Annotated in this window: 410 protein-coding genes, 3 tRNA genes, 1 other RNA gene and 6 pseudogenes (2 of these 420 running past the window's edge); 280 read left to right on the top strand and 140 right to left on the bottom strand. The window is 64.5% G+C overall.

All coding sequences use genetic code 11. The features are described from left to right. The 12 genes from ACV17W_RS06810 to ftsB all read left to right on the top strand — a co-directional run. Positions 1–306, top strand: the final stretch of a protein-coding gene (locus tag ACV17W_RS06810; protein ID WP_462595668.1) for an isoaspartyl peptidase/L-asparaginase family protein. The gene continues 675 nt to the left of window position 1, outside the view; the window shows 306 of its 981 coding nt (coding positions 676–981); the start codon falls outside the window, past its left edge; it ends in the stop codon at positions 304–306. Between the two features lie 36 nt (positions 307–342). Next, positions 343–2,232, top strand: coding sequence for a dipeptide ABC transporter ATP-binding protein (locus ACV17W_RS06805; protein ID WP_462595666.1), 1,890 nt, complete (start codon positions 343–345; stop codon positions 2,230–2,232). Between the two features lie 34 nt (positions 2,233–2,266). Then, on the top strand, positions 2,267–3,829 hold the full coding sequence (gene gsiB, locus ACV17W_RS06800; RefSeq protein WP_462595665.1) for a glutathione ABC transporter substrate-binding protein GsiB: 1,563 nt from the start codon (positions 2,267–2,269) through the stop codon (positions 3,827–3,829). A 77-nt stretch (positions 3,830–3,906) separates the two neighbouring features. After that, positions 3,907–4,827 carry a glutathione ABC transporter permease GsiC gene (gsiC, locus tag ACV17W_RS06795; protein WP_462595664.1) on the top strand — a complete coding sequence of 307 codons (921 nt, stop codon included), beginning with the start codon at positions 3,907–3,909 and terminating at the stop codon, positions 4,825–4,827. Between the two features lie 7 nt (positions 4,828–4,834). Then, entirely contained in the window at positions 4,835–5,719 is an 885-nt protein-coding gene (gene gsiD, locus ACV17W_RS06790) for a glutathione ABC transporter permease GsiD (protein ID WP_462595663.1), read from the top strand. Positions 5,720–5,728: 9 nt separating this feature from the next. Then, the gene (locus ACV17W_RS06785) at positions 5,729–6,808 is read left to right on the top strand and encodes a DmpA family aminopeptidase (protein ID WP_462595662.1); all 1,080 of its coding nucleotides are present in this window, start codon (positions 5,729–5,731) and stop codon (positions 6,806–6,808) included. Between the two features lie 26 nt (positions 6,809–6,834). Beyond that, entirely contained in the window at positions 6,835–7,653 is an 819-nt protein-coding gene (locus ACV17W_RS06780) for a M55 family metallopeptidase (protein ID WP_462595661.1), read from the top strand. Positions 7,654–7,661: 8 nt separating this feature from the next. Continuing rightward, positions 7,662–9,458, top strand: a complete 1,797-nt coding sequence (locus ACV17W_RS06775) for an aminopeptidase P family protein (protein ID WP_462595660.1) — start codon at positions 7,662–7,664, stop codon at positions 9,456–9,458. 220 nt (positions 9,459–9,678) lie between these two features. Continuing rightward, on the top strand, positions 9,679–11,325 hold the full coding sequence (locus ACV17W_RS06770; protein WP_462595659.1) for a CTP synthase: 1,647 nt from the start codon (positions 9,679–9,681) through the stop codon (positions 11,323–11,325). Continuing rightward, positions 11,326–12,180 carry a 3-deoxy-8-phosphooctulonate synthase gene (kdsA, locus tag ACV17W_RS06765; protein ID WP_462595658.1) on the top strand — a complete coding sequence of 285 codons (855 nt, stop codon included), beginning with the start codon at positions 11,326–11,328 and terminating at the stop codon, positions 12,178–12,180. Positions 12,181–12,231: 51 nt separating this feature from the next. After that, entirely contained in the window at positions 12,232–13,518 is a 1,287-nt protein-coding gene (gene eno, locus ACV17W_RS06760; RefSeq protein WP_462595657.1) for a phosphopyruvate hydratase, read from the top strand. 64 nt (positions 13,519–13,582) lie between these two features. Further along, a complete protein-coding gene (gene ftsB, locus ACV17W_RS06755; RefSeq protein WP_462595656.1) occupies positions 13,583–13,912 on the top strand; it encodes a cell division protein FtsB in 330 nt (109 codons plus the stop codon). Positions 13,913–14,016: 104 nt separating this feature from the next. Here ftsB and ACV17W_RS06750 read toward each other — a convergent pair whose 3' ends face one another. The 10 genes from ACV17W_RS06750 to ACV17W_RS06705 form a co-directional block, all read right to left on the bottom strand. Next, the gene (locus ACV17W_RS06750) at positions 14,017–14,763 is read right to left on the bottom strand and encodes a TadE/TadG family type IV pilus assembly protein (RefSeq protein WP_462595655.1); all 747 of its coding nucleotides are present in this window, start codon (positions 14,761–14,763) and stop codon (positions 14,017–14,019) included. Positions 14,764–14,923: 160 nt separating this feature from the next. Then, entirely contained in the window at positions 14,924–15,841 is a 918-nt protein-coding gene (gene hslO, locus ACV17W_RS06745) for an Hsp33 family molecular chaperone HslO (protein ID WP_462595653.1), read from the bottom strand. Between the two features lie 37 nt (positions 15,842–15,878). After that, positions 15,879–16,400 carry a gamma carbonic anhydrase family protein gene (locus ACV17W_RS06740; protein WP_462595652.1) on the bottom strand — a complete coding sequence of 174 codons (522 nt, stop codon included), beginning with the start codon at positions 16,398–16,400 and terminating at the stop codon, positions 15,879–15,881. Between the two features lie 21 nt (positions 16,401–16,421). Beyond that, entirely contained in the window at positions 16,422–18,086 is a 1,665-nt protein-coding gene (locus tag ACV17W_RS06735; RefSeq protein WP_462595651.1) for an acyl-CoA synthetase, read from the bottom strand. Between the two features lie 138 nt (positions 18,087–18,224). Further along, a complete protein-coding gene (locus ACV17W_RS06730; RefSeq protein WP_462596489.1) occupies positions 18,225–19,097 on the bottom strand; it encodes a UDP-2,3-diacylglucosamine diphosphatase in 873 nt (290 codons plus the stop codon). Positions 19,098–19,246: 149 nt separating this feature from the next. Beyond that, positions 19,247–19,756, bottom strand: a complete 510-nt coding sequence (locus ACV17W_RS06725) for an RDD family protein (RefSeq protein WP_462595649.1) — start codon at positions 19,754–19,756, stop codon at positions 19,247–19,249. Between the two features lie 125 nt (positions 19,757–19,881). After that, a complete protein-coding gene (locus ACV17W_RS06720; protein WP_462595648.1) occupies positions 19,882–20,067 on the bottom strand; it encodes a hypothetical protein in 186 nt (61 codons plus the stop codon). 172 nt (positions 20,068–20,239) lie between these two features. After that, on the bottom strand, positions 20,240–21,754 hold the full coding sequence (locus ACV17W_RS06715) for a THUMP domain-containing class I SAM-dependent RNA methyltransferase (RefSeq protein WP_462595647.1): 1,515 nt from the start codon (positions 21,752–21,754) through the stop codon (positions 20,240–20,242). Positions 21,755–21,784: 30 nt separating this feature from the next. Then, a complete protein-coding gene (locus ACV17W_RS06710; protein ID WP_462595646.1) occupies positions 21,785–22,207 on the bottom strand; it encodes a CopD family protein in 423 nt (140 codons plus the stop codon). A 168-nt stretch (positions 22,208–22,375) separates the two neighbouring features. Beyond that, positions 22,376–23,827, bottom strand: coding sequence for a bifunctional 2-methylcitrate dehydratase/aconitate hydratase (locus tag ACV17W_RS06705; protein WP_462595645.1), 1,452 nt, complete (start codon positions 23,825–23,827; stop codon positions 22,376–22,378). A gap of 147 nt (positions 23,828–23,974) precedes the next feature. On the opposite strand from ACV17W_RS06705, the gene ACV17W_RS06700 reads away from it, so the two are divergent. The 3 genes from ACV17W_RS06700 to prpF all read left to right on the top strand — a co-directional run bounded on the left by ACV17W_RS06700 (position 23,975) and on the right by prpF (position 28,587). Further along, entirely contained in the window at positions 23,975–24,694 is a 720-nt protein-coding gene (locus ACV17W_RS06700; protein WP_462595644.1) for a GntR family transcriptional regulator, read from the top strand. Then, the gene (acnD, locus tag ACV17W_RS06695; RefSeq protein ID WP_462595643.1) at positions 24,691–27,306 is read left to right on the top strand and encodes a Fe/S-dependent 2-methylisocitrate dehydratase AcnD; all 2,616 of its coding nucleotides are present in this window, start codon (positions 24,691–24,693) and stop codon (positions 27,304–27,306) included. Before ACV17W_RS06700 ends, acnD begins: the two co-directional genes overlap by 4 nt. 90 nt (positions 27,307–27,396) lie before the next feature. After that, positions 27,397–28,587 (top strand): 2-methylaconitate cis-trans isomerase PrpF, encoded by a 1,191-nt coding sequence (gene prpF / locus ACV17W_RS06690; protein ID WP_462595642.1) that lies wholly within the window; start codon positions 27,397–27,399, stop codon positions 28,585–28,587. A gap of 127 nt (positions 28,588–28,714) precedes the next feature. Here the strand turns inward: prpF and prpC are convergent. The 3 genes and pseudogenes from prpC to ACV17W_RS06675 all read right to left on the bottom strand — a co-directional run bounded on the left by prpC (position 28,715) and on the right by ACV17W_RS06675 (position 32,194). Next, positions 28,715–29,916 (bottom strand): annotated as a pseudogene (gene prpC, locus ACV17W_RS06685) (bifunctional 2-methylcitrate synthase/citrate synthase). 61 nt (positions 29,917–29,977) lie between these two features. Beyond that, positions 29,978–30,871 carry a methylisocitrate lyase gene (gene prpB / locus ACV17W_RS06680; RefSeq protein WP_462595641.1) on the bottom strand — a complete coding sequence of 298 codons (894 nt, stop codon included), beginning with the start codon at positions 30,869–30,871 and terminating at the stop codon, positions 29,978–29,980. A 333-nt stretch (positions 30,872–31,204) separates the two neighbouring features. Further along, on the bottom strand, positions 31,205–32,194 hold the full coding sequence (locus tag ACV17W_RS06675; protein ID WP_462595640.1) for a malate dehydrogenase: 990 nt from the start codon (positions 32,192–32,194) through the stop codon (positions 31,205–31,207). A gap of 296 nt (positions 32,195–32,490) precedes the next feature. Here ACV17W_RS06675 and ACV17W_RS06670 point away from each other — a divergent pair, with 296 nt between their 5' ends. From ACV17W_RS06670 to ACV17W_RS06640, 7 genes are all read left to right on the top strand, one after another. Then, the gene (locus ACV17W_RS06670; RefSeq protein ID WP_462595639.1) at positions 32,491–33,270 is read left to right on the top strand and encodes a GntR family transcriptional regulator; all 780 of its coding nucleotides are present in this window, start codon (positions 32,491–32,493) and stop codon (positions 33,268–33,270) included. Positions 33,271–33,392: 122 nt separating this feature from the next. After that, positions 33,393–33,806 (top strand): succinate dehydrogenase, cytochrome b556 subunit, encoded by a 414-nt coding sequence (gene sdhC / locus ACV17W_RS06665; protein WP_462595638.1) that lies wholly within the window; start codon positions 33,393–33,395, stop codon positions 33,804–33,806. Next, on the top strand, positions 33,807–34,190 hold the full coding sequence (gene sdhD / locus ACV17W_RS06660) for a succinate dehydrogenase, hydrophobic membrane anchor protein (RefSeq protein ID WP_462595637.1): 384 nt from the start codon (positions 33,807–33,809) through the stop codon (positions 34,188–34,190). A gap of 3 nt (positions 34,191–34,193) precedes the next feature. After that, the gene (gene sdhA, locus ACV17W_RS06655) at positions 34,194–35,972 is read left to right on the top strand and encodes a succinate dehydrogenase flavoprotein subunit (protein ID WP_462595636.1); all 1,779 of its coding nucleotides are present in this window, start codon (positions 34,194–34,196) and stop codon (positions 35,970–35,972) included. A 13-nt stretch (positions 35,973–35,985) separates the two neighbouring features. Further along, positions 35,986–36,702 carry a succinate dehydrogenase iron-sulfur subunit gene (locus tag ACV17W_RS06650; protein WP_462595635.1) on the top strand — a complete coding sequence of 239 codons (717 nt, stop codon included), beginning with the start codon at positions 35,986–35,988 and terminating at the stop codon, positions 36,700–36,702. A gap of 19 nt (positions 36,703–36,721) precedes the next feature. After that, complete coding sequence (locus ACV17W_RS06645; protein ID WP_462595634.1) at positions 36,722–36,982, top strand: succinate dehydrogenase assembly factor 2; 261 nt, start codon at positions 36,722–36,724, stop codon at positions 36,980–36,982. A 20-nt stretch (positions 36,983–37,002) separates the two neighbouring features. Then, on the top strand, positions 37,003–38,313 hold the full coding sequence (locus ACV17W_RS06640) for a citrate synthase (RefSeq protein ID WP_462595633.1): 1,311 nt from the start codon (positions 37,003–37,005) through the stop codon (positions 38,311–38,313). Between the two features lie 151 nt (positions 38,314–38,464). Here the strand turns inward: ACV17W_RS06640 and ACV17W_RS06635 are convergent, their stop codons facing one another. The 3 genes from ACV17W_RS06635 to mdeB all read right to left on the bottom strand — a co-directional run bounded on the left by ACV17W_RS06635 (position 38,465) and on the right by mdeB (position 44,153). Next, positions 38,465–38,917: a DUF2214 family protein gene (locus tag ACV17W_RS06635; protein ID WP_462595632.1), complete on the bottom strand. Its 453-nt coding sequence runs from the start codon at positions 38,915–38,917 to the stop codon at positions 38,465–38,467. A gap of 146 nt (positions 38,918–39,063) precedes the next feature. Next, entirely contained in the window at positions 39,064–41,352 is a 2,289-nt protein-coding gene (locus ACV17W_RS06630; protein ID WP_462595631.1) for an NADP-dependent malic enzyme, read from the bottom strand. 134 nt (positions 41,353–41,486) lie between these two features. Then, on the bottom strand, positions 41,487–44,153 hold the full coding sequence (gene mdeB, locus ACV17W_RS06625; RefSeq protein WP_462595630.1) for an alpha-ketoglutarate dehydrogenase: 2,667 nt from the start codon (positions 44,151–44,153) through the stop codon (positions 41,487–41,489). A 126-nt stretch (positions 44,154–44,279) separates the two neighbouring features. Here mdeB and ACV17W_RS06620 point away from each other — a divergent pair, with 126 nt between their 5' ends. The 7 genes from ACV17W_RS06620 (at position 44,280) to ACV17W_RS06590 (ending at position 55,852) form a co-directional block, all read left to right on the top strand. Beyond that, on the top strand, positions 44,280–44,747 hold the full coding sequence (locus ACV17W_RS06620) for an Lrp/AsnC family transcriptional regulator (RefSeq protein WP_462595629.1): 468 nt from the start codon (positions 44,280–44,282) through the stop codon (positions 44,745–44,747). A 70-nt stretch (positions 44,748–44,817) separates the two neighbouring features. Next, entirely contained in the window at positions 44,818–46,908 is a 2,091-nt protein-coding gene (locus tag ACV17W_RS06615; protein WP_462595628.1) for an OPT family oligopeptide transporter, read from the top strand. Between the two features lie 314 nt (positions 46,909–47,222). Then, positions 47,223–50,096, top strand: a complete 2,874-nt coding sequence (locus ACV17W_RS06610) for a 2-oxoglutarate dehydrogenase E1 component (protein ID WP_462595627.1) — start codon at positions 47,223–47,225, stop codon at positions 50,094–50,096. Between the two features lie 45 nt (positions 50,097–50,141). Further along, entirely contained in the window at positions 50,142–51,350 is a 1,209-nt protein-coding gene (gene odhB, locus ACV17W_RS06605) for a 2-oxoglutarate dehydrogenase complex dihydrolipoyllysine-residue succinyltransferase (RefSeq protein WP_462595626.1), read from the top strand. Between the two features lie 311 nt (positions 51,351–51,661). Then, the gene (gene lpdA / locus ACV17W_RS06600) at positions 51,662–53,089 is read left to right on the top strand and encodes a dihydrolipoyl dehydrogenase (protein ID WP_462595625.1); all 1,428 of its coding nucleotides are present in this window, start codon (positions 51,662–51,664) and stop codon (positions 53,087–53,089) included. A 226-nt stretch (positions 53,090–53,315) separates the two neighbouring features. Then, a complete protein-coding gene (gene zapE, locus ACV17W_RS06595) occupies positions 53,316–54,407 on the top strand; it encodes a cell division protein ZapE (protein ID WP_462595624.1) in 1,092 nt (363 codons plus the stop codon). 101 nt (positions 54,408–54,508) lie between these two features. Next, positions 54,509–55,852: a tryptophan--tRNA ligase gene (locus ACV17W_RS06590; protein ID WP_462595622.1), complete on the top strand. Its 1,344-nt coding sequence runs from the start codon at positions 54,509–54,511 to the stop codon at positions 55,850–55,852. A 9-nt stretch (positions 55,853–55,861) separates the two neighbouring features. Here the strand turns inward: ACV17W_RS06590 and ACV17W_RS06585 are convergent, their stop codons facing one another. Further along, positions 55,862–56,368 (bottom strand): hypothetical protein, encoded by a 507-nt coding sequence (locus tag ACV17W_RS06585; RefSeq protein ID WP_462595621.1) that lies wholly within the window; start codon positions 56,366–56,368, stop codon positions 55,862–55,864. A gap of 307 nt (positions 56,369–56,675) precedes the next feature. Between ACV17W_RS06585 and ACV17W_RS06580 the strand changes: the two genes are divergently transcribed. Beyond that, positions 56,676–57,389: an ArsR/SmtB family transcription factor gene (locus tag ACV17W_RS06580; RefSeq protein WP_462595620.1), complete on the top strand. Its 714-nt coding sequence runs from the start codon at positions 56,676–56,678 to the stop codon at positions 57,387–57,389. A 125-nt stretch (positions 57,390–57,514) separates the two neighbouring features. Here the strand turns inward: ACV17W_RS06580 and ACV17W_RS06575 are convergent, their stop codons facing one another. Continuing rightward, positions 57,515–57,988 carry a BON domain-containing protein gene (locus tag ACV17W_RS06575; RefSeq protein WP_462595619.1) on the bottom strand — a complete coding sequence of 158 codons (474 nt, stop codon included), beginning with the start codon at positions 57,986–57,988 and terminating at the stop codon, positions 57,515–57,517. 112 nt (positions 57,989–58,100) lie between these two features. After that, positions 58,101–60,467 (bottom strand): RNA-binding transcriptional accessory protein Tex, encoded by a 2,367-nt coding sequence (tex, locus tag ACV17W_RS06570; protein ID WP_462595618.1) that lies wholly within the window; start codon positions 60,465–60,467, stop codon positions 58,101–58,103. 138 nt (positions 60,468–60,605) lie between these two features. Between tex and ACV17W_RS06565 the strand changes: the two genes are divergently transcribed. After that, positions 60,606–62,693 carry an ATP-dependent DNA helicase gene (locus tag ACV17W_RS06565; protein WP_462595617.1) on the top strand — a complete coding sequence of 696 codons (2,088 nt, stop codon included), beginning with the start codon at positions 60,606–60,608 and terminating at the stop codon, positions 62,691–62,693. Positions 62,694–62,779: 86 nt separating this feature from the next. Here ACV17W_RS06565 and ACV17W_RS06560 read toward each other — a convergent pair whose 3' ends face one another. Beyond that, the gene (locus ACV17W_RS06560; RefSeq protein WP_462596488.1) at positions 62,780–63,574 is read right to left on the bottom strand and encodes an outer membrane protein assembly factor BamD; all 795 of its coding nucleotides are present in this window, start codon (positions 63,572–63,574) and stop codon (positions 62,780–62,782) included. 105 nt (positions 63,575–63,679) lie between these two features. Here ACV17W_RS06560 and ACV17W_RS06555 point away from each other — a divergent pair, with 105 nt between their 5' ends. From ACV17W_RS06555 to ACV17W_RS06510, 10 genes are all read left to right on the top strand, one after another. Further along, on the top strand, positions 63,680–64,654 hold the full coding sequence (locus ACV17W_RS06555) for an RluA family pseudouridine synthase (RefSeq protein ID WP_462595616.1): 975 nt from the start codon (positions 63,680–63,682) through the stop codon (positions 64,652–64,654). Then, entirely contained in the window at positions 64,642–65,403 is a 762-nt protein-coding gene (pgeF, locus tag ACV17W_RS06550; protein WP_462595615.1) for a peptidoglycan editing factor PgeF, read from the top strand. Before ACV17W_RS06555 ends, pgeF begins: the two co-directional genes overlap by 13 nt. 167 nt (positions 65,404–65,570) lie before the next feature. Beyond that, complete coding sequence (locus tag ACV17W_RS06545) at positions 65,571–67,196, top strand: PHA/PHB synthase family protein (protein ID WP_462595614.1); 1,626 nt, start codon at positions 65,571–65,573, stop codon at positions 67,194–67,196. A gap of 67 nt (positions 67,197–67,263) precedes the next feature. Beyond that, the gene (phbB, locus tag ACV17W_RS06540; protein WP_462595613.1) at positions 67,264–68,001 is read left to right on the top strand and encodes an acetoacetyl-CoA reductase; all 738 of its coding nucleotides are present in this window, start codon (positions 67,264–67,266) and stop codon (positions 67,999–68,001) included. A gap of 92 nt (positions 68,002–68,093) precedes the next feature. After that, the gene (gene phaR / locus ACV17W_RS06535; protein WP_462595612.1) at positions 68,094–68,663 is read left to right on the top strand and encodes a polyhydroxyalkanoate synthesis repressor PhaR; all 570 of its coding nucleotides are present in this window, start codon (positions 68,094–68,096) and stop codon (positions 68,661–68,663) included. 154 nt (positions 68,664–68,817) lie between these two features. After that, positions 68,818–69,354, top strand: a complete 537-nt coding sequence (locus ACV17W_RS06530) for an iron transporter (RefSeq protein ID WP_462595611.1) — start codon at positions 68,818–68,820, stop codon at positions 69,352–69,354. 2 nt (positions 69,355–69,356) lie between these two features. Beyond that, on the top strand, positions 69,357–69,704 hold the full coding sequence (locus ACV17W_RS06525; RefSeq protein WP_462595609.1) for a cupredoxin domain-containing protein: 348 nt from the start codon (positions 69,357–69,359) through the stop codon (positions 69,702–69,704). A 12-nt stretch (positions 69,705–69,716) separates the two neighbouring features. Beyond that, positions 69,717–70,550, top strand: a complete 834-nt coding sequence (locus ACV17W_RS06520) for an FTR1 family iron permease (protein ID WP_462595608.1) — start codon at positions 69,717–69,719, stop codon at positions 70,548–70,550. A gap of 58 nt (positions 70,551–70,608) precedes the next feature. Beyond that, positions 70,609–71,988 (top strand): 4Fe-4S binding protein, encoded by a 1,380-nt coding sequence (locus ACV17W_RS06515; protein ID WP_462595607.1) that lies wholly within the window; start codon positions 70,609–70,611, stop codon positions 71,986–71,988. Positions 71,989–72,039: 51 nt separating this feature from the next. Next, complete coding sequence (locus tag ACV17W_RS06510) at positions 72,040–72,918, top strand: PhzF family phenazine biosynthesis protein (RefSeq protein ID WP_462595606.1); 879 nt, start codon at positions 72,040–72,042, stop codon at positions 72,916–72,918. Between the two features lie 8 nt (positions 72,919–72,926). On the opposite strand, the gene ACV17W_RS06505 is transcribed toward ACV17W_RS06510, so the two are convergent. From ACV17W_RS06505 to cphA (ACV17W_RS06485), 5 genes are all read right to left on the bottom strand, one after another. Continuing rightward, on the bottom strand, positions 72,927–73,268 hold the full coding sequence (locus ACV17W_RS06505; protein ID WP_462595605.1) for a BON domain-containing protein: 342 nt from the start codon (positions 73,266–73,268) through the stop codon (positions 72,927–72,929). A gap of 62 nt (positions 73,269–73,330) precedes the next feature. After that, a complete protein-coding gene (locus ACV17W_RS06500) occupies positions 73,331–73,495 on the bottom strand; it encodes a DUF1328 domain-containing protein (protein WP_462595604.1) in 165 nt (54 codons plus the stop codon). A 27-nt stretch (positions 73,496–73,522) separates the two neighbouring features. After that, positions 73,523–73,723 (bottom strand): CsbD family protein, encoded by a 201-nt coding sequence (locus tag ACV17W_RS06495; RefSeq protein ID WP_462595603.1) that lies wholly within the window; start codon positions 73,721–73,723, stop codon positions 73,523–73,525. A 286-nt stretch (positions 73,724–74,009) separates the two neighbouring features. Continuing rightward, positions 74,010–76,604, bottom strand: coding sequence for a cyanophycin synthetase (cphA, locus tag ACV17W_RS06490; protein WP_462595602.1), 2,595 nt, complete (start codon positions 76,602–76,604; stop codon positions 74,010–74,012). 20 nt (positions 76,605–76,624) lie between these two features. Next, positions 76,625–79,237, bottom strand: coding sequence for a cyanophycin synthetase (cphA, locus tag ACV17W_RS06485; RefSeq protein ID WP_462595601.1), 2,613 nt, complete (start codon positions 79,235–79,237; stop codon positions 76,625–76,627). Positions 79,238–79,464: 227 nt separating this feature from the next. On the opposite strand from cphA (ACV17W_RS06485), the gene ACV17W_RS06480 reads away from it, so the two are divergent. Beyond that, positions 79,465–81,756, top strand: a complete 2,292-nt coding sequence (locus ACV17W_RS06480; protein WP_462595600.1) for a cyanophycin metabolism-associated ABC transporter — start codon at positions 79,465–79,467, stop codon at positions 81,754–81,756. Then, entirely contained in the window at positions 81,753–82,223 is a 471-nt protein-coding gene (locus ACV17W_RS06475; protein ID WP_462595599.1) for a cyanophycin metabolism-associated DUF1854 family protein, read from the top strand. The genes ACV17W_RS06480 and ACV17W_RS06475 overlap by 4 nt, the downstream gene beginning before the upstream one ends. On the opposite strand, the gene ACV17W_RS06470 is transcribed toward ACV17W_RS06475, so the two are convergent. Next, positions 82,211–83,350, bottom strand: a complete 1,140-nt coding sequence (locus ACV17W_RS06470; protein ID WP_462595598.1) for a GNAT family N-acetyltransferase — start codon at positions 83,348–83,350, stop codon at positions 82,211–82,213. The genes ACV17W_RS06475 and ACV17W_RS06470 overlap by 13 nt on opposite strands. Before the next feature lie 45 nt (positions 83,351–83,395). Here ACV17W_RS06470 and ACV17W_RS06465 point away from each other — a divergent pair, with 45 nt between their 5' ends. Both ACV17W_RS06465 and ACV17W_RS06460 read left to right on the top strand, forming a co-directional pair. Next, positions 83,396–84,187: a ferritin-like domain-containing protein gene (locus ACV17W_RS06465; RefSeq protein ID WP_462595597.1), complete on the top strand. Its 792-nt coding sequence runs from the start codon at positions 83,396–83,398 to the stop codon at positions 84,185–84,187. Between the two features lie 76 nt (positions 84,188–84,263). Further along, positions 84,264–85,523, top strand: coding sequence for a lytic murein transglycosylase (locus ACV17W_RS06460; RefSeq protein ID WP_462595596.1), 1,260 nt, complete (start codon positions 84,264–84,266; stop codon positions 85,521–85,523). Here ACV17W_RS06460 and ACV17W_RS06455 read toward each other — a convergent pair. After that, positions 85,501–85,686: a hypothetical protein gene (locus ACV17W_RS06455; RefSeq protein WP_462595595.1), complete on the bottom strand. Its 186-nt coding sequence runs from the start codon at positions 85,684–85,686 to the stop codon at positions 85,501–85,503. The genes ACV17W_RS06460 and ACV17W_RS06455 overlap by 23 nt on opposite strands. 110 nt (positions 85,687–85,796) lie before the next feature. After that, entirely contained in the window at positions 85,797–86,291 is a 495-nt protein-coding gene (locus tag ACV17W_RS06450; RefSeq protein WP_462595594.1) for a dioxygenase family protein, read from the bottom strand. Between the two features lie 124 nt (positions 86,292–86,415). On the opposite strand from ACV17W_RS06450, the gene ACV17W_RS06445 reads away from it, so the two are divergent. After that, a complete protein-coding gene (locus ACV17W_RS06445; protein ID WP_462595593.1) occupies positions 86,416–87,315 on the top strand; it encodes a LysR family transcriptional regulator in 900 nt (299 codons plus the stop codon). A 95-nt stretch (positions 87,316–87,410) separates the two neighbouring features. Here ACV17W_RS06445 and ACV17W_RS06440 read toward each other — a convergent pair whose 3' ends face one another. Further along, positions 87,411–88,313: a LysR family transcriptional regulator gene (locus ACV17W_RS06440; RefSeq protein ID WP_462595592.1), complete on the bottom strand. Its 903-nt coding sequence runs from the start codon at positions 88,311–88,313 to the stop codon at positions 87,411–87,413. Positions 88,314–88,471: 158 nt separating this feature from the next. Here ACV17W_RS06440 and ACV17W_RS06435 point away from each other — a divergent pair, with 158 nt between their 5' ends. Next, the gene (locus ACV17W_RS06435) at positions 88,472–89,245 is read left to right on the top strand and encodes a sulfite exporter TauE/SafE family protein (RefSeq protein ID WP_462595591.1); all 774 of its coding nucleotides are present in this window, start codon (positions 88,472–88,474) and stop codon (positions 89,243–89,245) included. A 5-nt stretch (positions 89,246–89,250) separates the two neighbouring features. Here the strand turns inward: ACV17W_RS06435 and modA are convergent, their stop codons facing one another. Both modA and ACV17W_RS06425 read right to left on the bottom strand, forming a co-directional pair. Continuing rightward, on the bottom strand, positions 89,251–90,003 hold the full coding sequence (gene modA, locus ACV17W_RS06430) for a molybdate ABC transporter substrate-binding protein (protein WP_462595590.1): 753 nt from the start codon (positions 90,001–90,003) through the stop codon (positions 89,251–89,253). Positions 90,004–90,316: 313 nt separating this feature from the next. Continuing rightward, complete coding sequence (locus ACV17W_RS06425; RefSeq protein ID WP_462595589.1) at positions 90,317–91,225, bottom strand: D-hexose-6-phosphate mutarotase; 909 nt, start codon at positions 91,223–91,225, stop codon at positions 90,317–90,319. Positions 91,226–91,485: 260 nt separating this feature from the next. Here ACV17W_RS06425 and ACV17W_RS06420 point away from each other — a divergent pair, with 260 nt between their 5' ends. The 5 genes from ACV17W_RS06420 to ACV17W_RS06400 all read left to right on the top strand — a co-directional run bounded on the left by ACV17W_RS06420 (position 91,486) and on the right by ACV17W_RS06400 (position 97,098). Then, complete coding sequence (locus tag ACV17W_RS06420; RefSeq protein WP_462595588.1) at positions 91,486–92,205, top strand: gluconate 2-dehydrogenase subunit 3 family protein; 720 nt, start codon at positions 91,486–91,488, stop codon at positions 92,203–92,205. Between the two features lies 1 nt (position 92,206). After that, the gene (locus ACV17W_RS06415) at positions 92,207–93,982 is read left to right on the top strand and encodes a GMC family oxidoreductase (protein WP_462595587.1); all 1,776 of its coding nucleotides are present in this window, start codon (positions 92,207–92,209) and stop codon (positions 93,980–93,982) included. Beyond that, positions 93,979–95,367, top strand: a complete 1,389-nt coding sequence (locus ACV17W_RS06410; RefSeq protein WP_462595586.1) for a c-type cytochrome — start codon at positions 93,979–93,981, stop codon at positions 95,365–95,367. The genes ACV17W_RS06415 and ACV17W_RS06410 overlap by 4 nt, the downstream gene beginning before the upstream one ends. A gap of 67 nt (positions 95,368–95,434) precedes the next feature. Beyond that, positions 95,435–95,962, top strand: a complete 528-nt coding sequence (locus tag ACV17W_RS06405; RefSeq protein ID WP_462595585.1) for a TetR/AcrR family transcriptional regulator — start codon at positions 95,435–95,437, stop codon at positions 95,960–95,962. Then, on the top strand, positions 95,959–97,098 hold the full coding sequence (locus ACV17W_RS06400) for an MFS transporter (RefSeq protein ID WP_462595584.1): 1,140 nt from the start codon (positions 95,959–95,961) through the stop codon (positions 97,096–97,098). The genes ACV17W_RS06405 and ACV17W_RS06400 overlap by 4 nt, the downstream gene beginning before the upstream one ends. A 19-nt stretch (positions 97,099–97,117) precedes the next feature. Here ACV17W_RS06400 and ACV17W_RS06395 read toward each other — a convergent pair whose 3' ends face one another. Together ACV17W_RS06395 and ACV17W_RS06390 are read right to left on the bottom strand one after the other, a co-directional pair. Then, the gene (locus ACV17W_RS06395; protein WP_462595583.1) at positions 97,118–97,372 is read right to left on the bottom strand and encodes a hypothetical protein; all 255 of its coding nucleotides are present in this window, start codon (positions 97,370–97,372) and stop codon (positions 97,118–97,120) included. Beyond that, entirely contained in the window at positions 97,369–97,560 is a 192-nt protein-coding gene (locus ACV17W_RS06390; protein WP_462595582.1) for a DUF3606 domain-containing protein, read from the bottom strand. The genes ACV17W_RS06395 and ACV17W_RS06390 overlap by 4 nt, the downstream gene beginning before the upstream one ends. 133 nt (positions 97,561–97,693) lie before the next feature. On the opposite strand from ACV17W_RS06390, the gene ACV17W_RS06385 reads away from it, so the two are divergent. The 4 genes from ACV17W_RS06385 (at position 97,694) to ACV17W_RS06370 (ending at position 104,978) form a co-directional block, all read left to right on the top strand. Next, positions 97,694–101,071: a molybdopterin-dependent oxidoreductase gene (locus tag ACV17W_RS06385; protein WP_462595581.1), complete on the top strand. Its 3,378-nt coding sequence runs from the start codon at positions 97,694–97,696 to the stop codon at positions 101,069–101,071. Positions 101,072–101,101: 30 nt separating this feature from the next. Further along, positions 101,102–102,565 (top strand): short-chain fatty acid transporter, encoded by a 1,464-nt coding sequence (locus ACV17W_RS06380; RefSeq protein WP_462595580.1) that lies wholly within the window; start codon positions 101,102–101,104, stop codon positions 102,563–102,565. A gap of 21 nt (positions 102,566–102,586) precedes the next feature. Beyond that, positions 102,587–104,200, top strand: coding sequence for an L-glutamate gamma-semialdehyde dehydrogenase (pruA, locus tag ACV17W_RS06375; RefSeq protein ID WP_462595579.1), 1,614 nt, complete (start codon positions 102,587–102,589; stop codon positions 104,198–104,200). Positions 104,201–104,321: 121 nt separating this feature from the next. Continuing rightward, complete coding sequence (locus tag ACV17W_RS06370; RefSeq protein WP_462596487.1) at positions 104,322–104,978, top strand: GntR family transcriptional regulator; 657 nt, start codon at positions 104,322–104,324, stop codon at positions 104,976–104,978. 21 nt (positions 104,979–104,999) lie between these two features. Here ACV17W_RS06370 and ACV17W_RS06365 read toward each other — a convergent pair whose 3' ends face one another. Then, the gene (locus ACV17W_RS06365) at positions 105,000–105,155 is read right to left on the bottom strand and encodes a TauD/TfdA dioxygenase family protein (protein WP_462595578.1); all 156 of its coding nucleotides are present in this window, start codon (positions 105,153–105,155) and stop codon (positions 105,000–105,002) included. A gap of 294 nt (positions 105,156–105,449) precedes the next feature. Here ACV17W_RS06365 and ACV17W_RS06360 point away from each other — a divergent pair, with 294 nt between their 5' ends. The 3 genes from ACV17W_RS06360 (at position 105,450) to ACV17W_RS06350 (ending at position 107,584) form a co-directional block, all read left to right on the top strand. Further along, positions 105,450–105,812 carry a cupin domain-containing protein gene (locus ACV17W_RS06360; RefSeq protein WP_462595577.1) on the top strand — a complete coding sequence of 121 codons (363 nt, stop codon included), beginning with the start codon at positions 105,450–105,452 and terminating at the stop codon, positions 105,810–105,812. 154 nt (positions 105,813–105,966) lie between these two features. Next, positions 105,967–106,968, top strand: a complete 1,002-nt coding sequence (locus ACV17W_RS06355; protein WP_462595576.1) for a tripartite tricarboxylate transporter substrate binding protein BugE — start codon at positions 105,967–105,969, stop codon at positions 106,966–106,968. 19 nt (positions 106,969–106,987) lie between these two features. Beyond that, positions 106,988–107,584, top strand: coding sequence for a helix-turn-helix domain-containing protein (locus ACV17W_RS06350; RefSeq protein WP_462595575.1), 597 nt, complete (start codon positions 106,988–106,990; stop codon positions 107,582–107,584). Between the two features lie 21 nt (positions 107,585–107,605). On the opposite strand, the gene ACV17W_RS06345 is transcribed toward ACV17W_RS06350, so the two are convergent. The 4 genes from ACV17W_RS06345 to ACV17W_RS06330 form a co-directional block, all read right to left on the bottom strand. Then, a complete protein-coding gene (locus ACV17W_RS06345) occupies positions 107,606–108,565 on the bottom strand; it encodes an alpha/beta hydrolase (RefSeq protein WP_462595574.1) in 960 nt (319 codons plus the stop codon). 165 nt (positions 108,566–108,730) lie between these two features. Next, on the bottom strand, positions 108,731–109,570 hold the full coding sequence (locus ACV17W_RS06340) for an alpha/beta hydrolase (protein WP_462595573.1): 840 nt from the start codon (positions 109,568–109,570) through the stop codon (positions 108,731–108,733). A 41-nt stretch (positions 109,571–109,611) separates the two neighbouring features. Next, positions 109,612–111,072, bottom strand: a complete 1,461-nt coding sequence (locus ACV17W_RS06335; RefSeq protein WP_462595572.1) for an NAD-dependent succinate-semialdehyde dehydrogenase — start codon at positions 111,070–111,072, stop codon at positions 109,612–109,614. Positions 111,073–111,094: 22 nt separating this feature from the next. Further along, a complete protein-coding gene (locus ACV17W_RS06330; protein ID WP_462595571.1) occupies positions 111,095–112,294 on the bottom strand; it encodes an iron-containing alcohol dehydrogenase in 1,200 nt (399 codons plus the stop codon). Positions 112,295–112,463: 169 nt separating this feature from the next. On the opposite strand from ACV17W_RS06330, the gene ACV17W_RS06325 reads away from it, so the two are divergent. The 5 genes from ACV17W_RS06325 (at position 112,464) to ACV17W_RS06305 (ending at position 117,341) form a co-directional block, all read left to right on the top strand. Continuing rightward, positions 112,464–113,150, top strand: coding sequence for a GntR family transcriptional regulator (locus tag ACV17W_RS06325; RefSeq protein WP_462595570.1), 687 nt, complete (start codon positions 112,464–112,466; stop codon positions 113,148–113,150). Positions 113,151–113,167: 17 nt separating this feature from the next. Continuing rightward, a complete protein-coding gene (locus ACV17W_RS06320) occupies positions 113,168–114,739 on the top strand; it encodes a sugar ABC transporter ATP-binding protein (protein WP_462595569.1) in 1,572 nt (523 codons plus the stop codon). Further along, positions 114,705–115,700, top strand: coding sequence for an ABC transporter permease (locus ACV17W_RS06315; RefSeq protein WP_462595568.1), 996 nt, complete (start codon positions 114,705–114,707; stop codon positions 115,698–115,700). The genes ACV17W_RS06320 and ACV17W_RS06315 overlap by 35 nt, the downstream gene beginning before the upstream one ends. 35 nt (positions 115,701–115,735) lie before the next feature. Next, positions 115,736–116,689 (top strand): substrate-binding domain-containing protein, encoded by a 954-nt coding sequence (locus ACV17W_RS06310; protein ID WP_462595567.1) that lies wholly within the window; start codon positions 115,736–115,738, stop codon positions 116,687–116,689. A gap of 64 nt (positions 116,690–116,753) precedes the next feature. Further along, positions 116,754–117,341, top strand: coding sequence for a DJ-1/PfpI family protein (locus tag ACV17W_RS06305; RefSeq protein ID WP_462595566.1), 588 nt, complete (start codon positions 116,754–116,756; stop codon positions 117,339–117,341). Positions 117,342–117,573: 232 nt separating this feature from the next. Here the strand turns inward: ACV17W_RS06305 and ACV17W_RS06300 are convergent, their stop codons facing one another. From ACV17W_RS06300 to ACV17W_RS06280, 5 genes are read right to left on the bottom strand one after another with little or no spacing between them, the layout of a single operon-like run. Beyond that, positions 117,574–118,242 carry an SOS response-associated peptidase gene (locus ACV17W_RS06300; RefSeq protein ID WP_462595565.1) on the bottom strand — a complete coding sequence of 223 codons (669 nt, stop codon included), beginning with the start codon at positions 118,240–118,242 and terminating at the stop codon, positions 117,574–117,576. A gap of 46 nt (positions 118,243–118,288) precedes the next feature. Further along, positions 118,289–120,646 (bottom strand): hypothetical protein, encoded by a 2,358-nt coding sequence (locus tag ACV17W_RS06295; RefSeq protein WP_462595564.1) that lies wholly within the window; start codon positions 120,644–120,646, stop codon positions 118,289–118,291. A gap of 2 nt (positions 120,647–120,648) precedes the next feature. After that, positions 120,649–121,563 carry a hypothetical protein gene (locus ACV17W_RS06290; RefSeq protein ID WP_462595563.1) on the bottom strand — a complete coding sequence of 305 codons (915 nt, stop codon included), beginning with the start codon at positions 121,561–121,563 and terminating at the stop codon, positions 120,649–120,651. Next, positions 121,530–122,171 (bottom strand): class I SAM-dependent methyltransferase, encoded by a 642-nt coding sequence (locus tag ACV17W_RS06285; protein WP_462595562.1) that lies wholly within the window; start codon positions 122,169–122,171, stop codon positions 121,530–121,532. The genes ACV17W_RS06290 and ACV17W_RS06285 overlap by 34 nt, the downstream gene beginning before the upstream one ends. After that, a complete protein-coding gene (locus tag ACV17W_RS06280) occupies positions 122,171–123,181 on the bottom strand; it encodes a glycosyltransferase family 2 protein (protein WP_462595561.1) in 1,011 nt (336 codons plus the stop codon). Before ACV17W_RS06280 ends, ACV17W_RS06285 begins: the two co-directional genes overlap by 1 nt. A gap of 531 nt (positions 123,182–123,712) precedes the next feature. Here ACV17W_RS06280 and ACV17W_RS06275 point away from each other — a divergent pair. The 9 genes from ACV17W_RS06275 (at position 123,713) to ACV17W_RS06235 (ending at position 130,656) form a co-directional block, all read left to right on the top strand. Then, entirely contained in the window at positions 123,713–124,384 is a 672-nt protein-coding gene (locus ACV17W_RS06275; RefSeq protein ID WP_462595560.1) for a GntR family transcriptional regulator, read from the top strand. Between the two features lie 48 nt (positions 124,385–124,432). Further along, the gene (locus tag ACV17W_RS06270) at positions 124,433–125,347 is read left to right on the top strand and encodes a fumarylacetoacetate hydrolase family protein (protein ID WP_462595559.1); all 915 of its coding nucleotides are present in this window, start codon (positions 124,433–124,435) and stop codon (positions 125,345–125,347) included. A 40-nt stretch (positions 125,348–125,387) separates the two neighbouring features. Next, positions 125,388–125,783, top strand: coding sequence for a cupin domain-containing protein (locus ACV17W_RS06265; protein WP_462595558.1), 396 nt, complete (start codon positions 125,388–125,390; stop codon positions 125,781–125,783). A 41-nt stretch (positions 125,784–125,824) separates the two neighbouring features. Next, positions 125,825–126,841 carry a TRAP transporter substrate-binding protein gene (locus ACV17W_RS06260; RefSeq protein ID WP_462595557.1) on the top strand — a complete coding sequence of 339 codons (1,017 nt, stop codon included), beginning with the start codon at positions 125,825–125,827 and terminating at the stop codon, positions 126,839–126,841. A gap of 63 nt (positions 126,842–126,904) precedes the next feature. Further along, the gene (locus ACV17W_RS06255; protein ID WP_462595556.1) at positions 126,905–127,417 is read left to right on the top strand and encodes a TRAP transporter small permease; all 513 of its coding nucleotides are present in this window, start codon (positions 126,905–126,907) and stop codon (positions 127,415–127,417) included. Next, the gene (locus ACV17W_RS06250; RefSeq protein WP_462595555.1) at positions 127,417–128,697 is read left to right on the top strand and encodes a TRAP transporter large permease; all 1,281 of its coding nucleotides are present in this window, start codon (positions 127,417–127,419) and stop codon (positions 128,695–128,697) included. Before ACV17W_RS06255 ends, ACV17W_RS06250 begins: the two co-directional genes overlap by 1 nt. A 30-nt stretch (positions 128,698–128,727) precedes the next feature. Continuing rightward, positions 128,728–129,510: an SDR family oxidoreductase gene (locus ACV17W_RS06245; RefSeq protein ID WP_462596486.1), complete on the top strand. Its 783-nt coding sequence runs from the start codon at positions 128,728–128,730 to the stop codon at positions 129,508–129,510. 29 nt (positions 129,511–129,539) lie between these two features. After that, the gene (locus ACV17W_RS06240; protein WP_462595554.1) at positions 129,540–130,319 is read left to right on the top strand and encodes an SDR family NAD(P)-dependent oxidoreductase; all 780 of its coding nucleotides are present in this window, start codon (positions 129,540–129,542) and stop codon (positions 130,317–130,319) included. A gap of 22 nt (positions 130,320–130,341) precedes the next feature. Further along, entirely contained in the window at positions 130,342–130,656 is a 315-nt protein-coding gene (locus ACV17W_RS06235) for a Dabb family protein (RefSeq protein ID WP_462595553.1), read from the top strand. A 332-nt stretch (positions 130,657–130,988) separates the two neighbouring features. Here ACV17W_RS06235 and ACV17W_RS06230 read toward each other — a convergent pair whose 3' ends face one another. From ACV17W_RS06230 to ACV17W_RS06215, 4 genes and pseudogenes are all read right to left on the bottom strand, one after another. Next, a complete protein-coding gene (locus ACV17W_RS06230; RefSeq protein ID WP_462595552.1) occupies positions 130,989–132,038 on the bottom strand; it encodes a threonine aldolase family protein in 1,050 nt (349 codons plus the stop codon). A gap of 3 nt (positions 132,039–132,041) precedes the next feature. Continuing rightward, complete coding sequence (locus ACV17W_RS06225; RefSeq protein ID WP_462595551.1) at positions 132,042–133,028, bottom strand: Bug family tripartite tricarboxylate transporter substrate binding protein; 987 nt, start codon at positions 133,026–133,028, stop codon at positions 132,042–132,044. A gap of 44 nt (positions 133,029–133,072) precedes the next feature. After that, positions 133,073–134,586, bottom strand: a pseudogene (locus ACV17W_RS06220) (hydantoinase B/oxoprolinase family protein). Between the two features lie 65 nt (positions 134,587–134,651). Next, on the bottom strand, positions 134,652–136,883 hold the full coding sequence (locus ACV17W_RS06215; RefSeq protein WP_462595550.1) for a hydantoinase/oxoprolinase family protein: 2,232 nt from the start codon (positions 136,881–136,883) through the stop codon (positions 134,652–134,654). Here ACV17W_RS06215 and ACV17W_RS06210 point away from each other — a divergent pair. The 4 genes and pseudogenes from ACV17W_RS06210 to ACV17W_RS06195 all read left to right on the top strand — a co-directional run bounded on the left by ACV17W_RS06210 (position 136,851) and on the right by ACV17W_RS06195 (position 138,882). Further along, positions 136,851–137,780 (top strand): LysR family transcriptional regulator, encoded by a 930-nt coding sequence (locus ACV17W_RS06210; RefSeq protein ID WP_462595549.1) that lies wholly within the window; start codon positions 136,851–136,853, stop codon positions 137,778–137,780. The two genes, ACV17W_RS06215 and ACV17W_RS06210, sit on opposite strands and share 33 nt — an antisense overlap. A 486-nt stretch (positions 137,781–138,266) precedes the next feature. Next, positions 138,267–138,593 (top strand): annotated as a pseudogene (locus ACV17W_RS06205) (DDE-type integrase/transposase/recombinase); the annotation flags it as partial. A 71-nt stretch (positions 138,594–138,664) separates the two neighbouring features. Continuing rightward, positions 138,665–138,724 carry an integrase core domain-containing protein gene (locus ACV17W_RS06200; protein ID WP_462596485.1) on the top strand — a complete coding sequence of 20 codons (60 nt, stop codon included), beginning with the start codon at positions 138,665–138,667 and terminating at the stop codon, positions 138,722–138,724. Between the two features lie 29 nt (positions 138,725–138,753). After that, positions 138,754–138,882 (top strand): integrase core domain-containing protein, encoded by a 129-nt coding sequence (locus ACV17W_RS06195; RefSeq protein WP_462595548.1) that lies wholly within the window; start codon positions 138,754–138,756, stop codon positions 138,880–138,882. A gap of 262 nt (positions 138,883–139,144) precedes the next feature. Here ACV17W_RS06195 and ssrA read toward each other — a convergent pair. The 5 genes from ssrA to ompA form a co-directional block, all read right to left on the bottom strand. Beyond that, positions 139,145–139,531, bottom strand: a transfer-messenger RNA (tmRNA) gene (ssrA, locus tag ACV17W_RS06190). A gap of 45 nt (positions 139,532–139,576) precedes the next feature. After that, entirely contained in the window at positions 139,577–140,749 is a 1,173-nt protein-coding gene (locus ACV17W_RS06185; RefSeq protein ID WP_462595547.1) for an MFS transporter, read from the bottom strand. A 314-nt stretch (positions 140,750–141,063) separates the two neighbouring features. Next, positions 141,064–141,738 (bottom strand): HAD family hydrolase, encoded by a 675-nt coding sequence (locus ACV17W_RS06180; protein ID WP_462595546.1) that lies wholly within the window; start codon positions 141,736–141,738, stop codon positions 141,064–141,066. After that, positions 141,735–142,463: a bifunctional 2-polyprenyl-6-hydroxyphenol methylase/3-demethylubiquinol 3-O-methyltransferase UbiG gene (ubiG, locus tag ACV17W_RS06175; RefSeq protein ID WP_462595545.1), complete on the bottom strand. Its 729-nt coding sequence runs from the start codon at positions 142,461–142,463 to the stop codon at positions 141,735–141,737. The genes ACV17W_RS06180 and ubiG overlap by 4 nt, the downstream gene beginning before the upstream one ends. An 81-nt stretch (positions 142,464–142,544) precedes the next feature. Next, positions 142,545–143,129 carry an outer membrane protein OmpA gene (ompA, locus tag ACV17W_RS06170; RefSeq protein ID WP_462595544.1) on the bottom strand — a complete coding sequence of 195 codons (585 nt, stop codon included), beginning with the start codon at positions 143,127–143,129 and terminating at the stop codon, positions 142,545–142,547. Positions 143,130–143,510: 381 nt separating this feature from the next. Here ompA and gyrA point away from each other — a divergent pair, with 381 nt between their 5' ends. The 15 genes from gyrA (at position 143,511) to cysM (ending at position 160,009) form a co-directional block, all read left to right on the top strand. Then, positions 143,511–146,177, top strand: a complete 2,667-nt coding sequence (gene gyrA, locus ACV17W_RS06165) for a DNA gyrase subunit A (protein WP_462595543.1) — start codon at positions 143,511–143,513, stop codon at positions 146,175–146,177. After that, positions 146,177–147,307 carry a 3-phosphoserine/phosphohydroxythreonine transaminase gene (gene serC / locus ACV17W_RS06160; protein ID WP_462595542.1) on the top strand — a complete coding sequence of 377 codons (1,131 nt, stop codon included), beginning with the start codon at positions 146,177–146,179 and terminating at the stop codon, positions 147,305–147,307. Before gyrA ends, serC begins: the two co-directional genes overlap by 1 nt. After that, on the top strand, positions 147,300–148,385 hold the full coding sequence (pheA, locus tag ACV17W_RS06155) for a prephenate dehydratase (RefSeq protein ID WP_462595541.1): 1,086 nt from the start codon (positions 147,300–147,302) through the stop codon (positions 148,383–148,385). The genes serC and pheA overlap by 8 nt, the downstream gene beginning before the upstream one ends. A gap of 23 nt (positions 148,386–148,408) precedes the next feature. Continuing rightward, positions 148,409–149,530 (top strand): histidinol-phosphate transaminase, encoded by a 1,122-nt coding sequence (gene hisC, locus ACV17W_RS06150; protein WP_462595540.1) that lies wholly within the window; start codon positions 148,409–148,411, stop codon positions 149,528–149,530. Continuing rightward, complete coding sequence (locus tag ACV17W_RS06145) at positions 149,527–150,432, top strand: prephenate dehydrogenase (RefSeq protein WP_462595539.1); 906 nt, start codon at positions 149,527–149,529, stop codon at positions 150,430–150,432. The genes hisC (ACV17W_RS06150) and ACV17W_RS06145 overlap by 4 nt, the downstream gene beginning before the upstream one ends. Before the next feature lie 6 nt (positions 150,433–150,438). Beyond that, positions 150,439–151,782 (top strand): 3-phosphoshikimate 1-carboxyvinyltransferase, encoded by a 1,344-nt coding sequence (gene aroA / locus ACV17W_RS06140; protein ID WP_462595538.1) that lies wholly within the window; start codon positions 150,439–150,441, stop codon positions 151,780–151,782. Further along, positions 151,772–152,473, top strand: coding sequence for a (d)CMP kinase (cmk, locus tag ACV17W_RS06135; RefSeq protein WP_462595537.1), 702 nt, complete (start codon positions 151,772–151,774; stop codon positions 152,471–152,473). Before aroA ends, cmk begins: the two co-directional genes overlap by 11 nt. A 117-nt stretch (positions 152,474–152,590) precedes the next feature. Then, entirely contained in the window at positions 152,591–154,303 is a 1,713-nt protein-coding gene (rpsA, locus tag ACV17W_RS06130) for a 30S ribosomal protein S1 (protein WP_462595536.1), read from the top strand. 2 nt (positions 154,304–154,305) lie between these two features. Continuing rightward, the gene (locus ACV17W_RS06125) at positions 154,306–154,662 is read left to right on the top strand and encodes an integration host factor subunit beta (protein ID WP_462595535.1); all 357 of its coding nucleotides are present in this window, start codon (positions 154,306–154,308) and stop codon (positions 154,660–154,662) included. Positions 154,663–154,886: 224 nt separating this feature from the next. After that, complete coding sequence (locus ACV17W_RS06120; protein WP_462595534.1) at positions 154,887–155,201, top strand: LapA family protein; 315 nt, start codon at positions 154,887–154,889, stop codon at positions 155,199–155,201. Positions 155,202–155,242: 41 nt separating this feature from the next. Beyond that, a complete protein-coding gene (lapB, locus tag ACV17W_RS06115) occupies positions 155,243–156,466 on the top strand; it encodes a lipopolysaccharide assembly protein LapB (protein ID WP_462595533.1) in 1,224 nt (407 codons plus the stop codon). Next, a complete protein-coding gene (gene rfaE1, locus ACV17W_RS06110; RefSeq protein ID WP_462595532.1) occupies positions 156,463–157,404 on the top strand; it encodes a D-glycero-beta-D-manno-heptose-7-phosphate kinase in 942 nt (313 codons plus the stop codon). Before lapB ends, rfaE1 begins: the two co-directional genes overlap by 4 nt. Then, a complete protein-coding gene (gene rfaD / locus ACV17W_RS06105) occupies positions 157,401–158,393 on the top strand; it encodes an ADP-glyceromanno-heptose 6-epimerase (protein ID WP_462595531.1) in 993 nt (330 codons plus the stop codon). The genes rfaE1 and rfaD overlap by 4 nt, the downstream gene beginning before the upstream one ends. A gap of 133 nt (positions 158,394–158,526) precedes the next feature. After that, positions 158,527–159,003, top strand: a complete 477-nt coding sequence (locus ACV17W_RS06100; protein ID WP_462595530.1) for a ComEA family DNA-binding protein — start codon at positions 158,527–158,529, stop codon at positions 159,001–159,003. A 76-nt stretch (positions 159,004–159,079) separates the two neighbouring features. Next, a complete protein-coding gene (gene cysM / locus ACV17W_RS06095) occupies positions 159,080–160,009 on the top strand; it encodes a cysteine synthase CysM (protein WP_462595529.1) in 930 nt (309 codons plus the stop codon). A gap of 14 nt (positions 160,010–160,023) precedes the next feature. Here cysM and mltB read toward each other — a convergent pair whose 3' ends face one another. Next, positions 160,024–161,166, bottom strand: coding sequence for a lytic murein transglycosylase B (mltB, locus tag ACV17W_RS06090; RefSeq protein ID WP_462595528.1), 1,143 nt, complete (start codon positions 161,164–161,166; stop codon positions 160,024–160,026). 10 nt (positions 161,167–161,176) lie between these two features. On the opposite strand from mltB, the gene ACV17W_RS06085 reads away from it, so the two are divergent. The 14 genes and pseudogenes from ACV17W_RS06085 to ACV17W_RS06020 all read left to right on the top strand — a co-directional run bounded on the left by ACV17W_RS06085 (position 161,177) and on the right by ACV17W_RS06020 (position 175,743). After that, positions 161,177–162,100: a histone deacetylase family protein gene (locus ACV17W_RS06085; RefSeq protein ID WP_462596484.1), complete on the top strand. Its 924-nt coding sequence runs from the start codon at positions 161,177–161,179 to the stop codon at positions 162,098–162,100. Positions 162,101–162,168: 68 nt separating this feature from the next. Then, entirely contained in the window at positions 162,169–162,918 is a 750-nt protein-coding gene (locus tag ACV17W_RS06080; protein WP_462595527.1) for an electron transfer flavoprotein subunit beta/FixA family protein, read from the top strand. After that, complete coding sequence (locus ACV17W_RS06075; protein WP_462593747.1) at positions 162,918–163,847, top strand: electron transfer flavoprotein subunit alpha/FixB family protein; 930 nt, start codon at positions 162,918–162,920, stop codon at positions 163,845–163,847. The genes ACV17W_RS06080 and ACV17W_RS06075 overlap by 1 nt, the downstream gene beginning before the upstream one ends. 210 nt (positions 163,848–164,057) lie before the next feature. Beyond that, on the top strand, positions 164,058–165,884 hold the full coding sequence (locus ACV17W_RS06070) for an acyl-CoA dehydrogenase (RefSeq protein WP_462595526.1): 1,827 nt from the start codon (positions 164,058–164,060) through the stop codon (positions 165,882–165,884). Between the two features lie 142 nt (positions 165,885–166,026). Further along, positions 166,027–166,668 carry a peroxiredoxin gene (locus ACV17W_RS06065; RefSeq protein WP_462595525.1) on the top strand — a complete coding sequence of 214 codons (642 nt, stop codon included), beginning with the start codon at positions 166,027–166,029 and terminating at the stop codon, positions 166,666–166,668. Between the two features lie 195 nt (positions 166,669–166,863). Continuing rightward, positions 166,864–167,876, top strand: a pseudogene (locus tag ACV17W_RS06060) (sulfate ABC transporter substrate-binding protein). A gap of 23 nt (positions 167,877–167,899) precedes the next feature. Further along, entirely contained in the window at positions 167,900–168,781 is an 882-nt protein-coding gene (gene cysT / locus ACV17W_RS06055; protein WP_462595524.1) for a sulfate ABC transporter permease subunit CysT, read from the top strand. Beyond that, on the top strand, positions 168,778–169,692 hold the full coding sequence (gene cysW, locus ACV17W_RS06050) for a sulfate ABC transporter permease subunit CysW (protein WP_462595523.1): 915 nt from the start codon (positions 168,778–168,780) through the stop codon (positions 169,690–169,692). Before cysT ends, cysW begins: the two co-directional genes overlap by 4 nt. 13 nt (positions 169,693–169,705) lie before the next feature. Then, the gene (locus ACV17W_RS06045) at positions 169,706–170,770 is read left to right on the top strand and encodes a sulfate/molybdate ABC transporter ATP-binding protein (RefSeq protein ID WP_462595522.1); all 1,065 of its coding nucleotides are present in this window, start codon (positions 169,706–169,708) and stop codon (positions 170,768–170,770) included. Further along, the gene (locus tag ACV17W_RS06040) at positions 170,767–171,519 is read left to right on the top strand and encodes a phosphoadenylyl-sulfate reductase (RefSeq protein ID WP_462595521.1); all 753 of its coding nucleotides are present in this window, start codon (positions 170,767–170,769) and stop codon (positions 171,517–171,519) included. Before ACV17W_RS06045 ends, ACV17W_RS06040 begins: the two co-directional genes overlap by 4 nt. 9 nt (positions 171,520–171,528) lie before the next feature. Continuing rightward, entirely contained in the window at positions 171,529–172,437 is a 909-nt protein-coding gene (gene cysD, locus ACV17W_RS06035) for a sulfate adenylyltransferase subunit CysD (protein WP_462595520.1), read from the top strand. 26 nt (positions 172,438–172,463) lie between these two features. After that, entirely contained in the window at positions 172,464–173,762 is a 1,299-nt protein-coding gene (locus ACV17W_RS06030) for a sulfate adenylyltransferase subunit 1 (RefSeq protein WP_462595519.1), read from the top strand. A 193-nt stretch (positions 173,763–173,955) separates the two neighbouring features. Further along, positions 173,956–175,233 carry a PA0069 family radical SAM protein gene (locus tag ACV17W_RS06025; RefSeq protein ID WP_462595518.1) on the top strand — a complete coding sequence of 426 codons (1,278 nt, stop codon included), beginning with the start codon at positions 173,956–173,958 and terminating at the stop codon, positions 175,231–175,233. 12 nt (positions 175,234–175,245) lie between these two features. Continuing rightward, complete coding sequence (locus ACV17W_RS06020) at positions 175,246–175,743, top strand: hypothetical protein (RefSeq protein ID WP_462595517.1); 498 nt, start codon at positions 175,246–175,248, stop codon at positions 175,741–175,743. Positions 175,744–175,890: 147 nt separating this feature from the next. On the opposite strand, the gene ACV17W_RS06015 is transcribed toward ACV17W_RS06020, so the two are convergent. Next, positions 175,891–176,763: an EamA family transporter gene (locus ACV17W_RS06015; protein ID WP_462595516.1), complete on the bottom strand. Its 873-nt coding sequence runs from the start codon at positions 176,761–176,763 to the stop codon at positions 175,891–175,893. A 357-nt stretch (positions 176,764–177,120) separates the two neighbouring features. Here ACV17W_RS06015 and rplS point away from each other — a divergent pair, with 357 nt between their 5' ends. Next, entirely contained in the window at positions 177,121–177,501 is a 381-nt protein-coding gene (rplS, locus tag ACV17W_RS06010; RefSeq protein WP_462595515.1) for a 50S ribosomal protein L19, read from the top strand. Between the two features lie 144 nt (positions 177,502–177,645). Further along, on the top strand, positions 177,646–178,338 hold the full coding sequence (locus tag ACV17W_RS06005) for a CoA pyrophosphatase (RefSeq protein ID WP_462595514.1): 693 nt from the start codon (positions 177,646–177,648) through the stop codon (positions 178,336–178,338). Positions 178,339–178,354: 16 nt separating this feature from the next. On the opposite strand, the gene rsgA is transcribed toward ACV17W_RS06005, so the two are convergent. Together rsgA and ACV17W_RS05995 are read right to left on the bottom strand one after the other, a co-directional pair. After that, positions 178,355–179,263, bottom strand: a complete 909-nt coding sequence (rsgA, locus tag ACV17W_RS06000) for a ribosome small subunit-dependent GTPase A (RefSeq protein WP_462595513.1) — start codon at positions 179,261–179,263, stop codon at positions 178,355–178,357. Beyond that, positions 179,260–180,519: a M48 family metallopeptidase gene (locus ACV17W_RS05995; RefSeq protein ID WP_462595512.1), complete on the bottom strand. Its 1,260-nt coding sequence runs from the start codon at positions 180,517–180,519 to the stop codon at positions 179,260–179,262. Before ACV17W_RS05995 ends, rsgA begins: the two co-directional genes overlap by 4 nt. Positions 180,520–180,567: 48 nt before the next feature. Between ACV17W_RS05995 and orn the strand changes: the two genes are divergently transcribed. Next, positions 180,568–181,113, top strand: coding sequence for an oligoribonuclease (gene orn, locus ACV17W_RS05990; protein WP_462595511.1), 546 nt, complete (start codon positions 180,568–180,570; stop codon positions 181,111–181,113). A 36-nt stretch (positions 181,114–181,149) separates the two neighbouring features. Continuing rightward, positions 181,150–181,854 (top strand): NAD(P)H-hydrate epimerase, encoded by a 705-nt coding sequence (locus ACV17W_RS05985; RefSeq protein WP_462595510.1) that lies wholly within the window; start codon positions 181,150–181,152, stop codon positions 181,852–181,854. A 169-nt stretch (positions 181,855–182,023) separates the two neighbouring features. Here ACV17W_RS05985 and ACV17W_RS05980 read toward each other — a convergent pair whose 3' ends face one another. From ACV17W_RS05980 to paaX, 3 genes are all read right to left on the bottom strand, one after another. After that, positions 182,024–182,683, bottom strand: coding sequence for a biliverdin-producing heme oxygenase (locus tag ACV17W_RS05980; protein WP_462595509.1), 660 nt, complete (start codon positions 182,681–182,683; stop codon positions 182,024–182,026). Positions 182,684–182,691: 8 nt separating this feature from the next. Further along, on the bottom strand, positions 182,692–185,001 hold the full coding sequence (locus ACV17W_RS05975) for an ATP-binding protein (protein ID WP_462595508.1): 2,310 nt from the start codon (positions 184,999–185,001) through the stop codon (positions 182,692–182,694). 192 nt (positions 185,002–185,193) lie between these two features. Next, a complete protein-coding gene (gene paaX, locus ACV17W_RS05970) occupies positions 185,194–186,162 on the bottom strand; it encodes a phenylacetic acid degradation operon negative regulatory protein PaaX (protein ID WP_462596483.1) in 969 nt (322 codons plus the stop codon). Between the two features lie 166 nt (positions 186,163–186,328). Here paaX and paaA point away from each other — a divergent pair, with 166 nt between their 5' ends. From paaA to paaK, 9 genes are all read left to right on the top strand, one after another. Continuing rightward, positions 186,329–187,318, top strand: coding sequence for a 1,2-phenylacetyl-CoA epoxidase subunit PaaA (paaA, locus tag ACV17W_RS05965; RefSeq protein WP_462595507.1), 990 nt, complete (start codon positions 186,329–186,331; stop codon positions 187,316–187,318). A gap of 192 nt (positions 187,319–187,510) precedes the next feature. Beyond that, positions 187,511–187,795, top strand: a complete 285-nt coding sequence (paaB, locus tag ACV17W_RS05960) for a 1,2-phenylacetyl-CoA epoxidase subunit PaaB (protein WP_462595506.1) — start codon at positions 187,511–187,513, stop codon at positions 187,793–187,795. 9 nt (positions 187,796–187,804) lie between these two features. Continuing rightward, positions 187,805–188,569: a 1,2-phenylacetyl-CoA epoxidase subunit PaaC gene (gene paaC, locus ACV17W_RS05955; RefSeq protein ID WP_462595505.1), complete on the top strand. Its 765-nt coding sequence runs from the start codon at positions 187,805–187,807 to the stop codon at positions 188,567–188,569. A gap of 38 nt (positions 188,570–188,607) precedes the next feature. Beyond that, positions 188,608–189,078: a 1,2-phenylacetyl-CoA epoxidase subunit PaaD gene (gene paaD, locus ACV17W_RS05950; RefSeq protein WP_462596482.1), complete on the top strand. Its 471-nt coding sequence runs from the start codon at positions 188,608–188,610 to the stop codon at positions 189,076–189,078. A gap of 18 nt (positions 189,079–189,096) precedes the next feature. After that, positions 189,097–190,185, top strand: coding sequence for a 1,2-phenylacetyl-CoA epoxidase subunit PaaE (gene paaE / locus ACV17W_RS05945; RefSeq protein WP_462595504.1), 1,089 nt, complete (start codon positions 189,097–189,099; stop codon positions 190,183–190,185). A gap of 50 nt (positions 190,186–190,235) precedes the next feature. Further along, positions 190,236–191,900, top strand: coding sequence for a phenylacetic acid degradation protein PaaN (gene paaN / locus ACV17W_RS05940; RefSeq protein ID WP_462595503.1), 1,665 nt, complete (start codon positions 190,236–190,238; stop codon positions 191,898–191,900). A gap of 13 nt (positions 191,901–191,913) precedes the next feature. Further along, positions 191,914–192,702, top strand: coding sequence for a 2-(1,2-epoxy-1,2-dihydrophenyl)acetyl-CoA isomerase PaaG (gene paaG, locus ACV17W_RS05935; RefSeq protein ID WP_462596481.1), 789 nt, complete (start codon positions 191,914–191,916; stop codon positions 192,700–192,702). Continuing rightward, the gene (gene paaI / locus ACV17W_RS05930) at positions 192,702–193,169 is read left to right on the top strand and encodes a hydroxyphenylacetyl-CoA thioesterase PaaI (protein WP_462595502.1); all 468 of its coding nucleotides are present in this window, start codon (positions 192,702–192,704) and stop codon (positions 193,167–193,169) included. Before paaG ends, paaI begins: the two co-directional genes overlap by 1 nt. A 77-nt stretch (positions 193,170–193,246) precedes the next feature. After that, positions 193,247–194,560: a phenylacetate--CoA ligase PaaK gene (gene paaK / locus ACV17W_RS05925; protein WP_462595501.1), complete on the top strand. Its 1,314-nt coding sequence runs from the start codon at positions 193,247–193,249 to the stop codon at positions 194,558–194,560. Between the two features lie 35 nt (positions 194,561–194,595). Here the strand turns inward: paaK and ACV17W_RS05920 are convergent, their stop codons facing one another. From ACV17W_RS05920 to ACV17W_RS05905, 4 genes are read right to left on the bottom strand one after another with little or no spacing between them, the layout of a single operon-like run. Beyond that, a complete protein-coding gene (locus tag ACV17W_RS05920; protein WP_462595500.1) occupies positions 194,596–195,300 on the bottom strand; it encodes a GntR family transcriptional regulator in 705 nt (234 codons plus the stop codon). Then, positions 195,297–196,544 (bottom strand): amidase, encoded by a 1,248-nt coding sequence (locus ACV17W_RS05915; protein WP_462595499.1) that lies wholly within the window; start codon positions 196,542–196,544, stop codon positions 195,297–195,299. Before ACV17W_RS05915 ends, ACV17W_RS05920 begins: the two co-directional genes overlap by 4 nt. Next, entirely contained in the window at positions 196,541–197,470 is a 930-nt protein-coding gene (locus tag ACV17W_RS05910) for a polysaccharide deacetylase family protein (protein WP_462595498.1), read from the bottom strand. Before ACV17W_RS05910 ends, ACV17W_RS05915 begins: the two co-directional genes overlap by 4 nt. Then, the gene (locus tag ACV17W_RS05905) at positions 197,467–197,901 is read right to left on the bottom strand and encodes a nuclear transport factor 2 family protein (protein ID WP_462596480.1); all 435 of its coding nucleotides are present in this window, start codon (positions 197,899–197,901) and stop codon (positions 197,467–197,469) included. Before ACV17W_RS05905 ends, ACV17W_RS05910 begins: the two co-directional genes overlap by 4 nt. A gap of 328 nt (positions 197,902–198,229) precedes the next feature. Here ACV17W_RS05905 and ACV17W_RS05900 point away from each other — a divergent pair, with 328 nt between their 5' ends. From ACV17W_RS05900 to ACV17W_RS05890, 3 genes are read left to right on the top strand one after another with little or no spacing between them, the layout of a single operon-like run. Continuing rightward, positions 198,230–199,360, top strand: a complete 1,131-nt coding sequence (locus tag ACV17W_RS05900; protein ID WP_462596478.1) for an ABC transporter substrate-binding protein — start codon at positions 198,230–198,232, stop codon at positions 199,358–199,360. Positions 199,361–199,378: 18 nt separating this feature from the next. Continuing rightward, positions 199,379–200,257: a branched-chain amino acid ABC transporter permease gene (locus tag ACV17W_RS05895; RefSeq protein WP_462595497.1), complete on the top strand. Its 879-nt coding sequence runs from the start codon at positions 199,379–199,381 to the stop codon at positions 200,255–200,257. Beyond that, positions 200,254–202,734 (top strand): branched-chain amino acid ABC transporter ATP-binding protein/permease, encoded by a 2,481-nt coding sequence (locus ACV17W_RS05890; protein ID WP_462595496.1) that lies wholly within the window; start codon positions 200,254–200,256, stop codon positions 202,732–202,734. The genes ACV17W_RS05895 and ACV17W_RS05890 overlap by 4 nt, the downstream gene beginning before the upstream one ends. Before the next feature lie 39 nt (positions 202,735–202,773). On the opposite strand, the gene ACV17W_RS05885 is transcribed toward ACV17W_RS05890, so the two are convergent. The 4 genes from ACV17W_RS05885 to ACV17W_RS05870 form a co-directional block, all read right to left on the bottom strand. Then, positions 202,774–203,172: a hypothetical protein gene (locus ACV17W_RS05885; protein ID WP_462595495.1), complete on the bottom strand. Its 399-nt coding sequence runs from the start codon at positions 203,170–203,172 to the stop codon at positions 202,774–202,776. 30 nt (positions 203,173–203,202) lie between these two features. Beyond that, a complete protein-coding gene (locus ACV17W_RS05880; RefSeq protein WP_462595494.1) occupies positions 203,203–204,480 on the bottom strand; it encodes a TRAP transporter large permease in 1,278 nt (425 codons plus the stop codon). Between the two features lie 73 nt (positions 204,481–204,553). After that, complete coding sequence (locus ACV17W_RS05875; protein WP_462595493.1) at positions 204,554–205,054, bottom strand: TRAP transporter small permease; 501 nt, start codon at positions 205,052–205,054, stop codon at positions 204,554–204,556. A gap of 263 nt (positions 205,055–205,317) precedes the next feature. Further along, entirely contained in the window at positions 205,318–206,295 is a 978-nt protein-coding gene (locus tag ACV17W_RS05870) for a TRAP transporter substrate-binding protein (RefSeq protein ID WP_462595492.1), read from the bottom strand. Positions 206,296–206,401: 106 nt separating this feature from the next. On the opposite strand from ACV17W_RS05870, the gene ACV17W_RS05865 reads away from it, so the two are divergent. The 9 genes from ACV17W_RS05865 (at position 206,402) to ACV17W_RS05825 (ending at position 215,292) form a co-directional block, all read left to right on the top strand. Further along, positions 206,402–208,936 carry an ABC transporter permease gene (locus ACV17W_RS05865; RefSeq protein WP_462595491.1) on the top strand — a complete coding sequence of 845 codons (2,535 nt, stop codon included), beginning with the start codon at positions 206,402–206,404 and terminating at the stop codon, positions 208,934–208,936. Then, positions 208,936–209,361: a group II truncated hemoglobin gene (locus tag ACV17W_RS05860; protein ID WP_462595490.1), complete on the top strand. Its 426-nt coding sequence runs from the start codon at positions 208,936–208,938 to the stop codon at positions 209,359–209,361. The genes ACV17W_RS05865 and ACV17W_RS05860 overlap by 1 nt, the downstream gene beginning before the upstream one ends. Next, positions 209,351–210,076, top strand: coding sequence for a 3-deoxy-D-manno-octulosonic acid kinase (locus ACV17W_RS05855; protein ID WP_462595489.1), 726 nt, complete (start codon positions 209,351–209,353; stop codon positions 210,074–210,076). Before ACV17W_RS05860 ends, ACV17W_RS05855 begins: the two co-directional genes overlap by 11 nt. 181 nt (positions 210,077–210,257) lie before the next feature. Continuing rightward, entirely contained in the window at positions 210,258–211,346 is a 1,089-nt protein-coding gene (locus ACV17W_RS05850; RefSeq protein ID WP_462595488.1) for a polyamine ABC transporter substrate-binding protein, read from the top strand. Between the two features lie 5 nt (positions 211,347–211,351). Beyond that, the gene (locus tag ACV17W_RS05845) at positions 211,352–212,479 is read left to right on the top strand and encodes an ABC transporter ATP-binding protein (protein ID WP_462595487.1); all 1,128 of its coding nucleotides are present in this window, start codon (positions 211,352–211,354) and stop codon (positions 212,477–212,479) included. Beyond that, positions 212,476–213,396, top strand: coding sequence for an ABC transporter permease subunit (locus ACV17W_RS05840; protein ID WP_462595486.1), 921 nt, complete (start codon positions 212,476–212,478; stop codon positions 213,394–213,396). The genes ACV17W_RS05845 and ACV17W_RS05840 overlap by 4 nt, the downstream gene beginning before the upstream one ends. After that, positions 213,393–214,202, top strand: coding sequence for an ABC transporter permease subunit (locus ACV17W_RS05835; RefSeq protein ID WP_462595485.1), 810 nt, complete (start codon positions 213,393–213,395; stop codon positions 214,200–214,202). The genes ACV17W_RS05840 and ACV17W_RS05835 overlap by 4 nt, the downstream gene beginning before the upstream one ends. Continuing rightward, a complete protein-coding gene (locus ACV17W_RS05830) occupies positions 214,199–214,558 on the top strand; it encodes a Spx/MgsR family RNA polymerase-binding regulatory protein (protein ID WP_462595484.1) in 360 nt (119 codons plus the stop codon). The genes ACV17W_RS05835 and ACV17W_RS05830 overlap by 4 nt, the downstream gene beginning before the upstream one ends. A gap of 2 nt (positions 214,559–214,560) precedes the next feature. Then, positions 214,561–215,292, top strand: coding sequence for a DNA-3-methyladenine glycosylase (locus ACV17W_RS05825; RefSeq protein WP_462595483.1), 732 nt, complete (start codon positions 214,561–214,563; stop codon positions 215,290–215,292). Here ACV17W_RS05825 and ACV17W_RS05820 read toward each other — a convergent pair. Continuing rightward, the gene (locus ACV17W_RS05820; RefSeq protein ID WP_462596477.1) at positions 215,271–215,960 is read right to left on the bottom strand and encodes a YrbL family protein; all 690 of its coding nucleotides are present in this window, start codon (positions 215,958–215,960) and stop codon (positions 215,271–215,273) included. The genes ACV17W_RS05825 and ACV17W_RS05820 overlap by 22 nt on opposite strands. A 289-nt stretch (positions 215,961–216,249) precedes the next feature. Between ACV17W_RS05820 and ACV17W_RS05815 the strand changes: the two genes are divergently transcribed. The 4 genes from ACV17W_RS05815 to phoU all read left to right on the top strand — a co-directional run bounded on the left by ACV17W_RS05815 (position 216,250) and on the right by phoU (position 221,081). Then, a complete protein-coding gene (locus ACV17W_RS05815) occupies positions 216,250–217,584 on the top strand; it encodes a DNA recombination protein RmuC (protein WP_462595482.1) in 1,335 nt (444 codons plus the stop codon). 209 nt (positions 217,585–217,793) lie between these two features. Next, the gene (locus tag ACV17W_RS05810) at positions 217,794–219,461 is read left to right on the top strand and encodes an isovaleryl-CoA dehydrogenase (protein WP_462595481.1); all 1,668 of its coding nucleotides are present in this window, start codon (positions 217,794–217,796) and stop codon (positions 219,459–219,461) included. Between the two features lie 51 nt (positions 219,462–219,512). After that, complete coding sequence (rpiA, locus tag ACV17W_RS05805; protein ID WP_462595480.1) at positions 219,513–220,190, top strand: ribose-5-phosphate isomerase RpiA; 678 nt, start codon at positions 219,513–219,515, stop codon at positions 220,188–220,190. Positions 220,191–220,337: 147 nt separating this feature from the next. Continuing rightward, positions 220,338–221,081, top strand: a complete 744-nt coding sequence (phoU, locus tag ACV17W_RS05800; RefSeq protein ID WP_462596475.1) for a phosphate signaling complex protein PhoU — start codon at positions 220,338–220,340, stop codon at positions 221,079–221,081. A gap of 315 nt (positions 221,082–221,396) precedes the next feature. Here phoU and ACV17W_RS05795 read toward each other — a convergent pair whose 3' ends face one another. Then, positions 221,397–221,669, bottom strand: a complete 273-nt coding sequence (locus ACV17W_RS05795; protein WP_462595479.1) for an oxidative damage protection protein — start codon at positions 221,667–221,669, stop codon at positions 221,397–221,399. A gap of 233 nt (positions 221,670–221,902) precedes the next feature. On the opposite strand from ACV17W_RS05795, the gene ACV17W_RS05790 reads away from it, so the two are divergent. The 3 genes and pseudogenes from ACV17W_RS05790 to ACV17W_RS05780 all read left to right on the top strand — a co-directional run bounded on the left by ACV17W_RS05790 (position 221,903) and on the right by ACV17W_RS05780 (position 223,977). After that, entirely contained in the window at positions 221,903–223,102 is a 1,200-nt protein-coding gene (locus tag ACV17W_RS05790; RefSeq protein ID WP_462595478.1) for a tyrosine-type recombinase/integrase, read from the top strand. Continuing rightward, positions 223,099–223,284 (top strand): annotated as a pseudogene (locus ACV17W_RS05785) (DUF1016 domain-containing protein); the annotation flags it as partial. The gene ACV17W_RS05790 and the pseudogene ACV17W_RS05785, both read left to right, overlap by 4 nt. 135 nt (positions 223,285–223,419) lie before the next feature. Next, positions 223,420–223,977: a flavin reductase family protein gene (locus ACV17W_RS05780; protein ID WP_028353757.1), complete on the top strand. Its 558-nt coding sequence runs from the start codon at positions 223,420–223,422 to the stop codon at positions 223,975–223,977. A gap of 76 nt (positions 223,978–224,053) precedes the next feature. Here the strand turns inward: ACV17W_RS05780 and ACV17W_RS05775 are convergent, their stop codons facing one another. Continuing rightward, positions 224,054–224,416 carry a winged helix-turn-helix transcriptional regulator gene (locus tag ACV17W_RS05775; RefSeq protein ID WP_028353758.1) on the bottom strand — a complete coding sequence of 121 codons (363 nt, stop codon included), beginning with the start codon at positions 224,414–224,416 and terminating at the stop codon, positions 224,054–224,056. A 131-nt stretch (positions 224,417–224,547) separates the two neighbouring features. On the opposite strand from ACV17W_RS05775, the gene ACV17W_RS05770 reads away from it, so the two are divergent. Continuing rightward, positions 224,548–225,399, top strand: a complete 852-nt coding sequence (locus ACV17W_RS05770) for an NAD(P)H-binding protein (RefSeq protein ID WP_462595477.1) — start codon at positions 224,548–224,550, stop codon at positions 225,397–225,399. 95 nt (positions 225,400–225,494) lie between these two features. On the opposite strand, the gene ACV17W_RS05765 is transcribed toward ACV17W_RS05770, so the two are convergent. Continuing rightward, positions 225,495–226,400, bottom strand: coding sequence for a LysR substrate-binding domain-containing protein (locus ACV17W_RS05765; protein WP_028353760.1), 906 nt, complete (start codon positions 226,398–226,400; stop codon positions 225,495–225,497). Between the two features lie 272 nt (positions 226,401–226,672). Here ACV17W_RS05765 and ACV17W_RS05760 point away from each other — a divergent pair, with 272 nt between their 5' ends. After that, the gene (locus tag ACV17W_RS05760) at positions 226,673–227,602 is read left to right on the top strand and encodes an aromatic alcohol reductase (protein WP_028353761.1); all 930 of its coding nucleotides are present in this window, start codon (positions 226,673–226,675) and stop codon (positions 227,600–227,602) included. A 507-nt stretch (positions 227,603–228,109) separates the two neighbouring features. Here ACV17W_RS05760 and argA read toward each other — a convergent pair. Then, positions 228,110–229,468, bottom strand: coding sequence for an amino-acid N-acetyltransferase (gene argA / locus ACV17W_RS05755; protein WP_462595476.1), 1,359 nt, complete (start codon positions 229,466–229,468; stop codon positions 228,110–228,112). A gap of 191 nt (positions 229,469–229,659) precedes the next feature. Beyond that, on the bottom strand, positions 229,660–230,439 hold the full coding sequence (locus tag ACV17W_RS05750; protein WP_462595475.1) for an SDR family oxidoreductase: 780 nt from the start codon (positions 230,437–230,439) through the stop codon (positions 229,660–229,662). A gap of 78 nt (positions 230,440–230,517) precedes the next feature. Between ACV17W_RS05750 and hrpA the strand changes: the two genes are divergently transcribed. Continuing rightward, positions 230,518–234,399: an ATP-dependent RNA helicase HrpA gene (gene hrpA, locus ACV17W_RS05745; RefSeq protein ID WP_462595474.1), complete on the top strand. Its 3,882-nt coding sequence runs from the start codon at positions 230,518–230,520 to the stop codon at positions 234,397–234,399. Between the two features lie 59 nt (positions 234,400–234,458). Here the strand turns inward: hrpA and ACV17W_RS05740 are convergent, their stop codons facing one another. Beyond that, entirely contained in the window at positions 234,459–235,139 is a 681-nt protein-coding gene (locus ACV17W_RS05740) for an epoxyqueuosine reductase QueH (RefSeq protein ID WP_462595473.1), read from the bottom strand. Positions 235,140–235,174: 35 nt separating this feature from the next. After that, positions 235,175–238,003: a bifunctional [glutamate--ammonia ligase]-adenylyl-L-tyrosine phosphorylase/[glutamate--ammonia-ligase] adenylyltransferase gene (glnE, locus tag ACV17W_RS05735; RefSeq protein ID WP_462595472.1), complete on the bottom strand. Its 2,829-nt coding sequence runs from the start codon at positions 238,001–238,003 to the stop codon at positions 235,175–235,177. Between the two features lie 81 nt (positions 238,004–238,084). Between glnE and ACV17W_RS05730 the strand changes: the two genes are divergently transcribed. Further along, on the top strand, positions 238,085–241,705 hold the full coding sequence (locus tag ACV17W_RS05730) for a YhdP family protein (RefSeq protein ID WP_462595471.1): 3,621 nt from the start codon (positions 238,085–238,087) through the stop codon (positions 241,703–241,705). Between the two features lie 76 nt (positions 241,706–241,781). Here ACV17W_RS05730 and rho read toward each other — a convergent pair whose 3' ends face one another. Then, entirely contained in the window at positions 241,782–243,038 is a 1,257-nt protein-coding gene (rho, locus tag ACV17W_RS05725; protein ID WP_462595470.1) for a transcription termination factor Rho, read from the bottom strand. A 107-nt stretch (positions 243,039–243,145) separates the two neighbouring features. Further along, positions 243,146–243,472, bottom strand: coding sequence for a thioredoxin TrxA (trxA, locus tag ACV17W_RS05720; protein ID WP_462595469.1), 327 nt, complete (start codon positions 243,470–243,472; stop codon positions 243,146–243,148). A gap of 296 nt (positions 243,473–243,768) precedes the next feature. On the opposite strand from trxA, the gene parE reads away from it, so the two are divergent. Both parE and parC read left to right on the top strand, forming a co-directional pair. Beyond that, positions 243,769–245,730 (top strand): DNA topoisomerase IV subunit B, encoded by a 1,962-nt coding sequence (gene parE, locus ACV17W_RS05715; RefSeq protein ID WP_462595468.1) that lies wholly within the window; start codon positions 243,769–243,771, stop codon positions 245,728–245,730. 42 nt (positions 245,731–245,772) lie between these two features. Next, entirely contained in the window at positions 245,773–248,088 is a 2,316-nt protein-coding gene (gene parC / locus ACV17W_RS05710) for a DNA topoisomerase IV subunit A (RefSeq protein WP_462595467.1), read from the top strand. Between the two features lie 179 nt (positions 248,089–248,267). Here the strand turns inward: parC and ACV17W_RS05705 are convergent, their stop codons facing one another. From ACV17W_RS05705 to ACV17W_RS05690, 4 genes and pseudogenes are all read right to left on the bottom strand, one after another. Beyond that, the gene (locus ACV17W_RS05705; protein WP_462595466.1) at positions 248,268–250,883 is read right to left on the bottom strand and encodes a TRAP transporter permease; all 2,616 of its coding nucleotides are present in this window, start codon (positions 250,881–250,883) and stop codon (positions 248,268–248,270) included. Positions 250,884–251,012: 129 nt separating this feature from the next. Beyond that, positions 251,013–252,017, bottom strand: coding sequence for a TAXI family TRAP transporter solute-binding subunit (locus ACV17W_RS05700; protein ID WP_462595465.1), 1,005 nt, complete (start codon positions 252,015–252,017; stop codon positions 251,013–251,015). A gap of 122 nt (positions 252,018–252,139) precedes the next feature. Next, positions 252,140–253,480 carry an aspartate aminotransferase family protein gene (locus tag ACV17W_RS05695; RefSeq protein ID WP_462595464.1) on the bottom strand — a complete coding sequence of 447 codons (1,341 nt, stop codon included), beginning with the start codon at positions 253,478–253,480 and terminating at the stop codon, positions 252,140–252,142. A gap of 65 nt (positions 253,481–253,545) precedes the next feature. Next, positions 253,546–254,546 (bottom strand): annotated as a pseudogene (locus ACV17W_RS05690) (MurR/RpiR family transcriptional regulator). Between the two features lie 243 nt (positions 254,547–254,789). On the opposite strand from ACV17W_RS05690, the gene ACV17W_RS05685 reads away from it, so the two are divergent. From ACV17W_RS05685 to ACV17W_RS05640, 10 genes are all read left to right on the top strand, one after another. Beyond that, entirely contained in the window at positions 254,790–255,335 is a 546-nt protein-coding gene (locus ACV17W_RS05685; protein WP_462595463.1) for a MarR family winged helix-turn-helix transcriptional regulator, read from the top strand. Further along, a complete protein-coding gene (gene ectA / locus ACV17W_RS05680; protein WP_462595462.1) occupies positions 255,332–255,892 on the top strand; it encodes a diaminobutyrate acetyltransferase in 561 nt (186 codons plus the stop codon). The genes ACV17W_RS05685 and ectA overlap by 4 nt, the downstream gene beginning before the upstream one ends. A 104-nt stretch (positions 255,893–255,996) precedes the next feature. After that, positions 255,997–257,304, top strand: a complete 1,308-nt coding sequence (ectB, locus tag ACV17W_RS05675) for a diaminobutyrate--2-oxoglutarate transaminase (protein WP_462595461.1) — start codon at positions 255,997–255,999, stop codon at positions 257,302–257,304. Then, positions 257,301–257,705 (top strand): ectoine synthase, encoded by a 405-nt coding sequence (locus ACV17W_RS05670; RefSeq protein WP_462595460.1) that lies wholly within the window; start codon positions 257,301–257,303, stop codon positions 257,703–257,705. The genes ectB and ACV17W_RS05670 overlap by 4 nt, the downstream gene beginning before the upstream one ends. 16 nt (positions 257,706–257,721) lie before the next feature. Then, positions 257,722–258,645 (top strand): ectoine hydroxylase, encoded by a 924-nt coding sequence (gene thpD / locus ACV17W_RS05665; protein WP_462595459.1) that lies wholly within the window; start codon positions 257,722–257,724, stop codon positions 258,643–258,645. Positions 258,646–258,874: 229 nt separating this feature from the next. Continuing rightward, entirely contained in the window at positions 258,875–259,903 is a 1,029-nt protein-coding gene (locus ACV17W_RS05660) for a 2-keto-3-deoxygluconate permease (protein WP_462595458.1), read from the top strand. Positions 259,904–259,905: 2 nt separating this feature from the next. Next, positions 259,906–261,120: a D-threonate kinase gene (gene dtnK / locus ACV17W_RS05655; protein ID WP_462595457.1), complete on the top strand. Its 1,215-nt coding sequence runs from the start codon at positions 259,906–259,908 to the stop codon at positions 261,118–261,120. Next, complete coding sequence (pdxA, locus tag ACV17W_RS05650; RefSeq protein WP_462595456.1) at positions 261,117–262,172, top strand: 4-hydroxythreonine-4-phosphate dehydrogenase PdxA; 1,056 nt, start codon at positions 261,117–261,119, stop codon at positions 262,170–262,172. The genes dtnK and pdxA overlap by 4 nt, the downstream gene beginning before the upstream one ends. Before the next feature lie 4 nt (positions 262,173–262,176). Continuing rightward, on the top strand, positions 262,177–263,100 hold the full coding sequence (locus ACV17W_RS05645) for a GntR family transcriptional regulator (RefSeq protein ID WP_462595455.1): 924 nt from the start codon (positions 262,177–262,179) through the stop codon (positions 263,098–263,100). A 217-nt stretch (positions 263,101–263,317) separates the two neighbouring features. Further along, on the top strand, positions 263,318–264,190 hold the full coding sequence (locus ACV17W_RS05640; protein WP_462595454.1) for an MOSC domain-containing protein: 873 nt from the start codon (positions 263,318–263,320) through the stop codon (positions 264,188–264,190). Between the two features lie 12 nt (positions 264,191–264,202). On the opposite strand, the gene sugE is transcribed toward ACV17W_RS05640, so the two are convergent. Continuing rightward, a complete protein-coding gene (gene sugE, locus ACV17W_RS05635) occupies positions 264,203–264,517 on the bottom strand; it encodes a quaternary ammonium compound efflux SMR transporter SugE (protein WP_462595453.1) in 315 nt (104 codons plus the stop codon). Positions 264,518–264,727: 210 nt separating this feature from the next. On the opposite strand from sugE, the gene ACV17W_RS05630 reads away from it, so the two are divergent. From ACV17W_RS05630 to ACV17W_RS05620, 3 genes are all read left to right on the top strand, one after another. After that, positions 264,728–265,774 (top strand): CDP-6-deoxy-delta-3,4-glucoseen reductase, encoded by a 1,047-nt coding sequence (locus tag ACV17W_RS05630; RefSeq protein WP_462595452.1) that lies wholly within the window; start codon positions 264,728–264,730, stop codon positions 265,772–265,774. Positions 265,775–265,951: 177 nt separating this feature from the next. Further along, a complete protein-coding gene (locus ACV17W_RS05625; RefSeq protein WP_462595451.1) occupies positions 265,952–267,208 on the top strand; it encodes a D-amino acid dehydrogenase in 1,257 nt (418 codons plus the stop codon). A 3-nt stretch (positions 267,209–267,211) separates the two neighbouring features. Next, positions 267,212–268,543, top strand: a complete 1,332-nt coding sequence (locus ACV17W_RS05620; protein WP_462595450.1) for an extracellular solute-binding protein — start codon at positions 267,212–267,214, stop codon at positions 268,541–268,543. A gap of 113 nt (positions 268,544–268,656) precedes the next feature. Here the strand turns inward: ACV17W_RS05620 and ACV17W_RS05615 are convergent, their stop codons facing one another. Further along, a complete protein-coding gene (locus tag ACV17W_RS05615; protein WP_462595449.1) occupies positions 268,657–269,199 on the bottom strand; it encodes a DUF3455 domain-containing protein in 543 nt (180 codons plus the stop codon). Between the two features lie 229 nt (positions 269,200–269,428). Between ACV17W_RS05615 and ACV17W_RS05610 the strand changes: the two genes are divergently transcribed. From ACV17W_RS05610 to ACV17W_RS05530, 17 genes are all read left to right on the top strand, one after another. After that, positions 269,429–270,217 (top strand): TrbG/VirB9 family P-type conjugative transfer protein, encoded by a 789-nt coding sequence (locus tag ACV17W_RS05610; protein WP_462595448.1) that lies wholly within the window; start codon positions 269,429–269,431, stop codon positions 270,215–270,217. Next, positions 270,214–271,803, top strand: a complete 1,590-nt coding sequence (locus tag ACV17W_RS05605) for a type II secretion system protein GspD (protein ID WP_462595447.1) — start codon at positions 270,214–270,216, stop codon at positions 271,801–271,803. Before ACV17W_RS05610 ends, ACV17W_RS05605 begins: the two co-directional genes overlap by 4 nt. Continuing rightward, positions 271,804–273,114: a hypothetical protein gene (locus ACV17W_RS05600; protein WP_462595446.1), complete on the top strand. Its 1,311-nt coding sequence runs from the start codon at positions 271,804–271,806 to the stop codon at positions 273,112–273,114. Further along, positions 273,092–273,673 carry a hypothetical protein gene (locus ACV17W_RS05595; protein ID WP_462595445.1) on the top strand — a complete coding sequence of 194 codons (582 nt, stop codon included), beginning with the start codon at positions 273,092–273,094 and terminating at the stop codon, positions 273,671–273,673. Before ACV17W_RS05600 ends, ACV17W_RS05595 begins: the two co-directional genes overlap by 23 nt. Beyond that, positions 273,666–275,405 carry an ATPase, T2SS/T4P/T4SS family gene (locus tag ACV17W_RS05590; RefSeq protein WP_462595444.1) on the top strand — a complete coding sequence of 580 codons (1,740 nt, stop codon included), beginning with the start codon at positions 273,666–273,668 and terminating at the stop codon, positions 275,403–275,405. Before ACV17W_RS05595 ends, ACV17W_RS05590 begins: the two co-directional genes overlap by 8 nt. Further along, the gene (locus ACV17W_RS05585) at positions 275,398–276,519 is read left to right on the top strand and encodes a hypothetical protein (RefSeq protein WP_462595443.1); all 1,122 of its coding nucleotides are present in this window, start codon (positions 275,398–275,400) and stop codon (positions 276,517–276,519) included. The genes ACV17W_RS05590 and ACV17W_RS05585 overlap by 8 nt, the downstream gene beginning before the upstream one ends. 42 nt (positions 276,520–276,561) lie before the next feature. After that, complete coding sequence (locus ACV17W_RS05580) at positions 276,562–277,176, top strand: type 4 pilus major pilin (RefSeq protein WP_462595442.1); 615 nt, start codon at positions 276,562–276,564, stop codon at positions 277,174–277,176. A 10-nt stretch (positions 277,177–277,186) separates the two neighbouring features. Continuing rightward, entirely contained in the window at positions 277,187–278,257 is a 1,071-nt protein-coding gene (locus tag ACV17W_RS05575; protein ID WP_462595441.1) for a PulJ/GspJ family protein, read from the top strand. Between the two features lie 90 nt (positions 278,258–278,347). Continuing rightward, positions 278,348–280,969, top strand: a complete 2,622-nt coding sequence (gene alaS, locus ACV17W_RS05570) for an alanine--tRNA ligase (protein ID WP_462595440.1) — start codon at positions 278,348–278,350, stop codon at positions 280,967–280,969. Then, positions 280,956–281,213: a sulfurtransferase TusA family protein gene (locus ACV17W_RS05565; RefSeq protein ID WP_462595439.1), complete on the top strand. Its 258-nt coding sequence runs from the start codon at positions 280,956–280,958 to the stop codon at positions 281,211–281,213. Before alaS ends, ACV17W_RS05565 begins: the two co-directional genes overlap by 14 nt. Before the next feature lie 127 nt (positions 281,214–281,340). Beyond that, the gene (gene rpsP / locus ACV17W_RS05560; protein ID WP_462595438.1) at positions 281,341–281,601 is read left to right on the top strand and encodes a 30S ribosomal protein S16; all 261 of its coding nucleotides are present in this window, start codon (positions 281,341–281,343) and stop codon (positions 281,599–281,601) included. A 46-nt stretch (positions 281,602–281,647) separates the two neighbouring features. Then, the gene (rimM, locus tag ACV17W_RS05555; protein WP_462595437.1) at positions 281,648–282,271 is read left to right on the top strand and encodes a ribosome maturation factor RimM; all 624 of its coding nucleotides are present in this window, start codon (positions 281,648–281,650) and stop codon (positions 282,269–282,271) included. After that, positions 282,271–283,053 (top strand): tRNA (guanosine(37)-N1)-methyltransferase TrmD, encoded by a 783-nt coding sequence (trmD, locus tag ACV17W_RS05550; RefSeq protein WP_462595436.1) that lies wholly within the window; start codon positions 282,271–282,273, stop codon positions 283,051–283,053. Before rimM ends, trmD begins: the two co-directional genes overlap by 1 nt. 351 nt (positions 283,054–283,404) lie before the next feature. Continuing rightward, entirely contained in the window at positions 283,405–284,286 is an 882-nt protein-coding gene (locus tag ACV17W_RS05545; protein ID WP_462595435.1) for an isocitrate lyase/PEP mutase family protein, read from the top strand. Then, positions 284,276–284,776, top strand: coding sequence for a LeuD/DmdB family oxidoreductase small subunit (locus ACV17W_RS05540; protein WP_462595434.1), 501 nt, complete (start codon positions 284,276–284,278; stop codon positions 284,774–284,776). The genes ACV17W_RS05545 and ACV17W_RS05540 overlap by 11 nt, the downstream gene beginning before the upstream one ends. Continuing rightward, complete coding sequence (locus tag ACV17W_RS05535) at positions 284,773–286,038, top strand: 3-isopropylmalate dehydratase large subunit (protein WP_462595433.1); 1,266 nt, start codon at positions 284,773–284,775, stop codon at positions 286,036–286,038. The genes ACV17W_RS05540 and ACV17W_RS05535 overlap by 4 nt, the downstream gene beginning before the upstream one ends. A gap of 69 nt (positions 286,039–286,107) precedes the next feature. After that, positions 286,108–287,073, top strand: coding sequence for a Bug family tripartite tricarboxylate transporter substrate binding protein (locus ACV17W_RS05530; protein WP_462596474.1), 966 nt, complete (start codon positions 286,108–286,110; stop codon positions 287,071–287,073). Positions 287,074–287,093: 20 nt separating this feature from the next. Here ACV17W_RS05530 and ACV17W_RS05525 read toward each other — a convergent pair whose 3' ends face one another. Continuing rightward, positions 287,094–287,765 carry a GntR family transcriptional regulator gene (locus ACV17W_RS05525; protein WP_462595432.1) on the bottom strand — a complete coding sequence of 224 codons (672 nt, stop codon included), beginning with the start codon at positions 287,763–287,765 and terminating at the stop codon, positions 287,094–287,096. A gap of 164 nt (positions 287,766–287,929) precedes the next feature. Here ACV17W_RS05525 and ACV17W_RS05520 point away from each other — a divergent pair, with 164 nt between their 5' ends. The 5 genes from ACV17W_RS05520 (at position 287,930) to ACV17W_RS05500 (ending at position 292,172) form a co-directional block, all read left to right on the top strand. Further along, positions 287,930–288,589, top strand: coding sequence for a helix-turn-helix domain-containing protein (locus tag ACV17W_RS05520; protein ID WP_462595431.1), 660 nt, complete (start codon positions 287,930–287,932; stop codon positions 288,587–288,589). 71 nt (positions 288,590–288,660) lie between these two features. Next, the gene (locus ACV17W_RS05515) at positions 288,661–289,413 is read left to right on the top strand and encodes an ABC transporter substrate-binding protein (protein ID WP_462595430.1); all 753 of its coding nucleotides are present in this window, start codon (positions 288,661–288,663) and stop codon (positions 289,411–289,413) included. Positions 289,414–289,489: 76 nt separating this feature from the next. Next, a complete protein-coding gene (locus ACV17W_RS05510; protein ID WP_462595429.1) occupies positions 289,490–290,143 on the top strand; it encodes an amino acid ABC transporter permease in 654 nt (217 codons plus the stop codon). Then, a complete protein-coding gene (locus tag ACV17W_RS05505) occupies positions 290,140–290,871 on the top strand; it encodes an amino acid ABC transporter ATP-binding protein (RefSeq protein ID WP_462595428.1) in 732 nt (243 codons plus the stop codon). Before ACV17W_RS05510 ends, ACV17W_RS05505 begins: the two co-directional genes overlap by 4 nt. An 11-nt stretch (positions 290,872–290,882) precedes the next feature. Then, positions 290,883–292,172 carry an NAD(P)/FAD-dependent oxidoreductase gene (locus ACV17W_RS05500; RefSeq protein ID WP_462595427.1) on the top strand — a complete coding sequence of 430 codons (1,290 nt, stop codon included), beginning with the start codon at positions 290,883–290,885 and terminating at the stop codon, positions 292,170–292,172. Positions 292,173–292,235: 63 nt separating this feature from the next. On the opposite strand, the gene ACV17W_RS05495 is transcribed toward ACV17W_RS05500, so the two are convergent. Next, complete coding sequence (locus ACV17W_RS05495; protein WP_462595426.1) at positions 292,236–295,121, bottom strand: valine--tRNA ligase; 2,886 nt, start codon at positions 295,119–295,121, stop codon at positions 292,236–292,238. 301 nt (positions 295,122–295,422) lie between these two features. On the opposite strand from ACV17W_RS05495, the gene ndk reads away from it, so the two are divergent. The 21 genes from ndk to ACV17W_RS05390 all read left to right on the top strand — a co-directional run bounded on the left by ndk (position 295,423) and on the right by ACV17W_RS05390 (position 318,510). After that, positions 295,423–295,848, top strand: coding sequence for a nucleoside-diphosphate kinase (gene ndk / locus ACV17W_RS05490; RefSeq protein ID WP_012248934.1), 426 nt, complete (start codon positions 295,423–295,425; stop codon positions 295,846–295,848). A gap of 28 nt (positions 295,849–295,876) precedes the next feature. Next, a complete protein-coding gene (gene rlmN, locus ACV17W_RS05485) occupies positions 295,877–297,019 on the top strand; it encodes a dual-specificity RNA methyltransferase RlmN (protein ID WP_462596472.1) in 1,143 nt (380 codons plus the stop codon). Then, positions 297,016–297,510, top strand: a complete 495-nt coding sequence (locus tag ACV17W_RS05480; RefSeq protein ID WP_462595425.1) for a helix-turn-helix domain-containing protein — start codon at positions 297,016–297,018, stop codon at positions 297,508–297,510. The genes rlmN and ACV17W_RS05480 overlap by 4 nt, the downstream gene beginning before the upstream one ends. An 11-nt stretch (positions 297,511–297,521) precedes the next feature. After that, the gene (gene ispG / locus ACV17W_RS05475) at positions 297,522–298,808 is read left to right on the top strand and encodes a flavodoxin-dependent (E)-4-hydroxy-3-methylbut-2-enyl-diphosphate synthase (RefSeq protein ID WP_462595424.1); all 1,287 of its coding nucleotides are present in this window, start codon (positions 297,522–297,524) and stop codon (positions 298,806–298,808) included. Between the two features lie 59 nt (positions 298,809–298,867). Beyond that, positions 298,868–300,154 carry a histidine--tRNA ligase gene (gene hisS / locus ACV17W_RS05470; protein WP_462596471.1) on the top strand — a complete coding sequence of 429 codons (1,287 nt, stop codon included), beginning with the start codon at positions 298,868–298,870 and terminating at the stop codon, positions 300,152–300,154. A gap of 1 nt (position 300,155) precedes the next feature. Then, positions 300,156–300,794, top strand: coding sequence for a YfgM family protein (locus ACV17W_RS05465; protein ID WP_462595423.1), 639 nt, complete (start codon positions 300,156–300,158; stop codon positions 300,792–300,794). Between the two features lie 4 nt (positions 300,795–300,798). Beyond that, entirely contained in the window at positions 300,799–301,956 is a 1,158-nt protein-coding gene (gene bamB, locus ACV17W_RS05460; RefSeq protein ID WP_462595422.1) for an outer membrane protein assembly factor BamB, read from the top strand. A 22-nt stretch (positions 301,957–301,978) separates the two neighbouring features. Further along, the gene (der, locus tag ACV17W_RS05455; protein ID WP_462595421.1) at positions 301,979–303,337 is read left to right on the top strand and encodes a ribosome biogenesis GTPase Der; all 1,359 of its coding nucleotides are present in this window, start codon (positions 301,979–301,981) and stop codon (positions 303,335–303,337) included. A 3-nt stretch (positions 303,338–303,340) separates the two neighbouring features. Further along, positions 303,341–304,411, top strand: coding sequence for a histidinol-phosphate transaminase (gene hisC, locus ACV17W_RS05450; protein ID WP_462595420.1), 1,071 nt, complete (start codon positions 303,341–303,343; stop codon positions 304,409–304,411). 223 nt (positions 304,412–304,634) lie between these two features. Next, positions 304,635–304,871, top strand: coding sequence for an RNA chaperone Hfq (gene hfq, locus ACV17W_RS05445; protein WP_012248943.1), 237 nt, complete (start codon positions 304,635–304,637; stop codon positions 304,869–304,871). 81 nt (positions 304,872–304,952) lie between these two features. Next, positions 304,953–306,059, top strand: coding sequence for a GTPase HflX (gene hflX / locus ACV17W_RS05440; protein WP_462595419.1), 1,107 nt, complete (start codon positions 304,953–304,955; stop codon positions 306,057–306,059). Further along, on the top strand, positions 306,025–307,314 hold the full coding sequence (gene hflK / locus ACV17W_RS05435; protein ID WP_462595418.1) for an FtsH protease activity modulator HflK: 1,290 nt from the start codon (positions 306,025–306,027) through the stop codon (positions 307,312–307,314). Before hflX ends, hflK begins: the two co-directional genes overlap by 35 nt. A gap of 17 nt (positions 307,315–307,331) precedes the next feature. Further along, a complete protein-coding gene (hflC, locus tag ACV17W_RS05430) occupies positions 307,332–308,222 on the top strand; it encodes a protease modulator HflC (protein WP_462595417.1) in 891 nt (296 codons plus the stop codon). Positions 308,223–308,396: 174 nt separating this feature from the next. Continuing rightward, positions 308,397–309,554, top strand: coding sequence for an ATP phosphoribosyltransferase regulatory subunit (locus ACV17W_RS05425; protein ID WP_462595416.1), 1,158 nt, complete (start codon positions 308,397–308,399; stop codon positions 309,552–309,554). A gap of 75 nt (positions 309,555–309,629) precedes the next feature. Next, positions 309,630–310,925 (top strand): adenylosuccinate synthase, encoded by a 1,296-nt coding sequence (locus ACV17W_RS05420; protein WP_462595415.1) that lies wholly within the window; start codon positions 309,630–309,632, stop codon positions 310,923–310,925. Positions 310,926–311,032: 107 nt separating this feature from the next. Next, positions 311,033–311,578, top strand: a complete 546-nt coding sequence (locus tag ACV17W_RS05415; protein ID WP_462595414.1) for a phosphoribosyltransferase — start codon at positions 311,033–311,035, stop codon at positions 311,576–311,578. Between the two features lie 284 nt (positions 311,579–311,862). Further along, on the top strand, positions 311,863–312,075 hold the full coding sequence (gene rpsU / locus ACV17W_RS05410) for a 30S ribosomal protein S21 (protein WP_462595413.1): 213 nt from the start codon (positions 311,863–311,865) through the stop codon (positions 312,073–312,075). Between the two features lie 21 nt (positions 312,076–312,096). Next, complete coding sequence (dnaG, locus tag ACV17W_RS05405; RefSeq protein ID WP_462595412.1) at positions 312,097–314,154, top strand: DNA primase; 2,058 nt, start codon at positions 312,097–312,099, stop codon at positions 314,152–314,154. Between the two features lie 527 nt (positions 314,155–314,681). Beyond that, complete coding sequence (gene rpoD, locus ACV17W_RS05400) at positions 314,682–316,940, top strand: RNA polymerase sigma factor RpoD (RefSeq protein WP_462595411.1); 2,259 nt, start codon at positions 314,682–314,684, stop codon at positions 316,938–316,940. 7 nt (positions 316,941–316,947) lie between these two features. Further along, positions 316,948–317,026: transfer RNA gene (locus tag ACV17W_RS05395), tRNA-Ile, on the top strand. A gap of 464 nt (positions 317,027–317,490) precedes the next feature. Then, on the top strand, positions 317,491–318,510 hold the full coding sequence (locus ACV17W_RS05390) for a glycosyltransferase family 9 protein (protein ID WP_462595410.1): 1,020 nt from the start codon (positions 317,491–317,493) through the stop codon (positions 318,508–318,510). On the opposite strand, the gene ACV17W_RS05385 is transcribed toward ACV17W_RS05390, so the two are convergent. From ACV17W_RS05385 to ACV17W_RS05355, 7 genes are all read right to left on the bottom strand, one after another. Continuing rightward, entirely contained in the window at positions 318,435–319,061 is a 627-nt protein-coding gene (locus ACV17W_RS05385; protein WP_462595409.1) for a Maf family protein, read from the bottom strand. The genes ACV17W_RS05390 and ACV17W_RS05385 overlap by 76 nt on opposite strands. A 7-nt stretch (positions 319,062–319,068) precedes the next feature. Beyond that, on the bottom strand, positions 319,069–319,539 hold the full coding sequence (rlmH, locus tag ACV17W_RS05380) for a 23S rRNA (pseudouridine(1915)-N(3))-methyltransferase RlmH (protein ID WP_462595408.1): 471 nt from the start codon (positions 319,537–319,539) through the stop codon (positions 319,069–319,071). 4 nt (positions 319,540–319,543) lie between these two features. Further along, a complete protein-coding gene (rsfS, locus tag ACV17W_RS05375; protein ID WP_462596469.1) occupies positions 319,544–319,945 on the bottom strand; it encodes a ribosome silencing factor in 402 nt (133 codons plus the stop codon). A gap of 54 nt (positions 319,946–319,999) precedes the next feature. Then, positions 320,000–320,587 (bottom strand): nicotinate (nicotinamide) nucleotide adenylyltransferase, encoded by a 588-nt coding sequence (gene nadD, locus ACV17W_RS05370; RefSeq protein ID WP_462595407.1) that lies wholly within the window; start codon positions 320,585–320,587, stop codon positions 320,000–320,002. Beyond that, entirely contained in the window at positions 320,584–321,495 is a 912-nt protein-coding gene (gene hemF, locus ACV17W_RS05365) for an oxygen-dependent coproporphyrinogen oxidase (RefSeq protein WP_462595406.1), read from the bottom strand. Before hemF ends, nadD begins: the two co-directional genes overlap by 4 nt. A gap of 14 nt (positions 321,496–321,509) precedes the next feature. After that, positions 321,510–322,817: a phosphoribosylamine--glycine ligase gene (gene purD, locus ACV17W_RS05360; protein WP_462595405.1), complete on the bottom strand. Its 1,308-nt coding sequence runs from the start codon at positions 322,815–322,817 to the stop codon at positions 321,510–321,512. An 84-nt stretch (positions 322,818–322,901) separates the two neighbouring features. Then, positions 322,902–323,633: a YebC/PmpR family DNA-binding transcriptional regulator gene (locus ACV17W_RS05355; RefSeq protein WP_462595404.1), complete on the bottom strand. Its 732-nt coding sequence runs from the start codon at positions 323,631–323,633 to the stop codon at positions 322,902–322,904. Positions 323,634–323,775: 142 nt separating this feature from the next. Between ACV17W_RS05355 and ACV17W_RS05350 the strand changes: the two genes are divergently transcribed. Beyond that, positions 323,776–325,302, top strand: coding sequence for a helicase HerA-like domain-containing protein (locus ACV17W_RS05350; RefSeq protein ID WP_462595403.1), 1,527 nt, complete (start codon positions 323,776–323,778; stop codon positions 325,300–325,302). Between the two features lie 11 nt (positions 325,303–325,313). Here the strand turns inward: ACV17W_RS05350 and ACV17W_RS05345 are convergent, their stop codons facing one another. Further along, a complete protein-coding gene (locus ACV17W_RS05345) occupies positions 325,314–326,681 on the bottom strand; it encodes an aspartate aminotransferase family protein (protein WP_462595402.1) in 1,368 nt (455 codons plus the stop codon). A gap of 131 nt (positions 326,682–326,812) precedes the next feature. Between ACV17W_RS05345 and ACV17W_RS05340 the strand changes: the two genes are divergently transcribed. The 5 genes from ACV17W_RS05340 (at position 326,813) to ACV17W_RS05320 (ending at position 330,603) form a co-directional block, all read left to right on the top strand. Then, entirely contained in the window at positions 326,813–327,745 is a 933-nt protein-coding gene (locus ACV17W_RS05340) for a 2-hydroxyacid dehydrogenase (protein WP_462595401.1), read from the top strand. A gap of 146 nt (positions 327,746–327,891) precedes the next feature. Then, on the top strand, positions 327,892–328,908 hold the full coding sequence (gene ubiU, locus ACV17W_RS05335; protein WP_462595400.1) for a ubiquinone anaerobic biosynthesis protein UbiU: 1,017 nt from the start codon (positions 327,892–327,894) through the stop codon (positions 328,906–328,908). 5 nt (positions 328,909–328,913) lie between these two features. Continuing rightward, entirely contained in the window at positions 328,914–329,798 is an 885-nt protein-coding gene (locus ACV17W_RS05330) for a U32 family peptidase (RefSeq protein ID WP_462595399.1), read from the top strand. After that, positions 329,795–330,214: a ubiquinone anaerobic biosynthesis accessory factor UbiT gene (ubiT, locus tag ACV17W_RS05325; protein WP_462595398.1), complete on the top strand. Its 420-nt coding sequence runs from the start codon at positions 329,795–329,797 to the stop codon at positions 330,212–330,214. The genes ACV17W_RS05330 and ubiT overlap by 4 nt, the downstream gene beginning before the upstream one ends. Further along, positions 330,211–330,603, top strand: a complete 393-nt coding sequence (locus ACV17W_RS05320; protein WP_462595397.1) for a putative zinc-binding protein — start codon at positions 330,211–330,213, stop codon at positions 330,601–330,603. The genes ubiT and ACV17W_RS05320 overlap by 4 nt, the downstream gene beginning before the upstream one ends. Positions 330,604–330,750: 147 nt before the next feature. Here the strand turns inward: ACV17W_RS05320 and ACV17W_RS05315 are convergent, their stop codons facing one another. From ACV17W_RS05315 to ACV17W_RS05300, 4 genes are all read right to left on the bottom strand, one after another. Then, positions 330,751–331,944 (bottom strand): NAD(P)H-dependent flavin oxidoreductase, encoded by a 1,194-nt coding sequence (locus tag ACV17W_RS05315; RefSeq protein ID WP_462595396.1) that lies wholly within the window; start codon positions 331,942–331,944, stop codon positions 330,751–330,753. Between the two features lie 81 nt (positions 331,945–332,025). Further along, positions 332,026–332,787, bottom strand: a complete 762-nt coding sequence (locus ACV17W_RS05310; protein ID WP_462595395.1) for an anaerobic ribonucleoside-triphosphate reductase activating protein — start codon at positions 332,785–332,787, stop codon at positions 332,026–332,028. Continuing rightward, positions 332,750–332,932: an anaerobic ribonucleoside-triphosphate reductase gene (gene nrdD / locus ACV17W_RS05305; RefSeq protein WP_462595394.1), complete on the bottom strand. Its 183-nt coding sequence runs from the start codon at positions 332,930–332,932 to the stop codon at positions 332,750–332,752. The genes ACV17W_RS05310 and nrdD overlap by 38 nt, the downstream gene beginning before the upstream one ends. 53 nt (positions 332,933–332,985) lie before the next feature. Next, entirely contained in the window at positions 332,986–334,983 is a 1,998-nt protein-coding gene (locus ACV17W_RS05300) for a ribonucleoside triphosphate reductase (protein WP_462595393.1), read from the bottom strand. Between the two features lie 174 nt (positions 334,984–335,157). Between ACV17W_RS05300 and hemN the strand changes: the two genes are divergently transcribed. After that, positions 335,158–336,543, top strand: coding sequence for an oxygen-independent coproporphyrinogen III oxidase (hemN, locus tag ACV17W_RS05295; RefSeq protein WP_462595392.1), 1,386 nt, complete (start codon positions 335,158–335,160; stop codon positions 336,541–336,543). 28 nt (positions 336,544–336,571) lie between these two features. Here hemN and ACV17W_RS05290 read toward each other — a convergent pair whose 3' ends face one another. From ACV17W_RS05290 to ACV17W_RS05255, 8 genes are all read right to left on the bottom strand, one after another. Next, complete coding sequence (locus tag ACV17W_RS05290) at positions 336,572–337,486, bottom strand: DMT family transporter (RefSeq protein ID WP_462595391.1); 915 nt, start codon at positions 337,484–337,486, stop codon at positions 336,572–336,574. A 17-nt stretch (positions 337,487–337,503) separates the two neighbouring features. Continuing rightward, complete coding sequence (locus tag ACV17W_RS05285; protein ID WP_462595390.1) at positions 337,504–338,571, bottom strand: histone deacetylase family protein; 1,068 nt, start codon at positions 338,569–338,571, stop codon at positions 337,504–337,506. A gap of 8 nt (positions 338,572–338,579) precedes the next feature. Further along, on the bottom strand, positions 338,580–338,870 hold the full coding sequence (locus ACV17W_RS05280; protein ID WP_462595389.1) for a cupin domain-containing protein: 291 nt from the start codon (positions 338,868–338,870) through the stop codon (positions 338,580–338,582). Positions 338,871–338,896: 26 nt separating this feature from the next. Then, entirely contained in the window at positions 338,897–340,162 is a 1,266-nt protein-coding gene (gabT, locus tag ACV17W_RS05275; RefSeq protein WP_462595388.1) for a 4-aminobutyrate--2-oxoglutarate transaminase, read from the bottom strand. Beyond that, entirely contained in the window at positions 340,159–341,802 is a 1,644-nt protein-coding gene (locus ACV17W_RS05270; protein WP_462595387.1) for an ABC transporter ATP-binding protein, read from the bottom strand. The genes gabT and ACV17W_RS05270 overlap by 4 nt, the downstream gene beginning before the upstream one ends. A gap of 8 nt (positions 341,803–341,810) precedes the next feature. Then, a complete protein-coding gene (locus ACV17W_RS05265; RefSeq protein WP_462595386.1) occupies positions 341,811–342,650 on the bottom strand; it encodes an ABC transporter permease in 840 nt (279 codons plus the stop codon). After that, positions 342,647–343,660, bottom strand: a complete 1,014-nt coding sequence (locus tag ACV17W_RS05260) for an ABC transporter permease (protein ID WP_462595385.1) — start codon at positions 343,658–343,660, stop codon at positions 342,647–342,649. Before ACV17W_RS05260 ends, ACV17W_RS05265 begins: the two co-directional genes overlap by 4 nt. 94 nt (positions 343,661–343,754) lie before the next feature. Further along, complete coding sequence (locus ACV17W_RS05255; RefSeq protein WP_462595384.1) at positions 343,755–345,329, bottom strand: ABC transporter substrate-binding protein; 1,575 nt, start codon at positions 345,327–345,329, stop codon at positions 343,755–343,757. 280 nt (positions 345,330–345,609) lie between these two features. On the opposite strand from ACV17W_RS05255, the gene pdxR reads away from it, so the two are divergent. Together pdxR and ACV17W_RS05245 are read left to right on the top strand one after the other, a co-directional pair. After that, on the top strand, positions 345,610–347,160 hold the full coding sequence (pdxR, locus tag ACV17W_RS05250) for a MocR-like pyridoxine biosynthesis transcription factor PdxR (RefSeq protein ID WP_462595383.1): 1,551 nt from the start codon (positions 345,610–345,612) through the stop codon (positions 347,158–347,160). 40 nt (positions 347,161–347,200) lie between these two features. After that, positions 347,201–348,271, top strand: a complete 1,071-nt coding sequence (locus ACV17W_RS05245; protein WP_462595382.1) for a tartrate dehydrogenase — start codon at positions 347,201–347,203, stop codon at positions 348,269–348,271. Between the two features lie 57 nt (positions 348,272–348,328). On the opposite strand, the gene ACV17W_RS05240 is transcribed toward ACV17W_RS05245, so the two are convergent. The 5 genes from ACV17W_RS05240 to ACV17W_RS05220 all read right to left on the bottom strand — a co-directional run bounded on the left by ACV17W_RS05240 (position 348,329) and on the right by ACV17W_RS05220 (position 354,075). After that, positions 348,329–349,915 (bottom strand): DHA2 family efflux MFS transporter permease subunit, encoded by a 1,587-nt coding sequence (locus tag ACV17W_RS05240; RefSeq protein WP_462595381.1) that lies wholly within the window; start codon positions 349,913–349,915, stop codon positions 348,329–348,331. Next, complete coding sequence (locus ACV17W_RS05235) at positions 349,912–351,102, bottom strand: HlyD family secretion protein (RefSeq protein ID WP_462595380.1); 1,191 nt, start codon at positions 351,100–351,102, stop codon at positions 349,912–349,914. Before ACV17W_RS05235 ends, ACV17W_RS05240 begins: the two co-directional genes overlap by 4 nt. Positions 351,103–351,121: 19 nt before the next feature. Beyond that, positions 351,122–352,546, bottom strand: a complete 1,425-nt coding sequence (locus ACV17W_RS05230; RefSeq protein ID WP_462595379.1) for an efflux transporter outer membrane subunit — start codon at positions 352,544–352,546, stop codon at positions 351,122–351,124. A gap of 103 nt (positions 352,547–352,649) precedes the next feature. Further along, positions 352,650–353,156, bottom strand: a complete 507-nt coding sequence (locus ACV17W_RS05225; protein WP_462595378.1) for a MarR family winged helix-turn-helix transcriptional regulator — start codon at positions 353,154–353,156, stop codon at positions 352,650–352,652. Positions 353,157–353,217: 61 nt separating this feature from the next. Beyond that, a complete protein-coding gene (locus ACV17W_RS05220) occupies positions 353,218–354,075 on the bottom strand; it encodes a DMT family transporter (protein ID WP_462595377.1) in 858 nt (285 codons plus the stop codon). Between the two features lie 65 nt (positions 354,076–354,140). Between ACV17W_RS05220 and ACV17W_RS05215 the strand changes: the two genes are divergently transcribed. After that, positions 354,141–355,088: a DMT family transporter gene (locus ACV17W_RS05215; RefSeq protein WP_462595376.1), complete on the top strand. Its 948-nt coding sequence runs from the start codon at positions 354,141–354,143 to the stop codon at positions 355,086–355,088. Positions 355,089–355,164: 76 nt separating this feature from the next. After that, positions 355,165–356,154, top strand: coding sequence for a quinone oxidoreductase family protein (locus ACV17W_RS05210; protein ID WP_462595375.1), 990 nt, complete (start codon positions 355,165–355,167; stop codon positions 356,152–356,154). A 33-nt stretch (positions 356,155–356,187) separates the two neighbouring features. Here ACV17W_RS05210 and htpX read toward each other — a convergent pair whose 3' ends face one another. Beyond that, the gene (gene htpX, locus ACV17W_RS05205) at positions 356,188–357,069 is read right to left on the bottom strand and encodes a protease HtpX (protein WP_462595374.1); all 882 of its coding nucleotides are present in this window, start codon (positions 357,067–357,069) and stop codon (positions 356,188–356,190) included. Positions 357,070–357,217: 148 nt separating this feature from the next. Between htpX and ACV17W_RS05200 the strand changes: the two genes are divergently transcribed. After that, a complete protein-coding gene (locus ACV17W_RS05200; RefSeq protein WP_462595373.1) occupies positions 357,218–358,072 on the top strand; it encodes a DMT family transporter in 855 nt (284 codons plus the stop codon). Between the two features lie 21 nt (positions 358,073–358,093). After that, entirely contained in the window at positions 358,094–358,948 is an 855-nt protein-coding gene (locus tag ACV17W_RS05195) for a sulfurtransferase (RefSeq protein WP_462595372.1), read from the top strand. Between the two features lie 118 nt (positions 358,949–359,066). Here ACV17W_RS05195 and ACV17W_RS05190 read toward each other — a convergent pair whose 3' ends face one another. The 3 genes from ACV17W_RS05190 to ACV17W_RS05180 all read right to left on the bottom strand — a co-directional run bounded on the left by ACV17W_RS05190 (position 359,067) and on the right by ACV17W_RS05180 (position 362,503). Continuing rightward, positions 359,067–360,221, bottom strand: a complete 1,155-nt coding sequence (locus tag ACV17W_RS05190; protein WP_462595371.1) for an aromatic ring-hydroxylating oxygenase subunit alpha — start codon at positions 360,219–360,221, stop codon at positions 359,067–359,069. A gap of 142 nt (positions 360,222–360,363) precedes the next feature. Beyond that, positions 360,364–361,383 carry an acyltransferase gene (locus tag ACV17W_RS05185; RefSeq protein ID WP_462595370.1) on the bottom strand — a complete coding sequence of 340 codons (1,020 nt, stop codon included), beginning with the start codon at positions 361,381–361,383 and terminating at the stop codon, positions 360,364–360,366. 154 nt (positions 361,384–361,537) lie between these two features. Continuing rightward, positions 361,538–362,503, bottom strand: coding sequence for a Bug family tripartite tricarboxylate transporter substrate binding protein (locus ACV17W_RS05180; RefSeq protein ID WP_462595369.1), 966 nt, complete (start codon positions 362,501–362,503; stop codon positions 361,538–361,540). Between the two features lie 108 nt (positions 362,504–362,611). Between ACV17W_RS05180 and ACV17W_RS05175 the strand changes: the two genes are divergently transcribed. The 11 genes from ACV17W_RS05175 to ACV17W_RS05125 all read left to right on the top strand — a co-directional run bounded on the left by ACV17W_RS05175 (position 362,612) and on the right by ACV17W_RS05125 (position 371,581). Continuing rightward, positions 362,612–363,439 (top strand): IclR family transcriptional regulator, encoded by an 828-nt coding sequence (locus ACV17W_RS05175; RefSeq protein WP_462595368.1) that lies wholly within the window; start codon positions 362,612–362,614, stop codon positions 363,437–363,439. Between the two features lie 83 nt (positions 363,440–363,522). After that, entirely contained in the window at positions 363,523–363,789 is a 267-nt protein-coding gene (locus tag ACV17W_RS05170; protein WP_462595367.1) for an exodeoxyribonuclease VII small subunit, read from the top strand. Between the two features lie 4 nt (positions 363,790–363,793). After that, positions 363,794–364,705 carry a polyprenyl synthetase family protein gene (locus ACV17W_RS05165; RefSeq protein WP_462595366.1) on the top strand — a complete coding sequence of 304 codons (912 nt, stop codon included), beginning with the start codon at positions 363,794–363,796 and terminating at the stop codon, positions 364,703–364,705. Positions 364,706–364,713: 8 nt separating this feature from the next. Next, on the top strand, positions 364,714–366,576 hold the full coding sequence (dxs, locus tag ACV17W_RS05160; RefSeq protein ID WP_462595365.1) for a 1-deoxy-D-xylulose-5-phosphate synthase: 1,863 nt from the start codon (positions 364,714–364,716) through the stop codon (positions 366,574–366,576). Between the two features lie 171 nt (positions 366,577–366,747). Then, positions 366,748–367,545: a GTP cyclohydrolase FolE2 gene (gene folE2, locus ACV17W_RS05155; RefSeq protein ID WP_462595364.1), complete on the top strand. Its 798-nt coding sequence runs from the start codon at positions 366,748–366,750 to the stop codon at positions 367,543–367,545. A 180-nt stretch (positions 367,546–367,725) separates the two neighbouring features. Then, positions 367,726–368,103 carry a 30S ribosomal protein S6 gene (rpsF, locus tag ACV17W_RS05150; RefSeq protein ID WP_462595363.1) on the top strand — a complete coding sequence of 126 codons (378 nt, stop codon included), beginning with the start codon at positions 367,726–367,728 and terminating at the stop codon, positions 368,101–368,103. 34 nt (positions 368,104–368,137) lie between these two features. Beyond that, positions 368,138–368,461, top strand: a complete 324-nt coding sequence (gene priB, locus ACV17W_RS05145) for a primosomal replication protein N (RefSeq protein WP_462595362.1) — start codon at positions 368,138–368,140, stop codon at positions 368,459–368,461. Between the two features lie 75 nt (positions 368,462–368,536). Further along, entirely contained in the window at positions 368,537–368,809 is a 273-nt protein-coding gene (gene rpsR, locus ACV17W_RS05140; RefSeq protein WP_012249960.1) for a 30S ribosomal protein S18, read from the top strand. 15 nt (positions 368,810–368,824) lie between these two features. After that, complete coding sequence (rplI, locus tag ACV17W_RS05135) at positions 368,825–369,280, top strand: 50S ribosomal protein L9 (protein ID WP_462595361.1); 456 nt, start codon at positions 368,825–368,827, stop codon at positions 369,278–369,280. Between the two features lie 88 nt (positions 369,281–369,368). Next, positions 369,369–370,199 (top strand): hypothetical protein, encoded by an 831-nt coding sequence (locus ACV17W_RS05130; RefSeq protein ID WP_462596468.1) that lies wholly within the window; start codon positions 369,369–369,371, stop codon positions 370,197–370,199. 8 nt (positions 370,200–370,207) lie between these two features. Further along, on the top strand, positions 370,208–371,581 hold the full coding sequence (locus ACV17W_RS05125) for a replicative DNA helicase (RefSeq protein WP_462595360.1): 1,374 nt from the start codon (positions 370,208–370,210) through the stop codon (positions 371,579–371,581). An 89-nt stretch (positions 371,582–371,670) separates the two neighbouring features. On the opposite strand, the gene ACV17W_RS05120 is transcribed toward ACV17W_RS05125, so the two are convergent. Together ACV17W_RS05120 and ACV17W_RS05115 are read right to left on the bottom strand one after the other, a co-directional pair. Beyond that, entirely contained in the window at positions 371,671–372,483 is an 813-nt protein-coding gene (locus ACV17W_RS05120; protein ID WP_462595359.1) for a BPSS1780 family membrane protein, read from the bottom strand. Positions 372,484–372,537: 54 nt separating this feature from the next. Beyond that, positions 372,538–373,506, bottom strand: coding sequence for a homoserine kinase (locus ACV17W_RS05115; RefSeq protein WP_462595358.1), 969 nt, complete (start codon positions 373,504–373,506; stop codon positions 372,538–372,540). Between the two features lie 164 nt (positions 373,507–373,670). Here ACV17W_RS05115 and dusA point away from each other — a divergent pair, with 164 nt between their 5' ends. Beyond that, the gene (gene dusA, locus ACV17W_RS05110; RefSeq protein ID WP_462596467.1) at positions 373,671–374,684 is read left to right on the top strand and encodes a tRNA dihydrouridine(20/20a) synthase DusA; all 1,014 of its coding nucleotides are present in this window, start codon (positions 373,671–373,673) and stop codon (positions 374,682–374,684) included. Between the two features lie 15 nt (positions 374,685–374,699). On the opposite strand, the gene ACV17W_RS05105 is transcribed toward dusA, so the two are convergent. Both ACV17W_RS05105 and ACV17W_RS05100 read right to left on the bottom strand, forming a co-directional pair. After that, entirely contained in the window at positions 374,700–375,164 is a 465-nt protein-coding gene (locus tag ACV17W_RS05105) for a CBS domain-containing protein (RefSeq protein ID WP_462595357.1), read from the bottom strand. Beyond that, positions 375,148–376,509, bottom strand: coding sequence for a YihY family inner membrane protein (locus tag ACV17W_RS05100; protein WP_462595356.1), 1,362 nt, complete (start codon positions 376,507–376,509; stop codon positions 375,148–375,150). The genes ACV17W_RS05105 and ACV17W_RS05100 overlap by 17 nt, the downstream gene beginning before the upstream one ends. Before the next feature lie 17 nt (positions 376,510–376,526). Between ACV17W_RS05100 and ACV17W_RS05095 the strand changes: the two genes are divergently transcribed. The 15 genes from ACV17W_RS05095 (at position 376,527) to ACV17W_RS05025 (ending at position 392,669) form a co-directional block, all read left to right on the top strand. Further along, entirely contained in the window at positions 376,527–376,910 is a 384-nt protein-coding gene (locus ACV17W_RS05095) for a DUF2069 domain-containing protein (protein ID WP_462595355.1), read from the top strand. Further along, the gene (locus ACV17W_RS05090) at positions 376,907–378,406 is read left to right on the top strand and encodes a protein adenylyltransferase SelO (RefSeq protein WP_462595354.1); all 1,500 of its coding nucleotides are present in this window, start codon (positions 376,907–376,909) and stop codon (positions 378,404–378,406) included. Before ACV17W_RS05095 ends, ACV17W_RS05090 begins: the two co-directional genes overlap by 4 nt. Before the next feature lie 87 nt (positions 378,407–378,493). After that, a complete protein-coding gene (gene aroC / locus ACV17W_RS05085; protein WP_462595353.1) occupies positions 378,494–379,552 on the top strand; it encodes a chorismate synthase in 1,059 nt (352 codons plus the stop codon). Between the two features lie 41 nt (positions 379,553–379,593). Then, a complete protein-coding gene (locus tag ACV17W_RS05080) occupies positions 379,594–380,412 on the top strand; it encodes a M48 family metallopeptidase (protein ID WP_462595352.1) in 819 nt (272 codons plus the stop codon). A gap of 145 nt (positions 380,413–380,557) precedes the next feature. Continuing rightward, on the top strand, positions 380,558–381,961 hold the full coding sequence (leuC, locus tag ACV17W_RS05075; protein ID WP_462595351.1) for a 3-isopropylmalate dehydratase large subunit: 1,404 nt from the start codon (positions 380,558–380,560) through the stop codon (positions 381,959–381,961). A gap of 14 nt (positions 381,962–381,975) precedes the next feature. After that, entirely contained in the window at positions 381,976–382,626 is a 651-nt protein-coding gene (gene leuD / locus ACV17W_RS05070) for a 3-isopropylmalate dehydratase small subunit (protein WP_462595350.1), read from the top strand. Positions 382,627–382,804: 178 nt separating this feature from the next. Then, on the top strand, positions 382,805–383,881 hold the full coding sequence (gene leuB / locus ACV17W_RS05065; RefSeq protein ID WP_462595349.1) for a 3-isopropylmalate dehydrogenase: 1,077 nt from the start codon (positions 382,805–382,807) through the stop codon (positions 383,879–383,881). Between the two features lie 241 nt (positions 383,882–384,122). After that, complete coding sequence (gene asd, locus ACV17W_RS05060) at positions 384,123–385,253, top strand: aspartate-semialdehyde dehydrogenase (RefSeq protein WP_462595348.1); 1,131 nt, start codon at positions 384,123–384,125, stop codon at positions 385,251–385,253. A 185-nt stretch (positions 385,254–385,438) separates the two neighbouring features. Beyond that, complete coding sequence (locus tag ACV17W_RS05055; protein ID WP_462595347.1) at positions 385,439–387,364, top strand: type IV pilus assembly protein FimV; 1,926 nt, start codon at positions 385,439–385,441, stop codon at positions 387,362–387,364. Between the two features lie 4 nt (positions 387,365–387,368). After that, positions 387,369–388,175 carry a tRNA pseudouridine(38-40) synthase TruA gene (gene truA / locus ACV17W_RS05050; protein ID WP_462595346.1) on the top strand — a complete coding sequence of 269 codons (807 nt, stop codon included), beginning with the start codon at positions 387,369–387,371 and terminating at the stop codon, positions 388,173–388,175. A gap of 142 nt (positions 388,176–388,317) precedes the next feature. After that, positions 388,318–389,412: a TRAP transporter substrate-binding protein gene (locus ACV17W_RS05045; RefSeq protein ID WP_462595345.1), complete on the top strand. Its 1,095-nt coding sequence runs from the start codon at positions 388,318–388,320 to the stop codon at positions 389,410–389,412. 196 nt (positions 389,413–389,608) lie between these two features. Then, complete coding sequence (locus tag ACV17W_RS05040; protein ID WP_462595344.1) at positions 389,609–390,229, top strand: TRAP transporter small permease subunit; 621 nt, start codon at positions 389,609–389,611, stop codon at positions 390,227–390,229. 2 nt (positions 390,230–390,231) lie between these two features. Beyond that, on the top strand, positions 390,232–391,899 hold the full coding sequence (locus tag ACV17W_RS05035) for a TRAP transporter large permease (protein ID WP_462595343.1): 1,668 nt from the start codon (positions 390,232–390,234) through the stop codon (positions 391,897–391,899). 3 nt (positions 391,900–391,902) lie between these two features. Further along, positions 391,903–392,565 (top strand): phosphoribosylanthranilate isomerase, encoded by a 663-nt coding sequence (locus ACV17W_RS05030; protein WP_462595342.1) that lies wholly within the window; start codon positions 391,903–391,905, stop codon positions 392,563–392,565. 27 nt (positions 392,566–392,592) lie between these two features. Next, a tRNA-Val gene (locus tag ACV17W_RS05025) sits at positions 392,593–392,669 on the top strand. A gap of 290 nt (positions 392,670–392,959) precedes the next feature. Here the strand turns inward: ACV17W_RS05025 and ACV17W_RS05020 are convergent. After that, positions 392,960–393,625: a response regulator transcription factor gene (locus ACV17W_RS05020; protein ID WP_462595341.1), complete on the bottom strand. Its 666-nt coding sequence runs from the start codon at positions 393,623–393,625 to the stop codon at positions 392,960–392,962. Between the two features lie 482 nt (positions 393,626–394,107). Here ACV17W_RS05020 and thrS point away from each other — a divergent pair, with 482 nt between their 5' ends. The 13 genes from thrS (at position 394,108) to ehuA (ending at position 406,452) form a co-directional block, all read left to right on the top strand. Further along, on the top strand, positions 394,108–396,060 hold the full coding sequence (gene thrS / locus ACV17W_RS05015) for a threonine--tRNA ligase (protein WP_462595340.1): 1,953 nt from the start codon (positions 394,108–394,110) through the stop codon (positions 396,058–396,060). Positions 396,061–396,080: 20 nt separating this feature from the next. Then, complete coding sequence (gene infC, locus ACV17W_RS05010; protein WP_462596466.1) at positions 396,081–396,632, top strand: translation initiation factor IF-3; 552 nt, start codon at positions 396,081–396,083, stop codon at positions 396,630–396,632. A 140-nt stretch (positions 396,633–396,772) separates the two neighbouring features. After that, positions 396,773–397,729, top strand: a complete 957-nt coding sequence (gene gshB, locus ACV17W_RS05005; RefSeq protein WP_462595339.1) for a glutathione synthase — start codon at positions 396,773–396,775, stop codon at positions 397,727–397,729. 9 nt (positions 397,730–397,738) lie between these two features. Continuing rightward, the gene (locus ACV17W_RS05000) at positions 397,739–398,140 is read left to right on the top strand and encodes a PTS sugar transporter subunit IIA (protein WP_462595338.1); all 402 of its coding nucleotides are present in this window, start codon (positions 397,739–397,741) and stop codon (positions 398,138–398,140) included. 107 nt (positions 398,141–398,247) lie between these two features. Beyond that, a complete protein-coding gene (locus ACV17W_RS04995) occupies positions 398,248–398,517 on the top strand; it encodes an HPr family phosphocarrier protein (RefSeq protein WP_462595337.1) in 270 nt (89 codons plus the stop codon). Positions 398,518–398,560: 43 nt separating this feature from the next. Beyond that, positions 398,561–400,270: a phosphoenolpyruvate--protein phosphotransferase gene (ptsP, locus tag ACV17W_RS04990; protein ID WP_462596464.1), complete on the top strand. Its 1,710-nt coding sequence runs from the start codon at positions 398,561–398,563 to the stop codon at positions 400,268–400,270. A gap of 520 nt (positions 400,271–400,790) precedes the next feature. Then, positions 400,791–400,976 carry an XRE family transcriptional regulator gene (locus ACV17W_RS04985; protein ID WP_462595336.1) on the top strand — a complete coding sequence of 62 codons (186 nt, stop codon included), beginning with the start codon at positions 400,791–400,793 and terminating at the stop codon, positions 400,974–400,976. Positions 400,977–401,073: 97 nt separating this feature from the next. Next, complete coding sequence (gene lhpI, locus ACV17W_RS04980) at positions 401,074–402,036, top strand: bifunctional Delta(1)-pyrroline-2-carboxylate/Delta(1)-piperideine-2-carboxylate reductase (protein ID WP_462595335.1); 963 nt, start codon at positions 401,074–401,076, stop codon at positions 402,034–402,036. Positions 402,037–402,088: 52 nt separating this feature from the next. Further along, the gene (locus tag ACV17W_RS04975) at positions 402,089–403,249 is read left to right on the top strand and encodes an ABC transporter substrate-binding protein (protein WP_462595334.1); all 1,161 of its coding nucleotides are present in this window, start codon (positions 402,089–402,091) and stop codon (positions 403,247–403,249) included. Between the two features lie 181 nt (positions 403,250–403,430). After that, entirely contained in the window at positions 403,431–404,360 is a 930-nt protein-coding gene (ehuB, locus tag ACV17W_RS04970) for an ectoine/hydroxyectoine ABC transporter substrate-binding protein EhuB (RefSeq protein ID WP_462595333.1), read from the top strand. Between the two features lie 3 nt (positions 404,361–404,363). Further along, positions 404,364–405,017, top strand: a complete 654-nt coding sequence (ehuC, locus tag ACV17W_RS04965; protein WP_462595332.1) for an ectoine/hydroxyectoine ABC transporter permease subunit EhuC — start codon at positions 404,364–404,366, stop codon at positions 405,015–405,017. Next, positions 405,014–405,685, top strand: a complete 672-nt coding sequence (ehuD, locus tag ACV17W_RS04960; RefSeq protein ID WP_462595331.1) for an ectoine/hydroxyectoine ABC transporter permease subunit EhuD — start codon at positions 405,014–405,016, stop codon at positions 405,683–405,685. Before ehuC ends, ehuD begins: the two co-directional genes overlap by 4 nt. Continuing rightward, complete coding sequence (gene ehuA / locus ACV17W_RS04955) at positions 405,682–406,452, top strand: ectoine/hydroxyectoine ABC transporter ATP-binding protein EhuA (RefSeq protein ID WP_462595330.1); 771 nt, start codon at positions 405,682–405,684, stop codon at positions 406,450–406,452. The genes ehuD and ehuA overlap by 4 nt, the downstream gene beginning before the upstream one ends. 130 nt (positions 406,453–406,582) lie before the next feature. On the opposite strand, the gene ACV17W_RS04950 is transcribed toward ehuA, so the two are convergent. Both ACV17W_RS04950 and ACV17W_RS04945 read right to left on the bottom strand, forming a co-directional pair. Beyond that, positions 406,583–407,212: a dUTP diphosphatase gene (locus ACV17W_RS04950; RefSeq protein ID WP_462596463.1), complete on the bottom strand. Its 630-nt coding sequence runs from the start codon at positions 407,210–407,212 to the stop codon at positions 406,583–406,585. A gap of 108 nt (positions 407,213–407,320) precedes the next feature. Next, positions 407,321–407,803 carry a hypothetical protein gene (locus tag ACV17W_RS04945; protein ID WP_462595329.1) on the bottom strand — a complete coding sequence of 161 codons (483 nt, stop codon included), beginning with the start codon at positions 407,801–407,803 and terminating at the stop codon, positions 407,321–407,323. Between the two features lie 157 nt (positions 407,804–407,960). Between ACV17W_RS04945 and ACV17W_RS04940 the strand changes: the two genes are divergently transcribed. Beyond that, positions 407,961–409,016 (top strand): metal-dependent hydrolase, encoded by a 1,056-nt coding sequence (locus tag ACV17W_RS04940; protein ID WP_462595328.1) that lies wholly within the window; start codon positions 407,961–407,963, stop codon positions 409,014–409,016. 16 nt (positions 409,017–409,032) lie between these two features. Here the strand turns inward: ACV17W_RS04940 and ACV17W_RS04935 are convergent, their stop codons facing one another. Continuing rightward, positions 409,033–409,491: an Lrp/AsnC family transcriptional regulator gene (locus ACV17W_RS04935; RefSeq protein ID WP_462595327.1), complete on the bottom strand. Its 459-nt coding sequence runs from the start codon at positions 409,489–409,491 to the stop codon at positions 409,033–409,035. A 136-nt stretch (positions 409,492–409,627) separates the two neighbouring features. On the opposite strand from ACV17W_RS04935, the gene ACV17W_RS04930 reads away from it, so the two are divergent. Next, on the top strand, positions 409,628–410,590 hold the full coding sequence (locus ACV17W_RS04930; RefSeq protein ID WP_462595326.1) for a hypothetical protein: 963 nt from the start codon (positions 409,628–409,630) through the stop codon (positions 410,588–410,590). A 20-nt stretch (positions 410,591–410,610) separates the two neighbouring features. On the opposite strand, the gene coaBC is transcribed toward ACV17W_RS04930, so the two are convergent. The 4 genes from coaBC to ACV17W_RS04910 are packed head-to-tail and all read right to left on the bottom strand — an operon-like array spanning position 410,611 to position 416,205. After that, positions 410,611–411,804, bottom strand: a complete 1,194-nt coding sequence (gene coaBC / locus ACV17W_RS04925; protein WP_462595325.1) for a bifunctional phosphopantothenoylcysteine decarboxylase/phosphopantothenate--cysteine ligase CoaBC — start codon at positions 411,802–411,804, stop codon at positions 410,611–410,613. Between the two features lie 55 nt (positions 411,805–411,859). Next, positions 411,860–412,384 (bottom strand): signal peptidase II, encoded by a 525-nt coding sequence (gene lspA, locus ACV17W_RS04920; protein WP_462595324.1) that lies wholly within the window; start codon positions 412,382–412,384, stop codon positions 411,860–411,862. Between the two features lie 4 nt (positions 412,385–412,388). Then, entirely contained in the window at positions 412,389–415,250 is a 2,862-nt protein-coding gene (ileS, locus tag ACV17W_RS04915) for an isoleucine--tRNA ligase (RefSeq protein ID WP_462595323.1), read from the bottom strand. After that, positions 415,240–416,205, bottom strand: coding sequence for a bifunctional riboflavin kinase/FAD synthetase (locus tag ACV17W_RS04910; RefSeq protein WP_462595322.1), 966 nt, complete (start codon positions 416,203–416,205; stop codon positions 415,240–415,242). Before ACV17W_RS04910 ends, ileS begins: the two co-directional genes overlap by 11 nt. Before the next feature lie 112 nt (positions 416,206–416,317). Here ACV17W_RS04910 and purN point away from each other — a divergent pair, with 112 nt between their 5' ends. Then, complete coding sequence (gene purN, locus ACV17W_RS04905; RefSeq protein ID WP_462596462.1) at positions 416,318–416,920, top strand: phosphoribosylglycinamide formyltransferase; 603 nt, start codon at positions 416,318–416,320, stop codon at positions 416,918–416,920. Positions 416,921–417,146: 226 nt separating this feature from the next. Then, positions 417,147–418,556 (top strand): RsmB/NOP family class I SAM-dependent RNA methyltransferase, encoded by a 1,410-nt coding sequence (locus ACV17W_RS04900; RefSeq protein WP_462596461.1) that lies wholly within the window; start codon positions 417,147–417,149, stop codon positions 418,554–418,556. Positions 418,557–418,558: 2 nt separating this feature from the next. Here the strand turns inward: ACV17W_RS04900 and ACV17W_RS04895 are convergent, their stop codons facing one another. Then, a complete protein-coding gene (locus tag ACV17W_RS04895) occupies positions 418,559–418,984 on the bottom strand; it encodes a hypothetical protein (protein ID WP_462595321.1) in 426 nt (141 codons plus the stop codon). A 252-nt stretch (positions 418,985–419,236) separates the two neighbouring features. Between ACV17W_RS04895 and ACV17W_RS04890 the strand changes: the two genes are divergently transcribed. From ACV17W_RS04890 to ACV17W_RS04880, 3 genes are read left to right on the top strand one after another with little or no spacing between them, the layout of a single operon-like run. Then, the gene (locus tag ACV17W_RS04890) at positions 419,237–420,430 is read left to right on the top strand and encodes a DesA family fatty acid desaturase (protein ID WP_462595320.1); all 1,194 of its coding nucleotides are present in this window, start codon (positions 419,237–419,239) and stop codon (positions 420,428–420,430) included. After that, complete coding sequence (locus tag ACV17W_RS04885) at positions 420,427–422,682, top strand: UvrD-helicase domain-containing protein (RefSeq protein ID WP_462595319.1); 2,256 nt, start codon at positions 420,427–420,429, stop codon at positions 422,680–422,682. Before ACV17W_RS04890 ends, ACV17W_RS04885 begins: the two co-directional genes overlap by 4 nt. Before the next feature lie 4 nt (positions 422,683–422,686). Next, complete coding sequence (locus ACV17W_RS04880; RefSeq protein WP_462595318.1) at positions 422,687–422,992, top strand: chorismate mutase; 306 nt, start codon at positions 422,687–422,689, stop codon at positions 422,990–422,992. Positions 422,993–423,100: 108 nt separating this feature from the next. On the opposite strand, the gene ACV17W_RS04875 is transcribed toward ACV17W_RS04880, so the two are convergent. Genes ACV17W_RS04875 through dapC form a run of 5 tightly spaced genes read right to left on the bottom strand, consistent with a single transcriptional unit; the run spans position 423,101 to position 429,146 of the window. Next, entirely contained in the window at positions 423,101–425,044 is a 1,944-nt protein-coding gene (locus ACV17W_RS04875; RefSeq protein ID WP_462595317.1) for an ABC-F family ATP-binding cassette domain-containing protein, read from the bottom strand. Further along, entirely contained in the window at positions 425,041–425,949 is a 909-nt protein-coding gene (gene prmB / locus ACV17W_RS04870; protein WP_462595316.1) for a 50S ribosomal protein L3 N(5)-glutamine methyltransferase, read from the bottom strand. Before prmB ends, ACV17W_RS04875 begins: the two co-directional genes overlap by 4 nt. Before the next feature lie 9 nt (positions 425,950–425,958). Next, positions 425,959–427,101, bottom strand: coding sequence for a succinyl-diaminopimelate desuccinylase (gene dapE, locus ACV17W_RS04865; RefSeq protein ID WP_462595315.1), 1,143 nt, complete (start codon positions 427,099–427,101; stop codon positions 425,959–425,961). Next, positions 427,101–427,922: a 2,3,4,5-tetrahydropyridine-2,6-dicarboxylate N-succinyltransferase gene (gene dapD / locus ACV17W_RS04860; RefSeq protein ID WP_462595314.1), complete on the bottom strand. Its 822-nt coding sequence runs from the start codon at positions 427,920–427,922 to the stop codon at positions 427,101–427,103. Before dapD ends, dapE begins: the two co-directional genes overlap by 1 nt. A gap of 27 nt (positions 427,923–427,949) precedes the next feature. Continuing rightward, the gene (gene dapC / locus ACV17W_RS04855; protein ID WP_462595313.1) at positions 427,950–429,146 is read right to left on the bottom strand and encodes a succinyldiaminopimelate transaminase; all 1,197 of its coding nucleotides are present in this window, start codon (positions 429,144–429,146) and stop codon (positions 427,950–427,952) included. A gap of 45 nt (positions 429,147–429,191) precedes the next feature. Here dapC and ACV17W_RS04850 point away from each other — a divergent pair. Beyond that, positions 429,192–429,278, top strand: a tRNA-Leu gene (locus ACV17W_RS04850). 193 nt (positions 429,279–429,471) lie between these two features. Continuing rightward, entirely contained in the window at positions 429,472–429,777 is a 306-nt protein-coding gene (locus ACV17W_RS04845; protein WP_462595312.1) for a hypothetical protein, read from the top strand. Positions 429,778–429,789: 12 nt separating this feature from the next. Here the strand turns inward: ACV17W_RS04845 and ACV17W_RS04840 are convergent, their stop codons facing one another. Continuing rightward, positions 429,790–430,083, bottom strand: coding sequence for a DUF2513 domain-containing protein (locus ACV17W_RS04840; protein ID WP_462595311.1), 294 nt, complete (start codon positions 430,081–430,083; stop codon positions 429,790–429,792). 113 nt (positions 430,084–430,196) lie between these two features. On the opposite strand from ACV17W_RS04840, the gene ACV17W_RS04835 reads away from it, so the two are divergent. From ACV17W_RS04835 to lon, 7 genes are all read left to right on the top strand, one after another. After that, positions 430,197–430,514 (top strand): hypothetical protein, encoded by a 318-nt coding sequence (locus ACV17W_RS04835; protein WP_462595310.1) that lies wholly within the window; start codon positions 430,197–430,199, stop codon positions 430,512–430,514. A 271-nt stretch (positions 430,515–430,785) separates the two neighbouring features. Continuing rightward, complete coding sequence (locus ACV17W_RS04830; protein ID WP_012249703.1) at positions 430,786–430,989, top strand: cold-shock protein; 204 nt, start codon at positions 430,786–430,788, stop codon at positions 430,987–430,989. Between the two features lie 263 nt (positions 430,990–431,252). Continuing rightward, positions 431,253–431,459 (top strand): cold-shock protein, encoded by a 207-nt coding sequence (locus tag ACV17W_RS04825; protein WP_207405529.1) that lies wholly within the window; start codon positions 431,253–431,255, stop codon positions 431,457–431,459. 272 nt (positions 431,460–431,731) lie between these two features. Next, positions 431,732–433,042, top strand: a complete 1,311-nt coding sequence (gene tig / locus ACV17W_RS04820; RefSeq protein ID WP_462595309.1) for a trigger factor — start codon at positions 431,732–431,734, stop codon at positions 433,040–433,042. Positions 433,043–433,046: 4 nt separating this feature from the next. Beyond that, on the top strand, positions 433,047–433,700 hold the full coding sequence (clpP, locus tag ACV17W_RS04815; RefSeq protein WP_462595308.1) for an ATP-dependent Clp endopeptidase proteolytic subunit ClpP: 654 nt from the start codon (positions 433,047–433,049) through the stop codon (positions 433,698–433,700). Positions 433,701–433,806: 106 nt separating this feature from the next. Then, on the top strand, positions 433,807–435,105 hold the full coding sequence (clpX, locus tag ACV17W_RS04810; RefSeq protein WP_462595307.1) for an ATP-dependent Clp protease ATP-binding subunit ClpX: 1,299 nt from the start codon (positions 433,807–433,809) through the stop codon (positions 435,103–435,105). Positions 435,106–435,279: 174 nt separating this feature from the next. Then, positions 435,280–437,730, top strand: a complete 2,451-nt coding sequence (lon, locus tag ACV17W_RS04805; protein WP_462595306.1) for an endopeptidase La — start codon at positions 435,280–435,282, stop codon at positions 437,728–437,730. A gap of 371 nt (positions 437,731–438,101) precedes the next feature. On the opposite strand, the gene lexA is transcribed toward lon, so the two are convergent. Next, a complete protein-coding gene (gene lexA / locus ACV17W_RS04800) occupies positions 438,102–438,776 on the bottom strand; it encodes a transcriptional repressor LexA (RefSeq protein ID WP_462595305.1) in 675 nt (224 codons plus the stop codon). Between the two features lie 516 nt (positions 438,777–439,292). Beyond that, on the bottom strand, positions 439,293–440,498 hold the full coding sequence (locus tag ACV17W_RS04795; RefSeq protein WP_462595304.1) for an amino acid aminotransferase: 1,206 nt from the start codon (positions 440,496–440,498) through the stop codon (positions 439,293–439,295). A 75-nt stretch (positions 440,499–440,573) separates the two neighbouring features. On the opposite strand from ACV17W_RS04795, the gene uvrB reads away from it, so the two are divergent. The 11 genes from uvrB (at position 440,574) to ACV17W_RS04740 (ending at position 450,005) form a co-directional block, all read left to right on the top strand. Then, on the top strand, positions 440,574–442,601 hold the full coding sequence (gene uvrB / locus ACV17W_RS04790) for an excinuclease ABC subunit UvrB (RefSeq protein WP_462595303.1): 2,028 nt from the start codon (positions 440,574–440,576) through the stop codon (positions 442,599–442,601). 270 nt (positions 442,602–442,871) lie between these two features. Further along, complete coding sequence (locus tag ACV17W_RS04785; protein ID WP_462595302.1) at positions 442,872–443,363, top strand: low molecular weight protein-tyrosine-phosphatase; 492 nt, start codon at positions 442,872–442,874, stop codon at positions 443,361–443,363. A gap of 152 nt (positions 443,364–443,515) precedes the next feature. Further along, positions 443,516–444,055 (top strand): Fe-S cluster assembly transcriptional regulator IscR, encoded by a 540-nt coding sequence (gene iscR / locus ACV17W_RS04780; protein WP_462595301.1) that lies wholly within the window; start codon positions 443,516–443,518, stop codon positions 444,053–444,055. Positions 444,056–444,075: 20 nt separating this feature from the next. Further along, positions 444,076–445,287 (top strand): IscS subfamily cysteine desulfurase, encoded by a 1,212-nt coding sequence (locus ACV17W_RS04775; protein WP_462595300.1) that lies wholly within the window; start codon positions 444,076–444,078, stop codon positions 445,285–445,287. Positions 445,288–445,318: 31 nt separating this feature from the next. After that, positions 445,319–445,735, top strand: coding sequence for a Fe-S cluster assembly scaffold IscU (iscU, locus tag ACV17W_RS04770; protein WP_462595299.1), 417 nt, complete (start codon positions 445,319–445,321; stop codon positions 445,733–445,735). 1 nt (position 445,736) lies between these two features. Continuing rightward, a complete protein-coding gene (gene iscA, locus ACV17W_RS04765; protein ID WP_462595298.1) occupies positions 445,737–446,060 on the top strand; it encodes an iron-sulfur cluster assembly protein IscA in 324 nt (107 codons plus the stop codon). A gap of 3 nt (positions 446,061–446,063) precedes the next feature. Next, complete coding sequence (gene hscB, locus ACV17W_RS04760) at positions 446,064–446,576, top strand: Fe-S protein assembly co-chaperone HscB (protein ID WP_462595297.1); 513 nt, start codon at positions 446,064–446,066, stop codon at positions 446,574–446,576. Between the two features lie 58 nt (positions 446,577–446,634). Then, on the top strand, positions 446,635–448,497 hold the full coding sequence (gene hscA, locus ACV17W_RS04755) for a Fe-S protein assembly chaperone HscA (RefSeq protein ID WP_462595296.1): 1,863 nt from the start codon (positions 446,635–446,637) through the stop codon (positions 448,495–448,497). Positions 448,498–448,509: 12 nt separating this feature from the next. Further along, positions 448,510–448,851, top strand: a complete 342-nt coding sequence (gene fdx / locus ACV17W_RS04750; protein ID WP_462595295.1) for an ISC system 2Fe-2S type ferredoxin — start codon at positions 448,510–448,512, stop codon at positions 448,849–448,851. After that, positions 448,851–449,045: a Fe-S cluster assembly protein IscX gene (iscX, locus tag ACV17W_RS04745; protein WP_462595294.1), complete on the top strand. Its 195-nt coding sequence runs from the start codon at positions 448,851–448,853 to the stop codon at positions 449,043–449,045. Before fdx ends, iscX begins: the two co-directional genes overlap by 1 nt. A 69-nt stretch (positions 449,046–449,114) precedes the next feature. Next, positions 449,115–450,005, top strand: a complete 891-nt coding sequence (locus ACV17W_RS04740) for a methylglyoxal synthase (protein ID WP_462595293.1) — start codon at positions 449,115–449,117, stop codon at positions 450,003–450,005. A gap of 93 nt (positions 450,006–450,098) precedes the next feature. Here the strand turns inward: ACV17W_RS04740 and ACV17W_RS04735 are convergent, their stop codons facing one another. From ACV17W_RS04735 to recJ, 5 genes are all read right to left on the bottom strand, one after another. Next, positions 450,099–450,404 (bottom strand): hypothetical protein, encoded by a 306-nt coding sequence (locus ACV17W_RS04735; protein ID WP_462595292.1) that lies wholly within the window; start codon positions 450,402–450,404, stop codon positions 450,099–450,101. Between the two features lie 15 nt (positions 450,405–450,419). Then, on the bottom strand, positions 450,420–451,940 hold the full coding sequence (gene lysS, locus ACV17W_RS04730) for a lysine--tRNA ligase (protein ID WP_462595291.1): 1,521 nt from the start codon (positions 451,938–451,940) through the stop codon (positions 450,420–450,422). 6 nt (positions 451,941–451,946) lie between these two features. After that, positions 451,947–452,702 carry an SDR family oxidoreductase gene (locus ACV17W_RS04725; RefSeq protein ID WP_462595290.1) on the bottom strand — a complete coding sequence of 252 codons (756 nt, stop codon included), beginning with the start codon at positions 452,700–452,702 and terminating at the stop codon, positions 451,947–451,949. Between the two features lie 51 nt (positions 452,703–452,753). Then, positions 452,754–453,858, bottom strand: a protein-coding gene (prfB, locus tag ACV17W_RS04720; protein ID WP_462595289.1) for a peptide chain release factor 2 whose coding sequence is annotated in 2 segments (ribosomal slippage) — positions 452,754–453,776 and positions 453,778–453,858 — 1,104 coding nt in all. Because the reading frame shifts where the segments join, the coding sequence is not laid out codon by codon here. 47 nt (positions 453,859–453,905) lie between these two features. After that, positions 453,906–455,339, bottom strand: the 3' portion of a protein-coding gene (gene recJ, locus ACV17W_RS04715) for a single-stranded-DNA-specific exonuclease RecJ (RefSeq protein ID WP_462595288.1). Its footprint extends 267 nt past the window's final position; only the last 1,434 of its 1,701 coding nucleotides appear in the window; the start codon falls outside the window, past its right edge; its stop codon occupies positions 453,906–453,908.

The following is a 455,339-nucleotide window of genomic DNA, read 5'->3' as shown; positions in this document are numbered from 1 at the left end:
CCGATCATCGGAGCGGGCTGTTATGCCAGCAACCGCAGCTGTGCCGTGTCGACCACCGGCACCGGTGAAATGTTCATCCGTGCGGTGGCCGCCTACGACGTGGCCGCGCAAATGGAATACACGGGCGCCTCATTACAGGCGGCCGCCGACCGCGTGGTGTTCGACAAGCTGCCCGCCATCGACGGCAAGGGCGGACTGATCGCCGTCGACAGGCAGGGCAACGTGGTCCTGCCGTTCAATACCGAAGGCATGTATCGCGGCTACGCCCGCGTCGGTGCCGACCCTGTCGCCGCCATCTACCGATGAGCGCGGCGCCGATCCGCTGCCTGTCTGGCGGCCAGCATGGGAACAAGCAATATGGTTGAGCGCGCAAGCAGCCTCGTGCTGCCCGATGACCGCGTGGTGCAGGTCGATGCGCTGAGCGTGCGATTCGCCACCTCCGAGCGCACCGTCGAAGCAGTGCGCAATCTGTCATTTCATGTCGATCGTGGCGAAACGCTGGCCATCGTCGGCGAATCCGGCTCGGGCAAGTCGGTGACTTCACTGGCGCTGATGCGCCTGGTCGAGCATGGCGGCGGGAAGATCACCCAGGGCAGCATGCTGCTGCGCCGGCGGGGCGGCGAGGTGCTGGACCTGGCTCGCGCGTCGGGGGCGACCATGCGCGGGATCCGGGGCGCCGACGTGGCCATGATCTTCCAGGAACCCATGACTTCGCTGAATCCGGTGTTCACGGCCGGCGACCAGATCGCCGAGTCGATCCGGGTGCACCAGGGCAAGGATGCCGGCAGCGCACGAGCCGAAGCATTGCGCATGCTCGAAAGGGTACGCATTCCCGAGGCCCGGCAAGTGCTCGACCGTTATCCGCACCAGCTGTCCGGCGGCATGCGCCAGCGCGTCATGATCGCAATGGCATTGTCGTGCAAGCCGCAGCTTCTGATCGCCGATGAGCCCACCACGGCGCTGGATGTCACCATCCAGGCGCAGATTCTGCAACTGATCCGCCAGTTGCAGGAAGAGATGAACATGGGGGTGATCTTCATCACTCACGACATGGGCGTGGTGGCGGAAGTTGCAGACCGCGTGCTGGTCATGTACCGGGGCGACAAAGTCGAAGAGGGCGGCTCCGACCAGGTATTCGAAACGCCTCGCCATGCCTACACGCGCGCGCTGCTGTCGGCCGTGCCGCGGCTGGGCGCCATGCAGGGCACCGATCTGCCGTCCAAGTTTCCATTGCTGCGCGTCGACGACCAGCAGGTTCCCGCTGCGGTGCAGGCGCACGACACGGTGCAAGGCGACGCCCAACCCATTTTGCGCGTCAAGGATCTGATCACCCGATTCAACGTGCCCAGCGGCCTGTTCGGCCGCGTCAAGCGGCGGGTGCACGCCGTCGAGCGGGTCAGCTTCGACCTGTATCCCGGCGAAACACTGGCGCTGGTGGGCGAATCGGGCTGCGGCAAATCCACCACGGGCCGATCGCTGCTGCGCCTGGTGGAAAGCCAGAGCGGCGCCATCGAATTCGGCGGGCAGAACATACGGGAATTGCCCACCAGCGCGTTGCAGCAACTGCGCCGCAACATCCAGTTCATCTTCCAGGATCCCTACGCATCGCTGGACCCCCGCGTCACGGTGGGTTTTTCCATCATGGAGCCGCTGCTGGTGCACGGCATAGCCAAGGGCGCCGCGGCGCGCGATCGTGTGGCCTGGCTGCTCGAAAAAGTCGGCCTGCCGCCGGACCATGCCAGTCGCTATCCCCATGAGTTCTCGGGCGGACAGCGCCAGCGCATCGCCATCGCCCGCGCGTTGGCCTTGAATCCCAAGGTTGTGGTGGCGGACGAAGCCGTGTCGGCCCTCGACGTGTCAATCCAGGCGCAGATCGTCAACCTGATGCTGGATCTGCAGCGCGAACTGGGCGTGGCGTTCCTGTTCATTTCTCACGACATGGCCGTGGTCGAACGCGTCAGCCACCGGGTGGCGGTGATGTACCTGGGACAGATCGTCGAAATCGGTCCGCGACGCGACATTTTCGAGAACCCGCAGCATCCGTATACGCGCAAGCTGATGGCAGCGGTGCCCATCGCCGATCCATCACGCCGTCACTTGAAGCGCGAGTTGCTGGCCGATGAAATTCCCAGCCCGATACGGGCCGTCGGCGACGAACCGGTGGTCCAGCCGTTGGTGCAAGTGGCACCTCGGCATTTTGTGGCCCGGCATCGCATTGCCGGCGCCTATTGAACGCAAGCCGACTGTACCCCCAAGGAGCCTGTTCATGAATAAATCCGTCAATGCGCTGTTCCGGCCTAAAGCCCTGGCGGCAAGCCTGCTGGCGCTTTCTGCTCTGACTTGCGGCAGCGCCGCCTTCGCGGCCAAAGATGTCGTCCTGGCGCTGAGTTCGCAGGCGGAGACGCTGGATCCCTACAACACCAATACCACGCTCACCACCGCGGTCACGAAGTCGTTCTATGAAGGCCTGTTCGAGTTCGACAAAGACCTGAAGATCAAACCCGTGCTGGCCGAAAGCTATGAAGTCACGCCCGACGGGCTGGTGTACACGTTCAAGCTGCGCCAGGGTGTCAAATTCCATGACGGCACCGACTTCAACGCCGAGGCGGTCAAGACCAACCTCGATCGCGTGTTGAACCGTGACAACCGCCTGGCGCGCTACAACCAGTTCAACCGGATCGACAAGGTCGACGTGGTCGACGCCCATACCGTACGCATCACGTTGAAGGAGCCGTTCGCGCCCTTCATCAACTCGCTGGCTCACGCCTCGGCCGCCATCATTTCTCCGGCCGCGCTCGAGAAATACGGCAAGGACATTGCCTTCAATCCAGTTGGCACCGGTCCGTTCGTGTTCGATGGCTGGAAGCAGACCGATTACGTGCGTGGCAAGAAGTTCGACGGCTACTGGAAAAAGGGTTACCCGAAGGTCGACTCCGTGACCTGGAAGCCGGTGCTCGAAAACAGCACGCGTGCCGCGATGCTGCAGACGGGTGAAGCCGATTTCGCCTACACGCTGCCGTACGAACAGGCCGCGCAGCTGGGCAAGAGCGACAAGCTCCAGGTGATGACTGGCGATTCCATTGTTACGCGCTACATCAGTTTCAACGTTCAGCACAAGCCTTTCGATGACGTCAAAGTGCGCCAGGCTATCAACTACGCGATCAACCGCGAGGCGCTGGCCAAGGTGGCGTTCGCGGGCTATGCGTTCCCGGCCCAGGGCATCGTGCCGCAGGGCGTGACCTATGCGCACAAGATGGACCCCTGGCCCTACGATCCCAAGAAGGCGAAGGAATTGCTGGCCGAAGCCGGTTATCCCGACGGTTTCGAGTCGGTGCTGTGGGGGGGCTATAACAACACCACGACCCAGAAGGTGCTGCAATTCGTGCAGCAGCAACTTCGCCAGGTTGGCGTGAAGATCCAGGTGCAGGCGCTTGAAGTCGGGCAACGCGTTGAGTTGGTGCAGTCCGCGCCGGATCCCGCCACAGCGCCGGTTCGCATGTACTACGCCGGATGGTCCGCCTCGACCGGCGAGGCCGACTGGGCTCTGCGGCCGCTGCTGGCATCCGAGTCGTTTCCGCCGAAGTTGAACAACACGGCCTACTACAAGAACGACCTGGTGGACGGCAATATCGCCAAGGCACTGCGTTCTGTAGACGACCAGGAAAAGGCGCAGCTCTATAAAGAGGCGCAAGAGCAGATCTGGAAAGATGCGCCGTGGGCGGCCCTGGTCACCGAGCAGTCGCTGTACGGCCGCAGCAAGAAGCTGGACGGCGTGTACGTGATGCCCGACGGCAATATCAATTCCGGCGAGATCTCGCTTTCCGAGTAAGCGGCCGCCGCAGGCCGCAACACGGGCGATGCGCGCGGGGGCAGGGGTTCCGCGCGCGTCGCCGATCAGGTTGAAAAATGTTCAATTACTTCCTCAAGCGCCTGGCAGGCCTCGCGCCCACGCTATTGATCGTGGCAGTGCTGGTGTTCCTGTTCGTGCACATGCTGCCCGGTGACCCGGCGCGCCTGGCCGCCGGGCAGGATGCCGATCTCGAGACCGTGGAACTGGTGCGGGCCGAACTGGGGCTCGACAAGCCGCTGCCCGAGCAGTTCGTACGCTTCTTCACCAACATCGTGCAAGGAGACCTGGGCACCTCGATCCGCACTCGACGGCCTGTGTCGACCGAGATCGCGGAACGGTTCATGCCCACCTTGATGCTGACACTGGTCAGCATGGTCTGGTCGGTATTGTTCGGCATGACCATAGGCATTCTTTCGGCGGTGTACCGCAACCGGTGGCCCGATCGGCTGGGCATGACGCTGGCGGTTTCCGGCATCTCCTTTCCTGCCTTCGCGCTCGGGATGCTGCTGATGCAGGTTTTCTCGGTGAATCTCGGCTGGCTGCCCACGGTGGGCGCCAGCACCTGGCAACATTACATTCTGCCTTCCATCACGCTGGGCGCGGCGGTCGCCGCCGTGATGGCGCGCTTCACTCGGGCCTCGTTCGTCGAGGTCATACAGGAAGATTTCGTGCGCACGGCGCGCGCCAAAGGCCTGCGTGAACGTGTCGTCATCATCAAGCATTGCCTGCGCAACGCGCTCATTCCGGTGGTCACCATGATGGGCCTGCAGTTCGGCTTTCTGCTGGGCGGCTCGATTGTGGTCGAGGCGGTTTTCAACTGGCCGGGCCTGGGCAGGCTGCTGGTGGATTCCGTGAATATGCGCGACTACCCAGTGATTCAGGCGCTGGTGCTGTTGTTCTCGCTCGAATTCATCGTGATCAATCTGGTCGTGGACATGCTCTACGGCTATATCAACCCCACCATACGCTACAAGTGAGGCGGCCATGACGCAGACGACCGCCGTGAATATCGGCACCAACGTACGCACGCCCTGGAGCGAATTCTGGCGCAAATTCCGCAAGCAGCACGTGGGCGTAGCCGCGCTCGCCTTCGTGATGCTGTTGGTGCTGATCGCCGTGCTGGCACCCTGGATCAGTCCGTACGACGCCGAGAATTATTTCGACTACGACATGATCAACACCGGGCCGTCCGCGGCCCACTGGTTCGGTGTCGATCCTCTGGGGCGCGACATCTTCAGCCGCATTCTGATGGGCGCCCGCATCTCGCTCGCGGCCGGCTTCCTCTCGGTGCTGCTGGGTGGCCTGATCGGTACCGCCCTGGGCCTGCTGGCCGGCTACTACGAGGGCTGGTGGGATCGCATCACCATGCGGATCTCGGACGTGCTGTTCGCGTTCCCGGGCATATTGCTCGCCCTGGGCGTCGTGGCCATCCTGGGCAGCAGCATGACCAACGTGGTCGTGGCGGTGTCGGTGTTCAGCGTGCCCGCCTTCGCCCGCCTGGTGCGCGGCAACACGCTGGCCCTGAAGAATCTGACCTATATCGAAGCGACCAAGAGCATCGGCGCTTCCGACTGGACCATACTGTTGCGGCACATACTGCCAGGCACCATTTCTTCCATCGTGGTGTACTTCACGATGCGCGTGGGCACTTCCATCATCACGGCAGCCAGCCTTTCGTTTCTGGGCATGGGGGCGCAGCCTCCCACCCCTGAATGGGGAGCCATGCTGAACGAGGCGCGCGCCGACATGGTGAACGCGCCTCACGTGGCGCTATTCCCCAGCCTTGCGATTTTCTTCACGGTGCTGGCGTTCAACCTGTTGGGCGACGCCTTGCGCGACGCGCTGGATCCCAAAATCGATCGCCTGTAGCCCGACCCGATGAATACCTCATTGACGATTCCCCGCGTCGGCGGCCTGCCGGCTGGCCCGCGGGACGCCATCAGCGACGTGCGCGGCGTGACTGTTGGCCATTGCACATTGGCGGACGGCGCATTGCAGACCGGCGTCACGGTGGTGCGCCCGCACCCGGGCGATGTGTATCGCGACAAAGTGCCGGCCGCGGCGGCCGTGCTCAATGGCTTCGGCAAAAGCGTGGGCCTGGTGCAGGTGCGCGAACTGGGTGTACTGGAAACGCCGATTGCGCTCAGCAATACCTTTGCCGTGGGCACGGTGGCCAATGCGCAGATCCGCCAGGCCATTGCGGCCAATCCCGAGATCGGCCGCGAGTGGCCTACAGTCAACCCATTGGTTTTCGAGTGCAATGACGGCTACCTGAACGATATCCAGGCGCTTGCCGTGCAAGAGGCGCACTACATTCAGGCCCTGGACGCTGCGGATGCCCGCTTCGAGCAAGGCTCGGTGGGGGCTGGGCGCGGGATGTCGTCGTTCTCGCTGAAAGGCGGCATCGGCTCGGCCTCGCGCATCGCCGACATTCAACCCGGGTTGCGCCACACCGTGGGCGCACTGGTGCTGGCCAACTTTGGCCGGCTGCCCGCGTTGACTGTGGCTGGACGGCCCTTCGGGCGTGAACTGGCGCGCCACCAGGATCAAGCCATGGCCGTGGAATCCACGCGGCCCGAACAAGGGTCCATCATTCTGCTGCTGGCGACTGACGCCCCGCTCGATGCGCGGCAACTGCGCCGCCTCGCCTTGCGTGCGGGTGCCGGACTGGCGCGTACCGGATCGGTGTTCGGGCACGGCAGCGGCGATATTGCGCTGGCTTTCTCCACGGCCTACACCGTTCCCCACCTGGCCGAGCGCGGCATGCCCGAGGTGGCCATGCTGCACGAGACGCGCATCGATCCGCTGTTCGAGGCGGCGGCCGAGGCCTGCGAGCAGGCTATCGTGGCGGCCCTGTGGCACGCCAAGTCGGTGGCCGGTCGCGATGGTCATCGTCGCGTGTGCATTCAAGAGGCGGCGCCCCTTTGGCGCGACTGGCTGGCGCGCACTGAACTCTGAGCCCCTGCGGCAAGGTCGAGCATCCCATGAAAATCCTGGTTTCAACCGACATCGAAGGCGTGGCCGGCGTGTTCCATGCCGAGCAGACGCGCCCCGGCAATGGTGAGTACGAACGTGCGCGGGCCTGGATGACGGGCGAGGCGAATGCGGCTGTCGAGGGGGCATATGCAGGGGGCGCGACCGAGGTCCTGGTCAATGATTCGCATGGCGGGTTTCGAAACCTGCTGCCGGACCTGCTCGACCCCCGTGCGCGGATGGTGCTGGGCAAGCCGCGCTACCTGGGCATGATGGGGGGGCTGGAAGAAGCCTGCGATGCGGTCTGCCTGATCGGGTATCACGCACGGTCTCAGGCGCGCGGGGTGCTGGCGCACACAATCAACAGCTTTGCCTTCGCCCGTGTTTTCATCAACGGCACCGAGATGGGCGAAGCCGGGCTGTACGGCGCGCTGGCTGGGGAACTCGGCGTGCCCGTCATCATGGGCAGCGGCGATGACGTGTTCATCGACGAAACCCGTTCGCTGTTTCCACAAGCGCGCTGGGTGCAGACCAAAATCGCGCACGGACAGGGTAGCGGCGCCAGCCTGTCGCCCGCGGCCGCGCGCGCGGCAATCGGCGCGGCGGTCGAGGCCGCGGTGCGAGACGCGGCGCAGGTCGTTCCCCTGCGCATCGCCCCGCCTATAGAATGCCGGTTGCAGACCCAGGGTCCGGCGCTGGCCGACCTGTTCTGCATGTGGCCCACGCTCGAGCGCGTGGATGGCGTCACCCTGCGCTTTTCCGTTGACAGCATGCAGGCCGCCATCCGCACGCTCAACAGCCTGTCGGCCATGTCGTCCATGCTGCGCTAAGGAACGTCATGTCCCGCACCGATACCCGAGTCGCCCAGTTGCGGCAGGCCATGCGCCGCCGCGGTCTGGACGCCTGCATCATTCCCTCGGCCGATCCGCATCTTTCCGAATACCTGCCCGCCCGCTGGCAGGGCCGCCAGTGGCTCAGCGGCTTCACCGGCTCGGTCGGCACCGTGGTGGTCACCGACGATTTCGCCGGACTCTGGGTCGACAGCCGCTACTGGGTGCAGGCCGAGGCCCAGCTGGCGGGTACCTGCATGCAGCTCATGAAAATTGCGGCGCCAGGCACGCCGGGCCATGTCGATTGGCTGGCCACGCGCCTGGCGCGAGGCCAGCGCGTTGGGGTCGATGGCAACGTGCTGGGCCTGGCGGCGTTCAGGGCCTTGTCCGCCGCGCTGACGCCCGTGGGCGTCGTCCTGGACATCCAGGCGGACCTGCTCGCCGATATATGGGCCGACCGGCCCGGCTTGCCCGACGCGCACGTGTATGGCCACGAGCCTCCGTACGCCTGCGTCAGCCGCGCCGACAAGCTGGCGCAGGTACGCGCATCCATGCGGGCCCACGGCGCCCACGTGCACCTGCTGTCCACGCTGGACGACATCGCCTGGCTGTTCAACCTGCGCGGCGCCGACGTGTCGTACAACCCGGTGTTCCTGGCGCATGCGCTGGTCGGCATGGATCACGCCACGCTGTTCGTGGCCGACGGCAAGGTCGGTGCGGCCCTGCGCGCCTTGCTGGCCGCCGACGGCATCGACGTAGCGCCCTATGCATTGGCCGCCGAGGCGCTGGGCTCGTTGCAGCTCGACCAGACATTGCTCATTGATCCGGCGCGGGTCACGTGCGGGGTGTTCCATGCCATGGATCCTGCAATACCGCGCGTCGAGGCTATCAATCCTACCACGCTGTTCAAGTCGTGCAAGTCCGACGCAGAGCTGGCCCACGTGCGGCAGGCCATGGAGCATGATGGCGCGGCGCTGTGCGAGTTTTTCGCCTGGTTCGAAGACACGCTGGGGCAGGAGGTCATTACCGAACTCACCATCGACGAGCAGATCACCGCCGCCCGGGCCCGCCGCCCGGGCTACGTCTGCCCCAGCTTCGCGACCATTGCCGGCTTCAACGCCAATGGCGCCATGCCCCATTACCGCGCCACGGCTGAATCCCATGCGGTGATCCAGGGCGATGGGCTGCTGCTCATCGATTCGGGCGGGCAGTACCTGGGCGGCACGACCGACATCACGCGGGTCGTGGCGGTCGGACAGCCCAGTGCCGACCAGAAGGTCGATTTCACGCTGGTGCTCAAGGGCATGATCGCCCTGTCGCGGGCCGCCTTCCCGCGTGGCACGCCGTCGCCCATGCTGGACGCGATCGCGCGCGCCCCGATCTGGCAAGGCGGCGCCGAGTACGGCCACGGCACGGGCCACGGCGTCGGTTACTTCCTGAATGTCCACGAAGGGCCCCAGGTCATCTCTTACCGGGCCGCGCCCGGGCCGCACACCGGCATGGAGCCTGGCATGATCACTTCCAACGAGCCCGGCATCTACCGCCCGGGAAAGTGGGGGGTGCGCATCGAGAATCTGGTGGTAAACCGCAGCTGGCTCCAGAACGACATGGGCGAATTCCTGTGCTTCGAGACCTTGACGCTCTGCCCGATCGATACCCGGTGTATCGATGCGTCGTTGTTGCGGCCTGACGAAATCGCCTGGCTGGACGACTACCACCGCACCGTGCGCGAGCGCGTGGCGCCGCTGGTGCAGGGCAGGGCGCTCGACTGGCTACAGGCCCGTACGCGGCCACTGTCGAGCTGAGACCCGCCCGCCGTGCGGCGGATCCCTGCGGACCGGGGGCGGATGGCGTGGCGGCACCCGAGCGCGGCCGGGTCCCGCGGGGCGCTAGGCCTCCAAGGCGCCAGTTGTCGGGTCGCCCACTGTTACTCGCTCATGATCAGGGAAAACCCCTGATCGGCCGAACGGACGGCTATAATCCAAATTTCCCGCATGCGCCCGCTCGTCCCGGGCGCCAATTACGATGACCAAATACGTATTTGTCACCGGCGGTGTGGTGTCCTCCCTGGGCAAAGGGATCGCCGCCGCGTCTCTCGCCGCGATCCTCGAATCGCGCGGTCTGCAAGTCACGCTGCTCAAGCTCGACCCCTATATCAACGTCGATCCCGGCACCATGAGCCCGTTCCAGCACGGCGAGGTGTTCGTCACGGAAGACGGCGCCGAAACCGACCTCGATCTGGGCCACTACGAGCGCTTCATCTCGGCCAAGATGCACAAGGTGAACAACTTCACCACCGGCCAGATCTACGAGTCGGTGCTGCGCAAAGAGCGCCGCGGCGACTACCTGGGCAAGACTGTCCAGGTCATTCCGCATATCACCAACGAAATCCAGGACTTCATCGCCCGCGGCGCCGAAGCCGCCTGGAACGGCGCCACCGATGTGGCCATCGTTGAAATCGGCGGCACCGTCGGCGACATCGAATCCCTGCCGTTCCTCGAGGCCGCCCGCCAGATGAGCCTGCGCATGGGCCGCAACAACGCCGCCTTCGTGCACCTCACGCTGGTGCCCTTCATCGCCTCGGCCGGCGAGCTCAAGACCAAGCCTACCCAGCACTCGGTGCAGAAGCTGCGCGAAATCGGCATCTACCCGAACCTGCTGCTGTGCCGTGCCGATCGGCCCATCCCCGATGACGAGCGCGCCAAGATCTCGATGTTCTCCAACGTCCCGCTGGATGCCGTCATCTCGGTCTGGGATGCCGACTCCATCTACAAGATTCCGGCCATGCTGCACAAGCAGGGCGTCGACAACATCGTCTGCGAAGCCCTGGGCCTGACCCCGCCTCCAGCCGACCTGTCCATGTGGGACAACCTCGTCGAGGCGCTCGAGCATCCCGACCATCAGCTCACCATCGGCATGGTGGGCAAATACGTCGACCTGACCGAATCGTACAAGTCGCTGTCCGAAGCCCTGGTGCACGCCGGCATCCATACGCGCTCGAAGATCAACATCGAATACATCGATTCCGAAGACATCGAGACACGCGGCACCGACCAGCTCAAGCATCTCGACGCCATCCTGGTGCCTGGCGGGTTCGGCAAGCGCGGCACCGAAGGCAAGATTGCGGCCATTCGCTACGCGCGTGAAAATGGCGTGCCGTACCTGGGCATCTGCCTGGGCATGCAGTTGGCCGTCATCGAGTTCGCCCGCCACGTCGCGGGGCTGGGTGGGGCCAACAGCACCGAATTCGATCCGTCCGCCCCTCATCCGGTGGTGGCGCTCATTTCCGAATGGATGGACCGCGAAGGCAAGGTCGAAAGGCGCGACGCCAATTCCGACCTGGGCGGCACCATGCGCAAGGGCGCACAGCGTTGCCCCATCAAGCCGGGTACCCGTGCGCAGGCGATCTATGGCGACAGCGTGAACGAACGGCATCGGCACCGCTACGAAGTCAACAACGTGTATGTGCCGCGCCTGGAAGAATCGGGCATGATCATCAGCGCGCGCACGCCCACCGAGAACCTGCCTGAAATGATGGAACTTCCCAACCATCCCTGGTTCGTGGGCGTGCAATTCCACCCCGAATTCACTTCCACGCCGCGCGATGGCCACCCGCTGTTTTCCAGCTTCATCGAGGCGGCCGTGGCGTATCAAGGCCGCAAGGAGGCCTGAATGAAAGCCTGCGGCTTCGATATCGGCCTCGACCATCCGTTTTTCCTGATTGCGGGTCCGTGCGTCATTGAATCGCGCGAGCTGGCCTTCGAAACCGCGGGCCGTTTGCAGGAAATCACGTCCCGGCTGGGCATTCCGTTCATCTACAAGAGTTCCTTCGACAAGGCCAACCGCAGTTCGGGCAAGTCGTTCCGGGGGCCCGGTATCGACCAGGGCCTGCAAATCCTTGCCGATGTGCGCGCCCAGCTGAATGTGCCGGTGCTCACCGATGTCCACGATATCGAGCAGGTCGCGGCAGTGGCCTCGGTCGTCGACATGCTGCAGACGCCGGCCTTTCTGTGCCGTCAGACCGACTTCATCCGAGCTTGTGCGGCGACGCTCAAGCCCGTCAATATCAAGAAAGGGCAGTTCCTGGCCCCCCACGACATGGTGCAGGTCGCCCAGAAGGCACGCGACGCCGCCATCGAGGCCGGCGGCGACGGCAGTAACATTCTGGTGTGCGAGCGAGGCGCTTCTTTCGGATACAACAACTTAGTGTCCGACATGCGCTCGCTGGCTATCATGCGGGAAACCGGTTGCCCCGTCGTGTTCGATGCCACCCACTCCGTGCAGCTGCCGGGCGGGCAAGGCACCTCTTCCGGCGGGCAGCGCGAATTCGTACCAGTGCTGGCGCGCGCGGCGGTGGCGGTCGGTGTGGCGGGCCTGTTCATGGAAACCCACCCCAATCCAGCCTGCGCACTGTCCGACGGCCCCAACGCCGTGCCGCTGGACCTGATGCCTGCGCTGCTCGAATCGCTCGTCGAACTCGATCGCGTCACCAAACGCAACGGCTTCATCGAAAACCAGTTCAACTGAGTCGATGCCGCCGCCACGAATTTGTTTATCGTTCAGGGAATCTAAGAAATCATGAGTGCAATCGTCGACATCATTGGCCGCGAAATCCTCGACTCGCGCGGTAACCCTACCGTCGAGTGCGACGTGTTGCTGGAATCCGGCGCCATGGGCCGCGCCGCCGTACCTTCGGGGGCTTCCACCGGCCAGCGCGAAGCCATCGAACTGCGCGATGGCGACAAGTCGCGCTATCTGGGCAAGGGCGTGCTGCGTGCCGTCGAGAACCTCAACACCGAGATCTCCGAAGCCCTGATGGGCCTCGACGCCCAGGAACAGACCTTTGTCGACCGCACGCTGATCGAACTCGACGGCACCGAATCCAAAGAGCGCCTGGGCGCCAACGCACTGCTCGCCGCCAGCATGGCCGTGGCGCGTGCAGCCGCCGACGAATCCGGGCTGTCGCTGTACCGATATTTCGGCGGCAGCGGGCCGATGAGCATGCCGGTGCCCATGATGAACGTCATCAACGGCGGCGCGCATGCCAACAACACCCTCGACCTGCAGGAACTCATGATCCTGCCGGTGGGTGCCACCAGCTTCCGTGAGGCCCTGCGTTGGGGCGCCGAAGTCTTCCATGCTTTGAAGAAGCTCATCCACGACCAGGGTATGTCCACCGCCGTGGGCGACGAGGGCGGGTTCGCGCCCAACGTTCCCAACCACGAGGCGGCCATCCAGCTCATTCTTAAGGCCATTACCGTGGCCGGCTACGAGCCCGGTTCGCAGATCGCCCTGGGCCTGGATTGCGCCAGTTCCGAGTTCTACCGCGATGGCAAGTACACGCTGGCGGGCGAAGGCGGCCTGTCGCTGTCTTCGCAAGAGTTCGCCAACCTGCTGGCTACCTGGTGCGACAAGTATCCGATCATCAGCATCGAAGACGGCATGGCCGAAAATGACTGGGAAGGTTGGAAGTTGCTCACCGACCAGCTCGGCAAGAAGGTGCAGTTGGTGGGTGACGACCTGTTCGTTACCAACACCCGCATTCTGAAAGAAGGCATCCAGAAAGGGGTGGCCAATTCCATCCTGATCAAGATCAATCAGATCGGCACCCTGACCGAGACCTTCGCGGCGATCGAAATGGCCAAGCGGGCTGGCTATACCGCCGTGGTCTCGCACCGCTCGGGCGAAACCGAAGATTCCACCATCGCCGACATCGCCGTCGCGACCAACGCCATGCAGATCAAGACCGGTTCGCTGTCGCGTTCCGACCGCATGGCCAAATACAATCAGCTGTTGCGCATCGAAGAAGAACTTGCCGAAGTCGCGTCCTACCCCGGCCTCGAGGCGTTCTACAACCTGCGTTGATCCGCCCGGGCGCGACACGCGCCTGGTCCTTGCGGCTCGCCGCAATCGTTGAGGGTGTCCATTTATGCGCCTGCTGTTCCTGGTGCTGCTGGTCTTGGTTGGCCTCATCCAGTATCCGCTGTGGCTGGGCAAGGGTGGCTGGTTCAAGGTCTGGGACCTGCAGGGGCAGGTGGCCGCCCAACACGACGTCAACGAAGGCCTGCGGGCGCGGAACGCGGCCCTCGAAGCCGAAGTTCGCGACCTGGCCACGGGTGTGGGCGCCATCGAAGAGCGCGCGCGCAGTGAATTGGGCATGATGCGCGAGGGCGAGGTCTTTGTGCAGATCCTGCCCCCGGGCAGCCCGGTGCCGCAGCCCGCGCCGCCCCCCGGCAAGCCCACGCCACCACGCCGCTGAGCCTGCTGACAGGCGGGCGCGAGCCGGCGCTTGGTCCCAAGCGCTCAAATTCTCCGATCTATTCTCACCCTGACGGGCCTCGCCAGTTCCGTGGCGCGCGGCCTTCAAGGCCCGTGGCGGGCGCAGTCCCAGGATCCATACGTCACTCTGGGGTGTAGTGCGGGAGGCGCCTGCCAGTCCACCGGATGCGACTGCATCTCGATGCGCAGTTCCAGCTGCAGCACCAGCCAGCCCTGGGCGAGGGCATGTTTCGAGCATGGGCCGGCCGCCGTAGCCGCCTGCCTCAGCACCGCGCGCGTCAGCGGCGACAACGGCCGGATGGGCTGGCTCAGGCGCAAGTGCAGGGTGTTGGCGTCGAAGATCGTGCGCCCCGGCGCGCCGCCGTGCGCGGCATGGTATTCAGCTTGATAGTCATTGCTGGCAACAGATCGGCCGGCCGCGCCCGCTACCGCGAGGCCGGTTCGCGCGTGGTCGCGGATGGCCGCCACAGCTGGCTGCAATACCTCGATCCGCCAGGCTGGCGGGGCGTGGGCGCCATTCGGCGCTGCGCGCGGCTCCTGGACCGCCGGCTGCATTTCGGGTGCATGCCTGGCGTACGTCTGCGCAATGACCGTGGGGTGGCCGTGCTGCGTTGCTGCGGCGCGCGCCGCTTCCAGCAAGGCTACATAGGCTCGCTGGCGAGCCAGGTGCCAGTGTCCGGCTTCGACGGCAAGCATGCCCATCAGCAGCAGGGGCGCAGCCGCAAGGCCGAATTCGACCAGCGCAGTGCCCAGGTTGGATCGATTGCGCACGGTAATGCGCGGGCGACGGGCAAGTGCGAGAGAGTGGGCCATGGCGGGCAGTGTGCCCATGGCGCAAGGCTTCGTCGATTGTGGGAATTACGGCAGGGCCGATTGGTCAGCGTCGCGCCGCGACACTGGGCCGGCTGTTGGTACGCCGCCGGAAGCGGCCATCATTGCCGGCCCTGGGCGCCTGCCCGACGACACGAGCAGAGGCAAGGGCGGCACGCCGTCAGTGAACCGTAGGCGGGTCCTGCTCCGGCATGGGCCGCGCTGGTGCGAACAATCCCGAGCAGTCGACGCGGTCGAACTCGTAGGGTTTGCCGCAGAAATCGCAGGTGACGCGTACCTTGCCCTCGTCAGCCAGAATCTCCTGGACTTCGGTTTCGCCCAGCGTGCGCAACATGCCGGCCACGCGCTCGCGCGTACAACTGCAGTGCCAGCGCACGTCGGCCGGCTCGAAAGCGACCAGCGTCTCTTCCCAGTACAGCCGGTGGATCAACGTGTCGGTGTCGGTCAGCGCGAGTTCGTCAGGCTTGATGGTGTCGGCCAGCATCACGGCCCGCGTCATGGTGTCTGCCGAGGCGTCGCCCCGCGCCGTGCCGCCGTGATCGGGCAGGCGTTGCACCAGCAAGCCACCTGCGTGCTCGCCCGTGGCCTGCAGCCACAGGCGTGTGTCCAGTTGCTCGGACGCTTTCATGTAATGCTGCAGCACCTGGGCGACAGTGTCGCCTTCCAGCGGGACGATGCCCTGGTAGGTCTGCTGGCCAGGCACCTTGCGCCGGGGGTCGAGCACCACGATGAAGCGGCCCTGGCCATCGGCGTTGAGCAGGCTCTGCAGATCGCCGTCGGGAGGCACCTCCTGCCCCTCGCGCACCTTCACGGTCGCGCGCAGGCTGAGATCCGACTGGCATTCGACTACCAGCAGCGCGATGGGCCCCGTACCTTGCATCTGCAGCACCAGCGAGCCCTCGAACTTGATGTTTGCCGCCAGCAATGCGGCGGCCGCCATCAGTTCACCCAGTAATCGTTGCAACGCGGCAGGATGTTGCTGGTGTTCCTGTGCGTGTTTCCAGGTTTCGCTCAGGCGCACCGCCTGAACCCGCACCGTGCGGTCTTCGAACAGATATTTCTTGAGTTGATCGGTCATAAGGGAATCTTAGCCGATCGCAAGATTGGCGTCGCCTTCAGCCCACCCGCTTGAGCACCTGCTTGTAATGACGCGCCCGGACCTCATAGTGGCGGGTGTTTTCGTGCATGCCGGCAATTTCTTCTGCACTGAGCTCGCGTACCACCTTGCCCACGCCGATCACCAGCGAATTGTCGGGGATGACGCGACCTTCGGGAATGATGGCGCCCGCGCCCACAAGGCAGTTCCGCCCCACTACCGCATTGTTCAACACGATAGCCTGCATGCCGATCAGCGCGCCTTCAAGGATGGTGCAGCCATGCAGCATGGCCTGATGCCCGACCGTGACCATGGGCCCGATGTCCATGGCGCAGCCTTCATCGACGTGCAGAACGCTGGATTCCTGAATGTTGGTGCCACGTTGAATGACGATGGGTGCATTATCGCCACGAATCGCAACATGGGACCAGATGCTGACGCCGGCCTGCAGCGTCACGTTGCCGATGACGTCGGCGCTGTCGGCGACGTAGACGCTGGGGTCGATGACTGGCGTGTGATCGTCGAGCTGGTAAATGGGCATACGGCAGTCTCAGGGGGTAGGTCAGGCGTGAACGCCGGCGGCGCGCGCTTCTTCACGCTGGCGCAGCACTCGACGCTGGATTTTACCGGTGGTGGTCATGGGCAGTTCTGCAATGAACTCGATCTCTTTCGGGTATTCATACGGGGCGAGCCTGTCGCGCACGTGGTCTTGCAGAGCCTGGATCAACTGCGCCGGGTCGTGATCCAGGTATTCGGGCGTGAGCACCACGTAGGCCTTGACCAGGGCTCCGCGCTCGGCATCGGGCTTGGGCACGACCGCTACATTCGCTACGGCATCATGCCCGAGCAGGCAGTTTTCGATCTCGCCGGGGCCGATCCGGTACCCGGCGGACTTGAAGACATCGTCGGCGCGGCCGGCATACCACAGGTAGCCATCGGCATCGACGCTGGCCAGATCGCCCGTGCGGCACCAATCGCCCGTGAACTTGGCCTCGGTTGCGGCCTCATTCCGCCAGTATCCCAGGAAAAGGATGGGGTCGGGAAAGCCATGGATGTCATAGCGGTTCAGCGCCACTTCGCCAATCTCTCCCGGGGCCACTGGCTTGCCGTCATCGTCGATGACGGCGACCTGATGCCCCGGGTAGGGCCGTCCCATGCTGCCCGGCTTGGCCGGCCATCGCTGGTGGCTGTTGCCCACCAGGTAATTCATTTCGGTCTGGCCGAACATCTCGTTGGGCGTGATGCCCAAAGCGGTCTTGCACCAGTGGAACACGGTTTCGCCCACACTTTCGCCCGCGCTCATGATCGAACGCAGCGCAAGCCGATAGTGGCTGGCCGGCTCGGGCACGGCCTTCATCATCATCTTCAGCGCCGTAGGGAACAGGAAGGTATTCGTGACCTGGTAGCGTTCCATCAGTTCGAAGGCACGCTCGGGCGTGAAGCGCGCCCGGGTGCCCACGATCGGATGGCCGAAATACAGAGTGGGAAGCAGCGCATCCATCATGCCGCCGGTCCAGGCCCAGTCGGCCGGCGACCAGAACACGTCATTGGGCTTGGGAAACCAGTCTTGCGAGGCCACGAAGCCTGGCAGGTTGCCTATGAGCACGCTGTGCGGCAGCAGGGCTCCCTTGGGCGCGCCCGTGGTTCCCGAGGTGTACAGCAGAATCGCGGGTTCGGATGAGCGCGTGGGCACGGCGCGGAACTCGCCCGGTTGCCTGGCCAGCAGGCTGCGCCAGGGCAGCACGCGCTCGTCGGCGAAACCTATACCTATTACCTGGTGCAGGGCGGGGCAGTTATCGCTGATCGCCAGCAGATTCGCGCTGGACGCGTAGTCGACGATGGCGACGCGGGCCTCCGAGTCGCGCAGACGCGTTTCCAGGGCTTCGGGGCCAAACAGCGGCGAAAGGGGTACCACCACGGCGCCCACGCTGTAGATGGCCATATGAGCCACCGCGGTTTCCGGGCGTTGCCCCAAAACCACACCTACCCGGTCTCCGCGTTCGACGCCCATTTTCACCAAGCCATTGGCGAGCTGGTTGGCCGCTTCGGACAACCGGGCGTAGGTCCACACTTCGCGGTTGCCGGCCTCGTCTTCGTAGTAGATGGCAATGCGACGGGCGTCGGCACTGTTGGCGGCCCAGCGGTGGCAGCACGCGTCGGCAATATTGAATTGGGACGGCACCAGCCAGCGGAATGTTTGGTAGAGCGCGTGATATTGGTCGTTCATGGCCCTATGTTGTTAGCGCGCCGGCGGAATGCCCACGGGGAAGACCGCCTGGGGCCGGGATGCCCCAAGTGCAAGCATGACCTAGAGGGCCGCGAACTGCAACATTCCCGTGCCGCTAACGGGGACGTATAAGGGTTATCACGGGTGCCTGTTCTGGCGGCTGAGTGCCGACGGCAGGGCGGGCAGTGACAGGGGGCGGCGGGCACGGTTGGCGGCGGTCGCCTCACGCCGGATGTGCTGCACGCTCCAGTCCAGCAGTTCCAGATCACCGTCGTGCGATTCGGCAAGCGCGGAAAGACTTTCCACCCAATCGCCGTCGTTGCAATACAGAATGCCTCCGACTTCGCGCAATTCCGGCTTGTGAATGTGACCGCACACCACGCCGTCCAGGCCGCGACGGCGCGCTTCGCCCGCCAGGGCCTCTTCGAAGTCGGTAATAAAGGCCACGGCGTTCTTCACCTTGTGCTTCAAATACTGGGAAAGCGACCAGTAGTGCAGCCCCATGCGATGGCGCGCCCGGTTGAAATGGTGGTTCACCCACAGCGCCGTCTGATAAAGCGTGTCGCCCATCCGGGCCAGCCACTTGCTGTGCTGGATGACCCCGTCGAACTGGTCGCCGTGCAGGACGAGCAGCCGCACGCCACGGGCCGTCACGTGCACGTCTTCATCCAGAATCTCGATGTCGCCAAAGGCGTACCCGATGAACTCGCGTGCGAATTCGTCGTGATTGCCGGGTACGAACACCACCCGGGTGCCGTTGCGCGCCTTGCGCAGGATGCGCTGAACCACATCATTGTGGGCGCGAGGCCAATGCCAGTGCTTGCGCAGCTGCCATCCATCGACGATGTCGCCCACCAGGTACAGCGTGTCGGATTCGTTGTGGTCCAGGAAATCCAGCAGGAAATCGGCCTTGCATCCGGCGGTGCCCAGATGCAGGTCGGATATCCAGAGCGTGCGCCAATGGGTGGGGCGTAGGTCGGTCACGGCGGCATCGTTGCGGCTAGGGGTCATGAAGTGGGATGTGAACATCCCGCCGTGACCGCCGCATGACGTCTCGATGACGACGTTGTGACAGCTGCGGGGGCGACCATTTGTCACCCCCAGGAAGCAGGCACCCGAAACGGCCCCTCGAATGGAACCGAAGACCGGACCGCGCCGCTTCAGGTTTTCCGGCGCGGGGCGTCGCGCAGGCGCGTGCCCAGCAGCCGATCGTGCAGGAACTGGCCCTCAGGATCGAACCACGACCATAAGAAGATGGCGAAGGGCGCCGCCACGATGAACATGTCTACGGACGCCCATTGCGTGGCGGCTGACGCCGCAGAGACGACCCCCGCTCCTGCCAGCACCAGCGGCCAGGCGAGGATATAGCGTGCGATCAGTCGCGGCACCGAGGGCGGGCGGCCGTCGCGGTCGACCAGCCGGATATTCCAGGTTTTCATTGGCAGCGTCTGGCCATTGCGGCGCCAGCACAATATGAAGTACGCACCTATGGCCACGAAAAGCCAGGCCTGGCGCGCGTGGCGCAGCATCAATGCGTGTTTGCTCTGGGTCAGCGTGTCAAACAGGTAGCCGGCCAGGAAAACCACGGCGAACAGCAGTACGGCTTCATACATCATGCAGGCGAAACGGCGCAGCCTGCTGGGGGTGGTAAAAGTGGGAGCGTCGGTCATGGGGGCGTATTATCCCGCATCCGGAAATCGCGTCTGGCTAAAAAAAAACCCACCTTTATCAAGGCGGGTCTTAAAAGGGGCTGTAGCAGCCCCCAAGGGGAAAACAGTACGTGGCGCGCGGGGCTTCAGGCGGCCGAGTGCGCAGCCTTGGCGTCTTCGCGCGCCAGCAACGATTTGAGGCCCGACGCCAGTTTGCGAACGCCGGACGCCAGGGCGCGCATGGGGCGGGGACGGAATTGTTCTTCGATGGCTTGCAACATCAGCTGACGCTCGAGTTCGTCGGTCAGGCGAATGGAATTGGGGTTGATCACGGTGGTTCCAGGCTTGCTTGATTAGAACTGCTACGGGTTAACCCGAATTTTAGGGTTAACCCTGAATAAATGCAAGTGCCTGGTGCGCCGCGCTCAGTATTGGTGCTAATCATGCGCCGAATTGGCGCTTCGTGGTTTGACAGAGCCGGGCTCGGCCCTGTTTGTGGTGCGTTTACAACGTGCCTTCAGGCCGCTCGCGGTAACTCGACGCCACCAGTTCGAACCCGAAAAGCCGGCAATCGAGCGCCCCGTTGAAAAGTGGAACGCGCCGCAGCGGCTTCAACCGCAGGCGCTGGGGAAGGTCGCGGTCGCTGGAAATCGCGTGCACCTGCCACCCGGCGTAGGCCCGCTTCAAGTGCGACGACCACGCGCGCCAGAGGTCGGTTTCGTCGGCCGGCAGACGTTCGCCGTACGGCGGATTGGTGACGATCCAGCCGGTACTGGCAGGCGGAGGCACCGAACGCGCGTCGCCCACCTCGAATCGAATGGTTTCGGAGGTCAGCCAGGCGCGTTCAGCGTTGTTGCGCGCGTACTCGATGGCCATCGGATCGAGGTCGTAGCCGACCAGCGGCGCCTCAAGCCCCGGCAGGATGTGCGCGCGGGCATCCTCTTTCAGGTCCTGCCAGTGCCGTGGATCGTGTCCGCGCAGGCGTTCGAATCCGAAGGGGCGGGAAATGCCAGCGGGCACGCCCAACGCAATCCAGGCCGCCTCGATCAGGATGGTGCCGCTTCCGCAAAACGGGTCGAGTAACGCAGCGGCCGGGTCCCACCCGGCCAGCGCCAGCATGCCGGCGGCCAGGTTTTCGCGCAGCGGCGCCTCACCCTTGTCGAGCCGCCATCCGCGCTTGAAGAGCGATTCGCCTGACGTGTCCAGATAGAGCGTGGCTGTGTGTCCGGTCAGGAACAGGTGCACGCGCGCATCGGGCCGCACGGTATCGATGCTGGGCCGTTCGCCCTCGAGGTCGCGCAGGCGGTCGCAGATGCCGTCTTTGGCCCGCAGATTGCAATAGTGCAGGCTCTGCACCGGGCTCTTGATGGCCGAAGTATCCACCCGGAGGGTCTGCTCCGCGCCGAACCAGCGTTCCCAGGGCACGCTGCGCGCCAGATCGAGAATGTCGTCCTCGTGCGAGATTTCCGCATGGGCCACCTGCACGAGGATGCGCGTGGCCAGGCGCGTATACAAATTGGCTCGCTGCACGCCCGACCAGTCGGCGCTGAAATGGCAGCCCGCCCGTCCCGCCCGCGCATCCGAGAAACCCAGCGCCTGCATTTCAGCCGTCAGGGCTTCTTCCAGCCCCTGGGGGCAGGGTGCAAATACATGAAAAACCTCGGCCTCGCGCGGGGCGCGCGGCATGCGGCGGCGCACATCGGGCTGCGACGCGCGAAATTCGTCGCCGCGCCGGGAGGGTGGCGCGGACACATGCTCGAACTGTTCGGTGCGTGCGCCACGTGCAGGGGCATCGCGGCGGTGCGCTTGCCGGGCCGGACGGTGATCGTCGGCAGGCGGCGGCGCCGGGGGCGACGCGACGCGCACCGCCTTTTCCTTGGCAATTTCCATTTGGGCGGCCGAGCGGGCGCGTGCGCCGCTGCGCGTGCGCTTGCCGTCGCGTACACCGGCGGCATGGGCATCACGCGCCGTTTTCTTGACCGTCAGGGTTTTGCGGCGGTCTTGGTCATCAGAGGACATACGGATCCAGGCCTGTGGCCGGGCAGGGGGTCAGAAGGGCTTGAGCACGACCAGCAGCACCACCGCCACCAGCAACAAGACAGGAATTTCGTTGAACCAGCGGTAAAACCGGTGCGAGCGCGCGTTGCGCCCTTGTTCAAACTTGCGCAGCATCACGCCGCAGCCATGATGGTAGCCGATGATGAGCAGCACAAAAAACAGCTTGGCATGCATCCAGCCGTTACCGGGCCCCATGCCGATGCCATAGCCTACATACAGCCAGAGCCCCAGCGCGACGGCAACAATGGCCAGCAGGGTGGTAAAGCGGTACAGGCGGCGCGCCATGCCGATCAGGCAGGATTGCACGGCCGGGTCGGGCTGCTGCGCCATGTTCACGAACAGGCGTGGCAGATAAAACAGCCCCGCGAACCAGGATGTGATGAAGACAATATGAAAAGCCTTTATCCAAAGCATGGTGGCGGCGTCCGATACAACGAAATGATGTGCGCATTGTAGTCAACTATGCCGGCGCGCAGCGCGCATTCCCGAACCGTCGCCGCCCGAATTCCTTCACCTACGCATCGCCCGCCGCCCAAGGCGTCCGTCCTGTCGGCGCGCGCCCTCCCATCGGACACCGCGCGTTCAGATGACATATTCATCCACGTATGCATGCACGGGCATGGCGTCCAGCGTGTGCAGCTCCAGCGAAGCCGCGAGGATCCGCTCCTGTTGTCGCGGCGGAAAAATACGGGCGAGGTTGGTGCGGAATTTGTCCTCCAGCAAGGGGATTCCGGCCTGGCGACGCCTTTTGTGCCCAATCGGGTACTCGCACACCACTTCGTCCAACCGGGTGCCGTCCTGCAGCTCCACCGTCAGCGCATTCGCGATCGAGCGCTTGTCGGGGTCGTGATAATCGCGCGTGAACACCGGATCTTCCACGCACACGATTCTGGCGCGCAGCGCGTCGATGCGCGGATCCCGCGCCACGTCGTCCTCGTAGTCGGCGGCCGTGAGGCGGCCGAACAGCACCGGTACCGCCACCATGTATTGAATGCAGTGGTCGCGGTCGGCCGGGTTATTCAACGGGCCCTGCTTGTCGATGATGCGTATGCAGGCTTCGTGCGTGCGTATGACGATACGCTTGATATCGTCGGCCGACTTGCCGGCTGCCTTGAGCCGGGCATGAATGTCCATGGCGCATTCCACGGCGGTCTGCGCATGGAATTCCGCCGGGTATGAAACCTTGAACAATATGTTTTCCATCACGTAGCTGCCGTAGGGGCGCTGGAACTCGAAGGGGCGGCCCTTGAACAACACGTCATAGAAGCCCCACGTCTTGGCGCTGAGCGCCGATGGATATCCCATTTCGCCGGTGCGTGCAATGAGGGCCAGCCGCACGGCGCGGCTGGTGGCGTCGCCAGCCGCCCAGCTCTTGCGGCTGCCAGTGTTGGGCGCATGCCGGTACGTGCGCAGACTTTGGCCGTCTACCCACGCGAGCGATACTGCGTTGATGATTTCGTCGCGGTTGAGCCCCAGCATTTGTGCCACTACGGCGGTCGAGGCCACCTTGACCAGCACGACGTGGTCGAGCCCTACCTTGTTGAACGAATTCTCGAGCGCAATGCAGCCCTGAATTTCGTGCGCCTTGATCATGGCGGTCAGCACCGTCCGCATGGTGATCGGCGCCTGTCCCGCGGCGACGGCGGTGCGCGACAGCCAGTCCGCCGTCGCCAGGATGCCGCCCAGATTGTCAGACGGGTGACCCCATTCGGCGGCCAGCCAGGTGTCGTTGAAGTCCAGCCAGCGGATCATGGTGCCTATATTGAAAGCGGCCTGCACCGGGTCCAGCTGGAACTGCGTGCCGGGCACCTTGGCGCCATTCGGGACGATCGTGCCCGGCACGATGGGGCCGAGCAGCTTTCGGCAGGCCGGGTAGGTCAGTGCCTCGAGCCCGCAGCCTAGCGTGTCGATGAGGCAACTGCGTGCGGTCTCGTACGCGAGCTCGCTGGTGACTTCGTAATTCAGTACGTAGTCGGCCATATCGGCCAGTACGGGATCCGGGTCGGGGCGACGGTTCGTGGCGGCGGCGGACATGATGGTCTCCTGGAAGGTCGGGCGGCGCGCATGGCGTCGGCGACGCGGTTCGGTGAAGGTGAGGGCGGGCACGGGATTGTTGACAATCTATTCCAATACGCGCCGTCGTGGCTATAATTTCGGTATCCAAACCCTTTGATTGTCGACATGGGACTCCAGCTCGCCCCCTTGCCGGTGGCGCACGAAGGCGAATCCGAAACCGAAACCCTGTCGGAGCACGTTTTCCGCAAAATCCAGGCCGCCATCGTCAAGGGTGAAATCGCGCCGGGCAGCAAAATGTCCGAGCCCGAGCTCGCGCGCACCTACGGCATCAGCCGCGGTCCGCTGCGCGAAGCCATCCACCGGCTGGAAGGGCAACGTCTGCTGGTGCGGGTGCCCCACGTCGGGGCGCGTGTCGTGTCGCTCACCCAGCAAGAACTGTGCGAGCTCTACCAGATCCGGGAATCGCTCGAAGGCATGGCCTGCCGCCTCGCGGCCGAACGCATGACGCCGGCGCGCGCCGACGAGCTGCGCCAGGTGCTGGAAGCCCACGAGCGCGACGAAGCCTTCCAGGCGGGCCGGGGGTACTACCTGCAGGAAGGCGACTACGATTTCCACTATCGTATCGTGCAGGCCAGCGGCAATCAGATGTTGATCCGCATGCTGTGCGACGAGCTGTACCAGCTGGCGCGCATGTATCGCATCCAGTATTCGGCCACGCCCAACCGCCCCCGCCAGGCGTACGCCGAGCATCACCGTATTCTCGACGCCCTTGCCGAAGGCGACGGGGAATTGGCGGAACTCCTGATGCGCAGGCATATTCGCGCATCGCGTCTCAACATTGAACAGCAGATCGCGCAGGGCAACCTGCCGCGCACCGACGCATGAACCACAAATATCGCAAGCCCCTGCCCGGCACCAGCCTGGACTATTTCGATGCACGCGCCGCGGTCGAGGCGCTGGCCCCCGGCGCCTATGCGGGCCTGCCCTATACGTCGCGCGTACTGGCCGAGAATCTGGTCCGCCGGTGCGATCCGGCCTTGCTCGACGACGCGCTGCGCCAGCTTATCGAACGCCGCCGTGACCTCGACTTTCCGTGGTTTCCCGCCCGCGTTGTGTGCCACGACATTCTGGGCCAGACGGCGTTGGTCGACCTGGCCGGCCTGCGTGACGCCATTGCTGAAAAAGGCGGTGATCCGGCCAAGGTGAATCCGGTGGTGCCCGTCCAGCTCATCGTCGACCATTCCCTGGCGGTCGAGCATGGAGGCTTCGAGCCCGACGCTTTCGCCCGAAACCGAGCGATCGAAGACCGCCGCAACGAAGACCGCTTCCATTTCATCGAATGGACCCGGAAAGCCTTTCATAATGTCGACGTGGTGCCCCCCGGCAACGGCATCATGCACCAGATCAACCTCGAACGCATGTCCCCCGTCATTCACGCGCAGGACGGCGTCGCCTATCCGGATACGCTGGTCGGTACCGACAGCCACACTCCGCATGTGGATGCGCTCGGCGTGATCGCCATCGGCGTGGGCGGCCTCGAGGCCGAGAACGTCATGCTGGGCCGGGCATCCTGGATGCGGCTGCCGGATATCGTGGGCGTTGAACTCACCGGCCGCGTCCAGCCCGGCGTCACGGCTACCGATGTCGTGCTGACGCTGACCGAATTCCTGCGCAAGGAAAAAGTCGTAGGCGCCTACCTCGAGTTCTACGGTGCGGGCGCCGCGAGCCTGACGCTGGGCGACCGCGCCACCATCTCGAACATGGCTCCGGAGTATGGCGCCACTGCAGCAATGTTCTCGATCGACAGCCAGACCATCGACTATCTGAGGCTGACCGGACGCGACGACGCCCAGGTACGGCTGGTGGAAACCTACGCCCGTGAGGCGGGCCTGTGGTCCGATTCCCTGCTCGACGTTCAGTACGAACGCGTCCTGCGGTTCGACCTGTCCAGCGTGGTGCGTACCCTGGCCGGACCCTCCAATCCGCATCGGCGCCTGCCTGTAGCCGACCTCGCCGAGCGCGGCATTGCTGGCGTCGTGCAGTCCGAACCGGGGTTGATGCCCGACGGCGCGGTGATCATTGCCGCCATCACCAGCTGCACCAACACCAGCAACCCGCGCAACGTCATTGCGGCTGGCCTGCTGGCCCGCAATGCCAACCGCGCCGGCCTCTCACGTAAACCGTGGGTCAAGACCTCGCTTGCGCCCGGCTCGAAGGCCGTGGCGTTGTACCTCGACGAAGCCGGCCTGACCTCAGAACTTGAAAAACTGGGCTTCGGGGTCGTGGCCTTCGCCTGTACCACATGCAATGGCATGTCCGGCGCGCTCGACCCCAAAATTCAGCAGGAGATCATCGAGCGCGATCTCTATGCCACTGCCGTGCTTTCGGGCAACCGCAATTTTGACGGGCGCATTCACCCCTATGCGAAACAGGCGTTCCTGGCCTCGCCGCCGTTGGTGGTGGCCTATGCCATCGCCGGCACGATACGTTTTGACATCGAACAAGACGTACTGGGTACCGACGCCCAGGGCAACCCGATACGCCTGAAAGACCTCTGGCCCAGCGACGAGGAAATCGATGCGGTCGTGCGGGATTCCGTCAAGCCGGAACACTTCCGGAAGGTGTACGAACCCATGTTCGGCATACGCAACGAACGGCGCGAGGCGGTCAGCCCGCTGTACGACTGGCGGCCGCAAAGCACCTATATCCGCCGGCCGCCGTACTGGGAAGGAGCGCTGGCCGGCGAGCGCACGCTTCGGGGCATGCGTCCGCTGGCGGTGCTGGGCGACAACATCACCACCGACCACCTCTCGCCCTCGAACGCCATCCTGGCCGACAGTGCAGCCGGCGAATACCTGGCGAAAATGGGCCTGCCCGAAGAAGACTTCAACTCGTACGCCACGCACCGCGGTGACCACCTCACCGCGCAACGCGCCACCTTTGCCAACCCCAAGCTTTACAACGAAATGGTGCGCGACGCCGACGGCAAGGTACGCCAGGGTTCGTTGGCGCGCGTCGAGCCCGAAGGGCAGGTGATGCGCATGTGGGAAGCCATCGAAACCTATATGCAGCGCAAGCAGCCCCTCATCATCGTGGCGGGCGCCGACTACGGCCAGGGTTCCTCGCGCGACTGGGCGGCAAAGGGCGTGCGCCTGGCGGGCGTCGAGGCCATCGTGGCAGAAGGGTTCGAGCGCATACACCGTACCAACCTGCTGGGCATGGGCGTGTTGCCGCTGGAATTCAAGCCGGGCACCAACCGCAATACGCTGGGGCTGGACGGCACCGAAACCTACGATGTGATCGGCACGCGGCGGCCCCGGGCCGACCTTAGCCTGGTAGTACACCGGCGGAACGGTGAAACGCTGGAAGTCCCGGTGACCTGCCGGCTCGATACGGCCGAAGAAGTGTCCATCTACGAGGCGGGCGGCGTGTTGCAGCGCTTTGCGCAAGACTTCCTCGAGGCGGAAACCGGCGTTAGCGATCGCATGGCCGGCTGATCCCCAGCGCGTACGCATGCAGGGGCGGCGCCACTGTGGCGCCGCCACCCCTTATTACCCGACATACCGTCTAGACTTCAGGAAGCCATCATGGTCCATGCTCCCCAGATCAGGATACCCGCCACCTATATGCGGGGCGGTACAAGCAAAGGCGTGTTTTTCAAGCTCGTTGACCTGCCGCCTGCGGCCCAGGTGCCGGGCCCCGATCGCGACGCCTTGCTATTGCGCGTCATCGGCAGCCCCGACCCCTATGGCAAGCAGATCGACGGCATGGGTGGCGCCACCTCCAGCACCAGCAAGACGGTGATTCTTTCAAAGAGCACTCGCCCCGATCACGACGTGGACTACCTGTTCGGCCAGGTGTCGATCGATCAGCCGTTCGTCGACTGGAGCGGTAACTGCGGCAACCTGTCCGCCGCCGTGGGGCCCTTTGCCATTGCCAACGGGCTGGTCGACCCGCAGCGCGTGCCGCATGACGGAGTGGCCGTGGTGCGTATCTGGCAGGCCAATATCGGCAAGACCATCGTGTCGCATGTGCCCATGAGCGGCGGCGCCGTGCAGGAAACCGGTGACTTCGAGCTTGACGGGGTGACCTTTCCCGCGGCGAAAGTGCGGGTTGAATTCATGGACCCGGCCGACGAAGGCGATGCGGGCGGCTCGATGTTTCCGACCGGAAATCTGCTGGATGAGCTCGACGTGCCGGGCGTGGGCACCCTCAAGGCGACGTTCATCAACTCTGGCATACCCACCATCTTCCTCGAGGCCGAGGCGTTGGGCTACACCGGAACCGAGCTGCAGGACGATATCAATGGAGACGCCGCCGCTTTGGCGCGTTTTGAAACCATACGCGCGCACGGCGCGCTGCGCATGGGCCTGATCAAATCGCTGGACGAGGCCGCCTCGCGCCAGCACACGCCCAAAGTGGCGTTCGTCGCCAGGCCCGCCGACTACATCGCATCGAGCGGCAAGCGCATCGCCGCCAGCGACGTCGACCTGCTGGTGCGCGCGCTCTCGATGGGCAAGCTGCACCATGCAATGATGGGCACGGCATCGGTCGCAATAGCCACGGCCGCCGCCGTTCCCGGCACGCTGGTGAACCTCGCCGCGGGTGGCGGTGAGCGCGACGGCGTGCGCTTCGGGCACCCATCGGGCACATTGCAGGTGGGCGCGCAGGCTAGCCTGGTAGACGGCGACTGGAAGGTCACCAAGGCCATCATGTCGCGCAGTGCAAGAGTCCTGATGGAAGGATGGGTGCGCGTACCCTGGGCGCCCCGCGCCTGACATGCCGGGCGGGCGCAAGCGGCATCGCCCGCTCGCCGGCCATTGATCCGGCGCGGCGCTGAACTGCGCTGAAATCAAAAAAAAGCCTGGGCATCCGCCCAGGCTTTTTTCCGGCTGCCGACGTGGCTTACTTGCGTTTTTCCAGCGGCACGTACTTCTGGTCTTCGGGGCCGACATAGTTGGCCGTGGGCCGGATGATCTTGTTGTCGACGCGTTGTCAATGATGTGGGCCGACCAGCCCGCCGTGCGCGCGATGACGAACAGCGGGGTGAACATGGCCGTGGGAACGCCCATCACGTGGTAGCTGACAGCGGAGAACCAGTCCAGGTTGGGGAACATCTTCTTTACGTCCCACATCACGGTTTCCAGGCGTTCGGCAATGTCGAACATCTTGGTGCTTCCCGCTTTTCTCGAAAGTTTGCGCGCGACTTCTTTGATGACCTTGTTTCGTGGGTCGGACACCGTATACACGGGATGGCCGAAACCGATGATGACTTCCTTGGCCTCGACACGGCGGCGGATGTCGGCTTCGGCTTCGTCCGGCGTGTCGTAGCGCTTCTGGATTTCGAAGGCCACTTCGTTGGCGCCGCCATGCTTGGGGCCGCGCAAGGCGCCGATTGCCCCGGTGATGGCGGAGTAGATGTCGGAGCCCGTGCCGGCGATGACGCGGCCCGTAAAGGTCGACGCATTGAACTCGTGCTCGGCGTACAGGATCAGCGATGTGTGCATGGCACGCACCCACTCATCGGACGGCTTCTCGCCGTGCAGCAGATGCAGGAAATGCCCGCCTATGCTGTCGTCATCGGTCTGCACATCGATGATGCGGCCATTGTGGCTGTAGTGATACCAGTAGAGCAGAGCCGAGCCCAGGTTGGCCATCAGCCGGTCGGCGATGTCGCGTGCTCCGGGGATATTGTGGTCGTCTTTCTCGGGCAGCACGCAGCCCAGTACCGACACGGCTGTGCGCATGACGTCCATGGGGTGGCTGGAGGCGGGCAGTGCTTCCAGCGCGTCCTGCAATTGCGCGGGCAGTCCGCGCAAGGCCCGCAATTTGGCCTTGTAGGCTTTCAGTTCTGCCTTGTTGGGCAGCTTGCCATGCACCAGCAAGTGGGCAATTTCCTCGAATTCGGCGGTGCCGGCGAAATCAAGAATGTCGTAGCCGCGATAGTGCAGGTCGTTGCCCGTTCGGCCTACCGTGCACAGTGCGGTGTTGCCGGCCACCACGCCCGAGAGCGCAACGGATTTCTTGGGCTTGAACCCGGGCTTTTCCTCGGCGGGCGCGCTCTGGTTCTTGGCGGCGGCGCTTGGTTTCTTTGGCGAGGTGCTCATGTCTCTGACTCCTTGCCCGTCAGGGCGTAGATGGGGCGTAAACGAAAATTCGGGAATGGGCCTACTTGCCTTTGCCTTGCTGGAAGAGCGCGTCCAGCTGCGATTCGAATGCGTGGTAGCCGATGCGGTCGTAGAGTTCGTCGCGCGTCTGCATGGTATCGACCACATTCTTCTGATGGCCGTCGCGACGGATGGCCTGATACACGTTCTCGGCTGCCTTGTTCATGGCACGGAAGGCCGACAGCGGATACAGCACCATGGCGACGCCCACGCTGCCCAGTTCCTGCACCGAAAAGAGCGGCGTCTTGCCGAATTCAGTGATATTGGCCAGCACCGGCACCTTGACCGCCTGGGCGAAGCGTTCGTAGGTGGGGAGGTCGTAGGCAGCCTCGGCGAATATGGCGTCGGCCCCGGCTTCGACGCAGGCCAGTGCGCGTTCGATGGCGGCATCCACGCCGTGCGACGCGATGGCATCGGTGCGGGCGATGAGGTAGAAATCGGAATCGGTGCGCGCATCGGCGGCAGCCTTGACACGATCAGCCATTTCTTCGGTGCTGACGATTTCCTTGCCGGGTCGGTGGCCGCAGCGCTTGGCCCCGACCTGGTCTTCGATGTGGCAGGCCGCCGCGCCGAATTTGATCAGGCTTTTTACAGTTCGGGCAATGTTGAAGGCCGACGGGCCGAAGCCCGTGTCTATGTCGACCAGCAACGGCACATCGCATACGTCGGTGATGCGGCGCACATCGGTCAGCACGTCGTCGAGCGTATTGATGCCGAGGTCGGGCAGGCCCAGCGAGCCGGCTGCGACGCCGCCGCCGGACAGGTAAATGGCGCGGTAGCCTGCGCGCTTGGCAAGCAGGGCGTGATTGGCGTTGATGGCGCCGATGATCTGCAAGGGAGATTCATCAGCCAGGGCCTGGCGGAACAGGGCACCGGGAGAGGCGGGTCGGGTCATGGGCGAGTCTCCGTGGAAGCACGGACGCTCGCTCGGGCGCCCGGGCCAGATTGATGTAGCAGGAAAGCACCGCATACCAGGCGAGGCCCGGAGGCTGCGCGATAAATCTGGGTCTTCAGGATCGGAAGGCAACACCCGGAAGGCACAGGTTAATCGCGGCGGCTGTCGCCGCGCCCTCATTGACTCGGGGCAACGGGGGCAACTTCAGTTGTTCAAGCGGCGGCATACCCACCCCGCCGCGTGAACCCGATGCCCCCGGGCGGGACGCGCGCGATCCGGATTGGCCGGTCCGCAGCGTCTACCCCGGGGGGAAGCGCAGCGCGCTTCGGGGGACTACTTCAGCAGGTCTTTGACGCCGTCGCGTTCTTCCAGCAGCTCTTTCAGCGTGAAATCGAGACGCTCGCGCGAGAAAGCGTCGATTTCCAGGCCTTCGATGCGCGTGTATTCGCCGTTTTCGGTGGTGACGGGCACGCCGTAGATGATGCCTTCGGGAATGCCGTACGAACCGTCGGAAGGCACGCCCATGGTGACCCACTTGCCATTGCTGCCCAGGACCCAGTCACGGACGTGGTCGATGGCGGCGTTGGCGGCCGAAGCGGCCGACGACAGACCGCGGGCCTCGATAATGGCGGCGCCGCGCTTGCCTACCGTGGGAATGAAGGTGTCACGGTTCCAGGCGTCGTCGTTGATGAGGTCTTTCAGGCTCTGGCCGCCCACCGTGGCGAAGCGATAGTCGGGGTACATCGTGGGCGAGTGGTTGCCCCACACGACCAGTTTCTCAATGTCGGCGACGGCCTTGCCCGACTTGGCGGCCAGCTGCGACAGGGCGCGGTTGTGGTCCAGGCGCAGCATCGCGGTAAAGTTCTTGGCGGGGAGGTCCGGCGCCGACTTCATGGCGATGTAGGCATTGGTGTTGGCGGGGTTGCCCACGACCAGCACCTTGACGTTGCGGCTGGCCACATCGTTCAGAGCCTTGCCTTGCGCCGTGAAGATCTGTGCGTTGACGCTCAGCAGATCTTTGCGTTCCATGCCGGGGCCGCGGGGGCGGGCACCGACCAGCAGGGCGACGTCGGCGTCTTTGAATGCCGTGCGCGGATCGCTGTGAGCCGTGACTTCCTGCAGCAGCGGGAAGGCGCAGTCGTCCAGTTCCATGATGACGCCCTTGAGCGCCTTCTGGGCTTTTTCGTCGGGAATTTCGAGCAGTTGCAGAATGACCGGCTGGTCTTTGCCCAGCATCTCGCCGGAGGCGATGCGAAACAGCAGGGCGTAACCAATTTGGCCGGCGGCGCCGGTGACGGCGACACGCATGGCGGGCTTGGACATGAAGGTTCTCCGTAATGAGTTCGGTGAGACAGAAAATCTCGCCCATCAGTGTAAACGCTGGGCACACCGCAGCGTGCCGCCGGCAAGCCGGCAGATTGCTGTGAATCCTAGATCGAATTTACGTACGCGTCAATTGCTCTTATATCTTATATAAGACATAAGACGTTGGACAATTGCGACACCCTTATGCCACAATGCTGCGTTTGCCCGGTACCCCCGTGCAGCACGGTTCCGCGCCGGTATGGGCGCTTCATGCGTTTCACCGCCACACCGATCAAGCACTTGCAAAACCGCCCATGGCAGACCCCAGGCCCGATCCCGCACCACGCCATCGCGCCGCCCGCACGTCGGGCGAGGGGGCGGCGTTCAGTCCGCTGTATCGCCAGATCAAGGATCTGCTGGTGCAAAGCCTGGAACGCGGCGAATGGAAGCCGGGCGAACTCATTCCCAGCGAAATCGATCTCGCGGCGCGGTTCCAGGTCAGCCAGGGCACGGTGCGCAAGGCTGTCGATGAACTGGCCGCCGAACATCTGTTGCTGCGCCGGCAGGGCAAGGGCACCTTCGTGGCCACGCACCACGAGGCGCGCGTGCGCTATCGCTTCCTGCGCCTCGCGCCCGACGAAGACGGCGAGGGCGGCCGCGCCGAAAGTCGAATTCTCGAATGCCGGCGCCTGCGCGCCTCTGCCGATATCGCGCGCGCGCTCGAGCTGCGGGCCGGTGAAACGGTGGTCACCATACGACGCCAGCTCTCCATGAATCACCGGCCTACCGTCATCGACGACATCTGGCTGCCAGGGTCGCTGTTCCGCAGCCTCACGTTCGAATTGCTGGCGGCAAACAAGGCGCCGCTGTATGGGCTGTTTGAAACCGAATTCGGTGTCAGCATGGTCCGCGCCGACGAAAAACTCCGGGCGGTGGCCGCCCCCGCCGAAATCGCCGGGCTGCTGTCCGTCGAAACGGGCACGCCCCTGCTGCAGGTCGACCGCGTGTCGTACACCTATGGCGACCGGCCTGTCGAGGTGCGCCGCGGCTTATACATTACCGATCACTATCATTACCGCAATAGCCTGAATTGATGAGCTTTTTTCCTACGATTTGATACCGACCCGTTCTCTGGGCGAAAATAGCGTGTTTGCCCGCAAGGGCGGATCCCATATTCGCTGTCACGAATCCCTAGCACCGTAACACCGAGGCCGTCATGTCCGACACCGCTGCCAAGCCACGTCCGCAGTTCCGCAATATTGGCATTGCGCAAATTGCGCGCTATCGCCTGCCTCTGGCAGGCAAGCTGTCCATCCTGCACCGCATCAGCGGCGCGCTGCTGTTCCTCTGTCTTCCCTTGGTCATTCTGCCGCTGTTCGCGGCCAGCGTGGCCTCTCCGGAAAGCTTCGCGCAAGTGGCCGACTACGCGGGCAATCCGCTGGTGAAGCTGGTGGTCCTGGTGTTGGTGTGGGGCTATCTGCATCACTTCTTCGCCGGCATCCGCTACCTGATGCTCGACCTGCACATCGGTATCGACAAGATCTCGGCACAGAAAAGCGCCGGCGTGGTGTTCGGCGTCAGCCTGGCGCTGACCCTCGTGTTCGCACTCAAATTGTTCGGAGCTCTGTAAATGGCCGCTTCCAAGAATTTTGGCCCGACCCGCCTGGTTGTCGGCGCGCACTACGGCGTCATCGATTTCATCGCGCAGCGCGTCACCGCAGTCATCATGGCGGTGTACACGCTGGTGCTGATCGTCGGCATGCTGGTCATGCCTTCGTTTTCGTACGAAAGCTGGAAGGCGTTGTTCACTTTCCACGTCTACGCAATTCCGGTCGGCCAGATCCTGGCCACCCTGTTCTTCCTGGCGCTGGCGTGGCATGCCTGGATCGGTGTGCGCGACATCTGGATGGACTACGTCAGGCCCACGGGCGTGCGCATGTTGTTGCAGGTGTTGACCATCCTCTGGCTGGTCGGGTCGGTCGTTTATTTCGCGCAAATACTCTGGAGTATCTAAGCCGTGGTCTCTGTCATGAATTCATTGCCGCGCCGCCAGTTCGACGTGGTGGTCGTAGGCGCCGGCGGAGCCGGCATGCGTTGCTCGCTGCAACTGGCCCAGGCAGGCCTTTCGGTGGCGGTGCTTTCCAAAGTGTTTCCCACGCGCTCGCACACCGTGGCGGCGCAGGGTGGCGTCAGCGCTTCGCTGGGCAACATGAGCGAAGATAACTGGTACTGGCACATGTACGACACCGTGAAGGGGTCGGACTGGCTGGGCGACCAGGACGCCATCGAATTCATGTGCCGCGAGGCGCCGAATGCCGTGTACGAACTTGAGCACTTCGGCATGCCGTTCGACCGCAACGCCGACGGCACCATCTACCAGCGGCCCTTCGGCGGACACACGGCCAACTTCGGCGAAAAGCCCGTGCAGCGTGCCTGTGCGGCCGCTGACCGCACCGGCCACGCACTGTTGCACACCCTGTACCAGCGCAACGTGGCGGCGCGCACGCAGTTCTTCGTCGAGTGGATGGCGCTGGACCTGCTGCGCAACGAAGCCGGCGACGTGGTGGGCGTCACGGCCCTGGAAATGGAAACCGGCGACATCTACATCCTGGAAGCCAAGCACACCGTGCTGGCCACCGGCGGCGCCGGCCGCATCTGGGCGGCGTCCACCAATGCCTTCATCAACACCGGCGACGGCCTGGGCATGGCGGCGCGTGCCGGCATTCCGCTGCAGGACATGGAATTCTGGCAATTCCACCCCACCGGCGTGGCCGGTGCCGGTGTGCTCATCACCGAGGGCGTGCGCGGCGAAGGCGGCATCTTGCTGAACAAGGACGGCGAGCGTTTCATGGAACGCTATGCGCCTACCCTGAAAGACCTGGCGCCCCGCGATTTCGTGTCGCGCTCGATGGACCAGGAAATCAAGGAAGGCCGCGGTTGCGGCCCCGATGGCAGCTACGTCGTGCTCAAGCTCGACCACCTGGGCGCCGATGTGATCAACAAGCGCCTGCCGTCGATCCGCGAGATCGCCATCAAGTTCGGCAACGTCGACCCCATCAAAGAGCCGATCCCGGTCGTGCCCACCATCCACTACCAGATGGGCGGCATTCCGGCCAACTACCATGGCCAGGTGCTCACGCGCGTCAATGGTGAAAACCAGATCGTGAACGGGCTGTATGCCATCGGCGAATGCGCGGCAGTGTCGGTGCATGGCGCCAATCGCCTGGGCACCAACTCGCTGCTCGACCTCATCGTGTTCGGCCGTGCAACCGGCAACCATATCGTCGCGGCACATCCCGAGCGGCAGCACTCGCACCAGCCGGTGCCCAAGGAAGCCGTCGATTTCTCGGTCAGCCGCGTGGCTGCCCTGGAAGCGCGCACGTCGGGCGAAAAAACGCAAGATGTGGCCAACGCCATCCGCGTGTCGATGCAGCGCCACTGCGGTGTGTTCCGCACGCTTGAACTGCTCAACGAAGGCGTGGGCCAGATCGAGGATCTTGCCAAGCAGGCCGAGCACATCTACTTCAAGGACAAGTCCAAGGTGTTCAACACCGCGCGCATCGAAGCGCTGGAACTGGCCAATATGACCGAAGTGGCGCGGGCCACCATCAAGTCGGCCGCCAACCGCCACGAAAGCCGCGGCGCCCATGCCCTGGACGACCACCCGAACCGCGACGACGAAAACTGGCTGAAGCACACGCTCTGGTATTCGGAAGGCAGCCGCCTCGAATACAAGCCCGTTCAAATGAAGCCCCTGACGGTCGAGTCCTTCCCGCCCAAGGCGCGTACTTTCTAAGCAGGATGCTGTTATGAGCACCAAGAGAATCGTCAAATTCGAGATCTACCGCTACGACCCCGACAAGGACGAGCGTCCGTACATGCAGAAGCTCGACGTCGAGCTCGAGCCCACTGACAAGATGCTGCTTGACGCGCTCGTGCGCATCAAGAACGACGTGGACGACAGCCTGGCCCTTCGCCGCTCGTGCCGTGAAGGCGTATGCGGGTCCGACGCCATGAACATCAACGGCAAGAACGGCCTGGCCTGCACGACCAACCTGCGCGAGCTGAAAGAACCGATCGTGCTCAAGCCGCTGCCCGGCTTGCCCGTGATCCGCGACCTGATCGTGGACATGACGCACTTTTTCAACCAGTACCACTCGGTGCAGCCGTACCTCATCAACGATACGCCGCCGCCCGAGCGCGAACGCCTGCAGACCCCCGAGGCACGCGAAGAGCTCGATGGCCTGTATGAGTGCATTCTGTGCGCCTGCTGCTCGACCTCCTGCCCGTCGTTCTGGTGGAACCCCGACAAGTTCGTCGGCCCTGCCGGCTTGCTCCAGGCGTATCGCTTCCTGGCCGACAGCCGCGACCAGGCTACCGGCGAACGCCTCGACAACCTCGAGGATCCGTATCGCCTGTTCCGCTGCCACACCATCATGAACTGTGTGGACGTCTGTCCGAAGGGCCTGAATCCCACCAAGGCCATCGGGAAGATTAAGGAACTGATGGTTCGCCGCACGGTCTAGTTAAAGTACAGAGATCAACATGGGCAGCCTGACAGAACTTGACCGGACACGCCTGCGCTGGCGGGCGCGCCGGGGCTTGCTCGAGAACGACCTGATCATTACGCGGTACCTGGACGCATACGAAACGCAGCTGACCGATGAAGATGTCAGCGCGCTGACGCAGTTGTTCGAGCTGGGCGACAACGATCTGCTCGACCTGCTGCTGGCGCGCAAAGAGCCCGAAGGGCCGCTTGACACACCGCGCTTGCGCGCCATCGTCGGACAAATGCGTGCGCTCTGATTAATTGTGAGGAAATAGCGATGAACCTGTCTGACAAGAAAGCCACTCTATCGTTCTCGGACGGCTCCCAGCCGGTCGAGTTTCCCGTGTACAAGGGCACGGTGGGCCCGGACGTCATCGACATCCGCAAGCTCTACGGCCAAACGGGCATGTTCACGTTCGACCCCGGTTTCATGTCGACGGCGGCCTGCGAATCGGCCATCACGTATATCGACGGCGACAAGGGCGAACTGCTGTACCGCGGCTACCCGATCGAACAGCTGGCGGTCAATTGCGACTTCCTCGACATCTGCTACCTGATCCTGAACGGTGACCTGCCCAATGGCGAGCAGAAAGCCGATTTCGATTCGCAGGTCACGCATCACACGATGGTGAACGAGCAGCTGCATTTCTTCCTGCGCGGCTTCCGCCGCGACGCGCATCCCATGGCCGTGCTGACCGGCCTGGTGGGTGCGCTGTCGGCGTTCTACCACGATTCCACCGACATCACGAACCCGCAGCATCGCCATATTTCGGCGATCCGCCTCATCGCCAAGATGCCGACGCTGGTTGCGATGGCATACAAGTATTCGCAGGGCCAGCCTTTCATCTATCCGCAGAACAATCTGTCGTACACCGGCAATTTCCTGCGCATGATGTTTGCCACCCCCTGCGAGGAATACAAGGTCAATGAAGTCGTCGAGCGCGCGCTCGACCGCATCTTCATCCTGCATGCCGATCACGAGCAGAACGCATCCACGTCCACCGTGCGTCTGTGCGGTTCGTCGGGCACGAATCCGTTCGCGGCCATCTCGGCCGGCGTGGCCTGCCTCTGGGGGCCGGCGCACGGCGGCGCCAACGAAGCCTGCCTGCAGATGCTCGAAGAGCTGCAGGCCAATGGCGGGGTGGCCAAGGTTGGCGAGTTCATGGAGAAAGTGAAGGACAAGAACTCGGGCGTGCGCCTGATGGGCTTTGGTCATCGCGTCTACAAGAACTACGATCCGCGCGCCAAGCTCATGCAGGAAACCTGCAAGGAAGTGCTGCACTCGCTGGGCCTGGAAAACGACCCGCTGTTCAAGCTGGCCATGGAACTCGAGCGCATTGCCCTGGAAGACGACTACTTCGTGCAACGCAAGCTGTACCCGAACGTCGACTTCTACTCGGGCATCGTGCAGCGCGCCATCGGCATTCCCACCGCCTTGTTCACCGCCATCTTCGCGTTGGCGCGCACGGTGGGCTGGATCGCCCAGTGGAACGAAATGCTGTCCGATCCCGACTACAAGATCGGCCGCCCCCGTCAGCTGTTCACCGGCTCGGTGCCGCGCGACGTGCCGTCACGCGAAAAGCGCTGATCCGTCGGCATCGGTCCACAAAAAAAACGCCCTTTCGGGCGTTTTTTTTGTGGATGGGTCAGCGACTGGGCAGCGCGGGGCGGCAGCCGGGTGGCGGCCCCGCGGGCAGCGGGTGCGACGGATTTCGACGCCTCGTGCGGACAGTCGGCCCTTACATGCCGATGCCGCGCGCCATCAGGGCGGCAAACAGCGGAAGCAGTATGAAAAGGTGAGTCTCGATCATGACCCAGCGCCGGGCCCGCTTGATGTCCGAGGGCGTAGGGGTGTAAGCCGGTTGCTGGCTCGCCTGCTTGCGCCAGCGCAGGAACGCCAGCGTAGGAGGAATCGAACAGAGCGCGATCAGGACGAACACGGCCATCTTGGCGTGGAACCATGGGTTGCTCATGTAGAAGGCGGCGCCCTTGGCGCCCCACATCAGGCGCAACAGCCCCGTCACCACGACCGCCAGCGCCGAGGCCAGGTACAGGCGGTCATACAGCGCCAGCCGGCGCAGGGTATCCGGCACCAGGCCGGGCCGCAGCAACACGGCCTGGGCAGTCATGATGACGATGATCAGGAAGATGGCCAGATAGTGAATCCAGGCGAGCAGGGCGTCTTGCAACATGGCGGCTCCAAAAAGACAGGATGGGGAATTTGTACCATTGACGACGCCCATGGGGCGGAAGGCGCATCAAGCAACAGGGCGCCCGCGTGGGCGCCCTGCAGGCGCGTCGGCGGCGTAGCCACCGGCGCGCAGTTGCCGTGGCCGGATCAGCGGCGTTGTTCGGCGGCCTCTTGCTGCGCATCGACGACCGCGAGCGCGGTCATGTTGACAATGCGGCGTACCGTCGCGCTGGTGGTCAGAATGTGCACCGGGCGCGCCGCTCCCAGCAGGATCGGGCCCATCGCGATACCGTTGCTGCCGGTCATCTTCAGCATGTTGTAGGTGATGTTGCCGGTGTCGAGGTTCGGCATGACCAGCAGGTTGGCGCGGCCCTTGAGCTTGCTGTCCGGGTAGGCCAGCATGCGGATCTTCTCGGACAGGGCCGCATCGGCGTGCATTTCCCCGTCGACTTCGAGGTCCGGCGCGCGCTCTTCGACGATCCGGCGGGCCTGAGACATTTTCTGCGAAGAGGCGGTCATGCGACTGCCAAAGTTGGAATGCGAAAGCAGCGCGACCTTGGGAACCACGCCGAAGCGCAGCATCTCGTCGGCGGCCTGCATAGTGATATTCGCGATTTCCTCGGCGCTGGGGTTCTCGTTGACGTGGGTGTCGGTAACGAACAGGGTCTGATCGGGCAGCATCAGCACGTTCAGCGCCGCATAGGTCTGGCTCGGCTTGCGGCCGATGATCTCATCGACATACTTCAGCTGGTTATCGTACTTGCTGGCCACCCCGCACAACAGCGCGTCGGCGTCGCCCCGGCGCAGCAGCATCGCGCCGATCAATGTGTTGTGCTTGCGGATCATTGCCTTTGCAATGGCCGGCGTGACGCCTTCGCGCCCCTTCAATTGGTAATAGGCATTCCAGGTTTCATTGAAGCGGCTGTCGTCTTCAGGGTCGACGATCTCGACATTCTGCCCTGGCACCAGCCGCAGGCCGGCCTTCTTGACGCGCATCTCGATGACGCCGGGGCGGCCCACCAGGATGGGGTGCGCCAGCTTTTCGTCGACGACCGTCTGCACGGCGCGCAGCACTCGTTCGTCTTCGCCATCGGCATAGATGACCCGCTTGGGCGCCTGCTTGGCCTGGGCGAACAGCGGCCGCATGAGCTGGCCGGAATGGTAGACGAAGCCCATCAGTTGCTGGCGGTAGGCCTCGATGTCTTCGATGGGGCGCGTGGCCACGCCCGAGTCTGCCGCCGCCTGCGCGACGGCGGGTGCAATCTGCACGATCAGGCGTGGGTCGAACGGCTTGGGGATGATGTACTCGGGGCCGAACGACAGTTCCTGTCCGGCATAGGCACGCGCCACTTCGTCGTTTTGTTCGGCCTGTGCGAGTTCGGCGATCGCCTTGACGCACGCCAGCTTCATTTCTTCAGTGATGCGCGTTGCGCCCGCATCCATGGCGCCGCGGAAAATGAAGGGAAAGCACAGCACATTGTTGACCTGGTTCGGGTAATCCGAACGGCCGGTGGCAATGATGCAGTCGGGGCGCGCGGCGCGCGCCACTTCGGGGCGGATCTCGGGTTCGGGGTTGGCCAGAGCCAGAATGAGCGGCTGATCGGCCATGGTCTTGACCATTTCCGCCGTCAGCACGCCCGCGGCCGAGCATCCCAAAAAGACATCGGCGCCGCGCACCACGTCCGCCAGCGTCCGGGCGTCGGTCTTTTGCGCATAGCGCTGCTTGTTGGGCTCCATGTTGGCGTCGCGGCCGTCCCAGATGACGCCGCGGGAATCGACCACATAGATGTTTTCGCGCTTGATGCCCAGATGCACAAGCAGGTCCAGGCATGCGATGGCCGCGGCGCCGGCGCCCGACACCGCGAGCTTCACGCTGGCGATGTCCTTGCCCACGACCTTCAGGCCGTTCAGGATGGCGGCGGACGAGATGATGGCGGTGCCATGTTGGTCATCATGAAACACCGGTATCTTCATGCGGTCGCGCAGCTTCTTTTCGATGTAGAAGCATTCCGGCGCCTTGATGTCTTCGAGGTTCACGCCGCCCAGTGTCGGTTCGAGCGCCGCGATGATGTCGACCAGCTTGTCGGGATCGGTCTCGGCCAGTTCGATGTCGAAGACGTCGATGCCAGCGAACTTCTTGAACAGGCAGCCCTTGCCTTCCATGACCGGCTTGGCCGCGAGGGGGCCTATGTTGCCCAGGCCCAATACGGCCGTGCCGTTGGTGATCACACCCACCAGGTTGGCACGCGACGTATATTTGGCGGCCGCCACGTCGCCCTGATCGTAGATGGCCATGCAGGCGGCGGCGACGCCCGGCGAATAGGCCAGGGACAGGTCGTCCTGGTTGGCCAGCGTTTTGGTGGGAACCACCGAAATTTTGCCGGGAGTGGGATAGGCGTGATAGTCCAACGCCAACTTGGTGAGATTTTCGTCCATGCTGATTCAGGCCTTTGCGGCGGCAAGTAATAGGCGGACCGGCAAGGTCCGCCTGGGAATGCGAAGGCGTCTATTTCAACAGAAAGTCGAACGCCGCGTTGCTGCAATGCAGCGTAAACGGGCTGCCCCCGCGCCTATTGCAACCAGGGAGGCGTAACGCGCTCGACGGCGCCCAGGCGCTCGCGCAGCGCCTGCCGCGCGGACGACAGGGCCGCGTCACGGGCGGCCAGCAGGTCCAGCGCGTGCAGCATGATCCAATCGGCGCTGACTTCGAAGAAATCCCGCAGCCGCGCGCGGGTGTCGCTGCGGCCGAAGCCATCGGTGCCCACGGTGCGCAATGGCGCGGCGATCCAGGGCCGGATCTGTTCGGGCACGGCTCGTACATAGTCGCTGGCTGCGACCACCGGAATCGCGCCGGGCAGGCATTGTTCGACCCAGCTCGACGGGTCTTGCAGGCCCAGCGCACGCGCGCGCTCGCATTCACGGCCATCGCGCGCCAATTCGGAATAGCTGGTCACGCTCCAGACCTCGGCGGCGACGCCGTAATCAGCCCACAGTCGATCGGCCGCACGCAGCGTTTCGGCAAGCATCGGTCCCGCGCCCAGCAGCCGCACCTGCGGCTGGCCGTCTGACGGCCTTACGCAATGCATGCCCCGCAGGATGCCGGTGCGGGCCGCTTTCGATGGCAGGCTGGCCTGCGGCAGGTTTTCGTTGGTGACCGTCAGGTAGTAAAACTCGTCGCATTGCTCGTCCAGCATGCGGTGCATGCCGTACTCGAGAATGACTGCGACCTCGTAGGCTTGCGCCGGGTCATATGCACGGCAGTTCGGCACCGTGGCTGCCACGAGATGGCTCGACCCGTCCTGATGCTGCAAGCCTTCGCCGCCCAGCGTGGTGCGGCCCGATGTGGCGCCCACCAGGAAGCCGCGAGCGCGCTGGTCGGCCGCCGCCCAGATCAGGTCGCCGATGCGCTGGAAGCCGAACATGGAGTAGTAGATGTAGAACGGCAACATGGGCAGGCCGTTGACCGAATAGCTGGTGCCGGCGGCCGTCCACGACGAAATGGCGCCTGCCTCGGTGATGCCCTCTTCGAGAATCTGGCCGTCGAGCGCTTCGCGGTAGTACAGCACCGAGCCGATGTCTTCGGGCTCGTACAACTGTCCCTGTGCGGAATAAATGCCGATCTGCCTGAACAAGTTGGCCATGCCGAAAGTCCGCGCCTCGTCGGCCACAATGGGCACGATGCGCGGGCCCAGCGCTTCATCTTTGAGCAGGCCTCCGAGCATGCGCACGATGGCCATCGTCGACGACATTTCCTTGCCATCGGCCTGCAACGCAAAGCGCGCCCATTGTGCGGCGTCCGGAACCGGCAGCCGGGGGGCTGAACTGCGCCGGCGCGGCAGGTGCCCGCCCAGCGCCGAGCGCCGGGCCTGCAGGTAGCGCAGCTCGGCGCTGTCTTCGGCCGGTTTGTAGAACTTCAATGCCAGGCAGTCGGCATCGGAAATCGGCAGCGCAAAGCGGTCGCGGAAAGCCAGCAGGGCTTCGTCATCGAGTTTCTTCTGCTGGTGGGTCGTCATCTTGCCCTGTCCGGCCGAGCCCATGCCGTAGCCCTTTTTGGTCTGGGCGAGAATGACGGTGGGCTGTCCGCGGTGGCGGACGGCCCGATGATAGGCGGCATAGATTTTGACGATGTCGTGCCCGCCGCGACGCAGGCGGTCGATGGCCTCGTCGGACCAGTCCGCTACCAGGGCGGCCAATTCGGGGTTCTGGTCGAAGAAGTGCGCGCGGTTGTAGGCCCCGTCGTTGGCCGCGAAGGTCTGGAACTGGCCGTCTACGGTGCGCGAGAAGGCGCGCGCCAATGCGCCGTCGGTATCGCGGGCCAGCAGGGCGTCCCAGTCGCTGCCCCAGACCAGCTTGATCACGTTCCAGCCCGCCCCCGCGTACAGGGTTTCCAGTTCGTCGATGATGCGCCCGTTGCCCCGCACCGGGCCATCCAGCCGCTGCAGATTGCAATTGACGACGAACACCAGGTTGTCGAGTTTCTCGCGCGCGGCCAGCGTCAGCGCGGCGATGGATTCGGGCTCGTCCATTTCGCCGTCGCCAAAAATGCCCCATACCTTGCGATCGGAGGGGCGCGCCAGCGAACGATGTTCGAGGTAGCGCATGAAACGCGCCTGATAGATGGCGTTGATGGGGCCTATGCCCATCGAGCCGGTGGGAAACTGCCAGAAATCCGGCATCAGCCATGGATGGGGATATGACGAAAGCCCGCGCAGGCCCCGCGCCCGCGCCGCGATTTCCTGGCGGAAATGCGCAAGCTCATCCTGGCCCAGGAAGCCTTCCAGGTAGGCGCGGGCGTACACACCGGGCGCCGAATGCGGCTGGAAATACACCAGGTCGCCGGCGAAGTCGCCGCTGGCGCCCCGGAAAAAGTGGTTGAAGCCCACTTCGAACAGGTCTGCCGCTGACGCGTAGCTGGCGATATGGCCGCCCAGATCGCCATGCGCCTGGTTGGCCCGCACCACCATGGCAAGTGCATTCCAGCGGTTGATCGACGCAATGCGCTCTTCGATGGCCAGGTCGCCGGGGAAGGGCGGCTGCTGATGGGCCGCAATGGTGTTCAGATAAGCGCTGCGCGTCTGGCCGGCGGCGCGCACGCCGGACGCGGCGGCCTGCGCCAGCAATTGTTCGAGCACGTAGGCCGCGCGCGGCACCCCCGCGGCGTGCACCAGCGATTGCAGGGCCTCGCGCCATTCGTGGGTTTCGGCGGGATCGATATCGTGGGGTGCGGCGTCGTGCATGGCGATGACAGTCTCCGGAAGGCTCCCATGCTAGCGCTTCCGCGCTGGCATAAGTGTCCGAATATTCGACGTTCAACGCTTATTCGAAGCATAATGTGCGGCCATGTATAGGTTCTGCAAATTATTATGCCGCCCTTGCTTGATCATATCGACCGCCGCATCCTGGGTATCCTGCAAACCGACTCCAGCCTGACCAACGTCGAGCTGGCGCGCCGCGTGCACTTGTCGCCGTCGCCGTGCCTGGCCCGGGTCAAGGCACTGGAAGCCGCAGGCGTGATCCGGGGGTATGTTGCGCTTGCGGATCCCCTGCAGCTCGGGCTGAGTCTGAATGTCTTCATCCAGGTCAGCCTGGAGAAGCAGGTCGAGCCCGAACTTGAACGTTTCCAGAACGCCATGGCCGAGTGCCCCGAGGTGATGGAATGCTACCTGATGACGGGCGATTCCGACTATCTGCTCAGGGTGGTCGTGCCCGACATGCAGGGGCTGGAGCGGTTTGTGGTGAGCCGCCTGTCGCGCATCCCGGGGGTGCGCAATATCCGCTCGGGTTTTGCGCTCAAGCAGGTGAAGTACCAGACGGCGCTGCCGCTCGAATGAAGCCCGGCGACGGGCGCGGCGGCGCCGGGGCGTAGAATCGCCGGATTGTCCAAACCAGACCTTTTCCCCCATGACCGTTCCCGCTCGCGTTCCCGATTCGATCACGCTGCCTGAATTGACCGTACGTGGTGTGATCATCGGTGCCCTGATCACCGTCGTTTTCACTGCTTCGAATGTCTTTCTGGGCTTGAAAGTCGGGCTGACCTTCTCGTCGGCGATTCCGGCGGCGGTCATTTCCATGTCGGTGCTGCGCATGTTCAACAATCCCAACATTCTTGAGAACAACATGGTGCAGACGCAGGCGTCGGCGGCAGGCACGCTGTCGGCCATTATTTTCATATTGCCCGCCCTTGTGATGATGGGCCACTGGCAAGGGTTCCCGTTCTGGCAGACACTGGGCATCTGCGCGGCCGGCGGCATGCTGGGGGTGATGTTCACCATCCCGCTGCGCCACATCATGGTGGTGCAAAGCGAATTGCCATACCCGGAAGGAGTAGCCGCGGCCGAGATCCTGCGAGTGGGCAGTGGCGGCGCGCCGGCCGAGGCCGACGATGCCGCGGCGGCGCCGCAGTCCGGTCACGCGCCAGCGTCACAACGCGCGGCGCCTACGGGCATGGCCGATATCGTCAAGGGCGCCGGAGTCGCCGCAGTGGTCAGCTTCGCGGTCAACGGCTTGCGGGTGCTCGGCGACAGCGTCAGCCTTTGGCCCACACTGGGAGCCGCGGTGTTCCGTCTGCCGATGGGGTTTTCGCTGGCCTTGATGGGGGCCGGGTACCTGATCGGCATCGTGGCCGGCCTGGCCATGCTGACGGGCCTGCTCATCGCCTGGGGAGTGGCGGTGCCGGTGCTGACGGCGATGGGCACGATGCCGGCCGGGCAGTCCGCCGCCGACTATGCCACCGCGCTCTGGAGCTCTCAGGTGCGATTCGTAGGCGCAGGGGTGATCGGCGTGGGCGCCATCTGGACCCTGGCGACGCTTTTCATGCCCATGATGCGGGGCATCAAGACCTCGTTTTCGGCCTTCACCTCCGCCGGCCGGGTGGCTCAGGGCAATGCGCCCCGCACCGAGCAAGACTTGTCCGCCCGCTGGATTTCCGTGGTCACGCTGGTGCTGGTGGCCATTCTGGTGGCGACCTTCATGGCCTTTCTGCAACCATCGGCGGCCATGTCAGGCAACGTGGGCATGCTGGTCACCTACTCGGTAGCCTTCGCCTTTATCTTCGGTTTTCTCGTGGCGGCGGCCTGCGGCTACATGGCCGGGCTGGTCGGTTCTTCCACAAGCCCGATCTCGGGGGTGGGTATTGTCGCCATCGTGCTGGTGTCGCTGCTGATGCTGGCGCTGGAAAGCGCCCACGGCATGCTGGCCACCCGAGAAGGCGTGCAGATGGCCATTGCGCTGGCCATTTTCACGACGTCGGCAGTGGTGGCGGTAGCCTCGATATCGAACGACAACCTGCAGGATCTCAAGACCGGCTGGCTGGTGGGCGCCACGCCCTGGCGCCAGCAGGTGGCGCTGCTGATTGGCTGCGTGGTCGGCGCGGCGGTCATTTCGCCGGTGCTCGAACTGCTCTATAACGCCTACGGCTTTGCTGACGCGCTGCCGCGTGCCGGCATGGATCCCGCCGCCGCGCTGTCGGCGCCGCAGGCCACGCTGATGCTGGCCATCGCCCAGGGCATATTCACCCACCAGCTGAACTGGGTCATGATCTTGATAGGCATGGCCATCGGCGTGGGCCTCATCCTGGTCGACCAGGTTCTCAGGCGCACCTGCGCCGTGGCCCGCATGCCGGTGCTGGCGGTGGGCATAGGGATTTACCTGCCGCCGACGGTCAGCGCGCCGCTGGTGGTGGGGGCCGTGCTGGCATGGCTGATCCAGCGTCAACTGCGCGCCCGTGCAAAGCAGGCCGGCGAGCCCTACGAAACCTACGCCGAGCCGTCCAATCGGCGCGGCACATTGCTGGCCTCGGGGCTGATCGTCGGCGAAAGTCTGGTGGGAGTGATGATGGCCGCCGTGATCGGCGCCACCGGCGAAGAAGCGCCGCTGGCGGTGGCGGGCGCCGGTTTTGCCACCACCGCGTCCTGGCTCGGGCTCGTGGTGTTCGCGCTGGTGGCCGCCCTGTTCTATCGCCGCACGGTGTCAGCCGAGCCGGGACGCGCCTGACGGGGGCGCGCGCCGCGTGGTTTTCTCGTCACAATGCGCCCCGGCCGGATAACGGGAAAAAGCGGCCCATAGCCGGCATCATGGCGGATTTTCGATCCACCATGATGCAGCGGAATGGCGTCATGCGCCCGGGTCGGGGCCATCCGGCCCCAAAAGAAGACGGCGCATATGGTAAGGGTTATACTTTTGAGCCATACGGCTTTCAAGGCTTGTACGCGCCTTCTGCCCCTGCTATCCGCAAAACGGGAAGCCCGTGTCGCGGAAGGTTTTCCTGCATCGCATCGAGTGAAGCACTCGTCAAGGTGAAGCAATATATGTCTTCCGAATCAGAATCCCTTTCCACTTCGTATTTGTTCGGCGGTAATGCCCCGTACGTCGAAGAACTGTACGAGTCTTATCTCGACAATCCCGGCTCGGTGCCCGACAACTGGCGCGAATACTTCGACCAGCTGCAGCATGTGCCGGCGCCCGACGGCCAGGAATCCACTCGCGACCAGGCGCATGCGCCCATCGTCGAGTCGTTCGCGCAGCGCGCTCGCAGCAATGGCTTCGTGCAGCAGCGCTCGTCGCAACCCGACCTTGCCATGGCCAGCAAGCAGGTGTCGGTGCAGTCGCTCATCGCGTCCTATCGTTCCCTGGGATCGCGCTGGGCCGACCTCGACCCGCTCAAGCGCCGCGAACGCCCGCCCATTCCTGAACTCGACCCGGCGTTCTACGGCCTGACCGAAGCCGACCTCGACCAGACCTACTCGGCCACCAATACCTACTTCACGACCGCCAGCACCATGACGCTGCGCGACATCCTGAAGGCCTTGCGCGACACCTATTGCCGCAGCATCGGCGCCGAGTTCACGCATATTTCCGATCCGGCCGCCAAACGCTGGATCCAGGAACGCCTGGAAACCACATTCGGCGCGGCCACCTACACCGCCGAAGAAAAGCGCCACATCCTGCAGCAGCTCACCGAATCCGAAGGGCTCGAGCGCTTTCTGCATACGAAGTACGTTGGACAGAAGCGCTTTTCCCTCGAAGGCGGTGAAAGCTTCATCGCTTCCATGGACGAGGTGGTGAACCACGCCGGCGAATCCGGCGTGCAGGAAATCATCGTGGGCATGGCTCACCGTGGCCGCCTGAACATGCTCGTGAACATCATGGGCAAGATGCCCGGCGACCTGTTCGCCGAGTTCGAGGGCAAGCATGCCGAAGGCCTGACCGACGGCGACGTCAAGTACCACAACGGCTTCTCGAGCGACATTTCCACGCGCGGCGGCCCCGTGCACCTGTCGCTGGCCTTCAACCCGTCGCACCTGGAAATCGTCAACCCCGTGGTGGAAGGCAGCGTTCGCGCGCGCCAGGAACGCCGCGGCGACCACGCGGGCAAGCAAGTGTTGCCCGTGCTGGTGCACGGCGACGCGGCCTTTGCCGGCCAAGGCGTGGTGATGGAAACGCTGAACCTTGCCCAGACGCGCGGCTACGGCACCGGCGGTACGCTGCACATCGTCATCAACAACCAGATCGGCTTCACCACGTCCGACCCGCGCGACTCGCGTTCCACGCTGTACTGCACCGACGTGGTCAAGATGATCGAAGCGCCGGTGTTCCACGTGAATGGCGACGATCCTGAAGCCGTGGTGTTCGCCACCCGCCTGGCGCTCGACTACCGCATGCAGTTTGGCCACGACGTGGTGCTGGATATCGTCTGCTTCCGCAAGCTGGGCCACAACGAGCAGGACACCCCGTCGCTGACCCAGCCGCTGATGTACAAGCGCATCGGCCATCATCCCGGCACCCGCAAGCTGTACGCCGACAAGCTCACCGCGCAAGGCGTGCTCGCCGAAGGCGAAGCCGATCAGATGGTGAAAGACTATCGCCAGCTCATGGAAGACGGCCAGCGCACCATCGAGCCGGTGCTCACCGACTACAAGAGCAAGTACGCGATCGACTGGTCGCCCTTCCTGGGCGCCAAATGGACCGACCACGCCGACACGGCCGTGCCGCTGGCCGAACTCAAGCGCATCGGCGAACGCATCACCACCGTGCCGGAAGGCTTCACGGTGCATCCGCTGGTCAACAAGCTGCTGAACGATCGCCGCAACATGGCCAAGGGCGAGCTGAACCTCGACTGGGGCATGGGCGAGCACCTGGCCTTCGCCACGCTGGTGGCCTCGGGCTACGCGGTGCGCATCACCGGCCAGGACTCCGGCCGGGGCACCTTCACCCACCGGCACGCGGTGCTGCACGACCAGAACCGCGAACGCTGGGACGATGGTTCTTACATCCCGCTGCAGAACGTGTCCGAGGGCCAGGCCCCGTTCACGGTCATCGATTCGGTGTTGTCCGAAGAAGCGGTGCTCGGTTTCGAATACGGTTATTCCAGCGCCGAGCCCAACACGCTCACCATCTGGGAAGCGCAGTTCGGCGACTTCGTCAACGGCGCGCAGGTCGTCATCGACCAGTTCATCACTTCGGGTGAAGCCAAGTGGGGCCGCCAGTCGGGCCTGACGCTGATGCTGCCGCACGGCTATGAAGGGCAGGGCCCCGAGCACTCGTCGGGACGCATCGAGCGCTTCCTGCAGCTGTGTGCCGACAACAACATCCAGGTGGTGCAGCCCACCACGGCCTCGCAGATTTTCCATCTGCTGCGTCGCCAGATGATCCGCCCGTTCCGCAAGCCGCTGGTCATCTTCACGCCCAAGTCGCTGTTGCGCAACAAAGACGCAGGCTCGCCCCTGACCGAACTCGCGGGCGGCAGTTTCCGGCCCGTGATCGGCGAACTCGACGACGCCATCGATCCGGCCAAGGTGAAGCGCGTGCTGGTCTGCTCGGGCAAGGTCTACTACGACCTCGTCAATGCCCGCCGCGAGCGCGAGGCCGGCCACATCGCGATCATCCGCGTCGAACAGCTGTATCCGTTCGCCCACAAGTCGTTCGAAGCCGAACTCAGCAAGTACGCCAAGGCTACCGAAGTCGTCTGGGTGCAGGACGAACCGCAGAACCAGGGGCCATGGTTCTATGTCCAGCACCATTTGTACGAGAACATGTCCGAAGGCCAGAAGCTTGGCTATGCCGGCCGTGCGGCGTCGGCCTCGCCCGCGGTGGGCTACCTTGCCAAGCACCAGGAGCAGCAGAAGGCCCTGATCGAACAGGCGTTTGCCGCAAAGTACAAAGGCTTCATGCTGACCAAATAAGGTCGGCCGACTTCGAATTCACAAAAATTACTGGAACCCAACACTATGGCTATCACTGACGTCGTCGTCCCCCAACTGTCCGAGTCCGTCTCTGAAGCGACTCTGCTCACCTGGAAGAAGCAGAAGGGCGCTGCGGTCGAGGCAGACGAGATCCTCATCGAAATCGAGACCGACAAGGTCGTGCTCGAAGTGCCGGCTCCGGCGTCGGGCGTGCTCGCCGACATCGTCGAAGGCGATGGCAGCACCGTCACTTCGGGCCAGCTGATCGCCAAGATCGACACGGCCGCCAAGGCCGAAGCCGCCGCGGCGCCGGCCGAGGCGCCCAAGGCCGAACCGGCCGCCGAGAAGCCCGCCAGCGCGCCGGCTTCGTCGTCTGCCGCGGGCGTGGCCTCGCCGGCTGCCTCGAAGATCCTGTCCGAGAAGGGCGTGGACCCGGCCTCGGTGTCGGGCACGGGCCGTGACGGCCGAATCACCAAGGCCGACGCACAAGGCGCCAGCGCCGCTCCTGCCAAGGCGGCCGCGGCCCCCGCGCCGACGTCGGTGTCGCTCGACGGTCGTCCGGAACAGCGCGTGCCCATGAGCCGCCTGCGCGCCCGCATCGCCGAGCGCCTGCTGCAGTCGCAGCAAGAAAACGCCATTCTCACAACGTTCAACGAAGTGAACATGCAGGCTGTCATCGACCTGCGCAACAAGTACAAAGAAAAGTTCGAGAAAGAGCACGGCATCAAGCTGGGCTTCATGTCGTTCTTCGTGAAGGCCGCCGTGGCCGCCCTGAAGAAGTTCCCGCTGATCAATGCTTCGATCGACGGCAAGGACATCATCTACCACGGCTATTTCGATATCGGTATCGCGGTGGGCAGTCCCCGTGGCCTGGTGGTGCCCATCCTGCGCAATGCCGACCAGCTGTCGATCGCTGAAATCGAGAAGACCATTGCCGATTTCGGCAAGCGTGCGGCCGATGGCAAGCTGGGCATCGAAGAAATGACGGGTGGCACGTTCTCGATCTCGAACGGCGGCGTGTTCGGTTCGATGCTGTCGACCCCGATCATCAACCCCCCGCAGTCGGCGATTCTGGGCGTGCACGCCACCAAGGACCGCCCGGTGGTCGAGAATGGGCAGATCGTCATCCGCCCGATGAACTACCTGGCGCTGTCGTACGACCATCGCATCATCGATGGCCGCGAAGCGGTGCTCGGCCTGGTGGCCATGAAAGACGCGCTGGAAGATCCGCAGCGTCTGTTGCTGGACCTGTAAGCGGCCAGTTGGCGCGGGCGTAAGAGGAATGCTGTCTTCTGACGCACCGTGCCGGAGCCTGCGGGCCCCGGCGTGGCGAGTCTGGTCAGCCGCGCTGTCCGCCGCGGCGGACAGCGTGCACCGCGCCCATCTCATGCCGCGAGGGCGCACGGCAAGCCCGCGCGCCCTGGCTGTGTTGGGGCGGGCCTTCGCGAACCTGCCACGCCCGGCGCACGTCGCGCCGGGTGGCTGCAGCCGGCAAGCCCCGCAGCGGCCCGCCGTCCCGGCCATGGCGCCGGCATCTTCCCCATCTTCCTATCTTCGAGAACATCATGTCCAAACAATTTGACGTCGTCGTCATCGGTGCCGGCCCTGGCGGGTATATCGCTGCCATCCGTGCCGCGCAACTGGGAATGTCGGTCGCCTGCATCGATGCCTGGCAGAACGGTCAAGGAGGCCCCGCGCCCGGTGGCACGTGCACCAACGTAGGTTGCATTCCATCCAAGGCCTTGCTGCAGTCGTCCGAGCATTTCGAGCAGGTCAACCACCACTTCGCCGATCACGGCATTGAAGTCAACGGCGTCAGCCTCAAGCTCGACAAGCTGCTGGCCCGCAAGAATACGGTGGTCAAGCAGAACAATGACGGCATCCTGTACCTGTTCAAGAAAAACAAGGTCACGTACTTCCACGGTACCGGCGCCTTTGCAGGCAAGGCCGAAGGCGGCTATGCGATCAAGGTGACGGGCGCGGCCGAAGAAGAATTGGTGGCCAAGCACGTCGTGGTGGCCACCGGCTCGGCGGCGCGCGAGCTTCCCGGCCTGCCTTTCGATGAAAAGACCGTGTTGTCCAATGATGGCGCGCTGAATATCGATGCCGTGCCCAAGAAGCTGGGTGTGATCGGCGCAGGCGTCATCGGTCTCGAGATGGGTAGCGTGTGGCGCCGCCTGGGAGCCGAAGTCACCATCCTGGAGGCCATGCCCGAATTCCTCGCCGCCGCCGACCAGCAGGTGGCCAAGGAAGCCTTGAAGGCGTTCACCAAGCAGGGCCTCGATATCCAGATGGGCGTCAAGATCGGCGAGATCAAGGCGACGGGCAAGTCCGTTACCGTGCCTTACACCGATGCCAAGGGCGGCGAGCAGAAACTGGTGGTCGACAAACTCATCGTGTCGATCGGCCGCGTGCCTTATACCGGCGGGCTGAACACCGAGGCCGTGGGCCTGAAGCTCGATGAGCGCGGATTCGTCGAAGTCGACGGTGACTGCAAGACCAACCTGCCCAATGTCTGGGCCGTTGGCGACGTTGTGCGCGGGCCCATGCTGGCGCACAAGGCCGAAGAAGAGGGCGTGGCGGTTGCCGAGCGTATTGCCGGACAGCACGGCCACGTGAACTTCGATACGGTGCCCTGGGTCATCTACACCTCGCCCGAAATTGCCTGGGTGGGCAAGACCGAACAGCAGCTCAAGAAAGAAGGCCGTGAATACAAGGCCGGAAGTTTCCCCTTCATGGCCAACGGCCGCGCGCGCGCGTTGGGTGACACCACCGGTTTCGCCAAGGTGATCGCCGATGCCAAGACCGACGAAGTGCTGGGCGTTCATATCGTGGGTCCGATGGCATCCGAACTGATTTCCGAAGCCGTCACGATCATGGAATTCCGCGGCGCCGCCGAAGACATCGCGCGCATCTGCCATGCGCACCCGACCTTGTCGGAAGCCGTCAAGGAAGCAGCCCTGGCCGTGGACAAGCGCACGCTAAACTTCTGAACGCGCTGGGCGAACCGGTGGCGCCGCGCCGCCACCGGCGCCCCGGCCACGTGACTTGCCTGGCCTGCGCAGCCTTGTCTACGCAGGCCTTGGTTTTTTTTGCGGTGTGCCATCGCGCCGACCGCGCCGGCGTGGCCGCGCGCGACTCGCGCGCGTTCACGGGGTCGCCATGGCCCAGGCGCATCAACGCGGGCTCCCCGCAATTTTTCAGGCTTGCTGCTGCGACATGAACGTCCGCGAATATTACGAACACGAGCTTTCCGCCCGAGGCTACCAGTCCGACGCGGCACAGTTGCAGGCGGTTGACCGGCTGCAGGCCTATTACGACGATTGGATCAGCTTCAAGGCGATGCGTTCGAACGCGTTGAAGAAGTTGCTGAATCGTCCGGACGTTCCGCGCGGGGTGTATCTGTGGGGCGGAGTTGGGCGCGGCAAGAGCTTCCTGATGGACGCCTTCTACGCCACGGTGCCTGTGGTGCGCAAGACGCGCCTGCATTTTCACGAATTCATGCGTGGCGTGCACCGTGAGCTCGAAAGCGTGAAAGGCATGCAGGACCCGCTGGACGAAGTGGCCCGGCGCGTCGCCAAGCGTTATCGGCTCATCTGCTTCGACGAGTTCCACGTGTCTGACGTGGCCGACGCGATGATTCTGTATCGCTTGCTGCTGAAGCTGTTCGAATACGGTACGTCGTTCGTCATGACCTCCAACTACCAGCCCTCGGCGTTGTATCCCGACGGGCTGCATCGCGACCGCATCCTGCCGGCCATCGAGTTGATCACCAAGCGCATGGACATCCTCAACGTGGATGCCGGCGTGGACTATCGCCGCCGTACCCTCGAACAGGTGCAGTGCTATCACACGCCCCTGGACGAAACCGCGCGCCAGGCGCTGCAGAGCGCATTCGACCGCCTGGCCGATACGCCGCCTCAAGAGCCCGTGCTGCATATCGAACATCGCGAAATTCGCGCCACGGCCCTGGCCGGCTCGGTCGTGTGGTTCGACTTCGCCACGCTTTGCGGAGGCCCGCGCTCGCAGAACGACTACCTGGAACTCGCCAACCGGTTCCACGCGGTGATCCTGTCCGACGTGCCCCGGATGGGGCCGCGCCAGGCCTCGGAGGCGCGCCGCTTTACGTGGTTGATCGACGTGTTCTACGACCACAAGATCAAGCTGATCATGTCCGCCGAATGCGCCCCCGAAGAGCTGTATACCGAAGGCGCCCTGGCAAACGAATTCCATCGGACCGTGTCGCGAATTCTCGAAATGCAGTCGCGTGAATACCTCGAATCCGAGCGGCGGCTGACCGTGGGACTGTAGGCGCACCGCGCTCAATACCCTGGCGGGGCGGCAAGCTGCCCGCGCGGCCCTCGGCGACGCGCTACACTGCGGAATTCTCTGCAACCCATCATCGTCGTCTCATGAGTACGCGCGTTCTAACCGGCATCACCACATCCGGCACCCCCCACCTCGGCAACTATGCTGGCGCCATTCGCCCGGCCATCGCCGCCAGTTTCCAGCCAGGCACCGACGCGTTCTATTTCATGGCCGATTACCACGCGCTGATCAAGTGCGACGATCCGGCCCGCGTGGCCAGTTCGCGCCTGGAAATCGCCGCGACCTGGCTGGCCGGGGGGCTGGATCCCGACCGCGTGACTTTCTATCGCCAGTCCGACGTGCCCGAGATACCCGAGCTGTGCTGGCTGTTGACGTGCGTGACGGCCAAGGGCCTGATGAACCGGGCGCATGCCTACAAGGCGGCGGTAGACCAGAACAACGCCAAGGGTGTCGAGCCCGATGACGGCATCAACATGGGGCTGTTCTCGTACCCGATACTGATGGCGGCCGACATCCTGATGTTCAACGCGCACAAGGTGCCGGTGGGTCGTGACCAGATCCAGCATCTGGAAATGGCGCGCGATATCGCACAGCGGTTCAACCATCTTTATGGACGCGAGTACTTCGTGCTGCCCGATGTCGTGATCGAGGAAGAGGTCGCGACCTTGCCCGGACTGGACGGGCGCAAGATGTCCAAGAGCTACAACAACACCATTCCGCTGTTCGAGGGTGGCAGCAAGGCCCTGCGCGCCGCGGTGATGCGCATCGTGACCGACTCGCGGCAGCCGGGCGAACCCAAAGACGCCGAATCTTCCCACCTGTACACCATCTACCGGGCGTTTGCCACGCCTGCAGAGTCCGCGGAATTCCGCGCGCAGCTCGAAGACGGCATGGGCTGGGGCGATGCCAAGCAGGCATTGTGCGATCGGCTGGAGCGCGATCTGGCGCCCTTGCGCGAGCGCTATGAAGACCTGATGGCCCACCCGGACCGCATTGAAGACATTCTGCAGGCTGGCGCACAGAAAGCGCGCAAACTGGCCGTGCCGTTCATGCAGGAACTGCGCCAGGCAGTCGGCCTGCGCGCGGCGGCGCAGGTGGCGGCCAAGACGGCCGCGAAGAAACCCGGCAAGGCGGCGCGATTCGTCAGCTTCCGCGACGATGACGGCACTTTCCGGTTCCGCCTGATCGGTGCCGACGGCCAGGAGTTGCTGAGGTCCCAGGGGTATGCCAATCCCAAGGAAGCGGGCGCGCTGCTGCAGCGCCTGCTGGCCGGACTGGCCGACGACATGCTGCAGCCCCAGGGGTTGGCTTATGTCGCCATCGTCGATGGCGCCACCGTGGCCCAAGGGCCGATGGCGGCCGATGAAGCCCAGCGTGATACCCAGCTCGCGCTGACCCGCTCGGCGCTGGCCAGCCTGGCCGGCTAGCGTATTGCGCTAGCGGGCGGCCGTGGCGACGATGCGGCCGCCCTGTACCTGAAAGCGCGGCACGTTGCCCTGGCCGGCAATTTCAAGCGTATCGCCCTCGGTGTAGCCCACGACATGCGGGCATTCCAGCCACTCGGGGTTGATGAAGGGAAAATACTTCAGCGTGCCGCTGCCCCGGCTGGCGAATTCGAAAGTCGTATTGGCGACCACTTCCGGGTCCCATTGGCTCGCGTCGAACACCACCGAGCACTGCGCGCCGATACGGTAGGTGATACTGGCGCCCATGCTCGCGAAGCCCAGCGCGCCCACGTGCAGCCTGGCGCCATTGAGCAACTCGATCGTCCGCGTGCCCAGGCGCTCCAGCGTGATCAGTTCGGCCGCGATCTCTACGCCATCGATTGTCAGGTGCGCATATTGCCCCAGGGTGATTTCGCCATAGGTTCCGGCAGGGGTGGCGTTGCCGGCGTTGACGATTTGCGACGCGTTGGCGGCGAGCTCGAGGGTGTTGCTGCGCATGGCGGAAGTATCTCCAACGGAAGGGCCCGACAGGCCACGCCGGCCGGGCGGCAGGCGATCGACCGCAACATGGGGCTACAAGCCACCGAGCGGTCCGGTCGATTTTATTGTTTTGATACAAACAGATATTTTCGCTTAAATTCTCGGTGGCGGGGGTGCTTTTTTTCAGGCCCCTTGCGTAGGGATAACCCCCGGGCGACGGGGCTTGCGCCGGTGCGCCCGGCGCGCATGGGAGGCGCAGTTCGACGCGGACCGAAACATAGGCCGGTGACATTGGCCTATAGTGCGCCCATCACAGGAGCATGCCTTGAGCTACCAGCCCGGTTTCGCCCCCATTGCATTCTTGCTGGCCGACCACGCCCGCGCCGCCATGCTGGCGGCCCTGCTCGACGGCAGGGCGCTCGCGGCCGGCGAGCTCGCCCGCTGCGCTGGCGTCACTGCGCAGACGGCCAGCGCGCACTTGGCCAAGCTGCGAGAGGGTGGCCTGCTCGAGATGGAGACCCAGGGCCGGCATCGCTATTACCGGTTGGCCGGGCCCCATGTGGCGCAGACCCTCGAAAGCCTCGCGGCATTGCAGCCTGAGCCGCCTGCCCGTCGCCGCCCGGTGCTCAGCCCTACAGCCCGGGAGTTTCACTTTTGCCGCCGTTGCTACGACCATCTGGCCGGACGACTGGCCGTTGCCATGGCCGATGCAATGCAGGAGCGCGAATTCCTGCTGCCGGCGCCCGACCGGCGGTATGAATTGACGCCGGCGGGAGCGGCCTGGTTCAGGGCGGCCGGCGTCGACGTGGACGCGATTGCACCGACCCGGCGCGGCCTGGTGAGGCCCTGCCTGGATTGCACCGAGCGCCGTCATCACCTGGGCGGGCCTCTCGCGGTGGCCTTGCTGGCGTCATTATGTCAGCGACAATTGCTGCGGCAAGCAGAGGGCAGTCGCGTATTGCGCGTCACGGCCAGCGGCTGGGCATGGCTGGGCCAGCACATGGGAATCGAGCCGACGGCGCTGCCGCTGGCTGCGTGAGGGCGCCGCCGCGAGGCTCGGCAAGATCTACCGGCGGCCGCAAGATTTACCGCGCCGGCAGCTTGCAGCGCAACCGGCCGCCCTCGGTGACGTCCCGCTGGGGCGGGCGGCCGGTCAGCAAGGCGTCAGGACGGGCTGCCGCCTTGCAGTTCCGGGATATTGCCCGCGCTGTCGTGCACCTGCAGGCGGTCATCCAGGCGTCGGACGCCCGTCATGGCGCGCACGGCCGTCACCAGCGCCTCGTGTTCCGCGGCAAGAATGTGGCCGCTCAGGGTCACATCGCCGGCGTGCACCGTCACCGTAATGGCGCCGGGGTGGCTTACCAGGCGCCCCAGCTGGGCGCGTACGCGTTCGCCCAGCTGGTGGTCGGTGGCGGGCCTGTCGTCCAGCCCCATGCTGCTGCGGGCGGCAGCGGTGAGTCCGCGCACGTGGTCGGCGGCACGCTTGCCGTCGGCCAGCAGGCAATCGGCGGCATCATTGCGCATGGCGTTTAGCTGATCGCACAGCCGGGCGCGCCGGCGCCGTCCCGATTCAGGGTCGAAGTAGTACATCGCCGCGGCGCCCAGCGCCAGCGTGGCAATTCGATTCAGGATAGTCACTTGTGTCCTCCGCGAGTCAGGCCGTGGATGGCCGGGCCGCATGGCCCGGCCGGCGTGAAGCGGCAGCGCAAGTGATGTGCCTGACCCGGGGCGTGCCCGGCGCGGCGGCGGGTCAGCGCTTCAGGCGGGCGAACGCTTCGGCCATGGCATTGTTGCGAGGTTCGGCCCGCGCGTCGGGCTGGGGGCGGCGTCCTGCGGGACGCGCGGCGCCACGGGGGGCATCGGCGGCGCTGCGGCGTGCGGGCTGCGCCGTGTCGTTCAGCCGCATGGTCAGCGCCACGCGCTTGCGCGCCGCGTCGACCTCGAGCACCTTGACGGTCACTGTCTGTCCGACGCGCACGACATCGCGCGGATCTTTCACGAATTTCTCGGCCAGGGCCGAGATATGCACCAGGCCGTCCTGGTGCACCCCGATGTCGACGAACGCGCCGAAGTTGGCCACATTGGTGACCACGCCCTCGAGCACCATGCCGGGATACAGGTCGTTCAGCGTTTCGACGCCTTCTTTGAACTGCGCCGTCTTGAACTCGGGCCGAGGATCGCGTCCGGGCTTCTCGAGTTCGGCGAAGATGTCGCGCACGGTGGGCAGCCCGAAACGGTCGTCGGTGAAATCGGCGGGCGATACGCCTTTGAGCGCGTCGCGCTGCCCGATGATCTGCTGTACGTCGGCCTTGATCCTGGCAACGATGCGTTCCACCACCGGATAGGCTTCCGGGTGCACCGCCGATGCATCGAGCGGGTTTGACCCATTCGGAATGCGCAGGAATCCGGCAGCCTGTTCAAAGGCTTTTTCACCGAAGCGCGGCACTTTGCGCAACACGTCGCGGGCGGGGAAGGCGCCATGCTCGTCACGCCACGCCACGATATTCTTGGCCAGTGAAGAATTCAGGCCGGAGACGCGCGCGAGCAGCGCGGCCGAGGCCGTGTTGACGTCCACGCCGACGGCGTTCACGCAGTCCTCGACCACCGCATCCAGCGACCGCGCGAGTTCACGCTGGTTGACGTCGTGCTGGTATTGACCCACACCGATGGCCTTGGGATCGATCTTCACCAGCTCGGCCAGGGGATCCTGCAGACGGCGGGCAATCGATACGGCCCCGCGCAGTGTCACGTCGAGATCCGGAAATTCCTGGGCAGCGGCTTCCGATGCGGAATAAACCGACGCGCCGGCTTCGGAAACCACGACACGCGTGAGCTTCAGATCGGGATACTGGCTCATCAGGTCGCCGACCAGTTTCTCGCTTTCGCGCGACGCCGTGCCGTTGCCTATGGCCACCAGTTCGACCTGGTGGCGTGCGGCCAGCGCGGCCAGCGTGGCGATCGTGCCTTCGCGGTCGCGGCGCGGCTCGAACGGGTACACAGTGGCCGTGTCGACGACCTTGCCGGTGCGATCGATGACAGCCACCTTGCAGCCAGTGCGTATGCCGGGATCGAGGCCCAGCACGACCTTGGGGCCCGCGGGCGCTGCCAGCAGCAGGTCTTTCAGGTTGGCCGCGAACACGCGTATGGCTTCGGCTTCACCGCTTTCACGCAGGCGGCCGATCAATTCGGTTTCGAAAGCGGTCAGCAGCTTGACGCGCCAGGTCCAGCGGCACACTTCGCTCAGCCAGCGCTCGCGCGGCGCGGCGTCGATCGCGAACAAACCCTGGCCCAGTTTCAAGAAGCTGGCGATGCGCGCCACGCAGGGGTGCGGCGTTTGTGCTTCGAGCTCGGCCTCAAGACCCAGGCGCAGTTCCAGCACGCCTTGCTGGCGGCCACGCAGCAAGGCCAGGATGCGGTGCGAGGGCAGGGTGCGCAGCGGTTCATTGAAGTCGAACCAGTCGCGGAAGTTGGCGCCTTCGGTTTCCTTGCCCTCGGCGACTTTGGAATAGAGCAGGCCGGTAGACCACAGGTACTCGCGCATGTCCGCAAGCAGGTCGGCGTTTTCGGCGTAGCGCTCGGCCAGGATGTCGCGCGCGCCGTCCAGCGCGGCCTTGGCGTCGCTGATGGAGGCTTCCGCGTTCAAGTATTGGGCGGCAAGCGTTGCAGGGTCGCAGGCCGGGTCGGCCAGGATGGCGTCGGCCAGGGGTTCCAGGCCGGCTTCGCGCGCAATCTGCGCGCGCGTGCGGCGCTTGGGCTTGTACGGCGCGTACAGGTCTTCAAGACGCTGCTTGGTATCGGCGGAAGCGATCTCCTGCTGCAGCTCGGGCGTCAGCTTGCCCTGCTGCGAAACCGATTCAAGAATGGCGCCGCGGCGCTCTTCGAGTTCCCGCAGGTAGCCCAGACGGACTTCCAGGTTGCGCAATACGGTGTCGTCGAGACCTCCCGTGGCTTCTTTGCGATAGCGTGCGATGAAGGGAACCGTCGCACCGTCGTCAAGCAGCTCGACAGCGGCGGCAATTTGCGACGGACGGCTGCCCAGCTCGCTGGCAAGCTGGGCAAGAATGCGGGCGTGGTCGACGCTGGATGCGGCGCTCGTGATGGCGGAAGTCTCGGACATTTCTACGGCTGCAAAGGGAAAACAACGGGCGGATTTTGCCACATTGGGGGGGTGGCCCATCCGTGGCGGGGGCATTTCGGGCACGGTCAGGCCGACGGCCAGGGTATCATTTGGGCCACTTCACCGCGCGCCCCTCCCATGCTGGACCTGGATGTTTCCGAATTTTTCGCCGCCGATGGCCCGCTGGCTGCGGCGTTGCCTGGCTATGTGCCACGGCCCGCGCAGGTGGAACTGGCACAGGCCATAGCCAGCGCCATTACCGACCGCGCCACGCTGGTCGCCGAAGCCGGCACCGGCATCGGCAAGACCTGGGCCTACCTGGTGCCGGCCATTGTGGCGGGCGGCAAAGTCATCATCTCGACCGGCACACGCACCCTGCAAGACCAGTTGTACACGCGCGACCTGCCGCGGGTGCGGGCCGCCCTGGCGGCCCCGGTGACGGCCGCGCTGCTCAAGGGGCGCGCCAACTATGTCTGCCATTACCACCTCGACCGGCTGCAGGGCGACGAACGTGCGCTGAAGTCACGCGCCGAAATATCGCAACTGCGGCAGATCCAGGTTTTCGCGGGCATCTCGAAAACCGGCGACCGCGCGGACCTGGGCAAGGTGCCCGAAGATGCCGACATCTGGCAACGCGTGACCTCCACCCGCGAGAACTGCCTGGGCCAGGAATGTCCGCGCATCCGCGACTGCTTTGTCGTGAAAGCCCGCCGCCAGGCCCAGGAGGCGGAAGTGGTGGTAGTCAACCATGCGTTGTTCATGGCCGACCTGGTATTGCGTGAAGAGGGCGTCACCGACCTGTTGCCCGAGGCCGACACCGTCATTTTCGATGAAGCGCACCAGTTGCCCGATACGGCGACCCGGTTCCTGGGCAGCAGCGTGTCCACGCATCAGCTGCTCGATTTCAGCCGCGCGATCGAAGCCGCCGGCCTGGCTTATGCACGTGAAGCCGCAAAATGGAGCGACGTCAGCCGCCAGGTAGAGACTGCCGCGCGCGAATTGCGGCTGGTCTGCGCGCCGCTCGACAAAGTGCCAGGCCGCAAAGCGACATTCGAAGCCATGCCCGACGCGGCGCAATTCGACGCCGCGTTGCAAGAGCTGCGCCAGGCCGTGGAGGCGGCAACCCGGGCGGTGGCCGCAGTGGCCGAGAAACATCCCGACCTCGCGGCGGCCGCGCGCTCAGGCGCCGAGATCGTATTGCGGCTCGCCCGCTGGTCGACGCCGGCTCGCAACCGCAGCGCCGACGCCGACGACGAAGGCTGGGGCCGCGACATCAACGCCCCCGGTTCCGACGACGCCGGCTCTGCCGCCCTGCCGCAGGCGTTGCTGCAGGCCGCGGAGGCCGTCACCGACTACACCGGGCCCGCAGTGCGCTGGGTCGAGCATGGTCTGCACCATGTCAGGTTGCATTCGGCTCCGCTTTCTGTCGCGCAGGTTTTTTCGCGGTTTCGCAAGCCCGGCCAGTCTTGGATACTGACTTCCGCCACCCTGTCGGTGCAGGGCGAATTCCGCCACTTCACGAGCCAGCTGGGCCTGGATGACGCGCGCACCGGCCGTTGGGAATCGCCATTCGACTATACCCGTCATGGGCTATTGTTCGTGCCGCGCGACATGCCCGAGCCGCAATCGCCGCAGTACGCCGAGCGTTTCGTGCAGACGCTGCTGCCGTTGCTGGAAGCCAGTCCGGGGGGCACACTGGTGTTGTGCACGACTCTGCGCGCGGTCGACCGGGTTGCGTCCCTGCTGGCGGCAGAGTTCGAAGAACGTGAGCATGACTGGCCGCTGCTCAAGCAGGGCGACGCGACCCGGCGCGACTTGCTCGAGCGTTTTGCCCGGCTGCAGCATCCCGTCCTGGTAGGCAGCGCCAGCTTCTGGGAAGGCATCGATCTGCCGGGCGATGTCCTGACGCTGGTGGCTATCGACAAGCTGCCCTTCGCGCCGCCCGATGATCCGGTCATCGAGGCGCGGCTGCGTGCCTGCCGCGTGCGCGGCGGAAACCCGTTTGCCGAATACCAGTTGCCGGAAGCCGCTATTTCGCTGAAGCAGGGCGCCGGTCGGCTGATCCGCACCGAGCGCGACTGGGGGGTGTTGATGGTTGGCGACGCGCGCCTGGTCGAGAAACCCTATGGCAAGCGCCTCTGGCGCGGCCTGCCGCCGTTTTCACGCACGCGCGATCTGAACGAAGTGCTGGCGTTCTATGCGCGACGCGAGGCCGGCGAAGCCTGACGCGCCTGTGTGCCGGCACGGTGCGGGCACCCCGGCCGCCCGACTGTGCAAGTCCTGCCGGGGCAGCCATCAGGCATGCGTGCCGCTTATTTCCAGGAGAAGGGGTTCCACCAGCTCTTGTCGGACAGCAGCGCCTTGTCGCTGACTGTACTGTCGGGATAGTTGGTCTGAAGGACGCGCTGGGCGTCGTTCTTCAGGTCGGTCATGCCCAGCTTGTCGTACGAGGCCACCATGATCGCCAAGGCTTGCTCGGACGCGGGGGCGCCCTCGAAGTCGGTAATGACCGTCTGGGCCCGATTGGCCGCCGCCACGTAAGCGCCGCGCTCATAGTAATAGCGCGCCACGTAGACTTCATTCATGGCGATGGCATTGACCAGCCAGGTCACGCGCTTTTCGGCGTCGGGCGTGTACTTGCTGGCCGGGTAGCGCTTGATGAGCTCGTTGAAAGCGTCGTAAGACGCCCGCAGACCCTTGGGGTCGCGCTCTGCCGGATCCTGGCCGGTGAGGTTGCTCATGAAGGCGCTGGCCGGCGTGAAATTGATCAGCCCCTTCAGGTACAGCATGTAGTCGGTGCCCGGGTGATTGGGGTACATCTGCTGGAAGCGGTCGATGGCGGCCAGCGCCTGTTCGTTTTCGCCGTCTTTCCAGTTGACGTATGCCAGGTCGATCAGGGCCTGCTGGGCATATACGCCGAACGGGTAGCGGCTTTCGATGGCCGTCAGGCGTTCGCGCGCCTCGTTCCAGGCGCCCGCTGCCGTTTCGGCCTTGGCATCGGCATACAACTGCTCGGCGCTCCAGCCGGCGGTCTTGTCGTACTTCTGGCCCGTGCCGCTGCAGCCGGCGACGACCAGGGCGACAGTCAGCGCGATGGCAGCGCGCAGGGGCCATCCGCGGGCAGGGCGGTTCGAATGTGCAGCGGTGCGGAAAATCACGGGATGGGTTTCCTTGGTGTTAGGATGGCACGCTGAATTATATGATTTGTCTACATGTCCCATACAGACGCCTTAGCCGCCCCCAGCGCCGGCCTTGCGGCGGACGACGAACCCCAGTTCATAACGGTGCCCGCCGGCACCCGCGCCGACCGCCTCGATAAAGTCCTGGCGGCCCTGCTGGACGGGCATTCCCGCAGCCGCCTGCAGGGCTGGATCGAGGCCGGCTGGGTGCAGGTCAATGGTGCGCCGGCCAAGGTGCGCCAGGTGGTGGGCCCGGGCGACGTGCTGGCGGTCTGGGAGCAACCGGCCCCCGAAAGCCTGGCGTTCGCCCCCGAGCCGGTGCATTTCATCGTGGTCGACGAAAGCCCGGACTGGATCGTGGTCAACAAGCCGGCCGGGCTGGTTACGCATCCCGGGGCCGGCAATTGGCATGGCACCCTGCTCAACGGCTTGCTGCATCGCTACCCCGAACTGGCGCGCGTGGCACGGGCCGGAATCGTGCATCGGCTCGACAAGGATACATCCGGACTGATGGTGGTGGCACGCAATGAATTGGCGCAAACCCACCTGGTGCGCCAATTGCAGGCGCGCGCCATGGGGCGAGAATACCTGGCACTGGTGCATGGCTGGCCGTCCGGGTCCGGCCGGGTCGACCGGCCCATCGGGCGCGATGCGCGCGTGCCGGTGCGCATGAGCGTCGAACGTCCCATTGCGCCCAAGCCGGCCGTTACGCACTACGCCCCGGCGCGCCGGGGCAAGGCGCCGCAGGGCGAGCCCCTCGCCGAGGTGGTCTGCCGTCTGGAAACCGGCCGTACCCACCAGATTCGCGTGCATCTGGCCAGCCTGGGCCATCCCCTGCTGGCCGACACGCTGTACGGCGGCCGTCCCATCGCAGGGGCTGCGCGCCAGATGCTGCACGCACGCGCCCTGCATTTCGACGATCCGGGCGGCCGGGGCGGGCTGGATTTCGCCGCCCGCGTGCCCGACGATATGCTGCAGGTACAGGAAACTGTGCAATGGACCGAATGAATCTTCCGCAGGGCCTGCCCGTGGTCACAGGCCCGCAGTGGCCGGGCGTGCGCTATTTCTGCACGACGCGCGCGGGCGGCGTGGGTGTGCCGCCCCATGACACGCTCAACCTTGGGCCGCGCGCCGGCGACGATCCCGCTGTCGTGCAACAGAACCGCAACCGTGTGCGAGCCGCCGTTCCGGGCGCGCCGCTGTGGTTGCGCCAGGTTCATGGCGCCGAGGTCGTCGACGCCGATCATCCCCTTCCCGACGAGCCGGCCGCCGACGCCAGCGTCACGGCTGCAACCGGACGGGTGCTGGCAGTGCTGGTCTCCGACTGCCTGCCGGTGGTGCTCACTGATTTCGATGGCCAGGTCGTGGGCGTTGCACATGCAGGCTGGCGGGGCCTGGCAGCCGGCGTGCTCGAGAACACGCTGCAACGGCTGCGGGCCAAGGCGCCGGAGGCGCGCGGCTGGCGAGCGTGGGTGGGTCCAGGCATCGGCCCCACGGCGTTCGAGGTGGGGGCAGATGTGCTCCAGGCCTTCACCGCCCACGATGAACCGGCCCGTGCGCATTTCGCGCCGCGGATGGGACACCCCGGCAAATGGCTGGCCGATTTGCCGGCGCTGGCGTCGATGCGCCTGCATCGCGCTGGTGTTGAAGACATGCACGCCTGCGGTCTTTGCACCGTGTCCGATCCCCAGCGCTTTTTCTCGTATCGCCGCGACGGCGTCACCGGGCGCATGGCGCTCTTGGCGTGGCGCGAATAGGGCGTCGCATTGCGCCGCACGATCGGCTGTCTTGCGCGCGGCGTTATCCTTGTATACCCGCATTGACAGTCCCCTGTGCGGCCATGCAACATCGGGCTGTCGCGCAGTATCAACGCCGGGTTCCGAGCGCTGCACAGCCCCGTGCCCGACAATAAAATGGTGTCGAAGTGAACGCCCCTCTTCCCTCTGCATGGCCCGTTCCGGTCAGCGTGGCGCCGGACGTCCTGGCAGACATCCAGGCCGAGTTCGCGCGCGACTGGCTGCGAATCTGCAATGAATCACAGCGCGGCGTGCTCGCCCCTCCGCCCGACCGGCGTTTCCGCGGGCAGGCATGGGCCGCCAGCAGCCAGCACACCCTTCTTGCGCACGCTTACCTGTTGTCCGCACGCGTGCTCACGCGCATGGTCGAAGCCGCGCAAGTCAGCGAATCCATGCGCAGCCGCCTGCGCTTTTCCGTCATGCAGTGGGTCGACGCGCTGTCGCCTTCCAACTTCCTGGCGCTCAACCCTGACGCGCAGCAGGCGGTCATCGATACAGCGGGACGCGCACTGGCCGACGGCATGGCCAACCTCTGCAACGATCTGCGCAAGGGGCGCATCAGCCATACCGACGAAAGCCAGTTCGAGATCGGCCGCAATGTCGCCACCACACCGGGCGAGGTGGTGTTCCAGAATCCGCTCTTCCAGCTGATCCAGTACGCACCGCAGACCGCCACCGTGCACCAGCGGCCCCTGGTGATCGTGCCGCCCAATATCAACAAGTACTACATACTCGACCTGCAACCCGCGAACTCGCTGGTGCGCTATGCCGTCGAACAGGGCCACACGGTCTTCATGATCTCGTGGCGCAATCCGCTGGCAACCGACACCGACGAGATCGACAAGGCGACCTGGTCGCAATACCTGGACGATGCCGTGCTCAAGGCCCTGCAGGTGGCCAGCGACATCACCCGCCAGCCGCAGGTGAACGCGCTGGGTTTCTGCGTGGGCGGCACCATGCTGGCGTCGGCGCTGGCGCTGGCGCATGCGCGCGGCGAACGCCCGGTGGCCTCGCTTACCCTGCTGACGGCGATGCTCGATTTCCACGATACCGGTGTACTGCAGGTGTTCGTCGACGAGGCCCACGCCCAGATGCGCGATCGCCAGCTGGGGCAGGGCGGGCTCATGGCGGCCCGCGACCTGGCCACGACTTTCGCGTTTCTGCGCCCCAATGAGCTGGTCTGGAACTACGTGGTGGGCAACTATCTCAAGGGTCAGACGCCGCCACCTTTCGACCTGCTCTTCTGGAACGGCGACAGCACCAATCTGCCCGGGCCTTTCTTCACCTGGTACTTCCGCAACACGTACCTTGAAAACAACCTCAAGGTTCCCGGGCGCGCGCAAGCTGCCGGCGTTCCTCTCGACCTGACCTTGCTCGACATGCCGGCGTACCTGTACGGGTCGCGCGAAGACCACATCGTGCCCTGGGCTTCCGCCTATGCATCCACGCAATTGCTGCGTGGGCCGCGCCGCTTCGTGCTTGGCGCCTCCGGCCACATTGCCGGCGTCGTCAATCCGCCCGCTTCCGGCAAGCGCAGCTACTGGACGCTTGACGAAAACACGGCCTTGCCGGGCGATCCGTCGGCCTGGCTGGCGCGCGCCCGGGAGCACCCGGGCAGCTGGTGGCCGGATTGGGCCAAGTGGCTCGCCGGGCATGCAGGAGCCCGGCGCAAGGCCAATGCACGGATCGGCAATGCAAGTTATCGCCCGTTGCAGCCCGCACCGGGCAGTTATGTGAAAGTTCGGGCCACCTAGCAGTCACCTGGGTCGGGCCGAAGCATCAAAGCAGTATCGACGCGCCCAGCGCGCAGGAGGAAGTCACATGAGCGGAAAACTGGCATACGTCACGGGCGGCATGGGCGGCATCGGCACGGCGATATGCCGCCGGCTTGCCAAGGACGGCTTTCGCGTGGTGGCCGGATGCGGCCCCAGCCGGAATTATCAGCAATGGATCGACGAGCAGGCAGCCCAGGGGTATACCTTCCATGCCTCGGTGGGCAATGTGTCCGATTGGGATTCCACCGTGGCCGCATTCGAACGGGTCACCCGTGAACTGGGCCCCGTCGACGTACTCGTCAACAACGCAGGCATCACGCGCGACGGGCTGTTCCGCAAGATGACGGCCGACGATTGGCGGGCCGTGATCGACACCAACCTCAACAGCCTGTTCAACGTCACCAAGCAAGTCATCGACGGCATGGTCGAGCGCCAATGGGGCCGCATCGTCAACATCAGTTCGGTGAACGGCCAGAAGGGCCAGTTCGGGCAAACCAACTATTCCACGGCGAAGGCGGGCATTCATGGTTTCACCATGGCGCTGGCCCAGGAAGTGGCCAGCAAGGGCGTTACGGTCAATACCATATCGCCGGGGTACATCGGTACCGACATGGTGCGTGCCATCCGCCCGGATGTGCTTGAGAAAATCGTGGCCACCATACCGGTGCGGCGACTGGGCACGCCCGAAGAAATCGCCTCGATGACGTCGTGGCTCGCCTCGGATGAATCGGGCTTTGCGACCGGTGCCGATTTTTCGCTCAATGGTGGCCTGCACATGGGCTGACGATCAACGCCCGGAAAGGCGCCAGGCAGTCTTTCCGGCTTACACTTGTAATACTTCAAAGCTAAAGAGATCGCCCGATCTCGGGGAACACCATGACGCAAGCACAACCCGGCGCCAGCCTACGCCTCATTAAAAAGTACCCCAACCGTCGGCTGTACGATACGCAGACCAGCACCTACATCACCTTGGCCGACGTCAAGCAGCTGGTGCTGGCCAATGAAGAGTTCCAGGTGGTCGACGCCAAGAGCGGCGACGATCTCACCCGGAGCATCCTGCTGCAGATCATTCTTGAAGAAGAAAGTGGCGGCATGCCCATGTTTTCTTCGAACATGCTGTCGCAGATCATCCGCTTCTATGGCCATGCCATGCAGGGCATCATGGGGTCGTACCTGGAAAAGAACATCCAGGCATTCATGGAAATCCAGCAGCGCATGGCCGAGCAGTCTAAGGGCCTGTACGGCAGCCAGTTCGGCCCCGAAGCCTGGGCGCAGTTCATGAACGTGCAAACGCCCATGCTGCAGAACATGATGAACAACTACATCGATCAAAGCAAAAACCTGTTCGTGCAGATGCAGGACCAGATGCAGGATCAGACACGCGCCATGTTCTCCAGCTTTCCGTTTACCCAAGCGGGCGGCGCGCCGGGCGGCAACCGCAAATAGGCCTTGCAGGGGCGCTGCGCCAGCGCCCGGCCACGCAATAATTGCGCGGCTTGCGATATGTCAGGAGCCTGTCAGGGGGTTCGAGATACAGTAATGAAAACGGTTCTTGTTTAGGGCGCCGTTTTTTCTTCTTCTGTTTCTCAAGGCTCCACCTATGCTGAAAAACGTCCTGGCGCTGGCCGCAGGCCTGACTTTGTCGGGCACTGCACTGGCCCTCGAATATCCCATCGGCGAACCCACCCAGAAGGGCGGCATGGAAATCGGCGCGGTCTATCTGCAGCCGATCGAAATGGACCCGCCGGGCATGATGCGTCCGGCCAAAGATTCCGACGTGCACCTCGAGGCCGACATCCACGCCACGGCCGACAATAAAACGGGTTTCCCCGAAGGCGAATGGGTGCCGTACCTGGTCGTGAAGTACGAAATCCAGAAGTCCGGCAGCGCCAAGGTAGACCAGGGTACGTTCATGCCCATGGTTGCCAACGACGGGCCGCATTATGGCGACAACGTCAAGCTCGAGGGGCCGGGCAAATACAAGCTGAAGTACACCATCCTGCCGCCCGGGCACGACAAGATGAGCCATTTCGGTCGCCACACCGATAAAGAAACGGGTGTGGGCCCCTGGTTCGAGCCATTCAGCCTTGAGTACGAGTTCGTGTACGCCGGCACGGGCAAGAAGGGCGGTTACTGATCGTGCGCGGGCGCCGTGCACGGCTGGGGGTCTTGGTGCTATGCGCCAGCGCGCTGCTGGCCGGTCCGGCCAGAGCCGAACTGCCCACGTTCAGGCTTGCGTTCAAGCCCGACGGCACCTTCGAACCGGCCAGGCTCGAGGTGCCGGCGGGCCGCTTCAAGATCGAGCTCGTCAATGAAAGCCACGAGCCCGTCGAATTCGAAAGCATCCCTTTGCGCAAAGAGAAGGTCATGGGTCCGGGCGTCCGCTCGTTCGTCGTGATCACCATCTCGCGGCCCGGCGAATATCCATTCTTCGACGACTTCCACCAGAACGTGCGCGGCACGCTGGTGGTGCTACCCAAAGACTGATACGGCGTCTACATGGAACAGGTACTTTTCATCGTTTGGCGCGAAAGTGTCGAAGCCCTTCTCATCGTGGGCATTCTGTATTCCTGGCTGGGCGCCAGCCCCGGCGGGCGGCGCGGCCTGCCCTATCTATGGGGAGGCGTGGCGTGCGGCCTGGCCTTGGCCGTAGCCCTGGCGCTGGTGCTGCTGGGCGTGTCGTCATGGCTCAGCGATGAAGGCCAGGAGTGGTTCCAGGCTGGCATGTCACTGGTGGCCTGCGGTCTGGTGCTGCAGATGGTGGTCTGGATGAGGCGCCACGGTCGCACGCTCGGGGCCGAGCTGCGGGCGGGGGCCAGCGCGTCGGTGGCCCAGGACAACTGGTGGGGCCTGCTGATGCTGGTGGCGATTGCCGTGGCTCGGGAAGGCAGCGAAACCGTCGTGTTCGTGTATGGCAGCGTCGCTGCGGGGCAGGGCGCTGACGTCGCCCTGCTGGCATTGGCCGGGGTCGCCGGCTTCGCCATCGCGCTGCTCACTTTCTGGCTGCTGCAATTGGGCGGAAGGCTCATCACCTGGCGCAGTTTTTTCCGCCTGACCGAGGTCCTGCTGCTGCTGCTGGCGGGCGCGCTGCTCGTCGGCGGGCTCGATCGCCTGATTTCCCTGGGCGTGTTGCCCACCCTCATCGATCCGGTCTGGGACAGCTCGGGCCTGCTCGACGACAGCCGCGGCGTGGGCAAGGTGCTGGCCGATTTCGCCGGTTACCGTGCCTATCCCGCGCTGACTTCGTTGCTGCTGTGGCTGGCCTATTGGGGCTTGGCGTGGCACCTGCTGCGGCGCGCCGGGCGTACGGCCGTTGCCCCGGTGCCGGCATGACCCGTTCCCGGTTTCAAGGGCAGGCATCCGCGCCGGCCTCGGTTGGTGAAGGTTGATCATGACAGCCGTACTCGGGCGCTACGCCGTCCGCTTTGCTGATTTCCTGCGCGACCACGCCGCGCTGCTGCGCCGGCTGCAATGGGGCGTCGTGTGCGTGTATGCGTTCCTGCTCATCGTGCCCCCACTGCTGCCGCTGCCCGGTTCCACGGCGTCGGTGTTCAACAATCTTACGGTCATCGCGCAGTTCGCCTTCTGGGGAATATGGTGGCCCTTCGTGCTGGTGTCCATCCCGTTGCTGGGACGCGCCTGGTGCGGCTGGCTTTGCCCGGAGGGCATGCTGACCGAATGGGCGAGCGAACGCGGCCAGGGACGCTCGATTCCAAAATGGATGCGTTGGGGTGGCTGGCCGTTCGTCGCCTTCGCCATCACTACCATCTATGGGCAGCTGGTCAGTGTGTACCAATACCCGTTGGCGGTCCTGGCGGTGCTCGGGGGCTCCACCCTGGCCGCCATCGTGGTGGGATGGCGCTACGGACGCAGCAAGCGCGTGTGGTGCAAGTACCTGTGCCCCGTGAATGGCGTGTTCAACCTGCTTGCCAAGCTGGCTCCATGGCATTTCAAGGTGGACGAGCAAGCCTGGCGCCATCCGGTGATACGCATCGAGCCCGTCAATTGCGCGCCGCTCGTGCCGCTGCGCCACATGCAAGGCGCGGGCGACTGCCATGTATGCGGGCGATGCAGCGGTTACCGAGGCGCCATCGCGCTGACGCCGCGCTCGCCGGAAACCGAGATCCTGCACGTGGCAACGGGCGACGGCTGGCAGACCGCGTTGATCTGCTTTGGCCTGATGGGCGTGGCCATCGGCGCCTTCCTCTGGAGCGCCAGCCCATGGTTCGTGACGCTGAAACAAGCCGCGGCCACGTGGCTGGTCGAACACGACATCCTCTGGCCCCTGCTCGACAACGCGCCGTGGTTCATCCTGACCCACTATCCCGAAATGAACGACAGCTTTTCCTGGCTGGACGGCGCCGGCATTCTGTTGTTCGTCGCCGGCTCCACGCTCTTCGTCGGGGGCGCGGCGTACGCCGCATTATGGGCGGCCAACCGCCTTGCGCCTTGCGCTGCTTCCGAAGCGCGGGCGGGCGGCCTGCACAAGCTCGCGCAGGCGTTCATTCCGGTAGCAGGCGTGGGGGTGTTCCTCGGCCTGTCGGCCACTACCGTGAACTTGCTTGGCCACGAAGGCGTGTCGACGTCGTGGGCCGATCCTGCTCGCTTTGTCTTGCTGACGCTGGCGGTGGCATGGTCGCTGCGACTGGGCTGGCGCCTGCTGGATCAGCGCGCTGTGTCATGGCTGCGCAGATTGGGGGCCTGGCTGCTTGTGGCCTTGGGGCTGGTGCCCCTGTGCATCGCATGGGTGCTGTTTTTCGCAGTCTGGTAGATGGCGTGACGCGCGCTATCATGGTGCGTCGCCTGCCACTTTGCGCATCGTATGCCCGACTACGCCTTCCGCTTGCTGAATGTATTCGCCGAAACGACCTTCGGCGGCAATCCCCTGTGCGTCTTTGAAGACGCTCGCGGTCTCGATGAGCGAACCATGCTCGACCTGGCACGCCAGTTCAATTTGTCGGAGACCACTTTTATTCTGCCGAGCGCCGATGCGTCGGCGCGGGTACGCATCTATACGCCCGGATACGAAATGCGCTTCGCGGGCCATCCCACGCTGGGCACCGCACAGGTGGTGCGCGAACTCGCCGGCACGGGCGATGCGCTGACCCTCGAATTCCTGGCCGGCGTCGTGCCGGTGCAGGCGCGGGGTAATACCTGGACGTTCACTGCCCCTTCCGGCGGCTCGCCGCGCAGCGCGCCCGCGTCGCTGCCGGCGGAAGAGATCGCCGCGCAGCTGGGTCTGTGGCCCGATGACCTGGCCGACGCACCGCAGTGGGTCGACACGGGCGCCGACCAGTTGCTGATTCCGCTGAAATCCCCTGAGGCCGTGCGGCGTGCGCAGCCCGACAGCGCCCAGTTGCATCGCTGGCAACCCAGCAGCCTGGGCCGTAAGACGGCCTATGTCTTCGCGTTCGAGGAGGCGCCCGCGGCCGGCGAGCGACGCGTTGTGCACGCCCGCTATTTCTTCACCAAGGAAGGAGGAGGGGTGACCGAAGACCCGGGAACCGGATCGGCCTGCGCGAACCTGGGCGGCTGGCTCTGGTTGCGAGGCGCGGACGATACGAGAGTCGTCGTGCATCAGGGCGACCAGATCGGTCGCCCGTGCCGCCTGTTTCTCGACGTAGATCGCGATGGCGCGATCCGTGTGGGGGGAAGTGTGATCGAACTGGGCAGGGGTGTCATCAGCCTGCCGCAGCATTAGACGCGCGACTACTTGGCCTTGGCCTTGGCCGGGTCGATCTTGATGTTGTTCTGCACCTGCTTGACGCCCTCGACGTCGCGAGCCACGCGAGCGGCCTGCTCAGTTTCGGCCTCGGTGCCGACCGTGCCCGTCAGGGTAACGACGCCCTCATTGGTTTCCACGGCAATATCCAGCGCACTCAGAATGTCGTCGGCGACATAGGCGGCTTTCACCTTGGTGGTAATGACGGCATCGGAGGCGTAGTCGCCCATCGACTGCTTGGGCGCATCCGCCTGGGTGGCGTAGGCTGCCGACCCGAAGAGCACACTGGTGCCCAGCGCCGTCGCGATGAGAAATTTGCGCGTTTGCATTGGGTTCTCCTTATTGTTGCCAGCCGGTATGGCGGCGGCGCTCCCGCGCCACCGCCCGGCAGCTATTTCTTCCTGAAAGCGCCACTAAGAATGGACAGCAGCGCCAATATCAGAAACACGAAGAAGAGAATCTTCGCGATGCCGGCAGCGCCGGATGCAATGCCCCCGAAACCGAGTACGGCAGCGATGATTGCAATGACGAAGAAAACGGCGGCGTAGTACAGCATATCGGCTCTCCTCGAATGGAATTGCGATCAGGGGTTGGAATCAAAAAAGGCCCGGACCTCTTTCTCGGCTTCCTCCTTAGTCTTGCCGTAGCGCTCCTGGATCAAACCGGCCAGCCGCTCTGCGTTGCCTTCGGTGCGGGTCAGTTCGTCGTCGGTGAGGTCACCCCACGCTGCCTTCGCTTTACCGGTCAGTTGCTTCCACTTGCCTGCAACGATGTCGTTGTTCATGGTGCTGACTCCTTTTGGTTGTGAGCGTGTAGATACCCTACGAGCCTCCCAAAAAGGTGTCAAACCAGGCTGTACATAAATGTAAGCGGCCTGGAGGCCACGCCCGTGCCGACGCGCGCAGGCAGTGATGCTGCAAGCGGAGTTACAGTTAAGTAATGTTTTGACCCGCTTTGATGGGGCGTGGTAACCGCCATGCAAAACGAAGCACGCGCCAAGGGCGCAGTGCGCCCCGGCACGGGGTGGCGTGGGGGACGCCTGCGGACCGGCAAACCGCCCCGTGCGTGCCTCAGGCGCGGTTGGCCGGGGCCATTGCGTCCGCCACACGGTTCTGCAGATGCGCCAGCGCGGCCTCTACCTGGTCGACGAGCACCAGACAGAGATCACCGGGCGAAAGGCGGGCCAATGCGGTGTCGATCGCCAGGAATTCTCCACGGATCTCTTCCACATGCTGCGTGCGGGACGCCTGCGCAAGACCTTGCTTCAGCAGGGCCAGGACTTCGCCATCGGCCCGGCCTCGCTGGCATTGGTCTTCGTAAAGCACCACCGCATCGAACGCGGTCCCCAGGATTTCGGTCTGGCGCCGCAGATCTTCGTCGCGGCGGTCGCCCGCGCCGCTGATGACCACGGTGCGTCGCTTCGCGGGCATTCTGTCGACCGCGTGCACCAGCGCCTGAATGGCGTCCGGATTGTGGCCGTAGTCGGCAATGAGGGTGGCGCCGCGATAGTCGAACACGTTGAACCGGCCCGGGACGGTACGCGAATCGCTGATGAAGCTTCCCAGCCCCTGGCGGATTACGTTCCAGTCGATACCAAGTGCCCAGGCCGCCGCGGTGGCTGCCATGGCGTTCTCGACCTGGAACGGTATGGCGCCGCCATGCGTCAGCGGAATGTCGGCCAGTTCGATACGCACTTCTGTCGGGCCTTGCGCGGCCACGATCGCCGACGCATCGCGGTACACCACGCGGTGTCCCTGGGCGCGATGCGTGCCGATGATCGGATGCGCGGCGTCGCTGGAAAAGAAGGCCACCGCTCCGGGGCAGGCGGCGGCCATATCGGCCACGATGGGATCGGCCGCGTTCAGCACCGCCGTGCCCCCGGCGTGCACATACTGCACGATGACGCGTTTGACCACGGCCAGGTCTTCCACGGTGCTGATGTACCCCAGGCCCAGGTGGTCGCCCATGCCCAGGTTGGTCACGATCGCGACGTCGCACCGGTCGAACGCCAGGCCTTCACGCAGAATGCCCCCCCGCGCTGTCTCGAACACGGCCGCGTCCACGCCCGGGTGGGCGAGCACCCGCCGCGCGCTGCGCGGCCCGCTGCAGTCACCGGTGTCGATGCAACGCGCACCGATGTAGACGCCATCGGAATTCGTCATGCCGACGCGCTTGCCGGCGCTTGCGAGCAGATGCGCCGTCAGCCTCACGGTCGTGGTTTTGCCGTTGGTGCCTGCCACGGCCACCACGGGAATGCGTCCGTCGTCGCCCTCGCCGAACATGCTGCCAATGATGGCGTCGCCCACCGCGCGTCCCTTGCCGAACGACGGGCTCAGGTGCATGCGCAGGCCCGGCGCGGCATTGACCTCGACCACGCCCGCCTGTTGTTCCTCGAGAGGCAGGTGCACTGTGGTTGCAACGATGTCTACGCCGCATATGTCGAGCCCGACCATGCGCGCAGCGGTGACCGCGCGCGCGGCCATTTCGGGATGCACTTCGTCGGTAACGTCGGTGGCGGCGCCGCCGGTGCTCAGGTTGGCATTGTGCCGCAGCGCCACCAGCGCGCCGGCGGGTGGCACGGAGTCGGCCTGATAGCCCTGATTCTGTAATGTGGCCAGGGCGATGTCGTCGAAGCGAATCTTGGTCAGTGACGTCGCATGGCCGTCGCCGCGCAGCGGGTCTGCGTTCACCTGTTCGACCAGCTCCCGGATGGTCTGCGTGCCGTCGCCGGTGACCTGGGGAGGGTCGCGGCGGGCGGCGGCCACCAGCTTGTCACCCACGACCAGCAGGCGGAAATCGTGGCCCGGTATGTAGCGCTCGACAATGACTTCATTGCTGATGTCAGCCGCCGCCTGGTAAGCCGCCAGCACCTGCTCGCGCGTATGGACATTGACGGCCACGCCGCGCCCCTGGCTGCCATCGCGCGGCTTGACCACCACGGGGCCGCCCAGTTCGCGAGTCGCATCCCAGGCCGCTTCTGCGCTGCCGACCGATCGCCCCAGCGGGACCGGAACTCCGGCCGCGTCCAGCAGCATTTTGGTCAGGTCCTTGTCTTGCGCGATGGATTCCGCGATGGCGCTGGTGGCATCGGTTTCGGCGGCCTGAATGCGCCGCTGGCGGCTGCCCCATCCAAACTGCACCATGCTGCCTTCGGTCAGGCGGCGGAAGGGAATGTTGCGGGCAAGCGCCGCTTGAACGATGGCGCCTGTGCTCGGGCCCAGGCGTACGTCTTCATCGAGCTCGCGCAGGCGCGCCAGGGCGTCGGGCAGATCGAACGAGGTATTGTCCAGCGCGGACTGTACAAGTTGCCCGGCCAGTTCCATGGCCAGCCGGCCCACGGCTTCTTCGGTGTATTCCACCACCACCTGGAACACGCCGGGCTCGACCGTGGCTGCCGTGCGGCCAAACGTGACCGGGCATCCGGCGTGGGCTTGCAAGGCGAGGGCGGTGGCTTGCAGGATATGCGCAATCGACAGTGCGCCCTGCTGGCCATCGGGACGCAGCCGCCCTGTCTGCGGGAAGCGCGCACGCAGGCGGGCTTCGACATCGGGCAGGTAGTCGTCTATCGCACATTCGCGATCGGTGCAGGCGACGATGGCTTCGATCGCGGTGTTCCGGCTCCACAGATTGGGGCCGCGCAGCGCCCGGATACGGGTGACTTCCATGGCGAGATTTCCTGGCTTGGTTATTGTTGGATCCAGCGGCGCACGCGGTCGATGGTGGGGCCGGAATTCGCTTCGTCGGATTGAAGCAGCACGAAGTCGCCGGGAAGGATGTCCCGGAGCACCGCGTCGATGGCCCGCCCGTGATCCGGCTCGTCTTGCACCGCGACGGCTCGGCCAGGTTGCCCGACGCCCTGGCGCAACAGCGCGCGAGCCTGGCCCGCCGGTCGCCGGCTGGCGACCGTGGTGTCGTCGTACAGCACGATGCGATCGAACCCGCTGGCGAGTAGCCGGCCCTGCTCGATCAGGTCGGCATCACGGCGGTCGGCGCCCGCCGCATAGACTGCGCACCGTCGGGTGGCGGGAAAGCGCTCAGCCGATTCCAGCAGCGCCTGCAGGGCCGAGGCATTGTGGGCGGCGTCTACGACCACCGTGGCGCCGCCCCTTTCGAACACCGTGAATTGCCACGGGGCGTCAGCCTGGTCACTGTCGAACGCTTCGATGCCAGCCCGGATGATGGGTTCGGGGACGCCGAGCGCCCAGGCCGCGGCCACCGCAGCCAGTACGTTCTCGATCTGGAAGCCCACGCGCGCGCCGTGCGTGAGCGGCGCCGCCGTGATGTCGGCCAGGGCCGCCTCGCGGGCGCCCGTTGCCAGCACGATGGCGCCCGCGCGCAGAAAAACTGCCCGCCGGCCTTGTTCAAGGTGCGCAGCGAGCGCCGGCAGCGTCGGATCAGTGCCGAACAGAATAACGTCGCCGTCGCACAGCGGCGCCATGGCGGCGACCTCGGCATCATTGGCGTTGAGCACCGCGACGCCAGCCGGCAGCACCACGTCGACCTGGGTTCGGAATACCGTCGCCAGCCGATCGACGTCCTGAATGTCGAAGTCGCCCAGGTGGTCTCCGTGTCCAAGATTGGTCACTACGCCCACATGGCAACGGTCGTAGCACAAGCCCTGCCCGAGAATGACGGCGCTGCCGTTCTCGATGACGGCAGCATCCACGCTGCGGTTCATCAGCAACCGGCGTCCCCCGGCCCAGTCGGCCTGGTCGCCGCCCTGGACCAGCCGGGCGCCCAGATACAGCCCTTCGCTGCAGGCCAACCCTGTGTGCATCCCTGACAAGTTCAACAGCCGAGCGATCAGCCTGGCGACGACGGTCTTGCCGTTGGTCCCGGTGATGCCCACGACGGGAATACGGCCGTCGTCGGCCTGGGGAAAGAGGTGGTCGACGATGGCTCGCCCGACCGGACGTGGCGGGCCGTCGGCCGGGCGCAGGTGCATCAACAGGCCGGGGCCGGCGTTCACTTCGACGATGGCGCCTCCCTGGTGCTGCAGTGGCCGAGCGATGTCTTCGACAACCAGATCGACGCCCGCCACGTCCAGCCCGACTACGCGTGCGGCCAGGACGACCGTGGCCGCGGTGTCGGGATGCACGCGCTCGGTGACGTCGAACGCCACATTGCCGTTGCGCTGGATCAGCACCCTCCGCCCGGCGGACGGCACGCTGTCGGCCTGCAGCGACTGGCGCTGCAGTTCGAGCCGCGCCGCCGAGTCAATGCGCACTTTGTTGAGCGGGTGACTCTCGGTGCGGCCCCGGCGGGGGTCGCTGTTGATCTGGAGCTCCACCAGCTGCGCCACGGTGTGTCGGCCATCGCCGGTGACCCATGCCGGTTCGCCGGCCGCGGCGGCAACCAGTTTGTCGCCCACCACCAGCAAACGGTGTTCGTTGCCGGGTACGAAACGTTCCACCAGCACGCCACTGCCTTCTTCCACGGCGACGGCGTAGGCCGCCAGCACTTCGGCCTCGGTGGCCAGGTTGGTGAACACCCCGCGGCCATGGTTGCCGTCGCGCGGCTTCACGACGACCGGCAGGCCGATGTCCCGGGCGGCCTGCCAGGCGTCGTGCGGGCTGTCGGCGTGGCGGCCTTCGGGCACCGGCACGCCGCATTCGGACAGCAGCCTCTTGGTCAGGTCTTTATCGCGCGATATACCTTCCGCAATGGCGCTGGTGCGATCGGTCTCGGCCGTCCAGATGCGACGCTGGCGCGAACCGTAGCCGAATTGCACCAGGTTGCCTTCGAACAGGCGTATGCAAGGGATGTCGCGGTCGTCGGCGGCATCGACGATGCACGCCGTGCTGGGCCCCAGGCAATGGCGATCGGCAAGTTCGCGCAGCCTGGAGACGGCTGCGGCCACGTCGTAAGTACGGTCTTCGATGCACGCCATGACCAGGTCGCGAGCCTGCTCCAGCGCCGCCCGCGTGACCTGCTCCTGCCACGCGCGCACCACCACCTTGTACACCCCGCGCCTGGACGTTTCGCGTGCCTTGCCGAAGCCGCCCGGCAAGCCCGCCAGGGTCTGCAGTTCGAGGGTGACATGCTCGAGAATATGCCCGGGCCAGGTGCCCTCGCGCAGGCGTTGCAGGAATCCGCCGCGCACGCCCGGGCTGCAGCGGTGCTCGATAAGACCGGGCAGCCAGCTCGACAGGCGTTCGTAGAACCCCGGAATGGTGTTCGACGGACAGTCTTCAAGGGCGCCTATGTCCACCCAGGCTTCGAGCACGGGGCGGTATGTCCAAATGTTCGGGCCGCGCAGAGCCACGACATCGAGCAATTCAATGTCTTTGTCTTTCATGTTTTAGTTGGAGTAGGCGCGTCGGCAGACAGGAAGCCCCGCAGGCGAGCGGGCGGGGGTGTCGGGCAGAAAGCAGGCCGAGGCGTGGGCGGTTGGATTCCTAGAATGGAAATGGGCGTAACCGGCTGCTACTATACGCCGCCTTCACGCGCCGATAAACTCGCGCTGTTGTAAGGAAGGGACACGTTCGGCAGAGCCGACAACGCGGTCATGGCAGATCGCCATCCATGAACAGAAAATTGCTCGTTTCCGGCGTTTCCGCGCCAGGCCGACTCGTCCCGGACGCGCCGCCGCTATCGCTGGCATCTGAAGAAGCCGTCCTCGCCAGGCTCGATACCGATCTCGATGCACAACTGGCGTTCCGGCCCGGCTGGGTGGTGCTGACCAACCGGCGGCTGCTGGCGGCAGACGGGCAACACGGCGGCTGGCAAGAGTGGCCCCATGCGCCCGGCACACGCCTGCACCTGCATGACCACGCCGGCGCCGCCACGCTGGAATTGAACGATGGCGCAGCTTGCCTGGCCGAATGGCGGTTCACCCTGGCGCGCAACCCCGCGGCCCTGCGCCTGCAGGCCCGGTTCCAGGCCCTGCAGGCCGGCGAGATCGCCCAAGCCCCGGCGTGCCCCGCCTGCCATCTGCCGTTGCCGGCCGGCGAGGCCGATTGTTCGGCTTGCGCGGACGACCCTGCGCGGCCGGTTTCCACGTGGGCGCTGTTGCGGCTGTGGCGCTTCGCGCGCCCTTACCGGGGCGCGCTGTCGGCAGGCTTCATCCTGACCATCCTGGCCACCGCCGCCACCTTGGTCCCGCCATACCTGACCATGCCCCTGATGGACAAGGTGCTGATACCTTTCCAGAACGGCGAGCCCATCGACTACGGGCTGGTGCGTCTGTATCTGGCAGGCCTGCTCGTGTCGGCCGCATTGGCCTGGGGCCTGGGCTGGGCAAGGACCTACATCCTGGCCTGGGTCAGCGAACGCATAGGCGCCGACCTGCGCACGACCACGTATGAACACCTGCAGCAGTTGCCATTGCAGTACTTCGGCGGCAAGCGCACCGGCGACCTGATGTCGCGCATCGGCAGCGAGACCGACCGTATCTGCATCTTCCTCTCGTTGCACCTGCTCGACTTCGCCACCGATGTGCTCATGATCGCCATGACGGCAGCCATCCTGGTGTCCATCAATCCGTGGCTGGCCCTGGTCACGCTCGCGCCCCTGCCGTTCATCGTGTGGATGATCCACGCAGTGCGCGATCGGCTGCGTCATGGCTTCGAGAAGGTCGACCGCATCTGGGCTGACGTCACCAACGTGCTGGCCGACACCATACCGGGCATACGCGTGGTGAAGGCATTCGCCCAGGAAAAGCGCGAAGTGCAGCGATTCCGCGCGGCAAACAATCGCAACCTCGAAGTGAATGACCGCGTGAACAGCCTGTGGTCGCTGTTTTCGCCGACGGTCACGTTGCTGACGGAAATCGGCCTGCTGGTAGTGTGGGTGTTCGGCATCTGGCAGGTTTCAAATAAGCAGATAACCGTGGGCGTGCTTGCCGCCTTCCTGGCGTATATCGGCCGCTTCTACACGCGCCTGGACTCGATGAGCCGTATCGTTTCGGTGACGCAGAAGGCGGCCGCGGGCGCCAAGCGCATCTTCGATATTCTCGACCATGTGTCCACGGTGCCCGAACCTGCCGCGCCCGCGCGCCTGAATCCCGTGGAAGGCCGCATCCAGCTGCGGCGCGTCGGCTTCCGCTACGGTAACCGCTCGGTCATCCATCAGCTTGACCTGGATATCGCGCCGGGCGAAATGATAGGGCTGGTCGGGCACAGCGGGTCGGGCAAAAGCACGCTGATCAACCTGATATGCCGCTTCTACGATGTATCGGAAGGCGCGATTCTGGTCGACGGCGTCGACATCCGGAATCTGCGCATTGCCGATTACCGCCGCAATATCGGGCTGGTGCTGCAGGAGCCCTTTCTGTTCTTCGGCACGATCGCCGAGAACATCGCCTACGGCAGGCCCCAGGCCAGCAGGGCCGATATCGTCGCCGCCGCGCGCGCCGCCCATGCGCACGAATTCATCCTGCGCCTGCCGCACGGCTACGACTCGCTGGTGGGCGAGCGCGGCCAGGCCCTGTCGGGCGGCGAGCGCCAGCGTATTTCCATCGCCCGGGCGCTGCTCATCGACCCGCGCATTCTGATCCTGGATGAGGCCACCTCATCGGTAGACACGACGACCGAGAAAGAAATCCAGAGGGCGCTGGACAATCTCGTGCGTGGTCGGACGACCATCGCCATCGCTCACCGGCTCAGCACGCTGCGCCGCGCCGACCGCCTGGTGGTGATGGACCACGGACGCATCATCGAGCAGGGCAGGCACGAGGCGCTGATGGCCGTCGAGGGCGCGTACTATCGTCTGTATCAGGCGCAGGCGCGCGCTGGCGAAGCCGACTTGCTCGACGCAGGCGTCGACGATGATGAGGCCATCGCGCTGGGCCCGGAAGCAGGCGCGGTTACGCCATGAACCATCACGCATTCCGGCTTTATCGCAACGGCCAGGGCCGCTGGGTGTACCAGGCCGCGGACTCACCGCCCTGCGAGGGTGTGCAGGTATTGCGCGCCTTTCCCATCAGTGCGCCCGGCGATGGGGTTTCGGTCGTCAGTGCCGATGGCCACGAGCTGCTCTGGCTCGACAGCTTGCAGCATCTGCCCGCGGATTTGCGTGAGCAGCTCGAGGCCGCACTGGCCAGTCGCGAATTCATGCCCGAGATCCACCGCATCGACATGGTCTCGAGGGCAGCGACGCCCTCAGTATGGCAAGTGCAGACCGATCGTGGCCCCACCGAATTCACGCTGAAGGGCGAAGAAGATATCCGCCGGCTGGCGGGCTCCATGCTGCTCATCTCGGACAGCAACGGCATCCATTACCTGGTGCGTGATCTGACAGCGCTGGACAGGCATAGCCGCCGCCTGCTGGATCATTTTCTGTAAGCGCGTCGGAACGGGGTGTGAGCCTCGAGCTCGCCCAGGTAGTCGTCCACGGCCTCGGTTTCGCGTTCCAGGAAATCTTCAATGGCTTGCGCGAATCGCGGGTCGGCCACCCAGTGCGCCGACCAGGTGGGCGTGGGCAGCAGGCCGCGAGCCATTTTGTGCTCGCCCTGCGCGCCGCCCTCGAATCGTGCGAGGCCATGCCGGATGCAGTACTCAATTGACTGCACATAGCAGGTCTCGAAGTGCAGCCCGGACACGAAGTCCAGCCCGCCCCAATAGCGTCCGTACAGCGTGTCGCCGCCTTGCACATTCAGGGCCGCGGCGATCGGCTCGCCGTCGCGCTCCGCCACGATGAGCACCAGCGCGTCGGGCATCCGGGCGCGCAGGCGCTGGAAAAACGCCTCGGTCAGATAGGGTGGATTGCCATGCGTGAAATAGGTGTGGCGGTAGCAGCGGTAGAAGAAGGCGAGGGCGTCGTCGTCGATCTGCGCGCCGCTCAGCCAGCGAAATCTCACGCCTGCCGCCTGCACCTTCTTGCGGTCCTGGCGGATCTTCTTGCGCTTTTCGTGGTTGAGCGCCGCAAGAAAATCCTCCAGCCGTGCATAGTCAGCGTTGCTCCAGTGGAACTGCACCCCCTCGCGCACCATATAGCCGGTCTCGCGCAATGCGGCCAGGTCTTCTTCGCCCGGAAACAACACATGCAGCGACGACACCTTGAGGCTTTGCGCGAGTTCGATCAGGCCTCGTGCGAGTGCCTGGCGGTCGGACGGCGTGGCGGCCAGCAGACGCGGCCCGCCCACCGGCGTGAACGGTACGGCCGCCACCAGCTTGGGGTAATAGCGCAGCCCGTGGCGTTCGAATGCGTCCGCCCAGGCGTAATCGAATACATATTCGCCACGCGAATGGGTTTTCAGGTAAAGGGGCGCGGCGCCTGCCAGCCGGTCGCCGCGTCGCAGCACCAGGTAATACGGGGCCCAGCCGGTGGACGGCGCAGCGCAACCGGTGTCATGCAGCGCGCTCAGGAATGCGTGTTGCACGAAGGGCTGCGCGCCCGCCAGCGCGTTCCATTGCTGTGCGTCTATCCGGGATAGCGAGGTTTCTATGGCGAGACGGGCTGGTGTGCTCATGTCGCAATGATAAAGTCTGGCGTCACATCCGTTCTTCGTGCTGCCATGAGTTCTTCCCCTTCCGTCCGCCGACTTGCACTGGCGGCGCTGGGCGCCTGCCGCTGGCCCGACAAGCTGGCCGCCGTCCGTGTCATCGACGATACCCTGCCGGTCGAGGCCGCTGCGGTCCTCAGCCCGCCTCCGGGGCTACCGGGCCGGCCCGACGCTCCGCCGCTCGTGCCGCCTTCCCAGGTGAAACAGCGCTCGGTGCAGTCGACCGAAGGCCGGGCCGCCTTGCTGCACGCGCTGGCGCATATCGAGTTCAATGCGATCAACCTGGCGCTGGACGCGGTGTGGCGCTACGACGGCATGCCGGATGCCTACTACAGGGACTGGCTGCGGGTGGCCCGCGAGGAGGCCTATCACTTCGAGCTCCTGAACGACCATCTGGGCACGCTGGGGTATGCGTACGGCGATTTTCCGGCGCATAACGGCCTGTGGGAAATGGCGGAGAAAACTCGCGATGACCTGCTGGCGCGACTGGCCCTGGTGCCGCGCACGCTCGAGGCGCGCGGCCTCGATGCATCGCCGCTGATCCGCGACAAGCTGGCGGGCGCGGGCGACGAACCGGGCGCGGCGATTCTCGACATCATCCTGCGTGACGAGATCGGCCACGTCGCGATCGGCAACCGCTGGTATCGGCATTTGTGCGCGCAGCGCGGCCTGGATCCCTTGCGCAGCTATGCCGAACTGGCTGTCCGCTACGGTGCGCCGCGCCTGCGCGGTCCCTTCAACCTCGACGCACGCCGCCAGGCGGGGTTCGACGAGGCCGAACTGCAGGCGTTGCAGCATTCCTAGTCGCCCCGTTACAGCGCGATACCAGAGCCCGCCGCACGCAGGCCTCGCCCGCGATTGCCTGCTTTAGAATCAGGCCATGAAATTCCCATACGCTTTCTGGCTCAGCCTAACCCTCTGCGCAGGTGCGACGCACGCGGCGCCCGCGTCCCCGGCCGTGTCGCCAGCCGACACCACCACCTACGCCGATTGCATCGCCCAGTTGCGCGGCCAGGCGCTCAAGCAGGGAGTGTCCGCCCTTACGTACGACACGCATACGCGGGGGCTGCAACCCGACATGAGCGTGATCGCATCGCTGGACGCGCAGCCGGAGTTCAAGACGCCCATCTGGGACTACCTCGCTGCGCTGGTCGACGACGAACGCATTGCCGACGGCGGCCAGGCCTTGCAGCAGTGGCAGTCCGAACTGACGCGAGCGCAGCAGCAATTCGGCGTCGACCCGGCCACCGTGGTGGCGGTCTGGGGCGTTGAAAGCAATTTTGGCCGGCAGCTGGGCGGGCGGCCATTGTTGACGTCGTTGTCGACGCTGTCGTGCTTCGGGCGCCGCCAGAACTATTTCCGTGGCGAGTTCTTCGCCACCCTGAAAATCATCCAGCAAGAGCACGTCAGGCCCGAACGCCTGAACGGCTCGTGGGCCGGCGCGTTCGGCCAGACGCAGTTCATGCCTTCCACCTATCTGCGCCTGGCGGTGGATTTCGACGGCGATGGACGCCGCGACCTGGTCGACAGCGTGCCCGACGCGCTCGCGTCCACCGCCAACTTCCTCAGCAAGGCCGGATGGAAGCCCGGAATGCCGTGGGGGTTTGAGGTGCGCCTGCCGGCCGGCATCGATACCAGCGGCGCCGGTCGGCGCAACAAGCGTTCCATGTCTGCGTGGGCGGCGCAGGGCCTCACACGCGTCGATGGGCAGCCCCTGCCCGCCGGCGAACTGCAGGCCGGCCTGTTGCTGCCGGCCGGGCCCCAGGGGCCGGCCTTTCTGGTCACGCGCAACTTCGACGCGTTGTATTCCTACAATGCGGCCGAGAGTTATGCGCTGGCCATCGCCCATCTGTCCGACCGGCTTCGCGGCGGCGGCCCGTTCGTTCGCGCCTGGCCCACCGATGACGCCGGCCTGTCACGCGCCGAACGGCGCGAGCTGCAGTCGCTGCTGATCGCCCGGGGTTTCGACATCGGCAAGCCCGATGGGCTGATCGGCTCGCGTACGCGCGAGGCTTTGCAAGCCGTACAACGCCAGGCCGGGCTTGACCCCGACGGGCGGGCCGGGCAGAAGACGTTGCGCTGGCTGCGCGACAATGCCGCCGTGTCGTCGATCCCGGTTACGGGGTCTCGGGCGCCTTGAACAGGTAAGCGTCCATCGACAGCACGCCATGGGTAATGCCGCCGTCCAGTATGTCGACTTCGGCCTGGGGCGCGGCGGCTCCTGCCGCGATCAGCAGCGGCAGATAGTGCTCGGGGGTCGGGTGCGCCCGGCGAGGCTGCGGTGCTGCATGCAGGTAACCCACCAGGGCCTCATGGTCGCCGGCCCGCACCGCGGCGCGCGCCCAGTCAGTGAACGCCCGGACATATCCCTGGTCCTCGGCGCCGGCCTGGCGGAATTCATACAGGTTGTGCGTCAGGCTGCCGATCCCACGATGAGCACCCCCGCGGTCGACAGAGGCGCCAGGCTGCGTCCCAGGGCCCAGGCCCCGGCGGCATCCAGGGTGGCGGGCATCGACAACTGCACGACCGGCACGTCGGCCCGCGGGTACAGGTGCATCAGAGGCACCCAGGCACCGTGGTCCAGGCCGCGGTCGGGGTCCAGCAGTGCGGCTTGCCCCTCGGCTGCCAGCAGATCGGCCACGCGCGCTGCAAGCGCGGGGTCGCCGGCGGCGGGGTATTGCAGGGCATAGAGCTCCGCCGGAAATCCGCCGAAATCATGGATGGTGCGCGGGCGGTGAGCGGCGGTCAATGCCAGGCCCGGCGTCATCCAGTGTGGCGAGACAATCAGTACGGCGGCAGGCCGGGGCAGGCGCTGCCCCAGAGCGGTCAGCAGGGCCCCCGCGCGACCCGGCTCCAGCGCGAAAGTTGGTGCGCCGTGCGATACAAACAGGGTAGGCTGGGTAGACATGAAAAAATCCTTAAGTGAGGCAGGTCGCTTGCGGCGACCGTCGAGGGTGATCTCACTGTAATAGTGTGTTGAAGCGAGATAAATAGCTGGTTCGTGGATGCATTGTTCCAGTACGGTGTTGAATATGGACCGATTCGAAGAAATGCGGGTGTTCACCGCCGTGGTCGAGGCGGGTAGCTTCGTGAAGGCGGCCGAGTCCTTGCGCATGTCGAAGGCGGGCGTTTCGCGCCACGTCACCGACCTGGAGACCAGGCTGGGTGTGCGCTTGATGCAACGCACGACGCGCCGGCAGTCGCTTACGGAAGAAGGGCAGCTGTTCTACGAACGCTGCAAGGTGCTGCTGGCCGAGGTCGAGGATGCAGAAACCGAAGTCACCAGCCGCAGTGCCGAGGTGGGCGGGTTGTTGCGCATCAACGCGCCGCTGACCTTCGGCGTGTGCCACCTGGCCCCGCTGTGGGCCGAGTTCAAGGCGCGTCATCCCAAGCTCGTGCTGGACATCACCTTGGCTGATCGCCTGGTCGACCTGGTGGACGAAGGCTACGACGTCGCGGTGCGCATCACGCAGTTGGCCGATTCGGCGCTGGTCAGCCGGCAACTGGCATCCACGCGCATGGTGCTGTGCGCCTCTCCGGAATACATCCGCTCGCGCGGCATGCCCGAACATCCGCGTGAACTGGCAGCGCATGCCGCCATCGCCTACAGCTACTGGTCGGGCCGCGACGAGTGGCGTTTCCACGGCCCCGACGGCGAGGTGGGCGTGCGCATCCAGCCCGTGATGCGAGCCAACAATGGCGATACCTGCATGGCGGCCGCCCTGGCACATGTCGGGGTCATTCTGCAGCCGACCTTCCTGGTTGGCGAATCGCTGCGCGAGGGCAGGTTGATCGAGCTGATGCCGCAGTTCCGCAGCGCCGAGCTGGGCATTTATGCGGTGTATCCGACGCGGCGCCATGTGCCGCCGCGAGTGAGGGCAGTGCTGGATTTCCTGGCCGAATATTTCTCGCAGGCGCGCTGGCCCGAGTAGCGGCACGCGCCTGCACCCGTAGACGTCGCCTCGGCTCAGCCTGGCGGCGCGGGCTGGAACGGCCGCGCCACCTTCGTGCATGCGCAACACCGGGTTCAGCGCTGGGCCGTGGCGGCGGGGGTGCGCAGGAAGGCAAGCATCTGTGCGGCATAGGCAGGCAAGTCTTCGACGCGACGCACGCAGAGCAGCAGCTGGCGCCGCGCCCATGGCGCATCCAGCGGCACTCCCTTGATGCCGGCGCTTCGCGCGCAGCGGCGCACCGCCGCGTGCGGCACGATTCCCACGCCTATGCCGCGCCCGACCAGCAGGCAGATCGCATCGAAGCTTCGCAACCGCACTCGGTCGTTCAGAACAATGCCGGCGCGCCGCGCCTGTCGGGCAATGTGATCCTGCAGCGCGCTGCCCGCGGCCAGGCCGATGAAGTCCTGTCCCGCGATGTCGGCCAGCGCGACGCGTTTGCGCACCGCCAGGGGGTGACCGCGCGGCACCGCCACCACCAGCGGGTCGCCGCGGAAGGGGAACGCCTGCAAGCCCTGCAGATCGGCCGAATCCGCCACAATGCCGATATCGCCGGTTCCCGCGCGAAGGGCGTCGGCGATATCGGCGCTGGGCCGTTCTTCGACGTCGACCGAGATGCGCGGGTGCGTGGCCAGAAATCCGGCCAGTGGTTCCGGCAGATGCTCGCTCAATGCGGCGGTGTTGCACAGCAAGCGAACGTGGCCTTTCACGCCTTGCCCATATTGGTCCAGTTCGCCGCGCATGCGTTCGACCTGCGCGAGCACGCCGCGGGCATGGTGCAGCAGCGTGCGGCCCGCGGCGGTGGGATGCACGCCGTGGCGCTTTCGTACCAACAAGGGCACACCCAGTGCGTGTTCCATGCCGCGCACCCGCTCGCTGGCCGAAGCCAGGGTCATGTGAGCGCGGCGGGCGGCGCCGGTTATGGTCCCGGCCTCATCAATGTGCACGAACAGCCGCAGGTCGGTCAGGTCGAATCGCATGCTGCCGATGCTAGCACGCAGAATCAGGGCAGGCCTGAGTCTGGCTGCGGAAAATACCGAGGCTTGCAGCCATTCGTGCGGAAGGTTAGCGGCTCATAATGCGATGAAATTCCTGGCGCTCCCTGCCCTGGATCAGGCTGAACCATAACCATCCTTCCATGTCTCTCATCGATATGCTTTCCAACGGTGCCACCGGCGTTGCCATCGCTTCCGTGGCCGTTTTCTTGCTTGCCGGACTGGTGAAAGGCGTGGTCGGACTGGGGCTGCCCACCATCGCCATGGCGTCGCTTGCATTGTTCATGCCGCCCGTCGAGGCGGCCGCCCTGCTGGTGGTGCCCTCGCTCATCACCAATCTATGGCAGGCGGGGCCCCTGCGCACCTTGGGCGGCCTGCTGCGACGCATAGGCACGCTGCAGTTGGGCGTCTGTGCGGGGACCCTGGCCGGCGCGGCGATGTTCGGCCCGCCCTCAGGCAACTGGGGCGTCACCGCGCTGGGTGCTGCCTTGCTGGCGTATGCAGGGTGGGGCCTGCTGGGCAGCCCCCGCGTCATTCCCGTCCGTGCAGAGCCTTGGCTGGGGCCTCTCGTGGGGTTGCTCACCGGGTTCGTCACCGCGCTGACCGGTGTATTCGTGGTGCCGGCGGTGCCTTATCTGCAGTCGCTGCGGCTGGACAAGAACGCGCTCATCCAGGCCATGGGCATTTCTTTTACTGTCTCGACCGTCGCGCTGGCTGCGGCGCTGTGGATGAACGGCCGCTATGGCGCCGGGGCGGCCGGAGCTTCGCTTGCCATGCTGGCACCGGCGCTCTTGGGCATGTGGGCCGGACAGCGTCTGCGTCGCGCCTTGTCGCCCCTACTTTTCCGGGTGTGTTTCATGCTGAGCCTGGCCGCGCTGGGCGCCTACCAGCTGGCCAAAGGACTGATGGCAACTTGAGCCGGCTAGCGGTGAAAGCCGTGCGAACGCATGACCTGGGCGACTTTCGGCCCCTTCAGGTAGAACAGGAACGAGCGCGCGGCGAGGTTGTCTTTGCCGTCTTGCAGCAGCACCGCATCCAGCCGGATCGGATCGTATAGCGAAGCCGGCACGATCCATGCCGAGCCCCGTTCGATCTGACTGTTCTTGTACACATACGACAGAGTCACGAACCCGAGATCGCTGGTGCCGCTGTTGACGAAACGGCGCGTGTCCGACAGGTCGTGCCGTTCGACGAGCTTGCCGGTGACCGTGTCGCGCAATCCCAGGCGGTCAAGCACCTGCATGGCCGAGCGGCCATAGGGCAGGATTTCCGGGCTGGTGATCGACAGGCGCCGGAACCGGTTGTTCTTCAGCACTTCGCCTTGCGGGTCGACGTAGCCTTCCAGCGGTGACCACAGCGCCAGCACCCGGGTAGCGTAGGTATAGCGCGTGCCGGGTACGGCTTGCCGGTCGGCCTCGAGCCGAGCCGGCGTCACATCGTTGCCGGCCACCAACACGTCGTAGCGGGCCCCTTGCTGGATCTGCGCATATAACACGCTGGTGGGCGCGGTGGTCAGCACGACCACATTGCCGGTCTTGCGTTCGTATTCGGCGGCAATGATGCGTATGGGAGCCTCGACGCCTGTGGAGACGGCAACGCGGACTTGCCCGGCATGCGCGGCGGCGGCGGCCATACAGGCCAGCGCGGCGGCCAGGTATTTCAGGCATGCATTCATGACAGTGTGGGGGCGCCGGCATGGCGCTTCATCTGTGTGGCCAGGCGTGGATTTGAGCATATTCCTGGCCCGGTGCACACCCGGTGCATGGGCTTGCGGGGCCATCCGCCAGGGTGCTACGCCCGCAATTGAACGGACAGAGGCCAATCCGGGGCCTTGTTGCGCTGAACCGTCGCGTGCGAAAAAGCGTCACATATGCGGCTGAGCCTTTCACCCCCTCAACGGAGCGTAGCCATGCAGGAAGATCAGTCTGAATTGCAGCCGATGAAATGGCCTGGAGACTTTCCGGCCAAGCACTGAGCCTTGACCGGAGTCAGTCCGGCATCGGCCTCGCAGCGATGGCGAGGCCGGTCGTGGCGGTTTCCCCGGGCCCGACCGTCAGGGCGTCGTCCAGGGCGCGGGCGGTTTCGATGCACACCATGTGCCGCCAGCCGTCCCGCGAGAAGTCACCCAGGCGGGCGGCCTTGTCGGGGCCGGGGTTCCACACCACCGTCGTGCGCGATCCGCTCGCGGTCAGTTGCAGCGAACGTCGCCAGCCCAGGTCATGCAGCGTCACGGGAGCATCCGTGTCCTGGTAGAGGCGGTCGGTCTCCCCTTGCAATGTGATCGCGCCCGCCTGCCGATGCGGCGTCCAGCCGCGCGCCATGTCCAGATAGGGACAGTCCTGCAGACCGTGGATTTCCACGCGCTGCACATCGGATATGGCCAGATAGGTGTGCAGCGCGAGCGCCGCGGTGAACGGCTCAGGCCCCGCATTGCGGATCGACAGGGCCAGACCGAGATCCGCACCGAACTGCATGCGCAGCTCGAGCTCGGCGCGGTGGCGCCAGCCCGGATGCTGACCGGGCGATACGCTATGGCGCAGAACGAGCTCGGCGGTGGCGCCCTGGGTGTTCTGCACGGCCAGTTCCCAGTCTGCCAGGCGTACCCAGCCATGCGACGGCGCGTCGCCGGGAGCGTTCACGCTGTTGCGCACCGCGGGCGGGTTATGAGCGTAAACCGCAAACCAGGGCCAGCAGATCGGAACGCCCCCGCGCGCCGCGCGGCCGGGCGCGAGGCGGGCCTGCTCGGACAACCAGACCAGCGGCGGCCCCTCGGCGGGCGTATAGCTGAGCAACTGGGCTCCTTGTTTGGCCACCAGGGCAGTGCCGTGAGGCGTCTGAATACGCCAGCCGGAAAGAGTGCCGATGGTCGTGGGTTCGATTCGAGTGCCTGAGGTCATGGTGCCGCCGCCTGGCCAAAGCACCATTATCGCGGGCCTGGCGCGAAAGGGAAGTCTGCGGCATTGTCGGGGTGCATTGCGCCGCGTAGCGCAACCATTGGCATCTGACGTAAGTAATTTTGTAGGCCCGCTGAAAAATGTACCGGCAACGCGGCGGAGAGACGGTAATTTTTCCCGGGCATGGCGCTTGCGCTAAGAGGCTGGCCCCGGCTGAAGCACAGGCCGGGTCTTGATCCAGCGCCTCCACTTCCATTCTGCCCATGCCCGATCATACCGCCCCCCCACGCCGCATCTTCCTCAAGCGCACCATGGCGCTGGTGCCAGCAGGCGCGTTGGCCACGGCCGGTCTGCCTGCATCCGTGGCGGCCAGCCGTGCAGAACCTCCAGTTGCTGCGGCCCGTTCCTACCAGCCCCGCTACTTCTCTGCGGCGGAATGGGCTTTTGTTCTTGCGGCCTGTGATCGGCTGATACCGGAAGACGACATCGGCCCGGGCGCGATCACGCTGCGTGTGCCCGAGTTCATCGACAGGGAGCTGGAGGGCGGCTTCGGCCATGCTGCGCACTGGTATATGCAGGGGCCCTTCGTAGAGGACGCGCCACCGGAGCTGGGTTACCAGTCGAGGCAGACGCCACGCGAGGTGTATCGCCGCGGCATTGCGGCGGTCGATGCCGAGTGCCAGCGGCGCCACGGAGGGCCGTTCGCCCAGCTCGCGCCCGCCATCCAGGACGAGGTGCTTGAAGCCTGTTCCACCAACCAGTTCGCCCCCGAAGCCGAGCGCCTGGACAGGTTCTTCAGCTTTCTCTGGCAGAACGTCCGCGAGGGTTATTTCGCCGATCCCATACATGGCGGCAACCACCAGATGGGCAGCTGGCAGATGATCGGCTTCACAGGCGCGCGCGCCAGCTACACCGAGTGGGCCGAACGGCACAATCGTCCCTACCCCCTGGGTGCCGTCAGCATCACCGGACAGCGGGCCTGACATGACGCAAAAGCGCAAGCCTGTAGACGTAGTGCTGGTCGGCTTCGGGTGGACCGGTGCCATCATGGCCAAGGAACTCACCGACGCCGGCCTGGACGTGCTCGCCCTCGAAAGAGGTGAGTCGCGGGATACCAATCCGGACTTCTCGTTTCCGCGCATCGCCGATGAGCTCACGTATGCCGTCAGGCACCGCCTGTTCCAGGACCTTTCGCGCGAGACGCTGACCATCCGCCACCGCATGGACCAGCGCGCGCTGCCGTACCGGCAGCTCGGCTCTTTTTTGCCGGGCGACGGCGTGGGGGGCGCCGGCGTGCACTGGAACGGTGTCCATTGGCGCGCCTTCGCGGAAGAACTGCGGCTGCGCTCGCACATCATCGAGCGTTACGGTGCAGGGTTCATTCCGCCCGACATGACGATTCAGGACTGGGGCGTCAGCTATGAAGAACTGGAACCCTACTTCGACCACTTCGAACAGGTCTGCGGCACCTCGGGCCAGGCCGGCAACATACAGGGGAAAGTGATCGAGGGTGGCAACCCTTTCGAGGCTCCGCGAAGCCGGGACTTTCCGCTGCCCGCGCTTCCGGCCCTGTACGACAGTGCCTTGTTCGCGCGTGCCGCGACCGAACTCGGTTTCCATCCGTTCCCGAGGCCCGCGTCCAACGCGTCCAGGCCGTACATCAACCCGTACGGCGTTCAACTGGGTGAGTGCAGTTTCTGTGGCTATTGCGAACGCTTCGGTTGCTACAACTACTCCAAGGCCTCACCGCAGAGCACCATCTTGCCAGTGTTGGTACAGCGCCCCAACTTCCAGTTGCGCACCCAGTGTTATGTGACGCGGGTGAATCTGAGCCGCGATGGCAAGCGGGCCACGGGTGTGACATACATCGACCCCACCGGCAACGAAATCGAGCAGCCCGCCCAGATGGTCGTATTGTGCGCGTACCAGCTGCACAACGTGCGTCTCATGCTGTTGTCGGGCATCGGGCAGGCCTATGACCCGGTGGCTGGAACGGGCGTGGTCGGCAAGAACTACTCGTACCAGATCATGAGCAGCGTCGACCTGTTCTACGGCGACGATCAGATTTTCAATCCGTTTGTGGGCGCGGGCGGTGCGGGTCATGTCATCGACGACTTCAATGCCGATAACTTCGACCACGGACCGCTGGGCTTCATCGGCGGTGCGTATATCGGGCCGGGGCGTACCGGTGGAAGGCCCATCGAGCAGATGCCGTTGCCGTCCGATGCGCCTGCGTGGGGGCCGGGGTGGAAACGCGCAGTGAAAGACCATTATCTGCACAGCATGTCCATCGGCACGCATGGTTCGGTCATGTCATACCGGGATTGCTACCTGGACCTGGACCCCACCTACCGAGACGCGTTCGGCTTGCCATTGTTGCGCATGACATTCGACTGGAAAGACAACGAGCTGCGCATGACCCGCTACGTGACCGAGCAGGCGGCGCGCATCGGCCGCCACATGCGGCCGCAGAAGATGGAGGTCTCCTACAACAAGCCCGGCAGTCATTACGATACGCGGCCCTACCAGACGACGCATAACGTCGGAGGAGCGATCATGGGGAGCGATCCGCGCAGCAGTGCGCTGAACAAATACCTGCAGAGTTGGGATGTGCCCAACGTATTCGTCATGGGGGCCGGCGCGTTCCCGCAGAATCTCGGGTACAACCCGACCGGCATCGTCGGGGCGCTGGCCTACTTTTCGGCCCATGCCATACGCACTCAATATCTGGCCAACCCAGGGCCACTGGTGGCGGCATGAGACGCAGATCGAAGCTCGCGCTTGGCATTCTTTTTGCGGCGGGCGTCATGGGCGGCGCAGCGGCCTGGCTGTTCGCTCCGGTTGATGGGCCGGCGGCGCCTTACATCGCGCCGTCGCTGCCGGCCACCATGGGCGCCAGCCCGCCGGTGCAATCACAGGAAATGGTGCTGCGCGGGCAATACCTCTCGCGCGCGGCCGATTGCGCCGCCTGCCATACTGCCAAGGGCGGCACCAAATACGCAGGCGGACTGCGCATGAATACGCCCTTCGGCGCGATCCATTCCACCAACATCACGCCCGACGTGGTGCATGGCATCGGCGCCTATACCTACGCCGACTTCGAACGGGCCGTACGGCAGGGCATACGGCGCGATGGCAAGCATCTCTATCCTGCCATGCCGTATCCCGAATATGCCGGCATTACCGATGAAGATATGCAGGCGCTGTATGTGTATTTCATGAATGGCGTGCAGCCCAGCGGTCAGGCGAACCTCGACAACGCCTTGCCATGGCCCTTCAGTATCCGGGCCGGCATGCGCGCCTGGAATGCATGGGCCAAGCCACCTGCTCCCCCCGAGCCGGACAGCGGCCGTGCCGCAGACTGGCGGCGCGGCGCCTATCTCGTGCGTACGCTGGGTCATTGCGGTTCGTGCCACACGCCGCGCGGCATGCTGGGCCAGCCCAAGGCCATGTCCGAAGAAGATGGCGCTGACTACCTGGGCGGCGCCGTGCTCGACGACTGGTACGCGCCGGGTCTGGCGCGTTCGCTCAAGACCGGTCTGCGGCCCTGGACCCAGGACGACATTGTCGAATACCTGGAGACGGGCCGAACTGAACACAAGGCCGCGTTCGGTCCCATGGCCGAAGTGGTGCAGCACAGCACGCAATACCTGACCGACGCCGACCGACGCGCCATTGCGGTCTACTTGCTGTCGTTGCCGGTGCCCGACAGCGCCGTCGATACAGACCACGAGCGTCTCGCCTCGCCGACGCAGGCGACCAATGAACTCTCGGACGCCACACCTCGCAGCCTGGGTGCGCGGCTGTACCTGGACAACTGCATAGGATGCCACCGCGCGGATGGCTTGGGCGATCCGCGCACATTCCCAGCGTTGTCCGCCAACAGCGCCATCACCAGCGATGACGCCACCTCGCTGATCCATGTGATCCTGGCGGGATCGGCCATGCCGTCCACGCAGAAAGCACCAACGGCTCTGTCCATGCCCGGATTCGCTTGGCGGCTCGACGACGAAGAGGTCGCCGAGCTCGCCACCTTTGTGCGCACCAGCTGGGGCAACGGCGCCAGACCGGTGTCGCCCGACGACGTGGCCGACTTGCGCGCCAGTACCGGACTGCCGCGCCCGGGCGGCGGCAACATGCAGTAGCAACGCGGGCGCATCCCGGGCAATCTCCACACTTGACGGTGTAAAACGATCGTTTTACATTGCCAGTATGGATACCAAAGCCAGATTGCTCGCCGCAGCCGAACGCCTGTTTGACCAGCAGGGTTTCACCCGCACCGGAATGGACCAGCTGGCGCAGGCCGCCGACATGTCCAGCCGCACGCTGTACAAGCACGCCAGCAGCAAGACCGAGCTCATCGCGTCGGTGCTGGCCGAGCGCGAGCGTCGCTTCATGCAACGGCTCGAAGTCGACAGCGTCGACGCACTGTTCCGTGCCCTGGCGGACTGGATGCGTGCAGAGGGAAGCCGTGGCTGCCTTTTCTTGCGCGCCATGGGCGAAACCGGCGGCGAGCTTGCCCCGGTTGCCGCGGTGGTCGCCGCGCACAAGACCCGTCTGCAAGCGAAGATCCGACAAGTGGTCAGGCTCGAAACCGGGGGCAAGGGTGGGGCGGCGTTGGCCGACCAGGTTTTCCTCTTGTTCGAAGGCGCCACGGCAGCCAGCGCCTACCGGGGGCCGGATGCAACCGACACCGCGCGCCGCGCCGCCGCGGCGTTGATACAGAGGGCGCTCGGTTGAGCCGGAACTGGCGGTTCGAGGCCGCGGGCTTCGCCCTGATCGCCGTCTGCTATGGCCTTGCCCGCTTTGCCTATGGGTTATTGCTGCCGAAGATCGATGCGGAATTGAATCTTTCCGCCAGCCTGGCCGGCCTGATCTCGGGCGGGTCTTTCCTGGCCTATTGCATCGCACTCGTGGTGGCGGCCTGGCTCACTGAACGCTGCGGCGCGCGGACAGTCTCGGTGGGCGCGGCCATTATCGCGGCGCTGGGCATGCTGGGCATCGCGGTGGCACAGTCGGCTGTCTGGCTGGCGGCTGCGGTCATGATCGCAGGGCTCAGTACCGGTCTGGCATCGCCGCCGCTCGCCGCAGCGGTAAATGGCGTCGTGCAACCGCAGCGAAGGAACTCCGCCAACACGTTCATCAATGCCGGGACGGGCGCCGGTGTGGTGTTGTCCGGCCCGCTGGCCTTGCTCATGGGAGGGCAGTGGCGAATGGCCTTTGCGTTGTTCGCCGCCCTGGCTTTCGGCGCTGCGCTGGCGATTGCCCGTTCCATCCCGCCGGGGGTGGGGGTGGCGCGTCGCGTTCGCGCGGGCGGCCCGCGTCTGGGCGCGGCTCTCAGGAAACCCGCCGCGGCGGCCCTGCTTGCCGGCGCGGCAAGCACGGCGATATGGTCGTTCGGCAGCGAGCTGGTGCGGCTGCGCCTCGAGTGGGGCACGGCAGGCGCCAGCCTGCTGTGGATGATCATCGGCGCAGCGGGCATAGGTGGCGCATGCGCCGGTACGTTGATCACCCGGGTCGGCCTCGACCGCGTGCATTGGTCATCGCTTGCCGCCATGGCCGCAGGCATCGTACTGATCGGTGCGGGCCCGCCGGGGGCGGCCCAGGCAGTCGCGGGGGGCGCCTTGTTCGGGGCCGCCTACATCGTGCTGACCGGGCTCTATCTGGTATGGGGCGTCGCCGCGGTCCCCGACCGGCCGGCCACCGGCCTGATGGTCAGCTTTCTGGGGCTCGCGATCGGGCAGACGCTGGGAGCGCCGTTGTTCGGTCTGATGATGAGCCACGCCAGCGTGGAGCACGCGGTGGTCGCTTTCGCCGTGCTGGGCCTTGCCGCGGGCTTCATACGAGCCGGCCCCGCGCGTCTGAAACCCGCCTAGGGCCCGCCGGCCGCGCGCGCTAGCTTTCCGCGGCGCAGTCCAGGCCGAACCGGGCGCGGATCTCGCGCCCGCAATTCGAGTCCGCCACGGTATAGGCGTCGCCGATCTCGGCGCAATATTCGGCCACCGCCAGCGCAAACGCCAACACCTCGGTCGTGGTCTGCGCTCTGGGCAGACCCGCGCCAGCGGCCATGCGAAAGATCGCCGAAGGATCGACGCAGACGGGCTCGAAAGGCGGCTTGATCAGGCCGCTGCGTACCGGGGCGTCGTTCATGGCCGTGCGACGTTCTTGGCGATGTGCTCTCGCACCTTGTCGACCATCGGGCCCACCTGGTCGACTGCCGCCCGCAACTGCTCGGGTGTCGCGCCGAGCGAATTGCTCCAGTAACGCAGTTCCCACTCTTCATTCACGTTGATGCGGCTGCGGTCCTGCGGTCCGCGTTCATTCAGATTGTCAGCCATGGTGTCCTCCCGAAAAAACCGGCGTGGTTGCAAACGCCGTGCCCGGGGGAATACGTGTTTATCCCTATATGGCAGTAGCGCGTCACACACTACCATGCGTGCATTCAGTAGCGCGTCACGCATCACACTGCTTATGAATTCACAGACAATCCCTGGCTATTGCACGTTGTGCAGATCCCGTTGTGGTGCGGTCAATCACGTGCAGGATGGCCGCCTGGTGGCGGTGACCCCGCTGGCGGCACACCCCACGGGAGGGGCGCTCTGCGCGAAGGGCCGCGCCGCGCCGGAGATGCTCGCTCCTGCACAGCGGCTGTTGCGTCCCATGCGGCGAACCAACCCGCGCGGCGCGGCCGATCCCGGTTGGCAGCCCATCAGCTGGCAGGAGGCCCTGGATGAGGTCGCGGCGCGGCTGGCAGCCGCACGCGCGCGCGACGGCGCCGAAGGCGTTGCATTCGCCGTGACGACGCCCAGCGGGACGCCCATGGTAGACAGCTTCGAATGGGTCGAGCGCTTCATCCGCCTGTTCGGCAGCCCCAACCTGATCTACGCAGTGGAAGTGTGCGGCTGGCATAAGGACTATGCGCATGCCCTGACCTTCGGACGCGGCATCGGCGTCCCTGACATGGACTACGCCGATACGGTGCTGCTGTGGGGGCACAACCCGGCGCGCACCTGGCTGGCGCAGGCCGCGCGTATTGCCGCGGCGCGCCAGCGCGGCGCAAAGGTGGTCGTGGTGGACCCCCAGCGAGACGGCTCCGCACAGCAGGCCGACCTGTGGCTGCGCGTGCGGCCGGGCGCGGATGGCGCGTTGGCCATGGGAGCCATTCGCCACTTGCTGGACACCAGGCGTTTTGATCGCGGCTTCGTGACCCGCTGGACCAATGCCCCGGCGCTGCTGAACCTGGAAAGCGGCGATCTACTGCGCGCGGCAGACCTATGGCCCGATGCGGGCTCCGCCGCCAGAGTCGGCATCGTCGACGGTCGTCCCGTCGCCCTGGACGCCGTGGATGCCGACGCGGCACCCGAACTCTTTGGTTCCTGGAAACTGCGTGCCCACGACGGCCGCTTGTACTCTTGCGTCACGGTGCTGCAGGCCCTCGCGGATCGGGTCGCGGCCTATACGCCCTCGGAAGTCGCCAGGCTCGCCTGGCTCGACGAAACCGACGTACATCGGTTCAACACCATATTCGAAAATTCGCCGCGCCTGGCCTATCACGCATGGACAGGGGTCGGGCAGCACACCAACGCCACGCAGACCGAGCGCGCCATAGCCTCGCTGTACGCCCTGACCGGGGCGTGCGACCGGCAGGGCGGCAATCTGTGGACCGTTGCGCCGCCATATCGCGCGGTGAACAGCTATCGTGAATTGCTGCCAGAGGCGCAACGCGCCAAGGCGCTGGGCCTGGATGAGCTGCCGCTCGGCCCGCCCAGTATGGGATGGATCACCGTGCGCGACTTCAGCCAGGCGGTGTTGCGGCACGATCCTTACCCTGTTCGAACGCTCATGACCTTCGGCACCAATCTGCTGGTGTCCCAGGCCGACGCGGCGCGCAACATGGCCGCACTGCAGGCCCTGGATTTTCACGTGCATGTCGATATGCATATGAATCCCACCGCGTCGAACGCCGACATCGTGCTGCCGGCCAGCATGCCCTGGGAACGCGAAGCCCTGAAGCTGGGATTCGAAATCAGTCAGCAGGCCGTGGAACACGTCCAGCTCAGGGCACGGGTCGTTGCACCGGCCGGCGAGTCGCGCGCCGACTATGAAATCGTCCTGGCGCTGGCCGAGCGGCTCGGTCTGCGCGACCGGTTTTTCGGCGGCGACATGGACGCCTGCTGGAATCATCAGTTGGAGCCGCTGGGCATCACGGTGCAGGACCTGCGTCAGCAGCCCGAGGGCATGCGATTCCCGCAGGCGTTTGCACACGAAAAATATCGGAATCCGGCTCACGGCGGGGCGCCCGGGTTCCCGACGACGGACGGCCGGGTGCAGCTTTTCTCCGAGGCGCTGCACGCCATAGGCCAGCCAGCCTTGCCGGAGTATGTCGAACCCGCCGACACGCCGGCTGTCCATGACGGTCGCTATCCGCTGGTGCTGACCACGGCCAAGACCGGCTGGTTCGTCCATTCGTCCCACAGGCATGTGGCCGCGCTGCGGCGCAAGTCACCCGATCCGCAGATTCATATCAGCGCGCGCGCGGCGCAGAACCGCGGCGTCACGACGGGCGACTGGGTGCGTGTGAGCACGCCCTACGGCGAGGCAAGCCTGCGGGCCAGAATCAACAGCGATCTGCATGACGATGTGGCGATCGCGGAATTCGGCTGGTGGCAGGGCTGCGAAGCGCTGGGCCGCGCCGCCAGTCCTATTGTGGGCGCGGACTCCAGCAACATCAATGCGTTGCTCACCGATAGCCATCGCGATCCCGTCAGCGGATCCGTGCCCCTGCGAGCCTCGGTGTGCGAAGTGGTGCGCGATGACGCGCGCAATGTCGGCCGTTGGGCGGGCGAGCGAGAGTTTGTCGTGGCGCACAAGCGCAAACTGTCTGAAGACGTGGCGGAATTCCGGCTCGAACCGGCCGATGCCGGCAGCCTGCCCGATTTTCTGCCTGGCCAGCATGTGATCGTTTCCTTGCCGCAAGGCAATGCGCGGCGCGCCTATTCGCTCACCGGGCCTCACCGAGCTCCCGGCCATCTGTCCATCGCCGTGCGCCGCGTGCATGGCGGTCCGGGCCCTGACGGAGTCATGTCCACGGCAATGCACGGCTTGCACGAGGGCGCGCGCGTCCTGTTGAGCCCGCCGTCGGGCGTGTTCACTCCACCCTTGCAGACAAAGCGCCCGGTGGTGCTGATGGCGAGCGGCATAGGCATCACTCCGTTCCAGGGATACCTGGAAGCGCTGGCCCTGCACAACCGGTCCGCCCCACAAGTGTGGCTGGTGCACGCATGCCGGGACGGCGTGTCGCATCCGTATGGCGATGCGATTGCGCGCCTGGCGAACCGCGTGGGTAGTGTCCGCCTCCACACGGTTTATTCGCAGCCCGGATGCCACGATGTCCAAGGACGCGATTACCACCAGAGCGGCCAGCTGGAGTTCGGCTGGCTGGATGCGGCGCTGATCGCGGCCGAGCCTCTCGTGTATCTGTGCGGGTCCGCGGGATTCATCGCGCATTGCACCGAGCAACTGATCGCGCGAGGCGTTCCCCGCCATGACATTTCCACTGAGGCATTCGCCAGTGAAGCGCGCGTGCCCGACACGCTCGCGCCGCAGCCGGTTCAGATCCAGGACGAGGGCAAAGCCTACACCTGGAAGCCGGCCGATGGCAGTTTGCTCGATGCGGCAGACCGGCACGGCTTGAACCTTCCCAGCGGCTGCCGGGTAGGGCAATGCGAAAGCTGCGCCATGCGCATCGTCTCTGGCGAAGTCGCACACCTCACCACCTTCGATGGTCCTTCCGACATCTGCCTGACCTGCCAGGCAGTGCCCATTACCCCCCTGATATTGCGCAGGTAACCCTAATCTCCCTTTCCACCGGAGTCTGCCATGCCTAACGATCAACTTGTTGCCCCTGCGCCCGCCGAGCGCATGCAGCCACCCAGCAGCGTCATTGAGCGGTTCTCGCAGGCTATTGTCGCCTGGTCAGAAAAGTGGTTTCCCGATGCCTACGTGTTCGTCGTCGTGGCGTGCGTGGTCGTGGCCTTGGGTTCGATTCTGCATGGCGGCGATCCGCTGGCCGTGAGCCAGGCCTTCGGCGCTGGCTTCTGGAGCATCATTCCCTTCACCATGCAGATGGCGCTGGTCGCCATCACGGGATATGTGCTGGCCATGTCGCCGCCGGTAGCATGGATGCTGCGTGCCCTCGCGCGGGTTCCCTCCACGCCGCGCGGCGCCGTCGTGTTCATCGGCACGCTCAGCATTCTGCTATCCCTGGTCAACTGGGGCCTCAGCCTGATTTTCTCGGGGCTGCTGGTGCGCGAAATGGCGCGCCGCACCGACATGCGGCTGGATTACCGGGCGGCTGGCGCTGCCGGTTATCTTGGGCTGGGCTGTGGCTTCACACTGGGCATGAGTTCCTCTGCCGCGCAGCTGCAGGCCACGCCGGCGAGCATCCCGGCGTCGCTGATGCCCATCACCGGGGTGATCGAGTTTTCCGAGACCATACTGACCTGGCAAAACCTGGTGGTGGTGATCCTGGTGACGGTCGTGTCTGCGCTGGTGTGCTATTTCACGACGCCCAGCCCGGAGCGCTCGAAAACCGCGCAGGACCTCGGCGTGGACCTGACCCAGGACAAGCTGCCCGAAGTGCATCGCCAGCGTCCGGGCGACTACCTTGAGTTCAGCCCCTTGCTGACCGTGGCCGTGCTCGTGCTGGCGGCGGGATGGCTGTACACGACGTTCCGCAGCGGCAATCCCTTGATCACCCTGTCGCAGTTGAACACCTACAACTTCGTGTTCCTGATGCTGGGGCTGTTACTGCACTGGCGCCCGCGCAGTTTCCTGGAAAGCTTTGGCCGCGCTATGCCCAGCATCGGGGGCGTGCTGCTGCAGTTCCCGTTCTATGGCGGCATCGGCTATGTGCTCACCAAAGTGGTGAACGAACACGGGCACTCGCTTTCGGATGCCATTGCCACGTGGTTCGTCAGCCTCGCCCATGACAGCACGGTGTTCTCCATACTCGTCAGCATCTATTCGGCGTTTCTCGGCTTCTTCATTCCCTCGGCCGGAGGCAAGTGGATCATCGAAGCGCCCTACATCATGGAAGCCGCCAACCAGATCCAGGCCCACCTGGGCTGGACGGTCATGGTCTACAACATCGCCGAAACGCTGCCGAACTTCATCAACCCGTTCTGGATGCTGCCGCTGCTGGGCATCCTGCGGCTGAAGTCCAAAGACCTGGTGGGATATACCGCGATTCAGTTCCTCGTCCATTTCCCCATCGTCATCGCGGCGGCCGCCATCCTGATGCACACCTTCACCTACGTTCCGCCGGTCATTCCGGGCCAATGACGTCGACTTCCGGACATAGAAATGAACACCTCGCATATTGCCAACGAACCCGTCCTGGAATACCGCTGCGGCAGCACAGAGCGCCGCCAGCTCGAGCAAGCGCTCGACGAGCTGGCCCGGCCGTCGCAGGTTCCGCTGGTCATTGGTGGGCGGCGCCATCATGGCGCAAGTTCCCGCACACTTTGCTGCCCGCATGATCATGCGCGCACGCTGGGCACCGTGGCGCAGGCCGACGAAACGCTCAGCGCCGGGGCAGTGCAAGCGGCGGTGGACGCCCAGCCTGGCTGGGCCGCCATGCCCTTCCATGAGCGGGCCGCCGTGTTCCTGCGCGCCGCCGAGCTTCTCGCGGGGCCGTGGCGACAGAAGCTCAACGCGGCCACCATGGCAGGGCAGAGCAAGACTGTGCATCAGGCAGAGATCGATTCGGCGTGCGAATTGATCGACTTCCTGCGATTCAACGTCGCTTTTGCGGAACGCCTGCAGCAGATCCAGCCGCTGTCGATCAACAGCGCGCAGAACCGGCTCGATTACCGCCCCCTCGAAGGGTTCGTTTACGCGGTCTCTCCCTTCAATTTCACCGCGATCGGCGGCAACCTGCCTTGTGCGCCCGCGCTGATGGGAAACACGGTGGTCTGGAAACCCGCCTACACGGCCTCGCTGAGCAACTACTTTATCCTGGAACTGCTCGAGGCGGCGGGCCTGCCGCCTGGCGTGATCAATTTCGTGCCGGGTGATTCCGCCGCGGTTTCCGCAGCGGTGCTGGGCTCGCGTGAATTCGCCGGGCTGCATTTCACGGGCTCCACCGCCGTATTCGACAGCCTGTGGCAGCAGGTGGCCCGCCAGTTGCCCAACTATCGAACCTATCCCCGCCTGGTGGGAGAAACCGGCGGCAAGGATTTCATACTTGCCCATGCATCCGCCGATCCCCGGGATCTCAGCGTTGCCATGCTGCGCGGGGCGTTCGAATACCAGGGGCAGAAGTGCAGCGCTGCATCGCGCGCATATGTGCCCGCCTCGCTGTGGCCCCGCGTCCGGCAGGCGCTGCTCGACGACCTGGCCACCGTGCGCATGGGCGACGTCGCCGACTTCGGCGTCTTCATGGGGGCGGTCATCGACCGCAAGGCCTACGACCGCATCATGCGGTACATCGGCCAGGCTCCGTCGCAGGGCTCCACCGTGCTGGCAGGCGGACGTGGCGACGACAGCGTGGGATTTTTCATCGAGCCGACGGTGATCGAGGTGTCCGATCCCGACGCGGCAACGATGCAAGAGGAAATTTTCGGCCCGGTACTGTCGGTATACGCCTACCCGGACAAGCAGTGGGACGACGTGCTGGCCCTGGTGGATCGCACCAGTCCCTATTCGCTGACCGGCGCGGTGTTTGCCAACGACAGGCATGCCGTTGCGCAGGCCACGGCCGCCTTGCGGCACGCGGCGGGCAATTTCTACATCAACGACAAGCCCACCGGCGCCGTCGTCGGGCAGCAGCCGTTCGGCGGAGCGCGGCGCAGCGGCACGAACGACAAGGCGGGCTCCATGCTCAACCTGCAGCGCTGGGTGTCGCCTCGCACCATCAAGGAAACCTGGGTTCCGGCTCGGGAATACGGCTATCCCTCCATGGGGCGGGCGAGTTGAGAGCTCATGGCCATGCGTGCGCGCCAGCAACGATGGGCGCGTCACGCGCTACTGCGGCGGGTTTGCTAAAGTAAGCACTGGAATCAGCACCCAAACGTAGGAGGTAGTACGCATGGCCACGATGGCGCCGCCCGCTAATCTGCGCGAAACTGTGATCGCACAGTTGCGCTCAGAGATCGTCACCGGCGCGGTGGCGCCCGGGAAAATCTATTCGGTTCCCAGCCTTGCCAGCGAACTGGGCATTTCCACGACGCCCGTGCGAGAAGCGCTGCTCGAGCTGAGCCGCGCCGGGCTCGTAGAGCCCATGCGCAATCGCGGCTTTCGTGTGCAGGAAACCACGCCGCAAGACCTCGAGAACCACTTCGACGTGCGCGTCATGCTTGAATCAGGGGCGTTGGTGGCGCTGGCGCGCCGTGGCCTGACCGATCCCGAGCCCCTGGTGGCGCTGGCTGACGAAGTGGCGCAGGCGGTCCAGGACGAGGACGTCGGCCGCTACATCGAAACAGACCGCTGCTTTCACGAGGCCCTGGTCGGACGTGCGGGTAATCCGCTGCTCACCCGCATGATCATGAGCCTGCGTGCGGACATGCGCCTATATGGCATCAATTCGGCCGAGGGGCGCGAACGGCAGCGTGCCTCGGTGAGCGAACACTACCAGATGGTCGAGCTGGCGGTGGCGGGCAAGGCCGACGAGATCTCGGCCCTGATCACTCGTCACATCCAGTCGTGGAAGCCGCTGTTCGCGGCGGCGCTCAAGCCCCGGGGCGCGGGGCGATAGGCGGCCATCAGAAGGCGGGCGCTACGTGGGGCGCACACCCTGGATCGTGATGCAGTGCATCTCGCGTCGCTGTCCGGGGTAGTCATTGATGGCGTAGTGCATGGTGCAGCGGTTGTCCCAGAAGGCCATCGAGCCTTTTTGCCAGCGGAACCGGCAAGTGTTTTCCGGCATGGACATGCGCTCGCCCGGTTGAAACCGAGCTTTACCGCAACAACAATCCCATGACCGCTGGCCGATAGCCGGCGAGTCCTTGCAATTCCCTGAGGCAACCCCGTGGGCGCTCAACATCGACGGCGCAAGCGTCGAGGCGGGCGATGCGCCGCCGCTTGCGCCTGCCGAGCGGGCCTCTGCATCGTCCCGCGCCTGTTGGCTGCGCGATCGCGCCCGCGCGGGTATCATCGGCGCGCCCGCCGCGCGGTGCGCGCTTTCATTCACTTTAAAGGTCCACGCCGGACCACTCATGGAGATCTTATGGCCGTCATACTTCTTTCCCAGACTGCTGGCATCCGCGATCTGGACGACGCGGGCACGGTGGGAAAGCCGCTGTCACAGCCGGCATGCACGCTGCGCGCACAAGAGCTGGACATCCCCGGCGCCGACTCGCTGGGCCAGGCTATCTGGGAATGCACGCCGGGGAAGTTCAGGCGCGAAGTCAAATCCGCCGAGGTCATGCATATTCTTGCTGGCCGCGGCGTTTTCACGCCTGAAGGCCAGGAGCCCGTGGTGTTCAAGGCCGGCGATACCCTGATGATGTCGCCATGTACCGAAGGGGTCTGGGAAATCCAGGAAACGGTGCGCAAAGTGTACGTGTTGCTGCCAGCGGCCGCTTCCTGATCAAACCGGCGCGGCCGCGCCGGCGGCGCTTTCGCCCGGCGTGCCGCGCAGGCTCGGGCTTTCCCGAATAGTCTTTTTTTTCGAAATTAGCGAAGGTTCGGTTTGTGAATTTACTGTAAATAGTAAATTTGTTTTCCTTCACTTCGAGATCAATATGCTGCGCTTCATGACGTCCCGGTTTGCGCGCATCCTGGGGCGAACGCTTCCGGTTGCGCTCCTCTGCATCAGTTCTTCTGCCCAGGCCGCATATCCCAGCCGTCCCGTGACACTGGTGGTGCCGTTCCCCACTGGCGGCAATTCAGATATCGTGGCCCGCCAGGTTGCCGAGCGGCTATCGGCCTCTCTGGGCCAGCCGGTCATTGTGGAAAATCGCGCGGGCGCAGGGGGGCTCGTCGGCAACCAGGCGGTTGCCCGTGCCCAGCCTGACGGCTATACCTTGCTGCTGGGGGGCATGTCGACGCAGGTGCTGCTGGCCGGCACCGCTGCCGAACTGCCGTACGACCCGGTGCGCAGCTTCTCGGCCGTTGCACTGATATCCAAAGTGCCCTTGGTCCTGGTGGTGCCGGCTACGTCGCCGGCCAAGGATCTGAAGAGCTTCGCGGAATACTTGAAGCAGTCACCGGGCAAGTACAACTTCAGCTCGGCCGGCATCGGCACTTCTGGCCATATCACTGCGCAGTATTTCGCCAATGCGATCGGAGCGGAGGTGGTGCACGTGGCGTACCGGGGCAGTTCCCCGGCCCTGGTGGACCTGGTCGAGGGCCGCAACGCCTTTCTCGTCGACACGCCTCCCGTGATTAAGGAACTGGCCAAGGCGGGCAAGGTGCGCGCGCTGGCGGTATTCAGCGAAAGCCGTCTCGAAGAACTGCCCGACGTGCCCACGGTGGCCGAGGCCGGCCTGGGCGACGTGGTCGAGCATATGCTGCAGCCTTGGCAGGCGATATTCGTGCCGGGCGGCACGCCCGCGGCGGTCGAGGCCGTCATCCATAAAGCCGTGGACCAGGCCGTGAGCGACCCGGAGTTCCAGGCCAGGCTGCGCCAGCTGGGTCTGATCCCCATGGGAGGGTCGCTGGCCGAAGCAAAAAGACTGTTCGAAGTAGACTACGCAAACTGGTTGCCCATCCTCGACAACATGGGGTTGAAGTCATCTCCTTGATTCCTGCCCCTTCGTTCGCATGAACCACGACGACTCCGAATCCATCGGACAGGCCATCCGGCGTATCCGCAAACACAAGAAGATTTCGCTGCAGGCGTTATCTTCCGCCTCCGGTGTCGCGATTGGCATGCTCAGTCAAATCGAGCGGGACCTGGGCAATCCTTCGCTGAAAACCCTGATGCGCATCCAGCAGGCGCTGGATGTGCCCCTGAGTGCGCTTTTCGACGGCGCCCGGGAACCCGGCTCGCCATCGGATGATCTGGCCGCGCACGTGCGGCGGCAGGGCACGCGTCGGGCGGTGCAGTTCGGCACACCGCTCATGACCAAGGAAATGCTGTCGCCGCCGGCCGGCGAACGCCTGCAATTCATGGTTCTGAACATCCAGCCCGGGGGCAGCTCAGGCGCCTCTCCGTTGAGCTACGCTGCCGAGAAGGGCGGGATGGTGCTGCATGGCACGTTTGAACTGAATCTGGCCGGCAAGGTTTTGCAGTTGCACAGTGGCGACAGCTTCCAGTTCGACGGTGCCACTCCGCACACCTTCAGCAATCCATTCGACGAGCCGGCCAGCCTGCTTTGGATCATCTCTCATGAGCCAGCGAGCAGCCGGCATCTGTAGACCGGGCCTGCGCTGAACACCCTACCAGCGCTGCCTGGGCGCGGGCAGTTCCAACGCCTGGCGCAGGGCATCGCACAACAGCTGGAATTCCGCTTCCGCCACGGCGCTGTATCGGCGTGCGCGCAGGAAACCGTGGATCATCCCCACACCGACGCGCACCTGCGCGGACGTTCCTGCCGCGGCCAGCTTTTCGGCGTAGCGCAGCCCATCATCCAGCAGGGGGTCGTGGTCCGCCAGCAACAGGTACGCCGGCGCCAGTCCGGCGTGATCGGTTGCGCGCATCGGCAGCGCGTAGCCGTCGGTGGTGCCCAGTCCGCCGGGCAGGAAAGCGTCCAGCGCAAATGCCATGGCATCCCGAGTCAGGAAGGCATCCTGCGTGTTGTTGCGATAACTGGGCGTTTCCAGGTCCGCATCCAGGGTAGGGTAGATCAGCGCCTGCATGCGCAGGCGCGGGCCTGATCTGTCGCGGGCCAGCAGGGCGCATGCAGCGGCGAGGTTGCCTCCCGCGCTGTCGCCGGCCACCGCGAGGCGGTCGGGGTCGACCCCGAGCATAGGGGCCTCGCTGTGCGCCCAGCACAGGGCATCGTACGCATCCATCGTGGGCGCGGGGTAGGGGTTTTCCGGCGCGCGGCGGTAATGCACGCTGAAAACCTGAGCGCCCGTGTTGCAGGCCAGGCTCGCCGTAATGAAATCGTGGCCCTGCGGGCTGCCCGCCACGAAACTGCCTCCGTGCAGATAAACAATCGTGGGCATGGGCCCATCGCTGCGCGGTCGATAGACGCGCACCGGGATCTCGTGGCCCTGCCGCACGATGTACGTGTCGGAAACCTCCAGGAATTCCGGGTAAGGCTCCCGCACCAGCGCTGCATACTGGTCCGCCCGCATTCGGCGTTGGGCCAGCGTGATCTGCAGTCCGGCCATCTTGCCGAGCGCACGCCTGGCCTCATCTACGTAAACCTGGATGCCTGAGTCGTATGTCATGCCCGCCTTCGCCGTGTGCCTCTGATGGGCTGGCACTATATCGTTTTTTTTTGTTTATATAGAAAAAACACGCTTTCTGCTGCGTGCCCGCCCAGCCCGGCGTGGTGCCAGACTGTCAGCCTCGCTCTTGCGGATGACGCGTCCTTGCCGATACAGCGTTGCGGCTCAACGGCCGGCCACCAGGTCGGCGAGGCGGCGTCCCAGGGGGCGGTCGGGGTTGGCCAGGTCGAGCACGACATTCATGTGGTTCGCGCCATTCACCGGCATCAATTCAGTGGGAAGCCCCGCTGCGTCATGCCTGGCGTACATCTGTGCGGCCTGGTCGACGAAGGGCGCGGTCTCTTCCGTGCCGTAAGCGTAGATGCGGGCGGTTTCCCCTAGCGGCTCGGCATCGAGGGGCGTCCAGTCCCGCGCCTCGGCAGGGGTCATGCGCGCTTCGTGCTTCAGGAAGCTGGCCGGAATGCCGGAAAGCTCGTATATGCCGCTCACCAGCAGCAGGCTCTGCATGGATGGCAGCGGATCTTGTGCGGGTTCGCCGGGGGCGACGGCTGCCAGATAAGAGGCAAGGTGGGCGCCGGCCGAGTGCCCGCTGGCCGACATGCGGGCGGGGTCGCCACCGATTTCGCGGGCATGCGCATGCAGCCAGCGGGCCGCCCGGCGGACCTGGGCCACCAACTGAGGCAGACGGACCTCGGGCATGAGGTCATACTCGACCACGGCCGCAATGCCTCCCGCGGCAATGACCGGTTCGGCCACCAGGCGGTAGTTGGCCTTCTCGCCGGACCGCCAATAGCCTCCGTGCACCAGTATGTGCAGCGGTGCGCCGCGCGCCGGCTTGTCCGGAAAAATCAGGTCCAGTGTTTCACGCGGGCGCTCGCCGTAGGCGACATCGCACTTCAGCGTCGCCCGCGCGGCAATGGCGCGACTGCGTTCGGCACATTCCGCCGCGATGGCGTCGAAGTCGGGCACGAAGTCCCGGATCAGATAGGCGTCGCTGCCCTTCATTGATTCCTCCGTTGTGGCAGGATGGCAAGGCCCTCGCGGGTCTAGAGCGTTACCGCGTAATACTTCGGCTCAGTGAACTCCAGTATGCCGGTGACGCCGCCTTCGCGGCCCAGTCCGCTTTGCTTTACACCGCCGAACGGGGCTGCCGGATCCGACATCAGGCCGCGATTGATGCCCAGCATACCCGTTTCGAGTCGTTTGCCCAGGCGCATGGCCCGCTGAAGGTCTGCGGTGTACAGATACGCGGCCAGACCATATTCGGTGTCGTTTGCCAGGCGCACCACTTCGTCTTCAGTATCGAATCGGTAAACGGGCGCCACCGGGCCAAAAATTTCTTCCCGTGCGATGGGTGCGTCGGTCGGTACATTCACCAGAACGGTCGGCGGATAAAAGTAGCCCGGCCCGCGCGCGGGAGCCCCGCCGGTGGTGGCGCGCGCGCCCATCCGTACCGCCGTCGAAACCAGGTGATCGATCTTCTCGATTGCGCGCGGCGTGATCATCGGCCCGCATTGCGTTTGCGGGTCATAGCCGGGGCCCACGCGCAGCGCCGCCATGCGCTCGGTCAGGCCTTGCACGAAGTCGTCGTGTATGCCCGATTGAACATAAAAGCGGTTGGCGGCGGTGCATGCTTCGCCCGCGTTGCGCATCTTGGCCACCATGGCGCCATCCAGCGCTGCATCGAGGTCTGCGTCGTCCAGTACGATGAATGGCGCATTGCCGCCCAATTCCATCGAGCAGCTCACGACGTTCTTGGCGGCCTCTGCCAGCAGGATGCGGCCCACGCCCGTGGAACCCGTAAACGAGAGTTTACGCACCCGGGGGTCCGCCAGCATGGCGTTGGTGATTTCGCCGGGCTGCCGCGTGGTCAGTACATTGACCACACCGGGGGGAACGCCGGCCTCTTCCCCCAGGCGCGCCATGGCATACGCCGTAAGCGGGGTTTCCAGGGCCGGCTTTAATACCACGGTGCAACCCGCCGCCAGGGCGGGACCGATTTTGCGTGTAGCCATTGCCGCCGGAAAGTTCCAGGGAGTGATCAGCACCGCGATGCCGATCGGTTCGTGGTCGACCAGTATCTGGTGCGAGCCGGATGGGGTGTGCCGGTATTCGCCGCCGATGCGCGTTGCTTCCTCGGCATACCACCGGAAAAACTCGGCGGCGTACCCGACTTCGCCGCGCGCGTCGGGGAGCGCCTTGCCATTTTCCAGCGATATCAGCATGGCCAGGGATTCGGCGTGCTCGATCATGAGCTGGAACCATCGCCGCAATATTTCAGACCGCTGGCGTGCAGGTGTGTTGCGCCAACCGTGGGCGGCATCGGCAGCTGCCGCGACTGCCTGCATGGCGTCATCGGTGCTGGCGTCGGCCACTTCGGCCAGGACCTCGCCGGTAGACGGGTTGACCACGGGTACGCCTGCGCGTTTGTGCCACCTGCCGCCTATATAGAGGCCTTGTGCGTGCAGGAGAGGATCTGCGTAACCGGTCAGTTCGGGAATAGCCATGGTGGGGTGGGGCTCCTGGTAGTTAGCGCAATGCGTCGCGGTCGCCGGTGTACGCGGCCGTAACGAGGGTATGCATGTCGGGCAGCGGCAGCGCGCGGGGGTTGTTCTGGATGAGCCGCGCGATACCGCAGCTTTGCTCCGCGACCCAACCGAGCTTGTCTTCGGCCAGGCCCAGGTCGCGCAGTGTCGGCGGGATTCCGATGCCGGCGAAGAGCGCCGCCAGGGCGGGTATCACAGCCGCGGCGTCGTGCAAGTCCACGGCGCGCGCGATCTGTGCGAGTTCGGGCTGAATGGCGGGCGCGTTCCACGTCATGACATAAGGCATCAGGCACGCGACTCCCGCGCCGTGCGCGGTATGGGTCAATGCGCCCACGGGATACTGGATGGCGTGGGCGGCGGCCGTGCCCGCCACGCCAAAAGCCAGCCCGGCAAGGGTTGCGCCCATCATTACATTGGCGCGTGCCGTGCGGTCCGAACCGTCGCGGCAGGCGGCGGCGAGCCCTTGCCACAGCAGGGCAATGGCGCGCAAGGCAAACTGATCCGACAGTGCATTCTTGCCCACGAAGACGCGCTCTTGAACAATGCCGGGAACCGGGTCGCGCCGGATGGCGGTGTATGCCTCAATAGCGTGTGTCATGGCATCCGCGCCCGCGATCGCCGTCAGGCTCGGCGGGCAGGTCAGCGTCAACTCGGGGTCGCAGATCGAAATCGTGGGAATCAGGTAGGGGCTGGAAATTCCGACCTTGAGGCTGCGCTCGGTGTCGGACAGCACGGCGACGGGGGTCACCTCGGAGCCCGTGCCGGCCGTCGTCGGGACGGCGATCAGGGGCATTACCGGGCCAGGGACCTGATGTTCGCCGTAATAGTCCGAGGGGTGGCGGCCATGCGTCAGCAGCAGGGCCACGCACTTTGCCATGTCCAGGCACGAGCCCCCGCCGACTCCGATGACCAGATCCGGTGCGAAAGCCCGGGCCGCGGCGGCGCTGGCGACGGCCGATTCGATGGGTACGTCGGGAAGGGTGGAACTGTCCAGCCGTACGGCGAGGCCCGCGGCCTCGAGGTCACGCTGCATCGCGTGCAGGTCGCCATCGCCGGCCAGGCGCGTGTCGGTGACCAGCAGGGCGCGCTTGCCAAGGCGAGCGGCTGCCTGTCCCAGCGCGTGCCGCTGCCCGTAACCGAAGATCAGTTCGCGGGGGGCCCTGATCGTGCCGAACGCGTTCATGGGGGTTCCTTTATATAAGAAGGGCGCGGCCTCGCCGCTACACAGCCCCCAAGCACCGAACTTGAGCGCCGAATTATCTGATATCGGATCGTATAGGATATTTTATTTGACATCAAATATCCTATCTGCAAGAATTTGCTCGCGTCTATGCCGTATCAGGAGAATCAATGTGGCCCCCGCAGCCGAACCGATAACCAAGCCGATTAATGTCAGGCCCAGCAGCATGGTCGACGGCGTGTACGACCACATCTATCACAAGCTGATGGCCCTCGAGATCGCGCCCGGCGCCCGGATTCCCATTGATGTGCTGGCACGTGAACTGGGAGTCTCGCAGACCCCCGTCCGTGAAGCGCTCAGCCGCCTCGAACGCGAAGGGCTGGTGCGCAAAGAGCATCTCATCGGCTATCACGCGGCGCCGCAGTGGTCGCGCAAGCAATTCGACGATCTCTATGCTTTCCGCCTGCTGCTCGAGCCCGAGGCGGCCCGGCTGGCGGCGCTCCACATGACCCCGGATGATCTGCAGTCGCTGGAAAATTCCGCCGCCGATATGGGGCATGGCGAAGCCCCGGTCGACCGCAATACGCGTTACTCGCGTTTCGCCCGCGCAGATGCCAATTTCCACGATGAGATCATGCGCATCGCCGGCAACGAGGTCATCCGCACCACGCTATACAACCTGCACGTTCACCTGCATATCTTTCGCCTCATGTTCCACACCCGGGTGACCCAGGAGGCCCTGCAGGAACACGAGACCCTGCTCGCGGCGTTCCGGGCCAACGATCCTGACGCGGCGTACACGGCCATGCACGAGCACATCCAGCGCTCTCGCGACCGTCTGCTGTCGGCCTTCGAATGAACGCCCCGGCGCGCCTCATGCCCGACCAGGCCGGATTCGATTCGGCGCCGGCCACTTTGCGGGCCGAAGGTCTGGGCAAGGCTTACGGCCCTATCACGGTGCTGTCGGATATCACGCTCGATATCCGGGCCGGCGAAGTCCACGCCATCATCGGCGAGAACGGCGCAGGCAAGTCCACCCTGATGAAACTGCTGTCCGGCCATGTGGTTCCCACCTCGGGCAAGTTGGTGGCCGAAGGGCGCGAGGTGGCATTTTCCGACGCTGTCGCCGCCGAGGCTGCGGGTATCGTGCTGATCCACCAGGAAATTCTGCTGGCGCCCGACCTTACCGTCGCGCAGAATCTTTTCCTGGGCCGCGAGCTCAGGCGCGGGCTGGCCGTGGACGACCGCGAAATGAATCGACGCGCGGCCGACTTGCTGGCGCGCGTGGGCTCGGTGGCGCGCGCGCGCGATCGCGTGGGCGACTTGCCCCTGGCCCAGCGCCAGCTGGTGCAGATCGCGCGAGCGCTGCTCTACCAGCATAAGGTGGTGATCTTCGACGAACCCACCGCCGTGCTGGCCAACGATGAAGTCGCCGCGTTGCTGGACATCGTGCGCAGCCTGCGTTCCCAGGGGGTCGCGGTGTTGTACATTTCGCACCGCCTCGAAGAAGTGCAGGCGCTTGCCGACCGCGTCACCGTGCTGCGCGACGGACGCATGGTGGGCACCTGGCCCGCGGCCGGCATGGGGCAACGCCAGATGGCCGAGCTGATGGTCGGACGGTCGCTCGAAATGCTCTATCCCTCCAAGCGGGACCAGGTCCACGCCGAGCCCATCCTGTCGGTGACCGATCTCGAGGTCGACCGCGGCGCCCGCAAAGGTTCGTTCAGTGTCAGGCCCGGCGAAGTGCTGGGACTGGCCGGAATGGTCGGGGCGGGCCGCACCGAGCTGATGGAAGGTCTGGTTGGCTTGCGGCCCGCCCAGGCGGGCAAAGTCGTGTTGAACGGGCGCGAAATTTCCGGCCGCTCCGTGCGCAGCATGATGGACGCCGGGCTCGTATACCTGACCGAAGACCGCAAAGGCAAGGGCCTGCTGCTGAACGAAAGGCTGGGGCCCAACCTGACATTGCAGGCCCTGGATCGCGTCAATCCTTCGCCGGTGCTCGACCGCAAATCGGAACTGACCGCGTTGCGCAAGGCGGTTGCCGACTATGACATCCGCGTACGGGCCCTGTCGCTCGAGGCGGGCAAACTGTCAGGAGGCAACCAGCAAAAGCTGCTGCTGGCCAAGGTCATGATGGCCGAACCTTCGGTGGTCATCATCGACGAGCCCACTCGCGGCGTGGATATCGGAAACAAGAGCCAGATCTACGAAGTCATCGACGCCCTGGTGCGGGCGGGCAAAGCGTGCATCGTCATTTCATCTGAAATGCAGGAACTGGTCGGCCTTGCTGATCGCGTGCTGGTGATGCGCGCGGGGCGCATTGTCGCCGAGTTCGCGGGTGCAGACATCAACGAAGAAAACATAGTCTACGCCGCGACTGCCGGCGCAACAGACAGCCGAGGGGAGACAACACATGAACACCGCGACCGCAACCATCCCGAGCACTGAGCGCGGCAGCCGCATTCGCTGGGCGGACCTGGCGCCGTTCATCGCGCTTGCGGTCATTCTGCTGCTGGGCGCGATGATCAATTCCAATTTCATCTCTCCCGCAAACCTGGCCAATGTGGTCACACGCAGCGCCTTCATCGCCATCATCGCGGTCGGCGCCACCTTCGTGATTTCGTCCGGGGGCCTGGACCTTTCAGTTGGATCGATGATGGCGTTCGTGACAGGCATCATGATCATGGTCATGAACAGCCTCGCGCCCTCTTTCGGAAATTGGGCGATTCCCATGGGGGCTTGCGTGGCCATCGTCGTCGGAACGCTGTGCGGGTTGTTCAACGGGCTGATCGTCACGGCCGGGCGCATAGAGCCATTCATCGTGACACTCGGCACGATGGGCATATTCCGCGCTTTCATCACTTTCATGACCAACGGGGGCTCGCTTCCCATTGACCGCAGCTTGCGCGAAGCATATCGGCCCGTGTATTTCGGGAATTTCCTGGGCATTCCCTATCCCGTATTGATCACTCTGGTGGTCGTGCTGATCGGTGCGTTCCTGTTGTATCGCACCAAGTACGGCCGACACCTGACATCGGTGGGTTCTAACGCCGAGGTCGCGCGCTTTTCGGGCGTCAACGTCAATCGGGTACGTACGACCGCCTATGTCGTGCAGGGCTTCTGTGTCGCCGTTGCTGCCATCTGCTATGTGCCCCGGCTCGGAGCGGCCACGCCCACGACAGGCCAGCTCTGGGAACTGCAGGTGATTACGGCAGTCGTGATCGGAGGCACGCTGCTCCGGGGCGGTCGGGGCCGCATCTGGGGAACCGTTGCCGGTGCGTTGATTCTGGAGGTAATCGCGAACGTGATGGTCCTGTCCGACCTGGTTTCCGAGTATCTCATCGCCGCGGTGCAGGGCGCCATCATCATCATCGCCATGCTCGCACATCGCTTCACCAACAGCCGTTAACAAGGCGTAGCAGTCCATCCAGAGGAGAACAGAACATGAAAGCAATCAGGGCATTGTCCGTAGCCGCGCTAGCGGCGGGCATGACGTTCGGCAGTGCGCAGGCTCAGGCCAAGGACGTCACCATCGCCGTTTCCATTCCCGCCGCCACGCACGGCTGGACCGGTGGCGTGGTCTACCATGCCGAGCAGGCCGCGAAGGAAATCAAGGCTGCATTCCCTCACATCGACGTAGTGGTCTCGACGTCGCCGTCGGCTACCGCACAGGTGTCGGCCCTGGAAGATCTGTCCGCAACCCGCAAGCTCGACGCGCTCGTTATTCTTCCGTTCACTTCGGAAGAACTGACCGGCCCCGTGGAGCAGCTCAAAGCCAAGGGCACGTTCATTTCGGTGGTGGATCGCGGTCTTACCGATCCCTCCGTGCAAGACCTCTACGTCGCCGGCGACAACATCGCCGTGGGCGCGAATACGGCGCGGTGGCTGTCTGAACAACTTGGCGGCAAGGGGCAGATCGTGGTGTTGCGCGGCATTCCCACCGTGATCGATGACGAGCGCATCAAGGGCTTCACCGATGTCATTTCCAAAACCGACATCAAGATCCTTGATATCCAGTATGCCAACTGGAATCAGGATGAAGCCTTCAAGCTGATGCAGGATTACCTGTCCAAGTACTCCACGATCGACGCGGTTTGGGCCAATGACGACGACATGCTGCTGGGCGTCATCGAAGCCGTCGACCAGGCGCGCCGCACAGACGTCAAGTACGCCTTGGGTGGCAATGGAATGAAGCAGGTCATCGAGATGGTCAAGGCCGGCGACAAGCGCACGCCCATTTCGACCCCTTACCCTCCTGCGATGATCAAATCGGCCATCTACATGACAGCCGGCCAATTCGCCGGGCAGGCGCCCATGCGTGGCAGCTTCCTGCTCGACGCGCCGTTGATCACCGCGGAGAACGCCGACCAGTTCTATTTCCCCAAATCTCCGTTCTAACCTACAGGCGCGGCGTGCCTGCACGACACACGCCGCGCTTCTTCACCACAGCAGGAGACACACAATGAGCGGTAAAAAAATTCTTATGCTTACCGGCGAGTTCACCGAGGAGTATGAGATCTACGTATTCCAGCAAGGCATGGAGGCTGTCGGCCATGTGGTGCATGTGGTGTGCCCCGACAAGAAAGCGGGCGACCGGATCAAGACCTCGCTGCACGACTTCGAAGGCGACCAGACCTACACCGAGAAGCTCGGTCATTACGCGGACATCAACAAAACGTTCTCCGAGGTCAACGTCGAGGAATACCATGCGGTGTATGCGGCGGGCGGCCGGGGTCCGGAATACATCCGTACGGACCCGCGCATCCAGGCCATGGTGCGGCATTTCCACGAAACGGGTAAACCCATCTTCACCATCTGCCACGGCGTGCAGATCCTCATGGCCGTGCCCGGCGTGCTCAAGGGCAGGAAGGTCGCGGGCCTGGGAGCGTGCGAGCCCGAGGTGACCGCGGTAGGAGGCACCTTCATCGACGTCAAGCCCAATGAAGCCTATGTCGACGGCAATCTCGTTTCTGCGAAGGGCTGGACGGGTCTGGCCGCGTTCATGCGCGAATGCATGAAGGTGCTTGGCACTCGCATCACGCACGAATGAACCTGCGGGGCCGGCCCGCCCGGGCCGGCAGGTTCAGGCCAGGCTCTGCGCACTCTGGGCCGAGCGCGCCACGGCCAGTTCATGGTCGGCGCGGCTGCGCTCGCGATCTTCCAGAAACCAGGCGTTCGACAGGCAGCGCGGGCCATTACCCAGCGCGGCAGGCGCCCGCGTTCCAACGCAGCGCCCGCTACAACGCTATCGAGCCCGCACGCGCGATCACAGGAGCCGGCGGCTACTCCCGCGGCTGCGGCGTGGCGGCCAGTGCGTCGGCGGGGTACGGCGCCAGCAGGTCACGGACGTCCGACGGGCTGCCCTCCAGCCAGTCGCCATAAGCCCCATCGGGCAAAATCACGACCATCCGCTTTTCTTCGTTGGGACGGTGGTACTGCTGGAACAGGGGGTGGGCATCGGCATTGATGGTCAGCATCGTATATGACAGGCGCCAGTTGCCCTGGGCATCCTTGTACTGGTCCCATAAGCCGGCAATGCCCATCGGCAATCCGTCCAGGCGTGTGAACCGGGTGGCTATCGCCTTGCCCGATCGCCAGTCCGGCTCGTAGATCGCTTCCGCCGGAACAATGCAGCGCTGCCCCTTGCGCCAGGCGTTGCCGAACGTATACGACCCGGGCGCGGTCTCCGAGCGGGCGTTGAAGGTCGATAGCTTCTCAGCCTTGGCAAGGCCTTCCGCCCGCGTCATCGAAGATATCAGCCCCCAGCGCCCGAGCTCGACTTCACGATCGGGTACGGCATCGTCGCCGGCGTCCCATTCCGGCGGCCTGCGCACAAATTCGCCCAGGCGGCGGGGCCACATGTCCCAGTTCGGTGGCAGCGGGATTCCACGTGCCCTGAAATACTTTTCAAGCTGGTCGCGCTTCTTGATGCCTTGGTAATGGCTGCACATGGACCTGATTGTCGAGAAACCCGGTAGTCCAGTGTAAGGGCAGGCCTTATCCGGGCCAAGCCGCGCCGCCCGCCCGCCTGACCCGATCCAGCTCGACCCGTTGCAGGGCAATCCCGAGAATGCGGCGATCGGCGGAGCCCGTCAGCAGCTCGGGCGACGTGGCGCCGCTTACGGCGATCTCAACGGTTCGCGTGCGCCCGGTTCCGCTGAGCGGCACGTTGATCGACATGGCATCTGAAGAGCGGGTTGCGATTTCCTGGGACCAGTTCCATTCCTGCTCCGCGCTGCCGAAATGCACCCTGACCTCACGCTGTGGGCTGGCGCCGAACACAAAGAAGGTCAATTTCGCCTCGCAATAATCCGAGCTGCAGTCTTCAGGTATGGGCAGCGTCAGTCTGGCGGTCTCCATGGACCAGACATGTGCCGCCTCCAGTTCATGCCATCCATCGCTCAGCACATAGGCTGATTGCTCGAAATCGGGCCCGATGGAGATCGGGTACGTGCTGCTGGCAACGATGGTGTCGCGCAAGGCGCGACGGCTCGCTTCGGTGGAAAGGTCGGCGCGCAGCCTGACCGTGGCAAACAGCGGCGATTCCACGACATCTAAAAAGGGCACAGCCCGCAAGGCGGCAAGGGTGGGCCGAAGCTGGGCCTGGCGTTCGGCGGGACACACGAAGCCGGGAATTCTGCGGAAGCTCTCCGTGATCCTGGCCGTCGTTTCATCGACGCAGGGCCACAAATGGGGCGACCACAACATGTCGAAATACGGAACAACGACCACATCGGCGTGGCCGTCGAGCAGCAGCTTCGCAACCTGAGGCGCCTTGTACGCCTCGACCTTGTCGCCCAGGCCGTGCATGCCCGCCGGCCACGCCAACTGGGCGGCGGCAAGGTTCTTGTCACCGCCTATATTGAACGTGCGAAAGCCGGTTCTTGGCGCCAGATAGTTGGCGATGAAGTCATTGCCCCACGGTAGAAATGCCACCCTTTCGGCCGGGCGGATATGCTGGCGGAGTTGCGACACCAATACCTGGTCGATCTGTTCAAACATGCTTCGGTTGTCGATACCGCGATGCCAGTTTATCGTCGGATGGGGCAAGTTCAGCAAAATCACTGCAAGCAGCAGGGCCGACCACACCCGGGCGCTTTTCCCGTCAGATTGCGCCATACGGATTGCAATGAGCAGCCACAGGGCAAAGATGCCGAGCGCAGACCAGCGATAAGCGGCACGCATCACATTGAAGCCGGGCAGGTTCGCCGAGATCCACGCGTTCCCCGTCGGGGCGATGGCATATTCAGCGGCCATCGTGGAGACATGGCGAAGTGGTGCGTTCGCCCCTTGCTCCGCGCCAGGCTTGGTCGAGTTGATCTTCAACGATGGGCCCAGCGCCATATAGAAGCCAAACAGCGCGATGAGCAGAATGCCGGTGGAGATTCGCGTCCGGTGCCTGAGGCGCAGCCAGGCGAGCAGGCCGCAGATACACAGCGGAAGCGCAAACGTCGTCTGCCATACAGAGCCATCCCCGAAGTAGCGCTCGCCCGTGCGCTCCAGGCTGAAACCCAGCATATCGGGCAGCCAGAGCATGCCTTTTGTGGGTATGGCAAAAAAGGCCAGGTCCAGGCCCCAGCCCCGGAAGAAATCGACCGGGTGCGCCTCGAAGCTCGATTTGCCGATATAAGCACTGAAAAGCAGGTAGGCCAGCGCGAAGCTGCCCACGTGGGCCGGTATTGCGATTCTGGCCAGCACGGGCCTGATATCTGGCCGTGTCAACAGCACATAGGCCAATAGGCAACTGGCGCCGATGGCAAACATCATGAAGGTATAGCCATCCATGAACACCGCGACCACGGCCGCCCCGGCGTAGGTGGCCACCGCTGTGGCCGGGATTCGGGTGCTGTCGCGCCCGATCAGGAATAGCCCGAGCGCAGCCAGGAAATAAAAAGGCAACAACGCGATGCCCAGCGACAGCATGCTGTAGCCGGCATGCGCCCAGACAACCGGCATGGTCATCCAGACCACGGCCACCAACAGGGCCACAGGCCGCGTGCCGCCGAACCGGCGGGGGATCAGGTAAGCGCAGGCGAAGGAAAAGCCCAGCCAGAACGTCACCATACCGATATAGGCGTCGGCAGGCTGCAGTCCGATTCGTATCAACAGGCTGGCAGGCCAGGCGCCTGCCAGGCCGAATGCAATGGCTGCAGGCTTGGGGATTCCGAAATCACGCGCGTAGAAGTCGAATAATGAGCCATTGGCCAGCGACTGCGAAAACCCTGTAGTCCATACGGCCTGGCCCAACGTAGGCAACATGACGAAAGGCACTGCGGCATTCACGTACAGGACGATGAAGACCGCCGCGAATGCCAGGATCAGCTCCCTGGTGTTCCAAGCGCTCTTTGCTGCCATGGTTACTTACTCTCGATTTCGCAGGAAGGGGACGCGATGGCGTATGCGGCCATGAAGAACAGGAAGTCGCCCACGACGGTGACGAGTCGGCCCAGCAGCACGGCCATCAAAAGCTCCGAGCCGCCCACCATGCCCTCAAGCAATAGCAACACGACCATTTCACGAACCCCGACACCCGCCGGCGCACCGGGCGTCACCAGCCCCACCAGCCAGGCGGCGATGTAGACGCCTCCTATGGTCAGCCAATCTCCGGCTGTCAATCCGTTGCCGCCCGTGATCATCGCCAGCAGCACGATGAAAACCGCCCCGGAGCTCACCAGGAAAAGCGTCTGCAAAAGGAACGCCCAGGCAGCGTCACGGCCGGCCACCGCTCGCAGTACCACTCCGGACAGTGCGACCGACGCCAACAGTATGAATACGGCACCGGCCTGGGGCAGGGCGGGCGCCAGCAGCGGCACTATCAGCCAGCTGAACTGTGCCCCCGCCATGGCGAGCAAGCCCAGTTCCCAAACCATTGACTTGGCCAGCGCTCCGGCTGCCATGCCCTGGGCCATGCCTAGAGCCTGTCTGCCGGCAAGCTGAAAAATATTGCCTGGCACGTACTTGGCCAGTTGCGATAGTCCGTAAACCCTGACGGCCAAGGGGCGTGGAATCGAAACGCGGAGGCGGCGCAGCAAATGCCACCATGCGATGGCAAGCAGCCAATTTGCCGCGCCATACGCCACCGACAGCGCGGCGATGATACCCCAGGCCATCGGGGTCAATTTCGACAGATCGAGATCAAGCCAGTAATCGTGCAGCCGCGCTCCCACGAACCAGATGGCTGCGAGGGCCAGACCGCTTCCCGCCCAATGCAGCGCACGCCGTTGTGCCGGGGACATTTTCATCGATACGGACGGCAGAGCAGCATGGTCCACGGCAGGGGACTTCTCGTTTCGACGACCTCGAAGTATCTGGACACCATGCGCACGAAGCCATGCCTGGACCAGTGCTGGATGTGTCCGGGCGTATTGCCCCAGCGGGTAAGGTATTTGCCGCGTGCCATGTTCAGGGCGCACCACAGCGGTTCGCGCGGAACACTGACGATGAGATGGCGCCCGACCACGCGTTGCAATGCCTGAAGACCGGCCTCGGGGTCCTCGAGATGTTCCAGCACCTCGCAGCACACGATCAGGTCTGCGCTGTCTTGGACCGCGTCCAGCTCATAGATGCTGCGAGCCTCGAACAAGGCGGCCGGCAACCCGCGCTGTGATGCGTTCTCCCGCGCGATATCTACCACCTCGTGCGAAAAATCGCACCCTCGTGCGGACAGGCCTTGTTCGTTCCACCGCAATACCCAATAACCTTCGCCACAACCGATTTCATGAATCGAGCCCGGGGCTGCCACATTCACGAAGTCGCCAAGCGCGGTGTGGAACCCCTTCATCATCCATTTGACGATCGGGTTGCGCGAGCCGTATTTGTCATAGGTGTTGCCGATGACGACTCCGCCTTCTTCAGCTCCGCCAGCAATCTTGATACTCATCAGGCCGTTCTCTCATGTCGGGCGGGCGCCGTCGTCGAGGCCGCTGTTTCGAATTCGGTGTGGCCGCGCCTTTCCTGAGGCGCCGAGGCCGTGGCCCTGAAGCGTATGTCTTCCAGAAGCTTGCGGTTTGCCGCCAGCAGATCGGCGACAAACGCCACGAGCAGAGTCTGAAAACCCATGCCCAGCAGCACCGAGGCCAGTATGAGGGATTGAATGTGCCCCGCGCCGTTGCCCTGCAGATAGTTCCACAGAAAGCGCACGCCGATCAGGAAGCCGGCAAGAAAAAGCACCGAGCCTATGGTCCCGAAGAACCGGAACGGCCGATAGATGACGAATATCCGAATAATGGTGACGATGCTGCGCTTCACATACGAAGGAATGCTTTTCACCAGCCTCGATGGGCGCAATTCGCCATTCACCCGTATTGGCACCGACACAATGGCCATGTTCTTCTGGCCGGCCTGGATGATGGTTTCCAGTGTGTAGGTGTAATCGCTGAACACGACCAGCCGTTGCGCGGCCGCTCGTGTCATCGCCCTGAATCCGCTTGGAGCATCCGGGATATCGGTCTTGCTGGCCACACGAACCACCCAGCTTCCCAATCGTTGAAGCAGCTTCTTGATGGGTGAGAAATGCTCTATGGCCTCTATGGGCCGGGCGCCCACCACAATCTCGGCCCGCTGCTGCAGGATCGGGCGCACCAGTGCCGGGATATCGTCGGCGTTGTACTGATTGTCGGCGTCCGTATTCACGATCACGTCCGCGCCCAGGCGCAGGCTCGCCTCGAGGCCGGTCATGAATGCCCGCGCCAGGCCCTTGTTGCCCAGATGCCTGACGACGTGATCAACCCCGTGCGCCTTAGCCACGTCCACTGTGTCGTCCTGGCTGCCATCGTCGATGATCAGCCATTCCACGCAATCGAAGCCCGGCACGGTGCGCGGCAGCGCCGCAAGCGCGATGGCCAGCGTCTGGGCTTCATTGAAGCAGGGGATCTGGATGACAAGTTTCATTCGGCGGCTCCCCTGAATAAGACCGCGGCTCCGCATTCGATGTCAGAGCCACTGAACAAAAGCCAGGCGCGGCGGTCGTCGGCGTGGTATCGCGACTTGCGCACGCACCGCGGTGTGCAACAGGCCTGCTGAGTGCGGCACGGCGTACGTCGCGCTGCACGAGCCGATTGGGTCTGCCGTGCGCCGCGACCAGCGCGCCGTGTTGCGTCCCCAAACGATACGTCTACTCCAGGTGGAAAGCATACGCCGAGAAGGGCAGTGCCAATGGGATACATCGCTTTCCTCCTGAGCGCGAGGGCCGCTGGCGCTCAGCGCTGCTTTTTGATAATAAAGTACATATATTATTACAAATATTGGGGCCCGGGGCCGGTGATTGCCCCCTCGTCGCCTTGTTGGGTGCCGCGGGGGGACTACGCCTGGCTGCTCCGATCCGCCGGCACTATGGTCCGGTACTTTGGTGAAAACCCCAATAGCGCCGTGCATGCGACGGACCTATATTGCGTGCGACTCACCTGGATTGCATACAAAACGATGAATGGCATACAAAAAAAGCCCGGCGGGCAGTCCGTGTACGAGGATGTCAGCGCGCTGCTGCGGGACATGATGAAGGACATCACCGAGCCTGTGCGGGTGCGTGAGGAAGACCTCGCTCAGCAGCTTGGCGTCAGTCGTACCCCAGTTCGCGAGGCACTGATCCGGCTCGAGAGCACCGGCATGGTTCACCTGCGCCCGGGCCGTGGCGCCCTGTTGTCGCCCGTGACGGACGATGAATACCTTGAGTGGTTGCAATTGCGTGAGCAGCTTGAGGGTTTTGCCACGCGCGAGGCGGCGTTGAACGCGTCGCAGCGCGACGTTGAACGGCTCCGCGCTTTGTTCACCCCGTTTATTGGTCTGGAAGAGGGGGAGTTTCCTGCATCGTCTTATGGACAGGCCAACGTCGCTTTCCATAAGCAGATCATTGCGTTAGCCAACAATCGATTGCTCGAACGCGTATGGGCAGCATTCGGGCACCGTCAAACTACGTATCGCCGTCAAACCATCAAGCGGTTGCATCGATTCGATGCGTCGTTGCGCGAGCACCTGGCCATCATCGAGGCCATCGAACGTCGGGATGCCGAGCTGGCAGAAAAGCTGGCCAAAGCCCATGTTCGCACGCTTTGCGACACCTTTATAAAGTCCACGAAGCCGGTGGACAGCGCCTGAGTCCAAGCCAGGCTTCGCCCTTTCCAACCATACCGAATCGAGCCTGAAATGAAATTTCTGACATTCTCCGTGCAGCAGCAGTCCCGCCTCGGTTTGTTGCTGGATCGCGACCGTGTTCTGGATCTGAGCGCCGCGCTGGCGGCGCGCACCGACCTTGATCTGCCTGGGCCGGTCAATAGTGTTGGTGAGCTGATCGCGTTGGGTGATGCTGTCGTCGACCGGATCATTTCTGCCCGTCTGCACGAGTCGGTGAAGGTGGACGCGCTACCGACGCTGGATTCGCTGCAGCTTCTGCCGCCCATCGCCATGAAACGCAACGTGTTCTGCGTGGGGCGCAACTATCGTGAGCACATCATTGAAGGCAATCTTGCACGCGGCCGACCAGCCGACCTGTTTCCCGAGGCCATTGAGTTCTTCACCAAGGCGCCCACAGCCGTCATCGGCCACGGCGGCAAGGTGAAACGCCATACGCAGCTGACCAATAGCCTTGATTATGAGGTGGAACTGGCAGTTGTGATCGGTCGAGCAGGCGCAGATATCACCCGCGACAAAGCGATGGAGCACGTCTTTGGCTTCACCATTGTCAACGACATCACCGCCCGCGATCTGCAGGCGCGTCATGGCCAGTGGTTCAAAGGAAAAAGCCTGGACACCAGCTGCCCGATGGGACCCGTCGTGGTGCATCGATCCGCGATCGCCGATCCCAATAATTTGACCGTGTCGCTCACGGTCAATGGCGAAGAGCGCCAGCGTGACAACACGTCGGACATGATTTTTGATGTGGCCGCGATCATTGAGCAGCTCTCGGCAGGCCTGACCCTGCAACCTGGCGATGTGATCGCCACGGGCACGCCGAAGGGGGTGGGTTTTGCGTTGAGCCCGCCGCGGTGCTTGGAAGCTGGCGATGTGGTGTCGGCAACCATCGAAAACATCGGCACCTTGACGAACGAGATCGTCGCTTGACCCAGGGCGGTGCCGTGCACGCCCGCATGAAGGAGAAATAATGAGTATTCCTGAAAGCTTGAAGCCTTATGCCACCGGCGACTTCGCATCGCGTTACGTGAATGTCGACGACCTGCCGTGGAAGCCCACCCCGACACCGGGCATCGACATGAAAATCTTGCTCGACGTGCCGGAAACCGGTTTGCTGACCGCGCTGTTCCGCTGGGCACCCGGCACCGCACTGCCCTTGCACGAGCACGTCGAAATCGAGCAAACCTATGTGCTGAGCGGCAGCATCGTCGACGATGAAGGCGAAGTCCGTGAAGGCAATTATGTATGGCGGCCGAAAGGAAATCGCCACATTGCACGCTCGCCAAATGGGGCGCTGGTGTTGTCGTTCTTTCTCAAGCCGAACAAGTTTCTGGAAGGCGAGCTGGCCGGACAGGAACTGAAGTGAGCAAACAATAGACCATTGAAGTAATCCACAGGAGAGACAAAATGAAATTCAAATATAAGGGTGTTGCAGCAGCGTTGGCCGTCGGACTGCTCGCTGGGATGTCCATGCAAGCTTCGGCCGCAGATATTCAAGAGCGTCGCGCCAAGTTCAGCTATCCAGTCAGCAAGACCAACCCGGTTGGCATGGCGACCGATAAGTTCATCGAGTTGGTCGACCAGAAGTCCAACGGCAAGATCAAGATCACCGGCTATCCCGACGCACAGCTGGGTAACGAACTGCAGGCGATGTCTTCTGCCCAGGGCGGCATCATCGAACTGACCGTCGTGTCGACGGCCGGCGCGGCCAACAACGTGAAAGAGCTGGGGATTTTCGACCTTCCCTTCATGTTCAACTCGGTGGCCGACGCCGACGCCGTGGTCGATGGACCAGTCGGTAAAGAGCTGCTCAAGAAATTTGCCGATAAGAACCTGGTGGGATTGTGTTACTGGGACTTCGGTTTTCGTCAGGTCTCGAACAGCAAGCATCCCATTCAGAAGCTCGAAGACTTTCAAGGTTTGAAGCTGCGTGTGCTGCAAAACCGCATCTACATCGATACGTTCAAGGCGCTGGGTGCCAACCCGTTGCCGCTGCCGTATCCCGAGACATACACGGCGCTGGAAAGCAAAGCGATCGATGGTCAGGAAAGCAGCTATTTGGTGACCAAGAGCAGCGGCTATCAGGATATCCAGAAATACATGACCGAAACCAACCATGTCTTCCTGCCTGCCGTGGTCATGGCCAGCAAGCGCTTTTGGGATCGCCTGAGCAAGGATGAGCAGGCCCTCATCCAGCAGGCGTGCGATGAAGCCGTGATCTATCACCGCCAGATCAGCCGCGAGATGGAAAAGAAGGTGGTTGGTGAGCTGGGTGCCGCAGGCTTGGCAGTCAATAAACTGGAGCCCGCCGAGAAAGAGCGTTTGATAAAGGCAACGGCGGCTGTGACCGAGAAATATAAGGCAGAGCTGGGTGCCGATCTGGTGAATCGCGCTCAAGATTCCATTAAGCAGGCTCGTCAGTAAGCCGCAACACCGGCAGGCGGCCTGAGTGAGCCGCCTGCGCTCTCAATGAAAGGGACGTCGACGATGTCGAGAATCGTGCACGCCTACTACAAACTATTGAAAGCCATCATCGTGTTGTGCCTGGCCGCGATGGTCGTGATGGTGTTTGCCAACGTGGTCATGCGCTTCGTGTTCAACACGGGTATCCCCGTTTCTGAAGAGCTGTCGCGCTGGTGCTTTGTTTGGCTCACGTTCCTCGGCGCCATTCTGGTGCAGCAAGAGCGCTCGCACTTGGGTGTGGATGTGGTATTGCAGGCGATGGCACCGACTTTACGCCGCATCTGCCTGATCGTGGCCAATCTGCTCATGTTATACGCCACTTGGCTGATCCTGATCGGAAGTATCGAACAGACATCGCTAAACTTGGGTGCCAGCGCACCAGCCAGTGGTCTGTCACAAGGATGGTTCTTTGGAGTGGGCGTTGTCTTCGCGGCGTCCACGGGTGGCATCTTGCTGTACCAGCTCTATCAACTGTGCACCCTTCCGGCAGCCGAGTTGCAGAAACTCATCTCGCCTCATGAGGCAGGAGTCGAATAATGACGCTGGCCATATTTGTCGCAGTGCTTCTCGGCGGGCTGGCGATTGGCTTGCCGGTCGCCTACGCGCTCATACTGACGGGCGTCGCCCTGATGTACCACCTGGATTTCTTCGATGCACAGATCGTTGCGCAGAATCTTTTGAATGGCGCCGACAGTTTTCCCTTGATGGCCGTGCCATTCTTCATGTTGGCCGGCGCGGTGATGAACGCCGGAGGGCTATCTGCCCGTATCGTGGATCTCGCACTGACCTTGGTGGGTCATATCAAGGGTGGCCTGGGCTACGTCACCATTCTCGCTGCGTGTATTTTGGCCAGCTTGTCCGGTTCGGCCGCGGCTGACGCCGCCGCGCTCTCTGCCTTGCTCGTTCCCATGATGATGAAAGCGGGGCATAGCCGCGCACGATCGAGCGGGCTAGTGGCCTCTTCGGGCATTATTGCCTTGGTTATTCCACCGTCGATTGGTCTGGTGCTGATCGGTGTCACGGGGAATATCAGTATCACGGGGCTGTTCATGGCCGGCATTGTGCCGGGCATCATGATGGGTTTGTCCTTGGGTGTGGCGTGGTGGCTGCTCTCGCGCAAAGAAGATTTACAGCCTTTGCCCAGGGTCGAAAGCGGCGTGCTGCTGAAAACGTTGGCGAAAAGTTTCTGGGCCTTGTTGTTGCCCGTGATTATTGTTGTCGGTCTGCGGTTTGGCATCTTTACGCCAACAGAAGCGGGCGTGGTGGCTGCGGTATACGCCATCTTTGTCGCCACCTGCGTCTATCGCGAGTTGTCTATGCCTCAGCTGTACCAAGTGTTTTTGACATCGGCGAAAATGACGGCAATGGTCATGTTCCTCGTGGCGGGAGCATTGGTATCCGGATGGATGATTACTATCGCCGGCCTTCCCGCGCAGGTTACCGAAATTGTGAGTCCGTTCGGCGACAGCCCGACTCTGTTGATGCTGGTGATCATCGGTCTGGTGATCGTGATTGGCATGGCAATGGACATGATCCCCATTGTGCTGATCCTGATTCCCGTCTTGCTGCCATCGGTCATTGCCGCTGGCATCGATCCGGTCTATTTCGGTGTGGTCTTCATGTTGGCTTGCGCCATTGGCCTGGTCACACCTCCGGTGGGCGCGGTGCTTAACGTGGTGGCTGGCGTAACCGGGGTGCGAATGGTCGATCTCATCAAGGGCGTCTGGCCCTTCTTGCTGGCTCAATGCGTGACCTTGCTGCTGTTGGTTCTGTTCCCCCAACTAGTGCTCGCGCCGTACCGCTGGATCATGGAGTAACGCGTGTCATCAACGAATCAGACGCCCCTGATGAGTAGTCACGACAGCTTCTCGGGCTGCCGGGTCATGGTGACGGCCGGCGCGGCCGGCATCGGCCTGGCCATCGCCCGAGCGTTCCACGAGCACGGTGCCCGGGTGCATGTGTGCGATGTGTCGCCTGAGGCACTTACGCGCGCAGGCGACAGCCTGCCGGGGCTAGGCACATTCCGGGCCGATGTGTCGTCCGAGGCCGACGTCGATGCCTGGTTTGCGCAGGCGTTGGACGAACTAGGGGGGCTGGACGTGTTGGTCAATAACGCCGGAATCGCAGGCCCCACCGCCGAAATCGCCGATATCAGCGTTGCCGATTGGGATCGCACCATGGAGGTGAACGTGCGGGGCCAGTTCCTGTGCGTGCGGCGAGCGGTCGCGCCACTGCGCGAATCCGACCGGGCCACCATTATCAACCTCAGTTCCGTGGGCGGACGGATGGGCTACCGTATGCGCACGCCCTACGCGGCCTCAAAGTGGGCGGTAGTCGGTCTCACGGAAAGTCTGGCCATCGAGTTGGGAGACGACGACATCACCGTCAACGCGATTCTACCGGGTATCGTCGAAAGCGAACGCGTGAATCAGGTGGTCGCAGCCAAGGCGAAACTGCGCGGCATTCCCGAGGCGGATATGCGTGCCGAGGTATTGCAGCACGTTTCCCTGCATAGGACCGTGCCCATGGATGACATTGCCCGGACGGCGCTGTTTCTGGCGTCGCTTACCGGGCGCAGCATTACTGGACAGTGCATGAACATCTGCGCGGGCGTACAGACGCTACGCTGAGCGCAGTCACAGAACTTGGGGAGGGGTCAATGGACCTGCAATTCATGAACACGATGTTCGGTCTGCAAGGGAGAACCGTTTTGATCACCGGCGGTGCATCCGGATTGGGACTATGCATGGCTGCCACGGTGGGCAAGGCGGGGGCCCGGGTAGTCGTCAATGACGTGCGCGATGCCGCCTGCGACCAGGCGGTGGATGCCCTCCGGGCGCAGCGCATCGACGCCCGCGCAGCCGTGTTCGACGTGTCCAATGCCGCGGCCGTCGCCGATGCGGTGGCAACGCTGTCGGCCGAGGGTTGGAGTCCGGATGTGCTGGTCAGCAATGCGGGCAATCAGAATCGGGCGGCTGTGGTCGAGCAGTCTCCAGAGGTCTGGCAATCGATCTTGAACGTGCACGTCAACGGGGCCTTCAACTGCACGCGCGCCGTGCTGCCGGGCATGCTCAGCCGAGGCGAGGGCCGCATCATCATCACTTCTTCGGTGGCAGCCTTGGTCAGTATGCCAGGTATTGCGGCGTACTCTGCAGCCAAAGGGGCGTTGGCGTCCTTTACGCGCGCGTTGGCAGTGGAATACGGCAGCCAGGGAGTCACCTGCAACGCATTGGCGCCGGGGTTTGTGCGCACCGGTTTCACGACGGCCCTGCAAGAACGTGAGCAGTTCAACGCCTTCCTGCAGAATCAGGTGCCCCTGGGCCGTTGGGCCGATCCTGAAGACATCGCGCCCGCGGTGGTGTATCTGGCTTCGCAGGCCGGCAAGTTCGTCAACGGTCATCTGCTCGCGATCGACGGTGGCCTGTTGGCCCACATGTAGCTTTGATAGTGCAGAGAATCCGATGTTCTTGCATATTGTGATGATGGAATTCGACGACCGCGTCGATGACGAATTTTTCCGAACGGTGAATGACTACGTCGAGCGCATGAAGCGCGAATGCGATGGGTTGCTTCTTTACCACTTTGGTGAGAATGTGGCCTCGCGTTCGCAAGGCTACACCCATGCTACCAGCTCGGCGTTCACCGACTCGGCGGCTCATGATGTCTACCAAGTCTGCCCGGCGCATATGGCGATGAAGGAGTTCATGGGCCCTCACATCAAGCGCGTGGTGGTTTATGACGGCGTCATGCCGGGACTCGCAGGCAGCTCAACCTAGCTGGTTGCCACAAAGGGGACATACTCCGCGACACGCCAAAAATCAATCTCAGATGGACCCGGTGACTCAGCAAAACGCAGTACGGGTCGAGGAAGCGGCTGTCGCCTCCTCGTCGCTGGAAGATCAGGCAAAAGCCTTAGCCAATGCCGTCGCTGTGTTCACGGTTTTCGACAGATAGATACGGGGTAACCCAAGGTTGTCTTTGCCTACCTGAGTCGGTCGCGCGGGGTACAAGTTCTCGGATCAATAGCCGGCGAAGGAGCAGCCTGCGTGGTGACTAGGGGCCAGACTCGGGCAGAGCATGCGGCACAGATCAATCTTGCGCGAGACCATTATCTTATGGCTAGCTGATCAAAAACTTTCACTGCTTGCTCGACGTCCGCAAGCCCGATGTGCCGATGCGTGACACACCGCAAGGAAGATGTTCCCCAAGGCCGCACTAATACCCCGCGCTCGTGCAGCAGTGATACCCATTCCGGAGCGGTTCGGCCAGTCTGGGCAATGTCCACCAGGACGATATTCGTTTGCGGCACACTGACCCGAAGTGCTGGAATGTTCCGCAGCCCAACACTTAAACATGCGGCCGTTGCATGATCTTCGCTTAGCCGTGGGGCCATGACCTGGATGGCGGCTAGGCCGGCGGCGGCGGCAATGCCGACTTGCCGCTGATTGCCGCCCAGCGCACGTCGCAGTGCTCTGGCCGAGGCCAGCGTGGCACTGTCCCCCACAAGAACGGCTCCCATCGGCGCGCTCAGGCCCTTCGACAGGCAGACCGCTACGGTATCGCAATGATCGGCGATCGCCTTAGCCGGCACTTGCAGGTAGGCCGCGGCATTGAACAACCTGGCGCCATCCAGGTGCACGGAAGCCCCGGCCTGGCGGGTCATGCTGAAAACTTGTTCCATATAAGCCAGCGGCAACACCGCGCCGCCGGCGCTATTGTGGGAATTTTCCAGGCAGACGACAGCGGTGCGCAGCTTGCTTCGATTGGCTGTCAGGGCCTCGTGTAACCGGCCGGTGTCTATTGTCCCGTCGGGGCCTGGCAACGGTACATAGAAGGCCCCCGAAAGCCCAGCCCCACCCCGCTCGGCGCAGTAGATGTGCGAGTCTTCCTGCGCCAGCACAATTTCCTGGCGCCCTGCCTGTGCCATGATGGCTGCCAGGTTTGCCATCGTCGCACTGGGAAAGTAGACGCCGGCCTGCTTTCCTAGAAGCCGAGCAGTCACCTCTTCCAGTTCGCGCGCCGTGGGATCGCCATCCAGCCCGTCGTCGCCGAGCCTCGCCCGGGCGATGGCCTCGTACATTTCTGGAGTCGGCGTCGTAACGGTGTCACTGCGCAGATCGATGGCGTCGCCCGCGGCTCTTGCAATATCGGTCTCCATGCATTACTCCTGGAGTTTGATATCAGCGTCTTTAATGAGCTTGGCAAATTTATTGACCTCTGCCTTCAAGAAGGATGCAAACTCCGTTGGGCTTTCATAGCTGGGTTCGCCGACCTTGTTTCGCAACATGGCCGTAAAGTCCGGCTCGCGCACGATTTGCACAGTCGCCTTATTGAGTGCATCGACGATTGTCGAATCGGTTCCGGCTGGCGCGAATAGGGCAAACCAACTTTCCAGTTGGTATTCCTTGACGGTTTCTCCGATAGCGGGAACATCAGGCAAAGTGGTGATGCGGTTCGGCGGGGTAACGCCCAGGGCGATCAACTGGCCCTTCTCCATAAACGGCTTGACGGCGGCGGGGCTGGCGTAGGTGATGGCGACCCGCTTGGATATGACATCCAGCACCTGCTGGGAAGACCCTTTGTACGGGATATGCTCGATCTGCGCGCCGGTCATGCTGTTGAACAGTTCGCCGGCAAGATGCTGAGCCGTGCCGATGCCGCTCGTAGCGTACGACAGCATTTTGGGCTTGGTGCGCGCGTAGGCTATCAGTTCCGACACATTCTTTGCCGGTACCTCTGGATGCACAACCATGACATTGGGCGCCCGCACCACGATGGCGACCGGCGCCAGATCCTTCAGCGGGTCGTAGCCAATCTGAGGATTGAGTGTCGGGGTAATGGCGACCTCTCCGGCGGTGGCCAACACAAAGGTGTAGCCATCAGCAGGCGACGAGATAAGCGTACGCACACCAAGCGCCCCTCCGGCGCCCGGCCGGTTCTCCACCACGACGGGTTGGCCGAATCGCTCGCTGAGCCGATGGGCCAGTTCGCGCGCCGTCTGGTCGACACCGCCGCCCGGAGCAAAGGGAACAATCAACCTGATAGGACGTTCAGGCCAATTGGTCTGGGCAAAGGCGACCGGGGCTACCAGCGCCCCGGCAATCCATGCAAGACACACCTTAACAAGCACTCGATACAGACGATTCATAACTACTCCCCCTATTAAATAAGCCCCCGATTTCGGGTGGCCGTTTAAGCTTCGGTCCCGTAGCCGCCTCCACCAGGCGTGCACACGCGCAGCACCTGGCCGGCGCGCAACCTGATTTCCGCCGCGGCGGCTGGAAGCTTCTGTTCATTCGGCGTGCCGGGATCCAGTACGAACTGGCCTAGCCCGCCATCGCCGCCACCGTCGGCACCGGTCGCGGCGACGTGCTGGCGTTCGGACGACAGGCTGAGCACCGTGTTCTCTCCCAGCACCCGGTAATCGCGCAATATGCCGGCGCCGCCGCGATACCGCCCGCGACCGGCGCTCGTCTGGTTGATTTCGTAGCGCTCGATCATGAAAGGATAGGCGTGCTCCAGCGCTTCGACCGGCAGGTTCGAAGAGCCCGACGCATGGACGCGTACGGCATCCATGCCGTTGCGATAGGATCTTGCACCCATGCCCCCGGCGAGCGTTTCATAATTGACAAAGTAGCTGCCGGTTCGCGGGTCGTCGCCGGCCAGCACGATCAACTGGTGCGGGCCGCTGCGTGCCAGGCCTTTCCCGGGCATGGCTTGCGACAACGCGGTTGCGACCACGTCGCCCAGCACCGCGCAAGAAATGGCACGCGCCCCGATCGCCGCGGGGGCCACGGGCCCGACTACAGTGCCCGGGGGAATCCGGACGTCGATTGTTCGGAAATAACCCGCATTGGCCGCAATGTCGGGGTCCAGCATGCTCTTGACCACCGTGTACACCGTGGCGATCAAGGCGCGATAGGGAATGTTCCTGGCCGATTGCAATTGCGGGGCCGAGCCAGCGAAGTCCAGGATCAGCCTGCCTTGTTCCACGGTAAGCCTGAGTTTTATCTCCGCCGTCTGTCCTGGTTCATCGCCATCGAGAAAATCGCTGGCCTCGAACGACCCGGCCGGCAGCTTTTCGATGGCTCGCAGGAATCGGCGTTCGGTGAAATCAAGATAGCCTGCGATGGTGTCCTGCAACAATTGGACGCCGTAACGCTCGAACAGCGCTTCCATGGCACGCAGGCCTACGGTGTTCGCAGCGATCTGCGCCCGCAGGTCGCCGGACCGTTCGTCGGGGGTACGCGAGTTCAGCAGCACGATGTCCAGCACGTCGGTCCTGAGCTCGCCGGCGGCGATCAACCGTACCGGCGGGATTCTGAGCCCCTCCTGGAAGATCGACGTGCAGATGGCGGCTTCCGACCCGGGCACCATGCCTCCGACATCGGCGTGATGCGCAATGTTCGCCACGAAAGCCACTATCTGCCTTCGTAGAAGACGGGCGCGATCATATTGATGTCTGGCAGGTGCGATCCGCCGCCATGGTATGGATCGTTCGCGATGAACATGTCCCCGGGCTTGATCTCGTCGCGTGGGAACTTTTCGACAATGGCCCCGACGACGCCCACCATGGACCCCAGGTGAATCGGCACCCGTTGTGGCAGCGCGATCACGTTGCCCTCGACATCGAAGACCGCGGTCGAACAATCGTGCCGCTCTTTGATATTGGGAGAGAACGCCGCACGGGTCAGTGCCGCGCCCATTTCTTCAGTCACGCCCAACAGATACCGGGCGACGACCTCCGCACGTATGGGATCGATCGGTTGCTTCATGCCTGACCTCCTTGCTGTTCCAGAATGTCTGCCAGATCGATATGCAGATAGCCGTATTGGTCCACTTCGACACGCGCAGCCGGCGGGACCACGGTGGTCGTGTCCATTTGCTCGATTACCGCGGGTCCGACGAACTTCGCCCCGGCGGACAGGGCGTCGCGCCTGACGATTGGCGTGCCGACGAAGCCGGTCGCCGGGAACCACACTTGGCGCTCCCCCGTAATGGCGGATTCGAACGTGCGGCCCGGCGGTATTTTGGCGGTCTCCGGCTTGGACGTTTCGATCACCACCGACCCCCGCACGTTCACCACCTGCACGGCATGCGAAGGCAGCTGATAGCCGAGCACTTCTTCGTGCCGACTGTGGAAGCGGGCGCGCAAGCTTTCTAATTGCGCAGCATCCAGCTCCCGCGAATCCGTGGTGATTGTCAGTTCCGAACTCTGGCCCTGGTAGCGCATGTCGATCTGCCACGTATAGGCGATGCTGCCCGACCCCTCTCGGGCTTCGTCTGCCAGCCAGGCCTGTATCCGCCGGTCGAGCCCGTCAAAGCCGGCGTTGATGCGTGGCAATTGGTCGTCGTTGGCGGGCACCAGGCAAGTCATGGCGAAATCGCCCCGCTGATCGGCCTGCAGCAGGCCCTGGGCCGACAGCAGGCCGGGACGGGGAGGCACGATCACATGGCGCATGCCCGCGGAAAGGGCGACCTCGGCGGCATGCAGGGGGCCGGCGCCGCCAAATGCGACCAGCGCGTAGTCCCTGGGGTCTTCCCCCTGTTCGACCGATATCACGCGCACTGCGCCGGTCATGTGCACCGTGGCGATCTTCAATATACCGATCGCTGCGTCCTGCACGTCAAGGTTCAACGGCTGGCAAAGCGTATCGCGGATTGCGCCGGCCGCATTTTCCGGATAGACCTTCATCCTTCCATCCAGCAGCGATACCGGGCTTAGGCGCCCTAGCAGCACGTTCGCATCGGTAACGGTCGGGGCTTTGCCGCCACGCCCGTAGGCCGCCGGGCCCGGATAGGCACCCGCGCTTTGTGGCCCGACTTTGAGCATCCCCCCCGCATCGATCCAGGCAAGACTTCCCCCACCGGCGCCGATGGTGTGGATATCGAAGGTCGGAGCCCGAACCGGCAGCCCGCCCATCGGACGTTCTCCCTTCATTGTGGGACGAAGATCTTTCACCAGGCACACATCCGTGCTGGTGCCGCCCATATCGAATGCCACTAGACCGCGACGGCCGACATCCTTGCCGACGGCCACCGTGGCCATCACGCCACCGGCAGGGCCGGAAAAGAATGTGTTGATGGGCAGTTTCCGGACTGTCGCGGCCGTCACGGCTCCACCGTTGGACTGCATCACCCGGGCCGGCCGTTCCACGCCTAGGTGGCGCACGCCATCCTCGAACTGCTGCAGGTAGCGATCCATGACGGGCATCAGGCTGGCATTCACCGTGGCAGAGATGAAACGCTCGTACTCGCGCATCTCAGGCAGTACGTCACTCGAGGCGCAGACGTAGGCGTCGGGCCAGACCTCGCGAACCACTTCCAGGGCACGATGCTCATGCGCCGGATTGGCGTAGGCGTGCAGAAAGCACACCGCTATAGCGCCGACGCCCTGGCCGCGCAAGGACTGGACTGCTTCGCGCAGCGCTACTTCATCCAGCGGGGTCACCACCTCGCCGTTATATTGAATGCGCTCAGTAATTTCGTGGCGGTCGGCCCGCGTCGATGGCGGGACCGGCTTGGGAATATCCAGGTTGAAATAATGGGGGCGGCGTTGCCGCGCGATATCGACCACATCGCCGAAACCCGCGCTCGTCAACATGCCCGTACGGGCCCATTTCCTTTGGAGCACGGCATTGGTCGCCAACGTCGTGCCGAGCACCACGAAATCCACGTCGCGCGGGTCGACGCTGGCAAGCTCCAGCAGTTCGCTAATGCCGTCCAGAATGCCCCTAGCAGGGTCTTGTGTTTGCGTCGGCACCTTGTGGTAGATGCAGCGGTCGCTTCCTGTGTCGCGAAGGACAAGGTCGGTGAACGTGCCCCCTGTATCGATACCTATCCAGAAATGTCCCATGATTCTCGCTTCGTCCTGAGTTGGATGTCGCTGCGCGCCAGCCTGTGAAAGGCCGTCATCTTCCAACGAAGACGGGTTAATGACAATTGGAACTTTATTAGCTATTCTTAAGTAATGCGTAATAATTTCAAGCTCAGACAGCTGCAAGGATTCGTGGCGGCGGCCGAGCTGGGATCGTTCGCGCTGGCCGCGTCCCGAATGTCGATGACCCCGCCGGCGTTCTCTCAGTTGATCCGGGAACTGGAGTCGAGCCTAGGCGTTTCTCTTTTCGACCGCACCACTCGTCGCCTCGACCTGACGGCGGCGGGCGAGCAACTGCTTCTCAGCGTACGGCGCCCGCTGCAAGACCTGGACCATGCCAGCGCCGACATGCGCGCGCTGGTGGAGGGCAAGCGCGGCAGGGTTGCCTTTTCGATTCTGCACTCCTTGGCTTTTGGCATCGGGACTCGCGCGCTTGCGGCTCTGCATGCGAAGCATTCAAACATCGCTGTACAAATGATCGAGGACCAGAATGACGTGCTGATCGATCGTGTGTTGAATCGTGAAGTCGATTTCGGCCTGGGAATGTTCACCCAGGTCATGGACGAACTCTCTTTCGAGCCGCTCTTCTACGACGAACTGGTCGCGGTGTTCCGAGACGACCATGCATTCGGTCAAGGCGAGTCAATCGATTGGGAACAGCTGGCGCGGCATCCCTTGATCCTGCTGCAACCGAAGTCGAGTGTGCGCCGGCTGGTCGAGGCTTCAATATTGATGACGGGCATCCCCCGTGAGCCGGGGCACGAAGTCGTAAGTATGATCACTGCCATCAACATTGCCGCAGCCGGGCTTGGGGTCACTGTTTTACCAAGGCTGTCGCTGTCATCATTGAAGATGGAAGGCATGACTTACCGCGCCATCAGGAATCCCACGCCCTATCGCCAGATAGGCATCATCCGACGAGCCGACCGGCCCACCCCCGAGGTCGAGAAAAACGTTCTCGACCACATCCGGCAGGAAGCGCTGTCGACGGAAGGGTGTTTCATAAATTGCCCGCTTACTTAGAGCGTAATGAACAAGGGTGTGGCGGTTAGTGTCGCCTGGCGAACTTTGTGTCTTGTATCGCGATACACAAGGTAGGTAGCCGCCATTGAGATATTGGCTGAGCGCGAAGCCGAACTCGTCCCATCACTCCAGGATGAGTACCGGATGGGCGTGCCTTTCACATGGCCCACCGTGGCGCCGTCGCTCATCAGTCGAGTCGGGGAACCCTCCACGGGGACTGGTCATGTGGCGGACGATGGACGCTTTGAGTGGATCGTTGCAGGCCTGCGGGCTGCAGCCTGCTCCTGAGGATCTGTACCGTCCTGTCTGGCGATGGAAGATTCAGGGCAGAAGACTTGTGCGAGCTTGACGAGAGGCCAGACCGCGTGTGGGATTGGGTGGTAGCCAGCGCGCCCACAGAGCCCATCGGTGACGACGGCTCGCGCCCCCTAGGAGAAGCGCTCTTTGCCGCGCTGAGCACCCCTAGCAACCGAATGAGCGAGAAGCTTGAGTTCGTCGACAGGATGCTGCACATCGTGCAAGCGGGTCTGGCGGCTTTACCGCCAAGCCGGCTTGAGCGTTCGCAAGCGTCGCCGCAAGCGCATTGCTCCCGCAGAACGGGTAGTTCGCCCCGTTGCGACGGCGCCGAATCAGAGCTGGTCGATGGACATCGTGTACGACGGTTTGGCCTATGGCCGCAGGTTCCGGTGCTTAAATATCGTCGATGACTACATGCGCGAGAGTCTTGCCATCGAGGTCGATACATCACTGCCGGGATTGCGGGTGGCGCAGGTGCTGCAACGGCTTGCGGAACTGCGTGGGCTGCGCAAATCCATCACCGTGGACGCGCCCCGGAATTTGCCGGCAGGGCCTTGGACGCTTGGGCCTATCAGGTCGGCGTGTAGCTGTCGCTCATCAGACCAGGCAAGCCCGTGCAGAATGCATACATCGAGAGCTTCAACTGAAAATTCCGCGATGAATGCCTGAGTGAGCATTGGCTAATGCCGCTGCGTCGACCGGATCCTTGATCGAAGACTGGCGCGCCGAGTACAACACCGGACGCCCGCAAGGCGCGCTGGGGTACTTAACGCCAGCGCAGTTTGCTCAGGCGCATCGGCAATAACGGTTTTAACCTGGACTCTATGTCGGTGCCGTACTAAGTCTAGGGCAGGTCACTTGGCCGATGCCTTCCGGATTTCGCACAGGCGCGCGGCGTCCAGGGGAGGATTGCGGCGGGGCCTCATACTGAAATACTGGGCGTCTGCTCAGTAAATGCCCTAGGAAAAGTAGATCAAAAGTTGAACGCCCAGCCCAAAACAGCCCCAAAAAAATAGCCAGCTTTTAGGGCTGGCTAGTTCGTAAAGTAGTGATGAATAACGGAATTCTGGTGGAGCCGGGGGGAATTGAACCCCCGTCCGCAAGCCCTCCGCAACCAGTTCTACATGCTTAGTCGGCCTATTTGGTTTTAACCCTGGACTTAGCCAACCGACAGGCCGGACCAGGGCGATTCACGTAATTTAAGCCTGAACCGTGTGACCCCAGTGCAGACCGATTCCTTGTGAATGTCGCTGCTGCGGTTCGGGGTTGCCCCCTAGGAAGTTGCCTTCCTCCGCCTGACCCAAGGACAGATCAGTGCAGCGGCTCACCGCTTAAGCGGCGAGAGCGAAACGCTCGTCGTTGGCGTTTGTAGTGTTCCAGTGGATTAACGAGCTTACTGGTGCTCGGCATGCCCTGAGTTGTTTCGCGACCCACGTCGAATCCGGATCGGCCCCAAGTACGCCTATTGTACTCCCAATACCCCGCAAGGGGTGGGGCGCTCAGGCATCGCAGGCTTCGGGGCAGCGCAGCAGCCGACTCGGACGCAGGGCAAGCAACGCGCCCAACACCATGGCCGACATCACGATGCCCGCTGCAACCAGGCCCACCGTCGCCAGGCCGTGATGGTCGATGACATGGCCGCCGGCCATGGCGCCGATCCCTATGCCGATATTGGCGCCCGAAATGTTCAGCGAGGCCGCGAACGCGGGTGCCGCGGGGGCCGACTTCATGACCCGTACATGGCACACGGTGAACAGCGCGGCCTGGGCAATGCCCCAAACTCCCAGCGCGACGGCCAGCAGGGCGGGCGTGCGCATCACTTGCCCGAGTACTGCGAGTCCGGCGGCCATCAACACGGCGAAAAGCAGTGTGGCGCCCAGCGCGCTGCGGTCGGCCAGGCGTCCGCCCAGCCAGTTTCCGAGCAGCCCTATGGCCCCAAAAGCCATCATCGACCAACCGACCCATTGTCCGTTGAAGCCGGCCAGGCGCTCCAGCATGTCGGCCAGGTAGGTGTAGGCCGTGAACATGCCCGTGAAAATCAGCAGCGAAAGCAGCACATGCCCCACCACGCGGGGGTCCCGCAGGATACGGAGTTGTGCCGTCATTCGTACGGGCGCGGCGCCCGGGGTGGGCCGGGGAAACCATAGCCACAATAGTCCGGCCTTGGCATACGCCACTGCCGCAAGTACGCCGAACGCCATACGCCAGCCGAACGCATCGGAGATCAGCACGCCAATGGGGATGCCGAACACCGTGGCAGCCACGACGCCGAATGCCACCATGGAAACGGCACGGCCGGCGCGCGCAGGGCCCGCGAGTTCGACGGCGGTCGCGCTTGCCAACGACCAGAAGACCGGCAGCGCGAGCGCGGGCACGAATCGCGCGACAGCCATCACACTCATGTTCGGCGCCAGCGCGGCTACCGTGTTGGATAGACCGAACAGCAGCAGTACCACGATGAACAAGCGCTTGCGATTTACGTTGGCCATCAATGCCGTCAGCAACGGGCCCGTCGCCGCGACGGTGAACGCGAACAGGGTAACGAGCAGTCCTGCCTGGGCGATGGATACACCCAGGTCGCGGGCCAGGGGCGGTAACAAGCCGACGATCAGGAATTCCGTTGTCAGAACCGTAAAGCCGGCGGCGGAAAGCAGGAATATGGGCAAAAGCATGCGCTGGGCGCGCGCAGCAAGGCCAGGGCGCGACAGGGGAAAACTGCAAGGGGGGCCGGCAATGCCGTGAACCGGACCACGCCGCGAGAGAGGAGGAGCGGCGGGCCGGGCGGCAAATCGTCACATCAAGCCGGTACTGTACGTACATCGACTGATGCGATAAAGAGGGCTGAGTCGGCATGACTGTTCGCGCCGCCTGAACAATCTGCTGCCTTTTTAGGAGCGGGGTGGGCGCACGCGGCGCCAGCCCGCTGATTGATCAGCGCTGCGTCCGGGCACCGAGCCACAGCGGAGCATAACGCCTGGGCGGCCTGTCAGCGCAGGTCGCTCGGTAGCAGCGGCTCGATTGCGGTCCAGAGCTGGTCGGGTGTTTCCACGCACGCTTCGGCGGCCCAGGTGGTGACGTTTTCGTCTTCGCCCAGGTAACCGTACGCTGCCGCAATGGCGGGCATGCCCGCGGCATGCGCAGCCTGGATATCGCGCAAATCGTCGCCCACGTAGACACAGCGCTCTGAAGCATACCCGGCCTCGCGGGCCGCGTACAGCAAAGGCGCGGGGTGAGGTTTTGCGTGTTCGGTCGTGTCGCCGCAAACCAATACCGCGCTGTCGCGCGTCAGGCCCAGGAACTCGACGATGGGCAGGGTCAGGTGGGTTACCTTGTTGGTCACGATGCCCCAGGCCAGCCCGCGCGATCGTATGTCATCGAGCAGCGCCGGGATGCCGGGAAACAACTGGCTGTGTACCGTCGACTCGGCGGCATAATCTGCCAGGAATTGCTGGCGCGCGGCTTCATAATCGGGGTGGTCGGGCAGCAGCCCCAGCGCAACGCGCAGCAGCCCCCGGGCTCCTTGCGACGCGACGGGCCGCAAGGCCTCGTAGGGCAGGGCTTCCATGCCTCGCCGCGTACGCTGGCGGTTCGCGGCGGCTGCCAGGTCGGGGGCGGTGTCGGCCAGAGTGCCGTCGAAATCGAACAGAATCAGCGCGCTCATTTGCGAGTAGCCATCAGATAGTTCACCGAAGTGTCGCCGCTCAGGCGGTACACCTGGGTGACGGGGTTGTATTCCATGCCTCGCATGCCTGCCGGTTGCAGGCCCGCCTGGCGTGCCGCCGCGGCCAGTTCGCTGGGCTTGATGAACTGGTCATGGCTGTGGGTGCCGCGGGGCAGCAGGCGCAGAACGTATTCGGCCCCGATAATGGCGTACAGGAAAGATTTGACGTTGCGATTCAGGGTCGAAAAGAATACCCAGCCGCCCGGCTTGACCAGGGCGGCGCAGGCGCGCACCACCGAACCCGGATCGGGCACGTGTTCCAGCATTTCCATGCAGGTCACAATGTCGTACCGCTCGGGCTGCTCGGTGGCCAGTTCTTCCACGGGCACGGCGCGATATTCCACCCGCACACCCGATTCCAGCCCATGCAGCCGGGCGATTTTCAGGGAACGCTCGGCCAGGTCGATGCCGGTCACCTGGGCCCCGGCCACAGCCATGCTTTCAGACAGAATGCCGCCCCCGCAGCCCACGTCGAGCACTGTTTTGCCCGCCAGGGTGCCTGCGCATTCCTGGATCCAGGCCAGGCGCAAGGGATTGATGGCGTGCAGGGGCTTGAATTCGCTTTCCGGGTCCCACCACCGAGCGGCCAGGGCGGCGAACTTGTCGAGTTCGGCCTGGTTGGCGTTGACGCCGGAGGGTGCAGAGGCGGAGGCTTGAATTATCATGGTCACCAAGGCGCGGCCGCGCCGGAATGAAAAAAGGGCCTCGCAGTGCGAGGCCCTTCATTGTAGCGGTTAGCTCGTCGATTAACGGCGGCTACCGACCACTTCAATCTCAACGCGGCGGTTCTGGGCACGGCCTTCACGCGTCTGGTTGGAAGCGATGGGCTGCAGTTCGCCCTTGCCTTCCGTGTAGATGCGGTTGGGGTCCACGCCGAGGCTGACCAGGTAGGCCTTGACCGAAGCGGCACGGCGCTCGGACAGACCTTGGTTGTATTGCTCGGTGCCGATCGAGTCGGTGTGGCCGACGGCGATGATGGTTTCGAGGTTGATGCCCTGGGCTTGTTGCGCAACTTGTTGCAACAGTTGGCGGCCTTCCGGCTTCAGGGTCGACTTGTCGAAATCAAAGAAGGTGTCGGCGTTGAAGACAACCTTGGTGGCCATGGGAGTCGGCTTGGCGACGGGCGCTTGAGCAACCGGAACACCATCGCAGCCGGGGATGCCGGTGGCGGGGGTCCAGAAGGCATCGCGCCAGCACAATTCATTCGTGCCGTTCATCCACACGTCGCCGAACGGATTACGCCAGTTGTCCACGGTTTGCGCGGAAGCTGCACCAGAGGCCGTAATGGCGGCGAAGGCGAGCGCCAGAGCGAATTTGGAGGGTTTGTTCATGTTTCTCCTCGTTGAGCTTGAAGCTGGATAAGTGACTCGCAGCGAACCCCCGCCGCATATCAGGAAAACGGGGCCAGTATAGCAACGCCCAGAAAAGGTTCAAAGGATCGCTACTGGGTCTCCTGCGTGCTGGAAACAATCTTAAGGCATTTGATGGCCTTTGGCTTCCTCGGAGAGCCGCATTGGTGCTGGATATGATCTTTTCTTCCCTGTGTCATGCAGGGATGTTGGTTTTTGGCAACAGGCAGGAACGGGACGGTTTGGCAGGCCACGGGTCGCCCCCGCAAACCCGGCCCAGGGGGGCATCGGGCAATCGGATGATAGAATTTCCTGTTTACCCGGCTCGGGTTACCACCTTACTGATTCAGTCGCTCTATATATATGGATTCCTTCGCCAAGGAGACGCTTCCGGTATCGCTGGAAGAAGAGATGCGCCGCAGCTATCTGGATTACGCAATGAGCGTGATCGTGGGACGGGCGCTGCCAGATGTACGCGACGGGCTCAAGCCGGTGCACCGGCGCGTGCTTTACGCCATGCACGAGCTCAACAACGACTGGAACCGCGCCTATAAGAAGTCGGCTCGTATCGTGGGCGATGTGATCGGTAAGTATCACCCCCACGGTGACCAATCCGTGTACGACACGATTGTGCGCATGGCGCAAGATTTCTCCATGCGCTACATGCTGGTCGACGGGCAGGGCAACTTCGGCTCGGTCGACGGCGACAGTGCCGCCGCAATGCGTTACACCGAGGTGCGCCTGGCCAAGATCGCCCATGAGCTGCTGGCCGACATCGATCAGGAAACGGTCGACTTCGGGCCCAACTACGATGGCAGTGAGCAAGAACCGCTCCTGTTGCCGTCGCGACTGCCCAACCTGCTGGTCAACGGCAGTTCGGGCATCGCCGTGGGCATGGCTACCAATATCCCGCCGCATAACCTCCAGGAAGTCGTCGACGGCTGCCTCTACTGCCTGCGCAATCCCGATTGCACGGTCGATGAACTCATCGAGATCATCCCGGCGCCCGATTTCCCAACGGGGGGCATCATCTACGGCATGTCCGGCGTGCGCGAGGGCTACCGCACCGGCCGCGGCCGCGTCGTCATGCGTGCGAAGACGCATTTCGAAGACATGGAAAAGGGCAACCGTCAGGCCATCGTGGTCGACGCCATTCCCTACCAGGTCAACAAGAAAACGCTGCAGGAACGTATCGCCGAGCTGGTCAACGAGAAGAAGATCGAAGGCATTTCTGACATCCGCGACGAGTCCGACAAGGACGGCATGCGGCTCGTGATCGAGCTCAAGCGCGGCGAAGTGCCCGAAGTCATACTGAACAATCTCTACAAGAATACCCAGCTGCAGGACACCTTCGGGATGAACCTGGTGGCGCTGGTCGACGGCCAGCCGCGACTGCTCAACCTGAAACAGCTGATCAGCTATTTCCTGCAGCACCGTCGCGAAGTCGTCACCCGCCGCACCGTGTTCCAGCTGCGCAAGGCGCGCGAGCGCGGCCATGTGCTCGAGGGGCTGGCCGTGGCGCTGGCCAATATCGACGATTTCATCGCCATCATCAAGGCGGCGCCCACGCCGCCGGTGGCCCGCCAGGAATTGATGGCCCGTACGTGGGATTCGTCTCTGGTGCGTGAAATGCTGTCGCGTTCCGATCTCGACGCCGTGGGCGGACGCGCCGCTTTCCGTCCCGATGACCTGCATGAAAGCTTCGGTCTGCAGGGCGATGGCCTGTATCGCCTGAGCGATACCCAGGCCCAGGAAATCCTGAACATGCGCCTGCAACGCCTGACCGGGCTCGAGCAGGACAAGATCGTCGGCGAATACATAGACATCATGGCCACGATCGCCGACCTGCTCGACATTCTGGCCAAGCCCGAACGCATCACCGTGATCATTGGCGACGAACTGCAAGCCATCAAGGCCGAGTTTTCCACCAACGTCAAAGACACGCGCCGTTCGGAAATCGAATTCAACGCCACTGAGCTAGACACCGAAGACCTGATCACACCCACCGACATGGTCGTCACCCTGTCTCATGCCGGTTACATCAAGAGCCAGCCGCTTTCCGAATACCGGTCGCAGAAACGCGGCGGGCGCGGCAAGCAGGCGACGGCCATGAAAGAGAACGACTGGATCGACCAGCTCTTCATCGCCAACACGCACAACTACCTGCTGTGCTTCTCCGACCGGGGCCGCGTGTACTGGCTGAAGGTCTGGGAGGTTCCGCAAGGCACGCGCGGCTCGCGCGGTCGGCCCATCGTCAATATGTTCCCGCTTGCCGACGGCGAGAAGATCACTGTCGTGCTGCCGGTCAAGGAATTCAGCGAAGACAACTACGTCTTCATGGCGACGTCGCGCGGCACGGTCAAGAAAACCCCGCTCTCCGATTTCTCCAATCCGCGCAAGGCGGGCATCATTGCGGTGGCGCTCGACGAAGGCGACTACCTCATCGGTGCCGACCTTACCGACGGCAAGCACGATGTCATGCTCTTCTCGGACGCGGGCAAGGCCGTGCGCTTCGATGAAAACGACGTGCGTCCCATGGGCCGCAATGCCCGTGGCGTGCGAGGCATGACGCTCGAAGATGGGCAGACGGTCATTGCCTTGCTCGTGGCCGGCGACGAATCGCAGAGCGTGCTCACCGCGACCGAAAACGGCTACGGCAAGCGCACGTCCATCGCCGAATACACGCGCCATGGCCGCGGCACCAAGGGCATGATCGCCATCCAGACCAGCTCGCGCAATGGCAAGGTGGTGGGTGCCGTGCTGGTCACACCGTCCGATGAAATCATGCTCATCACGACCGGCGGAGTGCTGGTGCGCACCCGCGTCAGCGAAATCCGTGAAATGGGCCGCGCCACGCAGGGTGTAACGCTGATCAGCGTCGACGACGGCAGCAGCCTTTCGGGCGTACGTCGTGTCGTCGAAAGCGACGCCGACGTCGATGACGAAGATTCCGATGCGCTGGACGCCGGCGACGGCGAGCCCGACGCAACGGCCGAACCGAGTGAACCGACTGAACCTACGGAGCAATAATGGCTCGCCCCTGGAATTTCTCGGCGGGGCCGTCGGCCCTGCCTGAGCCGGTGCTGCAGCAGGCAGCCGCCGAAATGCTGGACTGGAATGGCAGCGGCATGTCCGTGATGGAAATGAGCCATCGGGGCAAGCACTTCGTACAGATCTGCGACCAGGCCGAGGCCGACCTGCGCGAGCTGTTGAACGTGCCTGCGGACTATGCGGTGATGTTCATGCAGGGCGGGGGGCTGGGCGAGAACGCCATCGTACCGATGAACCTGATCGGCCGGCGTGGCAACCCGGCGGCCGACTTCGTTTTGACGGGGCATTGGTCCACGAGGTCGCACAAAGAAGCCGGCCGCTATGGGCAGACGCACATTGCCGCCAGCGCCGGCGAGGCCGCCGTGCTCGATGGGCACGAACAGGCCCCCTGGACCTGGGTTCCGCCGGTGGAGTCCTGGCAGGTGCGGCCGGACGCCGCCTACCTGCACCTTTGTAGCAACGAAACCATCCACGGCGTCGAGTTCACCGACTGGCCCGACCTGGCCGCGCTCGGCGCGCCAGATGTACCGCTGGTGGTCGATGCATCGTCGCATTTTCTGTCCCGGCCCATGGATATCACGCGCACCGGCCTGCTGTTCGCCGGCGCCCAGAAAAATGCCGGCCCGGCGGGTGTCACCATGGTTGTCGCGCGCCGCGATCTCCTCGGCAAGGCCTTGCCCATCTGTCCGTCTGCCTTCGACTATGCCAATGTGGCGGCCGAACATTCGCGCTACAACACGCCGCCGACATTCGCCATTTACATCGCGGGGCTGGTGTTCAAGTGGGTCAAGGCGCAGGGGGGCGTGGCGGGCATGGAAGCCGCCAACCGCGCCAAGGCCGACCTGCTCTATGGATACCTCGACAGCACCGAGTTCTATCGCAACCCGGTGCACGCCGCAGTGAGATCGCGCATGAACGTGCCCTTTGTGCTGCGTGACGAATCGCTCAACGACGCCTTCCTCCAAGGAGCCGAGGCGGCGGGGCTGATGCAGCTCAAGGGCCACAAAAGTGTCGGCGGCATGCGCGCGTCTATCTACAATGCCATGCCGCTGGATGGCGTGCGCGCGCTGGTCGACTACATGAAGGATTTCGAGCGCCGCCATGGCTGATTCGCTGCAAGACCAACTCAAGCCCCTGCGCGAACGCATCGACGCGATCGACGCGCAGATCCTCGACCTGCTGGGGCAGCGTGCCCAGGCGGCGCTCGAGGTCGGCGAAGTGAAGCACGCCGCGGCGGCGGATGGGCCCGTGTTGCGCCCCGAGCGCGAAGCCCAGATCATCCGGCGACTGCAGCAAATGAACGGCAGTGCGTTTCCGCGCGAAGGCGTGGCGGCCGTCTGGACCGAGATCATCTCGGCATGCCGCGGTCTCGAGCGCGGCATGACTGTCGCCTATCTGGGCCCCAGCGGCTCATTTTCCGAGCAGGCGGCGTTCGAGCATTTCGGCCGTGCCGTGCGCGCACTGCCTTGTCCGTCTTTCGACGAAGTCTTTCGCGCCGTCGAGGCGAGGCAGGCCGACGTGGGCATGGTGCCCGTGGAAAATTCCACCGAGGGGGCGGTCAATCGCAATCTCGACCTGCTGCTCAACACGCCGCTCAAGATTCTCGGCGAGCGCTCGCTCGATATCCGCCATTGCCTGATGACGCAAAGCGGCACGATGGAGGGTGTCACCGCCATCGCGGCCCATCCGCAGGCGCTTGCCCAATGCCAGGCCTGGCTCAATCGGCACTATCCCGGCCTTGAGCGTGTGGCGGAAAGCAGTAATTCGGAAGCCGCGCGCGTGGCTGCGGACAATCCGGCCATCGCGGCCATTGCCGGCGAAAGCGCTGCGCCCGCCTGGGGCCTGCAGGTCGTCGCGGCAGGCATCCAGGACGACCCGAACAACCGCACGCGCTTTCTGGCCATCGGCGAGTTCCAGCCCCTGCCGTCCGGTAAAGACAAGACCAGCCTGATCCTGGCCGTGCCCAATCGTGCCGGCGCCGTGTACGACATGCTTGCGCCCATGGCGGCCAACGGGGTCTCCATGACGCGCTTCGAGTCGCGGCCGGCCCGCACCGGCGAATGGGAATACTACTTTTACGTCGATGTGCTGGGGCACCGTGATGACGCCAATGTCGCTCGGGCCCTGGCCGATCTTCAGGAACAGGTTGCTTTCATCAAGGTGCTGGGCTCGTACCCGGCACAGTAACTTCCACGCGTGCGCGCATTCTCATGAACTCCGCTTCCAAGCCGTTGAACGCTCCCGCCCATATCAGCGCCATTGCGCCGTATCAGCCGGGAAAACCCATCGAAGAACTCGCGCGTGAGTTCGGCCTCGATCCCGCCGGCATCGTCAAGCTGGCCTCCAACGAGAATCCGTTGGGCATGCCCGGCGCCGCGCGCGATGCCCTGGCCGCCGCTGCCACATCGCTGGCGCGCTATCCCGACCCGAACGGCTTCGATCTGAAGGCCGCACTGGTGCGGCGCTATGACGTCCCCATGAACTGGGTCACCCTGGGCAATGGCTCGAACGACATTCTCGAGATCGCGGCCCTGGCGCTGCTCGAGCCGGGCACCTCGGCGGTGTATGCGCAGCATTCGTTCGTCGTCTACCGGCTGGCCACGCAGGCCCGTGGAGCGCGCCATATCCAGGTGCCCGCGGTCGATTACGGCCACGACCTTGACGCCATGTTCGCGGCCATCGCGGAAGATACTCGCGTCGTTTTTATTGCCAACCCGAATAATCCCACCGGCACCTTCGTGCCGGGCGCCGACGTGGCGAAGTTCCTGGCGCGGGTGCACGCCGCGCACGGCGACCGCGTGACCGTCGTGCTGGACGAGGCCTACAACGAATACCTCGACCCCGAGCTGCGTTTCGACAGCGTGGCGCTGGTGCGCCAATATCCCAACCTCATCGTGTCGCGGACCTTTTCCAAGGCGTACGGCCTGGCAGGCCTGCGGGTGGGCTATGCCGTGGCCCAGGCGGCGCTGACCGACCTGCTCAACCGCGTGCGGCAGCCGTTCAACGTCAACACGCTGGCGCAGGCCGCCGCCGTCGCGGCGCTGGGCGACACTGCGTTTCTCGAACGTTCCTACGAGTTGAACAAGGCGGGCAAGCAGCAGCTTTGTGAGGCATTCGATGGCCTGGCGCTGCGCTATGTGCCCAGCTATGGAAATTTCGTGCTCGTGCACGTGGGCGATGCTGCTCGCGTCAACCTCGAGCTCCTCAAGCGCGGCGTGATCGTGCGTCCGGTGGGCGGCGACGGCTTGCCCGAATGGTTGCGCGTCACGATCGGCCTGCCTGAAGAGAACCAGCGGTTCATCGCCGCCCTGACCGAAGTCCTGCGCGCATGACCCCCCCGTCGACCGGCACCTCGCCGTCGCAGGCCGATGGCCTTTCGATTCCGGTGCTGGCGGTAGTTGGCGTAGGCCTGATAGGTGGTTCGGCCGCGCTCGCGTTGCGCCAAGCGGGCCGGGTCGGGCGTGTGCTGGGCGTCGGGCGCAATGCCGCGACGCTGGCGCGAGCCCAGGAACTGGGCCTGATCGACGCCTGCGCCAGTCCACAGCAAGCGGCGGAACAGGCCGATATCATTCTTCTGGCCACGCCCGTGGGCGGTCTGGCGGGTGTATTGGAGCAATTGCGCCCGCATTTGCGCGATGGCACGGTGCTGACCGATGCGGGCAGCACCAAGGCCGAGGTCGTGTCGGCCGCACGGGCCGCACTGGGCGAGCGCGTCGCGCAGTTCGTCCCCGGGCATCCGGTGGCCGGCGCCGAGCGCAGTGGTCCCGATGCCGCCGATGCCGGGCTGTACCGTCGGCGCACCGTCATCCTGACGCCGATTCCCGAAAACGGACCCGCGGCGGTGGCGCAGGTGCGGGCGATGTGGCACGCTTGCGGAGCGCAGGTCATCGACATGGATGCCGATGCCCACGACCAGGTACTGGCTTCGGTAAGTCATATGCCCCACCTGCTGGCGGCGGCATATATGGCGCAGGTGGCGGCCGCCGACGACGCGGCCGGGCGCCTCGCATTGGCGGGTTCGGGATTTCGTGATTTCACCCGCATCGCGGCAGGTTCGCCCGAGATGTGGCGCGATATCTTTCTATCGAATCGCGACGCGCTGCGCACCGAGCTTGCAGCGGTGCGCGCAGTTCTCGACCAGGCCGAACGCGCCATAGCCGATGGAGATGGCCAGGCGCTCGAGATGCTGCTGGCGCGCGCCGCTCAAGCGCGTCGCGATTGGCGCAAGGAGTAGTACCGCATGACCGGACAGCCCTATCTCGATCTGCCGCGGGCCCGCCAGGCGCGGGGGCAACTGGCCTTGCCGGGCTCCAAGAGCATTTCCAATCGCGTGCTGCTGCTCGCCGCATTGGCCACCGGGCGCACGGAAATCTCGGGCCTGCTCGATTCCGACGACACGCGCGTCATGCTGGCTGCGTTGCGGCAGCTGGGCGTTACGGTCGACGACAGTCCCGCAGGAACGGCCGCCGTCACGGGCGCCGGCCGCTTTCCGGTCAGGCAGGCCGAACTGTTCCTGGGTAACGCCGGCACCGCCTTTCGCCCCCTCACGGCGGCGCTTGCATTAATGAATGGCCATTTTCGGCTGTCCGGCGTGCCGCGCATGCACGAACGCCCCATCGGGGATCTGGTCGATGCCCTGCGGCAGTGGGGCGCGCAGATCGAATACCTTGCCCAGGAGGGCTTTCCGCCGCTGAGTATCGGCGCAGGAAAGGTCCGTGCCGGAACGCCCGTGAAAGTGCAGGGCGCCGTGTCCAGCCAGTTCCTTACCGCGCTGTTGCTGGCGGCGCCAGTGCTCGCGCAGGATAGTGACCGTCCCGTCATCATCGATGTCGTGGGCGAGCTGATCTCGAAGCCCTACATCGATATCACCTTGAACCTGATGGCGCGCTACGGCGTACAGGTGCAACGCGACGGCTGGCGCCGTTTTACGGTCGAAGGCGGCGCAGCCTATCGCAGCCCAGGCGTCATCGCGGTCGAGGGCGATGCCTCGTCGGCGTCGTATTTCCTGGCCCTGGGAGCCATCGGCGGCGGGCCGGTGCGCGTCACCGGCGTCGGCGCCGACAGCATCCAGGGCGATGTGGGCTTCGCCCGCACGCTGGCCGAAATGGGCGTGCATATTGAATACGGCCCTGACTGGATCGAGGCCCGTGGCGTGCGGGTCGACCAGGGAGGGCGGTTGAAGGCGTTCGACACCGACTTCAATCTGATCCCGGACGCCGCCATGACGGCTGCGGCGCTGGCCTTGTATGCCGACGGGCCTTGCCGGCTGCGCAATATCGGCAGCTGGCGCGTGAAGGAGACCGACCGCATCCATGCCATGCATACCGAGCTGGCCAAACTGGGCGCCACGGTCGAGTCCGGCCCCGACTGGCTGCAGGTTACGCCCCCCGCGGCGGGGGAATGGCGCGATGCGCACATCGGCACATACGACGACCACCGCATGGCGATGTGTTTCTCGCTGGCGGCTTTCGGACCGGCTTCCGTGCGCATCATCGATCCCGGTTGTGTCAGCAAGACCTTTCCCGACTATTTCGATGTTTATGGCCGCCTTGTCTCCGGCGGCGCCGATCGCCATGACGACTGATTTCTCTGAAGGGGCCCGTGCCTTCGTGCCCGTGATTGCCATCGATGGCCCCACGGCTTCCGGCAAGGGTACGATCGCCCACCGGGTGGCGCGGTCCATGGGCTGGTCGGTACTCGACAGCGGCGCCCTGTATCGGCTGACCGCTCTGGCCGCCATCAACCGTGGCTTGGCGGCCGAGGACGAATCCGGGCTCGCCGGCGTCGCGCGCGACCTGGACGCCCGCTTCGAGGGCTCGCACATCTTCCTGGACGGCGACGAGGTCGGCGAGGCCATCCGGCACGAGCGGGTGGGCAATTTCGCGTCTCGCATTGCTGCGTATCCCGGCGTACGCCAGGCGCTGCTCGAACGCCAGCGTGCATTCCGGGTCGCCCCCGGCCTGGTGGCCGACGGCCGCGACATGGGCACCGTGGTGTTTCCCGATGCGGCCCTGAAGGTATTCCTGGTCGCCGATGTCGAGGCGCGCGCCGAAAGGCGTTGTAAGCAGTTGATCGAAAAGGGTATTTCTGCTAATCTAACCGACCTTTTGCGCGATATGCGCGAACGCGATGCGCGCGATATGCAGCGCAGCGCGGCGCCGCTGGTGCCAGCGGCCGATGCGCACGTGATCGATTCTTCGTACCTGAACATCGATCAGACGGTGCAGGCAGTACTCGATTTATGGAAAAGTTCCGTCCCTGGCGGCGGGTCGTAGTCACCGGGCAAAGCCCCGGGGCCAACGGGCCCTGCCAGGTTCATTCACTCCACTGTCGCGGGCAATCCGCTTCGGTGTGTTTTTAACGGCCGTTTTGGCCTAATGGATTTCAACCCCATGTCTTCCGTTTCCACCCCCGCCACCGGCGGCGAAAGCTTCGCCGACCTCTTCGCCGAAAGCCTCAAGAGCCAGGACATGAAGTCCGGCGAAGTCATCAGCGCCGAAGTCGTGCGCGTCGACCACAACTTTGTCGTCGTCAACGCCGGCCTGAAGTCCGAGGCACTGATTCCCCTGGAAGAGTTCCTGAACGACCAGGGCGAACTCGAAGTGCAACCCGGCGATTTCGTCTCGGTGGCCATCGATTCCCTGGAAAACGGCTACGGCGACACCATCCTGTCGCGCGATCGCGCCAAGCGCCTGTCGGCCTGGCTGCAACTGGAACAAGCCCTCGAAAACGGCGAATTGGTCACCGGCACCATCACTGGCAAGGTCAAGGGCGGTCTCACCGTCATGACCAACGGCATCCGCGCGTTCCTGCCCGGTTCGCTGGTCGACCTGCGTCCCGTCAAGGACACCACCCCGTACGAAGGCAAGACCCTCGAATTCAAGGTCATCAAGCTCGACCGCAAGCGCAACAACGTTGTGCTGTCGCGCCGCCAGGTGCTGGAAGCCAGCATGGGCGAAGAGCGCCAGAAACTACTCGAAACCCTGCACGAAGGCGCAGTGGTCAAGGGCGTGGTCAAGAACATCACCGACTACGGTGCGTTCGTTGACCTGGGCGGCATCGACGGCCTGCTGCACATCACCGACATGGCCTGGCGCCGTGTCCGCCATCCTTCCGAAGTGCTGCAGGTGGGCCAGGAAGTCGAAGCCAAGGTCCTCAAGTTCGACCAGGAAAAGAGCCGTGTCTCGCTGGGCGTCAAGCAGCTGGGCGAAGATCCGTGGGTGGGCCTGGCTCGCCGCTATCCGCAAGGCACCCGCCTGTTCGGCAAGGTGACCAACCTGACCGACTACGGCGCGTTCGTCGAAGTGGAAGCCGGCATCGAAGGCCTGGTGCACGTGTCCGAAATGGACTGGACCAACAAGAACGTCGATCCGCGCAAGGTTGTCACCTTGGGCGAAGAAGTCGAAGTCATGGTCCTGGAAATCGACGAAGACCGTCGCCGTATCTCGCTGGGCATGAAGCAGTGCCGCCAGAACCCGTGGGAAGAGTTCGCCACCAACTTCAAGCGTGGTGACAAGGTCCGCGGCGCCATCAAGTCGATCACCGACTTCGGCGTGTTCGTCGGCTTGCCTGGCGGCATCGACGGCCTGGTGCACTTGTCCGACCTGTCCTGGACGGAAACCGGCGAAGAAGCCGTGCGCAACTTCAAGAAGGGCGACGAGCTCGAAGCCGTGGTTCTGGGCATCGATACCGACAAGGAACGCATCTCGCTGGGCATCAAGCAGCTTGAAGGCGATCCCTTCAACAACTTCGTGGCTACCTACGACAAGGGTGCCGTGGTGCCGGGCGTGATCAAGTCGGTCGAGCCCAAGGGCGCCGTCATCACGTTGTCCGTCGATGTCGAAGGCTACCTGCGTGCCTCCGAAATCTCGTCGGGTCGTGTCGAAGATGCCACCACCGTGCTAAATGCCGGCGACAACATCGAAGCCATGATCGTCAACATCGATCGCAAGACGCGTTCGATCCAGCTGTCGATCAAGGCTCGCGACAACGCCGAAACCGCCGACACCATCCAGCGCATGTCCGAAGCCAGCGCCTCCTCGGGTACCACCAACCTGGGCGCGCTGCTCAAGGCCAAGCTGGATCAACAGCGCAACGACGGCTGATAGTGACCAAGTCGGAGCTGATCGCCGCACTGGCGGCCCGCTATCCACAGCTGGCCGCCCGCGACACCGATTACGCCGTCAAGACCATGCTCGATGCAATGACCCAGGCCCTGGCCTCGGGCCAGCGCATCGAGATTCGTGGCTTTGGCAGCTTTTCCTTGTCGCAGCGCTCACCCCGCATCGGGCGCAATCCCAAGTCGGGAGAGCAGGTGTTGGTGCCCGGCAAACAGGTGCCGCATTTCAAGGCTGGCAAAGAACTGCGCGAGCGGGTCGACCTGGCCAGTGGCACCGTCATGCCGATCATCGACGAAGCGCCGGACGAGCCGCAGTCCACGCTGCTTGGCGTACACGCCATGTAGCGGGCCTGCACTGCTGCCGTTACCGGCGTGCCCGATCACAAAGCCCCTTGAGGTATCAAGGGGCTTTGTTTTTGCGCGTGCACCCGGCCGGGGCGGGAATGAAGCAGGCGCCGGCCCGCAACGCACCTACGCCCGCCGTTCCGACGACGACGAATGCGGTATTGCTGACGGAGCGGTCCGGCTTCCGCTTACAATTGAAATCTCGAATCCATGGAGCATGCGCCATGCGTTACTTTGTCTGGGCCCTGCGATTGCTCGTTTTCATCGCGGTGTTGATGTTCGCCTTGAAGAACACCGACCCCGTCGAGGTCAAGTTCTATGCCGACTATGTCGTGCAGGATGTCCCGCTCATCGTGGTGATGCTGGCCACTTTTGTGGTGGGTACGCTTTTCGGGCTGCTGTTGACCGTTCCGGCCGCCATGCGCCGCCGCCGCGAAGCCGTGCGGCTGCGCCGTGAGCTCGAGCGCGTGCAGGCCGCCGCCAATGGCGCGCAGCCGGTGGTCGCACCCGAAGCCATCGCCCCCATGTCGCCGCTGTAAGCGCGGCATGCATCCCCTACGACCGGAATAGAGCACGCAGCGTGGATTTTGAACCTTGGTGGCTGATTTTCGTGCCGGTGCTGTTCGCACTGGGCTGGCTGGCGGCGCGTTTCGACTTCAGGCAGATGCTGCGTGAAACCCGCACATTGCCGGACTCTTATTTCCGCGGCCTGAATTTTCTCTTGAACGAGCAGCCCGATCGCGCCATCGATGCCTTCGTCGAGGTTGCCAAGCTCGACCCGGAAACCACGGAGTTGCATTTCGCGCTCGGCAGCCTGTTCCGCCGGCGCGGCGAGATGGAGCGCGCCATCCGCGTGCATCAGAGCCTGCTCAGCCGTTCCGATCTGCCTGAAGCCGAGCGCGAGCATGCGCAGCACGAACTGGCGCACGACTTCCTCAAGGCCGGCATGCTCGACCGGGCCGAGGCAGCGTTCGAACAACTGAAAGATACCCGGTATGCCTTGCCGGCGCTGCGATCCCTGATCCGGATCTACGAATCCGAACATGACTGGCCACGCGCCATCGAGGCGGTCAAGACCCTGCATGGCCTGGTCGACGAGCCGGTGCCGCAGATCGTGCACTATTACTGCGAACAGGCGCAGACTGCCCTCGCGGCCAAGCCCTTCGATGCCGATGCGGCCCACACCGCGCTGGATGCGGCCGACCATGCCGCGCGGCAGGCGGGGCAGGGCGACGGGGCAGGTAAATCAAGCAAGGTGCGCACGGCCATGCTGCGCGCCCGTATGGCGCAACTCGAGAACGACCCCAAGCGCGAGCGCATGTACCTGGAGTCCATTCTTGCTGATGCGCCCGAGTTCGCGGGCCTGGTCGCCGAGCAATTGCTCGCCAACTATCGCGCGGCGGAGCAGGCCGCGGCGGGCCTGGAAGTGCTGCAGAAGCAGTATGCCAAGCATCCCTCGCTGGACCTGTTCAACGTGGTGTTCCGCGAGCTGCGGGTGCAGCAGGGCGCGGCGCCGGCGTGGGCCTTTGCGCGAGGCGCATTGCGCCATCATCCCTCGCTGCTGGGGCTCGACCGCCTGCTCGAAGCCGAACTCGGCAGCGCCGACGCCGCGCTGCAAGACCACGGCCCCGTGCGCGGCGCCGACCTCAGCCTGCTACGCAGCCTGATCCATAAACACACCCAGCGCCTGGACCGTTATGCCTGCCGCAATTGCGGCTTTCAGGCGCGACGCTATTATTGGCAGTGCCCGGGCTGCAACGCCTGGGAAACCTATGCGCCGCGCCGCCTGGAAGAACTCGAATGAAACCATTTCCCGCCGAGGCCATCGCGCGTAGCCGCGTCCTGGTGGTGGGCGACGTCATGCTGGACCGCTATTGGTTCGGTGAAGTCGACCGCATTTCGCCCGAAGCCCCCGTCCCGGTCGTGCGAGTCGCGCGCCGCGAAGACCGCCTGGGCGGTGCGGCCAACGTGGCCCGCAACGTTGCCGCGCTGGGAGGGCAGGCCACGCTGGTCGGAATCGTCGGCGCCGACGAAGCGGGCAGCAGCATCGAGACCCTGTCAGGGCAGGCGGGCGTGCAGGCCGACCTGGTAGCCGACGCCACGCTTCCCACGACGCTAAAAATGCGTGTCCTGGGCCGCCAGCAGCAACTGCTGCGCGTCGACTTCGAAGACCAGCCGGCCGCCTCTACGCTCGACGACCTCGAAACACGGGTTGCGCGTTATCTGGCCAGCCACGACGTAGTGGTGTTGTCCGACTACGCCAAGGGCGCGCTCGACCGCGTCGAATCGCTCATCGCGCAGGCCAGCGCCGCGGGCGTGCCGGTATTGGTCGATCCTAAGGGCGACGACTACACGCGGTATCGCGGCGCGACGCTCATGACGCCAAACCGGGCCGAAATGCAGCAGGCCGTGGGCCGCTGGAGCTCCGAATCGCAACTGACCGAACGTGCGCAACAATTGCGGGCGGCGCTCGATATCGAAGCCTTGCTGGTGACGCGCTCCGAGCAAGGCATGACTCTATTCACCGCGGAAGGACGCGAGCACGTCGACGCGCAGGCACAGGAAGTCTTCGACGTGTCAGGCGCCGGCGACACCGTGCTGGCCGCCCTGGCAGCCATGCGGGCCGTCGGCCTTTCGTGGGCCGACGCCATGGTGTGGGCCAACCGCGCTGGCGGCATCGTCGTCGGCAAGCTGGGCACCTCGATCGTCACCGCCGCAGAACTCGCAGGAGAACCCACATGATCGTCGTTACAGGCGCCGCCGGCTTCATCGGCAGCAACCTGGTGCGAGGCCTGAACCGGCGCGGCATCCAGGACATCATCGCAGTCGACGACCTGACCGAGGGCGACAAGTTCCTCAACCTGGTCGACTGCCAGATTGCCGATTATCTCGATAAAGACGAGTTCCGCCGCAGGGTGCTGAGCGGCGGCCTGCCTCAGGTGCGCGCCGTGCTGCACCAGGGAGCGTGCTCGGACACCACCGAACGCAACGGGCGCTACATGCTCGACAACAACTACCGGGTGACTCTGGAGTTGTTCGAGTACTGCCAGGCTCAGCGCATTCCCTTTCTGTACGCCTCGTCGGCGGCCGTATACGGCGGGTCGTCGGTCTATGTCGAAGACCCCGCCAATGAACGTCCGTTGAACGTCTACGGCTATTCGAAGCTGCTGTTCGACCAGGTGCTGCGCACGCGCATGCAAAGCCTGACCGCCCAGGTGGTGGGCCTGCGTTACTTCAACGTGTATGGCCCTCACGAGCAGCACAAGGGGCGCATGGCTTCAGTGGCCTTCCACAACATGAACCAGTTTCTCGCCGAAGGCCATGTGCGCCTGTTCGCGGGCTGGGACGGCTACGCCGACGGGGGACAAAGCCGCGACTTCATCTCGGTAGACGATGTGGTCGCGGTGAACCTGCATTTTCTCGATCATCCCGAGGTATCCGGCATATTCAACTGCGGCACGGGTCGCGCGCAGCCGTTCAATGATGTGGCTGCGGCGGTGGTCAACACCTTGCGTGAAGAACGCGGCGAATCGCCCTTGCCGCTGGACAAACTGGTCGAGCAGGGCCTGTTGCGCTACATACCGTTTCCCGACGACCTGAAGGGGCGGTACCAGAGCTATACCCAGGCAGACGTCACGCAGTTGCGCGCCGCCGGGTTCACGGCCGCCATGCGCACCGTCCAGACTGGCGTGGCTGAATACGTGCGCTACTGGCGGTCGCGCCAGCCCTGACCCGAGGCGGCCGCGCTCCGTAGTAGCCGCGGCGGACCTTTTCATTCACCCGCTACGCGCGGGGGGCAGAGGCGCCGCATCATGGCGGGGCAGGCGGATCTGTCGGTCCGCCCATCCAGAACGGAGCCCTGCCATGAACCCCTTCCTGCACGACCCGGTGGCCGCCCCCTTGGCGGCGCCGCCCATTGCGTCGATACGCCGCGCCCCGCGCTGGCCGCTGGTCGGCCCGTGTCATCCCGGCCGGGCCGGTATGACCGCAAGGCGCCCCCTGGCCAGCACCGTAGGCCGTTTCGCCATGGCTGGCGGGCTCAGTCTTGCCGCCTGGCCCGCCCAGCCGCTTGACGTGAACGGTGCGTCGGCGCAGCAACTCGAGGCGTTGCACGGAGTCGGTCCACGCACCGCGCAGATCATCATCCGGGAGCGCGAGCGTGCCGGTCCGTTCGAATCCTTGGAAGACCTTTCTGATCGCGTACGCGGCATCGGCGCCAAGCGCCTGAGCAGCCTGCGTGCCGCCGGCCTGACGGTTGGCGCTGGCGTGCCAGTATTGACGCCGGGCAGCACGGCGACGCCGCAGTTTGCTCCCTCCATGCCGGGGCTTACAGCGCCCTGAAAGCGGGCACCCGGTATCCCTGGCGCGAGCGCGGCTTTGCGGCTGCGCCGCCGTGCCAGCGGTTATTATCGATCGCATGGCTACCTCTACTTACCCCACTATCGAACAGACTGTCGGCAATACGCCGTTGGTCCGCCTGCAGCGTATTCCCGGCCCGGCGGGACAGGCGCGTGGCAATGTCATCCTGGCAAAGCTGGAAGGCAATAATCCCGCCGGCTCCGTCAAAGACCGGCCCGCGCTGTCGATGATTCTTCGGGCCGAAGAGCGTGGCGAAATCCGGCCCGGCGACACGCTTATCGAAGCCACCAGCGGCAACACCGGCATCGCACTGGCCATGACCGCCGCCATGCGTGGCTATCGCATGGTGCTTATCATGCCCGACAACCTGTCCGTTGAACGGCGTGCCGCCATGGCCGCCTATGGCGCCGAGCTCATCCTCACCCCGGCCAGCAAGGGCGGCATGGAGTACGCCCGCGATCTTGCTACGTCGATGCAGGCCGAGGGCAAGGGCAAGGTGCTGGACCAGTTCTCCAACCCCGACAATCCGCGCGCGCACATCGAGGGGACCGGGCCCGAAATCTGGACCCAGACGGAAGGGCGGGTCAGCCATTTCGTCAGCGCCATGGGGACCACGGGCACCATCATGGGGGTATCAACCTACCTGAAATCGCGCAACGCGCAGGTGCAGGTCATCGGTGCGCAGCCGGCCGAGGGTTCGCAGATTCCGGGCATCCGCAAATGGCCCGAGGCTTATATGCCGAGCATCTTCGATCGCAGCCTGGTCGATGCGTATGAATCCATCGGGCAGGACGAGGCCGAGGCCATGGCTCGCCGTCTGGCCGCCGAAGAAGGCATTTTTGGCGGAATTTCCTCCGCCGGCGCGCTGGTGGCCGCCCTGCGCGTGGCCGAGCGCGCCGAGAATGCCACCATCGTGTTCATCGTGTGTGACCGCGGCGACCGTTACCTTTCTACCGGCGTATTCAACGAGGTCCGGCCGGCCGCGTAACCCTCGGCAGCGTTTCAGCGCCCCATGCGCGCTTGCAGGGCGGCGGCCAGGTCTGCCACTGCGGTGGCATAGAAATAGCTGCGGTTGTATTGGGTGAGCGCATAGAAGTTGGGCGTGGCGGTACGGTACTGAACGGTACCCCGCGCTTCTTCCTGCAGGTCGACGACACCCAGCGGGCGGTCGATCCAGCCTGCACCGTCGGCCCCCGGCGCCAGGCGTGCGCCAGCTGCCTGCAGCGTCGACCAGGTCTGGGTCGGCTGCAGGCCGCCCGTGGCCAGTGCCGACGGGTCCGCGGGCAGCACCACAGGCGCAAATACCGGCAGGCCGCGCAGCCAGCCATGTTCCACCAGGAAGTTGCCCACTGACATCACCGTATCGGACACGCTGTGCGTCAGGTCGATATGGCCGTCGTGGTCGCCGTCTACGGCGTAGCGCATGATACTGCCCGGCATGAATTGAGGCATGCCGATAGCGCCGGCGTACGACCCCTGTGCTTCCATGGGCAGTTTGTCCTGCAACGCCAGTGTGATGAAGTCGCCCAGTTGGCCGCGGAACATCTCTGCGCGCTCGGGACGGGTGGGGTCGGGGTAGTCGAAGGCCAGCGTGGCGAGGGCGTCGAGCACGCGGAAACGTCCCATATTGCGCCCGTACAGGGTTTCGACGCCGATGATGGCCGTGATGACCGACGCCGGCACGCCATAACGCTGCGCGGCCTGCTCAAGCAGGGTCTGGTTTTCCTGCCAGAACTGCACGCCCCAGTTGATCCGCTTGGGCTCGACGAATCGGGCACGGTAGGTGACCCAGCTGCGCCATACCTTGCGTCCCGGCGGCGAGGGAGCGATCAGGCGCGCCACCGTCGCGTTGTAACGCGAATCGGCCAGGGCGGCCACGACGGGGTCCAGTGGCAGGCCGCGGTCGGCCGCCAGCTTCTGGGCGTAGGCGAACGCTTCCGGGCGCAGTTCGCCCGTGGGCGTCGCGGTGGCGGAAGGTTCTGCGGGAGGCTGGGCCGGCCCGATGCGAATCGGGACGGCGCCCTCTGGCGAAGGGGCGGCCGCCAGGGCCTGGGCCCGTGGCGACCCGGGCGGGGGGGAACTGGCACAACCGGCCAAGGCCAGGGCAAGCATGCCGATTTGCAGGAATCGCCGACAGATGAACATAATCTTCCTTATGGAGACCATGTATCTTACCCACCCGTCGTGCAGGCTGCATGAAATGGGCAGTTGGCATCCCGAAAGCCCCCAGAGGCTGGACGCCATCGCTGACCAGTTACTGGCCAGCGGACTGATGCCTTTCCTGGCCGAACACGAAGCCCCCGCCGCGAGCCGCGAGGCGGTGCTGCGCGTCCATACCGCCGCCTATCTCGACAGCTTGCGCGAGCGCACGCCAGCCGAGGGTTACTGCAGCATCGATCCGGACACCCTGATGAACCCGCACACCTACGAGGCCGCGCTGCACGCGGCCGGGGCAGGCATCGCGGCGGTGGATGCCGTGATGGGTGGGCAGGCAGCGAATGCGTTCTGCGCGGTGCGACCGCCAGGGCATCATGCGCGTCGCGAAGAGGCCATGGGTTTCTGCTTCTTGAACAACGTGGCTATTGCGGCGCAGCACGCCATGCACGCGCACGGGGTGAAGCGGCTGGCCATCGTCGATTTCGACGTGCACCACGGCAACGGCACCGAAGAGGCGTTCGCCGGCGACGACCGGGTGCTCATGTGCAGTTTTTTCCAGCATCCCTTCTTTCCCAACAGCGGCACCACACATCCGGCCGCCAATATGGTCAATGTGCCGGTGCCGGCCTACACTGACGGCAAGGCGGTCCGGAACTTGGTGCGCGATGCCTGGCTCCCCCGGCTGGAAGCCCATGCGCCCGAACTGGTGCTGATTTCCGCCGGGTTCGATGCCCACCGCGAAGACGATATGGGGCAGCTGGGGCTGGTCGAGGCCGACTACGCCTGGTTGACCGAATGCGTTTCCGAAGTGGCGTCGCGCCACGCCCAGGGGCGCATCGTCAGCCTGCTCGAGGGCGGCTACAGCCTGTCGGCCCTCGGACGCAGCGTGGTGGCCCACATACGGGCCTTGGCAAAGTTGTAGAATCAACGAATTGTGCAATGCGGGGCCGGCGCGCGCCGGCCGCTTACTCATACCTAGGAGGCTGCTGGATGAAGGTGCTGGTACCAGTCAAGCGTGTCGTTGACTACAACGTCAAGGTACGCGTCAAATCCGATCAAACGGGCGTGGATATCGCGAACGTGAAGATGTCCATGAACCCGTTCGACGAGATTGCCGTCGAAGAAGCCACGCGCCTGAAAGAAAAAGGCGGGGTCACGGAAGTGGTGGCGGTGTCCTGCGGGGTGTCGCAAAGCCAGGAAACGCTGCGCACGGCCATGGCCATCGGCGCCGACCGCGGCATTCTGGTGCAGACCGATGCCGAACTGCAGCCGCTGGCGGTGGCCAAGCTGCTCAAGGGTCTGGTCGACAAAGAGCAGCCGCAGCTGGTCATCCTGGGCAAGCAGGCCATCGACGACGACGCCAACCAGACCGGTCAGATGCTGGCCGCGCTGCTCGACTGGCCGCAAGCTACGTTCGCCAGCAAGGTCGAGCTGGGCGAAGGCGAAGTCACGGTCACGCGCGAAGTCGACGGCGGGCTGGAAACGCTCAAGCTGAAGTTGCCGGCCATCGTGACGACCGACCTGCGCCTGAACGAGCCGCGCTACGTGACGCTGCCCAACATCATGAAGGCCAAGAAAAAGCCGCTGGACACGGTCACGCCGCAGGACCTGGGCGTCGATCCCGCGCCGCGTCTGAAGACCCTGAAGGTCAGCGAGCCGCCGGCGCGCAAGGCAGGCATCAAGGTGGCCGACGTGGCCGCGCTGGTCGACAAACTGAAGAACGAAGCGAAGGTGCTGTGATGACGACGCTGGTTATTGCCGAACACGACAACGCCCAATTGAAGGGTGCAACGCTGAACGCCGTGGCGGCTGCCGCGCAGCTGGGCGGCGATGTACACGTGCTGGTGGCGGGCAGCAATGCGCGCGCGGTGGCCGAGCAGGCGGGCCAGGCCGCGGGCGTGGCCAAGGTGCTGCTGGCCGACGCGCCGCACCTGGCCGATGGCCTGGCCGAGAACCTGGCCGCACAGGTGCTGGCGGTGGCCTCGAGCTACAGCCACATTGTGTTTCCGGCCACGGCCTCGGGCAAGAACGTGGCCCCGCGGGTGGCCGCCAAGCTCGACGTGGCGCAGATTTCCGACATTATCGCGGTGGAATCGCCGGACACCTTCCAGCGGCCCATTTACGCGGGCAACGCCATCGCCACGGTGCAGTCGGGCGACGCGGTCAAGGTGATCACGGTGCGCACCACGGGTTTCGATGCGGTCGAGGCCACGGGTGGCTCGGCGGCGGTCGAGGCGCTCGAGGCGGTGGCCGATTCGGGGCTGTCGTCGTTCGTGGGCCGCGAAGTGGCCAAGAGCGACCGCCCCGAGCTGGCGGGCGCGCGCGTGGTGGTCTCGGGCGGCCGCGGGCTGGGCAGCGCCGAGAACTTCAAGATCCTGGATCCGCTGGCCGACAAGCTGGGTGCGGCGCTGGGCGCCTCGCGCGCGGCAGTGGACGCGGGCTACGCGCCCAACGACTGGCAGGTGGGGCAGACCGGCAAGATCGTCGCGCCGCAGCTGTACGTGGCGGTGGGGATCTCGGGAGCCATCCAGCATCTGGCGGGCATGAAAGACTCCAAGGTCATCGTGGCCATCAACAAAGACGCTGAAGCGCCGATCTTCGGTGTGGCCGACTACGGCCTGGTGGGCGACCTGTTCCAGGTCGTGCCCGAGCTGGCCGGCGCGCTGTAAGCAACGCGCCGCGCAGGCGTGCATGGCGATGCCCGGCCCGTATGGGCCGGGCATTTTGCATTCACGGCAGGCGGGCTCCTGACTTGCCGCGCGTACCGGCCATTGCCCCCAAGCCCGGCGCGCCATGCAGGGCGGCAAATGGATAGGCTGGCGCCGAAGGGTTTAAGATGAGGGCCAGAAAATCCTCATCATCGCCGTCTCGGAGACACAATGGCTTACGTTACCCCGCTGCAGGACTTTCGATTCACGCTCCAGTCGCTGGCCGACCTTGACGACGTGCTGGCGCTGCCCGGCTTCGAAGAGGTCACGCCGGATCTGGTCGACGCCATCCTGGACGAGAACGCACGCTTTGTCGAGCAGGCCATCGTGCCGCTGAACGTGGCCGGGGACACCCAGCCGCCGACCTGGAAAGACGGGCAGGTCAGTACGACGCCGGGTTTCCGCAAGGGATTTGCCGATTATGCCGCGAGCGGCTGGCAGGGCTTGCAGCATCCCGTGCAATGGGGAGGGCAGGGCTTGCCCAAGCTCGTCGCCACGGCCCCCGGCGAAAATATCCAGGCTGCGAGCCTGGCATTTTCGTTGTGCCCCATGCTGACGGACGGCGTGATCGAGGCCTTGCTCACCGTGGGGTCGGATGCGCAGCGCCAGACCTATGTGCCCCAGCTGATCGCCGGCAAATGGACCGGCACCATGAACCTCACCGAGCCGCAGGCGGGTTCCGACCTGGCGCAGGTGGCCACACGTGCCGTGCCGCAGGCAGACGGCACATATCGCCTCAGCGGACAAAAAATCTTCATCACCTACGGTGAGCACGATCTTGCCGAAAACATCATTCATCTGGTGTTGGCGCGTACGCCTGACGCGCCGGCGGGGGTGAAGGGCATCTCGCTGTTCATCGTGCCCAAATACCTGGTCAACGACGATGGCAGCCTGGGTCCGCGCAATGACGTGTGGTGCGCTTCGCTCGAACACAAATTGGGCATCCACGGCAGTCCCACGGCCGTACTGCTGTACGGCTCGGGCCATGGCGAAGTGGGCGAGGGAGCCGTAGGCTACCTGGTGGGCGAAGCCAACCGGGGCCTGGAATACATGTTCATCATGATGAATGCGGCCCGCTTCAGCGTGGGCCAGCAGGGCATTGCGATCTCGGAACGTGCCTACCAGCACGCGCTGGCCTACGCGCAAGAGCGCGTGCAGGGACGTGCCATCGAAGGATCGGCCGGCCCTGTTGCCATCGCCCGGCACCCGGACGTGCAGCGCATGCTGCTCACCATGCGCGGGCTGACGGAAGCGGCGCGGGCCGTGTCCTTCGTGGCCGCCGCGGCGCATGACAAGGGCGTGCATCATCCGGACGCTGAGGTGCGGGCGCGCAACCGCGCGTTTTATGAGTACCTCGTGCCCATCGTGAAGGGCTTTTCAACCGAGTCGGCCGTCGAGGTGGCTTCGCTGGGCCTGCAAGTGCACGGCGGCATGGGCTATATCGAGGAAACGGGCGCGGCCCAGCACTACCGGGACGCCCGCATCCTGCCCATTTACGAAGGCACCACCGCAATCCAGGCGAACGACCTGGTAAGCCGCAAGACCTTGCGCGATGGCGGCGCAACCGCTTATTTCTGCATTGGCGCCATGCGCGATACGTTGAAAGCGCTCGACGCGGCAGTCAAGCGTGCGTCGTCTGCCGAACGCGACGGGCTGAGCCTGTTGCGATCCAATTTCGACCTCGCCATCCAGGCTTACGAAGGCGCCGTGGCGTTCATTCTCGAGCACGCGCAGTCCAACATACGCGCCGTGTACGCGGCCAGCGTGCCTTACCTGATGCTGGCCGGCACCGTGCACGGGGGGTGGCAGATGGCGCGCGCCGCGCTGGCGTGCCTGCAATCGGTGGCTGACGGTGACACCAACCCGTTTTATCGCACCAAGCTGTCCACGGCCCTGTTCTATGGTGCGCAGATACTGCCGCGTGCGCTCGCACTGTCGGCCGCGGTGCGCGCAGGGGACGTGGCGGATGCATGTGCCGCCCAGGCCGATATTTCATAATGTAATTAAGCAATGTCGCTTAAGTATTTCCAGTGATACTGCTTTGGTGTAAGAATGGTCGGTCCCGGTCCCGTCAGCAACGGGACCGCCTTTTGCCCTGCTGGCCGCGATGGCCGGCAGCAACCACCGCACGGAGACATCCATGAGCCAACTTCGCCTGGGCGACGCCGCCCCCGATTTCGAACAAAATTCGTCCATAGGCCCGATCCGCTTCCATGAGTATCTGGGCGACAGCTGGGGCGTACTGTTTTCGCATCCGGCCGACTTCACGCCGGTGTGCACCACCGAGCTCGGCTATACCGCCAAGCTGGCCGACGAGTTCGCCAAGCGCAACGTGAAAGTGCTGGCGCTGTCGGTTGACGGTGTGGATTCGCACAACAAGTGGATCGATGACATCAACGAAACGCAGTCCACGACGGTCAACTTTCCCATCATTGCCGATGACGACCGCAAAGTGTCCGAGCTGTACGACATGATTCATCCGAACGCCAACGCGACCCTCACGGTGCGTTCGGTATTCGTCATCGATCCGGCGAAGAAGGTGCGCCTGATCATTACGTACCCGGCCAGCACGGGCCGCAACTTCAACGAGATACTCCGCGTAATCGATTCCCTGCAGCTCACCGACAGCCATAGCGTTGCAACGCCGGTGAACTGGCAGGACGGCGACGACGTCATCATCGTGCCCTCGCTGCAAGACGAAACCGTCATCAAGCAGAAATTCCCGAAGGGCTACAAGGCGGTGCGCCCATACCTGCGCATTACGCCGCAACCGAATAAGTAAATTACCCGAGGTATGGGCAGCGCATGCGCTGCCTACGCCAGGTGCCGCTTGCCGCGCCCCAGGCGCGGTTTTTTTTGGGCGCTCGCCGCGGCTTATGCCATATGGCGATGAGCAACCAAAAAATGATTCGTTCGGTTTGTCTGTCGCGGCCCGCAAACTTGCGTCCATTGCACATCATCATGGAACGCACGCAGCATGCTATTCAGACTCAAGACCTGGTTCGCCGCCCTGGCCACGCTTGCCGCCACATTCATGCTGGGCCTGCCCGCGCACGCACAAACGCTGCTGAATGTCTCGTACGACCCCACGCGCGAGCTGTATCGTGCAGTCGATGCGGAGTTCGTGAAGTATTACCGCGAACAGGCCGGCGCCGAAATCACCATCCGCCAGTCGCACGGCGGGTCCGGCAAGCAGGCGCGCTCGGTCATCGATGGCCTGGATGCCGACGTGGTGACGCTCGCGCTGGCATATGACATTGATGCCATCGCCGCCCGGGGACTCCTGCCGGCTGACTGGCAGGCGCGCCTGCCTCGTAACAGCTCCCCCTATACGTCCACCATCGTGTTTCTGGTGCGCAAGGGAAATCCGAAGCAGGTCTACGACTGGAACGACCTGGTCAGGGATGGAATCGAAGTCATAACCCCAACCCCAAGACTTCGGGCGGCGCGCGCTGGAATTACCTGGCCGCCTGGGCGTATGCGCTGGAACGCAACGGGGGCGACACCGAGCAGGCCAAAGCTTTCTTGAGCGAGTTGTTCCGTCACGTCCCGGTGCTGGATACGGGGGCCCGCGGGGCCACCACGACGTTTGTCGAACGCGAGGTCGGCGATGTGTTGCTGGCCTGGGAAAACGAAGCGTTCCTCGCGCTGCAGGAACTGGGGCCGGACAGGTTCGACATCGTGGTGCCCTCGCTGTCCATCCTTGCGGAACCGCCGGTCGCGGTGGTGGACAAGAACGTCGATCGCAAGGGCACGCGCGCCATTGCCCAGGCCTATCTTGAGTTCCTGTACACACCCGCCGCCCAGGAAATCATTGCGCGCCATTACTACCGTCCGACGGACGAGCAGGTCGCGGCGAAGTTCGCCGGCCAATTCCCGAAGGTGAAGCTCGTCAACATCGACGACCCGATTTTCGGCGGATGGCAAAAGGCCCAGCAGGCGCATTTCAGCGATGGCGGTACGTTCGATCAGATCTATCAGCCTAAATAACCGCGTATGCAGAAGCGTTGAATATGAGCACAGGCACCTACGCGGCGGGGGCAGCCGCCCCCGTCATCGCCCACCGCAGACGGCCCGGAGTCCTGCCGGGCTTCGGTCTTTCCATGGGTTATGCCGTCCTGTATCTGAGCCTGCTGGTGTTGATACCGCTGGCGTCATTGCCGCTCAAGAGCGCCGGCCTGGGGTGGGAAGGATTCTGGAATACGGTCACCGCGCCGCGTGTCGTCGCCTCGTATCGACTGACCTTCGGCGCCGCGCTGATCGCCGCATTGGTGAACCTGGTGTTCGGCATGCTGGTGGCCTGGGTGCTGGTCCGGTACCGGTTCCCGGGGAAAAAGATCATCGACGCATTGGTCGACCTGCCTTTCGCGCTGCCGACGGCAGTGGCCGGCATCGCCCTGACCGCGCTCTATGCCAGGAACGGCTGGCTGGGCGGACCGCTGGAATCGTGGTTCGGCCTGAAGGTGGCGTTCACGCCTCTGGGTATTGTGGTTGCCTTGATTTTCATCGGCATTCCGTTCGTGGTGCGCACGGTACAGCCCGTGCTGGAAGACATTGAACGTGAGATCGAAGAGGCAGCTTCCAGCCTGGGTGCGAACCGTTGGCAAGTGATGCGCCGGGTATTGCTGCCCACGATCATGCCGGCGCTGCTCACGGGCTTTGCGCTCGCGTTCGCACGAGCGGTGGGGGAATACGGATCGGTGGTGTTCATTGCCGGGAATCGTCCCATGGTGTCCGAAATCACGCCGCTGCTCATCATCGCCAAACTCGAGCAATTCGACTATGCCGGGGCGGCGGCCATCGCGACGGTCATGCTGGTAATTTCGTTTGCGTTGCTGCTGCTGATCAACCTGCTGCAGAGCTGGCAGGCGCGTCGAGGAGGCCGGCTGGCATGAACGACCGATCGCCGACGGGCGCCGCCGTGCGCCCTGATCACCTGACCGAACCTCGCTGGGTTCGCGGCATCTTGCTGGCGCTGGCCCTGGGATTCCTGGGTCTGTTCTTGCTGGCGCCGCTGGTGGCCGTGTTCGCGGAGGCCTTCAAGAAGGGGTGGCAGCTGTACCTGGCCGCCATCACCGAACCCGACGCGTGGAGCGCCATCAAGCTGACGATCGCGGTGGCGGCCGTGGCATTGCCGTTGAACCTGGTGTTCGGCGTCGCCGCGGCGTGGGCCATCACAAAGTTCCAGTTCCGGGGCAAGCAGTTCCTCATCACGCTGATAGACCTGCCGTTCTCGGTGTCTCCGGTGGTGGCTGGTCTGGTGTTCGTGCTGCTGTTCGGTTCGCAAGGGTGGATGGGCGAGTGGCTGCAGGCGCACGACGTGAAAATTGTGTATGCCGTGCCCGGCGTGGTGATCGCGACCTTGTTCGTGACTTTCCCGTTCATCGCCCGCGAATTGATACCGCTGATGCAGGCCCAGGGCAGCGAAGAAGAGCAGGCCGCGCTCACGCTGGGGGCGAGCGGCTGGCAGATCTTCTGGAGGGTCACCCTGCCCAATATCAAGTGGGGCCTGCTGTATGGCGCGATCCTGTGCAATGCACGCGCGATGGGCGAGTTTGGCGCCGTGTCGGTTGTGTCGGGTCATGTGCGCGGGCTGACCAACACCATGACCCTGCACGTGGAAATTCTCTACAACGAATATCAGTTTTCCGCGGCGTTCGCCGTGGCGTCGCTGCTGGCCCTGCTGGCGCTGGTGACGCTGCTGGTCAAGAACCTGGTGGAGTGGCGCGACGCGGGACCACACGGCGCGGATGCACCCGCCGGGAACGTGATGGCGCCCACGCTCGCGCGTGCGGCGGCCGCATGAAGGAGTGTTCTGCATGAGTATCGAGGTCAGGAACCTGTCACGCCGCTTCGGCGATTTCCACGCACTCGACGACGTGTCGCTGCATATTGATACCGGCGAACTCGTCGCGCTGTTGGGCCCCTCGGGTTGCGGGAAGACGACCTTGCTGCGCATCATCGCCGGCCTGGAAACGGCAGACAGCGGCAGCGTGTGGTTTGGCGGCGCCGATGCAACGGGCGTGGATGTCAGGCATCGGCAGGTCGGGTTCGTGTTCCAGCACTACGCCTTGTTCAAGCATCTGACTGTGTTCGAGAACGTGGCCTTCGGGCTGCGCGTTCGGCCCCGCGCTACGCGGCCATCCGAGTCGCAGATCCGCGCCAAGGTCCACGAATTGCTGAACCTGGTGCAGCTCGACTGGCTGGGCGACCGTTATCCGTCGCAACTGTCGGGCGGCCAGCGGCAACGGATTGCGCTGGCGCGCGCACTCGCGGTGGAGCCTCGGGTGCTGCTGCTGGACGAGCCTTTCGGCGCGCTTGATGCGAAGGTGCGCAAGGAACTGCGCCGCTGGCTGCGCCGCCTGCACGATGAGCTGCACGTCGCCAGCGTATTTGTCACGCACGACCAGGAGGAAGCGCTGGAAGTGGCAGATCGGGTGGTCTTGATGAATGCAGGCCGTATCGAGCAGGTGGGCACGCCGCGCGAAGTGTGGGAATCCCCCGCGACTCCGTTCGTGTACGGCTTTCTGGGCGACGTCAACCAGCTGAGCGGCCATGCCAGCCACGGCGTCTGGCATGCGCATGGGGTCGAGTTGCCGGCTCCCGACCTGGCGCAGCCGGAGCCGCGGCAGGCGGTGGCGTATGTGCGGCCGCATGAAATCGACCTCGCGCGCGACAACGGCATCGGGCAGGGCATTCCGGTCCGGCTGAGCCACGCCTACCTGGCCGGCTCCAGCGCCTATCTCGAACTCGAGCGCCAGGATATGCAGTCCATCATCGAGGCGCAGGTTCCCGAGCGCCTGTACCGTGAACTGAACCTTAGAGAAGGCGAGAGCCTGCTGGCGCGTCCGCGCCATGCGCGCGTCTTTGCCGTCCAACCATGACGACTGCCATGATCAAGCTGAATTCTGCATTGCAAGCGCGCTGGTCTGACTTGCTGGCCCGCCTGGCCGACATTGCGCGCCAGTATCCCGACGCGGCGCTGGCGTCTTCGCTGGGTGCCGAGGACATGCTGTTGACCCATGCCATCTACGACGGAGCCATCGGCCTGGAAGTCTTTGCGCTCGATACCGGCCGCCTGCACGCCGAGACCTTGGCCATGCTGGATATCGTGCAAGCGCGGTACGGCCGCGCCATCATCGTGTATCGGCCCGACGCCTGCGCGGTGCATGCGCATGTGCAGGCGCATGGCGCGTACGCGTTCTATGAAAGCGTGGATCTGCGCAAGGCATGCTGTCAGATCCGCAAGGTAGAGCCTTTGCAACGGGCCCTGGCCGGCCGCAGCGCATGGATTACCGGGCAGCGGCGCGGGCAGGCTGCCACCCGGGGCGAATTGCCGGAAGCCGAGCGGGATGCGGTGTTCGGCCTGCACAAGTTCAACCCGCTGGCGGCCTGGAGCGAGGACGAAGTATGGCAGGTCATACGGTCGCTGGGCATTCCCTATAACGCCCTGCATGACAAGGGTTATCCGTCCATCGGTTGTGAGCCATGCACGCGCGCGATCCGTCCGGGAGAGGATGTGCGCGCGGGGCGCTGGTGGTGGGAATCCTCCGACTCCAAGGAATGCGGCCTGCATGCGGGCAATCGTGTGATCGCCGTCGCTGCAGCGCCAGCGCGAACGGCTTCTGTGTAAAGGAACAACATGTCAGCAGTGATGAATCGCAGCCATCTCGATTGGTTGGAATCCGAAGCCATCTACATTTTGCGCGAGGTGGCGGCCGAATGCAGTAAGCCGGTACTGCTTTTTTCGGGCGGGAAGGATTCCGTGGTGCTGCTGAGATTGGCAGAGAAGGCGTTCAGGCCTGGCCGGTTTCCCTTCCCGCTCATGCATATTGATACCGGCCACAACTATGAAGAGGTGATCGCGTTCCGCGACCAGCGCGCCGCCGAGTTGGGCGAGACGCTGATCGTGCGCAGCGTCGAGGATTCGATACGGCGCGGCAGCGTCGTGCTGCGTCGCGAGAGCGATTCGCGCAACGCGGCGCAGGCCGTCACGCTGCTCGAAGCGATCGAGGAACTGGGCTTTGACGCCTGCATCGGGGGCGCCCGCCGCGACGAAGAAAAGGCGCGCGCCAAAGAGCGCATTTTTTCGTTTCGCGACGAGTTCGGGCAATGGGACCCGAAGGCCCAGCGCCCGGAACTATGGAATCTGTTCAACACGCGTGTGCACAAGGGCGAGAACATGCGGGTGTTTCCGATTTCCAACTGGACGGAACTGGATGTATGGCAGTACATCCAGCGCGAGCGGCTCGGATTGCCGTCGATCTATTACAGCCACCAGCGCGACGTCGTGCGCCGCAACGGGCTGCTGGTGCCCGTGACCGCGCTGACTCCGCCGCGCGATGGCGAGAAAGTCGAGCGCCTGGCAGTGCGGTTCCGCACTGTGGGCGATATTTCCTGCACCTGCCCGGTGGCCTCGGACGCGGCCGATGCCGCGGCCATCATTGCCGAAACCGCCGTGACGGATATCACCGAGCGCGGCGCCACCCGCATGGACGACCAGACTTCCGAGGCCTCGATGGAGCGCCGCAAGAAGGAAGGTTATTTCTGAACTGATTGAGTACCGGACCTCTTCCAATGAACGCAGTGAACGACTCTTTTCTTTCGGGCGCCGAGAACGGCGTGCTGCGCCTGATCACGGCCGGCTCGGTCGATGACGGCAAGTCGACCCTGATCGGTCGCCTGCTTTACGACAGCAAGGGCGTTTTCGCCGACCAGCTGGAGGCCATCGCCCGCGCCAAGTACAAGCGGGTGGCTGGCGATGGCATCGACTTCGCCCTGCTGACCGACGGCCTGGAGGCCGAACGCGAGCAGGGCATCACCATCGACGTGGCCTACCGGTACTTTTCAACCCCGTTGCGCAAGTTCATCGTCGCCGATGCGCCGGGGCATGAACAGTACACGCGCAATATGGTTACCGGCGCCTCGACCGCCGACGCGGCCATCATCCTGATCGATGCCACCCGCGCGGCCGATGGCCAGCTGCTGCCGCAGACCAAACGGCACAGCACCATCGCGCGCCTGCTGGGCATTCAGCACATCGTGGTGGCGGTCAACAAGATGGACCTGGTAGGTTGGGACCGCGCCGTGTTCGAGCGCATCCGCGAAGCCTACGCGGAACTCGCACGGCGCCTGGATATCGGCCGGTTCCATGTGCTGCCCTTGTCGGCCCTGCAAGGCGACAATGTGGTTCATGCCTCGGTGCGCACCCCGTGGTACGAGGGCCCGCCGCTGCTGCGCCTGCTCGAACAGCTCGAGCAGGCGAGTGCCGATCTCGAACGGCCGCTGCGCTTTCCGGTGCAATGGGTGGCGCGGCACGGTGGCGACCGCGCCGATGATTTCCGTGGCTATGCGGGCCGCGTGGCCAGCGGCGTACTGCGGCCCGGCGATGAGATCGTGGTCCAGCCCTCGGGCGTGGCCGCGCGCGTGCAGGCAGTCTGGGCTTTCGATCGCGAGGTCGACGCCGCCCTGGCGGGAGATTCGGTAACCGTGGTGCTCGACCGGGACGTCGACGTGTCGCGTGGCGACGTGCTCGCCCATGCCGCCACCGCGGCACGCGTCAGCCGTGCGTTCGAGGCGGAACTGTGCTGGCTGGATGCGCAGGCCTTGAACCCCGCGCGGCGGTATCTGCTCAAGCATGGAACGCGCCTGACGTCCGCGAAGGTCCGCGAGGTGCTGACGCAACGCGACATCCACGAGCTGCAGGAAGTGACCAATGCGAGCGGCACGTTGGCCATGAACGAAATCGGGCGCGTCACGTTGGTGACGCGTGAACCTTTGGCGATAGACAGTTATGCCGGCGCCCCCGCGACGGGCGCTTTCATCCTGATCGACGAGGCGACGCACCAGACGGCTGCCGCGGGCATGTTGCGCTAGCCGCAAGACCGGCGGCGTCCGGGCCGGCGCTGTTGTTTTTCGGCTAAACCCAACGTTCATGCGGGTTTGCGAGCGATTTCCGGGTGGTGGAATGAATTGTCCAGACGGGCGGCGCGTCTTGCGGTAAAGTGGGGCGTCGCTTTTTCAGGGCATGGGGCTTGCCGAAAGTACTGGTTTTTTGTACAGTACTTTCATGGAACGCGCCAAACACGTTTTTTCCGCCGGTTCTGGGTCCCCGGCTGCCGCCCCCGCCGCCTTGCGCGGCCGGGGAGCGGTTACTAACGTGGCGCACCGCTTCCAGCAGACCGACCGCGCGCCCGCCGACGATGGCTGGGCTTCCAGTCAGCTGCCGGCCGACGCCCTCGGCAACACCGATTGGCCCGGCTCCGCCGAAGCCGGCGCCTGCGCCCCAGTCTCGCCGTCCCGGCACATTCCCATCACGGCCGAGGCCTCCCTGAAAACCTCGGTGCAGGCCGAACAGGCCCGCAAGCTGCTGTCGCGCAACGATTCTCCCGACATCCCGTTCGACGTGGCGGTCAACCCCTATCGCGGGTGCGAACATGGCTGCGTGTACTGCTACGCGCGGCCCACCCATGCGTATCTGGGTTATTCACCGGGCCTCGATTTCGAAACCCGTCTCGTGGCCAAGTCCAATGCGGTCGACGTGCTGCGCGCCGAACTGGCGCGCCCGGGCTACCGGGTGTCGCCCATCAACATCGGCTCCGCAACCGATGTGTACCAGCCTATCGAACGCGAGTGGCAGCTGACCCGCGGCGTGCTCGAACTCATGCTGCAAACGGGCCATCCGGCCACGCTGGTCACGAAGAATGCCCTCGTCGAACGCGATATCGACCTCTTGCAGGCCCTGGCCGAACGCCGCCTGGTCACGGTGTATGTCAGCATCACCACCCTCGACGCCGACATGGCGCGCACGCTTGAGCCTCGGGCCTCCGCTCCCTGGCGGCGCATCCAGGCGGTCCGCACGCTGGCCAATGCGGGCGTGCCGGTTGGCGTGCTGGTGGCGCCCATCATTCCCTTCATCAACGACGAGTCGCTGGAACACATCCTGCAGGATGCCCGCCAGGCGGGCGCCTGCTATGCCAGCTATACCGTGGTGCGCCTGCCGTGGGAAGTCAGGGCCGTATTCGAGGAATGGCTGCACACGCATTATCCCGATCGCGCCCAGCGCGTGTTGCACCGCATAGAAGACCTGCGCAATGGTCGGCGCAACGACCCGAATTTCGGCAGTCGCATGCGCGGCACGGGCCTGTGGGCCGATCTTCTGCGCCAGCGCTTCAATCTGGCGGTGCGCAAGCTGGGGCTGAACACCACGCGGCCGCAGTTGGCTACCCATTTGTTTCAGGCGCCCCGCGCGCCGTCGCCCGCACATGGGGCGGGCACTTCCCACAAGAACCATCGGCAGGGTGGCGCTCAGCCGGGCCTGTCCATGCCGCAGCTAACGCTATTCTGACCGGAGCACCTCATGACCACCGCCACGCTAGACACCGATTCCGTCGCGACCCTGTCACCTTCGCGGCTGGGCGCATGGATGCCGCGCATGTTCGCCCAAGCCGCCGGGGGCGTGCTGCGGCAGCCGGCCAGGTGGCCGTTCTCATCAGGCTTGTCGCGCGAGCGCCGCCCGGCTGCCTTGCCGCCTTCGCCGGCTGCCTTGCCGCCTTCGCCGGCTGCGGCGCGCCCCGACGCCGTGGGCGCGCCGCAGCCGTCGGGTGCGGTGCATGAGGCGCCGGTTTGCCGCCCCGTCCAGTCCGACGCCGGTGTCAGTCAGGCCGGTGGCCTGGGGCGCAGCGCATCCAGCGAAGCTTCCCTGCATGCCGCACACGGCCAGTCGCTAGGCTCGGTCGCCCATGCATCGCGGCAAGGCGTCACTGTGCGCCAGATGGTTACCGACGTACTGCTCGTCGCCATGTGGGGCGCCCTGATTCCCGGGCTGATGTGGTTGGGAGCTGCCGCCGGTTTCTGATGCCGGCGTGGTGAATCCCGACCGGCTCGCGGCACGGCGGGGCGGTCCATCGGCAAACGGCGTGCAGCGCACCTGCCGGGAAAACGGCGCCGCGGCGATTGGGTTGGGGCGGCATCGGCCTCGGGCCACGCACGCCGCAGCATTCGGCTAGCTCGATCCCAGCAGAACGACGCCCGCCAGAATCGCGGCACAGCCCGCCAACCTTCCAGGGCCTACCTTTTCGCGCAACAGCAGCATACCGGCCAGTGTGCCGAGCATCATCGACATCTCGCGCGCGGGTGCGACCAGGCTCAACGGCGCGCCGTTGCGCAGGGCGTACAGCACCAATATGTAGCCCAGGGGCGACAGTACTCCTACCGCCAGTGCCAGATGCCAGTGGCCGCGCATGGCTCGCCAGTTCTCGGCCCGGCGCCGGAATATATGGGGGCCTATCATCACCGTGCGCGTCACACAGGTGAACCAGTCAAACAATACCGGCATGATGAGCAGCACCTTTACGCCGTAGGCGTCCACGACGGTGTACGCCGCGATAAAAAGACCGATGAGCACGCCCCATCGCACGCCCACCCAGGCCTGCGGCTGGCGGAACAGGGTCAGGCGTCCCTGCGTGGCGATCAGCAGCACGCCGCCTACCACGCACAACATTCCTGCGATACCTGTGGCGGACGCCGGCTCGCCCAGCAGCAGGAAGGCGCCGGTTGTCGACAACAGCGGGCCGGTGCCCCGCGCAATGGGGTAGACCACCGACAGGTCGGCAACCTGGTAGCCCCGTTGCAAACAAAGGCTGTAACCGAGGTGCAGCGCGCTCGAGGCGAGTATGCAGAGCACGACGGGCCAGGTCCAGGCCATGCCTTCGTGCACCAAGATCCATATCACCCAGGGCGCGTACACCAGTACAGCGCACAGGCCATAAGCGAAGACGAATACGGGCCCCACCATGGCGGCCCGCTTGGCCAGCAGATTCCAGGTGGCGTGCGCCATCGCCGCCAGGATGACCAACAGTAGGGAAGAATAGGACATGAGGCGCTGCGGCGGCCGGCGGCCGGACAATGACAGGTTTGTGACAGCGGGACAACGGCAGCCATCAAGCGTACTCCCATTCGCCGCCGGGCGCTCGCGCCCCTGATGCAGGCCGGCGCCCGGGGGGCGGGGCGGGCGCAGTGGTAGCCGGGATGGCGCCGTGGGCCGGTACCGCCGCGCGGACGGCGGCTTGGGCGCTCGGCCTTCGCCGTTAACCCTATGAAATTGCCGGGATTTTGATGTAGAATGCTGGGTTTACCAAACCTCATCCTCTACTTTGCGTACAGCAAAAGTGCCGGCCTCAACCCCAGCCCGCTGCGTACAAACACCGCAAAGCACGATGGTCTCGGAGTTCACATGAACCTCATCGCTATCCTGGAACAGGAAGAAATCAAGCGCCTTACCGGCGACAAGACCATGCCCGAATTCGCCCCTGGCGATACCGTGGTGGTCAGCGTCAATGTCGTGGAAGGCACCCGCAAGCGCGTGCAGGCGTACGAAGGCGTCGTCATTGCCAAGCGCAATCGCGGCCTGAATTCGTCTTTCATCGTGCGCAAGATCTCGTCGGGCGAAGCCGTCGAGCGTACGTTCCAACTGTATTCCCCGCAAATCGCCGGCATCGAAGTCAAGCGCCGTGGCGATGTGCGTCGCGCCAAGCTGTACTACCTGCGCAACCGCTCGGGCAAGTCGGCACGCATCAAGGAAAAGCTGATCATCAAGCAGCCCAAGTCGGCTTGATGACGCTGGCGCGGAACCGGCATTGCCGGGCCATTCCGCGCTAGTCAGCAATCCGGGTTAAAAAGGCACCTGCACAGGTGCCTTTTTTTATTGTACGCAGCAGGTATGCCAGACCCTACGACCCGCCCCCGCCGGCCTCCGGCCATGCTCTCGTTCGACCCCGCCGCGCAGGACTGGCAACCCGCCAACGCCAATCTTGCTGCGGTGCCGCCCGACTTGCTGGATCCCGAGTTGCTGCGCGTCGCGCTGACCCGCCCGGGGCCCTGGCCGCAAGATCCCCTCGGATCGGCCGAGCATCGTCACCCAGGCCGCGAAGGCGCGCCCGTGCTTGCCGCCGTGCTGATACCGATGGTTGCGCGCGCCAGCGGCGTGAGCGTCATGCTGACGCAGCGCACGGCGCATCTGTACGATCACGCCGGGCAGATCAGCTTTCCGGGGGGGCGCCTGGAAAGCAGTGATGCCTCGCCCGTGGCGGCGGCGCTGCGCGAAGCTGAAGAAGAAACGGGATTGTCTAACGACTTCGTCGACATATTGGGCAGCATGCCCCACTACCTGACGGCCACCGGCTTCTCGATCACGCCGGTGCTGTCGCTGGTGCGGCCGGGTTTCACCCTGGCGCCCGACGAATTCGAAGTCGCCGAGGTGTTCGAAGTGCCTCTGTCCTTCTTGATGGATCCGGCCAATCACCGCCTGTACCGCGCGCCTCTGCCCGATGGCCGGGAACGGCAGTATTACGCCATGCCCTGGAACGGCCATTTCATCTGGGGCGCCACGGCCGGCATGCTGCGCAACCTGTATCACCTGGTGCGCCAACGCGTGCTGCCGGGCCAGGCCTGAGCGGGGAGCGAGGTCGTCAGTAGCGCTGCTGAGCGGCTTCGCTTTCTTCAAGAATGCGGCGATACAACGCGTAGCGGCCGGTGTCGATCGTGCCGTGCTGTAACGCTGCCACCACACCGCACCCCGGTTCGTGGCGGTGCGTGCAGTTGTAGAAACGGCAATGTTCGATGTGCGGTGTGAACTCTGGAAAGCCGCGCAGGATGTCGGCGCCCGACAGGTGCTGCAGGCCGAAGGCCTGGAACCCGGGCGAATCGATCAGGTCGCCGCCGGGTGCGGGTAGATGATACAGGCGCGTGCTTGTGGTGGTGTGGCGCCCCATGTCGAGCGCCGTCGAGTGTTCGCGCGTCGCCGCGGCCGCGTCGGGCGCCAGAGAATTGAGCAGCGTGGATTTGCCCATGCCGCTCTGCCCCAGCAGCAGGGTGGTGCGGCCGGCCAGCCGGGGTGCCAGCAGCGCACGCACGGCTTCATGGTCGTGCGCGCTGAGCTCGATGACGGGCACGCCCAGGGCCTGTACGGACGCCAGGCGGGCCCGAGCCTCGGCCAGGCCCGCCTGCAGATCGATCTTGTTCAGGATGACGATGGGTTCGATGCCGGCGCTCCAGGCGCCAGCCAGGGCCCGGCCGGCGAGATCGTCGGAAAACGTGGGCTCTACGGCCACCACGATCAGCAGTTGATCGACGTTGGCGGCGAACTGTTTAGAGCGCGTTTCGTCGGACCTGAATAGCAGATTGGTGCGGGGCAGGATGGCATCGATGGCGCCTTCATCGCGGCCCTGAGGCGCAACCCGGACGCGGTCGCCCACGGCAGCGCCCGCCTTTTTGCCGCGAGGAAAGCAGTGGCGCAGCGAGCCATCATCGAACTCAACCACGTAATGGCGGCCATGAGCCGCGATGATGCGGCCCTCCAGGCCGGCGGCGGAGCTCATGTGGCCTGCATCAGATGGCGGATGCGCACGGCGGCGGGAGGATGGCTGTCGTAGAAGGCGGAGTGCACAGGATCCGGGGTCAGGGTGGCGGCGTTGTCATCGTACAGTTTGACGAGCGCCGACACCAGCCTGTTGGCCGAGCTTTGCGTGGCGGCGTAGCGGTCGGCCTCGAATTCGTCGCGACGCGAGTACCAGCTGGCAACCGGAGTCAGCATGAACGTGAAGACCGGTATCACCAGGAAGAACAGCAGCAGCGCCATGGCATCGTTGCGTCCGGAGAGGCGGGGCAGGACGCCCAGACCTTCGTAGAACCAGGGCTGCTGCGACAGCCATCCCAGCAGGGCGAAGAACAGCAGTGCCGCCGCAAAGCTGAGCACGATGCGTTTGATGATATGCCGCTTGGCGAAATGGCCCAGCTCGTGGGCGAGCACGGCCTCGATTTCATCGCCGTTCAGGCGCGCCAGCAGGGTGTCGAAGAACACGATGCGGCGCGATCGGCCGAAGCCGGTGAAATACGCATTGCCGTGAGCCGAGCGGCGCGATCCGTCCATGACGAACAGGCCGTTGAGCGCGAATCCGCAGCGTTGCGCCAGCTGCTTGATGCGGCTGGCCAATTCCGGGTCGGATAGCGGCGTGAATTTGTTGAACAAGGGCGCAATGAAGCTGGGATAGATGAACAGCAGCAGCAGATTGAAGGCCGTCCAGAGGCCCCAGGCCCATACCCACCACCATGTGCCCGCTTCGGCCATGAGCCACAGAATGGCGGCGGCCAACGGCGCGCCCAATACCAATGCCACCACGATGCCCTTGAACAGGTCGGCGGCGAACAGCCCGGGCGTCATGCGATTGAAGCCGAACTTTGCCTCGAGGCGGAATTGCCGCCACAGCGTGAACGGAAGCCCCAGCAGGCCCAGCAGCAGCGCCACGGTGCCCAGCAGCAGCAGTTGCCGCAGCAGGTCGTGCGAAGTGACTTGCGCCACCAGCAGATCGATGGCCTGCAGGCCGCCAAGCAGCGTCAGCGCGACCAGCAGGAAGGCGTCGTACACGCGTTCGAGCATGCCAAGCCGCACGCGCGCGACGGTGTAGTCGGCCGCCCGCTGGTGGCTGGCCAGCCCGATACGCGGTGCGAATTCGGGCGGGACCTGGTCGCGGTGGCGCGCCACATGGCGGATCTGGCGCGTGGAAAGCCACAAACGCACGCCGATATCGGCGAGCAGGAAGGCTACGAAAAGCAGGGTCAGATAGGTAAGCGGCACGGGTGGGTGAGGCGTATGAGAAAATGCAGTGTTTTAAAGGCAAATTATATGGCTGCGAACGAAAACCGCCTGGTCTGGCTCGATATGGAAATGACGGGGCTGGACCCCACCAAAGAACGCATCATCGAAGTGGCGGTGGTCGTCACCGAGCCCGACCTGACCGTCGTGGCCGAAGGCCCGGTGCTGGTCGTGCACCAACCGGAAAGCCTGCTCGACGCCATGGACAACTGGAACAAGTCGACCCACGGCAAGAGCGGGCTTATCGAAAAGGTGCGCGCATCCACCCTGACCGAGCCCGAGGCCGAGCAGATCCTGCTGGACTTCCTGGCGCCACTTGTGCCGGCAGGCAAGTCGCCATTGTGCGGCAACACCATCAGCCAGGATCGCCGGTTCATGTACGCCTACATGCCGAACCTGGAACGTTTTTTCCATTACCGCAACCTCGACGTCAGCACACTGAAAGAACTGGCGCGCCGCTGGGCGCCCTCGGTGTACAAGGGATTCGAAAAGCACAGCCGGCATGAAGCGCTGGCCGATATTTACGAGTCCATCGAAGAAATGAAGTATTACCGCGAGCACTTCCTCAAAGTGTAGACGCCGCGTGCGCGGCACCCCGCAATAGAGACACGAATGCGTGCCTGGCCGGTATCCCTGATTCGCCGCGCCGAAGAGCAGGCGCGGGCGCAGGGCCGAGCCCTGATGCCGCTGGCCGGCGAGGCGGCGGCACGCTTCATTGCGGCCCGTTACGCGACCGACCGCTCCGTGCTGGTCCTGGCGGGCCCGGGAAACAACGGCGGCGATGCTCTGGTGGCCGCCACCGCGCTGCGGGCACGGGGGCATGCGGTGCAGGTGGTCATGCCCGGCAGCACGGACCAGTTGCCGCCGGGTCGCCGGCCGCCGGGTCGCCGGCCGCCGGATCGCCGGCCGCCAGATCGCCGGCCGCCAGATGCGGCGCAAGCCTATGCCGCCTGGCGCGAACGAGGCGGCATCGAGCAGACTTCGCTGCCGCGGCGGCCCCGGTTCGATGTGCTGATCGATGGCTTGTTCGGCATAGGCCTGAATCGGCCGCTGGAGGCGGGCTGGCAGGCCATGGTGGATACGGTCAACGCCTGGGATTGCCCGAAACTGGCGCTGGACGTGCCCAGCGGCGTGGATGCCGACACCGGTCAGGCGCTGGGCCGCCCGGTGCAGGCGCGCTGGACGCTATGCTTCATCGGCGTTCCCCGTGGCCTGCTCGTCGCCGGCCCCGGTCGCGATGCCGCTGGCGAGGTGTACCTGGAAACCCTGGGGGTGCGTTGCGATGTTGAGCCGGACCGCGATCATCTTCCTGAATAGCTGAACAGCTGAAGGGCCCGGGCCGTCGCCGCACCGGGCCGCCGGACCGCGGCTGTCTGCGTTCCAGGACGCCGGTCGGCGGGCCGCCTGCCGCCGGATCGCCTGCCGCCGGATCGCCTGCCGCAGGTTCGCCTGCCGCAGGATCGCCTGCCGCCGAGCGCCCGGGCCGTCATGCGCTCGTGAGATGTTCCTGGAAGAGCCCGAACATGGTTTTTGCGCCCACGACCGCGCTCCGGCGCGCATCCGGATCCTGATCGAACTCGCCCAGCAGCCGCAGCACGGCCTGCCACTTGTCACGCGTGCCGGCGCCGTACCCGGAAAAGTATCGGAGTCCGGACGTGGGGGTCAGGCCGAATCGCTGGCCGAATTGCTTGGCCAGCACCGCGCCGCCCAGCATGGAACCCTCGATAACGTACACGGCGCCCACCAAAGCAGGCCGGGTGGAGTACTGGGTTTCCAGGCGTCGGTGCAACCGGGGCGACGCCTGCGCTTCGCCGTCGAACCCCAGGGCCTGCAGGTCGCTGGAGAGCCACGCGGCCTTCAAGCGATCGCGCCGGTAGAAGTCGGCCAGGGGCGAGAGGGCCGCTGCTCGCGTCAGCAGGAATTGTTCAAATGCTGCGTGGAACGACAGGTATCGTTTCAGCAGGCAAACGTAGTCGTGTCGCCCGAAATCGGCACGCTGCAGATTCATGCGGGCCTCGATGTCGTCGTGCTCGGCCCGGGTCGCCTCGCGAATGTGTTCGCGCAACGTGGCCGGCGGCGAGGGGGTGGGTGCAAGGACAGCCGGGTGGGCCGCCAGGCCGTGGGTATCAGTGCGTGAGACGGCCATCGCCGGCCTCACGATGCAATGGGGCGCGTGGGTGCGCCGGACACCTGCGCGGCCTGGACCGTAGGCAGGGTGAACAAGACCGTGCTGCCCGCGCCCGGCTCGCTTGCCGCCCAGATTCTTCCGTGGTGCCGCTGGATAATGCCTCGGCAGATCCAGAGTCCCAGACCCGTGCCATGCTGCCGCGCTTCTTCGGCCTGCCAGAAGCGTTCGAAAATGCTTTCGAGGTTCTCGGCCGGGATTCCCGTCCCGGTGTCGGAAACCATGAAAACCACGTCGTCTCCCTGGGCCTCGCAGGCGACCGTGACACGGCCGCCGTGCGGTGTGAATTTCACGGCATTGCTCACCAGGTTATTCAGCACCTGCAAAATGCGGATACGTTCGCAGGCCACCTCGGCAACGTCGAGCGGCTCTGCGGCAACCAGCGAGATCGCTTTCTCGGCGGCGAGCGATTGACCGGTCTCGACGGCCTCGCGCGCGATCGATGCCGCAGCTTCGGGCTTGAGGTCGAGCGCCAGCGTCCCGGCCTCGATTTTCGCCACATCGAGAATATTGGTGACCAGTTCGTTCATCATGCGCATGGCGCGCATGCCGCGATCGACCATCTGCTGCAGGGCCGGGTTATTGCGGGTGTGGAAGCGCTTGATGAACTCATAGCTCATGGCAATGACCATCAGAGGCGTTCTCAGGTCGTGCGAGACCATCATCACCACTTCATCTTTTTCGCGGCTGAGACGTTCCGCCCGCAGACGCGCTTCTTGTTCCTTGCGATATTCCTGCTTGAGCGCCAGGGCAACAATATCGTGGCGCAGGGCGGCGACAGCGGCGGTCTCGACCGGCTTCCAGGCCGAGGCCTCGCCCGTGACCACCTCTTTCCAGGATTCGAAAGAGACGCGCGGGTGCACGGTGAGGATGTCTCCCGAGGTGCGCACGGGCTTGGAAGGGGCTCCCGCCCAGGTCACGGTGGTGCTCTGCTCGGGACGAAACCACAGCACGTAGTCGCGTCCGGACCGGCTGAGCGACATGGCCAGCAGGCCGCTGGCGATGTCTCCGTGCGGCGCGGCTTCCGGAAAACAGGATGACAGGCGGCTGGTCTCGAAGACCGTCTGCACTGGAAAAGACTGTGCGAGCCAGTTCACCAGGCTGTCCAGCATCTTTACGGGAGGCGTGGGCCCCGCGCAGGTCCAGGTGTTGCCATAGCACACGGCGACCGACCCATCGACGCCCGCGGTCATGCGCCGCAACTCAGGCGCATGGCGGGCCAGACCTGCGGCCAGGTCGGGCTCGGCCTCGAGCAGGTCCATGACTTGCACCCGCGCTTGCGCGAGTGCTTCACGGTAATGCCTGTCCTGGAGTTCTTCCTGTATGCGCAGTTGCGATGACACGATCCGCCCGATCATCTCGACGGCGATCCGCTGGTCGGCATTGACCATGAGCGGTGTCGGATGATGACAGGCGATCAGGCCCCACAGTTCGCCGTCGTCGATCAAGGACACCGTGAGGGTCGCCTGCACGCCCATGTTGCGCAGGTACTCCAGGTGAATGGGCGACACGCTGCGCAGCAGGCTCTTGCCGAGATCGAGAGGATGCGACGAGCCCGGTTTCTGCGTGTCTGGCACGACGCGCGACGGCGTGTAGTCGACGTCGGGAATCATGCGCAGCCAATTCTGCAGGAACACGGCACGTGCTTGCGGTGGAATGTCCGAAGCCGGGAAATGATGCCCCAGGTACGCGGCCATGTGCTCACTGCGCGATTCGGCCACTACGACGCCGTGCCAGTCCTTGTCGAAGCGATAAACCATGACCCGATCAAAGCCGGTGGCGTTGCGCACCTGCTGCGCGGTACGGTCGCAGAGGTCTTGCAGGCCGCTGGCGCCCTGCAGCGCCCGCACCGCCTCGCGGATCGTGGTGTGGAAACGGTTGGACAAGGAAAACGACAGCGCAGGGGGAGCCGGTTCAAGCTCCAAATACAGCGTTCCAAGGTGGCAGTGCGCCCGAAGCTCCCATTCATTGGCCGTGTCGGCGACAGGCAGACGCAACGCGACGCGCAGTGTCTGCTCTTGCATCAGATCCGATTCGACGAGCTGCCTGACGCAATCGGGATCTTCGGTGGACAGCAGCTGCGGAAACGGGATGCCGATGAGGTCGGAAGCCGGCCGCTGCCAGACCGACGCGGCATTCTCGCTGATATTCTGGATGCGCAGGTCTTCTGTGCCCACGGTGAGCAATATTCCGAAGGGCTGGATGGTGCCTGGGATGTGAATGGGCTCCTTGCCGCACTGCAGTAATTGTTCGGATAGTGCGGCGGGATCAGGAACCATGTGTAAGCCCAGGGGGTGGATAGTGGCGTGGCGGGCACGGCGCCTGCGCGTTCGCCCGCGCCAGGCAGCCTGCCGTTCTTGCCCTGTGTGGGTCGGAGGCCGCGCGGCGGCACCGGGCAGCATGCCGGCTCCGTCCCCGTCTACGCTGGGGGCAGGCGGCCGGTTGCAAGACGATTTGCCAGATTAACGCACTTATCCGGCCGTGGCTAATATCGCGCCGGGCGCCGCGCTGGCCGGGCGGCCTCCGAAACGCGTGTAGACGTCGGAAGAAAGGGCGGTGTAACGCTCGTTGTCGCGGCCCGCGACGGCATCCAGATGCTCTTCGGACGCCGCGAACAACTTCCAGTAGAGGCGGCCGCACAGCTGCCGGGCCGCGTGTCCGGGCCACTGGTCGGGCAGCATCGGTACCGGCAACTGGGGGTCGTGCAGCACGATGCGGCGCCACGTGTGCAGCAGCAGCATGCGGGCCGCGAAGGCGTCGGCGGGTTCTGGCGGGCCGTCCAGCAGTTTTTCCAGCGGCCCGAATTGGCGCGAGAAGTGGCGGTACTGGGCTGCCAGCTCGTCGAGGCTCCAGCAGTGGGGCGCCAGGCTGGCGATCGGCAGTCCGCCCGCGCCGGCGAGGTCGCGCCCGGACAGCACCAGCGCTTTGTCCGGAATGCCCAGCTTCTGAAGCACATCGTGCGCGGTGCGTGCATCGGCCTGCGGGTGCGCAAACAGGCCCGGCGCAATCATGCCGAAACCTTCCCACGCCAGTTCGCGGCGCAGTTCGGTACGCTCCGCAAGCCCGTTGTTGCCCAGGCGCGGCAGGGCGACCAGGGTCCATTCGCCATTCCAGTCCGCCGCGGGGCCGACGTAGATGCGTTGGGAGGCGTGCGCGGTATGGCGCAGGCCCTGCTCGGACAGGCGATACAGGCTGCGGCGGCCGTGCCTCTCGGCCTGCAGCCAACCCTGCGCCACCAGGCGGAACACGCTGGTACGCAGCAGGCGTTCGTTGATGCCCAGCGGCTCGAGCAGCTCGATGATGCCCCCCAGCCAGATGGCGCCGCCATGGCAGGCCAGCGCGTCGCCCAGCAGACTGACGCACAGCGACTTGGCGCGGGGCGGGTCGTCTTTGAGCAGGCGTGCGATATACCGCCCGACAGGAGAGGGGGAGTCGGCCATCATTAGGGGGGTCGTCTGATGATGATCAACATGATACACATATCCGATGTGATACAAAAATAGGTTTGACAATTAAATTTGTGTATTAAATAATCGTCTCATGCTTGGCCAGGCTCATGGCCGGCGTGCGCCAGCTTCACCGGCGCCGACCGCACAGGAGACGATCATGTACGCTCAACTTGTTGAAACCGGTGTCACCCGGGTTCGCAGCCGCGACCAGCTCTCTGGCCCGGAACAAGAATTCCAGCGCCGAATCGACGAAGGCGTGCGCATCGAACCGCAGGACTGGATGCCCGATGCTTACCGCAAGACGCTGATTCGGCAGATCTCGCAGCACGCGCATTCCGAAATCGTGGGCATGCTGCCCGAAGGCAACTGGATCACCCGCGCCCCATCGCTCAAGCGCAAGGCCATTCTTCTGGCCAAGGTGCAGGACGAAGCGGGCCATGGCCTGTACCTGTACAGCGCCGCCGAGACCCTGGGCGTGTCCCGCGACGAGCTGGTCGACGACCTGCACGCCGGCCGCGCCAAGTACTCCAGCATCTTCAATTACCCCACGCTGACATGGGCCGACATCGGCATGATCGGCTGGCTGGTCGACGGTTCGGCGATCATTAACCAGATCCCCCTGTGCCGCTGCTCATACGGTCCGTATGCGCGCGCGATGGTGCGGGTGTGCAAGGAAGAGTCATTTCACCAGCGGCAGGGGTACGACCTGCTCATCCAGATGTGCCTGCACGGCACGCCGGAACAGAAAGCGATGTGTCAGGACGCCCTGAACCGATGGTGGTGGCCGGCGCTGATGATGTTCGGCCCATCCGACGCTGAATCGCCCAACAGCGCGCAGTCGATGGCCTGGAAAATCAAGCTGTTTTCGAACGACGAATTACGCCAGAAGATGGTCGACCAGACGGTGCCACAGGCCGAGTATCTGGGCCTGACGGTGCCCGATCCCGACTTGAAATGGAATGCCGAGCGCGGGCATTACGACTTCGGCGAGATCGACTGGAACGAGTTTTACGCGGTGATCAAGGGCCACGGCCCCTGCAATCGCGAACGCCTGGCCGCGCGCAAGCAGGCGCACGAAGCGGGCGCTTGGGTGCGCGAAGGGATGGCGGCCTATGCCGAGAAGCAGGCGCGCCGCAAGGCGGCCTGACAGGCGGCCCTCGTGCGGCAGTCCCGCGCCCGGGCTCAGGGGTCGGCGCTGGCCGACCGCATGCATGTGTGGGCGTGGGTGGTGCCGCGGGTCCGTGACCGGCATGCCGGGAATATATGCAGCCGCCGCGCGGCCTGGCCGCGCAGCATGGGTTTCCGGGCCGCTGGCTGGCCCGATCAGAAGGATAGGAACATGAACAAAGAATGGCCGCTGTGGGAAGTATTCATCCGCAGCCAGCACGGACTGGCGCACAAACACGTGGGCAGCCTGCACGCCCCGGACGCCGAGATGGCCATCAATCATGCCCGCGACGTCTACACGCGGCGCAATGAAGGGCTCAGCATCTGGGTCGTGCGCGCCGCAGACATCGTGGCCAGCAGTCCGGCCGATAAAGAGCCTCTGTTCGATCCGGCCAACAACAAGGTGTACCGGCATCCCACGTTCTTTCCCATGCCCGACGAAATCAAGCACATGTAGGCGCCGGATATGGACAAGCCTTTTTTTGAGTACCTGTTGCGCCTGGGCGATTCGACGCTGGTGTTGTCGCAACGCCTGTCGGAATGGTGCGGGCATGGTCCCGCGCTCGAGGAAGACCTGGCGCTGACCAACACCGCCCTGGACTTGCTGGGCCAGGCCCGCATGTGGCTGACGCTCGCCGGGGAGGTCGAAGGTGCCGGACGCGACGAGGACGCGCTGGCATATCTGCGTCACGCGCACGAATTCCGCAATGCCACGCTGGTCGAGCGGCCCAACGGACACTACGGCGACACGCTGGCCCGGCAGTTCCTGTTCGATGTGTGGCACTACTTCGTGCTGCAGCGCCTCGTGCAGTCGAAAGACGAGCGCGTGGCCGCCATCGCCGCGAAGTCGCTGAAGGAAGTCACCTACCACGTGCGCCGCTCGTCGGATCTCGTGGTGCGCCTGGGCGATGGCACGCAGGAAAGCCATCAGCGCATGCAGCAAGCCCTGGAAGCCGCGTGGCGCCACACCGGCGAATTGTTCCAGGACGACGAGATCGACCGCGAGCTGACCGAGCGGGGAATAGGCTGTGAGCTGGCCGCGCTGCGCGAACCGTGGCTGGCCCATGTACGCGAAGTGCTGGACGAGGCCACGCTGGCCATGCCCGATCCGGCAGAAGCGAATCACCCCGCGTTGCAAGGTGGCCGCCAGGGCCGGCACACCGAGGCCCTCAGCTATCTGCTGGCCGAGATGCAGTCGCTGCCGCGCGCCTATCCGGGAGCCGTGTGGTGAGCGCCGGTGCGCATGCCATTGCCACGCCGCGCCAGGTGATGGCCTGGCTCGAAAGTGTGCCCGATCCCGAAATCCCGGTGCTGTCGGTGGTAGACCTCGGCGTGGTGCGCGAGGTGGCCTGGGACGGCGCGACCTGCGTGGTCACCATTACCCCCACATATTCCGGGTGCCCCGCCATGCGCGAGATCACCCATGACATCGAGCGTACGCTGGCAGAGAACGGCGTCGGGTCCGTTCGAGTCGAGACGCGGCTTGCGCCGGCCTGGACCACCGACTGGATGAGCGAACGGGGTCGCCAGGCGCTCAAGGGCTACGGCATTGCCGCGCCGGCCGAGCGCGCCATCGATGTGTCCGGCATCAGCCGGCGCATGCCTGAACCGGCGGTGGCCTGTCCGCATTGCGGCTCTTCCCGGACCCGCCTGCTCAGCCATTTCGGTTCGACCTCGTGCAAGGCGCTGTACCAGTGCTCTGCCTGCCGCGAGCCGTTCGACTATTTCAAGACACACTGAGCAGGGCAGCATTACGCCATGAGCCAGACGACGTTCCATGCTTTGAAAGTTGCATCCGTGGCGCGCAATACCCGCGACGCGGTGGTGGTCACCTTCGATCTCCCCCCGGACCTGCGGCCCCGATTCGCTTTTCGCCCGGGGCAGTATCTGACCTTGCGCACCGAACTCAACGGGGAAGAGCTGCGCCGCTCGTATTCCATCTGCTCGGCCCCGGGCGACGGCGTCCTGCGCGTGGCCATCAAGAAGGTCGACGAGGGCGTATTTTCCAGCTGGGCCAACCACGAACTTCAAGTGGGGCAGACCCTCGAGGTCATGCCGCCGGCCGGCAGTTTCACGGTGGACTTCGCGCCGGACCAGCGACGCCACTACGTGGCCTTTGCCGTGGGCAGCGGCATCACTCCTGTCTTTTCGCTGGTGAAGACGGCCCTGTCCACCGAGCCACACAGCCGCTTCACCCTGTTCTTCGGCAACCGGGCATCGTCCTCGGTACTGTTCCGGGAAGAGATTGAAGACCTGAAGAACCTGTACATGGAGCGGTTCTCCCTGGTCTACATCATGAGCCGCGAAAGCCAGGACATCGACCTGTTCAATGGAAGGCTCGATGGCGACAAAGTCGATGAACTGCTATCGGCCTGGATGCGCGCCGACGACATCGATTACGCCTTTGTGTGCGGACCGCAAACCATGACCGAAAGCGTGGTGCAACGGCTGCAGGCCCGCGGCGTTGCGCCGTCGCGCATCAAGTTCGAGCTGTTCGGCGCACCTCGCGGCCCGCGCGCCCTTCGTACCGGGCGCGACGCGCCCGCCGCGCCGGGCAAGGGCCAGTGCGAGGTGACCGTGGTCCAGGATGGCCATCGCCGCAGCTTTTTCATCGACAAGAACAAAGACAGCGTGCTGGACTCGGCGCTCGCGCAGGGCATTGAACTGCCCTATTCGTGCAAGGGCGGCGTTTGCTCGACCTGCCGCTGCAAGGTCGTCGAAGGCGAGGTCGACATGGACGCCAATTTTGCGCTTGAAGATTATGAAGTGGCGCGCGGTTTCGTGCTCAGCTGCCAGAGCTTTCCCGTGACAGACCGGCTGGTGCTGGACTTCGACCAGGAAACCTGAACTGCGTCCGGCGCGCCCGATTTCCCATAACATTTATCCGGAGATAGCCTGTGTCATCAGAATTCTTTGAACGCCACCAGCCCTTGCTCGAGCGGGCGCTGGCGGCAGCCGGCGAGCGCGGCTACTGGAGCCCCTTTTCCGAATCGCCCAGCCCGCGCCATTATGGCGAGACGGCGGCCGACGACGGCCGCGCGGCGTTCCAGGCGCTGCGCGGCCAGACATTCGCGCTGGATCTCACCGGCGCGCAGGGCACCGTGGGCGGCGAGCAGTCTCCCTACGGTTTCGCGCTCGGCATCCAGTATCCGCGCGTGCCTGCGGCGACCCTGGTCAAGAACGCCGGCCGCGCGCTCGAGCAATGGCGCAAAGCCGGACCCAGGTCGTGGGTCGGCGTGTCGCTGGAAATACTGGCGCGCCTGAACCGGCGCAGTTTCGAGATCGCCCATGCCGTGCAGCACACGACCGGCCAGGGCTTCATGATGGCCTTTCAGGCAGGCGGACCGCATGCCCAGGATCGTGGCGTCGAGGCAGTAGCCTATGCGTGGCAGGAGATGGCTCGCATCCCCGATGTCGCGACGTGGGAAAAGCCGCAAGGCAAGCACGATCCCATCAAGATGGAAAAGCGCTTTACCGTCGTGCCGCGCGGCGTCGCCCTGGTGATCGGATGCTCTACCTTCCCGACCTGGAACGGCTATCCCGGCCTGTTCGCCAGTCTTTCCACCGGCAACACGGTCATCGTCAAGCCGCATCCGGGCGCGATACTGCCCCTGGCCATTACGGTGCAGGTGGCGCGCGAGGTGCTGGCCGAGGCCGGCTTCGATCCCGATGTGGTGCAACTGGCCGCGCATGCGGCCGACGACGAGACGGCGCGTGAACTGTCGCTGGACCCGGCCGTGAAGCTCATCGACTTCACCGGCAGCAGTGCCAACGGCGACTGGCTCGAACAGCATGCACGGCAGGCCCGGGTGTATACCGAGAAGGCGGGCGTCAACCAGGTGATCGTGGATTCCACCGACGACCTGAAGGGCATGGCGCGCAACCTTGCGGTATCGCTCGCGCTGTATTCGGGGCAGATGTGCACGGCGCCACAGAATATCTACGTGCCGCGCGGCGGCATCCAGACGCCAGACGGCCACGTCAGCTTCGACGAGGTGGCGGCGGCGTTGGGCTCGGCCCTGCAGAAGCTGTGCAGCGAAGCGGCCAAGGCGGTGGAGCTGACCGGCGCCCTCCAGAATGAAGGCATTGCCGAGCGCATCGACCAGGCGCGCGCATTGGGGCTGCCCGTCGTGTCGGATAGCCAGGCCCTGGCGCATCCCCAGTTCGAGGGCGCGCGAATTCGCACGCCCCTGCTGCTGCGAGCCGATGCCGACAGCGAGGCAATCTGGAAGGAGTGGTTTGGGCCGATCGCGTTCGTGGTCGCGACGGACGACACCGCCCACAGTATCGCGCTCGCGCGCGACAGCGTGATCCAGCACGGCGCCTTGTCGTTGGCCGCCTACACCACCGATGCGGACGTGGCGCGCGACGTGCAGGATGCCGCCGAGGTGGCAGGGGTGGCCCTGTCGCTGAACCTGACTGGTGCAGTGTTCGTCAACCAGACCGCGGCGTTCAGTGATTTCCATGGAACGGGCGCCAATCCGGCCGCGAACGCGGCGCTGTCGGATTCGGCTTTCGTGGCCAATCGCTTCCGCGTCGTACAGACGCGCCGTCATGTCTGAACGGGAATCGACCATGACCTACGAGACCATTCTGTTCGACCTTTCCGGAGGCATCGCGCGCCTGACGCTGAACCGCCCCGACAAGCTCAACAGCTTCACCGCCGCCATGCACGGCGAAGTGTCGGATGCGCTGTCGCGCGTCGAGAACGAGGGCGCCAGGGTACTGTTGATCACCGGCGCCGGCCGCGGATTCTGCGCCGGGCAAGACTTGAGCGAGCGGCAGATGGCCGCTGACGGCGTGCCGCCCGACCTGGGGGAAACGGTCGAGAAATACTATGCGCCCCTCGTGCGGCGCCTGCATGCGCTGCCGCTGCCCGTGGTGGTAGGCGTCAACGGCGTCGCGGCCGGGGCCGGCGCCAACCTGGCGTATGCGGGCGATATCGTCATTGCAAAGGAATCGGCCAGTTTCATCCAGTCGTTCTGCAGGCTGGGGTTGATTCCCGACACCGGCGGCACTTTCGTCTTGCCGAGATTGGCAGGACGCGCGCGCGCCATGGGCCTGGCGATGCTGGGGGACAAGATCAGTGCGCGCCAGGCTCAGGACTGGGGGTTGATCTGGCAATGCGTACCCGATGATGATTTCGACGCCACACTCGATCGCCTCGCCGCGCATTTCGCGGCCGCGCCCACGCGCGGCCTGGCCAGCACCAAGCAGGCATTGCAGGCGAGCCTGCACAACGATCTGTCGACCCAGCTCGACCTCGAGCGGGATCTGATGCGCGAACTGGGGCGCAGCGCGGACTACGCCGAGGGCGTGGCGGCTTTCCTGGGCAAGCGCGAACCGAAATTCAAGGGGCGCTGATGACGACGCCGGAAGCATTGACAGAAATTCCCGCCGACCCCCATGAACTGGCCCAGGTCGTGAGCCGGACCATGTTCGCGGCGGATGCCGCGACACAGGGCCTGGGCATCGAAATCCTGGAGGTCGGGCCCGGCTTTGCCCGGCTGACCATGCGCGTGCGCCCGGACATGCTGAACGGGCACAAGACCTGCCACGGCGGATTCATTTTCGCCCTGGCGGACAGTGCGTTTGCATTCGCCTGCAATTCGCGCAATGCGAGTACGGTGGCGTCGGGCTGCGGCATCGATTTCCTGGCGCCGGGGTTTGCCGGCGACCAACTGACGGCCGTGGCGCAGGAACGCTCGCTGGCAGGGCGCACCGGCGTCTACGACGTGACTGTCACCAACCAGGAGGGCCGGCAGCTGGCATTGTTCCGGGGCCGCTCGTACCGCATCAAGGGCCAGATCGTGGGGACGCCCGAGGCGTGACGGCCCACGCTCGGTCTTGTCCAGCTTTCAGATGATAAGCGGCGTTGCGCCGCACAGCATTTCCAGGAGACGACGTCATGTCCAACACCGACAGCCGGCCCGGGCTGGATCCCATCGAGCATGCCAGCCGAGACGAAATAGAAGCATTGCAGCTCGAGCGCCTCAAATGGACGCTGGCCCATGCCTATCAGAATGTGCCCCATTACCGACGCGCCTTCGACGCGGCGGGGGTGCAGCCGGACGACATGAAGCAGTTGTCCGATATCAGCAAGTTCCCGTTCACCACCAAGCAAGACCTGCGCGACAACTATCCCTTTGCCATGTTTGCCGTGCCGCGGGAAGACGTCGTGCGGGTGCATGCATCCAGCGGCACCACGGGCAAGCCCACCGTGGTGGGTTACACCGCCCGCGACATTGATAACTGGGCTGCGCTGGTGGCGCGGTCGATCCGCGCCGCCGGTGGAAAACGCGGCGACATCGTGCATGTGGCGTATGGCTACGGACTGTTCACGGGCGGACTGGGCGCGCATTACGGCGCCGAGCGGCTCGGCTGCACGGTGATTCCGATGTCGGGCGGCCAAACCGAAAAGCAGGTGCAACTGATCAGCGATTTCCGGCCCGACATCATCATGGTGACGCCTTCGTACTTCTGCAACATCATCGAAGAGCAGCGCCGCCAGGGAATAGACCCGCGCCAGAGTTCGCTACGGATCGGCATTTTCGGCGCCGAGCCCTGGACGGGCCGGATGCGGCAGGATATCGAAGCCGAAGCGGGCCTGGACGCGGTGGACATCTACGGCCTGTCCGAAGTGATGGGGCCGGGCGTTGCCAGCGAGTGCGTCGAAACCAAAGACGGCCCGGTGGTATGGGAAGACCACTTCTATGCCGAGATCGTCGATCCGGCCACGGGGCAACCGGTGGGCGAGAGCGAGCCGGGCGAATTGGTATTCACATCGCTGACCAAAGAGGCCATGCCCGTCATACGGTATCGCACGCGCGACCTGACGCGCCTGTTGCCGCCCACGGCGCGCAGCATGCGCCGCATTGGCAAGATCACGGGCCGCAGCGATGACATGCTGATCGTGCGCGGGGTGAATCTGTTCCCGACACAGGTCGAAGAGCAGGTGCTGAAGATCGCGCAGCTGGCGCCGCATTACCAGCTCGTGCTGACACGCGACGGGCACCTGGATGAGCTCGAGATACTGACCGAAGTGCGCGACGAGTTCGCGCACCTGGGCGAATCGGAACGCGAGGCGCTGGGCCGGCAATTGCAGCACGCCGTGAAGTCCTACATCGGCGTGACGGCGCGGGTGCGCGTTGCGGCCAGCGGTTTTGTCGAAAGAACGCTGACCGGCAAGGCGCGCAGGGTGGTGGACAAGCGTCCGCGCTGAACCCGTGCGGCGGGATGGGCGCGCCGCCGCGCCGCCTATCCCACGCCCAGCATGTCGGCGAGCGTGCGTTCGGAAGGCTCGTCCACGAGCCGGATGTGCGATTCCAGCTCGCGCAGGTGACGGTCCATTTCTGCGATGGCCTGCTGCACTCGGCCGTGTTCCAGGTGATCTACCACCCGCGCATGTTCGTCGTGTTCACAGGCTGCATTGCCAGGCGGCTGGAAGATCGCCACGACCAGCGAACAACGGGAAATGGTTTCGACCAGAAAGCGTGCCAGCAATGGGTTGCCGGACAATTCACCGAGTTTCAGGTGGAAGGCGCTGGCCAGTCCGGCCCATTCCGTCTGAGGCGCGTGGTGCATGGCGCGATGTTCGTCGCGCAACTGGCGCCGCAGCATGGCGTAGTCGGCGCGCCCCGCCGACTGAGCCACCAGCGGCAGTATCGCCGCTTCCAGCGCGCGCCTGGCCTCGAACAACTTTCCCACTTCTTCGCGGGTTGGCATCGCGACCGCGGCGCCCCGATTGGGCCGCAGCACGACGACGTGATCGTGCGCCAGACGCTGCAACGCTTTCTGCACAATGCTGCGGCCCACGCCGAACAACTCGCTGAGCGCGGCCTCGGGCAGCTTCGTGCCGGGCCGCAGGCGTTGGCTCATGACGCCATCTATGACTGATTGATAGATGCGGGTCTCGGCGTCATCGGCGGCCGCGACAGCGCGAGGGGATGCGGCTTTCTTCATGCTACGAAGGTTCCCGCGTGTGGCGTTGCCTCGGTGCCGAGGGCTGACAACCGTTTGCCCACGGTGACGGCCAGCCCGATCAGGGCGAGGTCGCTGCCCGCCGGGCCCAGCAACGAGACGCCCGCGGGCATGCCTTGCGCATCGATGAACGGGATGTTGACTTGCGGCAGCCCGGCCAGCCCGGCGATTGCCGTGATGCGGAAGGTGCTGGTTCGAATGGACTCGACCGTGGCCGGGTCGGCGTCGCGTGCGATGGCGGCGCTGGATGCGGACGGCAGGACGGCGACGCGGTCGTCCCCCAGCAACGACCGGATATCTGCGCTAAGCCGCGCCTGCATGTCGGCGGCACGCTGAGCGGCTTCGGCGGACACCTGCGACGCGGCCTGCCAGCGGGCCGCAATGGCCGGGCCGAAGCGCGGTCGCGTGCGCGTGATCCAGTCTCGATGAGTCTGCCAGGCATCGTAGGCGGACGCGGTGATGTAGGTTTGCCTCCAGATTTCCAGGTCGACGCTGGACGTGGCGGCGGTTTCCACGGGCAAGCCGGCCATGCCGCTCAGGGCCTCGGCCACGCGCGCGCCCAGGGGCGCGAACGCGGGGTCGGCCTGCGCCCAGGCATCGGTCAGCATGAAAGCGCCACGCCATGTCCGCGGGGCTTCATCCAGCAAGGCGAGGCCCACGCGCGTAAAGACATCGGCGCCCGAGGCGAGCCAAGTCATGGTGTCGAACCTGGGCGACAGCGGCACCACGCCGCTGGCGCTGAGCCGCCCGTGCGTGGTGCGCAAGCCCCAGAGTCCGCAATAGCTGGCGGGTACGCGCGTCGAGCCGCCCGTATCGGTGCCCAGGGCGAAATCGACCAGGCAGGCGGCGACCGCGGCGGCAGATCCGCTGGATGAGCCGCCGGGCACCCGATCAGGGGCACGCGTGTTCAGCGGCGTGCCATAGTGTGCGTTCTCTCCGTGGATGCTGTAGGCGAGTTCATCGGTCAGGGTCTTGCCGTGCAAGGTCGCGCCGGCGGCGAGCAGGCGCGCGATCAGTGCGCTGTGCGACGACGCCGGCGGATGGGACCCGAGCCAATCCGGATTGCCCGCGCCGGTCGGGTGGCCCGCTACGTCGAACAGGTCCTTGGCGGCGAAGCTCAGGCCGTCCAGGGGCCCCCGCTGTGTGGCCGGCACGGTGAACTGGCCATGGGGCACCCATGCACCGACCGAGTCGGCGAAGGGCAGGGTAGAGGTGCTAGAGTTCATGCGGGCGATTCCAGGTTGAGCTGTTCGATATGCGCGCAGATGGCGCCAGGCGTGGTCAGCCAGACGCGGCCGCCGTCGCGCTGCTGCGCGATGTGGGTCAGCGCGCGCCGCAGGTGTCGCAGGCGGTATGGCTGGCCCACCAGATAGGGGTGCAGCGCGATGCCCATGACCAGCGGCTGTGCGGCCGACTGGTCGAGCATTTCGTCGAAGTTGTCGATGATGAGTTGGGCGAAATCTTTGCCATCCATCTGGCGCGCCACGATCATCGGGATATCGTTGACTTCCTGTGGGTAGGGAATGGACCACAAGCCCGAACCGTTGCGGGTGCGCAGGCGCGTGGGCTGGTCGTCATGGCACCAGTTCAAGGTGTAGCGGTATCCGGTTTCGGCGAGCAGGTCGGGCGTGAGCGGCGATTCCGCGATCCACGGCGACAGCCAGCCTGCCGGACGCACACCCGCGCAGGCCTGGAGGCGGTCGGCGCAATGCGCGAGCAGCGCGCGTTCCGTTGGTTCGTCATGACCGCATTGGTGTTCGGCATTGGTGTGGCCATGCGCGATCAGTTCGTCTCCACGGGCCACGCAGGCCCTGATCAATTCCGGGCAATGGTCGAGCATCGCCGTATTGGCGATGATGCCGGCCGGCAAGCCCAGCGAGTCGAACAGGTCGAGGCAGCGCCACGCGCCCACGCGGTTGCCGTACTCGCGCCACGCGTAATTCAGTACGTCGGGCTCGCCCATGCTGGCTCCTAGGCGCGCGCCCAGGCCGCCGCCGAACGCGAAGTGCTCGAGATTGAAGCCCAGGTACACCGCCAGTCGCGCACCGTCCGGCCAGTGATAGTCCGGCCGGGAGTGGATCGGCGAGTAGTCGAATCGTCCGTGCGCGGGCAGGGGGCCGTACCTGGCCGCAGCGTCCTGGCAAGTCGTCATAGCGCCGCCAGCCCGGCCCTGGCCAGCAGCCATTCGGCGCTGTCGTTCCATACATCCATTTCCGTGATCAGGCCGTCGCGTACGACGTAACGATCGACATACCGGTTGCCCTCGAATGGCGTGCCATCCGGCCACGCGCCGTACAGGGTGCCGCGGTTGTAGACCACGGCATGCGCGTCGGTGGCGCCGGCCACCACGTCAGTCGATTCGAAACGCTTCTTCACCCATGCATAGCGGGATTTGTTGAACGCTGCGCACTCAGCGGGGTCGGCCATGGCCCGGCCTCCGGTAAAGCGTATGCGCAAATCCTTGCTGACGTAGCGGCGCGCGGCATCGGGGTCCGGTTTCATCAACAGCGTCAGGTAGGTATCGACCAGGGCGCCCGGGTCGAGTGGCGCTGGCTGCGTGGGCTGTTGTGGTGCATCGTGCATGGTTTGCTCCAGATATGCGCTGTTGTGGTGCATGGCGTTCATGAAAAAGAACCAGTCGAAGCGATGGCGCGACGTGGCGCAAGCGCGCCCTGGCCCCGGGGTCTTGCGAAATCGTCGTCAAACCGCAGGTGGGGATTGACGACAATTCTCTGCATGGAATGAAGCAAACAACATGCCAGAATCGCGGCAATAGTTTTCGAGTTGGCATGGGTATTGCTTGAAGCGGGTAGGGCCGCTCTGGCCACTTATCACGACCGCACTTCAGGAGAATTCCATGTCGAATCCGCTACGCCGCAGCTTCATACGTACCCTGTTCTCTTTGGCCTGCATGGGCGTGGCCACCGGTGTACAGGCTGCCGAGCCCATCAAGATCGGGCTGATCACAGCGCTGTCGGGCCAATCCGCGCTGGCCGGAGAGGCCATCACCAGAGGCTTGCAAGTGGCCATCGACCAGATCAATGCGGACGGCGGGTTGCTGGGCGGACGCAAGCTGGAACTGGTGCGTAGGGACGACGAGGCCAACCCGGCAAAGGGCGTGGTCGCCGCGCGCGAATTGATACACAAGGAGAAAGTGGCGGTGATATTCGGCGGGCTTGACACGCCGGTCTCGCTGGCGATCGTGCCGCTCGTCAACCAGGCCAAAGTGCCCTTCATGGGGCCGTGGGCCGCAGGCACGCCCATTACCAAGAACGGCGCGCAGCCGAATTTCGTGTTCCGCGTGTCCGCGGTGGACGAAATCGTCGATGAAGCCATGGTGGATTATGCCGAGAAGACTTTCGGCGCCACGCGTTACGGTCTCATCATGGTCAATAACCCCTGGGGCGAATCGAACCAGAAGGGTCTGGTCGCCGCGCTGGCAGCGAAGGGCATGAAGCCAGTGGGCAGCGAGAAGTTCGACGGCAATGAAGTCGACGTGGTGCCGCAGCTCAGCCGCCTTCGCAGCGCAGGCGCCGACGTGCTGATGATGGTGGGCAACGTCGGCCCGTCGGCGCAGGTGGTGAAGTCCCTGGACCGCATGGGGTGGAAGGTGCCGGTGGTGTCGCACTGGGGCCCCGCTGGCGGGCGCTTCACCGAGCTGGCCGGTCCCAACGCGAAGAACGTGCACTTCGTGCAGACCTATAGTTTCTTTGGCGAGCAGTCCCCGGCAGGGCAGAAGCTGATCGATACGTTCAAGGCCAAGTACTCCAATGTCCGCGGCCCTGAAGACATCACGCCGGCCGTGGGCGTGGCCAACGCTTATGACGCAATGCACCTGACCGCGCTGGCGATCAAGAACGCCGGCTCGACCGATGGCGATGCCATCCGCCAGGGCTTCTACAAGATCGATCACTACGACGGTTTGATCAAGCAGTACAAGCAGCCGTTCACGCCCGAGGTGCATGACGCCATCACGGCGCAGGATTACGTGTGGGCGCAGTTCATCGATGGCCGCATCCTGCCCGTCGGGCTGTCGAAGTAAGCCTCCGGAGCGTACGAAATGCAATTGATGGCGGCGCTGGTCACCGGCCTGGGGCTGGGCAGCATGTACGGGCTGATGGCCCTGGGGTTTCACATCACGCATTCAGTGTCCGGCACGGTGAATTTCGCCCAGGGCAGCTCGATGATGCTGGGAGCGGTGCTGTGCTTCACGTTTGCCCAGACCTTGGGCTGGGGGCTGGCGCCGGCCATCGTGCTGGCCCTGCTGTGCTGCGCCCTGTATGGGCTGCTGGTGGAGTTCCTGGCAGTGCGCCCGTTCGCATCGCGAGGATCAAACGCCTGGCTGATGTCCACCGTGGCGCTGGGCATCGTGCTGGACAACCTGGTCATGCACACATTCGGCAAAGAGCCGCGAAACCTGGCCTCGCCGCTGGCGGTGACGCCAATCGACGTGGCCGGCCTGGGTCTGGGCGTATACCCATTGCAGTTGGTGATCCCAGTGCTGGGCCTCGTGCTGGCGGCTGCGCTGCATGCGGTGGCGCGCCGCACCCGCTGGGGAACGGCGCTGCTGGCCGTGGCGCAGAACCGTGACGCGGCGCGCCTGATGGGCATTCCCATCAAGCGGGCGGTGGCGGCTGCGTTCGCCATGTCTACGCTGCTGGCCGGTGTCGCCGGGATTCTGATCGCGCCGCTGTTCAATGTCAGCGCCGATATGGGCACGCTGTTCGGACTGAAGGCGTTCGCCGTCGCCATTCTGGGCGGCATATCCAGCGCCTGGGGCGTGATGGTGGCGGGACTCATCTTCGGCGTGGTCGAGGCGGTCGTGACGGTCACGCTGGGGTCGGGACACACGCACATCATCACCTTCGCGCTGGTCATCGCAGTACTGGCCTTGCGGCCCAATGGCCTGTTCGGACGGGCAGAGGTCAAGAAAGTATGAACCCCAAGTATCTGATTTCGGGCATCGCGATGGCGGCCCTGGTGCTGCTGATGGCCTTCACGCTCAACAGCTACTACGTTTTCGTGCTGGCCAATGTCGTGTTGATCGCCATGGTGGGCATCGGGCTGAACGTGCTGCTCGGCCTGACGGGCCAGGTGTCGTTCGGGCATGTCGGTTTTTACGCGGTGGGTGCGTACGCCGTGGCCATTCTCACCACCAAGGCGGGCTGGAGCTTCTGGCCAGCCTGGGCCGCGGGCACGCTGCTCGCGGCGGGGCTGGGCACGCTGCTGGCCCTGCCGGCGCTGCGGGTCAAGGGCCCCTATCTGGCCATGATCACCATTGCATTCAGCTTCATCGTGCAGCATGCCATCGTGGAAATGCCGGGCCTCACGGGCGGGCAGAGCGGCATCATGGGCATCATGCCGCCGCAGATCAACGACGCATGGGGCGCGGAGCAGACCGTGACCGTACTGGCCGTGGCCGCGGCGGCCGCCTTGCTGGCGTGCTATGCCTTGTTGTCGCGCGGCGCGTGGGGCGCTGCGATGCGGGCAGTGAACGACAGCGAAACGGCGGCCCAGTCCATCGGGCTGAACCAACTGGTGATCAAGACCGTTGCCTTTACCCTGTCTGCCGCGGCGGCGGGCATGGCTGGTGGTCTGTACGCTTCACTGGCGGGGTTCGTCACGGCCGAGACGTTCAGCTTCATGCAGTCGATTCTGTTCGTCCTCGTGGTGATCGTCGGGGGTGCGGGGGCGCTCGCGGGGCCCATCATCGGCGCGGTGATCGTGGGCCTGCTGCCCGAAATGCTGGCGTCGCTGGAAGACTACCGGCTCCTGTTCTTCGGCGGCTTGCTGCTGCTGGTGCTGTGGGTGGCGCCGGACGGCGTGGTGGGCCTGTGGCGCCAGGTGCGCCGCCGCCCGCCCGTGGCTCGCGCCACGGACGACGAGCGCCCATCCGGCCAGCCGGAACTGGCGCACCGCCAACGGGCTTCCCTGAGCGCGGACGGATTGGGCATCACCTTCGGCGGCGTGCGCGCCGTCAGCGAACTGAGCATGCGCATGCCCGCCGGCGCCGTCACCAGCCTGATCGGGCCCAATGGGGCCGGCAAGACGACGGCGTTGAATATGCTCAGCGGATTCTATCGGCCATCGGCCGGTCAGTTCACGCTGGGCGCGCGTCAGCTGAATGGGTTGCCCGCTTTCCGCATTGCCCGCAACGGCCTGGCGCGCACCTACCAGACCTCACAGCTTTTCGGCTCGCTCAGTGTCGAAGACAATGTGGTGCTTGCAATGGGGCGTGGACGGCTGGGTGGGCTGTTCTCGGCCGGACGTTTTCGCGGCGCCGAAGAACGGCGGCAGGCGCGAGCCCTGCTGGCGTTCTGCGGTTACCAGGGCGCCCCGCACGCCAGTGCGGCCGGCTTGGCGCACGTCGACCGCCGGCTGGTGGAAATCGCGCGGGCGCTGGCCACCGACCCCGACATGCTGCTGCTGGACGAGCCGGCCGCCGGACTGTCCCGCGAGGATAAAAGCCTGCTGGCCGCGCTGCTGCGCCGCATTGCCGACGCCGGCATCGGCGTGGTGCTGGTCGAACACGATATGGGTCTGGTGATGTCGATCTCGGATCAGCTCGTCGTGCTGGACGCGGGGCGGCGCCTCGCGGTCGGTACGCCGGCCGAGGTGCAGAACGATCCGGCGGTCAAGCAGGCGTACCTGGGCGCCACGCTGGATGCCCCGGCTGGCAAGCCGCGCGCGCCGCGCCCGGCCGGTGCCGAGCTGCTGGGCGTGGACAGCCTGGTCGCGGGGTATGGCGCCGAGCCAGTGCTGCATGGCATCGATCTTCAGGTCCGCAGCGGCGAAATGGTGGCGTTGCTGGGCGCCAATGGCGCCGGCAAGTCGACGTTGATGCGCAGCTTGGCGGGCCTGCATCGCAGCCAGACCGGCTCCATGCATATCGACGGCCACCAGCTCGAAGGACTCGAAGCAGAGCAGGTGGTGGGGCTGGGCCTGGTACTGGTGCCCGAAGGCCGCCAGGTATTTCCCGAACTGTCGGTGCTGGAAAACATACGCCTGGGAGCGTTCCTCGATGCGCGGGATCGCGAGGCGCGGGTCGAGGAAATGCTCGGACGGTTCCCACGCCTGCGCGAGCGCCTGCATCAGCGGGCAGGCCTGCTTTCGGGCGGAGAGCAGCAGATGCTGGCTCTGGCGCGCGGACTGATGGCGCGGCCCAGGGTGCTGCTGCTGGATGAGCCTTCGCTGGGGCTGGCCCCCAAGGTGATCGCCGAGTTGTTCGCGGCGCTCGATGCTCTGCGCGACGAGCACATGACGATCGTGCTGGTGGACCAGATGGCGGGCCTGGCTCTGGCACTGGCCGATCGCGCCTATGTCATGGAGGGCGGCTACGTGGTGGCTCAGGGCACGGCCGCCGAAATCGCGGCCAACGACGAACTGGCAGAGGCCTACCTGGGCGGGCACGCCTGAGACGTGGGCGATAGCGGTACGGCGCTTGCGCGCCGCCGCTCAGCCGCCCAGCAGATCGTGGGAGTCGAGCAGTGCGTAGACGATTTCCGGCTTGCGTTCGAGACCGCGGCGGATGGCCGCGGGAACGGTCTGCCGCGTCTTGTTGCACAGGCCCGGCTGGTCGGCGATTTCGATGCGCAGGCCGCGCACGGTGCGCACTTCGTGCACGCCTGGTTCAATGGTGACCGACAGTCCGAGCTGGGCATGCATCAGCTGCTGCATGCGGCGCAGGTCTTCCAGGCTGGCTAGGTTTTCCAGCCGGGCCACCAGTTTTTTTTCTTCTTCGCGGGTCAGGCGCAATATGCGGATATCACCGCCCGGCGTGGCCAGCAGCGCGTCGCGGTCGCAAACGCAGGCCCCGGGCGGACATTCCTGGCGGATGGGAAAAGGAAGCTTCATCACGCCGGCAACGGTATCACATGCGCCCGCCTACTTGGCGTAGACCAGGTCGCGCAGCCCCAGAGACAGGCCCGGCCAATACGTGATGACCAGCAGGCAGGCGATGACCACCAGCACAAATGGAATCAGCGGTTTGATCAGGCGTTCCAGCGGCAGGCCGGCCACGGCGCAGGCGGCGAACAGATTCACCCCGAATGGCGGCGTAATCATGCCGAGGGCCAGATTCACCACCATCAGCACGCCGAAATGGACGGGATCGACGCCGAACTGCACCGCCACTGGCAATAACAGCGGAGCGAGCACCACGACGGAGGCCGAGGTTTCGATGAACATGCCGATCATGAACAGCGCGAAATTGACGCCGACCAGGAATGCTGTTTTGTCGTGGAACAGTTGCGCGAGCCAGGCGCCCAGGGCGTCCGGCACGCCGGCGCGGTTGAGCAGGAAGCTGAATACGCCCGCGTTGGCGATGATGAACATGATCACCGAGGTCGAGATCACCGAGCGGTGCAGGGTTTCGGACAGCGTGCGCCATCCCAGTTTCCCGTAAACGAACTTGCCCACCACGACGGCGTACACCACGGCCACCACGGACGCTTCGGTGGGAGTAAAAATGCCGCCGTAGATGCCGCCGAGAATGATTGCCGGCATCAACAGCGCCAGCCAGGCGCGTTTGAAGGCCTGCCACAGCGGCAGCCGGCCCTCTCCATCGAGCTTGCCCAGGTCGTGGCGCTTGGCGTATAGCCACACGTACAGCATCAGCGCTCCGCCGATCAGGATGCCCGGCACGACGCCCGCGATGAACAGTTCGCCGGTGGACGTGTCGGTGGACACGGCGAACAGAATCATGGGTATCGATGGCGGGATGATGACGCCGAGTTCGGCCGCGCTGGCCTGCAGGGATGCGGCAAAAGGAGCGGGATAACCGTGGCGTATCATCGCCGGTATCAGGATCGCGCCCACGGCGAACGTGGTGGCCACACTCGAGCCCGCCACTGCGGCGAAGATCATGCACGTCAGCACGCAAGTGCAGGCCAGGCCCCCCTGAACCCCGCCCACCAGGCTCTTGGCGAACTCCACCATGCGGTCGGATATGCCGCCGGCTTCCATCAGGTTTCCCGCCAGGATGAAGAAGGGCACCGCCACGAGCGGATATTTGTCGAGAGCCGCATACAACTGCTGTGCGATCACGAGCCAGGGCAGGCCCGCCAGGGACACCCCCGCGACGCTGGCCAGGCCGATGGCGACCGCCACGGGCACGGACAGCCCGAAGAAGATCAGCATCGTAAGAATCATCAATTGGGACATGGCATGCTGCCTTTAGTGTCTATGTCTCGCCTTGGCCCGGACCGGCGCGCGCAGCGCCCCGGACCATCGGCCTTCAGCCCTGGGCGTCGTTGCGCACCATGGCGGGCTCGTCGGCACCCAGCAGCCAGCGCATCAGCACGGCAAGCGCCGCAAGCGAACTTCCCACGGGTATCGCCAGGTAGATATATGAAATGGAGATGTTCAGGCTGGGTACGTTCTGGAAACGAACGCGGTAAGTCATCTGCCCGCCTATCCAGGCGATGAAGACCAGGAAGGCCACGCAGGTGAGGGCGATCAGGTGTTCCAGCAGGCGTCGCCGGCGCCCATGCAACAGGTTGCGCAGCAGTTCGACGCTGATCATGGCGCCGCGGCGAAATGCCAGCGCAACGCCCAACAGCACCGTCCAGATCAGCAATGCCCGGGTCAGGACCTCGCTCCAGTCGGCGGGCGACTGCAGAACGAACCGGGCGATGACCTGGTAAAACGCGGCGGCCGCGGCGGCCACCAGAAGGATCTGGGCGATGACCGATACGCCCTTGAACAGGGCGCCTTCGAAGAGTCGGAGATGACGCATGATGATTTCCGGATTCCGGCGCGCTTAGAGGCGGGAAGGCGATGAAGACAGGCCGACGGGGCGAGGCTGGCTTTGGTGCATCTGCGCCAGGGCCGGCGGTACTGGCCGGCCGACCCTGGCGGGCCGAAACGCGTGGGCCTGTATGGACGCCCTGGCCGGTCGCCCTGGCCGGTCGCCCTGGCCGGTCACCCCCGTCGTTTCGCCTGCCTCTTTCCCGTTCGTCCCGGGCCGGCACCCGGGCCGGCCTGGGGTGTCCTGGGTGCTTACTTGGTGTCGCGGATCGACTCGATGAGCTTCTTGTCGTATTTCTTGTAGTAGTCGGCATAGGCCGGTTCCACGGCCGCGGCGAAGGCGTCGCGATCGACGTCGGTGGTGACGTCCATGCCTTCCTTGCGCAATTGCTCGACACCGGTCTTTTCGATGTTGTCGACGTAATCACGCATGGCCTGTGCCGACACCTTGCCGGCTTCCTTGAAGGCGGCTTTCTGCTCATCGGAAAGCCCATCGTAGACGCTGCTCGACATCATCACCAGGGCCGGGCCGTATACATGGCCGGTCAGCGACAGGTACTTCTGGATCTGTGACAGCTTTGCCGACGTGATCACCGACAGCGGGTTTTCCTGGCCGTCGATGGTGCCCTGTTGCAAGGCGGTGGCCACTTCGGGCCAGGCCATGGGGGTGGGCAGAATGCCGATCTGGCGGAAGGCCGCGATATGGATGGGGTTTTCGGTGGTGCGGATCTTCAGGCCCTTGGCGTCGGCCGGCGTTTTCACCGGGCGCACGTTGTTGGTCAGGTGGCGAAAGCCCTGTTCGCCCCAGGCCAGGGCCACGATGCCGCGGTCGGGAAACTTGGCCAGCATGTCCTGGCCGATCTGGCTGTCGAGCACCTTGCGGGCGTGGTCCAGGTCGCGCAGCAGGAAGGGAATGTCGAACACGCCGGTTTCGGGTACGAAGTTCAGCGTGGCGCCCGTGGACACGATGGCCAGGTCGATGGTGCCGATCTGCAGGCCTTCGATGACTTCGCGCTCGCCGCCCAGGGCGCTGTTGGGGAATTGTTGTACTTTGTACTTGCCGTTGGTCGAGCTTTCGATCGACTTGGCGAATGCGTCGGCGCCGGCGCCGTAGTGCGACGACGTCGACAGCGCGTAGGCCATTTTGAGAGTGTTCTGGGCGGCCGCGGGCAGGGCGGCAGTCGCCGCGCAGGCGGCCAGGATGGTGGCGGCTAGCCAGTTCTTACGCATGTGTCTTCTCCGTGAACGAATCTGGATATTGGCGGTCGCATGTTACGCCCAGCGCGCATGATAGCGGCATTCCCCCGTCAAACCGACCATTGGTTACCATTGCAAAATGATGGATTTCCCTGATTTTTCTTCCCGCTTGCGTGCCGGGGGCCTGCGGGCCGCCCTGCGCCAGGGGGCGCGCATGATGTTGCGCGATGCCCGCTCGGGTGAATTGCGCCTGCTGGTGCTGGCGCTGGTGGTGGCGGTGGCCGCCGTCACGAGCGTCGGGTTCCTGGCCGACCGCGTCGGCCGTGCGCTCGAACGTGACGCCGCGCAGATGCTGGGGGCCGACCTGGTGCTCGATGCCGACGAGCCCATCGGCGCCGAGATTGTCGACGGGGCCAGGGAGCGCGGCCTCGAGGTGGCCCGCACCCTGCAGTTTCCGTCGATGGCCAGCGCAGGCGATGCCGCGCAACTCGTGTCGCTGAAGGCGGTCGAGCCCGGTTACCCGCTGCGCGGCAGCCTGCGCGTCACCAATGCGGCCCATGCGGCGGGCGAACCCACGCGCGACATTCCCGCGCCCGGCACGGTATGGGCCGATCCGCAATTGCTGGCGCTCCTGGATATCGAAGTGGGAGACAGCATCGGGCTGGGGGACAGCCGGTTGCGCGTGTCGCGCGTGATTACCTACGAACCCGACCGCGGCATGCAGTTCGTGAACGTGGCGCCACGGGTCATGATGCGCGTCGACGATCTGGCGGCCACTGGGCTGGTGGCGCCGGGCAGCCGCATCGGCCACGCCTTGCTGGTGGCCGGAGACCCGGACGCGGTGGCCGCTTATTCCCGCTGGCTGCAACCGAACCTGCAGCGTGGCCAGAAGCTTGCCACCCTCGAGTCCGGCCGGCCCGAGGTGCAGCGCACGCTTGATCGCGCACAGCGTTTCCTGTCGTTGGTGGCGCTGCTGGCGGTGCTGATCTCAGCCGTGGCGGTGGCGCTGGCGGCAGGGCGTTTCATGCTGCGGCACCGCGACGGCATCGCGGTCATGCGCTGCCTGGGCGCCCAGCAGGGCCAGATCACCCTGATGCTGCTGCTGGAATTCACGCTCGTGGGCTTGCTGGCTTCGGCGGCGGGCTGCCTGCTGGGCTATGCCGTGCACCAGGGCCTGGTGGCAGTATTGGCGGGGCTCATCGACGCTACGTTGCCGGCGCCCTCGGCGATCCCCGCCCTGCAGGGCCTGGTTACCGGACTGCTGCTGCTGCTGGGCTTTGCGCTTCCCTCTCTGGCGCAGCTGCGCCATGTACCGCCGGCGCGGGTACTGCGCCGAGACGCCGACCGCCTGCGCACCCGCAGTGCCGTGGGCTACGCGTTGGGCGCGGCGGGATTCGCCCTGTTGATTTGGTGGTTCGCGGGCAATGCCCGCCTGGGGGCCGTGGTGGCAGGCGGTTTCCTGGCCGCCTTCGCCGCCTTCGCCCTGGTGGCCTGGCTGTGCGTGCTGGGCCTGTCCAGGCTGCGCGGCCTGGCCGCGGGCATGCCGACGCTGCGCTTCGCGCTCGCGGGCGTGGTGCGGCGCCGCGCCGCCACCATCACACAGGTATGCGCGCTGGCAATCGGCCTGATGGCCTTGCTTCTGCTCGCCATGACCCGCACCGACCTGGTTGCGGGCTGGCAACGCACCCTGCCTCCCGATGCGCCGAACCGGTTCCTGATCAATATCCAACCCGACCAGCGTCAGCCCGTGCTCGACTTTCTCGGCGCGCGCGGGCTGGACGACGTGGCCCTGTGGCCCATGGTGCGCGGCCGCCTGGTCGCCGTCAATGGCCGGACCGTGGGGCCGGACGATTACGACGAACCGCGCGCCAAACGCCTGGTCAATCGTGAGTTCAACCTTTCCTACGGCGCCACGATTCCATCCGGCAACCGGATCGAGCAGGGCCGCTGGCTGCAGCCCGACCAGCCCGAAGTGTCCCTGGAATCCAGCCTGGCGTCCTCGCTGAAACTGGCCCCGGGCGACACCCTGACTTTCGATATCGCGGGCCAGCAGGTCGAGGTAGCCGTGGCTGGCACCCGCAGCGTCGACTGGGACTCCATGCAGGTGAACTTCTTTGCCGTGCTGTCGCCTGCTGCCCTGCAGGGGCTGCCCCAGAGCTGGATCACCTCGTTCCACCTGCCGGCAGACCAGGCCGACATGCCGCGTGAGTTGCTGCGGCAGTTTCCCAACCTGACCGTGTTCGATGTGGGCTCGATTTTGGGCCAGCTGCAGAGTGTGCTCGAACAGGTCACCATGGCGGTGCAGGTGCTGTTTGTGTTTACGCTGGCAGCCGGCGTGCTGGTGCTGGCAGCGGCGCTGACCTCGACCCGCGACGAACGCGTGCGGGAAGCTGCCGTCCTGCGGGCACTGGGCGCCACCCGGGCGCAACTGGCGCGCGCCCAGCGCCTGGAAGTGCTGGCGGTCGGCGCGTTGGCGGGCCTGCTGGCCGCCGCCGGTGCCGCCACGGTGGCCTGGGCCCTGTCGACCTATGTATTCGATTTCCGCATCACCCTCAGCGCCTGGCCATGGCTGGCGGGCCTGTGCGGGGGCATGGCGGCAGCCTGGGGCGGCGCGGCGCTGGCCCTGCGCGGCGTGCTGCGCGCCCCGCCCCTGTTGACTCTTCGAGAAGCCTGATGACTGCTACACGTGTTCAACCGCAGGTTGAATCGCTGCAAACTTCGACGACACTGTTCGACACCCTGGGCGGCGAACCAGCCATCCGCGCGCTGGTCGACCGTTTCTACGACCTGATGGACATCGAGCCCGACCTGGCCGTCCTGCGCGCCGCGCACGGGCCCAGCCTGGACTCGGCGCGCGAGAAGCTCTTTCTGTTCCTGTGCGGGTACTTCGGCGGCCCGAATCACTACATCGAACGCTACGGCCATCCGCGCTTGCGAGCGCGCCACCTGCCGTTTTCCATCGGCCGGGTCGAACGCGATCAATGGCTGACCTGCATGGGGCGGGCCATGCAGGACGAAGGCCTGGCGCCCGAACTGATAGACCGCCTGCTCGAGGCGTTCTACGGCGTGGCCGACTGGATGCGCAACCGTGAAGACTGAGCCCGGCATCGACCCGGTGTCGGGGGCCCGGCGGCTGGCATGGGCCGGCCCGCCCGGGGGGGCCATGCTGGCCGATGCAAGCCTGGGTGCTGCCGACCCGCGCTGGCTCGATCCGCTCTGGTACGGCGACCAGGCCAGCCCGGTGCAGGCCGGCGGCCGGCAATCCGCCTGGTTCGTGCAACACCCCGACCGGCCAGCGGTCTTGCGCGCTTACCGGCGTGGCGGGCTGGCGGCGCGGGTCAGCCGCGACGCCTATCTTTGGCAGGGCGAGTCGCGTGCCCGCAGCTTTCGCGAATTCCGGCTGCTGGCCTGGATGCGAGAGCAGGGCCTGAGCGTGCCGGCACCTTTGGCCGGGGGTTACTGGCGGCACGGCCTGACCTACCGGGCGGCCATCCTGGTCGAGCGTATCCCCCAGGTGCGTCCGCTGGCGCAACTGCTCGATGAGCCCATCTGGGACGCCGCGGCCAGCGCCATCGCCGCCATGCATCGGCTGGGCGTGTGGCATGCCGACCTGAATGCCTACAACATATTGCTCGACCCGCAAGGCCGCGCCTGGCTCATCGATTTCGATCGGGGCACCTCGGGCGGGGTGACGCCCCGGGCCCGGCGGGCCAACCTGTTGCGCCTCCGGCGCTCATTACAGAAAGTGGGCGGTGAGGCCGGTCTGGCTCTTTGGAATCGCCTCGATGCGGCTTATCGGGCATGCACGGGCTGAGAAAAATGGCCCGGGCGGCCAGGGCGTTCTTGCAAATGCCGGACGTTCGGTAAAGTTATGCGGCAAAAACGTCGGATACGCACGTGGTTCCCGGCCAACTGCGCCTGAAAAGGCTTTATGATTTTGCCCTTTGGCAAAACACTGCACGAACTGTAGCAAGGGGCTCGCGATGAAGGCAAAAATGAAATGGCATTGGGCGCTCGGTGCGGCGCTGCTGGCCGTGGCGACGGGCGCCGGGGCGCAGAATCAGGTCGTCAACGTCTATAACTGGGCCGAATATACGGCCCCCGATACCATTCCCGGCTTCGAACGCGAAACCGGCATCAAGGTTCGCTACGACGTCTACGACAACAACGATACGTTGCAGGCCAAGCTGCTTACCGGCAAGTCCGGTTATGACGTCGTGGTGCCGTCCACGCATTACGCTTCGCGCCAGATCCAGGCCGGGCTGTTCCAGAAGCTCGATAAAAGCAAGATTCCCAACTGGAAGAACCTCGATCCGGACATCATGGCGCTGGTGGCGTCGGTGGATCCGGGCAATGAATACGTCATCCCCTGGGGCTACGGCACCAACGGCCTGGGGTACAACGTCACCAGGGTCAAGCAGATCATGGGCGATGACGTCGATCTCGCCAACTGGGACATGCTGTTCAAGCCCGAGAACGCGGCCAAGTTGAAGGACTGCGGCATTTCGATGCTGGACGAGGCCGCGCAGGTTTTCCCGGCCGTGCTCAAGTACCTGGGCAAGGACCCCAACAGCGAGAACCCCGATGACTACAAGGCCGCGCTGGCGCTGCTCAAGCAGATCCGGCCGTACATCCGCCAGTTCAGCTCGTCCGGCTATATCGACGAGCTCGCGGTGGGCGATCTTTGCATGGTCTACGGCTTTTCGGGCGACGTCATGATCGCGCGCCAGCGCGCCATCGAGTCCAAACGGCCGTACGAAATCAATTACTTCATCCCGAAGGGCGGGGCGCCGGCGTGGTTCGATGTCATGGCCATCCCGAAGGATGCGCCGCATCCGGATGCCGCGCACGCGTTCATCAACTACATCGAGACGCCTGAAGTCCACGCCGCCATCACCAACACCATGTTCTACCCCAACGCCAACAAGGCGGCGCGCGAGTTCGTGGTGAAAGACGTCGCCGAGAACCCCATGATCTATCCGCCCGCCGACGTGGCCCGGACGCTCTACGTGATCCAGGCGCAGCCCCTGAACCTACAACGCCTGCAGACCCGCATGTGGGCCGAATTGAAGTCCGGACGATAGCCATCATGAGCGACAGCCGTTACACGGCGCAGCACTCGACGGACCCCGACGAATTCGTGCGGGTGTCCGATCTGGTCAAGATTTACGGCGACGTCGTCGCCGTGCGGTCAGTCAATCTGGCCGTCAGGCGCAACGAGATATTCGCCTTGCTCGGCAGTTCCGGCTGCGGCAAATCGACCCTGCTGCGCATGCTGGCCGGTTTCGAAGAGGCCACGTCCGGGCAGATCCTGCTCGATGGCGAAGACATCACGGCCGTGCCGCCTTACCGCCGGCCGGTCAACATGATGTTCCAGTCCTATGCGCTGTTTCCCCACATGACGGTCGAGGCCAACGTGGCCTTCGGCCTCAAGCAGGAAGGCGTGCCGCGGGCCGAAATCCACGACCGTGTGTTCGAGGCGCTCGACCTCGTGCAGATGGCGGGCTTTGCACGCCGCAAGCCGCACCAGCTTTCCGGGGGGCAGCAGCAGCGCGTGGCGCTGGCGCGCAGCCTGGTCAAGCGGCCCAAGCTGCTGCTGCTCGACGAGCCCATGTCGGCGCTCGACAAGCAGATACGCCAGAAAACCCAGATCGAGCTCACCAAGATCCTCGAGCAGGTGGGCGTGACCTGCATCATGGTGACTCACGACCAGGAAGAGGCCATGACCATGGCGCACCGCCTGGCCGTCATGACCGAAGGCCAGATCGTGCAATGCGGCACGCCGCAAGAGGTCTATGCCTTTCCCAGTTCGCGCTTCGTCGCCGGGTTCATCGGATCCACCAACCTGCTTACCGGCACCATCGTGATCGACGAGCCCGACCACGTGGCCATCGAATGCCCGGAGCTCTCGCGTCCGCTCTATGTCAGCCACGGCGTCAGCGAACCGCTGGGCATGGAAGTGCACATCTCCATCCGGCCCGAGCGTCTGGTCGTGTCCCGCACGCAGCCCGCCGGCGACTACAACTGGGCTCACGGCATGGTCAGCCACATGGCCTGGATGGGCAGCTACGCGCTCTACCAGGTGCGCCTCGACTCGGGCAAGATCGTCGAGGCCAGCGTGCCCAGCCGCCTGCTGGCCCAGATGGACGCCCCCGGCATCGATGAAGAAATCTTCGTCAGCTGGGACGCCGACAGCGCGCTGGTGCTGGCATCATGAAGGCGTTCGCGTCGCGGGGCTGGGTGCCGACGGGCCGGGCCCTGGCGGTCGTGCCGCCGTTCCTGTGGTTGTCGCTGTTCCTGCTGGTGCCTTTCCTGCTGGTGCTCAAGATCAGCTTCGCCGAGCTTGAATTCGGAATTCCGCCGTACACGGCGCTGGCCGAATTCAAGGACGAAGCCGTGCAGTTCAGCCTGCACCTGCGCGGCTACATCCTGCTGTTCACCGACAGCCTGTACCTGGCCACGTACCTGAATTCGCTGAAAATGGCGGCCATCACCACGGTCTGCTGCGTGTTGATCGGCTATCCCATGGCCTATTACATCGCGAGGTCGTCGCCCGCCGTGCGCAATTTGCTGCTGCTCGGCGTGATCCTGCCGTTCTGGACCTCGCTGCTGCTGCGCGTGTATGCCTGGGTGGGCATCTTGCGCAACGACGGCCTGCTCAATAAGTTCCTGATGGGCATGGGCGTCATTTCAAGCCCGCTTGAAATCTACCGCACCGATCTGGCCGTGTACATCGGCCTGATCTACGCTTACCTGCCGTTTTTCATCCTTCCGTTGTATGCCAACCTGGTCAAGCTCGACCTGCGCCTGCTCGAAGCCGCATACGACCTGGGCGCGCGGCCCTGGCGCGCGTTCTGGCACGTGACCCTTCCGCTGTCGCGCCCGGGTGTGATCGCGGGGGCCATGCTGGTGTTCATTCCGTCGGTGGGCGAATACGTCATTCCCGAAATGCTGGGCGGCGCCGACACGCTGATGATGGGCCGGGTCATGTGGAACGAATTCTTCAATAATGCCGACTGGCCCATGGCGTCGGCCGTGACCTGCATCATGGTGCTGTTACTGCTGGTTCCGCTGGCGCTCTTCCAGTACAACCAGGTGCGCCAGCAGGAAATCGCGCAACGGGGGCAGGCATGAAGGGTCCGAACAAGACCGGCCGCAGCATCGCGTTGGGGCTGGGGTACTTCTTCCTCTACGCTCCCATCATCAGCCTGATGGTGTTCTCGTTCAACGACTCGCCGCTGGTCACCACCTGGACCGGTTTTTCGCTGCGCTGGTATGAATCGCTGCTGAACGACGATGCCCTGCTGCGCGCCGCCTGGCTGTCGCTCAAGATCGCCACCCTCACGGCCACGGCTGCCGTCGTCATCGGCACCTGGGCCGGCTACGTCCTCGTGCGCATGGGGCGCTTCCGGGGGTTCACGCTGTATCTGGGCATGCTCAGCGCGCCGCTGGTCATTCCCGAAGTCGTGCTGGGCATTTCGCTGTTGCTGATGTTCGTCGAATTGCGCGGCACCCTGGGCTGGCCGGCCGAGAACGGCACATTCACCATCTGGGTGGGCCATGTCACCTTGTGCATGGCGTTCGTGGCCGTGATCATCCAGGCGCGTATCCGCGACCTCGACCGTTCGCTGGAAGAAGCCGCGCTCGACCTGGGCGCTACGCCGCTCACGGTGTTTTTCCGCATTACGCTGCCGCTGATCGCACCGGCGCTGATGTCCGCCTGGCTGCTGTCGTTCACACTGTCGCTCGACGACGTGGTGGTGGCGTCCTTCCTGTCTGGCCCGGGCTCGACCACGCTGCCCATGGAAGTATTCTCCCGCGTCCGCCTGGGCCTCAAGCCCGAGGTCAATGCGCTGGCCACCTTGTTCATCCTCGGCGTGGGCATCTGCGTCATCCTGCTCAACCGCCTGCAACTGCGCAAGGAATCCGAAACATCATGAAGCCGCAAGCGATTCTGTATGGCCTGAACAAATGCAGCACGTGCGTCAAGGCGCGCGAATGGCTGGCCGAACATGGCGTGCCGCACGAGTTCATCGATTATCGCGACCACCCCGTGCCCGGCGCCACGCTCAAGGACTGGGCCGTGCAGGTAGGCGGCTGGGAAAAACTGGTCAACCGCAGTTCCATGACCTGGCGCGGGCTGGCCGAAGAGCGCAAGTCGGCGCAGAGCGATGCCGAGTGGATGGCGCTCATCGCAGAGTTTCCTGCCCTGGTGCGTCGACCGGTTACCGTCACCTCCGATGGCGTAGTTACCGTAGGCTTTTCCGAGAAGCGCTACGGCGAGCGCTTCGCCTGAGCATGTCTGGGCGCGCTGCCCGTGGCGCGCAGGGCGGTGGCGGTCCGGCGCCGGGGCCGGCGCTGCCCGATGCCTTCTTCGATCGCGACCCCTGCCAGCTGGCGAGGGAGCTGCTGGGCAAGGTCATACGGCGGCGGCTGGACGGCCTGTGGTTGTCGGCGCGCATCATCGAGACCGAGGCCTATTATCTGGCCGACAAGGGCAGCCATGCCTCGCTGGGCTATACGCCCAAGCGCCGCGCATTGTTCATGGATGGCGGCACCATCTACATGTATTACGCGCGCGGCGGCGATTCGCTCAATTTCAGCGCGGGCGGCCCGGGCAATGCGGTGCTCATCAAATCGGCGCATCCCTGGGTTGACGCGGTATCCGGGCCAGAGGCGCTTGCCCGCATGCAGACGCTCAATCCCGACGCCCGCGGACAGCCGCGCGCGCCGGCCCGCCTTTGCGCGGGCCAGACGCTGCTGTGCCGCGCCCTGGGCCTCAAGGTTCCCGAATGGGACGCGCAACGCTTCGATCCCGAGCGCTTCTTCGTGGAAGATGTCGGCCAGGCGCCCGAACGCCTGATCTGCACCACGCGCCTGGGCATACCGGCAGGTCGAGACGAGCATTTGCGCTATCGCTTCGTCGACCCCGCCTACGCGGCGTTCTGCACGCGCAACCCGTTGCGGCGCGGGCAGCAGCCTGGCCGTGACTACGACTGGATGGACCTCTACGGCGCCATCGTGGCCTGAGCCGGCGAGGTTCCATACTGGCGTTGCATGCGAGCGCGCCACTGCGCGTACTTGCGCAGCATGCGCCGCCGGTTTAGGCGCTTGCTCCAGGCATACAGCGGGATCAGTGGCAGCACGCCGAAACCATCGATCAGGTACATGCCGGGCATGCCATCGGCGTTGCGGCCTAGCGCGATGTTCTTGGCCGACATGTCGCTGATCACCACATGGGCCTCGATGAGGGCGTCGAAAAACGCGTCGAGCTGTTTCACCAGTTCGGTGTCCACACCAGTGCGCGCGAAGACGTGCGCCAGCGTGGGCGCCAGCTGGCCGTCGTCGCCCGAGATCTTCTCCACGAGCTGGCCCAGCCCCAGCGACGTCTGCGCCAGACCCACCACCCGGGCCATGGGTACATTCCAGGCCGAAGCTGATGCAGACGTGGTCGACACATACTCGGAGAGCTCGTTCAGGTACACGCGCTGCGGCCCTTCACGCTGGAAACGCTTGTAGATGCGTTTGAGCGGCTTGCGAGCCAGATACGCCGCATAGGCCTCGGTATTGATCACCTTGACCAGCAGCGACGGCACATGCGGGTGCTGGAACACATAGCGGTCTGCGCCCTTGGCAAGCACCTGGGCGCCGGACAGGTCCAGCGGCCCGAATACGGTGGCGTAGTCGCTGGCGGGCACGCCTGCGGGGAAGGAAGATTCGATTTGCAAAATAGGTCGACGGCGATTCCGGTATCCCGCGATTGTCGAAGCAACCCCGCATTTGCGCAACCGGGCCTTTGCCTGCGGCGCATGGATGCGTTGTCCGGGGGGCAGGTAGCGGGCATCGTTCGTCGTCGGTCATTGAATCACAGGGGCGTGCTTCGCCATCGCCCGCGCCCTGACGGCCGTGCGCAGGGATAGAGGGGGCGGGAGCGGGCCGTCGGGCTCCTGTGGCCCGCCTACAATGGAGCTTTCGGGAGTCCTGCCCTTGATCGAAGTCTTGCCCTGGATTACCGCCGTGGCGGCGGTTCTGGCCTTGCTGGCGGCACTGAGCCTGTGGCTGCGTCCGTCTGCGCACGCACGGCTCGAAGAGAGCCTCGAGCGTCTCGAACGCGCCATGCGCGCCGAACTCGATGAAAGCCAGCGCGGCCTGCGCGCCGAGTTCGCCGAGTCCACCCGCGGGCTGCGCGCCGAACTGGCGCAGGGCCACGAAGCGCTGCGTGCCGTGCTGTCGCGCGACGCGCAGGCCGCCCGCGCCGAATATGCCGAATCGCTGGGGCGCTTTGCCACGCAGTTCGGCGAACGCCTCGAGGGTCTGGTGGCGCTCAATGACCGGCGCATGCAGGAAGTGCGACATACGGTCGATCAGCGGCTGCAGGCCCTGCAGGCCGACAACGGCGCCCGGCTCGACGAAATGCGCCGAACCGTCGACGAGAAACTGCACGCCACACTCGAGCAACGGCTGGGTGAGTCCTTCAAGCTGGTATCGGACCGGCTCGAGGCCGTGCACAAGGGGCTGGGCGAGATGCAGTCGCTGGCGGCCGGCGTGGGGGACCTCAAGCGCGTGCTCACCAATGTGAAGTCGCGCGGCGTCTGGGGCGAGGTGCAGTTGGCGCGTTTGATCGAAGACACCATGACATCCGATCAGTACGCCAGCAATGTGCGGCCCGTGCCCGGCAGCGACGCCATCGTGGAGTTCGCCATCCGCCTGCCCGGGCGAGAGGCCGGCGGCGCGCCGGTATGGCTGCCCATCGACGCGAAATTCCCCAAGGAAGAGTACGAGCGCCTCATGGATGCCGTTGACGCGGCGGATGCCGAGGCCGAACGCGCGGCGGGCGCCGCGCTGGCACGCGCCGTCGAAATCCAGGCACGCCAGATCGCCGCGAAGTATGTGGCCCCGCCGTATACGACTGACTTTGCGATCATGTTCCTGCCCACCGAGGGCCTGTATGCCGAGGTGCTGCGACGCCCCGGCCTGATCGACAAGCTGCAGGCACTGCGTGTCAACGTGGCCGGGCCCAGCAACCTGGCTGCCCTGCTCAACAGCCTGCAGATGGGTTTTCGCACTCTTGCCATCGAGCAACGTTCATCCGAGGTATGGCAGGTGCTGCGGGCGGTGAAGACCGAGTTCGCCAAGTTCGGCGACTCGCTCGCCGCGGTGAAGAAAACCCTCGAGTCCGCCAGCACCAAGCTGGGCCAGACGGAAGTGCGCACCCGCGTCATGCTGCGCAATCTGAAATCCGTCGAGGCCTTGCCCGATGGTCAGGCTCAGCGCCTGCTCGAAGACGCGGAACCGTCGCCGGACAGTTCGCGAAACGTCTGATTTCGAGGCGGTCGCTGCGTCAGCGGCGCGCAGCGAACCCAATGATTCGGGCGCGGCGCGCGCTGCCGCCCGTGCCGCCCGGCTCGCGCCGCGTGCACCTTGAATAGGGAAGACCAGGGGCGCAGTACCCGGTGGCGGCGGATCAGCCTTGCGCCCACTGTCGGAAAATGCTAACGGTGAGGCTTGGAATCGCCAGACCGGGAGGCTCCATGCCGCCGTTCCAGACCCACGCCGTCATCAACCAGGTGGCGCCCCTGACCGATTATTCGCTGTACGACACCGATATCGCGCTGGGCGAAGCCGTGCACCGCGAAGGCGGCGGCGGCCTCGAGCCGGCACTGCGCGAGCATGGCGTGTGGCTGGGCCGGGCATCGACACTGGCCGCGGGCGAACGCGCCAATCGCTGTGCGCCGCGCTGGCAGGGCTACGACGCCAACGGACACCGTGTCGACCAGGTCGACTTCGACCCCGCGTGGCACGCGCTGATGACAGGTATCGTTTCGCGCGGCCTGCACAGCCACGCCTGGCTGCAGCCGCTGCCGGGGGCCCACGTCGCGCGGGCGGCGGCATACCTCATGCAGGGCCAGGTTGAAGCGGGCACGCTGTGTCCCACCACCATGACTTACGCTGCGGTGCCATTGCTGCAGGAAGAGCCCGCGGGCGCGATCGATTTCGGGCAGGCCTGGCTTCCGGCGCTGTCGTCGGCGGATTACGATGCGGCCGACGCCCCGCTGCCCGGCAAGCGCGGCGCGCTGATAGGGATGGGCCTGACCGAGAAACAGGGCGGCTCGGATTTGCGCGCCATCACCACGCAGGCGGTGCCAGCGGGGCAGGGCGGGCGGGGCGCGGCGTACTGGCTGACGGGGCACAAATGGTTTTTCTCGGTGCCGCAGGCCGACGCGCATCTCGTGCTCGCCCAGACCGACGCCGGGCCGGGTTGCTTCTTCGTGCCGCGCTGGACGCCAGATGGCCGGCGCAACGCGGTGCGCATCCGGCGCCTCAAAGACAAACTGGGCAATCGCAGCAATGCCAGCGGCGAAGTGGAATTCGAACAGGCCTGGGGCATGCTGATGGGAGAGCCGGGCCGGGGCTTGCCCATGCTGCTGCAGATGGCCGCCACGACCCGTCTCGATTGCGTGTTGGGCAGCGCCGCCCTGCTGAGGCAGGCCGTGGTGCAGGCCGCTCATCATGCCGCCCACCGCCATGCCTTCGGGCGGCCCCTGGTCCAGCAGCCGCTGATGCGTCAGGTGCTGGCCGACCTTGCGCTGGAAAGCGAGGCGGCGATGACGCTTGGCCTGCGTCTGGCGCGCGCCGTCGACGAGTGTTCGCAGCCCGCTGCGCGCGCGCTGGCGCGCGTGGGCACGCCGGCAGCCAAGTTGTGGGTATGCAAGCGCGCCATCGGCGCCATTGCCGAGTGCATGGAGGTGTGGGGCGGCAATGGCTACGTCGAAACGGGGGCGCTGCCCCGACTGTATCGAGAAGCGCCGGTCAACTCCATCTGGGAGGGTTCCGGCAACATCATGGCGCTGGACGTCTTGCGCGCCCTGCAGCGCGAGCCTGATTGCCTGGCCGCGCTGCATGCCGAGCTGGATCCGGCACGCGGCGTCTGGCCGGCCTACGACCAGTCGTGGGACGAGTGGCAAAGACTGGCAGCGGCCCAGGCCGGGGCCGGCGCCGACCCCGGCCAGGCGCGTGGTGTGGCTGCAGGGCTGGCGCGCCTGTGGCAGGCCGCGCTGCTGATCCAGCATGCGCCGGCGCCGGTGGCCGACGCTTTCGTCGCCAGCCGCCTGGCTGGCAGAGGCGGCATTGCCGGAGAGCTGCCGCCAGGCGTCGATGCGGCAGCCATCCTGGCGCGGGCCTGGCCGTCGATCTGCTAAATTGCGTCTGGTTCCCCATCGACTCCGCGCGCCCCGGCGCACTATTGCAATATGCTCACTCAGCAAGAACTCAAGCAGCAGGCCGCAGACGCGGCCTTGTCCCTCATCGAACCTCTGTTGGGCCCTGACGTCATCATCGGCGTCGGCACCGGGTCGACGGCAGACCTGTTCATCGATGGCCTGGCCCGCTATCGCGGCCGCCTGCGCGGCACCGTGGCCAGCTCGGAACGCAGCGCGGCCCGCCTGGCCGGACATGGCCTGGCGGTGCTCGATCTGAACGAGGTCGACACCATGCCCGTGTATGTCGACGGCGCCGACGAAATCGATGCCCGCCTTCATATGATCAAGGGCGGCGGGGGCGCGCTCACCCGCGAGAAAATCGTGGCCTCGGTCGCCCGGCGCTATATCTGCATCGCCGATGAGTCGAAGCTGGTCGATCGCCTGGGCGCGTTTCCGCTGCCGGTCGAGGTCATACCCATGGCTCGCGAAGCCGTGTCGCGCGGCCTGGCCGCGCTGGGCGGGCAGCCGCGCCTGCGGGCCGACTTCATCACCGACAACGGCAACATCATCCTCGACGTCTCGGGCCTGCAGATCGACGACGCGCCCGGCCTGGAAGCCACCATCAACAACCTTCCCGGTGTGGTCACCTGCGGGCTGTTCGCCCAGGCTGGCGCCGATGTGGCGCTGCTGGCCACGCAGACCAGCATACGGCAGTTGCAAAGGCCCTGATGCGGCGGTGCGGGCAATGGCTTGCCGGCCGCCTGGCGGCGATTCATAATCCTGTAATACTCGAGTCATAACCTTGCGGGTCGGCAGGCCCATCATGCATTTGCACAACGGGGTCTCGCCATGTCTACACCTACGCAGGGAGTCCGGATGACGGAGCACACCAACAAGCAGTTCGACGCCGATTTGCAAAGCGTCCGTTCGCAATTTTTGCAAATGGGCGGCGTGGTCGAGGCCATGATCCAGGAATCGGTCGAAGCCGTGCCCACCGGCGACCTCGAGCTGGTCGAGAAAGTGCGCGAGCGCGAAAAACAGGTGAACCGGCACGAAGTCGAGATCGACGAACGCATCAGCCTGATCCTGGCCCGCCACCAGCCCACGGCGATCGACCTGCGCACCTTGCTCGCGGTGTCGAAAATGCTGACCGACATGGAACGCTGCGGCGACGAGGCCGAGAAAATCGCCAACGCCGTGCGGCGCATGTACGAGTCCGAGCAGCGTCACATTCCTGTCATCGAGCTGCGCCACATGGCGCTCAGCGTCAGTCGCATGCTGCACAACGTGCTCGACGCCTTCGCCCGGCTCGATCCCATCCTGGCCGCGCAGGTTGTCCGCAGCGACAAAGAGGTCGACCGCGAATGGAAGGGCACGCTGCGCACGCTGATCACCTACATGATGGAAGACCCGCGCACCATTTCGCGCGCCATCGACATGGTGTTTATCGCCCGTGCACTCGAGCGCATCGGCGACCACGCCAAGAACATGGCCGAACGCGTCATCTACATGGTGAAGGGCGCCGACGTGCGTCACACCGGCGTGAAGAACACCGAGCGCCTGGCGCGCGGCGAAGAAAGCACGCCCGCTCCGTCACAGCAACCCGCTGGCGAAAGCTGATCCATTGCGGCCGCAGCCGCGCATCCACCATCCCGGGCCCCATCCCCGGTCAGCTGGGCGGCGTGTTGCCGCCCGGGCTGCGTTTCGCGTGGATGTCTGGCGCGCGGGGCCGCATTCCCGCGACAGCAGGCTGTTCGTAGGGCGAGCCGCCCGTGAAGGTATGGCCTGCGTGAATACGGCGCTCGCGCCGGTGTAAGCGGTCCGGCCGCATTCTGGCTCCGCGACCGGCGCCATGATGCGCCACGCATGGCGCGGGCGAGGCAGGCTACGCGCGATAAGGGACGGGCGCCTCGGACGGGCACCCGTACAAGGGCGTCAGGCCGAAGGGGGCACGAAGCCCTGGGCTTCGACGCTGCCGTCTTCGAACAGATAGCGCTCCATCTGTTGTTGCAGGTATTTGCGCGCGCGGGCGTCGGCCAGGTTCAGCCGGTTCTCGTTGACCAGGCGCGTCTGGATCTGCTTCCATTCTTCCCAGGCTTCTTTCGAGATGCTTTGCCAGATGCGGGTGCCCAGTTCGCCCGGGTACGGCGGAAAATCCAGGCCTTCGGCTTCGCGCTTCAGTTTTACACAGTTGACGGTACGAGACATGATCTGCTGCCGGTAATCAGTGAGAGACAGGCCATTTTAGCGGCCTGGCGGTTTTTTGTTTCACGATGACTCCAGCATCGCATTTCGCTGGACTACGCCAAGGCTCGATACAGCAGGTTTATCAATCACTTAGGCGAGTTCAACATATGCCGGTGCTTTCCGAAACTTGACCCGGCTTCCCCTCGCGTGGCTCCCATGCGGCTCTTGTAAACCGGGCTTTCCTAGGAGTCATCATGGCGAAGATCAAGCTCACCAAGTCCGCAGTCGATGCGGCACACCCCCAAGACAAGGCCGTCGAACTGCGGGACACCTTGGTGCCCGGCTTCCTGTGCAAGATCACCCCGGCGGGCCGCAAGGTGTTCATGCTCCAGTACCGCACGAACGCCGGCGAGCGCCGCAAGCCTGCCCTGGGCCAGTACGGGGAACTGACGGTCGATCAGGCACGCACAATGGTGCAGGAATGGCTGGCCGAGGTGCGCAAGGGCGGCGACCCCAGCGCAGCCAAGAATGCCGCCCGCAAGGCACCGACGATGAAGGAGTTTTGCCACACCTTCATGGAGGACTACTCGAAGCAGCGCAACAAGCCCAGCACGCAGCGCGGCTATCAGGGCGTCATCGACCGTTGCATCATCCCGATCATGGGCCGGACGAAGGTGCAGGACGTAAAGCGCCCGGACGTGGCTGCGTTGATGAAGAAGCTGGCCTACAAGCAGGCCGAGGCCAACCGTACCTTCGGCGTGCTGCGCAAGATGTTCAACCTGGCCGAGGTGTGGGGGCTGCGCCCGGACGGCACGAATCCGTGCCGCCACGTCCCGATGTACCCGCCCGGCAAGGAAACCCGGCTTATCGTGGACGACGAGTTGGTACGGATCTTCCGTCACCTGGAGCATCTGGAGACCGAGGGACTAGAGAACTACGTCATTCCGCTGGCGATTCGCCTGCAATTCGAGTTCGCTGCCCGCCGCTCTGAAATCTGCCCACTCGAATGGGGCTGGGTTGATCTGGAGAATCGGCGGGTCGTCTGGCCCGACAGCAAGACGGGTGGCATTTCCAAGCCCATGAGCGAGGAAGCCTATCGGTTGCTGTCCACTGCGCCGCGCCGGGAGGGCTGCCCCTACGTCCTGCCGTCACCCAATGACCCGGCCCGGCACATGACTCACGGCGAACACTACGGTGGCTGGACGCGCGTGCTCAAGGCTGCCGGTGTCCCGCACGTCGGTACGCACGGCATCCGCCACCGTGCGACGACCGATATTGCCAATTCGGGCGTGCCGACCAAGGTGGGCATGAGGCTCACAGGCCACAAGACCGTGGCGATGTTTATGCACTATGTTCATACCGAGGATAAGCCGGTGCGGGATGCGGCCGAACTGGTGGCGAATCGGCGGCTGGCCATTACTGGGGCATCCCGTTCTATGGAGGCGACAGCATGACAAGGAAGACGCCTACGGCAGCGGGGAAACGCGCCGCCTTACCGACTGGCTATGCCGGCATCCACGGCGGCATTGTGGAGTTACTGGATGCTGCGCGGCAGGCAACGGCGCGCAGTGTCAATGCGCTGATGACGGCCAGCTATTGGGAGATTGGCCGCCGGATCGTCGAGGCCGAGCAGAAGATGCAGGCGGTTCGCAAGGATCTGGACGCATGGCGTGGCGCATCCGATGCCACTGATTTCGCGGAGTAAATTCGCACGAGGGCGGGCACGCGGCTGGATGCTGCGTGCCTCTCTGGTGCATCAGGAGATCACACCATGCTCAACGAGTTGCCTGCCGAAAAGGCCTACCGCATCCTCGAATCCGGCCCTATCGTGCTGGTCGCCACGCGCGATGCCGATGGCCGCGCCAACCTGATGACGATGGGCTTCCACATGATGATGCAGCACGATCCGCCCCTGGTCGGGGCCATCATAGGGCCATGGGACCACAGCCATCACGCCCTGTCGGACACAGGCGAATGCGTGCTGGCCGTGCCCACGGTGGATTTGGCCGAGGCGGTGGTGGACATCGGCAACTGCTCGGGCGAGTCGCTCGACAAGTTCGCCCATTTCGGCCTGACACCCGCATCCGCGCAAACCGTGGAGGCGCCACTGGTGCGCGAGTGTTGGGCGAACCTGGAATGCCGCGTCGCCGATGACGGCTGGGCACGCCGCTACAACCTTTGGGTGCTGGAGGTCCAGCGTATCTGGATCGACGCCGCGCGCAAGGAAACGCGATTGATCCATCACCAGGGCGACGGCCGCTTCAGCGTGGATGGCGATACGCTCGACCTGGGCGCGCGCATGACCAAGTGGCGCGACTTGATGGGATGAGGCCTCGCATGCGCCGCTGATTACCGGCGTGCTTCATCACTTCACAGCGCCAGCGCTGCTCTCCGACAAGGTCAGGTCAGTCCTGCGCGGTACGACGATCAAATGCGGCACGGGCTTGTTCAAGGGCCGGCCGGTTCTCTCGCGCCCAACTTGCCAGGGCTGCCAGAGGTTCTGTCAGGCTTCGCCCCAATGGGGTCAGGCAATACTCGACCTTCGGCGGGACGGTGGCATAGGCCTTGCGCGCCACCAGTCCATCGCGTTCGAGTCCGCGCAGGGTGATGGTCAGCATCCGGTGAGAGATGCCGGGGATACGGTGCTTCAACGCGTTGAAACGGTGGGTGCCTTCTGACAGATGGCCACAGACCATGACCGTCCACTTGTCGCCAATGCGTGCAATCACGTCTGCCAGGCCGCGACATTCAGCCTCCAAATTCTCCATGGCTTCTCCTTTGTGCCGACAGGAACATTGGTGTACCTCACGCATGAATTAGTGCGTTCTTGTTGGATTATAGGAACCAATTTATCCTAACGAACAATAAATAACTATGGAGTGTGATGATGAGAATAGGTGTGAGCGGTGCCAGTGGCCAGCGTGGCAGCGCAGTGGTCCAGGCATTGGTGGAAACGGTCGCGACCGAAGATCTGGTGGCGATTTCGCGCACGCCCAAGACCGATCGAGCCTATGCAGGCCGCGTGGGCGACTACGACCAACCCGAGACATTGGTGGCGGCCTATCAGGGCCTGGATCGCCTGCTCTTGATTCCCGGGCCTGATTTGCGGCCGGGGATCCGCTCACGCCAGATGCTGGCGGCCTTGGATGCGGCGGCACGCGCCCAGGTCGGCCACGTCTTCCTGTTGTCGGCAACCGGGACGCAACGTGAGGAGGAGCCAGCCGTTGGCGCGGCGTACTGGCACAGTGAGCAGGCGTTGATCAAGAGCACGATCCCGGCTTGGACGATTCTGCGAATGAGCTATTTTTCCGAGACGCTGGCCGAAGAGGTGCGGATGTCCTTGACTGCAGGCGGGCTTTCCGCGCTCGCGGACAGTCGCGTCAGTTTCGTTTCGCGCAGTGATGTGGCCAAAGCGGCAGCCGCTGCACTGACCAGTGAGGGCCACGAGGGCGCCATTTATCAGTTGACGGGATCTGACGTCCTGCGCAGTGAAACGGTCTGCAGGTTGATTGAGCAGCTTGTGCAGCGTCCTTTCGTCTTGAACGTGATGCCCGCCGAAGGACTGCGAGCCGGGCTGATCAAGGCGGGGCTGCCTGAGGTCATTATCGACGCAGTGATATCCATGAAGGCGCGGCAGGCGCGCGGCGCTTATGACCTCGTCAGCGGTGACATCGAGCGTTTGACTGGATGCGCGCCGTGTTCTCTGGCCGAGATTCTGGCGAGCACAGCCGGGGGACTGAGGCAGTCGTAGTCACCCGCGTGCTGGGAGCCTTCATCGCACAGGATCGAAAACTTGTAAGAGCGCAGAATCAGGGTGGAGCCGCAGGTCTTCAATGGCCAGTTGCATCACCACTGGCTTGATGCCCGCGCCACCACTTCGCTGCCCCAGTCGACGAAAGCCCGCACGACCGGGGAAAGGTGCCGGCTGTGTGGGTAAAGAACGGAAATTGGCTCCGGTTCGGCATGCGCCGCCTCCAGCACACGGACCAGTCGGCCTGCAGCCAAGTGATCTCGCACCATGTAGCTGGCCACGCGGATCAGGCCCAGGCCGGCGATACCGGCTTCCACGTAGGCGTCGGTGTCATCAACGCGTATGCATTCCCGCATGGCAATGGCAGTGGTCTGCGCGCCGTCCTGGAAATTCCAATGTGCCAGGCGGCCAGCGTGGCCGCCGAGGTAGCCTACCGCGACATGCTGTTGCAAGGCCTGCAGGCTGTCAGGCGTTCCGTGCTGCGAAAGGTAATCCGGGGCGCCGCAGACGATCCAGTGAAAGCGGCCGATGCGCCGGGCCACCAACTGTGAGCTGCGTAGGGTGCCGGTGCGGATGACACAGTCCAGTCCCTGTCGAACGACATCTGCCGTGGTGTCAGACAGATGCAGTTCCAGTTCGACTCGGGGGTGGCGGCGCATGAACGCCGGCAAGGCTGCAATCAGGCAATGCCTCGCCAGCGACGAGGTGGTGCCGATCTTGATCGTGCCGTGCAGCGCTTCGGCTTGTTGAGAGGCTTGGGCCTCTGCCTCCTGCAGTTCACGCAGGATCGCCTTGCAACTGTCGTAGAAGCGCAGACCCGCATCGGTGGCGCTGACAGCGCGCGTCGTGCGATTGAGCAGCCGCGTGCCGAGGTGCGATTCCAGTTCCTTGATGTTGCGCGTGACGGTTGAGGGAAGCACGTTCAGCGTATTGGCAGCCTGTTTGAAACTGCCGGCCTCGATCACGCGCACGAAAGTCTCCATGGCTTGCAGTCTATCCATGGTGAACATCTCCTTGTGAGGGTGGGCGCGCTAAGGCGCCAGGGTTGGAGCCTTCATCGCATCAGGACTGAAATGACTAATTATTGCATTTATTCAAATATTGAATGTTGCTTTGTCCGCTTTTTCATCTACTGCCATGGAACTAAACTTCCATGCATGTGACAAGTATGGAAGCACAATTTTGCGTGATTCTCGTCACGGAGTCGCTCGTTGACCGTTCTCGCGGGCTGGTGCGAAATCATTCATTTATTTGATTATGAGAAATTATGTCTATGTCAGCAAAAGAATCCAATCGCCGTGACCTGTTGGTCCTTGGCGCCGGTCAACTGGGCATGGCGGTGCTGCGTGCGCTCGCTCCGCGCGCGGCCGAGCGCCGACAATCGGTCACGGTTGTTGTCTCACCGCAGACTGTCTCTAGCTCCCGCCCCGGCGATATCGAAAGTCTCGGTATCCTGCAGGCGTTGGGCGTGGAGGTCATTGGCTTCGATCTGGCGGGCGATGCCGCCGCCCTGCAAGCCTTGTTTGAGCGCTATCGCACGGTAGTCAATTGCACCGGCTTTGTCGCTGGCCCCGGCACGCAGTTGAAAATCACCCGCGCCGCGCTAGACGCCGAGGTCGAGCGCTATTTCCCGTGGCAGTTCGGCGTTGACTACGATGTGGTCGGACAAGGCAGCGGCCAGCCGGTGTTCGACGAGCAATACGACGTACGCCAACTGCTGCGCGCGCAGCAGCAGACCGAGTGGGTGATCATCTCCACCGGCATGTTCACCAGCTTCCTGTTCGAGCCGGCGTTCGACGTGGTGAACCTTGCCGCCAGGACTGTCCATGGCCTGGGCACCTGGGACACCAGGGTCACGGTCACGACGCCGGAAGACATTGGCAGGCTCACCACGGAGATACTGCTGGCCGAGCCGCGCATCGCCAACGAGGTGGTGTATGTGGCCGGCGATACGATTTCCTATGGCGAGTTGGCCGAGGTCGTCGAGCGCGTCACCGGATATGCGTTCGAGAAGACGCTGTGGTCGCTGGATAAGTTGCGCGCCGACCTTGCATTGGCTCCTGATGATGTCATGACGCGCTACCGGGCCGCCTTCGCGCTGGGTGATGGGATGTGGTGGGACAAGGCCAACACCTTCAATGCAAAACACGGCATTGAAACAGTCGATGTCGCGCATTACCTGCAGCACCTGTTGGAAGCCTGACCCGGTCGCTTGCATGAGACTGTGCGCGTCCTCCATCAGGGGACAAGCCGAGCGTGGCGCTTTCCAACGCCAAGCGTGGATCCGAAAAATCGACTGGCCGGCTGATGCGCATTGCGTTCATCAGCCGGCATGAGTCGCCCGATCCCTTTGCAGCAATACCACACACCCGAAATCGAGCGGATGCTGGTCGCTGACTAAACGGATGATTCCTCGGGCGCGTAGCCCGAAGCTGCGCATTCGTTGTTCTGAAAAGTGACGACGTATTGGGCTACGATGAACCGATAAGCGCCGCTGTGTAGGCAATCGAGCCCTACGAAGCACGATGCCCCTTACTCTCCCGACGCTCCTATGTGGCTCCTAGCTCACAATACTGAGACCTCCCATAGCCGCCTCCGCAATAGATAACCTATTGTCCCACTTACCGTTTCATGCCGTCAGTCATTGGTACGAAGGGCTTGACACCAGCCCTTTTTTGCCCGCGGGCCGCCCCGAGGCGGGGCCGGCCGTTTACAGTTTCTTGATGAACACCAGGCTGTTGCGCGACCGGTTGTAGTTGTTCTGCTTCTCTCGTGGCAGGTCGGTCAGGCCGCCCTGTACGAAACCACGCTTCATGAACCAGTGCGAAGTGCGGGTGGTCAGCACGAACAGGCGCCGCGCGCCCATGGCGCGCGCCCGCGATTCCATGTGGCGCAGCAGAATCTCGCCTTCGCCTGATCCCTGCCATTCGGGGTGCACGATGAGGCACGCCATTTCGGCCATCTGTTCGTCTGCGTAGGGGTGCAGCGCGGCGCAGCCGTATATCACGCCGTCGTGCTCGAGCACCGTGAAGCGTTCGACTTCGCGTTCGATCACGCTGCGCGGCCGGGGCAGGAGGGTGCCATCGGCTTCCAGGGGCTCGATCAGACTCAGGATGGCGCCCACGTCGTCCAGTGTGGCGGGCCGCAGATCGTCGAGCGTGTCTTCGACGACCATCGTGCCGACGCCATCGTGGGTGAAAATTTCGAGCAGCACGCTGCCATCCAGCCCGAAAGGCACCAGATGGGCGCGCGCCACGCCGCGCTTGACTGCCAGCGAGGCGTGACGCAGGTAAAAGGCCGTGTCTTCGTCGAGTTCGCCCTTGGCAAGCAAGGCGTCGGCATCGACGCGGGCCAGTTCGGTGTCCACGCTGCCGTCGGCTGCCTGCACGCCGGCCGAGCTGGAAAGGAAGATGAGCTTCTCGGCGCGCAGGGCGACGGCCACGCTGGTGGCGAGTTCTTCCATGGCCAGGTTGAAGGCGTCGCCGGTGGGGGAGAACCCCAATGGCGACAGCAGCACCACGGAAGAGCCTTTTTCAATGGCGAACTTCAGGGCCTCGACATCGATTTTGCGCACCTGGCCCGTGTGCTTGTAATCGACGCCGTCCACCACGCCGGTGGGCCGCGCTGTGACGAAATTGCCCGATATGACCCGGATGTGCGAATGCGACATGGGGGTGTTGGGCAGGCCCTGGCTGAAGGCCGCCTCGATGTCCAGGCGGATTTCGCCGGCGGCTTCCTTGGCGCATTCGAGCGCGGCCGGGTCGGTGGGCGCCATGCCGCGGTCGAACTGCTGCGTAAAACCCTTCAGACGCAGCTGTTCATTGACCTGCGGGCGAGACCCATGCACCAGTACCAGCCGCACGCCCAGCGCCGACAGCAATGAGAGGTCTTGCACCAGCGCATTCAGCGCACCGGCTTGTACGAGCTCGCCGCCGAAGGCCACGACGAAGGTCTTGCCTCGGAATGCGTGCACATAAGGGGCCACTTCACGGAACCATCGGACGAATTGCGCAGCGGCGAATTCGGGGGCTTCTTGGGCGGAGACGGTGTCGGGTTCCTGGTCTGGCATGATGGAGGTGATGGCTTCCTGGAAAAGTGGCGCATCGAAGCGCTGCCGGCGCCGCCGTGGCAATGCTGCGGCGCTGACGGAAATTATAGGGCCGCCGCAACGCGGCCCGTACGCCCCAGGTGAAGTTTTCTGCGTGCTTGCCCGGCGGTACGGGCCCTGCCGCGTGGCCGCGCGCCGTGATCAGGTAGCGATCAGGTACTTCCCGGGTACAGGCCGCCGTCCATCACCAGGTTCTGCCCGATGAGGTAGCCCGCCTGGGCGCTGCACAGGAAGGCGCAGGCGTCGCCGAACTCGGCCGGATCGCCCAGCCGCCGCGCGGGAATCTTCGCCTTTCGGTCGTCGATGATGTCTTCGATGCTGCGGCCGGTGTTCTGGGCGAGCCTGGCCGCCGTCTCGGTCTGGCGATCGGTGGCGAAGGGGCCCGGCAGCAGGTTGTTGATGGTGACGTTATGGGCCGCGACCTGGCGCGCCAGGCCGGCCACGAAGCCGGTCAGGCCGGCGCGCGCGCCGTTCGAAAGGCCCAGGATGTCCATCGGCATCTTGACCGTGGCCGAAGTAATGTTCACGATGCGGCCCCAACGGCGTTCTATCATGGGGTCGATGGTGGCGCGGATCAGTTCGATGGGCGTCAGCATGTTGGCGTCCAGGGCCGCCAGCCAGTCATCGCGCGACCAGTCCCGAAAATCGCCCGGCTTGGGGCCGCCGGCATTGGTGACCAGAATATCGGGATCGGGGCAGGCGGCCAGCGCCGCGGCGCGGCCGTCGGGCGTGGTGATGTCGGCGGCCACGGCAATCACCTGCGCCCCGGTCTGCTGGCGGATATCCGCCGCAGCGGCTTCGAGCGCCTCGCGGCCGCGAGCCACCATCACCACCTGAGCCCCTTCGCGCGCCAGCGACAGAGCGCAGGCGCGGCCGAGGCCCTTGCTGGATGCGCACACCAGCGCGCGTCTGCCCGTGATTCCCAGATCCATTGCATTGCTCCGTGTCGTGGCCGCCAGAACGGCGGCATCGCAAGTTTTTATAATAGGCCTTCAAAGGATAATCCGTACATGCCTGAAGTCTCCCGCCCGTCCGCGCGCGGCGCCGCGCCGCGGCCCGAGCGGCCCATTCCCGCCATCGCCTATCCCGAAGACCTGCCGGTCAGCGCCAGGAGGGCCGAGATCGCTCGCGCCATCGAGGGCCACCAGGTGGTGATCGTCAGTGGCGAGACGGGGTCGGGCAAGACCACCCAGCTGCCCAAGATCTGCCTGGAACTCGGCCGTGGCCGGCAGCGCATGATCGGGCACACCCAACCGCGGCGGCTTGCCGCCACGTCGGTGGCCAAGCGCATCGCCGAAGAGCTGAACACGCCGCTGGGCGAAGTGGTGGGCTATCAGGTGCGCTTCAATGACCGCACGGGGCCCAATGCCTCGGTCAAGCTGATGACGGACGGCATTCTGCTGGCCGAGTCGCAGCGCGATCCTTTGCTGCGCCGCTATGACACCTTGATTATCGATGAGGCCCACGAGCGCAGCCTGAATATCGACTTCCTGCTCGGCTACCTGAAGCAGCTGCTGCCGCGCCGTCCCGACCTGAAAGTCATCATCACATCGGCCACCATCGATGCCGCCCGATTTGCCGAACACTTCGGCGCAGGCCCCGACCGGCCCGCTCCCGTCATTGAGGTGTCGGGCCGCCTGTATCCCGTCGAGCTGCGGTATCGGCCCGTGCGCGCCGAAGAGGCCGATGAAGACGCGCCGGCGCGGCCAAACCGCGAGCGGCTGGCCGGCGACGAAGAACGCGACCTGATCGACGCCATCGTCGATGGGGTCGCCGAATGCGCGCGGCATGGGCCGGGCGACATCCTGGTGTTTCTGCCCGGCGAGCGCGAAATCCGCGAGTCGGCCGAGGCACTGCGCAAACAGCATCCCGCGGGCACCGAAGTGCTGCCCCTGTATGCCCGCCTGTCCCAGGCCGAGCAAGAGCAGATCTTCCACCCGCGCACCAACGCTCGCCGCATCGTGCTGGCCACCAATGTGGCCGAAACCTCGCTCACCGTGCCGGGCATCCGCTATGTCATCGACAGCGGGCTGGCGCGCATCAAGCGTTACTCGTGGCGCAACAAGGTCGAGCAGCTGCACATCGAGCCCATCAGCCGCGCCTCGGCGAACCAGCGCGCCGGCCGATGCGGGCGGGTGGGGCCGGGCGTGTGCATCCGGCTGTACGACGAGCAGGATTTCAACACCCGTGCGCCCTTCACCGACCCCGAAGTGCTGCGTTCGTCGCTGGCGTCAGTGATTCTGCGCATGAAATCCCTGAAACTCGACGACATCGAGCAGTTTCCGTTCGTCGAGGCGCCTCCCGGACGAGCGATCGCCGATGGCTATCATCTGTTGCAGGAACTCGGCGCCATCGAGCTGGTGTCGGCCTCCGACAGCACCGACGCCGAAGGCGCCGAGGCCGCGCGTACCGGTTCGTCTTATGCCTTGACGCGTATCGGCCACCAACTCGCCAAGCTGCCCGTCGATCCCCGTATCGGCCGCATGATTCTCGCGGCACGCGAGCATCAATGCCTGGCCGAGATGCTGATCATCGCCGCGGCGCTGTCGGTGCAGGACCCGCGCGACCGCCCCATGGCCGAACGCGAGGCCGCCGAGGCCGCGCACGCCAAATTCGCCGACGACAAGTCCGAGTTCATTTCTTTCCTGAAACTGTGGCGCTGGTATGGCGAGCAGGTGCAGCACAAGGCATCGCAACGCAAGCTGGTGGCCCTGCTGCGGCAGAACTTCCTGTCACCCATCAGGCTGCGGGAATGGCACGATGTGCATACGCAGTTGGCGGCGCTGGTCGGCGAGCAGGGCTGGCGCGTGAACCAGTCCGAGGCCACGTACGAGCAGCTGCATATGGCGCTGCTGGCAGGCCTGCTGGGCAACATCGGGTTCAAGGGCGAAGAGGGCGGGCTATATCGCGGCGCGCGCGATATTCGCTTTCATATCCACCCAGGGTCGCGCATGGCGAAAAAGGGCGGCCGCTGGATTGTTGCCGCCGAACTGGTCGAGACCACGCGCCTGTACGCGCGCTGTGTAGCGCGTATCGAGCCCACCTGGCTCGAACGCGCGGGCGCCCACCTGATGCGGCGCAGCTGGACCGATCCGCGTTGGGAAAAGAAAGCGGGCCAGGTTGTGGCCAATGAGCGCGCCACCTTGTACGGGCTGGTCGTGTATTCGGGCCGCCGCGTTCACTACGGACGCGTCAACCCGCAGCACGCGCGCGAACTGTTCATCCGCCAGGCCCTGGTGCCGGGCGATATCGACACACGGCTGCACTTCATTGCGCACAACCGCAAGCTGATCGCGGGCATCGAAAAGCTCGAACACCAGACCCGGCGCCCGGACATTCTGGTGGACGACGAACTCATCTACGCTTTCTACGACCGCCTGTTGCCCGAGGGCATCTCGCAGACCACCGCCCTGGAAAAGTGGGTGCATGGCCTGGACAAGGCGTCCGCGGCGGCCCTGCTGCTGACGCGCGACGAGCTGATGCGCCACGAGGCAGCCGGCGTCACCACCGAAGTGTTCCCCAAGCAGGTCGAGTGGCAGGGCGTGTCGATGGCGCTGGACTACCATTTCGAACCGGGGTCGCCACGCGATGGCGTGACGCTCGCTGTGCCCCTGTTCGCCTTGAATCAGATCGATCCGGCGCGTTGCGAGTGGCTGGTGCCCGGCATGCTGAAAGAAAAGGTGCACCTGCTGTTGAAGTCGCTGCCGCAGAAACTCAGGCGCCATTGCGTGCCGCTGCCCGACTATGCCGCGGGGTTCTATGAACGCTGGTACGAACGGCTCGATGATCCCCAGGTTGGGCTGCTCGACGCATTGATCAACGACATGTGGGCCCAGGTGCAGGTGCGCCCGGCGCCCGCGGACTTCAAACTCGAGACGCTGCCGGCGCACCTGTTCATGAACTTCAAGGTGGTGGACGAGCATGGCCGCATGCTTGCCGCCGGCCGCAACCTGGCCCAGCTGAAGGCCGAATTCGGCAAACAGGCGCAGGCCACGTTCCAGCAGTTGGCGGTGCGCGACGCGGGCGTGGCGCAGGCGCTGGCGCACGAAAACCTCACTTCGTGGTCTTTCGGAGCCTTGCCCGACATCATGGAAATCCGCCGCAAGGGGCAGTCGGTGATCGGCTATCCGGCGCTGGTCGATCGCGGCGCCCATTGCGACCTGGATGTCTTCGACGACCCCGACGAGGCCCGGCGGCATCACCGTGCAGGGCTGCTGCGCCTGTTCCGGCTGGGCCTGCGCGACCAGGTGAAGTTCCTGGAAAAGAACCTGCCCGACCTGACCAAAATGAGCATGCTGTACATGAACCTGGGTACGCAGGAAGACCTGCGCGACCAGATCATCGACTGTGCTCTGGCGCAGGCTTGCCTGGCCGAACCCTGGCCGGCCGATGCACAGGCTTTCGAGGCGCGCCGCCAGGAAGGCAAGGGGCGTCTGGGCCTGCTGGCCCAGGAAGCCGCGCGCCTGGCCCATGCCGTGCTGGTCGAATACGGAGCCCTGCAGCGCAAGCTGCCGCAGGCCAAGCCGCACGCCGCGGCCTATGCCGATCTGCAGCAGCAGCTCGGGGCACTGATGCCCAAGTGGTTCGTCCGCGATACGCCTCACGCGCAATTGGCGCATTATCCGCGCTACCTGAAAGCCGCCGTGGCGCGTATCGACAAGCTCCGTGCCGACCCGGCGCGCGATGGCAGGCTGATGTCCGATATGGCGCCGCTGCTCACCCAGTATCAGCGCGCGCGCGTGGCGCTGAAGGGGGCGCCCGATCCCAAGCTGGACGAATTCCGCTGGTTGCTCGAGGAATTGCGTGTCGCCTTGTTCGCACAGGAACTGCGCACCCCGATGCCGGTGTCGGTGAAACGACTGATGAAAGCCTGGGAGTCGCTTCGACGCTAGTCCAGGCGCGCCGCCGGGCGCCTGGCGGCGCGCTCAGGCGGCAGGCGCGGGCAAAAGCGTCAGTCCTGCAAGGTGGTCTTGTCGACCAGCTGGTCTTTGCCGTAGAACTTGACGCCAATGTGTATGCGCTCGCGGCCCTGCGAACGCCGATGGCGGTTGGTGTCGCGCAAAGAATACACGCAGCCGCAGTATTCCTGCTGGTAGAAATTCTCGCGCTTGGAAATTTCTATCATGCGCTGCGAGCCGCCGCCCTTGCGCCAGTTGTAGGTCCAGTAGACCAGGTCATCGTAGCGGGCCGCCGCGCGCACGCCGCAACCGTTGATCTGGTTCATATCCTTCCAGCGCGAGATACCCAGTGAACTGGATATGGTGTCGAAGCCGTGCTCGTGGGCATAGAGCGCCGTGCGCTCGAAGCGCATGTCAAAGCACACCGTGCAGCGTTCGCCGCGTTCAGGAGTGTGTTCCAGGCCCTTGACGCGCTCGAACCAATTGTCCATGTCGTAGTCGGCGTCGATGAATTCGATGCCATGCTTCTCTGCGAAACGGATGTTTTCCTGCTTGCGGATCTCGTACTCTTTGACCGGATGGATGTTCGGGTTGTAGAAGAAGATGGAATAGTTGATGCCCGACGCCTGCATGGCTTCCATGACTTCGCCGGAACAGGGCGCGCAGCAGGAGTGCAGCAGCACTTTGCTGCGGCCTTCGGGCAATTCGAGTTTGGGACGCACGAGTTCAGACATTTAAACAACCGTATCGCAGCGGAAAACTCCTTATTTTACGCTGACTTGTGCGGTGTTGCAGGGGCGGCAGCGGGCGCCTCGCCCAACACGTATGTCCACAGCGCATGCACGGCTGCGCGCTCGTTCACCAGCTGGTCCTGGGGCACACGGGCTTTCTCGGTGCCCTGCAGGCGCAATTGGTGTTGCGCGCGGCGCAGGGTGCGATAGGCGTCGCCGGCCTGCTGTGCCAGGTCTGCGGGAATGAGGCCCGCTTCCGCAGCGAGCCGCAAGAGCGCGATGTTGCCCAGGTTGTTCACCAGGACGCGATGCGTGGCGGCGTGGCACAGTACCAGGTACTGGGTCACGAACTCTACGTCGACCATCCCCCCTCGGTCGTGCTTCAGGTCGAAGTCGCCGCTATGGTTGGGGTGGCCCGCGCTGATCTTGTCTCGCATGGCGAGTACTTCGGCGTGCAGCGCGGCGGTGTCGCGCGGCTGCACCAGCACCTCGGCGCGTATGCGCTCGAATCGGGCGCCCACGGCGGTGTCGCCGGCAGCGTAGCGCGCCCGGGTGAGCGCCTGGTGTTCCCAGGCCCAGGCATGCTTGAGCTGGTATTGCTCGAATGCCTCGACCGATACCGCCAGCAGTCCGGCTTCGCCATCGGGACGCAGGCGCAGATCGGTTTCGTACAGCCGGCCCGACGACGTCATGGTGGACAGCCAGGAAGTCATCCGCCGCCCCAGCTTGGCATAGATCTCGGCCGCGTCATCCCGCGGATCATCGAACAGATATACCAGGTCCAGGTCGGAGGCGTAGCCCAGTTCCTTGCCGCCCAGCTTTCCATAGGCGATGACGGCGAAGTGAGGCTCGGCGCCCGGCTCGCGGTTGACCACCGGCCAGACGCGCCGCACGGTCTCGGCGAGCAGCATGTCGGCCAGGGCCGACAACTGATCGGCCAGTTTTTCTACGGTGAGCTGCCCTTCGAGGTCCTGGGCCAGCAACTGGAAACTCACCTGGCGCTGCACGTCTCGCATCAGGTTCATCTGCCGTTCGATGTCCGGCTCGCCATCGGGCAGGGTGCAGGCATCGAGATCGGCCGACAACTGCTGCGAGATCTGGGCGAAATCCAGCGACTGGAACAGAGTGCGCCAATCGATCAGGCTGTCCAGCAGCAGGGGGTGTTGGGTGAGATACTGCGCCGCCCAGGGGCTGGCGGCCACCATGCGCGCGACCCGCGCCAGTGTGTCGGGATACTCAGCCAGCAGAGCCAGATAGGCGCTGCGCTGCGCGATGGTTTCAATCAGGTCGAACAGGCGGATGGTCGCCTCGCGCGGCGCCGGAGTCTGCTGCGCGGCCTGCACGGCGGCCGGCAACAGCGTCTCGAGGCGTCGCCGGCTGCTTTCCGGCAAGGCGCGTATCCGGTGGCTATCCAGCAGCGACTCGGCGCGGCGCAGCAGTTCGTCGGCCTCGTCGCCGTAGGCCTGGCGTATCTGCGCGGCCAGGCGGCTTTCGGCATCGTGGTCGGAATCGGCCGGCTCGCTGCCGGAAGCGTCAGCGGCGCATGGCGCGGGGTCGCCCGCATCGTCATCGCCCATGCCCGCCAGGCGGAAGGCATTGCGGAACATCCGGGCCACGAAGTGGCGGTGCTCGGCCAGCGTGCGCTCGAACGCCTCCGGTTCCATGCCCATGGCGCTGGCAAGCTGGGCACGCTGCGCCGGCTCGCCTGGCAGCAGATGGGTCTGCTCGTCTTCGCGGTATTGCAGCATGTGTTCCACACGGCGCAGGAACCGATAGGCCTGTTCCAGGTGCTGCGCGTCCGGGGCGCTGATCAGGCCCGCGTCGCGCTCGGCACCCAGGGCCGCGAGAAGGCCTCGCCGCTGCAGTGAGGGCATGCGGCCGCCACGAATCAACTGGAACAACTGCACGACGAACTCGATTTCGCGTATGCCGCCGTCGCCCAGCTTGATGTTGTTGGCGCTGTCGATCCCGTTGCGCGCCAGTGCGCGGCGCTGCCAATCCTGGCGGATTCGTTCCCGCAGCGCGCGCAACGACGCCAGCGCATCGAAGTCGAAATACTTGCGATACACAAAAGGCACGCGCAGGCTTTCAAGCTGGCGCGCCTGCGCCTGGGCATCGCTGTCGGCGTAGGCCTGCGCCGGAATCAGGCGCGCCTTCAGCCATGCGTAGCGTTCCCACTCTCGGCCCTGCGCCACCAGGTAATGTTCCAGCGCGTCCAGGCTCCAGGCCGGCGGGCCGGAGTCGCCGTCGGGGCGCAGCCGCAGGTCGGTGCGGAACACCTGCCCGTGGGCGTCGGCTTCAGACAGTACCGGCATCATGCGGCGTGTCAGCCTGCCGTAGAACTCGTGGTGGCTGATGCGGCGTGGCCCCTCGGTGTCGCCTTCCTCGCCGTAGAGCATGATCAGGTCGATGTCCGACGAGACGTTCAGTTCCCGGCCGCCCAGTTTGCCCATGCCCAGTATCAGCATTTCCTGGGCGGCGCCCGAGGCAGGGTCGCGCGGCACGCCATGCACGGCTGCCAGTTCGGTGGCCACACTGCGATACGCTGCCGCCACGGCCATGTCTGCCAGGGCAGACATGGCGCCCACGACCTCTTCCAGGCTGGCCAGCCCGGCCATATCGCGCACCAGCAGGGCGGTGAACACCCGCTCGCGCAGCTTGCGCAGAATTTCTCGGCACTGGGGCACCGGCAGGATCTCGGACGCATCAGCGCCGGCCAGCTCGGCTTGCCAGGCTGCCAGCGCATTGGACGTGACGGGATGACGGGCGGCGGTTTCCAGCCAGGCGGCCAGGTCGGGACGGGTATCGATCCGGCGACGCAGGTAGCCCGACCAGGCCAGGGCGGGGGCAAGCAGGGAAGCAGACATGGGGCGAAGAGGCAGACGGAAAGGCGCGTTTCAGGTATAAGGGGACGATACCCCAAGACGCCTGCCCCTGCCCACTGTTCTGTGTCTCTGCCTGCCAAAGCCACCCGTTACCTTTGCTGGTTTGTCCTGGCCGTTTATGTACTGACGGCTGCTGTGCTGCTCGGGTTGCGCTACTGGGTTCTGCCGCAGATCGACAACTGGCGGCCGCGCATCGAAGCCTACGCGAGCGAGGCGCTGGGTGCGCGCGTTGAGATCGGCCACCTGGCGGCCGACTGGCGCGGGCTCAACCCTACGCTCACCCTCAGCGCATTGTCCATCTATGCCGACGACACGACGCCCGTGGTGACTCTGCCCTCGGTGTCGGCCGTGCTGGGATGGCGCAGTGTGCTGCTGTTATCGCCCACCTTGCTCAGCCTGCGCGTCGACGGACCCGAATTGCAAGTGCGCCGCGACGCCGACAACCACCTCTGGATCGCCGGCCAGGCGGTGGATCTCGACGCTGAGCATGATGCGGCCAGTTCATCACGGCTGCTGACCTGGCTGGGAAAGCAGCGCGACCTGGCCCTGATCGGGGCGACCGTGCATTGGCAGGATGATTACCGCCAGGCACCGCCGGTGACGCTGGCGAAGGTCAGCCTGCGCCTGTACAACGGCGCACTGGCGCATCGCTTCGCCCTTCGCGCCGAGCCCCCCGCCGCGCTAGCGCGCGACGTTTCCGTGCGTGGCCGCCTGACGCGCAATCCGCTTTGGCAAGGACGGCAGCGCTGGACTGGCGAGCTCTACGCCGAGATCAATGATGCCGAGCCCTCGGCCTGGGCGCCCTGGCTGCCGGTGCCACAGATGGCCGGACGCGCGGCGGCGCGCGCCTGGGTAGACCTCGACAACGGATCGGTCACCGATCTCACGCTCGATGCCGCATTGCGTGGTTTGCGGTGGCAGGCGCCCGACGCCGCGACCTGGGTCGGGCTGGACCAAGGCACGCTGCGCCTGCAAGGGGCGCCGGGCGATGTGGTTCAGTTCGCCGATGTGCCGCTGGCGCGCGGAGACGAGGGCGCTGGCCTGGCGATGCGCGGCGAGTTCGCCGGCCTGCGCTTGAATCTGCCCTCGCTGTTCGACCCGGCGTTGCTGCAAGCCGATACGGTGCGGGTCGATGCCAGCCTGCGGCGGCCCGAAGCACAGCCCGCGGTCATCGATGTGCGCCAGCTCGACATCGTCAATGCCGATCTCGACGCACGCCTGCATGGGCGCTGGAGCAGCCAGGGCAAGACGGCGGCGGGCACAGCCGATTTCCAGGGCAATCTCGCGCGCGCGTCCATGCCCGCCATCTACAAATACCTGCCGCTCGAGGTCGATGCCGATGCGCGCGAATGGCTGGCGCAAGGGCTGCCCGCCGGAGAGGCCCGCAACGCCGCCGTCAGGGTGAAGGGCGACCTGGACGAGTTTCCCTTCGAAGACCCTGGCGACGTGGGGGAATTCCGCATTGCCGGGGCATATGCGGGCGCTATCGTCGACTACGCGCCGGCTCACGGCAACACCAAGGCTTGGCCGCGGCTCGAGAACCTCTCGGGCAACTTTGCGGTGGACAAGGTGGGCCTCACGCTCGACAGCCCCGGCGGCGCAATCGCGCATACTGGCGACGGGCATACGGTGACGCTCGGCGCGGTCACCGCTTCCATTCCCGATATGGAACACCGGGCCATCCTGCATGTCGATGGCCAGACGTCCGGCTCGGTACCGGCCTATCTGGCGCTGGCCGCCCATTCGCCGCTGGGCGAGTTGCTCGATGGCGCGCTCGAATCCGCCGAGGGCAGCGGGCAGTGGGAGGTGGGCCTGAAGCTCGAGGTGCCCCTGCTCAATGCCGAAGACACGCGGGTGGACGGACGCATCGCAATGGCCGACAGCACGTTCCGATTTGTGCCGGAAATGCCCATGCTCCGGCAGTTGCGGGGTGAACTTCGGTTTTCCGAGCGCGGGCTGCATACTGAAGGGCTGCACGCCGAGTTTCTGGGGGGGCCGGCCACGATCACGGGCCGGCTCGAGCAAAATGGCGACGCCTTGCGCATCGCAGGCACCTTGCCGGCCGCGGGCCTTGCGCAGTTGGGCAACCATCGCGTGCTCGAGCGTCTTTCCGGCCAGACACGCTATCGCGGTCAATTGGGCTACGGGGCCGCGCATGTGCTCGACATTTCAGTGGAGTCCGACCTCGCCGGGCTGGCCATCGACATGCCGGCACCAGTCGGCAAAGCGGCTTCCGACGTCCGAAACCTGACGGCGCGCTGGCAGCCAGTGAAGGCGGCGGCCGGCCGACGCGACCAATTGTCGGTGAATCTGGGCTCTGAACTGGCGCTGCTGCTCGAGCACGACCGCGCTGCGCCTCGTGGCGCGCCGTATTTTTCACGCGGCGCCCTGGCGGTGAATCGCGCGCCCAATCTGCCCGCCACTGGCATGGCGGCCGACATCCAGCTGCCCACGCTCGATCTTGATGGCTGGGAAACCGTGGCGAACGAAGCCGCGCCGTCCACCAAGGCCGGCAAGGGCGCCGGCAGGCCCCGTCCGCCGGTACTGCCCCCGCTCAACCGGCTGGACCTGCAGACCGATGAACTGCGTGCAAGCGGCTGGTCGGTGCACCAGCTGAAGCTCAACGCCACCCGGCCTGCCCCGCAGCAATGGCAGGTCAAGCTCGATTCCCGGGAGGCGGCCGGCACGCTGGCCTGGCAGGAGGCGTCCGGCAGTATCGCGGGACAGGTCACCGCGCGCCTGACGCATCTGGCGCTGGGCGAAAGAGACAAGGCGCAGGCCGAGTCCGGCGAGACGGAAGTCTCGACCGACGAGCTTTCCGATATTCCGGCCATTGACCTTCGGGCCGAACAGTTTTCGCTTTATGGGCACCCGTTGGGTACGCTGGAGGTGGTGGGCACCAATCTGGCGCGCGGCAAATCGTGGCAGCTCGACACGCTGCGCATATCCAGCCCGCCGGCCACGCTGGAGGCCACCGGCAATTGGCGTCTCGACGGAGCTCAGCGGGGCCTGACCGTCGACGCCCGGGGCCAGTTCGACAACCTGGGCGCTTTCCTGGATGCCATCGGCTACCCGCAGGTCGTGGCCGAGGGCAGGGGCAGCGTGCAGGGCACGTTTACCTGGCGTGACTTCCCCTGGACGCATGATCTGGCCAATATCCAGGGCGATGCACGCGTGAGTCTCGACAAGGGCCGCTTGCTGAGCGTGAATTCACGCAGCGCGCGCCTGCTCGAGCTGCTGTCGCTGCAGTCGGTGCAACGTCTGGCCAAGCTGGAATTCAATCCCGCCAATCTGATGCGCGAGGGGTTCCCCTTCGACACCATACGGGGCGACATGAAGCTGGACCGCGGCATCGTGCACACCGAAGGCTACAAGCTGAGCAGCTCGGTAGCCACCATTGTGCTCGCCGGCGACACCGATATCGTCGACGAGCAATGGAACTTGCGCGCAGTGGTCATCCCCAACCTGGACGCGAGCGGTGCGGCGGTGGTGACCGCTCTGGCGGTGAACCCGCTGATCGGGCTGGGCGCGTTCTTGACCCAATGGTTGCTGAAGCAGCCGCTGGCGCATGCCATGACCGTGGAATACACGGTAACCGGCTCTTGGGACGACCCCAAACTCCAGCCGGTCGAGACCCGGCCGCTGCCTCGCCCGAAAGCCGTGGACGACTACATCGAACACTGATGCCCGCCCCGCCGGCAAGAAACGAATCTGGCGGCCCGTGGGCCGCCAGCAAGGGGATCGCGCAGCGGGACCGGCCTTATTTCTTCATCATGTCGAAGAATTCGGAGTTGGTCTTGGTGGCGCGCATCTTGTCCAGGATGAATTCCATCGATTGGACTTCGTCCATGTCGTGAATGAACTTGCGCAGCACCCAGACCTTTTGCAGCAGCTCGGGCTTGATCAGCAGTTCTTCGCGGCGGGTACCCGACTTGTTCAGGTTGATGGCCGGGTAGACGCGCTTTTCAGCCAGGCGGCGCTCGAGGTGCACTTCGGAGTTGCCGGTGCCCTTGAATTCTTCGTAGATGACTTCATCCATGCGGCTGCCGGTTTCGATCAGGGCCGTACCGAGGATGGTGAGCGATCCGCCTTCTTCGAGATTGCGCGCCGCGCCGAAGAAGCGCTTGGGCCGCTGCAACGCGTTGGCGTCCACACCGCCGGTGAGCACCTTGCCCGAGGCCGGCACCACGGTGTTGTAGGCGCGCGCCAGACGCGTGATGGAGTCCAGCAGGATCACCACGTCTTTCTTCATCTCGACCAGGCGCTTGGCCTTCTCGATGACCATTTCAGCGACCTGCACGTGGCGGGTGGCCGGCTCGTCGAAGGTGGACGCCACGACTTCGCCGCGCACGGTGCGCTGCATTTCGGTGACTTCCTCGGGACGCTCGTCGACCAGCAGGACGATCATGACGGCGTCAGGGTAGTTGGTGGTGATGGCATGCGCGATGTGCTGCATCATGACCGTCTTGCCCGACTTGGGGCTGGCGACGATCAGGCCCCGCTGCCCCTTGCCGATGGGCGCGAAGATGTCCATGATGCGCCCGGTCAGGTTCTCTTCGCTCTTGATGTCGCGTTCCAGCCGCATGGGCTGGTTGGGATGCAGCGGCGTCAGGTTCTCGAACATGATGCGATGCTTGATCGCCTCGGGCGCCACGCCATTGACCTTGTCGACCTTCACGAGTGCGAAGTAGCGCTCGCCGTCTTTCGGCGTACGCACTTCGCCTTCGATGGAGTCACCGGTGTGCAGGTTGAAACGGCGAATCTGCGACGGCGAAATATAGATGTCGTCGGTGCTGGCCAGGTACGAGGTCTCGGGCGAGCGCAGGAAGCCGAAGCCGTCGGGCAACACTTCCAGCACGCCATCGCCGAAAATCTGCTCGCCCTGCTTGGCCCGCCGTTTCATGATGGCGAACATCAGCTCTTGCTTGCGCAAGCGGTTGGCGTTTTCGATTTCAAGGCCGGCGGCCATTTCCAGCAGCTGCGAGACGTGCAGCGCCTTCAGTTCATTGAGGTGCATCGCGGTGAAAGGGGGATATCAAAGAAGGGCTTTGGCGGCGGGCCACGGACGGGCCCGCGCGGTACATGGGCGCCGGCCGGGCCGGCGCGCGGTTCACGGCGCGTAGTTTACAACGCGCCGTCCAGGAAAGCGGTGAGTTGCGACTTGGACAGCGCGCCGACCTTGGTCGCGGCGGCCTGGCCGTCTTTGAAGAGCATCAGCGTGGGGATGCCGCGGATGCCATATTTGGCGGCGGTATCCTGGTTTTCATCGACATTGAGCTTGGCGACCGTCAGGCGGCCCGCGTATTCAGTGGCGACTTCTTCGAGGATGGGGGCAATCATCTTGCACGGACCACACCAGGCGGCCCAGTAGTCGACCAGCACGGGCTGGCTGGACTTGATCACATCGGCATCGAAGCTTGCGTCGCTGACGTTCTTGATTTGCTCGCTCATGGTGATTCTCGGTTCAGCAGCATGGGCCGCATCGCGCGGCTCTGCCGTTTGTTCTACTGAAGGATAAGGATTCAAGCATACCACTGTTGAAAACAACAGGGTTCGCCGCTTTTGTGTAGGATGTGGCGGCGCGGCCTCGGGGACCGCCGGCCGGTTGGGCCGCGGCAGCCCGGCTGCAGACTTCTCATCGTACCGAATTCAGGGCTGGTCAGGTCGTGCGCAACCCACCTCAGGCCGCGCAGAATCTAGACTTGTCCGTAAAATGTCGGTTTTTTTCCACAGATGTTGGGGATAACTTGGCTACACCACGTTACACCGAAGCGTCCATCCGCGTTCTGAAGGGGCTGGAGCCCGTTCGCCAGCGCCCGGGCATGTACACCCGCACCGAAAATCCCTTGCATGTGGTGCAAGAGGTCATCGATAACGCGGCCGACGAGGCATTGGCGGGTTACGGCAAGCAGATCCAGGTCACTTTGCATGCCGATGGCAGCGTGTCCATCGAGGACGACGGCCGCGGCATACCCGTCGGCCTGCACCCCGAAGAAAACGCGCCGGTGGTGGAACTCGTGTTCACGCGGCTGCATGCCGGCGGCAAGTTCGACAAACAGGGCGGCGGCGCGTACGCGTTCTCGGGCGGCCTGCACGGGGTCGGCGTGTCCGTCACCAACGCGCTGGCCAGCCGGCTGGAAGTCGTCGTCTGGCGCGAAGGCGCGACTCACCGCCTGGTGTTCCAGGGCGGCGACGTCGCCGAGCCGCTGGCGCCGTATTCCGAGGCGGGCCGCAAGAAATCGGGCACGCGTGTTCGCGTCTGGCCCGATCCCAAGTATTTCGACAGCCCGCATATCCCGCTGAACGAACTCACTCACTTGCTGCGCAGCAAGGCCGTGCTGCTGCCCGGCGTGAAGGTGACCCTCGTCACCGAAAAGACCGGCGATGTGAAAACCTGGCAATACGCCGACGGCTTGCGGGGCTATCTGGCCGAGTCGCTGGCCGGGGCCGAGCTGATGGTGCCGTTCTTCGAAGGCCAGCAATACGCCGATGCCGACCACGAAACCTTCGCCGATGGCGAGGGCGCCCAATGGGTGGTGGCCTGGACCGAAGACGGCAATGCCGTGCGCGAGTCATACGTGAACCTGATTCCCACCCCGGCGGGCGGCACCCACGAATCGGGCTTGCGCGAAGGCCTTTATGCCGCCGTGAAAGGCTTTGCCGAACTGCACGGCCTGCTGCCCAAGGGTGTCAAGCTGCTGCCCGAAGACGTGTTCGCCCGTGCCAGCTTCGTGTTGTCGGCCAAGGTGCTCGACCCGCAGTTCCAGGGCCAGATCAAAGAGCGGTTGAACAGCCGCGATGCCGTGCGGCTGGTCGGGGGCTTTGCCAAAGGCGCGCTCGACCTGTGGCTGCACAGCAATGTGGAATATGGCAAGAAGCTGGCCGAGCTCGCCATCCGGCAGGCGCAGGCCCGCGCCCGCTCTGCCCAGAAGGTCGAAAAGCGCAAGAGCTCGGGCGTGGCCGTGCTGCCCGGCAAGCTCACCGATTGCGAATCATCCGACGCCAGCCGCACCGAAGTGTTCCTGGTCGAGGGCGATTCGGCCGGGGGATCCGCCAAGATGGGTCGCGACAAGGAATTCCAGGCCATTCTGCCGCTGCGCGGCAAGGTGCTCAATTCCTGGGAAGTCGACCGCGACCGCCTGTTCGCCAACAACGAAATCCATGACATTGCCGTGGCAATCGGTGTCGATCCGCACGGACCCGACGACACGCCCGACCTGTCTGGCCTGCGTTACGGGCGCATCTGCATCCTGTCAGACGCCGATGTCGACGGTTCGCACATCCAGGTATTGCTGCTGACGCTGTTCTACCGCCATTTTCCCCGCCTGGTCGAGGCTGGCCATGTGTACGTGGCCAAGCCGCCGCTGTTCCGCCTTGATGTGCCGGCCCAGGGCAAGCGGCCCGCGCGCAAGATATATTGTCTGGATAGCGGCGAGCTCGAGGCCGCGCAGGACAAGCTGCGCAAAGAAGGCGTGCGCGAAGGTGCCTGGAGCATCAGCCGCTTCAAGGGGCTCGGTGAGATGAATCCCGAGCAGCTGTGGGAAACCACCATGAACCCGGACACGCGCCGGCTGCTGCCGGTAGGGTATGGCAGCCTTACTCCGCAAGACACCACCCGCATGTTCGACATGCTGATGGGCAAGGGCGAGTCGTCGCAACGGCGCGCCTGGATCGAAGAAAAGGGCAACCTGGCCGAGCTCGATATCTGACCGCCACGCCTGTTTACACGCCTTTAGCAAATCCGAAAACCAATGACAGACAGCAATCAACCCGGCCTGTTCGACGCGGCCGCCAGCGAAGCCGATGACGCCATCACGCTGGCCCGGTACGCCGAACAGGCATACCTGGACTATGCCGTTTCCGTCGTGCGGGGCCGCGCCTTGCCCGATGTGGGCGATGGCCAGAAGCCCGTCCAGCGCCGCATTCTCTATGCCATGCAGGACATGGGGCTGGGGCCCGGCGCCAAGCCCGTCAAGTCGGCCCGCGTGGTGGGTGACGTGCTGGGCAAGTACCATCCGCACGGCGACCAGGCCGCGTACGACGCCATGGTGCGCATGGCGCAGGATTTCTCGTTGCGCTACCCGCTGATCGACGGGCACGGAAACTTCGGCTCGCGCGATGGCGACAACGCAGCGGCCATGCGCTACACCGAGGCTAGGCTGACGCCGTTTTCCCGCCTGCTGCTCGACGAACTCGACGAAGGCACGGTCGATTTCGCGCCCAACTATGACGGCAGCCAGCAGGAACCGCAGATGCTGCCCGCGCGGCTGCCGGTGATGCTGCTCAACGGGGCTTCGGGCATTGCCGTCGGCATGGCCACCGAGATTCCGTCGCACAACTTGCGCGAGGTGGCGCAGGCCTGCGTGGCGCTCATCAAACAGCCCAAGCTGACCGACGAAGAGCTGTACGGCATGGTGCCCGGTCCCGACTTCGCGGGCGGGGGCCAGATCATCACCCCGGCAGCCGATATATCCAATATTTATGCCAGCGGCCGCGGTTCGCTGAAGGCGCGGGCCCGCTGGCGGTTCGAGGAAATGGCGCGTGGGCAGTGGCAGCTCGTGGTGTATGAACTGCCACCCGGCACCTCGGGGCAGAAGGTGCTGGAAGAAATCGAGGAAATCACCAACCCCAAGGTGAAGGCGGGCAAGAAAAGCCTCACCGCAGACCAGCAGCAGGCCAAGGCCGTCATGCTGAATCTGCTCGATGCCGTGCGCGACGAATCGGGCAAGGACGCCGCCGTGCGGCTCGTGTTCGAACCCAAGACCTCGCGCGTCGACCGCGACGAGTTCGTCAACACGCTGCTGGCGCAAACCAGCATGGAAAGCAGCGTTCCCATCAACCTGGTGTGCATCGGCACGGATGGTCGACCGCGGCAGAAGGGCTTGCGCGGCATCCTCACCGAGTGGATTGCATTCCGCACCGACACCGTGGTGCGTCGTACCAGGCACCGCCTGGATAAGGTCGTCGACCGCATCCATGTGCTGGAAGGGCGCATGGTGGTGTACCTGAATGTCGACGAGGTCATCCAGACCATACGCGAGTCCGACGAGCCCAAGACAGCGCTGATGCAGCGGTTTTCGCTTTCCGAGCGCCAGGCCGAAGACATACTCGAAATGCGGCTGCGGCAATTGGCGCGCCTGGAAGGCTTCAAGATCGAGCAGGAACTGGCCGACAAACGTGCCGAACAGGGCCGCCTGCAGGACCTGCTCGACAATCCCGCCTCGCTGAAGCGACTGCTGATCAAGGAAATCGAAGCCGATGCGAAGCAGTATGGCGACGATCGGCGCACCCTGATCGAAACGGCCGAACGCGCGGTGCTGGAGACCAAGGTGGTCGACGAGCCCGTCACTGTCATCGTGTCTCAGAAGGGCTGGCTGAGGGCGCGTCAGGGCCATGGCCACGATGCATCGCAGTTCGGGTTCAAGCAGGGCGATGCGCTTTATGGCGCTTTCGAATGCCGTACCACCGATACCCTGATTGCCATCGGCGACAACGGGCGCGTGTACTCGGTGCCCGTGGCGGGCCTGCCGTCGGCGCGTGGCGACGGCCAGCCGGTGACTTCCATGATCGACCTGGGACCAGGCACTCGCATCGTGCACAGCGTGGTGGCGGGAGCAGACAGCCGCTGGCTGCTGGCCACGCAGCGCGGCTTCGGTTTCGCGGTTCGGCACGGTGACATGATGTCGCGGCAACGTGCCGGCAAGCAGTTCATCACGCTCGAAGCAGGCGACGCGCTGTTGCGTCCGGTGCCGCTGTTCGAAGGCGCGCTGCAGCTGGCGCTGCTGTCGGCCAAGGGCAAATTCCTGGTGTTCGGGCTGGACGAGGTCAAGGTGCTGTCAGGGGGCGGCCGCGGGACCATCCTGATGGGGCTGGACGGTGCCGACAAACTGGCTCAGACCGTCCCGCTGGGCGCCGCAGGCCTGCGAGCCACGGGCATCTACCGCAACAAGCTTACCGAAGACGTCCTGGCTGGCGCCGCGCTGGAACCGTACGTGGGCAAGCGTGCGCGCAAAGGCCGCGCGCTCGACGTGAGGCCCAAGCAACCGGTGCTGTCGCCGGTGTTGTAGCGTTCGGCCCGGATCCAGGCGGTCAGGAAGTGCCGCGCGGCCGGGCCGGCGCGCACAGCGATTGCACGTGGCAATAGAAAAGGGGCCTGAAATCCGGCTGGATTTCAGGCCCCTTGATGATCCGGCCCGGCTGAGCCGGGGCGCGCCGGCGGCGGCGCCCCGGCCGCCGGCATGCCGGATCAGGCTGCCGCCAGGCCCGCGTTCTGCCGCTTTTCGCGGCGGCCCTGCATGGCCCAGACCAAAAACAGCAGTCCCAGCGCGGGCACGTATACCCAGAACTCCGACAGGCGGTGCGGATTAGGCGTCTTGACGCTGACCACATCCCATCCTTGTTCCCAGCCCGCGCGGCGCGCGCGGCTGCCAAACTGCACGGCGCCGATCTGCACCTGGTCGCCCAGGGCGGTGACCATCAGGCCTGCCTCGCTCAGGCGCTTGCGCCCTGCGGCCACGCCGGTGCTGGTATCGCCTTCAGGCAATGCGGGCAAGGCCACGGCCACGGTCTTGGTCAGCTCGTCCCCTTCGATGTTCATGCCCTGGAGCACTGCCACGAGGCGCCCACCGTCGGGCATATCGGCGGCGATGGCGGCCATTTCGGCGGGGGGCCGGTCGACATACTTGTCTGCCAGGTGGTTCATGAACCAGTCCGGACGGAACAGCATGAACGTGACGAGCAGCAGGACGCAGATCTCGAACACGGTGCAGCGCACCCGCATCCAGCCCAGGGTGGCCGCCGCGAAAGTGAGAGAAGCCAGCGTGGCCCCCACTACGACCAGCACCAGTTCGGCCCAGCCGTGCACGTCGATCAACAGCAGCAGCGGATTGAACACGAACATGAACGGCAGCACTGCGGTACGCATTGCGTAGGTCACGCCCTGGACGCCGGTCTTGATGGGATCCTCGCCCGAAATCGCGGCCGCGGCGAAAGTCGCCAGGCCCACCGGTGGGGTGATGTCGGCCATGATGCCGTAATAGAACACGAACATGTGCACGGCAATCAGCGGTATCACCAGTCCGTTCTGCGCACCGAGCTCCACGACCACAGGCGCCATCAGGGTCGCCATCAGGATGTAGTTGGCTGTGGTCGGCATGCCCAGCCCCAGCACCAGGCAGACCGCGGCGGTGAAGATCAGCATCAACAGCACGTTGCCCATCGAGACCAGCTCGACGAACGCCGTCATGCGCAGGCCCAGGCCGGTAAGCGTGATAGCGCCGACGATCAGGCCGGCGGTGCCGCACGCGATGGCGATGCCTATCATGTTGCGGGCGCCGTCTTCCAGGCCGCTTATGGCGTCGCGCCAGCCGCGTCGCGCTTCCGGGGCAACCTGCTGGCCGCGGAACCAGGCGATGATGGGGCGCTGCGTGACCATCTGCAACAGCATCGCGATCGCCGCCCAGAATGCTGACAGCCCGGCCGACAGTTCCTCGATACTCAGGCACCAGACCAGAATGCCGATGGGTATGAGGAAGTGCAGGCCCGCGCGTACGGTTGGCCAGGGCTCGGGCCGAACCGGGTTGGTGATGCTGATGTCTTCGGGCAGATCCGGGTGGCGGGCGGCAATGCGCAGCAGCCAGATATCCAGCGCCACCAGCATGGCCAGCAGTATCCACAGTGCGGCGTCGCCTGCGACGGCCTTGACCCCCATGCCGATCCAGTAGATCAGGCCCATGACGATCAATGTACCGCTGATGCCCATGCCCCAGCCGGCAAGTTTCTGCAGCGGCGTGCGCGGCTTGCCGCCTCCCATCATGGGTTGTATGCCCAGTTTCAGCGCCTCTAGGTGCACGATATAGAAAAGGGCGATATATGAAATGGAAGCCGGCAGGATGGCGTGTCGGATGACGTCGGTATAGGGAATTCCCACGTACTCGATCATGAGGAACGCCGCGGCGCCCATGACGGGCGGCATGATCTGTCCATTGACGGACGACGCCGTTTCGATGGCACCGGCCTTGATACCGCCGTACCCGGCCTTTTTCATGAGCGGTATGGTGAAAATCCCGCCGGTGACCACGTTGGCGACCGACGAGGCCGAAACGAGGCCGTTCACGGCAGAGGAGACGACCGCCACCTTGGCCGGACCGCCGCGCAGATGGCCCAGCAGCGCGAACGAGACCTGCATCATGTAGTTGCCGGCGCCGCACTTGTCGAGCAGCGAGCCCAATAGCACGAAGATGAAGATGTACGACACGGACACGCCCAGCGCCACGCCGTACACGCCTTCGGTGGTCAGCCACATGTGCGAGGCAAGGCGCTCGATGGAGGCACCTCGGTGGGCCAGGACGTCGGGCAGCCAGGGGCCGGCCAGCACATACAGCACGAACACCGCGCCCAGCACCGTCATGGGCAGGCCCAGCGAGCGACGCGTGACTTCCAGCAGCAGCACCAGGCCAATGGCCGCCGTGGTCACGTCCATGGTGGTGGGCTGGCCCGGCCGGCCGGCCAGCTCTTTGTAGAACAGGAACAGGTAGGCGCCGCAGAAGGCCGCAATGAAGGCCAGCACCCAGTCGTGCAGCGGCATGCGGTCGCGGGGCGAACTCTTGCGGGCGGGGTAGGCGAGGTAGCCCAGGAACATTGCGATGCCCAGGTGCAATGCGCGCGCCTCGGTGTCATTGAAAATGCCCCAGCTCAGGGCAAAGGGCAAGGGCGAGGCATACCAGAGCTGGAACAGCGACCATAGCAAGGCGCCGATGGCAAGGGTGGCGCCGGCGATGCCGCCGCATTGGCGTCCGCCGCGGTCGACATCGGCGACTAACTGTTCCAGATCGGCTGTCGTGGTGGACGGCTCGGTCTTCATTGATTTCCCCAGGATGTTCGGGTGGCCAGCCGGCACTGCCGCGATGGTGTACGGACAGTGCCCTGGCGTTATGGTGAAAGCTGACTGGCCGCGCCGCCGAGGCGCGGTCGGGCCAGTCGGGACACGCGCTTACAGCAGGCCTTTCTCTTTGAAATACTTTTCGGCGCCCGGATGCAGCGGGGCCGACAGGCCGTTCTTGGTCATGTCTTCGGCTTTCAGGTGAGCGAAGGCCGGGTGCAGCTTCTTGAAGTCTTCGAGGTTGTCGAACACGGCCTTGACCACGGTGTAGACCGTTTCATCAGGCACGTCAGACGAGGTGACGAAGGTGGCTGTCACGCCGTACGTCTTGGTGTCGTTGGGGTTGTTGGGATACAGGCCGCCGGGGATGGTGGCATGGGCGTAGTACGGGTACTTCTCGACGAGCTTGTCGACCGCGGGGCCCGTTACCGACACCAGCTGTGCGCCGCAGGTCGTGGTGGGGTCCTGGATGTTGGCCGACGGGTGGCCTACGCCGTAGAAGAAGCCATCGATCTTGCCGTCGCACAACGCCGAACCGTGTTCATCGGGCCGCAATTCCGATGCCAGCGAGAAATCTTTCAGGGTCCAGCCCATCGTGGCCAGCAGTTCTTCCATCGAGGCTCGCGTACCGGAGCCGGGGTTGCCGACGTTGAAGCGCTTGCCCTTCAGGTCTTCGAACGATTTGACGTTGGCTTCCTTGCGCGCCACCACCGTGAACGGCTCCGGGTGGATGGAGAACACCGAACGCAGCTTCTTGAACTCGCCCGCGTCCTTGAACTGGCCTTCGCCGTTATAGGCGTTGAAGCCGACGTCCGATTGCACGACGCCCAGGTCCAGTTCGCCGGCCTTGATGGTGTTCACGTTGAATACCGAGCCCCCGGTGGATTCCACGGAGCAGCGGATGCCGTGCGACGAACGGTCTTTGTTGACGAGGCGGCAGATCGCGCCGCCAGCGGCATAGTAAACGCCGGTGACGCCACCCGTGCCGATACTGACGAACTTCTGTTGTGCCGAAGCAGGCAGCGGCGCGGCAAAAGCCATCGCCACCGCCGCGCATGCAGCGGCCAGCCCCCACCCCTTTTTATTGCCCAAGGTGTGTTTGACAGACTTGCTCATACAAACTCCTTTTGAGGATTTTCCCCGTAAGAATACCGGTGATTCCGGCGATTTGGCGCGCCCGGGGATCGGGCGCGCGGCGTAGCGGCACCGGGATTATGCCCCGGGCGCGTAATGAAAACCTAAGCCTGCGACTGGGCGATGGCGGCATCGATCGCGCCGGCCAGCCGCTCTGCCAGCTGGTCCAGTTCGTCGTCCGAGATGATGAAAGGCGGTGCGAGCAGGACGTGGTCGCCGCGTTGGCCGTCGATGGTGCCGCCCATCGGATACACCATCAGGCCGCGGCCCATGGCTTCGCGCTTGATGCGTGCGTGCAAGTTCATTTTGGGGTCGAATGGCTGCTTGGTCGCGCGATCGGCCACCAGTTCCACACCCATGAACAGGCCGCGGCCGCGAATGTCGCCCACGTGAGGGTGTTCGGCAAGGGCCGCCTGCAGCCGCTGGCGCAGGCTGATGCCCTGGTCGCGCACGCGCTGCAGCAGGCCGTCGCGCTGTATCACCGTTTGCACGGCCAGCGCCGCGGCGCAGGCCGTGGCGTGCCCCAGATAGGTGTGGCCGTGCTGGAAAAAACCGGTGCCGGCGCTCATCGCAGCGACGATTTTTTCTTGTGCCATGACGGCCCCGATAGGCTGGAAGCCGCCGCCCAGCCCCTTGGCGATTGTGATGAGGTCGGGCACCACCTGTTCCTGCTCCACGGCGTACAAAGTGCCGGTACGGCCCATGCCGCACATGACCTCATCGGCGATCAGCAAAACGCCGTAGCGGTCGCACACCTCGCGAATGCGGCGGAAGTAGCCGGGTACGGGTGTCAGAGCGCCGGATGTGGCGCCCACCACGGGTTCGGCGACGAAGGCCATCACGCTGTCTGCACCCAGGCGTTCAATGGTGTCTTCCAGTTCGCGCGCCAGGCGCTCGCCATAGGCCTCGGGCGTTTCGTCATCGCGGCGGTCGCGATATTCATAGCAGGGCGAGACGTGGGTCACATCGATGAGCAGCGGCTTGAACTGCGCGCGGCGCCATTCGTTGCCCCCGACGGCCAGCGCGCCCAGCGTGTTGCCATGGTAGCTCTGGCGGCGGGCAATGATGTGGCGGCGCTGCGGTTGTCCGATCTCGACAAAATACTGTCGCGCCATTTTCAATGCGGCCTCGACCGCTTCCGACCCGCCGGACACGAAGTATGCATGGCTGGTGCCGGCCGGCGCGTTCGTCACGAGATGGTCGGCCAGCTGCTCGGCCACTTCCGTGGTGAAAAAGCTGGTGTGCGCATACGCCAGCTTGTCGATCTGCGCGTGCATGGCAGCCTGCACATCGGGATGGTTGTGGCCCAGGCAGGATACGGCGGCGCCGCCGGATCCATCGAGATACGCGCGGCCGGCGCTGTCGTACAGCCAGGCGCCCTGGCCGCGCACTGCCACAGCGGGGGTGGCGCGCAATGAACGGTGGAAGACGTGGGTAGTGCTCATGTCGGGTTACCAGAGGAAATGGCAAATAAAGGGCGCCGCGTGATGCGTCCGGCAAGACGCGGCAGTCAGGGGCTCTGCTGGCTGGCCTGGGTAGGCCAGAAAACCTTGTCGGCCTGCATGCGGTCTTCGATTTCGCTCAGACGGTTGAGCACTTCGATACCGCCCCGTGCGGTCAGGCGCGCAATGAGGTGCTCGGCCAGTCCCAGCAGGCCGGCCGTCGTGTGGAAGAACGATCCGGGGCCCCGCTGCATGGGCTGGTGGCGCACGCCTTCGCGGTCGGGCCGCTCGAACAGCAGCACGTGGCGCGCGTCCACGGCCAGAGGGGACAGCGCGTCGTCGGTCAGGGCAATGACCGCCACGCCCTGGTGCGCAGCCTGCCTTGCCAGCCGTACCGTGGCTGCGGGGTAGGGGGACTGGGAAATCGCGATCAGGGCATCGGGATCGCGCAGGTTGTCGACAGTCTCGGCCTCGAGCCCGCCCAACCCGTCGATCAGCACGCTGTTGCGCCTGACCAATTGGTACGCGTAGTGCATCTGGAAGGCGATGCCGAATGCGGATCGCGTGCCCAGGAAACCCACCTGGCGTGCGCCCAGCAGCGTTTTCACGGTGGCATCGAAGGCGGCGGAACTGTTCAGCGTGCAGACCGAGTGAATGGCACGGGATTGCAGGTCGGTCAGGGCGTCGTGCCCGTCCGGGCCGGATCCTTCCTGTGATGCCTGCAGCTCCGCTGCTCGCTCCCGCAAGCTGGCTGGGCGCTCTCCCGTGAGCGCCTTCTGGAAGGGCGCCCGAAAGTCTTCGTAGCGCTCATAACCGGCGGCGCGGGCCAGTCGCAGCATCGTGGCGGGCGCAACGCCCAACGCCTGCGCCTGGCGTCGCATCGACCAGAGCCCGACTTCCGCTGGATGGTCCGTAACCCAATGCGCGGCCCGCTGCAATTCAGGTGGCAGATTTTCCAGCAGACTTTGCAGGCGCTGCAATACCAGCAGAGGAGGCGAGGGCAACACGCGAAATGGGACGGAAGGGCCACAAAAAACACATGATAAATAAATCGTTCAGAAAAAAACATATGTTTCGGGATCTCCCCGGGTATACCCCGATGCGGGTCGCAGGCAGCCTGCCGCGCAACCTCCGGGCCGAAGAATTTCCCGGATAAATCTCAACGCGCAGATATTTTTCGTTAACTTCAGCAAATGTGAACGCATTTATTCACATTTTATTGGCTGGGCTGGTTGACCTCACGGGCCTCAGCGGATATTATCTGGGTAGAATCATTTGAGTAGAAATTAATCCTACTGAACTATTTTCAGTCATGAACAACCAGCCAGTTTCCGATCCGTCCCAGCAGTACGACCTGCGCATCCTGCGTGCCCTGCGCCGCATCACGCGCTCGATCGCGCTGCATTCGCGTCAGCTCGCCGCCGTCAGCCACATCACGGCGCCGCAGCTGATGTGCCTGCGTACGGTGATTGCCAATGGCCCGCTGACCGCCACGGCGATCAGCAGAGAAATCCACGTCAGCCCCAGTACGGTGGTGGGTATCCTCGACCGCCTGGAAGATAAGGGCCTGGTGCGCCGCGAGCGCGGTCGCGAAGATCGCCGCATCGTTTTCGTCACGGCAACCGATGCGGGCCGCCAATTGGCGATCGACTCGCCTTCGCCTTTGCAGAAGCATCTGGCCGACGCGCTGAACGCGTTGCCAGAGCTCGAGCAGGCCACGATCACTCTGTCGCTCGAACGCATCGTCGACCTGATGGAACAGGAAGGCCACGCGGCGGAGCCGAATGGCGACGTGGCATCGCCCATTCTTGAAGTGCCCACCGGCGGGGCGCCACCTGAATCGGGACTGGTCGTATGAGAAAACCCGAATTGCAATCCACACAACTTTCGTCGGCCGCCCAACCGGGCGCCGCCGACGCCCGGCTGCAGTTGCGCGCTCCGCGCCGCAGCGACGGGGCGGCGTTACACCGTCTGGTGTCCGAATGCCCGCCGCTCGACGTCAACTCTTTGTATGCCTATCTGCTGCTGTGCGAGCACTTCCCCGCCACCTGCGTGGTGGCCGAAAGCGCCGGCGGCCGCATCGATGGGTTCATTTCCGCTTATGTGCCTCCCAACCGTCCCGACGTGATTTTCGTCTGGCAGGTTGCGGTGCATTCCCGCGCGCGCGGCCAACGATTGGGCCGCGTCATGCTGCGCGAACTCTTGCAGCGTCCAGAGCTCGAGCATGTTCGTCATCTCGAAACCACGGTGGGGCCTGATAACCAGGCTTCGCGCCGCATGTTCGCCGGCCTTGCCAGCGAACTGGGGGCGCACATATCCGAACAGCCGTTCTTTGACCGGCAGCTGTTCGGCGGGGCCGACCACGATGACGAGATGTTGTTGAAGATAGGACCGTTCTCGCTGCCTTCCCGCTAGGGAGGGCGCCAGGGCGAGCCTATCGAATCGCGGCGCTCGGTTGCCCGGCCATGGCTGGTGGTGACCGATGTGCCTGTCAATTCATGAAATGAAGGGAGGATCCTATGGACTTGAAAATCTTTGACCGGATGGAGTCGGAGGTACGTGGCTACATCCGGTCGTTTCCGGTGATATTCAAGCAGGCTCGGGGCTCTGTCCTGATAGACGAAGAAGGCGGCGAATATATCGACTTCTTCAGCGGCGCCGGTACTCTCAATTACGGACACAACAACCCGGTATTCAAGGAAAAATTGCTTGAGTATCTGGAAGCCGACGGTGTGGTGCATGGCCTGGACATGGCCACCAGCGCCAAGAAGCAATTTCTCGAAACCGTCGATCGCGTGCTGCTCAAGCCGCGCAATTGGCAGTACACCTTGCAGTTCACCGGTCCGACCGGCACGAACGCGGTCGAAGCCGCGCTGAAGATCGCGCGCCAGGTAAAGGGCCGCCCCAACATCATTTCGTTCACCCACGGCTTCCACGGGGTCAGCGGCGGGTCGCTCGCTGCGACGGCCAATATGAAGTTCCGCGATGCGGCCGGCTATGCGCTGGGCAACACGACCTTCATGCCGTATGACGGCTACTTCGGCCCCGACGTCGACACTATCGCCTACCTCGAGCGCATGCTCGACGACCCGAGCAGCGGCATGGACAAGCCCGCCGGCGTGATCGTTGAAACGGTTCAGGGCGAGGGCGGCGTCAACGTGGCCACGCTGCGCTGGCTGAAAGAGCTCGAAAAATTGTGCCGCCGCCACGACATGCTGCTGATCGTCGACGACATACAGGTCGGTTGCGGCCGCACCGGCAGCTTCTTCAGCTTCGAGTCGGCGGGTATCCGTCCGGACATCATCACGCTGTCGAAGTCGCTTTCCGGCTTCGGGCTGCCCATGTCGCTGGTGCTGATGAAACCGGAGCTCGATATCTGGAAGCCGGGCGCGCATAGCGGCACGTTCCGCGGCAACAACCTGGCGTTCGTCACCGCGACCCAGGCGTTGGATACGTATTGGTCCAGCGATGCCTTCTCGAATGAGGTGCAGCGTAAAGAGCGCCTGGTGCGCGATTGGCTGGAGAACCTGGCGCACAGCTATCCCAACGCCGGGTTGGCCGTACGCGGCCGCGGGCTGATTCAGGGGCTGGTCGCCACCGCCGAGCCGGCACTGGCCAACCGAATCGCGCAGCAGGCGTTCAGCCGCGGGGTCGTCATCGAGACCTCCGGCGCGCATGACGAAGTGCTGAAGGTACTGCCGGCCCTCACTATCGAAGACGAGCTGCTTCGCCGCGGCCTGGAAGCGATCGAGGCCTCGGTGGCCGACGCACTTGGAGAAACGGGCCGGTCTGCCCGAGTACTGAATTTCGGAGGAAAACGTCGATGATCGTACGCAATGTGAAAGATGTGATCGGGACTCAGGACGAAGTCCGCACCGACACCTGGGTCAGCCGCCGCGTGCTGCTGAAAAAGGACGGCATGGGGTTTTCGTTTCACGAGACCACCATTTTTCCCGGCGGACGTACCCACATCCACTACAAGAACCATCTTGAAGCGGTGTGGTGCATCGAGGGCGACGGGTCGATTGAAACGGTTGCCGACGGCAAGACCTACGAGCTCGGTCCGGGCGTGGTCTACGCCCTGAACGAACATGACGAACATTGGCTGTGCGGCGGCAAAGAGCCGCTGCGCGTCATTTGCGTATTCAATCCGCCGCTGACCGGCCAGGAAGTGCACGACGCGGAAGGCGTCTACGCCTTGCCCGCCGAAGCCGAAGCGGCCGCATGAAACTAGGAGGCTGATTATGATCTCACCTGCGCAGGATCCGTACGCCTCGCGTACGGATCGCAGTTCCGCCATCATTGCGCGCCAGGACCCGGTGGTCTATGGCGAGGGCAAGTACGCCGACGCCCTGTCGGCCGAACAGGTCCAGAGCTACGATCAGGATGGATTCCTGTTGCTGGAAAATGTGTTTTCCCAGAACGAAATCCAGGCGCTCATCAACGAAGTCGAGCGCATGACCCGCGATCCGGCCATCGTGCGCCGTGAAGAGGCGATCACCGAGCCGGGCAGCAATGCCGTGCGCTCGATCTTCATGGTGCACGTGCTGAACCCGATGCTGGCCCGCCTGACTCGCGATCCGCGGCTGGCCAACGTAGCGCGCCAGCTCTTGGGCTCCGAAGTATACATTCACCAGTCGCGTGCCAACCTGAAACCCGGTTTCAAGGGCAAGGAGTTCTACTGGCACTCGGACTTTGAGACCTGGCACGTCGAAGACGGCATGCCGTCGATGCGTGCGCTGAGCTGCTCGGTGCTGCTTACCGATAACAACGAGTGCAACGGCCCGCTGATGCTGGTGCCCGGCTCGCAGCGGCATTTCATTTCCTGCGTGGGTGAAACGCCGCGCGATCACTATAAGCAGTCGCTGAAGAAGCAGGAATATGGGGTGCCGGATCCCGTCAGCCTGCAACTGCTGGTCGAGCAGGGCGGCATCCGCACGATGACGGCCAAGGCCGGTTCCGTGGTGTTCTTCGACTGCAACACCATGCACGGTTCGAACAGCAATATCTCGCCGTGGCCGCGCTCCAACGTGTTCATGGTCTACAACAGCATGGAGAACACCTTGAACCCGCCCAAGTACGGGCTGGCCCCGCGCCCCGAGCACATCGCGACGCGCAAGGCCTTCAAGGCAGTCACTCCGCTCGACAAGCTCAAGCTCGTCGACTGAGCGCGACCCTGGCGCATTTCGAGCCCCGTGGATGGCGATCCACGGGGCTTTTTCATTGAAGGGCCCGACGCTTGCGTCTGCGCGCATAGGGGATGCAGCCGATGCAATCCTGGTTGTCAGCTGTACGTACAGCCTGTACGTATCGTTGTACACTAGCCATTTTCGCGCCGGCGATGCCGGCTTACCCGGGCCGCAGGCCCCTCTGACAAAAAGGTACTGGAGACATTCCATGAACTCCGAAGTTTCCCGCTTCCCCATGTTCTCGGCCATGATGAAGGTGCCGGGCGGGCTGATGCTGCTGCCGCTCATTCTCGGCTCCATCATCGGCACTTTCGCCCCCGACGCACTGGCCGTGGGCGGCTTCACGACGGCGCTGTTCAAGAACAGCGCGCTGCCGTTGATCGCGCTGCTGATCTTTGCGACCGGCACGCAGGTGAACATGCGTACCGGCGGACCCATCCTCGCCACCGCAGGCACCATCCTGCTGACCAAGACCCTGATTCCTGCCACACTGATCGTGCTGCTGGGCAGCTACGTCGGCCTTGACGGCGTGCTGGGCGTGTCGATCCTGGCCATGCTGGCGGCATTCGACAACAGCAATGGCGGCCTCTGGCTGGCCTATACCGGTCAGTACGGCGACAGCCGCGATCGCGGTGCGTACGTGGCCAGTGCGGTGAACGACGGACCTTTCTTCAGCTTGCTGTTCCTGGGAGCTTCGGGTTTGGCGGATATTCCCGTCACGGCGCTGGTCGCGGCGCTGGTGCCGTTCCTGCTGGGCGTGCTCGTCGGCAATCTGGATGTGCAATGGCGCAACGTGCTCAAGCCGGTTCCCAACATCGTGATCCCGTTCTTCGCGTTTGCACTGGGCACGGGGATCAATCTGAGCGCCGTGGTTTCGGGCGGCTTGACGGGCCTGGTGCTGGGCCTGTTGATCAGCCCGATCACCGGCTTCCTGGTTTACCTGGGCTATCGCTATATTCTGCGCCGCGGCGGCAAGAGCGGCATCGGCTTCGCCGCGGGCACCACGGCGGGCAACGCCATTGCCACGCCCGCCGTCGTCGCGGCGGCCGATCCGACGCTGCTTCCCTACGTCAGCACGGCTACCGCGCAAGTGGCGGCCTGCGTACTGATCAGCTCGATCATGGCCCCGTTGCTGGCTTCATATTTCCTCAAGCGCGCGGGCGAGCTCAAGCCCGCCGATGACGTGGCGGTCGCCCTCAATGATCCGGGGCAGCCGATCCCGGACGCCAGGGTGTAAGCGTGGCGCCCTTCATCGCCATCGTTGCAGACGACCTGACGGGTTCGGGCGACACCGCCGTACAGTTCGTGCGTGCAGGGTGGCCCACCCAGTTATCGGTCGGGCGGGCCAGCCAGGCGCTGGCCGACCCCGCCGCCAGCCGCGCCGAAGTCGTTGCAGTCACGACGCACAGCCGCCCCCTGCCTGGCCCCCAGGCCGCCGCGGTGGTACGGGAGGATGTCGCGGCCTTGCGCGCCGCGGGGGTGCAGCGCCTGTACAAGAAGGTCGATTCCACATTGCGCGGGGCGTTCCGAGCAGAAATCGACGCGGCGCGTCAGGCCTGGCGCGACGACGCTATCGCAGTGGTGTGCCCGGCATTCCCCGCCACGGGGCGCACGGTTCGTGAGGGCCTGCTCTGCGTGGATGGCCGGCCGGTGACTGAAACGTCTGCGGCAACCGATCCCGTCACGCCCGTGACGCAAAGCCACATCCCCACGCTGCTGGGCGGCGCACAGCTCGGCATGCAAGAAGGCGAGACGCCCCGTGAACTGGCTGACCGCATCCTCGCCGCCGGCGAGGTGGTGGTGGTCGACGCTGAAAATTCGGCCGACATCGATCTGCTGGCCCAAGCCATCGTGCTGCTGGGCGAACGCGCCCTGCCGGTCGGATCGGGCGGGCTGGCGATACCCCTTGCCCGGCTTTGGGCAGGCGCGGAATCCAAAGGCGCGGTCATTGTCGTGGTGACCTCGCAGCATAGCGCCGCGCGCCGCCAGGCGCAGGCCTTGCAGGCAGCCGGCGCGCGCACGTGGTCGCCCACGCTGGCCCAACTGGCAGACCCGCAGGCATGGCTCGACTGGTCTGGGCAAGTGCGCCAGGCCACCGCAGCGCTTGCAGATCCGGTCACAGTGCTGTTGCTGGCCCCTGAAGGCCGGCGGGACGACCTCGATTCCGACGCGGTCGCAGCGCGCCTGGGAGAACTGGCCGGTCAGTTGATCCAGGGGGGCCAGGCCTGCGGCGTGGTGGCCACCGGTGGCGACGGTGCCAGCGCCGTATTGGCCGCCCTGCGAGCCGGCGGCATTGCGCTGGTCGACGAAGTAACGGGCGGCGTGCCGCTGGGCACGCTGACCGGCGGTCCTGCGGCGGGCTTGCCTATCGTGACCAAGGCCGGTGGCTTTGGCTCTGACGACGTATTGATCCGGGCCGCCCGCGCGGTCCGCGAACGGAGATTTCCAGCATGACACAAGACGCAACGCCCACCCGGATTCCCACCTTGGCGGTCACCCTCGGTGACGTCGCTGGCATCGGGCCGGAAATCACAGCCAAGATGCTGATGGGTCACGACGACCTCCGGCAGCGCGCGCGCCTGGTGGTGGTAGGGGACGCGGGGGCGCTGCGCAAGGCCGCGCAGGCGCTGGGCGCCGATGCCTCCATCGTGCGCGTGGTCGACGGACCGGAGCAGGTGCAGAACACGCCGGGTCTCATCGAGGTCATACAGGCCGGCCCGGCGCTGGACCATGTGCCGCCGGGCGAACTCAGCGCCGATGCCGGAGACGGATCCGTGCGATTCGTCACCACGGCATGCGCGCTGGCTCGGGCCGGTCGCATCGACGGTATCGTCACCGCTCCGCTGAACAAGGCGGCGATGCATATGGCGGGCCACAAATGGCCCGGCCATACCGAATTGCTGGCCCACGAATTCGGCGTCAAGACCTTCTCGCTGGTGCTGTCGGCAGGCGACTTGTACATTTTCCATGCCACCACCCATGTGTCGCTGCGGCAGGCCATCGAGGACGTCAACCCACAGCGCATGCGCGCGGTGCTGCGCCTGGCGGGCTCGTTTGCGCATGCGCTGGGGCGTGGCGACGAACCGGTCGCGGTTGCGGGCCTGAATCCGCACGCGGGCGAAAACGGCATCTTCGGCACTGAAGACGCCGAGATCCTGGCCCCGGCCGTGGCAGAAGCCAACGCCGCGGGCATCCGCGCGGCCGGCCCCATCCCCGCCGACGCGCTGTTTCCTCAAGCCGTGCGCGGCAAATGGAAGTTCGTCATCGCCTGCTATCACGACCAGGGACACGCGCCATTCAAGGCCGTTTACGGCGACGATGGCGTGAACATTACCGTGGGCCTGCCCGTGGTGCGGGTTTCGGTGGACCATGGCACCGCGTTCGACATCGCCGGCAAGGGCGTCGCGCGCGAAGAAAGCCTGGTATTGGCCGCCGAGCGCGCTGCCCATCTGGCGCCGGGGTGGTCGCATGTATGGGAAACTGCGCGGTCTACCACCGGAGGCTGATTCCATGGCGTTTGGCGCCGAACCCGACGCGCCGCTGGATCGTTCCAGCGGATTGCCGTTGCATGCGCAGGTCGCGCAGGCGTTGCGCCGCGATATCCGCGAGCTGCAATGGGCGCCAGGCACCATTCTGCCGAGCGAGGCCGTGCTGTGCCGGCAGTTCGGCGTGGCCCGCAGCGTCGTCAGGCAGGCCTTGGCCGCCCTGGTCGCCGAAGGCCTCATACGTCGTGATCCGGGGAGGGCGCCCACCGTGGCGCCGGCCCGGGAACATCATCGGATGGTGCAGCGATCCACCGGCTTGTTCGAGCAGTTTGCGCATTCGGGCACCGCGCTGCTGACCACGGTGCGCCAGTTCGGCCCGGCAGCGCCTCCGCCGGAAGTCGCCGCGTTCTTCGATTCGACGGACACCCTGTTGCTGGAACGCCTGCGCAGGGTCGATGACGAACCACTGGCTTTCGTGCGCACCTGGCTGCCGCGTGCGCGCCTGCCGGGGCTGGCCGCCGAGCATCTTCAAGACGCATCGCTGCATCGCACGCTGGCGCTGCGCTTCGGCCTGCAGCCCGGGCGTGGCCGCAATCGCATCCGGGCCGTGGGCGCCGATGCCACCCTCGCGGCCGAATTGCAGGTCCCGGCGGGCAGCCCGTTGCTGATGCTGGAAGGGCAGGGCTACGACCAGCATGGCCAGGCGCTCGAATGGTTCACCACCTGGCATCGCGCCGAAAAGCTGGTGTTCGACGTAGACGTCACGCCGGCTGGCGAACAGATTCACGCGGCGTTGCCTGGCGGGCCTGGAATCGGCGCGCCGCCGGAGCGCGCCACGCCCTCGGCGCAGTCCGACAGCCCTCGGGGCACGCTGGAATCGCTCGAGGCGAGCTTGCGCGACGCGTTGGATGCCGTGCGCCGCCTGCGCCGCGACGCCGACCCCGTGTAGACCGGCGCGCAGCCGCGACCGAGCTTACGCCAGCCTTGCGGGCGGCCCGCGCCGCCGGTGTCCCGACTTTTCCGGCGCGTTGCGCCGGAGCGGCCCGCTACCCGGCGGGCGCCGGCGAACCGGAGGGTGCGCAGCCCGCATTGGCCGGAACCTCGCCGAAGGGCGCCGACCACGGTGCTATGCTTGGCGGCCCAGTATTCTCCGTGCCCCCGCCGCCATGACCGCCCGCATCGCCAGCCTGCACATCTATCCCATCAAGTCCTGCGCCGCCATTGATCTTGCGGAGTCGACCGTCGACCGTGCTGGCCTGACAGGCGACCGCCGGTGGATGATCCTGACCGGGCAGGGCCACTTCATGACGCAGCGCCAGTGGCCCGCCATGGCTTTGATACGTCCGGCGATCACCGCCGACGCCCTGGAACTGCGCGCGCCCGACATGCCGGTGCTGCGTATCCCGCTCGACGGATCGCAACTGGCGGCCGACACGCGTCTCGTAAGAGTCTGGAACGATACGGTGCCGGCACGGCAGGAAAGCGCGCAGGCCGCCGAATGGATCAGCCAGGTACTGGGTCAGCCGTGCGTGCTGGTAAAGATCGATCAGCAGGCGCAGCGGCCGGCGCAGGCCGAATGGGTCGAGCGGTGGCGAGAAGCCCATCCCGACCTGGCCGGCGCATTCGCGGGCGACCATACTTTCGGATTCGCCGACGGATTTCCGCTGTTGATCGCGAACCAGTCATCGCTGGACGAGCTCAACCAGCGTCTGGTGGCGCAAGGCGCGACGCCCGTGCCCATGAACCGATTCCGTCCCAATATCGTCATCGACGGCGAGTGGGAGGCCTACGACGAAGACCACACCGCCCTGGTGTCGACCTCAACGGTCGGCATGGCCCTGGTCAAGCCCTGCACGCGCTGTCCCATGCCCAATATCGACCAGCAGACGGCCCAGCGGTACGACGAGCCGGGCCGCACGCTGGCCACGTATCGGAAGCTGGACCTCGGGGTCGTGTTCGGCGCCAATGCCATCGTCAGTGCGGCGGACGGAGCGCGCCTTCGCGTAGGCGACCCGGTGGAGATCGAACTCGCCTTCTGAATGCGAACGCCGTCAGGTCGACAGCTTCAGGCCGATCAGGCCGGCGGCGATCAGCAGGACGCTCGCCACGCGCATGGGGCTCAAGGCTTCGCCAAACAGCACGATGCCGGCCACGAAGGCGCCCAGGGCGCCTATGCCGACCCAGACGGCGTATGCCGTGCCCAGGGGCAGGCTTTTCATGGCGATGGCCAGCAGCCAGAAGCTGATCAGCATGCCCGTGAGGGTGATGACGGATGGAAGCAGGCGCGTGAATCCGTGGGTGTACTTCAGGCCCACGGCCCACACCACTTCGAACAGCCCCGCCAGTACGAGAATTATCCAGGTCATGAAACGCCCCATTCAGATGGTGCCGGCATGCATGCCGGCCAAGGGGCCGTCCCCGGAAATAATGCAACTGGCACAGGGCCGGTCGCCGCGCCGGGCCGTCCCGGAACGCTAAAGATTATAGAATACCAAATTGACCGCCGGTTGCCGCCAGGCGCGCTTGCGTCTCTGGCAACGCCGGGCGCCGCGCATCGTTTCCTTTAGATGGTACCCATGAGTTTCCAGGTCACCGTACAACCCAGCCAGCATCAGTTCCCCGTCGAGCCCGGGCAGACGGTACTCGACGCCGCGCTGGCCGCCGGCATCGTGCTGCCGTACAGCTGTCGCAACGGCGCTTGTTCCACCTGCAAAGGCAAAGTCGTCTCCGGCCAGGCCGAAGCTGGCGAGTATCCGGCGCAGATCCTGTCGCCCGAAGAGCTGGCGCAGGGCTATACCCTGTTCTGCCAGGCGCGACCGCAGTCCGATCTGGTCATCGAGTCCACCGAAGTGCGCCTGGCCAGCGATATCCAGATCCGCAAGCTGCCTGCCCGCGTGCAAGCCATGGAACTGGTTGCGCCCGACGTGACGGTACTGCGGCTGCAATTGCCGGCCGCTGATCCGTTCCGCTATTACGCCGGGCAGTACATCGAAGTCATCCTGAAAGACGGCAAGCGTCGCAGCTATTCCATGGCCTGCCCGCCTCACGCAGGCAGTCCGCTCGAACTGCATGTGCGGCACATGCCGGGTGGCGTCTTCACCGACCATGTTTTCGGTGCGGGCCAGACGCAGATGAAGGTGCGCGAGATCCTGCGGCTCGAAGGGCCCTTCGGGTCGTTTTTCCTGCGTGAAGACAGCACCAAGCCCATCATCCTGCTGGCGAGCGGCACCGGATTCGCGCCAGTCAAGGCCATCGTGGAGCACATGGCGCACCATGCCATCCGCCGGCCCGTTTTCCTGTACTGGGGCGGCCGCCGCCCGCGTGATCTCTACATGAACGACCTGGCGCAATCTTGGGCGCAGGCCCTGCCCGATTTCCAGTACATTCCTGTGGTATCCGACGGACTGCCCGAAGACGGCTGGAGCGGGCGCACCGGCTATGTTCACGCCGCCGTTCTGCAAGACCACCCGGACCTGTCCGGCTACCAGGTATACGCATGCGGCGCCCCGCCCATGGTCGATGCCGCGCGGCGCGAGTTCACGGTCCAGTGCGGCCTGCCGCCAGAGGAGTTCTACGCCGATGCGTTCACTTCCGTGGCCGACCTGGCCTGTGCCGGCTCCTGAAGCGGGCGCCAGCCAGCCGGAAATGACCCAGGGCGTGTCGATGCAGCCGCTGGTTTTACGTTGTAGGCGGGGGCCCGTTCGCGCAGTACACTGCCGCACCGGCATTCCTATCGGATCGAGCCGTGGCGGCAGGGGGATGGTCCCGCTGCGGCCGCCGGCGCAAGGAGCAAGGCGCGCATGAAAGTAGCGGTATTGGGTAGCGGCATCATCGGCATTTCCAGCGCCTGGTGGCTGCGCCAGGCGGGTCACGACGTCGTCGTCATCGATCGCCGCAGCGGCCCCGCCCAGGAAACCAGCCTGGCCAATGGGGGCCAGATCTCCGTTTCATACGCTGAACCCTGGGCCAACCCGCAGGCGCCGCTGAAACTGCTGAAATGGATATTCCAGGACGACGCGCCGCTGTTGTTCCGGCCGCAGCTCGACTGGCGGCAATGGATGTGGGGGCTGGCCTTCCTGCGCGAATGCCTGCCCGGCCGCCTGGCCCCGAATATCCGCGCCATGGTGCGGCTGGCCGAATACAGCCGTGCCACCCTGCAATCCATGCGCGGCGAACTGAACATCCCCTACGATCACCTCGAGCGCGGCATTCTCAATTTCTATCGCGATCCCCACGAGTTCGAGACCTCGCAGAAGGCCGCCGGCCTGATGCGCGATTTCGGCGTTGAGCGTCGTGTCGTCACGACTGATGAAGTCGTGGCCATCGAGCCCGCCCTCGCTCCGCACCGGGCCACCATTGTGGGGGGCGACTACACGCCCGACGACGAAAGCGGCGACGTCCACCTGTTCACCGCTGCCTTGGCGCAGCGATGCGAAGCCGCCGGGGTTGAATTCCACTATGGCACAAGCGCCACGCGCCTGCGGAGCGAAGGCGGACAGGTTCAGGCCATCGAAGTCATCCGGCCCGACGGCAGTTATGGGCGCATCACGGCGGACGCCTACGTCGTTGCGCTGGGCAGCTTCAGTCCCCGCCTCGTGCGGCCCCTGGGGGTGCCCTGCAATGTCTATCCCGCCAAGGGATATTCCGCCACCTTCGAGATCCGAGATGCCGCGCGCGCGCCGTCGGTCAGCCTGACCGACAGCAGCCACAAGGTGGTGTTCACCAGGCTGGGCAACCGGCTGCGCATGGCCGGAACGGCCGAACTCGCAGGCTATACGCGAGATCTGAATACCCGGCGCTGCCTCGCCATGACGCACCTGGCGCAAGAGCTGTTCCCCGATGCTCTCGATTTCGAAAGCGTCAGCTACTGGTCGGGCTTGCGTCCGTCCACCCCTTCGAACGTGCCTCTCATTGGTCGCACCCGCATCCCCAACCTGTATTTGAATACGGGGCACGGCACGCTGGGCTGGACCATGGGAGCGGGTTCGGGCCGGGCTTTGGCCGATCTGCTCAGCGGACGCACGCCGGAGCCCGAATTTCCCTTTCTTGGTTTGTGACCTATGAAGACACTGCAAATGGCGGGCCTTGCCCGCGCACTGGTGGCCAGCCGGCGTACCTGGGTTTTCGGCGCGGCCATGGCCGTCGCGGGCGCCGCTCATGGCGCCAACGTTGAAATCCAGGTATGGCACACGCTTTCGGGCCCCAACAAGGCCGAATTCGAAAAGCTCGCCAAGAAATACAACAAAGAACAGAAAGAAGTCGAGGTTTCGCTGCGCGATTTCTCGAACGAGCAGGCACTGCAGAAGGCTGCCGCCGAAGCCCTGAAAAAGAAGAAGGGCCCCAACCTGATCCAGCTGGCCGACAACCGCTCGCCCGAGGCGGTGTCCGAGCACAAGTCCATCCTTCCGTTGTACCAGTTGCTGGCCAAGTACCCCATCAAGGACCTGAACTGGTTCCTGCCTGCCACGTCCAGCTTCACGCGCGACGCCAAGGGCCGGATCCTGGCGTTCCCCTGGATGGCGGAAGTGCCGATCATGTACTACAACCTGTCGTACTACAAAAAGGCCGGACTCGATCCCAAGCAGCCGCCGCGCACCTGGGCCGACCTGCAGGCTGATCTGCTCAAGCTGCGTGACGTCGCCAATATCGAATGCCCCTATGCGTCGAGCGACCAGGTCAAGATCCACATCGAAAACCTGGCGCCGGTGAACAAGCAGCTGTTCACAAGCAACGACAACGGCCTGGCGAACGCCAAGGCGGCGCCCACCTTCCGCTTTGACACGCTGTACATGCGCCATATTTCAATGATGGTCAGCTGGAAGCGTTCGTTGCTGTTCATGGCGCACTCCGACAGCGATCAAAGTGACCAGCTGTTCGCCAAGGGCCAGTGTGCGGTGCTCACATCCGGATCGGGTGCGGCAGGGCTGTTCATGAACACGCGCTCGCTGTCATTCGGCGTGGCACCTTTGCCGTATTACGACCAGGCCACCAAAGAGGCCGGCAGCCCCTTCGTCAGCGGTTCGGCGCTGTGGGCGATCAACGGCCACACCCAGGCCCAGGAAAAGGCCACCGCACAATTCCTGGCCTGGCTCGCCAAGCCCGTCAACGCCGCGGAATGGCATCAGCGTACTGGCTACCTGCCGCTCACCGACGCAGCCTTCCGCGCCGCCGATGTGTCGTTCTACAGCAAGGTGCCCGGCGCGCAGGCCATCGTGCAATCCATGGCGGGCAAGGCTCCGGCCACCAGCCGCGGATTCCGCATGGCCAACTACGATCGCGTGCAGCTCGTGCTGAACCAGGAACTGAACGAAGCGCTCGACGGCAAGACGCCACCCGTGGCCGCCTTGAACCGCGCCGCCGACCAGGCTCGCAAGCTGGTGCAGCAGCGCTAGCGGTTACTTGCCCTGGCGGCGCGCCGCCAGGGCAAGCGCTCGACGTTTCGCGCAACGGCCGAGCCTTCCTACCCCAGCCGCCGCCAGATTCGCCGATCGCGCGCCCGATGGGCTCAGTTCGGTTTCCAGAAAACGTAAACGGCCTGGAACGGAACTTCCACTTGTTGTCCCGCCCCGGCGGCGTCACAAGCGGCCTGGGGCAGGCCACCGCCCGATTTCACCAGCCGCTGGATATAGGTCACTCCCGACAGAACACCGGCTGTACCGGCCGGATTCGCCATGACCAGTTGGTCGTGCATGCCGCCTGTGTCAGGCTTCACCCGTACGACTTCCATGCCCGTCAGGAATGAGCCGTCGGCGGCGCGCCAGGTTTCGGGCGGGCTGGAGTAGTTGCCGCGCTGGTTGTCGCCCGACAGGGTCGCCTGGGCGCGTTGGATCGACCAGGCGGCTTGTGGCGGGATAGCCGACGATTGCCGGCATACGTACGTGGCCGTGCCCTCGGCCGAAGCGCGCCAGGCGACGTAGTTCCCGGCAGGAACTTGCATGATCACGGGTACGTCCTGGCCGGAGGCCACTGCGCCGGTTGCAATGGTGGCCAGGCCCGCGGCCGCAATAGTCAGGCGTGCCAGATGCGAACGCTGCGTACGGGTTTTCATAAAAGCTCCTGTTTGCCCTGAGTGCATGTCGATGATTAGGGTGTCAATTCTATAGGCAGCGGGCGCTGTGGGGGGGCGGCCGCCCGATCAGGCGTCAATGCGCGGGCCTGGAAAGCCGGAATGAACGATTATCTCCGTCCGTATATGTCGGTCTAGATGCGCGGTCGTGGGCAGGCCACTATGCCGTCTGCGCGCTTCAATCCGGAGCGCGAACCGATTCGGGACGAGCATGGTTCGATTCGTTTTATTGGGCTTGCTGCCGCTGGGCCTGGCAGGCTGTGCGCAATGGCCGGGGGCCGTGCCGGGCTGGCGCGACAGCGCCCCGGCTGATCACTACGATTTCAATTGGCAGCTGTCCGGCGACCCCGCCGTGGCGCCCCTGCAGGTGTTCAGCGGGGCAGGGCGCACATGGCTGCAGTTTGCACCGGGACGCACGCCACCGGCGGTATTCGCGCAAACGCGGGCAGGGCTGCAGCCCCTGGCTTATGTGCGCCGCGAACCTTATGCAGTGGTCGATGGCGTCTGGCCGGCCCTGGTGCTGCGAGGCGGCCAGCACACCGCGCGGGTCGAGCGTCCGGGCTCATCCGTCCCGGCGGGTGTACCTGGCTCGCCCATGGAAGCGCCCGACGCTGCGGCGGCGGCAGAAGGGTCTTCGGCCGTAGCGGCGCCGGGTGCGCCTTCCCAGTCGCCGGCGCCCGCCGCCGACGCGCAGCCCGTTGCCGCACTCCCGTTTCGCGCGGGGCTTGCCGACGGGACGTTGCGATCCGTGCTGGATCGTTGGGCATCTCGCGCGGGATGGGTTTTCGAACCCCAGCACTGGGCGCTCGAGGTCGACATCCCCCTTGCTGGCGAGGCGGAGTTTCCCACCGATTTCAAATCGGCAGTGCGCCAGTTGCTGGCCTCCACTGAACTGGCAGACAGGCCCGTGCAGCCCTGCTTCTATGCCAACAAGGTGCTGCGGGTGGTGCCGGTGACACAAGCCTGTGACCGATCTGCGGCCGCAGGAGGTCGCTCATGAGGGCACGGTTGTTTTACTCCGGCGTCGCCTTGGTGACAGTGGCCGGCTGCTCGGCGCATCAATCGCTGCAGTCGTTGCGATCGGCCATCGCAGCCGCGCGTGTGCAGGTCGAATCGGGGCAGCAGGAATTCGCCGCTGCGCTGTCCGATCATGGGGCACGCCTTGCGGCGCAAGAGGTCGACAAACCCTGGCTGGCAGGGCGCCCTCAGCCCTTGGCGCGAGAGATAGTCCTGCCGCCTGCCTTGCGCGGCGACATCGATACTACTTTGCTGTTTGCCGGCCGGCTGGAACTTTCCGCGGTGGCTGAGCGCCTGACGCGTGCCACGGGCATTGCGGTGCGCGTGGCCCCCGACGCCATGCTGCCGCCCTCGCTGTTCCTGCCGAGGCTCGGCCAGCCGACGCCGGCCGACCTGTCGGCAGTGACCCGCGTACCGGTGCAGGCTGGCCCGCGGCCGCTGCCCGATACGCTCGACGCACTGGCCGCCAGCTTCGGGGTGCATTGGCGGTACTACCGCAACGCGATCGAGTTCTATCGCGTGCAGACCGGGGTTTTCGATGTGCGCGCACTGACACTGTCCAGTCGCGCCGATGCGCGCTTGGGCCGATCCGGTTCCTCCGAGGCCGGCGGGTTCGACAACACATCCAATACGTCGCTTTCATCAGGCGACCAGCACGCGCTGCAAAGCGTGCGCGCCCGCATCGTTCCGTTCCTGACCCAGGCCGGCACCGTGGCGGAACTCGACGGCGGCGGCAGCACCCTGGTCATTACCGATACGCCCGAGGTGCTCGAGCGGGTGGCCCAGTTCATTGACGGCGAGAACCAGGCCCTGACCCGCCGCGTGCGCTTGTTGTTCGAAGAGATTACCTTGCGGGTCAGTGATGGCGCCGAAGGCGGTGTCGACTGGAAGGCCGTCTATGAAAGCGCGCGGGCGGCAGTCACGGCCGCGATGCCGGTGGCGGCCAGCGGCGCGGCTGCGGCCCTGGGCGCCACGGCCCGCGATGGAAGCTTCCAGGGCTCGCGCGCAATCATCTCCGCATTGAGCCAGACAGGTGCGGTCCTGCGACACAGCAGCGTTCCTGTCCTGACCCTGAATCGTCGGCCGGTCACCCATGCCGTGCGCACTACGTTCTCTTATATCGATCAGGTGCAGAGCACGGCGGTCGCGGGCATAGACGCCGGCTTGGGCAGCGTGGGCCTGCCCAGTGTGTCCATCAGCCAGAAACAGGAAACCGTGGGCACCTTCCTGACACTGGTGCCCGATGCCCAGGCCGACGGCCGCATTCTGCTGTCGATTGCCTATGACAACACCGTGGCGCAGCCGATCAAGAGCATTACATTCGGCGAGCAAGGCAACCAGCTCCAGGTGCAACAAGTCACCATCGATGGCAATGGCACCGTGCAACAGGTCGCGCTCAGTCCGGGGCAGCCGGTCATTCTTTCAGGATTCGATCGTCGCCAGGATGAATACGACCGCCGTCGCCTGTCTGCCGACGCGCCCTTGCTCGCAGGCGGCCAGGACCGCGCCTCGAGCGAACGGCTCACCACTGTCGTGCTGGTCACGGCCATTGTGGAAGAGGGGGTCTGAATGGGGGCGCCCTCGGCTTCATCCCGGGTGCTGCTGCTCGACACCGAAGGCGGCGCGGGCACGCTGGCATTCGGCTTGTCCTGGTTTGCGCTTGTGGGCAGCCATGCGCCCAGCATGGCGCGGGCCCGAGCCCGCCGCTTGCGGGCCACCCATTTTGTCGTGGGCGGGCAGGGCGCCATGGCGGGTGGATGCGCCCGTCTCGCGCCGGGCTACCGCCGCCGCAGAGTGCACGCCGCGGCGCAGGCTTATGCCGAGCATCACCCGGTGGGCACAGTGGCGTGTGTGGCACGATTGCCCGCCGGGCAGTGGTGGCTGGTGGCGGCCCAGGATGGCGCCGTCCTGGCCAGCGCCGACAGGTTGTACGCCGACGAGTCGCAGGCACGGCTGGCCATGCAGGCCCTCGCGGCGCAACATCCCACGTTGCAAGTGCTCGATGGCGATCGCGCCTTGCAGGCATTGCTGGTGCGCGATGCTGCCGCAGCCCTGCTGCAGCCCGTCGGCACGTGGTGGTCGCGCTTGCCACTGGCCGTGCGCGTGTTCCTGGCCTTGCTGCTTGCCTCGACGATCATGCCCCTGGGCAGGCCGTTGATGAAGGCCTCCGCGCTTGTCGCCAAGCCCGTTGCCCCGGTTGATGCCGATGCGGCCTGGCAGCGGGCTACGGATCTGTTCCGACGGCAACGCATCGTGCATCCCTTGCCGGAACTGCGGCGCGTGCTCGCATCGTTGCATCGCCTGCCGCTGAATCTCCGGGGCTGGCTGCTGCGCGACGCGCGTTGTGTGCCAGTCTCGCTGGCCTGGTCTTGCACCGCCGCGTACGAGCGGGTCGATCCCGATGCCACCAACCTTGCATTTGCGCAATCCCTTCCTCCTATCTGGAAACCGCGTTTCGATCTGTTCGATGGCGCCGAGCTGGCCTGGAGCGTCCAGGGCAATCAAAGGCTGCTCGAACAGGTGCCCGTGCCGCGCGCCGCCGAAGTCGAGCGGTACCTCGCGAGCGCGCTGCAGAAGGCACGGCCTGTCTTCGGTCGATTGATGCTGGGCCGGCCGGTTGCAGCACCGGTCGTGGCACCGCGCGATGCCGCCGGGCATCCCATTCCGGCTCCGCCCGGGCATGGGGCGCTGCGTCAGCGTGCGGTGTCCGTTCAGGGGCCGCTGCGATCCTTTGCGGTCTTCTCCGACGCATACGCCTCCGCCATCTCCTGGTCATCGATTCTGCTGCGTGTGGCCGAAGGTCGCCAACCCAACACGGCGGTCAGCGCGCTGACCGCCGAGCTGCAAGGAACCCTGTATGAACAAGACGTGCAACATTGACTCCGGTCGGAGAGCCCCGGGCGGCTGCAGGCGCGCCGTCTGCGCGGCAACCTTGATTCTGGCCGGCATCGGCGTGGCGGCGCGAGCCCAGACAAATTTCGACGCTCGTGGTGCCGACCCCGCCACTGAAGCCTTCCCGGGCGCCACGGGCGACTGGCCCGAAGGCGACACCGTGCGTGAACTGCTGCGCGTGGATGCTCAAGCGGCCCTTGCATCGTCCCGCACGCCGCGACAGGCTGCCGATTGGCTCGGGCCATCCGCGCCGGACGGCCGGCCGCCGGCCGGGCACGGCCGCGCTGCGGGGGACACGGCAGAAGCACCTGCCGATCATATCGACCTACTGGCGATCTACGGCGTGGGCAATGTTCTGCAGGCCGACGTGTCGGTCAATGGGGTCGTGTCGCGCTACCGGTCGGGACGTGCCCTGCCATTGGCCTCATCGACCGGGCGCGCCCAGGGCTACACCCTGCAAGCCATCAAGGCGCCCTGTGTGCAACTGCAGAAGGCAGGTCAGGGCCACACCGTCTGCCTGGTATCGCCAGAGGTCGCCCATGACTGACGCGTACGAGCCGTCGGCGCTGGCGATGCCGCGCGCCATATTGTCCGGAGACTGCGCCGAGCCGCGGTGGCTGCACACGCCAGACGACCTGGCGCGCCTGCGCCCGGGGTTCGTGCGTACGCTCGATGAGATCGACCTTGCGCTGCTCAGCGGCCGCATCTGCCCCGTCATGCTGGACGGCAACCAGGTGGCGGTGTTCGCCTTGCACGAGTATCTGCACGGCGATGCCGTTGGAGAGGTGGAGCGCCTGCTGCGCATGCGCGGCTATCGTCTTGCAACGGCTTCGCGTTACGCCTTGCCTCCCTCGCTGCTGCTGCCGGTTGCGCGCGGCCAGTTGACGGCGGCAATGCTGCGCACGGGCAGCGGGACGCCAGCCGAGGCTCGCAATTCCAGCCTCGCCGCCGTGTTCCTGCAGATGGTGCGGTGGGGGCTCGAGCAGCGCGCCAGCGATCTGCACATCAACGTCGGCCATCCTCCCGCCAGGTCCGAAGTGCGCTATAGCATCGACGGCGCGTATGTGGAACCCGGCTGCTTCAGCAATATGTCTGCGGCCACGCTGCTGGATGTCCTGGCCGTGGCCTGGATGGACGTGCGCGGAGGAAATGGCGCGGTTTTCGACCCAAAGGTCGAGCAGCAAGGGCGCATCGCTCTTCAAGTCGAGGGGCGTCCCGTGACCGTGCGCTGGGCATCGCTGGCCACCGACTCTGGCCCCTCGGTCTGCCTCAGGCTGCTGCGCCTGGACGCAGCCGAAGGCGGGGCCAGCCTGGCCGAACTCGGCTACCTGCCGTCCCAGGTGGCGATGCTGGAACGCGCGCGCGAACAGAGTGGCGGCGCCATCGTCATGGCCGGAGTCGTGGAGTCCGGAAAATCCACGTCCATTGCGACGCTCATGCGAGGCATCGCCGCGACACGCAAGGTCATCACGCTCGAGGATCCCGTCGAATACCGCATTGGCAATGCGCTGCAGAACACCGTTGGCCGTCAGCTCGATACTGCCGCGACACCCGCGTTCGATGCCAAGCTCAAGACCGTCAAGCGGTCCGCCATGCACGATCTGCTGATCGGCGAGGTGCGCGATCGCGACACCGGCCGCGCTTTCATGGACCTCGCGGGTTCGGGGGTCAATGTCTACACCACCACGCATACCGGGTCGGCCCACATGATCCCGGAGCGGCTGGCTTCCGACTTCATCGGTGTTTCCCGTGATTTCCTTGCCACGCCTGGCGTGCTAAAGCTGCTGGTGTATCAGGCGCTGCTGCCACGGCTCTGCCGTTCTTGCGCGCTGACGTTCGACGCGCTGCCGGCGAGCCCTTCCGGCATCGACTGGCGCAGGTGGGCGGCAGGCTTCGCACAGCGCCACCAGCTGGACGCCGGCTCGTTGCGCGCCCGCAATCCCGCCGGTTGTCCGGCCTGTCAGCGTCAGCACCTGCCGGGCCTCAACGGCCTCCACAGCCGCACCGTGGTGGCCGAAATGATAGAACCGGCGCTCGATGACGGGTTTCTGCAGTACCTGCGGCGCCGCGACAATCTCGGCCTGTTGCGCCATGTGCGGGCACGGCCCCGCAGCGCGCTGCACCATGCCGACATGTCCGGAAAGTCCGTCGCGGAATGCGCGTTGTACAAGGCGTCGCAGGGCGAGATCGACCCCCGGCTCATTGCGTCGCAGTTCAAGTTGCCTGGCGATGCCATCAGCGCGACCGCCGTCATGCCGGGAGGCGATCTCGATGCTTGAGCATTTCACCGGCTCGGGCGCGGCCAGCTGGGTGCCATGGAGCGACGCGCGGCGATTCCGGCCGCACCGCGCCGATTATTACGAATACCTTGCGGATCTCATCGTCAGTCTGCAGGGCCGCAAGACCTTGCGCGACATGTTTGCGGACGATGCACAGCGCTATGGTCCGCGCACGGTGAGAGGTCGCCTGGCACGGCGGTGGCAGCAACGGTTCCAGGAATCCGGGGGAGACCTCGCCGATGCGCTGGCTGGCGCGCTGCCCGATGACGAAAACCAGCTGCTCGCCGCGGCGCAGAAAGCTGGCGGCGATGCGCTGCCTCATACATTGCGCGAACTCGCCCAGGCCACCCGCCTGGTGCAGCAGACGCGTGACGTGATGGCCGGCACCACGGCCGCGGGCGTCCTGGCGCTGCTGGTGGCCGCGGGTTTGGTGTGCGCCGTGCCGTTTCTCACGGTGCCGCGTCTGCAGCAGGTGTTTCACCACGTGCCCGCCGAATACTACGGAACGCTCACGCGCGCCTTGTTCTCATTGGCGCAGGCGTTGCGGCACTGGCTGGCTTTCTGGATGGTATTGCTGCTAGGTGGAGCTGCGCTGCTGGCATGGGCCGCGCCGGTATTCACGGGGCCGTGGCGAATGCGGCTGGATGCGGTGTTCCCATGGAGGCTGTATCGCGACTTCCATGCCATCCGCTTCCTCGCGATGCTGGCCACCTTGCTGCGCCAGCGAGGCAACATCGACACGAGATTGCGCGAGGCGCTCACTGCGCTGTGCTGGGGCGCGCGGCCTTGGCTCGCCTGGCACCTCGATTCGATGCTGGCGCGCATCGAACATGGCATCGTGGGGGCGGACACCTTCGATACCGGATTGCTCGATCGCGAAACCGCCTGGTTCCTCAGCGACGTCATTGCGGCGCGCGGCGTCGAGGCCGGCATCGCACAGGCGCGGCTACGCGTCGAAATGCGTGCCCTTGCTCGCGTCCGTCGCGAAGCCGTCGCCCTGCGCTGGGCGCTCTTATTGTCGTCCGTCGCAGCAGTGCTGGGCCTGACGCTATGGCACTACGGCGTGGTGGACGAACTGCGCAGATCGCTCACCAACTTCTATGCCGGCCAATAGGCGGCGCCATCCGCTCTCAGCATTCTTACCCGGAGTCTCTGCATGTTCGATCTACATCTAATTCCTCCATCGCGCCGCCAGGCAGGGTTCTCCCTGGTGGAAGTCTCCATCGTCACGGCCATCGTGCTGTTGGTGGCAATTATCGGCATACCCGCCATCGGCGCCTATGTCATCGAAAACAAAGTGCCCAAGGTCGGCGAGGAATTGCAGCGCTTCGTTGCCCGCACCAAAACCAGCGCCCAAGGCTCAGGCTCGGCGCCTTATCTCGACCTCAGCACCAGTTCGCTCGCCAACGCGCTCCGGGACTCCAGTGTCGTTTCCGTGCGCGGAACCGGAACGGGTGCGGTGGTGGCGCATGGCCTGGGCGGCAGCGGTACCGGGGGCAGCGGCGTCATCACGATTGCGCCGGCGTCCGTAGGCGGCGGCAGCGCAGGATCCGGCTTCGCCATCACGCTGACCAACGTCAGCAATGCGGCGTGCCCCGGACTGGCCTCTGTCATGCAGCGCATGTCGGACATCATCACCATCGAGGGGCGCAACGGCGCGGTAACGGTCAAAGACACGACCGCCGTGCCGCGAGCACCCTACAGCGCGCCAGCTGCCGAGGCGCAATGTGCCGAAGGCGACAACAACACCTTTGCCTTCACGGTGCGATAAAGGAACGTCCATGGCCGCCGACGAAAACCCGCCAGCCCGGCGCGGCCCCGCCGGACAGGGCGCGATCCTTGCCCAGTCGGGCTTTGCCCTGCTGGAGCTCGTCATTGTCCTGGCTCTGACCAGCATGGTGCTCATCTGGTCGGCGGATCGGCTGGTGCATCAGGTCAATGACGCCGCCAGCCGGGCGCACGGGGTGTGGCTGTCCGAACTCAAGCGCGGACTCGAAGCGTTGCTGAGCAGGCATTACGAGCGCCTTGCGGATGGCTTGCCGCCGATCGACGGGCAGGGACTGCCGCTCTACGCAGATCCGCTCGCCCCACGGCTGGCCGAGCTCCGGGCGCAAGGCCACCTGCCCGCTCATTTCCCCGACGCCGGCGCGTTGGGGCACGGGGTCGCCATCCGCATCCTGCGGGATGCGCGTTGCCCCGGCGCCGGTTGCAGGCTTGACGCCTTGGCCTATGGAAACGAGCCGGTCGCCGCGTCCGGCGGTGCGCCCGATCTCATGCGCCTGGGCGCTGTGCTCGAAGCTGCCGGCGGCCATGGCGGTTCGGCCACGGCGGACCGACTCAGGGGAGGCGGGTTCAGTTTTCCCAACCCGCCCGCGCCCGGCATGGCCGCCTTGCCGCCCGGCACGCTTGCGGTATGGGCGGGACTCAGCTCCAACGACTACGACCTGTACGTCCGGCGCCGTGACACGCGCGATCCTGAACTGCAGGGGCCGCTCACCGTGGCCGGAGGCGTGTCCACCCACGGGCGCCTGCATGCCGGCGAGTATCTGTCGGTGGCCGGAACGGCTGCGGCGGGCACGACCTGCCAGGCCGGCGCCGCAGGCTTGTATGCCCGAGGCACTGCGGGCGGGCTGCTCGAGTGCCGCAACGGACGCTGGACCGCCATGGGAGGGTCGTTCGGGGGCGCCTATGCCACGACCGGATCGCAGCATTGCGGGGCTTATGCGAGTGTCAATCCAGTCACCGGCAACTGCTCCTGTCCGGCAGGCTACGCGCCTGTCCGGGTGTCTACCGACCCCTGGTCGCCAGACGGCACCCTGTCCACGGCCTATGTCTGTGTCGGGCCCGGATAGAAGGCCGGGCATGCGCAGCCGGGGCGGGGGTCACGCCGGGCTGCCGAGCCTCTATAATCAAAAATTCGCCTAAATCCCGGTTCGTTCAGCATGAAATCCTCAGAGATTCGTCAGAAATTCCTGCAGTTCTTCCAGTCGAAGGGGCATACCATCGTTCCTTCGGCCTCGCTCGTGCCGGGCAACGACCCCACGCTGCTCTTCACCAACTCGGGCATGGTGCAGTTCAAGGACGTGTTCACAGGCAAGGAAGCGCGCTCGTATTCCCGCGCTACATCGTCGCAGCGCAGCGTGCGGGCGGGCGGCAAGCACAACGATCTGGAAAACGTCGGATATACCGCGCGGCACCATACATTCTTTGAAATGCTGGGCAACTTCAGCTTCGGCGATTATTTCAAGCGCGACGCCATCCAGTACGCCTGGGAATTACTCACCACCGTCTATAAACTGCCGGCGGAAAAACTGTGGGTGACGGTCTATCAGGAAGACGACGAAGCCTACGATATCTGGGCCACCGAGGTCGGCGTGCCGCGCGAGCGCATCATCCGTATCGGTGACAACAAAGGCGCGCGTTATGCGTCCGACAACTTCTGGCAAATGGCCGACACGGGTCCGTGCGGCCCTTGCTCCGAGATCTTCTACGACCACGGGCCCGATGTATGGGGCGGCCCCCCCGGATCGCCCGAAGAAGACGGCGACCGCTACATCGAAATCTGGAACCTCGTGTTCATGCAGTTCGAGCGCGACGCTGCCGGCAATATGGAACCGTTGCCCAAGCCCTGTGTCGATACCGGCATGGGCCTCGAGCGCATCGCGGCCGTCCTGCAAGGCGTGCATTCCAACTACGAAATCGATCTCTTCCAGAATCTGATCCGCGCCGCGGCCCGCGAAACCGGCGTCAGCGCTCTCGAAGACAACTCGCTCAAGGTCATCGCCGACCACATCCGGGCGTGTTCCTTCCTCATCGTCGATGGCATCATCCCCAGCAATGAGGGCCGGGGCTACGTGCTGCGCCGCATCGTGCGCCGGGCCCTGCGCCATGGCTACAAACTGGGCCAGACCAAACCGTTTTTCTACAAGCTGGTGCCTGACCTGGTCGCCGAGATGGGCGAGGCCTATCCCGAACTCGCCCAGGCCGCTGAACGCGTGGCGCAGGTGCTCAAGCAGGAAGAAGAGCGCTTCGGTGAGACGCTCGAACATGGCATGAAGATCCTCGACGGTGCGCTGGCCAATGTGCCGGCTGGCGGGCAACTCGACGGCACCACCCTGTTCACCCTGTACGACACCTACGGTTTCCCGGTCGATCTCACGGCCGACATCTGCCGCGAGCGTCAGGTCGAGGTCGACATGGCGGGTTTCGACGCCGCCATGGCGCGCCAGCGCGAACAAGCCCGGGCCGCAGGCAAGTTCAAGATGGCCGAAGGCCTCAGCTATGAAGGCGCCGATACCCGCTTCGAGGGTTACGAAAAACTCGAACTCGATGGCGTCAAGGTTGCGGCGTTGTACGTCGACGGCACTTCCGCACAATCCGTACAGGCCGGCCAGCATGCCGTCGTGGTGCTCGACGCCACGCCTTTCTATGCCGAGTCCGGTGGTCAGGTGGGCGACACGGGCCTGCTTGAAAACGACCGTGCACGCTTCGCCGTGGCTGACACCCTCAAGATCCAGGCTGGTGTGTTCGGCCACCACGGCACGCTCGAATCCGGCACGCTTTCGGTAGGCGACACGCTGCTGGCTCGCGTCGATGCCGTACGCCGCGCCCGCACCGTGCGCAACCATTCGGCCACCCATCTCATGCACAAGGCGTTGCGCCAGGTGCTGGGCAGCCATGTGCAGCAGCGCGGCTCGCTGGTCGACCCCGACAAGACCCGTTTCGACTTCGCACACGATGCGCCGTTGTCGGCTGAACAGATCGCCCAGGTAGAAGCCATCGTCAATGCCGAAATCCTGGCCAACCATCCAGCCCAGGCCCAGGTCATGGCCTATGACGATGCCGTCAAGGGCGGCGCCATGGCGTTGTTCGGCGAAAAATACGGCGATACCGTAAGGGTGCTCGACATCGGCTTCTCGCGTGAGCTCTGCGGCGGCACGCACGTGACGCGCACGGGTGACATAGGCCTTTTCAAGATCGTTGCCGAAGGCGGCGTCGCCGCAGGCGTGCGGCGCGTCGAAGCCGTTACCGGCGACAACGCCCTGGCCTGGGTGCAGAACCAGAACGCCGTGCTGCTGCGCGCGGCCGGCCTGCTGCGCAGCACGCCGGCCGATGTGCCTGAACGCATCGCTCAGGTGCAAGACCAGCTGCGCGCCCTCGAAAAAGAGCTCGAACAGGCCCGCAACAAGCTCGCGGCCAGCGCGGGCAACGACCTGGCGGCCAAGGCCGCCGAGATCAAGGGGGTCAAAGTGCTCTCCGCCAGTCTCGGTGACGTCGATCCCAAGGCGTTGCGCGGCATGGTCGACAACCTCAAAGACCGCTTGAAGCCTGCCATCGTGCTGCTGGCCAGCGCGGGCGGCGACGGCAAGATCAGTCTCGTTGGCGGCGTTACCGCCGACCTCACCGGCAAGGTCAAGGCGGGTGAGCTCGTTGGGTTCGTGGCCGCGCAGGTGGGCGGGAAGGGCGGTGGCCGGCCCGACATGGCCATGGGCGGCGGTACCGACGCGCACGCATTGCCGGCTGCGATCGCAAGCGTCCAGGAGTGGGTCGATGAGCGCCTCTGAACCCGCAGTCGCACTGCCGGACTTCCAGCATGAAGTCGACGCCAGCGGGCTGACCTGCCCGCTGCCGATCCTGCGCGCCAAAAAGGCGCTCGCCCAGATGGACAGCGGCCAGGTGCTGCGGGTCACCACCACTGATCCCAAGGCGGTGCGCGACTTCCAGGCCTTTGCGAAGCAGAGCGGCAATATTCTGCTTGCCCAGCACGAAGCACCCGGTTCGGCGTTGCATTTCCTGCAGCGCCGCTGAGGCGGCGCATCAGGCGTGCGCCGGGTGTATGCTTGCCCCTGGCGCATAAATCAAAGGCTTTCTTGCCAGGGCCTTCGTTTCAATGCTAGAATCTTCCGTTTTTCACAACTAATTCAAGGGATTACCTATGGTGGTGATTCGCATGGCCCGCGGTGGGTCGAAGAAGCGTCCGTTTTACAATTTGGTAGCCACCGACTCGCGTAACCGCCGCGATGGGCGCTTCATCGAGCGCGTGGGTTTCTACAATCCTGTCGCCAGCGAAGGCGCAGAAAGCCTGCGTATCGCGCTTGACCGCGTTCAATATTGGACCGAAAGCGGTGCGCAACTGTCGCCCGCCGTTGAGCGTCTGGTCAAAGAATACTCGGCCAAGGTTTCCGCCGCCGCCTGACGGCGCGTCGGATTCAAGCTTGAGCCTGGCCGTGCCGGCTGGCAGCATGCCTGATAACGCAACTTTCGGCGCGGTGCCCGACGACCTGGTCGAGCTGGGCCGCATTGTCGGGGCCTATGGCATCAAGGGCTGGGTCAAGGTGCAACCGCATTCTGCCCAGGCCGATGTACTGCGCCAGGCTCCAACCTGGTGGCTGACTCGCCTCGCCCCGGAAACGGCGCGGGGCGTTGTCACGTCTGCCGCTCGCGCGTGCAAAATCGTCCAGGCCAGATCGCAGGGCATCAGCGTGGTGGCCCAGCTCGACGGCGTCCTGGATCGCGATCAGGCCGAAGCCCTGCGAGGCCATGCCGTAAAGGTGTCGCGCAGCCTGTTTCCGGCTGCCGCCGACGACGAATACTACTGGGTCGACCTGATTGGCTGCGCGTTCTATACCAATGCCGAGGGCGAGCCTGCACGCGTGGGCGTGGTCGAAGAAGTCTTCGACAATGGTGCCCATGCCATCCTGCGGGTCGTATTGCAGCGCGCGCCCGCACCGGGGGCCGAGCCTGAGCCGCGGTTCGATGCCAAGGGTCGTCCATTGGAAATGCTGGTGCCGTTCGTCGCCGCGCACATCCTGTCGGTAGACCTCCCCGCACGCCGCATCGACAGCAGCTGGCCCACGGAATTCTGATGCGTTTCGACGTCGTCACGCTTTTTCCGGACATGTTCGGAACCGTGCGCGACCTGGGTGTCACAGGGCGCGCGCATGCGCAGGGCCTGTGGGCCCTGCAGGCATGGAACCCACGCGACTTCACGCTCGACCCCCATCGCACGGTTGACGATCGCCCCTACGGCGGGGGGCCCGGCATGGTCATGATGGCGGCCCCACTCGAAGCCGCCGTGGCCGCCGCTCAGCTGGTGCGTACGCAGCAGGGGCTGAAGACCGCTCCGGTGGTGCTCTTGTCGCCCACCGGGCGCCGCTACGATCAGCAGGCCGCGCAGAGCCTGGCGGCGGGCGAGGGCGCCATACTCATCTGCGGCCGTTACGAGGGCGTCGACCAGCGTTTCATCGATCGCTGTGTTACCGATGAGATTTCTCTGGGCGATTTTGTGCTTTCGGGCGGAGAGATCGCTGCGCTGGCGGTGATAGACGCCGCTGTCCGGTTGCTGCCGGGCGCCTTGAACGACGGCGACTCGGCGCTGCAGGATTCGTTCAACGACAATTTGTCCGGGCTGCTCGACAGCCCGCATTACACCCGTCCGGAAGTGCACGCCGGCCTGCCCGTTCCGCCGGAGCTCCTCAGTGGCCATCACGCCAATATCGCCCGGTGGCGGCGTGAACAATCATTGCGCCTGACCGCCACCCGCCGGCCCGAGCTCATCGATCACGCCCGCAAGCAAGGGTGGCTGAGCAAGGCCGATGAACGCTATCTGGCCGAGCTGCAGACCAGCGTCGGCGACTCGCGCACGTAAGCCCCGCATATCAGGCACCCCAACCTCGGTGTGGCGGCAAGCGCATGCCTGCACGCGAACAGTGTCCGGGGCCAACTTCACCCGCTTATCCGCCAGGGGCCGACGTGTCCTGCTCGTCCGCTCGCGTAAGCCCTCGCACTGCTTGGCGCTGCGGTAAGCCGACGTGCTCTCGGCTGCGCGTGCAACTCATCGCTGCCGAGGCCCGGGGTTACGGTCTCGCCGTCGCATCCCATATCCGTTTTGGCACTGGACGCCTGGCAGCATCTCTCTGCCAGGTCCGGGCAAAAAAAGCCTTTACATGTCTGCAAAAAGTGTCATACACTTTTTGCAGACATTAAGCAGGAGGCAGGCATGACCACTCTCAAGGCCCGGCTGGCGCAGGGCGAATTCATTGCGGCGCCGGGCGTGTTCGATTTGATATCCGCGATGCTGGCCGACCGTACGTCGGCGCCCGCGCTCTATGTGACCGGTTACGGCACGGTTGCGTCGCATCTGGGCCTGCCCGACGCGGGGCTGGCCACCTATTCGCAGATGCTGGATCGTATTGCCACCATCTGTGAGCGCGTGACCAAGCCCGTGATCGCCGACGCTGACACGGGCTATGGCGGCTTGCTCAATGTGAGGCATACCGTCCGGGGCTACGAAAAAGCCGGCGTGGCCGCTATCCAGATTGAAGACCAGCAGTTTCCGAAGAAGTGCGGGCACACTCCCCAGCGCCAAGTGGTGCCGGTCGCCGACATGGTCCAGAAGATCCGCGTGGCCGCTGATGCGCGCAGCAGTGAAGAATTCCTGATCGTGGCGCGTACCGACGCACGTTCCGGCCTCGGGCTCGACGAGGCGCTGCGCCGCGGCGAGGCCTATGTCCGCGCAGGTGCCGACGTGCTGTTCATCGAAAGCCCCGAATCCCGCGAGGAGCTGGAAGCGATAGGCCGCAACTTCGACGTCCCTTTGCTGGCGAACATGGTCCATGGCGGCAAGACGCCATTGCTGTCACAAGAAGAGTTGAAGTCGCATGGTTTCCAGGTGGCGATCTATCCCTCGATCGGATTCCTGGCCATGGGCCACGCCCTCGCGCAGGCGTATGCCGCGGTGGTCGAGGAACGTCCGATCCCGGTGGGGCTGTATGACTTCCCCGCATTCCATGAACTGATGGGCTTTCCCGATGTATGGGCGTTCGAGCGCCAGTACGCCGAGGGTCCCGAATCTACCCAAGGAGAATTCCATGCGCGTTAAAGGCAGCGCGACGCTGTTGGGCGACGACGTCGACACCGATACGATCTTTCCGGGGCGCTACCTCGCCGTGCTGCGGCCTGAGGATCAGGCCAAGCACTTGTTCGAGCCGCTGGACGCCGACCTGCGCGCGCGCATCGTGGCCGGAGGGGTGGTGGTAGCCGGCTGGAACTTCGGCTGCGGTTCGTCGCGCGAGCATGCGGTCACCGCCATGCTGGGCGCAGGCATACGCCTGGTCGTGGCCAGATCGTTTTCCCGCATCTTCTTTCGCAATGCGGTCAATAACGGGCTGGCGGTAGTCATCAGCCCCGAGGTCGTGGACGCCGCGCAAGACGGCGGAGAGATCGAGGTCGATCTTGAGCTCGGCCAGGCTCGCGTGGGCGCGCGAGAAGTCCCGTTCACTTCCTTGCCCGCCGAAGTACTCCAGATACTGGTTGCCGGAGGCCTGTGGGCCGCCAAATCCAACAATGCTGAATCCAAGGTGGTGCAATGAGCTATACGCTTGCGGAAAAAATCATGGGTCGACTGGCCGGGCGCGCGGTGCGCGCCGGCGAAATGGTCGAGATCAGCCCGGACTGGACCTTCGCGCTCGATGACGGCATTGGCCTGATCGATCAGAATTTCAAGCGATATGGCATAGAGACGCTGGCGCATCCCGAGCGTATTGCCCTGTTCTATGACCACTACGCACCGGCCGATACGCCGCTGCATGCCCATGTGCAGCGAGTGGGGCGCCAACTGTTCGAACGCTTCGGGTTGCCGCGTGAACGCCTGTTCGACGTGGGCGAGGGCATATCCCACCAGATCGCCGTCGAAAGCGGCATGGTGCATCCCGGCCAGATGGTCACCAATATGGACTCGCACACCATCACGATCGGCGCGGTGGGAGCCGTGGGCTGTGGGATTGGCGGCGCCGAGATGGCCTACCTCTGGTCGAAGGGAAAGTTGTGGTTCCGCGTGCCCGAAAGCATCAAGATCGAACTGACCGGCAGCTTGCGGTCGGGCGCCTCGGCCAAGGATATCGTGCTTGCGATCTTGCAGAAGATCTCCGCGCGGGGGGCCATCTATTCGTCCATTGAATACCATGGCGACGCGATACCTGCGATGAGCATTCCAGAGCGCATGACCCTGTGCAACATGGGTATCGAGATGGGCGCCAAGTTTGCCGTCGTGCCAGGTGATGCCGTCACCAAAGCCCACTTCGACGCGCTGGGCGTGGAAATCGGCGAGATGCCCCAGCCAGATGCAGATGCGCGTTACGTGGCGCACCACCGCATCGATCTCTCGACGTTGCAGCCCCTGCTGGCCGCGCCGAACCGGGTCGATAACATCCATCCGGTGGAGGACTACGCACAGGTCCGTATCAACCAGGCGTTTCTTGGCACTTGCACGAATGGTCGGCTGGAAGATTTTGAAATCGCTGCCAATATCCTGCGTGGCAAGCGCATCGCAGGCGGGGTTCGCATGCTCGTCACGCCCGCTTCGCGCAAGGTCTACATGAAGGCCATGGCGGCGGGTTACATCGAGACCCTCGTGAATGCCGGGGCGACGGTCACCACGCCGGGCTGCGGCGCCTGCGCGGGCATGCACCAGGGCGTGCTGGCCGAACAGGAAGTCTGCATCTCGTCGTCGAGTCGCAATTTCCTCGGCCGCATGGGGCATCGTGATGCTTCCGTATACCTTGGCTCGCCAGCCACCGTCGCCGCCAGCGCGCTGACAGGTTTCATTACCGATCCCCGAACCGTGGCCAGCTAGGCTGCTCAATCCAATAAAACAGGAGACAAATCTATGTGGGACACCTTCACTCAGCACCTGCGCCCTGCGATGCGCAGCGCGATGGCCATGGGCGCTGCGGCGCTGGCCTGTACGCTGGCGCTGCCGGCAAACGCCAAGTATCCGCAGCAGCCGGTCCGTCTGGTGGTGCCGGCATCGCCGGGCGGCACCACTGATATCGCCGCTCGTCTGTTGGCCGAACCATTGGGACAACGGCTCGGCCAGCCGGTGGTGGTGGAAAACCGGCCCGGCGCGTCGGGTTCCATCGCGACGCAGGCCGTGGCGCGCAGTCCGGCTGACGGCTACACGCTGTTATTCCAGAACTCGTCTTTCCATGTCATCACGCCGCAGATCACCAGCAATACGCCATGGGATCCCAAGAAGGACTTCGAGGCGGTTGCCCATGTCATGCTCGCCCCGCAGGTGGTCGTCGTCAATGCCGAGCTGCCCGTCAACACACTGGCCGAGCTGGTGGAGTATGACAAGAAGAATCCCGGAAAACTGAACTACGCCTCATCCGGTATCGGCTCGATGCAGCATGTCGGCGCCGAGTTGCTCAACCAGATGGCAGGCACGAAGTTCATCCACATTCCGTACAAGGGTACCGGCGCGGCATTGGCCGATCTGTTGGGCGGGGCGGTCTCGTTCTCCATCACGACGCCGCCTCCGCTGCTTGGCTACCTGCAGCAAGGCAAGCTGCGCGCGCTGGCCGTGACCAGCCAGCAGCGTCTGCCCAGCCTGCCTGACGTGCCCACGGTGGCAGAGGCGGGCATGCCCGACCTGCAGGCGTCGTCCTGGCTGGCTGTGTATGCGCCGGCGGGGACGCCACGCGATGTGGTCGCCACCTTGAGCAAGGCGATCGGAGAAGTCGTGGCCACCCCCGAGTTCCGTAACAAGGCCGATACCCTGGGCGCGCAGGCCATCTACATGGATGCGCAGGCGCTGTCCGATTACACTCTGGCCGAATACGACAGGTGGGGCGCCATCGTGAAGTCCGCCGGGATACGAATGGAATAGCCCGAGGCCCAGGCCGGCCCTCAGGCTGGCTTGAATACGCCGTCTGGAAGCTCGAGCGTCCAGGCGCCCGAACGCCGCAAATGCCTGCGCATTGCGGCGTCGGCCTTTTCTGGCGACCCTTCGAGTATGGCGTGAATGATATCGGCGTGCTCTTCAGTGCTCTGGGCAATCTGCTCGGCGCCCAATGACTGATTGACCTGTGCCATCACCAGGGGCAGGTGAATGCGCCCCAGCAGCTGAACCAGCTGATCGTTGCCGCCGATCTTCAGTATCGTGCTGTGTACCAGCTGGTTATGCAGCATGAATTCTTTGTTCGAGGCAGCGGGGCCACGCTGCACATCGCGCATAGCGGCTTCCATCAATTGCCGGTTGCCGTTCTTGTCGATCTGTTCTGCCGCGAGTTGAGCCGCCAGCCCTTCGAGCGATTCGCGGATCTGGAACAACTGGCGCATTTCGGTGCGGGTCATGCGACGCACGGCGGCGCCGCGGTTGGGCGTCAGCTCAAGCAAGCCGTCGGCCGCCAGCTGCCCGAACGCCTCTCGCAACGTGCTGCGCCCCACGCCGAGTTCGGTCATGAGTTCGCGCGCGATCAGCCTTTGCCCCAACGCGAAGCGGCCGTAAAGAATGTACTCGCGGATTTTCTGTACGGCCAGGTCGACTGTCTCGCCGCGCCGTTCCGTTCTGCCGCTCACGTCGTCACCATAACCAGGGGCAGCCTCAGGGCGAAGGATAAGACCGCGATTCTAGTTGAACTGCCTACGCGGCGCAAAAGAAACGGGCCCTAGGGGTAGTCCCCATCTTGCCGCGCGGAAGCTCGCTGCTAGCATTGAAAATTATTTCTTCATGAAATTTTCATATGACGCGTCCCGCCTACGCGCCGGCCCCGGGGGCCGATCTCGAGCCGGATATTCCCGTGCCGGCCGGGCCTGCCTCGGTCATTGATTTCTGGCTCGGGCAGCAACTTCGGCAACTGCGCAAGCAGCATGGGTTGTCGCTGGTGACCGTCGCCAAGTCTTGCGGAATTTCAGTGGGAATGCTCAGTCAGGTCGAGCGCGGCCTGAGTTCGCCGTCGGTCAAGATGGTGACTACGCTGGCGGCGCAGTTCAATGTACCCGTCGAGTCCCTGCTGCGCAGCGCGCATCGCTCGGGCGACGATGGCGCGGGGCGTGTGGCCCGTGCGGGCGCGCATCGTCGCATCGACCTGCATGACAAAGGCATCTGGAAAGAAATGTATACGCCGCCGGCAGGCCGCAGCCTGGACCTTTGCCGCGCCCGTATTGCGCCCGGCGGCTCTACGGGAGATGACCTGTTCTCCACCAGCATGGGAGAACAGGTCGGCCTGGTGCTGCGGGGCACGCTGGAACTCTGGATCGAAGACCAGGTCATGCTGCTGCACGCTGGCGACAGCTTCAGCTATTCCAGCCGAACGCCGCGACGCTGGCGAAATCCCGGCTCGGATGTGACGGAGGTCATCTGGGCCATCAGCCGCTTCGACCAAAAGGAGAACTGTCCGTAACCTGCACGCATCCGCCCAGCCAGGCTGGCGGTCAATCGTGCATCGCTTTCCACAACAGCAGGGGAATACCTATGAAACTGAAGATCCTGATGGCCGCTCTGGCCACCACGCTGGCACTGGGCGGCGCAGCCCAGGCGCAAACTGTCCTGAAGGTGGGTTCCACCCCGACGGGCAGTCCATTCACGTTCCTGGACACCAAGACCAACACCATAGAAGGGGTCATGGTCGACATCATCCGGGCCGTGGGCAAAGAGGCCGGGTTCGAGGTTCAGATCGAGCCCATGGCTTTCTCGGCGCTGATCGGTTCGCTGACATCCAAGCGCATCGACCTGATTTCCGCGGCCATGTTCATCACCGAGCCGCGCAAGAAGGTGGTCAGTTTCTCCGAGCCCGTGTATCGCTATGGGGAAGGTTTCATGGTGCCCAAGGACGATGACAAGGCCTACAAGTCGTTCGCCGATATGAAAGGCATGACGGTAGGGGTGCAGGTGGGCACGGCCTTCGTCGAGCCCATTCAGAAGAGCGGCGTATTCAAAGAGGTGAAGCTCTACGACAACCCGCCCGACATGATGCGCGATGCCAATGCGGGCCGCATCCAGGGCGGCTTTATGGATTACCCCATTGCTGCCACCATCATCGCCAAGGGCGCGTATCCCAACCTGAAAATGGCCAAGAGCTACGAACCCACCGTAATGGGCAGCCTGGGAATCGCCACGCGCCAGGAAGACACCGAACTGCTCGGCCGGATCAACAAGGCCCTGGAAAAACTGAAGTCGGATGGCACCATCGACGGCATTTTGAAGAAGTGGGGCCTGGCGGACTGATCCGGACCGCCACGGCAGACCGGCGGCCCCAGGCGGCCGCCGGTGTTATTGAAGCACCACCAGGACGGACTGAACGATGATGGAGTTTTACAACGACGCGCGCGAATTCCTGCCGATTCTGTTGCAGGGCGCCACGCTGACGATACTGGTGACCTTCGGGTCGCTGGTGTTGTCCACGCTGCTGGGCATGGTGTGGGCGCTGATGCGGGTATCGGGCATCAAGCCCCTGGCCAAGTTCAGCGCCGGCATGATCAACGTGCTGCGCGGCATACCCATCATCGTTCTGCTCTTCTACATTTATTTCGTGATGCCGGACATGGGCATCGCGCTGACCGCGGTACAGGCGGCGATCATAGGCCTGGGCATCGCGTATTCCGCCTACCAGGCAGAGAATTTCCGCGCCGGCATCGAAGCCATCGACCGTGGCCAGATCGAGGCCGCCATGGCCATGGGCATGAGCTGGAGCATGACCATGCGCCGCGTCGTGTTGCCCCAGGCAGTGAAAATCGTGCTGCCGCCCTATGGCAACATCATGATCATGATGCTGAAGGATTCTTCGCAGGCGTCCACGATCACGGTGGCCGAGCTGGCATTGCAGGGCAAGCTGATCGCGGTGTCCACCTTCAAGAACGCCACCGTCTTCAGCCTGGTGGCGCTGATGTACCTGGTGATGTGCGTGCCGCTCATCCTGCTTGTACGGCATCTGGAAAAAAGGAGCACGCTCAAATGATCCTGATGAAGGATGTGCGCAAGAGCTTCGGCAAGCTCGAAGTACTGAAAGGCATTGACGCCGAAGTCAGCAAGGGGGAAGTCGTCTGCATCATCGGGCCATCGGGCTCGGGTAAATCGACCATACTCCGCTGCATCAACGGGCTCGAGCGCTACAACGGCGGCAGCATAACGATCGATGGCGTGCCGGTCGATTGCGACGCCCCGTCGATCGTGTCGATCCGTACCCAGGTGTCCATGGTGTTCCAGCGCTTCAATCTGTTTCCCCATCGCACCGCGCTGGAAAACGTGATCGAAGGGCCGGTGTACGTCAAGAAAGAGCCGCGCGCCCAGGCCATCGAGCGCGGACGCGAGCTGCTGGCCAGCGTCGGCCTGGCAGACAAAGAGCACGCGCATCCGCCCCAATTGTCGGGGGGGCAGCAACAGCGGGTGGCGATTGCTCGCGCGCTGGCCATGCAGCCCAAGGCCATTCTCTTCGACGAACCCACTTCCGCGCTGGACCCGGAGCTGGTGGGCGACGTGCTGGGGGTGATGCGCAAGCTTGCCGAGGCCGGCATGACCATGGTGGTCGTGACGCACGAAATGAGCTTCGCGCGCGAAGTCGCTGACCGCGTGCTCTTCATCGATGGCGGCGTCGTGGTGGAGCAGGGCGCCGCCCGGGAAGTACTGAACCAACCGCAGCATCCGCGTACCCAGGATTTCCTGCATCGCGTGCTGCATCCCATGTAAGGAGCCTCCTCATGGCGCATGCGCCATATCCGCTATCGCATTCGTTATGGGCGGCCACCGCCGCGCCGCCACCTGAAACCACTCCTTTGCAAGGCTCGGCGCGCGCCGACGTGCTGGTCATCGGTGGCGGGTACGCCGGGCTCAGCACGGCCCTGCACCTGGCCGAGCGGGGAATCGATACGTTGCTGCTCGAGGCGCGCGAGATCGGTTTCGGCGGTTCGGGGCGAAATGGCGGGCAGGTGATCCCGGGCCTCAAGTACGACCCCGACGACCTCATCCAGATGTACGGCGCGCAGCAGGGCGAGAGGCTCATCCGCTTTGCCGGCTCCACCGCCGACACAGTGTTCGGCCTGATCGAACGTCATGGCATGGACGTTCCGCGCAGGCGAGCCGGCTGGATACAGGGGGCGCATACCGACGAGGCGCTGCAGGTGGCGCATCGGCGAGCCGCGCAGTGGGTCCGCCACGGCGTGGGCGCGCAGGCGCTGGATCGTGCCCAGATTGCGGCCCTCTTGGGCACGGATCATTACCTGGGTGGCTGGGTCGACCCGCGGGCCGGCGCCATCCAGCCGCTGAGCTATGTGCGTGGCCTGGCCCGGGCGGCAATGGCGGCGGGCGTGCGCGTGCACAGCGGCACCCCGGTCGTCAGCCTGAAGCGCGACGCCGCACATTGGGCGGCCACCACCGAAAGCGGCGGCCAGGTGCAGGCGCAGCGTGTCGTGATGTGCACGAACGCTTACGGCACACATCTGTGGCCCGGCCTGCAACAGTCCATTATCGACGCGAACACTTTCCAGGTCGCGACCCGCCCGCTGCCCGAGGACGTGCAGGCCACCATTCTTCCCCAGGGGCACGTGTGTTCGGATACGCGCAACCTGCTGCTGTACTTTCGGCTCGACCATCAAGGGCGCCTGCTCATGGGCGGGCGCGGGCCTTTCCGGGAACCCAAAGGCCCTCAGGATTGGGCGCATCTCGAGCGCGTGGTGGGCAAGCTGTTTCCCCAGGCAGCGGGCATGCCGTTCGAGTATCGGTGGTGCGGCCGGGTTGCGGTCACGCGCGACTATCTTCCCCACTTGCACGAGCCGGAGCCGGGCCTGCTTATCGACATCGGTTGCCAGGGTCGCGGCGTCGGCCTGCAGACGGCCATGGGCCGGGCGCTGGCCGCTTATACGGCGGGAGAGGGCGCGGAAGCCCTGCCGGTGCCCATTACACCCATCAAGGGCTTCCCGCTGTATTCGTTGCGCCGCGTATACGTGAATGCCGTCGTCGCCTGGTACCGCATGAACGACGGAGGGGTGTAGCGCTGGCGGGCGTATTGCGCCGGCGCGTCGGCCCGCGTATGCAGGCGATGCCCGGCGGTGCCGTCATCCCAGCTTCGCGCGTTGCTCGCGCACTTTGGCCAGGGTTTCGTTGAACTGCGCCAGCCGCGCCTTCTCTTGTTCAACCACGGCAGCGGGCGCGCGCTCGACGAAGCTGGCGTTGCCCAGTTTGCCGCTTGCCTTGGCGGCTTCGGCCGCCAGGCGGGCAATCTCCTTGTCGAGCCGCACGCGTTCGGCCGCCACGTCGATTTCCACGTGCAGCATCAGGCGCGCATTGCCCACGACCTGCACGGGTGCACCGGCGTCGGGCAGGGCGTCGACCACGTCAACCTGGCTGAGCTTGGCCAGCGCCGCCAGATAAGGCCCGTTGCGCTTGAGCGTGGCCGCATCGCCCTGCGCCACCAGGGGCACGCGCTGGGCAGGCGACAACCCCATTTCTCCGCGCAAGGCGCGCACGGCTTCCACCTGTGCCTTCAGCTCGGCCACGTCGGCCTCGGCCGCCGTATCGATGGCATCGGCATTGCTGCGCGGATACGGCTGCACGCTCACGCTGTCGGGAACGTCTGGCTGACGCTTGCCGGCCACCACCGATACCTTTTGCCACAACGCCTCGGTGATGAAGGGAATGATGGGATGCGCCAGGCGCAGCACGGCTTCGAGCACCCGGATGAGTGTGCGCCGGGTACCCAGTTGCTGGGCCGGCGTGCCCTGCTGGATCTGCACCTTGGCGAGCTCAACGTACCAGTCGCAGTACTCGTCCCAGACATAGCGGTACAACGCATTGGCCACATTGTCGAAGCGGTAGTCGGCAAAGCCGCGTTCGACTTCGGCTTCCAGGCGCTGCAGCTGGCTGACGATCCAGCGGTCGGCGAACGAAAGCTCGGCAGGATGTTCGCCGGTGAGCTCGTGCCCCTCGGTGTTCATCAGTACATAACGGGTCGCGTTCCACAGCTTGTTGCAGAAATTGCGATACCCCTCGCAGCGCTTCAGGTCGAAGTTGATGTTGCGGCCCAGCGTGGCGTACGCGGCCATGGTGAAGCGCAGGGCATCGGTACCGAAGGCCGGAATGCCGTCGGGATACTGGCGGCGCGTGGCTTTCTCGATGGCGCCGGCCTGCTTGGGGTTCATCAGTCCGTAGGTGCGCTTGGCCACCAGACCGTCGAGGTCGATGCCGTCGATCAGATCGACCGGGTCCAGCGTATTGCCTTTCGACTTGCTCATCTTCTGGCCGTCGGCATCGCGGATCAGGCCATGCACATAGACATGCTTGAAGGGAATCTGTCCGGTCAGGTGGGTGGTCATCATGACCATGCGCGCCACCCAGAAGAAAATGATGTCGAATCCCGTCACCAGCACGCTGGACGGCAGGTATCGCTTCAGGTCCGGCGTCTGTTCGGGCCAGCCCAGGGTGGTGAACGGCACCAGCGCAGACGAGAACCAGGTGTCCAGCACGTCAGGGTCGCGTTTCAGCGGCCCTGTCACGCCCGCGGCGCGCGCCTGTTCCACCGCTTGCGCTTCCGAATGCGCCACAAACACCTGGCCGTCTTCCGAATACCAAGCGGGAATCTGGTGGCCCCACCACAGCTGCCGCGAAATGCACCAGTCCTGGATGTTGTTCAGCCACTGGTTGTAGATGGTGGTCCAGTTTTCCGGATAGAACTTGATGCTGCCGTCGGCCACCACGTCCAGCGCGACGTCGGTGATGCTCTTGCCGGGGTGCAGCGTGCCTTCGGGCGCCGGCTTGCTCATGGCCACGAACCATTGGTCGGTCAGCATGGGCTCGAGCACCACTCCGGTGCGATCGCCCTTGGGCTGCATCATCTTGTGTGGTTCGACCTTGACCAGGTAGTTCTCGGCCTCCAGTTGAGCCACGACGGCCTTGCGCGCCTCGTAGCGCTCCATGCCCTGGAATTGCTTCGGGCCATTTTCGTTGATATGCGCATCCAGCGTGAAGATCACGATCATGGGCAGATCGTGGCGCAGCGCGCACGCGTAGTCGTTGAAGTCGTGGGCGCCCGTGATCTTCACGCAGCCCGTGCCGAATTCGGGGTCGACGAAATCGTCCGCAATGATCGGAATGTTGCGGTCGCACAAGGGCAGTTCGACCATCTTGCCGACCAGGTGCTGGTAACGGGGGTCGTCCGGGTGCACGCACAGGGCACCGTCAGCCAGCATGGTTTCGGGCCGCGTGGTGGCGATGGTCATGCCGCGCAGCGTCACAGTCTGGCCGTCCTTGTCGACAATGGTCTGCGGGCCGTCGACGAACGGATAGAGGATGTGCCACATGTGGCCGTCGACCTCTTCCGACTGCACCTCGAGGTCGGACACAGCCGTCAGCAGCTTGGGGTCCCAGTTGACCAGGCGCTTGCCGCGATAGATCAGCCCCTGCTGATACAGCCGCACGAAGGTCTCGACCACGCCGCGCGACATGCGCTCGTCCATGGTGAAGTACTCGCGCGGCCAGTCCGCAGAGGCGCCCAGCCGGCGTACCTGTCCGGTGATGGTGCTGCCGGACTGTTCCTTCCATTCCCAGACTTTCTCGATGAATTTCTCGCGGCCCAGGTCATGGCGCGACACCTTTTCGGCATCGAGGCGGCGTTCCACCACGATCTGCGTGGCGATGCCGGCGTGGTCGGTGCCGGGTACGAAGACGGTGTCGTCACCCCGCATGCGGTGATAGCGCACGAGCCCGTCCATGATGGTCTGGTTGAACGCGTGGCCCATGTGCAGCGTGCCCGTGACGTTGGGCGGCGGAAACTGAATGACGTAAGGCTCGGGGTCCGACCCCGTTTTTACGTGCTGGCCGGCGGCGAAGTAGCCGCGTCGCTCCCATTCGGCGTACCAGCGGGCCTCGAGCTCGGCGGGCTCGAAGCTCTTGGGCAGATCGGAGGAGTCAGTGTCAGGCATGGAATTGGCTGCAGCGTCGGTCATTACGGGGTTCCGGCAAATACGGGGGCAGGGCCTGCGCGAGGCTCGGCGAACCCACAATTTTAAGATGTATTGGGGACTTGACGGCGTGTTAGAATGCCGGGTTACTGTAAACCTTTCAGAAGTCCCTGTTTTTATTAAGAAAACGGCGGCCGCCGGAACCTTCCGGTAAGGGTCCAGTCTCGAATCCAGTCCCGGAACGCAGCGCCGGGGGCGCGCCGACGTGCACTCAGTCACGGTTCGGCACGCCGCGGCGGCGTGCACCCGCCACTGAAAAAACAGTCAAATCCAGTTTGGAGTTTCCATGTCCGTCGAACGCACTCTCTCGATCATCAAGCCCGACGCCGTCGCCAAGAATGTCATCGGCCAGATCATCGCGCGCTTTGAAAATGCCGGCCTGAAGGTCATCGCCGCGCGCCTGCAGCAACTGTCGCGCGCCGACGCCGAGCGCTTCTACGCCGTCCACAAAGAACGCCCCTTCTTCAAAGACCTGGTCGACTTCATGGTGTCAGGCCCCGTATTCGTGCAAGTGCTCGAAGGCGAAGGCGCCATCCAGAAAAACCGCGACCTGATGGGCGCCACCGATCCGAAGAAGGCCGCCCCGGGCACCATCCGCGCCGATTTCGCCGACAGCATTGACGCCAATGCCGTGCATGGCTCCGACGCCGCCGAGACCGCCGCCGTCGAAGTGGCGTTCTTCTTCCCCGAAATCAATATCCACAGCCGTTGAAGCGGATAATCTGCGCCTGATGCAAGTCATGGAAACCGAACGCGTCAACCTGCTGGGCCTCGATGGCGCCGCCTTGTCCGAGCTGGTCGGGCAATGGGGCGGCAAGCCGTTTCGCGCTCGCCAGTTGCAACGCTGGATGCACCAGCGCGGCGCAGACTCGTTCGACGCCATGACCGACCTGGCCCGTGACTTCCGCGGGCAACTGGCGCAGCACTGCAGTATCCAGGCGCTGCCGGTGAATACCGAGCAGCGCTCTTCAGATGGCACGCGCAAGTGGCTGTTTGATGTGGGGCAGGGCAATGCCATCGAAACCGTCTTCATTCCCGAAGACGATCGCGGCACGCTGTGCGTGTCCAGCCAGGCGGGCTGCGCGGTCAACTGTCGCTTCTGCTCCACGGGTCATCAGGGTTTCAATCGCAACCTGACCGCGAGCGAGATCATCGGGCAACTGTGGTGGGCCAAGCGCGTCCTCGAGGCCGATGCCGGCACGGCCCGGCTTGGCGGGGCGGCGGGCAACGACACGCGTGTTGTCAGCAATGTCGTCATGATGGGCATGGGCGAGCCCCTGCTCAACTACGACCAGCTGTTGCCCGCGTTGCGCCTCATGCTCGACGACAATGCCTACGGCCTGTCGCGCCGGCGCGTCACGGTGTCCACTTCGGGCGTGGTTCCCATGATGGACCGCCTTGCCAACGACTGCCCGGTGGCGCTTGCGGTTTCGCTGCATGCGCCCACCGATGCGTTGCGCAACGAACTCGTTCCGCTCAACAAGAAATACCCGCTTGCCGAGCTGCTGGCCGCGTGCGAGCGCTATCTGGCCAGCGCCCCGCGAGACTTCATCACCTTTGAGTACTGCATGCTCGACGGCATCAACGACACCGATGAGCACGCCAGGGCGCTCATCCAGGTGGCGCGCCAGGTTCGCAGCAAGCTCAACCTCATCCCCTTCAATCCGTTTCCGGCATCGGGCCTGAAACGTTCCCCGGCGGCTCGCGTACGTGTGTTCGCGCAGCGGCTCATGGACGCCGGCATCGTCACCACGGTGCGCAAGACGCGCGGCGACGATATCGACGCGGCCTGCGGCCAGCTGGCCGGAGAAGTCCGCGACCGCACCCGCGTGGCCTTGCGCAACGCCGGTCGTACCATCCCCATCGCACAGGTGCAGGCATGACGCAACAGCTCAATCCGGCTGTCGACGCAAGCGTATCCCCGTTGCAGGCGCAGACCCAGGCCGCCACGGTGGGGCAGGCATTGCAGGCCTTGCGCCTGGCCAAGGGCTGGTCGCTGGAAGAAGTCTCCAGCCGCATCAAGTTTTCAACCCGCCAGATCCAGGCGCTCGAAAACGAACAATGGGGCAAGTTGCCCGGCGGTGTCTCGCTGCGCGGCCTGATCCGCAGCTATGCACGCCTGCTCGGCGCCGACGCCACCGCGATCGTGGCTTCACTCGAGGCCCAGATCGGATCGGGGCCTGGCCCGGCGCCTCGTACACGCCCCATGGCGGTTCCGGTGCATCCGCACGACGACGACCGCGCCAGCATGCCCTGGGGTTGGTGGCTGATCATTCTTGCGCTCCTCGTCGCCTTGCTTGCCTACGCGTTCTGGCAAGGCTGGCTGCCTGCCGACTGGCTGCCGTCCGGGTGGTCGTCCTCGGCCAATCCGTAAACCGTAGACGCATGCAAGAGTTGTCTCCGCCTTGCCACGACGCACCGCCGCCCGCAGTGGGTGCCGCTGCACGCCGGGCCACACGCGCCGTTGTCGTCAAATGGGGCGACCGCCAAGTCGTCATCGGGGGCACGGCGCCGGTCGTGGTGCAGTCCATGACCAACACCGACACGGCCGACGCCATCGGCACCGCCATCCAGGTCAAGGAATTGGCCCAGGCGGGTTCCGAAATGGTGCGCATCACCGTCAACACCCCCGAGGCCGCGCGCGAGGTCATCGCGATCCGCGAGCAGCTCGACCGCATGGGGGTCTCGGTCCCCCTCGTGGGCGACTTCCACTACAACGGGCACAAGCTGCTGACCCAATTTCCGGATTGCGCCCAGGCTCTGTCCAAGTACCGCATCAACCCCGGAAACATGGGAGGCGGCAAGCGCCGTGACGACAACTTCGCCCAGATGATCGAAGTCGCGTGCCGTCACGACAAGCCGGTGCGCATCGGCGTGAACTGGGGCAGCCTCGATCACGAACTCATGGCGCGCAAGATGGACGAGAACAGTCGGCGCGCGCAGCCCTGGGAGGCCCAGGCCGTCATGCGTGATGCCCTGGTCGTGTCGGCCATCAGCAACGCCCTGCGCGCCGAAGAGCTCGGCTTGCGCGGCGACGCCATCGTCCTGTCGTGCAAGGTGAGCCACGTGCAGGATCTCATCGCGGTCTATCGCGACCTGTCCGCCCGCTGTGATTACCCGCTGCATCTGGGTCTGACCGAAGCCGGCATGGGCAGCAAGGGAATCGTCGCCTCGACCGCCGCCTTGTCGGTGCTGTTGCAGCAGGGCATTGGCGACACCATCCGGATTTCACTCACGCCCGAGCCGGGCGGCGACCGCACGCGCGAAGTGATCGTGGCCCAGGAAATCCTGCAAACCATGAATCTGCGGGCGTTCACGCCCATGGTCGTGGCCTGCCCGGGGTGCGGTCGCACCAGCAGCACGTTCTTCCAGGAACTCGCCGACAGCATCCAGTCGTACCTTCGGCGCCAGATGCCGCTGTGGCGTGCCAGTTATCCCGGCGTCGAAAGCATGAATGTGGCGGTCATGGGCTGCGTGGTCAACGGGCCAGGCGAAAGCCGCCACGCCGATATCGGCATCAGCCTGCCGGGCACGGGTGAAGTGCCGGCCGCGCCGGTATTCATCGACGGCGAACGCACGGTCACCCTGAAGGGCGACCATATCGCCGAAGAATTCCAGAACATTGTCGAAGACTACGTCGCGCGCCGCTATGGCGCGCAGGCCAATCACTGAAAACAAGGGTTGAGCCGCCAGGCGCGCCCCCCGGTGCGAGCCATCGCGGCATGAAGAAGATGACGCAAGCTTTCCAGAAGGTTGCCGCCATTCGCGGCATGAATGACGTACTGCCTGGCGATGGCGCGCGCTGGGAACAATTCGAAGACCTGGTAAGGGGCTGGTTGCAGGCGTACGGCTATCGCAACCTGCGTACGCCCGTGCTCGAGCACACGCGGCTCTTCACGCGCGGCATCGGCGAAGTCACCGACATCGTCGAAAAAGAGATGTACTCCTTCACCGACGCGCTCAATGGCGATTCGCTGACGATGCGGCCCGAAATGACCGCCGGCGTGGTGCGCGCCAGTATCGAGCACAACTTGCTCTACGACAGGCCGCAGCGCGTCTACAGCATCGGACCCGTCTTTCGCCACGAACGCCCGCAGCGCGGCCGCTATCGGCAGTTTCACCAGATCGACGTCGAAGCGCTTGGCTTCTCCGGCCCCGACGTCGATGCCGAACTCATCGTCATGCTGGCCCGGCTCTGGAAAATGCTGGGGCTCACCGATATCCGACTCGAGCTGAATTCCCTGGGCCAGCCTGCCGAGCGGGCGGCCCACCGCGCGGCGCTCATCGCCCACCTGGAACGTCACCGCGATGTCCTGGACGAAGACGGCCAGCGACGGCTTTACTCCAACCCGCTGCGGGTGCTCGACACCAAGAACCCCGCCATGCAGGCCATGGCCGACACTGCGCCGCAGATGATCGACTTCCTGGGCGACGAGTCTCGCGCGCACTTCGACGGATTGTGCGCGCTGCTGGCTGACGCAGGCATCGAATACCGTCTCAACCCGCGGCTGGTGCGCGGTCTCGATTACTACAACCTGACCGTATTCGAGTGGGTCACCGATCGCCTGGGGGCCCAGGGTACCGTGTGCGGGGGCGGGCGCTACGATGGCCTGATCGAGTTGCTGGGCGGCAAGCCCGCGCCCGCCGTGGGTTTCGCCATAGGCATGGAACGGCTGCTCGACCTCTGGCAGCAGGTGGCCCCCGCGGTTGCCGTGCCCGAATGCGACGTCTATGTCGTGCACCAGGGGCCGCGGGCCCAGCGCGTTGCCGCGCGCGTGGGCGAACAACTGCGCGATGCCGGTCTGTCGGTCATCGTGCACGCCGGCTCGGCCGGCTTCAAATCGCAATTCAAGCGGGCCGATGCCAGCGGCGCACGGGTTGCGGTTATTCTTGGCAGCGATGAAGTGGCCGCCGGCAACGCCAGCGTCAAGTTCTTGCGTGCCGATGCAGCCGGCGAAGGCTCGCAGCAGCTGGTGCCGCTGGACCGTCTGGCCGACGTTTTGAAAACCAAGGGTTAGCATGGCATACGATCTCGAAGAACAGGAAAAACTCGACGCAATCAAGGCTTGGTGGGCCCGCTACGGCACCCTGGTGGCCACGCTGGCGGCCGTTATCGCGCTCGCCTGGGGCGGCTGGTGGAGCTGGAAGGCCTATCAATCACATCGCGCGAATCAGGCCATGGGCTATTTCGAGGCGCTCGAAGACGCCGCCCGCCTCGGTGGCCCCGATTCGGTCGTTCGCATCAAGGCCGCCGCCTCGACGCTGCGCACCGACTACGCATCCACCGGCTATGCCGCGCGCGGCGCGCTGGTGGCGGCACACGCCCTCGAGCAACAGAACGATGCCGCCGCCGCCCGCGAGCAACTCGAATGGCTTGCCGGGCAGTCGACCCATGCCGCTCTGCAGCCCGTTGCGCGGGTGCGGCTGGCGGGGCTGCTGCTCGACCAGAAGCAATACGACGCCGCGCTGGGTCAGCTCAACAATGCCCCGCCAGCCTTCGCGGCCCTCTACGCTGATCGCCGTGGCGATATCCTGGCGGCCCAGGGTAAGCACGAAGACGCCCGCAAAGCGTGGCAGGCAGCGCTCGACGGTCTGGCCACCACCGAGCCCTTGCGTCAGGCGGTGCAACTGAAACTGGATGCCCTCAGCGGAGCCTGAACGTATGCGTAACTTCCGTCCTGGCCGCGTGTTGCGCGGCATCGCCCTCGCCGCCGGCTTGCTGACTCTGGCCGGCTGCTCGATGTTCTCCAGCAACGATGATCGCTACGAGCCGGCGCCGCTGACCGAATACGCGCCGGGCATGTCGGTCCGCACGATCTGGTCCACTTCGGTCGGCAGTGGTTCGGGCTACGGTTTCGTGCCGGCCGTCGTCGACGACGCGGTCTACGCCGCCACGCCCAACGGATCCGTCGCCAAGCTCGATCTAGCCACCGGCCGCGTGCTCTGGAAGGCCTCGGCCGACACCAAGCTGTCGGCAGGGGTGGGCAGCGACGGCAGCACCACCGTGGTCGCTTCCCCGCTGGGCGAGGTCATCGCCTTTGACGACACTGGCAAAGTCAAGTGGAAAGCACAGGCCTCCAGCGACGTGTCCATTGCGCCCGTCGTCGGCTACGGCGCGGTCGTCGTGCGCAGCGGCGACTACCGCATTCAGGCATTCAACATCGAAACCGGCGAACGCCTCTGGAGCCTGCAGCGCCCCGGCCCGGCGCTGGCCCTGCGCAGCAACGCCCAGATGGTCATGGCCGAAGGCCTGGTCATTACCGGCCTGCCCGGCGGCAAGCTGCTGGCCATCAACGTCGGCAGCGGCAACGTTCAGTGGGAAGGCACGGTGGCCACACCTCGCGGTGCCAGCGACCTCGAACGCCTGACCGACGTCGTCGGCGCACCGCGCATTGCCGGCAACCTGCTGTGCGCGGTGGCATACCAGGGCCGCATCGTGTGCTTCGATGTCACCCAAGGGGGGCGTCCCTTGTGGGCCAAGGACTTCTCCAGCTCCAGCGGCATGGCGCTTGACGGGCAGTTCGCCTATGCGCCCGATCAGCACGGCGTGGTCAGCGCGTTTGCCCTGGACAGCGGCACCAATGTCTGGAAACAGGCAGCCCTGAAGAACCGTCAGCTCACTTCGCCCGCGCCGCTGGGTGGAGCCATCGCGGTCGGCGACCTCGACGGCTACGTCCATTTCCTGTCGCGCAGCGACGGCGGCCTCCTGGCGCGCCTGTCGGTGGGCGGCGGCGCCATCATCTCGCCATTGCAGACCACGCCCCAGGGCGTATTGGTACAGAACGGCAATGGCAATATTGTGCTGCTCGGCACCAACTAACTTTCAAACTGCCAGCCCTACCGTGTCTTTCAAGCCTGTCGTTGCCCTGGTCGGTCGCCCCAATGTGGGCAAGTCGACCCTCTTCAATCGCCTGACGCGGTCGCGTGCAGCGCTGGTTGCCGATTACTCCGGCCTCACGCGCGACCGGCACTACGGCGAGGGCAGGGTAGGCGAAACTCCCTTCATCGTCATCGATACAGGGGGGTTCGAGCCCGTGGCCAAGACTGGCATCCTGCGCGAGATGGCACGCCAGACTCGCCAGGCCATTGCCGAGGCCGATGTCGTCGTATTCCTGGTGGATGCGCGTGCCGGCGTGAATGCCCATGACCACGACATAGCCCGGTTGCTGCGCAAGTCGGGGCAGCAACGCGTCGTGCTGGCGGTCAACAAGGCCGAAGGTATGGGCGTGGGCAGCGCCACCGGCGAATTCCACGAGCTGGGCCTGGGCACGCCGCATCCCATCTCCGCTGCGCACGGCGACGGCATCGTCGATCTCATCGAAGAGGCCCTGAAGGGGCTCGCCGAGCCCGAACCCGAGCTCGATCCCGATGCCGCGGCCGACCAGCCGGTTGACCATCGCATCAAGCTGGCCATCGTGGGGCGACCCAACGTGGGCAAGTCCACCATGATCAACACGCTGATGGGCGAAGAGCGCGTCATCGCCTTCGATCTGCCGGGCACCACGCGTGACGCCATCGAAATCGACTTCGAACGCGACGGGCGCAAGTTCACGCTGATCGACACCGCCGGCTTGCGCCGCCGCGGCAAGGTCTTCGAGGCCGTCGAGAAATTCTCGGTCATCAAGACCCTGCAGGCCATCGAGGCCAGCAACGTCGTGCTGCTCATGCTGGACGCCCAGTCCGAAGTCTCCGAGCAAGACGCCCATATCGCCGGCTTCGTGCTCGAAACCGGCCGGGCGGTCGTCGTGGCCATCAACAAATGGGACGGGCTGGACGCCGACCAGCGCGAGCGCATCGAACGCGAATTCCAGCGCAAGCTGCGGTTTCTGTCTTTCGCTCCCGTACACACGACTTCGGCCCTGAAAGGCCAGGGCATCAAGCCGGTGCTCAAGTCGGTCGTGGCCGCGCATGCCGCGGCGTTCGCCAAGCTCTCCACCCCCAGGCTCACCCGCGAACTGCAGGCAGCCGTCGAACAGCAGCCGCCGCCACGCAAGGGCATCTTCCGTCCCAAGATGCGCTACGCGCACCAGGGCGGACAGAACCCGCCGCTGGTCGTGATTCATGGCAACGCACTCGACGCCATCCCCGACTCATACCGACGTTATCTGGAAACGCGCTTCCGTGCGGCCTTCAAGCTTGCTGGTACGCCCTTGCGCATCGAATTCAAATCATCGCGCAACCCTTACGCGCAGGAAAACTGATCCATGAGCCGCTACTGGAGTCCCGTCGTAGGGACACTCAGTCCTTATGTGCCGGGCGAACAGCCCAAGCTGCAAGACCTGGTCAAGCTCAATACCAACGAGCACCCCTTCGGCCCGTCGCCCAAGGTGCTGCAGGCGTTGCGGGCAGCGTGCGACGACTCGCTCAAGCTGTATCCTGACCCGTCTTCCGACCGCCTGCGGCAGGCCATCGCCACCAATTACAAGGTCTCGCCCGAACAGGTATTCGTCGGCAACGGATCCGACGAGGTGCTCGCACATGCCTTCCAGGCCCTGCTCAAGCACGACGGTCCACTGCTGTATCCCGATATCACGTACAGCTTCTACCCGGTGTACTGCGGCCTGTACCAGATCAATGGGCAGGCGGTACCGCTGACCGAAGATTTCTGTATCGATGTGCAAGATTACCTGCCGACTGCGGGGCGCCAGGCGGGCGGCATCATATTCCCGAACCCCAATGCGCCGACCGGCCGGGCGCTGCCCCTCGCCGACGTCGAGCGCATCGTGGCGGGTAATCCAGATGCCGTGGTCGTGGTCGACGAAGCCTATGTCGATTTCGGCGGCGAGTCCGCGGTAGGGCTGGTGTCCCGGTACGACAATCTGCTGGTGGTCCACACGCTATCCAAATCGCGGGCGCTGGCCGGATTGCGCGTCGGCTTCGCCATTGGCAGCCGGGTGCTCATCGAGGCGCTGGAACGGGTGAAGAACAGCTTCAACTCCTATCCCGTCGATCGGCTGGCCGAGGCAGGCGCCGTGGCGGCTATCGAGGATACGGCTTATTTTGAGCGTACTCGACAGGCTGTCATGACCATGCGCGACGCCCTGTCGGCGCAACTGCACGAACTGGGATTCCAGGTGCTGCCTTCGGCCGCGAACTTCGTGTTTGCACGCCATCCCGGCCACGACGGCGCGGCCTTGGCCACTGCACTGCGCGAGCGCAATATCATCGTGCGGCATTTCAAGCAGCCGCGGATCGACCAGTTCATGCGCATCACCGTCGGAACCGAGGCCCAGTGCTCGCGCCTGATCGAGGCGCTGAAGGCGATCCTCGCCTGATCCAAGCCGTTTTGCACCGGCTGGCAGCGGCGCGAAGCCAGGCCGGCGGCAGGCTGCCCCTGCGCGCCCGGGCGCGCGTCTGGGCCGTCGCGCGCTCGTTTGCGGGCAGACACCTTATGAAAGAAATTGCCCGACGGGCCGAGTGGCACGGCCCGGGAAAACCCTGTAGAGTACATATCTCGGCGTCTGCCACCACTCAAAACAATTAATTGGAGCCTGGCCAATGAGCAATAAAGGGCAAACTCTGCAAGATCCGTTTCTGAACACGCTGCGTAAAGAACACGTTCCCGTGTCCATCTATCTGGTGAACGGCATCAAGCTGCAAGGGCAGATTGAATCGTTCGATCAGTACGTCGTGCTGCTGCGCAATACCGTTACCCAGATGGTCTACAAGCACGCCATCTCCACCGTCGTACCCGCACGCGCTGTCAATTTCCAGGTGGATGTTCCCGCTGAATAATTCCCAGGCTCCGGCTGTACCTTTTCCTGCCCGCCACACGGTTCGTGTTGGCGGGCATTTTCGCTGTAAGGGGGCAAACTCATGCGCGCACTGATCATCAGTGTCGACCTGGGCAATCCCGACTTCACCGCCCACGCCGAAGAATTCGCCATGCTGGCGAGCGGGGCGGGGGCCGAAATCGTCGGCAGCGTCACGGTGCGCCGCGACCGTCCCGATGCCAAGTTCTTCATCGGGTCGGGCAAGGTCCAGGAGGCCGTGGCCACCGCCGGCGCCTTGCTGGCCGACATTGTCCTGTTCGACCAGCCCCTGTCGCCGGCTCAGCAGCGTAACCTCGAGCGCGAGTTCCACCTGCGCGTGGTCGACCGGGTTGCGCTCATCCTCGATATCTTTGCGCTGCGGGCAAAAAGTCACGAAGGCAAGCTGCAGGTCGAGCTCGCGCAGCTCCAGCATCTGGTCACCCGCCTCACTCGCCTCTGGACTCACCTGGAGCGGCAGCGCGGGGGTATCGGCATGCGCGGGCCGGGCGAATCCCAGCTCGAAATGGACCGCCGCATGATCGGTGCCAAGGTCAAGATGCTGCGCGAACGCCTTGACCGCGTCGAACGCCAGCGCGTCACCCAGCGGCGCGCCCGAGCCCGGGGCGGTGCGCTCTCGGTGTCACTGGTCGGTTACACCAATGCCGGCAAATCCACGTTGTTCAACGCCCTGACCCGCGCCGGCGCCTACGCGGCCGATCAGTTGTTCGCCACGCTCGACACCACCACGCGGCGCATCTGGATCGAGGGTACGGGGTCGGTGGTGCTGTCCGACACGGTCGGTTTCATCCGCGACCTCCCACCCAACCTCATCGCCGCCTTCCGCGCAACGCTGGAAGAAACCATCCACGCCGATGTGCTGCTGCACGTGGTAGACGCGGCCAGTCCGCAACGCGACGAGCAGATTGCCGAGGTCAACAAGGTGCTGGTCGAAATCGGTGCGGGTTCGATCCCCACCATTCTGGTGCACAACAAGATCGACCGCGCCGGCCTCGACCCCCGGGTCGAGCGTGATGCGCATGGTACGATTGCGCGAGTATTCGTAAGCGCTACCGAGCGCGCCGGTCTGGATGCGTTGCGCGGGGCAATTGCAGAGATCGGCCAGATTGTGGGAAACAATGCCTCGAATTATCAAACTCTTCAATCTGAATGACCCAGGCTGGGGTCGCGGCAACAACAATGGTTCCGAGCCGCCTAGACGCCCACGGGGTAATAATGACGGTCCGCCCGATCTCGACGAGGTCTGGCGCGACTTCAACAACCGTATTGGATCCTTGTTCGGACGCAAGGGCGGGGGCGGCGGCAATCGTCCCGGCAACCGGGGCTCGATGACGCCCCCTTCGCCACGCGGCACCCGGATCGGAATGGGCGTCATCGCGCTCGTACTGGTTCTGTTGTGGCTTGCCAGCGGCTTCTTCATCGTCCAGGAAGGCCAAGTCGCGGTGGTGACACAGTTCGGCAAATACAAGAGCACGGCCACGCCGGGCTTCCAGTGGAGAATGCCGTACCCCATCCAGGACGCCGAAACCGTCAATATTTCGCAACTGCGTACCTTCGAGGTCGGATTCCGCGGCGGCTCGCGCAATAAAGTGTTGCCCGAAGCCCTGATGCTCACCACCGACGAAAACATCGTCGACATGCAGTTCGTGGTGCAGTACCGGCTGCGCGCCGACGGCGCTCCCGATTATCTGTTCAATATGCGCGATCCCGACGAATCCGTGCGCCAGGCTGCCGAAACGGCCATGCGCGAGATCGTCGGCAAGAAGCCCATGGATTTCGTCCTGTACGAGGGCCGTACCGAGGTCGCTGTCGAAGTCCAGAACCTGATGCAGCAAATCCTTGACCGTTACAAATCCGGTATCCAGGTCAGCACTGTGGCCATCCAGAACGTGCAGCCGCCCGAGCAGGTGCAGGCCGCGTTCGATGATGCCGTCAAGGCGGGCCAGGACCGCGAACGCCAGATCAACGAAGGGCAGGCGTATGCCAACCAGGTCATCCCCATGGCGGGCGGCCAGGCCTCACGCATGAACGAGCAGGCCGAAGGTTACAAGGCCAAGGTCATCGGCGATGCCCGCGGTGACGCCGCGCGCTTCACGAGTATCCTGGCCGAATACGAGAAGGCGCCGGAAATCATGCGCGAGCGCATGTATCTCGAAACCATGCAGCAGATCTTCTCGCGTGCCAGCAAGGTCATGGTCGACACCCAGAGCAGCAACAACCTGCTGTACCTGCCGCTCGACAAGATCATGCAGCAGACCGCCCGTGACGTGCAGGTCAAGCCGACGGCATTGCCTGGCGCCAGCCAGCCCACTGTCCCGCAACCACCTCCACGCACCACCGGCACGAGCTCGTCCGGCAATAATGGCAGCAGCAACAACACGCTGTCTCGCGACCGCCTGTCGCGCTAACCGGAGTAGCCCAGATCATGCAACGTTTCATGCCTATCCTGGTCGGCCTCCTGTTGGTGGTGGCCGCACTTTCTTCCATGGTGTTCATCGTGCGCGAGCGCGATTACGCCCTGGTGTTTTCGCTGGGTGAAGTCCGCAAGGTCATCAGCGAACCCGGCCTGTATTTCAAGGCGCCGCCGCCGTTCCAGAACGTCGTCACGCTCGACAAGCGCATACTGACCATCGAGTCCAACGACGCTGAGCGCATCCAGACTTCCGAAAAGAAGAACCTGCTGATCGACTCCTACGTCAAATGGCGCATCGCCGATCCGCGTCTCTACTACGTCACATTCGGCGGTAACGAGCGTGCCGCGCAAGAGCGCCTGCAGGCCCAGATCCGGGACGCGCTCAACGCATCGGTCAACGTGCGCACGGTCAAAGAGGTCGTGTCCGCCGAGCGTGACAAGATCATGAGCGAGATCCTCACCACGGTGGCCAAGCGCGCCGAACCGCTCGGTGTCGATGTGGTCGACGTACGCTTGCGCCGTATCGAGTTCGCGCCCGAGATTTCCGAATCGGTTTATCGCCGCATGGAAGCCGAGCGCACCCGGGTGGCCAACGAACTGCGGTCCATCGGGGCGGCCGAAAGTGAGAAAATCCGCGCCGAAGCCGATCGCCAGCGCGAGGTCATCCTGGCCGAGGCCTACGCGAAAGCCCAGGCCATCATGGGGCAGGGCGATGCCGAAGCCAGCGCGATGTACGCCGAGGCGTTTGGCAAGAATCCCGACTTCTACTCGTTCTACAAGAGCCTGGAGGCCTACCGCTCGTCGTTCTCCGGTTCCGGCGACGTGCTTGTGGTCGACCCCAGTTCGGAATACTTCCAGTACATGAAGAATTCAATGGGGCAACGACCCGCGCCTGCCCAATAAGCGGGCGCAGCGGGGTGGGGTGCCTGCGCGGGCACCCTGCAGTGGCCGCCAAACCATGTACAATACCGCGTAAGCTAGAAAACATTCCGCAGCGGCTGAGCGGGCTTACGCCCTCTCAGCCGCTTTGTTTTGGGCGTTGCCCACGCATTTCAGGTGTCATTCAGGTAATAACTCATGGGTAACTGGTTGCTGCCCGAGAGCCTCGCCGACGTGCTTCCCGCCGAGGCCCGGCGTATCGAGGAACTGCGCCGCGAGCTTCTCGATCTGTACCGTACGTATGGCTTCGAGTTGGTGGCGCCGCCCCTGGTCGAATACATCGATTCGTTGTTGTCCGGTACCGGCAGCGACCTCGATCTTCTGACTTGCAAGCTGGTCGATCAGCTGTCTGGCCGTACTCTCGGCGTGCGCGCCGACATGACGCCGCAAGTCACCCGCATCGACGCGCACCTGCTCAACCGGGCAGGGGTGACGCGGCTGTGCTACTGCGGCAATGTTTTGCACGCCCAACCCGCCGACCTGCTTTCCAGTCGTGAATTGCTGCAGATCGGCGCCGAGATCTACGGTCACGCCGGTTTCGAAGCCGATCTCGAAATCCTGTCGCTGGTGCTCGATACCGTGGCCACTGCGGGAGTTCGCCACCCACGCCTCGATCTGTGTCATCCGGGCGTGGTACGCGCCATCCTTGACGCCGACCCGGCCGCCGCTGCGTGCGCCTCGCAAATCATTCTGCTGCTGCGCGAAAAAGACGTCCCGGGCCTGGCCGAGCTTGCCCGCAACGATTGCGCCATCCGCCCCGACACCCTCGCCGCGCTGCAGCGGCTGCCCGGTTTTTATGGGGGACCTGAAGTCATCCAGCAGGCGCGCCAGGATCTTCCCACGCTGCCGGGTGTCGCGGCGGCGCTCGACGCGCTGCAGGCCATCGTCGATGCCATGCCCGAAGTCGAGCTGGGTGTCGATCTGGCCGATATCGGCGGCTATGGCTACCATTCCGGCGTCACGTTCGCACTGTACGCCGAAGGCTGGCACGATGCGCTGGTCAGCGGCGGTCGCTACGATGACGTCAGCCGCGCCTTTGGCCGGGCGCGTCCCGCCACGGGCTTCAGCCTCGATCTGCGCAAACTGGCGCGTGGCTTGCCGCCCGCGGGCCGCGCCCGGGCCATCCGTGCGCCATGGGGCCAGGACGCGGCCCTGGTTGCCGCCGTGCGCCGCTTGCGGCAAGGCGGCGAAATCGTGGTTCAGGTCTTGCCCGGGCAGCAGCAAAGCCAGGATGAATTCATCTGCGACCGTGAGCTCGCGCTGCACGACGGTGCGTGGACGGTCCGAACGCTGTAACTGACTCCCTCTTTTCGCAAGAGGGCCGCAGGGGGATTTCCGGATTTCCCGAGAAACTCGATATTGATTCGCACAATGAGCAAGAACGTAGTGGTTATCGGCACCCAGTGGGGTGACGAAGGCAAAGGCAAGATCGTCGACTGGCTGGCCGAGTCGGTCCAGGGCGTGGTGCGCTTCCAGGGCGGCCACAACGCCGGTCATACGCTATGGATCAACGGCAAGAAGACCATTCTGCGCCTGATCCCCTCGGGCATCATGCATCCCGGTGTCACTTGTTTCATCGGCAATGGCGTGGTGCTGTCACCCGAAGCGCTGCTGCGCGAAATCGAAGAGCTCGAGGCCGCCGGACTGGATGTACGGTCACGCCTGCAGATCTCCGAGATCTGTCCTCTGATCCTGCCGTACCACATCGCCGTCGACCAGGCGCGCGAAGCTCGCAAGGGTGAAGGCAAGATCGGCACCACCGGCCGCGGCATCGGTCCCGCGTACGAGGACAAGATCGCGCGCCGCGCCTTGCGGGTCCAGGACCTGTTCAACCCGCAACTGTTCGATGAAAAGCTCGCCGAGTTGCTCGATTATCACAATTTCGTCCTGACCCAATACCTGGGGGCACCCGCCGTGTCGGCCGAAGAGGTGCGCGACCAGGCCATGGCCCTGGCTCCCGCCATCGCCCCCATGGTGCAGGACGTGTCCAGCAATCTGTACGCCATGCAGCAGGCGGGCCAACGCCTGCTGTTCGAAGGCGCGCAGGGCGCGCTGCTGGACGTCGACCATGGCACCTATCCGTTCGTCACCAGCAGCAACTGCCTGGCCGGGGCCGCTTCGGCCGGCGCCGGCGTGGGCCCGCAGTCCCTTGACTACGTGCTGGGTATCACCAAGGCCTACACCACTCGCGTGGGATCCGGTCCGTTCCCCACCGAGCTGGTCGATGAAATCGGCACGCGCCTGGCCACCATCGGCAAAGAATTCGGTTCGGTCACGGGCCGCCCGCGCCGCTGTGGCTGGTTCGACGGCGCCGCGCTCAAGCGTTCGGTCCGTCTGAACGGCATCACCGGCCTGTGCATCACCAAGCTTGACGTGCTCGATGGTCTCGAGACCATCCAGCTGGGCGTGGGCTATCGGGTCAACGGCGAATTCCGTGACGTGCTGCCGTATGGCGCGCACGCGGTGGCCCAGGCCGAGGCGGTGCTCGAAGAATTGCCCGGCTGGTCCGAGTCCACGGTGGGCATCACCGATTACGCCAAATTGCCGGCCGCGGCACGCCGCTATCTCGAGCGCGTCGCAGAACTCTGCGGTGTGCCCATCGACCTGGTTTCCACCGGGCCCGATCGCAACGAAACCATCGTACTGCGTCATCCGCTTAAGGGCTGACCCGGAGCTGGCCCGGGCGGGCGATCCGCCCGACGGGTTATTATTTAGAGGCCGCCGCCGGCCATGCCGGTGGGCGGCCTTTTCGTATTCTTGGAGACACCGCTACCATGAGCGCGCCCACCAACGACGACAGCCATCTCTGGGTTACCTGGGACGCCTATAACCGTCTCATCGAGCGGCTCACGCTGCAGGTGTACCAGTCCGGGTGGAAGTTCGACCTCATACTTTGCCTGGCGCGCGGGGGCGTGCGCGTAGGTGACGTCATGTCGCGCATATTCGATGTGCCGTTGGGCATCCTGGCCACCAGCAGCTACCGCGAGGCTGCCGGTACCAAGCAGGGCGAGCTCGATATTGCGAAGTTCATCACGATCACCCGCGGCGCGCCGGCCGGGCGGGTGCTGCTGGTTGATGACATGGTGGACACGGGGCTTACTTTCAACCGCGTGCAGGCCCATCTGCGTAGCCAGTTTCCTGAAATTACCGAATTGCGCAGTGCGGTGCTGTGGTGGAAGGGCCACTCTCAGGCCACCCCCGATTATTACGTCGATCGCTTGCCCACGAATCCCTGGATCCATCAGCCTTTCGAAGACTACGACAGCCTGCGGCCCCATCAGCTGGAAGCCTGGATACGTAAAGGCTCGAAATCGTCCTGAGTGGGCCGCCATCCGGCGGTCCCTTGTTGCACCCTTGGAACTTGCGTCTCGCCTATTTTGCGTCTGCATGTTAGAATCTCGGGTTACCAGTAAACCCCGTAGGGGTTGCCGGGGCGCAGGCGTGGTTTGTTGAAGGGTTTTCGGATTTCCGGGTCAAGTAGTGGCGGCGGTTGCCGTTTTGTCGATTCGGAACAAAAATCACCCAACAGACCATGCCGGGCTTGCAGTCGACGCGCCCTGTGTGTTCAACCTTTTTGTTACCCGAAAAGCAGGCCTGCCACTTTATGCCTATTGTCCGACTCAAGGAAAACGAACCGTTCGAAGCCGCCCTGCGCCGCTTCAAGCGCACCATCGAAAAGACCGGTTTGCTCACCGAACTGCGCTCGCGCGAGTTCTACGAGAAGCCCACGGCCGAGCGCAAGCGCAAGCATGCTGCCGCCGTCAAGCGCCACTACAAGCGGATTCGTAGCCAGCAACTGCCTCCCCGCATGTTCTGATTTGCCTGATTCCCGAATCTATTGATTCCCGAATCATTCATCCAGGATCTGCTCGCCCGTGTCGATGTCGTCGACGTCGTCGGGCGATACGTGCAGTTGCGAAAGGGCGGCGCCAACCTGCTTGGCCTTTGTCCTTTCCATAACGAAAAAAGCCCGTCGTTCACTGTCAGTCCGACCAAGCAGTTTTATCACTGCTTTGGTTGTGGCGCCCACGGCAGTGCCATCACCTTCCTGATGGAACACACGGGTGCCAGCTTCCCCGAGGCCGTGCGTACTCTCGCCGGCGCGGTGGGAATGACGGTTCCGGAAGAATCCCGCAGTCCACGGCAACAAGCCGAGCATGTGCGCCGCAAGGCTGAAGAGTCGCGCCACACGCAAGTGCTGGACGCCGCGCAGGCACATTACCTGCGCCAGTTGCGTGCTTCACTGGCCGCTATCCAGTACTTGAAGCAGCGCGGTCTCACGGGCGAGATTGCGGCCCATTTCGGCCTGGGCTGGTCCGGCACTGACCGCCATGGTCTGGCCAAGGTTTTCGACAACTACGATGATCCCACCCTGGTCGAGGCTGGCCTGGTCATCGAATCCGAAGACGGACGCCGCTATGACCGCTTCCGCGAGCGGATCATGTTTCCGATCCGCAACGTGCGCGGCAGCCTAATAGGCTTTGGCGGGCGGATCATCGGCAAGGGCGAGCCCAAGTACCTCAATTCGCCCGAAACCCCGCTGTTCTCCAAGGGCCATGAGCTATACGGCCTGTGGGAGGCTCGCCAGGCGATTCGTCAGGAAGGCCAGGTCATCGTGGTCGAAGGCTATATGGACGTGGTGGGTCTGGCGCAGCAGGGTATCGCCAACGCGGTCGCCACCTTGGGTACGGCCACCACCCCTGACCATGTCAAGAAACTGCTGCGCAGCAGCGACAAGGTCGTTTTCAGCTTCGACGGCGATGCGGCGGGACGCCGGGCCGCGTGGCGTGCCCTGCAGGCGTGCCTGCCTGTCCTGCGCGACGACATCACCATACGGTTCCTGTTCCTGCCGGCCGAGCACGACCCCGATTCCTATGTCCGTGAATTGGGTGCCGACGCGTTCCGCGCCTGCCTCGGCGAGGCCACGGCGCTGTCGCGTTTTCTGCTCGAAGAGCTGGCGTCGCGTCACAACCTGTCAGAGGCCGAGGGGCGCGCCAGCTGTCTGCACGAAGCGCGTCCGCTGCTTGCGGCCATTCCCGAATGCGCGTTGCGCCTGCAGATCGAGCGCGAGATGGCCCGCCAGGTGCAGCTGACGCCCGAAGAAATGGCCCAGATCATGGCGCAGGCGCCAGCCCGTCCCTACGCGCCGGCTGGCGGGGCGGCTGCGCCGGTATCCAGCATGGCGCCGCCGGCCGGTGCCGAAGATCCGGGCGACCCTGGCCATTACGATGTTCCTCCGCCCGATTTCGATTACGAGCCGGCCGGATTCGGCTTCGACGACGAGCCCCCCGGCCTGCCGCAGGGGCCCGCCGAAGGTCGGCGTGGCTCCGCCCGTGGCCCGGGTCCGGGCCAGGGCCAGGGGCAGTGGCAGGGGCAAGGGCGCAAAGGCGACTGGAAGGGCGCAAAGCAGGGCAAGGGGGATTGGCGCGGTCGCCGCGACGACGACGTGGGCGGGTACCAGGGGCGCCGGGCAATGCCCTCGCTGGCCAAGCGGCTGCTGGCGCTGCTGCTGGCTCACCCCGAACTCGTCGACGGCATGGGAGACCAGCAGCTTGAAGTTCTCGACAAGGGCCCCCATCTGGGTTTGGTAAGAGACCTGATCATGCTGGCGCAGGCCAGCGGTGCCCGCCATGTCGGTGCGCTGTTGCAGGCGGCTGATCCCGATTCTGACCTGGCGGCCGTGCTCAAGGGCATGCGCGCCGACTTGCTGGCCCAGGAAGACCTTCCCGAGCCACAGACCGAATGGGATGACGCCCTGCGGCGCATCGAGTTCGATTCCGCTCGCGCCGAGATGGCCCGCTTGGCCGAAACTGGTCTCGACTCCGAAGACGCCAGGCAGCGTTACCAGGAACTGTCTGCCCGCATGGCGGTCTTAAAGAGTGGTGGATTACGTTAAATGCGGTAGAATCGAGGGTTTTCCGGAATGATCTTCGGAAACATCAATACGGAAATCTGATACACAATCCAAGGCAGGGCTTACGCTACTGACGCGGCGTGGTAGGCACGAAAAATGCCGGCCCCGTGTGCAGTAGCGCTCTGTTTTGTTACAATTTGGTGGTAAGTTGCGCAGTTCGGCAGGGGTTCAGCCGGCGGCGTATTGCAGATGGAGCTGCGTCTATCGCAAGCAGCTTGGGGCGAGTCCCTTCAAGCTGGCAGAGCCTGTCTCAGGCAAGGCAGCTCCCGCAACGCCCGGTTTCCCCGCCGCAACGAACCCGCGATATCAGGCGCTTCTGGGCTGCAACGCCAGACGAAGCGCCGGTGGGGCCTCACCAGGGGCCAGTGCTGCGACCAACGCAGTGCGCGCGGCTTCAGCCGGCTTGCCTGTTTTACCCGCATCGGTCCCGTTGCGGCGCCATTGCGCGCCTGCACGGGCCCTTGTGGCAATGTACCCCATTACGGGTTGCGACGACCACGGAAGCGACTATGACCAGAACACCAGGCAAAACCTCCCCTGCAGACGATACGGTTGACACGCCGGTCGAGGCGGCCAAGCGTGCCGTGAGCAGGGCGGCGGAAAAAGCGCCTGCCAAGGCCGCAGTGAAGGTCTCGAAAACGGCGACGAAAACCGCGGCCAAGAAGGCCGTGAAGACGGCTGCCTCGGCCGACAAGCCCAAGGCTGCGCGCGCCAAGAAGGCCGAAGACAAGCTGGCTGACCTGGTCTCCGGCGGCGCGCGCCCGTCCAGCGGCCGCCGTCCGGGCCGGCCCGCCAAGAACGCCAACAACGATGCCGACGGCTTCGACGACACGATGGACGGCGAAGGCGAAGTCCTGCCCGACCTGAAACCGCCCAAGCGCGGCGGCAAGCGTGGCAAGGCCGATCCCAAGGATCTGATCGCGCGTGGCCCCGTCTCGCCTGAAGAGTACGAAGCCCGCCGCAACCGCCTGAAGCAGCTCATCAAGCTCGGCAAAGATCGCGGCTACCTGACCTACGGCGAAATCAACGACCATCTGCCTGACGATCTGGTCGATGCCGAAGCCATTGATGGCATCATCAGCACGTTCAGCGACATGGGTATCTCGGTCTATGACCAGGCTCCCGACGCCGAAACGCTGCTCATGAGCGAAAACGCGCCGGTCGCGTCCAATGACGACGATGTCGAAGACGAGGCCGAGGCCGCGCTGACGACCGTCGACTCCGACTTCGGTCGCACCACCGACCCCGTTCGCATGTACATGCGCGAAATGGGCTCGGTGGAACTGCTCACGCGCGAAGGCGAGATTGAAATCGCCAAGCGTATCGAAGACGGGCTCAAGCACATGGTCATGGCGATCTCGGCGTGCCCGACCACCATCAATGAAATCCTGGCGCATATCGCCCGCGTGCGCGAGGGCCAGGCTCAGATCGACGAAGTGGTCGATGGCCTGGTCGACCCCGAAGACGGCGAAGAATACGCGGGCGCCGGCGTCACGGCGGACGACGACGAGAATGACGACGGCCCCGCCGGCGGCATGTCGAGCAAGCAGCTCGAAGACCTGCGCGTCAAGGCGCTGGCCAAGTTCGACGAGGTCGGCAAGCAGTTCGAGCAAATGCGCCAGTCGTACGAGCGCGACGGCTACAAGTCAGACAAATACGTCCAGTGCCAGGAAGCCATCCTGAACGAACTGATGGGCATCCGCTTCACGGCCAAGATGGTCGAGAAGCTGGCCGATACACTGCGCGCCCAGGTCGAAGAGGTCCGCCAGCTCGAACGCGCGGTGCTGCACACTTGTGTAGACCGTGCCGGAATGCCGCGCAGCCACTTCATCAAGGTGTTCCCGGGCAACGAAACCAACCTCGATTGGGTCCTGCAGGAAGTCGCCAGTGGCCATCCGTACGCCGAGACCCTCGAGCGCCAGGTGCCCGCGGTGCAGGAACTGCAGCAAAAGCTCATCGACTTGCAGACTCGCGTCGTGTTGCCCCTGAAGGACCTGAAAGACGTCAACAAGCGCATGGCGACCGGCGAGGCCAAGGCCCGCAAGGCCAAGCGCGAAATGACCGAGGCCAACCTGCGGCTGGTGATCTCGATCGCCAAGAAGTACACGAACCGCGGTCTGCAGTTCCTCGACCTGATCCAGGAAGGCAACATCGGCCTGATGAAGGCCGTCGACAAGTTCGAGTATCGCCGCGGGTATAAATTCTCCACGTATGCCACGTGGTGGATACGCCAGGCCATTACCCGGTCCATCGCCGACCAGGCGCGTACCATCCGCATCCCGGTCCACATGATCGAAACGATCAACAAGATGAACCGGATCAGCCGCCAGATTCTGCAGGAGACGGGCGCCGAGCCCGATCCGGCCACCCTGGCGCAAAAGATGGACATGCCGGAAGACAAGATCCGCAAGATTCTCAAGATCGCCAAAGAGCCGATCTCGATGGAAACGCCTATCGGTGACGACGACGACTCCCACCTGGGCGATTTCATCGAAGACACGTCCACGCTGGCGCCTTCGGATGCGGCCTTGCATGGCTCCATGCGCGATGTCGTCAAAGAGGTGCTGGACTCGCTTACGCCCCGCGAAGCGAAGGTGTTGCGTATGCGCTTTGGCATCGAAATGAGCACTGATCAGACCCTCGAGGAAGTCGGTAAGCAGTTCGACGTGACGCGGGAACGCATACGCCAAATAGAAGCCAAGGCGCTGCGGAAGTTGCGTCATCCCAGCCGGGCAGATAAGCTCAAGAGTTTCCTGGAAGGGCAGTAAGTTTTCAGGGCCTCTAGCTCATGCCTGGTTAGAGCAGCGGACTCATAATCCGTTGGTGCTCGGTTCGACTCCGAGGGGGCCCACCAAAAAATATATTTGTGTAATCAAGAATTTACAGCCGCCAACGAAGGCGGCTGTTTTTTTGCGCGGCGTTTCAGGGCAAGACGCATGGCCCGTACAGCCATGCACCAGGTCAGAAAGGGCAGGCGCGGCCGCACGCCTGGGCGCATGGCGCATCCCCGCTGCTCCGGCCTGAATGGCCAAATTTGTTGCGTTGACGCAACGAATGGTCAATATTTCCCTCGGAACCTCGTCTCGCTGCCGTCGTCGCCCTGTCTGTTCTGGAACGAGGGATGAGCGAACCGCCACGCCGATTCCACCGGCGCGGTGCAGCGAGGAAACATGCGGCGCGTCAGCTGTGTGTTATGCGTTCGGAGGCTCGGCGCGGCAGGGAAATTCTCACGCTTTGTTGTTTCTCCATAGCCTTTGCGCAAAGGCACCGCAATAGAATCTCGTCGTCGCTACAACGCAGCTTCGCAGCTGTACTTTCATGCGTGAAATTGTCGTCTACGTACGTAGCCGCGAGAAATTCGGTGATCAGGTAGTTTCCTTTCCTGCTCTGTATCAGCTCAAGCAATGGTGGCCCAACGCACGGCTTCGTGTCGTGAGTGCCCACCAGGTCTCGACTTACTATCGGGCGCTCCCGTGGGTCGACGAATTCGTCCACGCACCGGGATTTGCCGCAATGCTGCGGGCCTTGCCGCCCCGCACTGACATGGTCGTGTGCCTGCACCACAGCAGCGAGCGCTATGGCCTTATCAGCCTGCTCAGGCGCCCACGGGCGCGGCTCGGGTTTCGCAACCACCGTCTGTCCGATGTCGCCTGGACGCATGCATGGCCGAAAAATATCAACGAGTACATCGGTCTGGCCAATTTGCAGGTGCTCAATTCGTATCGGCCGGTGCAGCCCGAGGCCACCGCGCGCCAATGCTTCGAGGCAATCGCGGCGCTCGCGCCCGGGGCTCCACCTCCTGCCGACGTCGTTCTGATTCCCGGAGGCGGTGACGGCGATTTCAAACGGTGGGGCATCCCGAACTTCGTGGCGTTGGCCGATCTGCTGAAAGCCAGGCTGGGCGCCGCGACGCGGTTCTCGTTCGTACTGGGCCCGGCGGAATCGGCGGAACAGGCGGCCTTGCAGGCGCTGCGCCGCCCCGACTTCGACCTCGTGAGCGGTAGGACGATTCCCGAGTTGGCGGCGCTGATGCTGCGGGCCCGGCTCGTCGTGGCCAATGATTGCGGGCCATCACATATCGGACAGGGCGCCTGCGTGCCGTATGTCGGCGTGTTCAACGAGGACAACCCTGAATGGTTCTGGAACCGTCCGTATTCGGCGCACGTGTGCCCACCGCCCGGGTGCAGCGATATTCAGCAGGTGGCGCCCGAAAAAGTGGCACAGGCATGCTTGGGCGTGTTGCAGCACGCGCCGGGGCCGGCTCAGGGAAGCGCGATTCCGGCGCGGCGCAGCAACTGGGCTGTTTCGTATAGCGGCAGACCCATTACGCCCGTATAGCTGCCCGACAGGTGCGCAATGAAGGTGGCCGCCAGGCCTTGTATGCCGTAGGCTCCCGCCTTGCCCCACGGTTCGCCACTGTCGCAATAACGGTAGATTTCGGCATCGCTGAGATCGCGCATGCGCACTTCGGACACCGATACCGCCTCATGCAAGTCGTCTGCATGCCACAGGGCGACGGCAGTATGGACCTGATGGCAACTGCCCGCCAGCCGCCTCAGCATGTGCGCCGCGTCGTCACGGTCGGCTGGCTTGCCCAACACGGTACCGTCCAATACCACCGTGGTGTCTGCAGCCAGTACAGGCAAGACTGGCAGCCGTTGCGAGAACATCCAGTGGCGTCCCCGCTCGGCCTTTTCCCGCGCGGTGCGACGTACGTAGTCTTCCGGACGTTCGCCGGCATGCTGCGGTTCGTCTTCGCCAGGCGGCGGCGGCACATTCAGCACAGTATGGGCCAGCCCGATCTGGGTCAGCAGTTCCCGGCGGCGAGGGCTCGCAGAAGCGAGATAAATCCGCCCGGTGGCATTGGGGGGAGCAGGGACATGTGCCATCGGCGGCTCAGGCGCGGTGATACGGATGATGGGTCAGAATTGCCCAGGCCCGGTAGAGTTGCTCGGCAAGTACAACCCGGACCATGGGGTGGGGCAGCGTCAATGAAGAAAGTCGAAATTGCCCGTCACAGCTTTGCTTCAGGCTCTCATCCAGCCCATCGGGGCCGCCCACCAGAAACACAACGTCGCGGCCGCCTGCCCGCCATTGTTCGAGCTGCCGCGATAGCGCGATGGTGGTCAGGTCACGGCCTCGTTCATCCAGGGCCAGACGCAAGGCGTTTGCCGGCACGGCTGCCTCGATGCGGCGCGCCTCGGCGGCCATCATCTGAGCCGGTGTCTTGCCCGTGGTGCGAGGCTCGGGTTTGATTTCGCGCAATTCAAGCGCGCAGTCCGGCGGGAGGCGCTTCGCATAGTCTTCCCAGGCGGTTTCCACCCAGCCCGGCATGCGGGTGCCGACTGCGATGACGATCAGCTTCACGGGTTCAGGCGTCGCTGTCGTCGACCCAGGAGGCGCCGGCGGCGGGTGCTGTGCCCGATCCGGGCAGAAGTTTCACGCGTACCGGCTTGTCGCCCCAGATTTCCTCCAGGTTGTAGTACTGCCGGATGGCGGGTTGCATGATATGGACGACGATGTCGCCCAGGTCGACCACCACCCATTCGCCGGTGTCTTCACCTTCGACGGTGATGCCGGACAGCTTGAGCGAACGCCCGCGGTCCGCCACGCTGGAGGCCAGCGCCCGGGTCTGTCGGTTGGATGTCGCGCTGGCGATCACCACCCGGTCGAACAGGCTGGTGATGTGGGTGGTGTTGAACACCTTGATGTCTTGCGCTTTGACGTCTTCAAGAGCGTCAATCACAGCGCGCTGTAGTTTCTGTATATCCATGTTCACAAATATAACCTGCCGCCGTCAGTGGCAGGAGAAAGCCGTTAAGGGCGGTTATCGATACAGGCCGTGCCTGGCGATGTAATCGGCAACCGCAGAGGGCAGCAGGCCCGCGGTGGACTCACCGCGAGCCAGTCTCTCGCGGATGTCGGACGCTGAGATCGCCATGGGCGTGAACGGCAACTGGGCCAGCATACGTCCGTGCGCCTGCAGCCAAGCCTGCAACTCCGAAGGCGGGGCAAGGGGAGTGCCAGGCCGGTTGGCAACGGCCAGTTCGACCCGCGCGACGATGTCCTGCCATCGATGCCAGGTGCAGAAATTGGCCAGTTGATCAGCCCCCAGCAGCCAGACGTAGACCGCATCGTCCGGCAAGGCCTGCAGTGTATCGATGGTGTAGGTGCGGCCGCCCCGCTCGAGTTCCGCTGGATTCACGGCCAGCCGGGCATCGGCGCCGATGGCAAGTTCGATCATGCGCAGGCGATGAGCGCCCGTGGCTCGCAATGGTGCACGCTGCCAGGGGTTGGCTGCGGGTATGAACTGCACCTGGTCCAGCTGCAATTCGTCGAGCGCGGCGCGGGCGAGCGACAGGTGCGCCCGGTGCACGGGGTCGAAGCTGCCACCAAGCAGGCCGATCCGCTTCACGCCCAATCTCGGGGTTGAAGAAACTCGGCCAGGGTGGCTTCATGCGTGCCCGGCGCAGGCTTCCATTCGTAGCGCCACTGCGCCAGCGGCGGCATCGAAAGCAGGATCGATTCGGTGCGCCCTCCGGATTGCAGCCCAAAGAGCGTGCCGCGGTCGAACACCAGGTTGAATTCGACATACCGGCCGCGCCGGTAGGCCTGGAAGTCACGGTGTGCCTGCGCATAGGGCGTGCTGCGGCGGCGCTCCACGATGGGCAGATAGGCCGGCAGGAAGGCGTCGCCCGCGGAACGCAGCAAGGCGAAAGATGCGTCAAAGCCAGGCTCGTTGAGATCGTCGAAGAAAATGCCCCCGACGCCGCGCATTTCCTGGCGGTGCTTCAGATAGAAATATTCATCGCACCAGCGTTTGTACCGGGGGTAGTAATCCCGCCCGTGCGGCTCGAGCGCAGCGCGGCATACCTGATGGAAATGGCGCGCGTCGTCCTCGAATGGGTAGTAAGGCGTGAGGTCGAGGCCGCCACCGAACCAGAAAACGTCGCTTTCATCGTGGCCGGGACGTGCCGCGGCCACGAACATGCGCACATTCATGTGCGTAGTGGGCACGTAGGGATTGCGCGGGTGCAATACCAGGGATACGCCCATCGCCTGCCAGGCCCGGCCCGCGAGTTCAGGCCGGTGGGCGCTGGCGGAAGGCGGCAATTGCTTGCCGTGCACGTGGCTAAACAGCACACCAGCCCGTTCAAACAGCTGTCCGCCCTCGATCAGCCGCGACACACCGCCGCCGCCCTCGGGCCGCTGCCAATGGTCGGTCTGGAACGACTCCAGGCCGGCATCCTCCAGGGCCTGCACGATTTGCGCCTGCAGGCCCGTGAGATACGCGTGGACATCGGAAACGGGAACAGCGTTCATGTTGACAGTGGAATTCAAGCCTGGGATCTGGGTTTTTGCTGCGAGGGGCGCAGGGCGCGCCAGCCGATGTCGGAGCGGTATTGGCGCCCCGGGAATTGCACCGAGTCGACCATGGCATAGGCACGCTCGCGTGCCATGCGCACCGAGTCGCCCAGCGCGGTTACACACAGCACGCGACCGCCGCTGGTCTTGAGCTGGTTGCCTTCAAGCCGCGTGCCGGCATGGAATATGGCGCAGTCCTCGGTTTCGGCGGGCAGCGCCGCAATGACGTCGCCGCTGCGCGGCGTGCCCGGATAGTTGTGCGCCGCCAGCACCACCCCCAGGGCGGTGCGTCGATCCCACACAATGTCGGCCTGGTCGAGCGTGCCGTCGACTGCGTGCTCGAGCGCCTCGAGCAGGTCGCTCTTTACGCGCATCATGATGGGCTGCGTTTCGGGATCGCCCATTCGGCAATTGAATTCGAGCGTCTTGATGGCACGATCGGGATCGTCGCCGGGGGCGATCATCAGGCCGGCATACAAGAAGCCGGTATAGGGAATGCCATCGCGCGCCATGCCTTGCACGGTCGGCAGGATGATCTCCCGCATGATGCGGTGGTGGAGCTCTGGCGTGATGATGGGCGCGGGCGAATAGGCGCCCATGCCGCCGGTGTTGGGGCCTTCGTCGCCGTCGCGCAGCCGCTTGTGGTCCTGGCTGGTGGCCAGCGCCAGCACGTTGCGACCGTCGACCATGACGATGAAACTGGCTTCTTCGCCGACCAGGCATTCTTCGATGACGACGCGTGCGCCAGCCTCACCCAGGCTGCCGTCACCCAGCATGGCATCGACGGCGGCATGTGCCTCTTCAAGAGTGGCAGCCACCACCACGCCCTTGCCCGCCGCCAGGCCGTCCGCCTTGATGACGATCGGTGCGCCTTGCTGATCGAGATAGGCATGCGCCTTGACTGGATCGGTGAAGGTCTCATAGCGGGCAGTGGGAATGCCATGGCGCACCATGAAGGCCTTGGCGTAATCCTTGGAGCTTTCGAGTTGCGCAGCCGCTTTGGTCGGGCCGAAAATCTTCAGGCCACGCTCGCGGAATACGTCCACGACGCCCGCCGCCAGAGGTGCTTCGGGGCCCACCACCGTCAGGGACACGCCTTCGCGCTGAACGAAATCGGCCAGATCTTCAGGGCTGGTGAGCGGCACGTTCTGCAGCAAGTCGCCGTGCTCGGTTCCGCCGTTGCCCGGCGCCACGTACACCTTGTGGACGCGGGGAGAGCGGGCCAGGCGCCAGGCCAGGGCATGTTCGCGGCCGCCGGAGCCGATTACCAGGAGTTTCATGTGTTGTTGCTTCTTAAAGTAGCCAGGGCGCAGCAGAAAACTCTCGCCAGGCGTGGGCCGGCGGCGGCATGCCGCGCTGCCGGGTCATTGGGCTTCGTCGAATACGACGGTCGTATAGACTTCCTGCACGTCGTCCAGGGCTTCCAGGGCGTCGAGCAGCTTCTGCATTTTCACGGCATCATCGCCGGTCAGTTCGGTTTCGTTCTGGGGCTTCATCACGATGCCCTCGACTTCGGCCTTCAGGCCCGCCGCCTCGAATGCCTTGCGCAGGGCGGCGTAGTCGGTGGGCGCGCAAATGACCTCGATGACACCTTCTTCGTCGGTAGCGACGTCTTCGGCGCCCGCCTCCAGGGCGGCTTCCATGACGGCGTCTTCGGCCGTGCCGGGCGCGAACACGAACTGGCCGCAATGCTTGAACATGAAGGCCACGGAGCCTTCCTGTCCCAGGTTGCCGCCGTTCTTGGCAAACGCATGGCGCACCTCGGCCACGGTGCGGGTGCGGTTGTCGGTCATGCAGTCAACCACCACAGCCGCGCCGCCTACGCCATAGCCTTCATAGCGCACCTCTTCGTAGTTGGCACCGTCGGCGCCGCCAGCCCCGCGCTGGATGGCGCGCTGGATGTTGTCCTTGGGCATGTTGGCGTCGGTGGCCTTGTCCCAGGCCATGCGCAGGCGTGGATTGCTGTCAGGGTCGGGGCCACCGGCGCGTGCCGCGACCGTGATCTCACGGATGATCTTGGTCCAGAGTTTGCCCCGCTTGGCGTCCTGGCGACCCTTGCGATGCTGGATATTGGCCCATTTGCTGTGTCCCGCCATGATGTTCCAGAAGGTGATATACGCGAAAGGGGCATTTTACCGTGCTTGAGGGCATGCGCGCGGCGTGGGGCGTGCGGATGCGCACAATTCGCTGCGCACGCAATACACTTGGGGCACTATTTTTGCCGCCCGGAGAGCCGCCATGCCAGAACCCATTGTCGTTGCCCAGAATGCCCAGGCACAACTGGCCTTGCTGCCGGCCCTGGCGAATCGCCACGGTTGCATCACGGGCGCCACCGGAACGGGCAAGACGGTAACGTTACAGGTGCTGGCCGAGGCGTTCTCGCGCATAGGCACCCCAGTGTTCATGGCCGACGTCAAGGGCGACCTCACCGGAATATCGCAAGCGGGCGCTTCCTCACCCAAATTGCAGGAGCGACTGAAGTCGCTCGGTCTGCCTGAGCCGGTCTGGGGCGCCAGTCCCACGGTGCTCTGGGACGTGTTCGGAGAGCAGGGTCTGCCCGTGCGTGCCACGGTTTCCGACATGGGGCCGCTGCTGCTTGCCCGCATGCTTGAGCTCAACGACACCCAGGAGGGCGTTCTGACCCTGGTCTTTCGCGTTGCCGACGACGAGGGCCAGTTGCTGCTTGACCTGAAAGACTTGCGCGCCATGCTGCAGAACGTGGCTGACCGCGCGGCGCAGCTCAAGACGCGCTACGGTAACGTTTCTGCCGCATCGGTGGGCGCCATTCAGCGCAGCCTGCTCAGGCTGGAGTCGCAGGGAGCAGACCGCTTCTTCGGCGAACCCATGCTAGACGTAAACGACCTGATGCGCACGAACGCCCAGGGCCGCGGAATCGTCAGCATTCTCGCGGCCGACAAACTGATGCAGGCGCCGCGGCTGTATGGCGTGTTCCTGCTCTGGCTGCTGGCCGACCTGTACGAGAAGCTGCCCGAAGTGGGCGACGCGGAGCAGCCCAAGCTGGTGTTCTTCTTCGATGAAGCGCATTTGCTGTTCGACGATGCTCCCAAAGCGCTGCTCGACAAGATCGAGCAGGTCGTGCGCCTGGTGCGTTCCAAGGGGGTAGGCGTGTTTTTCGTCACCCAGAATCCCCTGGACATACCCGATTCCGTCCTGGGCCAGCTGGGAAACCGGGTGCAGCATGCGCTGCGTGCGTTCACGCCGCGCGACCAGAAGGCAGTCAAGACCGCCGCGCAGACCATGCGGCCGAATCCTGGCCTGGATATCGAAGCCGCCATTACGGAACTGGGGGTAGGCGAGGCGCTGGTCTCGCTGCTCGACGCAAAGGGCCGGCCCACACCGACCGAGCGGGCGTACATCATGCCACCGGGCAGCCGCATCGGCCCCGCGACCGACGCAGAGCGCCAGGTGCTGCGGCAGGACGCCACCATGGCTGGCAAGTATGCGCAAGCCATCGATCGCGAGTCTGCCTACGAAGTGCTCAATGCACGGGCCAGCGCCGAAGCGCCTGCGGCCGAGGCGGGCAAGGCCGGGAAAGGCGCCGCAGCGACGCCCGGATCCGGTACGCAGCCCGATTCCGGGGGGCTCATGGGCGGACTGAGCGACGTGCTGTTCGGCTCCACGGGCCCACGCGGAGGCCGTCGGGATGGCGTCGTGCAGTCGGTGGTCAAGAGCACGGCCCGCACCCTGGCGCGGCAGCTGGTGCGAGGCATGCTGGGGTCTTTGCTGGGCTCGCGGCGGCGATAAGCCCCCTGTGGTTACCGGGCGACGAAGGCGCTGACGTCCTCCAGAGTCGCGGCAAAGCGCTGCACCATGTCGCGGACCTGTTCGGCTTCGATGATGAGCGGAGGGCAGAAGGCCACGGTGTCCTGAATGCCCCGCACGATCAGCCCGTGGGCGTGCGCACGTTCGTACGCATGCGCGCCGGCCTTGCCCAGCGGATCAAACGGCCGCCGCGTTGCTTTGTCGGCCACAAGTTCCACCCCGGCGATCAAGCCCAGCCCACGCACTTCGCCCACCAGCGGGTGGTCGGCCAGGGCGCGCAATTCTTGTTGCATCAGGGCGCCCATGTCCGCAGCGTGTTCGATCAGCCCGCGTTCGTCGATGATCTTCAGGTTTTCCAGGGCAACGGCGGCAGCCACCGGGTGGCCGCTGGCGGTATAGCCGTGGCCAAAGGTGCCCAGGCGTCCGCTGTGGGCCGCCACAGTGTCGGCAACCTTGGCATTCAACAGCAGCGCACCCAGTGGCTGGTATGACGAGGTGATCTGCTTGGAAAGCACCATGATGTCGGGCTCGATTCCAAGCACGTCCGATCCGAACCGCTGCCCCAGCCGGCCGAAGCCCGTGATGACCTCATCCGCGATGACAAGCAGGTCGTACTTGCGGCATACCGCCTGGATCTTTTGCCAATAGGTGCGTGGAGGTACGATGACGCCGCCGGCTCCCATCACGGGCTCGCCAATGAAGGCGGCAACCGTGTCCGGGCCTTCGCGCACGATCAGCGCTTCCAGTTCCGCCGCGAGACGCGTGGCGTAATCTTCTTCGGATTCGCCCGGCAACGCGTTGCGATAGTGGTGCGGACAAGCCGTATGCAGCATGCGAGGCAGGGGCAGGTCGAAATCATTGTGGTTGCCTGCCAGGCCGGTCAGGCTGGCTGACGCTACCGTCACGCCGTGATAGCCCCGCTGGCGTGCGATGATTTTTTTCTTGTCTTTGCGGCCCAGCGCATTGTTGTAGTACCACACCAGCTTGATGACTGTATCGTTGGCCTCGGAACCGGAATTGGTAAAGAAGGCCTTGGACATGCGGCCGCCGGTATAGCCTACGAGCCGCTCGGCCAGCTCGATGGCGGGCGCATGCGATTTGTGCGTGAACGTGTGGTAGTAAGGAAGTTTCTGCATCTGACGCGTGGCGGCATCCACCAGCCGTTGTTCGCCGAACCCTACCGCCACGCTCCAGAGGCCGGCCATGCCTTCCAGATACCGGCGCCCCTGGTCGTCGTACACATACACGCCTTCTCCGCGGTCGATCACGATCGGGCCGGTGCGCTGATGCGCAACGGCGTTGGTATAGGAATGCAGCTGGAATTGCACGTCGCGCAACTGGGTATCGTTCAATGAGCTCATGGTTCTGCCTGGAATAAGCGCCGGTCGATGCGCCGGCCGTGGATGGGCGTGTTATATCATCATCGGGTCGCTGCCGGTTCCGCGTGCTGCCTGCGCCACCGGCCCGGTTCACTCACCAACCCCCGCGCCCCATGAAAATCGTCTTCGCTTCCACCCATGAAATCGCCCCCCCCGAATGGATAGAACCGTTGGAGTCGGCGCTTCCTGGTTCCAAAGTCGTATTGTGGCGCCCCGAGCTCCCTCCACAGGACGCCGAGATCGCCGTCGTGTGGGGCCCGCCGGCGGCCCTGTTCGAGCGCGAAAAGAAACTGCGCGCCGTATTCAATCTGGGTGCCGGGGTCGATGCCCTGTTCAAGCTTCCCACGCTGCCGGCTGACGTACCCGTCGTCAGGCTCGAAGATGCCGGCATGGCCGTCCAGATGGCCGAGTACGCCGTGTGGGCAGTGGTACGGGCAAGCCGTCAACTTGACGACTACGCGGCCCAGCAACGGGCATCGTGCTGGCAGGCGTTGCCCGAGCTGGATCGCAGCCTGTGGCCCATAGGCGTGCTGGGCACCGGCGTCATGGGAACGCGGGTTGCCCAGGCCCTGGCCTCGCTCGACTATCCCGTGGCGGGCTGGTCACGCAGTGGCAAGGTTCCTGCAGGCGTCCAGGGCTTTGCCGGCATGGATCAATTGCCTGCCTTTCTGGCGCGCACCCGCGTGCTGATCAACACCCTGCCGCTTACCGACGAAACGCGTAATTTGCTGCGCCGCGACACGCTGGCGCAATTATTGCCCCAAGCCCATCTCGTGAACATGGGCCGGGGCGAGCATCTGGTGGAAGAAGATCTGTTGGCATTGCTCGAATCCGGGCACGTGCATGGGGCCACACTCGACGTCTTTCGCGAGGAACCGCTGCCAGCGGGACACCCCTTCTGGAATCACCCTCGCGTCACGGTCACGCCACACATTGCGGCGCTCAGTCTGCGGCGTGAAACCATCGCGCAGGTCGCCTCCAAGATCGGCCAATTCATCCGCGGCGAGCCCCTCACGGGCGTGGTCGCCCGCGACCGGGGTTACTAGCAGCCGTGATGCCCGCGGCGTCCGGGCGGGGCGCGGCAGCAGGGGCAGGGGTCCCGATTCCGCTGCAGGGACTCGGCCCCGGCAGGGCCCCGACGCACTTGATTTCTGACAATGCGGCGGTGTAAGACTGACTCCTACACTGCGGCATGGAAACGCGACCCTCTCCCCCAGAACTGGTAGCGCCAGCGGGCAGCCTTGCTGCCTTGAAAGCGGCGCTGAATGCCGGTGCCAGTGCCGTCTATCTTGGCCTCAAGAACGCCACGAATGCACGCAACTTCGCCGGCCTGAATTTCACTGAAAACGATGTGCGGGCAGGCGTCGACCTGGCGCATTCCACCGGCCGGCGAGTGCTTTTCGCCATCAATACCTTCCCGCAGGCGGGGCGAACACACGAATGGCGCGCCGCCGTCGATGCGGCTCACGCGTTGCAGGCCGATGCCGTCATCATGGCCGACCCGGGTCTCATGGCATACACCCGCGACCGCTATCCCGAACTGCGTCTGCATCTGTCGGTCCAGGGCTCTGCCACCCACGCCGACGCCATCGAGCTCATGCGCGAACAATTCGGCATCAGTCGGGTGGTGTTGCCGCGTGTACTCACCATGGCCGAGATCGGCCGAATATGCAGCCAGACGTCAGTCGAAATCGAAGTCTTCGGATTCGGCAGTCTGTGCGTCATGGCCGAAGGCCGCTGCCTGCTTTCGTCCTATGCCACCGGCGACTCGCCCAACAACAAGGGCGTATGTTCACCGGCCCATGCCGTGCGCTGGTACGAAACCGCCAGCGGCCTCGACGCCCGGCTCAATGGCATCCTGATCGACCGCTATGCGCCGGGCGAACCCGCGGCGTATCCCACCCTGTGCAAGGGTCGCTTCGAAGTTGAGGGAAAGCCCGATTACGCCATCGAAGAGCCCGCCAGCCTCAACGCGCTTGGCCTGCTGCCCGCCATCTGCAACATGGGCGTCGCGGCCATCAAGATCGAGGGCCGTCAACGCAGCCCTGCTTATGTCGCACAGGTTGTCGCCACGTTGCGCGCGGCACTGGACGCAGTGCATGCCGACTCGGCGCGATACTCCGTCAAGCCCGAATGGCTGGCGACCCTTGCCTCCCATGCCGAAGGGTCCCAAGTCACGCAGGGAGCCTTCGATCGCCCGTGGAAATGATGCTGATGCCTTACCAAATTTCACTGGGGCCCTTGCTCTACTACTGGCCCCGCCGCACCGTGCTGGACTTCTACGCCGCAGTGGCCGACAGCCCCGTCGACATCGTCTACGTGGGCGAAACCGTGTGCAGTCGCCGGCATGAGCTGCGAGCCGCCGATTGGCTCGATCTAGCGCGGGCATTGCGCGACGCGGGCAAGAGCGTGGTGTTGTCCAGCCAGACGCTCATCGAAACCAGTGCCGATGCCCACGCGCTGAAGCGCTGGTGCCAGCACGACGACTTCCTGATCGAGGCAGGGGAAATGGGCGCGTTGCGGCATCTTCCGGGGCGTCATTTCGTCGCCGGGCCACACACGAACGCGTACCATGCAGACACGCTGGCGTGGCTGGCTGCACAGGGCGCGATGCGGGTGGTGGTGCCGGTCGAAGTCGACCGCAACACGCTCCAATGCCTGTTGCAAGACCGGCCGCGTGGCATGCAGGCCGAAGTCATGGTGTGGGGGCGCCTGCCGCTGGCGTTTTCCGCTCGGTGCTTCACCGCCCGGCACTTCCGGCTCAAGAAAGAGGCGTGTGAATTCCGTTGTATCGAGCATCCCGATGGCATGACAATGCAAACGCGCGAGGGCCAGCCGTTCCTTACGCTCAATGGCATCCAGACACAGTCCGCGGCGTGCCTCGACCTTCTCGACCAAGCCGCGGAACTCAGCCGCATCGGCGTCGATGTATTGCGCGTCAGCCCCCAATCGCAGAATACTTTGCAGGTCATCCAGGCCCTCGAGCTTGTCCGCCGGGGGCTGCCGGCGCAAGACGTTCCCCCGCCGCCAGGAATGACGCGCTGCAACGGCTACTGGCATGGCCGCGCCGGCATAGACTATGTAGGCCCTCGATCATGAGCCGACCCACTGCATTCCTGGCGCGCGCTGAACGCTTCCTGCCGGCGCCCATGGTGTCCGCCCATTTCGCGCTGGGCCTCGAAGTGGCCCGCCATCTGAAGTGGTTGCAGCCGCCCGCCGAGATCGAGGGAAAGCGGTTTGCCATCAAAATAGAAGACCTGGGATTGCGCAGTTGTTTTACCTGTCGGCAGGGGCGCTTCCGACCGCTATGGGAGCGCGATGTCGACCTCGAGCTGGGCGCCAGCCTGGCCGACTACATCGCCATGGTCCGTGGCGCCAGCGACGCGGACACACTTTTCTTCCAGCGACGATTGCGCATAGCCGGCGACACCGAGTTAGGGTTGATCGTGAAGAATTGGCTGGATGCAACCGAACGGCCCGCCTGGCTACGGCGCATCGGACACGTCGGCCCATGAGCATTACACACAAGGGCCTCCCGCTGGTTTACTCGTGTTCGGGGTGTTCCAGTGTCGCGCAACTGGCCAACGAATTGGCGGTGCGCCTGGACCGTACGGGGATCGCGGAAATGTCGTGCATCAGCGGCGTAGGGGGAGGTGTGGACACGCTGGTCAAGCGGGCACGCAGTGGCCGGCCAATTCTGGCGCTCGATGGCTGCGTGTTGGCATGCGTGCAAGCCTGCCTGAGCAATGCAGGCGTGCAGGCTGACCGTCATCTACTGTTGAACCAATCCGGCGCGGGCAAGCGGTATCACAGCGAGTGTACTGAGGCTGAACGATCCGCCGCCTGGGCAGTGGTCGCCGACGCCGCGCGGCAGCTGCAGCAAACCACCCCGCCATCAGGCTGAATTGGGGGGCAGCCATGCTCCCGCCTTTGCCGATGCCGAATTCCCAATCCGGCCGCCGCGGAGTGTCGTAATTGAAGCTTGCCTTGCAACCTGGGTGGCATGCATTGAGCTCGGCTGCGCATGCGGGGGCCGCCACGAATTGGCGCTTCAGCAGCAGGCAGCGGAGGATCGAGGCGCGGTGGCCGGGGTCATTGCATCGGGCATGACCCCATGCAGCAGGTATTCGATCAGTTCGCGTACGGGGCGCACCGCGTCGCCGAAGGGCAGTTTGGACGTACCTCGGAAGAACAAGCCTTTCTCGACCTCGCCGCGAACGGCGGCAGCCAGCTTCAGATCGATGCAGAACTGCCCGAACCGGGCCAGTCCGTCGCGCAATCCACATTGAGTGAGGCAGTCCATGCGCTGTGTGCAGCGCCGCGGGTCAGGGCGAGCGTGTTGCTGCAGGCGCTCTTCCTGGCGCAGGTAGCGCAGCAACCATGGGGTGCCCACTGCGCGCGCCGGCAGGCCGGCAACGCTCACGAACTCCTTGAGGCCGTTTGGGTCGGCGTCGATCAGGACCCGCTTGAAATTGGGGTGGGCGTCGCCTTCTTCCGTCACGGCGAAGGCGGTACCCACCTGTACGGCATCGGCGCCGTTGTTCAGCCAGTATTTGACCTTGTCGTGGTTGCCGACACCTCCGGCGACGATAAGCTTGGGCGCGTCGCGGCTGAGCCCGAGTTCGTCGAACAGTGCGCGGCATTCGGCCAGGACCCGCCCGAAGCTGAAACGCTCATCATGAAGGTCCGACAGCTTGGTGGCGCCCAGATGGCCGCCGGCATGGCCGGGATGCTCGATGACGACCGCCGAAGCAAGGCGGCCTTTCTTAAGCCACTTTTTCAGCACGATGCCAACCCCGCGGGCTTCGGACAATATGGGAATGAGCGCGATCTTGGGGTGTTCGGCCGTCATGTCCGGAAGATCAATGGGCAGGCCGGCTCCCATGACGATGGCGTCGGTGCCGCTTTCGCAAGCTTGTTTCACCAGCGCGGCATGGTCGCGCACCGCCTTCATGACGTTAACGGCAATGAGGCCGCGGCCGCCAGAGCGGACTCGGGCGGCACGGATCTCGCGGTCGAGCGCTACGCGATTTGCCTGGTCGATGGCCGTGCGGTCGCGGCATTTGGCGGTTTGCTCGAGCAGATCGGGATGGTGATGGCGCAGGTCGACGCTGGCGATGGTGCCGACGGCGTTTTCGCTTGCGACCGTGCCGGCCAGGCGGTGTGCCGATATGCCCACCCCCATGCCCCCCTGGACGATGGGCAGCACCTCACGGCCGGCGAGAGTCAGAGTTTTGAACCACATGGAAAGAGAATCCCTAGTTTGGGCAACTGCGCAACGGTAGGCGATCACGCCAAGCCAAGTATTGCGCGAGATCAATTGGATCTAGCGATAAGCGAAGTTTGGAAACAACGATCGGAGCTCTGCCAGCGTGTGCCCGCTGAGCGTGGCGGTGGGCGCGGCGCCCGGTGAACTTCGGTGATTTTGCACCGCATAACTTGCCACGCCGCGCCGGCCGAGATCGCGCGCCAGCGCGAGCAATGCTGGTTCGGTCAGCCAGTCGGGGCTCCAGGTCGTGCGGCATTCGAACGGAACGCCGCTGGCCAGAAGAGTGTCCAGGCAAGCCTGAACGGCGGCATGGGTATTGGGGCGGCCAGTCAGGGCATCGTGACCCGCTGCGTCGCACTTGACGTCGAAACCGACCCAGTCGAGAAGCGGCAGCAAGTCTTGCAGCCGTGACGGATAGATGCCCGCGGTGTGTAGCGCCACGCGAAAGCCCAGCGCCCTGACCATGCGCACCATTTGGGGAAGCCTGGGTTCGCTCAAGGGCTCGCCGCCTGAAAACACGACTCCGTCCAGCAGTTTCTGTCGGGCTTGCAGGAAGTGCAGCGTAGCCTTCCATTCGTAATGGCCCCGGCGCAGTTGCAGGTGCGGATTGTGGCAATAGCTGCAGCGCCAAGGGCAACCGGCGATGAAGATGACGCAGGACAGCGTGCCGGGCCAATCGACGCTGGAGCAGGGCACCACGCCGCCGATGCAGGGGTCGCCTTGCGGCACCGATTGAACCGCGGCCGGAGCCGCGACCCATTGTGCCGGTGGGCAGGTGAAATCAGGCGGCACGTTGTTCGGAGAAGAAGCGGCGTTCATTGAATTCGCCTTGCTTGCCAATGTTGAATGAGGTCACCGGGCGGTGGTATCCCATGACGCGGGTCCAGATTTCGCAACGCACGCGTTGGCTGTCGGCCAGGGGAGCCGAGGCAGATAGAGGGAGGGACGAATCGAGGGGGTGCATGGAGACTCCTGATGAACGCGCCCGGCGAGCCGGGCATATTTGGCCGGGGCAGACTAGCCCTGGCCGTGATTGCAGGCCGGCTGCCGCGAAAGCAGCTCGGCATCGCACTTGGGGCAGAACTCGTGCCGGCCCGACAGGTACCCGTGCGTGGGGCAGATGGAGAACGTGGGCGTGACGGTGATGTAGGGCAGGCGGAAGTTCTCGAGCGCACGCCGCACCAGATCGCGGCACGCAGCGGCCGATGACACGGCCTCGTTCATGTACAGATGCAACACCGTGCCGCCCGTGTACTTGCTCTGCAGGGATTCCTGCATGGCAAGCGCGAGGAATGGGTCGTCGGTATGGCCCACCGGCAGTTGACTGGAATTGGTGTAATAGGGCTGCGCATCGGTGCCCGCCTGCAGTATGTCGGCCCAGCGCTTGCGATCTTCGCGTGCGAAACGATACGTGGTTCCTTCGGCGGGCGTAGCCTCGAGGTTGTAGAGGTGACCGGTGGATTCCTGGAATTCGGTCATGCGGGCGCGCACGTGGTCGAGCAGCCGAACGGCCATGGCATGCCCCTGCGGCGCCGTGATGTCGTAGGCATCACCGCTGAAATTGCGCACCATTTCGTTGATGCCGTTGACCCCTAGCGTGCTGAAGTGGTTGCGCAGCGTACCCAGATAACGCCGGGTGTAGGGGTACAGGCCCTGGTCGATATAGCGTTGCACGATCTTGCGCTTGACCTCGAGCGCGTCGCGCCCGAGTTCGAGCAGCGTATCCAGGTGCCGGATCAGTGCGGCCTCGTCGCCGGCATGCAGATAGCCCAGGCGTGCGCAGTTGACGGTGACCACGCCCACCGAGCCGGTCTGCTCTGCCGAGCCGAACAGGCCGTTGCCACGTTTGAGGAGCTCGCGCAGGTCGAGTTGCAGCCGGCAGCACATCGACCGGACCATGTGGGGTTCGAGATCGGAGTTCAGGAAGTTCTGGAAGTAAGGCAGCCCGTACCTGGCCGTCATTTCGAAAAGCAGTTCGGTGTTGGGGTGGTTCCAGTCGAAATCGGAAGTGATGTTGTAAGTGGGAATGGGGAATGTGAACACGCGTCCCTTGGCATCGCCGGACATCATTACCTCGATGTAGGCGCGATTTATCATGTCCATTTCGGCCTGAAGCTCGCCGTAGCTGAACGGCGTTTCCTGGCCGCCGATATAGGGAATCTGATCTCGCAGGTCGGCGGGGCAGGTGAGGTCGAATGTCAGGTTGGTGAACGGCGTCTGGGTACCCCAACGGCTTGGCACGTTCAGGTTGTAGATGAGTTCCTGCATCGCCTGCTTGACCTGCGCGTAAGACATGTTGTCGCTACGCACGAATGGCGCCATGTAGGTGTCGAACGAACTGAAAGCCTGCGCGCCCGCCCATTCGTTTTGCAGCGTGCCCAGGAAATTGACGATCTGGCCTATTGCCGCCGACATGTGCCGGGGCGGCGTGGCCTCGACCTTGCCGGGAATGCCGTTGAAGCCTTCGGTAAGCAACTGGCGTAGTGACCAGCCTGCGCAATAGCCGCTGAGCATGTCCAGGTCATGGATATGTATGTCGCCATCGCGGTGGGCCTGCCCCACGGCAGGGTCGTAGACGTGCGAAAGCCAGTAGTTGGCAGTGACCTTGCCCGCCACGTTCAGAATGAGGCCGCCCAGGCTGTAGCCCTGGTTGGCGTTGGCATTGACCCGCCAGTCGCGCTGGTCGAGGTACTCTTCCATGGCGCTTTCGACGTCGACCAGCGTGTGACGAAGGTTGCGCAATCGGGCGTGCCGCTCGCGGTACACGATGTAGGCTCTCGTGGTGTGCCAGCACCCCGCTTCAACCAGCGTTTCCTCGACCATGTTCTGAATGGTTTCAATGCCGGGGCAGGGGTAGGCCGAAAGGCGCGACGCTACCCGCGCGCCCAGGATCTCTGCCGCCGCCGCGTCGACTTCGCCGGTGGCGTGGCCAGCTGCGGCTATGGCGCGCACGATCTTGGCGCCTTCGAAGCTGACGACGCGGCCGTCGCGCTTGAGGATGTGTAGGGGCGTCATGGAAAGCACTTCATGTAGTGTGAGTGCGGCTAGACTACTACTACATCCTGTGGCCAGAAAGCTCGGGCGTGAGGGAATGCGGGGCTGCTTGATGCGACGCAATCAGCCTATTCTTCTGCCGATTTTTTGCGTCAGATCAAGTCGTCGGGAGGCCGTCATTTGCATAATGGCCTCATGCAATCGCCCCCTTCGTTCTCGCGCGACATCCTGGCCCGTCTCGACAAGAACGGTCCACGCTATACCTCCTACCCCACGGCCGACCGCTACGACGCCACGTTCGGGGCGCATCAATACCAGCGCGCCCTGGCAGCACGTGCGCGGTTGCCCGCGGCGGAGCCGCTCTCGTTGTATGTGCACATCCCGTTCTGCGAAGCGCTGTGCTACTACTGCGCGTGCAACAAGGTCATCACCCGGCATCACGAGCGAGCCGCCCGCTACCTGAAGGCCTTGCAGCGCGAAATGGCCCTGCATGCACAGGTGCTGGGCCGCCAGCAGCCAGTCTCGCAGCTGCACCTCGGGGGCGGCACGCCCACCTTTCTTTCCGACGCCGAACTGACAGAACTCATGGGCGCGCTGCGCAGCCACTTTGGCCTGTTGCCCGACGCCGAACTGTCGATCGAGGTCGATCCGCGCACGGCGACTCCCGAGCGCCTGGCGCACCTGTCCAAGCTGGGGTTCAACCGCCTTAGCCTGGGCATCCAGGACTTCGACCCCGCCGTGCAAAAGGCGGTGCACCGCATCCAGTCATATGAAAGCGTACGGGACTTGGTGCACAGCGCGCGCAGGCTGGGCTTCGAGTCCATCAACATGGACCTGATCTACGGCCTGCCGTTGCAATCCACCGAGTCGTTCGGGAATACGCTCGGTCAGGTATGCGAGCTTCGGCCTGACCGCATTGCCCTGTACGGCTATGCCCACCTGCCGGAGCGTTTCAAACCGCAGCGCCGCATCCTTTCGGCCGAACTGCCCAGCGGTGAAACCCGCATCGCGCTGCTGAGCGGGGCGATTGACCGATTCCTGGCAGCGGGCTACGACTACATCGGCATGGATCACTTTGCGTTGCACGACGATGCGCTTGCCCAGGCGAAGCGTGCGGGGCGGCTGCACCGCAACTTTCAGGGGTACAGCACGCAGCCCGACCGCGATCTCATCGCACTCGGCGTCTCGGCGATAGGCAAGGTGGGGCCAAGTTACAGCCAGAACGCCAAGACGCTGGACGGCTACTATGCGTGCATCGAAAACGATGCTTTCGCCGTCGAGCGCGGGCTGGCGCTGACCTCCGATGACCTGCTGCGACGCGACGTCATCATGTCCATCATGTGCCAGGGGCGCGTCGAGTTCAGGGCCATCGAAGTGCAGCATGGCGTCGACTTCGTAAGCTATTTTGAGACCGAACTGCGGGCCATGCAGGGCTTGGTTGGCATGGGCCTGGTGCGGTGCGAAGCTGGTGCGCTGCGCGTTACGGATATGGGTTGGTATTTTGTGCGTGCGGTAGCCATGGTGTTTGACCAATACCTGCGCGTGCGCGCTACGCAGGCGCAGTATTCACGCATCGTGTGAATCCGCGCCTGGCGGCGCCGCCCGCTGTTCAGGGCGGCGCCGAAGTGTTGCTGCGCCGCTGGGCCTGTGTCACCAGCGACAGGCCGGCCACCACGATCAGCACCATGCCGGCCATTGCCAGCATGTCGGGCGGCCGCGCGAACAAGAAGGTGCTGAACGCAACAGCCATCAGCAGGTGGAAATAGTTGAACGGAGCCAGAGTCGATGCCGGCACGCGGCGAAAAGCGGCGATCAGCAAGATCTGCCCCAGGCCGTTGCTGACGCCGAGCAGCACGATGAATGCCCAGTGCCCGGCGTCGGGCCAAGGGTCGGGCAGGAAGAACGGCGCCGGCAGGGCGGTCATGACCAGGCACACCAGGGCGGTGGATCCGTACTGGACATGGCTGGCCACTCGGCCTGAAAGCTTGCGTGTCAGGACCTGGAACAACGCATAGCTGACCGCTGAAATTGCCATCAGGACGGTGCCCAGCCGGGGCAGATCGCCGCCGGGGCGTACGATGAGCAGCATGCCGGCGCAACCCAGCGCAACGGCACCCCACTGCCGCGCACCCACGCGTTCGCTCAAGAGCCATGGTGACAACGCCACGACAATGAGGGGTGACGTGAAGTAGATGGCCGTGGCTTCTGAAAGCGGCATCCAGATGAGCGCCGTCATGAAGCAGGTGCCCACGGTACCCAGCGCCAGCCCGCGTGCCAATAACAGCCCCTTGTCGGGTACGGTCGACCAGCGGGGCAACCCGTGGCTCACCAATAGGCCCACGCCTATGGTCGCCACGGACAGATAGCGCATGACATTCAGGAACGGGGCCGGGTAGAAGGCCAACAAGTGCTTGATGGCGGCGTCGAAGCTGGCGAACAGCACCAGCGCCGCGAGGTACAGCGCGATGCCGGCGCCCGGGCTGCGCGAGGTATCCGGCAACGCGGCGGAGCGGGGGCTAGACATGAGGGGCGGCGGGCGGATCAGTCGGGTGCGCCCTGCGCCATGCCCTGCAGGAACGCGTCGAGCGCCGGCCCGATGGCTTCGACGAGGTAGCCGCCTTCCTGGACGACCACGGTGGGCAGCCCCAGGCCATTGACCCGTTCGCCAATATGGCGATAGGCGTCGATGTCGAGCTTGAGCACGCTGATGGGGTCATCGATGTAGGTGTCAAAGCCCAGTGGAAGCACGAGCGCGCGAGGCCGGTAGTCGCGCAGCGCCACCAGCGCGTTGTCGAGTGCGGCCAGAAACGTTTCGGTATCGGCACCGTGGGCCAGCGGGAAGTTGAGGTTGTATCCATGACCGCTGCCATAGCCGCGTTCGTGCGCATGACCGGTATAGAACGGGTAATAACCCGCTGGGTCGGCGTGGAGCGACAGCGTCATGACGTCGGGGCGTTGGTAGAAAATCTGTTGGGTGCCGTCGCCATGATGGGCGTCGACGTCCAGGATTGCGATCTTGCCATAAGTCTGCAGCAGACGTTGGGCGGCGGCGGCGCTGCTGTTCAGGTAGCAGAAGCCGCTGGCTCTGTCCCGATGGGCATGATGCCCCGACGGGCGGCAAAGTGCATAGGCCACGCCCTGATGCTGGTTCACCCAGTCGGCGGCAGCCACGGCGCTGTGCATGGAGCGCAGCGCGGAGCGCCAGGTGTGAGGGCCGATGGGGCAGGACAGGTCGCCCAGATAATAGCCGGCCTGCGCAACAATCGAGGTCGACGGGCAAGGCCCGCGGTCGGCCTGTTCGGCGCGGCCGCTGTGATAGGGGGCCAGGTTCGGCAAGACTTCATCGCCCGGGTCCATGCCCTGGGCACGCAGCGCCAGCCAGCGTGTATGCGCATGTTCCAGGAAATCGAGATAGTCGGGGCTGTGCACGCCATGCAGCGGGCCGCGGCCGTAGTCGGGCGGCCTTTCGATCGTCACCCCGCGCGCCGCGAGCGCGGCCTGCAGCGCCTGCGCCCGGGATGGCGTGTCGGTGGGTGCGCACAGGCGGCCCAGCCGCATGAACTGCATCGGCTGGTGCAGCATCTGTTCTTCGCAGAAAAAAGCCTTCATGAAGACTCCTAGGCTTGCTTGAGCTCAATTTCCACGAAGACGAATTCAGTGTCACTCGGGTTGATGACGTTGTGCTCGACGCCCACGGGGCGAAAGTACGAAACGCCGGTGCGCAGGTCACTCGTGATCGGCCCATCGGCGGTCTCGAGCAACAGCGGCCCCGTGGTCTGAGGCACCACGACATAGGGCATGCCATGGCGATGCCAGCCCGTTTCTCCATTGGGCGGAAACCGCCATTCGGTCACCCGCACATGTTCATTGTCGATCTGGACCGTGGGTACTGCGCCGGGGCGCTTCATGGGTTGTCTCCTGATAGGGTGCGGCTTCAGGCCGGCATCACTTGGGCGAGGATATCCATGGCTTCGCTCATGGTGTCGTCGCCAATGGTTAACGGGAATAAAAATCGGATGACATTGCCGTGCACGCCACAACTGAGCAGCAGCAAATGCTTCTCGAGAGCGCGAGCCTGGAGTCGGCGCGTGAAATCCGGACGGGGAGAGCCGTCGTCGGGGTCGCGGAATTCTGCAGCCACCATGGCGCCCAGGGCTCGCACGTCGGCCAGTTCGGGTACGCGTGGCCGCAAGGCCTCGAGGTGGCGGCACAGGCGAGCTCCCTGCGCCGCGCCTCGCGCGGGAAGCTCGTCTGCCTGCATCGCGCGGACCACTTCGAGGGCCGCTGCGACGGCCAGGGGGTTGCCCGCGTAAGTGCCTCCCAGGCCGCCTGGCGATGGTGCATCCATGACCTCGGCTCGCCCGCACACGGCGGACAAGGGCATGCCGCCAGCCAGCCCCTTGGCGATGGCCGTGAGATCGGCCGCGACGCCGTAGTGCTCCATGGCGAACATCTTGCCGGTGCGGCCGAACCCCGTCTGGACTTCATCGGCAATCAACAGGATGCCGTGTTCGTTGCACAGCGCGCGCAGAGCCTGCATGAACTCGGGAGGGCAGATGTTGAAGCCGCCTTCTCCCTGCACGGGTTCGATGATGATGGCGGCGACCCGGCGCGGGTCGACATCAGTGTCGAACAGGCTGCGCAGCCCCGCCAGAGCATCGGCCACCGAAATACCCCGGCCGGGGTTGGGGTAGGGAGCGTGATAGACGTCGGCGGGAAAGGGGCCGAAGCCCGTCTTGTAGGGGGCCACCTTGCCGGTGAGCGCCATGCCCAGCAATGTCCGGCCGTGGAAGCTGCCGCCAAAGGCGATGAGCGCGGAACGTCCGGTGGCGCAGCGAGCGATCTTGACCGCGTTTTCGACGGCTTCGGCGCCTGTGGTGAAGAGCGCGGTCTTCTTGGGGAAGTCTCCTGGCACCAGCCGATTCAGGTGCTCGGCGAGCTCGATGTAGCTGGCGTACGGGACGATCTGATAGGCGGTGTGCGTGAACCGCTTGATCTGGGCCTCGATCGCCTGGACAACGCCGGGATGACGGTGCCCCGTGTTGAGCACGGCTATGCCGCTGGCGAAGTCGATATAGCGGCGCCCCTCGATATCCCACAATTCGGCGTTGTCTGCGTGATCGGCGTAGAAGTTGCACATGACGCCTACGCCGCGCGGCGTAGCCGCTTCCTTGCGGCGTGTCAGGTCGGCGTTGTTCATAACGCAGGCTCCGGTTGCAGATCCGCCGGCGGGTCCCAGTGCTGGCCGGGAATGGCCGAGATCAGCTTTTGCGTGTAGGGGTGCTGAGGCCGATCAAAAATCTGCCTCGGACTGCCGTACTCCACAACCTTGCCCTGGTGCATCACCAGCACTTCATTGCATATCTGTGCGGCGACCCGCAAATCGTGCGTGATGAAGATCAGGGCGATCTGCAGGCGCTGCTGCAGTTGGTGCAGCAGTTGCAGCACCTGGGCTTGCACCGAGACATCCAGCGCGGACACTGATTCATCCGCCACCAGTATCTTTGGCTCCAGGGCCAATGCGCGTGCAATGCCGATCCGTTGCCGCTGGCCACCCGAGAACTGGTTTGGATAGCGATCGAATGCCGACGCTTCGAGGCCGACCAGTTCCAGGAGCTCGCGCGCGCGCGCCTCGGCGCGGCCGCGATCCTGGCCGCTTGCGACCGGGCCGTCGCTGATGATGCGGCCCACGGTGTGGCGGGGGTTGAGCGAGGCAAATGGGTCCTGGAAGATCATCTGTATGTCTTTGCGCAGGGGCCGGAACTGGCTCTCGCTCAGGCCGGCGATATCGCGGCCATTGAAGATCATCTGGCCGTCATCGATACCAATGAGCTTGAGCAGGCATTTGCCGATGGTGGATTTGCCGGACCCGGATTCTCCGACAATGCCCAATGTCTGGCCGCGCTGGATTGCGAAGCTGACGTCGTCAACGGCGCGCACTACGCGCTTGCGGCCCAGCCAGCCTCGGCCGGTGACATACGTCTTGCAAAGCCCGCGCACTTCCAGCACGGGCGGGCTCTGACCGCTGTTTGTGGCTTCGTCGGCACGGCGGCGCGGCACGGCGCCGATGAGCCGCTGGGTGTAGGGGTGGCGCGGGGAGTTCAAAATCTGGTCGGCCGGTCCTTGTTCGACGAGTTCGCCTTGTTCCATGACGGCCACGCGATGGGCGATTTCTGCGACCACGCCAAAATCATGGGTCACGAACATGACGCCCATGCCTTTTTCTTTCTGGATGCGCGCGATCAGTGCGAGTATCTGCGCCTGGGTGGTGACATCCAGAGCCGTCGTGGGCTCATCGGCGATCAGCAGCGCGGGTTCCAGCGCCAGCGCCATCGCGATCATGACGCGCTGGCGCTGACCGCCCGACAGACGGAACGGGTACACGTGGAAGAGCATGGCCGGATCGGGCAGGCCGACAAACTCCAGCAGTTCGAGTACGCGGCGCATGCGCGCCTCGCCCGGGTAAGCGTGGTGTACGCGCATGACCTCGGCGATCTGTTCACCTACGGTCATCAGGGGATTCAGCGCCGACAGCGGTTCCTGGAAGATCATGGCCATGTCTTTGCCGCGCATGGCCTGCAGGCGCGATTCGTCCTGCTGCAGCAGATCGGTGCCCCGCAGGAGGATCTGGCCGCTTTGCGGCGTCAGATAGCTGGGCAGCAGGCCCATGATGGCGTTCGCGCTCATTGACTTCCCGGAGCCGGATTCGCCGACGATGCACAGAATCTCGCCCGCATGGACGTCGTACGAAATGTCGCGCACGGCGTAGCGCCTGTCGCCACCCGCTGGCAGCGTGATGGTCAGGTTGCGTACGGACAGCAGAGGGGGGGAGTCGCTCATGTTGCCTCCTATTCGCCGCGCTTGCGCAGTTGAGGATTGAGTGCGTCGTTGAGGCCTTCGCCGATCAGATTGATGGCCAGCACCGTGAGCAGGATGGCAACGCCGGGCCAGACGCTCATCCACCAGGCTTCCCGTATCATCGTTCGCGCCGCGCCGATCATGAAGCCCCAGCTCATCAGGTTGCGGTCGCCCAGGCCCAGGAAAGACAACGCGGATTCGGTCAGAATGGCGGTGGCCACCATGAACGAGGCGGACACGATGATCGGCGACATGGCGTTCGGCAGAATCTGCGTGCAGACGATGCGCGAGGGGGTCTGCCCGATCACGATCGCGGCCTGCACGAACTCGCGCTGCTTCAGCGTCATGAATTCGGAACGTACCAGCCGCGCCGCGGGCGGCCATGACACCAGCGCAATTGCGCCCATGATGGAATACACCGACGGACTCAGCACCGCCACCAGCACCACTGCCATGGCCAGTTGCGGGATGGTCTGGAAGAATTCGGTGAATCGCATCAGGGCGTCGTCGATGCGCCCGCCGCAATAGCCCGCGACGGCGCCCACCAGGATTCCGAACGCAAGCGCCACGCCCGTCGACAGCAGGCCCACCAGCAGTGAGACTCGCGCCCCCCATACCAGGCCGGCGGTAATGTCGCGCCCCAGCATATCGGTGCCGAACGGATAGGCGGAATCGGTGAACGGCTGGATGAGCGGCTCGGCGACCATCATCCACGGTGATTCGGGGTACAACAGCGGCGCCGCCAGCGCAGTGAGCACGACCACGAGCATCACGGCCAGGCCTGCCACGGCCCCGTAATTGCGCATATACCGCTTCAGAAAAGGCTTCATGTCGCGGCCCCTTGCGAATCTGCCGAGATGCGTGGGTCGATCATGCGATAGAGCAGATCGGTCAGCAGGTTGAACACCACCACCATTACTGAGGTGACCAGGAATATTCCCAACAGCAGTTGGTAGTCGCGTTGCAGCAGGGCGTCGAACATCAGCCTGCCTATGCCGGGCCAGGCAAACACCGTTTCGGTGAGCACCGCCCCCCCGGCCATCTGGCCCAGCTGGATGCCGGCGAAGGTCACGACCGGCAGCAGGGCGTTGCGCAGTACGTGGGTGCGAATGACCCGATTGGGACTGACGCCCTTGGCGCGGGCGGTCTTGACGAAGTCCATGCCGATGACTTCAAGCATGGAGGCGCGAGTCAGCCTCACGTACACCGCCATGAAGAAGCAGCCCAGTGTGACAGTCGGCAGGACGAGATGCAGGGCGATGTCCTGCACGCGCGCCCAGCCGGTCAGGCCGGCTCCGACGGTTTCCATGCCGAACGCCGGCAACCAGCCCAGCATGACCGAGAACAGCAGGATGCCCATCAGCGACAGCCAGAACAATGGGGTCGCATAGAGCAGCAGCGCGCCGGACATGACTACGCTGTCGATCCAGCGGCGCTTGTTGTTGTAACGGGCCCGCGCGGCGATGACGCCCAGCAGAACGCCGAACACGATCGAGAACAGGAAGGCGCACGACATCAGCAGGAACGTGGCGGGCAGGCGCTCGAGGATCAGGTCGAGCACCGGCACGTTATTGCGATACGAGTAGCCCAGGTCGAGCTGCAGCACGCCTTTCAAGTACAGGCCGAGCTGCGTGAGCAGCGGTTGGTCCAGGCCGAAGTCGGCGCGCAGCGCTGCAAGATACGCGGGGTCTCCCGCGCCGGCTTGCCCGGCCAACACGGCCGCGGGGTCGCCCGGCGCCAGCCGGATCATGAAGAAATTGATGATGACTACCCCGAGCACGACAGTCAGGGCTTTGCCCAGGCGTGACAGGAAAAAGGACAGGAATTTCATGCAAGGCATCTCCGTCGGAACACCGCTGCCCGGCGGACGGCGGGTTGCGGCGGTCCGCCACGGGCTTTCCGTGGCGGACCGGGCGCGCCAGGCGCGCCCGCTTTTATTTCTGGATATAGACGTCGGCGAATGTTTCGTTCATGCCGATGGCGGTCTGCACCAGGTTCTTGACGTTGCCGCGATAGAGCGTCGGGAATTCCATGTCGACCAGGAAGCCGTTGGCCACATCGTTGACCAGAATGGTCTGGATCTTGGAATAGAGCTCTTGGCGCTTGGCCGGGTCGACCTCGGAGGCGGCCGCCGTCCAGAGCTTGTCGGCTTCGGGGTTGTCATAGCCCTGTACATTGGCGAAGGGCGAGCCCTTGACCATGTTCGCCGCGGCGTACAGGCGTTGCACGCCCAGCGCCGGATCGCCGTACTGGTAGGTGTAGTTCAGCGTCAGGTCGAAATCCCAGTTGCCCGTGCGGCTGGCCCAGCCACCCGCGTCCGTGGCTTCCATGGTGATCTTGAAGCCCAGCTGCTCCATCGACTGCTTGATGTACTCGCCCAGGCGGTCCCAGGTGGGGCCGTAGGGAAAGCCGAGAAAGCGCAGGTTGTACGCGCCGGGGTCGATACCCGATTCCTTGATGAGCGCGCGCGCCTTCTTCATGTCGAAGTCGATGGGCGGCATGTTCTTGTCGTAGAACATCTCAGTGGTGACGAACGGGCTGGTGGCAACCTGGCCCAGGCCGAAGAAGATGTTGTTGACGATCAGCTTGCGGTTCAGCGCGGCCATCACGGCCTGCCGCACCTTGACGTTGTCCAGCGGCGGCGTACGCATGTTGAACATCAGGTAAGCCTGCGGCGAGAACATCTCCCAGCCCTGCGTGGTGTATTCGACGTTGTCGAGTCCGCGCAGGCGCTTGACGTCGACGTTGTCGACGTCTCCGCCGCGCAGCACATCGACAGTGCCGCGTTCAAAGGCGACCGCGCGCGATGCCGAGTCGGGAATGATGTTGAAGATGAGCTCGTCCAGATAGGGTTGCCCCTCTTTCCAGTAATTCGGATTCCGCACCAGCTTGATGTATTCGCCGCGTTTCCATTCCTGGAACATGAAGGGGCCCGTGCCCATGGGCTTCTGGTTCGCGGGGTTCTTCATGTATTCGGTGCCGGCATAGACATGCTTGGGCATCATCGGCGCGAAGCCGGGCTCGAACATCAGCATGAACGCGGGGAACGGCGTTTTGAGGCTGATCTTGACAGTGTGGTCGTCGATCTTCTCGACCTTGTCGAGATAGCGACCCAGGATGACACGGGCCCGGGCGTGGGTCTTGGGCAGCAGCTCGCTCAGCGAAAACACCACATCATCGGCGGTGAAGGGCTGACCGTCGTGCCACTTGACGCCTTCCTGCAGATGGAAGGTGTACGACAGGCCGTCCGGGGCGACTTCCCACGACTTGGCCAGGCCGGGCTGAGGCTTGAGATCGAACGAGTAAGTAAGCAGGCTCTCGTAGATTTTGCCGGCCACGAACTGGGTGGGAGCCTGCTGATTGAGCGCAGGCACGAGGATAGGCGGTTCGGGCTGGACGATCATGCGCAACGTGCCGCCGCGCGTCTGCGCCTGCACCACTGCCGTGGGGACGGCGGTGATCAGGGCGAGCGCGCCCAGGGACAATTTAAGGCGTGTTGTCAGTTTCACTGTGGACCTCCGGGCATTGAAAGATAGACGGGAGGGCAGCGCAGGGCTCCTGTGCTCTGGCAGCCGTGCCATCCCGCGACTCGGGTGCTACGGGTGGAACATGTAAAGCGTCTGGCCGGGCATCAGGCCGGCCAGGGCACGACAGTGGCAAGTTGCGGTGTGTCCGGTCGCACGGTTCCCCTTGGCGTTTATGTGGACGTTCTCTGCTTGCGCTGAAGCAGCGTATCGGATATTTGGTACTCTAAATAGGTCCAAATCGTTTTTTGTTTCTGGTGCCACTTTGAAAGAATTGATTCTGTCCGAGTGCCTGTTGCAGCGATTGGAACGAGGCGCCGCGGTGCCCTTGTCCCGGCAGATCTATGAGATCCTGCGCAGGCTCATTCTGGACGGCGATGTCCCCGCCGGTACCAAGCTGCCTGCGACTCGGGGGCTGGCGGCGGATACCGGGTTATCCCGCAATACCGTGCTGCATGCTTACGAACAGCTGCTGGCCGAGGGGTACCTGGTATCGGTATTCGGGAGTGGCACCTTCGTTTCCGACACCGTGCCCGCGGTGTCGCAATCCGCTCCGGCGGACCGCGCTGCGGAACGTGCCTTGCCCCCGCAGTTCGCGCTGTCCCGGCGCGGTTCCCAGTTGGTTCACGAGGCCTCCGCCTCGGATCGCCAGTGGGGCGCTTTTGTACCGGGCGTGCCAGACGTGTCGCTGTTTCCTCGCGCCGTCTGGGCGCGCCTGCAGGGCAGGCGCTGGCGCCAATCGCAGCATGAATTGCTGACCTATGCGCACGGTGCGGGATATCTTCCGCTGCGGCGCGCCCTGGCCGAGCACCTGCGCCTGTCACGCTCGGTCAAGTGCGAAGCCGACCAGATCGTGCTGACCAGCGGCATACACCAGTCGCTGAGCCTGCTGGCCAGGCTGCTGGGCGACCACGGCAACACGGCCTGGATGGAGAATCCCGGCTACTGGGGGGCGCGTTCGACCCTGATGGCCTGCGGGATCACGCCGATTCCGGTGGATGTCGACGCGGAAGGCATGTCGCCGAGCATGCAGCAGATGCGTGACCCGCCACGCTTTATTTTTGTCACGCCGTCGCACCAGTATCCGCTCGGCATGGTCATGAGCCTGGCCCGGCGGCGCATGCTGCTCGAGTATGCACATACGCGAGGCGCCTGGATCATCGAAGATGACTACGACAGCGAGTTCCGATTCGACGGCCGGCCCATCGCGTCGTTGCAAGGGCTGGACCAGCACGACCGCGTACTGTACCTGGGGACTTTTTCCAAGACCTTGTTCCCGGGTTTCCGCCTGGGCTACATGGTATTGCCCAAGCCCCTCGCCAGCCACATGGCCACCGGGCTGTCGGAGCTGTACCGCGAGGGCCGCCTGATGGATCAGGCGGTGCTGGCTGATTTCATCGAAGGCGGACATTACGCGAGTCACATCCGCCGCATGAAGCAGCGCTATGCAGCGCGCCAGGCGTTGCTGCGAGAGGCCATTACCGCGCGGTTCGGCCCCGACTGGCCCATCTCTACGCATGAGGCGGGCCTGCACCTGGTCATGCATCTGCCCGACGGCACTGACGACCTGGGCATTTCCATTGCCTCGCGCACGCTGGACCTGCACGTCCGGCCGCTGTGCCGCTACTATGCTGATGAGCACAGCGCCCGGCCGGGCCTGCTGATGGGGTATGCATGCGTACCCGAAGACGACATCCGTCCATCGTTCGACCGGCTGGTACAGGTGATCACCCCAGCGTTAGAGCATGTGCAGCGTACGCAGCAGCGTCCGGCTTACAGCGATAAACTGAATGCCGAGGCCTGGAGCGGTGCCTGAAAATATCCCGACACGGGCTGAACTTTATTGGAGAACATCGGTGGCAGGAAACAAACACAGAATCGCAGTCATTGCCGGTGACGGCATCGGCAAGGAAGTCGTACCCGAAGGGTTGAGGGTGCTGGATGCAGCGGCCACACGCTTTGGCATAGGGTTCCAGTGGGACCACTTCGACTGGAGCTGCGACTATTACGCCAAGCACGGCAAGATGATGCCCGATGACTGGGCCGAGCAGATCGGCGGGCACGAAGCGATCTTCTTCGGCGCCATCGGCTGGCCCGCCACCGTACCCGACCACGAAGCGTTGTGGGGGTCGTTGTTCCGCTTCCGTCGCGACTTCGATCAGTACATCAACCTGCGCCCGGTCCGGCTGATGCCCGGCGTGCCGTCGCCCCTGGCCGGCCGCAAGCCCGGCGACATCGATTTTTTCATCGTTCGCGAGAACACCGAGGGTGAGTACTCCAACAGCGGCGGCCGCCTGTTCGCTGGCACCGAACGCGAAGTTGTCATCCAGGAAAGCGTGTTCACCCGCGTCGGCGCCGATCGCGTCCTGAAATTCGCCTTCGAACTGGCGCAGAAGCGTGGAAAACACCTGACTGCCGCCACCAAGTCCAATGGCATCTCGATCTCGATGCCGTGGTGGGATGAGCGCGTGGCGGATGTCGCCAGCCAGTATCCCGACGTGCGCTGGGACAAATATCACATCGATATTCTGTGCGCGCACTTCGTGCAGCACCCCGATTGGTTCGACGTCGTCGTGGCTTCGAATCTGTTCGGCGATATTCTTTCCGACCTCGGCCCGGCATGCACGGGCACCATCGGTATCGCACCGTCGGCGAACCTGAACCCTGAGCGCAAGTTCCCTTCGTTGTTCGAGCCCGTGCACGGCTCGGCCCCCGACATTTACGGCAAAGGCATCGCGAATCCGATCGGGCAGATCTGGAGCGGCGCGCTGATGCTCGACTTCCTCGGTTATCCCGACGCCTCGCAGGCCGTCGTGGCCGCCATCGAGACCGTGCTGGCCGAGGGGCCGCGCACGCGCGACATGAAAGGCACGGCGTCTACCGCGGACGTCGGCAAGGCCATCGCTGAAATCGTCGCGGCCGGCTAGGGCCAGCGCTTGCTGGGAAACGGGCGCCCGCTGCCCGCTTCCGGCAAGGGCGCGTGCTCAGTGCGCGCCCGCCGCTGCGGCAGCGGCCCCCTCGCTGTCGGACGACTTGTCCTTGCCGTGCGCGAACCAGACCATGCCGACCAACAGCACGAATATCACGCCCGAGGCGTAAAACACGTCCACCGCCGACATGGTGAAGGCCTGCGTGTCTATCAGGCCGTTCACGCGCGTGATGGCTTCCTGGTGCGTGATGCCCAGACTGTTCTGCAGTGTGGCGACGGCTTGGTCGAACGGAGGGTGGCCGGGCGCCGCCACTTCCGTCAGGCGGGCATGGTGCTGTGCGGCACGATTGTCCCAGACCGTCGTGGCAATGGATGTGCCAAATGCCCCTGCCGTGAGCCTCGCGAAATTGGACAGTCCGGAGGCGGCGGGAATGCGGGAAGGGTCCAGTCCGGACAGTGTGATTGACGTCAGGGGCACGAAGAATGCCGCCATCGCCGCGCCCTGAACGACGGTCGGTATCAGCAGCGTACGGATATCGACTTGCGGGTTGAAATCCGCGCGCATGAAACACACCAGGGCGAAGACGAGAAAGGCGCCGGTAACCAGGATGCGCGCATCCTGCGTGCCCAATGCCTTGCCCACCAGCGGTGTCAGCAGAATGGCAAGCAGGCCCACCGGCGCGGTCACCAGACCGGCATAGGTTGCGGTGTAGTTCAGGTTGCTCTGCAGCCACAGCGGCAGCAGGACCACATTGCCGAAGAACACCCCATAGGCCACCGCGAGCGTCAGTGCGCCAACGGTGAAATTGCGTCCTTTGAACAAGCGCAGGTCTACCACCGGATTCGCGTCGGTCAACTCCCAGATGAGAAAAAAGACGAATGCGACGAAGGCCACCAGGGCCAGCCCCAGAATGACAGGGCTCGAAAACCAGTCCAGGTCTTTGCCCTTGTCCAGCATGATCTGCAATGCACCGACCCAGACAACCAGCAAGAACAGGCCCATCTTGTCGATGGGCAGCCGGCGGGTGGGCGTTTCGCGTTCGCGGTAAACGCGCCAGCTGACCCAGGCCGCGAGCAGGCCCACCGGCACATTGATGTAGAAGATCCATGGCCAGGTGTAGTTATCGGATATCCATCCACCCAGCAGCGGTCCCGCAACGGGGGCGACCAGCGTCGTCATGGCCCAGATGGCCAGGGCCATGCCTGCCTTGGATTTCGGAAAGCTGGCCAGCATGAGCGATTGCGACAGGGGAATCATGGGTCCGGCCACCGCCCCTTGCAGCACGCGGAATGCAAGCAAAGCGCCGAGCGAAGGCGCGAAACCGCACAGCCAGGACGCCAGCACGAACAGCAATGTAGAGGCCAGGAACAGGCGTACCTGGCCGAAGCGCTGGGTCAGCCACCCGGTCAGAGGCACCGTGATGGCATTGGCCACGGCGAACGACGTAATGACCCAGGTGCCCTGGCTAGTGCTGACGCCCAGATCACCGGAGATCGTCGGCAAGGAAACGTTGGCAATGGACGTATCCAGCACGTTCATGAACACGGCGGTGGACAGGGCCATCGCGCCGATGATGCGGGTGGCGCCCTCGAGGGGGGGGAGAGCGGCGCCCGCCTGTGCGGGACGGGGCGTAGTGCTCATGATGCAGTGTTAGCTTCGATGATGCGGGCGATCAGGGCGTCGGCCTCGGCCTGCGTTTCCGTGAACGCCTGGGTGGACCACGCGGGCTCGTGGCGCGGTGGCAAGGGGGCCAGTTCGTTGCCGCCTTTGCTGACGTCAACTTCGACATCCATGGACAAGCCGACGCGCAGAGGGTGCGCCTTGAGTTCTTCGGGGTCGAGCTCGATGCGTACCGGCACGCGCTGCACCACCTTGATCCAGTTGCCCGTTGCGTTCTGCGCGGGCAGCAGGGCAAAGGCGCTGCCGGTGCCGGCGTCCAGACCGACCACGGTACCGTGATAAGTGACCGAATCCCCGTACAGGTCGGCCACCAGCGTTGCCGACTGGCCCGGATGCATGTGGCGCAGCTGGCCTTCCTTGAAGTTGGCTTCCACCCAGACCTGATTGAGTGGCACTACGTTCATCAGCGTCGCGCCGGGTGCGACGCGTTGGCCCACCTGGACGCTGCGCCGTGCGATAAGGCCGTCGACCGGCGCGGGCAGTACGGTGCGCGAACGCGCGAGCCAGGCGTCACGCAACCTGGCGGCGGCCTGGCGCACATCGGGATGCTCTGCCACGGTAGTGCCTTGGGTCAGCGCCTGGTTGGTGGCCAATCTGGCCTGCGCCGCCGCCAGCGCGGCCTTGGCCTGGGCCAGTCCTGACTGCGCCGATTTCAGGGCGGTCTGTGCGTGCAGCAACTCTTCACCACTGACGCCTCCTGATTTGGCCAGGGCCTGACGGCGTTCCAAGTCTGCCTTGGCGCGGCTCAGATCAGCCTGGGCCCGGGCGATGTCTGCCTGCCGCACGTCGACATCTGCTGCCAGGGAGTCGTTCTGTGCGTACAGAGTGCGGACCTGCCGTACGGTTTGCGCCAGTTGTGCCTCGGCCTGCTGCAGCGCCACGGACGTGTCGGCCGGGTCGAGCCGTATCAGCGGCTGGCCGGCACTCACGTGTTCAGTGTCTCCGGCTTCGATCGCGACCACGGTGCCCGGCACCTGCGGCGTGATCTGCACCAGGTTTCCATGTACATAGGCATCGTCGGTGCTTTCGTAGGCCGACGCGAATACGGCCCACCATGCGGCGTACAGAATGCCCAGCAGTATGAAAGTGGCCGCGGCATAGATAAGCAGGCGTTTGCGGGCGGAGTGGGTTACGGAAATTGCAGTCATGACGTCGTATCCGGGTCGTTCATTCAACAGAAAGTGGGGGATCGGCCTGCGCGACGGCGGGCGGTGTGTAGCCGCCGCCAAGGGCGTAGGCGAGGTCGGCATCGAGTTGGTAGGCGCGGAAGTGAAGGTCGGTATCCAGGCGAGCCTGGGCGAGCACGCCGGTCTGAGCGATCAGCACGGTCAGGTAGTTGCCCAGGCCGGCGCGATAGCGTTGCACGGCCAATTCATACGCGGCGTCGATGGCCTCGCGCGCCTCGCGTTGCTGGATGGTCTCGCGGTCGAGCATCTTCAGTCCGTCCAGCGCGTCGGCCACCTGCCTCACCGCATCGAGCACGGTCTGGTTGTAATCGGACACCGCCAGGTCGGCGTCGGCGCGCCGTGCGGCCAGATTGGCATTGAGCGCGCCACCGTGAAAGATCGGCAGTGTGATGGCTGGGCCGATGCCGAGCGTGCGGCTGCTCGCGTCCAGCAGATTGCCTGTACCGATGGCCTGGAATCCGGCGAAGCCGATCAGGTTGACGTTCGGATAGAACTCGGCGCGTGCCGCATCGATATCATGCCGCGAGGCCTGAGCGCGCAAGCGGGCGGCGGTGACATCGGCGCGGTGCCCGAGCAGCTCCATTGGCACCTGATCCGGCACCACGCCCGCTGGCGCAGTCAGGGTCGCGGGTTGCAGCAACTGGCCCCGCGCAGGGCCGGCGCCGGCCAGGGCCGCCGCTTGATTGCGCAGCTGCGCGATGGTGGTCTCGACTTGCGTCAGTTCAACCTGAGCCGAGGCCAGCGATGATTCGGCCTGCTTGACCTCGACACGGGTGTCGAGTCCGGCAGCTTCGCGGCCGCGCGTCAGTTTGAGCAGGTCGGCCCGCTGCGCCGCTATGCGCTGCAGTACCCCTTGCTGCGCAAAGGCATTCTGCAGATTCAGGTAGCTGCGCACGATGGCGCGAGCCAGAAGGTTGCGTGCGGCTTGCGCGTCGGCCCGAGCGGCTGCTTGCTGCGATATGGCTGCATCGAGTCTGGCGCGGTTTTTGCCCCAGAAGTCGAGCTCGTATCCGAAGTCGAGCGCCAGCCTATTGTCGGAACTGACGGCGCCCGCCAGCGGCGGCTGATAGATCGAATGTTCGGGCAGGTGCTGGCGCGTGAGGCTGTAATTTGCATCGATCTGAGGAAACAGCGGAGCACGGGCCCCTCGCACTGCGGCGTTGGCCTGTGCCAGCCGGGCCTGCGCAGCACTCATCGATGGATTGCTGACCAGGGCTTCCGAGACCAGCGCATCGAGCTGCGCGTCGTCATAGCGGCGCCACCACTGGGTATCGGGCCACGTAACGGCGTTGCCGGACAGGCCCAGCTGCGCGGCGTCGAGCTGCGCGACCGGTTCAGGGGGGGGAGCCATCCAGGCGCAGCCGCCGAGGGCCAGCAATATCGCGAAGGAAAGGACGTTTTTCATGCTGACATTCTGCTGAAAGTACTTGATTAAACTGTATTTGCCTAGGCAATTATAAGGCGCAAAAAAAACCCGCTGGCAATATGCGGGCGGCGGGCGTCTGCCATCAGGGCTCGGGCGCGGCGCACCCTGCAGGGGTGCCGTTGGCTAGCATGCGACCCAGCAGATGGCGTAATTGCGCAAGTTCTTCGGCGGAAAAACCCCGCAAATGATGGTTGAGCACGCGCGCGATATTGGCTGGGATAGCTTTGGCCTGCTCTTGCCCCGAAGCCGTGAGCTCAATGCGGACGACCCGGCGGTCGACCTGGCAACGGGTGCGCCGCAACAGGCCTTTTGCTTCGAGCCGGTCGAGCGTGCGCGTCATTGCGCCGGTGTCTACACCGTGCAGGCGCGCCAGTTCGGCTGGCGTATCGGCGGCCCCGCGGGCCAGCAACGCGATGGGCCGCCATTGAGTGGCCGTGAGCCCCAGCGGCGCCATCTCGACATCGAGCATGCGATTGAGCGAGTTGTACACCAGCTTGATCAGGAAGCCGACGTTGTCATCGGTAGCCCGGGCATTGCCACGGTAATGCACCGCTGGCTCGGACGCAGGAGAGACGGGATCGGGAGTCATGGACGCCAGTTTACTGCCTAGGCAAATATTGTCAAGGGATAGATTTGTCAGCCTGCTCAGTTCATGGGGCGCTCTTGCGCAGGCCCGACCAGACGATGGCGGCCACGATCAGCGCGGCACCGGCGGCCATGCGCAAGGTCGGTTGCTGCGCGAACAGCAGCCAGGCGAAGCCTATGGCGTAGACGGGTTCAAGGGCGATGACGAGCCCGGCGCTGCGGGCGTTGAGCCGGGTGAGGCTGGACACAAACAGGAAATGCGACAGCCCGGTGCAGAACACACCCAGCAAGGCCAGCCAGAGCCAGTCGAGGGCGGGCAGCACGGGCAGCTGGCTGGCTGCGAACGGCAGCATGGCCAGCACCACGACGATGTTCTGGCCGCAGGCGACCTGCATGGGGTCGAGCCCGACCGTCGAGCGCCGGTTGGTCAGCGCGAGCAGGGCAAACGACAGCCCGGAAAGTATGCCCCAGGCCAGGCCGATGGTGCCCTCGTTGGCGAGATCGAACGAGGGCGTGACGAGCACCAGGCCCGCCGTGACCATGCCCAGCAACAGCCATTCTGCCGTTCCGACTCGTTCACGAAACAGCAGCGCTTCAAGCAGGGTGATGAACGCCGGAAAGCTGGCGAACCCCAGGGTGGCAATGGCGATGCCGCCGATCTTGACCGAAATGAAGAACGTGACCCAGTGCGCCGCCAGCAGGCCGCCCGCGACAATCAGCATGAAGAGCTGGGCCGGCGTCAACGCGCCGAACAGGGGGCGTCTCTGCATGCGCGCGAAAGCGGCCAGCGCCGCGACGGCAAAGCCGGCCCGGCCCAGGGTAATGACCGCTGCGCTGGCCTGGATCAGTTCGCCGAACACGCCGGTAAGGCCGAACAGTACGGCGGCGATATGGATGTATGCGAGAGCGCGTTGGCGGGTCATGGAAAGCGGGCAGCAATTGCAGGAACTGCGCCCCGGACGGGCGCTCGAGAATATAAAATCATCGCATGAATCGCCCAGCCAGGTCTTGGTCATCGTCCGTCGCCTCACCCCGCCTACTCGGTTTCTTCCTGGCTACGCTGGGCGCCGTGCTTTTCGCGGCAAAGGCCATCGTGGTCAAACTTACCTACCGGTACGGCATCGATGCCGTGACCCTGATCGCGTTCCGCATGATGTTCGCGATGCCATTCTTTGCAGTCGTGGCCTGGCGCGAGGCGCGCCGTGCGTCGCGCGGCCAGCTTCCGGTGCTCACTGCTCGCGAGCGGGTGCAATTGTGCGTCTTGGGGCTGCTGGGCTATTACTTTTCCAGCTTCCTGGATTTTCTCGGTCTGCGCTACGTGACCGCCAGCCTGGAAAGACTGATTCTGTTCCTGTCGCCCACGATGGTGGTGCTGTTGACGGCCTGGTGGCTGAAGCGGCCGGTGACGGGGCGCCAATGGTTCGCCATGATTGCTTCCTACCTGGGCGTGATCCTAGTCTTCGCTCAAGACCTGCAGCAGGGCGCCGGTTCCCACGTGGTGCTAGGGGCTTTCTTCATTTTCGGATCGGCGCTCAGCTATGCTGTGTACCTGGTTTGTACCGGTGAGCTCGTCAAGCGGGTCGGCGCGACGAGGCTGGTGGCCTACGCCATGCTGGTGTCGTGCCTGGCCTGCATCGTGCAGTTCTTCCTGGTCCACCCGCCATCCATGCTGGTGCAGCCTGCTGGTGTGTACGGATATTCGCTGGTGCATGCCACGCTCAATACGGTGGCGCCGGTGTTCATGCTGATGTGGGCCGTGGCCCTTGTCGGCGCGCCGACGGCGTCGCTTCTGGGCATGGTCGGCCCGGTGTCCGTCCTGTTCCTGGCGGCATGGCTGCTCGGCGAGCCGATCACGGTATGGCAGCTGGCCGGCACAGCGCTGGTGCTGCTGGGTATTTTCGTACTGATGGGACGGAGCGCGGCAGGCAAGGGGTAAGTCGACCAATCGCGGCGATGCGCCGCCAATGCAGTCCAAGAATTCAACACTGAACTCACACACGAAAGGAGGCCGCATGGCCAGCAATCTCGTCAAGGCAATCCGCATCGAACAGCATGGCGGCCCGGAAGTGCTGCAACTCGTCGACGTAGAGTTGGCGGCGCCGGCTCCCAACGAGGTCACCATCCGGCAGCATGCCGTCGGCCTGAACTTCATCGATATCTATTACCGTAGCGGCCTCTATCCGCATCCGCTGCCGCACGGCCTGGGTTTCGAGGCAGCCGGCGTGGTGGAAGCGGTGGGGGCCGAGGTCAGGCACTTGAAAAAAGGCGACCGCGTGGCCTACGGGCAAAGCCCGATCGGCGCCTACGCGCAAGCGCGCAATGTGCCCGCGGCCCAGGTCGTCAAGCTGCCCAAGGGCGTGAGCTTCGACGACGCGGCCGCGCTCATGCTCAAGGGCCTGACAGTGCAATACCTGTTCCGTCAGACGTACCGCCTGCAGGGCAACGAGACCATCCTGTTCCATGCCGCGGCGGGCGGGGTTGGCCTCATCGCCTGCCAATGGGCCAAGGCGCTGGGCGTCAAACTGATCGGCACGGTGTCCAGCCCGGAAAAGGCCGAGCTGGCGCGTGCGCATGGCGCCTGGCAGACCATCGACTATTCCCGGGAGAACGTGGCGGAACGCGTGCTCGAGCTGACCGGGGGCAGGAAGGTGCCGGTGGTGTATGACGGCGTGGGCAAAGATACTTGGGAAACCTCGCTCGACTGCATCGAACCGCGTGGTTTGATGGTGAGCTTCGGCAATGCTTCGGGCCCGGTGTCGGGCGTCAATCTGGCGACCCTGAACCAGAAGGGTTGCCTCTATGTGACGCGGCCGTCGCTGGGACTGCACGTGAACACGCCCGAAAAGCTGAACGCGGCGGCTACCGAAATGTTCGACCTGGTCTTGAAGAAGAAGATCAAGGTTCGCATCGACCAGCGTTATGCCCTGGCCGATGCCGGTAAAGCGCAGACGGCACTTGCGTCGCGCAAGACCACCGGCGCCACCATTCTGACACTGGAATGAAATCAGCCGCCCGCGGCGCGGGCGGCTGCCGGATTACGCCACGCGCATGTGCTGCAGGGCGGCGATGCGGGCGGGAATGGGCGGGTGCGAAGCAAAGATCGCGGCAAGGCCGCCCTTGCCGGCAATGCCCGAGGCCTGGAAGGACTTCGGCAGTTCGCCCGCTTCCAGGCCGCCCAGGCGAGCCAGGGCGCGCATCATGGGTTCGCGTGAACCCATCAGCTGGGCCGCGCCGGCGTCGGCGCGGTATTCGCGTTGCCGCGAGAACCACGCAACGATAATCGACGCCAGCATGCCGAAGATGATTTCGCAGACGATCACGGTGACAAAGTAGCCGATCCCCACGCCGCGCTCGTTGCGGAACACGGTACGGTCAATGAAGTAGCCGACGATGCGCGCGAAGAAGACCACGAACGTGTTGACCACGCCCTGGATGAGCGTGAGGGTGATCATGTCGCCGTTGGCAATATGCGCGACTTCATGGCCCAGGACGGCAGCCACTTCTTCTTCGGTCATGCTTTCGAGCAAGCCCGTCGACACGGCTACCAGCGAATCGTTCTTGAAGGCGCCCGTGGCGAACGCGTTCGGCGGGCCTTCGTAGATGGCGACTTCCGGATGGCCGATGCCAGCGCGGTCGGCCAACTGGTGCACCGTATCGACGAGCCAGGCTTCGCGGTGGCCCTGCGGGGCTGCCGGATCGATGACCCGCGCGCCGGTGGACCACTTGGCCATGGGCTTGCTGATGAGCAGCGAAATGATCGAGCCGGTGAAGCCGATGACCACCGACAGAATCAGCAGCGCCTGATAGTTGATGCCTTGCGCCGTGATGTATCGGTCTACGCCCAGGATGCGCAGCGTGGCCGAGAGCACGACCATGACGGCCAGGTTGGTAATGACGAACAGGAAAACGCGTTTCATGCTGGTTGGTGTCCTATGCGAGCAATTGCGCCTTTTTGACCGCCGCGCGGCATTGCGGTTCCCGCGCGGGCGCCAATAGGCGTTCTGGAGCGGGAGTATAGTATCGCTTTCCCCTATTTTTCTTCTATTTCCGTTACCTGGCCCCTCAATGCAGGCTCTTTGGATGTTGGTGGCGTCCGCCATGTTCGCCATGATGGGGTCTTTCGTGAAGCTCGCCACCGAACACGGCGCGTCTTTACCTCAGATCGTGCTTTTTCGCGGCTTTCCGTCGGTGATTCTGCTGCTGTTGTGGGCGCGCGCGGGGCGGCAGTCCATCGTGCCCGTCAGCTGGCGCCTGCACCTCTGGCGCAACCTGGCCGGCGTCACGTCCATGTGGCTCGGGTTTTTCGCGCTGTCGCGCCTGCCCCTGGCCACCGCCACCAGCCTGAACTACACCGCGCCGCTGTTCATCGCCTGCTGGATGCTGGGCTGGGGTGGGGCGCAGCGTGACCGCATCCGCATCGCGGCCGTGGCCCTGGGGTTTATGGGGGTCATCGCCGTGCTCAGGCCCAGCATCAACGATGATCAATGGCTGGCAGCCGCGCTGGGGCTGACCGCGGGCGCCATGTCGGCGGTGGCCATGTTGCAGATTCGCCAGTTGGGCCGCATCGGAGAACCCGAGTGGCGCACCGTCCTGTTTTTTTCGCTGGCTGTTTGCCTGAGCAGCATGGGCGGCCTGGGGCTCGAGGGCTGGGGGCACGCCGATCCCCTCGGCTACGCCGCGTTGGTGGGGATAGGGCTGGCGGGGCTGTTCGGCCAGCTGGCCATGACCCGCGCTTTCGGTGTCGGCTCGGCGCTATTGACGGCTGCGCTGCAGTATTCCACGATCATCTTTGCCGCCTTGCTCGGCATGGGGCTCTGGGGCGACCATCCCGATGCCCTGGCCTGGGCCGGCATGGGCCTGATCATCGCGGCCGGCCTGCTGTCGGTCTGGCGTACCATGCGCATGCCCCCCGAGGCCTGAATCAACTCAGTAGGAGCTTGCATGACCACAACGCTGATTACTCCGCAAGAACTGGCTGATTGTCTGCAATCATCCAGCCTGCGCATATTCGATGTGCGCCATGACCTGACCGATCACGCGGCCGGGCGCCGGGCTTACGACCAGGGTCACATCCCGGGCGCACGCTTTCTCGATCACGAGACCGAGCTGGCGGCGCCTCGCACGGGCACGAACGGCCGCCACCCGCTTCCGTCGCGCAGCGAGCTGGCGGCATTGCTGGGTTCGCATGGTGTGCAGGCCGACACGCGGGTGGTGGCCTACGATGCCAGCGGCGGCATGTTTGCCGCGCATTTGTGGTGGATGCTGCGCTGGCTAGGGCACGAGCGCGTGGCCGTGCTCGACGGCGGCTGGCAGGCCTGGAATGCCGCCGGGTTGCCTGTTGCTACCGAGCAGCCTGAGTCCGGCGCGCAAGGCGCGTCGTCCGCACCGCTGGCTGAACCCCTGGTGGGCACCGTCGACGCGCAAGCCGTGCTGGCCAATCTGAAACAGCCCGTGTTCACTGTTATCGACGCCCGCGCCGCCAATCGGTATCGCGGAGAAGTCGAACCCATGGACCCGGTCGCCGGACACATTCCCGGCGCCCTGAACCGTCCCAACGTCGAGAACCTGCAGGCCGATGGCCGGTTCAAGCAACCGGAACAGTTGCGTGCAGAGTTCACGCAGCTGCTGGGCGACCGGGATCCGGCTTCCGTCGTGCATCAATGCGGATCAGGCATTACCGCATGCCACAACTTGCTTGCAATGGAAATCGCCGGGCTGCCCGGTTCGCGTCTGTATCCGGGGTCGTGGAGCGAATGGTGCAGTGACCCCGCGCGGCCGGTGGCGCGCGGAGCCTAGGCCGGCGGGAGTCCGCCCGGACGGCCGCACCTCGGCCGCCGCACCGCGCCGGCCGCACCTTGCCGGCCGCACCTTGCCGGCCGCACCTTGCCGGCCGCACCTTGCCGACCACCCTCGGTCATGCGGGATCGGGTTCCTGCATGATGCGCCGATACCATTCGTGGAAGTGCTGCATGCCGTCTTCCATGGGCGACTGGTATGGGCCCGCTTCATTGACGCCGCGCAGCATCAACGCCTTGCGTCCGGCGTCCATGCGTTCGGCGATCTCATCGTCTTCGATGGCGGTTTCCATATAAGCCGCGCGCTGCGCCTCGACGAATTCGCGCTCGAAGGCTACGATTTCTTCGGGGTAGTAGAACTCGACGACGTTCACCGTTTCCTGCGGGCTTTTCGGGTACAGGGTCGACAGCACCAGTACGTGCGGGTACAGCTCGATCATGTGTGTGGGGAAGTACGTGACCCACACTGCACCGAAGTCGGGGGATTCGCCCGCCCGGTAGTCGAGCACGCGGTCATGCCACTGCCTGTATACGTCCGAGCCGGGCTGTGCCAATGCTTTGTGCACGCCGACGCGCTGCAGGCTGTACCAGTCGGAAAATTCCCAGCTCAGGTCGTCGCACGTGACAAAGCGGCCCAACCCGGGATGGAACGGCCCGACGTGGTAGTCCTCGAGATAGACCTCGATGAAGGTCTTCCAGTTGTAGTTGCACTGGTGAACTTCGACGTGGTCGAGCACGTAGTCGCCGAAATCGAACTCGGGTCGGGCAAAAAGCGGCGCAAGATCAGCGCTCGGGTCGCGCGGACCTTCAAACAGCAGGCCATGGCAATCACGCAGGCGAAAACGCTGCAGGTTCATGCAGGGCGTGGATTCGAACTGAGGCGCGCCCAGGAGCTCGCCGCGATTGTTGTACGTCCAGCGGTGCAGCGGGCACACGATGTTGCCCCCTGTATCTTTCAGGTTGCCATGTCCGGCGGCATGACCCGTGACGTTGCCGGCCTGTCCGCCCAGCATCAGGGCTTGGCGGTGCCGGCAGACGTTCGAGATCAGTTCGACGCCCTGGCCATTTCGTACCAGCACACGCCCGCCGTCTTCCTGGGGCAGGGTGCGCCAATCGCCGATTTCGGGAACCAGCTTCTGGTGACCGACATACAACGAGGATTGCTTGAAGATGAGTTCTTGCTCGCGGTGAAAGCGGGCTTCGTCAAAATATGCGCTGACGGGAAGCTGGGTGCGAGCCGGCACGACATGCGCCATCCGACCAATGTCGGTCATGATTCCCTCCGCTCGGATAAAAAAGCCAGGACGGCAGAGTTTCCGTGCTGGCGCGAAGAAAAATCGGGCTGGCCGATCAAACCGTGAATTGTACCCTATCCCTCGTGCCGCACTGCGCGTGTTGCCGCCGAACCAGGCGCCGTCAAACCAATCGCCGGGTCACCGGGTGCCTGCGCAATAACCAGCTGCTCGCCGCCGACAGTACGAAGACCGTGGCCGCAAGCAGTGGAACGTTCCACGCCGCCCCGGGCAGGGCCGGAGTGGGCGCCCGATCAGCCAGGTCCAGGAACAACGGATGGATCAGGTACACCCCGAACGTCAGTGGGGCCAGCGTGGACAGCGTGGGCAGGCGCGGCGAGTCCAGGATGAGCTGGAACACCGCCAGCGACATGAATGGCACCGTGATACTGAAATAGTCATAGAAATACAGATTGAGCTGACCCGCATCGGACAGGAAGTCGACGCCCCAAGCTGTCGCCAGCACGCTCAAAGCCAGCACCAGCGCAGGGCGGGGTACGCGCAATTCGCCGTCATAGATCATGCGGCCCGCCAGAAAATAACCCAGGTAGGGCAGGAACCAGGTCAGGAAGAACCCGTGACCGGCGTCCATGGCCTGCCGGTACAGGGCATCCAGGATGGCCACGCCAAGAATGCCCAACACCCACAGGCGTCGCGCAGCAGGCTGGCTGCGCTGGTACAGCGCGCGCACCAGCGGCGCGAACAGGTACAGGCCCACGATCATGTACAAGTACCAGAGATGGTAATACGGGGCGCCTTCGGCCACCTTGCGAGGCCAGAAGGAGAAATCCGCGCCAGCGCCGTCCCACCAGTCGAGCAGCGAACGCCAGCTCAGGTAGAACAGCGTCCAGAACACCAGGGGTACGCAGATGCGCATGGCACGCCGCTGGTAGAAATGTCGGGCGTCGCCGGGTCGGTTGGCATCAAGCAGCAGGGCGCCGCTGACCATCACGAAGACCGGCACGCACCAGCGTACCGCCGAGTCGTAGAAATTCGCAGTCGCCCACTCTGCCGTGCCGTACGCGCCGGCGTCGGACACCGACTGCGCGGCGCTGTGCAGCAAAACCACCGCCAGCGCCGCCATCCATCGGGCGGCATCGAGTCGGTTCAGGCGGTGTGGATCTTCTGCAACGGGCTGAGGCATGGGCACTTGAGACGGCGTTCCGGCTGACTAGGGTTGTCCCTAGCTTAGCCGCACCGTCTCGCGCCCATGTTTCGAACCGTTAACCCCGGCTTGCAAACGCAAACCTGCGCGTGAGGCAAGCCGGGACAGGGGCATTTTGTTGCAACTGATGCGCTTACTGACGTTCCAGTCCGGCCTGTTCCACCAGCTTTTCAATGATGGATTGTTCGTTGCGGATCTGGTCCGACAGTTCCTGCGCGGTGCCCGACCGAGGCTCGATGCCCATGCCCAGCATCTTTTCGCGGACCTGCGGATCCTGCAACGTCGTGACCAAGGCATTCTGCAAAGTGGTCAGTACATCGGCCGGTGTGCCGGCGGGCGCCACAAAGCTGAACCAAGCCGTCAGGTCGAAGGCGGGGTAGCCCTGCTCGGCCAGCGTGGGCAGGTCGGGCAGTGTTGCCAGCCTCGCCTTGCTGGTGATGCCGAACACCTTGAGTTTGCCGGCCTCGACCTGGGGCATGCCCGTGGCCACCATGTCGAAGAAGAGGTCGACATCGCCGTTGATGACGGCAGGCAGCGCCTGGGTGGCCCCTTTGTAGGGCACATGGAGCAGGTCGATGTCGGCCTCTTGCTTGAATAATTCGCCGGCCAGGTGCGACGAGGTGCCCGGACCGAAGGTTGCGAACGTCAGCGCGCCCGGGCGTTGCCGGGCCCGTTCCACTACATCGGAGGTGCTGTTGAACCCGGTCTTGTTGCTCGACAGCAGAATCAGCGGGCCTATGCCCACCATGCCGATGGGGGCGAAGCGGTCGGGGTCGTAGGGCAGGGATTTATACAGAAAGCGGTTGGTGACCAGTGTCGAGTTGGTGGCCATCAGCAAGGTATAGCCGTCGGGTGTGGCGCGGCTGACATAGGCAGCCCCGATCGTCGTGCCGGCGCCGGCCTTGTTCTCGACGATGATGCTCTGTTGCAGCGCCTTGCCCATGCGGTCGGCCAGGATGCGCGTGAGCACATCGGTGGCTCCGCCCGCCGGGAACGGAGAGATGATGGTGATGGGCCTTTCTGGATACGCGGCGTGGGCCAGGCTGGCGCACACCGATAAGGCGAACGCGGCGGCGTAGGTGGTGACTCGTTTGAACATGTTTTCCCCTGTAGCAATCATGGACGAGATGGTCGACTTCGAGTAAATTCCGTATCGTGGAATTCAATTTTGTTAGCCGAAATAAACTATAAGAACGAAAGCGTCCCCATGCAAGCCCCTTTCGATCCCTCCGTACCGGATTCCGACCCCACGCCGCTCAGCGGGCCGGCACGACGCCGGCGCGGCCCGGCCCAGGGGCGCGCCGCGCCCGAGTTCATTGCGGCATTGGCTCGGGGGCTTGATGTGTTGCGCTGCTTCGGCCGCGGCGCGTCCACGCTGGGCAACCAGGACCTGGCCAGCCTGACGGGGCTGCCCAAGCCCACCATCAGCCGCCTGACCTACACGCTCACAGAACTGGGCTACCTGCGATACCACGCCGACAGCGGCAAGTATTCGCCGGGCCTGGGCGTGCTTGCGCTCGGATTCGGGGTCCTGGCGGGTCTGGAAGTGCGCGAACTGGCTCGCGACTCCATGGTTCAACTGGCCCGGACCACCGGGGGCGCGGTGGCGCTCGGCGCATTCGACAACGATGCCATGGTGTACGTCGAAGCCATCCACGGTTCTTCTCAACTGTATTTGCGCCTTCCGGTCGGCTACCGCGCCAGCCTGGACAGCGCCATGGGTCGTGCTTACCTGGCTGCGCTGCCCGACGCGCAACGCGCTGAGTTGCTGGACCGGCTGGGGCAGGAGGCCCCTGCGCCCGACGTGGTGCGGCAGGCGCGCGCCGACCTCGCGGCCACCGGCTGCTGCTATGCCTTGGGCGCATGGCGGGACGACATCAATGCCGTCGCCATTCCGTTCCAGTCCGTCACCGGCGAAGGCCTGTTCGTCATGAGTTGCGGTGGGCCTGCGGCACTGCTGCCCACGGCGACCTTGCGCGAGCGCATCGCACCCGCGCTTCGCGAGGTGGCCCGCCAGTTGTCGGGCTGCCCCTGAGTCGTCGGGCAACCGTGGGGGTAGGGCGCAGCATCGTACAATTCGAGAATCACCCCCTTTATTCCCGCGCACGGAGCCCCTGTTTGGCTACTTCTTCGCAAACTGATCCCCGGCAAGACGACCGCCCTTTGCCCCAGGATTTCGAAACGGCGCTGGCCGAACTCGAAACGCTGGTCGCCGCCATGGAAGACGGATCGCTGCCCCTTGAACAATCACTGGCGGCATACCGGCGCGGCGTCGAGCTGACGCGCGTGTGCCAGGAGCGGCTGGCGCAGGCGGAACAGCAGGTCAAGGTACTGGAAGACGGCCTGCTTCGGCCGCTGGACCCGCGCGCGCTCGACGACGAATAAGCGCATGAATCCCAAACATATTGCGTTCGAAGACTGGCTGCAGGGCCGCGCTCAGCACATCGAATCGGTGCTGGACGAATGCCTGCCTGCCGCCGATGTGCTGCCGGTGCGCTTGCACGAGGCCATGCGCTATGCCGTCCTGGGCGGCGGCAAGCGGATCCGCGCCGCGCTGGTCTACGCCGCAGGGCAGGCGTGCCCGATCAATGGCAGCGCAGTCGCCATCGAGGCATCGATGGACCGCGCGGCCGCGGCGGTCGAACTGATCCATGCCTATTCATTGATTCACGACGATCTTCCCTGCATGGATGACGACACGCTGCGGCGCGGACGTCCTACCACGCACGTCCAGTTCGACGAGGCTACCGCCATGCTCGCGGGCGATGCGCTGCAGCCTTTGGCCTTCGAACTGCTGGCGGCCATGCCGATCGCGCCCGCGTTGGTGGTGCAGGCCACACAGGCGCTCGCCCGTGCGGCCGGAAGTCTCGGCATGGCAGGCGGTCAGGCGATCGATCTGCACAGTGTGGGCCGTACGTTGTCGCGTGACGAGCTGCAGACCATGCACAGCATGAAGACCGGCGCCATGCTGGCGTGCAGTGTAGCCCTCGGTGGTATCGTGTCCGGGGCCAGCTCGAGCACTCGGCTGGCGCTCGACAATTACGCCGAGGCCATAGGCCTTGCCTTCCAGGTGGTCGACGACATCCTCGATGTGACGGCCGACAGTGCCAGCCTGGGCAAGACGCCCGGCAAAGATGCCGCCGGCAACAAGCCTACCTATGTATCGCTGCTGGGCCTGGATGAGGCTCGTGCGTTTGCCGAAGAACTGCGCGCCACGGCGCACGCCGCCCTGACCCCGCTGGGCGATGCCGGCTCGATGCTGGCGCGCCTGGCCGACTACATCGTACTCAGAGACCGCTGATACCAAGCATGACGACAGAATTGCTGGACCGCATCCAAACGCCGGCCGACCTGCGCCGACTCGACCGACGCGAACTCAAGGCATTGGCCGCCGAGTTGCGTGGCTTCGTGCTCGAGTCAGTATCCAGAACGGGCGGCCACTTGTCGTCCAATCTGGGCACGGTCGAACTCACGCTTGCCCTGCACCAGGTATTCGACACTCCGCATGACCGCATAGTCTGGGACGTCGGCCACCAGTCCTATCCGCACAAGATCCTGACCGGCCGGCGTGCCGGCATGGCTCAGTTGCGCCAGGCTGGCGGCATCTCGGGTTTTCCGAAGCGCAGCGAGTCCGAATACGACGCCTTCGGCACCGCGCATTCGTCGACATCGATTTCCGCGGCGCTGGGCATGGCCGTCGCATCGCGCAACACGGGCGTGCAGCGCAACCATATCGCTGTCATCGGCGATGGCGCCATGTCGGCCGGCATGGCGTTCGAAGCGATGAACAACGCGGGTGTCACGCCGGATATCAACCTGCTGGTGGTGCTGAACGACAACGACATGTCGATTTCACCGCCAGTGGGCGCGTTGAACCGCTACCTTGCTCGCCTGATGTCCGGGCGCTTCTATGCCACGGCCAAGAATGTCGGCCGCGCCGTGCTGCAGCACGTGCCGCCCGTGCTTGAACTGGCTCGCCGGTTCGAAGAACATGCCAAGGGCATGGTCACGCCGGCCACGCTGTTCGAAGAGCTGGGCTTCAATTACGTGGGCCCCATCGATGGCCACGACCTCGATGCCCTGGTTCCCACGTTGCAGAACCTCAAGGCGCTGCAAGGCCTGCAGTTCCTGCATGTCGTCACGCGCAAGGGGCAGGGCTACAAGCTCGCCGAGGCCGACCCCGTGCTGTATCACGGTCCGGGCAAGTTCGATCCGGCGGTGGGCATCCAGCAGGGCAAGCCCTCGACGCGCAAGACCTACACGCAAGTGTTCGGGCAGTGGCTGTGCGATATGGCCGAACGCGACGCACAGCTGGTGGGCATCACGCCGGCCATGCGCGAAGGCAGCGGCATGGTCGAATTCGAACAGCGCTTTCCGCGCCGATATTTCGACGTGGGAATCGCCGAGCAGCACGCCGTCACCTTCGCTGCGGGGCTGGCCTGCGAAGGGCAGAAACCGGTGGTGGCCATTTATTCCACGTTCCTGCAGCGTGGCTACGACCAGCTCATCCACGACGTGGCCCTGCAGAACCTGGACGTCACCTTCGCGCTCGATCGCGCCGGGCTGGTGGGTGCCGACGGGGCAACCCACGCCGGCAACTACGACATCGCCTACCTGCGTTGCGTGCCTAACATGGTTGTCGCCACCCCGTCCGACGAGGCCGAGACCCGCTTGCTGCTGTCGACCTGTTATGAACACCCGGGTCCGGCGTCGGTGCGTTATCCGCGCGGTGCCGGTTGCGGTGCCGCCGTGTCGCCCGGCCTGGAAACCGTGCCGCTGGGCAAGGGCCTGGTACGCCGGCAGGGCAGCAAGATCGCCATCCTGGCTTTCGGCACCTTGCTCCAGCCCGCGCTGGCCGCGGCCGAATCGCTCGGTGCCACAGTGGCCGACATGCGCTTCGTCAAGCCCATCGACCGCGAACTCATTCTCGAACTGGCTGCCTCGCATGAAGCCCTGGTCACTGTCGAAGAGGGTGCCATCATGGGCGGCGCCGGCAGCGGCGTCACCGAAGTGCTGAACCAGGAAGGGGTTACCGTGCCGGTGCTGCAGCTGGGCCTGCCCGATCGCTTCATCGACCATGGCGACCAGGCTGCACTGCTGGCGGGGGTGGGCCTGGACGCGGCGGGAATCGAAGGTTCGATCCGCCAGAGGTTCGGTTCCAATCACGGATAACGCCGGCGCGGCGCGGCAACCGCCGGGGCCTCGCGCGGTGTGGTCATCGCGCCACCAACCTACTAGTAGGAGGGTTTTCCCCACCTCCTGCTGTGCTTTTCGGTAATAATGGCTCCGCTAACATATTTCAGGGCCTAGCAATTCTTCTTCCCGGCCCTGACAGGTAACCTTATGAATTCTCCGATCGATCCCGTCCTGGTCATGCCCGATGTCCAAAGCTCGGCTGACACGCGGCACATTCCCATTCAGCGCGTTGGCATCCGTGGCGTGCGGCATCCCATGCTGGTGGCGGGCGCCGACGGCGCGCCGCAGCCCACCGTGGCCAACTGGACCCTCACGGTGGCCCTGCCCGCCGAAGAGAAGGGCACCCACATGTCACGCTTCGTGGCGCTGCTCGAGAAATACCGCAGCGTACCCATGACGCCGGCGCTGTTTGCCGACATGGCGCGCGAAATGCTGCCTTTGCTGCACGCCGAACGTGGCGACCTCACCGCGGCGTTTCCGTACTTCGTGAACAAGTCGGCCCCTGTGTCCGGCGTGCAGAGCCTGCTCGATTACGAAGTCCAGTGGATCGCGCGGGCGGCCGGCGACCAGGCGGAATTCGAACTCGTGGTCCAGGTTCCGGTCACCAGCCTGTGCCCGTGTTCCAAGGCGATTTCGGAATACGGTGCGCACAACCAGCGTTCGCACGTCACCGTGTCGGCCATTTTCAATGGCGAGGTCGCCATGGACCGCATCATCCGCCTCGTCGAAGACGAAGCATCCTGCGAACTCTGGGGGCTCCTGAAGCGCCCCGACGAAAAATACGTGACCGAACGCGCCTACGACAACCCGAAGTTTGTCGAAGATCTGGTGCGTGACGTGGCGGCTCGGCTGGCAGCCCACCCGGGTGTGGCGCGCTATCGGGTCGAGGCCGAGAACTTCGAGTCGATCCACAATCATTCTGCCTACGCTGTCGTCGAAGGCTGATTGCTGCAAGGGGGCGGGGCAGACGACCCCGCCACTTGCAAATCACGCCCTAACAGGCGATAATCGAGGGCTTTCTTTGCTCGACCGTGCTCTATCGGGGCGGCGGGCTGCCCCTTGCGGGCGGGTGGTGGCGCCTTTCGTGCCCCCTTGCAAGCAAGACATCCTCAAGGAGTTTTACCCATGCGTCACTACGAAGTAGTGTTCATTGTCCATCCGGACCAAAGCGAGCAAGTGCCCGCCATGGTCGAGCGCTATCAGGCGCTCGTCACCGGCCAGAGCGGTACGGTGCACCGCCTGGAAGATTGGGGTCGCCGTCAGCTGGCCTACCCCATCCAGAAGCTGGTGAAGGCCCATTACGTCTGCATGAACATCGAATGCAACCAGGCCACGCTCGACGAGCTCGAGCATTCGTTCCGCTACAACGACGCCGTGCTGCGCCATCTGGTCATCAAGACCAAGAAGGCCCAGACCGCGCCCTCGATCATGATGAAGTCGGTCGAGCGCGAAGAGGCCCGCAAGGCCAGCACCGAAGCGTCGGCGCCGGCCCAGGCTCAGTAAGCCGGCAACGCTGTACCACCTACGCTCCGGCCGGATGAACACCCTGGAACTCAGCGCCCGCGTTCTCGAATGCGAGCCTTTGCGCCATACTCCTGCCGGCGTGCCAGCGCTGGAAATGCTGCTGGCCCACGAGTCGGAAATCGTCGAAGCAGGCCATCCGCGCCGCGTCGAGCTCACAATTACCGCCGTGGCCCTGGGCGATCTGGCACAACTGCTGGCCGGCACCCCTCTGGGGACCGAACTGCACGTGCAGGGCTTTCTGGCTGCTGCGCGCAAGGATTCGGTGAAGGTCAAGCTGCACATGCAGCTGGCCCGCAAGATCGGCGGCAGTGCAGGGCGCGACCCGTTGGTGGCATGACGGTACACCGGAACCAGACACAGATTCCGGGCTTGCGGAACCAGTCCGCGGCCCGACTAGACTAAGAGGCACATCATGGCTTTCTTCGGAAAACGCAAAGAGAAACGCAAATTCACGCAGCAGAACCCGCTGTTCAAGCGTCGCAAGTTCTGCCGCTTCACCGCTGCCGGCGTCGAAGAGATCGACTACAAAGATCTCGACACCCTGCGTGATTTCGTTCAAGAAAACGGCAAGATCATCCCGGCACGCCTGACCGGCACCAAGGCACACTACCAGCGCCAGCTGGACACCGCCATCAAGCGCGCGCGCTTCCTGGCCCTGTTGCCTTACACCGACAACCACAACTGATCCGGGGTTACTGAAATGCAAGTCATCCTGCTCGAAAAAGTCGTCAACCTCGGCAACCTGGGCGAAGTCGTCCGCGTGCGCGACGGTTACGCCCGCAACTTCCTGATTCCCCAGAAGAAGGCCCGTCGCGCCACCGACGCCGCCCTGAAGGAATTCGAAGCTCGCCGTGCCGAACTGGAAAAAGTCCAGGCCGAAAAGCTCGCCGCTGCCGAAGCCCTGGGCGCCCGCCTGGCCGGCTTCCAGCTGAAGATCCTGCAAAAAGCCGGTGTCGATGGCCGTCTGTTCGGTTCCGTCACCAACGCTGACGTGGCCGAAGGCCTGAGGAAAGCGGGTTTCGACGCCGTTGAAAAGGGCCAGGTGCGCCTGCCCAACGGCGCACTGAAGGCCGTGGGCGAGTATCCCGTCCAGGTCGCCTTGCACGCCGATGTCACCGTCGACGTGAACGTACTGGTCGAAGGCGATATCGCCTGAGTCCCGTTCGGTACCCGTAAAAAAGCCGGCGGCCGTGCCGGCTTTTTTACTTGAAGGGCACATTGCGCCACTATCCAGCATGGGTCACCTGAACCAGCCATCCCAGCATGAGCAAGCGCCGGCCGGCCTGCGAGCCTGGCTCGACAGCGTCGACGGCTCGCGAGAACCTGCCGTGCGCGAAATCGTGATAGACGGCGTCGCGTGCGTGGTCAAACGGCGCAGGCCGGGCCTGCTGCGCGGTGCCAGCTACGCCGTGCGCTATCTGCGCGCGCTGTTGCTGGCGGTGGGCAGCAAGCTGTTCCTGGGCGAATTCCCGCGCCCCGGGGTACTGCTGCGCAATGGTCTGCCGTACGAGGCGGAGCGCCTGCGCGCTTTGTCCCAGGCGGGCTGCCGGGTGCCCGAAGTATGGTGGCACGCACCCGGACTGCTGGTGCTGGAACACGTGGGGGTCGACATGGCGGGGCTGGTGCGCCACGCCGATGCGGATCAACGCGTGCAATGGGTGCGCCGCCTGGCCGCCGACCTGGCGGAATTCCACTCGGCCGGCCATTGGCACGGTGGCGCGCAGATTCGTAACGTCACTCTGCGCGACGGCAAGTTGTGGCGCATCGATTTCGAAGAGAACATCGGCGGCGCCCTCTCGTTGCCGCTGGCACAGGCCTACGATCTCTATCAGCTGTTATCGTCCTTGCTGGGTCTGCGCAAGCTGCACGATGACAATTTGCCCGCACTGGGTAAACTGATGCTGGATGTCTATTTCGAGGCCCATCCCGCGCCCGCCGTGCGCAGCCGGCTCGTTCGCCTGGCGCGCGTCACGGGCGCGTTCGCCGCTGTGCTGCGCCCCGTGGCGGGCAGGTTGCCGGGGCGAGATGTCCAAGGTTTTTTCAGGGTGGCCGACACCCTGCGTACTCTTTACTAGATCACCCGATGACTACACCCGCCGACTCCCAGCTTGATTACCTGCGCGTGCCCCCGCACTCCATCGAGGCCGAGCAGTCGGTGCTGGGAGGGCTGCTGCTGGACAACGCTGCCTGGGACCGGATTGCCGACGTACTCGACGAAGCCGATTTCTATCGGCACGACCATCGCCTGATCTGGCATCACATCGCGCGGCTGATTGGCCTGGCGCGGCCTGCCGATGTGATCACCGTGAATGAATCGCTGGTAAGCGCCGGCAAGGCCGAAGATACCGGCGGCCTGGCTTACCTGAATGCGCTGGCGCACAACACGCCTTCAGCCGCGAACATCCGGCGCTACGCTGAGATCGTGCGCGAGCGCGCCATGCTGCGCAAGCTGGTTTCCATCGCCGATGAGATTTCGGCCGCCGCGCTCAATCCGCAAGGCAAAGAGGCCCGCCAGCTGCTCGACGAGGCCGAATCCAAGGTATTCAAGATTGCCCAGGAAGGCGAAAAGGGCTCGGCCGGCTTCCAGGAAATCCAACCGCTGCTGACGCAGGTGGTCGAGCGTATCGACGAGCTGTATCACCGCGAAGGCGATTCCGACGTGACCGGTGTGCCCACCGGGTTTTCCGACCTCGACAAAATGACGTCCGGCCTGCAGGCGGGCGACCTCGTCATCGTGGCCGGCCGCCCGTCTATGGGCAAGACCTCGTTCTCGATGAACATCGGTGAACACGTCGCCATCGAGCAAGGGCTGCCGGTGGCGGTGTTTTCCATGGAAATGGGCGCGGTGCAGTTGGCCATGCGTATGCTGGGCTCGGTGGGCATGCTCGATCAGCACCGCATGCGTACCGGCAAGCTGGTGGCCGATGACTGGCCTCGCGTCACGCATGCGGTGCAGCTGATGCAGGACGCACAGGTTTATATCGACGAAACGCCGGCCCTCAGCGCCATGGAAGTGCGCGCGCGCTCCCGGCGCCTGGCGCGCCAGTGCGGCCAGCTGGGGCTGATCATCATCGACTACCTGCAACTCATGGCGGGCAACGGCGGAGGTGAAAACCGCGCGACCGAAATCTCTGAAATCAGCCGCTCGCTCAAGGGTCTCGCCAAAGAGCTCAACTGCCCGCTGATTGCCCTGTCGCAGTTGAACCGCAGCCTGGAACAGCGGCCCAACAAGCGTCCCGTGATGAGCGACCTGCGTGAATCAGGCGCTATCGAACAGGATGCCGACCTGATCCTGTTCATCTACCGCGACGAAGTCTACAACCCTGATTCGCCCGACAAGGGCACCGCCGAAATCATCGTGGGCAAACAGCGTAACGGCCCGATTGGCACGGTACGCCTGACATTCCAGGGCTCCAGCACACGCTTCCTGAACTTCACCGCCGCCCCGCAGTACTGAGGCGCGGGGGTCCAGGGCTCGCCGCCCGCGCGGACACACCCGCGGGCATGGCCGTCGCGCTCTCGCACGGCTGGCGCAGGCGGCGGCGTTCAGGGCTCGGACTGCGGCTGGCCGTCGTTATTGTCGAGCCGGGCGTGCGTATCCTCGATGCCGAAGACCGAGGTGTAGGCGGGATAAAAGCTGCAGTACAGCACGCCACCGGCGGCGATGTTGAACGGAATCTGCAGCGTGCCCGCCAGCGATGGCGGTATGCCGGCGCTGACCAGCAGGCCTGCACAGAGATCGATGAACAGGAACACCAGCACCCACGCCGCGCCGTAGACCAGGAAGGGCCATTTGTTGCGCCAACAGGCGATGCCCGAATAGAACAGCGCCTGGCCGATACGCAGGCCGTGCCAGGCGACCAGCACGGGTGCGTGCCAGAACAACGCGGCGATGATGACGTACATCGCGCCGAACAGGATCAGCGGTACGCGCATCGCACTGATGAAAGGGGTCAGGTCCTGTTCGATCGAGGCCACGCGCATGCCTTCGGTGAGCGCGTGGGCAAACGGCATGAACGACACCAGGCCGGCCGAGATGCACAGACCCGCATACATGACCCCGATGAGCACCATTTTCTTGAAAACCCCGGGGCGCAGCAGCGGCTGGGGCCACATCGAGGGCAGCATGACGCGCCCGGCCTCGATATGTTTACAGGCAGCCAGCGTCATCAGCGTGATGACGGGCATCAGGGCGACAAACAGCAGAGGCCCGACGGGCGGGGTGAAGGTGGCGAAAAGCACCAGCAGGCTGATGACCAGCGCCCACGTAAAGACCGCCAGGGGTTGTTTCTTGAACAGCCGCAGGCCGTCGCGCACCCATTGCCAACCATACGATGCGGGTAAATATGCTGCTTGCATAAGGTTCTGTCGGGTCGTAAAGGGTTCTACACTCAATTATGCTGGCGTCGGGGCCTAGGGCAAGGCCGCCAGTCCGCCGCGGTGGCGCGCCTGCAACACTCTCTCAAAATGGCGGGGGTCGTGCGGCTTGAGCGTCTGAGCCGGGCGGGGCAGGAAGTAGTCGAACAGCCGCGATATCCAGAAGCGCAGCGCCGCCGCCCGCAACATGGTGGGCCATGCCTGGCGCTCATCTTCGGTGAACGGCCGTACCGCCGCGTAGGCGTTCAGCCAGGCCTGCGCCAGTGCGGGCACGAAATTGCCGGTTTCGCGTTCGATGCACCAGTCATTGACGCTGACCGCCACGTCGAACAGCCAGGCGTCGCAGCCGGCGAAGTAGAAGTCGATGATGCCACCCATCAGGGGGTCTTCGAACGTGCCGGCGAAAAGCACGTTGTCGCGGAACAGGTCGCAGTGAGCCGGGCCGGCCGGCAATGCCTGCCAGGCTGCGCTGGCCGCGGCCTGCTGCTGTGCTTCGATTTCGCTCGTCAGCAACTGCGCCTGGGCCGAGTCCAGGAAAGGCAGCACTTTCGGAGCCGTCTCTGTCCACCAGACCAGTCCACGCAGATTGGGCTGATGCAGCGGGAAATCCTGTGCAGCGAGGTGGGCGCGTGCCAGTGTGGCGCCCGCCAGGGCACAGTGTGCGGGCCCTGGCGCCGGTTCGTAGCCGCCAGGCAGGCGCGTCACGATGGCGCAGGGTTTGCCATGCAGTGAGGTCAGGCGGCTGCCGTCGCGCAGCGTCTGGGGCTGCGGCACCGGTACGCCGCGCGTCGCCAGATGGTGCATCAATTCGATGTAGAACGGCAGTTGGGCGTGGGTAAGCACTTCAAAAAGCGTCAATACGTACTCGCCGCGGGTCGTCGCCAGAAAGTAATTCGTATTTTCGATGCCGGCGGTGATGCCGCGAAGCGACACCAGCTCGCCCAAATCGAATTGCGTGAGCAAAGTGCGGGCGTCGGCGTCAGTAACAGGGGTGAATACGGCCATGGATCAGCGGATAGAAAGGGAACTGCCGGCGTGCACGCGGAGCGCACTGCGCGGGGCGGCGCCGGCAATTTTAGTCCACGGGCCGCGCTCGCTTGTCAGAACTCCGCTGCGGTGCGCCGCAGGGGGCCGTAAAATACCCGATTCCCCCCGATTTGCACGCAATGTTGAACGCTTCCGACTGGCGGCTCTGTGTCGCCCCCATGATTGACGTGACGGACCGCCATTGCCGTTATTTCCACCGGCTGCTGGCGCCGCACGCGCGCCTCTATACCGAGATGATCACCACCGGGGCGCTGCTGCACGGCAATGTCGGGCGGCACCTCGATTTCGACACGGCGGAGCATCCGGTTGCGCTGCAATTAGGGGGCAGTGAGCCCGATGCGCTGGCACACGCAGCGCGTCTGGGGCGCCAGTGGGGCTACGACGAAATCAACCTGAACTGCGGCTGCCCGTCTGAACGCGTACAGCGGGGCGCATTCGGCGCCTGTCTCATGGCGGAACCCGGCCTGGTGGCCGACTGCATCAAGGCCATGCAGGACGCCGTGGACGTGCCCGTCACCGTCAAACATCGCCTGGGCCTGGACTACGACGACTCTTATGCGTTTGTTCGCGATTTCGTCGGTGCCCTGCACGACACCGGTTGCCGCGTATTCATCGTCCATGCACGAAACGCCGTACTCAAAGGCCTGACGCCCAAAGATAATCGTGAAATCCCGCCGCTGCGCTACGACGCTGCCCTGCAACTGAAGCGGGATTTCCCCGACAGCATCTTTGTGCTCAATGGCGGCCTGGCCGATGCGGCGCTCGCTTTGCAGACCCTGGACTCATTCGATGGCGTGATGCTGGGGCGCGCGGCCTGGCATACGCCGCGCGTCTTGTCCGAAGTGTCGATGCCGCTCTGGCCGTCGGTGCGCTTGCCCACCGATGCGCAGGTCGTGGATGCCATGGTCCGCTATGCGGCGCAACAGGTCGGGCAGGGCGTTCCGTTGCGGGTGGTCGTGCGTCCGCTGCTGGGGCTGGTGAATGGTCAGCCCGGCGCGCGTCGCTGGAGGCGGCTGCTGTCGGATCCGGCTCGCCTGGCCGGCAATGACGCCGGGTTGATATTCGAAGCCTGGCACAGCCTGCGGGGCGCGCCTTCGGAACGCGCGCCTGAGGGCACGGTCAGTGCATCGCACTGACGCGGGTCGTCGCGTTCAGGGCTTGTTGCCGGCGGCGGTGCCGTCCATCGGCCAGTCGCGGATGTAGGCCTTGAGCATGTTGTTTTCGAACTGCTGGGCCGCCACGATGGCCTGCGCCATGTCGTAGAACGAGATCACCCCCATCAGCGTCGGCCCGTCCATGACCGGAATGTAGCGTGCGTGTTTTTCCAGCATCAGCCGCTGCACTTCATCGGCGCTGGTGTTGGGCGACACGCTGACCGGGGCGTCGTCCATGATGGAGCGTATGGTGCTTTCCCCCAGCTGGCCGCCGTGGTCGTGCAAGTGCCGGATGATCTCGCGAAAGGTCAGCATGCCGGTCAACATGCCCGATTCCATGATGACCAGAGAGCCGATGTCCTGCTCGCTCATGGTTTGCACGGCCGTGGCCACCGGCGTGTCCGGGGACGCCGTATAAAGCGTGTCGCCTTTTACACGCAGAATTTCACTGACTTTCAACATGATGATCTCCCGGGGCTCTCGCCCCCCTTTTGCTGCTTGTCTTCGCCTCGAGCGGTACGATCGCCGCGAGTGGTTCATTAGTATTGTGCGCCAGCCCGGCCACTTCTTCCAGCGTGGGGGCCTTCGCCTGGCTCAGCACGGCGGCCGCCACGCGCACCACGGCGGGGTCTTCGCGCACGCGCGGCTGGTTCCGGTCGAGCAGGAAATTGTCGACCACGAAATCCAGGCGGGTGTCGCGGGGGTCGCAGGTCAACACCCATCTCTGGTCAGTGGTGCGCGCGGCCAGCCCCAGGGTTTCCAGCCGTTCCAGTACCTCGTTCAGTTCGTCGTGATGCAGCTGCAGGCGCTTGGACAGGGCCGATACGCTGCGGCCGGGGGGGCGCATGCCCTGGGCCGATTGCAAGGCCCGCAGCACTGCCAGCGCATCGACGAACGCGGCCCCCGGGCACCGATTGATCTCCCAGCGCCCCAGACGAATCAGCGGGGCGCTGGCCGCCACGGTGGCGCCGAACAGCACGGCCAGCCATGACAGGTATATCCAGAGCAGGAAGATCGGCAGCGTCGCGAATGCGCCATAGATGACGGTGTACGTCGGGAAGCGGGTCAGGTAATAGGCGAAGGCGGACTTCATCAGTTCGAACACAATCGCCGAGCCGAACCCCCCGATGAGCGCGTCGCGCCAGTAGACGTGGCGATTGGGCACCACTACGAACAGCGCCGCGAACCCCAGTCCGGTCAGCACCAGGGGAGTGAAGGATATCGCCAGGCTGATCAGCTCGGGCACGTCGCGCACCAGCCCCATCGACTCGCGCGCCAGGAATGAGGTGGCCCACAGGCTGCCGCCGGCCACCACGGGCCCCAGAGTCACGACCGCCCAGTAGACCAGGGCGCGCTGGGGCAGGGGGCGCTGACGCGTGACGTGCCAGATGTCGTTGAATGACTTGTCGATGGTCATGATGAGCAGCAATGACGTGACCACCAGGAAGGCTCCCCCGATCGCGGTCAGGCGCGAGGCCTGATAGGCGAACTGGTTGAGATAGTCCATGATGTTGTCGGACACCGCCGGCGGCATCAGGCTGTTCGCCAGGAAATCTTCCAGGGCAAGTCGGAAATCCTGGAAGACCGGGAACGCCGTGAACAACGACAGCACGACGGCCAGCATCGGCACGATGCCCAGCACAGTGGTGAAAGTGAGGCTCGACGCGACCTGCAGCAGCTGTTCTTCGTCGGCACGCTGCGCCGCGAAACGAAACACCCTGCCCATGCGCGCGATCCAGGTCGCGCGCCGACGGGGAACAGCGGCCGCCGCCGGCTGAGCGGGGGCGGGCTCGGCAGAGTGGCTCATCAGGCGATAATAGCAGCATGAATCCTGATCTCAACCCCAATTTGCGGCGTGTGGCGGCCGCCGCGTTGCTGGCGCTCATCGTGCTTTGCGTGGCCTGGGAAACCTTTCTCGCCCCCATCCGGCCGGGCGGATCGTGGCTGTTCCTGAAGGCCTTGCCCCTGGCATTCCCGTTGCGTGGGGTGTTGCGTGGCGATGTCTACACATTCCAGTGGGCGTCGATGCTCATTCTGCTGTACCTGATGGAAGGTGCGGTGCGGGCCATGTCCGACCCGTCGCCCCTGTCGGCTGCGCTGGCTGCCATCGAGGTCGCGCTGTCGCTGGTGTTTTTCCTGGCGGCCATCATGTACGTACGTCCGGCCAAGCGCGCCGCGCGTGCGCGACGCACCGGAGGCGCCTCATGAAGCTGGTCCAGACCCTCGACGAGCTGCGGCTCGACAACAGCTACGCCGCACTGCCGCCCGCCTTTTACACCCGGGTGGCCCCGCAGCCCCTTACGGCCTCGCCGCGCCTGCTGCATGCCAATGAGCCGGCCGCGGCGCTCATCGGTCTGGCGCCCCAGGCGCTGCACTCCGAAGAGTTCCTGCAGATTTGCGCCGGTGCGCAGCCGCTGCCTGGCGGAGATCCCCTGGCCGCCGTTTACAGCGGACACCAGTTCGGCGTGTGGGCCGGCCAGCTGGGCGACGGCCGTGCGCATCTGCTGGGCGAAGTGGCGGGGCTCCTGGGCAACTGGGAATTGCAGCTCAAGGGGTCCGGCATGACTCCATACTCGCGAATGGGCGATGGCCGCGCCGTGTTGCGCTCTTCAGTGCGCGAATACCTGGCCGGCGAGGCCATGCACGGGCTGGGCATTCCCACGACGCGGGCGCTGGCGCTGGTCGTGTCCGATGACCCCGTCATGCGCGAGACGGTGGAAACGGCGGCCATCGTCATGCGCATGTCGCCGAGTTTTGTGCGTTTCGGGTCGTTCGAGCATTGGTCTTCGCGGCGCCAGCCCGAGCAGCTGCAGATTCTGGCCGATTACGTGATCGACAGGTTCTATCCGGAATGCCGCGAGACGCCTGCAGGCGGCGAAACCGGCGCCACCGGCCCGTTGCTGCGCCTGCTGGCCGAGGTCACCCGCCGCACCGCCTTGCTGATGGCCGACTGGCAGTCAGTCGGCTTCTGCCATGGGGTCATGAATACCGACAACATGTCCATACTGGGCCTCACGCTCGACTACGGGCCCTACGGATTCATGGACACCTTCCGGCTCGACCATATCTGCAACCATTCCGACAGCGAAGGTCGCTACGCCTGGAATCGCCAGCCCTCGGTGGCGTTATGGAATCTGTACCGGCTGGGCGGCAGCCTGCACGCGCTGGTGCCCGACGTCGAGGCGCTGCGTGGCGTGCTCGACGGCTACGAGGGCATTTTCACGCGTGCGTTCCACCAGCGCATGGCGGCCAAGCTGGGCCTGCATGCATGGCGTCCCGACGACGAGCCGCTGCTCGACGATCTGCTGCGTCTCATGCACGAGCAGCGCGCAGATTTCACGCTGACCTTCCGCAGGCTGGCGGATGCCGTGCGGGGCCAGCCCCAGGGCTTCCAGGACCTGTTCATCGACCGCGCCGCGGCGCAGGCCTGGTATGAACGCCTGGCAATACGCCATGCGCAGGACGAGGCGGGGGGCGATCCGAGTGCCCGCGCCCGGGCGATGGATGCGGTCAACCCCCTGTACGTGCTGCGCAATCACCTGGCCGAGCAGGCCATCCGCGCGGCGAAGGCGGGCGATGCCAGCGAAATCGACATCCTGCTGGGTCTGTTGCGCAATCCGTACGTGGCCCAGCCCGACCGCGAGGCCTACGCGGCCTTGCCGCCCGATTGGGCGGGCGGCATTGAAGTCAGCTGTTCATCCTGATGGCGCCTCGCCCGCTACGTTTGGTAGCGGGCCTCCGGCCGGTCAGTGTCATAATCCTCTTGCTTCCAACGCCTTTCCAAACCCCATATGTCCGGCAATACCTTAGGTAGTCTTTTCTGCGTCACAAATTTCGGCGAATCGCACGGCCCCGCCATTGGTTGCGTGGTTGACGGGTGCCCACCGGGCATGGCCCTCGATGCCGCCGATATCCAGGCCGAACTCGATCGCCGCCGGCCAGGCACCTCGCGCCATGTCACGCAACGCCAGGAGCCCGATCAGGTCGAGATCCTTTCGGGCGTCTACGAGGGCGTCACGACCGGCACACCCATCGCGCTGCTGATCCGCAACACCGACGCGCGCAGCAAAGACTATTCCAATATTGCCGATACTTTCCGACCCGGCCACGCCGACTTCACGTACACGCACAAATACGGTTTGCGCGACCCACGAGGCGGCGGCCGTTCCTCGGCCCGGCTTACCGCCCCCACCGTGGCGGCTGGCGCCATCGCGAAGAAATGGCTGGCGCAACAACACGGCGTGCGCATACGTGGTTACATGAGCCAGTTGGGGCCCATCCCCATCCCGTTCGTGTCGTGGGACGATGTTCCCGGCAATCCTTTTTACGCGCCCAACGCCGCCGTGGTGCCCGAACTCGAGGCCTACATGGATCAGCTGCGCCGTGATGGCGATTCGGTCGGCGCCCGTATCGAAGTGGTGGCCGAGAACTTGCCGGCCGGCTGGGGCGAGCCCCTGTACGACCGGCTTGATGCTGACATTGCACACGTGATGATGGGGCTGAATGCCGTGAAGGGCGTGTCCATCGGGGCGGGTTTCGACTGTGTCGCGCAGCGCGGTTCGGAACACGGCGACGAGATCACGCCTGAGGGTTTCATCGGCAACAACGCCGGCGGCGTGCTGGGCGGCATTTCCACCGGGCAACCCATCACGGTGTCGCTTGCCATCAAGCCGACCTCCAGCATCCGCATCGAACGGCGTTCGGTCAACCGTGCCGGCGAAGCCGTCATGGTGCAGACCCTGGGCCGGCACGATCCCTGTGTGGGCATACGGGCCACACCCATCGCCGAAGCCATGCTGGCATTGGTGCTCATTGACCACGCGCTGCGTCATCGGGGGCAGTGCGGCTGAATCGACATCGACCCGGAGGTCTCATGAAGGCGGGAAATCGAATGATTGCGCGAAAAGCGCTGGCTTGCGCAGCCGTCGTCGCCAGCCTGGCGCTGGCGGGGTGTGCCGGCGTCAGTACCACTCAATCGGGCGCCATCGGCATCGACCGTACGCAGTACATGTCCAGCATGGTGCCCGAGCAGGCGCTCCAGCAGGAAGCCGGGCAGCAGTATGCCGACATCATCCAGAAAGCCCGCGCCCAGGGTGCCCTCGACCGCGATGCCCAGCAGGTGGCGCGCGTGCGAACGATCTCGCAGCGCCTAATCGCCCAGGTCGGGACTTTCCGGCCCGACGCCGCCAACTGGCAGTGGGCGGTGCACGTGCTGTCGGTCAATGAGGTGAACGCGTGGTGCATGCCGGGCGGCAAGATTGCCGTATATACGGGTCTGCTCAACCAGATCAAACCCACCGATGCCGAACTCGCCGCCGTGCTGGGTCACGAAATCGCCCACGCGCTTCGCGAGCACGCCCGAGAACGCGTGTCGCAGCAGATGGTCACCAATCTGGGGCTTTCGGTGCTCTCGATCGCCACGGGCGTGTCGGCCGACCTCGGCAGCAAGCTGACCGACGTGATGTTCACTCTGCCCAATAGCCGTACGCACGAGACCGAGGCAGACCTCATGGGCCTGGAATTGGCGGCTCGCGCCGGCTACGACCCGCGCGCCGCCGTCACGCTGTGGCAGAAAATGGGCGCCGCCGATAGCGGCAATGCGCCGCCCGAATTCCTTTCCACCCACCCGTCTGCCGCCTCCCGGATATCTGAGCTGCAGGCCGCGGCCGAGCGCGTCATGCCTCTGTACGAGCAGTCCAGAAAGCAATAAGGCCTTGGGGGCGGGATGACTAAGGTGGTGGTAGTAATACTAGGATAATTGCTGCCGTTGTACTAGGTTCAGAGGCTGGGCATAATGGGGGCATCGGTTTTTCGATGTCCCCGTCCGGCGTGCCGGACATTGCACGAGTCCATCCATGGCCCAAACTCTCTACGACAAACTCTGGGACGCCCACGTCGTCCACCAGGAATCCGACGGTACCTGTCTGCTGTATATCGACCGGCATCTGCTGCACGAGGTCACCAGCCCGCAGGCGTTCGAAGGTCTCAATCTGGCCGGTCGCAAGCCATGGCGCACCAGCGCCAACCTGGCCGTCGCCGACCACAACGTGCCGACGATCAATCGCGCGCGGGGCATCGACGATCCCATCTCGCGTCTGCAGGTCGATACGCTGGACGCCAACTGTGACAAGTACGGCATCACCGAATTCCGCATGAACGACCTGCGTCAGGGCATCGTCCATGTCATCGGCCCGGAGCAGGGCGCCACGTTGCCCGGCATGACGGTCGTCTGTGGAGATTCGCATACCAGCACGCACGGCGCGCTGGGCGCGCTGGCCTTCGGCATCGGCACGTCCGAAGTCGAGCACGTGCTGGCCACCCAGACACTGCTGATGAAAAAGGCCAAGAGCATGCTGATCAAGGTCGAGGGCGACCTGCCGTTCGGCTGCACGGCCAAGGACGTGGTGCTGCATGTCATCGGCATCATCGGCACGGCGGGCGGTACCGGCCATGCCATCGAATTCGCCGGCAGCACCATCCGGAATCTGTCTGTGGAAGGCCGCATGACGGTCTGCAACATGGCTATTGAAGCAGGCGCGCGTTCGGGAATGGTCGCCGTCGACGACAAGACGATCGACTACTTCCGAGGCCGGCCGTTCGCCCCCACCGGCGTGCTGTGGGACCAGGCCGTCGCCTACTGGCGCACGCTGCACAGCGATGCGGGCGCCAGCTTCGACCGCGTGGTCGAAGTCAATGCACAAGACATCAAGCCGCAGGTCACCTGGGGCACATCGCCCGAAATGGTCTTGCCGGTAGATTCGCGCGTGCCGGATCCCGATCGCGAGAAAGACGATGTGCGCCGCAACGGCATGGAGCGGGCGCTGCAATACATGGGGCTCAAGCCGAATACGCCGCTCACCGACATCCGCATCGACCGCGTTTTCATCGGGTCGTGCACGAACTCGCGCATCGAAGACCTGCGAGCGGCCGCTGCCGTGGCGCGCGGCAAGCGCGTCGCCGCCAACGTGCGGCAGGCGATGGTCGTGCCCGGTTCCGGGCTGGTCAAGCAGCAGGCCGAGCGCGAAGGGCTCGACAAGATCTTCATCGAGGCGGGTTTCGAATGGCGTGAACCCGGCTGTTCAATGTGCCTGGCCATGAACGCCGACCGCCTCGAACCCGAAGAGCGCTGCGCCTCGACCTCGAATCGCAACTTCGAAGGCCGGCAGGGGCAGGGGGGGCGCACACATCTGGTCAGTCCGGCCATGGCTGCCGCCGCCGCCGTGGCAGGCCATTTCGTCGACGTCCGCAACTTCCGCTAATAGAGCCGATTCCCATGCAAGCATTTACCACTCACGAAGGCCTGGTGGCGCCGCTCGATCGCGAGAACGTCGACACCGACCTCATCATTCCCAAGCAATTCCTGAAGTCCATCAAGCGCACGGGTTTCGGCCCCAATCTGTTCGATGAGCTGCGCTATCTGGATCACGGCGAACCGGGCATGGACAACAGCAAGCGTCCGGTGAACCCCGACTTCGTTCTGAACCAGCCGCGTTATCAGGGCGCATCGGTGCTGCTGGCCCGCAAGAATTTCGGCTGCGGATCCAGCCGCGAACACGCGCCCTGGGCCCTGACGCAGTATGGCTTTCGCGCCATCATTGCACCGTCGTACGCGGATATATTCTTCAACAACAGCTTCAAGAACGGGTTGCTGCCCATCGTTCTGTCCGAACTCGAAGTGTCGCGGCTGTTCGACGAAGTGAAGGCCTTCCCTGGCTATAAGTTGCGTATCGATCTCGACCGCCAGGTCGTGGTGGCTGCCGATGGCCGCGAAATGCAGTTCGACATCGAACCGTTCCGCAAATATTGCCTGCTCAACGGCTTCGACGATATCGGGCTGACGTTGCGGCATTCCGACAAGATCCGCGCGTTCGAGGCCGAGCGTCTGGCCCGCCATCCGTGGCTGGAAAGCCGGCCCATTGCCTGAGCCCTGACCGCAGCCGCGACGCAAGTTGCCGACGGCGGCCTGTTTCGTCGGGCCGGCCTGGTCGGCCGAGGCGCCTGGCACGCTGGTGCTTGAGGCGCCACGCCGATCACGCCGGCGCGCGCTGGCCTCCATCGGACGGTTCAAGCATCTGTTTATTGAATATCTATAGGTTCCATTCATGACGCATAACATCGCAGTTCTGCCTGGCGACGGCATCGGCCCCGAAATCGTGGAGCAGGCCGTACGCGTATTGGGCGCGCTGAAACTGCCGCTGCAGATTCAACAGGCGCCGGTGGGCGGCGCCGCGTATGACCAGGCCGGCCATCCGCTGCCGCAATCGACGCTCGACCTGGCCCGCAACTCGCACGCCGTCCTGTTCGGCGCCGTGGGCGACTGGAAGTACGACAGCCTGCCGCGGGAACATCGTCCTGAGCAGGCCATCCTGGGCCTGCGCAAGGCATTGGGCCTGTTCGCCAACCTGCGCCCCGCCATTCTGTACCCTGAACTGGCCAGCGCCTCATCGCTCAAGCCCGAAATTGTGGCCGGGCTGGACATCCTCATCATCCGCGAACTCACGGGTGACATTTATTTTGGTACGCCGCGCGGGGTGCGCAGCGCCGCCGATGGCCCGTTTACCGGCGAGCGCGAAGGCTTCGACACCATGCGCTATGCGGACACGGAAGTGCGGCGCATTGCCCGCATCGGCTTTGAGTCGGCGCGCAAGCGTGGCAAGAAGCTGTGCAGCGTCGACAAGGCCAATGTGCTCGAGACCTCGCAGTTCTGGCGCGATATCGTCATCGAGGTCGCGCGCGACTATCCGGATGTCGAGCTGTCGCATATGTACGTCGACAATGCCGCCATGCAACTGGTGCGCAATCCTCGCCAGTTCGACGTCATTGTGACGGGCAACCTGTTCGGTGACATCCTGTCCGACGAGGCCGCCATGCTCACCGGCTCCATCGGCATGCTGCCCTCGGCCTCGCTGAATTCCTCCGGGCTGGGGCTGTACGAACCCAGCCATGGCTCGGCCCCCGACATTGCCGGGCAGGGCATTGCCAACCCGCTCGCGACGATCCTGTCGGCGGCCATGCTGCTGCGCTATTCGCTTGACCTCGCACCGCAGGCCGATCGCATTGAAGCCGCCGTCCGTGCGGTGCTCGCGGATGGCCTGCGCACCGCCGATATCCACGAGCCCGGCACGACCAAGGTGTCTACGTCGCAGATGGGCGACGCGGTGCTGAAGGCGCTGGGCTGAACCTCGCGCACTCATCCACATGCCCGCGGCGGGCGCGGGCGGCTTGCCGCCTGCCGCCGGCAGGCGCCGCGCGGCGGGTTGCCGGGCGGGTTGACCCCGATCATTTCTCGGTAAGTCGGGCCGTCCCGGGCTGGGACGGGTCGGCTTACGACCCTGCACCGCAACATTTTTCCCTTCATTCTGATAAATTGTCGGGATCCACGCCGTTTTTCCTTATTTTTCTACTTCAAGAGCATTGAACATGAAGCAAGCAGTAGGCCTGGTCGGTTGGCGCGGCATGGTCGGTTCCGTTCTCATGCAACGCATGCGCGACGAAAACGACTTCGCCCTGATCGACCCCGTATTCTTTTCCACCAGCAACGCCGGTGGCGCCGCGCCCGCTTGGGCCGATGGCGCCGGGCCGCTGCAGAACGCCTACGACATCGATGCTCTGAAAAAACTGCCCATCATCGTAACGGCGCAGGGCGGCGACTACACCACGGACGTGTTCCCGAAGTTGCGTGCGGCGGGCTGGAACGGCATCTGGATCGACGCGGCCAGCACGCTGCGCATGAAAGACGATGCCATCATCGTGCTGGACCCCGTCAACCGGCCTGTCATCGACGCTGCACTCAAGCACGGCGTGCGCAACTTTGTCGGCGGCAACTGCACCGTCAGCTGCATGTTGATGGGACTGGCCGGTCTGTTCAACAACGACCTGGTCGAATGGATGACTTCCATGACCTACCAGGCTGCATCGGGAGGCGGCGCGCAGCATATGCGCGAATTGCTGACCCAGTTCGGCCTGCTCAACCAGGCTGTCAAGCCCTTGCTCGACGATCCGGCGTCGGCCATTCTCGATATCGACCGCGGGGTCCTGAAGGCCCAGCAAGACCCGGCGCTGCCGCAGCAGAACTTCGGCGTGCCGCTGGGCGGTAATCTCATCCCCTGGATCGACAAGGATCTGGGCGACGGCATGTCGCGCGAAGAATGGAAGGCCGAAGCCGAAACCAACAAGATCCTCGGCCGCGGCGCCGGGTTCGGTACGCCGGCCACGCCCATTGACGGCCTGTGCGTGCGGATCGGGGCCATGCGCTGCCACAGCCAGGCGCTCACGATCAAGCTCAAGCGCGACATCCCGCTCGATGAAATCGGAGCATTGATCGCACAGGGCACGCAATGGGCCAAAGTCGTACCCAACACCAAAGAAGACACCGTGCGGGCGCTCACACCCGTGGCGGTGACGGGCACGCTCGACATTCCGGTGGGCCGCTTACGCAAGCTGTCCATGGGGTCGCAGTATCTGGGCGCCTTCACGGTGGGCGACCAGCTCCTGTGGGGTGCGGCAGAGCCGCTGCGCCGCATGCTGCGGATCGCCCTGGCCGAAGCTTGACTCGGCTCCGCGAGGCATCGCTTCCCGCGCCTGTACGGGCCGGGGCCAAGGCACCCGCGGGTGCCTTTGTTTTATCCCGCGCCGGTTCCCATGGGCCCGCGCGCCGATTTGTTAAACCAGGTCCATCCATTACACTTTCGCCCAGCACACGCCGGTAACCCGATACGTATTGCAGGATTCCCAACATGACCTCGCGTTCGCGCCACGTTTCCCATGCTTGCCGTCTAAACGCCCTGAACTGGGCTGTGGCCCTGGCCTTGGGAGCCTCGACCACCGTGGCCGCGCAGGCGGCCACCGTTGGCCATTCACGCGTGGTATCCGCGCCCGGCGCGCCTTTGCAGGTTGTGGTGCCCCTCGAGGCACTGACACCCGAAGAGGTGGCGTCGCTGAGCGTTCGCCTGGCTGACGCCCAGGCCTGGCAGCGAGCCGGGTTACAGCCGCCCGTGCCATTGCAGACCCTGCGGGTTGCCCTCCAGGACGGGCAGGCTGCCACCCGCAAGAACATACGGGTCACGTCTACGCAGCCCCTGGCTGCGCCTTCGGTCAACCTGTTGCTCGATTTGCAGTCCAGCCTCGGACAACGCCAGATCCAGGTCACCATTCTGGTGCCGCAACGCGGATCGGCCCCCGCTGTGCAGGCAGCCCGCATCGGGTCGGCCAGCGCGCAGCAGGGCACGGCGGGATCTGTGGTCGTGCGCCGTGGCGACAATCTGTTCCGCATCGCGCGGCGCAACGCCGTGGCCGACGCCAGCATGTACCAGATGCTGGTTGCCCTGTGGCGGGCGAATCCCCAGGCGTTCATCCAGAACAACATGAATCTGGTGCGTGCCGGTGAAACCCTGGCCATACCCGACGCTGCGACCGTACGCGCCATTGATCCTGCCGAGGCGCGTCGCATCTACGTTGAACAACTCGAAGCCTTCGAGCGTTATCGCGGTCGAGTTGCCGCGGATACCGGTGGCAATGCCGCCGTGGGGGCGAGCAGCGCCGCGGCGGGGCAAGTCACTGCGGCGCCAGCAGACCAGGGCACTGCGACCTCGCCCGCGCAGGACCGCCTGCGCCTCAGTGCCGGAACAGACGCGGACGCGTCGTCGGATACACGTACCTCTGCCGCGCGCGCCATGCAGGACACCCAGCAGCGCGTCGCCACGCTGGAAGGAAACGTCGATGCCTTGAACCAGGCCGTAGGAAGTGCGGGGGACACTGCTTCCACGCAAGCGGCCCCAGGCGCTCAGGGCGGAGCTGGCGCCCCAGGTGCAACCGGCGCTCAGGGTACTGCCGGTGCGCCGGGTAGCGGCGGCGCGTCGGGTCCGGCAGGCGCTCCAGGTGCGGCCGGAACTCCGGGTATAGCCGGTACTGCGGGTGCATCAGGCGCTCCCGGTACAGCGGGTGCTCCGGGTACGGCCGGTGCTCCAGGTGCGGCAGGCGTTCCGGGTACGGCCGGTGCTCCAGGGACGGCCGGTGCTCCAGGTGCGGCAGGCGCTCCGGGTACGGCCGGTGCTCCAGGTGCGGTAGGCGCTCCAGGTACGACCGGTGCTCCAGGCGCGGCAGGCGCTCCAGGCGCGGCAGGCGCTCCGGGTGCGGCCGGTGCTCCAGGGAAGGCCGGCGCTCCAGGCACGGCCGGCGCTCCGGGTACGGTCGGCGTTCCCGGTACGGCCGGTGCGCCGAGTACGTCAGGCGCTCCCGGCGGCACCGGTGCTCCAGGCACGACCGGCGCTCCCGGCGCAGCCGGAACGCCTGGTGCGACTGGCGCGACAGGCTCTGCCAGCATCGCCGGCGGCTCGGCCAACCCGGGCGCGGCAAGTTCGGAATCTTCGGCCCGCAATGCAGCGGATGCCGGCAACATCAAGGGGAATGCCGCCATGGACTCGCTGCCTGGCTGGTTGGCCAACAATCTGCTCGTGATGGTGACCGCGGCGTTGGCCATCATCGTGCTGATCGTGGCATGGGCGCTGCGTCGCGCCGGGGCGCGGCGCGCCGATGAGGACGAGGCCACCTACGGTGAGCCGGTGCTTGATACGGCCGCCCTGAACCGCAAGCTCGACGGCATCAATCTGGACCTGGATCAGCCGCCTACCGACGAGCCGCCGCGACGCGACGGCCAGCCCTGAGCGTATGCCCCGCATCGCGTTGGGCCTGGCCTACGACGGGTCGGCCTGGCAGGGCTGGCAGACGCAGCCGCATCGCCAGACTGTGCAGGATGTGCTCGAGGCCGCCCTGGGCCATTTTGCCGGTGCCGGCGGCAGCATTCCCACCGTATGCGCGGGCCGTACCGATACAGGGGTGCACGCCGCCATGCAGGTGGTCCACCTGGATACGGAACTGCAACGGCGCGCCGAATCCTGGGTGCGCGGGGTGAACGCCTTTCTGCCGCCTTCCATTGCCGTGCAATGGGCGCAACCGGTCAACGAAGCGTTCCACGCCCGTTTTTCCGCGCGTTCGCGCACTTACCGGTATCTATTGTGGCGAGGGCGCGTCCGCCCGCCGCTGTGGGCAGGCCGTGCCGGCTGGTGCTTTCAGCCGCTGGACGTGTCTGCGATGCGCCAGGCGGCCGAGGCGCTGCTGGGCGAACACGATTTTTCGAGTTTTCGATCGTCGCAATGCCAGGCCCGCCATCCGGTGCGCACCCTGCACAGGTTCGACATTGAAGAGCATGGGCCCTTCCTGGTATTTACGTTGCGCGCCAACGCCTTTCTGCATCACATGGTGCGCAATCTGATTGGCGCGCTGCTGCAGATCGGGCAGGGGCGCCAAGCCGTGCAATGGATACCCGAACTGCTTGCGGCGCGTGACCGCAGGCTGGCGGCGCCTACATTTTCCCCCGATGGCCTGTACCTGGTGGCCATCGAGTACCCCGCCGAATTCAATCTTCCGGACGTGGATGGCACCCTCCAATTGATGCCCGGCATTACTTTTTATTAAGGGTTATCAGCAGGGAGGCATCCATCGGGAATCCCTATATCATTGCGAGCGAAAAAATCGGGGCAGCCAATCCTGCGCCGGTTCGGCGGCCGTTTTACACGAATGGCACGCCTGCATTGATCCCAACAAGGAGACTTCCGTAATGCAACGTCGTTCGTTCCTCAAAAAGGCCACCCTGGGTGCTGCAGCCGGCGGTGCCGCTCTCGCCGCTCCTGCGTTCGCTCAAGAATCCCCCACGCTGAACTGGCGCCTGGCGTCCAGTTTTCCGCGCAGCGCCGACGCCATCTATTCCGGGGGCGAGAACCTCGCGAAGTACGTATCCGAAGCCACGGATGGCAAGTTCAATATCCGCGCGTTTCCCGCAGGGGAGATCGTGCCTGCGCTGCAAGTGCTCGACGCGGTACAGAACAACACGATCGAATGCGGGCACACCGCTTCTTATTACTACTTCGGCAAAGACCCGGCCCTGTGTTTCGATGGCGCCGTTCCTTTCGGCCTGAATACGCGCCAGATGAATGCCTGGATGCGCCATGGCAACGGCCTGAAGCTCACGCGCGAGTTGTTCCAGAAGTACAACATCGTCAATTTCCCTTGCGGCTATTCCGGCACGCAGATGGGCGGCTGGTTCCGCAACGAAATCAAGTCGGTTGATGACCTCAAGGGTCTGAAGTTCCGCGCCAGCGCCTTTGCGGGCGCCGTGTTGTCGCGCCTGGGCGTGGTGCCGCAGCAGATTGCCGGCGGCGACATTTATCCTTCGCTCGAAAAAGGCACGATCGACGCCGCCGAGTGGATCGGCCCGTACGACGACGAGAAACTGGGCTTCCACAAAGTCGCGAAACACTACTATTTCCCGGGTTGGTGGGAAGGCACCCTCCAGGTCTCGCTGTACGTCAACCAGGACGTCTACAACAAGCTGCCCAAGCATTACCAGGCAGTTCTGTCCCAGGCCGCGGCGGCAGCCACCAATGACATGATCGCCAAGTACGACGCTGAAAACCCGGCCGCGTTGCGCCGTCTGGTGTCGCAGGGCGCCCAGCTCAAGGCTTTCCCGAAGGCTGTCATGGACGCGTGCTACGCCGAGGCCAACAAGGTGTACGAAGAGTTCTCGGCCAAGGATCCGATGTTCAAGAAGATCTACGACGACATGGTGGCCTTCCGCAACAACGAAATCCCGTGGTTCCGTATTGCTGAAGGCAGCTTCGACGGGTTCATGGGAACCATCAACCGCGGCCAGTAAGCCAGGCTCGCCGGGGGCAGAATCGGGGGAGCGTTAAAATTCCCCGATTCTGCCTGCCGCAGCGCTTGTCACAAGCCAGCGTCGCCAAGGCGCCGCATGCACGAGACAGCCGCCGGGCACCCCGAGGCTCCGCATGCCCAGGCCTGCCCCGCACCGGGCGCCAGGCGTTTTTCCTTTCCGGATATTCCTACCCATCATGAATGCATTACTCGCTCTGTCGCGCGCCATTGACGCGCTGAATCTGCGGGTTGGCCGAGCCGTGACGTGGGTCACCCTGTTGGTGGTGCTGGTCAGCGCCGGCAACGCGGTGGTCCGCAAGGTGTTCGAGATGAGCTCGAACGCCTGGCTGGAGCTTCAGTGGTACATGTTTGGCGCCATGTTCCTGCTGACGGCTGGCTACACCCTGCTCAAGAATGAACACGTCCGGGTCGACATCCTGTCGTCGCGGCTCTCCAAACGCGCACAGATTTACATCGAAATCTTCGGCGTGCTGTTCTTCCTGCTGCCCATGGCTGTCCTCATCATGTACCTGTCGTGGCCGATGTTCATGGATTCGTACATCTCCAACGAGCAGTCGTCCAATTCCGGCGGCCTGGTCCGCTGGCCGGTCAAGCTGATGATACCGGTAGGCTTTGGCCTGCTGGTGCTGGCCGGGATCTCCCGATTGATCAAGTGTGTGGCCTTCCTGCGAGGGCAGGCACCCGATCCGCTGGCACGTGGCGAAGGCAAGAGCGCCGAGGAACTCCTGGCTGAAGAAATTGCCCGTGAAGCGCAAGCGCGCGAAGCGGCCCTGCAACAACAAAACAAGGGTCGCTGATCATGGAGTTCCTTATTGCGAACCTGGCGCCGATCATGTTCGGCACGCTGGTCATCTTTCTGCTGCTCGGCTTTCCGGTAGCCTTTGCGCTGGCCGCCAATGGCATTCTCTATGGTTTGGTCGGCATGGAATTGGGGCTGTTCAACGCCTCGCTGTTCCAGGCGCTGCCGCAGCGGGTGTTCGGCATCGTCGCCAACGACACCTTGCTGGCCGTACCGTTCTTCACGCTGATGGGGCTCGTGCTCGAGCGCTCCGGCATGGCTGAAGACTTGCTCGAAACCATCGGGCAGGTGTTCGGACCCCTGCGCGGGGGCCTGGCCATCGCGGTGGTCGTCGTGGGCGCCATGCTCGCTGCGACGACCGGTGTGGTATCGGCGTCGGTCATTTCCATGGGCTTGATTTCGCTGCCCATCATGCTGCGCTACGGCTATGACAGACGCTTGGCCACTGGGGTCATCGCAGCGTCGGGCACTTTGTCGCAGATCATTCCCCCGTCGCTGGTGCTCATTATCCTGGCCGACCAATTGGGTCGTTCCATCGGTGATATGTATCGAGGGGCCATGGTGCCGGGCTTTTTGCTGGCTGGGTCCTATATCGGCTACATCGTCCTGATGTCGCTGTTCAAGCCTTCATCGGCGCCTGCACTGCCCGAAGAGGCGCGTGCCTTCCGTGAGCCCAACGGTTCGCGCGGCGGCCGTTCGCTGTTGGTCCTGATGCTCGTCTCGGCGGTCTCGGCCTACCTGATGACACAGTGGCTCGAAAAGGCCGACGCGCCGGTTGACGAGAAAGTCGTGCTCAGCCTGCTGCTGTGGGGGCTGACCGCGTTTGTCATTGCCATCGTCAACAAAGTGTTCCGCCTGGGTGTGCTTTCTGCGCTGGCCGAGCGCGTCACATTCGTGATGATTCCGCCGCTGTTCCTGATCTTCCTGGTGCTGGGCACGATCTTTATTGGCGTGGCTACCCCGACCGAGGGCGGCGCCATGGGGGCCGTGGGCGCCATCATCATGGCCTTGATCCGTCGCCGCCTCACGCTCGATTTGTTGCGGCAGGCCATGGATACGACCACCAAGCTGTCCTGCTTCGTGGTTTTCATCCTGGTGGGATCGACGGTATTCGGGCTGACTTTCCGTGGCGTCAGTGGCGACCTCTGGGTCGAACATCTGCTCACCAGCGTGCCGGGCGGCCAGTGGGGGTTCCTGATAGTCGTCAGCGTGCTCACCTTCGTGCTGGCTTTTTTCCTGGATTTCTTCGAGCTGGCCTTCATCATCGTGCCGCTGCTGGGGCCGGTGGCCGACAAGCTGGGTATCGACCTGATCTGGTTCGGTATCCTGCTGGCAGTGAACATGCAGACGTCGTTCATGCATCCTCCGTTCGGCTTCGCGCTGTTCTACCTGCGTTCTGTGGCGCCCAAGGATGCCTATGTGGACAAGGTGACGGGCAAGCGGATTGAGCCGGTCACCACCGGGCAGATATACTGGGGTTCCGTGCCGTTCATCGCTATCCAACTGATCATGGTGGTGGCAGTCATGGTGTTCCCCGGCATGGTCATGCATTACAAGGCGGGCATGTCTACCGTGGACCCCGACACGGTGAAGATCGAAATCGAAACCACCTACGGCAGTAGCATCTACGGGAATGAAGCCGCCGATCCGGCCGCCGCATTCAAATAGCCCATGCGTACTCGCGTCAAGATCTGCGGTTTGACCCGCGAAGCAGACATCGCCTCGGCCGTGCAGGCCGGGGCGGATGCGATAGGTTTCGTATTTTATCAGGGCAGCAAGCGCTACCTGGCGCCCGCGCAGGCGGCCCGGCTTCGTCGTCAGGTTCCGGCCTTTGTCGACGTGGTCGCCTTGTTTGTCAACGCCACGACAGACGAGGTCCAGGCTGTTCTCGACCAGGTGCGGCCCGACCTGCTGCAGTTTCACGGCGACGAAACTCCGGCCGAATGTGCGCGATACGGGGTGCGCTACATGCGCGCATTCCGGGCGGGCGCGCCCGGCCTCGATTCCCCCGAGCGTCTGGCCGCATCCTGCAGCGCCTACACTGAGGCCGCAGCGTGGCTGTTCGACAGCTACAGTCCCGGGTATGGAGGCAGCGGGCGGGCGTTCGACCACGGCCTTCTGGCCGGTGTGCGTGCCGATGCGGCGGCGCGTCCTGTGGTTCTCTCCGGCGGCCTGAATGCCGCGAACATTGCACAGGCCATCGCCGACAATCGGCCCTGGGCCGTCGATGTCAGCAGTGGCGTTGAAACGGCTCCGGGCGAAAAATCGCCGGCCAAGATCCGCGAACTGTTCGATATCGTGCGCCTCGCCGATGCTCGCTTGCACGACGAATAAAACGTATATATAATCTCGCTTCTTTGCAGGCGGTTAGCTCAGATGGTTAGAGCGCTACGTTGACATCGTAGAGGTCGTTGGTTCGATTCCAATACCGCCTACCAGAATATTGCAGGTGCCCACGGGTGCCCCGAAAAGCCGCCAGATTGCCTGGCGGCTTTTTTCTTTGCATGGCATTGCGCGCCAGCGGCCGTGCAAGTCGCCATTCAACGATGAATCCGCGGATGAATCAGCGCGGCCGGGTCGGCCTGTTGCCCGCGTCGTTCCCATGCTCGCGCGCCTGTGATGGACCCTGCGTCGCGCCGTGGTCGGCGGCCGAGCGCCTTGCTGCGCGGCGCGGAACGAAACGCCGGCGAGCGGCCGGGGCGCGGCCGGGCGCGCTGTTCCGCGTGCATCATGCGCCGGCTTGCTGATCGAATTTTTCTTTCAGGTACAACGCCAGGGCCAAGTCGTCGGCCAGCCCCAGTTTCTTCATGGATCGGCGCTTGTGGGTGCTGATGGTTTTCTTGCTTCGCAGCAGCCGGGCGGCGATCTGCGTCACCGACAGGCCCTGGGCGATCTGGCGCAGCACTTCGATCTCGGCGGCCGTGAGGCGGGTGTCGGGATGCGCGGGGGGCGCCGTATGCAGGGCGCCGTTCTTGTGGGTGATGAACCGTTGGCCATGCTGCGGACTGCAGGCGGCCCGCATCACCTCTACCAGCACGGGCAGCGGGGCCGACTTGGGCAGATACCCGTGGGCACCGGCCCGGAACGCCGCATATTCGGTCTCGGCGGGCGCACCGGCCGAGAAGGTGATGACCACCATCTTGGGATGGTGCCGGCGCAGCCTGCGGATGAAATCCATGCCGTCCCATGCCTGGCGCGGCAGGTAAAAATCGACGATGGCAATATCGCAGGGCTGGCGCGCCAGCTTTCCGAGAAAGATCTCGGACGCAGTTTCGGCGTGCACGATATCGAAGTCGGGCTGCGACCTGAGATAAGCCGCCACGCCCAGCGTGATGACCGGGTGGTCGTCGAGTATGGCGACCCGCACACGCTCTTGCGTGCCGGACAGCAGCATGTAGCGGCGCCCCACCGGACTTGGCAGAGACGCCGGCGCGGCGGAAGTAGGGGAGCGGAAGGGCGGCATGATTCGAAATGGCGGGGCGGCGTGCCCACAGTAGGGCACGTAGTGCGCGGAGCGTATCGGGGTTGTGGCGGGTCAGATCGACGCCTGTTCAAAATAAGACTTTTCCGTGGCACAGCCGGATACGCGGCCGTGATCCTTCCGGCCGGCGCTCCGTCGCGCGCGGGGTTTGGGCACACGAAACGCGGGGATGCTACAATCTTTGACGACTGGCACGCCATCCCGCGTGCTCGCTTTCTTGGCCTAGCGCATGATTTCTCGCCCGACACGAACTACGACCGGAAACTTCCGCACCATGTCGCGTTAGTGCTTTCCAGCGTCGGGTTTCGCCATGTCAGGCAGATGGCAGTCCCAGCAAGCAACCAGACGGAACGCGGCGGACAGCCGCGTTTCTCGTTTCTCCCCAGGAATTTTCGATGGTACAGATCACATTGCCGGATGGTTCTCAGCGTCAGTTTCCGGGGCCGGTAACGGTCGCCGAAGTTGCGCAGTCCATTGGCACCGGGCTGGCCAAGGCCGCCCTGGGCGGGCGCATCACCGAGCCGGGCGGCGAACCCCGGCTGGTCGACACCAGCTTTCGCCTCGAGCGCGATGCGCAGCTCGCCATCATTACCGCCAAAGACCCCGATGGGCTCGACCTGATCCGTCACTCCACTGCGCACTTGCTGGCATACGCCGTCAAAGAACTGTTCCCGGATGCGCAAGTCACCATCGGCCCGGTCATCGACAACGGTTTCTATTACGACTTTTCGTACAAGCGGCCGTTCACGCCTGAAGACCTGACAGCCATCGAAAAGAAAATGGCCGAGCTCGCGCGCAAAGACGAAATCGTCACGCGAGAAGAATGGACGCGCGACGAGGCTGTGGCTTATTTCAAGAGCATAGGCGAAGCCTACAAGGCCGAGATCATCGCGTCGATTCCCGCGAACGAAACGCTCAGCCTCTATCGCGAAGGCAACTTCATCGATCTTTGCCGCGGCCCGCACGTGCCGTCCACCGGCAAGTTGAAGGTGTTCAAGCTGATGAAGGTGGCTGGCGCCTATTGGCGCGGCGACAGCAACAACGAGATGCTGCAGCGCATCTACGGCACCGCCTGGGCCACCAAAGACGAGCAGGACGCCTACCTGCACATGCTCGAAGAAGCCGAGCGCCGCGACCATCGCAAGATCGGCCGCGACCTCGACCTGTTCCACTTCCAGGACGAGGCGCCCGGACTGATTTTCTGGCACCCCAAGGGTTGGGCGCTGTGGCAACAGGTAGAGCAGTACATGCGGGCGGTCTACCGCGACAACGGCTACCAGGAGGTCAAGGCGCCGCAGATTCTCGACCTGTCGCTCTGGAAGAAGACCGGACACTGGGACAACTACCGTGAAAACATGTTCACGACCGAGTCCGAGAACCGCGTGTACGGTCTGAAGCCGATGAACTGTCCCGGTCACGTGCAGATATTCAACGCAGGGCTGCACTCGTACCGCGAGCTGCCCCTGCGCTATGGCGAATTCGGGCAGTGCCACCGCAATGAACCTTCGGGTTCGCTGCACGGCATGATGCGCGTACGCGGCTTCACGCAGGACGACGGCCATATCTTTTGTACCGAAGACCAGCTGCAGGACGAATGCGCCGACTTCACCGCGCTGTTGCAGAAGGTCTACCGCGACTTCGGTTTCAACGATGTGCTGTACAAGGTGGCCACCCGCCCCGAGAAGCGTATCGGCAGCGACGAGATCTGGGACAAGGCCGAAACCGCCCTGATGGAAAGCCTGCGGCGCACGGGCTGCGAATTCGAAATATCGCCGGGCGAGGGGGCTTTCTACGGACCCAAGATCGAATACACCCTGAAGGACGCCATTGGCCGCCATTGGCAATGTGGCACCGTGCAGGTGGATTTTTCCATGCCGGTGCGTCTGGGAGCCGAGTACGTCGATGCCCAGGACCAGCGCCGCGCGCCGGTCATGCTGCATCGGGCCATCCTCGGCTCGCTCGAGCGTTTCATCGGAATGTTGATCGAAAACCACGCCGGCGCGATGCCGCCCTGGCTTGCGCCGGTGCAGGCCGTGGTGTGCTGTATATCCGAGCCGTCAGCCGATTATGCCGCACAAATAACACAAACCCTGAAAAAACAAGGCTTTAGGGTTCAGTCCGATTTGCGCGGTGAAAAAATCACTCGTAAAATCCGCGAGCACAGCCTGCAAAAGGTGCCGTACATTCTTGTCGTGGGTGACAAAGAAAAGCAAAATGGCACGGTAGCCGTCCGCGGCCTGGGGGGACTCGACCTTGGCGTCATCCCGCTTGAAGCCTTTACCACCCGCCTGGCTGAAGACGTTGCCACCCGCCGCAATGTCGTGCAAGCCGAAGGCAGCGTTACTTAAATCTTTTAGGAGTCGTCAACATCGCCACTGAAAAAGCCAATCGCATCAACGGTGAAATCCGCGTCCCCGAGGTGCGCCTGATAGGTCTGGACGGAGAACAGCTCGGCATCGTCAAGCTGGCCGACGCTTTCCGTCTGTCCGAACAAGCCGACGTGGATCTGGTTGAAATCGCGCCCAACGCGGAACCTCCAGTCTGCCGTCTGATGGACTACGGCAAGTTCAAGTATCAGGAACAAAAAAAGCAGGCCGAAGCCCGCTCCAAGCAGAAGGTCATCCAGGTCAAGGAAGTCAAATTCCGCCCGGCGACCGACGAGGGCGACTACCAGGTCAAGCTACGCAACCTGCGCCGCTTCCTGGAAGAGGGCGACAAGGCCAAGGTCACCTTGCGCTTTCGCGGCCGTGAAATGGCTCACCAGGAGCTTGGCATGCGCGTGCTCGAACGCGTGCGCGACGACCTGACCGAACTGGCCCAGGTCGAAGCCATGCCCAAGCTCGAAGGGCGCCAGATGGTCATGGTGCTGGCCCCGCGCAAGAAGAGTCCTGCCGCTGGCAAGGGCGACTCGCCCGCCTGATCGCGAGTTCCATGCATGGCCGCAGGTATCCGCCTGCGCGGCCATGCGTGGCAGCGATCGGCATCAGCCGGTCATTTACGCTACGATGTCGGTTTGGCGCGCCGGTGCATGTCATCGCGCGCATCCCGGACGTCCATACCATGCATGTTCTCTTCATCATCGATCCCCTGCCGCGGCTGAAGGCCTACAAAGACACTTCGGTCGCCATGATGCGTGCGCTGGTGGCGCGCGGTCATACGCTCAGCGTCGCGCTGCAGGGTGACCTTTTCATAGACGCCGGCGTGGTCTGCGCGCGCACGACGCCCATCGAGCTGGTCGACGGCGCCGACCTGCACGGGCATGACTGGTGGCGCGAGACTGGCGCCGCGCAAGACGTGCCGTTGGCGCGCTTCGGCGCTGTGCTGATGCGCAAAGACCCGCCATTCGACATGGAATACGTCTACTCGACGCACATGCTCGAATATGCGCAGGCGCAGGGCGCGAAGGTTTTCAACGACGCCGCCGCCATACGCAACCATCCCGAAAAGCTGGCGATTACCGAGTTCGCCGATCTCGCCGCGCCCACGCTGGTCACCCGCGACATGGCGCGCATCAAGACGTTCCATGCCCAACATCAAGACGTCATCGTCAAGCCGCTCGACGGCATGGGTGGAACCGGCATCTTCCGCCTGCAGGCCGCCGAGCCGAACCTCAATGCCATCCTCGAGACGCTGACCGAAGACGGCACCCGCACGATCATGGCGCAGCGCTACATCCCCGAGATCGTCGACGGCGACAAGCGCATTCTGCTGATCGGTGGCGTTGCTGTGCCATTTGCGCTGGCGCGCATTCCGCTGGCGGGCGAAACCCGGGGCAACCTGGCGGCCGGTGGTCGCGGCGTGGCGCAACCCTTGTCCGAACGCGACCGCGAGATTGCGGCCGTGGTGGCTCCTCGGCTTGCTGCGCGCGGGCTGCTGGTGGTGGGGCTGGATGTCATCGGCGACTACGTCACCGAAGTGAATGTCACCAGCCCGACCTGTTTTGTCGAAATCGCCGAGCAAACCGGCTTCGATGTTGCCGACGCGTTTGCCCAGGCTCTGGAACGCGCAGCGAGTTAAAGGTTTGCCATGACCGGCATCGTTATTGTGGTGCATGCGCCACTCGGAGTGGCCATGCGCGAGTTCGCCGAGCACGTGCTTGGGGCTTCCGTGGGCGAGCAGATCGCAGTGCACGACATTCAGCCCGACGACATGCCGGATGACCGCGTGCCTATGGTCCTGCGCGACATCCGCGCGGCCGACACCGGTACAGGGGTGCTGGTACTGACCGATCTCATCGGTGCCACTCCCGCGAACATCGCCAAGCGCGCCGTATCCGACGCCCAGGCCCACGGCATCCAGTGTTGTGTGGTCGCGGGGCTGAATACCTCGATGCTGCTGCGCGCATTGACCTCGCGCGACCTCAGTCTGGCCGATACGCGCGAAAAGGCCCTGGCTGGCGGCGTCCAGGGCTGTCTGCGAGTAGACTGAACACCCCATTTTTGCCATATCATGTCGGTGCATGGCGCAGGTCCGATGGCGGCATGCCGCCTTCATCACGGGAACCGCCCGCGCCGGACTGTGCTTACCTGATCTCTATGCCAATTTCAGACATCGTCATTTCCAACAAGCTGGGCCTGCATGCGCGGGCAGCGGCCAAGCTCACCCAGCTTGCCAGTCAATTCGGCAGCGAGATCTTCATTTCTCGGGGCGCCCAGCGCGTCAACGCCAAGAGCATCATGGGTGTCATGATGCTGGCGGCCGGCAAGGGCGTGACCGTCCGGCTCGACGCCTCCGGCGCCGACGCAGACCAGGCCTTATCCGAAATCAAGAACCTGTTCGACAGCAAATTCGGTGAGCACGAATAGCACACCCCTGCGTCCCGCCGCGGCGCCCTGCGCCGTGGTGGCGTTGCATGGAAAAGGCGTCGCGCGCGGTTACGCCATTGGCCGCGCCGTAGTCATGGGTGCTGCGTCGCTGGAAGTGGCCCATTACCGGATAGCATCCGACGACGTCGCCGCCGAATGCGACCGCCTGACCCACGCCTTGGCGCGCGCCGAACAAGACCTGGTGCAAATTGTCGATACGCTGCCGTCCGATGCGCCGCGCGAACTGGGCGCCATGCTGAATGTGCATCGCCTGTTGATGGCCGATCCGTTGCTGGCTGAGCAGACGCGCGCACTGATCGCCGAGCGGCACTACAACGCCGAATGGGCCTTGGCCACGCAAGGGCAGATTCTGGGCGAGCAGTTCGATGCCATGGAAGACGAATACCTGCGTGAACGCGGGGCCGACGTCAGGCAGGTCATCGAGCGGGTGCTGCAGGTGTTGTCGGGCAGTGGCGCCATGCTTGCGGACGGCGTCGACCTCGACGGCAACGAGCCGCTGGTGGTCGTGGCACACGATATTTCGCCGGCCGACATGCTGCGCCTGCGGGGCGGACGCTTTGCCGCCTTCGTCACCGACCTGGGGGGGCCCACCTCGCATACCGCCATCGTGGCGCGCAGCATGGGGGTGCCGGCGGTCGTGGCGCTGGGCAATGTGCGCGACCTGGTGCGCGATGGCGATACGTTGGTCATCGACGGGGCCACGGGCGTGGTGCTCCTGAACCCCGCGCCGGCCATGCTGCAGGAATACCGCGGCCGGCAGGTGGCCTACGCCGCAGAGCGCGCCGAGCTGGCGCTGCTGCGCGACGAACCTGCCGTGACGCTCGACGGTATTGACATCGTTCTTAACGCCAATATCGAACTGCCCGACGAAGCCGCGGCGGCGGTGGCCGCCGGCGCCCAGGGCATCGGGCTGTTCCGAAGTGAATTTCTCTTCATGGGGCGGCAGTCGCTGCCGGACGAAGAGGAGCAGTACGAGGCCTATGCCTCGGTGGCACGCGTGATGGGTACACGCCCAGTAACCATACGCACGCTGGACATCGGCGCCGACAAAACCCTCGATGATGAGGCCACGGTGGCCACCAACCCCGCGCTGGGCCAGCGCGCCATCCGGTATTGCCTGGCGCGGCCGGAGATGTTCGCCACCCAGTTGCGGGCCATTCTGCGTGCCTCGGCGCATGGCAATGTGCGGCTGCTGCTGCCCATGGTCACGCACATGCACGAGGTCACGGCAGCGCTTGCCGCAATAGATTCCGCGCGCCGGGAACTCGATGCGCGCGGCCAGGCCTATGCCGAGCGCCTCGAGGTCGGGGCCATGGTCGAGGTGCCTGCCGTCGCGATAGCGATCGAACCCTTTGCCCAGGCCCTGGATTTCCTCTCGATCGGCACCAACGACCTCATCCAGTACACCCTGGCCATCGATCGCGGCGATCACGATGTCGCCGGCCTGTACGATCCCCTGCACCCGGCGGTACTGCGCCTGGTGGCCAATACCATCAACGCAGGCGCACGTTTGGGCAAGCCGGTGGCCGTCTGCGGTGAAATGGCGGGCGACGCACATCTCACGCGACTGCTGCTGGGTCTGGGGCTGACTGAATTCTCCATGCACCCGCAGCAATTGCTCGACGTGAAACGAGAGATCCGGCGCGCGCACAGCAACGAGTTGCGCGTCAAGGTGGCGTCGGCCCTGAACCGCGCCTTGCCCGTCGATCTCGATCTGCTCCACCAGGGCTGACCGCCGCCGCTCGAACTTCACGATGGCCCCGGTCGCACGGGCCGAGGTGGGCGATGCTTCGCAGCATCGCACGTTCGGGCCCTTGGGCTTGCCGGCGGCGACTATGGCAGCATCCCTGACGAACGGACACTGCGGCGTCACTCCGATTTGAAAGATGACGCCGTCTGCACAGGCCGACGCGGCCGGCGCCATTGATGCGCCTGCGCGTCCGGCGCCACCCGGACGTTGAGCTGACGGTACCCATCCTTGGCGGGCTTGCCGGAGTCGGGGTGCTATCCGGGGCGGGATGCCCGCGGCGTTCGGCCAGCGGGATATGCCCCCTGAGCTGCCTTTCATCGGCATGCTGCGTTGCACAATATTTTTTCTGCTGGTCGCAGCCCCGGCCGGCCGCCTTCGATAGAACCCGGATCTGTGCGTTAAATGCCACAAAATCCCTGATGCATCAATTAATGTTGTGTTGCAGCATCAACAGGTCTACGATGAGTGTGTGGTGCCCTTTCATTCTCTCAAGGAGCAGGTCATGGAAGATTCCACCAGCAGGGCCGCGAAACCGGGCCATCCGGAAAGTGGGGCGTCCAGTGCATGGCGCCTGATACAGTTGCGGGTCACCAGCTTCCTCGAAGCGGTGGGTGAAATACTGCGGGGCATGGACCACGCCAGGCAGGTGCATCCCACTATTTCGGCTTATCACGACCCGCACCGTTGATCTGGGCTTGCCCAGCCAGAACGAATGCCAGTCTCGCGACTGGCATTTTGTTATGTGCGCCTCGGGCGATAATGAGGTCCTTATCTGGAGGACCTGCATGTTAGTTATCGATACCGAAGGCACTCGTCGGGCCTTGACGTTTCCCGCCGTCATTCCCGCCTTGCGTGAAGCATTCCGTGCGGGGGCTGTTGTGCCGCCGCGCCATGTGCATGCCATTGAATCCGGGGGCGCTCAAGGCACGTCGCTGATCATGCCCGCCTGGAACGAGCAGGGCTATTTCGGCGTCAAGGTCATCAATATATTCCCGGACAACACCCGCCTGGGCCTGCCTGGCCTGCACGCAGCGTACACCTTGTACAGCGCGCGCACCGGCGTGCCGCTCGCGCAGGTCGATGGCGACGTGGTCACCGTCTATCGAACCGCCGGAGCCGCGGCCCTCGGCGCCTCGTATCTGGCGCGACAGGACGCCAAGGTCCTGCTCATCGTGGGCTCCGGGCGTATTGCAGGGCTGGTGGCCCATGCCATGCGCACGGTGCGGCCCATCGAAAAGGTGCTGGTCTGGAACGTGCGCGCTGCGGGCGCCCAGGCCCTCGCTGCGTCGCTCAACGAGCAGGGTTTCGACGCCCAGGCGATTGACAGTCTCGAGTCGGGCGTGCGCCAGGCCGACATCATCAGCTGCGCCACCTTGTCTACCGAACCCCTGGTTCGCGGCGAATGGCTGCAACCGGGCACTCACCTCGACCTAATCGGCAGCTTCAAGCCGGACATGAAGGAAACCGACCCGGCCTGCTTTGCCAATGCCGAGGTCTATGTGGACACCGAGGAAGCGCCAACGAAGTCCGGCGACCTGCTCGCCGCTTTCGAAGCGGGCGTGCTGTCGCCCGCTTCGATACGCGGGACGCTGACTGACCTGGTCACCGAACGGGCGCCGGGGCGCCGCGACGCCAGCGAGATCACGGTGTTCAAAGCGGTGGGCAGCGCACTGGAAGATCTGACCATGGCGGCGATGGTCTACGAAGCGAATCAGGGGCCCGCCAGCGGCGCGCCTGGGGCAAAATAGCGCCTTGCACGCCCGCCCTGCGGCTTTCTTCAACATTCTGCCGGACATCCCCATGCCCAATCCCGTGCTACGCCTGGCCGCAATTGCCGCCACCATTCTGCCGATGCTGTCCTGGTCGGCCCGTGCCGAAGTCGTTATCGGCGTCGATGTGTCGACCACCGGACCGGCTGCCGCCATAGGCATCCAGACCAATAACGCCCTGCGCCTTTGGCCCGCCACCCTGGGCGGGCAGCCGGCCCGCTACATCGTGCTGGATGACGGCACCGATGTCAGCCGTGCCGTCAAGAACATGCGCAAACTGACCTCGGAAGACAAGGTCGACGCGATTGTCGGCCCCAACATCACAGCCGCCGCGCTGGCGGGCCTGGACGTGCTGGCAGAAACAGGCACGCCCATGGTGGCCCTTGCGGCCTCGGCCGTCATTGTCGAGCCGGCCGATGATCCCAAGCGCCGCTGGGCATTCAAGATGCCGCAGAACGACTCGTTGATGGCCACCGCGCTGGTCGAAGACATGCGCAGCAAGGGCCTGAAGAAGGTCGCCTTCATCGGTTTCGCCGATTCGTATGGCGACAGCTGGTGGAGCGAGTTCAGCAAGGCGGCCGGCAACGACCTCGAACTCGTGGCGCACGAGCGCTTCCAGCGTAACGATGCGTCGGTGATGGGCCAGGTGCTCAAGGCCATGTCGGCCCAACCCGACGCAATCCTGATCGCCGGTTCCGGCACGCCTGCCGCCTTGCCGCAAAAGACGCTGGTCGAACGGGGCTACAAGGGCGCCATCTACCAGACACACGGAATCGGTACGCTCGAATTCCTGCAGGTGGGCGGAAAAGATGTAGAGGGCACTTTGTTCCCCACCGGGCCGGGAGTGGTCGCCCGTGAACTGCCTGACAGCAACCCCGTGAAGCAGGTGGCCGTTGAGTTCGCGGACAAATATGAAGCGCAATATGGCGCCAACACGCTGACTCAGTTTGCCGGCGATGCCTACGGCGCCTGGATGCTGCTCGATTCGGCCGTGGGCCGTGCCCTGAAGACCGGCGCGACGCCTGGCACTCCGGAATTCCGTGCCGCGCTGCGCGACGCGCTCGAAACCACACAGGATCTGGTGGTGCCGAACGGCGTGTTCAATATCTCGAAAACCGATCACCAGGGCTTCGATGAACGCGCCCGCGTGATGGGCGTCATTCGTAATGGCCGCTTTTCCTACGCACAGTAACAAATTTTGAAGGGCGCGGGCATGCAAGCCCGCCGCCCACGCCCGTTACACGTGATCAGCCGCGAGGCAGGCCATCGGCCTGCCTTTTTTGTCGCCATATGGTTTGTGTTGAAATGATTGATTGACGTACTATTTCGCGTGAATTGGTTTTGTACATAACTATCTTCAAAGGGAGTCGCGCATGGGACGCATACTGGGCACGATGAAATGGGCCGTCATGGCACTGAGTCTGGGGTTGATGGCGGCATGCTCGGATTCGGGATCTGAAGACCCGGCGGCCAAGGCGGGAGCCAGCGCGCCGCCCGCTACTGCCCAGAGCACGCTGGAGGCCGCCAAGGCAGCCGGCAAGATCCGCATCGGCTACGCCAACGAGGCGCCTTATGCGTATATGGACAGCGCCGAAAACCGCATTACCGGCGAAGCGGTCGAAATTGCGCGCGTGGTGCTCAAACGCATGGGCATCGATGAAGTGGAAGGGGTACTGACGGAATTTGGTTCGTTGATACCGGGGCTTCAGGCCAAACGCTTCGACATCATTGCGGCGGGTATGTATGTAACCCCGGAACGCTGCCAACAGGCCGCATTTTCGAATCCGACCTATGGTGTGGGCGAATCATTCCTGGTGCAGAAGGGCAACCCAAAGGGCCTGCACAGCTATGAAGACGTGGCCAAGCAGGACGGTGTGCGCCTGGGCGTGGTGGTGGGCGCCATCGAAAGCGAATATGCCCGCAAGATGGACATCCCGACCGACCGCGTCGTGGTGTTCCCGGACGTGGTGAGTGCGCTTTCCGGCGTCCAGGCGGGGCGGGCGGATGCCTATGCCGCCACGGCAATGACAGTCAACGACCTGATGAAGAAATCCGCCACGGGCGACCTGGAGAAGGCCGAGCCCTTCACCGATCCCGTCATCGACGGCAAGAGTGTGCGAGGTTATGGAGCATTTGCCTTCCGCAAGGACGACCAGGCCTTCGTCGACGCCTTCAACGCCGAACTCGCCAAGTTCATCGGGACGGAAGAGCACGCCAAGCTGGTCGAGCCGTTCGGTTTCACGGAGACGGAGCTGCCCGGCGATATCACGGCGGCGAAGTTGTGCGCGGCGAATGGCCAGTAAGGCATGGCGATCTCGATAGAAGGGATGGCCGGGCTGCTGCCGCCCTTGCTGGACGGCCTGTCGATGACGCTGCGCATCACTGTCGGTGCCGCGGTGTTGGCCGTGCCGCTGGCCCTGGCGGCGGGGCTGGCGCGGCTGTCGCCGCATCGGTGGGTCAGCTGGCCCGCGCTGGCGTACGTCGAGGTGTTCCGCGGCACTTCGGCGCTGGTGCAGTTGTTCTGGTTCTATTATGTATTGCCGCTGTTCGGCCTGAAGCTTCCGGCGGTGACGGTGGGCATTGTGGTGCTGGCCGCCAACGCGGGGGCCTACGGCGCTGAAGTCGTGCGGGGCGCCATCGTGGCTGTCGCCTCGGGGCAGCGAGAGGCGGCGGTGGCGCTGAACATGACCTCTGCGCAGATCATGCGGCGCATCGTCCTGCCGCAGGCCTTTCCGGCCATGCTGCCGCCTACCGGCAATCTGCTGATCGAGCTGCTGAAGAACACTGCGCTGGTCTCGCTGATTACGATCACCGATCTGACTTTCCGTGGACAGATGCTGCGCGCCGAGACATTGCGCACCACAGAAATCTTTGTGCTGCTGCTGGTGTTGTACTTTGCCGTGGCGCTGGTGATCACGATGGGCATCCGCCTGCTCGAGCGGAGGTTCCGGGTCCGATGAATCCTATCTTCGATTGGGCTTTTGCCTGGGAAATCCTGCCCGCGCTGGGTTCTGCGCTGATCATCACTGTGCAGGCCACCTTGCTGGGCATGCTGCTCGCCGTGGTTCTTGGCCTCGTGCTGGCCATGCTGAGACGCGTGCGGCTTCGCTGGATATCGGCGCCGGTCGCGCTGCTGATCGAGTTCGTGCGCAGCACGCCCCTGCTGGTGCAGATGTACTTTCTGTTCTATGTGCTGCCGCAAAGCGGGGTGCAGATGTCACCGCTGGCCACGGGCATTCTTGCCCTCGGCGTGCATTATGCGGCCTATTGCGCGGAAGTCTTCCGGGCGGGCATCGAATCCGTGCCACGTGGTCAGCTGGAAGCTGCAACGGCGCTGAACATGTCACCCTGGCGCACGGCGGTGGGCGTGCTTCTGCCGCAGGCCATTCCGCCGGTGGTGCCGGCGCTCGGCAATTATCTGGTGGCCATGTTCAAGGACACGCCGCTGCTGTCGGCCATTACGGTGGTCGAGCTGCTGCAGCAGAGCAAGATCATAGGATCGGCCACCTTCCGCTATACCGAGCCATTGACGCTGGTAGGCGTGCTGTTCCTGGTATTGAGCCTGGGCGCCGCATGGAGCGTACGCCGCCTCGAGGCCTGGTTGAAACAATTCGGAGGCTCGCGATGAGCTCAAGCATACGCCTGAAGAACTTGTGCAAACGCTATGGGGAAATCGAGGTGCTGCGCGGCATCAATCTTGAAATTCCCGCCGGGCAGACGGTGTCGGTGATCGGCCCGTCGGGGTCCGGCAAATCGACGCTGCTGCGCTTGCTGATGACGCTTGATCGCCCCAGCAGCGGCGAGATCCTCATCGACGATGAATCGATGTGGGTCGACGCGCAGGGGCGCACCGCCGGCCCGAACTCGGCCCACGTCCGGCGCGTGCGCGGCAAGATAGGCATGGTCTTCCAGCACTTCAACCTTTTTCCGCACAAGACCGCGATGGGCAATGTAATGGAAGCGCCCATGTACGTCGCGGGCCTGACCCGCAACGAGGCCGCGCAGCGCGCCCGCGAATACCTGGAACTGGTGGGGCTGGGTGACAAGCTGGACGCGTATCCCGCGCAATTGTCGGGCGGTCAGAAGCAGCGTGTGGGCATCGCGCGCGCCCTGGCGATGCGTCCGGAAATCATGTTGTTCGACGAAGTGACTTCGGCACTGGATCCGGAACTTGTCGGCGGAATCCTGCAGATTCTGCGCGACCTGGCCGCCCAACGCACCATGACCATGATCATCGTGACCCACCAGATGGGGTTCGCCGAACGCAGCTCGGATCGGACGTTGTTCTTTGACCAGGGCAATGTTGTCGAAGACGCCGAATCCAGCGTGCTGTTCTCGAACCCCCGGGAAGAGCGCACCCGGCAATTCCTGCAGACCGTGATCGAAGCCGCCTAGCGGCCGCGGGGGCTCGGCTGAACCCCCACGGCCGGGCGACCTGACAGCTCGCCCGGGCCGCCGCGCCAGATGGAACGGGACGCGCGGGGGCTCTTGCCTCGCCTCAGCGCAAGCCGGTGCGGCGGCCGGTCTAACGCGCTTGGCTGTAAGCCTGCCCCAGGCCGCCATGCAAGGCTTCGGCAAAGTCGGCCCGGTTGGGATCCAGGCCGGCCATCAGGCGGGCAAGCACTACATTGTCTTCTTCGCCCTGCCATATCTTGACGTAGGTGCCCGCCTTATAGCCGTTTTCCTGGCGGAAGATGTTCAGCACATTCTTCGAGACGTATTGGGTGAACGCATCGTTCCAGGTCAATCCGCAGCGCGCCATGGCGCATTCCAGCGTTTTATAGCTGGCGCGGCCGCATACCGCGAGGCCGCCGATGAGCTCGAGCAATTGCGGCACATCGAGTTCATCCAGCGCGTACGCGTTTCCGTCCAGCACGATGGCGTCCGGGGCATTCAGGTCGGCGACCAGCAGCAGGGCGGCATCGGCGGCCGAACCTTTCGCGGTCACGAGGGTGTGCGACAGATAAAAGTGCAGGATGTCGATCAGTTCCATCTGCACTTGGGGCAGGTCGATGGTCTGTTTTTTCCACCACTTCCACCCATAGTGTTCAAGCGCTTCGGCCGACTCGACGAATGCGGCCCGCAGGAAGCGGGCGCCGCCTTCGACCCACTGGGGGTTGATGATGCTGTTGAGGCGGTCCTGCAGTTTCAGCATGGTTGCCGCCTGGGCTTCGGTCAGTCCGGCCGGGATCTCGCTCACGTGTGCTCCGCAATGTCAGTTGGCGTGTCGCCAGGGGTCGGAAATGTTAGCACTTGGGCGCCTTCAGGCCCGGCGCTTGTCGGGCGGCAGCGTGGACAGGGGCGGCAGCGTGGGTAACGGGCTGCGCTGCTGGCCGGCGCGCAGACGGCTGCCGGCCTTGAAGAGCATGAAGGCGCAGATGGCCAGGAAGATCGCCGGGACCAGGTCGCCGAATTCGATAGGGTCGAACTCCAGCGCGTACATGAGCAGGCGCACCGCATGCCACAGCGCAAAGGCGCCAGCGACGGTGAGGCCCAGGGCGATGCGCCGTTGGGCGGTGCGGCCGGCCAGGGTGGCGGGTGCAGGTCGAGCATCCGCGTCGCCGGGCGCCGGCGCGGTCGGGACGGAAGCGCCCAACATCCCGGGAGGGGCAGGGCGCGCGCGCCGACCGCGGCTGCCTCGGCCCTTCTGCGAGGTTAAGACCTGCCCGGGGGAGCCCGCCTGCCGGTTCAGGTTCTCGATATAGCGTACGAAATCGCCGTCTTCGGGTTCGCCATCGATGGCCATGGGTTGCTTTCCTGGAAGAATGTTGTTGCGCGAGGCGCCGCCGGGCCTGCATGAAACCATCCTGGCCGATGCGGTATCTTAACGCCTGCCCGCGCCGCCCAGTTCGCGCCGTCACCGCGGGGCCGCCATCCCCTCTATAGAAGTTCACCACAAGCATATGGATTCCTTGACACAAGCGGTGCTCGGCGCCGGCATCCAGGGCACGTTGCTGGGACGCTACCAGGGCCGCAAAGCCTTGCTGTATGGCGGTTTGCTGGCCACTTTGCCCGACCTCGACGTGCTGATGCGCTATCCCGATCCGGTATCGCTCTTTACCTACCATCGCGGTTTTTCGCATTCTGTTTTTGTGTTGACGGCGCTGGCCGCTGTCCTGGCCTGGCTGACTCGAAGAAAGTGGCCGCAGGCCCCCTACAGCGGGCGGCGATTGTTTCTGACGCTTTTCCTGGTATTGCTGACTCATCCGATACTGGATGCGTTCACGGTGTACGGCACGCAGTTGTTCTGGCCCTGGCCCAGCATTCCGGAAAGCTGGTCGGCCGTATTCATCATCGACCCGGTCTACACACTGCCGCTGACGATAGCCGTACTCACGGCCGCCATAGCCGGCTGCACGGCCCGGGTGCGCCGGGTCGTGGCGGCCATGCTGGTGTTGACCACTGCCTACCTGGGCGTGTCGCTGGCGGGGCGCTGGCACGCCGAGCACCGGGTCGAGCAGGCGCTGCGGCAGCAAGGGGTAGAGCTCACGGCGGTCCTGGCCACCCCCATGCCCTTCAATACGCTGTTGTGGCGAGTCATCGCGAAAGACGGGCATGGCCAGTATTTCGAGGCGGTGAGCGGCTGGCTCGATCGGGATCCGCCCGAGATGCTGGCTTTGCCGCTGAATCTTGAGCAGGGGCAGGTTCTCGATGGCGTCGCACTGCACGAGCGGCTGCGATGGTTCACGGCCGACTGGCTGCGCTATGACGTATTTGGCAATGTGCTGGTGGTGACGGACCTGCGCATGGGTGTCGCCGGCCACTACACCTTCCGCTTCGTCATGGCCGAACGCGACGAGCAGGGAGTCTGGCGGGCCGTGACGCCGCGCCGTTGGCCCAGCGCGCGAGGCGGCTGGCCGCAGATGCAACAAGTGCTGGCAAGAATCGTTGACAGCGCGACGCCGCTGCCGCTGGCCGAATGGTCGGCAGAAGCCCTGCGCGTCGATCCCGCGCCGTAGCGCGGGTCGGGCCACGCTAAATGCTTATGCCGGGTTCGTGCTTGATGGTCTGCATCACGATGTGGGTGTAGAACGCCTGGACATTGTCGTCGCACTCGAAGAGCCGCTCGGCCAGCGCCAGGTAGTCGTCCATGTCGCGCACGTGCGCGATCAGTACGCAGCTGACGTCGCCCGTCACCATATAGCATTGGGTCACCGTGGCTTCCCTGCGCACGCGCGCCAGGAATTCCTGACGGTGCACCGATCCGTGGCGGGCGAATTCGACGGTCACAATGGCTGAAAGGCCATGCGCCACCCTGGCGGGGTCGACCACCGCCACGATGCGGCGGATGACGCCTTGCTTCTTGAGCCGTTCCACGCGGCGCAGACAGGCCGAGGGTGACAGGCCGATGCGCGCGGCCAGCGCCGCGTTCGAAAGATCGGCGTCGCGCTGCAGCTGGGCCAATATGCGGTGATCGAGCGCATCCAGGGTCATGGCGGCGAGAAATTGTGTCTGTACGGCAAGTTAGCACAATAAATGTGCGTCCTGCGCAATGTAATGCAAGCCTATTTCGTTGCGCCTGGTCTATGCTGGCGCCTGCGGATTTCCGCTTTCAACCCCGGATGTAGTCGTGCCCTATCTTGTCAATCTGTTCCGCCGCAGCCGTCATCTTTTCCTGGTTCTGGTCAAGGTCATGCTGCCTGTCATGGTGCTGGTTCAGCTGGGGCAGTGGCTGGGCTGGGTCGACGCCCTGGGCCGGCTGATTGCACCGGCCATGGCCCTGGTCGATCTGCCGCCCGAGGCGGGCATGATCTGGGTCGCGGGCATGTGCGTAGGCGTGTACGGCGCCATCGCCGCCATGATCAGCCTGGCTCCTCAGCTCGACTTCACGGTGGCGCAATTGAGCGTGCTGTGCGCGATGGTGCTGTTTGCGCACGGGCTGCCGGTGGAGCAAGCCATTGTGCGCCGCGCCGGTGCCAGCTTCTGGGGCACTGCCGCATTGCGCGTCGGCGCGGCCGTCCTGTACGCGGCCATTGTCGCGTGGGCCTGCCGTTGGGGCGGCTGGTTGCAGGATCCGGTGTCATTGGGCTGGCTCCAAGGCTCGGCCCTCGAAAGCGATCCAGGTGCGGGCGGCGTACTGGGGTGGCTGCGCAGCACGGCCGTATCGCTGCTTTTCACCTATGGCGTCATTGTTGCGTTGCTGGTTTTGCTGGACATCTTCGAACGTGTCGGCCTGACTCGCGCCATCACCGCGATGCTGATGCCGTTGCTGCGGGTGTCGGGCCTGGACGCCCGCGTGGCCCCCGTGACCACGGTCGGTGTCCTGCTGGGCCTGAGCTACGGCGGCGCGCTCATCATCGAAGAAGCGGACAAGAACCAGTTGCCGGCCCGTACCCGATTCCTGGCCCTGGCCTGGATCTCGCTTTCGCATTCATTGATCGAAGACACCGCGTTGCTGCTGACGCTGGGCGCCGATATCTGGATCATTCTCGTGGGTCGAGTCATCCTGACGCTGGCAATCGTGGCGCTGCTGGCCAGGCTGATCAAGGGGGGCGGTCCGGCCGACGCGAGGCTCAGTCCCGCTGCGGGCTGAGGCCGGTCCGGCCGCCGCCTTCAGGGCAGACGTGCCGCGATCTCGGCGATCAGGCGGCGGGCCACCTCCAGCTTGGAGCCTGCGGGCAGCGGATGGGTGCCCTGGGCGTCGAACAGCACCAGTTCGGTGGTGTCGGCGTCCATCACCTTGTGGGCCAGGTTGCCCACCAGCAGGGGAATGCCCTTGCGCAGCCGTTTGGCTTCGGCGTGTTCGGCCAGCTTCTCGGTCTCGGCAGCAAAGCCCACGCACCACGGACCATTGGGCAGTTTCGCGACCTCGGCCAGGATGTCAGGATTGGGTTCGAATTCCATGACCGGGGCGCCGCCGCCTTCAGAGGTCTTCTTCAACTTCTGCGTGCTGACGTTCTTGACGCGCCAGTCGGCCACGGCGGCGACGGCGATGAAGACGTCGGCGTCGTGCGCATTGGCCATGACGGCATCATGCATCTGGCGCGCGGTCGTGACGGGCAGGGCAGTCACCCCTCGAGGAATCGCCAGCGCCGTCGCTCCGGTGACGAGCGTGACCCGCGCGCCGGCTTCGCGCGCGGCGCGAGCCAGTGAATATCCCGTCTTGCCGGACGAACGATTGCTCAGGACGCGCACCGGGTCTACCGGCTCGGATGTGGGTCCGGCAGTCAGCAGCAGGTGCCGGCCGGCGAGCACTTTGGGTTGGAAGAAAGCCACCAGGTCGGCCAGCAGTTCGTGCGCTTCCAGCATGCGGCCATCGCCGGTTTCACCGCAAGCCTGCTCCCCCGATGCCGGCCCCAGCACTGCGACGCCGTCGGCGCGCAATTGGGCCACGTTGCGCTGCGTGGCCGGATTCGCCCACATCTCGCGATTCATGGCGGGCGCCACCAGAAGGGGACAGGCGCGTGCCAGGCATAGTGTGGAGAGCAGGTCGTCGGCCATGCCGTGTACCAGCTTGGCCATGAAGTCGGCGCTTGCAGGCGCCACCAGCACGGCATCTGCCCCCCGGGTGAGCTCGATATGCGCCATGTTGTTGCCGACGCGCGCGTCCCAGGCATCCAGATACACCGGCCGCCCGGACAAGGCCTGCATGGTGACCGGCGTGATGAAATGCGTGGCGGCCTCGGTCATGACGACGTCGACGACGGCCCCTTGTTCGGTCAGGCGGCGAACGAGTTCGGCGATCTTATAGCAGGCGATGCCGCCGGTCAGGCCGAGAACAATGCGTTTACGTGCAAGATCGAGCATGGCGGGCCGGCGCGGAGGCGCCGTCAGTCGGAGCGGTGAAGGAAATGTGGCAATTTTAAGCGCTGCGCGGGCGGCGTGCGCGCAGCAGCTCGTCAAGCACCAGCAGCACGGCGCCGCAGGTGATGCAGATGTCGGCCACGTTGAACGCGGGGTAGTACCAGTCGTTCCAGTAGAAAAGCAGGAAATCGACGACGTGGCCATAGGCCATGCGGTCGATTACGTTGCCCAGCGCACCCCCCAGGATGAGGGTGAGCGCCAGGCAAAAGCGCGGCTGGTCGCGATGGCGACGCAGCAGCCATACGATCACCACGGCCGCCACGATGCCCAGCGCTGTGAAGAACCATCGTTGCCAGCCGGGCTGGTCCGCCAGGAAACTGAACGCCGCCCCGCGGTTGTACATCAGCGTGAAGTCGAATATCGGCAGCACGTTCAGACGCTCGCCGTAGTCGAAAGCGGCGTCGAAATACAGCTTGGTGAGCTGGTCCAGAACGATGATGACGGCCGCCAGCGCAAGCCAGCGTCCGATGCCGCGCACCGGGCGGGCGGCGCCGGACGTAGGGCCGGCCGGGGTGCCTGCCATGGCGTCAGGCCTTGTCACGCGCTTCACCCGCGCCGAACAGGTTGCTCACGCAGCGGCCGCAGATGTCGGGATTCTCGGCATCTGCACCCACGTCGAGTCGCCAGTGCCAGCAGCGTTCGCACTTCTTGTGGGCGGACGGGGCAATTTCCACGCGCAGTTCTCCCGCGCCAGCGTGCACCGTGGCGCGCGAGACGATGAGCACGAAGCGCAGGTCGTCGCCCAGGCTCTGCAGCAGCGCGAGATCGTCCCCGTCGGCGTACAGGTCCACTTCGGCCTGCAGCGAGGATCCGATGCCGCCATCCGTGCGCACTTCTTCGAGCTTGCGCTGCACCTCGGCGCGTATGGCGCGCAGGCGGGCCCATCTCGAGACCAGGGCATCGGGATCGGCGTCGGGCGGCAGCGTGTGATAGACCTCGGTGAAGATCGTGACGCGCGCCACATCGGCCTGATGCTGAAGGGCCGAATCGGCCAGCGTCTTCCAGGCTTCCTCGGCGGTAAACGACAGGATCGGTGCCATCAGCTTCAGCAGCGCCTGCGTGATGTCCAGCAATGCCGTCTGGGCGGACCGGCGGGCCAGACTGCCGGCCGCCGTCGTGTACAGGCGGTCTTTGAGGATATCCAGGTAGAAGGCCCCGAGGTCCTCTGAGCAGAATGTCTGCAGCCGCGACACCGCCGGATGGAAGTCGTAGCGCTCGTAGTGGGCCAGCACGTCGGTCTGCATCTGCGCCGTCATCGCCAGGGCGTAACGGTCGATCTCGAACAGCTCGCCATAGGGGACCGAATGGTTCACTGCATCGAAATCGGCCAGGTTCGCCAGCAGGAAACGCAGGGTGTTGCGGATGCGTCGATAGCCTTCCACCACCCGCTTGAGAATCTCGTCGGAGATCGACAGCTCGCCCGAGTAATCGGTGGAAGCGACCCACAGGCGCAGGATCTCGGCGCCAAGAGAGTCGGACACCTTCTGGGGGGCGATGACGTTGCCGACCGACTTGCTCATCTTGCGGCCTTGCCCGTCGACCACGAAGCCGTGCGTCAGCAATGCCTTGTAAGGGGGCTGGCCGTACAGCATGCAGCCAGTCAGCAGCGAAGAGTGGAACCAGCCGCGATGCTGGTCCGAGCCTTCCAGGTAGAGGTCGGCCGGCCAGGCCAGTTCGGCGCCATGCGAACCGCCCAGCACCTGGTCCTTGCCGCCCAGAACGGTGGCGTGGGTCGTGCCCGAATCGAACCACACGTCGAGCGTGTCGCGGTTCTTTACGTAGTCGTCGGCTTCGTCGCCCAGCAGCTCGCGCGGGTCGAGCGATTGCCAGGCTTCGATGCCATGTTGTTCCACGCGCTGGGCCACCTGTTCGAGCAGCTCGGCCGTACGAGGATGCAACGCACCGGTTTCCTTGTGCACGAAGAAGGCCATGGGAACGCCCCATTGACGCTGCCGCGACAGGGTCCAGTCGGGCCGATTGGCGATCATGGAGTGCAGGCGAGCGCGACCCCAGGCGGGATAGAACGCCGTGGCATCGATGCCCGCGAGGGCGGATTCCCGCAGCGAGGGGCCGCCGTCCGCCGGCTTGACATCCATGCCGGCGAACCACTGGCTGGTTGCGCGGTAGATCACCGGGGTCTTGTGGCGCCAGCAATGCATGTAGCTGTGCGAAAGTTTCTGCACATGCATCAGCGAGCCCGCAGCCTTGAGGGTCTCGACGATACGGGGATTGGCATCCCAGATGCTCAGGCCGCCGAAGAGCGGGAGGCTGTCCGCGTACTTGCCGTCGCCCAGCACCGGGTTGAGGATGTCATCGTCGGCCAGCCCGTGGGCCTTGCACGAAACGAAGTCTTCTATGCCATAGGCGGGCGCCGAATGCACGATGCCGGTACCGGCGTCGAGGGTGACGTAGTCGCCCAGGTAGATGGGCGAGGTGCGCGCGTAGCCGGCATCGGCGTGTGCCAAGGGATGGTGGAAGGTCAGGCCCGACAGCGCCGCGCCCGGGGCGGTGGCGACCACTTCGCCCTGCAGGCCCCAGGCCTGCAGGCAGGTCTCGATGCGTTCGCGGGCCAGCAGCAGCAATGGGCCGTGCGCGGGCGCCGGCGACACCCGCACCAGGGCGTACTCGAGCTCGGGGTGCACATTCAGCGCCTGGTTGGCCGGAATCGTCCACGGTGTGGTGGTCCAGATCACGGCGGCCCCGTCGTCCACCGCATCGAGCCCGAAGGCCGCGGCCAGGCGCGCCTTGTCGGCGAACGGGAACGCCACGTCCACGGCCGGATCGACACGGTCGGCGTACTCGACCTCGGCCTCGGCCAACGCCGATCCGCAGTCAAAGCACCAGTTCACCGGCTTCAAGCCGCGAAACACGTAGCCTTTCTGCAGAATGGCGCCCAGCGCACGGATTTCGTTCGCTTCATTGGCGTGGTTCATGGTCAGGTAGGGCCGATCCCATTCACCGAGCACGCCGAGGCGTTTGAAGTCTTTACGCTGGCGGTCGATCTGCTCGAGCGCATAGGCGCGCGCCTTGGCCTGGACCTCGGTCACGGGCAGGTGCTTGCCGTGCTTCTTTTCGATCTGGATCTCGATGGGCATGCCGTGGCAGTCCCAGCCCGGCACGTAATGCGCATCGTAGCCGGCCATGTTGCGGCTCTTGACGATGATGTCTTTCAGGATCTTGTTGACCGCGTGCCCGATATGGATGTCGCCGTTCGCGTAAGGCGGGCCGTCATGCAGCACGAACCGCGGCCGTCCACGGCTGGCCGCGCGGATGGCCTGGTACACGCGGTTTTCTTCCCACTGGGCAACCCAGGCTGGTTCGCGCTTGGCGAGATCCCCCCGCATCGGGAAGGCGGTATCGGGCAGGTTGAGGGTTTTTTTATAGTCCATGAACGGCAAAATAGGCGCGCGCGTTTCGCGCGTCTTCGGCGATGGCGGCAGTCAGGGAAGGGAGATCAGGAAATTTTTCTTCGTCCCGCAATTTGTGCAGGAATTCGACACGCACGAGTTTACCGTATGCGTCGGCGGGCCCATCCAGCAGGTGGGATTCGAGCAGCACGCGTCCGTGGTCTTCCACCGTGGGACGCACGCCCAGGCTGGCCACACCCGGCCGCGGGCCTTCGCCCAGGCCGTGCACCCGCACTACGTAGATGCCCGAACGCGCGGCGCAGCGGGGGGCCACGCGCAGATTCAGCGTGGGATACCCAAGCGTGCGGCCCAGTTTCTGGCCGTGGATCACGTGCCCGCTGATCTGGAACGGCCGGCCCAGCAGGTCCTGGGCGCGAGCCAGATCGCCGACGGCCAGCGCGGTGCGGACTTCGGAGCTGGACACCCGATGGCCGTGCTGGTCGGTGATGTCGGCCAGCGTCTGCACCTCGAAGCCATGCACCATGCCCGCCTCGCGCAGCAGGTCGATGTCGCCGCTGCGCTTGCGCCCGAACCGGAAGTCTTCGCCCACCAGCAGCCAGCGCGTCTGCAGGCCCGTGACCAGCAGGTCTTCGATAAAGGAATTGGCGGACATTTCGGCCAGGCGCGCATCGAATCGTTCGATCACGACCTGCGCCATGCCCTGGCACGCCAGGGCTTCGAGTTTGTCCCGCAGGCCCGAGATTCGCGTGGGAGCGAGCTCGGGCCGCTGATTGAGCGTGGCGAAGTACTCGCGAGGATGCGGCTCGAACGTCATGACGCCGGGTACCAGGCCGCGGTCGCGCGCCGCCTGCCGCACGCGCGCAAGAATGGCCTGGTGCCCGCGATGCACGCCATCGAAGTTGCCGATGGTCAGGGCGCAGGGCAACCGCCGGCCGGGGGGCGGGGCGGAGCGATAAAAGTGCAGCGAGGTTTTCACGACCGAGAGTTTACAATTTTGGGTTGGCTTGCCTTTGGAATATCTCATCTTGCCTGAATCGTCACCCTCTAAGCGCCGCCTGGTCATCCTGATTTCCGGTCGGGGCAGCAACATGCAAGCGCTGGTCCGGGCCTGTCGCGACCAGGCGTGGCCGGCCTCGGTCTGCGCGGTCATCGCCAGCAGGCCCGACGCCGCCGGTCTGCAGTGGGCGCGCGAGCAGGGCATCGCTACCGGCGCGCTGTACCATAAAGACTTTCCCAGCCGCGAAGCTTTCGACACTGCGCTGGCCAGCGAAATCGACCAGCACCAGCCCGACTACGTACTGCTGGCCGGTTTCATGCGCGTGCTGACTCCCGCCTTCGTCAACCATTACGCGGGCAGGCTGGTGAACATCCACCCGTCGCTGCTGCCCATGTTCCCGGGCTTGCATACGCATGCGCAGGCTTTGGCCACCGGTGTGCGCCTGCATGGGTGCACGGTGCATTTTGTCACCCCCGTGCTCGATCACGGGCCTATCATCGCGCAGGGCTGCGTGCCGGTATTGGCCGGCGACACACCCGACACACTCGCGCAACGCGTGCTGCAGGTCGAGCACCAGGCCTATCCCGCTGCGGCGCGGTGGCTGGCCGAAGGTCGCGTACGGCTGACGCCCGACCAACGGGTCGAGGTCGACGGCGAGCCGAAACGTCTATTCACGGGATGCGGGCTGGACTGACCCCCGCATCTTTTGCAGTCTTACCGGCCCGCGCGCAGGCGCGCAGGCCTCCATTGGAAGCACCATGAGCAAGAATTCCGTTTCCCGGCCCCGCGCAGGGTCGTCATCCACGCAGCGGCCCCCGCGTGGCGGACAAGGCCGCGCACCTGAGCGACGCGCGGCTGAGCCCGGGGCATGGCAGCCACGCATGCCGCCCGCCGCCATACGCATCGATCAGGTCCACCGTGTGCTTGGCGAAATCCTGCAATGGCGCTACCCGGCGGACGCGGTGCTGTCGCACTGGTTCCGCGCCCATCCGGCACTGGGGGGGCGCGACCGTGGTGAAGTCGCCGAAGCGGTCTACGACGTCTTGCGGAATTTGCGCCGCTACCGGCAGCTGGCTGAAAGCGGCAGCGGGGCGGCTTCGCGGCGCCTGGCCATCCTGGGCCTGGCGGCCACGCGCGGGGTCGAGGCCCTGTCCGATGGCCTGGCGGCCGACGAAGACGAATGGCTGCGCCGGGTGGGGCGCATCGACCCCGCCACGCTGCCGCGCGCGGTACGCGCCAGCATGCCCGATTGGCTTGACGAACGCCTGGGTCGCCTCGAGGCTGCCGAGCAACTGATGGCCTCCCTCAACCGGCCGGCTCCGCTCGATCTCCGCGTCAATCCGATGAAAGCCGACCGCGACGCCGCTTTGGCCGCGCTGGTAGACAGCCCGGCCGCCCGCTACGATCCGCGGCCCACGCCGCATTCGCCGTGGGGTATACGGCTGGCCGGGCGGCCCGCCGTGAACCGCTGGCCGCAATTCGAGAATGGAAGCATCGAAGTGCAGGACGAGGGCAGCCAGCTGCTGGCACTGCTGGTCGGTCCCCGGCGCGGCGAGATGATCATCGATTTCTGCGCCGGCGCGGGCGGCAAGACCCTGCTGCTGGGCGCACTCATGCGCTCCACCGGCCGCCTGTATGCTTTCGATGTCTCTGCGGCGCGCCTGGCGCGCGCCAAGCCGCGCTTCGCGCGCAGCGGCCTGTCCAACGTGGTGCCCGTTGCGATCGACAGCGAAAACGACGCCCGCGTGAAACGTCTGGCGGGCAAGGCGCAGCGAGTTCTGGTCGACGCGCCTTGCAGCGGTATTGGCACACTGCGACGGAATCCCGACCTGAAGTGGCGGCAGCATCCCGAGGCATTGGCCGAATTGTGCGTCCTGCAGGAGCGCATACTCAAAAGCGCGGCGCGCTGCGTAGCCCCTGGCGGCAGGCTGGTGTATGCCACTTGCAGCCTGCTTGAAGAAGAGAACGAGGCCCAGGTGACGCGCTTCCTGGCGGCGCATCCCGATTTCGAACTTATCGACGCGGCGGCATTGCTGCAGGCGCGCTGCGCCGAACTCGACCTCGAGGGCCCGTACGTGCAGCTGCGCCCGGACCTGCATGGCACCGATGGATTTTTCGCCGCCGTTTTCGAGCGCAGGAAGCCGGCGGCAAGGCAGGATTCCACTGACGCTCAGGGCGCCGTCGGTACTCTCGAAGCCGACCCTGCAGCGGGGCCGGAGGCGGGCTGCCTTGCCGAATCCAGCGATGCGAAAACCGACGCCCCCGGGTCCCTTGAACCCTCAGGCGATTCATTGCAAGACCCTGACCCGTCAGTGGGGCGCGAGCCGTAGCCTTAGTCGGAACCGCCGGGCGTGACTTGCACCGTTGCGTCCACGCGCTGCGCCGGGGCGCCCCGCGTCTGGTATCGCACCTCCCAGGCGAGGGCATCGGTGCCCGGCCGCAGGGCGCGATAGCGCACCTGCACAACCGGCGCCGTCATGGTTGCGCAGCGGCCCCCGACCTGCACGGCCTGGCGCTCCACCCGCACGACCGTGATGCGTCCCAATGCGGGTCGGTCGATCACGGTTACCCGGGGCGGCGGTAGCGCGCGGCATCCCTGCGTCTGAATCTCGTAATACGTCGCCAACGGCAGTTCCTGACCGGCGTTCACGCGCGTGCTCAGGCCCGCGGCTTGCGTGGCTGTAACGCACAGACATGAGAAGAAAAAGGGCCACATGGTGCGGTGGGCTGAGCGCAGTATCATAGGTAACCGGTCCATGCGACGCTCGGCGAAATGGCCTTCAGCCGCCGAATTGATTTGTACAAAATTTTATTATCCCGTGGAACTTCGGCCCGGCATGGCATGCGCTGCTCAGTGCGGCGGGCCGCCTTGTGTGATGGGGCGAAACTCCAAAAATCAAGGCTTAGTCCTTGATTTGTCATTGAAAACTATTTTGAAACCAGGCTGTCATAAGCCAGGCAGGTAGGCTAAACTTCCTGCCACTATTCTGCGAGGGTCGCAAAAAACTATATGGATCAGTTCCTTTCCTTTCTTTCCGGGGGCTTTGCCCAAGCCAAGTGGTGGCAGATCGTCCTCTACACGCTGGCGCTGACGCACGTCACTATCGCGGGCGTCACGATCTTCCTGCATCGTAGCCAGGCGCACCGCGGTCTTGATCTGCATCCGGCCGTCATGCACTTCTTCCGGTTCTGGCTCTGGTTGACGACCGGCATGGTCACGAAGGAATGGGTAGCCATCCATCGCAAGCATCACGCCAAGTGCGAAAAAGAAGGCGACCCGCATTCGCCCATGCTGTTCGGTATCTGGAAAGTGCTGTTCCGCGGCGCCGAGCTTTATCGCCTGGAATCCACCAATAAAGAAACCATGGCCAAGTTCGGCCACGGCACCCCCGACGACTGGCTCGAGCGCAACCTGTATTCCAAGCACAGCCTGATGGGCGTGCTGATCATGCTCGGCATCGATGTCGCGCTGTTCGGCGCCGTAGGCCTGACAGTCTGGGCCGTGCAAATGGCCTGGATTCCCTTCTGGGCGGCTGGCGTGGTGAACGGCATCGGTCACTTCTGGGGCTACCGCAATTACAACAGCCCCGACACCAGCACCAATGTGTTTCCCTGGGGTATCGTGATCGGCGGCGAAGAACTGCACAACAATCACCATGCGCACGGCACGTCGGCCAAGTTCTCGGCCAAGTGGTATGAATTCGACATCGGCTGGTGCTACATCTCGATTCTCCGGTTCTTCGGCCTGGCCAAGGTCAAGAAGGTTGCGCCCAAGCTGAAGCTCGAGTCCAGCGCCAAGGCCATCGACCTGCGCACCCTGCAGGGTGTGATCACGCACCGCTACGAAGTCATGGCCCGCTACGCCGACATCGTCAAGTCCACCGTGCGCGAAGAGCTTGACAAGCGCAAGGCCCTGCAAGACGAGTCCGTGTCGCGCCTGCAGCGTGTGCGCCGCTGGTTGCATCGCAATGAAGAAGTGCTGCAGCCCGAACAGCGTGCCGAGGTCGATCAGGTCATTGCGCAGAACCAATCCCTGTCCACGCTGGTGCAGATGCGCCGCGAACTGGGCCGTCTTTGGGAAAGTTCCAGCGCGAGCAGCGAACAACTGCTGCACGATCTTCAGGCGTGGTGCCAACGCGCACAGCAAAGCGGTATTGCAGGGCTTGAGCAATTTGCGCATCGCCTGAGCCGCTACGCGGCATGATGCTAGAGCAACTCAATCCTGAACAACGCGCCGCTGTAACACTAGAACCGCAGCACGCCCTGGTACTCGCCGGGGCAGGCAGCGGCAAGACCCGGGTCCTGACGACCCGCATGGCCTGGCTGATTCAAACCGGCCAGGCCAGTCCATTTGGACTGCTGGCAGTTACCTTCACCAACAAGGCGGCGCGCGAAATGGTGGCGCGCATGTCGGCTATTCTTCCGATCGACACGCGCGGCCTGTGGATCGGCACGTTCCATGGTCTGTGCAACCGCATGCTGCGCGCACACCATCGCGATGCGGGCTTGCCCCAGGCTTTCCAGATTCTCGACACCACCGACCAGCTCGCGGCCATCAAGCGCCTGCTGAAGGCGAGCGGCGTCGACGATGAAAAGTATCCGCCGCGCGACGTGCAGCGCTTCATCAACGGCGCCAAAGAAGACGGGCAACGGCCGGGCGATGTGGAAGCGCACGACAGCCATCAGCGTCGGCTGGTCGAGATTTACCAGCTCTACGAAGCGCAGTGCCAGCGCGAGGGCGTCGTCGACTTCGCCGAACTCCTGCTGCGCGCCTACGAGTTGCTCACCCGCAATGCGCCGGTACGCGAGCACTACCAGCGTCGATTCCGCCATATCCTGGTTGACGAGTTCCAGGACACCAACACGCTGCAGTACAAGTGGCTGCGCCTGCTTGGAGGAGGCGGCGCCGCGATTTTCGCCGTCGGCGACGATGACCAGTCCATCTATGCGTTCCGAGGCGCCAACGTCGGCAACATGGCCGACTTTGAACGTGACTACGCGCGCGGCACGGTCATCCGCCTGGAGCAGAATTACCGTTCCTACGGGCACATCCTCGATTCCGCCAACGCACTCATTGGTCACAACAACGGGCGTTTGGGCAAGAACCTCTGGACCGAGCAGGGAGAAGGCGAGCCGGTGCGCGTCATCGAGCAGCCTACCGATGGCATCGAGGCGCAATGGCTCGTGGACGAAATTCGGGCGCTCATCAACGAGGGCAGCCTGCGTCGCGAGATTGCGGTGTTGTATCGCAGCAATGCGCAATCGCGCGTCATCGAGCATGCCTTGTTCTCGGCGGGCATTCCGTACAAGGTGTACGGCGGTCTGCGCTTTTTCGAGCGCCAGGAGATCAAGCACGCCCTGGCGTACCTGCGCCTGATGGCCAACCCCGACGACGATACGTCCTGGATGCGTGTGGTGAATTTTCCCACGCGAGGCATCGGTGCGCGCACCCTCGAGCAACTGGCCGATGCCGCCCGTACGCTCGATTCCAGCTTGTTCGGCGCCGTGGCACGGGTTCCGGGCAAGGGCGGTGCGAACCTGGCGCAGTTTGCCCAGCTTATCGGCCGCCTGGCGCACGAAACGCGTGACCTGCCGCTGCCCGAACTGGTCGGTCATATGCTCGAAGCCAGCGGCTTGGTGGCGCACTACAAGACCGAACGCGAAGGCGCAGAACGCCTCGAGAACCTGAACGAACTCATCACCGCCGCAACCGTATTCGCGTCCGAAGAGAACTTCGAGGGGCTGCCCGCCGGACGGGTACCCGAGGTGGGGCCGGATGTTCCATCCGACGGCCTCACTCCACTGGCGGCCTTCCTGTCTCATGCCGCGCTAGAGGCGGGCGACAACCAGGCGCAGGCCGGTCAGGACGCCGTCCAGCTGATGACGGTGCATGCCGCCAAGGGCCTCGAGTTCGATGCGGTTTTCATTACCGGCCTCGAAGAAGGGTTGTTTCCGCACGAGAACAGCATCCTCGAGCCTGCGGGCCTCGAAGAAGAGCGTCGTCTGATGTATGTGGCCATTACGCGCGCTCGCCAGCGACTGTATCTGAGCCTGGCCCAGAGTCGCATGCTGCACGGACAGACACGCTATGCGATGCGTTCGCGGTTCCTCGACGAAATCCCCGAGCAGCATCTGAAGTGGCTGACGCCTCGCGCGGTGGCCATGCAACCGCGTGCCGGTTTCGGCGAACCCTGGAATGCCCGTAACGACGCCTTCGGCCGTCGGCCGACCGGCGTCATTGCGCCTCGGCAGCCTCGCGGCGTAGCCAGTGGAGTGACTGTCGGCGACAGGCAGTATCGTATCGGGCAGGGGGTACGGCATGCGCGGTTCGGCGATGGCACCATTATCGGCCTGAGCGGGGCAGGGCAGGACGCCCAGGCGCAGATCCAGTTCCGCGACGTGGGCGCCAAGACATTGGCGCTGGGCATCGCCAAACTGGACATCATCCAGGGGTAACGACATGGTCACCGGCGACGACTCCCAGAGCGAACTAGAGGCGCTGCGCGCCGAGATCGACGAAATCGACCAGCAGATAATGTTGCTGCTGGGAGTGCGTTTCCGTTGTTCGGACATGATCGGCGAGATCAAGCAGGCCGAAGGAATGGAGGCGGGGGATCCCCGGCGTACCGAGCAGCAGCTCGAGCGTATTCGTCACCTTGCCATCGACGCCGGCGTGCCGCCGGAGCTCGCGGTGGGCATCTTGCGCTCCATCATCGACACGGTGATCGAGCATCACCGCCAGCGGCGCGAGCGTCCCTATTCGTGACCACCCCGGCCTCGGGCCTGTGCGGTGGCCGCCACTTGGGGCCGCCGCGCGGTCCCGCCTTCACGGTAACGCGATCGGGCAGCGGCCAGCGCTGTTGAGGCGCCGCCGCTAGCGTCCGCCTGCTGCTTCCAGCTCGTCCAGCGAGGTCTGGAGCTCCAGCCAATCCTCTTCGAGCGACTCCATGCGCTTGCCCAGTTCGCCGTGCTCCGCCATGACCTGCTGCCGTTCCACGCGCCGCGCGTCTGAATAGAGATCGGCGTCGGCAACCAACGCATCCAGTGCCTGGAGGCGCTCGCGCAGCCTGTCCATTTCAGCTTCCACCTTGGCCAGCCTGGTCTGCAATGGTTTGCGCAGGGCAGCGAGCTTCTGGCGCTGTTCAGCCTCGAGGCGCCGCTGGGTCTTGCGGTCCGTGCCGGCATTCTCCGGGTCGCGTGCCATGGTCTCGGCACGGGCCTCGGCCCGGGTCGCGGCGTTACGGGAGTTCAGCCAATCGCGATAATCTTCGAGATCGCCGTCGAACTCCTGCACCTGGCCGTCGGCCACGATCCAGAAGCTGTCCACGGTGGTACGCAGCAAATGGCGATCGTGTGACACCAGCAGCATGCTGCCCGAGAACTCGGCCAGCGCTGTGGCCAGCGCCTCGCGCGTTTCGACGTCGAGGTGGTTGCTGGGTTCGTCCAACAACAGCAGATTGGGCTTTTGCCAGACGATCAACGAGAGGGCCAGCCGGGCTTTCTCGCCGCCGGACATGGGGCCGACCAGCCCCGTGGCCGCTTCGCCTGAAAAACCGAAACCTCCCAGGTAATTGCGCAGTTCTTGTTCGCGCGCGTCCGGCGCCAGGCGGGCCAGGTGCGCCAGCGGCGTCGCGCTCACGTCCAGCATATCGAGCTGATGCTGGTGGAAATAACCGATCGCCAATCCGCGCGAGGCGCGCCGCTCGCCGGCTTGCGGCGGCAGTTCCTCGGCCAATGTCTTGATCAGGGTGCTCTTGCCGGCGCCGTTCGCACCCAGGATGCCGATACGGCTGCCAGCACGAACCATCAGCGTGACGTCGCGCAGAATGGGCACGGCCTGACCGCTCGCATCGGTGTATCCGGCAGAAAGCTTTTCCAACACCAGCAGGGGATCTGGCATATGGTCAGGCGAGGGGATGCGGATATCGATGCCGGATTCCGCGTGCAGCGGCGCCAGGGTTTCCATGCGCGCCAATGCCTTGACCCGGCTCTGAGCCTGTTTAGCCTTCGATGCCTTGGCCTTGAAGCGATCGATGAAACTCTGCAGGCGCGCGCTCTCGCGTGCCTGGCGTTCGTGCGCCAGGCTGGTCTGACGCAATCGCTCGGCGCGTTGCGTCAGGAAGTCATGGTAGCCGCCGCGATAGCGCACGAGTTTGCCATGGTCGAAATGCAGGATGATGCGCGCCACCGCATCCAGGAATTCAGTGTCGTGGGAAATCAACAGCACCGTTCCCGGATAGGCCGACAGCCATTTTTCCAGCCATAGCATGGCGTCCAGGTCCAGGTGGTTGGTAGGCTCGTCCAGCAACAGCAGTTCGGACGGCGCCATCAAGGCCCGGGCGAGCGCAAGGCGCATGCGCCAGCCGCCCGAGAAGCTCGCAACAGGCTTGAGCCATTCGTCGGGCGCGAATCCCAGGCCTGCCAGCAATTGTTCGGCACGGGAGTTCGCGCTCCAGGCGCCGGCTTCAGCCAGCGCTGCCTCGAGTTCTGCAATGCGCGTACCCTGGTCGTCCGGCACGGCCGCTCGCTCGGCTTGCAGAAGTCGCAGATGGGTATCGCCGTCGATGACGAACTCGCGGGCCGGACGGTCGTCGGCGGCGATCTCCTGTTGCACGCTGGCAATGCGCCAGCCTGCCGGAACGTCGAGATGCCCGGCATCGGCATCCAGCGCTCCCGTGAGCAGGGCAAAAAGAGAGGATTTACCGGCGCCATTCTTGCCGGTGAAGCCCACGCGTTCGCCCGGGTTCACGACAAACTCGGCGGCATCGAGCAACACCTTCGTGCCGCGGCGCAGGGTCAAGCCGTGGGCGCGTATCACGGGGCGGTGGCTTCCGTGGCAAGCTGTTCCCGTGGCAGCAGCAGAATTTGGTCGCTGGCGCCTTCGGTATCGAGCCACACGGGCGACAGGTTCGGGAACGCCGCTTCGAAATGGTCGCGCTCATGGCCGATCTCGAGCAGCAGAACGCCATGCGGCGTCAGGTAGCGCGGCGCGGCCGTCAGGATCCGGCGCACCAGGTCCATGCCGTCGGCGCCCCCTGCGAGCGCCAGGTCGGGCTCATGGCGATATTCTGCGGGCAGGCGGTCCATCGAGGCACTGTTGACGTAGGGAGGGTTGCACACGATCAGGTCGTACTGCCGATGGGGAAGGGCGTCGAACAGATCGCTGTGGTGCAGCGCGACCTGCGTGTCCAAACCGTAATCATTGATATTGCGGCGAGCCACTTCCAGCGCATCAGTCGACAGGTCCACCGCGTCCACCCGCGCGTGCGGGAATGCAAGCGCCGACAGGATAGCCAGGCACCCTGAACCTGTGCACATGTCCAGCACGGCTTGCACCGAGCCGGCATCGACCCAGGGCGAGAGCCCGTCTTCCAGCAGTTCTGCAATGGGTGATCGCGGAACGATCACGCGCGGGTCGACATAGAAGCGATGCCCGCACAGCCACGCTTCCTGGGTAAGGTAAGCAGCTGGAAGGCGCTCTGTCACGCGCCGGTCGAGCAATTCGAGCACGCGCGCGCGCTCGTCTGGCAATACCCTGGCATCGAGGAAGGGGTCGAGCGTGTCCAGCGGCAAGTGCAGCGCGTGCAAAACCAGGTACACGGATTCGTCCCAGGCGTTGTCGCTGCCGTGGCCCAGGGCGGCGCCGGACTCCCGCAGCCGCGACACGCCGTAGCGGATGAGGTCGCGCAGCGTCTGCAATTCGGGGCGTAAGTTGGATGGCATGAAAGCGGCTCAGCGCGGCAGAAGCAGGTTTTCCAGCGTGCGCCGGTAGATGTTCTTGAGGGGATCGAGCGAAGCCAGTTCGATGCGTTCGTTCACTTTGTGGATCGTCGCATTGCCCGGGCCGAATTCGATCACCTGCGGACAGATTTTGGCAATGAAGCGGCCGTCGGACGTGCCACCCGTGGTGGACAGTTCCGCCGTCACCCCCGTTTCGGCGTGGATGGCGGCGACCAGGGCATCGGTCAGGGGCCCACGCGGAGTCAGGAAGGGTTCGCCGCCCAGCTCCCAATCCAGCTCGTATTCCAGGCCGTGCTTATCGAGCAGCGCATGCACCTGCTGCTTCAAGCCGTCCGGCGTGCTGGCCGTCGAGAATCGGAAATTGAACAGCATGACCGCCTCGCCCGGCACGACATTGGTGGCTCCCGTGCCGGCCCTCAGGTTCGAGGCCTGGAACGTTGTGGGCGGAAAATACTCATTGCCACGGTCCCATTCGGTGCCGGCCAGTTCGGCCAGGGCCGGTGCCAGCTGGTGCAAAGGGTTGCGTGCCAGATGCGGATATGCCACATGACCCTGGATGCCTTTGACCGTCAGGCGGCCCGACAGCGAACCTCGACGTCCGTTCTTGCATGTGTCGCCCAGCACGGCGCCCGAGGTAGGCTCGCCGACGATGCAGTAGTCGATCTGTTCGCCACGCGCCTGCAGTTCATTGCAGACGATGACGGTCCCATCGACCGCCGGACCTTCTTCGTCAGAGGTCAGCAGCAGTCCTATCGAGCCGGCGTGGGTGGGGTGCGCCGACGCGAATTCCTCGGCGGCCACCACGAAGGCGGCAATCGAGCTTTTCATGTCGGCGGCGCCTCGGCCGTACAGATAGCCGTCGCGTTCGGTGGGCACGAAGGGGTCGCTGTCCCATTTGTCGCGTGGGCCGGGCGGCACCACGTCGGTGTGCCCGGCGAACACCACCAGCGGCCCCGCAGTGCCGCGGCGGGCCCATAGGTTCGTGACCCCGCCGCGCGATATGGTCTCGCAGCGAAACCCTGACTGTTCGAGACGTTGCGCCAGCATCATCTGGCAATCGACATCGTCGGGGGTCACCGAAGGGCGGGCAATCAGTTCGCGCACGAGCGCGAGTACGGCGCTGTCGGCGGTCATCAGGCCCTCAGCAGGTCATTGATGCTGGTCTTGGCTCGCGTCTGCGCGTCGACGCGCTTGACGATGACAGCGCAGGCCAGGCTATGCGAGCCGTCTTCGGAGGGCAGCGAACCGGGAACGACCACCGAGCCGGACGGCACGCGCCCATAAGTGATCTTGCCCGTCGCGCGGTCATAGATCTTGGTGCTTTGCGAGAGATACACGCCCATGGCCAGCACCGAGTTCTCTTCAACGACCACGCCTTCCACGACTTCGGAGCGCGCGCCGATGAAGCAGTTGTCTTCGATGATGGTGGGGTTGGCCTGCAGCGGCTCGAGCACGCCGCCGATTCCCACGCCGCCCGACAGGTGCACGTTCTTGCCGATCTGCGCGCACGAACCCACGGTGGCCCAGGTGTCGACCATAGTGCCTTCATCGACATACGCGCCGATATTCACATACGAGGGCATCAGCACGACGTTGCGGGCGATATAGGCGCCGCGTCGCGCTACCGCAGGGGGCACGACCCGGTAGCCGCCATGCTGGAAAGCACTGTCGCCGAACTCGGCAAACTTCAAAGGCACCTTGTCGTAGAACTGCATGGGCGCCTGGCCCATGATGGCGTTGTCCTGCAGCCGGAACGACAGCAGCACGGCCTTCTTGATCCATTGATGCACGATCCAGCCGGCATCGCTCTTTTCGGCCACGCGCAGGCGCCCCAGGTCCAGCGCGGCGATGGTCTGCTCGACAGCCTCACGCACTTCCGCGGTGGCGTCGACAGGCGACAGGTTGCTCCGGTTTTCCCAGGCATTTTCGATGGTGGTCTGCAGATCGAGAGTCATAACGGCTCAATTATTAGAAAAGGTTGATCAAAGCGTGGTGCGGGCAAAGTGCGCGATGCGGCCAGCGGCCTCGACGCATTGTGCCAGCGGGGCCACCAGGGCGATGCGAATGCGGCCCTGGCCCGGGTTTATGTTGCGCGCCTCGCGGGCCAGGTAGCTGCCCGGCAGCACCGTGACGCCGGTGCGCGCGTAAAGGTCGCGTGCAAAGGCCGTGTCCGAGCCGGGTACCGGCACCCACAAGTAGAACGAGGCCTGAGGATACTGGACATCGAGCGCGGACTGCAGCACGGGCACGACCGCGGCGAATTTTTCGCGGTACTGTCGTCGATTGTCGCGCACGTGGTCCTCGTCGTTCCACGCTGCGATACTGGCCGCCGACACGATGGGGCTCATGGCGCTGCCATGGTAAGTGCGGTAAAGCAGAAACCGGGCCAGCAGGCGGGCGTCGCCCGCCACGAAGCCGGACCGTAGTCCGGGCACGTTAGAGCGCTTGGACAGGCTCGAGAACACCACCAGGTTTCTGTAGTCGTCCCGGCCGAGGCGCCGCGCGGCCTGCAGCGCGCCCAGCGGTGCGTCGGCCTCGTCGAAATAGATCTCGGAATAGCATTCGTCGGAAGCGATGGCGAATCCATGGCGGTCCGAAAGCTCGAACAGCATGCGCCAGTCGTCAAGAGGCATTACGTTGCCGGCGGGATTGCCAGGCGTACACACGAACACCAGTTGGGTGCGTTCCCAGACTTCGGCGGCGACGCCATGCCAGTCGCAACCAAAATTTCGGGCCGGGTCGGCATGTACGTAATGGGGTTGGGCACCGGCGAGCAGGGCGGCGCCTTCGTAGATCTGGTAGAACGGGTTGGGGCACACCACAAGCGGTTGCTCGGCGGCGTCCACTACGGTCTGTGCGAAGGCGAACAGTGCTTCGCGAGAACCCAGTACCGGCAGCACCTGGCTTTCCGGGTCCGGCGCGGGAATGCTGTAGCGCCGCCCCAGCCATTGGGAGATAGCCGCACGCAGGGCGGGGTCACCTTTCGTGGCGGGGTAGGCCGACAGGCCGGCAAGGCTGTCGCATAACGCCTGCCCCACGCAGGCAGGCGCGGCGTGCTTGGGCTCGCCGATCGACAGGTCGATGGGCGCGATATCAGCGGGGGCGGGGCCGCCCGCCTCAAGCAGGGCTCGCAGTTTTGCGAAAGGGTAGGGGTGCAGGGCATCGAGGCGCGAGTTCATGGCGCAAGATTTTAGCAAGCAAGCTACAATACCGGGCTTGGCTTTGCGAAGGTGGCGAAATTGGTAGACGCACCAGGTTTAGGTCCTGACGCCGTAACAGGTGTGCGGGTTCGAGTCCCGCCCTTCGCACCAACTTGACTCCCTGGCATGGCTGGCTCTCTGCCAGTCGTGCCCGCCGCACCGGCAGCGGGGCCTCCCGAGGCTTTGCGCGATCCATCAGGCAAGCACGTCAAGGCTTGCCGATGCGGTCCCGGGTTGCGGTAGTGATTTTCCGTCGCTGCGGTGGCGGTCCGGGTTCGACCGGGTCTCAACAAGCGGATATCGCGTGCAACACTACGAAGACCTTTTCTGGGCCATGGCGGCCGTCGTCGCGGTTGCCCTGGCGGGCGGGGCGCTGCTGGGGCGCTGCGCCTCCGTGGGGCGCAGTCTCGCCTGGGTCGCAGGCGTGTCGGTAATGGTGCTGGCACTGGTGAGCTACCTTGCAGGCCGGGCTGGTCTAGGCGATATCGTGATCCTGCTGTCCGTGGCGGCCTTCATGTTTTCGCTGGTGATCGGAGCCGCAGCCATGCTGGTGTCGCGCAAGGTATGGCGGCAGCGCCGCGCCGCGTCTGCGCCGCCTGCCTCCAACTGAAACCGTCACGGCTCAATCGTCTTCGTCCTCCGGTTCGTCGTCTTCGTCTTCCTGCTGGTCCAGTGCGTCGTGGCCTTTCCAGGTCAGGCGCCAGTGAGCGTGGCGAGCCTGGCCATTCGCGGCCACTGCGGCAATTAGGCCCGCATCGGCCAGGATGTCCAGGTGATGCTCGACGGCCGCCGACGAAGGTGCATCGGGCATGCTGCCGCTGACTGCCGCTTCGATATCGCCCTGTGACATGGCGGCGGCATCGGCGTCGCGCAACTCACTCAAAATCGTCACAACCAGATCAAAATCGCGCTGCATAGGCCGCTCCTTCATTGGATGAAATCACACCATACCAGCACTTGCGCGACGGGGCGACAGGTCCAATGCCGGGCTGGTATAGTCGCTTCCCCCTGCAAATGGATGCATACAACATGGAAATCATCAGCCGACAGGTCGCGACCATCACGCAAGGCGTCGCGCTCGAAACCACGCTCGATGGCGAACGCATCGATGCTTACGTCGTGACCGGCGCTGCGGACCTGGAAATGGTGGCTGACATCGTCCCCCGCGAAAAGGTCGAAGCCGGGGCGGAAATTCATGTGGCCGCGGTCGATTCGATCGACTCCGCCCAGGAGCAGGTAGATCAGGTGCTCGAGAACGTCAATCCGGGCGATGTGGCGGTGTTCCTCTGCGCAGATGAAGACGCATACAACGCGGCGCTCGACCTGCTGGGACTGCCCGTCGCCTGAAACGCGCGCCCACGCGCGCAAGACCAGCCCGGGCCCGATTGGTTCTGCTTCCACCCGGATGTCGTTGCGCTTTGTTGCATTATTGGCACGTATTTTTGAGGATTATGTTGACTTGTGAGGGGAACCTAACGATAGTGTCGGCACACGATCTCAAGCGTTGCGATTTTCGTTCAGTGCAGTGCCTTTTCCGGCCAGCGTTATTGTTCTACTGTCCCCTCCTTGTTGATTCGTGACCCCCGGGCATGTGCCCATTATCTCTAGGAAATACAGTATGGAAACCGGCGTTGTTAAGTGGTTCAACTCGGAAAAAGGCTACGGCTTCATTACCCCTGAAGCGGGCGGCAAGGATCTGTTCGCGCACTTCTCCGAAATCCAGGCCAACGGCTTCAAGTCTCTGGAAGAAAACCAACGCGTCAGCTTCGTGACGGCCAACGGCCCCAAGGGCCCGCAAGCCACGAAGATCCAGGTGCTCTAAGCCCCTGGCGCTTTGAAAAAGCCCCTTCGGGGGCTTTTTTGTTGCCGGCGCCATCGTCTCGTGCCCCTGGCGGCATCTGGGGGGCATCGAGTGATCATAAAGGTTTGACGCCTTTCGGGGTTCGCCCCTACACTGGGCAGGCGAGATCTTCAAGCGACGCGGTCGCCACTCCTGTTGCCGACACCGGTACCCAGTTGCCCATCCCATCCTTGATCATCTGGCGTCCCGCGAGCAATCGCTATTCGAAGGTGAAGGACACATTCATGGCAACAGGCATCGTCAAGTGGTTCAACGCCGAAAAGGGCTACGGCTTCATCACTCCTGATGACGGCAGCAAAGATCTTTTCGCGCACTACTCCGAAATCAGCAGCGAAGGCTACAAGTCGCTGCAAGAAAACCAGCGCGTGACGTTCGAAGTGGGGCAGGGTCCCAAGGGGCCCAGCGCCAAGAACATCAAAGTCACGGCTTAAGCGCCGGCTCCGCCGACGCCCCGGACGCCCCCGCCGGCTTATGGTCGGCCGGGGCGTTTTTTGTCTCGCGAGGCCGAGCGTGGCGCAATATTGTGTAAGCAGATTTCACATTGCTGCGCGTCAATGCGGTGTATTGCGTCCTCTGTTTCGACCGGCGCCGCGGCCCCCGCCTGGGGGCTTCCCCAACTGAACCCACCCTCTCAGCAGGGTGCTTGAACTTTCCGGTAAAATACGCTGTTTACCTGTTCGTTCACTTACTTTCGGAAAATTTGATGCAGCCTGTGGTTGAAACCCTATCTGGTCTGGAACGCCGTGTCGATCTGACGGTTTCCGTGGCCGACGTCGAAAAGGAAGTCCAGGCGCAGCTGAAGCGCGTTGCCCGCACGGCCAAGGTGCCCGGGTTCCGCCCCGGCAAGGCTCCGCTTGCCATGCTCGAACGCAGCCATGGCCCCGGCATCCGCTACGACGTCATCAATGGTCAGGTCGGCCGTGCTTTCGAGCAGGCCGTCGATGGCGCCAAGCTGCGTGTGGCCGGCGCGCCCTCGCTCGAACCCAAGACGGAAGGCGTGGCTGACGACACGCTGGCCTTCACCGCCACGTTCGAGGTTTATCCCGAAGTCACCCTGCCCGACCTCTCCGGCCTCTCCGTGACTCGCTACACCGCTTCGGTCACCGACGCAGAAGTGCAGCAGACGCTTGACGTCCTGCGCAAGCAGCGCGCCAACTACGAAGCTCGCGAAGATCGCGCCGCCCAAGACGGCGACCGCGTCACGCTCGATTTCGTCGGTACCCTCGACGGTGTGCCGTTCGAAGGCGGCACCGCCGAGAACTTCCCGTTCGTGCTGGGCCAGGGCCGCATGCTGCCCGAGTTCGAAGCCGCCGCCACGGGCATGAAGGCCGGTGAAACCAAGGTGTTCCCGCTCAAGTTCCCCGACGACTACCAAGGCAAGGATGTGGCCGGCAAGACTGCCGAATTCACCATCACGGTCAAGGAAGTTGCCGAAGGCGTATTGCCGGAAGTCGACAGCGAGTTTGCCAAGTCGCTCGGCCAGCCCGAAGGCGACGTCGAGAAGCTGAAGGCCGACATCCGCACCAACATCGAACGCGAAGCCAAGGCGCGCACGCAAGGCCGCACCAAGGCCAGCGTCATGGACGCCCTGGTAGAAGCAGGCCAGTTCGACGTGCCGAAGGCGCTGGTCGACAGCGATGTGCAGAGCCGCGTGCAAGCCGCGCGCGAAGAGCTCAAGCAGCGCGGCGTACCCAATGCCGAATCGGTGCCGATCCCGGCCGAGGCGTTCACCACCGAATCCGAGCGTCGCGTACGCCTGGGCCTGCTGGTGTCCGAACTCGTCAAGCAGGCGCAACTGCAGGCCAAGCCCGAGCAGGTGCGCGCCCGCATCGAAGAGTTTGCTCAAAACTATGAGCAACCCGCTCAGGTGGTCAGCTATTACCTGACCGACCGCCAGCGTCGCGCCGAAATCGAGGCCATCGTGCTCGAAGACAACGTCGTGCAGCACGTTCTCGAACAATCCAAGGTCACCGAAGAGCAAGTGCCTTTCGATCAGCTGATGGGGATGGCGTAAGCATATGCAGCGTTTTACCGATTTCTATGCATCAATGCACGGTGGCTCGTCGGTCACGCCCACCGGCCTGGGTTATATCCCCATGGTCATCGAGCAGTCGGGGCGCGGCGAGCGCGCCTATGACATCTACTCGCGCCTGCTGCGCGAGCGGCTCATCTTCTTGGTAGGCCCTGTCAACGACAGCACGGCCAACCTCATCGTTGCGCAGTTGCTGTTTCTGGAATCGGAAAACCCTGACAAAGACATTTCGCTGTACATCAACTCGCCCGGCGGGTCGGTGTACGCCGGAATGGCAATCTACGACACGATGCAGTTCGTCAAGCCCGACGTATCCACCCTGTGCACGGGGCTGGCGGCCAGCATGGGCGCTTTCCTGCTTGCCGCGGGCAAGAAGGGCAAGCGCTTCACCTTGCCCAACTCGCGCATCATGATCCACCAGCCCTCGGGTGGCGCACAGGGCCAGGCATCCGACATCCAGATCCAGGCTCGCGAGATTCTCGATCTGCGTGAACGCCTGAACCGCATCCTGGCCGAGAATACCGGCCAGCCCGTCGACCGCATCGCCATAGACACAGAGCGTGACAACTTCATGTCCGCCGAAGATGCGGTATCGTATGGTCTGGTGGACAAGGTTCTCGCAACCCGCGCCGAGGCCTAGGCTGGCGGTCGCATCGGGCCTGTGCGGTGCCGTCACGTCCAAGTAAGCGTTGAATGCGCTTGCCCGAACCGGGCAGGCGCATTCTCACCAGAGATACCAAACACATATGCCTGACAAGAAGGGATCGGCCGACGCAAAGGTGCTGCATTGCTCGTTCTGCAATAAAAGCCAGCACGAGGTCCGCAAGCTGATCGCGGGGCCATCGGTGTTCATCTGCGACGAGTGTATCGACCTCTGCAATGACATCATCCGCGAAGAGGCGCAGGCGACCGCGCGTGCGGCCATACGGTCCGAACTGCCCACGCCTTCCGAAATCAAGACGTTTCTTGACCAGTACGTCATAGGCCAGAGCCTGCCCAAGCGCATGCTCGCGGTCGCCGTCTACAACCATTACAAGCGTATCCGCCACGGCGAGATCAAGGGTGACGAAGTCGAGCTCTCGAAGAGCAACATCATGCTCATCGGGCCTACCGGCTCGGGCAAGACGCTGCTTGCCCAGACCTTGGCGCGCATGCTCAACGTACCGTTCGTGATGGCCGACGCCACGACCCTGACCGAAGCCGGTTACGTGGGTGAAGACGTCGAGAACATCATCCAGAAGCTGCTGCAGAACTGCAACTACGAAGTCGAGAAAGCGCAGCGCGCCATCATCTACATCGACGAAATCGACAAGATCTCGCGCAAGTCCGACAACCCGTCCATCACGCGCGATGTGTCCGGCGAAGGCGTGCAGCAGGCGCTGCTGAAACTCATCGAAGGCACTGTCGCGTCCGTGCCGCCCCAAGGCGGCCGCAAGCACCCGAACCAGGATTTCGTGCAGGTCGACACGACCAACATCCTGTTCATCGTGGGCGGCGCCTTCGACGGGCTCGAAAAAGTGATCCGCGACCGCACCGAGAAATCGGGCATCGGCTTCTCGGCATCCGTGCGCGCGAAGTCCGAGCGCGGCGTGGGCGAGCTGTTCAGCGAAGTCGAACCCGAAGACCTGATCAAGTTCGGCCTCATTCCCGAGCTGGTCGGTCGCCTGCCGGTCGTGGCCACCCTCGATGAACTCGACGAGGCTGCCCTGGTGCAGATCCTCACCGAACCGAAGAACTCGCTCATCAAGCAGTTCCAGAAGCTGTTCGCCATGGAAGGCGCCGAGCTCGACGTACGGCCCGGCGCTCTGAAAGCCATCGCCGGCAAGGCACTCAAGCGCAAGACCGGTGCCCGCGGCTTGCGTTCCATCATCGAGGCGGCCCTGCTCGACACCATGTACGACCTGCCTTCCCAGGGCAACGTCAGCCGGGTCGTGCTTGACGAAAACGTCATCGAAAGCGATGCCAAGCCATTGCTGATTTACGCCGACGAGGCGGCCGCGCCAGATAAGCCGGCGCGCAGCCAGGTACGAGGCGCAGCGGCATAACTGAAGCAAAAGAACCCGTTCTGTAACGGGTTTTTTTGCCTATACCGGTTGCGCCCATGCCGGCGGCTTGATTTTTCGGCTATCGTTCCCATATCAGACGTAGCCGATACGGATAAAAGGGTCTCGCTGCCCAGGTCCGTTACCGATACGCCGAGTCTTACCAAGGAATCATTTATGTCTGCCAGCCAGACCCTGCCTTCAGAGCCCATCGACCTGCCTCTGCTGCCCTTGCGCGACGTGGTGGTGTTCCCGCACATGGTCATTCCGCTGTTCGTCGGCCGTCCGCGCTCGATCAAGGCGCTGGAAGTGGCCATGGAAGCCGGAAAGAGCATCATGCTGGTGGCACAGAAGTCCGCCGGAAAAGATGACCCCACGCCCGAAGACGTCTACGAGATCGGGTGCGTGGCCGGTATTCTGCAGATGCTGAAATTGCCCGACGGCACCGTCAAGGTGCTGGTCGAGGGTACCCAGCGTGCCCGCATCGACAGCATCGACGATGCTGAATCGCATTTTGTCTGCCAGGTGACCCCGGTGGCACCCGATGCCATGCAGGGGTCTGAAACCGAGGCCCTGCGTCGCGCCATCGTTGCTCAGTTCGAGCAGTATGTGAAACTGAACAAGAAGATCCCGCCCGAGATCCTGACATCGCTGGCTGGCATCGACGATGCCGGCCGCCTGGCCGACACGATCGCCGCTCATCTGCCCCTGAAGCTCGAGCAGAAACAGAAAATGCTCGAAATTCTGGGCACTTCCGAGCGCCTCGAAGGCTTGCTGACGCAGCTGGAAACGGAAATCGACATTCTTCAGGTCGAGAAGCGCATCCGTGGCCGCGTCAAGAAGCAGATGGAGAAAAGCCAGCGCGACTACTACCTGAACGAACAGGTCAAGGCTATCCAGAAGGAACTCGGTGAGGGCGAAGAGGGCGCAGACATCGAAGAACTTGAGAAGAAGATCATCGCCGCGCACATGCCGAAAGAGGCGCGCAAGAAGGCCGATGCCGAACTCAAGAAGCTCAAGCTGATGTCGCCCATGTCCGCCGAAGCCACGGTGGTGCGCAACTACATCGACACGCTTATCAACCTGCCCTGGAAGCGCAAGAGCAAGATCAACAACTCGATAGGCAACGCCGAGAAAGTTCTCGACGACGATCACTATGGCCTCGAGAAGGTGAAAGAGCGCATTCTCGAGTATCTTGCCGTGCAACAGCGCGTCGACAAGGTCAAGGCGCCCATTCTGTGCTTGGTCGGGCCCCCGGGTGTGGGCAAGACCTCGCTGGGGCAGTCCATTGCGCGTGCCACGAATCGCAAGTTCGTGCGGATGGCGCTGGGCGGCGTGCGCGACGAAGCTGAAATTCGCGGGCATCGCCGCACTTATATCGGTTCGATGCCGGGCAAGATCCTGCAAAACATGAGCAAGGTCGGCGTGCGCAACCCGCTGTTCCTGCTCGACGAGATCGACAAGCTGGGCATGGACTTCCGGGGCGACCCCTCGTCGGCGCTGCTCGAGGTGCTGGACCCCGAGCAGAACCATACCTTCCAGGACCACTACATCGAAGTCGACTTCGACCTGTCGGACGTCATGTTCGTGGCAACCAGCAACACGCTGAACATTCCCCCCGCGCTGCTCGACCGCATGGAAGTGATTCGGCTTTCGGGCTATACCGAAGACGAAAAAGTGCATATCGGCCGCGACCATCTGCTGCCCAAGCTGATGAAGAACAACGGCGTGAAAGATTCCGAACTGACCGTGGATGATTCGGCGCTGCGCGACATCGTGCGCTACTACACCCGCGAGGCGGGCGTCCGGGCACTCGAACGCGAAGTGGGCAAGATCTGCCGCAAGGTGGTCAAGGAACTGCTGGCGAAAGCCGACAAGGCCAAGGCCGAAGGCAAGCCGGCCGAGCTGGCGCCGGTTCACGTCAGTGCCGAGAATCTCAGCGATTACCTGGGCGTGCGTCGTTACACGTTTGGCATGGCCGAGAAAGAAAACCAGATCGGCCAAGTGACTGGCCTGGCCTGGACGGAAGTCGGTGGCGATCTGCTCACAATCGAAGTGGCCGATATGCCTGGCAAGGGCACGATCCAGCGCACGGGATCGCTGGGCGACGTCATGAAGGAATCGGTCGAGGCCGCCCGTACGGTGGTCAGATCACGCGCTCGACGCCTGGGATTTGCCGACAGCGTGTTTGAAAAGCACGATATGCACGTGCACGTGCCGGAAGGTGCGACGCCCAAAGACGGCCCGTCTGCCGGTATTGCCATCACCACCGCGATGGTGTCCGCGCTTTCTCGGATTCCGGTACGCGCCGACGTGGCGATGACGGGCGAGATCACCTTGCGTGGCGAGGTTCTACCCATCGGCGGTCTGAAAGAAAAGCTGTTGGCGGCGCATCGGGGCGGCATCAAGACGGTCCTGATTCCTGAAGAAAACGTCAAAGATCTGGCGGAAATCCCCGACAACGTCAAGAATCAGCTCGAAATCGTGCCGGTACGTTGGATCGACAAGGTGCTTGAATTGGCGCTTGAGCGTCAGCCCGAGCCCTTGGCCGAAGACGAAGCGGTCAAGGAGCCCCTCGTCGCCAAGCCGGCCGAGCCGGCTTCGAGCGATCCGGTCTTCAAGCACTAGGATTGATCCGCATGGCGTGCAAGCGCCATGAAAAAGGGCGTCGCGAGACGCCCTTTTTTATTTGTTCCGCTGGCGCGGTAGGGTGGCCAGCTGCGCCATAACGGTTGGACGGCGCGCGCTTGCACTGCAAATCCAACTTGATTGCGAGGTCTGGGCGGCGTGGCACAACTCGGTATGGCGCTCGTCCAGTGCGGGCTGAAATTCTGCCCGGGCGGGGTCTACGGGCAAGGTCCGGTGGGCGGACTGCGTTCCAGCGTGATTCGCAACATGCGCATGAATTGGCCGGAATCAGACAGTCCGGCGTCGCGGATGTTCGGCTACATCGCCGGGACACTGCCGGGTTGCGCAGTGGCCGGGGCGGGAAGCGCGAATCAATGCAACGCCTGGGTGCGTATCAGACCCACGGCAATGCCTTCAAGCGCGAACTCTTGCGTGCCGTCGACGACAATGGGTGAGAAGTCCGGGTTTTCCGGAAGAAGTTCGACGCGACCCCCTGAACGCTGCAATCGCTTGACGGTGACATCATCGCCCAGGCGGGCAACGACGATCTGCCCATTGCGAGCGTCTGCCGCCCGCTTGACGGCGAGCAGGTCGCCTTCAAGTATGCCGGCATCGCGCATGCTCATGCCGCGCACTTTGAGCAGATAGTCGGGCGCTTGCTCGAACAGGGCGGGGTCCACTCCGATTTCGCGTTCGACGTGTTCTGCCGCCAGGATAGGACTGCCGGCTGCCACACGGCCCACAAGAGGCAACAGCAGGCGCCCCACTGCGTCGACCATGCCGGTGAGCCCGGACGCAGACGAAGCGGTGCCCGACGCGGCGGTATCCACAGGGTCGTTCAGGCGTATGCCACGAGACGCGCCTGCGGTCAGCTCGATGGCGCCCTTGCGCGCGAGCGCCTTCAGATGATCTTCCGCGGCATTGGGAGACCGAAACCCCAGGGCGCGTGCGATTTCCGCGCGCGTGGGCGGGAAGCCGGTGCGTGCCACCGTAAGCCGGATGAGATCCAGGATTTCCTGCTGACGCGTGGTGAGTTTGGTGGCCATGGCGATGATCCGTAATGCGGACTGTATGGATATACAGCAGCGATTCTGGACGACACTGGACAAAAAAGCAAGTGAGCGCGATGGTTGCGAGCCTGCGGTTCTAGGCGCCGAGCGCTCGCAGGATATAGACGGCGGCAATTGTCCAGAGCGGAGTGCGGCATCGGAGGCGTGGACCGGACAAGGGCACGATAAGGCTGGCATGGCCGCTTCCCATTGGGCGGAAGGACATACTGCAGCGATTTGCTGCCCCGCGTTACGTCAGATGCGCGGGGCGGGCAACGTCGAGGCCCAGGCGAAGCGCGGCGGCAAGAAGATAGTTTTCAGGTGAAGTCAGCGGCTGCTGTATGCCCTTCAGTCGTCAGCATTAAAGGCCCACGGACGCGGTTTCGAAGTGACCGCTCGCGCGCACGGCGAATGGGCCCGCACGGGCTAACCTGGGGAGGAGCCGGGAGCGGACGACGCAAAACAAAAGGCCCGTCCGGGAGGACGGGCCTTTGGCGGGCACAGACGATTCGATTATTGCTTGATCACGGCGGCGATGGCCTCGGCCACGGTGTCGATATTGCGGCTGTTCAGGGCAGCGACGCAGATGCGCCCGCTGGCGACGGCGTAAATGCCGTGCTGCTCACGCAATACGTCCACCTGGGCGGACGTCAGGCCGGAATACGAGAACATGCCCCGCTGCTGCAGGACGAAGCCGAAATCCTGGGTGGCGCCGGCCGCTGCAATTTTCTCGACCAGTTGCTTGCGCATCAGGCGGATGCGATCACGCATGCTGGCCAGTTCCTGTTCCCACAGGGTGTACAGCTCGGGCGTGTTCAACACGGTTGAGACCACCGTGCCGCCGTGGGTGGGCGGGTTGGAGTAGTTGGTGCGGATGACGCGCTTGAGCTGACTGAGCACCCGCTTCGCTTCGTCCTGGTTGCCTGCGACCACGGTAAGCGCGCCGACGCGCTCGCCATACAGCGAAAACGATTTCGAGAATGACGAACTGATCAACATCGTCAAGCCCAGGCTGGCGAATAGCCGCACCACGGCCGCGTCTTCCTGGAGGCCGGCGCCGAAACCCTGGTAGGCGATGTCCAGGAAGGGCACAAGGTTGCGGGCCTTGACCACCTGGGCGATCTGTTGCCACTGTTCGGCGGTGGGATCGACGCCGGTGGGGTTGTGGCAGCAGGCGTGCAATACCACGATGGTTTGTTCAGGGGCTGCTTGCAGAGACGCCAGCATGCCATCGAAGTCCAGTCCATGCGTGGCGGCGTCGTAATAGGCGTAGGTGTCGACCGTGAACCCGGCGCGTTCGAACAGCGCACGATGGTTCTCCCAGCTGGGATTGCTGATCAGCACCTTGGAATTCGGCAGCAGCTGTTGCAGGAAGTCGGCGCCGATCTTCAGGGCGCCCGTACCGCCTAGCGCCTGCGCGGTGAGAACGCGGCCTTCGGCGGCCAGGGGCGAATCGGCGCCCAGCAGCAGGGCCTGGGCCCCCTTGTTGTAACCGGCGATGCCTTCGATGGGCAGGTATCCCCGAGCGGCAGCAGCCTCGATGCGGGCAATTTCCGCCTTGCGCACGGCTGCCAGCAGCGGAATGCGGCCGTCATCATCGTAGTACACGCCCACGCCCAGGTTGACTTTGCCGGGGCGGGTATCGGCGTTGTACTGTTCGTTCAGACCCAGGATGGGGTCGCGCGGCGCAAGTTCGACGGAATCGAAAAGAGAGCTCATGGGGTTCAGTAAGGGTATGTGGACGCGGGGGCGCGTGCTGTGGATAATGGGGGGTTTACCCTGAGACAGTCTAGCATGACCGCTCCTGGATTCGTCGATTTTCCCGACAGCCCCTTCCACCTGTACCAGCCGTACCCGCCGGCGGGCGACCAGCCCACGGCGATTGCGAGCCTGGCGCAGGGCATTCAGGATGGCCTCATGTATCAGACCCTGCTGGGCGTGACGGGGTCGGGCAAGACATACACCATGGCGAACATCATCGCCAGGCTGGGCCGGCCTGCCTTGGTGCTGGCGCCCAACAAGACGCTCGCCGCGCAGCTGTATGCCGAAATGCGCGAGTTCTTTCCCAAGAACGCCGTTGAATATTTCGTCTCGTATTACGACTACTACCAGCCTGAGGCCTACGTCCCCACGCGCGACCTGTTCATCGAGAAAGACTCGTCAATCAACGAGCACATTGAGCAGATGCGGCTGTCGGCCACCAAGAGCCTGCTCGAGCGCCGCGACACCATCATCGTAGGCACCGTCTCGTGCATCTACGGCATCGGCAACCCGGGCGACTACCATGCCATGGTGCTGATCCTGCGCGCCGGAGACCGCATTTCGCGCCGTGAAGTGCTGGCGCGCCTGGTCGCCATGCAATATACGCGCAACGACGCCGACTTCACTCGGGGCACGTTCCGCGCGCGGGGCGAGACGCTCGACATCTTCCCGGCCGAAAGCCCCGAATTGGCGGTACGGCTGACGCTGTTCGACGATGAAATCGAATCGCTCGAATTGTTCGACCCGCTGACAGGGCGCGTGCGCCAGAAAGTGCCGCGCTTTACCGTTTACCCGGGCTCGCACTATGTGACGCCGCGCGATACGGTCCTGCGCGCCATCGAAACCATCAAGGAAGAGCTGCGCGACCGTCTTAAACTGCTCACCGCCGAAGGCCGGCTGGTGGAAGCGCAGCGTCTCGAGCAACGCACGCGGTTCGACCTCGAAATGCTGCAGGAACTCGGTTTCTGCAAGGGTATCGAAAACTATTCACGGCACCTGTCGGGCGCTGCGCCGGGCGAGCCGCCGCCCACGCTCATCGATTACCTGCCCGCAGACGCGCTCATGTTCATCGATGAAAGCCACGTCACCATCGGGCAGTTGGGCGGCATGTTCCGAGGGGATCGCGCGCGCAAGGAAACCTTGGTGCAATATGGCTTCCGGCTTCCCTCGGCACTGGACAACCGGCCCTTGCGGCTCGAAGAGTTCGAATCCCGCATGCGCCAGTGCGTCTTCGTGTCGGCCACGCCTGCGGCGTACGAACAAGAGCATTCCGACAATGTGGTCGAGCAAGTGGTTCGGCCGACTGGTCTGGTAGACCCCCTGGTCGAGGTCCGGCCCGCCCGCACGCAGGTCGACGACCTGCTTGGGCAGATAAAACTTCGGGTCGCGGCGCAAGAGCGCGTCTTGGTCACTACTCTCACCAAGCGCATGGCCGAAGATCTTACCGACTATCTTGCCGAGCACGGGGTGCGGGTGCGTTATCTGCACTCCGACATCGATACGGTCGAGCGCGTCGAAATCATCCGCGACCTGCGGCTCGGCACCTTCGACGTGCTGGTCGGAATCAACCTGCTGCGCGAGGGGTTGGACATCCCGGAGGTCTCTCTGGTGGCCATCCTGGACGCCGATAAAGAGGGCTTTCTTCGTTCAGAACGCAGCCTCATCCAGACCATCGGACGGGCGGCGCGCAATCTCAATGGCCATGCCATTCTCTACGCCGACACCATTACGGCGTCGATGCGGCGCGCCATGGACGAAACCGAGCGCCGCCGCAACAAACAGCTTCAGTTCAATATCGACAACGGCATTACGGCGCGGGGCGTCAATAAAGCGGTGCGCGAGCTTATCGACGGCATTGTCGCGCCGGTGCGCCACGATACCCTGGAAGCGGCGGTGGCGCCCGAATTGCTGGTCGACGAAAAAGCCATGGCTCGCGAGATCCGGCGCCTCGAAAAGCTCATGACCGACCATGCGCGAAATCTGGAATTCGAGCAGGCGGCCGCAGCCCGCGACGCGCTCAACGCGCTCAAGCAGAGGGTGCTGCTCGGAGGCGATCTCTGACGTTTTGGCCGTTGAACGAGGCCGAATCGTGCCCCCCAATGCAGCGTTTCACGCCCCAAAGCGGGGCGGTGCGTGGGCCGGTGCTGCATTGCGGGCAAAACCTCGAATGTGTTACGTCTTGGACGAAAAAAACATCGAGTAAAACCTTAGATAATTAAGCTAATCTATTGATAAGATAGAAAAATATTATCCCGGCCGCTTGCGCCTGCACGCATGCGCAATTGCAAAAAAAACTTGCTATATTCCGGGTTTTCCCTCAGACTTACACCCATGATGACCAAGGTACTTTTCGTTTGCATGGGTAATATCTGTCGCTCGCCGAGCGCAGAGGGCGTGTTTCGCCATTTGGTGAACGATGCCGGCTTGAGTGACGTCGTGCGTGTGGATTCCGCCGGTACTCACGCCTACCACATTGGCGAGGCACCCGATGCCCGCGCCCAGGCCGCTGCGCGCAAGCGTGGCTACGAGATCAACCATTGCGTTGCGCGTCAGGTCACGGCCGACGACTTCCGCGAATTCGATCTCATCCTGGCCATGGATTGGGACAATCTTTCAGCGTTGCAGCAACAGTGCCCCAAGGCGTATCAGCACAAGCTGATGCTGCTCATGCGCTTTGCCAACGAATTCGAAGAAGCGACCGTACCTGACCCCTATTATGGTGGTCCCGAAGGTTTTGGCAAGGTCCTCGATTACCTCGAGGACGCCTGTCAGGGCGTTCTGGAACTGGTCCGCAAGCGCGCAACCCAATATCAGGCCGCCTGAGGCGGCTGCCGCAGCCAAAAAACCGCGCCCCGGCGCGGTTTTTTACGACTGTGAAGCCATACCAATTTACTCGGGAATTTGCTATACTTGAGGTAATTACTCAGGTATTGGTTGCCCACTCGGGTGGCCTGCCGGTCTTACAGGAAACCACCATGCGGCTTACTACGAAAGGGCGTTTCGCGGTCACCGCGATGATCGACCTGGCCATGCGGCAGCACAGCGGTCCGGTGACTCTCGCGGCCATCAGCCAGCGCCAGAACATTTCGCTTTCCTATCTGGAGCAGCTGTTCGGCAAATTGCGGCGTCATGAGCTGGTCGACAGCGTCCGGGGGCCCGGAGGCGGTTACTCGCTGGCCCGCCTGGCGCGCAACGTCACCGTCGCCGACATCATTTTTGCGGTCGACGAACCGCTCGATGCCACCAATTGCGGTGGCAAGCACGATTGCACCAGTGGCAATAACGGCAAGTCGGGCAAGTGCATGACCCATGAACTCTGGACGACCCTCAATCGCAAGATGGTCGATTACCTCGATTCCGTCTCCCTGCAAGATCTGGTGGACCAGCAGCGTCTGCGCCAGTTGCAGGAAGCCTCGCAAGCGGCCCAGGGCTGCTCGGCGGTGCGGGTAGAGCGTGGCGCTACGGCGTCCCCTGCCGCCTCGAGCCCCACGATAGCCGCAGGCGCCACCGTATAAGAAGCAGGAGCCTAGATTCCATGACCAACCGTCCAATCTATCTTGATTACTCGGCCACCACGCCGGTCGACCCTCGCGTGGTCGACAAAATGGTGCCCTGGCTTTACGAAAGTTTCGGCAACCCCGCTTCCCGCAGCCACGCATTCGGCTGGGAAGCGGAAGACGCTGTCGAGAATGCCCGTAAGGAAGTCGCCTCGCTGGTCAACGCCGATCCGCGGGAAATCATCTGGACCTCCGGCGCTACGGAATCCGACAACCTGGCCATCAAGGGCGCAGCGAATTTTTACTCGGAGCGGGGCAAGCACGTCATTACCGTCAAGACCGAACACAAGGCGGTGCTGGATACCTGTCGTGAACTCGAGCGCCAGGGCTTCGAAGTCACCTATCTTGACGTGCGCGAAGATGGTCTGCTGGACCTAGACGCGTTCAAGGCGGCGTTGCGGCCCGATACCGTGCTGGTGTCGGTGATGATGGTCAACAACGAAATCGGCGTTATCCAGGATATCGAGACGCTGGGCGAGATCTGCCGCGAAAAGGGCATTGTTTTCCATGTGGATGCGGCCCAGGCGACCGGCAAGGTGGCCATCGACCTGCAAAAGCTGAAAGTCGACCTGATGTCATTCTCGGCTCACAAGTCATATGGCCCCAAGGGCATCGGAGCGCTATACGTGCGCCGCAAGCCGCGTGTGCGCATCGAGGCGCAGATGCATGGCGGCGGTCACGAGCGTGGCTTCCGTTCAGGCACCCTGGCGACGCACCAGATCGTGGGCATGGGCGAGGCGTTTCGCCTGGCCCGCGAAGAAATGGGTACCGAGAACGAGCGCATCCGCATGCTGCGCGACCGGCTGTGGGCGGGGCTGTCGCAAATCGAGGAAACCTATCTGAATGGTGACCTCGAACAGCGCGTTCCGCACAATCTGAACGTCAGCTTCAACTATGTGGAAGGCGAATCGTTGATCATGGCCATCAAAGAGCTGGCCGTCTCCAGCGGCTCGGCCTGCACGTCCGCCAGCCTCGAACCTTCGTACGTTTTGCGTGCGCTGGGCCGCAATGACGAACTGGCCCACAGCTCGATTCGTTTTACGCTGGGGCGTTTTACCACCGAGAAAGAGATCGACTTCACCATCGAACTGATCAAGAGCCGCGTGGGCAAGTTGCGCGACATGTCGCCGCTGTGGGAAATGGCCCAGGCCGGCATAGACCTCAATACCGTGCAGTGGGCTGCCCACTGAGCGCGCACGCGACCGAAACAGGAGAATCACCATGGCTTACAGCGACAAAGTACTGGACCACTACGAAAACCCCCGTAACGTGGGTTCGTTCGACAAGGGCGACGAGTCGGTGGGTACCGGCATGGTCGGTGCCCCCGCGTGTGGCGACGTCATGAAGCTGCAGATCAAGGTCAGCGAATCGGGCGTCATCGAAGACGCGCGCTTCAAGACTTACGGGTGTGGCTCGGCCATTGCTTCGAGTTCGCTGGTGACCGAATGGGTGAAGGGCAAGACGCTTGACGAAGCCCTGAACATTCGCAACACCCAGATCGCCGAAGAATTGGCGCTTCCGCCGGTCAAGATCCACTGCTCGATCCTGGCGGAAGACGCCATCAAGGCGGCGGTGCAGGATTACAAGACCAAGCACTCGTCCACCGAAGAAACGGCGATTGCTGCCGCGGTGAACTGACATGCCCGTTACCCTCACCCAACAGGCGGCTTCGCATATCGGGCGCTACCTGCAGAAACGCGGGAAGGGCGTGGGTTTGCGGCTGGGCGTTCGTACGACCGGTTGTTCGGGCATGGCGTACAAGCTTGAGTACGTGGATGACCCGGCGCCGGAGGACATGGTGTTTGAAAGTTTTGGGGTCAAGGTGTTTGTCGACCCCAAGAGTTTCGCCTACCTGGAAGGTACCGAACTCGATTACGCGCGCGAGGGTTTGAACGAAGGTTTCAAGTTTCGCAATCCCAACGAAAAGGCGACCTGCGGCTGCGGCGAGTCGTTCACGGTGTAGCCTTTGGCGGCCGACGACCATTTCAGCCTGTTCGGCCTGCCGGCGCGGTTCGACATCGATCCTCAGGTGCTTGAACAGGCCTGGCGCAGCGTGGCGGCCCGAGTGCATCCGGACCGCTTCGCCACGGCAAGTCCGGCCGAGCGCCGCGTGGCCATGCAATGGGCAGCGCGTGCCAACGAGGCTTATCGCCAATTGCGCGACCCTCTGTCGCGCGCGCGCTATCTATGCGAACAGGCCGGCGTCGACCTGCAGACCGAAAGCAACACCGCCATGGAACCTGCGTTCCTGATGCAGCAGATGCAATGGCGCGAAATGCTTGACGACGCCCGCACCGACGCCGCCGTGTATGCCACGCTGCAAACCGAACTGGACGAGGCGCGTCGCGACATGCGCGCGACGCTGGCCACGCTGCTCGACGAACGCCACGACTATGCCGCCGCCGGTACCAAGGTGCGCGAATGGATGTTCGTTGAAAAGTTGGCGCATGAACTCGCCGCCGCGCATCCCTCCGGCTAGCCGGCCCACGCGGGCACGCGCCAAGCCGCTGTTTCGCTTTCCGACCTGAAGCACAATCATGGCCTTATTGCAGATTTCCGAGCCTGGCGAATCGCCCGCACCGCACCAGCGCAAGCTGGCGGTGGGCATCGACCTGGGCACGACCAATTCACTGGTGGCTGCCGTGCGCAGCAGCACTCCCGAAGTGCTGAACGACGCAGCGGGCCAGCCCCTGCTGCCCTCGGCGGTGCGCTATCTGCCCGACGGCAGGGTCGTCATCGGCCGCGAGGCCCTGCAGCAGCAGAGCGCTGATTCATTCAATACCGTCGTTTCGGTGAAGCGCTTCATGGGGCGTTCCGCCGACGATGCGCGCGCCAGCGGCGCGCCGTACGATTTTGTCGACTCGCCGGGCATGGTGCGCCTGCGCACCGTTCAGGGAGATCTCAGCCCTGTCGAGGTCTCTGCGCAGATCCTGGCCGTTTTGCGCCAGCGCGCAGAAGACGTGTTGGGCGACGATCTGGTGGGCGCAGTGATTACGGTGCCCGCTTATTTCGATGACGCGCAGCGCCAGGCCACGCGCGACGCCGCCCGCCTGGCGGGGTTGAACGTACTGCGCCTGCTCAACGAACCCACGGCGGCGGCCATTGCCTATGGGTTGGATCAGGCCGCCGAAGGCACGTACGCCGTCTATGACCTGGGCGGTGGCACCTTCGATATTTCCATTCTTCGCCTGACGCAGGGTGTCTTCGAGGTGGTGGCCACAGGTGGCGACACCGCACTGGGCGGCGACGATTTCGATTGGGCCATCAGCGAGTTCGCGCGCGCCAGCCTGGGTGATGCGCCGCTGACCCCGGGCGACCGCCGCACGGTCCTGGTCGCCGCACGCGCCGCTCGCGAGGCATTGTCGAATGGCGCCGAGGCGCCGCTGCGCGCCAGCCTGCAGGATGGCCGGCAGCTTGATCTGAACCTGACGCGCGACCAATTCGAACAGCTGGCGCAACCCCTCGTTCAACGCACGCTCGATCGGGCCCGCGCCGCGTTGCGTGATGCCGGGCTGCAGGTGTCCGAGGTCAAGGGCGTGGTCATGGTGGGCGGCGCAACCCGCATGCCGGTGGTGCGCCGCGCCGTCGGCGAACTGTTCCGCACTGAGCCCCTGGTCGATCTGGACCCGGACCAGGTCGTGGCCCTGGGCGCCGCGCTGCAGGCCAACTTGCTGGCGGGCAATCGCCTGCCCGGTGAAGACTGGCTGCTGCTCGACGTGACGCCGCTGTCTTTGGGGCTGGAAACCATGGGCGGCCTGGTCGAACGTATCATTCCGCGCAACAGTACGATTCCCGTCGCGCGCGCGCAGGAATTCACAACCTTCAAAGACGGGCAGGGCGCGATGAGCGTTCATGTCGTGCAGGGAGAACGTGAGCTGGTGTCCGATTGCAGGTCCCTGGCACGCTTCGAATTGCGGGGCATTCCACCCATGGTGGCCGGTGCCGCGCGAATCCGCGTGACGTTCCAGGTCGATGCCGATGGCCTGCTGAGCGTGACCGCGCGTGAACAGAGCACGGGGGTGGAGGCCGCAGTTACGGTCAAGCCGTCATATGGCCTGTCCGACGACGAGATCACGCGCATGCTGGCCGACAGCGTGGCCCAGGCCGACAGTGACGCGCAGGCCCGCATGTTGCGCGAACAGCAGGTCGAGGCCCGGCGCCTGGTCGAATCGGTTCAAGCCGCATTGGCCGCCGATGGCGACCTGCTTGATGCCGATGAACGAGCCCGGGTAGACCATTGCCTGCGGGTCGCCGCCGCCGTGCAGGACGCCGACGATGCCGACGCCGTTCGCGGCGCGGTGCAGGCCCTGTCGGAGGCCACCGAGGAATTCGCCGCGCGCCGTATGGATCGGGGTATCCGGGCCGCGCTGGCGGGCCGCAAACTTGACGAAATCGCCTGACCAGATCGCCGTATGCCAAAACTTACCGTGTTGCCCCATCCAGACGTCTGCCCGGAAGGCGCCGTCATCGAGAATGCGCCGCAGGGTGCTTCCATCTGCAGGGTGCTGCTCGACAACCATATCGAGATCGAGCATGCCTGTGAACTTTCGTGCGCATGCACAACGTGCCACGTCATCGTTCGCGAGGGCTTTTCGTCGCTAGAAGACGCCACCGATGATGAAGAAGACCTGCTCGACAAGGCCTGGGGATTGAGCCCCACTTCGCGCCTGTCCTGCCAGGCGCGACTTGCTCAAACCGACCTGACGATCGAGATTCCCAAGTACACCATCAACCACGCGAAAGAGGAACACTGATGAAGTGGGTCGATACATACGATATCGCCGCCGCGCTGGCGGATGCTCACCCTGATGTGGATCCGGCGGGCGTGCGTTTCACGCAGCTGCGCGACTGGGTGATTGCATTGCCGGGTTTCGACGATGACCCCGCGCGCAGCGGCGAGAAAATCCTGGAAGCCATACAGATGGCCTGGATCGACGAGGCCGCCTGAACGTCCCGTCCGTCGGTTTGCCGCGCCGCGCCGGCGCACAATCAATAATTGCCATAGTTCCGGACTGCCATGACCGCTTTGCGCTTCGGCCTAGCTGCCAACCGCCTGCATCACGAAACCCCTGACGCAGCCCTGTTCGACTGGCTGCGCGCCAGCTCGGCCGGCATACGCAAGCTTGACATGCAATTGCACACGGTGGGGCGCACGCATGACGCCATCATGCGCGAAGGCATGCTGCAGGGCTATCGGGGCCTGATACGCTACCCCTATGGGCGCGAGGGTGGGCTGATGAAGCTGGTCGCGCGGGTGACCGAAGGCCGCGACGGAGACGCCCCGTTCGATGGCGCTATCTACCTCATCGATCCGGTCGACCCATCGTCCATCTTTCCCGAAGCGCTGGCCCTGAAGCGACAATGCATCACCCACGGCCGCCCATTCATCTCCACGTTGGCTGGGGCCATTGAATGGGTAGAGATCGAATGCATGCTGGCGGGCCTGCCGCCAGATCCTGCAGTGTCCCGCTATTTTGACTTTGAGGGCCAGACCATCGCCCTGATCGCGCACGACGCGCTCAAAGAAGAAATGGTTGCTTTCGCGTCCGAGCATTTCGACCTGTTGTCCCAGTTCGCCGGACGCGTGGCCACCGGTACGACGGGCGGCCTGCTCAATGAGCTGGCGTGGTCGCGCGGCTGGCCTGCCGATCGGCCTTGGGTACATCGCTACCTGAGCGGTCCGCTGGGAGGGGACGCGCAGATCGCGGAATTGGTGCTGGAGCAGCGCTGCCAACGTGTCGCGTTTTTCGAGGATCCGCACGTGGCGCGTCAGCACGAGGCCGACATTCAACTTCTGGAGAGGGCGGTGCGTGTCGTGACGAGGGCCGCCACCTGCGTGACGTCGCCCGGCGTGGCGCGCCGCTGGGCCACGGGCGTCACACTGCGTCAGGCGCAGATTCGAAACTGAACTTCGGTGTCACGGCCCGCGCGCCTTGGAGCATGCGGCGAGCGTGCCACCCACGGCGCCATGACCGAGAGCGCCTGAATCAACGGCGCTGAACTACCGGCGCTTGAACAGCACGATGACGCCGCAAGCGAGCGACATCGCCAGCAAAACTGCGGAAATGCGCAGAAGGCCGGTGCCGCCCAGCACGTCGCCACCCCCCACGGCGTCCGTCATGCCGCCCAACCAGAGCAGGGCACAGAACAACGACAGGATGAACAGCACCACGCCCGCGCTGGCCAGCAGGGCGAGTGCGAGACGGCCGGCGCGGGCAGGCGCCGGCGTGGAAGGGCGGCGCTTGGGCAGTACGACGTACAGCACCAGCATGATGAAGGCCGCGATGATCAGTATCTTTACGAGCATGGCGGCTCCCGGGGGTCAGTCTTCGCGGCGCAGATGCGGGAAGAGGATAACGTCGCGTATGCTGGGACTGTCGGTCAGCAGCATGACGAGGCGGTCGATCCCGATGCCGCAACCCCCTGTGGGTGGCATGCCATATTCCAGCGCACGGATGTAATCGGCGTCGAAATACATGGCTTCTTCGTCACCGGCATCCTTGGCTTCGACTTGCGCGCGGAAGCGCTCGGCCTGGTCTTCGGGGTCGTTGAGTTCGGAGAAGCCGTTGGCGATTTCGCGTCCTGTCATGAACAGCTCGAATCGCTCGGTGATGCCGGGGCGCGTGTCTGACGCGCGCGCCAGCGGTGACACTTCGATCGGGTAATCGATGATGTACGTGGGGTTCCACAGCTGCGATTCGGCGGTTTCCTCGAACAAGGCCAGCTGCAGGGCCCCCAGTCCGGCGCGCGAGAGAACTGGTCCATCCACGTCGGCGCCCAGTTTCTTGAGTTCGGCGCGCAGGAAGGCGGGGTCGTCAAGCTGGGTCTGCGCATAGCCGGGCGCGTATTTCAGGATGGCTTCGCAGATGGTCAGGCGGTCGAATGGACGCGAGAGGTCGAGTTCGCGGTCCTGGTACGTCAGGACGGCGCTGCCGGTGGCGGCCACGGCGGCCTTGCGCAGGATCTGCTCGGTGAAATCCATCAGCCAGCGGTAGTCCGCATAGGCCGCATAGAACTCCATCATCGTGAACTCAGGGTTGTGCCGGGGGCTGACACCTTCGTTGCGGAAGTTGCGGTTGATCTCGAAGACGCGTTCGAAGCCGCCCACCACGAGGCGCTTCAGATAGAGTTCGGGCGCGATGCGCAGGAACATTTCCATGTCGAGCGCATTATGGTGCGTGACAAAGGGCTTGGCCGCGGCGCCGCCCGGTATCGGGTGCAGCATGGGCGTCTCGACTTCGAGAAACCCGGCATCAAGCATGACCTGACGGATGCTGCCCACCGCTTTGCTGCGCACCTCGAACGTGCGGCGCGTCGCCTCGGTCATGATGAGGTCGACGTAGCGCTGGCGGTAACGCAGTTCCTGGTCGGCCACGCCGTGGAACTTGTCGGGCAGCGGACGCAGCGATTTCGACAGCATGCGCGCCGTGGCAGCATGCACCGAGAGTTCACCCTTGTTGGTCTTGAATACTGAACCTTCGACGGCGATGATGTCGCCGATATCCCATTGCTTGAATGCGGCATAGGCCTCGTCGCCCAGCGTGCCGCGGTCAAGATAGATCTGGATGCGCCCGCTGCCGTCCTGGATGGTGGCGAAACTGGCCTTGCCCATGACGCGTTTGAGCATCATTCGGCCGGCGACCTTCACTTGCACCCCGGCGCCCGCAAGGGCTTCCTGGTCTTGGTCGCCGTATTGGCGATGCAGTTCCGCGGCATGCGCGTCCGGTACGAAATCGTTGGGATACGCGACCCCGGCTTCGCGCAACTTTGCAAGTTTGGCGCGCCGCTCGGAAATCAAGCGGTTTTCATCCTGGGCAGCCGGTACGGGCGAGTGATCGGTCATGGTGGGTCAGTCGTAATTGCGGATGTCGTCGATTTCGGTCGTGCCGAAATCTTCGCGTTCGAGATAGGCCAGAATGCGCTGGGCCACGGAGTCGGGGGAGGTGAGTTTGCCTGTGGCGTGCAGTTCCTGGAACCGGGCCAATGCGGGGAAGTTCGCCGGGTCGCTGGCGCGGATGGTTTCCTGCATGCCGGTATCCACCACGCCCGGCGCCAGCGCCACGGCGCGCACGCCGTGCGCTGCCTGTTCCTGGTTCAGCACCCGCGTGTACATGTCGAGTGCGGCCTTGGTGGCGCAATATACGCCCCAGCCCGCATTCGGATTTCGCCCCGCGCCGGATGATATGTTCAGTATGCGCCGCTGCGCCTGCAACCCCTGCACGGCAGCCACGAAGTGCGCCGTCAGCAGCATGACGGCCGAGACGTTCAGGTTGAACGCCTGCGCAATCGCGTCGCCGTCGGTCAGGCGATGCGCGGCCGCGACGGGCTGCACGGTGCCGGCGTTGTTGATCAACAGGTAGCGCCGCGCGTCGCGCGGCAGTTGCGCACTGAGGCGGCTGGCGACTTCCCCGGCCGAACGCAGGTCGGACAGGTCGACCTGGATCTGCTCGAGCTCGGCCCCCTGGGCTTGCGCATGCGACGCGAGTTCAGGGTCGGCTCGGCGTGCCAACGTCACCAGGCGCGTGCCGGGCCGCGCGAGTTTGCGAGCGAGGGCCGCGCCGATACCGCGCGAGGCCCCGGTCAGGATTGCAATCGTGTCGGTCATGCGCTTGCCCCTAGAGTGTTCATGAGTGAGATGCCGGCAGCGCCGGCGGGATCACACACCTTGCTTCAGGCTGGCCTGGATGAAGGTATCGAGGTCGCCATCGAGCACCTTCTGGGTGTTCGAAATTTCGACGTTGGTGCGCAAGTCCTTGATGCGGCTTTGGTCCAGCACGTACGAACGGATCTGGTGGCCCCAGCCTACGTCGGTCTTGGAGTCTTCCAGCTTTTGCTGTTCGGCCATGCGATTGCGCATTTCAAGCTCGTAGAGCTTCGATTTGAGCATCTGCATCGCTTCGGCGCGGTTGCGATGCTGCGAGCGGTCGTTCTGGCACTGCACCACGATGCCGGTCGGGATGTGCGTCAGACGCACCGCCGAGTCGGTTTTGTTGATGTGCTGTCCGCCCGCGCCGCTCGCGCGATAGGTGTCCACGCGCAGGTCGGCCGGGTTGACCTCGACTTCGAATGAATCGTCGACTTCGGGGTAGACGAAGACGCTGGCAAACGAGGTGTGGCGGCCGCCCGAAGAATCGAAGGGGCTCTTGCGCACCAGCCGGTGCACGCCCGTTTCGGTGCGCAGGTAGCCGAATGCGTAGTCGCCTTCGAGCTTGATCGTGGCGGACTTCAAGCCGGCGACTTCTCCTTCGGATTCTTCAAGGATTTCGGCTTTGAAGCCCTTGCGTTCCGCGTATTTCAGGTACTGCCGCAGCAACATCGACGCCCAGTCCTGGGCTTCGGTGCCGCCGGCTCCGGCTTGGATGTCGATAAAACAGTTCAGCGGGTCGGCCGGATTGCCGAACATGCGGCGGAATTCGAGGTCTTCGAGTTGCCGCTGGAATTCGTCGGCGTCGTTCTCGATGGACTGCAAGGTGGCGTCGTCGTCGTCGGCCGCGGCCAGCTCGTAGAGTTCGAGCGCGTCGGCAATGCCGCTGCGCAAGCCGGTCAGCGTGGCGACGACGGTTTCGAGGGATTTTTTCTCGCGTCCCAAGTCTTGGGCGTGCTTGGGGTCATTCCAGACGGCCGGGTCTTCAAGCTCGGCATTGACGACCTGCAGGCGTTCAGCCTTCAGATCGTAGTCAAAGATACCCCCGTAGCGCTTGCTCGCGCTCTGCATAGTCGGCAAGGCGGGCGGCGAGCTGGTTCTGGCGTTCGGCTTCCATGGTGCTTCCTGGCTGGATTAGTGCGAAACCCAACATTTTAGCGTGGATTATTCGGCATGCTCGACGACCAGTTGGGCCGACACGACCCCGTTCCAGACATTGGGTTCAAGGCGGTACGCCACGCGCACCCGCTCGGGCAGGGACTGGTCATGTCCGAACCAGATGCCGTCAAATCGCTGGTGGCCGCGTTCCAGCGACAGCTTCAGGTGCTTTTCGCCGACCAGGCGCTGGTTGCGCACCGTGAATTCGTCCAGGAACAACGGCGGGGCAAAACCGGCCCCCCACACCTGCTGCTGCAGCAGTGTCGCCACTTCGGCGTTTGCGTAGCCGGTTTCCAGCGAGCCATCGGTTTCCAGCAATGGCTCGAATGCATCGCGCCCGGTGAGTTCTCGTACGGCGGCGTCGAAGGCCGGGCCGAACGCCGGAAAATCATGACGGCCCAGCGTCAGGCCCGCGGCCATGGCGTGTCCGCCGAATTTCCGGATCAGGCCGGGATGGCGCTTGGACACAAGGTCGAGCGCGTCGCGCAGGTGCACATCGGGAATCGATCGCCCGGAACCGCGGATCTCGTCGTCACCGGCCGGGGCAAAGGCCAGGGTGGGGCGCCAGTATTTTTCTTTTAGCCGCGACGCCACCAACCCCACGACGCCCTGGTGCCAGCCCGGATCGAAAACGCAGACGGTGGCGCTGTTGTGCTCGCTGGCCGCATCCATGGCGGCCAGCGCCTGTTCGCGCATTTCGGCCTCGATGCCGCGCCGTTCGCGGTTGATCTGGTCGAGCTGCCGCGCCATGTCGAGCGCCTGTGCTTCGTCGTCTGTAGTCAGGCAGGCAATGCCCAGACTCATGTCGGCCAGGCGTCCGGCGGCGTTGATGCGCGGACCCAGCGCGAAGCCGAGGTCAAAGCCGCTGGCACTGCGAGGCTCACGAGCGGCGACCGCAAACAGCGCGCGAACGCCGGGCTGCATGCGGCCGCTGCGCATGCGCTGCAGGCCCTGCGTGACCAGCAGACGGTTGTTCGCGTCAAGCTTGACCACGTCGGCGACGGTGCCCAGCGCCACGAGGTCGGCCAGCGCGTCCAGGCGCGGCCCCCCGTCCCGGGCATAAGTGCCGCGCCGGCGCAGCTCGGCCCGCAGCGCCAGCATCAGGTAGAAAATCACCCCGACGCCCGCCAGGTTCTTCGATGGAAAGCCGCAGCCCGGCTGGTTGGGATTGACGATCGCCAGGGCGTCGGGCAGGGTGTCCCCCGGGAGATGGTGGTCGGTAACCACCACCCCGATGCCGGCGGCATTGGCGGCGGCAACGCCCTCGACGCTGGCGATGCCGTTGTCCACGGTGATGATCAGATCGGGCTTGCCGCGATGGTGCGAGCAGGCCAGTTCGACGACGGCCGGCGAGAGTCCGTAGCCGGTCTCGAATCGGTTGGGCACCAGGAAGTCGACGTCGGCACCGAACGCCCGCAGCGCGCGCAGTCCGACGGCGCA

This window comes from Bordetella sp. MIP270_01_BMS (assembly GCF_054958705.1).
Note: the sequence above shows the minus strand (reverse complement) of the source record. Positions and strands in the feature narration are given on the sequence as shown.

What these genes read in the sequence shown, in the direction of transcription:
- ACV17W_RS06805 (WP_462595666.1), top strand. Translation starts at nt 343, where the DNA reads ATGGGAACAAGCAATATGGTTGAGCGCGCAAGCAGCCTCGTGCTGCCC.
- gsiB (WP_462595665.1), top strand. Translation starts at nt 2,267, where the DNA reads ATGAATAAATCCGTCAATGCGCTGTTCCGGCCTAAAGCCCTGGCGGCA.
- gsiC (WP_462595664.1), top strand. Translation starts at nt 3,907, where the DNA reads ATGTTCAATTACTTCCTCAAGCGCCTGGCAGGCCTCGCGCCCACGCTA.
- gsiD (WP_462595663.1), top strand. Translation starts at nt 4,835, where the DNA reads ATGACGCAGACGACCGCCGTGAATATCGGCACCAACGTACGCACGCCC.
- ACV17W_RS06785 (WP_462595662.1), top strand. Translation starts at nt 5,729, where the DNA reads ATGAATACCTCATTGACGATTCCCCGCGTCGGCGGCCTGCCGGCTGGC.
- ACV17W_RS06780 (WP_462595661.1), top strand. Translation starts at nt 6,835, where the DNA reads ATGAAAATCCTGGTTTCAACCGACATCGAAGGCGTGGCCGGCGTGTTC.
- ACV17W_RS06775 (WP_462595660.1), top strand. Translation starts at nt 7,662, where the DNA reads ATGTCCCGCACCGATACCCGAGTCGCCCAGTTGCGGCAGGCCATGCGC.
- ACV17W_RS06770 (WP_462595659.1), top strand. Translation starts at nt 9,679, where the DNA reads ATGACCAAATACGTATTTGTCACCGGCGGTGTGGTGTCCTCCCTGGGC.
- kdsA (WP_462595658.1), top strand. Translation starts at nt 11,326, where the DNA reads ATGAAAGCCTGCGGCTTCGATATCGGCCTCGACCATCCGTTTTTCCTG.
- eno (WP_462595657.1), top strand. Translation starts at nt 12,232, where the DNA reads ATGAGTGCAATCGTCGACATCATTGGCCGCGAAATCCTCGACTCGCGC.
- ftsB (WP_462595656.1), top strand. Translation starts at nt 13,583, where the DNA reads ATGCGCCTGCTGTTCCTGGTGCTGCTGGTCTTGGTTGGCCTCATCCAG.
- ACV17W_RS06750 (WP_462595655.1), bottom strand. Translation starts at nt 14,763, where the DNA reads ATGGGCACACTGCCCGCCATGGCCCACTCTCTCGCACTTGCCCGTCGC.
- hslO (WP_462595653.1), bottom strand. Translation starts at nt 15,841, where the DNA reads ATGACCGATCAACTCAAGAAATATCTGTTCGAAGACCGCACGGTGCGG.
- ACV17W_RS06740 (WP_462595652.1), bottom strand. Translation starts at nt 16,400, where the DNA reads ATGCCCATTTACCAGCTCGACGATCACACGCCAGTCATCGACCCCAGC.
- ACV17W_RS06735 (WP_462595651.1), bottom strand. Translation starts at nt 18,086, where the DNA reads ATGAACGACCAATATCACGCGCTCTACCAAACATTCCGCTGGCTGGTG.
- ACV17W_RS06730 (WP_462596489.1), bottom strand. Translation starts at nt 19,097, where the DNA reads ATGACCCCTAGCCGCAACGATGCCGCCGTGACCGACCTACGCCCCACC.
- ACV17W_RS06725 (WP_462595649.1), bottom strand. Translation starts at nt 19,756, where the DNA reads ATGACCGACGCTCCCACTTTTACCACCCCCAGCAGGCTGCGCCGTTTC.
- ACV17W_RS06715 (WP_462595647.1), bottom strand. Translation starts at nt 21,754, where the DNA reads ATGTCCTCTGATGACCAAGACCGCCGCAAAACCCTGACGGTCAAGAAA.
- ACV17W_RS06710 (WP_462595646.1), bottom strand. Translation starts at nt 22,207, where the DNA reads ATGCTTTGGATAAAGGCTTTTCATATTGTCTTCATCACATCCTGGTTC.
- ACV17W_RS06705 (WP_462595645.1), bottom strand. Translation starts at nt 23,827, where the DNA reads ATGTCCGCCGCCGCCACGAACCGTCGCCCCGACCCGGATCCCGTACTG.
- ACV17W_RS06700 (WP_462595644.1), top strand. Translation starts at nt 23,975, where the DNA reads ATGGGACTCCAGCTCGCCCCCTTGCCGGTGGCGCACGAAGGCGAATCC.
- acnD (WP_462595643.1), top strand. Translation starts at nt 24,691, where the DNA reads ATGAACCACAAATATCGCAAGCCCCTGCCCGGCACCAGCCTGGACTAT.
- prpF (WP_462595642.1), top strand. Translation starts at nt 27,397, where the DNA reads ATGGTCCATGCTCCCCAGATCAGGATACCCGCCACCTATATGCGGGGC.
- prpB (WP_462595641.1), bottom strand. Translation starts at nt 30,871, where the DNA reads ATGACCCGACCCGCCTCTCCCGGTGCCCTGTTCCGCCAGGCCCTGGCT.
- ACV17W_RS06675 (WP_462595640.1), bottom strand. Translation starts at nt 32,194, where the DNA reads ATGTCCAAGCCCGCCATGCGTGTCGCCGTCACCGGCGCCGCCGGCCAA.
- ACV17W_RS06670 (WP_462595639.1), top strand. Translation starts at nt 32,491, where the DNA reads ATGGCAGACCCCAGGCCCGATCCCGCACCACGCCATCGCGCCGCCCGC.
- sdhC (WP_462595638.1), top strand. Translation starts at nt 33,393, where the DNA reads ATGTCCGACACCGCTGCCAAGCCACGTCCGCAGTTCCGCAATATTGGC.
- sdhD (WP_462595637.1), top strand. Translation starts at nt 33,807, where the DNA reads ATGGCCGCTTCCAAGAATTTTGGCCCGACCCGCCTGGTTGTCGGCGCG.
- ACV17W_RS06650 (WP_462595635.1), top strand. Translation starts at nt 35,986, where the DNA reads ATGAGCACCAAGAGAATCGTCAAATTCGAGATCTACCGCTACGACCCC.
- ACV17W_RS06645 (WP_462595634.1), top strand. Translation starts at nt 36,722, where the DNA reads ATGGGCAGCCTGACAGAACTTGACCGGACACGCCTGCGCTGGCGGGCG.
- ACV17W_RS06640 (WP_462595633.1), top strand. Translation starts at nt 37,003, where the DNA reads ATGAACCTGTCTGACAAGAAAGCCACTCTATCGTTCTCGGACGGCTCC.
- ACV17W_RS06635 (WP_462595632.1), bottom strand. Translation starts at nt 38,917, where the DNA reads ATGTTGCAAGACGCCCTGCTCGCCTGGATTCACTATCTGGCCATCTTC.
- ACV17W_RS06630 (WP_462595631.1), bottom strand. Translation starts at nt 41,352, where the DNA reads ATGGACGAAAATCTCACCAAGTTGGCGTTGGACTATCACGCCTATCCC.
- mdeB (WP_462595630.1), bottom strand. Translation starts at nt 44,153, where the DNA reads ATGCACGACGCCGCACCCCACGATATCGATCCCGCCGAAACCCACGAA.
- ACV17W_RS06620 (WP_462595629.1), top strand. Translation starts at nt 44,280, where the DNA reads ATGCCGCCCTTGCTTGATCATATCGACCGCCGCATCCTGGGTATCCTG.
- ACV17W_RS06615 (WP_462595628.1), top strand. Translation starts at nt 44,818, where the DNA reads ATGACCGTTCCCGCTCGCGTTCCCGATTCGATCACGCTGCCTGAATTG.
- ACV17W_RS06610 (WP_462595627.1), top strand. Translation starts at nt 47,223, where the DNA reads ATGTCTTCCGAATCAGAATCCCTTTCCACTTCGTATTTGTTCGGCGGT.
- odhB (WP_462595626.1), top strand. Translation starts at nt 50,142, where the DNA reads ATGGCTATCACTGACGTCGTCGTCCCCCAACTGTCCGAGTCCGTCTCT.
- lpdA (WP_462595625.1), top strand. Translation starts at nt 51,662, where the DNA reads ATGTCCAAACAATTTGACGTCGTCGTCATCGGTGCCGGCCCTGGCGGG.
- zapE (WP_462595624.1), top strand. Translation starts at nt 53,316, where the DNA reads ATGAACGTCCGCGAATATTACGAACACGAGCTTTCCGCCCGAGGCTAC.
- ACV17W_RS06590 (WP_462595622.1), top strand. Translation starts at nt 54,509, where the DNA reads ATGAGTACGCGCGTTCTAACCGGCATCACCACATCCGGCACCCCCCAC.
- ACV17W_RS06585 (WP_462595621.1), bottom strand. Translation starts at nt 56,368, where the DNA reads ATGCGCAGCAACACCCTCGAGCTCGCCGCCAACGCGTCGCAAATCGTC.
- tex (WP_462595618.1), bottom strand. Translation starts at nt 60,467, where the DNA reads ATGTCCGAGACTTCCGCCATCACGAGCGCCGCATCCAGCGTCGACCAC.
- ACV17W_RS06565 (WP_462595617.1), top strand. Translation starts at nt 60,606, where the DNA reads ATGCTGGACCTGGATGTTTCCGAATTTTTCGCCGCCGATGGCCCGCTG.
- ACV17W_RS06555 (WP_462595616.1), top strand. Translation starts at nt 63,680, where the DNA reads ATGTCCCATACAGACGCCTTAGCCGCCCCCAGCGCCGGCCTTGCGGCG.
- pgeF (WP_462595615.1), top strand. Translation starts at nt 64,642, where the DNA reads ATGGACCGAATGAATCTTCCGCAGGGCCTGCCCGTGGTCACAGGCCCG.
- phbB (WP_462595613.1), top strand. Translation starts at nt 67,264, where the DNA reads ATGAGCGGAAAACTGGCATACGTCACGGGCGGCATGGGCGGCATCGGC.
- phaR (WP_462595612.1), top strand. Translation starts at nt 68,094, where the DNA reads ATGACGCAAGCACAACCCGGCGCCAGCCTACGCCTCATTAAAAAGTAC.
- ACV17W_RS06530 (WP_462595611.1), top strand. Translation starts at nt 68,818, where the DNA reads ATGCTGAAAAACGTCCTGGCGCTGGCCGCAGGCCTGACTTTGTCGGGC.
- ACV17W_RS06520 (WP_462595608.1), top strand. Translation starts at nt 69,717, where the DNA reads ATGGAACAGGTACTTTTCATCGTTTGGCGCGAAAGTGTCGAAGCCCTT.
- ACV17W_RS06515 (WP_462595607.1), top strand. Translation starts at nt 70,609, where the DNA reads ATGACAGCCGTACTCGGGCGCTACGCCGTCCGCTTTGCTGATTTCCTG.
- ACV17W_RS06510 (WP_462595606.1), top strand. Translation starts at nt 72,040, where the DNA reads ATGCCCGACTACGCCTTCCGCTTGCTGAATGTATTCGCCGAAACGACC.
- ACV17W_RS06505 (WP_462595605.1), bottom strand. Translation starts at nt 73,268, where the DNA reads ATGCAAACGCGCAAATTTCTCATCGCGACGGCGCTGGGCACCAGTGTG.
- ACV17W_RS06500 (WP_462595604.1), bottom strand. Translation starts at nt 73,495, where the DNA reads ATGCTGTACTACGCCGCCGTTTTCTTCGTCATTGCAATCATCGCTGCC.
- ACV17W_RS06495 (WP_462595603.1), bottom strand. Translation starts at nt 73,723, where the DNA reads ATGAACAACGACATCGTTGCAGGCAAGTGGAAGCAACTGACCGGTAAA.
- cphA (WP_462595602.1), bottom strand. Translation starts at nt 76,604, where the DNA reads ATGGAAGTCACCCGTATCCGGGCGCTGCGCGGCCCCAATCTGTGGAGC.
- cphA (WP_462595601.1), bottom strand. Translation starts at nt 79,237, where the DNA reads ATGAAAGACAAAGACATTGAATTGCTCGATGTCGTGGCTCTGCGCGGC.
- ACV17W_RS06480 (WP_462595600.1), top strand. Translation starts at nt 79,465, where the DNA reads ATGAACAGAAAATTGCTCGTTTCCGGCGTTTCCGCGCCAGGCCGACTC.
- ACV17W_RS06475 (WP_462595599.1), top strand. Translation starts at nt 81,753, where the DNA reads ATGAACCATCACGCATTCCGGCTTTATCGCAACGGCCAGGGCCGCTGG.
- ACV17W_RS06470 (WP_462595598.1), bottom strand. Translation starts at nt 83,350, where the DNA reads ATGAGCACACCAGCCCGTCTCGCCATAGAAACCTCGCTATCCCGGATA.
- ACV17W_RS06465 (WP_462595597.1), top strand. Translation starts at nt 83,396, where the DNA reads ATGAGTTCTTCCCCTTCCGTCCGCCGACTTGCACTGGCGGCGCTGGGC.
- ACV17W_RS06460 (WP_462595596.1), top strand. Translation starts at nt 84,264, where the DNA reads ATGAAATTCCCATACGCTTTCTGGCTCAGCCTAACCCTCTGCGCAGGT.
- ACV17W_RS06450 (WP_462595594.1), bottom strand. Translation starts at nt 86,291, where the DNA reads ATGTCTACCCAGCCTACCCTGTTTGTATCGCACGGCGCACCAACTTTC.
- ACV17W_RS06445 (WP_462595593.1), top strand. Translation starts at nt 86,416, where the DNA reads ATGGACCGATTCGAAGAAATGCGGGTGTTCACCGCCGTGGTCGAGGCG.
- ACV17W_RS06440 (WP_462595592.1), bottom strand. Translation starts at nt 88,313, where the DNA reads ATGCGATTCGACCTGACCGACCTGCGGCTGTTCGTGCACATTGATGAG.
- ACV17W_RS06435 (WP_462595591.1), top strand. Translation starts at nt 88,472, where the DNA reads ATGTCTCTCATCGATATGCTTTCCAACGGTGCCACCGGCGTTGCCATC.
- modA (WP_462595590.1), bottom strand. Translation starts at nt 90,003, where the DNA reads ATGAATGCATGCCTGAAATACCTGGCCGCCGCGCTGGCCTGTATGGCC.
- ACV17W_RS06425 (WP_462595589.1), bottom strand. Translation starts at nt 91,225, where the DNA reads ATGACCTCAGGCACTCGAATCGAACCCACGACCATCGGCACTCTTTCC.
- ACV17W_RS06420 (WP_462595588.1), top strand. Translation starts at nt 91,486, where the DNA reads ATGCCCGATCATACCGCCCCCCCACGCCGCATCTTCCTCAAGCGCACC.
- ACV17W_RS06415 (WP_462595587.1), top strand. Translation starts at nt 92,207, where the DNA reads ATGACGCAAAAGCGCAAGCCTGTAGACGTAGTGCTGGTCGGCTTCGGG.
- ACV17W_RS06410 (WP_462595586.1), top strand. Translation starts at nt 93,979, where the DNA reads ATGAGACGCAGATCGAAGCTCGCGCTTGGCATTCTTTTTGCGGCGGGC.
- ACV17W_RS06405 (WP_462595585.1), top strand. Translation starts at nt 95,435, where the DNA reads ATGGATACCAAAGCCAGATTGCTCGCCGCAGCCGAACGCCTGTTTGAC.
- ACV17W_RS06395 (WP_462595583.1), bottom strand. Translation starts at nt 97,372, where the DNA reads ATGAACGACGCCCCGGTACGCAGCGGCCTGATCAAGCCGCCTTTCGAG.
- ACV17W_RS06390 (WP_462595582.1), bottom strand. Translation starts at nt 97,560, where the DNA reads ATGGCTGACAATCTGAATGAACGCGGACCGCAGGACCGCAGCCGCATC.
- ACV17W_RS06385 (WP_462595581.1), top strand. Translation starts at nt 97,694, where the DNA reads ATGAATTCACAGACAATCCCTGGCTATTGCACGTTGTGCAGATCCCGT.
- ACV17W_RS06380 (WP_462595580.1), top strand. Translation starts at nt 101,102, where the DNA reads ATGCCTAACGATCAACTTGTTGCCCCTGCGCCCGCCGAGCGCATGCAG.
- pruA (WP_462595579.1), top strand. Translation starts at nt 102,587, where the DNA reads ATGAACACCTCGCATATTGCCAACGAACCCGTCCTGGAATACCGCTGC.
- ACV17W_RS06370 (WP_462596487.1), top strand. Translation starts at nt 104,322, where the DNA reads ATGGCGCCGCCCGCTAATCTGCGCGAAACTGTGATCGCACAGTTGCGC.
- ACV17W_RS06365 (WP_462595578.1), bottom strand. Translation starts at nt 105,155, where the DNA reads ATGTCCATGCCGGAAAACACTTGCCGGTTCCGCTGGCAAAAAGGCTCG.
- ACV17W_RS06360 (WP_462595577.1), top strand. Translation starts at nt 105,450, where the DNA reads ATGGCCGTCATACTTCTTTCCCAGACTGCTGGCATCCGCGATCTGGAC.
- ACV17W_RS06355 (WP_462595576.1), top strand. Translation starts at nt 105,967, where the DNA reads ATGCTGCGCTTCATGACGTCCCGGTTTGCGCGCATCCTGGGGCGAACG.
- ACV17W_RS06350 (WP_462595575.1), top strand. Translation starts at nt 106,988, where the DNA reads ATGAACCACGACGACTCCGAATCCATCGGACAGGCCATCCGGCGTATC.
- ACV17W_RS06345 (WP_462595574.1), bottom strand. Translation starts at nt 108,565, where the DNA reads ATGACATACGACTCAGGCATCCAGGTTTACGTAGATGAGGCCAGGCGT.
- ACV17W_RS06340 (WP_462595573.1), bottom strand. Translation starts at nt 109,570, where the DNA reads ATGAAGGGCAGCGACGCCTATCTGATCCGGGACTTCGTGCCCGACTTC.
- ACV17W_RS06335 (WP_462595572.1), bottom strand. Translation starts at nt 111,072, where the DNA reads ATGGCTATTCCCGAACTGACCGGTTACGCAGATCCTCTCCTGCACGCA.
- ACV17W_RS06330 (WP_462595571.1), bottom strand. Translation starts at nt 112,294, where the DNA reads ATGAACGCGTTCGGCACGATCAGGGCCCCCCGCGAACTGATCTTCGGT.
- ACV17W_RS06320 (WP_462595569.1), top strand. Translation starts at nt 113,168, where the DNA reads ATGCCCGACCAGGCCGGATTCGATTCGGCGCCGGCCACTTTGCGGGCC.
- ACV17W_RS06315 (WP_462595568.1), top strand. Translation starts at nt 114,705, where the DNA reads ATGAACACCGCGACCGCAACCATCCCGAGCACTGAGCGCGGCAGCCGC.
- ACV17W_RS06310 (WP_462595567.1), top strand. Translation starts at nt 115,736, where the DNA reads ATGAAAGCAATCAGGGCATTGTCCGTAGCCGCGCTAGCGGCGGGCATG.
- ACV17W_RS06305 (WP_462595566.1), top strand. Translation starts at nt 116,754, where the DNA reads ATGAGCGGTAAAAAAATTCTTATGCTTACCGGCGAGTTCACCGAGGAG.
- ACV17W_RS06300 (WP_462595565.1), bottom strand. Translation starts at nt 118,242, where the DNA reads ATGTGCAGCCATTACCAAGGCATCAAGAAGCGCGACCAGCTTGAAAAG.
- ACV17W_RS06295 (WP_462595564.1), bottom strand. Translation starts at nt 120,646, where the DNA reads ATGGCAGCAAAGAGCGCTTGGAACACCAGGGAGCTGATCCTGGCATTC.
- ACV17W_RS06285 (WP_462595562.1), bottom strand. Translation starts at nt 122,171, where the DNA reads ATGAGTATCAAGATTGCTGGCGGAGCTGAAGAAGGCGGAGTCGTCATC.
- ACV17W_RS06280 (WP_462595561.1), bottom strand. Translation starts at nt 123,181, where the DNA reads ATGAAACTTGTCATCCAGATCCCCTGCTTCAATGAAGCCCAGACGCTG.
- ACV17W_RS06275 (WP_462595560.1), top strand. Translation starts at nt 123,713, where the DNA reads ATGAATGGCATACAAAAAAAGCCCGGCGGGCAGTCCGTGTACGAGGAT.
- ACV17W_RS06270 (WP_462595559.1), top strand. Translation starts at nt 124,433, where the DNA reads ATGAAATTTCTGACATTCTCCGTGCAGCAGCAGTCCCGCCTCGGTTTG.
- ACV17W_RS06265 (WP_462595558.1), top strand. Translation starts at nt 125,388, where the DNA reads ATGAGTATTCCTGAAAGCTTGAAGCCTTATGCCACCGGCGACTTCGCA.
- ACV17W_RS06260 (WP_462595557.1), top strand. Translation starts at nt 125,825, where the DNA reads ATGAAATTCAAATATAAGGGTGTTGCAGCAGCGTTGGCCGTCGGACTG.
- ACV17W_RS06255 (WP_462595556.1), top strand. Translation starts at nt 126,905, where the DNA reads ATGTCGAGAATCGTGCACGCCTACTACAAACTATTGAAAGCCATCATC.
- ACV17W_RS06250 (WP_462595555.1), top strand. Translation starts at nt 127,417, where the DNA reads ATGACGCTGGCCATATTTGTCGCAGTGCTTCTCGGCGGGCTGGCGATT.
- ACV17W_RS06245 (WP_462596486.1), top strand. Translation starts at nt 128,728, where the DNA reads ATGAGTAGTCACGACAGCTTCTCGGGCTGCCGGGTCATGGTGACGGCC.
- ACV17W_RS06240 (WP_462595554.1), top strand. Translation starts at nt 129,540, where the DNA reads ATGGACCTGCAATTCATGAACACGATGTTCGGTCTGCAAGGGAGAACC.
- ACV17W_RS06235 (WP_462595553.1), top strand. Translation starts at nt 130,342, where the DNA reads ATGTTCTTGCATATTGTGATGATGGAATTCGACGACCGCGTCGATGAC.
- ACV17W_RS06230 (WP_462595552.1), bottom strand. Translation starts at nt 132,038, where the DNA reads ATGGAGACCGATATTGCAAGAGCCGCGGGCGACGCCATCGATCTGCGC.
- ACV17W_RS06225 (WP_462595551.1), bottom strand. Translation starts at nt 133,028, where the DNA reads ATGAATCGTCTGTATCGAGTGCTTGTTAAGGTGTGTCTTGCATGGATT.
- ACV17W_RS06210 (WP_462595549.1), top strand. Translation starts at nt 136,851, where the DNA reads ATGCGTAATAATTTCAAGCTCAGACAGCTGCAAGGATTCGTGGCGGCG.
- ACV17W_RS06185 (WP_462595547.1), bottom strand. Translation starts at nt 140,749, where the DNA reads ATGCTTTTGCCCATATTCCTGCTTTCCGCCGCCGGCTTTACGGTTCTG.
- ACV17W_RS06180 (WP_462595546.1), bottom strand. Translation starts at nt 141,738, where the DNA reads ATGAGCGCGCTGATTCTGTTCGATTTCGACGGCACTCTGGCCGACACC.
- ubiG (WP_462595545.1), bottom strand. Translation starts at nt 142,463, where the DNA reads ATGATAATTCAAGCCTCCGCCTCTGCACCCTCCGGCGTCAACGCCAAC.
- ompA (WP_462595544.1), bottom strand. Translation starts at nt 143,129, where the DNA reads ATGAACAAACCCTCCAAATTCGCTCTGGCGCTCGCCTTCGCCGCCATT.
- gyrA (WP_462595543.1), top strand. Translation starts at nt 143,511, where the DNA reads ATGGATTCCTTCGCCAAGGAGACGCTTCCGGTATCGCTGGAAGAAGAG.
- serC (WP_462595542.1), top strand. Translation starts at nt 146,177, where the DNA reads ATGGCTCGCCCCTGGAATTTCTCGGCGGGGCCGTCGGCCCTGCCTGAG.
- pheA (WP_462595541.1), top strand. Translation starts at nt 147,300, where the DNA reads ATGGCTGATTCGCTGCAAGACCAACTCAAGCCCCTGCGCGAACGCATC.
- hisC (WP_462595540.1), top strand. Translation starts at nt 148,409, where the DNA reads ATGAACTCCGCTTCCAAGCCGTTGAACGCTCCCGCCCATATCAGCGCC.
- ACV17W_RS06145 (WP_462595539.1), top strand. Translation starts at nt 149,527, where the DNA reads ATGACCCCCCCGTCGACCGGCACCTCGCCGTCGCAGGCCGATGGCCTT.
- aroA (WP_462595538.1), top strand. Translation starts at nt 150,439, where the DNA reads ATGACCGGACAGCCCTATCTCGATCTGCCGCGGGCCCGCCAGGCGCGG.
- cmk (WP_462595537.1), top strand. Translation starts at nt 151,772, where the DNA reads ATGACGACTGATTTCTCTGAAGGGGCCCGTGCCTTCGTGCCCGTGATT.
- rpsA (WP_462595536.1), top strand. Translation starts at nt 152,591, where the DNA reads ATGTCTTCCGTTTCCACCCCCGCCACCGGCGGCGAAAGCTTCGCCGAC.
- ACV17W_RS06120 (WP_462595534.1), top strand. Translation starts at nt 154,887, where the DNA reads ATGCGTTACTTTGTCTGGGCCCTGCGATTGCTCGTTTTCATCGCGGTG.
- rfaE1 (WP_462595532.1), top strand. Translation starts at nt 156,463, where the DNA reads ATGAAACCATTTCCCGCCGAGGCCATCGCGCGTAGCCGCGTCCTGGTG.
- rfaD (WP_462595531.1), top strand. Translation starts at nt 157,401, where the DNA reads ATGATCGTCGTTACAGGCGCCGCCGGCTTCATCGGCAGCAACCTGGTG.
- ACV17W_RS06100 (WP_462595530.1), top strand. Translation starts at nt 158,527, where the DNA reads ATGAACCCCTTCCTGCACGACCCGGTGGCCGCCCCCTTGGCGGCGCCG.
- cysM (WP_462595529.1), top strand. Translation starts at nt 159,080, where the DNA reads ATGGCTACCTCTACTTACCCCACTATCGAACAGACTGTCGGCAATACG.
- mltB (WP_462595528.1), bottom strand. Translation starts at nt 161,166, where the DNA reads ATGTTCATCTGTCGGCGATTCCTGCAAATCGGCATGCTTGCCCTGGCC.
- ACV17W_RS06085 (WP_462596484.1), top strand. Translation starts at nt 161,177, where the DNA reads ATGGAGACCATGTATCTTACCCACCCGTCGTGCAGGCTGCATGAAATG.
- ACV17W_RS06080 (WP_462595527.1), top strand. Translation starts at nt 162,169, where the DNA reads ATGAAGGTGCTGGTACCAGTCAAGCGTGTCGTTGACTACAACGTCAAG.
- ACV17W_RS06075 (WP_462593747.1), top strand. Translation starts at nt 162,918, where the DNA reads ATGACGACGCTGGTTATTGCCGAACACGACAACGCCCAATTGAAGGGT.
- ACV17W_RS06070 (WP_462595526.1), top strand. Translation starts at nt 164,058, where the DNA reads ATGGCTTACGTTACCCCGCTGCAGGACTTTCGATTCACGCTCCAGTCG.
- ACV17W_RS06065 (WP_462595525.1), top strand. Translation starts at nt 166,027, where the DNA reads ATGAGCCAACTTCGCCTGGGCGACGCCGCCCCCGATTTCGAACAAAAT.
- cysT (WP_462595524.1), top strand. Translation starts at nt 167,900, where the DNA reads ATGAGCACAGGCACCTACGCGGCGGGGGCAGCCGCCCCCGTCATCGCC.
- cysW (WP_462595523.1), top strand. Translation starts at nt 168,778, where the DNA reads ATGAACGACCGATCGCCGACGGGCGCCGCCGTGCGCCCTGATCACCTG.
- ACV17W_RS06045 (WP_462595522.1), top strand. Translation starts at nt 169,706, where the DNA reads ATGAGTATCGAGGTCAGGAACCTGTCACGCCGCTTCGGCGATTTCCAC.
- ACV17W_RS06040 (WP_462595521.1), top strand. Translation starts at nt 170,767, where the DNA reads ATGACGACTGCCATGATCAAGCTGAATTCTGCATTGCAAGCGCGCTGG.
- cysD (WP_462595520.1), top strand. Translation starts at nt 171,529, where the DNA reads ATGTCAGCAGTGATGAATCGCAGCCATCTCGATTGGTTGGAATCCGAA.
- ACV17W_RS06030 (WP_462595519.1), top strand. Translation starts at nt 172,464, where the DNA reads ATGAACGCAGTGAACGACTCTTTTCTTTCGGGCGCCGAGAACGGCGTG.
- ACV17W_RS06025 (WP_462595518.1), top strand. Translation starts at nt 173,956, where the DNA reads ATGGAACGCGCCAAACACGTTTTTTCCGCCGGTTCTGGGTCCCCGGCT.
- ACV17W_RS06020 (WP_462595517.1), top strand. Translation starts at nt 175,246, where the DNA reads ATGACCACCGCCACGCTAGACACCGATTCCGTCGCGACCCTGTCACCT.
- ACV17W_RS06015 (WP_462595516.1), bottom strand. Translation starts at nt 176,763, where the DNA reads ATGTCCTATTCTTCCCTACTGTTGGTCATCCTGGCGGCGATGGCGCAC.
- rplS (WP_462595515.1), top strand. Translation starts at nt 177,121, where the DNA reads ATGAACCTCATCGCTATCCTGGAACAGGAAGAAATCAAGCGCCTTACC.
- ACV17W_RS06005 (WP_462595514.1), top strand. Translation starts at nt 177,646, where the DNA reads ATGCTCTCGTTCGACCCCGCCGCGCAGGACTGGCAACCCGCCAACGCC.
- rsgA (WP_462595513.1), bottom strand. Translation starts at nt 179,263, where the DNA reads ATGAGCTCCGCCGCCGGCCTGGAGGGCCGCATCATCGCGGCTCATGGC.
- orn (WP_462595511.1), top strand. Translation starts at nt 180,568, where the DNA reads ATGGCTGCGAACGAAAACCGCCTGGTCTGGCTCGATATGGAAATGACG.
- ACV17W_RS05985 (WP_462595510.1), top strand. Translation starts at nt 181,150, where the DNA reads ATGCGTGCCTGGCCGGTATCCCTGATTCGCCGCGCCGAAGAGCAGGCG.
- ACV17W_RS05980 (WP_462595509.1), bottom strand. Translation starts at nt 182,683, where the DNA reads ATGGCCGTCTCACGCACTGATACCCACGGCCTGGCGGCCCACCCGGCT.
- ACV17W_RS05975 (WP_462595508.1), bottom strand. Translation starts at nt 185,001, where the DNA reads ATGGTTCCTGATCCCGCCGCACTATCCGAACAATTACTGCAGTGCGGC.
- paaX (WP_462596483.1), bottom strand. Translation starts at nt 186,162, where the DNA reads ATGGCCGACTCCCCCTCTCCTGTCGGGCGGTATATCGCACGCCTGCTC.
- paaA (WP_462595507.1), top strand. Translation starts at nt 186,329, where the DNA reads ATGTACGCTCAACTTGTTGAAACCGGTGTCACCCGGGTTCGCAGCCGC.
- paaB (WP_462595506.1), top strand. Translation starts at nt 187,511, where the DNA reads ATGAACAAAGAATGGCCGCTGTGGGAAGTATTCATCCGCAGCCAGCAC.
- paaC (WP_462595505.1), top strand. Translation starts at nt 187,805, where the DNA reads ATGGACAAGCCTTTTTTTGAGTACCTGTTGCGCCTGGGCGATTCGACG.
- paaD (WP_462596482.1), top strand. Translation starts at nt 188,608, where the DNA reads ATGGCCTGGCTCGAAAGTGTGCCCGATCCCGAAATCCCGGTGCTGTCG.
- paaE (WP_462595504.1), top strand. Translation starts at nt 189,097, where the DNA reads ATGAGCCAGACGACGTTCCATGCTTTGAAAGTTGCATCCGTGGCGCGC.
- paaG (WP_462596481.1), top strand. Translation starts at nt 191,914, where the DNA reads ATGACCTACGAGACCATTCTGTTCGACCTTTCCGGAGGCATCGCGCGC.
- paaI (WP_462595502.1), top strand. Translation starts at nt 192,702, where the DNA reads ATGACGACGCCGGAAGCATTGACAGAAATTCCCGCCGACCCCCATGAA.
- paaK (WP_462595501.1), top strand. Translation starts at nt 193,247, where the DNA reads ATGTCCAACACCGACAGCCGGCCCGGGCTGGATCCCATCGAGCATGCC.
- ACV17W_RS05920 (WP_462595500.1), bottom strand. Translation starts at nt 195,300, where the DNA reads ATGAAGAAAGCCGCATCCCCTCGCGCTGTCGCGGCCGCCGATGACGCC.
- ACV17W_RS05915 (WP_462595499.1), bottom strand. Translation starts at nt 196,544, where the DNA reads ATGAACTCTAGCACCTCTACCCTGCCCTTCGCCGACTCGGTCGGTGCA.
- ACV17W_RS05910 (WP_462595498.1), bottom strand. Translation starts at nt 197,470, where the DNA reads ATGACGACTTGCCAGGACGCTGCGGCCAGGTACGGCCCCCTGCCCGCG.
- ACV17W_RS05905 (WP_462596480.1), bottom strand. Translation starts at nt 197,901, where the DNA reads ATGCACGATGCACCACAACAGCCCACGCAGCCAGCGCCACTCGACCCG.
- ACV17W_RS05900 (WP_462596478.1), top strand. Translation starts at nt 198,230, where the DNA reads ATGGGCGTGGCCACCGGTGTACAGGCTGCCGAGCCCATCAAGATCGGG.
- ACV17W_RS05895 (WP_462595497.1), top strand. Translation starts at nt 199,379, where the DNA reads ATGCAATTGATGGCGGCGCTGGTCACCGGCCTGGGGCTGGGCAGCATG.
- ACV17W_RS05890 (WP_462595496.1), top strand. Translation starts at nt 200,254, where the DNA reads ATGAACCCCAAGTATCTGATTTCGGGCATCGCGATGGCGGCCCTGGTG.
- ACV17W_RS05885 (WP_462595495.1), bottom strand. Translation starts at nt 203,172, where the DNA reads ATGAAGCTTCCTTTTCCCATCCGCCAGGAATGTCCGCCCGGGGCCTGC.
- ACV17W_RS05880 (WP_462595494.1), bottom strand. Translation starts at nt 204,480, where the DNA reads ATGTCCCAATTGATGATTCTTACGATGCTGATCTTCTTCGGGCTGTCC.
- ACV17W_RS05875 (WP_462595493.1), bottom strand. Translation starts at nt 205,054, where the DNA reads ATGCGTCATCTCCGACTCTTCGAAGGCGCCCTGTTCAAGGGCGTATCG.
- ACV17W_RS05870 (WP_462595492.1), bottom strand. Translation starts at nt 206,295, where the DNA reads ATGCGTAAGAACTGGCTAGCCGCCACCATCCTGGCCGCCTGCGCGGCG.
- ACV17W_RS05865 (WP_462595491.1), top strand. Translation starts at nt 206,402, where the DNA reads ATGATGGATTTCCCTGATTTTTCTTCCCGCTTGCGTGCCGGGGGCCTG.
- ACV17W_RS05860 (WP_462595490.1), top strand. Translation starts at nt 208,936, where the DNA reads ATGACTGCTACACGTGTTCAACCGCAGGTTGAATCGCTGCAAACTTCG.
- ACV17W_RS05850 (WP_462595488.1), top strand. Translation starts at nt 210,258, where the DNA reads ATGAAATGGCATTGGGCGCTCGGTGCGGCGCTGCTGGCCGTGGCGACG.
- ACV17W_RS05845 (WP_462595487.1), top strand. Translation starts at nt 211,352, where the DNA reads ATGAGCGACAGCCGTTACACGGCGCAGCACTCGACGGACCCCGACGAA.
- ACV17W_RS05840 (WP_462595486.1), top strand. Translation starts at nt 212,476, where the DNA reads ATGAAGGCGTTCGCGTCGCGGGGCTGGGTGCCGACGGGCCGGGCCCTG.
- ACV17W_RS05835 (WP_462595485.1), top strand. Translation starts at nt 213,393, where the DNA reads ATGAAGGGTCCGAACAAGACCGGCCGCAGCATCGCGTTGGGGCTGGGG.
- ACV17W_RS05830 (WP_462595484.1), top strand. Translation starts at nt 214,199, where the DNA reads ATGAAGCCGCAAGCGATTCTGTATGGCCTGAACAAATGCAGCACGTGC.
- ACV17W_RS05825 (WP_462595483.1), top strand. Translation starts at nt 214,561, where the DNA reads ATGTCTGGGCGCGCTGCCCGTGGCGCGCAGGGCGGTGGCGGTCCGGCG.
- ACV17W_RS05810 (WP_462595481.1), top strand. Translation starts at nt 217,794, where the DNA reads ATGCCGCCGTTCCAGACCCACGCCGTCATCAACCAGGTGGCGCCCCTG.
- rpiA (WP_462595480.1), top strand. Translation starts at nt 219,513, where the DNA reads ATGCTCACTCAGCAAGAACTCAAGCAGCAGGCCGCAGACGCGGCCTTG.
- phoU (WP_462596475.1), top strand. Translation starts at nt 220,338, where the DNA reads ATGACGGAGCACACCAACAAGCAGTTCGACGCCGATTTGCAAAGCGTC.
- ACV17W_RS05795 (WP_462595479.1), bottom strand. Translation starts at nt 221,669, where the DNA reads ATGTCTCGTACCGTCAACTGTGTAAAACTGAAGCGCGAAGCCGAAGGC.
- ACV17W_RS05790 (WP_462595478.1), top strand. Translation starts at nt 221,903, where the DNA reads ATGGCGAAGATCAAGCTCACCAAGTCCGCAGTCGATGCGGCACACCCC.
- ACV17W_RS05780 (WP_028353757.1), top strand. Translation starts at nt 223,420, where the DNA reads ATGCTCAACGAGTTGCCTGCCGAAAAGGCCTACCGCATCCTCGAATCC.
- ACV17W_RS05775 (WP_028353758.1), bottom strand. Translation starts at nt 224,416, where the DNA reads ATGGAGAATTTGGAGGCTGAATGTCGCGGCCTGGCAGACGTGATTGCA.
- ACV17W_RS05765 (WP_028353760.1), bottom strand. Translation starts at nt 226,400, where the DNA reads ATGGATAGACTGCAAGCCATGGAGACTTTCGTGCGCGTGATCGAGGCC.
- ACV17W_RS05760 (WP_028353761.1), top strand. Translation starts at nt 226,673, where the DNA reads ATGTCAGCAAAAGAATCCAATCGCCGTGACCTGTTGGTCCTTGGCGCC.
- argA (WP_462595476.1), bottom strand. Translation starts at nt 229,468, where the DNA reads ATGCCAGACCAGGAACCCGACACCGTCTCCGCCCAAGAAGCCCCCGAA.
- ACV17W_RS05750 (WP_462595475.1), bottom strand. Translation starts at nt 230,439, where the DNA reads ATGGATCTGGGAATCACGGGCAGACGCGCGCTGGTGTGCGCATCCAGC.
- hrpA (WP_462595474.1), top strand. Translation starts at nt 230,518, where the DNA reads ATGCCTGAAGTCTCCCGCCCGTCCGCGCGCGGCGCCGCGCCGCGGCCC.
- ACV17W_RS05740 (WP_462595473.1), bottom strand. Translation starts at nt 235,139, where the DNA reads ATGTCTGAACTCGTGCGTCCCAAACTCGAATTGCCCGAAGGCCGCAGC.
- glnE (WP_462595472.1), bottom strand. Translation starts at nt 238,003, where the DNA reads ATGTCTGCTTCCCTGCTTGCCCCCGCCCTGGCCTGGTCGGGCTACCTG.
- rho (WP_462595470.1), bottom strand. Translation starts at nt 243,038, where the DNA reads ATGCACCTCAATGAACTGAAGGCGCTGCACGTCTCGCAGCTGCTGGAA.
- trxA (WP_462595469.1), bottom strand. Translation starts at nt 243,472, where the DNA reads ATGAGCGAGCAAATCAAGAACGTCAGCGACGCAAGCTTCGATGCCGAT.
- parC (WP_462595467.1), top strand. Translation starts at nt 245,773, where the DNA reads ATGACAGACAGCAATCAACCCGGCCTGTTCGACGCGGCCGCCAGCGAA.
- ACV17W_RS05705 (WP_462595466.1), bottom strand. Translation starts at nt 250,883, where the DNA reads ATGAAGACCGAGCCGTCCACCACGACAGCCGATCTGGAACAGTTAGTC.
- ACV17W_RS05700 (WP_462595465.1), bottom strand. Translation starts at nt 252,017, where the DNA reads ATGAGCAAGTCTGTCAAACACACCTTGGGCAATAAAAAGGGGTGGGGG.
- ACV17W_RS05695 (WP_462595464.1), bottom strand. Translation starts at nt 253,480, where the DNA reads ATGAGCACTACCCACGTCTTCCACCGTTCATTGCGCGCCACCCCCGCT.
- ACV17W_RS05685 (WP_462595463.1), top strand. Translation starts at nt 254,790, where the DNA reads ATGAACAACCAGCCAGTTTCCGATCCGTCCCAGCAGTACGACCTGCGC.
- ectA (WP_462595462.1), top strand. Translation starts at nt 255,332, where the DNA reads ATGAGAAAACCCGAATTGCAATCCACACAACTTTCGTCGGCCGCCCAA.
- ectB (WP_462595461.1), top strand. Translation starts at nt 255,997, where the DNA reads ATGGACTTGAAAATCTTTGACCGGATGGAGTCGGAGGTACGTGGCTAC.
- ACV17W_RS05670 (WP_462595460.1), top strand. Translation starts at nt 257,301, where the DNA reads ATGATCGTACGCAATGTGAAAGATGTGATCGGGACTCAGGACGAAGTC.
- thpD (WP_462595459.1), top strand. Translation starts at nt 257,722, where the DNA reads ATGATCTCACCTGCGCAGGATCCGTACGCCTCGCGTACGGATCGCAGT.
- ACV17W_RS05660 (WP_462595458.1), top strand. Translation starts at nt 258,875, where the DNA reads ATGAACTCCGAAGTTTCCCGCTTCCCCATGTTCTCGGCCATGATGAAG.
- pdxA (WP_462595456.1), top strand. Translation starts at nt 261,117, where the DNA reads ATGACACAAGACGCAACGCCCACCCGGATTCCCACCTTGGCGGTCACC.
- ACV17W_RS05645 (WP_462595455.1), top strand. Translation starts at nt 262,177, where the DNA reads ATGGCGTTTGGCGCCGAACCCGACGCGCCGCTGGATCGTTCCAGCGGA.
- ACV17W_RS05640 (WP_462595454.1), top strand. Translation starts at nt 263,318, where the DNA reads ATGACCGCCCGCATCGCCAGCCTGCACATCTATCCCATCAAGTCCTGC.
- sugE (WP_462595453.1), bottom strand. Translation starts at nt 264,517, where the DNA reads ATGACCTGGATAATTCTCGTACTGGCGGGGCTGTTCGAAGTGGTGTGG.
- ACV17W_RS05630 (WP_462595452.1), top strand. Translation starts at nt 264,728, where the DNA reads ATGAGTTTCCAGGTCACCGTACAACCCAGCCAGCATCAGTTCCCCGTC.
- ACV17W_RS05625 (WP_462595451.1), top strand. Translation starts at nt 265,952, where the DNA reads ATGAAAGTAGCGGTATTGGGTAGCGGCATCATCGGCATTTCCAGCGCC.
- ACV17W_RS05620 (WP_462595450.1), top strand. Translation starts at nt 267,212, where the DNA reads ATGAAGACACTGCAAATGGCGGGCCTTGCCCGCGCACTGGTGGCCAGC.
- ACV17W_RS05615 (WP_462595449.1), bottom strand. Translation starts at nt 269,199, where the DNA reads ATGAAAACCCGTACGCAGCGTTCGCATCTGGCACGCCTGACTATTGCG.
- ACV17W_RS05610 (WP_462595448.1), top strand. Translation starts at nt 269,429, where the DNA reads ATGGTTCGATTCGTTTTATTGGGCTTGCTGCCGCTGGGCCTGGCAGGC.
- ACV17W_RS05605 (WP_462595447.1), top strand. Translation starts at nt 270,214, where the DNA reads ATGAGGGCACGGTTGTTTTACTCCGGCGTCGCCTTGGTGACAGTGGCC.
- ACV17W_RS05600 (WP_462595446.1), top strand. Translation starts at nt 271,804, where the DNA reads ATGGGGGCGCCCTCGGCTTCATCCCGGGTGCTGCTGCTCGACACCGAA.
- ACV17W_RS05595 (WP_462595445.1), top strand. Translation starts at nt 273,092, where the DNA reads ATGAACAAGACGTGCAACATTGACTCCGGTCGGAGAGCCCCGGGCGGC.
- ACV17W_RS05590 (WP_462595444.1), top strand. Translation starts at nt 273,666, where the DNA reads ATGACTGACGCGTACGAGCCGTCGGCGCTGGCGATGCCGCGCGCCATA.
- ACV17W_RS05585 (WP_462595443.1), top strand. Translation starts at nt 275,398, where the DNA reads ATGCTTGAGCATTTCACCGGCTCGGGCGCGGCCAGCTGGGTGCCATGG.
- ACV17W_RS05580 (WP_462595442.1), top strand. Translation starts at nt 276,562, where the DNA reads ATGTTCGATCTACATCTAATTCCTCCATCGCGCCGCCAGGCAGGGTTC.
- ACV17W_RS05575 (WP_462595441.1), top strand. Translation starts at nt 277,187, where the DNA reads ATGGCCGCCGACGAAAACCCGCCAGCCCGGCGCGGCCCCGCCGGACAG.
- alaS (WP_462595440.1), top strand. Translation starts at nt 278,348, where the DNA reads ATGAAATCCTCAGAGATTCGTCAGAAATTCCTGCAGTTCTTCCAGTCG.
- ACV17W_RS05565 (WP_462595439.1), top strand. Translation starts at nt 280,956, where the DNA reads ATGAGCGCCTCTGAACCCGCAGTCGCACTGCCGGACTTCCAGCATGAA.
- rpsP (WP_462595438.1), top strand. Translation starts at nt 281,341, where the DNA reads ATGGTGGTGATTCGCATGGCCCGCGGTGGGTCGAAGAAGCGTCCGTTT.
- rimM (WP_462595437.1), top strand. Translation starts at nt 281,648, where the DNA reads ATGCCTGATAACGCAACTTTCGGCGCGGTGCCCGACGACCTGGTCGAG.
- trmD (WP_462595436.1), top strand. Translation starts at nt 282,271, where the DNA reads ATGCGTTTCGACGTCGTCACGCTTTTTCCGGACATGTTCGGAACCGTG.
- ACV17W_RS05545 (WP_462595435.1), top strand. Translation starts at nt 283,405, where the DNA reads ATGACCACTCTCAAGGCCCGGCTGGCGCAGGGCGAATTCATTGCGGCG.
- ACV17W_RS05540 (WP_462595434.1), top strand. Translation starts at nt 284,276, where the DNA reads ATGCGCGTTAAAGGCAGCGCGACGCTGTTGGGCGACGACGTCGACACC.
- ACV17W_RS05535 (WP_462595433.1), top strand. Translation starts at nt 284,773, where the DNA reads ATGAGCTATACGCTTGCGGAAAAAATCATGGGTCGACTGGCCGGGCGC.
- ACV17W_RS05530 (WP_462596474.1), top strand. Translation starts at nt 286,108, where the DNA reads ATGCGCAGCGCGATGGCCATGGGCGCTGCGGCGCTGGCCTGTACGCTG.
- ACV17W_RS05520 (WP_462595431.1), top strand. Translation starts at nt 287,930, where the DNA reads ATGACGCGTCCCGCCTACGCGCCGGCCCCGGGGGCCGATCTCGAGCCG.
- ACV17W_RS05515 (WP_462595430.1), top strand. Translation starts at nt 288,661, where the DNA reads ATGAAACTGAAGATCCTGATGGCCGCTCTGGCCACCACGCTGGCACTG.
- ACV17W_RS05510 (WP_462595429.1), top strand. Translation starts at nt 289,490, where the DNA reads ATGATGGAGTTTTACAACGACGCGCGCGAATTCCTGCCGATTCTGTTG.
- ACV17W_RS05505 (WP_462595428.1), top strand. Translation starts at nt 290,140, where the DNA reads ATGATCCTGATGAAGGATGTGCGCAAGAGCTTCGGCAAGCTCGAAGTA.
- ACV17W_RS05500 (WP_462595427.1), top strand. Translation starts at nt 290,883, where the DNA reads ATGGCGCATGCGCCATATCCGCTATCGCATTCGTTATGGGCGGCCACC.
- ACV17W_RS05495 (WP_462595426.1), bottom strand. Translation starts at nt 295,121, where the DNA reads ATGACCGACGCTGCAGCCAATTCCATGCCTGACACTGACTCCTCCGAT.
- ndk (WP_012248934.1), top strand. Translation starts at nt 295,423, where the DNA reads ATGTCCGTCGAACGCACTCTCTCGATCATCAAGCCCGACGCCGTCGCC.
- rlmN (WP_462596472.1), top strand. Translation starts at nt 295,877, where the DNA reads ATGGAAACCGAACGCGTCAACCTGCTGGGCCTCGATGGCGCCGCCTTG.
- ACV17W_RS05480 (WP_462595425.1), top strand. Translation starts at nt 297,016, where the DNA reads ATGACGCAACAGCTCAATCCGGCTGTCGACGCAAGCGTATCCCCGTTG.
- ispG (WP_462595424.1), top strand. Translation starts at nt 297,522, where the DNA reads ATGCAAGAGTTGTCTCCGCCTTGCCACGACGCACCGCCGCCCGCAGTG.
- hisS (WP_462596471.1), top strand. Translation starts at nt 298,868, where the DNA reads ATGACGCAAGCTTTCCAGAAGGTTGCCGCCATTCGCGGCATGAATGAC.
- ACV17W_RS05465 (WP_462595423.1), top strand. Translation starts at nt 300,156, where the DNA reads ATGGCATACGATCTCGAAGAACAGGAAAAACTCGACGCAATCAAGGCT.
- bamB (WP_462595422.1), top strand. Translation starts at nt 300,799, where the DNA reads ATGCGTAACTTCCGTCCTGGCCGCGTGTTGCGCGGCATCGCCCTCGCC.
- hisC (WP_462595420.1), top strand. Translation starts at nt 303,341, where the DNA reads ATGAGCCGCTACTGGAGTCCCGTCGTAGGGACACTCAGTCCTTATGTG.
- hfq (WP_012248943.1), top strand. Translation starts at nt 304,635, where the DNA reads ATGAGCAATAAAGGGCAAACTCTGCAAGATCCGTTTCTGAACACGCTG.
- hflX (WP_462595419.1), top strand. Translation starts at nt 304,953, where the DNA reads ATGCGCGCACTGATCATCAGTGTCGACCTGGGCAATCCCGACTTCACC.
- hflK (WP_462595418.1), top strand. Translation starts at nt 306,025, where the DNA reads ATGCCTCGAATTATCAAACTCTTCAATCTGAATGACCCAGGCTGGGGT.
- hflC (WP_462595417.1), top strand. Translation starts at nt 307,332, where the DNA reads ATGCAACGTTTCATGCCTATCCTGGTCGGCCTCCTGTTGGTGGTGGCC.
- ACV17W_RS05425 (WP_462595416.1), top strand. Translation starts at nt 308,397, where the DNA reads ATGGGTAACTGGTTGCTGCCCGAGAGCCTCGCCGACGTGCTTCCCGCC.
- ACV17W_RS05420 (WP_462595415.1), top strand. Translation starts at nt 309,630, where the DNA reads ATGAGCAAGAACGTAGTGGTTATCGGCACCCAGTGGGGTGACGAAGGC.
- ACV17W_RS05415 (WP_462595414.1), top strand. Translation starts at nt 311,033, where the DNA reads ATGAGCGCGCCCACCAACGACGACAGCCATCTCTGGGTTACCTGGGAC.
- rpsU (WP_462595413.1), top strand. Translation starts at nt 311,863, where the DNA reads ATGCCTATTGTCCGACTCAAGGAAAACGAACCGTTCGAAGCCGCCCTG.
- rpoD (WP_462595411.1), top strand. Translation starts at nt 314,682, where the DNA reads ATGACCAGAACACCAGGCAAAACCTCCCCTGCAGACGATACGGTTGAC.
- ACV17W_RS05390 (WP_462595410.1), top strand. Translation starts at nt 317,491, where the DNA reads ATGCGTGAAATTGTCGTCTACGTACGTAGCCGCGAGAAATTCGGTGAT.
- ACV17W_RS05385 (WP_462595409.1), bottom strand. Translation starts at nt 319,061, where the DNA reads ATGGCACATGTCCCTGCTCCCCCCAATGCCACCGGGCGGATTTATCTC.
- rsfS (WP_462596469.1), bottom strand. Translation starts at nt 319,945, where the DNA reads ATGGATATACAGAAACTACAGCGCGCTGTGATTGACGCTCTTGAAGAC.
- hemF (WP_462595406.1), bottom strand. Translation starts at nt 321,495, where the DNA reads ATGAACGCTGTTCCCGTTTCCGATGTCCACGCGTATCTCACGGGCCTG.
- purD (WP_462595405.1), bottom strand. Translation starts at nt 322,817, where the DNA reads ATGAAACTCCTGGTAATCGGCTCCGGCGGCCGCGAACATGCCCTGGCC.
- ACV17W_RS05355 (WP_462595404.1), bottom strand. Translation starts at nt 323,633, where the DNA reads ATGGCGGGACACAGCAAATGGGCCAATATCCAGCATCGCAAGGGTCGC.
- ACV17W_RS05350 (WP_462595403.1), top strand. Translation starts at nt 323,776, where the DNA reads ATGCCAGAACCCATTGTCGTTGCCCAGAATGCCCAGGCACAACTGGCC.
- ACV17W_RS05345 (WP_462595402.1), bottom strand. Translation starts at nt 326,681, where the DNA reads ATGAGCTCATTGAACGATACCCAGTTGCGCGACGTGCAATTCCAGCTG.
- ACV17W_RS05340 (WP_462595401.1), top strand. Translation starts at nt 326,813, where the DNA reads ATGAAAATCGTCTTCGCTTCCACCCATGAAATCGCCCCCCCCGAATGG.
- ubiU (WP_462595400.1), top strand. Translation starts at nt 327,892, where the DNA reads ATGGAAACGCGACCCTCTCCCCCAGAACTGGTAGCGCCAGCGGGCAGC.
- ACV17W_RS05330 (WP_462595399.1), top strand. Translation starts at nt 328,914, where the DNA reads ATGCCTTACCAAATTTCACTGGGGCCCTTGCTCTACTACTGGCCCCGC.
- ubiT (WP_462595398.1), top strand. Translation starts at nt 329,795, where the DNA reads ATGAGCCGACCCACTGCATTCCTGGCGCGCGCTGAACGCTTCCTGCCG.
- ACV17W_RS05320 (WP_462595397.1), top strand. Translation starts at nt 330,211, where the DNA reads ATGAGCATTACACACAAGGGCCTCCCGCTGGTTTACTCGTGTTCGGGG.
- ACV17W_RS05315 (WP_462595396.1), bottom strand. Translation starts at nt 331,944, where the DNA reads ATGTGGTTCAAAACTCTGACTCTCGCCGGCCGTGAGGTGCTGCCCATC.
- ACV17W_RS05310 (WP_462595395.1), bottom strand. Translation starts at nt 332,787, where the DNA reads ATGAACGCCGCTTCTTCTCCGAACAACGTGCCGCCTGATTTCACCTGC.
- nrdD (WP_462595394.1), bottom strand. Translation starts at nt 332,932, where the DNA reads ATGCACCCCCTCGATTCGTCCCTCCCTCTATCTGCCTCGGCTCCCCTG.
- ACV17W_RS05300 (WP_462595393.1), bottom strand. Translation starts at nt 334,983, where the DNA reads ATGACGCCCCTACACATCCTCAAGCGCGACGGCCGCGTCGTCAGCTTC.
- hemN (WP_462595392.1), top strand. Translation starts at nt 335,158, where the DNA reads ATGCAATCGCCCCCTTCGTTCTCGCGCGACATCCTGGCCCGTCTCGAC.
- ACV17W_RS05290 (WP_462595391.1), bottom strand. Translation starts at nt 337,486, where the DNA reads ATGTCTAGCCCCCGCTCCGCCGCGTTGCCGGATACCTCGCGCAGCCCG.
- ACV17W_RS05285 (WP_462595390.1), bottom strand. Translation starts at nt 338,571, where the DNA reads ATGAAGGCTTTTTTCTGCGAAGAACAGATGCTGCACCAGCCGATGCAG.
- ACV17W_RS05280 (WP_462595389.1), bottom strand. Translation starts at nt 338,870, where the DNA reads ATGAAGCGCCCCGGCGCAGTACCCACGGTCCAGATCGACAATGAACAT.
- gabT (WP_462595388.1), bottom strand. Translation starts at nt 340,162, where the DNA reads ATGAACAACGCCGACCTGACACGCCGCAAGGAAGCGGCTACGCCGCGC.
- ACV17W_RS05270 (WP_462595387.1), bottom strand. Translation starts at nt 341,802, where the DNA reads ATGAGCGACTCCCCCCCTCTGCTGTCCGTACGCAACCTGACCATCACG.
- ACV17W_RS05265 (WP_462595386.1), bottom strand. Translation starts at nt 342,650, where the DNA reads ATGAAGCCTTTTCTGAAGCGGTATATGCGCAATTACGGGGCCGTGGCA.
- ACV17W_RS05260 (WP_462595385.1), bottom strand. Translation starts at nt 343,660, where the DNA reads ATGCCTTGCATGAAATTCCTGTCCTTTTTCCTGTCACGCCTGGGCAAA.
- ACV17W_RS05240 (WP_462595381.1), bottom strand. Translation starts at nt 349,915, where the DNA reads ATGAGCACTACGCCCCGTCCCGCACAGGCGGGCGCCGCTCTCCCCCCC.
- ACV17W_RS05235 (WP_462595380.1), bottom strand. Translation starts at nt 351,102, where the DNA reads ATGACTGCAATTTCCGTAACCCACTCCGCCCGCAAACGCCTGCTTATC.
- ACV17W_RS05230 (WP_462595379.1), bottom strand. Translation starts at nt 352,546, where the DNA reads ATGAAAAACGTCCTTTCCTTCGCGATATTGCTGGCCCTCGGCGGCTGC.
- ACV17W_RS05225 (WP_462595378.1), bottom strand. Translation starts at nt 353,156, where the DNA reads ATGACTCCCGATCCCGTCTCTCCTGCGTCCGAGCCAGCGGTGCATTAC.
- ACV17W_RS05220 (WP_462595377.1), bottom strand. Translation starts at nt 354,075, where the DNA reads ATGACCCGCCAACGCGCTCTCGCATACATCCATATCGCCGCCGTACTG.
- ACV17W_RS05215 (WP_462595376.1), top strand. Translation starts at nt 354,141, where the DNA reads ATGAATCGCCCAGCCAGGTCTTGGTCATCGTCCGTCGCCTCACCCCGC.
- ACV17W_RS05210 (WP_462595375.1), top strand. Translation starts at nt 355,165, where the DNA reads ATGGCCAGCAATCTCGTCAAGGCAATCCGCATCGAACAGCATGGCGGC.
- htpX (WP_462595374.1), bottom strand. Translation starts at nt 357,069, where the DNA reads ATGAAACGCGTTTTCCTGTTCGTCATTACCAACCTGGCCGTCATGGTC.
- ACV17W_RS05200 (WP_462595373.1), top strand. Translation starts at nt 357,218, where the DNA reads ATGCAGGCTCTTTGGATGTTGGTGGCGTCCGCCATGTTCGCCATGATG.
- ACV17W_RS05195 (WP_462595372.1), top strand. Translation starts at nt 358,094, where the DNA reads ATGACCACAACGCTGATTACTCCGCAAGAACTGGCTGATTGTCTGCAA.
- ACV17W_RS05190 (WP_462595371.1), bottom strand. Translation starts at nt 360,221, where the DNA reads ATGACCGACATTGGTCGGATGGCGCATGTCGTGCCGGCTCGCACCCAG.
- ACV17W_RS05185 (WP_462595370.1), bottom strand. Translation starts at nt 361,383, where the DNA reads ATGCCTCAGCCCGTTGCAGAAGATCCACACCGCCTGAACCGACTCGAT.
- ACV17W_RS05180 (WP_462595369.1), bottom strand. Translation starts at nt 362,503, where the DNA reads ATGTTCAAACGAGTCACCACCTACGCCGCCGCGTTCGCCTTATCGGTG.
- ACV17W_RS05175 (WP_462595368.1), top strand. Translation starts at nt 362,612, where the DNA reads ATGCAAGCCCCTTTCGATCCCTCCGTACCGGATTCCGACCCCACGCCG.
- ACV17W_RS05165 (WP_462595366.1), top strand. Translation starts at nt 363,794, where the DNA reads ATGAATCCCAAACATATTGCGTTCGAAGACTGGCTGCAGGGCCGCGCT.
- dxs (WP_462595365.1), top strand. Translation starts at nt 364,714, where the DNA reads ATGACGACAGAATTGCTGGACCGCATCCAAACGCCGGCCGACCTGCGC.
- folE2 (WP_462595364.1), top strand. Translation starts at nt 366,748, where the DNA reads ATGAATTCTCCGATCGATCCCGTCCTGGTCATGCCCGATGTCCAAAGC.
- rpsF (WP_462595363.1), top strand. Translation starts at nt 367,726, where the DNA reads ATGCGTCACTACGAAGTAGTGTTCATTGTCCATCCGGACCAAAGCGAG.
- priB (WP_462595362.1), top strand. Translation starts at nt 368,138, where the DNA reads ATGAACACCCTGGAACTCAGCGCCCGCGTTCTCGAATGCGAGCCTTTG.
- rpsR (WP_012249960.1), top strand. Translation starts at nt 368,537, where the DNA reads ATGGCTTTCTTCGGAAAACGCAAAGAGAAACGCAAATTCACGCAGCAG.
- rplI (WP_462595361.1), top strand. Translation starts at nt 368,825, where the DNA reads ATGCAAGTCATCCTGCTCGAAAAAGTCGTCAACCTCGGCAACCTGGGC.
- ACV17W_RS05125 (WP_462595360.1), top strand. Translation starts at nt 370,208, where the DNA reads ATGACTACACCCGCCGACTCCCAGCTTGATTACCTGCGCGTGCCCCCG.
- ACV17W_RS05120 (WP_462595359.1), bottom strand. Translation starts at nt 372,483, where the DNA reads ATGCAAGCAGCATATTTACCCGCATCGTATGGTTGGCAATGGGTGCGC.
- ACV17W_RS05115 (WP_462595358.1), bottom strand. Translation starts at nt 373,506, where the DNA reads ATGGCCGTATTCACCCCTGTTACTGACGCCGACGCCCGCACTTTGCTC.
- ACV17W_RS05105 (WP_462595357.1), bottom strand. Translation starts at nt 375,164, where the DNA reads ATGTTGAAAGTCAGTGAAATTCTGCGTGTAAAAGGCGACACGCTTTAT.
- ACV17W_RS05100 (WP_462595356.1), bottom strand. Translation starts at nt 376,509, where the DNA reads ATGAGCCACTCTGCCGAGCCCGCCCCCGCTCAGCCGGCGGCGGCCGCT.
- ACV17W_RS05095 (WP_462595355.1), top strand. Translation starts at nt 376,527, where the DNA reads ATGAATCCTGATCTCAACCCCAATTTGCGGCGTGTGGCGGCCGCCGCG.
- ACV17W_RS05090 (WP_462595354.1), top strand. Translation starts at nt 376,907, where the DNA reads ATGAAGCTGGTCCAGACCCTCGACGAGCTGCGGCTCGACAACAGCTAC.
- aroC (WP_462595353.1), top strand. Translation starts at nt 378,494, where the DNA reads ATGTCCGGCAATACCTTAGGTAGTCTTTTCTGCGTCACAAATTTCGGC.
- ACV17W_RS05080 (WP_462595352.1), top strand. Translation starts at nt 379,594, where the DNA reads ATGATTGCGCGAAAAGCGCTGGCTTGCGCAGCCGTCGTCGCCAGCCTG.
- leuC (WP_462595351.1), top strand. Translation starts at nt 380,558, where the DNA reads ATGGCCCAAACTCTCTACGACAAACTCTGGGACGCCCACGTCGTCCAC.
- leuD (WP_462595350.1), top strand. Translation starts at nt 381,976, where the DNA reads ATGCAAGCATTTACCACTCACGAAGGCCTGGTGGCGCCGCTCGATCGC.
- leuB (WP_462595349.1), top strand. Translation starts at nt 382,805, where the DNA reads ATGACGCATAACATCGCAGTTCTGCCTGGCGACGGCATCGGCCCCGAA.
- asd (WP_462595348.1), top strand. Translation starts at nt 384,123, where the DNA reads ATGAAGCAAGCAGTAGGCCTGGTCGGTTGGCGCGGCATGGTCGGTTCC.
- ACV17W_RS05055 (WP_462595347.1), top strand. Translation starts at nt 385,439, where the DNA reads ATGACCTCGCGTTCGCGCCACGTTTCCCATGCTTGCCGTCTAAACGCC.
- truA (WP_462595346.1), top strand. Translation starts at nt 387,369, where the DNA reads ATGCCCCGCATCGCGTTGGGCCTGGCCTACGACGGGTCGGCCTGGCAG.
- ACV17W_RS05045 (WP_462595345.1), top strand. Translation starts at nt 388,318, where the DNA reads ATGCAACGTCGTTCGTTCCTCAAAAAGGCCACCCTGGGTGCTGCAGCC.
- ACV17W_RS05040 (WP_462595344.1), top strand. Translation starts at nt 389,609, where the DNA reads ATGAATGCATTACTCGCTCTGTCGCGCGCCATTGACGCGCTGAATCTG.
- ACV17W_RS05035 (WP_462595343.1), top strand. Translation starts at nt 390,232, where the DNA reads ATGGAGTTCCTTATTGCGAACCTGGCGCCGATCATGTTCGGCACGCTG.
- ACV17W_RS05030 (WP_462595342.1), top strand. Translation starts at nt 391,903, where the DNA reads ATGCGTACTCGCGTCAAGATCTGCGGTTTGACCCGCGAAGCAGACATC.
- ACV17W_RS05020 (WP_462595341.1), bottom strand. Translation starts at nt 393,625, where the DNA reads ATGCTGCTGTCCGGCACGCAAGAGCGTGTGCGGGTCGCCATACTCGAC.
- thrS (WP_462595340.1), top strand. Translation starts at nt 394,108, where the DNA reads ATGGTACAGATCACATTGCCGGATGGTTCTCAGCGTCAGTTTCCGGGG.
- gshB (WP_462595339.1), top strand. Translation starts at nt 396,773, where the DNA reads ATGCATGTTCTCTTCATCATCGATCCCCTGCCGCGGCTGAAGGCCTAC.
- ACV17W_RS05000 (WP_462595338.1), top strand. Translation starts at nt 397,739, where the DNA reads ATGACCGGCATCGTTATTGTGGTGCATGCGCCACTCGGAGTGGCCATG.
- ACV17W_RS04995 (WP_462595337.1), top strand. Translation starts at nt 398,248, where the DNA reads ATGCCAATTTCAGACATCGTCATTTCCAACAAGCTGGGCCTGCATGCG.
- ACV17W_RS04985 (WP_462595336.1), top strand. Translation starts at nt 400,791, where the DNA reads ATGGAAGATTCCACCAGCAGGGCCGCGAAACCGGGCCATCCGGAAAGT.
- lhpI (WP_462595335.1), top strand. Translation starts at nt 401,074, where the DNA reads ATGTTAGTTATCGATACCGAAGGCACTCGTCGGGCCTTGACGTTTCCC.
- ACV17W_RS04975 (WP_462595334.1), top strand. Translation starts at nt 402,089, where the DNA reads ATGCCCAATCCCGTGCTACGCCTGGCCGCAATTGCCGCCACCATTCTG.
- ehuB (WP_462595333.1), top strand. Translation starts at nt 403,431, where the DNA reads ATGGGACGCATACTGGGCACGATGAAATGGGCCGTCATGGCACTGAGT.
- ehuC (WP_462595332.1), top strand. Translation starts at nt 404,364, where the DNA reads ATGGCGATCTCGATAGAAGGGATGGCCGGGCTGCTGCCGCCCTTGCTG.
- ehuD (WP_462595331.1), top strand. Translation starts at nt 405,014, where the DNA reads ATGAATCCTATCTTCGATTGGGCTTTTGCCTGGGAAATCCTGCCCGCG.
- ehuA (WP_462595330.1), top strand. Translation starts at nt 405,682, where the DNA reads ATGAGCTCAAGCATACGCCTGAAGAACTTGTGCAAACGCTATGGGGAA.
- ACV17W_RS04950 (WP_462596463.1), bottom strand. Translation starts at nt 407,212, where the DNA reads ATGCTGAAACTGCAGGACCGCCTCAACAGCATCATCAACCCCCAGTGG.
- ACV17W_RS04945 (WP_462595329.1), bottom strand. Translation starts at nt 407,803, where the DNA reads ATGGCCATCGATGGCGAACCCGAAGACGGCGATTTCGTACGCTATATC.
- ACV17W_RS04940 (WP_462595328.1), top strand. Translation starts at nt 407,961, where the DNA reads ATGGATTCCTTGACACAAGCGGTGCTCGGCGCCGGCATCCAGGGCACG.
- ACV17W_RS04935 (WP_462595327.1), bottom strand. Translation starts at nt 409,491, where the DNA reads ATGACCCTGGATGCGCTCGATCACCGCATATTGGCCCAGCTGCAGCGC.
- coaBC (WP_462595325.1), bottom strand. Translation starts at nt 411,804, where the DNA reads ATGCTCGATCTTGCACGTAAACGCATTGTTCTCGGCCTGACCGGCGGC.
- lspA (WP_462595324.1), bottom strand. Translation starts at nt 412,384, where the DNA reads ATGGCAGGCACCCCGGCCGGCCCTACGTCCGGCGCCGCCCGCCCGGTG.
- ileS (WP_462595323.1), bottom strand. Translation starts at nt 415,250, where the DNA reads ATGGACTATAAAAAAACCCTCAACCTGCCCGATACCGCCTTCCCGATG.
- purN (WP_462596462.1), top strand. Translation starts at nt 416,318, where the DNA reads ATGCAAGCGCTGGTCCGGGCCTGTCGCGACCAGGCGTGGCCGGCCTCG.
- ACV17W_RS04895 (WP_462595321.1), bottom strand. Translation starts at nt 418,984, where the DNA reads ATGGACCGGTTACCTATGATACTGCGCTCAGCCCACCGCACCATGTGG.
- ACV17W_RS04890 (WP_462595320.1), top strand. Translation starts at nt 419,237, where the DNA reads ATGGATCAGTTCCTTTCCTTTCTTTCCGGGGGCTTTGCCCAAGCCAAG.
- ACV17W_RS04885 (WP_462595319.1), top strand. Translation starts at nt 420,427, where the DNA reads ATGATGCTAGAGCAACTCAATCCTGAACAACGCGCCGCTGTAACACTA.
- ACV17W_RS04880 (WP_462595318.1), top strand. Translation starts at nt 422,687, where the DNA reads ATGGTCACCGGCGACGACTCCCAGAGCGAACTAGAGGCGCTGCGCGCC.
- prmB (WP_462595316.1), bottom strand. Translation starts at nt 425,949, where the DNA reads ATGCCATCCAACTTACGCCCCGAATTGCAGACGCTGCGCGACCTCATC.
- dapE (WP_462595315.1), bottom strand. Translation starts at nt 427,101, where the DNA reads ATGACCGCCGACAGCGCCGTACTCGCGCTCGTGCGCGAACTGATTGCC.
- dapD (WP_462595314.1), bottom strand. Translation starts at nt 427,922, where the DNA reads ATGACTCTCGATCTGCAGACCACCATCGAAAATGCCTGGGAAAACCGG.
- dapC (WP_462595313.1), bottom strand. Translation starts at nt 429,146, where the DNA reads ATGAACTCGCGCCTCGATGCCCTGCACCCCTACCCTTTCGCAAAACTG.
- ACV17W_RS04840 (WP_462595311.1), bottom strand. Translation starts at nt 430,083, where the DNA reads ATGCAGCGCGATTTTGATCTGGTTGTGACGATTTTGAGTGAGTTGCGC.
- ACV17W_RS04835 (WP_462595310.1), top strand. Translation starts at nt 430,197, where the DNA reads ATGGAAATCATCAGCCGACAGGTCGCGACCATCACGCAAGGCGTCGCG.
- ACV17W_RS04830 (WP_012249703.1), top strand. Translation starts at nt 430,786, where the DNA reads ATGGAAACCGGCGTTGTTAAGTGGTTCAACTCGGAAAAAGGCTACGGC.
- ACV17W_RS04825 (WP_207405529.1), top strand. Translation starts at nt 431,253, where the DNA reads ATGGCAACAGGCATCGTCAAGTGGTTCAACGCCGAAAAGGGCTACGGC.
- tig (WP_462595309.1), top strand. Translation starts at nt 431,732, where the DNA reads ATGCAGCCTGTGGTTGAAACCCTATCTGGTCTGGAACGCCGTGTCGAT.
- clpP (WP_462595308.1), top strand. Translation starts at nt 433,047, where the DNA reads ATGCAGCGTTTTACCGATTTCTATGCATCAATGCACGGTGGCTCGTCG.
- clpX (WP_462595307.1), top strand. Translation starts at nt 433,807, where the DNA reads ATGCCTGACAAGAAGGGATCGGCCGACGCAAAGGTGCTGCATTGCTCG.
- lon (WP_462595306.1), top strand. Translation starts at nt 435,280, where the DNA reads ATGTCTGCCAGCCAGACCCTGCCTTCAGAGCCCATCGACCTGCCTCTG.
- lexA (WP_462595305.1), bottom strand. Translation starts at nt 438,776, where the DNA reads ATGGCCACCAAACTCACCACGCGTCAGCAGGAAATCCTGGATCTCATC.
- ACV17W_RS04795 (WP_462595304.1), bottom strand. Translation starts at nt 440,498, where the DNA reads ATGAGCTCTCTTTTCGATTCCGTCGAACTTGCGCCGCGCGACCCCATC.
- uvrB (WP_462595303.1), top strand. Translation starts at nt 440,574, where the DNA reads ATGACCGCTCCTGGATTCGTCGATTTTCCCGACAGCCCCTTCCACCTG.
- ACV17W_RS04785 (WP_462595302.1), top strand. Translation starts at nt 442,872, where the DNA reads ATGATGACCAAGGTACTTTTCGTTTGCATGGGTAATATCTGTCGCTCG.
- iscR (WP_462595301.1), top strand. Translation starts at nt 443,516, where the DNA reads ATGCGGCTTACTACGAAAGGGCGTTTCGCGGTCACCGCGATGATCGAC.
- ACV17W_RS04775 (WP_462595300.1), top strand. Translation starts at nt 444,076, where the DNA reads ATGACCAACCGTCCAATCTATCTTGATTACTCGGCCACCACGCCGGTC.
- iscU (WP_462595299.1), top strand. Translation starts at nt 445,319, where the DNA reads ATGGCTTACAGCGACAAAGTACTGGACCACTACGAAAACCCCCGTAAC.
- iscA (WP_462595298.1), top strand. Translation starts at nt 445,737, where the DNA reads ATGCCCGTTACCCTCACCCAACAGGCGGCTTCGCATATCGGGCGCTAC.
- hscA (WP_462595296.1), top strand. Translation starts at nt 446,635, where the DNA reads ATGGCCTTATTGCAGATTTCCGAGCCTGGCGAATCGCCCGCACCGCAC.
- fdx (WP_462595295.1), top strand. Translation starts at nt 448,510, where the DNA reads ATGCCAAAACTTACCGTGTTGCCCCATCCAGACGTCTGCCCGGAAGGC.
- iscX (WP_462595294.1), top strand. Translation starts at nt 448,851, where the DNA reads ATGAAGTGGGTCGATACATACGATATCGCCGCCGCGCTGGCGGATGCT.
- ACV17W_RS04740 (WP_462595293.1), top strand. Translation starts at nt 449,115, where the DNA reads ATGACCGCTTTGCGCTTCGGCCTAGCTGCCAACCGCCTGCATCACGAA.
- ACV17W_RS04735 (WP_462595292.1), bottom strand. Translation starts at nt 450,404, where the DNA reads ATGCTCGTAAAGATACTGATCATCGCGGCCTTCATCATGCTGGTGCTG.
- lysS (WP_462595291.1), bottom strand. Translation starts at nt 451,940, where the DNA reads ATGACCGATCACTCGCCCGTACCGGCTGCCCAGGATGAAAACCGCTTG.
- ACV17W_RS04725 (WP_462595290.1), bottom strand. Translation starts at nt 452,702, where the DNA reads ATGACCGACACGATTGCAATCCTGACCGGGGCCTCGCGCGGTATCGGC.